At 61.1% G+C, this 461,373-nt stretch carries 420 protein-coding genes, 1 other RNA gene and 1 pseudogene (2 of these 422 running past the window's edge); 188 read left to right on the top strand and 234 right to left on the bottom strand.

The features are described 5' to 3' along the window. The 10 genes from pcaD to pcaR all read right to left on the bottom strand — a co-directional run. On the bottom strand, positions 1-577 hold the 5' portion of the coding sequence (gene pcaD, locus ATI14_RS14070) for a 3-oxoadipate enol-lactonase (protein WP_016970408.1). 215 nt of this gene lie to the left of the window's left edge; only the first 577 of its 792 coding nucleotides appear in the window; the start codon lies at positions 575-577; its stop codon lies beyond the left edge, outside the window. A gap of 10 nt (positions 578-587) precedes the next feature. Beyond that, positions 588-1,952, bottom strand: coding sequence for a 3-carboxy-cis,cis-muconate cycloisomerase (locus ATI14_RS14065; RefSeq protein WP_016970407.1), 1,365 nt, complete (start codon positions 1,950-1,952; stop codon positions 588-590). A gap of 10 nt (positions 1,953-1,962) precedes the next feature. After that, positions 1,963-3,258: an MFS family transporter gene (locus ATI14_RS14060; protein WP_016970406.1), complete on the bottom strand. Its 1,296-nt coding sequence runs from the start codon at positions 3,256-3,258 to the stop codon at positions 1,963-1,965. Positions 3,259-3,460: 202 nt separating this feature from the next. Next, positions 3,461-4,027, bottom strand: coding sequence for a protocatechuate 3,4-dioxygenase subunit alpha (gene pcaG, locus ATI14_RS14055; protein WP_016970405.1), 567 nt, complete (start codon positions 4,025-4,027; stop codon positions 3,461-3,463). A 1-nt stretch (position 4,028) separates the two neighbouring features. Beyond that, the gene (gene pcaH, locus ATI14_RS14050) at positions 4,029-4,733 is read right to left on the bottom strand and encodes a protocatechuate 3,4-dioxygenase subunit beta (RefSeq protein ID WP_017254245.1); all 705 of its coding nucleotides are present in this window, start codon (positions 4,731-4,733) and stop codon (positions 4,029-4,031) included. Between the two features lie 17 nt (positions 4,734-4,750). Further along, a complete protein-coding gene (gene pcaF / locus ATI14_RS14045) occupies positions 4,751-5,953 on the bottom strand; it encodes a 3-oxoadipyl-CoA thiolase (protein ID WP_177007912.1) in 1,203 nt (400 codons plus the stop codon). Beyond that, entirely contained in the window at positions 5,950-6,729 is a 780-nt protein-coding gene (locus ATI14_RS14040; RefSeq protein WP_016970402.1) for a CoA-transferase subunit beta, read from the bottom strand. Before ATI14_RS14040 ends, pcaF begins: the two co-directional genes overlap by 4 nt. Beyond that, positions 6,729-7,586: a CoA transferase subunit A gene (locus ATI14_RS14035; RefSeq protein WP_016970401.1), complete on the bottom strand. Its 858-nt coding sequence runs from the start codon at positions 7,584-7,586 to the stop codon at positions 6,729-6,731. Before ATI14_RS14035 ends, ATI14_RS14040 begins: the two co-directional genes overlap by 1 nt. Positions 7,587-7,851: 265 nt before the next feature. After that, a complete protein-coding gene (gene pcaK, locus ATI14_RS14030; RefSeq protein ID WP_016970399.1) occupies positions 7,852-9,192 on the bottom strand; it encodes a 4-hydroxybenzoate transporter PcaK in 1,341 nt (446 codons plus the stop codon). Between the two features lie 143 nt (positions 9,193-9,335). Beyond that, complete coding sequence (gene pcaR, locus ATI14_RS14025; RefSeq protein ID WP_016970398.1) at positions 9,336-10,178, bottom strand: pca regulon transcriptional regulator PcaR; 843 nt, start codon at positions 10,176-10,178, stop codon at positions 9,336-9,338. Positions 10,179-10,712: 534 nt separating this feature from the next. Between pcaR and ATI14_RS14020 the strand changes: the two genes are divergently transcribed. After that, positions 10,713-10,913: a hypothetical protein gene (locus ATI14_RS14020; protein WP_003172389.1), complete on the top strand. Its 201-nt coding sequence runs from the start codon at positions 10,713-10,715 to the stop codon at positions 10,911-10,913. A 323-nt stretch (positions 10,914-11,236) separates the two neighbouring features. Further along, on the top strand, positions 11,237-12,712 hold the full coding sequence (locus ATI14_RS14015; protein WP_016970397.1) for an inorganic phosphate transporter: 1,476 nt from the start codon (positions 11,237-11,239) through the stop codon (positions 12,710-12,712). A 225-nt stretch (positions 12,713-12,937) separates the two neighbouring features. On the opposite strand, the gene ccoM is transcribed toward ATI14_RS14015, so the two are convergent. Together ccoM and ATI14_RS31405 are read right to left on the bottom strand one after the other, a co-directional pair. Next, positions 12,938-13,054 carry a cytochrome c oxidase subunit CcoM gene (gene ccoM / locus ATI14_RS31840; protein WP_016970396.1) on the bottom strand — a complete coding sequence of 39 codons (117 nt, stop codon included), beginning with the start codon at positions 13,052-13,054 and terminating at the stop codon, positions 12,938-12,940. 143 nt (positions 13,055-13,197) lie between these two features. Then, positions 13,198-13,359 (bottom strand): hypothetical protein, encoded by a 162-nt coding sequence (locus tag ATI14_RS31405; RefSeq protein WP_016970395.1) that lies wholly within the window; start codon positions 13,357-13,359, stop codon positions 13,198-13,200. A 135-nt stretch (positions 13,360-13,494) separates the two neighbouring features. Between ATI14_RS31405 and ATI14_RS14010 the strand changes: the two genes are divergently transcribed. The 3 genes from ATI14_RS14010 (at position 13,495) to ATI14_RS14000 (ending at position 16,107) form a co-directional block, all read left to right on the top strand. After that, positions 13,495-14,367: a LysR substrate-binding domain-containing protein gene (locus tag ATI14_RS14010; RefSeq protein ID WP_016970394.1), complete on the top strand. Its 873-nt coding sequence runs from the start codon at positions 13,495-13,497 to the stop codon at positions 14,365-14,367. Positions 14,368-14,458: 91 nt separating this feature from the next. Further along, positions 14,459-14,929: a RidA family protein gene (locus tag ATI14_RS14005; protein WP_017254240.1), complete on the top strand. Its 471-nt coding sequence runs from the start codon at positions 14,459-14,461 to the stop codon at positions 14,927-14,929. Then, positions 14,926-16,107 (top strand): aminotransferase class V-fold PLP-dependent enzyme, encoded by a 1,182-nt coding sequence (locus ATI14_RS14000; protein ID WP_016970393.1) that lies wholly within the window; start codon positions 14,926-14,928, stop codon positions 16,105-16,107. The genes ATI14_RS14005 and ATI14_RS14000 overlap by 4 nt, the downstream gene beginning before the upstream one ends. On the opposite strand, the gene ATI14_RS13995 is transcribed toward ATI14_RS14000, so the two are convergent. After that, entirely contained in the window at positions 16,104-16,445 is a 342-nt protein-coding gene (locus ATI14_RS13995) for a hypothetical protein (RefSeq protein WP_016970392.1), read from the bottom strand. The genes ATI14_RS14000 and ATI14_RS13995 overlap by 4 nt on opposite strands. Before the next feature lie 219 nt (positions 16,446-16,664). Here ATI14_RS13995 and rapA point away from each other — a divergent pair, with 219 nt between their 5' ends. After that, positions 16,665-19,511, top strand: coding sequence for an RNA polymerase-associated protein RapA (gene rapA / locus ATI14_RS13990; RefSeq protein ID WP_016970391.1), 2,847 nt, complete (start codon positions 16,665-16,667; stop codon positions 19,509-19,511). 148 nt (positions 19,512-19,659) lie between these two features. On the opposite strand, the gene ATI14_RS13985 is transcribed toward rapA, so the two are convergent. Then, complete coding sequence (locus ATI14_RS13985; RefSeq protein WP_080519824.1) at positions 19,660-21,006, bottom strand: spinster family MFS transporter; 1,347 nt, start codon at positions 21,004-21,006, stop codon at positions 19,660-19,662. Between the two features lie 252 nt (positions 21,007-21,258). Here ATI14_RS13985 and ATI14_RS13975 point away from each other — a divergent pair, with 252 nt between their 5' ends. After that, a complete protein-coding gene (locus ATI14_RS13975; protein WP_031319665.1) occupies positions 21,259-21,624 on the top strand; it encodes a YkgJ family cysteine cluster protein in 366 nt (121 codons plus the stop codon). A gap of 139 nt (positions 21,625-21,763) precedes the next feature. Then, positions 21,764-24,028, top strand: coding sequence for a putative bifunctional diguanylate cyclase/phosphodiesterase (locus ATI14_RS13970; protein WP_031319664.1), 2,265 nt, complete (start codon positions 21,764-21,766; stop codon positions 24,026-24,028). 214 nt (positions 24,029-24,242) lie between these two features. Here ATI14_RS13970 and ATI14_RS13965 read toward each other — a convergent pair whose 3' ends face one another. Continuing rightward, positions 24,243-24,548 carry a DUF2288 domain-containing protein gene (locus ATI14_RS13965; RefSeq protein WP_016970387.1) on the bottom strand — a complete coding sequence of 102 codons (306 nt, stop codon included), beginning with the start codon at positions 24,546-24,548 and terminating at the stop codon, positions 24,243-24,245. Beyond that, the gene (locus ATI14_RS31400) at positions 24,545-24,706 is read right to left on the bottom strand and encodes a hypothetical protein (protein WP_165448239.1); all 162 of its coding nucleotides are present in this window, start codon (positions 24,704-24,706) and stop codon (positions 24,545-24,547) included. Before ATI14_RS31400 ends, ATI14_RS13965 begins: the two co-directional genes overlap by 4 nt. 183 nt (positions 24,707-24,889) lie before the next feature. Here ATI14_RS31400 and ATI14_RS13960 point away from each other — a divergent pair, with 183 nt between their 5' ends. The 9 genes from ATI14_RS13960 (at position 24,890) to ATI14_RS13920 (ending at position 32,622) form a co-directional block, all read left to right on the top strand. Continuing rightward, on the top strand, positions 24,890-26,017 hold the full coding sequence (locus ATI14_RS13960) for a branched-chain amino acid ABC transporter substrate-binding protein (protein ID WP_016970386.1): 1,128 nt from the start codon (positions 24,890-24,892) through the stop codon (positions 26,015-26,017). A 229-nt stretch (positions 26,018-26,246) separates the two neighbouring features. Further along, entirely contained in the window at positions 26,247-27,170 is a 924-nt protein-coding gene (livH, locus tag ATI14_RS13955; protein ID WP_016970385.1) for a high-affinity branched-chain amino acid ABC transporter permease LivH, read from the top strand. After that, the gene (locus ATI14_RS13950) at positions 27,167-28,420 is read left to right on the top strand and encodes a high-affinity branched-chain amino acid ABC transporter permease LivM (protein ID WP_016970384.1); all 1,254 of its coding nucleotides are present in this window, start codon (positions 27,167-27,169) and stop codon (positions 28,418-28,420) included. The genes livH and ATI14_RS13950 overlap by 4 nt, the downstream gene beginning before the upstream one ends. Beyond that, complete coding sequence (livG, locus tag ATI14_RS13945; RefSeq protein WP_016970383.1) at positions 28,417-29,184, top strand: high-affinity branched-chain amino acid ABC transporter ATP-binding protein LivG; 768 nt, start codon at positions 28,417-28,419, stop codon at positions 29,182-29,184. The genes ATI14_RS13950 and livG overlap by 4 nt, the downstream gene beginning before the upstream one ends. Before the next feature lies 1 nt (position 29,185). Further along, positions 29,186-29,887, top strand: a complete 702-nt coding sequence (locus ATI14_RS13940) for an ABC transporter ATP-binding protein (protein ID WP_016970382.1) — start codon at positions 29,186-29,188, stop codon at positions 29,885-29,887. Between the two features lie 278 nt (positions 29,888-30,165). Next, a complete protein-coding gene (locus tag ATI14_RS13935) occupies positions 30,166-30,465 on the top strand; it encodes a BufA1 family periplasmic bufferin-type metallophore (RefSeq protein ID WP_016970381.1) in 300 nt (99 codons plus the stop codon). A gap of 23 nt (positions 30,466-30,488) precedes the next feature. Continuing rightward, positions 30,489-31,367, top strand: a complete 879-nt coding sequence (gene bufB, locus ATI14_RS13930; protein WP_016970380.1) for an MNIO family bufferin maturase — start codon at positions 30,489-30,491, stop codon at positions 31,365-31,367. Next, the gene (locus tag ATI14_RS13925; RefSeq protein ID WP_016970379.1) at positions 31,364-32,140 is read left to right on the top strand and encodes an HvfC/BufC N-terminal domain-containing protein; all 777 of its coding nucleotides are present in this window, start codon (positions 31,364-31,366) and stop codon (positions 32,138-32,140) included. Before bufB ends, ATI14_RS13925 begins: the two co-directional genes overlap by 4 nt. Beyond that, positions 32,137-32,622, top strand: coding sequence for a DoxX family protein (locus ATI14_RS13920; RefSeq protein WP_016970378.1), 486 nt, complete (start codon positions 32,137-32,139; stop codon positions 32,620-32,622). Before ATI14_RS13925 ends, ATI14_RS13920 begins: the two co-directional genes overlap by 4 nt. On the opposite strand, the gene ATI14_RS13915 is transcribed toward ATI14_RS13920, so the two are convergent. Continuing rightward, the gene (locus tag ATI14_RS13915; protein WP_016970377.1) at positions 32,619-33,527 is read right to left on the bottom strand and encodes a LysR family transcriptional regulator; all 909 of its coding nucleotides are present in this window, start codon (positions 33,525-33,527) and stop codon (positions 32,619-32,621) included. The genes ATI14_RS13920 and ATI14_RS13915 overlap by 4 nt on opposite strands. Before the next feature lie 104 nt (positions 33,528-33,631). Here ATI14_RS13915 and ATI14_RS13910 point away from each other — a divergent pair, with 104 nt between their 5' ends. The 3 genes from ATI14_RS13910 (at position 33,632) to ATI14_RS13900 (ending at position 36,719) form a co-directional block, all read left to right on the top strand. Beyond that, entirely contained in the window at positions 33,632-34,231 is a 600-nt protein-coding gene (locus ATI14_RS13910; RefSeq protein ID WP_016970376.1) for a short chain dehydrogenase, read from the top strand. 96 nt (positions 34,232-34,327) lie between these two features. Next, a complete protein-coding gene (locus ATI14_RS13905) occupies positions 34,328-34,999 on the top strand; it encodes a COG3650 family protein (protein ID WP_016970375.1) in 672 nt (223 codons plus the stop codon). A gap of 106 nt (positions 35,000-35,105) precedes the next feature. After that, positions 35,106-36,719 (top strand): NAD(P)/FAD-dependent oxidoreductase, encoded by a 1,614-nt coding sequence (locus ATI14_RS13900; RefSeq protein ID WP_016970374.1) that lies wholly within the window; start codon positions 35,106-35,108, stop codon positions 36,717-36,719. Positions 36,720-36,854: 135 nt separating this feature from the next. Here the strand turns inward: ATI14_RS13900 and ATI14_RS13895 are convergent, their stop codons facing one another. Continuing rightward, positions 36,855-37,949 carry a PLP-dependent cysteine synthase family protein gene (locus ATI14_RS13895; RefSeq protein ID WP_016970373.1) on the bottom strand — a complete coding sequence of 365 codons (1,095 nt, stop codon included), beginning with the start codon at positions 37,947-37,949 and terminating at the stop codon, positions 36,855-36,857. Positions 37,950-38,165: 216 nt separating this feature from the next. Between ATI14_RS13895 and nhaA the strand changes: the two genes are divergently transcribed. Both nhaA and ATI14_RS13885 read left to right on the top strand, forming a co-directional pair. Continuing rightward, entirely contained in the window at positions 38,166-39,341 is a 1,176-nt protein-coding gene (gene nhaA / locus ATI14_RS13890; protein WP_016970372.1) for a Na+/H+ antiporter NhaA, read from the top strand. Between the two features lie 168 nt (positions 39,342-39,509). After that, complete coding sequence (locus tag ATI14_RS13885; RefSeq protein WP_080519825.1) at positions 39,510-41,159, top strand: methyl-accepting chemotaxis protein; 1,650 nt, start codon at positions 39,510-39,512, stop codon at positions 41,157-41,159. Positions 41,160-41,296: 137 nt separating this feature from the next. On the opposite strand, the gene ATI14_RS13880 is transcribed toward ATI14_RS13885, so the two are convergent. The 6 genes from ATI14_RS13880 to dinG all read right to left on the bottom strand — a co-directional run bounded on the left by ATI14_RS13880 (position 41,297) and on the right by dinG (position 49,806). Then, entirely contained in the window at positions 41,297-41,761 is a 465-nt protein-coding gene (locus ATI14_RS13880) for an outer membrane lipoprotein (RefSeq protein ID WP_016970370.1), read from the bottom strand. Between the two features lie 264 nt (positions 41,762-42,025). Then, on the bottom strand, positions 42,026-42,673 hold the full coding sequence (gene pdxH / locus ATI14_RS13875; protein WP_016970369.1) for a pyridoxamine 5'-phosphate oxidase: 648 nt from the start codon (positions 42,671-42,673) through the stop codon (positions 42,026-42,028). A 27-nt stretch (positions 42,674-42,700) separates the two neighbouring features. Beyond that, the gene (locus ATI14_RS13870) at positions 42,701-43,894 is read right to left on the bottom strand and encodes an OmpA family protein (RefSeq protein WP_016970368.1); all 1,194 of its coding nucleotides are present in this window, start codon (positions 43,892-43,894) and stop codon (positions 42,701-42,703) included. A gap of 143 nt (positions 43,895-44,037) precedes the next feature. After that, on the bottom strand, positions 44,038-45,183 hold the full coding sequence (locus ATI14_RS13865; RefSeq protein ID WP_016970367.1) for an EstA family serine hydrolase: 1,146 nt from the start codon (positions 45,181-45,183) through the stop codon (positions 44,038-44,040). A gap of 82 nt (positions 45,184-45,265) precedes the next feature. Then, complete coding sequence (locus tag ATI14_RS13860) at positions 45,266-47,563, bottom strand: beta-galactosidase (protein ID WP_016970366.1); 2,298 nt, start codon at positions 47,561-47,563, stop codon at positions 45,266-45,268. A gap of 98 nt (positions 47,564-47,661) precedes the next feature. Then, a complete protein-coding gene (gene dinG, locus ATI14_RS13855; RefSeq protein ID WP_080519826.1) occupies positions 47,662-49,806 on the bottom strand; it encodes an ATP-dependent DNA helicase DinG in 2,145 nt (714 codons plus the stop codon). Between the two features lie 99 nt (positions 49,807-49,905). Between dinG and ATI14_RS13850 the strand changes: the two genes are divergently transcribed. Further along, complete coding sequence (locus ATI14_RS13850; RefSeq protein WP_016970364.1) at positions 49,906-50,370, top strand: CopD family protein; 465 nt, start codon at positions 49,906-49,908, stop codon at positions 50,368-50,370. A 106-nt stretch (positions 50,371-50,476) separates the two neighbouring features. Here the strand turns inward: ATI14_RS13850 and ATI14_RS13845 are convergent, their stop codons facing one another. Together ATI14_RS13845 and ATI14_RS13840 are read right to left on the bottom strand one after the other, a co-directional pair. Further along, positions 50,477-51,235, bottom strand: a complete 759-nt coding sequence (locus ATI14_RS13845; RefSeq protein ID WP_016970363.1) for a hypothetical protein — start codon at positions 51,233-51,235, stop codon at positions 50,477-50,479. A gap of 135 nt (positions 51,236-51,370) precedes the next feature. After that, on the bottom strand, positions 51,371-52,066 hold the full coding sequence (locus tag ATI14_RS13840) for a PA1041 family peptidoglycan-binding anchor lipoprotein (protein ID WP_026083128.1): 696 nt from the start codon (positions 52,064-52,066) through the stop codon (positions 51,371-51,373). 190 nt (positions 52,067-52,256) lie between these two features. Here ATI14_RS13840 and ATI14_RS13835 point away from each other — a divergent pair, with 190 nt between their 5' ends. Genes ATI14_RS13835 through ATI14_RS13820 form a run of 4 tightly spaced genes read left to right on the top strand, consistent with a single transcriptional unit; the run spans position 52,257 to position 53,929 of the window. Continuing rightward, a complete protein-coding gene (locus ATI14_RS13835; protein WP_016970361.1) occupies positions 52,257-52,754 on the top strand; it encodes a DUF6231 family protein in 498 nt (165 codons plus the stop codon). Positions 52,755-52,758: 4 nt separating this feature from the next. Next, positions 52,759-53,229 carry a YchJ family protein gene (locus ATI14_RS13830; protein ID WP_016970360.1) on the top strand — a complete coding sequence of 157 codons (471 nt, stop codon included), beginning with the start codon at positions 52,759-52,761 and terminating at the stop codon, positions 53,227-53,229. Between the two features lie 20 nt (positions 53,230-53,249). Continuing rightward, complete coding sequence (locus tag ATI14_RS13825) at positions 53,250-53,732, top strand: LEA/WHy family protein (RefSeq protein WP_016970359.1); 483 nt, start codon at positions 53,250-53,252, stop codon at positions 53,730-53,732. Beyond that, positions 53,729-53,929, top strand: a complete 201-nt coding sequence (locus ATI14_RS13820) for an SEC-C metal-binding domain-containing protein (RefSeq protein ID WP_016970358.1) — start codon at positions 53,729-53,731, stop codon at positions 53,927-53,929. The genes ATI14_RS13825 and ATI14_RS13820 overlap by 4 nt, the downstream gene beginning before the upstream one ends. Before the next feature lie 123 nt (positions 53,930-54,052). Here ATI14_RS13820 and ATI14_RS13815 read toward each other — a convergent pair whose 3' ends face one another. Continuing rightward, a complete protein-coding gene (locus ATI14_RS13815; RefSeq protein WP_016970357.1) occupies positions 54,053-55,438 on the bottom strand; it encodes an ATP-binding protein in 1,386 nt (461 codons plus the stop codon). Then, positions 55,435-56,145 carry a response regulator gene (locus tag ATI14_RS13810; RefSeq protein ID WP_016970356.1) on the bottom strand — a complete coding sequence of 237 codons (711 nt, stop codon included), beginning with the start codon at positions 56,143-56,145 and terminating at the stop codon, positions 55,435-55,437. The genes ATI14_RS13815 and ATI14_RS13810 overlap by 4 nt, the downstream gene beginning before the upstream one ends. 197 nt (positions 56,146-56,342) lie before the next feature. On the opposite strand from ATI14_RS13810, the gene ATI14_RS13805 reads away from it, so the two are divergent. From ATI14_RS13805 to pdeM, 15 genes are all read left to right on the top strand, one after another. Further along, positions 56,343-58,724: a TonB-dependent receptor gene (locus tag ATI14_RS13805; RefSeq protein ID WP_016970355.1), complete on the top strand. Its 2,382-nt coding sequence runs from the start codon at positions 56,343-56,345 to the stop codon at positions 58,722-58,724. 25 nt (positions 58,725-58,749) lie between these two features. After that, on the top strand, positions 58,750-59,865 hold the full coding sequence (locus ATI14_RS13800; protein WP_080519827.1) for an ABC transporter substrate-binding protein: 1,116 nt from the start codon (positions 58,750-58,752) through the stop codon (positions 59,863-59,865). Between the two features lie 140 nt (positions 59,866-60,005). After that, on the top strand, positions 60,006-61,064 hold the full coding sequence (locus tag ATI14_RS13790) for a FecCD family ABC transporter permease (RefSeq protein WP_016973158.1): 1,059 nt from the start codon (positions 60,006-60,008) through the stop codon (positions 61,062-61,064). Beyond that, on the top strand, positions 61,061-61,846 hold the full coding sequence (locus ATI14_RS13785) for an ABC transporter ATP-binding protein (protein WP_016973159.1): 786 nt from the start codon (positions 61,061-61,063) through the stop codon (positions 61,844-61,846). Before ATI14_RS13790 ends, ATI14_RS13785 begins: the two co-directional genes overlap by 4 nt. A 105-nt stretch (positions 61,847-61,951) precedes the next feature. After that, the gene (locus tag ATI14_RS13780; RefSeq protein ID WP_016973160.1) at positions 61,952-62,596 is read left to right on the top strand and encodes a glutathione S-transferase N-terminal domain-containing protein; all 645 of its coding nucleotides are present in this window, start codon (positions 61,952-61,954) and stop codon (positions 62,594-62,596) included. A gap of 204 nt (positions 62,597-62,800) precedes the next feature. Beyond that, positions 62,801-65,242, top strand: coding sequence for a penicillin acylase family protein (locus ATI14_RS13775; protein ID WP_016973161.1), 2,442 nt, complete (start codon positions 62,801-62,803; stop codon positions 65,240-65,242). A gap of 200 nt (positions 65,243-65,442) precedes the next feature. Then, a complete protein-coding gene (locus ATI14_RS13770) occupies positions 65,443-66,447 on the top strand; it encodes a ligase-associated DNA damage response exonuclease (protein ID WP_016973162.1) in 1,005 nt (334 codons plus the stop codon). After that, on the top strand, positions 66,444-68,078 hold the full coding sequence (locus ATI14_RS13765; RefSeq protein WP_016973163.1) for an ATP-dependent DNA ligase: 1,635 nt from the start codon (positions 66,444-66,446) through the stop codon (positions 68,076-68,078). Before ATI14_RS13770 ends, ATI14_RS13765 begins: the two co-directional genes overlap by 4 nt. A gap of 233 nt (positions 68,079-68,311) precedes the next feature. After that, entirely contained in the window at positions 68,312-69,091 is a 780-nt protein-coding gene (locus ATI14_RS13760) for a transporter substrate-binding domain-containing protein (RefSeq protein WP_017254762.1), read from the top strand. Between the two features lie 60 nt (positions 69,092-69,151). Next, positions 69,152-69,880 (top strand): ABC transporter permease, encoded by a 729-nt coding sequence (locus ATI14_RS13755; protein WP_016973165.1) that lies wholly within the window; start codon positions 69,152-69,154, stop codon positions 69,878-69,880. Then, positions 69,877-70,587: an ABC transporter permease gene (locus tag ATI14_RS13750; RefSeq protein ID WP_016973166.1), complete on the top strand. Its 711-nt coding sequence runs from the start codon at positions 69,877-69,879 to the stop codon at positions 70,585-70,587. Before ATI14_RS13755 ends, ATI14_RS13750 begins: the two co-directional genes overlap by 4 nt. Before the next feature lie 9 nt (positions 70,588-70,596). Beyond that, positions 70,597-71,715 (top strand): succinylglutamate desuccinylase/aspartoacylase family protein, encoded by a 1,119-nt coding sequence (locus ATI14_RS13745; RefSeq protein ID WP_016973167.1) that lies wholly within the window; start codon positions 70,597-70,599, stop codon positions 71,713-71,715. 13 nt (positions 71,716-71,728) lie between these two features. Continuing rightward, positions 71,729-72,493, top strand: coding sequence for an ABC transporter ATP-binding protein (locus ATI14_RS13740; RefSeq protein ID WP_016973168.1), 765 nt, complete (start codon positions 71,729-71,731; stop codon positions 72,491-72,493). Positions 72,494-72,550: 57 nt separating this feature from the next. After that, positions 72,551-75,031 (top strand): ligase-associated DNA damage response DEXH box helicase, encoded by a 2,481-nt coding sequence (locus tag ATI14_RS13735; protein ID WP_016973169.1) that lies wholly within the window; start codon positions 72,551-72,553, stop codon positions 75,029-75,031. Next, positions 75,031-75,681: a ligase-associated DNA damage response endonuclease PdeM gene (pdeM, locus tag ATI14_RS13730; RefSeq protein WP_016973170.1), complete on the top strand. Its 651-nt coding sequence runs from the start codon at positions 75,031-75,033 to the stop codon at positions 75,679-75,681. The genes ATI14_RS13735 and pdeM overlap by 1 nt, the downstream gene beginning before the upstream one ends. Before the next feature lie 22 nt (positions 75,682-75,703). Here pdeM and ATI14_RS13725 read toward each other — a convergent pair whose 3' ends face one another. Both ATI14_RS13725 and dcd read right to left on the bottom strand, forming a co-directional pair. Continuing rightward, a complete protein-coding gene (locus tag ATI14_RS13725) occupies positions 75,704-75,901 on the bottom strand; it encodes a hypothetical protein (protein WP_016973171.1) in 198 nt (65 codons plus the stop codon). 107 nt (positions 75,902-76,008) lie between these two features. After that, positions 76,009-76,575 carry a dCTP deaminase gene (gene dcd / locus ATI14_RS13720; protein ID WP_016973172.1) on the bottom strand — a complete coding sequence of 189 codons (567 nt, stop codon included), beginning with the start codon at positions 76,573-76,575 and terminating at the stop codon, positions 76,009-76,011. Positions 76,576-76,964: 389 nt separating this feature from the next. Between dcd and ATI14_RS13715 the strand changes: the two genes are divergently transcribed. After that, positions 76,965-77,174, top strand: coding sequence for a cold-shock protein (locus tag ATI14_RS13715; RefSeq protein WP_002554837.1), 210 nt, complete (start codon positions 76,965-76,967; stop codon positions 77,172-77,174). Positions 77,175-77,403: 229 nt separating this feature from the next. On the opposite strand, the gene rpoS is transcribed toward ATI14_RS13715, so the two are convergent. The 8 genes from rpoS to ATI14_RS13675 all read right to left on the bottom strand — a co-directional run bounded on the left by rpoS (position 77,404) and on the right by ATI14_RS13675 (position 84,535). After that, entirely contained in the window at positions 77,404-78,414 is a 1,011-nt protein-coding gene (gene rpoS / locus ATI14_RS13710) for an RNA polymerase sigma factor RpoS (RefSeq protein WP_016974430.1), read from the bottom strand. A gap of 105 nt (positions 78,415-78,519) precedes the next feature. After that, the gene (locus ATI14_RS13705; protein WP_026082979.1) at positions 78,520-79,362 is read right to left on the bottom strand and encodes a peptidoglycan DD-metalloendopeptidase family protein; all 843 of its coding nucleotides are present in this window, start codon (positions 79,360-79,362) and stop codon (positions 78,520-78,522) included. 209 nt (positions 79,363-79,571) lie between these two features. After that, on the bottom strand, positions 79,572-80,207 hold the full coding sequence (locus ATI14_RS13700) for a protein-L-isoaspartate(D-aspartate) O-methyltransferase (RefSeq protein WP_177006119.1): 636 nt from the start codon (positions 80,205-80,207) through the stop codon (positions 79,572-79,574). A gap of 41 nt (positions 80,208-80,248) precedes the next feature. Continuing rightward, the gene (gene surE / locus ATI14_RS13695) at positions 80,249-80,998 is read right to left on the bottom strand and encodes a 5'/3'-nucleotidase SurE (RefSeq protein WP_016974427.1); all 750 of its coding nucleotides are present in this window, start codon (positions 80,996-80,998) and stop codon (positions 80,249-80,251) included. Further along, positions 80,986-82,044 carry a tRNA pseudouridine(13) synthase TruD gene (gene truD / locus ATI14_RS13690; RefSeq protein WP_016974426.1) on the bottom strand — a complete coding sequence of 353 codons (1,059 nt, stop codon included), beginning with the start codon at positions 82,042-82,044 and terminating at the stop codon, positions 80,986-80,988. The genes surE and truD overlap by 13 nt, the downstream gene beginning before the upstream one ends. Further along, positions 82,041-82,514, bottom strand: coding sequence for a 2-C-methyl-D-erythritol 2,4-cyclodiphosphate synthase (gene ispF, locus ATI14_RS13685; protein WP_016974425.1), 474 nt, complete (start codon positions 82,512-82,514; stop codon positions 82,041-82,043). Before ispF ends, truD begins: the two co-directional genes overlap by 4 nt. A 54-nt stretch (positions 82,515-82,568) precedes the next feature. Continuing rightward, the gene (gene fghA / locus ATI14_RS13680; RefSeq protein WP_016974424.1) at positions 82,569-83,414 is read right to left on the bottom strand and encodes an S-formylglutathione hydrolase; all 846 of its coding nucleotides are present in this window, start codon (positions 83,412-83,414) and stop codon (positions 82,569-82,571) included. 8 nt (positions 83,415-83,422) lie between these two features. Further along, positions 83,423-84,535, bottom strand: coding sequence for an S-(hydroxymethyl)glutathione dehydrogenase/class III alcohol dehydrogenase (locus ATI14_RS13675; protein WP_080519828.1), 1,113 nt, complete (start codon positions 84,533-84,535; stop codon positions 83,423-83,425). Between the two features lie 108 nt (positions 84,536-84,643). Here ATI14_RS13675 and ATI14_RS13670 point away from each other — a divergent pair, with 108 nt between their 5' ends. Then, positions 84,644-85,543 carry a LysR substrate-binding domain-containing protein gene (locus ATI14_RS13670; RefSeq protein WP_016974422.1) on the top strand — a complete coding sequence of 300 codons (900 nt, stop codon included), beginning with the start codon at positions 84,644-84,646 and terminating at the stop codon, positions 85,541-85,543. A 124-nt stretch (positions 85,544-85,667) separates the two neighbouring features. On the opposite strand, the gene ispD is transcribed toward ATI14_RS13670, so the two are convergent. The 23 genes from ispD to rpsB form a co-directional block, all read right to left on the bottom strand. Next, positions 85,668-86,375: a 2-C-methyl-D-erythritol 4-phosphate cytidylyltransferase gene (ispD, locus tag ATI14_RS13665; RefSeq protein WP_016974421.1), complete on the bottom strand. Its 708-nt coding sequence runs from the start codon at positions 86,373-86,375 to the stop codon at positions 85,668-85,670. Further along, positions 86,372-86,650 carry a cell division protein FtsB gene (gene ftsB / locus ATI14_RS13660; protein WP_016974420.1) on the bottom strand — a complete coding sequence of 93 codons (279 nt, stop codon included), beginning with the start codon at positions 86,648-86,650 and terminating at the stop codon, positions 86,372-86,374. Before ftsB ends, ispD begins: the two co-directional genes overlap by 4 nt. A gap of 171 nt (positions 86,651-86,821) precedes the next feature. After that, a complete protein-coding gene (gene eno, locus ATI14_RS13655) occupies positions 86,822-88,111 on the bottom strand; it encodes a phosphopyruvate hydratase (protein ID WP_016974419.1) in 1,290 nt (429 codons plus the stop codon). A gap of 157 nt (positions 88,112-88,268) precedes the next feature. Further along, entirely contained in the window at positions 88,269-89,114 is an 846-nt protein-coding gene (gene kdsA, locus ATI14_RS13650; protein ID WP_016974418.1) for a 3-deoxy-8-phosphooctulonate synthase, read from the bottom strand. A gap of 5 nt (positions 89,115-89,119) precedes the next feature. Continuing rightward, positions 89,120-90,751: a CTP synthase gene (locus ATI14_RS13645; RefSeq protein WP_016974417.1), complete on the bottom strand. Its 1,632-nt coding sequence runs from the start codon at positions 90,749-90,751 to the stop codon at positions 89,120-89,122. A 273-nt stretch (positions 90,752-91,024) separates the two neighbouring features. Beyond that, positions 91,025-92,344 (bottom strand): tRNA lysidine(34) synthetase TilS, encoded by a 1,320-nt coding sequence (gene tilS, locus ATI14_RS13640; protein WP_016974416.1) that lies wholly within the window; start codon positions 92,342-92,344, stop codon positions 91,025-91,027. A gap of 192 nt (positions 92,345-92,536) precedes the next feature. Then, positions 92,537-93,484: an acetyl-CoA carboxylase carboxyltransferase subunit alpha gene (locus tag ATI14_RS13635; RefSeq protein ID WP_016974415.1), complete on the bottom strand. Its 948-nt coding sequence runs from the start codon at positions 93,482-93,484 to the stop codon at positions 92,537-92,539. Positions 93,485-93,613: 129 nt separating this feature from the next. Further along, a complete protein-coding gene (gene dnaE, locus ATI14_RS13630) occupies positions 93,614-97,135 on the bottom strand; it encodes a DNA polymerase III subunit alpha (RefSeq protein WP_016974414.1) in 3,522 nt (1,173 codons plus the stop codon). Between the two features lie 76 nt (positions 97,136-97,211). Then, positions 97,212-97,844 (bottom strand): ribonuclease HII, encoded by a 633-nt coding sequence (gene rnhB / locus ATI14_RS13625; protein ID WP_016974413.1) that lies wholly within the window; start codon positions 97,842-97,844, stop codon positions 97,212-97,214. Further along, positions 97,841-98,980: a lipid-A-disaccharide synthase gene (gene lpxB, locus ATI14_RS13620; protein ID WP_016974412.1), complete on the bottom strand. Its 1,140-nt coding sequence runs from the start codon at positions 98,978-98,980 to the stop codon at positions 97,841-97,843. Before lpxB ends, rnhB begins: the two co-directional genes overlap by 4 nt. Before the next feature lie 2 nt (positions 98,981-98,982). Then, positions 98,983-99,759, bottom strand: a complete 777-nt coding sequence (gene lpxA, locus ATI14_RS13615; protein WP_016974411.1) for an acyl-ACP--UDP-N-acetylglucosamine O-acyltransferase — start codon at positions 99,757-99,759, stop codon at positions 98,983-98,985. Next, positions 99,756-100,196: a 3-hydroxyacyl-ACP dehydratase FabZ gene (gene fabZ, locus ATI14_RS13610; RefSeq protein WP_003172281.1), complete on the bottom strand. Its 441-nt coding sequence runs from the start codon at positions 100,194-100,196 to the stop codon at positions 99,756-99,758. Before fabZ ends, lpxA begins: the two co-directional genes overlap by 4 nt. Positions 100,197-100,307: 111 nt before the next feature. Further along, a complete protein-coding gene (gene lpxD / locus ATI14_RS13605; RefSeq protein WP_016974410.1) occupies positions 100,308-101,363 on the bottom strand; it encodes a UDP-3-O-(3-hydroxymyristoyl)glucosamine N-acyltransferase in 1,056 nt (351 codons plus the stop codon). Between the two features lie 3 nt (positions 101,364-101,366). After that, positions 101,367-101,870, bottom strand: a complete 504-nt coding sequence (locus ATI14_RS13600) for an OmpH/Skp family outer membrane protein (protein ID WP_003172279.1) — start codon at positions 101,868-101,870, stop codon at positions 101,367-101,369. A 45-nt stretch (positions 101,871-101,915) separates the two neighbouring features. After that, positions 101,916-104,303 carry an outer membrane protein assembly factor BamA gene (bamA, locus tag ATI14_RS13595; protein ID WP_016974409.1) on the bottom strand — a complete coding sequence of 796 codons (2,388 nt, stop codon included), beginning with the start codon at positions 104,301-104,303 and terminating at the stop codon, positions 101,916-101,918. 74 nt (positions 104,304-104,377) lie between these two features. Further along, positions 104,378-105,730, bottom strand: a complete 1,353-nt coding sequence (gene rseP / locus ATI14_RS13590; RefSeq protein ID WP_016974408.1) for a sigma E protease regulator RseP — start codon at positions 105,728-105,730, stop codon at positions 104,378-104,380. A 53-nt stretch (positions 105,731-105,783) separates the two neighbouring features. Next, positions 105,784-106,974, bottom strand: a complete 1,191-nt coding sequence (ispC, locus tag ATI14_RS13585; RefSeq protein WP_016974407.1) for a 1-deoxy-D-xylulose-5-phosphate reductoisomerase — start codon at positions 106,972-106,974, stop codon at positions 105,784-105,786. Continuing rightward, positions 106,971-107,780 (bottom strand): phosphatidate cytidylyltransferase, encoded by an 810-nt coding sequence (locus ATI14_RS13580; RefSeq protein WP_016974406.1) that lies wholly within the window; start codon positions 107,778-107,780, stop codon positions 106,971-106,973. Before ATI14_RS13580 ends, ispC begins: the two co-directional genes overlap by 4 nt. Further along, positions 107,781-108,536 carry a polyprenyl diphosphate synthase gene (gene uppS, locus ATI14_RS13575; protein ID WP_016974405.1) on the bottom strand — a complete coding sequence of 252 codons (756 nt, stop codon included), beginning with the start codon at positions 108,534-108,536 and terminating at the stop codon, positions 107,781-107,783. It lies immediately after the preceding gene. 17 nt (positions 108,537-108,553) lie between these two features. Continuing rightward, on the bottom strand, positions 108,554-109,111 hold the full coding sequence (gene frr, locus ATI14_RS13570; protein WP_016974404.1) for a ribosome recycling factor: 558 nt from the start codon (positions 109,109-109,111) through the stop codon (positions 108,554-108,556). Beyond that, positions 109,108-109,851 carry a UMP kinase gene (gene pyrH, locus ATI14_RS13565; protein WP_003189161.1) on the bottom strand — a complete coding sequence of 248 codons (744 nt, stop codon included), beginning with the start codon at positions 109,849-109,851 and terminating at the stop codon, positions 109,108-109,110. The genes frr and pyrH overlap by 4 nt, the downstream gene beginning before the upstream one ends. 211 nt (positions 109,852-110,062) lie before the next feature. After that, positions 110,063-110,926, bottom strand: coding sequence for a translation elongation factor Ts (gene tsf / locus ATI14_RS13560; protein WP_016974403.1), 864 nt, complete (start codon positions 110,924-110,926; stop codon positions 110,063-110,065). A 191-nt stretch (positions 110,927-111,117) separates the two neighbouring features. Then, a complete protein-coding gene (rpsB, locus tag ATI14_RS13555) occupies positions 111,118-111,855 on the bottom strand; it encodes a 30S ribosomal protein S2 (protein ID WP_003189158.1) in 738 nt (245 codons plus the stop codon). 387 nt (positions 111,856-112,242) lie between these two features. On the opposite strand from rpsB, the gene map reads away from it, so the two are divergent. From map to dapC, 3 genes are all read left to right on the top strand, one after another. Then, positions 112,243-113,025, top strand: coding sequence for a type I methionyl aminopeptidase (gene map, locus ATI14_RS13550; protein WP_016974402.1), 783 nt, complete (start codon positions 112,243-112,245; stop codon positions 113,023-113,025). A gap of 62 nt (positions 113,026-113,087) precedes the next feature. Beyond that, positions 113,088-115,790, top strand: coding sequence for a [protein-PII] uridylyltransferase (locus ATI14_RS13545; RefSeq protein WP_016974401.1), 2,703 nt, complete (start codon positions 113,088-113,090; stop codon positions 115,788-115,790). A 142-nt stretch (positions 115,791-115,932) separates the two neighbouring features. After that, positions 115,933-117,132, top strand: a complete 1,200-nt coding sequence (dapC, locus tag ATI14_RS13540; protein ID WP_016974400.1) for a succinyldiaminopimelate transaminase — start codon at positions 115,933-115,935, stop codon at positions 117,130-117,132. A 12-nt stretch (positions 117,133-117,144) separates the two neighbouring features. Here dapC and ATI14_RS13535 read toward each other — a convergent pair whose 3' ends face one another. Next, positions 117,145-118,788 (bottom strand): Na+/H+ antiporter, encoded by a 1,644-nt coding sequence (locus ATI14_RS13535; RefSeq protein WP_080520755.1) that lies wholly within the window; start codon positions 118,786-118,788, stop codon positions 117,145-117,147. 278 nt (positions 118,789-119,066) lie between these two features. On the opposite strand from ATI14_RS13535, the gene ATI14_RS13530 reads away from it, so the two are divergent. The 4 genes from ATI14_RS13530 (at position 119,067) to ATI14_RS13515 (ending at position 122,120) form a co-directional block, all read left to right on the top strand. Then, complete coding sequence (locus ATI14_RS13530) at positions 119,067-119,375, top strand: arsenate reductase (protein WP_231124426.1); 309 nt, start codon at positions 119,067-119,069, stop codon at positions 119,373-119,375. Between the two features lie 30 nt (positions 119,376-119,405). Next, on the top strand, positions 119,406-120,440 hold the full coding sequence (gene dapD / locus ATI14_RS13525) for a 2,3,4,5-tetrahydropyridine-2,6-dicarboxylate N-succinyltransferase (protein WP_080519829.1): 1,035 nt from the start codon (positions 119,406-119,408) through the stop codon (positions 120,438-120,440). A 64-nt stretch (positions 120,441-120,504) separates the two neighbouring features. After that, the gene (locus ATI14_RS13520; protein WP_016974396.1) at positions 120,505-121,710 is read left to right on the top strand and encodes an aminotransferase class V-fold PLP-dependent enzyme; all 1,206 of its coding nucleotides are present in this window, start codon (positions 120,505-120,507) and stop codon (positions 121,708-121,710) included. Beyond that, positions 121,707-122,120 carry a SufE family protein gene (locus ATI14_RS13515; protein ID WP_016974395.1) on the top strand — a complete coding sequence of 138 codons (414 nt, stop codon included), beginning with the start codon at positions 121,707-121,709 and terminating at the stop codon, positions 122,118-122,120. Before ATI14_RS13520 ends, ATI14_RS13515 begins: the two co-directional genes overlap by 4 nt. 132 nt (positions 122,121-122,252) lie before the next feature. Here the strand turns inward: ATI14_RS13515 and tcdA are convergent, their stop codons facing one another. Beyond that, positions 122,253-123,062, bottom strand: coding sequence for a tRNA cyclic N6-threonylcarbamoyladenosine(37) synthase TcdA (gene tcdA, locus ATI14_RS13510; RefSeq protein ID WP_026083093.1), 810 nt, complete (start codon positions 123,060-123,062; stop codon positions 122,253-122,255). A gap of 217 nt (positions 123,063-123,279) precedes the next feature. Here tcdA and ATI14_RS13505 point away from each other — a divergent pair, with 217 nt between their 5' ends. From ATI14_RS13505 to ATI14_RS13490, 4 genes are all read left to right on the top strand, one after another. Further along, positions 123,280-125,871, top strand: a complete 2,592-nt coding sequence (locus ATI14_RS13505; protein ID WP_016974393.1) for a glycosyltransferase — start codon at positions 123,280-123,282, stop codon at positions 125,869-125,871. Between the two features lie 184 nt (positions 125,872-126,055). Beyond that, positions 126,056-127,207, top strand: a complete 1,152-nt coding sequence (gene dapE, locus ATI14_RS13500; protein WP_016974392.1) for a succinyl-diaminopimelate desuccinylase — start codon at positions 126,056-126,058, stop codon at positions 127,205-127,207. Further along, positions 127,207-128,016 (top strand): putative RNA methyltransferase, encoded by an 810-nt coding sequence (locus ATI14_RS13495; protein WP_016974391.1) that lies wholly within the window; start codon positions 127,207-127,209, stop codon positions 128,014-128,016. The genes dapE and ATI14_RS13495 overlap by 1 nt, the downstream gene beginning before the upstream one ends. A 54-nt stretch (positions 128,017-128,070) precedes the next feature. Continuing rightward, positions 128,071-128,448 (top strand): hypothetical protein, encoded by a 378-nt coding sequence (locus tag ATI14_RS13490; protein WP_016974390.1) that lies wholly within the window; start codon positions 128,071-128,073, stop codon positions 128,446-128,448. Positions 128,449-128,625: 177 nt separating this feature from the next. On the opposite strand, the gene ATI14_RS13485 is transcribed toward ATI14_RS13490, so the two are convergent. Beyond that, positions 128,626-128,835, bottom strand: a complete 210-nt coding sequence (locus tag ATI14_RS13485; RefSeq protein ID WP_016974389.1) for a cold-shock protein — start codon at positions 128,833-128,835, stop codon at positions 128,626-128,628. A 181-nt stretch (positions 128,836-129,016) separates the two neighbouring features. On the opposite strand from ATI14_RS13485, the gene plsB reads away from it, so the two are divergent. The 3 genes from plsB to ATI14_RS13470 are packed head-to-tail and all read left to right on the top strand — an operon-like array spanning position 129,017 to position 132,717. Beyond that, on the top strand, positions 129,017-131,536 hold the full coding sequence (gene plsB, locus ATI14_RS13480; RefSeq protein WP_016974388.1) for a glycerol-3-phosphate 1-O-acyltransferase PlsB: 2,520 nt from the start codon (positions 129,017-129,019) through the stop codon (positions 131,534-131,536). A gap of 51 nt (positions 131,537-131,587) precedes the next feature. Beyond that, on the top strand, positions 131,588-131,989 hold the full coding sequence (locus tag ATI14_RS13475; RefSeq protein ID WP_080520413.1) for a YbaY family lipoprotein: 402 nt from the start codon (positions 131,588-131,590) through the stop codon (positions 131,987-131,989). 23 nt (positions 131,990-132,012) lie between these two features. Further along, positions 132,013-132,717: a DUF4197 domain-containing protein gene (locus ATI14_RS13470; RefSeq protein ID WP_017254875.1), complete on the top strand. Its 705-nt coding sequence runs from the start codon at positions 132,013-132,015 to the stop codon at positions 132,715-132,717. Between the two features lie 553 nt (positions 132,718-133,270). On the opposite strand, the gene ATI14_RS13465 is transcribed toward ATI14_RS13470, so the two are convergent. Next, complete coding sequence (locus ATI14_RS13465; protein ID WP_016974385.1) at positions 133,271-136,336, bottom strand: efflux RND transporter permease subunit; 3,066 nt, start codon at positions 136,334-136,336, stop codon at positions 133,271-133,273. Between the two features lie 6 nt (positions 136,337-136,342). Further along, the gene (locus tag ATI14_RS13460) at positions 136,343-137,446 is read right to left on the bottom strand and encodes an efflux RND transporter periplasmic adaptor subunit (protein WP_016974384.1); all 1,104 of its coding nucleotides are present in this window, start codon (positions 137,444-137,446) and stop codon (positions 136,343-136,345) included. Between the two features lie 93 nt (positions 137,447-137,539). On the opposite strand from ATI14_RS13460, the gene ATI14_RS13455 reads away from it, so the two are divergent. After that, entirely contained in the window at positions 137,540-138,175 is a 636-nt protein-coding gene (locus ATI14_RS13455) for a TetR/AcrR family transcriptional regulator (protein WP_016974383.1), read from the top strand. 114 nt (positions 138,176-138,289) lie between these two features. On the opposite strand, the gene ATI14_RS13450 is transcribed toward ATI14_RS13455, so the two are convergent. Next, positions 138,290-139,072, bottom strand: a complete 783-nt coding sequence (locus ATI14_RS13450) for a class I SAM-dependent methyltransferase (protein WP_016974382.1) — start codon at positions 139,070-139,072, stop codon at positions 138,290-138,292. Between the two features lie 96 nt (positions 139,073-139,168). Here ATI14_RS13450 and ATI14_RS13445 point away from each other — a divergent pair, with 96 nt between their 5' ends. Continuing rightward, on the top strand, positions 139,169-139,789 hold the full coding sequence (locus ATI14_RS13445; RefSeq protein ID WP_016974381.1) for a hypothetical protein: 621 nt from the start codon (positions 139,169-139,171) through the stop codon (positions 139,787-139,789). Position 139,790: 1 nt separating this feature from the next. On the opposite strand, the gene ATI14_RS13440 is transcribed toward ATI14_RS13445, so the two are convergent. The 6 genes from ATI14_RS13440 to ppc form a co-directional block, all read right to left on the bottom strand. Next, a complete protein-coding gene (locus ATI14_RS13440; protein ID WP_080520414.1) occupies positions 139,791-140,618 on the bottom strand; it encodes an isocitrate lyase/PEP mutase family protein in 828 nt (275 codons plus the stop codon). 27 nt (positions 140,619-140,645) lie between these two features. Beyond that, on the bottom strand, positions 140,646-141,506 hold the full coding sequence (locus ATI14_RS13435; RefSeq protein WP_016974379.1) for a DUF72 domain-containing protein: 861 nt from the start codon (positions 141,504-141,506) through the stop codon (positions 140,646-140,648). After that, positions 141,506-141,796 carry a hypothetical protein gene (locus tag ATI14_RS13430; RefSeq protein WP_016974378.1) on the bottom strand — a complete coding sequence of 97 codons (291 nt, stop codon included), beginning with the start codon at positions 141,794-141,796 and terminating at the stop codon, positions 141,506-141,508. The genes ATI14_RS13435 and ATI14_RS13430 overlap by 1 nt, the downstream gene beginning before the upstream one ends. Before the next feature lie 160 nt (positions 141,797-141,956). Next, the gene (tsaB, locus tag ATI14_RS13425) at positions 141,957-142,643 is read right to left on the bottom strand and encodes a tRNA (adenosine(37)-N6)-threonylcarbamoyltransferase complex dimerization subunit type 1 TsaB (RefSeq protein ID WP_080520415.1); all 687 of its coding nucleotides are present in this window, start codon (positions 142,641-142,643) and stop codon (positions 141,957-141,959) included. Positions 142,644-142,733: 90 nt separating this feature from the next. Beyond that, complete coding sequence (gene adk / locus ATI14_RS13420; protein ID WP_010212617.1) at positions 142,734-143,381, bottom strand: adenylate kinase; 648 nt, start codon at positions 143,379-143,381, stop codon at positions 142,734-142,736. Positions 143,382-143,660: 279 nt separating this feature from the next. Then, complete coding sequence (ppc, locus tag ATI14_RS13415; protein ID WP_080520416.1) at positions 143,661-146,288, bottom strand: phosphoenolpyruvate carboxylase; 2,628 nt, start codon at positions 146,286-146,288, stop codon at positions 143,661-143,663. A 185-nt stretch (positions 146,289-146,473) separates the two neighbouring features. Here ppc and ATI14_RS13410 point away from each other — a divergent pair, with 185 nt between their 5' ends. The 3 genes from ATI14_RS13410 to lptF (ATI14_RS13400) all read left to right on the top strand — a co-directional run bounded on the left by ATI14_RS13410 (position 146,474) and on the right by lptF (ATI14_RS13400) (position 148,368). Next, positions 146,474-146,818 (top strand): hypothetical protein, encoded by a 345-nt coding sequence (locus ATI14_RS13410; protein ID WP_016974376.1) that lies wholly within the window; start codon positions 146,474-146,476, stop codon positions 146,816-146,818. Between the two features lie 282 nt (positions 146,819-147,100). Beyond that, positions 147,101-147,526, top strand: a complete 426-nt coding sequence (locus ATI14_RS13405; RefSeq protein WP_016974375.1) for a DUF4398 domain-containing protein — start codon at positions 147,101-147,103, stop codon at positions 147,524-147,526. A gap of 56 nt (positions 147,527-147,582) precedes the next feature. Then, positions 147,583-148,368 carry a lipotoxin F family OmpA-related lipoprotein LptF gene (gene lptF / locus ATI14_RS13400; RefSeq protein ID WP_016974374.1) on the top strand — a complete coding sequence of 262 codons (786 nt, stop codon included), beginning with the start codon at positions 147,583-147,585 and terminating at the stop codon, positions 148,366-148,368. A gap of 56 nt (positions 148,369-148,424) precedes the next feature. On the opposite strand, the gene ATI14_RS13395 is transcribed toward lptF (ATI14_RS13400), so the two are convergent. The 15 genes from ATI14_RS13395 to ATI14_RS13320 all read right to left on the bottom strand — a co-directional run bounded on the left by ATI14_RS13395 (position 148,425) and on the right by ATI14_RS13320 (position 164,408). After that, on the bottom strand, positions 148,425-148,718 hold the full coding sequence (locus tag ATI14_RS13395; protein ID WP_231124360.1) for a hypothetical protein: 294 nt from the start codon (positions 148,716-148,718) through the stop codon (positions 148,425-148,427). Between the two features lie 105 nt (positions 148,719-148,823). Then, positions 148,824-149,150: a PA3694 family proteiin gene (locus ATI14_RS13390; RefSeq protein ID WP_016974372.1), complete on the bottom strand. Its 327-nt coding sequence runs from the start codon at positions 149,148-149,150 to the stop codon at positions 148,824-148,826. Beyond that, entirely contained in the window at positions 149,147-150,052 is a 906-nt protein-coding gene (locus ATI14_RS13385; RefSeq protein ID WP_031320444.1) for an alpha/beta hydrolase, read from the bottom strand. Before ATI14_RS13385 ends, ATI14_RS13390 begins: the two co-directional genes overlap by 4 nt. Before the next feature lie 144 nt (positions 150,053-150,196). After that, positions 150,197-151,474 (bottom strand): flavohemoglobin expression-modulating QEGLA motif protein, encoded by a 1,278-nt coding sequence (locus tag ATI14_RS13380; RefSeq protein ID WP_016974370.1) that lies wholly within the window; start codon positions 151,472-151,474, stop codon positions 150,197-150,199. A gap of 21 nt (positions 151,475-151,495) precedes the next feature. Further along, entirely contained in the window at positions 151,496-152,044 is a 549-nt protein-coding gene (locus ATI14_RS13375) for a hypothetical protein (protein ID WP_016974369.1), read from the bottom strand. A gap of 128 nt (positions 152,045-152,172) precedes the next feature. After that, entirely contained in the window at positions 152,173-152,889 is a 717-nt protein-coding gene (locus ATI14_RS13365; protein WP_026083069.1) for a TetR/AcrR family transcriptional regulator, read from the bottom strand. A 149-nt stretch (positions 152,890-153,038) separates the two neighbouring features. Beyond that, on the bottom strand, positions 153,039-154,541 hold the full coding sequence (gene lysS, locus ATI14_RS13360; protein ID WP_016974367.1) for a lysine--tRNA ligase: 1,503 nt from the start codon (positions 154,539-154,541) through the stop codon (positions 153,039-153,041). A gap of 109 nt (positions 154,542-154,650) precedes the next feature. Beyond that, positions 154,651-155,746 (bottom strand): peptide chain release factor 2 gene (gene prfB / locus ATI14_RS13355; RefSeq protein ID WP_098465888.1). Its coding sequence is split into 2 segments (ribosomal slippage): positions 154,651-155,673 and positions 155,675-155,746, totalling 1,095 coding nucleotides; the frame shifts between segments, so codons are not numbered across the junction. Positions 155,747-155,979: 233 nt separating this feature from the next. Then, positions 155,980-156,981 carry a response regulator gene (locus ATI14_RS13350; RefSeq protein WP_016974366.1) on the bottom strand — a complete coding sequence of 334 codons (1,002 nt, stop codon included), beginning with the start codon at positions 156,979-156,981 and terminating at the stop codon, positions 155,980-155,982. Between the two features lie 52 nt (positions 156,982-157,033). Beyond that, entirely contained in the window at positions 157,034-158,044 is a 1,011-nt protein-coding gene (cheB, locus tag ATI14_RS13345; RefSeq protein WP_016974365.1) for a chemotaxis response regulator protein-glutamate methylesterase, read from the bottom strand. Continuing rightward, complete coding sequence (locus ATI14_RS13340) at positions 158,041-160,323, bottom strand: hybrid sensor histidine kinase/response regulator (protein ID WP_080520417.1); 2,283 nt, start codon at positions 160,321-160,323, stop codon at positions 158,041-158,043. Before ATI14_RS13340 ends, cheB begins: the two co-directional genes overlap by 4 nt. Further along, the gene (locus ATI14_RS13335; protein ID WP_016974363.1) at positions 160,320-161,021 is read right to left on the bottom strand and encodes a chemotaxis protein CheW; all 702 of its coding nucleotides are present in this window, start codon (positions 161,019-161,021) and stop codon (positions 160,320-160,322) included. The genes ATI14_RS13340 and ATI14_RS13335 overlap by 4 nt, the downstream gene beginning before the upstream one ends. Then, complete coding sequence (locus ATI14_RS13330) at positions 161,018-162,277, bottom strand: CheR family methyltransferase (RefSeq protein ID WP_080520418.1); 1,260 nt, start codon at positions 162,275-162,277, stop codon at positions 161,018-161,020. Before ATI14_RS13330 ends, ATI14_RS13335 begins: the two co-directional genes overlap by 4 nt. Further along, the gene (locus ATI14_RS13325) at positions 162,274-162,786 is read right to left on the bottom strand and encodes a chemotaxis protein CheW (protein ID WP_016974362.1); all 513 of its coding nucleotides are present in this window, start codon (positions 162,784-162,786) and stop codon (positions 162,274-162,276) included. Before ATI14_RS13325 ends, ATI14_RS13330 begins: the two co-directional genes overlap by 4 nt. Continuing rightward, a complete protein-coding gene (locus ATI14_RS13320) occupies positions 162,786-164,408 on the bottom strand; it encodes a methyl-accepting chemotaxis protein (RefSeq protein WP_080520419.1) in 1,623 nt (540 codons plus the stop codon). Before ATI14_RS13320 ends, ATI14_RS13325 begins: the two co-directional genes overlap by 1 nt. 213 nt (positions 164,409-164,621) lie before the next feature. Here ATI14_RS13320 and ATI14_RS13310 point away from each other — a divergent pair, with 213 nt between their 5' ends. Genes ATI14_RS13310 through ATI14_RS13295 form a run of 4 tightly spaced genes read left to right on the top strand, consistent with a single transcriptional unit; the run spans position 164,622 to position 167,933 of the window. Further along, on the top strand, positions 164,622-166,064 hold the full coding sequence (locus tag ATI14_RS13310; RefSeq protein WP_231124361.1) for a PAAR domain-containing protein: 1,443 nt from the start codon (positions 164,622-164,624) through the stop codon (positions 166,062-166,064). Next, entirely contained in the window at positions 166,061-166,675 is a 615-nt protein-coding gene (locus ATI14_RS13305) for a hypothetical protein (protein ID WP_016974359.1), read from the top strand. Before ATI14_RS13310 ends, ATI14_RS13305 begins: the two co-directional genes overlap by 4 nt. Then, the gene (locus ATI14_RS13300; protein ID WP_080520420.1) at positions 166,672-167,280 is read left to right on the top strand and encodes a hypothetical protein; all 609 of its coding nucleotides are present in this window, start codon (positions 166,672-166,674) and stop codon (positions 167,278-167,280) included. The genes ATI14_RS13305 and ATI14_RS13300 overlap by 4 nt, the downstream gene beginning before the upstream one ends. Then, complete coding sequence (locus tag ATI14_RS13295) at positions 167,277-167,933, top strand: hypothetical protein (RefSeq protein WP_080520421.1); 657 nt, start codon at positions 167,277-167,279, stop codon at positions 167,931-167,933. Before ATI14_RS13300 ends, ATI14_RS13295 begins: the two co-directional genes overlap by 4 nt. Here ATI14_RS13295 and ATI14_RS13290 read toward each other — a convergent pair. Continuing rightward, positions 167,930-168,640: a tellurite resistance TerB family protein gene (locus tag ATI14_RS13290; RefSeq protein WP_016970817.1), complete on the bottom strand. Its 711-nt coding sequence runs from the start codon at positions 168,638-168,640 to the stop codon at positions 167,930-167,932. The two genes, ATI14_RS13295 and ATI14_RS13290, sit on opposite strands and share 4 nt — an antisense overlap. Before the next feature lie 315 nt (positions 168,641-168,955). Between ATI14_RS13290 and ATI14_RS13285 the strand changes: the two genes are divergently transcribed. Further along, positions 168,956-170,581 (top strand): glucan biosynthesis protein D, encoded by a 1,626-nt coding sequence (locus tag ATI14_RS13285; RefSeq protein ID WP_080520422.1) that lies wholly within the window; start codon positions 168,956-168,958, stop codon positions 170,579-170,581. A gap of 126 nt (positions 170,582-170,707) precedes the next feature. On the opposite strand, the gene ATI14_RS13275 is transcribed toward ATI14_RS13285, so the two are convergent. The 4 genes from ATI14_RS13275 to ATI14_RS13260 all read right to left on the bottom strand — a co-directional run bounded on the left by ATI14_RS13275 (position 170,708) and on the right by ATI14_RS13260 (position 174,936). Next, positions 170,708-170,893 (bottom strand): hypothetical protein, encoded by a 186-nt coding sequence (locus ATI14_RS13275; RefSeq protein ID WP_016970816.1) that lies wholly within the window; start codon positions 170,891-170,893, stop codon positions 170,708-170,710. Positions 170,894-171,088: 195 nt separating this feature from the next. Further along, positions 171,089-171,634, bottom strand: coding sequence for a GNAT family N-acetyltransferase (locus tag ATI14_RS13270; RefSeq protein ID WP_016970815.1), 546 nt, complete (start codon positions 171,632-171,634; stop codon positions 171,089-171,091). 170 nt (positions 171,635-171,804) lie between these two features. Then, complete coding sequence (locus tag ATI14_RS13265; RefSeq protein ID WP_016970814.1) at positions 171,805-172,911, bottom strand: NADH:flavin oxidoreductase/NADH oxidase; 1,107 nt, start codon at positions 172,909-172,911, stop codon at positions 171,805-171,807. Positions 172,912-173,034: 123 nt separating this feature from the next. After that, complete coding sequence (locus tag ATI14_RS13260) at positions 173,035-174,936, bottom strand: potassium transporter Kup (protein WP_016970813.1); 1,902 nt, start codon at positions 174,934-174,936, stop codon at positions 173,035-173,037. A gap of 289 nt (positions 174,937-175,225) precedes the next feature. On the opposite strand from ATI14_RS13260, the gene rimO reads away from it, so the two are divergent. From rimO to tsaA, 5 genes are all read left to right on the top strand, one after another. Further along, positions 175,226-176,566 (top strand): 30S ribosomal protein S12 methylthiotransferase RimO, encoded by a 1,341-nt coding sequence (rimO, locus tag ATI14_RS13255; protein ID WP_017254931.1) that lies wholly within the window; start codon positions 175,226-175,228, stop codon positions 176,564-176,566. Between the two features lie 110 nt (positions 176,567-176,676). Beyond that, positions 176,677-177,174, top strand: a complete 498-nt coding sequence (locus tag ATI14_RS13250) for a GNAT family N-acetyltransferase (protein WP_016970811.1) — start codon at positions 176,677-176,679, stop codon at positions 177,172-177,174. Positions 177,175-177,312: 138 nt separating this feature from the next. Further along, complete coding sequence (locus ATI14_RS13245; RefSeq protein ID WP_016970810.1) at positions 177,313-178,023, top strand: rRNA pseudouridine synthase; 711 nt, start codon at positions 177,313-177,315, stop codon at positions 178,021-178,023. A 68-nt stretch (positions 178,024-178,091) separates the two neighbouring features. Beyond that, positions 178,092-178,553, top strand: a complete 462-nt coding sequence (locus tag ATI14_RS13240; RefSeq protein WP_016970809.1) for a YehS family protein — start codon at positions 178,092-178,094, stop codon at positions 178,551-178,553. A gap of 3 nt (positions 178,554-178,556) precedes the next feature. Then, positions 178,557-179,252, top strand: coding sequence for a tRNA (N6-threonylcarbamoyladenosine(37)-N6)-methyltransferase TrmO (gene tsaA, locus ATI14_RS13235; protein ID WP_016970808.1), 696 nt, complete (start codon positions 178,557-178,559; stop codon positions 179,250-179,252). Between the two features lie 151 nt (positions 179,253-179,403). On the opposite strand, the gene fpr is transcribed toward tsaA, so the two are convergent. Then, the gene (gene fpr, locus ATI14_RS13230; protein ID WP_003189055.1) at positions 179,404-180,183 is read right to left on the bottom strand and encodes a ferredoxin-NADP reductase; all 780 of its coding nucleotides are present in this window, start codon (positions 180,181-180,183) and stop codon (positions 179,404-179,406) included. A gap of 123 nt (positions 180,184-180,306) precedes the next feature. On the opposite strand from fpr, the gene ATI14_RS13225 reads away from it, so the two are divergent. Continuing rightward, on the top strand, positions 180,307-181,233 hold the full coding sequence (locus ATI14_RS13225; RefSeq protein WP_016970807.1) for a LysR family transcriptional regulator: 927 nt from the start codon (positions 180,307-180,309) through the stop codon (positions 181,231-181,233). Between the two features lie 3 nt (positions 181,234-181,236). Here ATI14_RS13225 and ATI14_RS13220 read toward each other — a convergent pair whose 3' ends face one another. From ATI14_RS13220 to ATI14_RS13210, 3 genes are all read right to left on the bottom strand, one after another. Next, entirely contained in the window at positions 181,237-181,599 is a 363-nt protein-coding gene (locus ATI14_RS13220) for a diacylglycerol kinase (RefSeq protein ID WP_016970806.1), read from the bottom strand. 75 nt (positions 181,600-181,674) lie between these two features. Beyond that, positions 181,675-182,325: a response regulator transcription factor ErdR gene (erdR, locus tag ATI14_RS13215; RefSeq protein WP_016970805.1), complete on the bottom strand. Its 651-nt coding sequence runs from the start codon at positions 182,323-182,325 to the stop codon at positions 181,675-181,677. A gap of 113 nt (positions 182,326-182,438) precedes the next feature. Continuing rightward, positions 182,439-183,158, bottom strand: a complete 720-nt coding sequence (locus tag ATI14_RS13210; RefSeq protein ID WP_016970804.1) for a tRNA-uridine aminocarboxypropyltransferase — start codon at positions 183,156-183,158, stop codon at positions 182,439-182,441. 179 nt (positions 183,159-183,337) lie between these two features. On the opposite strand from ATI14_RS13210, the gene ATI14_RS13205 reads away from it, so the two are divergent. Together ATI14_RS13205 and ATI14_RS13200 are read left to right on the top strand one after the other, a co-directional pair. Then, the gene (locus tag ATI14_RS13205) at positions 183,338-183,778 is read left to right on the top strand and encodes a PA3611 family quorum-sensing-regulated virulence factor (RefSeq protein ID WP_080520424.1); all 441 of its coding nucleotides are present in this window, start codon (positions 183,338-183,340) and stop codon (positions 183,776-183,778) included. 380 nt (positions 183,779-184,158) lie between these two features. Continuing rightward, on the top strand, positions 184,159-185,271 hold the full coding sequence (locus ATI14_RS13200; protein WP_016970802.1) for an LOG family protein: 1,113 nt from the start codon (positions 184,159-184,161) through the stop codon (positions 185,269-185,271). A 165-nt stretch (positions 185,272-185,436) separates the two neighbouring features. Here ATI14_RS13200 and recX read toward each other — a convergent pair whose 3' ends face one another. The 38 genes from recX to ATI14_RS13020 all read right to left on the bottom strand — a co-directional run bounded on the left by recX (position 185,437) and on the right by ATI14_RS13020 (position 212,662). Further along, positions 185,437-185,904, bottom strand: a complete 468-nt coding sequence (gene recX, locus ATI14_RS13195; protein ID WP_016970801.1) for a recombination regulator RecX — start codon at positions 185,902-185,904, stop codon at positions 185,437-185,439. Positions 185,905-185,912: 8 nt separating this feature from the next. Beyond that, positions 185,913-186,971 carry a recombinase RecA gene (gene recA, locus ATI14_RS13190; RefSeq protein ID WP_016970800.1) on the bottom strand — a complete coding sequence of 353 codons (1,059 nt, stop codon included), beginning with the start codon at positions 186,969-186,971 and terminating at the stop codon, positions 185,913-185,915. A gap of 84 nt (positions 186,972-187,055) precedes the next feature. Next, on the bottom strand, positions 187,056-187,556 hold the full coding sequence (locus ATI14_RS13185; protein WP_016970799.1) for a CinA family protein: 501 nt from the start codon (positions 187,554-187,556) through the stop codon (positions 187,056-187,058). An 81-nt stretch (positions 187,557-187,637) separates the two neighbouring features. Beyond that, a complete protein-coding gene (locus ATI14_RS13180) occupies positions 187,638-188,129 on the bottom strand; it encodes a lysis system i-spanin subunit Rz (protein WP_016970798.1) in 492 nt (163 codons plus the stop codon). Further along, on the bottom strand, positions 188,117-188,674 hold the full coding sequence (locus ATI14_RS13175; RefSeq protein ID WP_016970797.1) for a glycoside hydrolase family 19 protein: 558 nt from the start codon (positions 188,672-188,674) through the stop codon (positions 188,117-188,119). Before ATI14_RS13175 ends, ATI14_RS13180 begins: the two co-directional genes overlap by 13 nt. A gap of 42 nt (positions 188,675-188,716) precedes the next feature. Further along, positions 188,717-189,316: a tail fiber assembly protein gene (locus ATI14_RS13170; RefSeq protein WP_031319720.1), complete on the bottom strand. Its 600-nt coding sequence runs from the start codon at positions 189,314-189,316 to the stop codon at positions 188,717-188,719. Between the two features lie 8 nt (positions 189,317-189,324). After that, a complete protein-coding gene (locus ATI14_RS13165) occupies positions 189,325-190,671 on the bottom strand; it encodes a phage tail protein (RefSeq protein WP_016970795.1) in 1,347 nt (448 codons plus the stop codon). Positions 190,672-190,682: 11 nt separating this feature from the next. After that, positions 190,683-191,282, bottom strand: a complete 600-nt coding sequence (locus ATI14_RS13160; protein WP_016970794.1) for a YmfQ family protein — start codon at positions 191,280-191,282, stop codon at positions 190,683-190,685. Beyond that, positions 191,273-192,310: a baseplate J/gp47 family protein gene (locus ATI14_RS13155; protein ID WP_016970793.1), complete on the bottom strand. Its 1,038-nt coding sequence runs from the start codon at positions 192,308-192,310 to the stop codon at positions 191,273-191,275. The genes ATI14_RS13160 and ATI14_RS13155 overlap by 10 nt, the downstream gene beginning before the upstream one ends. Then, positions 192,300-192,698, bottom strand: coding sequence for a phage GP46 family protein (locus ATI14_RS13150; protein ID WP_016970792.1), 399 nt, complete (start codon positions 192,696-192,698; stop codon positions 192,300-192,302). Before ATI14_RS13150 ends, ATI14_RS13155 begins: the two co-directional genes overlap by 11 nt. After that, positions 192,698-193,207, bottom strand: a complete 510-nt coding sequence (locus tag ATI14_RS13145; protein ID WP_016970791.1) for a phage baseplate assembly protein V — start codon at positions 193,205-193,207, stop codon at positions 192,698-192,700. Before ATI14_RS13145 ends, ATI14_RS13150 begins: the two co-directional genes overlap by 1 nt. Before the next feature lie 25 nt (positions 193,208-193,232). Continuing rightward, the gene (locus tag ATI14_RS13140) at positions 193,233-194,273 is read right to left on the bottom strand and encodes a phage baseplate assembly protein (protein WP_016970790.1); all 1,041 of its coding nucleotides are present in this window, start codon (positions 194,271-194,273) and stop codon (positions 193,233-193,235) included. A gap of 3 nt (positions 194,274-194,276) precedes the next feature. Continuing rightward, positions 194,277-195,515: a DNA circularization protein gene (locus ATI14_RS13135; RefSeq protein WP_016970789.1), complete on the bottom strand. Its 1,239-nt coding sequence runs from the start codon at positions 195,513-195,515 to the stop codon at positions 194,277-194,279. Continuing rightward, complete coding sequence (locus ATI14_RS13130) at positions 195,502-196,872, bottom strand: phage tail tape measure protein (RefSeq protein ID WP_016970788.1); 1,371 nt, start codon at positions 196,870-196,872, stop codon at positions 195,502-195,504. The genes ATI14_RS13135 and ATI14_RS13130 overlap by 14 nt, the downstream gene beginning before the upstream one ends. Further along, positions 196,872-197,000 carry a hypothetical protein gene (locus tag ATI14_RS31835; RefSeq protein ID WP_016970787.1) on the bottom strand — a complete coding sequence of 43 codons (129 nt, stop codon included), beginning with the start codon at positions 196,998-197,000 and terminating at the stop codon, positions 196,872-196,874. Before ATI14_RS31835 ends, ATI14_RS13130 begins: the two co-directional genes overlap by 1 nt. 5 nt (positions 197,001-197,005) lie before the next feature. Further along, on the bottom strand, positions 197,006-197,302 hold the full coding sequence (locus ATI14_RS13125; protein WP_016970786.1) for a phage tail assembly protein: 297 nt from the start codon (positions 197,300-197,302) through the stop codon (positions 197,006-197,008). After that, complete coding sequence (locus ATI14_RS13120; protein WP_016970785.1) at positions 197,299-197,646, bottom strand: phage tail tube protein; 348 nt, start codon at positions 197,644-197,646, stop codon at positions 197,299-197,301. Before ATI14_RS13120 ends, ATI14_RS13125 begins: the two co-directional genes overlap by 4 nt. Positions 197,647-197,712: 66 nt before the next feature. After that, complete coding sequence (locus ATI14_RS13115; RefSeq protein WP_016970784.1) at positions 197,713-199,209, bottom strand: phage tail sheath subtilisin-like domain-containing protein; 1,497 nt, start codon at positions 199,207-199,209, stop codon at positions 197,713-197,715. Next, positions 199,209-199,391 (bottom strand): DUF2635 domain-containing protein, encoded by a 183-nt coding sequence (locus tag ATI14_RS13110; protein WP_016970783.1) that lies wholly within the window; start codon positions 199,389-199,391, stop codon positions 199,209-199,211. Before ATI14_RS13110 ends, ATI14_RS13115 begins: the two co-directional genes overlap by 1 nt. Further along, the gene (locus tag ATI14_RS13105) at positions 199,388-199,978 is read right to left on the bottom strand and encodes a phage tail terminator protein (protein ID WP_080520425.1); all 591 of its coding nucleotides are present in this window, start codon (positions 199,976-199,978) and stop codon (positions 199,388-199,390) included. Before ATI14_RS13105 ends, ATI14_RS13110 begins: the two co-directional genes overlap by 4 nt. A 65-nt stretch (positions 199,979-200,043) precedes the next feature. Further along, entirely contained in the window at positions 200,044-201,051 is a 1,008-nt protein-coding gene (locus ATI14_RS13100; protein WP_016970781.1) for a contractile injection system protein, VgrG/Pvc8 family, read from the bottom strand. Between the two features lie 9 nt (positions 201,052-201,060). Next, positions 201,061-201,273: a tail protein X gene (locus tag ATI14_RS13095; RefSeq protein ID WP_016970780.1), complete on the bottom strand. Its 213-nt coding sequence runs from the start codon at positions 201,271-201,273 to the stop codon at positions 201,061-201,063. Next, the gene (locus ATI14_RS13090) at positions 201,266-201,649 is read right to left on the bottom strand and encodes a phage tail protein (RefSeq protein ID WP_080520426.1); all 384 of its coding nucleotides are present in this window, start codon (positions 201,647-201,649) and stop codon (positions 201,266-201,268) included. The genes ATI14_RS13095 and ATI14_RS13090 overlap by 8 nt, the downstream gene beginning before the upstream one ends. Beyond that, a complete protein-coding gene (locus tag ATI14_RS13085) occupies positions 201,649-203,505 on the bottom strand; it encodes a phage tail tape measure protein (protein WP_080520427.1) in 1,857 nt (618 codons plus the stop codon). Before ATI14_RS13085 ends, ATI14_RS13090 begins: the two co-directional genes overlap by 1 nt. A 127-nt stretch (positions 203,506-203,632) precedes the next feature. Beyond that, positions 203,633-204,205 carry a phage tail assembly protein gene (locus ATI14_RS13080; RefSeq protein WP_016970776.1) on the bottom strand — a complete coding sequence of 191 codons (573 nt, stop codon included), beginning with the start codon at positions 204,203-204,205 and terminating at the stop codon, positions 203,633-203,635. Positions 204,206-204,382: 177 nt separating this feature from the next. Then, on the bottom strand, positions 204,383-204,889 hold the full coding sequence (locus tag ATI14_RS13075) for a phage major tail tube protein (protein ID WP_016970775.1): 507 nt from the start codon (positions 204,887-204,889) through the stop codon (positions 204,383-204,385). Next, positions 204,889-206,055 (bottom strand): phage tail sheath protein, encoded by a 1,167-nt coding sequence (locus ATI14_RS13070; RefSeq protein ID WP_016970774.1) that lies wholly within the window; start codon positions 206,053-206,055, stop codon positions 204,889-204,891. The genes ATI14_RS13075 and ATI14_RS13070 overlap by 1 nt, the downstream gene beginning before the upstream one ends. 2 nt (positions 206,056-206,057) lie before the next feature. Beyond that, a complete protein-coding gene (locus tag ATI14_RS31395) occupies positions 206,058-206,231 on the bottom strand; it encodes a hypothetical protein (RefSeq protein WP_016970773.1) in 174 nt (57 codons plus the stop codon). An 84-nt stretch (positions 206,232-206,315) separates the two neighbouring features. Continuing rightward, positions 206,316-206,573, bottom strand: coding sequence for a tail fiber assembly protein (locus ATI14_RS13065; protein ID WP_016970772.1), 258 nt, complete (start codon positions 206,571-206,573; stop codon positions 206,316-206,318). A 10-nt stretch (positions 206,574-206,583) separates the two neighbouring features. Then, positions 206,584-207,222 carry a hypothetical protein gene (locus ATI14_RS13060; RefSeq protein ID WP_016970771.1) on the bottom strand — a complete coding sequence of 213 codons (639 nt, stop codon included), beginning with the start codon at positions 207,220-207,222 and terminating at the stop codon, positions 206,584-206,586. Between the two features lie 26 nt (positions 207,223-207,248). Beyond that, positions 207,249-207,782, bottom strand: a complete 534-nt coding sequence (locus ATI14_RS13055) for a tail fiber protein (protein WP_016970770.1) — start codon at positions 207,780-207,782, stop codon at positions 207,249-207,251. Beyond that, entirely contained in the window at positions 207,779-208,507 is a 729-nt protein-coding gene (locus ATI14_RS13050) for a phage tail protein I (RefSeq protein ID WP_016970769.1), read from the bottom strand. Before ATI14_RS13050 ends, ATI14_RS13055 begins: the two co-directional genes overlap by 4 nt. Further along, positions 208,504-209,499 carry a baseplate J/gp47 family protein gene (locus ATI14_RS13045; RefSeq protein ID WP_016970768.1) on the bottom strand — a complete coding sequence of 332 codons (996 nt, stop codon included), beginning with the start codon at positions 209,497-209,499 and terminating at the stop codon, positions 208,504-208,506. Before ATI14_RS13045 ends, ATI14_RS13050 begins: the two co-directional genes overlap by 4 nt. After that, positions 209,496-209,828, bottom strand: coding sequence for a phage baseplate protein (locus ATI14_RS13040; protein ID WP_016970767.1), 333 nt, complete (start codon positions 209,826-209,828; stop codon positions 209,496-209,498). Before ATI14_RS13040 ends, ATI14_RS13045 begins: the two co-directional genes overlap by 4 nt. Before the next feature lie 12 nt (positions 209,829-209,840). Further along, a complete protein-coding gene (locus ATI14_RS13035; RefSeq protein ID WP_016970766.1) occupies positions 209,841-210,449 on the bottom strand; it encodes a phage baseplate assembly protein V in 609 nt (202 codons plus the stop codon). Between the two features lie 3 nt (positions 210,450-210,452). Next, positions 210,453-210,968, bottom strand: coding sequence for a hypothetical protein (locus ATI14_RS13030; RefSeq protein WP_016970765.1), 516 nt, complete (start codon positions 210,966-210,968; stop codon positions 210,453-210,455). A gap of 20 nt (positions 210,969-210,988) precedes the next feature. Then, positions 210,989-211,333: a phage holin family protein gene (locus ATI14_RS13025; protein ID WP_016970764.1), complete on the bottom strand. Its 345-nt coding sequence runs from the start codon at positions 211,331-211,333 to the stop codon at positions 210,989-210,991. 594 nt (positions 211,334-211,927) lie between these two features. Beyond that, positions 211,928-212,662, bottom strand: a complete 735-nt coding sequence (locus ATI14_RS13020; RefSeq protein ID WP_010212723.1) for a LexA family transcriptional regulator — start codon at positions 212,660-212,662, stop codon at positions 211,928-211,930. 224 nt (positions 212,663-212,886) lie between these two features. Between ATI14_RS13020 and mutS the strand changes: the two genes are divergently transcribed. Then, the gene (mutS, locus tag ATI14_RS13015; protein WP_016970762.1) at positions 212,887-215,478 is read left to right on the top strand and encodes a DNA mismatch repair protein MutS; all 2,592 of its coding nucleotides are present in this window, start codon (positions 212,887-212,889) and stop codon (positions 215,476-215,478) included. Positions 215,479-215,620: 142 nt separating this feature from the next. Continuing rightward, positions 215,621-215,944 carry a ferredoxin FdxA gene (gene fdxA, locus ATI14_RS13010; protein WP_003208688.1) on the top strand — a complete coding sequence of 108 codons (324 nt, stop codon included), beginning with the start codon at positions 215,621-215,623 and terminating at the stop codon, positions 215,942-215,944. Between the two features lie 495 nt (positions 215,945-216,439). Here the strand turns inward: fdxA and apbC are convergent, their stop codons facing one another. After that, on the bottom strand, positions 216,440-217,534 hold the full coding sequence (apbC, locus tag ATI14_RS13005; protein WP_016970761.1) for an iron-sulfur cluster carrier protein ApbC: 1,095 nt from the start codon (positions 217,532-217,534) through the stop codon (positions 216,440-216,442). Positions 217,535-217,706: 172 nt separating this feature from the next. On the opposite strand from apbC, the gene metG reads away from it, so the two are divergent. The 4 genes and pseudogenes from metG (at position 217,707) to ATI14_RS12985 (ending at position 221,824) form a co-directional block, all read left to right on the top strand. Next, positions 217,707-219,758, top strand: a complete 2,052-nt coding sequence (gene metG, locus ATI14_RS13000; protein WP_016970759.1) for a methionine--tRNA ligase — start codon at positions 217,707-217,709, stop codon at positions 219,756-219,758. 125 nt (positions 219,759-219,883) lie between these two features. Next, a pseudogene (rsxB, locus tag ATI14_RS32005) lies at positions 219,884-220,258 on the top strand (electron transport complex subunit RsxB); the annotation flags it as partial. 637 nt (positions 220,259-220,895) lie between these two features. Next, positions 220,896-221,534 (top strand): endonuclease III, encoded by a 639-nt coding sequence (gene nth / locus ATI14_RS12990; protein WP_080520205.1) that lies wholly within the window; start codon positions 220,896-220,898, stop codon positions 221,532-221,534. Between the two features lie 107 nt (positions 221,535-221,641). Beyond that, the gene (locus ATI14_RS12985) at positions 221,642-221,824 is read left to right on the top strand and encodes a PA3496 family putative envelope integrity protein (protein WP_016970756.1); all 183 of its coding nucleotides are present in this window, start codon (positions 221,642-221,644) and stop codon (positions 221,822-221,824) included. An 85-nt stretch (positions 221,825-221,909) separates the two neighbouring features. Here the strand turns inward: ATI14_RS12985 and ATI14_RS12980 are convergent, their stop codons facing one another. The 3 genes from ATI14_RS12980 to ATI14_RS12970 all read right to left on the bottom strand — a co-directional run bounded on the left by ATI14_RS12980 (position 221,910) and on the right by ATI14_RS12970 (position 225,423). Beyond that, positions 221,910-222,542: a response regulator transcription factor gene (locus ATI14_RS12980; RefSeq protein WP_016970755.1), complete on the bottom strand. Its 633-nt coding sequence runs from the start codon at positions 222,540-222,542 to the stop codon at positions 221,910-221,912. Between the two features lie 625 nt (positions 222,543-223,167). Next, positions 223,168-224,385, bottom strand: coding sequence for an argininosuccinate synthase (locus tag ATI14_RS12975; protein ID WP_016970754.1), 1,218 nt, complete (start codon positions 224,383-224,385; stop codon positions 223,168-223,170). Between the two features lie 129 nt (positions 224,386-224,514). Beyond that, on the bottom strand, positions 224,515-225,423 hold the full coding sequence (locus ATI14_RS12970; protein ID WP_016970753.1) for a flagellar protein MotY: 909 nt from the start codon (positions 225,421-225,423) through the stop codon (positions 224,515-224,517). Between the two features lie 156 nt (positions 225,424-225,579). On the opposite strand from ATI14_RS12970, the gene pyrC reads away from it, so the two are divergent. Then, positions 225,580-226,626, top strand: a complete 1,047-nt coding sequence (gene pyrC / locus ATI14_RS12965) for a dihydroorotase (RefSeq protein ID WP_016970752.1) — start codon at positions 225,580-225,582, stop codon at positions 226,624-226,626. Beyond that, a complete protein-coding gene (gene rnt / locus ATI14_RS12960; RefSeq protein WP_016970751.1) occupies positions 226,623-227,294 on the top strand; it encodes a ribonuclease T in 672 nt (223 codons plus the stop codon). Before pyrC ends, rnt begins: the two co-directional genes overlap by 4 nt. 192 nt (positions 227,295-227,486) lie before the next feature. Here rnt and ATI14_RS12955 read toward each other — a convergent pair whose 3' ends face one another. After that, entirely contained in the window at positions 227,487-228,089 is a 603-nt protein-coding gene (locus ATI14_RS12955) for a peroxiredoxin (protein ID WP_003172097.1), read from the bottom strand. Between the two features lie 232 nt (positions 228,090-228,321). Here ATI14_RS12955 and ATI14_RS12950 point away from each other — a divergent pair, with 232 nt between their 5' ends. Both ATI14_RS12950 and bfr read left to right on the top strand, forming a co-directional pair. Then, positions 228,322-228,540, top strand: a complete 219-nt coding sequence (locus ATI14_RS12950; RefSeq protein ID WP_010564137.1) for a bacterioferritin-associated ferredoxin — start codon at positions 228,322-228,324, stop codon at positions 228,538-228,540. 200 nt (positions 228,541-228,740) lie between these two features. Then, positions 228,741-229,211, top strand: a complete 471-nt coding sequence (gene bfr, locus ATI14_RS12945) for a bacterioferritin (protein WP_016970750.1) — start codon at positions 228,741-228,743, stop codon at positions 229,209-229,211. 69 nt (positions 229,212-229,280) lie between these two features. Here bfr and grxD read toward each other — a convergent pair whose 3' ends face one another. Both grxD and ATI14_RS12935 read right to left on the bottom strand, forming a co-directional pair. After that, positions 229,281-229,619, bottom strand: a complete 339-nt coding sequence (grxD, locus tag ATI14_RS12940; RefSeq protein ID WP_016970749.1) for a Grx4 family monothiol glutaredoxin — start codon at positions 229,617-229,619, stop codon at positions 229,281-229,283. 84 nt (positions 229,620-229,703) lie between these two features. Next, positions 229,704-231,812, bottom strand: coding sequence for a molybdopterin oxidoreductase family protein (locus ATI14_RS12935; protein ID WP_016970748.1), 2,109 nt, complete (start codon positions 231,810-231,812; stop codon positions 229,704-229,706). Between the two features lie 434 nt (positions 231,813-232,246). Between ATI14_RS12935 and argF the strand changes: the two genes are divergently transcribed. Continuing rightward, complete coding sequence (gene argF, locus ATI14_RS12930) at positions 232,247-233,167, top strand: ornithine carbamoyltransferase (protein ID WP_016970746.1); 921 nt, start codon at positions 232,247-232,249, stop codon at positions 233,165-233,167. Beyond that, complete coding sequence (locus ATI14_RS12925; RefSeq protein WP_016970745.1) at positions 233,164-234,273, top strand: ABC transporter ATP-binding protein; 1,110 nt, start codon at positions 233,164-233,166, stop codon at positions 234,271-234,273. Before argF ends, ATI14_RS12925 begins: the two co-directional genes overlap by 4 nt. Before the next feature lie 133 nt (positions 234,274-234,406). Here ATI14_RS12925 and ybaK read toward each other — a convergent pair whose 3' ends face one another. After that, the gene (gene ybaK / locus ATI14_RS12920; RefSeq protein WP_016970744.1) at positions 234,407-234,877 is read right to left on the bottom strand and encodes a Cys-tRNA(Pro) deacylase; all 471 of its coding nucleotides are present in this window, start codon (positions 234,875-234,877) and stop codon (positions 234,407-234,409) included. A 327-nt stretch (positions 234,878-235,204) separates the two neighbouring features. Between ybaK and ATI14_RS12915 the strand changes: the two genes are divergently transcribed. From ATI14_RS12915 to glpD, 4 genes are all read left to right on the top strand, one after another. Then, complete coding sequence (locus ATI14_RS12915) at positions 235,205-236,062, top strand: MIP/aquaporin family protein (RefSeq protein WP_016970743.1); 858 nt, start codon at positions 235,205-235,207, stop codon at positions 236,060-236,062. An 80-nt stretch (positions 236,063-236,142) separates the two neighbouring features. Next, positions 236,143-237,648, top strand: a complete 1,506-nt coding sequence (glpK, locus tag ATI14_RS12910; protein WP_016970742.1) for a glycerol kinase GlpK — start codon at positions 236,143-236,145, stop codon at positions 237,646-237,648. A gap of 95 nt (positions 237,649-237,743) precedes the next feature. Next, positions 237,744-238,499, top strand: coding sequence for a DeoR/GlpR family transcriptional regulator (locus ATI14_RS12905; protein WP_010212755.1), 756 nt, complete (start codon positions 237,744-237,746; stop codon positions 238,497-238,499). Positions 238,500-238,757: 258 nt separating this feature from the next. Continuing rightward, positions 238,758-240,296, top strand: coding sequence for a glycerol-3-phosphate dehydrogenase (gene glpD, locus ATI14_RS12900; RefSeq protein ID WP_016970741.1), 1,539 nt, complete (start codon positions 238,758-238,760; stop codon positions 240,294-240,296). A gap of 58 nt (positions 240,297-240,354) precedes the next feature. Here glpD and ATI14_RS12895 read toward each other — a convergent pair whose 3' ends face one another. Next, the gene (locus tag ATI14_RS12895) at positions 240,355-241,080 is read right to left on the bottom strand and encodes a tetratricopeptide repeat protein (RefSeq protein ID WP_016970740.1); all 726 of its coding nucleotides are present in this window, start codon (positions 241,078-241,080) and stop codon (positions 240,355-240,357) included. 123 nt (positions 241,081-241,203) lie between these two features. Here ATI14_RS12895 and ATI14_RS12890 point away from each other — a divergent pair, with 123 nt between their 5' ends. The 8 genes from ATI14_RS12890 to ATI14_RS12850 all read left to right on the top strand — a co-directional run bounded on the left by ATI14_RS12890 (position 241,204) and on the right by ATI14_RS12850 (position 250,982). Continuing rightward, positions 241,204-243,528, top strand: a complete 2,325-nt coding sequence (locus ATI14_RS12890; RefSeq protein ID WP_016970739.1) for a TonB-dependent receptor — start codon at positions 241,204-241,206, stop codon at positions 243,526-243,528. A 382-nt stretch (positions 243,529-243,910) separates the two neighbouring features. Next, on the top strand, positions 243,911-244,837 hold the full coding sequence (locus ATI14_RS12885) for a glutamate/aspartate ABC transporter substrate-binding protein (RefSeq protein WP_016970738.1): 927 nt from the start codon (positions 243,911-243,913) through the stop codon (positions 244,835-244,837). A 194-nt stretch (positions 244,838-245,031) separates the two neighbouring features. After that, a complete protein-coding gene (locus ATI14_RS12880; RefSeq protein ID WP_010212762.1) occupies positions 245,032-245,778 on the top strand; it encodes an amino acid ABC transporter permease in 747 nt (248 codons plus the stop codon). Beyond that, a complete protein-coding gene (locus ATI14_RS12875; RefSeq protein WP_016970737.1) occupies positions 245,778-246,449 on the top strand; it encodes an amino acid ABC transporter permease in 672 nt (223 codons plus the stop codon). The genes ATI14_RS12880 and ATI14_RS12875 overlap by 1 nt, the downstream gene beginning before the upstream one ends. After that, positions 246,446-247,180, top strand: coding sequence for an amino acid ABC transporter ATP-binding protein (locus tag ATI14_RS12870; RefSeq protein WP_016970736.1), 735 nt, complete (start codon positions 246,446-246,448; stop codon positions 247,178-247,180). Before ATI14_RS12875 ends, ATI14_RS12870 begins: the two co-directional genes overlap by 4 nt. Positions 247,181-247,411: 231 nt before the next feature. Then, a complete protein-coding gene (gene aauS / locus ATI14_RS12860; RefSeq protein ID WP_016970735.1) occupies positions 247,412-249,313 on the top strand; it encodes a two-component sensor histidine kinase AauS in 1,902 nt (633 codons plus the stop codon). Continuing rightward, the gene (aauR, locus tag ATI14_RS12855) at positions 249,310-250,647 is read left to right on the top strand and encodes a two-component response regulator AauR (RefSeq protein WP_016970734.1); all 1,338 of its coding nucleotides are present in this window, start codon (positions 249,310-249,312) and stop codon (positions 250,645-250,647) included. The genes aauS and aauR overlap by 4 nt, the downstream gene beginning before the upstream one ends. Beyond that, entirely contained in the window at positions 250,647-250,982 is a 336-nt protein-coding gene (locus ATI14_RS12850; RefSeq protein ID WP_016970733.1) for a GlpM family protein, read from the top strand. Before aauR ends, ATI14_RS12850 begins: the two co-directional genes overlap by 1 nt. A 119-nt stretch (positions 250,983-251,101) precedes the next feature. Here ATI14_RS12850 and ATI14_RS12845 read toward each other — a convergent pair whose 3' ends face one another. Genes ATI14_RS12845 through ATI14_RS12820 form a run of 6 tightly spaced genes read right to left on the bottom strand, consistent with a single transcriptional unit; the run spans position 251,102 to position 258,425 of the window. Then, positions 251,102-252,499, bottom strand: a complete 1,398-nt coding sequence (locus ATI14_RS12845; RefSeq protein ID WP_017255879.1) for a sigma-54-dependent transcriptional regulator — start codon at positions 252,497-252,499, stop codon at positions 251,102-251,104. Then, entirely contained in the window at positions 252,489-254,267 is a 1,779-nt protein-coding gene (locus ATI14_RS12840; RefSeq protein WP_016970731.1) for a sensor histidine kinase, read from the bottom strand. The genes ATI14_RS12845 and ATI14_RS12840 overlap by 11 nt, the downstream gene beginning before the upstream one ends. Next, entirely contained in the window at positions 254,267-255,391 is a 1,125-nt protein-coding gene (locus ATI14_RS12835; RefSeq protein WP_016970730.1) for a GNAT family N-acetyltransferase, read from the bottom strand. The genes ATI14_RS12840 and ATI14_RS12835 overlap by 1 nt, the downstream gene beginning before the upstream one ends. 46 nt (positions 255,392-255,437) lie before the next feature. Beyond that, positions 255,438-256,331: an alpha/beta hydrolase gene (locus ATI14_RS12830; protein WP_016970729.1), complete on the bottom strand. Its 894-nt coding sequence runs from the start codon at positions 256,329-256,331 to the stop codon at positions 255,438-255,440. Next, on the bottom strand, positions 256,328-257,722 hold the full coding sequence (locus tag ATI14_RS12825) for an aspartate aminotransferase family protein (RefSeq protein ID WP_016970728.1): 1,395 nt from the start codon (positions 257,720-257,722) through the stop codon (positions 256,328-256,330). The genes ATI14_RS12830 and ATI14_RS12825 overlap by 4 nt, the downstream gene beginning before the upstream one ends. Further along, entirely contained in the window at positions 257,715-258,425 is a 711-nt protein-coding gene (locus ATI14_RS12820) for an MtnX-like HAD-IB family phosphatase (protein WP_016970727.1), read from the bottom strand. The genes ATI14_RS12825 and ATI14_RS12820 overlap by 8 nt, the downstream gene beginning before the upstream one ends. 229 nt (positions 258,426-258,654) lie before the next feature. Between ATI14_RS12820 and ATI14_RS12815 the strand changes: the two genes are divergently transcribed. Further along, positions 258,655-259,425, top strand: coding sequence for a MipA/OmpV family protein (locus ATI14_RS12815; RefSeq protein ID WP_016970726.1), 771 nt, complete (start codon positions 258,655-258,657; stop codon positions 259,423-259,425). Positions 259,426-259,552: 127 nt separating this feature from the next. Here the strand turns inward: ATI14_RS12815 and ATI14_RS12810 are convergent, their stop codons facing one another. Beyond that, positions 259,553-260,206, bottom strand: coding sequence for a DsbA family oxidoreductase (locus ATI14_RS12810; RefSeq protein ID WP_016970725.1), 654 nt, complete (start codon positions 260,204-260,206; stop codon positions 259,553-259,555). A gap of 56 nt (positions 260,207-260,262) precedes the next feature. Next, a complete protein-coding gene (locus tag ATI14_RS12805) occupies positions 260,263-261,282 on the bottom strand; it encodes an alpha/beta fold hydrolase (protein WP_016970724.1) in 1,020 nt (339 codons plus the stop codon). A 194-nt stretch (positions 261,283-261,476) separates the two neighbouring features. Between ATI14_RS12805 and metR the strand changes: the two genes are divergently transcribed. After that, positions 261,477-262,394: a transcriptional regulator MetR gene (metR, locus tag ATI14_RS12800; RefSeq protein ID WP_016970723.1), complete on the top strand. Its 918-nt coding sequence runs from the start codon at positions 261,477-261,479 to the stop codon at positions 262,392-262,394. 119 nt (positions 262,395-262,513) lie between these two features. On the opposite strand, the gene ATI14_RS12795 is transcribed toward metR, so the two are convergent. The 6 genes from ATI14_RS12795 to ATI14_RS12770 form a co-directional block, all read right to left on the bottom strand. Next, on the bottom strand, positions 262,514-263,020 hold the full coding sequence (locus ATI14_RS12795) for a GNAT family N-acetyltransferase (RefSeq protein WP_016970722.1): 507 nt from the start codon (positions 263,018-263,020) through the stop codon (positions 262,514-262,516). Then, positions 263,017-263,424 (bottom strand): NUDIX hydrolase, encoded by a 408-nt coding sequence (locus tag ATI14_RS12790; RefSeq protein WP_016970721.1) that lies wholly within the window; start codon positions 263,422-263,424, stop codon positions 263,017-263,019. The genes ATI14_RS12795 and ATI14_RS12790 overlap by 4 nt, the downstream gene beginning before the upstream one ends. Positions 263,425-263,590: 166 nt before the next feature. Then, complete coding sequence (gene nosR, locus ATI14_RS12785) at positions 263,591-264,931, bottom strand: response regulator c-di-GMP phosphodiesterase, NosR family (protein ID WP_016970720.1); 1,341 nt, start codon at positions 264,929-264,931, stop codon at positions 263,591-263,593. A 168-nt stretch (positions 264,932-265,099) separates the two neighbouring features. After that, positions 265,100-265,372 carry a type B 50S ribosomal protein L31 gene (locus ATI14_RS12780; RefSeq protein ID WP_016970719.1) on the bottom strand — a complete coding sequence of 91 codons (273 nt, stop codon included), beginning with the start codon at positions 265,370-265,372 and terminating at the stop codon, positions 265,100-265,102. Between the two features lie 101 nt (positions 265,373-265,473). Beyond that, positions 265,474-266,799, bottom strand: coding sequence for an APC family permease (locus tag ATI14_RS12775; protein ID WP_016970718.1), 1,326 nt, complete (start codon positions 266,797-266,799; stop codon positions 265,474-265,476). 128 nt (positions 266,800-266,927) lie between these two features. Beyond that, the gene (locus ATI14_RS12770) at positions 266,928-267,749 is read right to left on the bottom strand and encodes a carbon-nitrogen hydrolase family protein (RefSeq protein ID WP_016970717.1); all 822 of its coding nucleotides are present in this window, start codon (positions 267,747-267,749) and stop codon (positions 266,928-266,930) included. Between the two features lie 93 nt (positions 267,750-267,842). On the opposite strand from ATI14_RS12770, the gene ATI14_RS12765 reads away from it, so the two are divergent. The 4 genes from ATI14_RS12765 to ATI14_RS12750 all read left to right on the top strand — a co-directional run bounded on the left by ATI14_RS12765 (position 267,843) and on the right by ATI14_RS12750 (position 278,128). Continuing rightward, positions 267,843-268,607 carry a helix-turn-helix transcriptional regulator gene (locus tag ATI14_RS12765; protein WP_016970716.1) on the top strand — a complete coding sequence of 255 codons (765 nt, stop codon included), beginning with the start codon at positions 267,843-267,845 and terminating at the stop codon, positions 268,605-268,607. Between the two features lie 29 nt (positions 268,608-268,636). Further along, positions 268,637-270,256 carry an FMN-binding glutamate synthase family protein gene (locus ATI14_RS12760; protein WP_080520173.1) on the top strand — a complete coding sequence of 540 codons (1,620 nt, stop codon included), beginning with the start codon at positions 268,637-268,639 and terminating at the stop codon, positions 270,254-270,256. Between the two features lie 171 nt (positions 270,257-270,427). After that, positions 270,428-271,543 carry an OpgC family protein gene (locus ATI14_RS12755; protein ID WP_080520172.1) on the top strand — a complete coding sequence of 372 codons (1,116 nt, stop codon included), beginning with the start codon at positions 270,428-270,430 and terminating at the stop codon, positions 271,541-271,543. A gap of 69 nt (positions 271,544-271,612) precedes the next feature. Next, positions 271,613-278,128, top strand: a complete 6,516-nt coding sequence (locus tag ATI14_RS12750; protein ID WP_016973493.1) for an NEL-type E3 ubiquitin ligase domain-containing protein — start codon at positions 271,613-271,615, stop codon at positions 278,126-278,128. A 3-nt stretch (positions 278,129-278,131) separates the two neighbouring features. Here ATI14_RS12750 and ATI14_RS12745 read toward each other — a convergent pair whose 3' ends face one another. Then, positions 278,132-279,550 carry an amino acid permease gene (locus tag ATI14_RS12745; RefSeq protein WP_016973492.1) on the bottom strand — a complete coding sequence of 473 codons (1,419 nt, stop codon included), beginning with the start codon at positions 279,548-279,550 and terminating at the stop codon, positions 278,132-278,134. Positions 279,551-279,919: 369 nt separating this feature from the next. On the opposite strand from ATI14_RS12745, the gene ATI14_RS12740 reads away from it, so the two are divergent. From ATI14_RS12740 to ATI14_RS12725, 5 genes are all read left to right on the top strand, one after another. Continuing rightward, positions 279,920-283,030, top strand: a complete 3,111-nt coding sequence (locus ATI14_RS12740; protein ID WP_016973491.1) for a transglycosylase domain-containing protein — start codon at positions 279,920-279,922, stop codon at positions 283,028-283,030. A gap of 71 nt (positions 283,031-283,101) precedes the next feature. Beyond that, entirely contained in the window at positions 283,102-283,536 is a 435-nt protein-coding gene (locus ATI14_RS31165) for a dermonecrotic toxin domain-containing protein (RefSeq protein ID WP_157786679.1), read from the top strand. 19 nt (positions 283,537-283,555) lie between these two features. Further along, positions 283,556-287,926: an NEL-type E3 ubiquitin ligase domain-containing protein gene (locus ATI14_RS12735; protein ID WP_157786678.1), complete on the top strand. Its 4,371-nt coding sequence runs from the start codon at positions 283,556-283,558 to the stop codon at positions 287,924-287,926. A 79-nt stretch (positions 287,927-288,005) separates the two neighbouring features. After that, entirely contained in the window at positions 288,006-288,527 is a 522-nt protein-coding gene (locus ATI14_RS12730) for a PadR family transcriptional regulator (protein WP_016973490.1), read from the top strand. Beyond that, positions 288,524-289,291, top strand: coding sequence for a siderophore-interacting protein (locus tag ATI14_RS12725; protein WP_017255638.1), 768 nt, complete (start codon positions 288,524-288,526; stop codon positions 289,289-289,291). Before ATI14_RS12730 ends, ATI14_RS12725 begins: the two co-directional genes overlap by 4 nt. Positions 289,292-289,389: 98 nt before the next feature. Here the strand turns inward: ATI14_RS12725 and ATI14_RS12720 are convergent, their stop codons facing one another. Together ATI14_RS12720 and ATI14_RS12715 are read right to left on the bottom strand one after the other, a co-directional pair. Next, positions 289,390-290,016 carry a Pr6Pr family membrane protein gene (locus tag ATI14_RS12720; protein ID WP_016973488.1) on the bottom strand — a complete coding sequence of 209 codons (627 nt, stop codon included), beginning with the start codon at positions 290,014-290,016 and terminating at the stop codon, positions 289,390-289,392. A gap of 4 nt (positions 290,017-290,020) precedes the next feature. Further along, entirely contained in the window at positions 290,021-290,254 is a 234-nt protein-coding gene (locus ATI14_RS12715; RefSeq protein WP_003188882.1) for a VF530 family protein, read from the bottom strand. A gap of 222 nt (positions 290,255-290,476) precedes the next feature. On the opposite strand from ATI14_RS12715, the gene ATI14_RS12710 reads away from it, so the two are divergent. Both ATI14_RS12710 and ATI14_RS12705 read left to right on the top strand, forming a co-directional pair. Continuing rightward, positions 290,477-292,495, top strand: a complete 2,019-nt coding sequence (locus ATI14_RS12710) for a TonB-dependent receptor (protein WP_016973487.1) — start codon at positions 290,477-290,479, stop codon at positions 292,493-292,495. A 472-nt stretch (positions 292,496-292,967) separates the two neighbouring features. After that, positions 292,968-295,385, top strand: coding sequence for a glucose/quinate/shikimate family membrane-bound PQQ-dependent dehydrogenase (locus ATI14_RS12705; RefSeq protein ID WP_016973486.1), 2,418 nt, complete (start codon positions 292,968-292,970; stop codon positions 295,383-295,385). Positions 295,386-295,551: 166 nt separating this feature from the next. Here ATI14_RS12705 and ATI14_RS12700 read toward each other — a convergent pair whose 3' ends face one another. Further along, positions 295,552-297,888, bottom strand: coding sequence for a putative bifunctional diguanylate cyclase/phosphodiesterase (locus tag ATI14_RS12700; protein WP_016973485.1), 2,337 nt, complete (start codon positions 297,886-297,888; stop codon positions 295,552-295,554). A gap of 356 nt (positions 297,889-298,244) precedes the next feature. On the opposite strand from ATI14_RS12700, the gene lon reads away from it, so the two are divergent. The 5 genes from lon (at position 298,245) to cmoB (ending at position 303,638) form a co-directional block, all read left to right on the top strand. Then, a complete protein-coding gene (gene lon / locus ATI14_RS12695) occupies positions 298,245-300,668 on the top strand; it encodes an endopeptidase La (RefSeq protein ID WP_016973484.1) in 2,424 nt (807 codons plus the stop codon). 190 nt (positions 300,669-300,858) lie between these two features. Beyond that, positions 300,859-301,248, top strand: a complete 390-nt coding sequence (locus ATI14_RS12690; protein ID WP_016973483.1) for a protease inhibitor I42 family protein — start codon at positions 300,859-300,861, stop codon at positions 301,246-301,248. Between the two features lies 1 nt (position 301,249). After that, on the top strand, positions 301,250-301,906 hold the full coding sequence (locus tag ATI14_RS12685; RefSeq protein ID WP_016973482.1) for a lysoplasmalogenase: 657 nt from the start codon (positions 301,250-301,252) through the stop codon (positions 301,904-301,906). Positions 301,907-301,941: 35 nt separating this feature from the next. Then, a complete protein-coding gene (gene cmoA, locus ATI14_RS12680; protein WP_016973481.1) occupies positions 301,942-302,685 on the top strand; it encodes a carboxy-S-adenosyl-L-methionine synthase CmoA in 744 nt (247 codons plus the stop codon). Next, positions 302,682-303,638: a tRNA 5-methoxyuridine(34)/uridine 5-oxyacetic acid(34) synthase CmoB gene (cmoB, locus tag ATI14_RS12675; protein ID WP_016973480.1), complete on the top strand. Its 957-nt coding sequence runs from the start codon at positions 302,682-302,684 to the stop codon at positions 303,636-303,638. The genes cmoA and cmoB overlap by 4 nt, the downstream gene beginning before the upstream one ends. A gap of 184 nt (positions 303,639-303,822) precedes the next feature. On the opposite strand, the gene tadA is transcribed toward cmoB, so the two are convergent. From tadA to lptF (ATI14_RS12625), 10 genes are all read right to left on the bottom strand, one after another. Further along, a complete protein-coding gene (tadA, locus tag ATI14_RS12670; RefSeq protein ID WP_016973479.1) occupies positions 303,823-304,320 on the bottom strand; it encodes a tRNA adenosine(34) deaminase TadA in 498 nt (165 codons plus the stop codon). Next, entirely contained in the window at positions 304,320-305,702 is a 1,383-nt protein-coding gene (locus ATI14_RS12665) for a multicopper oxidase family protein (protein ID WP_100831488.1), read from the bottom strand. Before ATI14_RS12665 ends, tadA begins: the two co-directional genes overlap by 1 nt. Before the next feature lie 241 nt (positions 305,703-305,943). Next, positions 305,944-306,687 (bottom strand): pyridoxine 5'-phosphate synthase, encoded by a 744-nt coding sequence (gene pdxJ / locus ATI14_RS12660; protein WP_080520468.1) that lies wholly within the window; start codon positions 306,685-306,687, stop codon positions 305,944-305,946. Positions 306,688-306,738: 51 nt separating this feature from the next. Further along, complete coding sequence (recO, locus tag ATI14_RS12655) at positions 306,739-307,428, bottom strand: DNA repair protein RecO (protein ID WP_016973476.1); 690 nt, start codon at positions 307,426-307,428, stop codon at positions 306,739-306,741. Between the two features lie 92 nt (positions 307,429-307,520). Beyond that, positions 307,521-308,423, bottom strand: coding sequence for a GTPase Era (gene era, locus ATI14_RS12650; protein ID WP_016973475.1), 903 nt, complete (start codon positions 308,421-308,423; stop codon positions 307,521-307,523). Then, on the bottom strand, positions 308,416-309,105 hold the full coding sequence (rnc, locus tag ATI14_RS12645) for a ribonuclease III (RefSeq protein ID WP_016973474.1): 690 nt from the start codon (positions 309,103-309,105) through the stop codon (positions 308,416-308,418). Before rnc ends, era begins: the two co-directional genes overlap by 8 nt. A gap of 152 nt (positions 309,106-309,257) precedes the next feature. Further along, entirely contained in the window at positions 309,258-310,112 is an 855-nt protein-coding gene (gene lepB, locus ATI14_RS12640) for a signal peptidase I (RefSeq protein ID WP_016973473.1), read from the bottom strand. A gap of 5 nt (positions 310,113-310,117) precedes the next feature. Then, positions 310,118-311,917, bottom strand: coding sequence for a translation elongation factor 4 (lepA, locus tag ATI14_RS12635; protein WP_016973472.1), 1,800 nt, complete (start codon positions 311,915-311,917; stop codon positions 310,118-310,120). Between the two features lie 151 nt (positions 311,918-312,068). Continuing rightward, positions 312,069-313,148, bottom strand: coding sequence for an LPS export ABC transporter permease LptG (gene lptG, locus ATI14_RS12630; protein ID WP_016973471.1), 1,080 nt, complete (start codon positions 313,146-313,148; stop codon positions 312,069-312,071). Beyond that, entirely contained in the window at positions 313,141-314,259 is a 1,119-nt protein-coding gene (gene lptF, locus ATI14_RS12625; RefSeq protein ID WP_080520467.1) for an LPS export ABC transporter permease LptF, read from the bottom strand. The genes lptG and lptF (ATI14_RS12625) overlap by 8 nt, the downstream gene beginning before the upstream one ends. 284 nt (positions 314,260-314,543) lie before the next feature. On the opposite strand from lptF (ATI14_RS12625), the gene ATI14_RS12620 reads away from it, so the two are divergent. The 5 genes from ATI14_RS12620 to rlmF all read left to right on the top strand — a co-directional run bounded on the left by ATI14_RS12620 (position 314,544) and on the right by rlmF (position 321,195). Then, a complete protein-coding gene (locus tag ATI14_RS12620; RefSeq protein WP_016973469.1) occupies positions 314,544-316,034 on the top strand; it encodes a leucyl aminopeptidase in 1,491 nt (496 codons plus the stop codon). Positions 316,035-316,085: 51 nt separating this feature from the next. Then, positions 316,086-316,514 (top strand): DNA polymerase III subunit chi, encoded by a 429-nt coding sequence (locus ATI14_RS12615; RefSeq protein WP_080520466.1) that lies wholly within the window; start codon positions 316,086-316,088, stop codon positions 316,512-316,514. Between the two features lie 7 nt (positions 316,515-316,521). Then, positions 316,522-316,911 (top strand): DNA polymerase III subunit chi, encoded by a 390-nt coding sequence (locus ATI14_RS12610; protein WP_031320286.1) that lies wholly within the window; start codon positions 316,522-316,524, stop codon positions 316,909-316,911. Positions 316,912-317,123: 212 nt separating this feature from the next. Beyond that, complete coding sequence (locus tag ATI14_RS12605; protein ID WP_016973465.1) at positions 317,124-319,970, top strand: valine--tRNA ligase; 2,847 nt, start codon at positions 317,124-317,126, stop codon at positions 319,968-319,970. Positions 319,971-320,175: 205 nt separating this feature from the next. Continuing rightward, positions 320,176-321,195: a 23S rRNA (adenine(1618)-N(6))-methyltransferase RlmF gene (gene rlmF, locus ATI14_RS12595; RefSeq protein ID WP_016973464.1), complete on the top strand. Its 1,020-nt coding sequence runs from the start codon at positions 320,176-320,178 to the stop codon at positions 321,193-321,195. Positions 321,196-321,384: 189 nt separating this feature from the next. On the opposite strand, the gene ATI14_RS12590 is transcribed toward rlmF, so the two are convergent. Next, complete coding sequence (locus tag ATI14_RS12590; protein ID WP_003188840.1) at positions 321,385-321,666, bottom strand: HU family DNA-binding protein; 282 nt, start codon at positions 321,664-321,666, stop codon at positions 321,385-321,387. Positions 321,667-322,062: 396 nt separating this feature from the next. Between ATI14_RS12590 and yejK the strand changes: the two genes are divergently transcribed. Next, positions 322,063-323,067, top strand: a complete 1,005-nt coding sequence (yejK, locus tag ATI14_RS12585) for a nucleoid-associated protein YejK (RefSeq protein WP_003171997.1) — start codon at positions 322,063-322,065, stop codon at positions 323,065-323,067. Further along, entirely contained in the window at positions 323,067-323,417 is a 351-nt protein-coding gene (locus ATI14_RS12580; RefSeq protein WP_016974614.1) for a glutaredoxin family protein, read from the top strand. The genes yejK and ATI14_RS12580 overlap by 1 nt, the downstream gene beginning before the upstream one ends. 146 nt (positions 323,418-323,563) lie before the next feature. On the opposite strand, the gene ATI14_RS12575 is transcribed toward ATI14_RS12580, so the two are convergent. The 6 genes from ATI14_RS12575 to ATI14_RS12550 all read right to left on the bottom strand — a co-directional run bounded on the left by ATI14_RS12575 (position 323,564) and on the right by ATI14_RS12550 (position 329,754). Next, positions 323,564-325,804 (bottom strand): TonB-dependent receptor, encoded by a 2,241-nt coding sequence (locus ATI14_RS12575; RefSeq protein WP_080519887.1) that lies wholly within the window; start codon positions 325,802-325,804, stop codon positions 323,564-323,566. Positions 325,805-325,993: 189 nt separating this feature from the next. Further along, positions 325,994-326,971, bottom strand: a complete 978-nt coding sequence (locus ATI14_RS12570) for a FecR family protein (protein WP_016974612.1) — start codon at positions 326,969-326,971, stop codon at positions 325,994-325,996. After that, positions 326,968-327,546, bottom strand: coding sequence for an RNA polymerase sigma factor (locus tag ATI14_RS12565; protein ID WP_016974611.1), 579 nt, complete (start codon positions 327,544-327,546; stop codon positions 326,968-326,970). Before ATI14_RS12565 ends, ATI14_RS12570 begins: the two co-directional genes overlap by 4 nt. A gap of 7 nt (positions 327,547-327,553) precedes the next feature. Then, complete coding sequence (locus ATI14_RS12560) at positions 327,554-327,880, bottom strand: DUF3325 domain-containing protein (RefSeq protein ID WP_016974610.1); 327 nt, start codon at positions 327,878-327,880, stop codon at positions 327,554-327,556. After that, positions 327,881-329,455 carry a PepSY-associated TM helix domain-containing protein gene (locus ATI14_RS12555; RefSeq protein ID WP_016974609.1) on the bottom strand — a complete coding sequence of 525 codons (1,575 nt, stop codon included), beginning with the start codon at positions 329,453-329,455 and terminating at the stop codon, positions 327,881-327,883. Further along, complete coding sequence (locus ATI14_RS12550) at positions 329,452-329,754, bottom strand: DUF3649 domain-containing protein (RefSeq protein ID WP_026083051.1); 303 nt, start codon at positions 329,752-329,754, stop codon at positions 329,452-329,454. Before ATI14_RS12550 ends, ATI14_RS12555 begins: the two co-directional genes overlap by 4 nt. A 170-nt stretch (positions 329,755-329,924) precedes the next feature. Between ATI14_RS12550 and ATI14_RS12545 the strand changes: the two genes are divergently transcribed. From ATI14_RS12545 to fecA, 3 genes are all read left to right on the top strand, one after another. Further along, on the top strand, positions 329,925-330,413 hold the full coding sequence (locus tag ATI14_RS12545) for a sigma-70 family RNA polymerase sigma factor (protein ID WP_016974607.1): 489 nt from the start codon (positions 329,925-329,927) through the stop codon (positions 330,411-330,413). Then, positions 330,410-331,351 carry a FecR domain-containing protein gene (locus ATI14_RS12540; RefSeq protein WP_016974606.1) on the top strand — a complete coding sequence of 314 codons (942 nt, stop codon included), beginning with the start codon at positions 330,410-330,412 and terminating at the stop codon, positions 331,349-331,351. Before ATI14_RS12545 ends, ATI14_RS12540 begins: the two co-directional genes overlap by 4 nt. Before the next feature lie 92 nt (positions 331,352-331,443). Beyond that, positions 331,444-333,780 carry a TonB-dependent Fe(3+) dicitrate receptor FecA gene (fecA, locus tag ATI14_RS12535; RefSeq protein ID WP_016974605.1) on the top strand — a complete coding sequence of 779 codons (2,337 nt, stop codon included), beginning with the start codon at positions 331,444-331,446 and terminating at the stop codon, positions 333,778-333,780. 144 nt (positions 333,781-333,924) lie between these two features. On the opposite strand, the gene ATI14_RS12530 is transcribed toward fecA, so the two are convergent. Beyond that, the gene (locus tag ATI14_RS12530; RefSeq protein ID WP_016974604.1) at positions 333,925-334,797 is read right to left on the bottom strand and encodes a LysR family transcriptional regulator; all 873 of its coding nucleotides are present in this window, start codon (positions 334,795-334,797) and stop codon (positions 333,925-333,927) included. Between the two features lie 107 nt (positions 334,798-334,904). Here ATI14_RS12530 and ATI14_RS12525 point away from each other — a divergent pair, with 107 nt between their 5' ends. Beyond that, positions 334,905-336,419 (top strand): MFS transporter, encoded by a 1,515-nt coding sequence (locus ATI14_RS12525; RefSeq protein ID WP_016974603.1) that lies wholly within the window; start codon positions 334,905-334,907, stop codon positions 336,417-336,419. A 224-nt stretch (positions 336,420-336,643) separates the two neighbouring features. Here the strand turns inward: ATI14_RS12525 and ATI14_RS12520 are convergent, their stop codons facing one another. Together ATI14_RS12520 and ATI14_RS12515 are read right to left on the bottom strand one after the other, a co-directional pair. Continuing rightward, positions 336,644-337,054, bottom strand: coding sequence for an HPF/RaiA family ribosome-associated protein (locus ATI14_RS12520; RefSeq protein WP_016974602.1), 411 nt, complete (start codon positions 337,052-337,054; stop codon positions 336,644-336,646). 213 nt (positions 337,055-337,267) lie between these two features. Then, positions 337,268-338,215, bottom strand: coding sequence for a LysR substrate-binding domain-containing protein (locus ATI14_RS12515; protein ID WP_016974601.1), 948 nt, complete (start codon positions 338,213-338,215; stop codon positions 337,268-337,270). 137 nt (positions 338,216-338,352) lie between these two features. Here ATI14_RS12515 and ATI14_RS12510 point away from each other — a divergent pair, with 137 nt between their 5' ends. The 3 genes from ATI14_RS12510 (at position 338,353) to ATI14_RS12495 (ending at position 341,687) form a co-directional block, all read left to right on the top strand. Beyond that, entirely contained in the window at positions 338,353-339,729 is a 1,377-nt protein-coding gene (locus tag ATI14_RS12510; protein ID WP_016974600.1) for an L-serine ammonia-lyase, read from the top strand. Between the two features lie 61 nt (positions 339,730-339,790). Then, positions 339,791-341,092: a serine/threonine transporter gene (locus tag ATI14_RS12505; RefSeq protein WP_016974599.1), complete on the top strand. Its 1,302-nt coding sequence runs from the start codon at positions 339,791-339,793 to the stop codon at positions 341,090-341,092. A 277-nt stretch (positions 341,093-341,369) separates the two neighbouring features. Continuing rightward, a complete protein-coding gene (locus ATI14_RS12495) occupies positions 341,370-341,687 on the top strand; it encodes a DUF3509 domain-containing protein (RefSeq protein WP_016974598.1) in 318 nt (105 codons plus the stop codon). On the opposite strand, the gene ATI14_RS12490 is transcribed toward ATI14_RS12495, so the two are convergent. After that, the gene (locus ATI14_RS12490) at positions 341,684-342,172 is read right to left on the bottom strand and encodes a phosphate-starvation-inducible protein PsiE (RefSeq protein ID WP_017254513.1); all 489 of its coding nucleotides are present in this window, start codon (positions 342,170-342,172) and stop codon (positions 341,684-341,686) included. The two genes, ATI14_RS12495 and ATI14_RS12490, sit on opposite strands and share 4 nt — an antisense overlap. Positions 342,173-342,420: 248 nt before the next feature. On the opposite strand from ATI14_RS12490, the gene ATI14_RS12485 reads away from it, so the two are divergent. Beyond that, a complete protein-coding gene (locus tag ATI14_RS12485; protein ID WP_016974596.1) occupies positions 342,421-342,681 on the top strand; it encodes a YebG family protein in 261 nt (86 codons plus the stop codon). Between the two features lie 55 nt (positions 342,682-342,736). Here ATI14_RS12485 and ATI14_RS12480 read toward each other — a convergent pair whose 3' ends face one another. After that, on the bottom strand, positions 342,737-343,756 hold the full coding sequence (locus ATI14_RS12480; protein ID WP_016974595.1) for a Glu/Leu/Phe/Val dehydrogenase family protein: 1,020 nt from the start codon (positions 343,754-343,756) through the stop codon (positions 342,737-342,739). Positions 343,757-343,943: 187 nt separating this feature from the next. Here ATI14_RS12480 and ATI14_RS12475 point away from each other — a divergent pair, with 187 nt between their 5' ends. After that, entirely contained in the window at positions 343,944-344,747 is an 804-nt protein-coding gene (locus ATI14_RS12475; RefSeq protein ID WP_016974594.1) for a SirB1 family protein, read from the top strand. Between the two features lie 20 nt (positions 344,748-344,767). Here the strand turns inward: ATI14_RS12475 and ATI14_RS12470 are convergent, their stop codons facing one another. From ATI14_RS12470 to hmgA, 4 genes are all read right to left on the bottom strand, one after another. After that, positions 344,768-346,138, bottom strand: coding sequence for an MFS transporter (locus ATI14_RS12470; RefSeq protein ID WP_016974593.1), 1,371 nt, complete (start codon positions 346,136-346,138; stop codon positions 344,768-344,770). Between the two features lie 137 nt (positions 346,139-346,275). After that, positions 346,276-346,920, bottom strand: a complete 645-nt coding sequence (gene maiA, locus ATI14_RS12465; RefSeq protein ID WP_016974592.1) for a maleylacetoacetate isomerase — start codon at positions 346,918-346,920, stop codon at positions 346,276-346,278. Positions 346,921-346,932: 12 nt separating this feature from the next. Beyond that, positions 346,933-348,219, bottom strand: a complete 1,287-nt coding sequence (fahA, locus tag ATI14_RS12460) for a fumarylacetoacetase (RefSeq protein ID WP_016974591.1) — start codon at positions 348,217-348,219, stop codon at positions 346,933-346,935. A gap of 2 nt (positions 348,220-348,221) precedes the next feature. After that, positions 348,222-349,505: a homogentisate 1,2-dioxygenase gene (gene hmgA, locus ATI14_RS12455; protein ID WP_016974590.1), complete on the bottom strand. Its 1,284-nt coding sequence runs from the start codon at positions 349,503-349,505 to the stop codon at positions 348,222-348,224. A gap of 120 nt (positions 349,506-349,625) precedes the next feature. On the opposite strand from hmgA, the gene ATI14_RS12450 reads away from it, so the two are divergent. Then, complete coding sequence (locus tag ATI14_RS12450; protein ID WP_016974589.1) at positions 349,626-350,405, top strand: IclR family transcriptional regulator; 780 nt, start codon at positions 349,626-349,628, stop codon at positions 350,403-350,405. A 1-nt stretch (position 350,406) separates the two neighbouring features. On the opposite strand, the gene dacB is transcribed toward ATI14_RS12450, so the two are convergent. The 7 genes from dacB to ATI14_RS12410 all read right to left on the bottom strand — a co-directional run bounded on the left by dacB (position 350,407) and on the right by ATI14_RS12410 (position 358,241). Next, entirely contained in the window at positions 350,407-351,858 is a 1,452-nt protein-coding gene (gene dacB, locus ATI14_RS12445) for a D-alanyl-D-alanine carboxypeptidase/D-alanyl-D-alanine endopeptidase (protein WP_031320488.1), read from the bottom strand. A gap of 226 nt (positions 351,859-352,084) precedes the next feature. Continuing rightward, complete coding sequence (locus tag ATI14_RS12435) at positions 352,085-354,499, bottom strand: TonB-dependent siderophore receptor (RefSeq protein WP_016974588.1); 2,415 nt, start codon at positions 354,497-354,499, stop codon at positions 352,085-352,087. 109 nt (positions 354,500-354,608) lie between these two features. Then, positions 354,609-355,544, bottom strand: a complete 936-nt coding sequence (locus tag ATI14_RS12430; protein ID WP_016974587.1) for a glutathione S-transferase family protein — start codon at positions 355,542-355,544, stop codon at positions 354,609-354,611. A gap of 75 nt (positions 355,545-355,619) precedes the next feature. Further along, positions 355,620-355,895: a GIY-YIG nuclease family protein gene (locus ATI14_RS12425; RefSeq protein ID WP_016974586.1), complete on the bottom strand. Its 276-nt coding sequence runs from the start codon at positions 355,893-355,895 to the stop codon at positions 355,620-355,622. Positions 355,896-355,932: 37 nt separating this feature from the next. Next, complete coding sequence (locus ATI14_RS12420) at positions 355,933-356,403, bottom strand: nuclear transport factor 2 family protein (RefSeq protein WP_016974585.1); 471 nt, start codon at positions 356,401-356,403, stop codon at positions 355,933-355,935. Between the two features lie 222 nt (positions 356,404-356,625). Beyond that, positions 356,626-357,261, bottom strand: a complete 636-nt coding sequence (locus ATI14_RS12415; RefSeq protein ID WP_016974584.1) for a response regulator — start codon at positions 357,259-357,261, stop codon at positions 356,626-356,628. 179 nt (positions 357,262-357,440) lie between these two features. Beyond that, entirely contained in the window at positions 357,441-358,241 is an 801-nt protein-coding gene (locus tag ATI14_RS12410; protein ID WP_016974583.1) for a response regulator, read from the bottom strand. A 355-nt stretch (positions 358,242-358,596) separates the two neighbouring features. Between ATI14_RS12410 and ATI14_RS12405 the strand changes: the two genes are divergently transcribed. From ATI14_RS12405 to ATI14_RS12355, 11 genes are all read left to right on the top strand, one after another. Continuing rightward, the gene (locus ATI14_RS12405) at positions 358,597-359,226 is read left to right on the top strand and encodes a DUF1120 domain-containing protein (protein WP_016974582.1); all 630 of its coding nucleotides are present in this window, start codon (positions 358,597-358,599) and stop codon (positions 359,224-359,226) included. Then, entirely contained in the window at positions 359,223-359,864 is a 642-nt protein-coding gene (locus ATI14_RS12400; protein ID WP_016974581.1) for a DUF1120 domain-containing protein, read from the top strand. The genes ATI14_RS12405 and ATI14_RS12400 overlap by 4 nt, the downstream gene beginning before the upstream one ends. Positions 359,865-359,904: 40 nt before the next feature. Beyond that, positions 359,905-360,519, top strand: coding sequence for a DUF1120 domain-containing protein (locus ATI14_RS12395; RefSeq protein WP_016974580.1), 615 nt, complete (start codon positions 359,905-359,907; stop codon positions 360,517-360,519). 37 nt (positions 360,520-360,556) lie between these two features. After that, positions 360,557-361,177: a DUF1120 domain-containing protein gene (locus ATI14_RS12390; protein WP_016974579.1), complete on the top strand. Its 621-nt coding sequence runs from the start codon at positions 360,557-360,559 to the stop codon at positions 361,175-361,177. 104 nt (positions 361,178-361,281) lie between these two features. Next, positions 361,282-361,884, top strand: coding sequence for a DUF1120 domain-containing protein (locus ATI14_RS12385; RefSeq protein ID WP_016974578.1), 603 nt, complete (start codon positions 361,282-361,284; stop codon positions 361,882-361,884). Positions 361,885-361,886: 2 nt separating this feature from the next. Continuing rightward, a complete protein-coding gene (locus ATI14_RS12380) occupies positions 361,887-362,636 on the top strand; it encodes a fimbria/pilus chaperone family protein (protein WP_165448240.1) in 750 nt (249 codons plus the stop codon). 126 nt (positions 362,637-362,762) lie between these two features. Beyond that, positions 362,763-365,210, top strand: a complete 2,448-nt coding sequence (locus tag ATI14_RS12375) for a fimbria/pilus outer membrane usher protein (protein ID WP_016974576.1) — start codon at positions 362,763-362,765, stop codon at positions 365,208-365,210. A gap of 11 nt (positions 365,211-365,221) precedes the next feature. Continuing rightward, positions 365,222-366,349 (top strand): DUF1120 domain-containing protein, encoded by a 1,128-nt coding sequence (locus ATI14_RS12370; protein ID WP_016974575.1) that lies wholly within the window; start codon positions 365,222-365,224, stop codon positions 366,347-366,349. Between the two features lie 10 nt (positions 366,350-366,359). Beyond that, positions 366,360-366,995: a DUF1120 domain-containing protein gene (locus tag ATI14_RS12365; protein ID WP_016974574.1), complete on the top strand. Its 636-nt coding sequence runs from the start codon at positions 366,360-366,362 to the stop codon at positions 366,993-366,995. A gap of 36 nt (positions 366,996-367,031) precedes the next feature. Further along, on the top strand, positions 367,032-367,652 hold the full coding sequence (locus ATI14_RS12360; RefSeq protein WP_016974573.1) for a DUF1120 domain-containing protein: 621 nt from the start codon (positions 367,032-367,034) through the stop codon (positions 367,650-367,652). A gap of 31 nt (positions 367,653-367,683) precedes the next feature. Next, the gene (locus ATI14_RS12355) at positions 367,684-368,307 is read left to right on the top strand and encodes a DUF1120 domain-containing protein (protein WP_016974572.1); all 624 of its coding nucleotides are present in this window, start codon (positions 367,684-367,686) and stop codon (positions 368,305-368,307) included. Here the strand turns inward: ATI14_RS12355 and ATI14_RS12350 are convergent. Then, complete coding sequence (locus tag ATI14_RS12350; RefSeq protein WP_080519886.1) at positions 368,304-369,557, bottom strand: CynX/NimT family MFS transporter; 1,254 nt, start codon at positions 369,555-369,557, stop codon at positions 368,304-368,306. The two genes, ATI14_RS12355 and ATI14_RS12350, sit on opposite strands and share 4 nt — an antisense overlap. Further along, the gene (locus ATI14_RS12345; RefSeq protein ID WP_016974570.1) at positions 369,547-370,206 is read right to left on the bottom strand and encodes a FadR/GntR family transcriptional regulator; all 660 of its coding nucleotides are present in this window, start codon (positions 370,204-370,206) and stop codon (positions 369,547-369,549) included. The genes ATI14_RS12350 and ATI14_RS12345 overlap by 11 nt, the downstream gene beginning before the upstream one ends. A gap of 159 nt (positions 370,207-370,365) precedes the next feature. On the opposite strand from ATI14_RS12345, the gene ATI14_RS12340 reads away from it, so the two are divergent. Continuing rightward, positions 370,366-370,677 (top strand): type II toxin-antitoxin system MqsR family toxin, encoded by a 312-nt coding sequence (locus ATI14_RS12340; RefSeq protein WP_080519885.1) that lies wholly within the window; start codon positions 370,366-370,368, stop codon positions 370,675-370,677. Continuing rightward, complete coding sequence (locus tag ATI14_RS12335; RefSeq protein ID WP_016974568.1) at positions 370,674-371,162, top strand: type II toxin-antitoxin system MqsA family antitoxin; 489 nt, start codon at positions 370,674-370,676, stop codon at positions 371,160-371,162. The genes ATI14_RS12340 and ATI14_RS12335 overlap by 4 nt, the downstream gene beginning before the upstream one ends. Positions 371,163-371,219: 57 nt before the next feature. Here ATI14_RS12335 and ATI14_RS12330 read toward each other — a convergent pair whose 3' ends face one another. The 4 genes from ATI14_RS12330 to ATI14_RS12315 all read right to left on the bottom strand — a co-directional run bounded on the left by ATI14_RS12330 (position 371,220) and on the right by ATI14_RS12315 (position 375,388). Further along, complete coding sequence (locus ATI14_RS12330) at positions 371,220-371,984, bottom strand: amino acid ABC transporter ATP-binding protein (RefSeq protein WP_003221897.1); 765 nt, start codon at positions 371,982-371,984, stop codon at positions 371,220-371,222. A gap of 10 nt (positions 371,985-371,994) precedes the next feature. Continuing rightward, complete coding sequence (locus ATI14_RS12325; protein WP_016974567.1) at positions 371,995-373,092, bottom strand: amino acid ABC transporter permease; 1,098 nt, start codon at positions 373,090-373,092, stop codon at positions 371,995-371,997. Between the two features lie 10 nt (positions 373,093-373,102). Beyond that, positions 373,103-374,284: an amino acid ABC transporter permease gene (locus ATI14_RS12320; protein ID WP_016974566.1), complete on the bottom strand. Its 1,182-nt coding sequence runs from the start codon at positions 374,282-374,284 to the stop codon at positions 373,103-373,105. Between the two features lie 72 nt (positions 374,285-374,356). Beyond that, a complete protein-coding gene (locus tag ATI14_RS12315) occupies positions 374,357-375,388 on the bottom strand; it encodes an amino acid ABC transporter substrate-binding protein (protein WP_016974565.1) in 1,032 nt (343 codons plus the stop codon). A 346-nt stretch (positions 375,389-375,734) separates the two neighbouring features. Here ATI14_RS12315 and ATI14_RS12310 point away from each other — a divergent pair, with 346 nt between their 5' ends. From ATI14_RS12310 to ATI14_RS12300, 3 genes are all read left to right on the top strand, one after another. Next, complete coding sequence (locus ATI14_RS12310) at positions 375,735-376,391, top strand: alpha/beta hydrolase (protein ID WP_016974564.1); 657 nt, start codon at positions 375,735-375,737, stop codon at positions 376,389-376,391. Between the two features lie 96 nt (positions 376,392-376,487). After that, positions 376,488-377,966, top strand: a complete 1,479-nt coding sequence (gene rhlB, locus ATI14_RS12305; protein ID WP_032805918.1) for an ATP-dependent RNA helicase RhlB — start codon at positions 376,488-376,490, stop codon at positions 377,964-377,966. A gap of 172 nt (positions 377,967-378,138) precedes the next feature. After that, positions 378,139-379,278, top strand: a complete 1,140-nt coding sequence (locus ATI14_RS12300; protein ID WP_016974562.1) for an NAD(P)/FAD-dependent oxidoreductase — start codon at positions 378,139-378,141, stop codon at positions 379,276-379,278. A gap of 153 nt (positions 379,279-379,431) precedes the next feature. Here ATI14_RS12300 and moaE read toward each other — a convergent pair whose 3' ends face one another. The 6 genes from moaE to ATI14_RS12270 all read right to left on the bottom strand — a co-directional run bounded on the left by moaE (position 379,432) and on the right by ATI14_RS12270 (position 387,723). After that, the gene (moaE, locus tag ATI14_RS12295; protein ID WP_016974561.1) at positions 379,432-379,881 is read right to left on the bottom strand and encodes a molybdopterin synthase catalytic subunit MoaE; all 450 of its coding nucleotides are present in this window, start codon (positions 379,879-379,881) and stop codon (positions 379,432-379,434) included. A 2-nt stretch (positions 379,882-379,883) separates the two neighbouring features. Beyond that, entirely contained in the window at positions 379,884-380,126 is a 243-nt protein-coding gene (gene moaD / locus ATI14_RS12290) for a molybdopterin converting factor subunit 1 (RefSeq protein WP_016974560.1), read from the bottom strand. Beyond that, positions 380,123-380,596 (bottom strand): cyclic pyranopterin monophosphate synthase MoaC, encoded by a 474-nt coding sequence (gene moaC, locus ATI14_RS12285; RefSeq protein ID WP_016974559.1) that lies wholly within the window; start codon positions 380,594-380,596, stop codon positions 380,123-380,125. Before moaC ends, moaD begins: the two co-directional genes overlap by 4 nt. A gap of 215 nt (positions 380,597-380,811) precedes the next feature. After that, positions 380,812-384,546: an autotransporter domain-containing protein gene (locus ATI14_RS12280; protein WP_016974558.1), complete on the bottom strand. Its 3,735-nt coding sequence runs from the start codon at positions 384,544-384,546 to the stop codon at positions 380,812-380,814. A 311-nt stretch (positions 384,547-384,857) separates the two neighbouring features. Further along, entirely contained in the window at positions 384,858-386,252 is a 1,395-nt protein-coding gene (locus ATI14_RS12275; protein WP_016974557.1) for a PhoH family protein, read from the bottom strand. Positions 386,253-386,598: 346 nt separating this feature from the next. Next, positions 386,599-387,723, bottom strand: coding sequence for a polysaccharide deacetylase family protein (locus tag ATI14_RS12270; protein WP_016974556.1), 1,125 nt, complete (start codon positions 387,721-387,723; stop codon positions 386,599-386,601). Between the two features lie 81 nt (positions 387,724-387,804). Between ATI14_RS12270 and ATI14_RS12265 the strand changes: the two genes are divergently transcribed. The 20 genes from ATI14_RS12265 to ATI14_RS12165 all read left to right on the top strand — a co-directional run bounded on the left by ATI14_RS12265 (position 387,805) and on the right by ATI14_RS12165 (position 413,665). Continuing rightward, a complete protein-coding gene (locus ATI14_RS12265) occupies positions 387,805-388,593 on the top strand; it encodes a type VI immunity family protein (RefSeq protein ID WP_231124387.1) in 789 nt (262 codons plus the stop codon). Positions 388,594-388,661: 68 nt separating this feature from the next. Then, the gene (icmH, locus tag ATI14_RS12260) at positions 388,662-389,510 is read left to right on the top strand and encodes a type IVB secretion system protein IcmH/DotU (protein ID WP_017255605.1); all 849 of its coding nucleotides are present in this window, start codon (positions 388,662-388,664) and stop codon (positions 389,508-389,510) included. A 64-nt stretch (positions 389,511-389,574) separates the two neighbouring features. Beyond that, entirely contained in the window at positions 389,575-389,814 is a 240-nt protein-coding gene (locus tag ATI14_RS12255; RefSeq protein ID WP_100831487.1) for a DcrB/PsbP domain-containing protein, read from the top strand. Positions 389,815-389,856: 42 nt separating this feature from the next. Then, entirely contained in the window at positions 389,857-393,405 is a 3,549-nt protein-coding gene (locus ATI14_RS12250) for a DUF6531 domain-containing protein (protein WP_016974196.1), read from the top strand. 113 nt (positions 393,406-393,518) lie between these two features. Beyond that, entirely contained in the window at positions 393,519-394,298 is a 780-nt protein-coding gene (gene yaaA / locus ATI14_RS12245) for a peroxide stress protein YaaA (RefSeq protein WP_016974197.1), read from the top strand. Positions 394,299-395,159: 861 nt separating this feature from the next. Then, on the top strand, positions 395,160-396,476 hold the full coding sequence (locus ATI14_RS12240) for a nucleotide sugar dehydrogenase (RefSeq protein ID WP_016974198.1): 1,317 nt from the start codon (positions 395,160-395,162) through the stop codon (positions 396,474-396,476). A gap of 81 nt (positions 396,477-396,557) precedes the next feature. After that, positions 396,558-398,039 (top strand): mannuronan synthase, encoded by a 1,482-nt coding sequence (gene alg8, locus ATI14_RS12235; RefSeq protein ID WP_165448258.1) that lies wholly within the window; start codon positions 396,558-396,560, stop codon positions 398,037-398,039. A 37-nt stretch (positions 398,040-398,076) separates the two neighbouring features. Continuing rightward, complete coding sequence (locus ATI14_RS12225) at positions 398,077-399,243, top strand: alginate biosynthesis protein Alg44 (RefSeq protein ID WP_016974200.1); 1,167 nt, start codon at positions 398,077-398,079, stop codon at positions 399,241-399,243. Positions 399,244-399,261: 18 nt separating this feature from the next. Continuing rightward, complete coding sequence (algK, locus tag ATI14_RS12220) at positions 399,262-400,776, top strand: alginate biosynthesis TPR repeat lipoprotein AlgK (RefSeq protein ID WP_370590110.1); 1,515 nt, start codon at positions 399,262-399,264, stop codon at positions 400,774-400,776. Continuing rightward, positions 400,773-402,260, top strand: coding sequence for an alginate export family protein (locus ATI14_RS12215; RefSeq protein ID WP_016974202.1), 1,488 nt, complete (start codon positions 400,773-400,775; stop codon positions 402,258-402,260). Before algK ends, ATI14_RS12215 begins: the two co-directional genes overlap by 4 nt. Further along, positions 402,260-403,828, top strand: coding sequence for a mannuronan 5-epimerase AlgG (gene algG / locus ATI14_RS12210; RefSeq protein WP_016974203.1), 1,569 nt, complete (start codon positions 402,260-402,262; stop codon positions 403,826-403,828). The genes ATI14_RS12215 and algG overlap by 1 nt, the downstream gene beginning before the upstream one ends. An 11-nt stretch (positions 403,829-403,839) precedes the next feature. Further along, on the top strand, positions 403,840-405,288 hold the full coding sequence (locus tag ATI14_RS12205; protein ID WP_080520774.1) for an alginate O-acetyltransferase: 1,449 nt from the start codon (positions 403,840-403,842) through the stop codon (positions 405,286-405,288). A gap of 8 nt (positions 405,289-405,296) precedes the next feature. Beyond that, positions 405,297-406,406, top strand: coding sequence for a mannuronate-specific alginate lyase (locus ATI14_RS12200; protein WP_016974205.1), 1,110 nt, complete (start codon positions 405,297-405,299; stop codon positions 406,404-406,406). A gap of 188 nt (positions 406,407-406,594) precedes the next feature. Then, positions 406,595-408,127 (top strand): MBOAT family O-acyltransferase, encoded by a 1,533-nt coding sequence (locus ATI14_RS12195; RefSeq protein ID WP_016974206.1) that lies wholly within the window; start codon positions 406,595-406,597, stop codon positions 408,125-408,127. A gap of 11 nt (positions 408,128-408,138) precedes the next feature. After that, positions 408,139-409,311 carry an alginate O-acetyltransferase gene (locus ATI14_RS12190; RefSeq protein ID WP_016974207.1) on the top strand — a complete coding sequence of 391 codons (1,173 nt, stop codon included), beginning with the start codon at positions 408,139-408,141 and terminating at the stop codon, positions 409,309-409,311. 16 nt (positions 409,312-409,327) lie between these two features. Continuing rightward, a complete protein-coding gene (locus tag ATI14_RS12185) occupies positions 409,328-409,984 on the top strand; it encodes an alginate O-acetyltransferase AlgF (RefSeq protein ID WP_016974208.1) in 657 nt (218 codons plus the stop codon). 185 nt (positions 409,985-410,169) lie between these two features. Further along, positions 410,170-411,621, top strand: a complete 1,452-nt coding sequence (locus tag ATI14_RS12180) for a mannose-1-phosphate guanylyltransferase/mannose-6-phosphate isomerase (RefSeq protein ID WP_016974209.1) — start codon at positions 410,170-410,172, stop codon at positions 411,619-411,621. 321 nt (positions 411,622-411,942) lie between these two features. Further along, on the top strand, positions 411,943-412,218 hold the full coding sequence (locus ATI14_RS12175; RefSeq protein WP_016974210.1) for a DUF3077 domain-containing protein: 276 nt from the start codon (positions 411,943-411,945) through the stop codon (positions 412,216-412,218). Positions 412,219-412,373: 155 nt separating this feature from the next. Then, positions 412,374-412,838 carry a hypothetical protein gene (locus ATI14_RS12170; protein ID WP_016974211.1) on the top strand — a complete coding sequence of 155 codons (465 nt, stop codon included), beginning with the start codon at positions 412,374-412,376 and terminating at the stop codon, positions 412,836-412,838. A gap of 14 nt (positions 412,839-412,852) precedes the next feature. Continuing rightward, entirely contained in the window at positions 412,853-413,665 is an 813-nt protein-coding gene (locus ATI14_RS12165) for an SDR family oxidoreductase (protein WP_016974212.1), read from the top strand. Here ATI14_RS12165 and ATI14_RS12160 read toward each other — a convergent pair. Further along, the gene (locus ATI14_RS12160) at positions 413,662-414,519 is read right to left on the bottom strand and encodes a LysR family transcriptional regulator (RefSeq protein ID WP_016974213.1); all 858 of its coding nucleotides are present in this window, start codon (positions 414,517-414,519) and stop codon (positions 413,662-413,664) included. The genes ATI14_RS12165 and ATI14_RS12160 overlap by 4 nt on opposite strands. 113 nt (positions 414,520-414,632) lie before the next feature. On the opposite strand from ATI14_RS12160, the gene ATI14_RS12155 reads away from it, so the two are divergent. Beyond that, positions 414,633-415,814, top strand: a complete 1,182-nt coding sequence (locus tag ATI14_RS12155) for an MFS transporter (RefSeq protein ID WP_016974214.1) — start codon at positions 414,633-414,635, stop codon at positions 415,812-415,814. Continuing rightward, positions 415,811-416,212 (top strand): hypothetical protein, encoded by a 402-nt coding sequence (locus ATI14_RS12150; RefSeq protein ID WP_016974215.1) that lies wholly within the window; start codon positions 415,811-415,813, stop codon positions 416,210-416,212. Before ATI14_RS12155 ends, ATI14_RS12150 begins: the two co-directional genes overlap by 4 nt. A 119-nt stretch (positions 416,213-416,331) precedes the next feature. Here ATI14_RS12150 and ATI14_RS12145 read toward each other — a convergent pair whose 3' ends face one another. From ATI14_RS12145 to ATI14_RS12130, 4 genes are read right to left on the bottom strand one after another with little or no spacing between them, the layout of a single operon-like run. After that, positions 416,332-417,192 carry an efflux RND transporter periplasmic adaptor subunit gene (locus tag ATI14_RS12145; RefSeq protein ID WP_016974216.1) on the bottom strand — a complete coding sequence of 287 codons (861 nt, stop codon included), beginning with the start codon at positions 417,190-417,192 and terminating at the stop codon, positions 416,332-416,334. Between the two features lie 10 nt (positions 417,193-417,202). Beyond that, positions 417,203-417,403, bottom strand: a complete 201-nt coding sequence (locus tag ATI14_RS12140; protein WP_016974217.1) for a DUF1656 domain-containing protein — start codon at positions 417,401-417,403, stop codon at positions 417,203-417,205. Next, a complete protein-coding gene (locus ATI14_RS12135; RefSeq protein WP_016974218.1) occupies positions 417,393-419,570 on the bottom strand; it encodes an FUSC family protein in 2,178 nt (725 codons plus the stop codon). The genes ATI14_RS12140 and ATI14_RS12135 overlap by 11 nt, the downstream gene beginning before the upstream one ends. A gap of 10 nt (positions 419,571-419,580) precedes the next feature. Then, positions 419,581-421,092: an efflux transporter outer membrane subunit gene (locus ATI14_RS12130; RefSeq protein ID WP_080520116.1), complete on the bottom strand. Its 1,512-nt coding sequence runs from the start codon at positions 421,090-421,092 to the stop codon at positions 419,581-419,583. A 182-nt stretch (positions 421,093-421,274) separates the two neighbouring features. Between ATI14_RS12130 and ATI14_RS12125 the strand changes: the two genes are divergently transcribed. The 5 genes from ATI14_RS12125 to ATI14_RS12105 all read left to right on the top strand — a co-directional run bounded on the left by ATI14_RS12125 (position 421,275) and on the right by ATI14_RS12105 (position 425,852). Then, the gene (locus ATI14_RS12125) at positions 421,275-422,243 is read left to right on the top strand and encodes a LysR family transcriptional regulator (RefSeq protein ID WP_016974220.1); all 969 of its coding nucleotides are present in this window, start codon (positions 421,275-421,277) and stop codon (positions 422,241-422,243) included. A 189-nt stretch (positions 422,244-422,432) separates the two neighbouring features. Beyond that, positions 422,433-423,407 carry a 2-hydroxyacid dehydrogenase gene (locus tag ATI14_RS12120; RefSeq protein ID WP_016974221.1) on the top strand — a complete coding sequence of 325 codons (975 nt, stop codon included), beginning with the start codon at positions 422,433-422,435 and terminating at the stop codon, positions 423,405-423,407. Between the two features lie 204 nt (positions 423,408-423,611). Further along, positions 423,612-424,514 (top strand): chemotaxis protein CheV, encoded by a 903-nt coding sequence (locus tag ATI14_RS12115; RefSeq protein ID WP_016974222.1) that lies wholly within the window; start codon positions 423,612-423,614, stop codon positions 424,512-424,514. A 3-nt stretch (positions 424,515-424,517) separates the two neighbouring features. Beyond that, a complete protein-coding gene (locus ATI14_RS12110; RefSeq protein WP_016974223.1) occupies positions 424,518-425,000 on the top strand; it encodes a GNAT family N-acetyltransferase in 483 nt (160 codons plus the stop codon). Between the two features lie 108 nt (positions 425,001-425,108). Continuing rightward, positions 425,109-425,852, top strand: a complete 744-nt coding sequence (locus ATI14_RS12105) for a YkgJ family cysteine cluster protein (protein ID WP_016974224.1) — start codon at positions 425,109-425,111, stop codon at positions 425,850-425,852. A 13-nt stretch (positions 425,853-425,865) separates the two neighbouring features. Here the strand turns inward: ATI14_RS12105 and ATI14_RS12100 are convergent, their stop codons facing one another. Then, a complete protein-coding gene (locus ATI14_RS12100) occupies positions 425,866-426,648 on the bottom strand; it encodes a transporter substrate-binding domain-containing protein (RefSeq protein ID WP_016974225.1) in 783 nt (260 codons plus the stop codon). Positions 426,649-426,811: 163 nt separating this feature from the next. Next, positions 426,812-427,045 (bottom strand): hypothetical protein, encoded by a 234-nt coding sequence (locus tag ATI14_RS12095; protein ID WP_016974226.1) that lies wholly within the window; start codon positions 427,043-427,045, stop codon positions 426,812-426,814. A gap of 213 nt (positions 427,046-427,258) precedes the next feature. Between ATI14_RS12095 and ATI14_RS12090 the strand changes: the two genes are divergently transcribed. From ATI14_RS12090 to ATI14_RS12065, 6 genes are all read left to right on the top strand, one after another. Further along, positions 427,259-428,425 (top strand): efflux RND transporter periplasmic adaptor subunit, encoded by a 1,167-nt coding sequence (locus ATI14_RS12090; RefSeq protein ID WP_080520115.1) that lies wholly within the window; start codon positions 427,259-427,261, stop codon positions 428,423-428,425. After that, positions 428,422-431,517: a multidrug efflux RND transporter permease subunit gene (locus tag ATI14_RS12085; protein ID WP_016974227.1), complete on the top strand. Its 3,096-nt coding sequence runs from the start codon at positions 428,422-428,424 to the stop codon at positions 431,515-431,517. Before ATI14_RS12090 ends, ATI14_RS12085 begins: the two co-directional genes overlap by 4 nt. A gap of 31 nt (positions 431,518-431,548) precedes the next feature. After that, complete coding sequence (locus ATI14_RS12080; RefSeq protein ID WP_016974228.1) at positions 431,549-432,226, top strand: heavy metal response regulator transcription factor; 678 nt, start codon at positions 431,549-431,551, stop codon at positions 432,224-432,226. Then, positions 432,216-433,580, top strand: a complete 1,365-nt coding sequence (locus ATI14_RS12075) for a heavy metal sensor histidine kinase (RefSeq protein WP_016974229.1) — start codon at positions 432,216-432,218, stop codon at positions 433,578-433,580. The genes ATI14_RS12080 and ATI14_RS12075 overlap by 11 nt, the downstream gene beginning before the upstream one ends. A 386-nt stretch (positions 433,581-433,966) precedes the next feature. Further along, positions 433,967-435,289 (top strand): OprD family porin, encoded by a 1,323-nt coding sequence (locus ATI14_RS12070; RefSeq protein ID WP_016974230.1) that lies wholly within the window; start codon positions 433,967-433,969, stop codon positions 435,287-435,289. Between the two features lie 150 nt (positions 435,290-435,439). After that, the gene (locus ATI14_RS12065; protein WP_016974231.1) at positions 435,440-436,939 is read left to right on the top strand and encodes a diguanylate cyclase; all 1,500 of its coding nucleotides are present in this window, start codon (positions 435,440-435,442) and stop codon (positions 436,937-436,939) included. 168 nt (positions 436,940-437,107) lie between these two features. Here ATI14_RS12065 and lpxC read toward each other — a convergent pair whose 3' ends face one another. The 18 genes from lpxC to rsmI all read right to left on the bottom strand — a co-directional run bounded on the left by lpxC (position 437,108) and on the right by rsmI (position 456,621). Next, positions 437,108-438,019 carry a UDP-3-O-acyl-N-acetylglucosamine deacetylase gene (gene lpxC / locus ATI14_RS12060; RefSeq protein ID WP_003171886.1) on the bottom strand — a complete coding sequence of 304 codons (912 nt, stop codon included), beginning with the start codon at positions 438,017-438,019 and terminating at the stop codon, positions 437,108-437,110. Positions 438,020-438,131: 112 nt separating this feature from the next. Next, positions 438,132-439,328, bottom strand: a complete 1,197-nt coding sequence (gene ftsZ, locus ATI14_RS12055; protein ID WP_016974232.1) for a cell division protein FtsZ — start codon at positions 439,326-439,328, stop codon at positions 438,132-438,134. Between the two features lie 66 nt (positions 439,329-439,394). Then, complete coding sequence (gene ftsA, locus ATI14_RS12050; protein WP_016974233.1) at positions 439,395-440,660, bottom strand: cell division protein FtsA; 1,266 nt, start codon at positions 440,658-440,660, stop codon at positions 439,395-439,397. A 15-nt stretch (positions 440,661-440,675) separates the two neighbouring features. After that, positions 440,676-441,545: a cell division protein FtsQ/DivIB gene (locus ATI14_RS12045; protein ID WP_016974234.1), complete on the bottom strand. Its 870-nt coding sequence runs from the start codon at positions 441,543-441,545 to the stop codon at positions 440,676-440,678. A 4-nt stretch (positions 441,546-441,549) separates the two neighbouring features. Then, on the bottom strand, positions 441,550-442,506 hold the full coding sequence (locus tag ATI14_RS12040; protein WP_017255823.1) for a D-alanine--D-alanine ligase: 957 nt from the start codon (positions 442,504-442,506) through the stop codon (positions 441,550-441,552). After that, the gene (murC, locus tag ATI14_RS12035) at positions 442,503-443,951 is read right to left on the bottom strand and encodes a UDP-N-acetylmuramate--L-alanine ligase (protein WP_016974236.1); all 1,449 of its coding nucleotides are present in this window, start codon (positions 443,949-443,951) and stop codon (positions 442,503-442,505) included. Before murC ends, ATI14_RS12040 begins: the two co-directional genes overlap by 4 nt. Beyond that, complete coding sequence (gene murG / locus ATI14_RS12030; protein WP_016974237.1) at positions 443,944-445,014, bottom strand: undecaprenyldiphospho-muramoylpentapeptide beta-N-acetylglucosaminyltransferase; 1,071 nt, start codon at positions 445,012-445,014, stop codon at positions 443,944-443,946. Before murG ends, murC begins: the two co-directional genes overlap by 8 nt. After that, the gene (gene ftsW, locus ATI14_RS12025) at positions 445,004-446,221 is read right to left on the bottom strand and encodes a putative lipid II flippase FtsW (protein WP_020372617.1); all 1,218 of its coding nucleotides are present in this window, start codon (positions 446,219-446,221) and stop codon (positions 445,004-445,006) included. Before ftsW ends, murG begins: the two co-directional genes overlap by 11 nt. Further along, positions 446,218-447,564 (bottom strand): UDP-N-acetylmuramoyl-L-alanine--D-glutamate ligase, encoded by a 1,347-nt coding sequence (gene murD / locus ATI14_RS12020; RefSeq protein ID WP_016974239.1) that lies wholly within the window; start codon positions 447,562-447,564, stop codon positions 446,218-446,220. Before murD ends, ftsW begins: the two co-directional genes overlap by 4 nt. Positions 447,565-447,570: 6 nt before the next feature. After that, entirely contained in the window at positions 447,571-448,653 is a 1,083-nt protein-coding gene (gene mraY, locus ATI14_RS12015; RefSeq protein WP_016974240.1) for a phospho-N-acetylmuramoyl-pentapeptide-transferase, read from the bottom strand. After that, positions 448,653-450,023 (bottom strand): UDP-N-acetylmuramoyl-tripeptide--D-alanyl-D-alanine ligase, encoded by a 1,371-nt coding sequence (locus ATI14_RS12010; RefSeq protein ID WP_016974241.1) that lies wholly within the window; start codon positions 450,021-450,023, stop codon positions 448,653-448,655. Before ATI14_RS12010 ends, mraY begins: the two co-directional genes overlap by 1 nt. Then, entirely contained in the window at positions 450,016-451,479 is a 1,464-nt protein-coding gene (locus tag ATI14_RS12005) for a UDP-N-acetylmuramoyl-L-alanyl-D-glutamate--2,6-diaminopimelate ligase (RefSeq protein ID WP_016974242.1), read from the bottom strand. The genes ATI14_RS12010 and ATI14_RS12005 overlap by 8 nt, the downstream gene beginning before the upstream one ends. Beyond that, complete coding sequence (locus tag ATI14_RS12000) at positions 451,479-453,221, bottom strand: peptidoglycan D,D-transpeptidase FtsI family protein (protein ID WP_165448261.1); 1,743 nt, start codon at positions 453,219-453,221, stop codon at positions 451,479-451,481. Before ATI14_RS12000 ends, ATI14_RS12005 begins: the two co-directional genes overlap by 1 nt. Then, the gene (ftsL, locus tag ATI14_RS11995) at positions 453,221-453,514 is read right to left on the bottom strand and encodes a cell division protein FtsL (protein WP_016974244.1); all 294 of its coding nucleotides are present in this window, start codon (positions 453,512-453,514) and stop codon (positions 453,221-453,223) included. The genes ATI14_RS12000 and ftsL overlap by 1 nt, the downstream gene beginning before the upstream one ends. After that, the gene (gene rsmH, locus ATI14_RS11990) at positions 453,511-454,458 is read right to left on the bottom strand and encodes a 16S rRNA (cytosine(1402)-N(4))-methyltransferase RsmH (protein WP_016974245.1); all 948 of its coding nucleotides are present in this window, start codon (positions 454,456-454,458) and stop codon (positions 453,511-453,513) included. The genes ftsL and rsmH overlap by 4 nt, the downstream gene beginning before the upstream one ends. After that, positions 454,455-454,910 carry a division/cell wall cluster transcriptional repressor MraZ gene (mraZ, locus tag ATI14_RS11985; protein ID WP_003171868.1) on the bottom strand — a complete coding sequence of 152 codons (456 nt, stop codon included), beginning with the start codon at positions 454,908-454,910 and terminating at the stop codon, positions 454,455-454,457. Before mraZ ends, rsmH begins: the two co-directional genes overlap by 4 nt. Positions 454,911-455,265: 355 nt before the next feature. After that, positions 455,266-455,619, bottom strand: an RNA gene (gene rnpB, locus ATI14_RS11980) — RNase P RNA component class A. A 96-nt stretch (positions 455,620-455,715) separates the two neighbouring features. Continuing rightward, on the bottom strand, positions 455,716-456,621 hold the full coding sequence (rsmI, locus tag ATI14_RS11975) for a 16S rRNA (cytidine(1402)-2'-O)-methyltransferase (RefSeq protein WP_016974246.1): 906 nt from the start codon (positions 456,619-456,621) through the stop codon (positions 455,716-455,718). Between the two features lie 165 nt (positions 456,622-456,786). Here rsmI and ATI14_RS11970 point away from each other — a divergent pair, with 165 nt between their 5' ends. From ATI14_RS11970 to ATI14_RS11955, 4 genes are all read left to right on the top strand, one after another. After that, entirely contained in the window at positions 456,787-458,598 is a 1,812-nt protein-coding gene (locus tag ATI14_RS11970) for a penicillin-binding protein activator (RefSeq protein ID WP_016974247.1), read from the top strand. Next, a complete protein-coding gene (locus tag ATI14_RS11965) occupies positions 458,598-458,969 on the top strand; it encodes a YraN family protein (protein ID WP_016974248.1) in 372 nt (123 codons plus the stop codon). Before ATI14_RS11970 ends, ATI14_RS11965 begins: the two co-directional genes overlap by 1 nt. A 92-nt stretch (positions 458,970-459,061) precedes the next feature. After that, complete coding sequence (locus ATI14_RS11960) at positions 459,062-459,655, top strand: phosphoheptose isomerase (protein ID WP_007904374.1); 594 nt, start codon at positions 459,062-459,064, stop codon at positions 459,653-459,655. After that, on the top strand, positions 459,652-460,233 hold the full coding sequence (locus ATI14_RS11955) for a BON domain-containing protein (RefSeq protein ID WP_016974249.1): 582 nt from the start codon (positions 459,652-459,654) through the stop codon (positions 460,231-460,233). The genes ATI14_RS11960 and ATI14_RS11955 overlap by 4 nt, the downstream gene beginning before the upstream one ends. A gap of 67 nt (positions 460,234-460,300) precedes the next feature. On the opposite strand, the gene ATI14_RS11950 is transcribed toward ATI14_RS11955, so the two are convergent. Both ATI14_RS11950 and ATI14_RS11945 read right to left on the bottom strand, forming a co-directional pair. Further along, a complete protein-coding gene (locus ATI14_RS11950; protein ID WP_016974250.1) occupies positions 460,301-461,077 on the bottom strand; it encodes a YiaD family glycine zipper/OmpA-like lipoprotein in 777 nt (258 codons plus the stop codon). A 215-nt stretch (positions 461,078-461,292) separates the two neighbouring features. Next, positions 461,293-461,373 carry the 3' end of an MBL fold metallo-hydrolase gene (locus tag ATI14_RS11945; protein ID WP_026083041.1) on the bottom strand. It continues 561 nt past the right edge of the window, so the window shows 81 of its 642 coding nt (coding positions 562-642); its start codon lies beyond the right edge, outside the window; the stop codon is at positions 461,293-461,295.

Genomic DNA, 461,373 nt, shown 5'->3' with positions numbered 1-461,373 from the left:
CGCGCACCGCCGCACAGTTGGCGGCGTAGCCCTCGGGCGAGGTGGCGGCCAGCATGTCGGTGATCAGCTTGGCTTGATCGGGATGAGCCTCGGCAAAGTCAGCGGTAAACCAGCGCGCAATCGACGCATCGCGCAAGGCAACCATGGCCGCCGCGCCATCGCGCAGCACCATCTCAATACGCGGGTTCCACACCTCGGGCGTGCCGATTTTGGCAGCGGTGTTGCACACCACCAGGCGCTGCAAACGTTCACCGGCATGGATGCCCAGCCATTGGCCGATCAACCCGCCCATGGACAGCCCGCAGAAATGCGCGCGCTGAATATCCAGCGCATCCAGCAGCGCAATCACGTCACGGCCCAGTTGCTCGATGCTGTAGGGGCCGGCTGTGACCAGGGATTTGCCATGGCCACGGGTGTCAAAACGCAACACGCGAAAATGCTGGGTGAAGGCCGGGATCTGGAAGTCCCACATATGCAGGTCGGTGCCCAGCGAGTTGGACAGCACCAACACCGGCGCATCCACCGGGCCGTCGAGTTGATAATGCAGTTCGCCCTCGGCGAGTTGTACAAAGGCCACAGCGGTCTCCTTACGCGGTCAATGCAAAATGTTCGGTTACAGCGCGGGTGACCCAGGTGTGCGCCTGGCCCAGGTAGTGGGCCGGGTCGAGCAGGCGATCCAGTTCCGCCGCCGACAGCTCGGCGGTGACTTGCGGCTCATCGGCCAATACCGCGCGCAGATGCTGCCCTTGCGCGACCGCCCGTTTGCAGCATTGCTCGAGCAAATGGTGCGCCGTCTCGCGTCCCAGTTTTTGCGCCAGCACAATGCTGACGGCTTCCGCCAGCACCAGGCCCTGGGTCAGATCAAGGTTGCGTGCCATGCGCTCAGGGTCGACCTCCAGCCCTTCGGCTATCAGCAGCGCCTGCTTCAAGGCTCCCGATACCAACAGGCAAATCTGCGGCAAGGTGTCCCATTCGGCATGCCACAGGCCCAGGCTGCGCTCATGTTCCTGGGGCATGGCGCTGAACATCGTCGCCACCAGGCCCGGCACGCGGGTGGCCGCGCTGATCAGCACGGCGGCGCCCACCGGGTTGCGTTTGTGCGGCATGGTCGAGGAACCGCCCTTGCCCGGCGCCGAAGGTTCGAACACTTCTGCGGCTTCGGTCTGCATCAGCAGGCTGATGTCACGGCCGAGTTTGCCGAGGCTGCCGGCGATCAAGCCGAGCACACTGGCAAACTCCACCAAGCGGTCGCGCTGGGTGTGCCAGGGTTGCTCGGGCACGTTCAGTTGCAGTTCTGCCGCCAGCGCTTCAGCCACCGGCATGGCCTGTTCGCCGAGCGCCGCCAGGGTGCCGGATGCGCCGCCGAATTGCAGCACCAGCAGGCGAGGTTTCAGTTCGGCCATACGTTGACGGCTACGAGTGACCGCCCCCAGCCACCCGGCGATTTTCATCCCCAGGGTGACCGGCGTCGCGTGTTGCAGCCAGGTGCGCCCGGCCAAAGGCAATGCCGCATAGCGCTGCGCTTGCGCCGCCAGAATCTCGGCCAACTGCGCCAGGTCCGCTTCGATCAAGGCCAGGGCGCGGCGCAGTTGCAGCACCAGCCCGGTGTCCATCACATCCTGGCTGGTTGCGCCCAGGTGCACATAGCGCTCGGCGCCGGCGTCTTGCGCGGCAATCAATTTGCCCAGCGCCTTGACCAGGGGAATCGCCGAATTTCCCGCCGTGGCAATCGCCCCGCCGAGGGCATCCACGTCGTAAAGCGAGGCCAGGCAAGCCTGGGCGATCGGTGCGACGGCGGCCTGGGGAATCAGCCCGACCCGGGCTTGTGCCCGGGCCAAACCGGCTTCGAAATCCAGCATGCCCTGCAGGCGCCCGCTGTCGCAGAACACCTCGGCCATGCTGTCAGCGGTGAAGTAAGCGTCGAACAGTTGCGTGCTCGTGCGCAGCGTCATAAGTCATCCCTTACAAATCGTGGTGCAAGTACTCCGCCTGTTTCGGCAAGCGCAAGCTGAACAGGAAGGCGATCGCCATCATCGCGGTCACATACCAGTAGAACGTATTTTCCATACCGATGGATTTCAGGCTCAGTGCGACGACTTCCGCCGAACCGCCAAAAATCGCATTCGCCACCGCATACGCCAGGCCCACGCCCAGGGCGCGCACCTGGGGCGGGAACATTTCTGCTTTCACCAGGCCGCTGATGGAGGTGTAAAAGCTCACAATCGCCAGGGCCAGGGTAATCAGCACAAAGGCCAGGAACGGGCTGCTGACGGTTTTCAGCGCCAGCAGAATCGGGAAGGTGCACAAGGTACCCAGGCCTGCGAACCACAACATGGAATTACGTCGGCCAATTTTGTCCGCCAGCATGCCGAACAGCGGCTGCATGCACATGTAGAGGAACAGTGCGCCGGTCATGATGTAGCTCGACGTCTTGGCGTGCATGCCCACGGTATTCACCAGGTACTTCTGCATATAAGTGGTGAAGGTGTAGAAAATCAGCGAGCCGCCGGCGGTGTAGCCCAGCACGGTGATAAACGCTTTGCCATGGTCGCGCAGCAACGCGACGATGCTGCCGGCGTCTTTGTCTTCGCGCATTTCCTTGCTGGAGGTTTCTTTGAGGGTTCGACGCAGCAGCAGCGAGATCACGGCGGCAATCGCGCCGATCACGAACGGAATCCGCCAGCCCCAGGCGCGCAGTTCATCTTCACTGAGAAACTGCTGCAGGATCACCACCACCAGCACCGCGAGCAATTGCCCGCCGATCAGCGTCACGTACTGGAAAGAGGCGAAAAAGCCGCGTTGCCCCTTCAGTGCGACTTCGCTCATGTAAGTCGCCGTGGTGCCGTATTCACCGCCTACCGACAGGCCCTGGAACAGCCGTGCGATCAGCAGGAAAATCGGTGCCCAGATGCCGATGTCTTTGTACGTCGGCAAAAAGGCGATAACCAGGGACCCGGCGCACATCATCAGCACCGAGATCATCATGGAGTTTTTGCGACCATGTTTGTCGGCCACGCGGCCAAACAGCCAGCCGCCGATGGGGCGCATCAGGAAACCGGCGGCAAACACGCCGGCGGTGTTGACCAGTTGTACGGTGGGGTTGTCCGACGGAAAAAACGCCGGGGCAAAGTAAATGGCGCAGAAGGCATAGACATAAAAGTCGAACCATTCGACCAGGTTGCCGGAGGACGCCCCGACAATCGCAAAAATCCGTTTGCTGCGTTCTTCTCCGGTGTAGTGACTCGTTGTTGTTGTCATGTTTTTTCACTCAGTGGGAAACGGTATAGCCTAGACATACTTTGCAACAACCATGTTCCGCAAGCAGACTTTTGGATGATCGTTCCCACGCTCTGCGTGGGAATGCCGCTTGGGACGCTCCGCGTCCGCTCTTGGAATCGTGACGCAGAGCGTCAAGGGATGCATTCCCACGCGGAGCGTGGGAACGATCGTCAAGACCCGCTCAATAATCGAAGAACACCGTTTCCCTGTCCGTGCCCTGCAAAATCACATTCCACTGATGCACACCTTGCGCATCCGGTTTGGCAATCAACGTGTCACGCCGCTCGGCAGGCACGCAGGCCAGAAGCGGGTCGTCCCCGTTCAGCGCTTCGCCCTCAAAATAGACCCGCGTCAGCAAGTGCTTTACCAAACCACGGGCAAACACCAGCACCACCAGGTGCGGCGCCTGGGTCGTGCCCTGCAACCCCGGCACGGCGCCCGGCTTGATGGTGGTGAAGCGAAAGCGCCCTTCGGCATCCACCGGTACCCGGCCGAAACCTTCGAAGTTCGGGTCCACCGCCTTGTCCTGCTCATCTTCCGGGTGGTCGTACTTGCCGGCGGCATTGGCCTGCCAGACCTCAAGCATGGCGTCGTTGACGACATCACCGTTGCCATCCACCACCTGCCCGCTGATCGCCACACGCTCACCGAGGGTGGCCTGCACGGTCAGGTCTTCGCGGTTCAGCCAGGTCAGGCCAATGTGGTAATACGGCCCGACGGTGTGGGACGTGGTCGCGTTGAGTGTCATCTCATTTCTCCATCGGCGTGGCGTCGCGGCCGCGCAGGACGATGTCCCAGCGGTAGCCGAGGGCATAGGAAGGAATGGTTTTTTCCAGGTCGAAGCGCGCGATCAAACGTTCCTTGGCCGAGGTGTCCGGCACGCAGTTGTAGATCGGGTCGTATTCGAGCAGCGGGTCGCCGGGGAAGTACATCTGCGTAACCAGCCGCGTCAGCACGCTGGGGCCGAACAGCGAAAAATGGATATGCGCCGGGCGCCACGCGTTATGGTGGTTGCCCCACGGGTAGGCGCCGGGCTTGATGGTCTGGAACTGGTACCAGCCATCGGCGTCGGTGACGGTGCGGCCGGTGCCGGTGAAGTTCGGGTCCAGCGGCGCGTCGTGCAGGTCGCGCTTGTGGTTGTAACGCCCGGCGGCGTTGGCCTGCCAGATCTCCACCAGAATGCCCGGCACCGGCAGGCCATTTTCGTCGAGCACGCGGCCGTGAATGATGATGCGTTCGCCCTGGGGCTCGCCTTCATGCTGGGCGGTGAGGTCATTGTCCTTCTCGTTGACCCGTTCGGCGCCGATGGTCGGGCCGGTGATTTCCGACAGGGAATGGGGCAGAAACACCAACGGCTGCGACGGCGAACGCAGGTTCGTCGACTGGTAGGCCGGGTGCAGGTAATCAGGTTGAGTACCCGCTTGCGGGCGCCGGTAACCGGGCTTGTCACTCATGGTGCAGTCCTCTTTTATTAAACGCGTTCAATCGCCAGGGCCAAGCCTTGGCCGACGCCCACACACATGGTCGCCAGGCCTTTGCGGCCGCCGGTTTTTTCCAGTTGATGCAACGCCGTGAGTACCAGCCGCGCACCGCTCATGCCCAGCGGGTGGCCGAGGGCGATGGCGCCACCGTTCGGGTTGACCTGCGGCGCGTCGTCGGCGATCCCCAGTTCACGCAGCACCGCCAGGCCCTGGCTGGCAAAAGCTTCATTAAGTTCGATCACGTCAAAATCGGTCACGGCCAGGCCCAGGCGTTCCACCAGCTTGCGTACGGCCGGCACCGGACCGATGCCCATCACACGCGGCGCGACGCCGGCGCTGGCCATGCCCAGAACCCGGGCGCGAGGTGTGAGCCCGTGTTTTTTCACGGCTTCGGCGGATGCCAGGATCAGCGCGGCGGCGCCGTCATTCACGCCCGAGGCATTGCCGGCGGTGACGGTCTTGTCCGGGCCGTTGACCGGTTTGAGTTTGGCCAGGACGTCCAGCGTAGTGTCCCGTGGATGCTCATCGTGCTCGACCACGGTTTCGCCTTTTTTATGGGCGACCCGCACCGGTACGATTTCTTCGGCGAAGAAACCTGCGGCCTGCGCGGCAGCCGTGCGTTGCTGACTGCGCAGGGCAAAAGCGTCCTGGTCGGCGCGGGACACCTGGTAATCATCGGCCACGTTGTCGGCGGTCTGCGGCATCGCGTCCACACCGTACTGCGCCTTCATCAGCGGGTTGATAAAGCGCCAGCCGATGGTGGTGTCTTCCAGCTTCATGTTTCGCGAGAACGCCGCGTCGGCCTTGCCCATCACGAAGGGCGCGCGGGACATCGACTCCACGCCACCGGCAATCGCCAGCTCCATTTCGCCACTGGCGATGGCGCGAAACGCCGTGCCGATGGCGTCCATGCCCGAGGCGCACAGACGGTTGAGGGTCACGCCCGGAATGCTTTCCGGCAGGCCTGCGAGCAACAACGCCATACGTGCGACGTTGCGGTTGTCTTCCCCCGCCTGGTTGGCACAGCCGAGAAACACTTCATCGACCGCGCTCCAGTCCACCGACGGGTTGCGCTCGATCAGCGCCTTGATCGGCAGCGCCGCCAGGTCATCGGCACGTACCGTGGACAAGCCGCCGCCGAAACGGCCGATGGGGGTGCGAATGGCATCACAGATAAAGACGTCACGCATCAGGCTTCTCCGGGGGCTTGGCCGTGGGCGGCCGCGGTGCGTGCTTCAAGATCACGCAGGGCGGTCAATTCGACTTCGGTGGGTTCGGCGGTGGTGGTGACCTGCTCGGCAAAGCGAATCGCCCAACCGGTGGCGGCGATCACTTGCTCGCGGGTCACGCCGGGGTGCAGCGCGGTGACCACAAATTCATGGCTGCCCTCTTCCGGCTCCATGATGCACAGGTCGGTAATGATGCCTACGGGCCCTGCGCCTGGCAGGCCGAGACGTTTGCGTGAATCGCCACCTTCGCCGTGGCCCACCGAGGTGATGAAATCCAGCTTGTCGACAAACGAACGCGCCGACTGCTTGAGGATGATCAGCACGCTCTTGGCCGAGCCCGCAATTTCCGGCGCGCCACCGGCACCTGGCAGGCGCACTTTGGGCTGATGATAATCGCCGACCACCGTAGTGTTGATGTTGCCGAAACGGTCGACTTGGGCGGCCCCGAGAAAACCGACGTCAATGCGACCGCCTTGCAGCCAGTAGCGAAAGATTTCGCCGGTGGGCACCACGGTGTCGGCCGTTTCCGCCAGTTCGCCATCACCAATCGACAGCGGCAAAACCGATGGTTTGGCGCCAATCGGGCCGGATTCGTAAATCAGCACCACGTCGGGGGATGAGGTCAGGCGCGCCAGGTTGGCGGCTTTGGATGGCAAGCCGATGCCGACAAAGCACACGGAACCGTTCTTGAGGCGGCGCGCGGCGGCCACCGTCATCATTTCGTTGGTCGAGTAAGCCATTACTGGGCCTCCTGCGCGGTGGCCAGTTTGGCCTGGAATTCACTGAAGTCGGCGGTGCCGTGGATGTATTCGTCGATCCAGGCGGTAAACGTCCCACGGTCGCGGGCGATCGGGTCCCACGCTTGATAGAAACGGTTGTCGCGCTCGGTGTAACCGTGGGCGTAGGACGGGTGCGCGCCGCCAGGCACATGGCACACGGCAGTGAGCGCCCAGGTGGGCAATACGCAGGCGTTCATCGGCGCGTTCAGGTCATCGACCATTTCTTCAACCGTGACAATGCAACGCTTGGCCGCCAGCGCCGCTTCCTTCTGCACGCCGAGAATGCCCCAGAGCAACACGTTGCCCTTGCGGTCGGCCTTTTGCGCGTGGATGACCGTGACGTCCGGGCGCACCGAGGGCACTGCCGCCAGCACTTCACCGGTAAACGGGCAGGTCACGGTCTTGATCAGCGGGTTGACCTTCGGCAAGTCGGAACCGGCGTAGGCACGCAGCACTGCGAACGGCAGGCCCGAGGCGCCGGCGACGTAGGCATTGGCCAGGTCGGCGTGGCTGTGTTCTTCGATTTCCAGCGGCTGCGGCCATTGTTTCTCGACCGCATCACGCAGGCGATGCAGGGAGCCCACCCCCGGGTTGCCGCCCCAGGAGAAAATCAACTTGCGGGCACAGCCGGCGCCGATCAACTGGTCGTAGATCAGGTCGGGTGTCATGCGCACCAGCGTCAGGTCTTTCTTGCCCTGACGAATGATTTCATGACCCGCTGCCGTAGGGATCAGGTGGGTGAAGCCTTCCAGTGCGACAGTATCGCCGTCGTTCACGAATTGCTTCACCGCGTCGCGCAGCGCAAGAATTTCAGCCATGGGGTTCGGGCTCCCGGTGTGGATCGAAAAAGGCGCTGAGGTGGCGCCGAAGTGCTTGAAGGTTAAGCCGGGGAAATGGGCCAAACAATCCGATAATCGACTCAGCGTTCGATTATCGAACGCATTGTTGTCTGGCTAATTATCTGGATGTATTGGGTCTCTGTAGGAGGTGGCTTGCCTGCGATAGCGGTGTTGAATCTTCCGGCGATATCGCAGGCAAGCCAGCTCCTACACAAGCCAGCTCACACAAGGGCGGTGATCGGCGTCAGGTGGCGTCGGCGTGGCTGACCATGCCTTTGATGACGACGGCTGCGGTGGCCACGGCAGCCGGGATCACCAGCGCCGTGAGCACCTGCTCGAAGTTCCAGCCCAGGCCCAGCAAGGTGGCGCCCATCCAGGCGCCGAGGATCGCGCCGAAGCGGCCAATCCCGAGCATCCACGACACGCCGGTGGCGCGGCCCTGGGTCGGGTAGAAACGCGCGGCCAGGGAGGGCATCGCCGACTGCGCGCCGTTGACGCACATCCCGGCTATCAGCACCAACGTCGCGAGCAGCGTGATGTTGCCCAGGCTCTGCCCGACCGCGTAGGCAAATATCCCGGCCAGCAGGTAGAACGTGCCGATGACTTTGTGGGGGTTAAACCGGTCCATCGCCCAGCCCACGCCGACGGCACTCAGCACGCCGCCAAACTGGAACAACGCGCCGATAAACGCAGCCTGTTCCATGCTGGCGCCACTATCGCGCATCAGGGTCGGCAACCAACTGGTGAGCAGGTAAACAATCACCAGGCCCATGAAGTAAGTGAGCCACAACAACAAGGTGCCGGCGCTGTAAGTGCCGGAGAAGATCACTGCAAACACGTTGCGCGCCTTGACGGTTTTTTGCTCCGGCACGCTGAAGCTGGAAGCCTGGGCGACGATATTGGGCTCAATAGGTGACAGGGTTTTGCGCACCTTGTCGGCACCACGGTTGCGCACCACCAGGTAACGCGCCGACTCCGGCAGCCACAGCACCAGCACCACCGCCAGGATCAACGGCAAGATGCCGCCGATCATCAACAGTGCGTGCCAGCCGAAAGCCGGGATCAACTTGGCCGAGATAAACCCGCCGCCCGCCATGCCGAGGTTGAAGCCACAGAACATGCTGGTCACCAGCAGTGATTTATGACGCTCGGGGGTGTACTCGGAGAGCAGCGTGGTGGCGTTCGGCATTCCCGCGCCCAGACCCAGCCCGGTCAGAAAACGCAGCACCAGCAACTGGTCGACGTTGGTGCTGTAGGCCGACGCCAGGCTGAACGCGCCAAACACCAGCACCGCACTCACCAGCACGACTTTACGGCCAAAGCGGTCGGCCAGCGGGCCGGAGCCCAGGGCGCCGAACACCATGCCGATCAACGCGGCGCTCATCACCGGGCCGAGGCTCGCGCGGTCAATGCCCCAATCCTGGGACAGCGCGGGGGCGATGAAGCCCATGGCCGCGGTGTCGAGGCCATCGAGGAATACAATCAGGAAACACAGGATCACCACGCGCCACTGATAGCGTGACAGTGGCTGAGTGTTGATGAAGGACTGAACGTCCAGCGGGGTACCGACAGAAGGCTGATTCATTATTTTTATTTCCACACCGATGGCGGGCCAACGGCCTGAGGCCGTCGTTATTATTGGGCGCTTGCACAGCGCTGCCGCACATTAATAAGCCTTGGGAAATACCGTCAATTGATCAAACCGGTATCTGTGCGGTCACCGAACACTTAGGCGAACAACTGCGCACTCAGGTCGCGGCTGGCACTGAGCATGCTCGGCAGGAAACGCTGCTCCAGTTCACTGCGGCTGACCCGCCCGGCATGGGTGCTGACGTTGAGGGCCGCCAGCACCTGGCCGGAGGCGTCATACACCGGTACGGCGATGGAACGCAGGCCTTGTTCAAGCTCCTGATCAACGATGCACCAGCCTTGCTGACGAACCTGTTGCAGGCACTCAAGCAGCGACTCGGGTGTGGTCAGGGTTCGGCTGGTCTTGGTTTGCAGGTCGGCGTGGTCGAGGTAGTCCTTGAGCGACGCGTCATCCAGCGCGGCGAGAAGGATGCGCCCCATGGATGTGCAGTACGCCGGCAATCGGCCGCCCACTGACAAATCCACCGAGATCAGGCGCTGGGTGGTGGCGGAACGGGCAATGTAAAGAATGTCGTCGCCCTCCAGGGTCGCCATGTTGCAGGCTTCGTGGAGCTGCTCGCTCATGCGGTCCAGATAAGGCTGGGCCGACACCGCCAGGGGCGTGGAGGACAAATAGGCGTGGCCCAGGGTCAGCACTTTGGGCAACAGCGAGTAGGTACGTCCGTCGGTGGTGGCGTAGCCGAGTTTGATCAGGGTATGCAGGCAACGTCTGACGGCGGCGCGGGGAATTTCGGTGCGGTGGCTGATCTGGGCGATCGTCAGGTGACGCTTGCGCTCCTGAAACGCCTGCACCACAGCCAGGCCACGGGCCAGGGACGTCATGAAATCCGGATCACCGGTGAACGCCTGGATGCGCTTGGCGGGTGAGGCCACGATCGGCGGCGCCACCGACGCGAAGGAGTTGCGCAATTGATCGTTCATTTCAAGGGTCCTTTCTCTTGTTTTCAACCGCCGGTAGGGTTGGCCGCCATTACAAGCTGCATCCGTCGGGGTGCACAAGTGAGCTGCGGCAACATTGGGCGATTATCGGACGATCATTCGATTATCGCAATTTTGCACACCGCCGGGCGCAAGCCTTCATAAAATCCGACAACTCAGACGCGCAGTTAGAACAGTGCAGAAATCATGAAGCCTGTTTTTCTCCAGTACTGACGCCCACATGTAACAAAACCCTCACACTGCGTTGACGCTTTTTAACTTCGTGGTGATAGTGTTATTCAAATGCGCCGCTATAATGAAGCGTGTGTAGAGGTCGGCCCGATAGCCATATCGGGGCAAGAGCTCACCGGACGTTGCGGGTTGCACACATTGCCGGTCACCTGTAGATGCCTTGAAAACTGCCTTTCGGACTTTCTTTCAAACTTGAACGGTTGCATTGTTCAACTTGAAATACGCCGAGGGTATCTTTCAGGCAACGTGCTGAACTAAATACACTTCACTCAATTAGGTAACACTGTGACGAAAGACGAACTGCGCGCGGAACTTGAGCGCCAGGAGCAACGTTACAAGGACGTATACGGCGGGGAAGTCACCACCTACGCCGCCCAGCCTGAGCCGGAACGCAAGCCATGGCGCAAGCGAGCCAGCCTGCTGGATCAGGCCTTTGCCCAGGAAATCCAAAAGATTGAGCAGGAACTCAAAGCCGAAGAGCCATAAGCCTTTCGGCGCGAGTGCCCAGGTTTCGCCCTCTCCGCTGGCACATCGCCAGTGGAGGGCAATCATATTTTTGTTATCGCCCGACCTCCGTGGGCGAAATTTCGTACAAATGTTTCTGCCGTGACATTTTCATGACGAAACCCCGCGTTTTGCGGCCCTCACGTTATAAATCAAAGACTTGCCAAGCCCCCGAAAACCCTGGGATGAGCGCCCCTGCACGGTGTTTTTTCAGGGAAGATTGTTACCGATGAGCAGCTAGTGCATCGATTACTGAGGTTTTCTGGCATAATCGCGCCCCCTTACGACCGGGTCAGAAAACCTTCATGATCGATTTATTCAGCGGACTGGATGCTTGGGTTCTAGTGAGCCTGTTGCTCGCCCTGGCCTTTGTCCTCGCCTTCGAGTTCATCAATGGCTTTCATGACACCGCTAACGCGGTGGCCACAGTCATCTATACCAAAGCCATGCCGCCGCACCTGGCCGTGTTCTTCTCCGGGGTGTTCAACTTCCTCGGCGTGTTGCTCGGTGGTGTCGGTGTCGCCTACGCCATCGTGCACCTGCTGCCGGTGGAGTTGCTGATCAATGTGAACACCGGCCATGGTTTGGCAATGGTCTTCTCCTTGTTGGCCGCGGCAATCACCTGGAACCTGGGCACCTGGTACTTCGGTATCCCCGCCTCCAGTTCCCACACTCTGATCGGTTCGATCCTCGGTGTCGGCCTGGCCAATGCCCTGATCAACGACATTCCCCTGGCTGACGGCGTGAACTGGCAGAAGGCGATCGATATCGGCGCCTCCCTGGTGTTCTCGCCGATGGCCGGCTTTCTGGTCGCAGCCCTGGTGCTGATCGGCCTGAAATGGTGGCGTCCGCTGTCGAAGATGCACAAGACCCCGGACCAGCGCCGCAAGCTCGACGACAAGAAACATCCGCCGTTCTGGAACCGTCTGGTCCTGGTGATCTCGGCCATGGCCGTGAGCTTCGTGCACGGCTCCAACGACGGCCAGAAAGGTATCGGCCTGATCATGCTCGTGCTGATCGGTATCGTGCCGGCGCAGTTCGTACTCGACCTGGGCAGCACCACCTACCAGATCGAACGCACCCGCGATGCCACCGTGCATTTGAGCCAGTTCTACCAGCGCAACAACGCTACCCTCGGCGAGTTCCTGGCACTGGGCAAGAGCGTGAAGGACGACCTGCCGGGCAAGTTCCAGTGCAACCCGCAACAGACCGAACCGACCATCAGCGCTTTGATGGAAACGCTCAAAGGCGTGTCCGACTACCATTCGCTGACCGCCGAGCACCGCATTGAAGTACGTCGCTACCTGCTCTGCCTGGACGACACCGCGAAAAAAGTCGGCAAGCTGCCGGGCCTGGATGCGCGTGAGAAGTCCGACCTGGACAAACTGCGCAAAGACCTGACCGCCACCACCGAATACGCACCGTTCTGGGTGATCCTCGCGGTCGCACTCGCCCTGGGCCTGGGCACCATGGTGGGCTGGAAGCGCGTGGTTCTGACCATTGGCGAGAAGATCGGCAAGCAAGGCATGACCTACGCCCAGGGCATGTCGGCGCAGATCACCACGGCGAGCATGATTGGCCTGGCCAACATCTTCAGCCTGCCGGTGTCCACCACTCACGTGTTGTCTTCGGGTGTGGCCGGGACCATGGTTGCCAACAAGAGCGGCCTGCAAGGCGGCACCGTCAAGACCATTCTGATGGCCTGGGTATTGACCCTGCCGGCGACCGTGGGCCTCTCGGCCGGTTTGTTCTGGCTGGCTTCCAAGGCATTGGGCAGCTGATAGGCTGCGGTTGAAAAAAAGGCGCGCCCCTGAGGGTCGCGCCTTTTTTTTGGCTCTGGTGTTAATAGCCAACAGACCTTTAAGACTGAACCCAGCTCCCACAGAAGGCCGGAATACCAAGTAATCATTACTTCGTAGACGGGTAGATATTCAATTCAAGCAGGCAAAAAAAAGGGCGACCGAAGTCGCCCAAAATGCCTTGCGTGCTCATATACCCGAAAAGACTTACGGTTCTTTACGCTTGTTAGCGTCCTTCCAGATAAAAATTCCAAACCCTGCAAAAAACACCACCATGAGGCTGACCGTCAGCACTCCGGCAATTACCACGTTATCGAAAAACATGACCGGCCTCCCGCTCGTGCCCTGTTGCGATAGGGCCAAGTTAAAGGAGAAGACGGATGGGGAAATTGACGAAGATCAATGTCGCCCGCAACAGGGCGTAAAGAAGGGCAATAACTGACCTGCATCAAAATATGCAGGTGGTTTCAACGCTTTTTCGGTTTCTTTTTCGGTTTCTTCTTGGCGCCACTCAATGGCATCGCTTGTTCAAACGCCTGACGCACCTCATTCAGGCGCTTGTCATTGAGGTCATGCACGCGCTTGGCGCGCTCGGCATTCAGGTCGATCAGCTTGTCATCATCACTCATGGCTTGGCATACGTCGTGGCGGGAATGCCTCAATAATGCGGCCTACCCCGACCCGAGGGCAAATCAGCGGGCGACAAACTGCAGGTCATCGCCCAAAATCGGTACTTTCGATTCGCTTTCCGGAGGCGCCCCCAAGTGGCACTGCACAACGACCTTCCCCCGCTGCTGGCCCTCCGCGCCTTTGAAGCCGTGGCGCGGCACTTGAGTTTTATCAAGGCAGCGAACGAATTGTCGGTGACCCAAAGCGCCTTGAGCCACCAGGTACACAAACTCGAAGAGTACTTGGGCAAACCACTGTTTATCCGACGCACCCGTGCGATTGATCTGACCACCGAAGGCCAGCATTACTACGACGAAATCCGCCCCGCCCTCGACGCCATCGCCGCCGCCACCCGCGCCCAAAAAACAGTACCTACCACCACGGTGCTGCGCGTCGGGCTGCTCGCCTCGTTTGCCACGCTGTGGCTCGCGCCGCGACTGGCCGGGTTTCTCAACCGCTACCCGCATATCCAGGTGGAACTGCTGCCGGCCATTCAACTGGCCAATGTGGCTGCCGCCGAAGTTGACCTGGCGATTCGCTACGGCAAGGGCGACTGGCCTGACGTCCAAACCACGCGCCTGATGGATGAAGTCATTTCCCCCGTGTGCAGCCCGGCCTTCAAAGCCAGCCAACTGCCTGACGGCCCACTGTTGATGGCCACCTCGCATCGCCCATTCGAGTGGACGGACTGGTCTGCGCACTATCAGGTCGACCTCGCCAGCCACCCGCGCGTCATGCTGCACGACTACAACATCGTGGTCGAAGCCGCCGTAGCAGGCCAGGGTATCGCCATGGGTCGCCACCGCCTGATCGAGCGCAAGCTTCAGGACGGCAGCCTGGTGGAAGCTTTCAACTGGCCGCCCTACCGCAGCGACATCGGCTACTGGCTCATCGCTCCGCAAGGCCCCGCCAGCGAAGCCGCCACCTGTTTCAGCGAATGGCTGAAGGACGCCTGCGCAGACGCGTGAGTTTTTTCGATACGTCCTGTGAGATCTATCCGTTTGTCGCCACCCCCTCCTCGCCCACATGCTCAAAGCTCTTACCCTTTGAGGATTGATCATGAGCGACTCCCTGCGCCAACGCGTGCAAGCCCTCGGCCTGACGCTGCCGACGCCCAGCCAGCCGGCGGCCAATTACATCAACCATGTCATCAGCGGCAACCAGTTGTTCGTCTCGGGGCAAATCCCGCTGGTCGACGGCAAGCCTGCTTATTTAGGGCGACTGGGCGAATCCCTCAGCGATGAGGAAGGCGTACAGGCGGCACAACTGGCCGCGCTCGGCCTGCTCGGGCAATTGAGCGATGCCGTGGGTGATGACCTGTCGCGCCTTGTACGCATTCTGCGTTTGGGCGTGTTCATCGCCAGCAGCGGCGACTTCAAGCAGCAAAGTGCTGTGGCCAATGGCGCGTCGAACCTGGTGGTCAACGCCCTCGGCGACAAGGGCCGGCATGTGCGCACCGCCGTGGGTGTGTCCAGCCTGCCCGCGGGCGTTGCGGTGGAGGTTGACGCGATTTTCGAGTTACAGCCGTGAGCCCGCTCGAAGTCCAGCACCTGCGCGACGAAACACCCGGCTGCCAGTCGGGCATCGTGCACTTCAACCACGCCGGCGCTTCGCTGCCCAGCCAGGCCACCCTGGCTGCAATCACCGACCAGATGCAACGCGAAGCCCGCGACGGCCCGATGGAAGCGGGTGAACACGGTGCCGTGCTGGTGGAAAAGGCGCGTCGCGCAGCCGGGCAATTGCTCAATGCGCCCACCTCCTCGATTGCCTTTGCCAGCAGCGGCTCGACGGCCTGGAGCATGGCGTTTCAGGCGCTGGGCGCCTGGCAGCCGGGTGATCGCATTCTGGTAGGCCGCCACGAATGGGGCGGCAATCTGGCCAGCATGGACCTGGCGGTAAAGGCTGGCGCGCGGGTGGAGGTCATTCCCTGCGACACCTCCGGCGCCGTGTGCCCGCAGGCGCTGGAGTCGATGATCGATGCCCGCGTGAAGCTGATCGACCTCACCTGGCTCCCGGCCAACGGCGGCCTGATCAACCCGGCCCAGGCCATCGGCGAAGTGGCCAAGCGTCACGGCGTTCCTTACTTCATCGATGCCGGCCAGGCCGTCGGCCAGTTGCCGGTGGATGTGCAGACGCTGCAATGCGACGTGCTCAAGTCAGCCGGGCGCAAACACCTGCGCGGGCCACGCGGCACGGCGGTTATGTATGTGCGACCAGACTTTTTGCCGCATTTGAACCCCGCCCAGCGCGACGTGTTTTCGGCGCCCTGGACCGCCAGCGGCTTTGACCTGCGAGACGACGCCCGGCGCTTTGAAACCAGCGAAGTGTCTTATGCGTTGTTGGCCGGTTTGGGCAATGCGTTACAGGAGGCCAACCGATTGGGGGTGGAGCGGACGTGGGAACGTGTCTTACAGCTCAGCCAACGAATCCGCGAAGCGTTGTGTGAGATTCCAGGCGTTTCGCTGCACGATCTGGGTACGGCTCAGTCGGGGTTGATCGCCTTCAACCTCGCTGGCTGGGACGCTTTCGAACTCAAGCGACGCCTGGGGTTGAAACGCATCAATATCGGCGCCAATGGCGTGGCGTATACACCACTGGATATGCAGGCGCGGGGGTTGGCCAACATTGCGCGAATTTCCGTCAGCCCGCTCAACAACGAACAGGATACCGAGCTGCTGATGGGGGCCCTGCGGGAACTGCGCGATTAAACCTCGATGTCCACCCACAGGCCCTGACGCGGCGCGTCTTCGATCAACGGCACTACCGGCACGGTGTTGTCGGCGTTGAGCACATCGCCAGGAATCGCCAGGTGCTGCTCGGGGTCTTCGTCGGCTTCGCGGCGGCGCTTCTGTTGCTCCTGCTGGCGGCGCTGTTCTTCGCGCAGAAGAAACGTCGACTGCTCGGCATCCCCCTTTTTCAGGTCGATCGTGCTTTCGTTGGAGCCGGCTTGCACGGGCACCACGGGCGGGATATCCGGCTTCTGACGCGCCGGGTCAAGTTGTGACGTAACCGGCACAACGCTGACGGGCAGCATGGGTGGCAACATAATGATTATTCTCCTGATCAACAGGCTGTCGGCGCCATAAGCGGCGACTTGAGCCGCGCCTGGCCAAGCTGTGACCGAGTCGACACTCGCGAGTGCCCGCCACCCGTCGATTCAACTTCCGAACCACGGCGCAAACAGGGTAGTTTTCGTCAGAGTCCTTGGGCGTGGGGGCTTGTTCCGTTAAGATAGTCGGCTTTTTCACGGCGGGAGTCAGGCAGCATGGCGCAGCAGTATCAACCGGGGCAACGCTGGATTAGTGACAGCGAAGCAGAGCTGGGTTTAGGCACCGTTCTGGCACAGGACGGCCGCTTGTTGACCGTGCTCTATCCGGCCACTGGCGACACCCGCCAGTATGCGCTACGGAATGCGCCCCTCACTCGCGTGAGGTTTTCGCCGGGTGACTCCATCACCCATTTCGAAGGCTGGAAAATGACCGTACAGGAAGTCGACGACGTCGACGGCCTGCTGGTCTACCACGGCCTCAATGGGCAGAACGAGCAGGTCACCCTGCCGGAAACCCAGCTCTCCAACTTCATCCAGTTCCGCCTGGCCAGCGACCGTCTGTTCGCCGGGCAGATCGACCCGCTGGCCTGGTTCTCGCTGCGTTACCACACCCTTGAACACACCAGCCGCCAGTTGCAGTCCTCGCTGTGGGGCCTGGGTGGCGTACGTGCGCAACCTATTGCTCACCAACTGCATATCGCCCGCGAAGTCGCTGACCGTATCGCGCCACGGGTGTTGCTGGCCGACGAAGTTGGCCTGGGTAAAACCATCGAAGCCGGCCTGGTGATCCATCGTCAGTTGCTGTCGGGCCGCGCCAGCCGTGTGCTGATCCTGGTGCCGGAAAACCTGCAGCACCAATGGCTGGTGGAAATGCGCCGCCGCTTCAACCTGCAGGTTGCGCTGTTCGACGAAGAACGCTTTATCGAAAGCGATGCCACCAACCCGTTCGAAGACACCCAGCTTGCGCTGGTCGCGCTGGAATGGCTGGTGGACGACGAAAAGGCCCAGGACGCGCTGTTCGCCGCCGGCTGGGACTTGCTGGTGGTCGACGAAGCTCACCACCTGGTGTGGCACGAAGAAAAAGCCAGCCCGGAATACGCGCTGGTCGAGCAACTGGCCGAAGTCATCCCTGGCGTGCTGCTGCTGACCGCCACCCCGGAACAACTGGGCCAGGACAGCCACTTCGCGCGCCTGCGCCTGCTGGACCCGAACCGTTTCCACGACCTCGCCGCCTTCCGCGCCGAAAGCGAGAACTATCGCCCGGTGGCCGAAGCCGTGCAGGAGCTGCTGGACAAGGGCCGCCTCTCGCCACAAGCGCACACAACCATTCAGGGTTTCCTCGGCAATGAAGGCGAAGCACTGCTGACCGCCGTCAACGATGGCGACACCGAAGCCAGCGCGCGCCTGGTGCGTGAGCTGCTCGACCGCCACGGCACCGGCCGCGTGCTGTTCCGTAATACCCGCGCCGCCGTGCAGGGCTTCCCGGAGCGCAAGCTGCACGCCTACCCGCTGCCAAACCCGGACGAATACCTGGAGTTGCCGCTGGGCGAGCACGCCGAGCTGTACCCGGAAGTCAGCTTCCAGTCGCAGCCGGACATTGAAGAAGAAAACCGCTGGTGGCGCTTCGACCCGCGCGTCGAGTGGCTCATCGACCAGCTGAAAATGCTCAAGCGCACCAAAGTGCTGGTGATCTGCGCCCACGCCGAAACCGCGATGGACCTGGAAGACGCGCTGCGCGTGCGCTCGGGCATTCCGGCCACGGTGTTCCACGAGGGCATGAACATCCTCGAGCGTGACCGCGCCGCCGCCTACTTTGCCGATGAAGAGTTTGGCGCCCAGGTGCTGATCTGTTCGGAAATCGGCAGCGAAGGCCGCAACTTCCAGTTCTCCCACCACCTGGTGCTGTTCGACCTGCCGTCCCACCCCGACCTGCTGGAACAGCGGATCGGCCGCCTGGACCGCATCGGCCAGAAACATGTGATCGAGCTGCACGTGCCGTACCTGGAAACCAGCCCGCAAGAGCGCCTGTTCCAGTGGTACAACGAGGCGCTGAACGCATTCCTCAATACTTGCCCGACCGGCAACGCCCTGCAGCACCAGTTCGGCCCGCGCCTGCTGCCGCTGCTGGAAAACGCCGACGATGGCGAGTGGCAAGCCCTGATCGACGAAGCCCGTGCCGAGCGCGAGCGTCTCGAAGAAGAGCTGCACACCGGTCGCGACCGCCTGCTGGAACTCAACTCCGGCGGCGCGGGTGAAGGCGATGCACTGGTGGAAGACATCCTTGAGCAAGACGACCAGTTCGCCCTGCCGATCTACATGGAAACCCTGTTCGACGCGTTTGGCATCGACAGCGAGGACCATTCGGAAAACGCACTGATCCTCAAGCCAAGCGAAAAAATGCTCGACGCCAGCTTCCCGCTGGGCGACGACGAAGGTGTGACCATCACCTACGACCGCAACCAGGCGCTGTCGCGCGAAGACATGCAGTTCATCACCTGGGAACACCCTATGGTGCAGGGCGGTATGGACCTGGTGTTGTCAGGCTCGATGGGTAACACCGCCGTGGCGCTGATCAAGAACAAGGCGCTCAAGCCGGGCACCGTGTTGCTCGAATTGCTCTACGTGAGTGAAGTGGTTGCACCGCGCTCGCTGCAACTGGGCCGCTACCTGCCGCCGGCTGCGCTGCGCTGCTTGCTGGATGCCAATGGCAACGACCTGTCGAGCCGTGTGTCCTTCGTGACCCTCAACGATCAGTTGGAAAGCGTGCCCCGGGCCAGCGCCAACAAGTTTATCCAGGCCCAGCGCGACCAGCTGACACCACGGATCAACGCCGGCGAAGACAAGATCACCCCGCAACATGCCGAGCGCGTGGCCGAGGCCAAGCGTCGCCTGGCGGCGGATACCGACGAAGAACTGGCGCGCCTGACCGCGTTGCAAGCGGTCAACCCGACCGTGCGTGACAGTGAGTTGGTGGCGTTGCGTAACCAGCGTGAGCAAGGTTTGGCGATGCTGGACAAGGCTGCGCTGAGGCTGGAAGCGATTCGGGTGCTGGTCGCCGGTTGATCGCTGCTTGAAGCAAAAAGGCCCGCGCACTGCGGGCCTTTTTTATTGGCCTTCTGGGCCTCATCGCAGGCAAGCCAGCTCCCACATTGAATGTGTTCGCAAATCAAACTGTGGGAGCTGGCTTGCCTGCGATGAATTCACCCAGATCTTAAGCTGCAACCACCGAAGCCGGTACCTCCACCGCACCCAACCCCTCCTTCATCTTCCTGGCATCGCGCACAAAACTGCGCAACGCCTGGAACAGAAACAGCATGGTCAAGAACAGCGCCACCGGAATCAGGTACATGGCGTCATGCAAGCCCACGGCCTTGTACGCCTCGGTCATCTGCGTAGCGCCGTCGGCATACATCGCCGAGTGGGCAAAATGGTCAGACAAGCCCCCCACCACAATCGGCCCCATGCCGCCGCCCAGCAAGTACAGCCCCGCAAAGAACAGCGCCATCGCCGTGGCCCGCAGGCGTGGCTCGACCACGTCCTGAATCGCCGTGTACACGCAGGTGTAAAAGTTGTAGGCGAACAACCAGCCCACACTGAACAGCGCCACAAACACCCCGATTTCAATCCGCCCGGCATGTAACGCCCAAGCGGTGGTGACGGTGGAGATGATCAGGCTGCACGCGGCAAACAGCAGGCGGCCATTGGCGACGCGTTGATGGATCTTGTCGGCTATCCAGCCACCCAGGGTCAGGCCCACCAGCCCTGTGATACCGACGATTACCCCCGTGGCCACTGCCGCGTCCTGCAACGGCATCAGAAAATAGCGCTGCAGCATCGGCACCAGAAACGAGTTGCACGCATAGGTGGCGAAGTTAAAGCACAGCCCGGCCAGCACCAGCCATAGAAAGGTCGGCACGGCCAGTACACGACGAATCGGGCGGTCGACGCGTTCCTGGGAGACTTGCACGGTTTCTGCGGCGCCGCGCTTGGGTTCCTTTATATAGAACATGAAAATGGCCAGGATCAGCCCCGGCACGGCGGCAATAAAAAACGGCGCGCGCCAGCTGTCGAACGCTTTGACCATGGCGCCGATGGTGAAAAACGCCAGCAACAGCCCCAGCGGCAGGCCCAGCATGAAAATCCCCATGGCCCGCGCGCGACGATGCGCCGGGAACAGGTCGCCGATCAGCGAGTTGGCGGCCGGCGCATAGCTGGCTTCGCCAATGCCGATGCCCATGCGCACCAGCAGAAACGTCCAGAAACTGCCGACCATGCCGTTAACCGCCGTCAACCCGCTCCAGGCGAACAGGCCCCAGCCCATCAATTTGCTGCGCGAGCCGGTGTCCGCCAGGCGCCCGAGCGGCAGCCCGGCGATGGCGTAGACGATGGTGAAGGCGGTGCCGATGATGCCGAGCTGAAAGTCGCTCAGGTGCCATTCCATGCGGATCGGCTCGATGATGATTGCGGGAATGGTGCGGTCGAAAAAATTGAACAGGTTGGCGAGAAACAACAGGAACAGAATGCGCCAGGCATTCGCCGCTTGGGTCGAGTTCTGCATGGGTCCGTCTCTTTTATTGTTATGAGAGCTGCGATGCCCGATGCATCCTGCCCGGTATGTGCAACATAGTCAGGCGGGCCACGGTTGTCTGTAATGATTCGTAAAGCTGATAGGGCATGATTTCACCCGTCGCCATGGGACTTTCCCCACGAAAATATAAGTGCCGCCCCCTCTTCCCAACGGCCATGGCCCGGCTAGAATGGCGAGCCTTCCCGTAGCACCCCCCTACTATTTTTCTTATTGATGACGCCCATGTCCGAAGCCAGTCCGTGTCTGAGTTGCGGTGCCTGCTGTTCATACTTTCGTGTGTCTTTCTTTTGGGGAGAGTGCGCCTCATCGGGCGGCACGGTGCCCGACGACCTGGTGGTACAGATCAACCCCACCCGCGTGGCGATGATCGGCACCGACCAGAAACCCGCGCGTTGCTGCAGCCTGGAAGGCGAAGTGGGCAAGGGCACAAGTTGTTCGATCTACGAACTGCGCTCCAGCCCCTGCAGGGAGTTCGATGCATCGTGGAGCCAGGGCGTGCAAAACGTCGATTGCGACGCCGCCCGCGCGGCCTTTGGCCTGCCGCCACTTGAAGCACCGTTCGAACTGGACCTGCCGATCAGCGCTTAGCATCAAACGCTATGGCAGGCATGCCAAAATGGTTGAGAGCAAAATGCCATTATCCATGGCGATTCCCGTGAGGCTTCTATACTCGATGTCGTAGGCCGTTGCTGTAGGCAACGGCTCCATGACTTTGACGGGACTTGCTATGGAATGGCTTGGTTTGCATTTTTTTACCGACCTTCCGGACACCGGGCACTTATTACTCAACTGCAGTCATAACCCCTTTCTGGTGCTGCTGGCGTATTTGGTCGCCTGTGCGGCGGGGTTCGGCACGCTGGACATGGCCGAACGCGTGGGTCATGTCGAGGACCCGACTGCCCGTCGCCATTGGCGCTGGCTGGGTGCCGGGTGCCTGGCCGGCGGGATCTGGTCGACGCACTTCATCAGCATGCTGGCCTTCCAGGCGCCGATCGCCATTCATTACGAATTGCTCATGACGTTCGCCTCGCTGGTGATCGCGCTGATCGCCTCGCTGTTCGCCATGCAGACCCTCAGTCATGCCCACCTGCGTTTTCATCAATACCTGCTGGCGTCGGTGTGGATGGGGCTCGGCATCGCGTTGATGCACTACGTCGGCATGTCGGCCATGCGTTCCCAGGCACAGGTGTATTTCGAGACAGGCCTGTTCATGGCCTCGGTGGGCATTGCCATCGGCGCCAGCCTCACCGCGCTGTTGCTGTCGTGTTACCTGCGTGACGGCGCCGGTGTGTTTCACCAACTGCTCAAATACGCCGCCAGCCTGGTGCTGGGGGCGGGCATCCTGAGCATGCATTTCACCGGCATGGCCGCGATGCAAATGCTGGTGCCCACCGGCGCCGACCTGTCGATGCCGGTGGACAACAACCCCATTCAACTCGGGTTGTCGGTGGCGGTGATTACGTTGTTGGTCATCGGCAGCAGCGTCAGCGCCGCCCTGGCGGACAAAAAGCTGCAACACAAGGAGCGCGACCTGCGCCGGGTCAACGCCTTGCTCAGCGAACTGGATCAGGCCCGCGCCTCGCTGCAACAGGTGGCCCACTACGACGCCCTGACCAGCCTGCTTAACCGCCGGGGTTTCAACCAGCTTTTCGCGGAAAAAGTCGCGGAAAAAACCGCCAGCAACGGCATGTTGGCGGTGATTTTCCTCGATATCGACCATTTCAAGCGTATCAACGACAGCCTCGGCCACGACGCCGGCGACCAATTGCTCACGGTGCTCGCCGGGCATATCAAGGGCTCGGTGCGCAGCCATGACGACGTGGTCGCCCGGTTTGGCGGCGACGAGTTCTGCATCCTGATCAGCATCCATCACCGCGATGAAGCCCGGCACCTGGCCCAGCGCATCATGCAGAAAATGAAAGAGCCCATCGAACTGGCCGGCCGGCGCATGGTGATGACCACCAGCATTGGTATTAGCCTGTTTCCCGATGATGGCCTGACGTGCGAAGAACTGCTGAAAACCGCGGACCTGGCGCTCTACCAATCCAAGGACACCGGGCGCAACAGCCTGAATTTCTTCAGCTCCAACCTGAAAACCCGTGCCTTCCTGGAGCTGCAACTGGAAGAGGAACTGCGTGCTGCCCTGCGCACCCGCAATGAATTGGTGCTGTTCTACCAACCCATTTTCGACATGAAGCTCGGCAAGGTCACCCGCCTGGAAGCCCTGGTGCGCTGGCAGCACCCACGCCACGGGCTATTGGCACCGGACCGGTTTATCGGCATCGCCGAAAGCAACGGGCTGATCGCCGACCTGGATCACTGGGTATTGCGCCAGGCCTGCCACGATTTGAGCCTGCTGTCGGATCGCGGCTATACCGACCTGACCATGGCCGTGAACTGTTCGGCGCTGAACCTGGCGCGTGACGAGCTGGCCGATGAAATCGAAGACGCGCTGCGTTTCGCGGGGATTGCCGCCAACCGCCTGGAATTGGAAGTCACTGAAAATGCGCTGATGGGCAATATCAGCAGCACCCTGGCGCTGTTGCGACAAATCCGTGCGCTGGGGGTATCGCTCGCAATTGATGACTTCGGCACCGGCTATTCGTCATTGGCGTATCTGAAACGCCTGCCGCTCAACACGCTGAAGATTGATCGTTCGTTTATTCAGGACATCCCGCGGTCCACCGCCGACATCGAGATCGTCCAGGCGATTATCGGCATGGCCCACACCCTGCACCTGCAAGTCGTCACCGAAGGCGTGGAAACCCAGGCGCAATTCGAGCTGCTGCTCAAGCATGGCTGCGATTTCATTCAGGGTTATTTGCTCAGCCCGGCGGTGCCTGCCAGCGATATCGTCGGCGTGATGCAAGGCATTCACATGCGCAACCCGCTCTACCCTTTCAGCGTGGAAGGCAACAAGGATGCGTCATCGCCAAAAGAGCCGGCACCGGGGCGTATCGGCCCGCCCTCCATTGTTCGCCCCATTCGCTGACACCCAATGAAGAAGGCATCCCTCCACAGCAGCAGTGCGCTTACACGCTGAAACAATTCCCCGGGCATTTCCGCCGGCATGAAACTGTTCCCGTGACGCGCACGTCACCCTGTTCTGTGACCTTTCTCTACGGCAAGGTGCCATCACGGCGCAAGCGGTTACTCGGCTACACACTTGCGACGGCGAAAACCACGCACATTATTGGTGCGCCCGTTTATTGCGCTGCCCTTTCCTGGATCAGAATCCACGGCGAAACCACCACCGCCCACAGGCTCGGGTCACGCTCGACCAGGTCCAATGCCCGCGTTGCAGACACTTCGCCAAGGCTCCCGGCAGCCAGCCACGCAGCGACTTTGTCGCGGTTATCCTCGGCCATTCCCTCGGCTGCTTCGATCAAATCCAGGCCGGCGTCGACCCACAATAGGGCACCCTTGGCAAAGAACGGTTCAAGCTCCTTCCAGGAAATTTCGGCGGTTTCACCGAGCAGCTTGGCATAGAGGGTGCTAGGTTCTTGCGTCATGGGAGTTCACCTGAATAAAAAATCGGCGCAATCATAGCGTCAGCGCTCAGGCAGAAAAACCCAGTTGCAAATGAGGCACCGAACGAAAGTGTCAGGAAAGCCAAGGATTGCCCGAAACTCTGGCATAACCCCGCCGCAATTCTGTCTTTTTCTTTCATTTAAGCGACACCCCCGGCTTTTGCCCCCAGCAGCCAGCTTTTCAAGCGATCAACCGGCGCTCTACACTGTACCGGTACAGTTGCCGGGGCACTGCCGGGGGGATATCCGAGATATCTGATCCGGTTCTACAGCTCACAAGGCCGCTAGAACTATAAAAAATACAACAGCAAGAGTGGAGCACTATGAATAAGGCTACTAAGCAGATTTCCAAACTGTTTGCCGCTATGGTCCTGGCTGGGGTTGCCGGCCATTCGTTCGCAGCCGACACCATCAAGATCGGCATCGCCGGCCCTAAAACCGGCCCGGTGACGCAATACGGCGACATGCAATTCATGGGTGCCAAACAGGCCATCAAAGACATCAACGCCAAGGGCGGCGTAGACGGCAAGATGCTTGAGGCCAAGGAATACGACGACGCGTGCGATCCGAAACAAGCCGTGGCCGTTGCCAACAAAGTGGTCAACGACGGCGTCAAGTTCGTGGTCGGTCACCTCTGCTCCAGCTCCACTCAGCCCGCTACCGACATCTACGAAGACGAAGGCGTGATCATGATCACTCCGGCTGCCACCAGCCCGGAAATCACCGCCCGTGGTTACAAGCTGGTGTTCCGCACCATCGGCCTCGACAGCGCCCAGGGCCCGGCGGCCGGCAACTACATCGCCGACCACGTGAAGCCTAAAGTCGTTGCCGTCCTGCACGACAAACAGCAATACGGTGAAGGCATCGCCACCGCCGTTAAACAGACCCTCGAGAAGAAAGGCGTGAAAGTGGCCGTCTTCGAAGGCCTGAACGCCGGTGACAAGGACTTCTCCTCGATCATCCAGAAACTCAAGCAAAACAACGTCGACTTCGTTTACTACGGCGGCTACCACCCTGAGCTGGGTCTGATCCTGCGTCAGTCGAAAGAAAAAGGCCTGAACGCCAAGTTCATGGGCCCTGAAGGCGTCGGCAACGACTCCATTTCGCAGATCGCCCAGGACGCTTCCGAAGGCCTGCTGGTAACCCTGCCGAAGTCCTTCGACGCCGACCCGGAAAACAAAGCCATTGTTGATGCCCTCAAGGCTGACGGCAAAGACCCAAGCGGCCCGTTCGTGTTCCCGGCCTACTCGGCGGTAGAAGTGATCGCCGGCGGCATCAAGGCCGCGAAAAGCGAAGACACCGCCAAAGTGGCAGCCGCCATCCACGCGGGCACCTTCAAAACCCCTACCGGCGAACTGAGCTTCGACGCCAAGGGCGACCTGAAGGACTTCAAATTCGTGGTCTACGAATGGCACTTCGGTAAGCCGAAAACCGAAGTTTCCCCTCAGTAAGCCAGGCGTTACTGGCCCAACAAGCCCACTGTGAAAGCAGTGGGCTTTGTTTTACGAGGTTTATGGGCCTGACACCCGCGATCCGGGCGCTGGCTCACCTGAAAATCTTAAAACCGTCACCAGCGGTTCGCTGGCAAACGCTTTGTGCAAATGTGCTCACAGAACACAGCACAGGGCCGGAACATGACTCCACCAGTGAAATGCGTATCGGGTTTTTAGGAGCGTTGTAATGCCTGAGATCTATCATTTTTTCCAACAGCTGGTTAATGGCCTGACCATTGGCAGCACCTATGCCTTGATAGCCATTGGCTACACAATGGTTTACGGCATCATTGGAATGATTAACTTCGCCCATGGCGAGGTGTACATGATTGGCTCCTACGTGGCCTTCATCGCCCTTGCCGGGCTGGCCATGCTGGGGATCCACTCTCTGCCGCTGTTGATGACCGCCGCCTTTATCGCGTCGATCGTCGTGACCAGTGCCTATGGCTACAGTATCGAACGCGTTGCCTACCGACCCTTGCGTGGCAGCAACCGTCTGATCCCGCTGATTTCCGCCATCGGCATGTCGATCTTCCTGCAGAACACGGTATTGCTGTCCCAGGACTCCAAGGACAAGTCCATTCCCAACCTGATCCCGGGGAGCATCTCCTTCGGCCCGGGTGGCGCACAGGAAGTGCTGATTTCGTACATGCAGATTCTGGTTTTCGTCGTCACCCTGGTGGCGATGCTGGGCCTGACCCTGTTCATCTCCCGCTCCCGTCTGGGGCGCGCCTGCCGGGCCTGCGCCGAAGACATCAAGATGGCCAACCTGCTGGGCATCAACACCAACAACATCATCGCCCTGACCTTCGTGATCGGTGCCGCGCTGGCCGCCGTCGCGGCGGTGCTGCTGAGCATGCAGTACGGCGTGATCAACCCCAACGCCGGTTTCCTGGTAGGCCTCAAGGCCTTTACCGCGGCGGTATTGGGCGGCATCGGCAGTATTCCGGGCGCCATGCTCGGCGGGCTGGTGCTGGGTGTGGCTGAAGCCTTTGGCGCCGATATCTTCGGTGACCAGTACAAGGACGTCGTGGCGTTCGGCCTGTTGGTTCTGGTGCTGTTGTTCCGTCCGACCGGCATTTTGGGCCGTCCGGAGGTTGAGAAAGTATGAGCAGATATCTTAAATCGGCGTTTTTCAGCGCGCTGTTGGTTTGGGCGGTTGCGTTCCCCGTACTCGGCCTCAAGCTGAGCATTGTCGGCATCAACCTGGAAGTGCATGGCACCGGTCCCGTGACCCTGACCATCATCGCCCTGTGTTCGGTACTGATGTTCCTGCGCGTGTTGTTCAGCGATCAGTTCAGTGCCGTGTTCAAGGGCAACCGTGGCCCGCTGGTATCGCCCAAGGTCAGCCAGTTCCTGACCCTGCCGCGCACCCAGCGCTACATCATCATCGCGTTGATCATCGCCGCGCTGATCTGGCCGTTCTTCGGCTCGCGCGGCGCAGTCGACATCGCCACGCTGATCCTGATCTACGTGTTGCTGGGCCTGGGCCTGAATATCGTGGTAGGCCTGGCCGGCCTGCTCGACCTGGGTTACGTGGGCTTCTACGCCGTGGGTGCCTACACCTACGCGTTGCTGTCGCATTACCTGGGCTGGAGCTTCTGGATCTGCCTGCCGCTGGCGGGCATGGCAGCGGCCACGTTCGGCTTCCTGCTGGGCTTCCCGGTGTTGCGCCTGCGCGGTGACTACCTGGCGATCGTGACCCTGGGTTTCGGTGAAATCATCCGCTTGTTCCTGCGCAACCTCACCGACATCACCGGCGGCCCGAACGGCATCAGCAACATTCCCAAGCCGACTTTCTTCGGCCTGTCGTTCGACCGCAGTGCTGCCGAAGGCATGCAGACCTTCCACGAATACTTCGGGATCGACTACAACCCGGTGAGCAAAGTGGTGTTCCTGTACCTGGTGGCGCTGCTGCTGGCACTGGCCGCTCTGTTCGTGATCAACCGTTTGCTGCGCATGCCGATCGGCCGTGCGTGGGAAGCGCTGCGCGAAGACGAGATCGCCTGCCGGGCCCTGGGCCTGAACCCGACCATCATCAAGCTCTCCGCGTTTACCCTGGGCGCCGCGTTCGCCGGTTTCGCCGGCAGTTTCTTCGCCGCTCGCCAGGGTTTGGTCACCCCGGAGTCGTTCACCTTCATCGAGTCGGCGATCATCCTCGCCATCGTGGTACTGGGTGGCATGGGCTCGCAACTGGGCGTGATCCTGGCAGCGATCATCATGATCCTGCTGCCCGAGATGATGCGTGAGTTCAGCGACTACCGCATGTTGATGTTCGGCGCCCTGATGGTGCTGATGATGATCTGGCGACCTCAAGGCCTGCTGCCCATGCAACGTCCACACATGGAGCTGCGCAAATGAGCCGCGAGATCCTGAAAGTCGAAAACTTGAGCATGCGCTTCGGCGGCTTGCTGGCGGTCAACGGCGTGGCCCTGACCGTCAAAGAGAAACAGGTTGTGGCATTGATCGGCCCGAACGGCGCCGGCAAGACCACGGTGTTCAACTGCCTCACCGGCTTCTACAAGCCGAGCGGCGGCAGCATCCTGCTGGATGGCCAGCCGATCCAGGGCCTGGCCGGTCACGAAATCGCCCGCAAGGGAGTGGTGCGCACTTTTCAGAACGTGCGGTTGTTCAAGGACATGACGGCAGTGGAAAACCTGCTGATTGCCCAGCACCGTCACCTGAACACCAACTTCTTCGCCGGTCTGTTCAAAACCCCGTCGTTCCGCAAGAGCGAGCGCGAGGCCATGGAGTACGCCGAGTACTGGCTGGACAAGGTCAACCTCACCGAGTTTGCCAACCGCCCTGCCGGCACCCTGGCCTATGGTCAGCAACGTCGCCTGGAAATCGCCCGCTGCATGATGACCCGCCCGCGGATCCTGATGCTCGACGAACCGGCCGCCGGCCTGAACCCCAAGGAAACCGAAGACCTCAAGGCGCTGATCGGCGTGTTGCGTGAGGAAAACAACGCCACCGTGCTGCTGATCGAACACGACATGAAACTGGTCATGAGCATTTCCGACCATATCGTGGTGATCAATCAGGGTACGCCGCTGGCGGACGGGACGCCGGAGCAGATCCGCGACAATTCCGAAGTGATCAAAGCCTACTTGGGGGAAGCGTAAAATGCTGCAATTCGAAAACGTTTCCACTTTCTACGGCAAGATCCAGGCCCTGCACAGCGTCAACGTGGAGGTGCGTCAGGGTGAAATCGTTACGCTGATCGGTGCCAACGGGGCCGGCAAGTCGACGCTGCTGATGACCTTGTGCGGCTCGCCCCAGGCTCACAGCGGCAGCATCCGTTACATGGGTGAGGAACTGGTGGGCAAGCATTCCGCCGAAATCATGCGCAAAAGCATCGCGGTGGTGCCGGAAGGCCGTCGCGTGTTCTCGCGCCTGACCGTGGAAGAGAACCTGGCCATGGGCGGGTTCTTCACCGACAAGGGCGACTACCAGGCGCAGATGGACAAGGTGCTGCACCTGTTCCCTCGGCTCAAGGAACGCTTCAGCCAGCGTGGCGGCACCATGTCCGGCGGTGAGCAGCAAATGCTCGCCATCGGCCGGGCGCTGATGAGCAAGCCCAAGCTGCTGCTTCTGGACGAGCCATCCCTGGGCCTGGCACCCATCATCATCCAGCAGATCTTCGACATCATCGAACAACTGCGCAAGGACGGTGTGACGGTGTTTCTGGTGGAACAGAACGCCAACCAGGCACTGAAAATCGCCGACCGCGCCTACGTGCTGGAAAATGGCCGGGTGGTGATGCAGGGCACGGGTGAGCAATTGCTGACCGACCCGAAAGTGCGCGAGGCGTACCTCGGGGGCTAAGAAACGGTTGCTGTAGAAACCGGATCTAAAATGTGGGAGCGGGCTGGTGTGAGAGCTGGCTTGCCTGCGATGGCATCACCACGGTGTGACTGACACACCGAGGTGCGCGCATCGCGGGCAAGCCCGGCTCCCACACCAGTGCGCTCCCACTTTTTTTGCGCTATGCAAAATTTTTTAAATTATTTTCGCCAGGCGTGTAACGAAATACATCCTGCTGCCTCTAGTGGAGTAAGCAGGCAAACACGCCTGATACCTCAACCCACTGCTGGAGCTCCACCATGACTACCAAACTCTCCGCCGCTACCCTGATCCTGGCCCTCGGTTCGGCCCTGAGCCTGTCCGCCATGTCCAACCTGGCCCACGCCGACGACGCGAAAATGGACAAATGCTTCGGCGTCGCCGAAGCCGGCAAGAACGATTGCGCCGCAGGCGCCGGCACCACCTGCGCCGGCACTTCGAAAGTCAAAGACCAGGCCAACGCCTGGAAACTGGTCCCCGCCGGCACTTGCGGCAAAACCACCAGCTCCACTTCGCCGACCGGTTTCGGCCAGATGCAAGCCTTCACCGCCAAGTCCTGAAACCCTGCACAGCCTGAGTACTGATGATGACGCTTTCACCCCAACACACGGTCTCGCCAGCTCAGGTGCCCGGCCTCCCTTACAGGGCCGGGCTGGGGCTGAAGAGCGAGCACTTCCTCGAAGTGCTCGAGACTTCGCCCGACATCGGTTTTTTTGAAGTGCACGCCGAAAACTACATGGTGGCCGGCGGCCCGTTTCACCACTACCTGGGTTTGATCCGCGAGCAGTACCCGCTGTCATTGCATGGCGTGGGCCTGTCCATCGGCGGCGAAGGGCCATTGAACCGTGAGCACCTGGCACGGCTGGCCACGCTGCTCGAACGCTATCAACCCCACTCTTTTTCCGAACACCTGGCCTGGTCCAGCCACGGCCCGGTGTTTCTCAATGACTTGCTGCCCGTCGCCTACGACGCCGCCACCCTGAACCGCGTGTGCGACCACATCGACCAGGTGCAAAGCAGCCTCAAGCGGCCGATGCTGCTGGAGAACCCCTCGACCTACCTGCAATTCCGGCATTCCACGCTCGACGAGGCGGACTTCATCAGCGAGATCATCCGTCGCACCGGCTGCGGGCTGTTGCTGGACGTCAACAACGTCTATGTATCGTGCATCAACCACCAGCGTGATCCTCTTTCCTACATCGATGCGCTGCCATTAGGCGCCGTGGGTGAGATTCATCTGGCAGGTTTTGCCGAAGACACCGACAGCCTGGGCGACCGCCTGCTGATCGACGACCACGGTGCGCCCATCGATAACGCGGTGTGGCAGCTGTATGAGCAGGTGCTGGCCCGTACCGGCCCGGTGGCCACACTGATCGAGCGGGACAACCAGGTGCCGGCCTTCAGCGTCCTGCACGCGGAAGCCCGGCACGCCGACTGGCACCTCGCGCAGGTGACCCCATGAGCCATCAAACAGCGTTTGCCAACGCCCTGCTCGCATCTGACCAGGCGTGCCCCGAAGGTGTTTTCAGCAGCAACGGCGCTGATCCCGCCAGCCGTTTTGCCGTGTACCGCAACAATGTGCACTGCTCGTTGATCAATGCCCTGGCAGCGGCTTACCCGGTGACACTGCAGTTAGTCGGCGAGGAGTTTTTTCGCGCGATGGCCGCCCTGTTCGTACAAGCCTGCCCGCCGACCAGCCCGCTGATCAGCGAGTACGGCAGTGCATTCGCGGCATTTATCGAAGATTTTGAACCGGCGCAAAGCGTGCCTTACCTCGCCGACGTTGCACGCCTGGAACGCCTGCGCGTGCGTGCCTACCACGCAGCGGACCCCCAAACGCTGGACCAACAGGCGGTGCTCACCGCGCTGCAAGGCCAGGCAAACCTGGGGAAACTGCGCCTGCACCTGCACCCATCGCTGGCCACCCTGGATTCGGCTTATGCGGTGGTGGCGGTTTGGGCTGCGCATCAAGCCGAGGACGCCGTGGAAACCCTGGACCCCTGGCACGCCCAAGGCGCGCTGGTCTTGCGCCAGGGCCTGACCGTCAAGGTGTTCAACATCGACCGCGGCTCGGTCGCCTTTATCAACAGCCTGAACCAGGGCACGGAACTGGAGGCAGCGGTGGCTCATGCCCTCGAAGCCTCCACCGAATTCGACCTGAACCACTGCCTGACACTACTGATCAGTCACGACGCCATCACTGGCCTGCACCCAGAACAAAAGGAATCGCCATGAGCACCTTCGCTTCGAACCCCATCAACCGGGTGATTGCACTGTTCGAGAAAATTCCCTACAGCCTGATCGCCTTTCTCGCACGCTTCTCCATTGCGGCGGTGTTCTGGAAGTCCGGGCAAACCAAGGTCGAAAACTTTGCGATCGACTTGGTCAGCGGTACGTTCCAACTGGGCGCGCCACGGCTGGCCCCCTCCACTATTCCGCTGTTCCAGAGCGAATATCACGTGCCGCTGCTCTCGCCGGAAGTGGCTGCACACCTGTCTGCGTTCGCCGAACACTTTTTCCCGGCGCTGATCCTGATCGGCTTCGCCACGCGCTTCTCGGCCCTGGCGCTGATCGGCATGACGCTGACCATTCAGCTGTTTGTCTACCCGGAAGCCTACCCGACCCACGGCACCTGGATCGCGATTCTGCTGCTGTTGGTCGCCAAAGGCCCGGGTTGCCTGTCCATCGACCACCTGATCGCCCGTCGCTACCGTTAAAGACGGTCCAGGGCTTCGCCGCTGCGCTTGAACCAGTCCACCAGGTAATCGGCAAGTACCTGGGTGCGACGCGGCAGCCCGCCCTGATAAGGGTGAACCAGATACATCGGCAGGCTTCGCGTCTGGTAATCACGCAGGAGCCAGCGCAATCGGCCGTCAGCCAATTCCGCCGGTAACACGTAAGACGGCAGGCGTGCGATGCCGGCGCCAACCAACGCGGCTTTTTTCAGCAGGTTGTAGTGGTTGGAGGCAAAGGTGCCGCTGACCCGCACCCGCAACAGCTCATGTTGCTGGTGATAGAGCCACTCCTCGCGCCCGCTGTAATGGCTGTTGAGCAGACAGGTATGGGTGGCGAGATCAGCCGGGGTCAAGGGTTCGCCGTGTTCCTCAAGGTAGGCCGGGCTGGCGCACGTCATTTCGTGCCAGGCCAGCAGCGGCCTGGCTACCAGCCGCTCATTTTCAATAGCCCCGGTGCGCACGCCCAAATCGAAGCCGTCCCGCGCCAGGTCGCGGTAGCTGTTATTCAGCTCCAGCTCGATCTGCACCTGTGGGTATTGCTTGGAAAACTCCAGCAACAAGCCATCGAAGAAGGTTTCCCCCAACGAGACCGGAACCGTCATACGCACCGGCCCGGCCAAATCGTCCTTGAGCCGCGCCAACGCCTGACGTGCCCGGTCCACCTGGACGACAAGCGCCTGAGCCTGGGGCAACAACGCCGCCCCGGCAGCAGTGAGGCTGAGCTTGCGCGTGGTTCGATGCAGCAGCACCACGGAAAACTGCGCCTCCAATTGGCTGATGCGCTTGGACAACTGGCCCTTACTGCAGCCGAGTTGCTCGGCGGCCACGGTGAAACTGCCGGCTTCGATCAGCACGGCAAAGGCCGCCAGGTCATCCATCTCGCTCATGGATTGTTTCCATTTGAAAACCAAAGGTTGCCTATTAGCGCGTTTATCCAGAGAAAAAGCCACTCTAGACTGAAACCTCACTTACCCCCTGGAGGAACAGCACGATGAAAATCCTATTGATTGGTGCCAGCGGCACGGTCGGTTCAGCGGTCAAGGCAGAGCTGGCGCAGCGTCACGAAGTGATCAGCATCGGGCGCAACAGCGGCGACTTCCAGGTGGACATCAGCGACAGCGCCTCGATCCGCAAGCTGTTCGAGCAAACCGGCAAGTTCGACGCCCTGATCTGCGCCGCGGGCAGCGTCAACTTTGTCGCGCTGGGCGACATGAGCGAAACCGATTTTGAGCTGGGCCTGCGTGACAAGCTGATGGGCCAGGTCAATCTGCTGCTGATCGGCCGCGAATACGCCAACGACGGCGCCTCGTTCACCTTCACCAGCGGCATTTTGAACCGTGACCCGATCCGCACCGGTGCCTCGGCGGCGCTCGTCAACGGCGCGCTGGATGCGTTCGTCAAAGCGGCCGCTATCGAATTGCCACGCGGCCTACGCGTCAACTCGGTGAGCCCGACCGTGCTGCTCGAAGCGATGGGCAGCTATGCGCCCTACTTCCGCGGGTTCAAACCGGCGACCGGTGCCGATGTGGCGCTGGCCTACGCAAAAAGCGTCGAGGGATTGCAGACCGGTCAGACCTTTATCGTAGGCTGAATCCCGCGTCTGTAAGAATCGCCTGAAGCCGGGCGACGGGCTTGTGATGCAGCGCCAGCCTGCGTAACGTGGCGGCACTTGTTTGGAGACCGATCAATGCGTGCCGTCCGTACCCTCGCCCTGTTTGCCCTGCTGCCCCTGTTCACCGCTTGCCAGATGTTCGAAAGCGAGCCGGCCAAACCCTCCACTGTCGGGATGACCCGCATGCAGGGCGAGCTGACGGCCGTGGGCGGCAAGCTGTTGTTCCAGCCCTGTGGCGACCAGCGCAACTACGTGGTCAACGACACCGGCGGCACCAGTGTGCTGCAGGAAGCCGCCTCCCTGGCCGGCCAGCAAGGTGCGCTGTTTGCCGACCTGCGTGGCAAATTTTCCGGAGTCGCCGCCGGCACCCAGGGGTCGGTGGAGTTGCAGCAGCTCTATCGCGTCGAGCGTTCGACCTCGGCCTGCAACGACCCCGACTTCAAACGCATGATCCTGCGCGCCAACGGCCATAAACCGGCGTGGGCGATGAACGTCACGGCCAAGGGCATGGTGCTTGAACGTGAGGGCCAGCCACCGCTGGCGGTGCCCTATGTCGAGGAACAGATCGGCGACGGTCGCTTCAACCTGATGACCGAAGCCAACAACCAGCACGTCGAACTGTGGGTCGCGCCGCAGCGTTGCGTGGACCCGGTCAGCGGCAGCTTGCAGCACATGACTGCCGAGTTGCGCGTCAACGGCCAGGTACAACGCGGTTGCGCGGCATTTGGTGGCTCGCGCGACGACTGATTGCGCCCTGCGCGGTTTTAACCTGACGGAAAACCGCCATTGGGGCTTATAATCGCCGGTTTGCAAAACAGCCGGCCTTTTTGCCCGCCGCCTACCGGACCCTGTCATGTTACGAATCACCGAACTCAAGCTGCCCATCGACCATCCCGAAGAAGACCTGCGGCCTGCCATCGTGCAGCGCCTGGGCATCGCCAGTGATGACCTGCTCGATTTCACCCTGTTCAAACGCAGCTACGACGCGCGCAAAAAATCGTCGGAGCTGTGCTTCATCTACACCATCGACCTGAACGTAAAGGGTGAAGCCGCGCTGCTGCTCAAGTTCGCCGACGACCGCAACGTCAACCCGGCGCCGGACGTCAGCTACAAGGTGGTAGGCCAGGCGCCGGAAGGCCTGACTGAACGGCCGATCGTCGTCGGTTTCGGCCCGTGCGGGATCTTCGCAGGGCTGCTGCTGGCACAGATGGGCTTCAAGCCGATCATCCTCGAGCGTGGCAAGGAAGTGCGCCAGCGCACCAAGGACACCTGGGGCCTGTGGCGTAAAAGCGTGCTGAACCCCGAGTCCAACGTGCAATTTGGCGAGGGCGGCGCCGGGACCTTTTCCGACGGCAAACTGTACAGCCAGATCAAGGACCCGAAATTCCACGGCCGCAAAGTGCTGCACGAGTTCGTCAAGGCCGGCGCGCCGGAGGAGATTCTCTACGTCAGCAAGCCGCATATCGGCACCTTCCGCCTGACCGGCGTGGTGGAAAACATGCGCCAGCAGATCATCGCCCTCGGCGGTGAAGTGCGTTTCGAACAGCGCGTGACAGACGTGCTGATCGAAGACGGCCAACTGCACGGCGTGGTCATCGACGGCGGCGAGCAAATCCTCTCCAAACACGTGATCCTGGCCCTGGGCCACAGCGCCCGCGACACCTTCCGCATGCTCCACGGCCGTGGCGTGTACATGGAAGCCAAGCCGTTCTCGGTGGGTTTCCGCATCGAACACCCGCAATCGCTGATCGACGCGGCGCGCCTGGGCAAATACGCCGGGCACCCGAAACTCGGCGCCGCCGACTACAAGCTGGTGCACCACGCCAAAAACGGCCGCTCGGTCTACAGCTTCTGCATGTGCCCCGGCGGTACGGTTGTCGCGGCGACTTCCGAGCCGAACCGCGTCGTCACCAACGGCATGAGCCAGTACTCGCGTAACGAACGCAATGCCAACTCCGGCATCGTGGTCGGCATTACCCCCGAAGTGGATTACCCGGGCGGCCCGCTGGCCGGTATCGAACTGCAGGAACGCCTGGAGTCCCACGCCTATGTCCTCGGCGGCAGCAACTACGAAGCGCCGGCGCAGCTTGTAGGAGACTTCATCGCAGGCAAACCCTCCACCGCCCTTGGCAGTGTCGAACCGTCCTACAAACCAGGCGTGGCACTGGGTGACCTGGCCCTGGCCTTGCCGGACTTCGCCATCGAAGCCATCCGTGAGGCGCTCCCCGCGTTCGAGAAGCAGATCAAGGGCTACTCGCTGCACGACGCAGTATTGACCGGGATCGAGACCCGCACGTCATCGCCATTGCGGATTACCCGTAACGAAGCGATGCAGAGTCTGAACGTGAAAGGCCTGTTTCCGGCCGGTGAAGGCGCGGGTTATGCGGGCGGGATTCTGTCGGCAGGCGTGGACGGTATCCGGATTGCCGAGGCATTGGCGCGGGATATGTTGGGCCTTGAGGCCTGATCACGTTATTACGACCAGCACCATCAATTGTGGGAGCTGGCCTGCCTGCGATAGCGGAGTATCAGTCGACGTGTTTATTGACTGAACCACCGCTATCGCAGGCAAGCCAGCTCCCACATTGGTTTGAGCGTTGAATCAGATATTGGCTCGCAAGATGCTGTCCGGCAGAGGCTCCCCCCGCTCCACACTCGCCGCAACGGCCGCGATCAAACTGCCCAGCTCGTAACCCTGCGCGGTAAGCCACGCCTGATCGTAATAGGTGGTTGCATACCGCTCGCCGCCATCACACAAGATCGCCACGATCGAACCCGATTCCCCCGCCGCTTTCATCTGCTGCGCCGCCACCAGGGCGCCGATCAGGTTGGTCCCGCTGGAACCACCCACCCGCCGCCCGAGGCGCCCGGCCAGGTAATGCATGGCCGCCAGCGACAGCGCATCCGGCACTTTGACCATCGCATCGATCACTTGGGGCAAGAACGACGCTTCGACCCGCGGGCGGCCGATGCCCTCGATGCGCGAACCACAGTCCAGGCGCAGGCTGGCGTCGCCGGTCTGGTAGAAGTCGAAAAACACCGAGCGCTCGGCATCGGCGCACAGCACGCGAGTGCAATGCTGGCGATAACGCACGTAACGCCCCAGGGTCGCCGTGGTGCCACCCGTGCCGGGGCTTGAAATCAGCCAGCTCGGCTCGGGGAAATGCTCGAAACGCATCTGCTGGAAGATCGACTCGGCGATGTTGTTGTTCGCCCGCCAGTCGGTGGCGCGCTCGGCGTAAGTGAATTGGTCAAGGAAGTGGCCGCCGCTTTCCTTCGCCAATCGTTCGGATTCGGCGTAGATCTGCGTCGGATCGTTTACCAGATGACTCCTGCCGCCGTAGCAGGCGATCTGGTCGATCTTCGCCTGGGACGTCGTGGCCGGCATCACCGCAATAAACGGCAAGCCGAGCAGGCGCGCAAAGTACGCCTCGGAAACCGCCGTCGAACCGCTGGACGCCTCGATCACCGGTGCACCCGGTTTGAGCCAGCCATTGCACAGGGCATACAGAAACAGCGAGCGGGCCAACCGGTGCTTCAGGCTGCCGGTGGGGTGACTGGACTCGTCCTTGAAGTACAACTCGATACCCGGCAACCCCGGTAATGGCAACGGAATCAGGTGCGTGTCGGCGCTGCGCTGGAAGTCCGCTTCGATGATGCGAATGGCTTCGCGGGCCCAGGTACGGTGGTCGCTCATAAGGTGGATCTCTAAAGATTTCAGCCCCGATTTTAGGGGCTTTCCTACACTGCACACAGATACAGTGGCGACTCAATTAGACACACAATTGCTAGGCTTTCACGCAAAGCCCACCCAGCTCAACGCTTATAACAAATAAGAATATAACTTTTGTTTTAACAACTAACAGTACGGGTTAGGGTACCCACCTATTGAACCTGGATTGGAGAGCATCTCGTGCCTCTGCGTAGCACTTTCACCCGTTTCTTCCAGCTGGAAGCCGCCAGCGGTCTGTTGCTGATCGCCGCTGCCGCCCTGGCGCTGATCATCAACAACTCACCGTTGTCGCACCTGTACAACGCCTTTCTCGACGTGCCCGTGGTCGCCCAGATCGGCGCACTGAAAATCGCCAAACCCGCGTTGCTGTGGATCAACGACGGCCTGATGGCCCTGTTCTTCCTGCTGATCGGCCTTGAGGTCAAACGCGAGCTGCTCGACGGCCATTTGTCCAAACCGTCGCAAGTGGTGCTGCCCGGTGCAGCGGCCATTGGCGGCATGGTGGTGCCGGCGCTGATCTACTGGGCGCTGAACAAGGGCAACTCTGCGGCCCTCGCTGGCTGGGCCATCCCGATGGCCACCGATATTGCCTTCGCATTGGGTGTGCTGGCCTTGCTCGGCAAGCGCGTGCCGGTGTCGCTGAAACTGTTCCTGATGACCCTCGCGATCATTGACGACCTGGGCGCGATCATCGTGATTGCGCTGTTCTATTCCACTGACCTGTCCGGCGCTTCGCTGGCGGGTGCAGGCGCTTGCCTGATTGCGCTGATCGCGATGAACCGCCTGGGCGTGATCAAGCTCGGGCCGTACCTGATCATCGGTCTGATCCTGTGGGTGTGCGTGCTCAAGAGCGGCGTGCACGCAACGCTGGCCGGCGTGACACTGGCGTTCTGCATCCCGATGCGCACCAAAAATGCCGAGCCGTCACCGCTGTTGACACTTGAACACGCCCTGCACCCGTGGGTCGCCTACGGCATCCTGCCTCTGTTCGCCTTCGCCAATGCGGGCGTGTCCCTGACCGGCGTCAGCCTGGAAAGCTTCACCCATCACGTACCGTTGGGCATTGCTGCCGGCCTGTTGATCGGCAAGACCATTGGTGTCTTCGGCCTGACCTGGGTCGCAGTCAAAACCGGCCTCTCCGCGCTGCCCAGCGGCGCCAATTGGGGCCAGGTGTTCGGCGTGGCCATCCTCTGTGGCATCGGCTTCACCATGAGCCTGTTCGTCGGCTCACTGGCGTTTGTGCCGGGCGTCAGCGAATTTGCCGGTGAGGACCGCATGGGCATTCTGACCGGTTCCATACTGGCCGCCTGCATTGGTTACGCGGTCACGGCGATGGCCAGCCGCAAACAAGCCTGATCGCCTGAAACACACTCAAAACCCCAGCCGGGCAGCCGGTTGGGGTTTTTCTTTGGCCAGGGCTCAGGTTTCATCTTTGCCCACCTAAAGACTTGCCCTCCCCCGCCGACTATTGGGTGTGGCGACCTCAGTGCCCTCTCCGGGACACCCGCCCGAATGTGCTCCCCCATGTGTTTCAGCCCGAGCGACAAGCCCATGTTCCTGAGAAATATAAGAATCGCGGCCAGAGCCTTCATCGGCTTCGCCGCTATTGCGTCGCTGAGTGTGTTTCTTGGCCTGTTTGCGCTCAAACAGATTGGCGAGGTCCAGTCCCAGGCGGCGGACATTCAGAACAATTGGATGCAGCGCGTGCGGTTGTTGGCCTTGGCCAATGCTTCGCTTGACCGTTTCCGCCTGGGTGAAATGGCGCACATTTTGTCTTCGAGCGATGCCGACATGCAGACCTACGAGGACAAATCCGCCGGGCGCCTGAAAGCCGTCAAGGAACAACTGGGGCAATACGCCACGTTGCTGCGCACCCCGGATGAGAAGTCCCGGCTCGAGGTGTTCAACCAGAGCCTGGAGGGCTATGCGAAGAACCACACCGAGATGCTCAAGCGCTCGCGCTCGGGCGACAAGGCCGGCGCCCGCGACTTTCTCAACAACATCCGCGAAAGTTATGAGCAGATGACCAAGAATTTCGACCAGTTGATCGACCTCGCCAACAAAGGCGCAGAACAGGCTGGCCGAACGTCCGAACAGGCTTACCAACACGCGGTCAGCGGTATCGCGATCGTCATTGTGCTGGTGAGTGCCGGCACCGTGCTGGTGGCCTGGCTGCTGACCCGCAGCATCACCGGGCCGATCAACGAAGCGGTGCGTGTGGCCGAAACCATTGCCCAAGGCGATCTTACGCAACCCATTACACCAACAGGCAACGACGAAGCCACGCGCTTGCTCCGCGCCCAGGAAACCATGCGCGACAACCTGGTGCGAACCCTGCGGCAAATTACCGGTTCATCCAGCCAACTGGCGGCGGCAGCGGAACAACTGAATGCGGTGACCGCTGAGGGCAGTCGCGATCTGCAACAGCAACACGGAGAAATCCAGCAAGCCGCCACCGCTGTTACCGAGATGACCACGGCCATTGAAGACGTCGCGCGCAACGCGGCCTCGACTTCCGACTTGTCCCAGGAGTCGCGCAGCATCGCCCTTAAAGGCCAACAGCGCATGGTCGAAGCCTTGAATTCCATTCAGGCGCTGACCCGTGGGGTCGAACTCAGTTCCGGGCAGGTCGGTGGCCTGGCCGAACAGGCCAAAGGTATCGGCAAGGTGCTTGATGTAATCCGCACCATTGCCGAGCAGACCAACCTGCTGGCCCTGAATGCCGCCATCGAAGCCGCCCGCGCCGGGGAAGCCGGGCGTGGTTTTGCCGTGGTCGCCGACGAGGTGCGTGCCCTGGCCCATCGCACCGCTCAATCGACCCAGGAAATCGAGCAGATGATCGGCAGCATTCAGACCAACACCGCGAGCACCGTCAACACCATGCTCGACAGCAGCACCATGACCCAACAAACCCTGGGCCTGGCCGAACTGGCACAGCAGGCACTGGCCGATATTCTGGCGGCGAATGACGAGATCAACGACCGCAACCTGGTGATAACCACAGCGGCGGCGGAACAGGCTGATGTGGCACGGGCCGTGGATCGCAACTTGCTGAACATTCAGCAGTTGTCGGTGCAGTCGGCAGAAGGCTCGACGCAAACGACCGCCGCCTCGCAATCGCTGGCGAGCCTGGCGCACGAGCTGAATACGATGGTGAAGCACTTCCAGGTGTGAAATGAAGCTTGGAGGGGCCAGCGCAACCTTGTGGCGAGGGCGCTTGCTCCCTCGCCACAGTGACAGTTACGACCTTTAAAAACAAAAACCCCCAACCGGTCACCCGGTTGGGGGTTTTGTGTTTCTGCAACCGACGCTTAGCGGGTAACGCGGCTGGTACCGTTGACGGTCATGATGCGTACACGGTCGCCAATGCGGAAGATTTCGTTCTCTTGAACCGCCTGGACGTAGGCGCGCATGCTGCCGTCGTCTTCACGAACGGTGATTTCCACGCCCTGGGTACGGGTCAGGCCTTCTTCGGTGGCCGAGCCCAGCAGGCCGCCGGCTACGGCGCCGATCACTGCGGTAACGATGCTGCCACGACCGCCGCCGATGGCGCTGCCGCCAACGCCGCCGATGACCGCGCCAGCAGCGCCGCCGATTGGGGTCTTGGTACCTTCGATCTTCACAGGGCGCAGGGACTCGATGGTACCCATGCGAACGGTTTGTACACGACGCGCCTCGTCACGGGAGTACGAGTCGCCGGTCAGACTCGAGGCGCAGCCACCCAGCAGCAACGACAGGGTGGTAAAGCAGGCAACCAGTAAAACGGACTTACGCATAGCATCAACTCCAAAGGACAGGTATTCATTAGACGCTGCGGCTTGGCGCCTGTCACGGCAAGCCAGGCAGAAAATTGCTTTCATTCAGCCTTAGTACAGACTGCCAGTACCAGAAAACTCGACGAATGGTAGCACTCGACGTGTGCCAAAAAATGTCATGCCCTGCTCGACAGTGTAGTAGCCACGCACGCGTGCGCCCCGAAGCTCATCAGTAAAACGTCGGAGCGGCGTGCAATATTCCAGGAAGGCGGCAACAAGCGAAATTCAGGGGGCCAGACGCTCGCGCGTCCATTCGCCTGCATCCAGACGATAGTTGAGGCGGTCATGCAGGCGGCTGGCGCGGCCTTGCCAGAACTCGATGCGTTCGGGCAGCAGACGGTAACCGCCCCAATGCTCAGGGCAATCGGGTTGGCTATCGCTGAAACGCTGTTCGGTGGCCTTGAGCAGGTCGTGCAGCTCTTCGCGGTCACGAATGACCTTGCTTTGCGGCGAAGCCCAGGCGCCCAGGCGACTGCCCAGCGGGCGCACCTGGTAATAAGCATTCGACTCTTGCGGCGTGACCTTGACCACCCGACCCTCGATGCGCACCTGGCGCTCCAGGGTCGGCCAGAAGAAAGTCATCGCCGCGAACGGCCGTGCCGCGAGCTGTTCGCCCTTGGCACTCTGATAGTTGGTAAAGAAGGTAAAACCCTGTGCATCCAGACCTTTAAGCAACAGGATGCGGCAGTGCGGGCGCCCCTCCTGGTCGACGGTCGCCAGCGTCATGGCATTGGCCTCCACCGGCGGCTGTTCGGTTTTCACCGCGTCGCCAAACCATTGGTGGAACAACGCAAACGGCTCGCTCGGGGCTTGTGCCTCGCTCAAACCGTCCCGTGTGTAGTCACGGCGCATATCGGCCAGTGCCTGGGTCATGCGGTTTTATCCTTCTGTTTCAACGGATCAGTTTTTGGCCTGGTCGTTCGTGGCGGCTGCATCGGCCTTCGGTGCAGCTTTTTTCGCGGCCGGTTTGGCAGCGGCTTTTTTGGCGGCAGGCTTGGCGGCGGCTTTCTTGGCCGGTGCCTTTTTCGCTGGAGCGGCTTTCTTCGCGGCCGGGGCCGGTACAGGGGCCGGGGCAGTCTGCACGGCAACCATCTCGGCAACCGGTGGTTTGCCCGAGTTGTACTTGTTCAGCAAGGCCAGCATGGTGGTGCGCTGGGTGAACATGATTTCCATACGGCGGTTCAGCGCGCGACCCTGGGTGCTGTCGTTGGCGGCACGTGGCATCAGGTCACCCATGCCGCGCATCATCAGGCGGTCCTGCTTCAAGCCGCTGAGGCTGAAAATCGACGCGATGGACTGCGCGCGCTCACGGGTCAGCGCCTGGCTCACCGGCTCGGCACCGTTGGTGTCCACGTGGCCGAGTACCAGCACGGCGGTTTTCGGGTCGCCTTCAACAGCCTTGGCGACGCGAGTGAACGGGCCCAGGGTCACCGGCAACAGCATGGCCGGGCGTTTAGGGTTGTAGGAGCCGTCTACCGGGGCGATCACCACCAGCACGTTTTCACGGCGTTCCAGTTGCAGGTTGCTGTCCTTGATGGCGGCGCGCAGGCGCGGCTCATAGTCGTCGAGCCAGGCCTGGGTGATTTTCGGGTCAGGCATCGGCACGTTGGTCACGTCGACCTTGGCCAGTGGCTTTGGCTTGCTTTCGAACGGCCACCACCATTTGGTATCAGTGTCGGTCTTGGCGACAGCCGGCGCGGCATCCGCAGCTGGCGCAGGGGTTGCGGCCTTGAGGTCGGCTTTCAGGTCAGCCTTGGCGTCGGCGGCTTTTTCATCGGCGCTTTTGGAGGAGAACGGCCACCAGCTGGAGCCGGTTTCGGCTTTGGCTACCGGGGCAGGCGCGGCGGCAGCCGGGGCTGGGGCTGGAGTCGCAGCGGCGGCAGCCACCGGGGCGGCAGGTTTGGCTCCGGCGGCGGGTTTGGCGTCCGGCTTGGCATCCGGCTTCGCGTCGGTTTGGGTCACTGCGTCCTTGGTGGCAGCCTTGTCGGAGCCAAATGACCACCAATGCCCGCCGTCGGCATCATTTTGTGGAGTTTGTGCGCAACCGGTAATAGTGAGGCACAGCGCCAGTGCCAAGGACTTGTTCGATAACATGAGATATCCACAAAATGAGAAAAAACCAGGGGGTCTGGATGACCCGTTAAACAGACGCTTACAGAACATTAAAGTTACACAATTTCGTTCAGCGCCTTCTTATAGTTGCCTTTGTAACAAAAAAACGTGAAACGGCAAGCGCTTTACAGACAACCGGCCAATATTCCGACCAACTTCTGCGCACGCGGGTCCATAAGTACATACGGCCCCAGTGTATTAGTCACAAACCCGAACGCTACATCATGTTCCGGGTCGGCAAAGCCCACCGAGCCACCCGCCCCGGGATGCCCAAATGCACGCGGGCCAAGGCCGAACGTGGCATTGGGCAATTGCGGCTGGTCCAACATGCAACCCAAACCGAAACGGGTTTGAGTCAATAAAGTTTTATCCGGCCCGATACTGTGTTCGCGCGTCAATTGTTCGAGCATGTCGCTTTCCAGCAAACTACCGTCCAACAAACCGCTATAAAAACCCGCGAGACTGCGTGCGTTACCGTGACCATTTGCCGCCGGCTGCTGCATGCGTCGCCATTCAGGCTTATTAGTGCTGGTCAGAATAGACGGTGGGTTGGCAAATGCACGGGTCGTCATTGCCGCAGGTTCACGCATCATTACTTGCAATAAACGTTGCGCGGCTTCATCGCCCATATTGCCTTTGCTGCGCGCTATATGAGCGACACGATGAAACTCTTCGTCCGCCAGCCCGACATGAAAGTCCAGCCCCAGAGGCCGTGCGACCCGTGCCACGATGGATTCTCCCGGCCCGCGCCCGTCGGCGCGACGCAACAACTCGCCAACCAGCCAGCCGTACGTGATGGCCTCGTAACCATGCCCTTCGCCCGGCGTCCACCATGGGGCCTCGGCCGCTAGGGTGTCGACCATCAACGGCCAGTCGTACAGCGCTTCGGCGGGCAGCATTTCACGGATCGCCGGCAACCCGGCCTGATGGCACAACAGTTGGCGCAGGGTGATGGCTTCCTTGCCCGCCGCGGCGAATTCGGGCCAGTAGTCGGCGACCGGCGCATCAAGTTTTAACTTGCCCTCAGCCACCAATTGCAGGGCCGTGACGGCCGTAAACGTCTTGGTGCAGGAAAACAGGTTGACGATAGTGTCGCTGTGCCAGGCTTCGGCGCCGTCCTTGTCGGCGGTACCGGCCCACAGGTCGACGACGGTCTGGCCGCCGATCTGGATGCACAACCCGGCGCCACGCTCTTGCGGGTCATCGAACAGTGCGGCAAATGCCTCACGTACCGCTTCGAACTGGAGCTCGTAATGACCCTGAATCTGCACCTGATCCGCCTCGGAAAACGCGTTAAGAAATGGCGGCCATTGTTCCAGCCCTTACGGCTTTTGTGAACCCGTCAAACATGAATCAATGGCCATTTCCGGAGTGCCCGCCCGCATGCCCGGCGCCCTGCCCCGCACCTTTGCCGTCGCGCCCGGCCTTGCCGTTTTCGCTTTCACGCACCGCGCTGGCGGCCTTGGCTTTTTCCGCCTCTTTACCTAACTGATCGACCGTTGCCAGATTGCTTTTGCGCACGCTGTCGACAAACCCCTGAAACGGCACATCGGTGATGCCGACCAGGCCGAAGTGGCCGTTTTCACCGTCCAGCAGGCGCCCGGTCACTGGCTGGTCGAGGTATTGGAACCAATGCACACCGACAATCGACGGCTCGGCCATGGCCTGCTTGAGGAAGTTGCCGTAAGCCGCGCCACGATCTTCTTCGCGAGCCAATTGCGTCACGCCGCCCCAGAACGGGCCACGGTCTGCCGAGCCGAAGTTGAACTCGGTGATCAGCACCGGCTTGTCCAGCGCACGCAGAGCGGCGAAGTCATAACCGTCCTGCGGCTTGAGGGTGTACATGTTGAAACTCAGCACATCGCAATACTGCGCGCAGGATTCCACGGCCTCCGGGGTACTGACGGCATAGCGGCCGCCCAGCAACAGTTGGTTTGGCGCGTGCCATTTCAGCGAATCGGAGATGGTCTTGAAGTAGGCGTCGGCGAAGGTCTTCTGGAAGTATTTGAAGTCGGCTTCGATTTCCGGATGCTCGGGGCTTGGCATCGGCGGCACGAAGCCCGGATCTTCCATCAACTCCCAACCCGACAAATGGATGCCCCAGGCCCGGGAAATGCCTTCTTCGTTGCGGTACTTGTCGCGTAATTGCTTGAGGAAGGCACGCTTGGCCGGCACATCGGTGGTCATGCGCAACGTACCGTAGGCCAGGGCGTAGCGGGATTTCGGGTCGTCGCCCGGCCCGGCCCAAGCCAGTTCGTTGTCGGCAAAATAGCCGATCAGCCACGGGTCATCGCGGTGGTCGCGGGCGGCGATGGCCACGGCGCGTTCGGTGGCCATGGCGAAACGCGGGTCAAACGGGTCGGGCATGCCGCCCCACCAGTCGGTGCCGGTGCTGATGCTGGCGTAATCACCGACGATCGACAGCGGCAAGGTGTAAGGCACACGGTCGGCGCTGGCCAGCGCCTCGTCGCTCCAGTTGCCCACGGTGTTGAAACCCCAGGCTTGCAGGCGGTCGAGGGTGTGGGTCACCCAGCGTTTCTGGTCGAAACCTTCGCCGCCGTAGGTGCGTTGCAGGTTGGCGCCGTAAAAGTCATACCAGCGCCCTACGTTGAAGCCCCGGCCCTGATCGGCACCGTTGCCGCCCCGGTTGTCGCTGCTGCCGTAGTACTTGTCGAACGGTTCACCCGATTTGGGCAATGCGCTGAACATCCATTCACGGCCTGCCACGTAGGTCTGGTTGTTGTCTGGTGCAACGGTATTTACGCCGAGGGAGTAGAACGGATGGCCTTGCGGCGTCACCAGGTACCAGCGACCGTCACGCTTTTCGGTGCGGAAAAAGCCGCTGGCCTCGAACGCCGGGCCTTTGTTCCAGCCGCCGTATTGGTCCAGCGAAGACTTGTCACGCTCAGCCAGCCAGCCTTTGAGCTGTTGTTGCTCCTTGGTGGCGGCAGCCTTGAGTTGGTCGTCGCTGCTGACTTTTTCCGGCCAGCGCGCACGGGTGGACTGGCCATAAGCATCCACCAGTTCGCTGTACGCCGCTTTCATGGCCGGCTCGATGTCCTGCACCCCGAAGCGCTCCAGCAGGATGCTTTGCGCGGCATTGGGCTTGATCATGGACAGGGTGACCGACGCCACCTGGCTGCGGTCGACATCCCCGGCGCTGTTGCCCAGCAACACGCGCTGGCCGTCAACGATGATGGGCATCGGCGGGCCCGCCTTCATGCCCTGGCTCAGCGGCGAATTGGCTTGCAGCGGAATCAACAGGGTTTGCGCCGGGCCGGCCGGCAAGTCGATGCGACTGGTCAGGGTTTTGCCGTCGGTGCTCTGCACCTTGACGTAGAGGGTCAGCGCCCAATCCATGGCGCTCTGGATGCGCAGGCTCATGGCGCCTGATTGCGACCAGTCCCAGGTGCCGGTTTGCGGGCTGAGCACCAGGCTCGGCTCGGCGGCCGGGTTGAAGGTGATGCGGCGCAGCACTTCACCTTCCGGAGTTTGTTCTGCGTTGTATTGCGGCAGGCTGGCGTCCTGGGTCGCCACCTTGACCACATCGGCAGGCCGGACGAAGTTGAACAACGTTTGTTGCCCGGCGGGCGCGGCCATCAGCGGCGCGGCGAACAACAGGGCAAAAAGGGCGGGCAGCGTGCGAATCATACGAGCAAGGTTCTCCCAGACGGCCGATGAATGGCCTGATGACATAAAACGTTGGCAGTGAGATAGACCACGAAGTGGGCGAATTCGCCCACGGTGGCTTAAGAAATTTCGCGCCTGAATGGCGGCAAGGCATTGAGGATAGCCTTGCCGTAGCGCTGGGTGACCAAACGACGGTCGAGCAAGGTGATGGTGCCCCGGTCCTGCTCGGTACGCAGCAAGCGCCCGCAGGCCTGCACCAGTTTCAGGGACGCATCCGGCACCGAAATCTCCATGAACGGGTTGCCGCCCCGCGCTTCGATCCATTCGGCCAGGGCCGCTTCGACCGGATCATCCGGCACCGAGAATGGAATTTTGGCGATCACCACGTGCTCGCAGTAGGCGCCGGGCAAGTCCACGCCTTCGGCGAAGCTGGCCAGGCCGAACAGCACGCTGGAATCACCGCCATCGACCCGCGCCTTGTGCTTGTTGAGGGTTTCCTGCTTGGACAGGTTGCCCTGGATGAACACCTGCTTGCGCCAGTCGCGGTCGAGGCCGTCGAACACGTCCTGCATCTGTTTGCGCGACGAAAACAGCACCAGCGTGCCCTTGGAGCCTTCCACCAGCTCCGGCAGGTCACGGATGATCGCGGCGGTGTGCGCCGCCGCGTCCCGTGGGTCGGCCTTGAGGTCCGGCACCCGCAGCACGCCCGCATCGGCGTGGTGGAACGGGCTCGGCACCACCGCGGTAACGGCTTTTTTCGGCATGCCGGCGCGCATGCGGAAGCGGTCGAAGGTGCCGAGGGCGGTCAGTGTGGCCGAAGTCACCAGGCAGCCGTAGGCCACGTTCCACAGGTTGCGGCGCAGCATTTCGGCGGCGAGGATCGGGCTGGCGTTGACCTCGATATCGAACAGCGCGCCGCTTTCCGACAGGGTCAGCCAGCGGGCCATCGGCGGGTTGTCTTCCGGGTCTTCAACGGTAAAGGCGGTCCACAGTTCCCAGTTGCCCTGGGAGCGGGACAACAGACTGCCGAACAGCGGGTACCACTCTTCGGCCTGGTTACTGGCGATGCCGATGTTGACCTCGCCATCCATGCCTTCCTTGAGCAGGTCGGTCAGGCGCGTAAACAGGTCGGTCAGGCGCGAAAAGCCTTTCTTCAGTTCAATGCCCATTTCGCGCATGTGCTCGGGGATCAACCCGCCGACGAAACGGTGACGCGGCCGCTCGCGGCCTTCCACGTCTTCACCGGGTTTGAAGTCGGCCACCTGCTCGCAGGCGCTGAACATGAATTGCTGCTGGGTCTTGATCTCCCGCGCCAGCTCCGGCACCTGCTCGATCAACTTGCCGAGGTCGCCGGGCAGCGGGTGCTGGGCCAGCAATTTGGTGAGGTTCTTCGCGGTGGTTTCCAGCCAGTCGGCGGTGGAGCGCAGTCGCGTGTAGTGGGCGAAGTGGCCGATGGCCTTGTCGGGCAGGTGGTGGCCTTCGTCGAAGACATAGAGCGTGTCGCGCGGGTCGGGCAGCACGGCGCCACCGCCCAGGGCCAGGTCGGCCAGCACCATGTCGTGGTTGGTGACGATCACGTCGACCTTGCCCATGCCTTCGCGGGCCTTGTAGAAGGCGCACTGGCCGAAATTGGGGCAATGGCGGTTGGTGCACTGGCTGTGGTCGGTGGTCAGGCGCGCCCAGTCGGAATCTTCCAGGGCGGTGGGCCAGCTGTCGCGGTCGCCATCCCATTTATTGCCGGCCAGCTTCTCGATCATGCTGGTAAACAGCTTCTGGCTGGCCTCATCGACCTCGATCTTGAAGCCTTCTTCTTCGAAAAGCTGGGCAGTAGCGGTTTGCGCGTGGCCTTCCTGCAACAATACATCGAGCTTAGACAGGCACATGTAACGGCCACGGCCCTTGGCCAGGGCGAACGTGAAGTTCAAGCCGCTATTGCGCATCAGGTCGGGCAAGTCTTTGTAGACAATCTGCTCCTGCAGGGCGACGGTGGCGGTGGCGATCACCAGGCGCTTGCCGGCCGCCTTGGCGGTCGGAATGGCGGCCAGGCTGTAAGCCACGGTTTTACCGGTACCGGTGCCGGCCTCGACGGCCACGACCGCGGGCTCACCTTCGCGGCGGCCTTCGTCGTCGGTGTCGATATCCCCGAGGACCTTGGCCACTTCGGCGATCATCAGGCGTTGGCCATAGCGCGGTTTCAAGCTCTTGGCTTCAAGAAAACGCGAATAGGCGCCCTGGATCGTGGTTTTGAGTTCAGTGCTGATCATGAATAGTCGGGCGCTAAAAACGCTGGATAAATTTTCAGTGGTTCGGATCGGCGGCTATCATACCCCGCTAATGAATCCCGCGCAGAACGGAGTACCGCAATGACCGTGTTTAGTCTCGTTTATACCCTGCATGTATTGGCCGCCCTGATCTGGGTCGGCGGCATGTTTTTCGCCTGGATGATCCTGCGCCCCGCCGCCGGGGCGGCACTTGAGGGCCCTGCCCGGCTCAAGTTGTGGGCAAATGTGTTTCAGCGTTTTTTCGTGTGGGTGTGGGTCGCGGTGGCTGTTTTGCCGATCAGCGGTGTCGGCCTGCTGCAATTGCGCTTCAGTGGTTTTGAGACTGCGCCGCGCTATGTGCAGGTGATGATGGGGTTGTATCTGGTGATGACGGCGCTGTTTATCCGCGTCCAGGCGCTGAAATTTCCGCAATTGCGCGCGGCGGTGGCGGCTGAGGACTGGCCTACAGGCGCGGCAGTGCTGGGGCAGATTCGCAAGCTGGTGGGGGTTAATTTGATTATCGGGTTGGTAGTCGTGGCGATTGCTTCGGCTCGGCCGATGTTCTGAGGACGTTTTTCAGGGCCTCATCGCGGGCAAGCCCGGCTCCCACAGGTTGGAATGTATTCCAGGTGTGGGAGCCGGGCTTGCCCGCGATGACGTCAGGACAAATGCGTCAAAGCCGCTGGACGGTCACAGTACCTGCAGGCCCGGCCGGCCCCGGCTGCCCTTCCAGCCCTGGGCGCCCCTTCTGGCCGCCATCGGCGCGATACACCAGGCACCCCTTGGACTGCCCGCCGTTACCGGGCTTGCCCGCCGTACCGGCCAAGCCACCGGCGCCGCCATCGACCCAGACCTTGATCTGTTCAGCCGGGAAGCTCTGCGGCAGTTCGACACGTACCGTCGCTCCCGCCGCGCCCGGCAGGCCATCACCACCGTTATCCCCATTGGCCCCGCGTCCGGCTGAGCCCCAGGTGCAACCCGGGTCCACGCCGTTGGCGCCATCCAGGCCCGCGTAACCTTGAGCGCCGGCACCGCCACGGGCGTCCACCGACAGTTCATCGGCAGTCAGCTCATTGATGCGCAATGTCAGGTCGCGTCCGGCCTTGGCCGGCCGTTCGTGAGTACCGGGGGCGCCGCGCGAGGTGATCTGGCTGCCATGTTCCAACTGCGCATGACGCACCTGCAACTGCAGCGCGGTATTGCCGGGCACGATGGTGATACGGGCTTCGCGCCCCAGGTGCAGCTCATCCACCGTCACCTGGCTGATGTTGGCAGGAATCAGCAATGTGCCGTAATCCGCCACGTCCAGGCGTTCAAGTTGCAGGACGCTGGTGCTGTTGGGCAAGCGCATCAGCGAGTTGCTTTCGACGCTGACGTTCTGCGCCAGAGCAATGGGGCTGACCAACAGGGCCAACAGAAAAACCTTACGCATGATTGGCCTTCTTATTTTGTTCTAGACGGCCGCACAGTAACGACTTCTGAAGGCGTTTTGCCAGTGAAGGATCAAAAAAAGCCAAAAAGGTGCCCTTGAACAGTGCCCCCGTGGCGGCCACGGGGGCAAAGGCTGTCAGCGGTTGATTTTGATTTCCACGCGACGGTTCAATGCGCGGCCTTCAGCCGTTTTGTTATCGGCCACAGGCTGGCTTTCGCCCGCGCCGACCACCGACACAAAGTTGCTGCGCGGCACGCCTGCCCCGATCAGATAATCGGTCACCGAGTGTGCGCGTTTTTCCGAGAGCTTCTGGTTGTAGGCGTCTTTGCCCACGCTGTCGGTGTGCCCGCTGACGCGCAGTTGCGCGCTTGGGGCTTCCTGTTTCAGGCGGGTGGCGATGGTGTTGAGCGTGGTTTTGTCCGCCGCCGTCAACTTGGCCGAGTCGAACTGGAAGTGCACATCGCGGATCACGATGGTCTCTTCCTTGACCACGACCACTTCCTCAACCACAGCCGCTGGCGGCGCCGGAGGGCAACCATCGGCATCGACCTGCACGCCCTTGGGCGTGTGCGGGCACTTGTCGCGGCTGTCCGGCACGCCATCACCGTCTTCGTCGCCATCGCCGTGAACCCAGCAATAGGCGCCAGCCATGCCGCCGACCAGCAATGCGCCATAGCCTGCGTAGGCCGAGCTTTCAGTGGCGCCAATCGCGGCGCCCGTCACACCACCGACGGCTGCACAGGTGGGCCAATCGGTTTTTTGCAAGCCTGCGCAACCTGTCAATACTCCGGTTAGCAGAACCAAGGGTAGAGCTGTCCGCATGATGCTCATGTGATTTCTCCTGAGGGTATCGGCGGGGGCCGATGGGTGGAGTAAAGACGGCTCTTTTCATCTGCGCCAGTACGCCGCGGCCCCGGTTTCATTGAGGATCGTCGCCCTCGCCGGACTTTTCGCGGCCATCCGCTCTAGGCCCGCACGCTCAGCCGCGCTAGTCTCTACGGTCCTGATGTGAGGATCTGTGATGACCGCTGGTATTTCTTCCCGTACACCTCAGCAAGCGTTGGCCGCCTTGCTGGATTTGCACCAGCCCAAACGCCTGCTTTTATTGGGCGCCAGCCAGTTCCCGGCATTGGAAGCGTTTCAAGCCGAGCACCCCGACACCGTAGTGGCCATCGCCCCGCCCGGGCCGCTGCCCGCGGAGTTGGCGGCGCAGCGTTTTGACCTGGCGCTGGTGGTCGATTGCCTGGAGCACCTGTCAAAACCGCAAGGCCTGACCCTGCTCGGGGGCGTGCGCAACCTTAACGCCAGCCGCATTGCAGCCCTGGTGGACTTGAACGCCTGCGGCTGGAAGGAAACCGATTTCTTCTCCCTGGCCCTGCAAGCGGGCGAGCGTTTCCAGCGCGACGAACAGGTTCTGACGCTGTTTACCTATGATCTGCTTGACTATAAGCAAGTGCCCGACTGGCTCAACGCCCGTTTCTGGGCCAACCCGGAAAACTTCGGAAAGTATTGGTGGTAACCCGATGAGTACATCCATTTGCCCCTGCGGCAGCGGCAACCTGCTGGATGCCTGCTGCGGCCATTATCACGCCGGCCACCCGGCGCCCTGCGCCACCGCGTTGATGCGTTCGCGCTACAGCGCCTATGTGTTGGGCCTGGTGGATTACCTGGTGGCAACCACGCTGCCGGCACAACAGGCCGGCCTGGACCGTGCCGCCATCGGCGCCTGGAGTGCCCAAAGCACCTGGCTCGGCCTTGAGGTGGAAAGCTCCGAGGTATTCGGCGGCCAGCCGGAACACGCTTTCGTGACCTTTACCGCGCGTTGGCACGACAGCACCGGCGAACACAGCCACCGTGAGCAGTCTTCTTTCGTACAGAACGAAGGGCGCTGGTACTTCATCGACCCAACGGTTGAAGTGAAGGCCGGGCGCAATGATGTATGTTTGTGCGGCAGCGGGCAGAAATTCAAGAAGTGCTGTTCCAGCTACCTCTAATCACCTGACGGGAAAACGCCATGCTTCGGATGTGCTGCTTGATGCTGGCGTTGACCCTGGGCTTGACCGGCTGCGCCTCCTGGTTTGAAGACGATGCCCCGCCGCCTCACATTTCGTTGGTGAAGGTCGAAGTGGTACGCGCCAAGCTGCTGGAGCAGAAATTCAAACTGTGGTTTCGCGTGGACAACCGCAACGACGAAGACCTGACGGTGCGCGGCCTGATCTATAAGGTCAGCCTCGGCGATTTTGTGTTGACCGAAGGCGAGTCCAACGAATGGCTGACCGTACCGCCGCGCAGCCATGCTTTTTTCCGTGTGACGGTGCGCACCAACCTCTGGCCGCAGATTCGTGATGTGGTGCAGATGCTGAAAAATCCTGATAAACCTGTGCCGTATCGCCTGGAAGGCGAGTTGAAAACCGGATTATTCATCGGTAATGACGTGCAGGTGAACCACAATGGCGAGATAATCCCCGGCGATTTTATTCCGGAGCGACATCGATGAACCAGCAACCCCATGTCCATGGTCCTGACTGCAACCACGATCACGATCACCATGATCACGACCACGGCCATGTCCACGGCCCGAATTGCGGCCACGCTCACCAGGAGCCGGTGCGCAACGCCTTGAAAGACGTTGGCCGCAACGACCCTTGCCCGTGCGGCAGCGCGAAGAAATTCAAGAAGTGCCACGGGGCTTGATGCCCTGACACAGTCAGTGTGGGAGCTGGCTTGCCTGCGATTGCGGTCCGACAGCTAAAAATGCGTCAACTGGCCCACCGCAATCGCAGGCAAGCCAGCTCCCACATTAGGTCGCATTGCAGATCAAGACTTGCGTTGGAATTGCAAGACAACTTCAAGCCCCCCGCCCTCACGATTACTCAAGCTCAACCGCCCCTCATGCGCCCGCGCAATGGTGTGCGCAATACTCAAGCCCAACCCATACCCACCGGTTTCGGCATTGCGTGAGCCTTCCACCCGGTAAAACGGCTCCATCACCTGCTCCAGCTGTTCCTGGGGAATGCCCGGCCCGCGGTCGCTGATGACGATCTTCAAGCTGTCCGCCTGGTCGTCCACCCGCACCACCACGTCACAGCCATAGCGCACGGCATTTTCCAGCAGGTTCTGCACACAACGTTTGAGGCTGCGCGCGTACCCCGGCAATGGCTGGCGCGCACGGCCGACGATCGTCACGCTGTTGCCCACGTCTTCCAGATCCGCCTGCAAGCTTTGCAGCAAGGCATTGATGTCGATGTTCTGCCGCGTCTCGTTGATTTCGCCGCTGCTGACAAAATCCAGCGTGCTGGCAACCATGTGCTCCATTTCCTCTAGGTCGCTGCGAAAACGCTCCTTGGTGCGGTTGTCTTCGAGCATTTCGGTGCGCAGGCGCAGGCGTGTGATCGGTGAACGCAGGTCGTGGGAAATCGCCGCAAGAAACCGCGTGCGTTCGGCGATGTTGGCGATCAGCCGCTGCTGCATTGCATTGAAGGCCTGGGCGGCGCGGCGCACTTCGGTGGGGCCGTCCACCGACAGTGGCGGACGCTGGATATCCCGGCCCAGCGCCTCGGCGGCCTTGGCCAGGGCATTGAGCGGGCGAATCGCCAGGCGGACCGCCACCAGGGCGATCACCACCAGCACCAGCACCCGCAGCAAATAAATGCGCATCACGTAGTCGAACAACAGGTCCAGCGGCGACGTGCTGGTCCAGCCCTGCTCCTCACTGGCATCCACCTGCAACCAACGCCCGTCGGGCAAGCGCAGGTCAATCAGGAACTGGCCCACCACCGGCCTGGAACTGAGCAAGGTCGAAAGCCCTGCACGTTGCCCTTCGCCATCGACCAGCGAAAGGCGCAACAGAATCAGGGTTTGCGCGTAACCGGTTTTCTCCGACAACACTTTCTTGAGCAGGCGCTCGGTGGGCCGGTCGCTGTCGGTCAAGGTGCTGGGCGTAATGCTGGCCTGGTCGCTTAAGGTCAGCTGGAAGTGCGGCGTATTGAGCAGTTTGATCAACTGGTCAGCCTGCTGCGGGTCGCTGTGCACCAGCCGCACCACGTCCGCCAGCCGCGTGGCGATCAGCCGCGCGGGAATTTCCAGCACCTGGCCGTGGCGACGGTCGTACCAGATGCTGCTGGTCAGCGCCTGGGCCGCGAGCATGCCGCTGACCAGAATCAGCACCAGCCGCCCGAACAGCGACTTGGGCAGCAGTCTCACGAGCCCAACACCACGTCGTCGGCGGTGAGCATGTAACCCTCGTTGCGCACGGTCTTGATCAGCCCGGCGGGCAGTTGCGAGCGCAGGCGGCTCACGCACACGTCAATGGAGCGGTCGAACGGCGTGCTGTCTTTGTCGAACACATGGTTGAGCAGAAAATCGCGGCTCAACGGGCGGTTCGGGTGTTGCAGCAACAAACGCAACACGCGGTAATCCGAATTGCCCAGGCTGACCACCACGCCTTCGGGCGTCAGCAATTGGCGCGCCCGCGTGTCGAGTTGCCAACCGGCAAAACGGATGCTCGGTGCTTCATCCAGCCGCGCCCGGTCCGGGAAACTCTGCACCCGGCGCAGCACCACCTTGATTCGCACCAGCAACTCACGCGGGTCGAAGGGTTTGGGCAGGTAGTCGTCGGCGCCGATTTCCAGGCCGACGATGCGGTCGATCAGCGAGCCCTTGGCCGTGAGCATCACCACCGGCGTGTTGGAACTCACGCGCAGTTCGCGGCACAGGCTCAGGCCGTCTTCGCCGGGCAGCATCAGGTCGAGCACGATCAGGTCGATGACGTTCAGCGCCAGGCGACGGCGCATTTCCCGGCCGTCGGCGGCGGTGGACACCTGAAACCCCGCGTCACTGAGGTAGTCGCAGAGCAGTTGGCGGATTTGCGGGTCGTCATCAACGATCAACAGGTGGTCAAGCTTGGCCATGGGCATTCAATCCGAAAACTCAAAACGCAGGATCTAGCCGAAAGTTCAGCCAGCAGGTCGGGCAAATGTAATGGAATGTTGTAGGAAACCATAATCACGCATCAGCGATACAAAGCCAGGGTATGGCAGGGGAAATCGCTCTTTAGACTACCGAACCTAAATGAGAGTAATTGTAATTTAGACTCGGATCACTACCTATGTCATCTCCCACGCCTTACCGCCACACGTTGAACACGACGCTGGCGCCGATGTTCGGTTTTCTCGCTGCGGGCAGTGTCGCACCGACCGCCTGGGCCGATACCAACGCCGCCGCGCCGAATGATTCGGTGCTGAGCCTGCCGGAAATCAAGGTCGACGGCGAAGCCACCTCCACCTTTAAAGTGGACCGCGTGACCTCGGCCAGGATCAGCCAGCCGCTGCTCGACGCCCCGCAAAGCGTGACCATCGTGCCGCAGCAAGTGCTCAAGGAGCAGAACGCGCAGACCTTGCAGGAAGTGTTGCGCAACGTGCCCGGCATCACCTTCATGTCCGGCGAAGGCAATTTGGGCTGGGGTGACCTGTTTTCGATTCGCGGCTTCTCGTCCGAGCAAAGCCTGACCGTCGACGGCGTGCGTGACGCGGGCATGTCCACGCGCACCGACACCTTCAACCTGCAACAGGCCGAAGTGTTCAAGGGCACCGGTTCCATTGAATCCGGCGTGTCCGCCGTGGGCGGCAGTGTCAACCTGGTGAGCAAAGAAGCGCACCTGGGCGATGCCAACAAGGTCGCCGCCGGCATCGGCACCGACAGCTACCGGCGCCTCACCGCCGACCTGAACAAACAGATCAACGACACTACCGCCGTACGCATCAACCTGATGAAGCACTACAACCAAGTGGCCGAGCGCGACGACGTGGACTACGACCGCTGGGGCATCGCCACCTCCTTCGGCTTCGGCCTGGGCACCGACACGCGTTTTTTCGTCGACACCTTCTATCAGAAAGACACCAACACCCCGGACGGCGGCGTGCCGATCCAGCGTGGCACCGACGGCCATCGCATGCCCGGCGTGTCGCGTTCGAACTGGTACGGCGACTCCAGCCTCTACACCCAGCAGAACGAAACCACCTCGCTGACCGCCCGTTTCGAACATGACTTCGACTGGAACGACGCCCACCTGCGCAACCAGACGCGTTGGGAGCGCAGCGACAACTTCGCCGTGCTGTCCCCGGCCCGCTTTTTCGCCGCAGGCGCCAATGGCAAGAAAACCTGCACCGGCACCCGCTGTGCAACCCTGGGCTACACCGGCGTAGGCCCAATCAGCCAGGTGCCCGGCAGCACGGTAAATGCCTACACCGATTACGTGAACAACAGCAACACCGCCTACGGCATCCTGCGCGGCAGCGATTTCGGTTTGTCCAAGCGCTACACCATCCTGGATAACCAGACCGACTTCAGCTTCACGTTCAACACCGGCAGCCTGCAGCACGCGATCGTGTCGGGCCTGGAGTTCTACCACGAGACCTACGGCGGCCTTAAACGCAACGCCGAAGTGCCGGCCGGCGACATGTTTTTTGACATGCACGACCCCAGCCACAGCTTTGCCAGCACCTACGTGACCAAGGGCGAAGGCGACCCGCGCTCTATCGTCGATAACGCCGGCATTTACCTGGGCGACACCGTCACCCTCAACGAGCAATGGCAGGTGCTCGGCTCGCTGCGTTACGACAACTGGCGCGCCCAGACCACCCAACGTGGCCAGGCTGACATCAGCAGCACCGACGGCGCCGTCAGCGGTCGCGTCGGCGCGGTGTACAAGCCGTTGCCCAACGGCAGCATTTATGTGTCCTACAGCGAGGCGGCGCAACCGTCGGCGCTGGGTGCGTCCACCAACAACCAGATCTTCGGCTCGGCCACCACCAGCAACTACAGCCCGGCCAAATCGAAAACCTACGAGATGGGCACCAAGTGGGACATCGCCGATGACCTGCTCAATGTCACCGCGGCGATCTTCCGTACCGAACTGGACAACTCCTGGGAATACCAGGACGGCGAAGCCGCCCCGGTGCGCGCCCTGCCCGCCAAGCGCGTGGACGGCGTAGAGCTCGGCCTGCAAGGCAATATCACGCCGCGCTGGACCACCTATGCTGGCTTCTCGGCGCTCAAAAGCACCCAGACCAAGGGCATCAACAAAGGCAGCGAAGCCAAGAACGTCCCCGACCTGACCGCCAACCTGTGGACCACCTACGCCGTCACCGACGCCCTGAGCCTGAGCTACGGCGAGCAATACGTGGGCCGTCGCCGCTACACCGACAACAAATATGTCGGCGGTTTGAACAACAACAGCAGCTACGCCAACGGGCCGTCCGGGGTTAACGCCATCTACGTGCGCGACAACGAAAAAGCCCCCGGCTACTGGCTGAGCAACGTGGCCGCGCAATACAAGGTGAACAAGGCCACCACGGTCAACCTCAACCTGAACAACGTGTTCAACAAGTTCTATTACAGCCAGATCGGCGCGTCCCTCGACGGCTTCCAGCTCTACGGCATCCCCGGCGCCGGACGCACCCTCACGGCCAGTGTCGATTATGAATTCTGATCTTCCTTCACTCGGAGTCCTTTCCATGTTGAAACCCCGCAACGTGCTCAAGCTCGGCGTACTGTTCGCCGCGCTGGTCCTCGGCCACGCCGAAACCGCCGCCGCCCATGAAGTCACCGACGTACTGGGCCGCAAGGTCGAGGTGAAGGACGACGTCAAACGCGTGGTACTCGGCGAAGGTCGTTTGATTTCAGCGTTCGCCCTGCTCGACAAGGATGCGCCGTTCCAGCGCATCGTCGGCTGGCAGAACGATTTGAAGCTGCTGGACCAGCACACCTACAACGCCTATGTGGCGAAATTTCCCACGGTCAAAGACATTCCGTTGATCGGCCAGGCGTCGGAACAAAGCGTGAGCGCCGAGGAAATTCTCTCGCTCAAACCGGACCTGGCGGTGTTCAGCATCTCGGGCCACGGCCCGACCGAACACAGCCCGGTCGCCGATGTGCTGGCCAAAGCCGGCATTCCGGTGCTGTTCGTCGACTTCCGTATCAACCCGGTACAGGGCACCCACATCAGCATGCAGGCGCTGGGTGAGGCGTTGGGCCGCGAAGCCCAGGCCAAGGCGTTTTTGAGTTTCTATGACCAGCACATCAAGGTCATCACCGACGCCGTCGCCACCCTGCCGGCGGGCCCACGCCCGAGCGTGTTCCTGGAACTGCTGGCCGGGGCCTGGCAAGCGCCGGGGCACACCACCGGTAAAAGCGGCATGGGCGAAGTGATCAAGCTGGTAGGCGGGCGCAACATCGCCGCCGACGTGGTGCCGGGTGCGCTGGGGGATATCAGTGTCGAGTACGCGCTGAAGGCTGATCCGGATGTGTACGTGGCCACCGGCAACCACAAACCGGGGCTGATTCTGGGGGCCGGCGTCAGCAATGCCGACGCCCGCGAAGCGTTTGACCGCGTACTGGCGCGTCCGGAATTCGCCAACCTGCGTGCCATCCGCGAGGGCAATTCCCACGGCCTGTGGCATGACTTCTACAACTCGCCGTACAACCTGCTGGCGATAGAAGCACTGGCCAAGTGGGTGCACCCGGAGCTGTTCGCCAAGCTGGATCCGCAGGCGACCATGGCGCAAATCAACAGTCAGTTCCTGGGGATGCCGTTGCAGGGTGCGTATTGGATCGACGCCAAGGCTAAATAAACGCGGTCCGAAATGTGGGAGCGGGCTTGCTCGCGAAAGCGGTGTACCAGTCAATGAATATATTGACTGGTACACCGCTTTCGCGAGCAAGCCCGCTCCCACATTTTGATCTTCATCGACTTCAAGAATGTGTGAGCCAAATGACCACTCAAACCCTCGACCTTGCCAGCGCCACCCACGGCTACCGCCGTTTGCTCGCGCGGCGTGCCTGGCTGCTGGCGTTGCTCGGCACCGCGCTGGTCTGCGCCATTCTGGTGGACCTCGCCAGCGGCCCATCCGGCATGGGCCTGCTGGCGTTGCTCGACGGCATTTTGCACCCCTCGCACCTGAGCGCCACCGACCAGGTGATAATCTGGAACGTGCGCCTGCCCTACGCCTTGATGGCGGTACTGGTCGGTTGCGCGCTGTCGCTGGCCGGGGCCGAGATGCAGGCGATTTTGAATAACCCGCTGGCCAGCCCGTTCACCCTCGGCGTGTCGTCGGCAGCGGCGCTGGGCGCCTCGCTGGTCATCGTGTTTCCGGTGACGACCTTGTGGGTGTCGGCCAACACGGCGATTTCCATCTCGGCATTTGTCTTCGCAGCCGCCTCGGTATTTTTGCTGCAAGCCATGTCGCGCCTGCGCGGCGCCGGGGTCGAGAGCCTGGTGCTGTTCGGCATCGCGCTGGTGTTCAGTTGCAACGCGGTGGTGGCCTTGTTGCAGTTGGTCGCCACCGAAGACGTGCTGCAACAACTGGTGTTCTGGACCCTGGGCAGCGTCACCCGGGCCAATTGGGACAAGCTCGGCATTCTCGCCTTTGTGGTTGCCGTGGTGATGCCGTTTTCCTTCACCGCCGCTCCGCGCCTGACCCTGCTGCGCATGGGCGAAGACCGCGCACAAAGCTTTGGCGTGGACGTGAAGCGCCTGCGGTTTTTCTCGTTGTTGCGCATCAGCCTGTTGTCGGCCACCGCCGTGGCTTTTGTAGGCACCATCGGTTTTATCGGCCTGGTCGGTCCGCATATCGCGCGGATTCTGGTGGGTGAGGACCAACGCTTCCTGCTGCCGGCCAGCGCCTTGACCGGCGCGTTGCTGCTGGCGCTGTCGTCAATCGCCAGCAAGCTGATCATGCCAGGCGTGATCGTGCCGGTGGGCATCGTGACCGCCCTGGTGGGCGTGCCGATTTTTGTGGTGTTGGTGTTTAAACGCGGGAGGCAGCTATGAGTGCGGGTTTGTCGGTACACCACGCCAATGTCAGTTACGGGCGTCGCCAGATCGTGCATGACCTGAGCTTGCCCACCCTGCCCCACGGCAGCCTCACGGCCTTGATCGGCCCCAATGGCGCCGGCAAATCCACCTTGCTGCGCGCCGTGGCCGGGCTGGAAAAGATGCAAGGCGTGGTGCGGCTGGGTGATCTCGACCTGTCCGCCATGTCGGTGGCCGAGCGGGCGCGGCGCGTCACTTATATGCCGCAGAACCTGCCGCCGGGCTTGAGTCTCAGCGTGATGGAAAGCGTGATCGCCGCCTTGCGTGTGGCCAATGTGGATGGCATTCCACTGTCGAGTGACGCCTGCCTGCGCGAAGGTTTCGAGGCGTTGCAACGCATCGGCATCGCGCACTTGGCCGACCAACTGTTGAGCACGCTGTCCGGCGGCCAGCGCCAACTGGTCAGCCTGGCTCAGCTGATCGCGCGGCGCCCGCAAGTGATGTTGCTGGACGAACCCACCAGCGCCCTCGACCTCAACTACCAATTGAAAGTCATGGAATGCGTGCGCGCTCTGGTGCGCGAACACCACCTGATCGCCGTGGTGGTGCTGCACGACATTAACCTGGCTGCGCGTTTTGCCGACCATATCGCCGTGCTGCGCGAAGGCCGCTTGTATGCCAGCGGCAAAGCCGATGCCGTGCTCGACCCGCTGATGTTTGCCGAGGTGTACCGCGTGCAAGTGCGCATCGAGCGCTGCTCGCAGCAGTCGTTGCAGGTGCTGGTGGACGGTGCTGTGTGAATGGCTTCTAAGGGTATGCACAAATGTTTCATTGAATTTCCATCAATGGAACATTACCTATAGCAACAGGCATTCGCTCAAGCATCACCACCTTTGGAGAGCTTCATGATCGACCTGTACTATTGGACTACCCCCAACGGCCACAAAGTATCGTTGTTCCTGGAAGAAGCCGGGCTGCCCTACAAGGTGCACCCGATCAACATCGGCCAGGGCGACCAGTTCAAGCCGGACTTCCTGAAGATCGCTCCCAACAACCGCATTCCGGCCATCGTCGATCACACCCCGGCCGACGGCGGTGCGCCGATTTCGTTGTTCGAATCCGGCGCCATCCTGTTGTACCTCGCGGAAAAGACCGGCCAGTTCATCCCCAAAGACCTGCGCGGCCGCCAGGAGGCCCTGCAGTGGCTGTTCTGGCAAATGGGCGGTCTGGGGCCGATGGCGGGCCAGAACCACCACTTCAGCCAGTTCGCACCGGAGAAAATCCCCTATGCGATCAAACGCTATGTGGACGAAACCGCGCGGCTGTACGGCGTACTGGACCGGCGCCTGGCAGATCGGCCGTTCGTCGCCGGCGCGGAGTACAGCATTGCCGACATGGCCATCTACCCGTGGATTGTTTCCCACAAGTGGCAGAGCCAGCGCCTGGAAGACTTCCCACATGTGCAGCGCTGGTTCAACAGCATCAAGGAACGGCCGGCGACGGTTCGCGCCTATGAACTGGTGCAAAAAGTAAACCCGCCGAAATCCTGACCTCTCCCCTGATCGTTCCCACGCTCTGCGTGGGAATGCCGCCCTGGACGCTCTGCGCCCGCCTTTAAAATCGTGACGCAGAGCGTCATGGGATGCGTTACCACGCAGAGCGTGGGAACGATCTCGCAACTCCCGCTTGCGTCGTTTCGCCGCGCTCACTAACGTAGCGCCTTTACTGACGCTACCCCCCGCAGGAGCTTTGCCATGGCCTCGCCAGCCCTTTCACACTTTCTTCCCCGGTTCGGCGTTGCCGCGGCAGTAGCCAGTGCATTAAGCCTGGCCGGTTGCCAGCTCCAGAGCACCCAGGACACCCTGCCGCCGGTCGCCGGCGTGCAGCCGATCAAAGGCCTGGCACAAAATGTGTCGGTGCGCCGCAATGCCCAGGGCATGCCGCTGATCGAAAGCAACACCTTCCACGACGCACTGTTCAGCCTCGGCTATGTACACGCCAGCGACCGCATCACCCAGATGGTTACCCTGCGTCTGCTGGCTCAGGGCCGTCTGGCGGAAATGTCCGGGCCCGAGGTGCTGGATGTCGACCGGTTCATGCGCGCGGTCAACCTGAAAAAAAGCGCCGGCGAGCTGTATAACGCATCAAGCCCGCGTCTCAAGCGCTTCTTCGAAGTGTATGCGCGGGGCGTCAACGCTTACCTGTTCCGCTACCGCGACAAGCTGCCGCCGGACCTGGCCCAGACCGGCTACAAGCCCGAGTACTGGAAGCCGGAAGATTCGGCGCTGTTGTTCTGCCTGCTGAATTTCAGCGAGTCGAGCAACTTGCAGGAAGAATTGTCGTCGCTGGTACTGGCGCAAAAAGTCGGCGTCGACAAACTTGCCTGGCTCACCCCAAGCGCGCCGGACGAACCGATCCCGCAGGCTGAAACCGACAAGCTCAAAGGCGTGAACCTCAGCCAGATTACCGGCCTTGCCGGGCTGGAAGCGGTCGGCCAGCAACTCAACAGCCTCAACGCGCTGGCGGTCACCACCTCGAGCAACTGGGCGATTGGCCCGCAACGCGCGCGCAGCGGCAAAAGCCTGTTGGCCAGCGACCTGGCAGCCGCGCCGCAAGCACCGTCGCCGTGGAACTACGTGCAGATCCGCGCGCCGAAATACCAGGCCGTCGGCGTCTCGATTGCCGGTTTGCCGACGCTGCTGTCCGGTTTCAACGGCAAAGTGGCCTGGAGCATGAGCTCGGTCAAAGGCGACACCCAGGACCTGTTCCTGGAAAAGGTCAAACGCCAGGGCAGCGCGTTGTATTACGAGAACAACGGAAAATGGCTACCGGCCGGTGTGCGTAACGAAACCTTCTTCGCCAAAGGCCAGCGGCCGATTCGCGAAGTGGTGTACGAAACCCGTCACGGCGCCCTGCTCAACAGCAGCCAGGCCCTGACCAGCGGTTTCGGCCTGGCCCTGCAAACCGCCGATTTCAAGGACGACAAGAGCCTGGACGCGTTCTTCGACCTGTCCCGCGCGCAAAACGCCGGCAAGGCGTCGGACGCCACCCGTGAAATCCGCGCCATCGCCCTGAACATGATTTTTGCCGACGCCACCAACATTGGCTGGCAAGTCACCGGCCGCTTCCCCAACCGCCGCGAAGGCGAAGGCCTGCTGCCCTCGCCGGGCTGGGACGCGCGCTTTGACTGGGATGGCTACGCCGACGCGATGCTGCACCCTTACGATCAAGACCCGCCGCAAGGCTGGATCGGCACCGCCAACCAGCGCACTGCACCACGCGGCTACGGCATGCAGCTGTCCAACTCGTGGGACGCACCGGAGCGCAGCGAGCGCCTGGCGCAACTGGCCAATGCAGGCAAACACGACAGCCGCAGCCTGATCGCGATGCAATACGACCAGACCACCACGTTCGCCGCCAAGCTCAAGACCATGCTCCAGGCGCCGGGCATGGCCCAGCCGCTGAAACAGGCGATTGATGCACTGCCGGCCGCCGAGGCGGGCAAGGCACGCGAAGCGCTGGGCCGCCTGATGGCGTTTGATGGCCGCCTCGTGTCGACCTCTGCCGACGCGGCGATCTACGAACTGTTCCTGCAGGAAAGCGCCAAACAGATCTTCCTCGACAAGCTCGGCCCGGAAAACAGTGCCAGCTGGAAAGCCTTTGTCAGCAATGGCGGCCTGTCCTACTCCGCCACCGCCGACCATTTGCTGGGCCGCGAAGACAGCCCGTTCTGGGACGACTCGCGCACGCCGCAAAAAGAAGACAAACCGGCGATCCTCGCCCGCAGCCTGGCCGCCGCGATTACCGCCGGCGACAGCCAGTTGGGCGGCGACCACAAGGCCTGGCAGTGGGGCAAACTGCACACCACCACCTGGAAGAACCTCAATGGCCAAACGATTCGCGGCCCGTTCGCCAGCGGCGGCGACCACAACACCCTGAACCCGGCGCCGTACAGTTGGGGCCAGGACTTCGCCACCACCCAGGTGCCGGCACTGCGCATGATCGTCGACTTCGGCCTCGCCGAACCGATGAGCGGCCAGGGTGGCACCGGCCAGTCCGGCAACCCGGCCAGTCCGAACTACGCCAATGGCATCGACCCGTCGCTCAAGGCGCAATACCTGAGCTTCCCGATGCAGCCGCAGAACTTCGACAAGGCCTATGGGAAAACCCGGTTGACCCTCACCCCCGGCAAGTAACCCGGTTCCCGCTGAAGGAACCGGATAAAAATGTGGGAGCTGGCTTGCCTGCGATGAGGCCGTGTCAGTCACTGATCAAGTGGCTGATGCACCGCCATCGCAGGCAAGCCGGCTCCCACAGTTGCTTTGCATGCATTCAGATAGAACTTCCAGCCCCGCCACCGCCTCCTAACTGATAAGCCCATTGCCCCGGCACGCCCATGGACCTTGTCATCGCCCGGCCCGAAGGCCTCTACTGCCCCGCCGGTGATTTCTACATCGACCCCTGGCGCCCCGTCGAACGCTCGGTCATCACCCACGCCCACGGCGACCATGCCCGTACCGGCAACGAGCACTACCTGGCGGCCGCCCCCGGTGAAGGCATCCTGCGCTCGCGCCTGGGCCAGGACATCAACCTGCAAACCCTGGCCTACGGCGAACCACTGGTGCACCACGGCGTCACCTTGAGTTTTCACCCCGCCGGGCATGTGCTCGGCTCCGCCCAGGTGCGCCTGGAATACAAAGGCGAAGTGTGGGTCGCGTCCGGCGACTACAAAGTCGAGCCCGATGGCACCTGCGCACCCTTCGAGCCGGTGCGTTGCCACACCTTTATCACCGAATCCACCTTTGGCTTGCCGATCTACCGCTGGCAGCCCCAGGCGCAGATTTTTGCCGGGATCAACGATTGGTGGCAGGGCAACATCGCGGCAGGCAAAGCCAGCGTGTTGTTCTGCTATTCCTTCGGCAAGGCCCAGCGCATCCTGCATGGCATCGACGCCAGCATCGGCCCGATCCTCAGCCACGGCGCGGTCGAACCCTTGAACCGCGTGTACCGCGAAGCCGGCATCTACATTCCCGAAACCCTGTACGCCGGCGACTTCAAAAAAACCGACCCACTGTTGCGCCAGGCGCTGATCATCGCGCCGCCCTCGGCCGGGGGCAGCAGTTGGATCAAACGTTTTGGCGACTACAGCGATGCCTTCGCCAGCGGCTGGATGCGCTTGCGCGGAACCCGTCGGCGGCGGGGCGTGGACCGCGGCTTCGTACTGTCGGACCACGCCGACTGGCCCGGCCTGCTGTGGGCCATCGAACAAACCGGCGCTGAACGGGTGATGGTGACCCACGGTTCTGTAGGCGTTTTGGTGCGCCACCTGCGGGAAAAAGGCCTGGATGCCCAAGGCTTCACCACCGAATACGGCGATGATGAAGAAGAGGCCACGGCATGAAGGCGTTCGCCGAGCTGTACGCCAACCTGGATGCCACCACCTCCAGCAATGCCAAGCTTGCGGCGCTGCAAGCCTATTTCCGCCAGGCGCCGCCGGAAGATGCCGCGTGGGCCGTGTACTTTTTGTCCGGTGGGCGCCCTCGGCAACTGGTGCCCACGCGCCTGTTGAGAGACATGGCCACCGCCGCGTCCGGCATCGAGCCGTGGCTGTTTGAAGAAAGCTACCAATCGGTGGGCGACCTGGCCGAGACCATTTCCCTGCTGTTACCGGAATCCACCTACACCTCGCAGGACGGCCTGGCCGTATGGCTGGAGGAAAAGCTCCTGCCCCTGCGCGGCCTGCCGCCTCTGGAGCTGGCCGAACGCTTGCCCGCGTTGTGGGCGCAACTGGACCAACCCAGCCTGATGGTGTGCATCAAGCTGATTACCGGCAGCTTTCGCGTGGGGGTGTCAAAACTGCTGGTCACCCGTGCCCTCGCCGCCATGGCCGAGCTGGACAGCAAACGCGTGGCGCAGCGGCTGGTGGGCTACACCGACCTGTCGAATCGACCTACGCCTGAGGGCTACCTCAAGCTGATCGCCGCCGAATCGTCCGACGAACACGCGCAACGTGGCGGGCAGCCTTATCCGTTTTTTCTCGCCCACGGGTTGGCGCAACCGGTGGAGCAATTCGACAGCCTGCTCGGCTCGCCCGCCGACTGGCAGGTGGAATGGAAGTGGGACGGCATTCGCGCGCAACTGGTCAAGCGCGAAGGCCGGCTGTGGATCTGGTCACGCGGCGAGGAACTGGTCACCGAGCGTTTCCCCGAACTGCACAGTCTGGTCAGCGGCTTGCCTGACGGCACGGTGATCGATGGCGAAATCGTCGTCTGGAAGGATTCAGTACAACCCTTCGCCCTGCTGCAACAGCGCATTGGCCGTAAAACCCTGAGCAAAAAAGTGCTCGACGATGCACCGGTGGCCGTCCTTGCCTATGACTTGCTGGAGCATCAGGGCGACGACTGGCGCAACCACCCTCAGGCCGAGCGTCGCGCCCAGCTTGAGCAAGTGATTGCGCAGTGCAACCGGCCAGTGTTGCTGCCCTCACCCCTGCTGACCGCCACCACCTGGGCCGAATTGGCCGAGCAGCGCGAAGACTCCCGTCGCCTCGGCGTGGAAGGCATGATGCTCAAGGCCCGCGACGGCCTGTATGGCGTGGGCCGCACCAAAGACATGGGCGTGTGGTGGAAGTGGAAAGTCGACCCGTTCAGCGTCGATGCCGTGTTGATTTACGCCCAGCGCGGCCATGGTCGCCGCGCCAGCTTGTATAGCGACTACACCTTCGCCGTGTGGGACGGCCCGCCAGGCACCGAGCGCACCCTGGTGCCCTTCGCCAAGGCCTATTCGGGGCTGACCGACGAAGAAATGCGCAAGGTTGACGCCATAGTGCGCAAAACCACGGTAGAGAAATTCGGCCCGGTCAGCAGCGTCACGCCGAGCATGGTGTTTGAACTGGGGTTTGAGGGCATCGCCTTGTCCAAGCGGCACAAAAGCGGGATCGCGGTAAGGTTTCCGCGGATGTTGCGGTGGCGGCAGGATAAGGCGGTGGAGGAAGCGGACAACCTCGCCACCCTGCAAGACTTGCTGACCTGACCCGCCCCTCCCAAACACTACACATCAATGTGGGCCAAGAACCAAATTGGTGCACAGAAAAACCAATGCCCATTTTCGGGCATCTCCTACACTCAGAACGCCCTCGTCCCACCTTTTAAAACACTCATTCGGAACTATGGTGCAGAAATTGCTACTTGAGATCCGTCTGACACCGTTCAGTAACAGTCCTAAACGCGCCACAAGCGCTTATCTTGGTTTCCAGGGATTACATAATGAAAAAAGCATTGCTGACCCTTTCTGCACTGGCTCTGTGCATGGCTGCTGGTGTTGCTACAGCCAAGGAATACAAGGAATTGCGTTTTGGTGTCGATCCGTCCTACGCGCCATTCGAATCCAAGGCCGCTGACGGCAGCCTGGTGGGCTTCGATATCGACCTGGGCAATGCGATCTGCGCCGAGCTGAAAGTGAAGTGCAAGTGGGTCGAAAGTGACTTCGACGGCATGATTCCAGGCCTGAACGCCAACAAATTCGATGGCGTGATTTCGTCGATGACCGTAACTGAAGCCCGTGAAAAGGCGATCGACTTCTCCAGCGAGCTGTTCTCCGGCCCGACGTCCCTGGTGTTCAAAAAAGGCGCGAACTACTCCACGCCTGAGTCGCTCAAGGGCAAATCCGTGGGCTACGAGCAAGGCACCATTCAGGAAGCCTACGCCAAGGCCGTGCTGGACAAGGCCGGTGTAACCACCAAGGCCTACGCCAACCAGGACCAAGTGTATGCAGACCTGACCTCGGGCCGCCTGGACGCTTCGGTACAAGACATGCTGCAAGCCGAACTGGGCTTTTTGAAGTCGCCGGCCGGTGCTGACTACGAAGTCAGCAAGGCAATTGATGACCCGTTGCTGCCCGCCAAAACGGCGGTCGGTATCAAAAAAGGTAACAAAGACCTCAAGGCCCTGCTCGATAAAGGTATCAAAGCGTTACACGATGATGGCACCTACGCCACTATCCAGAAGAAACACTTCGGCGATCTGAACCTCTACAGCGGTAAATAACACCCTGGCGCCCACCGGTTTGCGGTGGGCGCTTTTTTATCGCCATCAGGTCCTGAATTCATGTTTGAAGATCTTTTGCAAACCCTGGGGCTGGGCGCCTTCAGTTTGAAGGGGTTCGGCCCGCTATTGCTGCAAGGTACGTGGATGACGGTGAAGCTGTCCGTCGCCTCCCTGGCCGTGAGCGTCCTGCTCGGCCTGCTCGGCGCCAGCGCGAAACTGTCCAGCGTGCGCCTGCTGCGTGTCCCCGCCCAGCTCTACACCACGTTGATTCGCGGCGTGCCCGACCTGGTGCTGATGTTGCTGATTTTCTACAGTCTGCAAATTTGGCTGACCGGCTTTACCGACTTTATGGAATGGGACTACATCGAAATCGACCCATTCAGCGCCGGGGTCATCACCCTGGGCTTCATCTATGGTGCCTATTTTACTGAGACGTTTCGCGGCGCGATCCTCTCGGTACCGCGCGGGCAACTGGAGGCGGCCACTGCCTACGGGCTCAAGCGCGGGCAACGATTCCGTTATGTGACCTTCCCGCAGATGATGCGGTTTGCCCTGCCGGGCATCGGCAACAACTGGATGGTGATGCTCAAGGCCACCGCGCTGGTGTCGATCATCGGCCTGGCTGACCTGGTCAAGGCCGCCCAGGATGCCGGCAAGAGCACTTATCAGCTGTTTTATTTCCTGGTGCTCGCGGCGTTGATTTATCTGCTGATCACCAGCGCGTCCAACTTCGTATTGCGCCGTCTTGAGCGCCGCTACTCCGCTGGGTCCCGGGAGGCCGTGCGATGATCGAACTTCTGCAGCAATACTGGCGCCCCTTCCTGTATAGCGACGGCCAGCACATTACCGGGCTGGCGATGACAATGTGGCTGCTCAGCGCCTCGCTGGTATTCGGCTTTCTGGTCTCGATCCCGCTGTCCATCGCCCGGGTTTCACGCAAGTTCTGGGTGCGCTGGCCGGTGCAGTTCTACACCTACCTGTTTCGCGGCACGCCGCTGTATATCCAGTTGCTGATTTGCTACACCGGCATCTACAGCATCGCGGCCGTGCGCGAACAGCCTTTGCTCGATGCGTTTTTTCGCGATGCAATGAACTGCACCATCCTCGCCTTCGCGCTCAACACCTGCGCCTACACCACCGAGATTTTCGCCGGTGCGATCCGCAGCATGGCCCATGGCGAAGTCGAAGCGGCCAAGGCCTATGGTCTGACAGGCTGGAAGCTGTATGCCTACGTGATCATGCCCTCCGCCCTGCGCCGCTCGTTGCCCTATTACAGCAACGAAGTGATCCTGATGCTGCACTCGACCACCGTGGCCTTTACCGCGACGGTGCCGGACATCCTTAAAGTGGCCCGGGACGCCAACTCGGCCACTTACATGACCTTTCAATCATTCGGCATCGCTGCGCTGATCTACCTGACCGTCACCTTCGCGCTGGTCGGTCTGTTTCGCCTGGCGGAGCGCCGCTGGCTGGCCTTCCTCGGGCCGAGCCACTAAGGAGTGTGTATGCGTCATCAGGTGCATGAACTGATCGCGCCCGTGCCAGGCACGGCGCGGCAGATTCACAGCTTCCACTTCGGCCCGGCGTTGGCTGAAGGCAAGATTTACATCCAGTCGTCGCTGCACGCCGACGAGCTGCCGGGCATGCTGGTGGCCTGGCATTTGAAGGTGCGCCTGGCGGAGCTGGAAGCCGCCGGCCGCCTGCGCAGCGAAATCGTGCTGGTACCCGTCGCCAACCCGGTCGGCCTGGAACAGGTGTTGATGGACATCCCCCTGGGCCGCTATGAGCTGGAAAGCGGGCAGAACTTCAATCGCAAGTTTGTCGACCTCAGTGACGAAGTGGGCAACCAGGTCGAGGATTTGCTCGGCGATGACCCGCAACACAACGTCGAGCTGATCCGCACCGCACTGGTCAGCGCCCTGGCCGCGCAAACCGCCGATACCCAGCTGCAATCCCAGCGCCTGGTGCTGCAACGCCTGGCCTGTGATGCCGACATGGTGCTCGACCTGCATTGCGATTTCGAAGCGGTGGCGCACCTGTACACCACGCCCGAGGCCTGGCCGCAGGTGGAACCGCTGGCGCGCTACCTCGGTTCGGAGGCCAATTTGCTGGCTACCGACTCCGGCGGGCAGTCGTTCGACGAGTGTTTCACGCTGGTGTGGTGGCAATTGCAGCAACGCTTCGCCGAGCGCTTCCCGATTCCCATGGGCAGCTTTTCGGTGACCGTCGAATTGCGCGGCCAGGGCGACGTCAACCATGGTTTGGCGGCTCTGGATTGCCAGGCGATCATCGATTACCTGACGCACTTCGGCGCGATCGACGGCGACGCGTCGCCACTGCCCGAGTTGCCCTACCCGGCCACACCGTTGGCGGGCGTCGAGCCTGTGACCACGCCGGTCGGCGGCCTGCTGGTGTTCAGCGCCCTGCCGGGGGAATACCTGAGCGCCGGGCAGTTGATCGCCGAAATCATCGACCCCATTACCGACCGCGTAACGCCCGTGCATTGCCAGAATGCCGGCTTGCTGTACGCCCGTTCGCTGCGCCGCATGGCCACTGCCGGGATGGTCATCAGCCATGTCGCCGGCACTGAAGCCTACCGCAGCGGCTACCTACTTTCGCCTTGAGGATGCACGCCCCATGTACAAATTGACCGTTGAAGGCCTGCATAAAAGCTATGGCGACAATGAAGTGCTCAAAGGTGTTTCGCTCAAGGCCAGGACCGGCGACGTGATCAGCCTGATCGGCGCCAGCGGCTCGGGCAAAAGTACCTTTTTGCGCTGCATCAACTTCCTGGAAACCCCCAACGACGGGGCCATGACCCTGGACGGCCAGCCGATCCGCATGGTCAGCGACCGCCACGGCATGCGCGTGGCCGACGACGCCGAGCTGCAACGCCTGCGCACCCGGCTGGCCATGGTGTTCCAGCATTTCAACCTGTGGAGCCACATGAGCGTGCTGGAAAACATCACCATGGCCCCGCGCCGGGTGCTGGGCTGCAGCAAGAAAGACGCCGAAGACCGCGCCCGCCGCTACCTCGACAAGGTGGGTTTGCCGGCGCGTGTGGCCGATCAATACCCGGCGTTTCTGTCCGGCGGCCAGCAACAACGGGTGGCCATCGCCCGCGCCCTGGCCATGGAACCCGAAGTGATGCTGTTCGACGAGCCCACTTCGGCCCTCGACCCGGAACTGGTGGGGGAAGTGCTGAAGGTGATCCAGGGGCTGGCCGAGGAAGGCCGCACCATGATCATGGTCACCCACGAGATGAGCTTTGCGCGCAAGGTGTCGAGCCAGGTGTTGTTCCTGCACAAAGGCCTGGTGGAAGAGCAAGGCGCGCCTGAGGATGTACTCGGCAACCCTAAGAGCGAGCGCTTGCAACAATTCCTGAGTGGCAATTTGAAGTAAACCTTTGCGGCGCCTGGAGGGTCTCTGAAAGAGAGCCTCCAGAGCGTCAGCTGCCGAATGGCAAAACCCGTCGACTTCGCCAAGCAATGGTTTGCCGCCAAAGGCTGGAAACCGTTCGCCTTCCAGAAAGCGGTGTGGGCCGCAGTCAAAAATGGGCAATCGGGCTTGCTGCATGCCAGCACCGGCGCAGGTAAAACCTACGCGCTCTGGTTTGCCGCGCTCAATCGCTTCGCCATCACCCGCCCGCCCGCCACCGGCAAACGCAAGCCGCCTGCCGAACCCCTGACAGTGCTGTGGATCACGCCAATGCGCGCGTTGGCGGCCGATACGGCGCGGGCGCTGGAAGCGCCACTGGCCGCCCTGGAGATTCCGTGGAGCGTCGGCCTGCGCACGGGCGACACCAGCAGCAGTGAGCGCGCCCGCCAGACACGCCGCCAGCCCACCGCGCTGGTCACCACGCCGGAAAGCCTGACGCTGATGCTCGCTCGCGCCGACAGCGAAGTGAGCCTGGGCCATCTGCGCATGGTGATCGTGGACGAGTGGCATGAACTGATCGGCAATAAACGCGGTGTGCAGCTGCAACTGGCCTTGGCGCGGCTGCGGCGCTGGCATCCTGACCTGATGGTGTGGGGGATTTCCGCGACGCTGGGTAATCAGGCTCACGCGCTGGAGGTCTTGGTCCCACAAGGTGACGGGATCAATGTGCAGGGGCAAACCGCCAAACAATTGTTGGTCGACACTTTGCTGCCGCCAGTCACCGAACGGTTCCCCTGGGCCGGGCATATCGGCTTGAAGATGTTGCCGCAGGTGGTGGCCGAGGTGGAGTCCAGCAGCAGTTGCCTGGTGTTTACCAATACACGGGCGCAGTCGGAAATCTGGTACCAGGCAATACTCGACGCTCGCCCGGATTGGGCCGGGCTGATTGCCTTGCACCACGGCTCGCTGTCGCGAGAGACCCGCGACTGGGTGGAGCGGGCGCTGAAAGACGGCCAGCTCAAGGCCGTGGTGTGCACGTCCAGCCTGGATCTGGGGGTGGATTTTCTGCCGGTGGAGCGCGTGCTGCAGATCGGCTCGGCCAAAGGCGTGGCGCGCCTGATGCAGCGCGCCGGGCGCTCCGGGCATGCGCCGGGGCGGCCATCGCGGGTGACGCTGGTGCCGACCCATAGCCTGGAACTGGTGGAAGCCGCGGCAGCCCAGGACGCCATTGCACAGCGTCGCATCGAAGCGCGGGAATCCCCTTACAAGCCATTGGATGTGCTCGTACAGCACTTGGTGAGCATGGCACTCGGCGGCGGGTTCACGCCTGACGCGTTGCTGTCGGAAGTGCGCGGCGCCTGGGCCTACAAAGACCTCACCGATGAGGATTGGGCCTGGGCGCTGGGGTTTGTGCGCCATGGTGGCCTGTCGCTGACGGCTTATCCGGATTACCGCCGCGTCGAGCCCGACGAACATGGCGTCTGGCGCGTGCCGGATGCCCGGCTGGCACGGCGGCATCGCATGAGCGTGGGCACCATCGTCAGCGATGCGAGTATCCAGCTGAAATTCTGGAGCAAGGGCGGCGGCGGCAAGAACCTGGGCAGTGTCGAGGAAGGGTTTATCGCACGGCTCAAGCCGGGTGATGGCTTCCTGTTTGCCGGGCGGTTGCTGGAGCTGGTGCGGGTGGAAAACATGACCGCCTACGTGCGCCGCAGCACCGCGAAGAAGGCCGCCGTACCGCGCTGGAACGGCGGGCGCATGCCGCTTTCCAACGAACTGGCGCAGGCGGTGGTCGAGCGGTTCGACGCGGCGGCGCATGGGCGGTATGAAGGGCCGGAAATGCAGGCGGTGCAACCCTTGTTGCAGACGCAGTTGCGCTGGTCGGGCCTGCCGACGCGCGAGCATTTGCTGGCAGAGGCGCTGAAATCACTTGAAGGCTGGCACCTGTTTCTTTACCCGTTTGCCGGGCGTCAGGTGCACCTGGGGCTGGCGAGCTTGCTGGCGTGGCGGGTCAGCCAGCGTCAGCCGGTGACCTTCTCGATTGCGGTGAATGACTACGGGCTGGAGCTGCTGAGCGCCACGCCGGTGGATTGGCCGCTGTTGCTGAACGAGGCCTTGCTGAGCCCGGAAAACCTGCTGGAGGACGTTGCCGCCAGCCTGAACGCCGGTGAACTGGCCCTGCGCCGTTTCCGTGAGATCGCGCGCATTGCCGGGCTGGTGTTTGCCGGGTACCCCGGTGCGCCGAAAAGCACGCGGCAGGTACAAGCCTCAAGCGGGCTGTTTTTCGAAGTGTTCAAACAATATGACCCGCAGAACCTGCTGCTGACCCAGGCCGGGGAAGAAGTCCTGCGTGACGAGTTGGATATTCGCCGGCTGGAAGAGACATTGCGGCATCTTTCAACGCTGAAAATGGACCTGCATGTGATTGATCGGCCTACACCGCTGGCATTTCCGCTGCTGGTGGAGCGCATGCGCGAAAGCATGAGTTCGGAAAAACTCTCGGAGCGCATTGCGCGAATGGTCAAGGATCTGGAAAAAGTCGCGGACAACGGGAAGCGCTGATGCACTGTTCATGGGTACTTGAAGGTGAAGAACTGCTGTTGCTGGCGGACAAGGCGGTGTATTGGCCCGCGCGCAAATGCCTGCTGATTGCCGACGCGCATTTTGGCAAGGCGTCGGCCTATCGCAGCCTCGGGCAGCCGGTGCCACAGGGCACCACCCGCGAAAACCTGCTGAAGCTGGACCGGCTGCTGGCCGCATTTGAATGTGACCAGGTGATCTTTCTCGGTGATTTTCTGCATGGTCCCGGCTCGCATGCCAGTGGCACCTTGAGCGCGCTGAGGGCGTGGCGGGCGCGTCATGCCGGCCTGAGCCTGGTGCTGATCCGCGGTAATCACGATAAACGCGCGGGCGACCCGCCCGCCGACCTGGACATTGAGGTGGTGACCGAGCCTCTACTGCTGGGGCCGTTCGCGTTACAGCACGAACCCGAGGTACACGCCAGCCACCATGTACTGGCCGGGCATGTGCATCCCGTGTACCGCCTGCGGGGCAAGGGGCGCCAAAGCCTGCGCCTGCCGTGTTTTCAGATGGGCGGGCATGTCAGCCTGCTGCCGGCGTTTGGGGCGTTCACCGGGGGCTATTGCGTGGAGCGCAACGCCCATCAGCAGATCTTTGTGATTGGCGATCAGACAGTGTGGCCGGTCCAGTGAAGAACCGGCCACACCGGCGAGGTTACGCGACCGGTGCGGGTGGCGGCTCGTCCGGAAGCACCGGTTCGCCAGGTTCGGTCGGTTGGGGGTAGTCGGGTTCGGGTTGGCCGGGAATGCCGCCGGCGAAGGCGGGATCGGCCATCAGGGACCAGGCCAGAACACCAATCTGGTTGGGTTCAAGCCGGGCGAGTTCGGCGCTTATTCGCGGGTCGATCTTCATACAGTACTCCTCAAGCGTGGCCCGACGCGTTTTGCACGCGTCGAGGCAGTACACCCAATAGAGTCACTTCCCGCAGACAAATTCCCTTCGCATGTAAGACCTTTCGATCAAGCGCGTGGGAGAGTGACGCCGCGCTGGCCCTGATACTTGCCGCCACGGTCCTTGTAGGACACTTCACAGGCCTCGTCGGACTGCAGGAACAGCATCTGCGCCACACCTTCGTTGGCGTAGATCTTGGCCGGCAGTGTGGTGGTGTTGGAGAACTCCAGGGTCACATGGCCTTCCCACTCCGGCTCAAGCGGGGTCACGTTGACGATGATGCCGCAACGGGCGTAGGTGCTTTTACCCAGGCAGATGGTCAGTACGTCACGCGGAATGCGGAAGAACTCAACGGTGCGCGCCAGAGCAAAGGAGTTTGGCGGGATGATGCACACGTCGCTCTTGATATCGACAAAGCTTTTTTCGTCGAAGTTTTTCGGGTCCACGGTCGCCGAATTGATGTTGGTAAACACCTTGAATTCATCGGCACAACGCACGTCGTAGCCGTAGCTGGAAACCCCGTACGAGATCAGGCGTTCGGCGCCTTCGCCGCGCATCTGGCGCTCTACGAAGGGTTCGATCATGCCGTGCTCTTGCGCCATGCGGCGAATCCACTTGTCCGATTTGATGCTCATGGCGGGTGTCCTGAATAGCGAGGTGGAAAAATTCTGTTGGGCATCTTACCGGGGCCGGCCCCATGGTTCAAAGGGCGCGGGGCTTTTCTTGATGAATGCGCGTGCCTCTATAAGCCGCGGCCAGCGGGGCCGGGACCGCAATCGGGGCACGCAGTGATCGTAAATACCACCGCCAGTCACGAAAATGGAGAAACCTTCGGAATTACCATTGGCACGTCCCGGAAAAAGGGTTAAGGTGGCGCCACTGTGCTGCTTGTGTCACTGAGAATCTCTACACGATATGTTGAATTTCGATCCAACCATCTCCAAGAATTTTTCCTGCTCTTTGCACTCAGTCTCGGCCAGGGCTTTTCCTGAGTCGCAGTTAACTTTGTCCAAGGAGATACACCATGTCTAATCGCCAAACTGGTACCGTTAAGTGGTTCAACGATGAAAAAGGCTTCGGCTTCATCACTCCACAATCCGGTGACGACCTGTTCGTTCACTTCAAAGCTATCCAATCCGACGGCTTCAAAAGCCTGAAAGAAGGCCAACAGGTTTCTTTCATCGCTACCCGCGGTCAGAAAGGCATGCAAGCTGAGGAAGTTCAAGTTATCTAACTTGTACTGACTTAGTCGAAAAAACCCCGCCCTTAAAAGCGGGGTTTTTTTATGCCGATCGTTCCCACGCTCTGCGTGGGGAATGCAGCCAGGGACGCTCTGCGTCCCAACGCGTGACGCAGAGCGTCACAAGAGGCATTCCCACGCAGAGCGTGGGAACGATCAGCGAACAGCAAAACGCCCGGTGCATCTTCATGCACCGGGCGTTTTCATGCCTGCTTACGCGTCGCTATTGAAACAACGACTCACTCGACAAGCCATTCTTCTCAAGGATCTCCCGCAAACGCTTGAGGCCCTCGACCTGGATCTGCCGCACCCGCTCGCGGGTCAGGCCGATTTCCAGGCCTACATCCTCCAGGGTACTGCTCTCATGGCCGCGCAGGCCGAAGCGGCGAATCACCACTTCACGCTGCTTGTCCGTGAGCTCGGAGAGCCACTGGTCAATGCTTTGGGAAAGATCATCGTCCTGCAACAGCTCGCAAGGGTCTGTAGGACGATCATCCGTCAGGGTGTCCAGCAGGGTTTTATCCGAATCCGGACCCAGCGAGACATCGACCGAAGACACACGCTCGTTCAGGCCAAGCATGCGCTTGACCTCCCCTACCGGTTTTTCCAGCAGGTTGGCGATTTCTTCAGGCGAAGGTTCATGATCGAGTTTTTGGGTAAGCTCACGCGCTGCCCGCAGGTAGACGTTAAGCTCCTTGACCACATGGATCGGCAACCGGATCGTGCGGGTCTGATTCATGATCGCCCGTTCGATGGTCTGGCGAATCCACCAGGTCGCATACGTGGAAAAGCGGAAGCCCCGCTCAGGGTCGAACTTCTCTACCGCCCGGATCAAGCCCAGGTTGCCCTCCTCGATCAGGTCCAACAGAGACAAGCCACGATTGACGTAGCGTCGGGCGATTTTGACCACCAGGCGCAGGTTGCTTTCAATCATGCGCTTGCGCCCGGCCGGATCGCCCTTTTGCGACAAGCGCGCAAAGTGGACTTCTTCTTCGGGGGTAAGCAGAGGGGAAAAGCCGATTTCATTGAGGTACAGCTGGGTCGCGTCGAGCGCCCGGGTGTAGTCAATGTACTTGTGTTGCTTTAACGCGGTGGAGTTCTTGGATTTGGTGCGAACTGAAGGTGTAGCAGACCCTTCATCATTCGACATCGATTCCTTTTCGGTGAGAATCTCCATTTCAAGGAGAACCTCATCGTCGATGTCAAACTCCGGCGCTTCTTTACTGAGAGCCATTGTTATAGTCCTTTGGTGAGTTCGACCTCAAGCTCAAGCGACGCCTTTATCCTTGGCAACGCTGGAGCCTGTTCCTTCTACGTGAGGGAACAGGCTGGCAACACATCAACGACGGGGCAGGAATTGCAGCGGATCTACAGGCTTCCCTTGACGGCGAATCTCAAAGTGCAGTTTCACCCGGTCTGTACCCGTTGACCCCATTTCGGCAATTGTCTGTCCGACTTTGACCTGCTGCCCCTCCCGAACCAACAGCCTACGGTTGTGGCCGTAAGCACTGACGTAGGTATCGCTGTGTTTGATGATGACCAGCTCGCCGTAGCCCCGCAAACCACTCCCGGCGTAAACCACTGTCCCATCAGACGCAGCTAAAACAGGCTGTCCCAAATCTCCGGCGATATCAATGCCTTTATTCAAACTACCGTTTGAAGAGAATTTTCCAATCAGCACGCCGTTGGATGGCCACCCCCAACCGGTCGGAGCGGGCCCTGCAGGCGGTAGCGGCGCGGGTGCCGGTTTGCTCGCAACCGCAGGCGTGGCGGTGCCTGCAGGCCGGGTGATGATGGTGGTTTTGCTCGAAGACGACGGCGAAGATCCGGTCGTTGTCACGACGGTTGCGGGCGCGGAACCCGTGCGCCCGTCGAAACGGATGGTCTGCCCCGGATGTATCGTATATGGCACAGGAATATTGTTACGAGCTGCGAGCGCCTTGTAATCCCAACCGTAACGGAAGGCGATCGAGAACATTGTGTCGCCCTTGCGCACGACGTATTGGCCTGTTGTGACCGTCGGCTTTTGCGGGACGGCGCGGGCGTTACTGCGGTCGACAACCCTGGCGCCACTGGACGGCGAGCTGGAGCAACCCACCAATACGGAACTCAAGACAAGGCCAAGCACCAGTCGCTGAAAACTTGTTTTACTCATACGCTGCGCAAGACCTGTGAGACTCACCCGCCGCTCCCTTTGTGGTGGCTGAACATGAATGCCTGTATCAGGCTTGAAATATGTCGCAAGTATAACTGGGCATTGGCTTTTTACCGGCACACGGCTGAAACGAAAAATTCATCGTGTTTAAAACCGAATGCCGATCATGTTGACTCAACTGACCCCGCCGTAAGACACATCCCCGCCAACAGAATTCACTGCCTGCGAATAAATGATCAGGCCAATGGCCCATTGAGCAACGGCACAAAACGCACGGCGCCCAACAGATGGCGTGAAAAGCCTTCTTCCTCACGAATAATGAGCATCAATTGTTGCACTTCGCCGGAGCCCACCGGGATCACCAACCGCCCGCCAGGGGCCAGTTGGTCCAGCAACGCCTGGGGTACGTCGGTCGCCACGGCAGTCACGATAATACCGTTATAGGGCGCCAGCGCCGGCCAGCCTTCCCAGCCATCGCCCCAACGAAACACCACGTTACGCAGGTTCAACTCGACCAGACGCTCCTTGGCGCGGTCCTGCAGGACCTTGATGCGCTCAACCGAGAACACCCGCTCCACCAGTTGCGACAGCACGGCGGTCTGGTAACCGGAGCCGGTGCCGATCTCCAGCACCTTGTCCAGCGGGCCCGCCGCCAGCAGCAGCTCGCTCATGCGCGCGACCATATAAGGCTGGGAGATGGTCTGGTTGTGGCCGATCGGCAGCGCGGTGTCTTCATAGGCACGGTGCGCCAGCGCTTCATCCACGAACAGGTGGCGCGGCGTACGGCGGATGACCTCCAGCACCTGCGCGTTGGACAGGCCTTCTTCATACAGACGCTGGATCAAACGCTCGCGGGTACGCTGGGAGGTCATACCGATGCCACGGCGCAGCATTTCGTCTTGTTCACGCGCCATCAACGCAACCCCTCAAGCCAGCCATCAAGGCTACTGAAGGCATCACTGAAGGTGCGATCAAGTTGCAACGGGGTAATCGAAACATAACCTTGCATCACCGCATGAAAGTCTGTGCCGGGGCCACCGTCTTCGGCGTCGCCCGCTGCCGCGATCCAATAGCCTTCCTTGCCGCGCGGATCGACCACCTTCAACGGCGCCGCTGCACGGGCGCGATGGCCCAGGCGCGTCAGCTGGATGCCGCGAATATGGTCGAGGGGCAGGTTGGGAATATTGACGTTGAGCACTGTGCGCGGCGGCAACTGCAGGGAACCATGCGCTTGCACCAGCTTGCGCGCGAAGTAGGCCGCCGTCGCCAGGTTATCCAGTTGCCGCGAGGCGAAGGAAAACGCGAACGAGGTCCGCCCCAGAAAGCGCCCTTCCAGGGCTGCCGCCACAGTACCGGAGTACAGCACGTCATCGCCCAGGTTGGCGCCGAGGTTGATGCCCGACACCACGATGTCCGGCTCCTGATCCAACAGGCTGTTGATCGCCAGGTGCACGCAGTCGGTAGGGGTACCGTTCACGCTGATAAAGCCATTGGCCAGGACCTGCGGGTGCAGCGGACGGTCGAGCGTCAGCGAACTGCTGGCGCCGCTCTTGTCCTGGTCCGGGGCGACCACCACGCACTCGGCATAATCTTCCAGCGCGCCATAGAGCGCGGCAAGACCGGGTGCGGTGGCACCGTCATCGTTTGATATCAGAATACGCATGGGCTGTCCGTCTGCCCCACCGGCACCAGATCAACAAGCTCGCGCACCAAGACAGTGGCGAAGCATCCGGCCGGCAGGACGAATTCCAATTGCAGAATGTCAGGCCCGGGATAATGCCACGTCAACCCGCCAATGGGCAGTCGCAGAATGCGACGCTCCTGGCTCATGCCCGCATTCACCAGCCAATCGCGCAGGTCGGCCTCACCGGCAGCGACCTTTTGCTCAAGTTCATGGGGCGCGCCGGACGCCGGCGAACCACCCTCGCCCCACTGCGGCCCGGTGGGGTGCAGGTCGAGAATGGCCAGGCGCGGGTCGCTGCATTCAGCCTCTCCCGCCGGAAAAAAACTGCGACTGTCGGTAAACGCCAGCAAATCGCCGACCTGGGCCCGCTGCCAGGAGCCGTCAGCGACGCGTGCCGCCAACACTTTATTGAACAAAAAACTGCGCGCGGTGGAGAGCAGCCGCGAGCGCACATTGCGCTGCTCCGGCAAGGCCTTGCGCGCGGCCCACTCGCGGGCGTCCACAACGTTGCCGCCGTTGTGCCCGAAACGCTGGGCACCGAAATAATTGGGAATGCCGTGTTTGGCAATCAGTTGCAGCCGCGCGTCAATGGCGGCGGCATCACCGGCAAACTGGGTCAGGCGCAAGGTGAAGCCGTTGGCCGAATGGGCGCCGCGTTGCAGCTTGCGTTTGTGGCGGGCTATTTTGAGGATCTTGAGGGTGTCGTTTTCCGCGCCACTCATGTCCGGGTCAGCCTTGCCCGGCAGCTGCACGCTGAACCACTGGCGGGTCAACGCCTGGCGATCCTTGAGCCCGGCGTAGCTGACGGTGCGCAAAGGCACACCCGCCGCCTTGGCAATGCGCCGTGCCGCTTCTTCGGTGTTCAAGCCGCGTTTTTCCACCCACAGCCACAGGTGTTCGCCGTCGCCGGTCAGCGGGATGTCGAGGACTTCATCGACTTGAAAATCTTCAGCCGTCGCTTTCAGGACCGCGCTGCCCAGCGCTTCGCCATAGGCCCGCGGGCCCAGCAATTCCAGATCATTCATGCGCGCAGCAACAAGGCAACGGAGTGCACCGCGATGCCCTCTTCACGACCGGTAAACCCGAGCTTTTCGGTGGTGGTGGCTTTCACGTTGACTTGATCCAGTTCAATTTGCAGGTCGGCGGCAATCAGTGCGCGCATCGATTCGATATGCGGCGCCATTTTCGGCGCCTGGGCGACGATGGTGTTATCGACGTTGCCGACTTTCCAGCCCTTGGCGTGGATCAGACCGACCACATGGCGCAGCAGGACACGGCTGTCCGCGCCCCTGAAGGTGGGATCGGTGTCCGGAAAATGTTTGCCGATATCGCCCAGCGCGGCCGCGCCGAGCAAGGCATCGCTCAACGCATGCAACACAACATCGCCGTCGGAATGAGCCAGCAACCCGTGGTGGTGCGCGATACGCACGCCGCCCAGGGTGATGAAGTCGCCTTCGGCGAAACGGTGCACATCGTAGCCGTGGCCAATACGCATAAAAAAACGCCCCGATTTAATTCAGGGCGTGATTCTACCTACTTTTGCCTCACATTAACCGAGCAAAGCACGACCATGGTGTCGCAAATGGTCTTCGATGAAGCTGGCGATAAAGAAGTAGCTGTGGTCATAGCCCGGCTGCAGGCGCATTTCCAGCGGATGGCCCGCCGCCTTGGCCGCTTGTTGCAGGGCTTCAGGCTTGAGTTGCACTGCCAGGAAATCGTCGCGGTCCCCCTGATCCACCAGCAACGGCAGCTTTTCCGACGCTTCGCTGATCAGCACGCAGGCATCCCATTCGCGCCATTTCGAACGTTCTTCGCCCAGGTAACGGGAGAAAGCTTTCTGGCCCCACGGGCAATCCATCGGATTGTTGATTGGCGAAAACGCCGACACCGACAGGTAACGCCCCGGGTTGCGCAGGGCGCACACCAACGCGCCGTGGCCGCCCATGGAGTGCCCGCTGATGCCGCGTTTATCGGACGCCGGGAAATGCGCTTCAACCAACGCGGGCAATTCCTGCACCACGTAGTCATGCATCCGATAGTGCTTGGCCCACGGTTCCTGCGTGGCATTCAGATAGAAACCGGCACCCAGGCCGAAATCCCACGCGTTGTCCGGGTCGCCCGGCACACCCGGTCCGCGGGGGCTGGTGTCCGGCGCCACGATAATCAACCCCAGCTCGGCAGCCATGCGCTGGGCGCCGGCCTTCTGCATGAAGTTCTCGTCGGTGCAGGTCAGGCCCGACAGCCAGTACAGCACCGGCAACTTGCCGCCCTGTTCCGCTTGCGGCGGCAGGTAGACGGCGAAGGTCATGTCGCAGCCCAGCACCTCGGAATGATGCTTGTAGCGTTTATGCCAGCCGCCGAAGCTCTTCTGGCATGACAGGTTTTCCAGACTCATGGCGGACCTCAGAAGTGGATGACGGTACGAATGCTCTTGCCTTCATGCATCAGGTCAAACGCTTTGTTGATGTCTTCCAGGCCCATGGTATGGGTGATGAACGTATCCAGCGGGATTTCGCCGGTCTGGGCCATTTCCACGTAGCTTGGCAATTCGCTGCGACCGCGCACGCCACCGAACGCCGAACCCCGCCAGACGCGGCCGGTCACCAGCTGGAATGGGCGGGTGGCGATTTCCTGGCCGGCACCGGCCACGCCGATGATCACCGACTCGCCCCAGCCTTTGTGGCAGCACTCAAGGGCGGCGCGCATCAGTTGCACGTTGCCGATGCACTCGAAGGAGAAATCCACACCGCCGTCGGTGAGGTCGACGATCACGTCCTGGATCGGGCGATCGTAGTCTTTCGGGTTGATGCAGTCGGTGGCGCCCAGTTGCCTGGCGATTTCGAACTTGGCCGGGTTGATGTCGATGGCAATGATGCGACCGGCCTTGGCTTTCACCGCGCCGATCACCGCCGACAGGCCAATGCCGCCCAGGCCGAAGATGGCCACGGTATCACCCGGCTTGACCTTGGCGGTGTTGATCACCGCGCCGATGCCGGTGGTGACGCCGCAACCCAGCAGGCAGACTTTTTCCAGCGGCGCTTCTTTGGGGATCTTGGCTACGGAAATTTCCGGCAACACGGTGTACTCGGAGAAAGTCGAGGTGCCCATGTAGTGGAAAATCGGCTGGCCATTGTAGGAAAAGCGCGTGGTGCCGTCGGGCATCAGGCCTTTGCCCTGGGTCGAACGGATGGCCTGACACAGGTTGGTCTTGCCCGACAGACAGAATTTGCACTTGCCACATTCCGGGGTGTACAGCGGGATCACGTGGTCGCCCACCGCCACCGAGGTCACGCCTTCGCCGATCGCTTCAACCACCGCACCGCCTTCGTGGCCGAGGATCGACGGAAAAATGCCTTCCGGATCGGCGCCAGACAGGGTGTAGGTGTCGGTATGGCACACGCCGGATGCGACCACCCGCAGCAACACTTCGCCCGCCTTGGGCATGGCCACATCCACTTCCACGATCTCAAGGGGCTTCTTGGCTTCGAAGGCTACGGCGGCACGGGACTTGATCATCCGGATTTCTCCATGGGTTAAAAACTGAAGCCGGGAGTGTAAAACATGGCTTGTTGATGAATAATCCGGACAAAAGCAAAACATTATTGCTGTACAGGGATAATCATCATGCTGGAAAACCGCTGGGAAGGCATCGACGAGTTTGTGGCGGTTGCCGAATGCAGCCAGTTCACTGCAGCGGCCGAGCGACTGGGGGTGTCGTCTTCCCACATCAGCCGGCAAGTGGCGCGCCTTGAGGAACGGTTGCAAACGCGGCTGCTGTATCGCAGCACCCGTAAAGTGACCCTGACCGAAGCCGGCCAGACGTTTTTGCAGCACTGCCAACGCCTGCAGGACGGTCGCGAAGAAGCGCTGCGCGCAGTGGGCGACCTCACCAGCGAGCCCAAGGGCATGTTGCGCATGACCTGCGCGGTGGCTTATGGCGAGCGTTTTATCGTGCCGCTGGTCACGCGATTCATGGGGCTGTACCCGCAGCTGCGGGTGGATATCGAGCTGACCAATCGCCAGCTGGACCTGGTGCATGAAGGCCTCGACCTGGCGATTCGCCTCGGGCGGTTGCAAGACTCACGAATGGTCGCCAGCCGCTTGGCGCCCCGGCGCATGTACCTGTGCGCGTCGCCGTCCTACCTTGAACGGTACGGGCGGCCACATAGTTTGTCGGAATTGAGTCGGCATAACTGCCTGATCGGCAGCTCGGATATCTGGCAACTGGCCCAGGACGGGCGCGAATTTTCCCAGCGCGTGCAGGGAAACTGGCGCTGCAACAGTGGGCAGGCGGTGCTGGATGCGGCGTTACAGGGGGTTGGATTGTGCCAGTTGCCCGATTACTACGTGCTGGAGCATTTGCACAGTGGCGTGCTGGTTTCGCTGCTGGAGGCGCATCAGCCGCCGAATACGGCGGTGTGGGCGTTGTATCCGCAGCAACGGCATTTGTCGCCGAAGGTCAGGAAGCTGGTGGATTTTTTGAAGGTAGGGTTGGGCGAGCGGCCGGAGTACAGCCAGTCATGATGGTATGCCCGGGCCGGCGCCATCGCAGGCAAGCCAGCTCCCACGTTTGACTGAGTTCTCCGGAAAAAGGTGATCACCTGTGGGAGCTGGCTTGCCTGCGATGAAGCCGACGCGGTTTAACTGACTACCGCCGATTAGCCCACCGCAACCGGAGCCATTCCAGATCTTCCGGGCGCGTGACCTTGATATTGTCCGAGCGCCCTTCGATCAGGCGCGGCGCCTGGCCGGACCATTCCATGGCCGAGGCTTCATCGGTGATCACGGCATCCGCCACCAGGCTGTCAGCCAGGGCGCGATGCAACGCACCGAGGCGGAACATCTGCGGCGTGTAGGCTTGCCAGATCAGGCTGCGGTCGACGGTTTCCACCACGCGCCCCTGCCTGTCGACGCGCTTGAGCGTGTCGCGTGCCGGCACCGCCAGCAAACCGCCCACCGGGTCATCCGCCAGCTCGGCCAGCAGTTTATCGAGGTCATCACGGCTCAGATTGGGCCGCGCCGCATCGTGCACCAATACCCAGTCGTCATCGCTGGCGCCTTGGGCGTTCAGCTGCAGCAATGCATTAAGCACCGAGCCCGAGCGCTCGGTGCCACCGTCCGCGCGCAGGATGCGCGGGTCGTTGGCGCACGGCAGACTCGGCCAATAGGGATCATCGATAGCAACACTGACCACCAGCCCCTTGAGGCCGGGATGGTCGAGAAAACAGCCGAGGCTGTGTTCGAGAATTGTGCGCCCGCCCAGTTGCAGATATTGCTTGGGACGGTCCGCAGCCATACGGGCACCGACGCCCGCGGCAGGAATCACGGCCCAAAAGGCCGGCAGGGAGTCGATCATTGGGCCAACTGGTAAAGGGTTTCGCCGTCCTTGACCATGCCCAGCTCATGGCGAGCCCGCTCTTCAACGGTCTCCGTACCTTTTTTCAACTCGAGCACTTCAGCGTCAAGCACGCGGTTGCGCTCCAGCAGACGTTCGTTTTCGGCATGCTGGTCGGCAATTTGCTGAGTCAGTTCTTTCACCTGCGCAAAGCTGCCATTACCGACCCATAGGCGGTACTGCAGGCCAGCCAGCAACAAGAGCAAGACGAGGAACAACCAATTGGGACTGCGCATCGAAATCCGGGTATCCAGTAAAAAAAGACAGCCATGCAAACCTTTTGCAACAACTGATAGCACGAAGCCTGGAAGAACCAGGCTTGTGCTTGATAGCCATCAGATTAGCGTCGAAATCCACACGACCGTGTTATTTCCGACGCAATCCACAGGCTTTTTACCACTTAACAATCAGCCGCGAAACTCACCGCGACCGTTGTACTTGGCTTTGCCAGCCAGTTGCTCTTCGATACGCAGCAATTGGTTGTACTTGGAAACGCGGTCGGAGCGGCACAGGGAACCGGTCTTGATCTGCCCGGCCGAGGTGCCCACAGCCAGGTCGGCAATGGTCGAATCTTCGGTTTCGCCGGAGCGGTGGGAGATCACGGCGGTGTAGCCCGCAGCCTTGGCCATCTGGATGGCTTCCAGGGTTTCGGTCAGGGTGCCGATCTGGTTGAACTTGATCAGGATCGAGTTGGCGATCGACTTGTCGATGCCTTCTTTCAGGATCTTGGTGTTGGTCACAAACAGGTCGTCGCCCACCAGCTGGATTTTCTCGCCGATCTTGTCGGTCAGCACTTTCCAGCCGGCCCAGTCGGACTCGTCCAGGCCATCTTCGATGGAGATGATCGGGTAACGCTCGGTCAGGCCTTTGAGGTAATCCGCGAAACCTTCGGAGGTGAACACGTGGCCTTCGCCGGACAGGTTGTATTTACCGTCCTCGTAGAACTCGCTGGCGGCGCAGTCCAGGGCCAGGGTCACGTCGGTGCCCAGTTTGTAACCAGCGTTGGCCACCGCTTCGGAGATCACTTTCAGTGCATCTTCGTTGGACGCCAGGTTCGGCGCAAAACCGCCTTCGTCGCCAACAGCAGTGCTCAGGCCACGGGCCTTCAGCACAGCCTTGAGGTGATGGAAAATCTCGGTGCCCATGCGCAGGCCTTCGGAGAAGGTCTTGGCACCAACCGGCTGCACCATGAATTCCTGGATGTCGACGTTGTTATCGGCGTGCTCGCCACCGTTGATGATGTTCATCATCGGCACCGGCATCGAGTAAACACCCGGAGTACCGTTCAGGTTGGCGATGTGGGCGTACAGCGGCAGGTCCTGGTCCTGCGCAGCAGCCTTGGCGGCAGCCAGGGACACGGCGAGGATGGCGTTGGCGCCCAGGCTGCCTTTGTTTTCGGTGCCGTCGAGCTTGATCATCGCGTGGTCCAGGGCTTTCTGGTCCAGCGGGTCCTTGCCCAGCAGCAGGTCACGGATCGGGCCGTTGATGTTGGCTACGGCCTTGAGTACACCCTTGCCCAGGTAACGGCTCTTGTCGCCATCACGCAGTTCCAGCGCTTCGCGCGAACCGGTAGAAGCACCGGACGGCGCGCAGGCGCTGCCGATGATGCCGTTATCGAGAAGCACGTCGGCTTCGACGGTGGGGTTGCCACGGGAGTCGAGAACTTCACGACCTTTGATGTCGACGATTTTTGCCATTGTTGTAAACACTCCAAAGTTGACGAAAACGACGCAGCTGAAGGAAATCTTTTGACCGACCGCAAGGGTGGAACAACGGGGCAGGCTTGCAGGCGACAAGGCTCAGGCCCGCAGGCCTGAGCATTTAGCGTGGGGTACTTTACCGGAGAAACGTGGCTTACGCGGTCTCTACCGTCGGAAAACTCTTGACCAGTTCGTCCAACTGCTTGAGCTGGGCCAAAAACGGCTCCAGCTTGTCCAGGCGCAAGGCGCATGGGCCGTCGCATTTGGCGTTGTCCGGGTCCGGGTGGGCTTCCAGGAACAGGCCTGCCAGAGACTGGCTGATGCCCGCCTTGGCCAGGTCCAGCACCTGGGCACGGCGCCCGCCGGCTGAATCGGCGCGACCACCAGGCATTTGCAGCGCGTGGGTCACGTCGAAGAATACCGGGTAGTCGAACTGTTTCATGATGCCGAAACCGAGCATGTCCACCACGAGGTTGTTGTAGCCGAAGCTCGAACCGCGCTCGCAGAGGATCAACTGGTCGTTACCCGCTTCCACGCACTTGTTCAGGATGTGTTTCATCTCCTGGGGCGCGAGGAACTGGGCTTTCTTGATATTGATCACAGCGCCGGTCCTGGCCATCGCCACGACCAGGTCGGTCTGGCGCGACAGGAAGGCCGGCAGCTGGATGATGTCGCACACCTCGGCGACCACGGCAGCCTGCTCAGGCTCGTGGACGTCGGTGATGATCGGCACGCCGAAGGCTTGCTTGATGTCCTGGAAGATCCGCATGCCTTCTTCAAGGCCCGGGCCGCGATAGGACGTTACCGACGAACGGTTGGCCTTGTCGAAGCTGGCCTTGAACACGTAAGGGATACCGAGTTTCTCGGTCACCTTCACGTACTCTTCACAGACCTGCATCGCCATGTCGCGGCTTTCCAGCACGTTCATGCCGCCGAACAGCACCATGGGCTTGTCGTTGGCAATCTCGATGTCGCCTACGCGAATGATCTTCTGGGCCATCAGGTTTACGCCTTCTTCTGATGTTGCGTCAGTGCCGCTTTAACGAAACCGCTGAACAACGGATGGCCGTCGCGCGGGGTCGAAGTGAACTCAGGGTGGAACTGGCAAGCCACGAACCACGGGTGATCCGGTGCCTCGACCACTTCAACCAGCTTGCCGTCACCGGAGCGGCCGGAAATTTTCAGGCCGGCTTCTTTGATCTGCGGCAGCAGGTTGTTGTTCACTTCGTAACGGTGACGGTGACGCTCGACAATCACGTCCTTGCCGTAGCAGCCGTGAACCAGAGAGCCCGGCTCAAGCAGGCAATCCTGCGCGCCGAGGCGCATGGTGCCGCCCAGATCGGACGCTTCGGTACGGGTTTCGACGGCGCCGGTGGCGTCTTCCCACTCGGTGATCAAGCCCACGACCGGGTGGCCGCTGGTGTGATCGAACTCGGTGGAGTTGGCGTCTTTCCAGCCCAGCACGTTACGGGCGAACTCGATAACGGCCACTTGCATGCCCAGGCAGATACCCAGGTACGGCACCTTGTTCTCGCGAGCATATTGAACAGCCGTGATCTTGCCTTCCACGCCACGCAGGCCGAAACCGCCTGGCACGAGGATCGCATCCACGCCTTCGAGCAAGGCGGTGCCTTGGTTCTCGATGTCTTCGGAGTCGATGTAGCGCAGGTTGACCTTGGTACGGTTGCTGATACCGGCGTGGCTCATCGCTTCGATCAGCGACTTGTACGCGTCCAGCAGTTCCATGTACTTGCCGACCATGGCGATGGTGACTTCATGCTCAGGGTTGAGCTTGGCATCGACCACGGCGTCCCACTCGGACAGGTCCGCGCCATTGCATTGCAGGCCGAAACGCTCGACCACAAAATCATCCAGGCCTTGCGAATGCAGGATGCCCGGGATCTTGTAGATGGTGTCGGCGTCTTCCAGCGCGATCACCGCACGTTCTTCAACGTTGGTGAATTGCGCGATCTTGCGACGCGAGGAAATGTCGATCGGGTGATCGGAGCGGCACACCAGCACATCCGGCTGCAGGCCGATGGAACGCAGTTCCTTGACCGAGTGCTGGGTTGGCTTGGTTTTGGTCTCGCCGGCGGTGGCGATGTACGGCACCAGGGTCAGGTGCATCAGCATCGCGCGCTTGGCGCCGACTTCGAAACGCAGCTGGCGGATGGCTTCGAGGAACGGTTGGGATTCGATGTCACCCACGGTGCCACCGATCTCGACCATCGCCACGTCGGCATCGCCTGCACCCTTGATGATGCGGCGCTTGATTTCATCGGTGATGTGCGGAATCACCTGGATGGTTGCACCCAGGTAGTCACCACGGCGCTCTTTGCGCAGCACGTGCTCGTAGACACGGCCGGTGGTGAAGTTGTTGTTCTGGGTCATGGTCGTGCGGATGAACCGCTCGTAGTGGCCCAGGTCCAGGTCGGTCTCGGCGCCGTCGTGGGTGACGAACACTTCACCGTGCTGGAACGGGCTCATGGTGCCCGGGTCAACGTTGATGTACGGGTCCAGCTTGAGCATGGTGACCTTAAGTCCCCGCGCCTCCAGGATGGCCGCCAATGAAGCGGAGGCAATGCCTTTCCCCAATGAAGAAACAACACCGCCCGTGACGAATATGTAGCGCGTCATGAAAAACCCTAGAAGTCTGCGTTAAAGCGGTCCGAGCCGCCGGGGAAAGCGAAGGAAGGCCGAAGCCCCCGATCACCTGCATTAATCACAGTGCACCTTTCAAAAAAACCGCCGCGTGGTGACAGACCAGCAATGAAACACCGGTACGTTGATCGCTACACATTTTTTGGAATCGCCCAGCAAAGACTGCTTGGTAATCGGCAACGACTGCGATTCAGGCGAATCCACAGAAGTTGTATCAAGAAGGGAGCGTAGTCTACCGGAAAGGCTCTATCAGCTCAAACCTTGATCGCAGGTCTGTGGCATCCAATGTAATTGCCAGCCATCCGACGGGCCGGGCCACAGCCCCGCAAGCGTTGGGACCGCCAGTAATTGCTCGCCCCGATACAGCAGCGGCAATCTGCCACGGATGAAGCCCGGCAGCGCGCTTTCATTAAGCAGGCGCTTCAGGTCGCGCCGGCCTCGACCTGGCACTTCCATGATTTCACCGCCCTGGCGATAGCGAATCTCCAGTGGGCCGTCGGGCGCCACACCGATAAATCTCAGCTGACCATTGCCGGGTAACTCTAGTGGGTTTTGCGGGTGCGGCCAGCTCATTCTTGCGTCGGAAAACTCCGACCAGGCTGTGGGCAGCCACCAGACGCGCTCGGCGCAACGGTGCAAATCACCCTCCGCAAGACGCCACACAGGCTGCGCATCGCCCTTGGCATCACGCAGGGAATACCAGCCGGCCCAGTGGTCGCTGTCGGGTAAACGGGTCAGAGGCGTCAACCAGTGGCGCAGGGCGTTGCGCTGGCGCGCGTCAGACAATTCGCGTAACGAAGAGAGCGCCAAAGACGGCAAGGGTAGCCACGGAAACGGTGAAGGCTGAGCGGCGGCCTGCAAGTCCATCTGCGCCAGCTCATCCAGCAACCCCTGGGCCTCGCTCAAATGCCCGGCGGCGCGCGCCAGGTTTGAGACGGCTTGCGGCCAGCGCTCGGCCAGCACTGGAAACACCCGGTGACGCAGGTAATTACGAGAAAATCGTGAATCTGTGTTGGACGGATCTTCGATCCATTGGAGTTGATGCTCGCGAGCATGAGCCTCCAGCTCGCCCCGCGAAATATCCAGCAAGGGTCGCACCAGGTAGCCGCCTGCCAATGGCCGCTGCACGGGCATGGCGGCCAACCCACGCACCCCGGCCCCGCGCAGCAGGCGAAACATCAAGGTTTCAGCTTGATCGTCGCGATGCTGGCCGACAAGCAACAACTCCCCTGCCCCGATCACTTCGCAAAACGCCTGATAACGCGCGTCTCGGGCCGCGCGCTCAAGGCTGGCGCCCGGCTGAACCTGCACACGCACCACACGCAAGGGTACGCCCAGACTGTCGCATACCGACTGGCAATGCTGCGGCCATGCATCAGCGGCAGCTTGCAGGCCATGATGAACATGGACAGCGCTAAGCGGCGGCAACGAGTTGGTTTTGGCCAGACTGGCCAGCAGATGCAACAGGACGGTGGAATCAAGGCCGCCGGAGAAAGCGATCCGCCAGGCCGGGGCGTTGCGCCAAGGGGCCATGGTTTGCAGGAGGTTGGCGGATAGAGCCGGCGTCATAACAAAGTACCGCCATCAATCTGGAATGCGATAACCCAGCATACACAAAGCAAATGTGGGAGCGGGCTTGTGTGGGAGCGTGGCTTGCCAGCGATGCAGACACCTCGGTTTCTCAATTGCACCGAGGTGATGCTATCGCAGGCAAGCCAGCTCCCACACAAGCCGACTCCCACATTGGGTATTGCGTCGAGCTTAGAGACCGTAGCTCATCAAACGCTCATAACGACGGGCGAGCAGCGCTTCGTTATCCAGCTTCTTGAGCATCGCCAGTTGCGAAGCCAGTTCAGCACGAATGGTCGCGGAAGCGGCAGCCGGGTCGCGGTGAGCGCCACCCAAAGGCTCGGCGATCACTTTGTCCACGATACCCAGGCCCTTGAGGCGATCGGCGGTGATACCCATGGCTTCGGCAGCGTCCGGCGCTTTTTCGGCGGTTTTCCACAGAATCGAAGCGCAACCTTCCGGAGAAATCACCGCATAGGTCGAATACTGCAGCATGTTCAGCTGGTCGCACACGCCAATGGCCAACGCACCGCCGGAGCCACCCTCACCAATCACAGTGGCGATGATCGGGGTTTTCAAGCGCGCCATGACACGCAGGTTCCAGGCGATTGCCTCGCTCTGGTTGCGCTCTTCAGCGTCGATGCCAGGATAAGCGCCCGGTGTGTCGATGAATGTCAGGATCGGCATCTTGAAGCGCTCGGCCATTTCCATCAGGCGGCACGCCTTGCGGTAGCCTTCAGGACGCGGCATACCGAAGTTGCGGCGGACTTTCTCGCGCACTTCACGGCCTTTCTGATGGCCGATCACCATCACCGGCTGGTCGTCCAGGCGAGCGATACCGCCCACGATGGCGGCGTCGTCGGAGAAGTGGCGGTCGCCGTGCAGCTCGTCGAACTCGGTGAAGATGTGCTGAATGTAGTCCAGGGTGTACGGACGGCGCGGGTGGCGGGCCAGGCGCGCGATCTGCCAGCTGGTCAGTTTGCCGAAGATGTCCTCGGTCAACGTTTTGCTCTTGTCTTGCAGGCGGGAGATTTCATCGCCGATGTTCAGCGAATTGTCATTGCCGACCAGGCGCAATTCTTCAATCTTGGCTTGCAGGTCAGCGATCGGCTGTTCGAAATCAAGAAAATTCGGGTTCATAAGCGTCCGTCTTGGGTCGACGGCCAGGGCGTGCCTGGCCAGCCGGTTGTCTATTCGCGCCCTACCTTAAGGGAGAGGCGCGTTTAGGTCGAGATTAAATGTTCAGCCGAGGTCAGACGAATCTGACCATCAACGGTATTGGAGGAAGACGTTGTCTCGCCCGAACTGGTCACGCAATGCTTGAATCAAGCCATCAGCAGGATCAATTCGCCACGTCTCGCCAAACTGCAACATGGCCTTGGCGTCATTGCCGGTGTACTCCATGGTCACCGGGCACGCACCACGGTGGCGCTTGAGCAGGTCACCCAACCAGCGTAGCTGATCGCCCTTGAGGGCTTCGGTCTTGACCTTCAAACGCAGGCTTTCCGCCAGGTTGGTGCGCGCATCTTCCATGCTCATCACCCGCTTGATCCGCAGGCGCAGGCCGCCGGAGAAGTCGTCGTTACTGACCTCGCCTTCCACCACTACCATGGCGTCGGTCTGCAGCAGCGACTGCGCGGAGTGGAACGCGTCGGCAAACAGCGACGCTTCGATACGGCCCGAGCGGTCGTCGAGGGTGATGAAGCCCATCTTGTCGCCCTTCTTGTTCTTCATCACCCGCAAGGCAATGATCATGCCGGCGACGGTCTGGGTGTCGCGCGCCGGTTTCAGGTCGATGATGCGCTGACGGGCGAAACGGCGGATTTCACCCTCGTATTCATCAATCGGGTGGCCGGTGAGGTACAGGCCCAGGGTGTCTTTTTCGCCCTTGAGACGTTCCTTGAGCGTCAGCTCCTTGGCCTTGCGGTGGTTACCGTATACATCGGCATCTTCTTCCACGAACAAACCGCCAAACAGGTCGGCGTGGCCGCTGTCATGGGTACGGGCAGTCTGTTCGGCGGCCTTGATCGCTTCTTCCATCGCGGCGAGCAACACCGCGCGGTTGCGGTCGATATTCGCTTGATAAGCCTTTGGCTCGTCGTGGAAATACGGGCCGAGACGGTCAAGTGCACCGCTACGGATCAGCCCATCGAGGGTACGTTTATTGATGCGCTTGAGGTCAACCCGCGCGCAGAAGTCGAACAGATCCTTGAACGGCCCGTTCTGGCGCGCTTCGGTGATGGCTTCCACCGGGCCTTCGCCCACACCTTTGATGGCGCCCAGGCCATAAATGATGCGGCCTTCGTCGTTCACCGTGAACTTGAACTCCGAGGCGTTCACGTCCGGCGCATCGAGGCGCAACTTCATGGTGCGCACTTCCTCGATCAAGGTCACGACCTTGTCGGTGTTGTGCATATCCGCCGAGAGTACCGCGGCCATGAATGGCGCCGGGTAGTGGGCCTTTAGCCAGGCGGTCTGGTACGACACCAGGCCGTAGGCGGCGGAGTGGGACTTGTTGAAGCCGTAACCGGCGAATTTTTCCACCAGGTCGAAAATGTTACCGGCCAGGTCCGCGTCGATGTTATTGGTCGCGCAACCTTCAATAAAGCCGCCGCGCTGCTTGGCCATTTCCTCGGGTTTTTTCTTACCCATCGCTCGACGCAGCATGTCCGCGCCGCCAAGGGTGTAACCAGCCATGACCTGGGCAATCTGCATCACCTGTTCCTGATACAGGATGATGCCGTAGGTCGGCGCCAATACGGGCTTGAGGCCTTCGTATTGATAGTCGGAGTGCGGGTACGCCAGCTCGGCACGGCCGTGCTTGCGGTTGATGAAGTCATCCACCATGCCCGATTGCAATGGGCCCGGGCGGAACAGGGCCACCAGTGCGATCAAGTCTTCCAGGCAGTCGGGCTTGAGCTTTTTGATCAGCTCTTTCATACCGCGGGATTCAAGCTGGAACACCGCCGTGGTTTCGGCTTTTTGCAGCAGGGTGTAGGTCGGTTTGTCGTCCAGCGGGATGAAAGCGATGTCCAGTGGCTCCTCGCCCACCTTGGCGCGGTCGCGGTTGATGGTCTTGAGCGCCCAGTCGATGATCGTCAGGGTCCGCAGGCCGAGGAAGTCGAACTTCACCAGGCCGGCCGCCTCCACGTCGTCCTTGTCGAACTGGGTCACCAGGCCGTCGCCTTCTTCGTCGCAATAGATCGGCGAAAAGTCGGTGAGCTTTGTAGGAGCAATTACCACACCACCGGCGTGCTTACCGACGTTACGCACCACCCCTTCAAGCTTGCGCGCCATGTCCCAGATTTCGGCGGCCTCTTCATCGATCTTGATGAAGTCACGCAGGATTTCTTCCTGCTCGTAGGCTTTTTCCAGCGTCATGCCGACTTCGAACGGAATCATCTTCGACAGTCGGTCCGCCAGGCCGTAGGACTTGCCCTGCACCCGCGCCACGTCACGGATTACAGCTTTTGCCGCCATGGAACCGAATGTGATGATCTGGCTTACAGCATTGCGGCCATATTTCTCGGCCACGTATTCGATCACCCGGTCGCGGCCATCCATGCAGAAGTCGACGTCGAAGTCGGGCATGGAAACCCGTTCCGGGTTGAGGAACCGTTCGAACAGCAGGTCATATTCCAGCGGGTCAAGGTCGGTGATCTTCTGCACATAGGCCACCAGCGAACCGGCACCTGACCCCCGGCCAGGGCCAACGGGCACGCCGTTGTTCTTGGCCCACTGGATAAAGTCCATCACGATCAGGAAGTAACCGGGGAACCCCATCTGGATAATGATATCCAGCTCGAAATTCAGCCGATCAACGTAAACCTGACGCCTGGCCTCGTAGTCTTCGGTGGTGTCCCGGGGCAGCAGGACGGCAAGCCGCTCTTCCAGGCCGTCGAACGAGACCTTGCGGAAGTACTCGTCGATGGTCATGCCATCGGGAATCGGGAAGTTGGGCAGGAAGTGCTTGCCCAGCTTCACTTCAATGTTGCAGCGCTTGGCAATCTCGACGGAGTTTTCCAGCGCCTCGGGCAGATCGCTGAACAGCTCGGCCATTTCCTCGGCGCTTTTGAGGTACTGCTCTTCGCTGTAATTCTTCGAACGACGTGGATCGTCCAGCGCCCGACCTTCGCCGATGCACACACGGGTTTCGTGAGCCTCGAAATCTTCTTTCTTGATAAAACGCACATCGTTGGTCGCCACCAGCGGCGCGCCCAGCTTGTCGGCCAGGGCCACGGCGGCGTGCAGATGCTCTTCATCGTTGGGGCGGTTGGTGCGCTGGACTTCCAGGTAGAAGCGGTCGGGGAAGACCTGCATCCATTCAGCCGCCAGCACTTCGGCCTCGTGAGGGTTGCCGCCCAGCAGCGCGATACCGATCTCGCCCTCTTTGGCGGCCGACAGCATGATCAGACCTTCGCTGGCCTCAGCCACCCACTCACGCTCGATGATGATCGAGCCATTGCGCTGGCCATCGATAAAACCGCGGGAAATCAATTCAGTGAGGTTGCGATAACCCACGCCGTTCATCGCCAGCAGGCTGATGCGGCTCAGGGGGTTATCCGGGTCTTTGTTCGACAGCCACAGGTCGGCGCCGCAGATCGGCTTGATGCCGGCGCCCATGGCGTTCTTGTAGAACTTGACCAGGGAACACATGTTGTTCTGATCGGTCACCGCCACCGCAGGCATGTTCATGCCCACCAGGGTTTTGACCAGCGGTTTGATCCGCACCAGGCCGTCGACCAGGGAGTATTCAGTGTGCAGGCGCAGGTGAACGAATGAAGCCGGCATAGTGATCCTGTTCTGATACATGGAGACAACAAGGCCCGGATTGTACCGGGCCTTGGCAAAAACATCAGCCTTGCGACTAAACCTCGCTGAGGCTCTCCCGCGCTTCGTAAGCCAGGCGGACCGGGGCGAACGAGCGGCGGTGAATCGGGGTTGGGCCCAAACGCGCGAGGGCTTCCAGATGAACGGGCGTCGGGTAGCCCTTGTGGCCGCCAATGCCGTAGCCAGGATAGATCAACTCAAAGGCGGCCATTTCACGATCACGGCTGACTTTGGCGAGAATAGAGGCGGCGGCGATGGCCGGAACCTTGCTATCGCCCTTGACCACGGCTTCGGATGGCATCGCCAGCTTCGGGCAACGGTTGCCGTCGATCATCGCCATTTTCGGCGTGATATGCAGGCCTTCGACTGCACGCTGCATGGCCAGCATGGTGGCGTGCAGGATATTCAGCTCGTCGATTTCTTCGACTTCGGCCCGAGCAATGTGCCAGCTCAGGGCTTTCTCGCAAATCTCGTCGTAAAGCTTTTCACGGCGCGCTTCGGTCAGTTTCTTCGAGTCGTTGAGGCCGAGGATCGGGCGATTTGGATCGAGGATCACCGCCGCCGTGACGACTGCGCCGCACAAAGGCCCGCGCCCGACTTCGTCAACGCCGGCCACCAGTTCGTGGGCTTGGGCGACCAGGCTGAAATCCAGGCCCATTTGCGTCGTCATAAGGCTTCCTGTTTCTTGCCGATCAAGGTCAACACGGCGTCGGCCGCCTGATTCGACGCATCACGCCGCAGGGTGCGGTGGATGTCGTCAAAACCACGGGTCTGCTCTTCGCCGCCATCGATCAAGGGCAGCAGGGTTTGGGCGAGGGCTTCGGGCGTAGCATCGTCCTGCAACAACTCGGGCACCAACAAACGTTGCGCCAGCAGGTTGGGCAAGGAGATGTAGGGGCTTTTCACCATGCGTTTGAGAATCCAGAACGTCAGTGGCGCCAGGCGATAAGCCACGACCATCGGGCGCTTGTACAACAAAGCTTCCAGGGTGGCGGTGCCAGAGGCGATCAAAACCGCGTCGCAGGCAGCCAGGGCCAAGTGCGATTGGCCATCCAGCAGGGTCAACGGCAGGTTGCGCCCTTGCAGCAATGTTTCAATTTGCGCGCGACGTTGCGGGCTGGCGCAGGGCAGCACGAAACGTACGCCGGGCTTCAACGCTTGTAGGCGCTCGGCGGCATCGAAGAATACAGACGCCAGACGGCCCACTTCGCCACCACGGCTACCCGGCATCAAGGCGACGAGCGGGCCATCGGGCAACCCCAATTCGGCGCGGGCAGCCGCACGATCCGCCTGCAAGGGAATGGCGTCAGCCAGGGTGTGACCAACAAACCGCACGGGCACGCCCTTCTCTTCGTAAAACCTGGCCTCGAAAGGCAGCAGGGTCAACATCAAGTCGCAGCCTTCACGGATCTTCAGCACGCGCTTCTGTCGCCACGCCCACACGGAGGGGCTGACGTAATGCACGGTCTTGATCCCGGCCTGACGCAACTTGAGTTCGATATTGAGGGTGAAGTCCGGCGCATCGATGCCAATAAACACGTCGGGCTTTTCTTCGATCAGGGTTTTAATCAGCAGCTTGCGACGAGCGAGCAACTCACGCAGGCGCCCCAGGACCTCGACCAGGCCCATGACCGACAAGCGCTCCATGGGAAAGTAGGACGTGAGCCCTTCGGCCTGCATCAGCGGACCACCGACGCCGATAAACTCGACCGCAGGATGCTGGGCCTTAAGGGCCCGCATCAGGCCTGCGCCCAAAATATCACCGGAAGCTTCACCGGCGACCAGCGCTATACGCAGACTGGCCATGATCAGCGCGTGATGCCGCGAGTCGACGTCTGGATCGAGTCACGGAATATCGCGACTTCCGGGAACAACGCCGCCGCCTCGGTCAGCTCGGTCAGCGCCTGTTCAACCGTCAACCCTTGACGGTAAACGGTCTTGTAGGCGCGACGCAGGGCGTGGATCGCGTCGTCGCTGAAACCACGGCGGCGCATGCCTTCGAAATTCATGCTGCGGGCTTCGGCAGGGTTGCCGAATACGGTGACATAGGCAGGAACGTCCTTGCCGATCGCCGTACCCATGCCGGAAAAACTGTGGGCACCGATGTGGCAGTACTGATGCACCAGGGTGAAACCGGACAGGATTGCCCAGTCATCAACGTGCACATGGCCCGCCAACGCGGTGTTGTTGACCAGAATGCAATGGTTGCCGATCACACTGTCATGGCCGATGTGTGCATAGGCCATGATCAGGTTATGGTCGCCGAGCGTGGTTTCCGCACGATCCTGAACCGTGCCCCGGTGAATGGTCACGCCCTCACGAATGATGTTGTGATCACCGATGACCAGGCGCGTTTCCTCACCCTTGTACTTCATGTCCGGGGTGTCTTCGCCTACCGAGGAAAACTGGTAGATACGGTTGTGTTTGCCAATACGGGTCGGACCCTTGAGGATCACGTGTGGCCCGATGACAGTCCCCTCGCCGATTTCAACACCTGCGCCGACGATCGACCAAGGGCCGACCTCAACGTCGGCGGCCAGAACGGCCGACGGATCGATGATTGCGCGAGGGTCAATCAAACTCATAGTTTGCGTTCCGCGCAGATGATCTCGGCAGAGCACACCGGCTTGCCGTCCACCGAGGCCTGGCATTCGAACTTCCAGATCTGGCGCTTGCAGCTGATGAACTTGGCTTCCAGGATCAACTGGTCACCCGGAGTAACGGGGTTGCGGAACCGCAGCTTGTCGGAACCCACGAAATAATACAGCGTGCCGTCGGCAGGCTTGAGGTCGAGCATTTTGAAACCAAGGATACCGGCAGCCTGGGCCATCGCTTCGATGATCAACACGCCGGGCATGATTGGGTGCGCCGGAAAATGACCATTGAAGAACGGTTCGTTGATGCTGACATTCTTGTAGGCACGAATGCGCTTTTCCTCGACGTTGAGGTCCACTACACGATCCACCAGCAGGAACGGGTAACGGTGAGGCAGGTATTCGCGAATCTCGTTGATGTCCATCATTTCGGGGGGAAGCCTGTAATAAAGATTGGGGGCGGGCGGACTAAAAGCCCGCCCCGCTAGCAAATCAAGGAGGCAGTCTAGCGGCTGTACACACTTGATATGGAAATGGTATCAGCCTTCTGATGAAGCATTACCGTCAGGGGTCACGTCTGCAACACGCTTTTCCAGCTGCTTGAGGCGCCGGGCCATGTCGTCGAGCTGCCTTAAACGTGCCGCACTTTTGCGCCACTCAGCCGCAGGCTGCATGGCGGTACCGGAAGAATAGGCACCCGGCTCGGTAATCGAGTGGGTCACCATGGTCATACCGGTGATGAAGACGTTGTCGCAAACTTCGATGTGCCCCACCAGCCCTACACCACCGGCCAGCATGCAATGCTTGCCGATTTTGGTGCTGCCGGAGATACCCACGCAAGCCGCCATGGCGGTGTGATCGCCAATTTGAACGTTGTGGGCGATCTGGATCTGATTGTCGAGCTTCACCCCATTACCGATCACGGTATCGGCCAGCGCACCGCGGTCTACCGCGGTATTGACGCCGATTTCAACGTCATCGCCAATCAATACCCCGCCGACCTGGGCAATCTTGTGCCAGACACCTTTGGAATTGGCAAAACCAAAGCCTTCACCGCCAATCACGGCGCCCGACTGGATGACCACACGCTCACCAATACGCACATCGTGGTACAGGGTAACGCGAGGAGCGAGCCAGCCATCGGCACCGATTTCGCAACGTGCACCGATAAAGCAATGGGCACCGACTGTTACACCGGCAGCAATGCGCGCGCCACTTTCGATCACGGCAAACGCACCGATGCTGGCCGCAGGATCAACCCGGGCATCGTCAGCAATCACGGCCGACGGATGAACTCCGCCCGCTGCCTTGGGTTTTGGATCGAACAGGTGCGATGCCTTGGCGTAAGCCAGGTAAGGGTCAGCCACCACCAACGCATCCCCGGCAAACCCTTCGGCGTCAGCCGCCTTCAGCAATACGGCTGCGGCGTTGCTGTCGACCAGGTATTTACGGTATTGGGGATTTGCGAGGAAGCTCAACTGAGCTGGGCCAGCCTCCTGCAAGGTGGCTAGCCCAGTGATTTCCTTCTCCGGGGAGCCGCGCAAGGCGGCCCCCAGGAACTCGGCCAACTCGCCGAGCTTGATAGTCGCGGTCATGGCTTACTTCAGCTGGTTCATGCGCTCGATCACCTGGCGGGTGATGTCGTATTGAGGCTTGACGTCGATCACGGCACCGCGCTCGAACACCAGGTCAAAGGCACCTTTCTTGATGACTTCTTCCACAGCGCTGTCGAGTTTCGGCTTGAGCTGCTTGAGCATTTCACGGTCGGCAACAGCCTTGGCTTCGTTCAGCTCCTTGGACTGGAACTGGTAGTCACGGGCCTTTTGCTTGAATTCAAGCTCCAGACGCTCGCGCTCGCCTTGCTGCATTTTGTCGCCACCGGCTACCAGACGATCCTGGATGCCCTTGGCACTGCTTTCCAGGGTTTTCAGCTTGGTCAGTTGAGGACCGAATTTTTTTTCGGCGTCCACGGCATATTTCTTGGCCGCGTCGGACTCCAGCAGAGCCATCTGATAGTTCAGGACGGCGATTTTCATTTCGGCGAAGGCCGGGGTGGTTACCAGCACAGTGGCCAGCAGGACCAATTGAGTCAACTTACGCACGATGTACTCCTACAGAATCCGTTGTCGTTATCTTGGGTCAGACGCTTAGAACGTCTGGCCGAGGGAGAATTGGAAAATCTGGGTTTCAGCGTTATCCGGTTTCTTGACCGGCATGGCCAGAGCAAAGCTCAATGGGCCCAGCGCAGTCACCCAGGTCACACCCACACCTACCGAGCTTGCCAGGTTGCTGAAGCTCACGTCGTTGCACTGTGTATTGGACTTGGTGCCATTCGGGTTGGTGACCTGTTCGCACTTGGAGTCGAACACGTTACCCACATCCCAGAAGACCGAAGTACGCAGAGAACGTTGATCCTTGACGAACGGCAGCGGGAACAGAATTTCCGCACCACCCTGGATCAGCACGTTACCACCGAATGGCAACGGCTTATCGTCGGAGTCTATTTGTGTACCGGCGTTACCGGTGGCAGCAAAGCCACGGCTAGGCGTGCCACGAGGCCCCAGTGTGCTGTCCTTGAAGCCACGCACCGAGTTGAAACCACCTGCATAGTAGTTCTCGTAGAACGGCAGACCACTGGTCGAACCGTAACCGTCGCCATAACCCAGCTCAGTGTGCAGACGAACAGTGTAGTTATCGCTGATCGGCTGGAACAACTGGCCACGGTAGTCGAGCTTGAAGAACGACAGGTCGCTGCCCGGCGTAGTAGCTTCCAGGGTCAGGCTTTGGGAGTGACCACGGGTGGCCAGCACGCCTTTGTTAAGAGTCGACTCCGACCAGCCGGCCGATGCCTTGAAGTTCAGGAACTGGTCGCCTTCTTTGCGTACGAAGTCGAAAATCTCGTCGACGGTGTATACGCCGGTCTTGATCTTGTCCTGCTGCGCAGTCAGGCCAAAGGTCAGACGCGAAGTCTCACTGATCGGGTAACCGATGTTGGCGCCAACACCAAAGCTGTCGATGGCATAGCTGGCTACGTCAACATCAAGGTCTTTGTAGTCAGTGGTGCGATAGAAAGCGTTGTAGCCCAGGCTCACACCGTCAGCAGTCCAGTAGGGGTCGACATAACCGAAGTTATAGCGGCTCTGGTATTCGCTTCGGGTCAGGCCGATGGAAACCTTGTTACCGGTACCGAGGAAGTTGTTCTGGGTAATCGAACCGCCAAGGATCAGACCGGCGCTCTGGGCAAAACCGACACTGGCAGTAATCGAACCCGAAGCTTGCTCTTCTACAGCGTAATTCACGTCAACCTGGTCATCCACACCCGGTACGGCCGGCGTTTCGACGTTGACTTCCTTGAAGAAGCCCAGACGCTCGAGACGGGTCTTGGACTGGTCGATCAAGTAGGTCGAAGCCCAGCCGCCTTCCATCTGACGCATTTCACGACGCAGCACTTCGTCCGCAGACTTGGTGTTGCCACGGAAGTTGATGCGGTTTACGTAAGCGCGTTTACCTGGATCGACCACAAAGGTGATGTCTACGGTGTGATCCTCGTCGTGCGGAGTCGGTACACCGTTCACGTTGGCAAACGTGTAACCGTCGTTACCCAGACGGCGAGTGATCAGTTCGGACGTGGTGGTCATCAGCTTGCGCGAGAACACCTGATCCTTCTGCACCAGCAGCAGCGACTTGACCTGATCTTCAGGCACTTTCAAGTCACCACTGAGTTTGACGTCACGAACGGTGTACTTCTCGCCTTCGTTGACGTTGACAGTGATGTAGACGTGTTTTTTGTCCGGAGTAATGGACACCTGGGTCGAAGCAATATCCATGTTGATATAGCCGCGGTCCAGGTAGTAGGAACGCAGACGCTCCAGGTCACCGGACAGTTTTTCACGCGCGTACTTGTCATCGTTCTTGAAGAACGACAACCAGTTGGTGGTTTTGAGTTCGAACAGGTCGATCAGGTCGTCATCAGCAAACTTGGTGTTGCCCACCACGTTGATGTGCTGAATAGCCGCCACGGTGCCTTCGTTGATTTTGACCTTGAGGCCAACACGGTTACGAGGCTGCGGGATCACTTCGGTTTCCACGGACGCGGAGTAGCGACCCTGGGCAACGTACTGGCGTTGCAGTTCGTTACGCACACCCTCAAGGGTTGCACGCTGGAAAATCTCGCCCTCGGCGAGGCCGGACTGTTTAAGCCCCTTCATCAGGTCTTCAGTAGAGATCGCCTTGTTGCCTTCGATCTCGATACTGGCGACGGAAGGTCGCTCGACCACGGTGATGACCAGGACGTTACCTTCGCGACCCAGTTGGATATCTTGAAAGAACCCGGTTTTGAACAGCGCACGAGTGGATTCCACCAGGCGACGGTCATCAGCCTGTTCCCCGACGTTCAACGGCAAGGCACCAAAGACGCTACCGGCGGAAACCCGCTGGAGGCCGTTGACGCGAATATCGGAGATAGTGAAGGACTCGGCGTGAACTTCGGCGATCATCAATACGGTGAGAACCGCAGTTAGCAGCAGACGTTTCATGAAGTCCTTTCTTATTCCAACTGGCAATAAACAAACTGCCGCAAAATGCGGCAGATTCGCAATTCAGCGAAGCGTTACAGTCGTCCCAGATCGTTGACCAGAGCCAGCAACATCACTCCGACCACCAAACTGATACCGATCTGTATCCCCCAACCCTGCACCCGATCCGACAAGGGGCGACCACGCACCCACTCGACCAGATAAAACAACAGATGCCCCCCATCCAATACTGGAATGGGCAGCAAATTCAGAACTCCAAGGCTAATACTCAGATAAGCCAGGAAATTCAGGAAATCCGCGACACCCGACTGGGCAGAAGCGCCCGCCACTTTAGCAATGGTTATCGGTCCACTCAAGTTTTTTACCGAGAGCTCGCCGAACAACATTTTCTTGAGCGATTCGAGGGTCAGCACGCTCATGGTCCAGGTACGTTTTGCACCCTCGCCAATGGCCGCCAAAGGCCCGTAGCTGACTTCGCGCAGCATTGACGGCGGCCACTCGACGCCCTTGACCCCGGCACCGAGATAACCACCGGCTGCCTTGGCTTCGCCGCGAACCGACAACGTCACGGGGACGTCGATTTGAGCACCGTCGCGCTCAACTTTCAGCACAATTTTGGTATCAGGGCGTACACGCACCAGATCGACCACCTGCTGCCAATCACCCAGCGCCTGGCCATCCAGGGTCAGCAGGCGATCACCGGTTTTCAAACCGGCAGCCTGGGCCGGACCTTTCGGGTCCAACTCAGCCAGTACCGGCGGCAAAGCCGGACGCCAGGGGCGAATCCCCAGAGACTTGATCGGGTCCGGCTCATCGGAACCCTTGAGCCATTGGTCAAGCGCCAACTCGCGTGGGCTTTCAGTCGTGGAGTCCTGGTCGCGCACCACGACGTTGACCGAGCCGCTCTCGCCCAGGCGACGCACCAGGCGCAGATTGACATCACGCCAGCCCAGCGTCGGTTCGCCATCAATGGAAACAATTTCCTGTCCGGCAACCAGCCCCGCCTTGGCGGCAATACTGCCTGACTCGACAGCCCCAATAACCGGCCGCATCTCCTGGCTGCCCAACATGGCCAACACCCAGAAAAACAGCATCGCCAATAAAAAATTGGCGATCGGGCCGGCAGCCACAATGGCAATACGCTGACGAACGGTCTTGCGATTGAAGGACTGGTCCAGCTGATCCGCCGGCACTTCGCCTTCGCGCTCATCAAGCATCTTGACGTAGCCGCCCAGCGGAATCGCTGCAATCACAAACTCGGTACCGCGACGGTCATGCCAACGCAGCAACGGCATGCCGAAACCGACGGAAAAGCGCAATACCTTGACGCCGCAACGACGCGCCACCCAGAAGTGGCCGAATTCGTGAAAGGTGACCAGCACGCCCAGAGCAACCAGGGTGCCGACAATCATGTAGAGCGCACTCATCTAATTTCTCCGCATTTCAATCCAGTGCCTGAAGGCGCAAACCTGCCTGCAGACTAACGCGCGTTGCGGTTCAACCATTGCTCGGCCAGGGCCCGGGCCTTCATATCGGCCTCAAACACTGCCCCTAATTCCTCTACAGCCACAACAGGCTCGAGACTCAGAACGTCCTCGATGATACTCGCGATCTGCGGAAAGCGGATGCGCCGTTCGAGAAACGCCGCCACAGCCACTTCGTTGGCCGCATTGAGCATCGCCGGTGCACTGTTGCCCACCTCAGCTGCTTGTCGGGCCAGGCGCAGGCACGGAAAACGCTGCTCGTCCGGCGCTTCGAAGTCCAGCCGCGCAATGGCAAACAAGTCCAGAGGGGCGACACCAGAGTCAATTCGTTCCGGCCACGCCAGGGCGTTGGCGATCGGCGTGCGCATGTCCGGGTTGCCCAACTGGGCCAGCACCGAACCATCCACGTAGTCGACCAGGGAATGAATGACACTTTGCGGGTGAATCACGACTTCGACCTGATCCGGCCGCGCATCAAACAACCAGCAAGCCTCGATCAACTCCAGCCCTTTGTTCATCATGCTTGCCGAATCGACGGAGATTTTCCGCCCCATCGACCAGTTGGGATGCGCGCACGCCTGATCAGGCGACACATGCTCCAGCTCGGCCAGCGGAGTTTGCCGAAATGGGCCACCGGAAGCCGTCAGAAGAATCCTGCGTACACCGACCTGACTCAGACCACGAGCGAAATCGCCGGGCATGCATTGGAAAATTGCGTTGTGCTCACTATCCAGGGGCAACAGAACAGCACCGCTCTTGCGGACCGCCTGCATAAACAAAGTGCCGGACATGACCAGCGCTTCTTTGTTGGCCAGCAGGATTTTCTTGCCGGCATCGACTGCCGCCAGTGTCGGGCGCAAGCCCGCCGCCCCGACGATGGCTGCCACCACGGTGTCCACCTCAGTGTCGGACGACACCTGGCACAAGCCCTCCTCGCCCACCAAGACCTGCGTAGCAAGCCCCGCAGCCCGCAGCTCATCCTGCAGCCCACGCGCAGCAGCCACTTCAGGCACTACGGCAAATCGCGGCCGATGGATCACACACAGGGCCAGCAGTTCACGCAAGCGTGAGAAGCCAGTCAAGGCGAAGACTTGATAACGATCAGGATGGCGCGCGACCACATCCAAAGTGCTCAGGCCAACCGAGCCGGTTGCCCCCAACACGGTCACTTGCTGCAGGCGACTCACGATGCTGTCATCCACAAGAGCACGGCGAAAATCGGCAGGGCCGCAGTCAGGCTGTCGATACGATCCAGCACACCGCCATGGCCTGGCAGCAGATTACTGCTGTCCTTGATGCCGGCCTGGCGCTTGAACATGCTTTCAGTGAGGTCGCCCACAACGGAGATGAACACAACTACAGCCGTGCCCAGCAACGCCAAAAGGATTTCCTTGATTGACCAGTCGCGCACAAGCCCGACCACCAGCGTGATCAACAGCGTCAATGCAAGGCCGCCGTAAACGCCTTCCCAACTCTTGCCAGGGCTGACCGCCGGCGCCAGCTTGCGCTTGCCAAAGGCCCGACCGGAGAAGTACGCACCGATATCAGCGCCCCAGACCAGCACCATCACGGCCAGGATCAGCCAGTTGCCCATCGGCGCATTTTTGATTTCCACCAGACCTTGCCAGGCCGGCAGCAACACCAACAAACCAATCACCAGCTTGCTGGCCACACTCGACCACTGGCCACTGGTTCGTGGATAGGTGAGCACCAGGAAGGTCGCCAGCGCCCACCACAGCACCGCCGCCCCCAATACCCATGGCACGACGATGCTGGAAAGGGTATGCATGAGGAACAGCAAAAATGCGACGACTGCAGCGTAAACCACACGCGGCAGCTGGCTGTTGAAACCCGCCAGGCGCGCCCATTCCCAGGCGCCCAATGTCACGACAAAGCCGATAAACAGCGCAAAACCGGAACCATCGAGCAGGAAAAACCCGCACAAGGCGATCGGCAGCAGGATCAGCGCGGTGATGATTCGTTGTTTAAGCATTTAAACCCGGGCTCCAGCTTCGATCTGCTCGCTCGTTTTACCGAAGCGACGCTGACGGGAAGCGAAATCGGCCAGCGCATTGCGCATGGCATCGTGTTTGAAGTCCGGCCAGAACAGGTCGGAGAAGTACAGCTCGGTGTAGGCCAACTGCCACAGCAGGAAATTGCTGATGCGGTGCTCACCACCGGTGCGGATGCACAAGTCAGGCAACGGCAGGTCGCCGGTTACGAGGCAGGTCTGCAGCAGTTCGGGGGTAATGTCGTCCGGGCGCAGATGGCCGGCCTGCACTTCCCGGGCAAGCCGTTGCGCAGCCTGGGCGATATCCCACTGGCCGCCGTAGTTGGCCGCAATTTGCAGCACAAAACGATTGGCACCGGCGGTAATGGCTTCTGCTTCGCGCATCGCGGCCTGAAGTTCCGGATGGAACCGCGAGCGATCACCAATGATGCGCAGGCTGATGTTGTTGTCATTGAGGCGCTTGGCCTCACGACGCAAGGCCTTGAAGAACAGGTCCATCAAAGCGCTGACTTCTTCTGCCGGGCGCTGCCAGTTTTCACTGGAGAACGCAAACAGGGTCAACACTTCGACTTTTGCTTCAGCACACACCTCAATCACGGCGCGCACCGCATCGACACCCGCCTTATGCCCGGCGACGCCCGGCATAAAGCGTTTCTTCGCCCAGCGATTATTCCCATCCATGATGATCGCGACATGGCGCGGCACCACGGAGGGCACAGTCTGCTTGGTCTTTTCCATGAAGGCGTCCTGACCCCTTATACGGCCATCAGGTCCTTTTCTTTTTCTTCAGTAGCCTTGGTGATCTGAGCCTCGGCATCTTTGGTCAGCTTGTCGATATCGGCGACGGCACGACGCTCTTCGTCTTCACTGATTTCCTTGTCCTTGACCAGCTTCTTCAGGTCACCCAAGGCATCGCGACGAATGTTGCGTACGGCAACTCGGGCATCTTCTGCTGCGCTGCGAGCCTGCTTGGTGAAGCCCTTGCGGGTTTCTTCGGTCAGGGCCGGCATCGAAATCAGCAGCAACTCACCCAGGTTGGTCGGGTTGAGGTTCAGACCGGCGCTCTGGATGGCCTTGTCGACAGCAGCGAGCATATTGCGCTCGAAAGCCACAACTTGCAGGGTGCGCGAATCTTTAACGGTGACGTTGGCCACACCGCTCAGCGGGGTATCGGCGCCGTAGTAAGGCACCATCACGCTGCCAAGGATGCTCGGGTGCGCTTTACCGGTACGAATCTGGCCAAAAGCGTGGCTCAGAGACTCCAGGGATTTTTGCATACGCGCTTGGGCGTCTTTCTTGATTTCGTTGATCATTGTTGGCCTTCCTCGATCAGAGTCCCTTCCGCGCCGCCGTGTACGATATTCAGCAGGGCGCCGGGCTTGTTCATGTTAAATACGCGCAGCGGCATCTTGTGGTCGCGGCACAGGCAAATTGCCGTGAGATCCATCACGCCCAGCTTGCGATCCAGTACTTCATCGTAGGTCAGATGATCGAACTTCTCGGCATGCGGGTCTTTGAATGGGTCTGCAGTGTATACGCCGTCCACCTTGGTGGCCTTGAGCACGACGTCGGCATCGATTTCGATGGCACGCAGGCACGCAGCCGAATCCGTGGTGAAGAACGGGTTGCCGGTACCGGCAGCAAAGATCACAACTTCCTTGGAGTTCAGGTGACGCATGGCTTTGCGGCGATCATAGTGATCGGTCACGCCAACCATGGAAATGGCCGACATCACGATGGCCGAGATATTGGCGCGCTCCAGGGCGTCGCGCATGGCCAGGGCGTTCATCACAGTGGCCAGCATGCCCATGTGGTCGCCAGTGACCCGATCCATACCCGCCGCGCTCAGCGCCGCACCACGGAACAGGTTGCCGCCGCCAATCACCAGGCCGACTTGCACGCCGATTCCAACCAGTTGGCCGACTTCCAGCGCCATGCGGTCGAGCACCTTGGGATCGATCCCGAACTCTTCCGAGCCCATCAGGGCCTCGCCGCTAAGCTTGAGTAGAATGCGTTTATAGCGAGCCTGATAACCACTGCCCTGCTGAGCCATTGCGAATCTCTCCTGCGGCGTATTTTTTAAAAAATTCTTGCGAGCCGTTTACGGCTTGCGTTCACTCTAGCTGGACGCTATCACAGCGCCATCGGAACACGGCTTTGTAAGCCAGTTCCGAGAGGAATCCAAATAAAATTGGCCTTCCCATTTGAAAAGAGGCTGCGCGCGTGAGCGGGCAGCCTCTTTCGGGCGACAGTTGAAAACTGTCTTATTGCTTGGCGGCAGCCAGCTGGGCAGCAACTTCTTCAGCGAAGTTGTCGACCGGCTTCTCGATGCCTTCGCCTACTTTGAAGTAAGTGAAGGAAACGATTTCGGCACCGGCTTTCTTGGCCAGGTCGCCAACCTTGATTTCAGGGTTCTTGACGAACGCCTGCTCAACCAGGCTCGCTTCGGCCAGGAACTTGCTGATACGGCCTTTGACCATGTTCTCAACAATGTTTTCTGGCTTGCCTTTGATTTTTTCTTCGTTCAGCTGCAGGAACACAGCCTTTTCACGCTCGATCGCTTCGGCCGAAACTTCCGAAGGCAGCAGGAACTCAGGGTTGCTTGCAGCAACGTGCATAGCGATGTCTTTGGCCAGCTCAACGTCGCCGCCTTTCAGAACAACCGCTACACCGATTTTGTTGCCGTGCAGGTAACCGCCAACCACGTCACCTTCAACGCGGGCCAGGCGACGGATGTTGACGTTTTCGCCAACCTTGCCGACCAGTACCAGGCGAGCAGCTTCTTGAGCTTCGATCAGAGGCTCAACGGTGGTCAGCTTGTCAGCGAATGCTTTTTCAACGCTGGCAGCAACGAACGCTTTGAAGTCGTCCTGCAGAGCCAGGAAGTCGGTCTGCGAGTTCACTTCCAGCAGAACAGCGGATTTACCGTCTTCTTTCAGAGCGATAGCGCCTTCGGCAGCTACGTTGCCTGCTTTCTTGGCGGCCTTGATGGCGCCCGAAGCACGCATGTCGTCAATGGCTTTTTCGATGTCGCCGCCGGCCTTGGTCAAGGCCTTTTTGCAATCCATCATGCCTTCGCCGGTACGCTCACGCAGTTCTTTAACCAACGCTGCAGTAATCTCTGCCATTTCAAAATCCTCTTGGATAGGTTTTCAACCATTCCACCCGATCAAACGGGCGATCAATTCTTCCCGAATCACCCTTGTAGGCCGCTGCACGTTACAAATGTTGTAGCTGCGCTGCCGACAAATGGTTTTCGAGGTGGCAAAAAGGGGGCCAAGCCCCCTTTTTGCTTACTGAGTCAACGCCAGGGCGCTAATTACTCAGCGGCAGCTACCGGAGCTTCTTCAACGAACTGCTCGGTACCACCAGCAACGTGGTTGCGACCACGGATTACAGCGTCAGCCATCGAACCCATGTACAGCTGGATAGCGCGGATTGCGTCATCGTTGCCTGGGATGATGTAGTCAACGCCTTCCGGGCTGCTGTTGGTATCGACTACGCCGATAACAGGAATGCCCAGCTTGTTGGCTTCGGTGATCGCGATGCGCTCGTGATCAACGTCGATAACGAACAGTGCGTCAGGCAGACCGCCCATGTCCTTGATACCACCCAGGGAACGATCGAGCTTTTCCAGGTCACGGGAGCGCATCAGCGCTTCTTTCTTGGTCAGCTTGGCGAAAGTACCGTCTTCGGCTTGTACTTCAAGGTCACGCAGACGCTTGATGGAAGCACGGATGGTTTTGAAGTTGGTCAGCATGCCGCCCAACCAGCGGTGATCGACGTACGGCGAACCGCAACGTGCTGCTTCTTCAGCAACGATCTTGCCAGCGGAACGCTTGGTGCCGACGAACAGAATCTTGTTTTTGCCCTGGGCCAGACGCTCTACGAAAGTCAGCGCTTCGTTGAACATTGGCAGGGTTTTTTCAAGGTTGATGATGTGGATCTTGTTACGCGCGCCGAAAATGTATTTACCCATTTTCGGGTTCCAGTAACGGGTCTGGTGACCGAAGTGCACACCGGCCTTCAGCATATCGCGCATGTTGACTTGGGACATGATAGTTCCTTAATAAGTCGGGTTTGGCCTCCACGTATCCCAATGACCAACCAGCGGCATCAAGGCCTCCGGCACCCAGGTCATCGTGTCGACACGTGTGTGGATTTAAGCTTTGCGGGGTATCCCCGGAAAGCGGCGCATTTTATACCACAGCATCGACGAAAACGAAACCCGCAATCACATCTGCCGTCGACCGCTTTCGCGCAAGCCCTTGAATAGAGCCCACAACCCCCTACCTTATAGAGAGAAGCGATGATCAGAGGCTCATGATTTGAGGCCATCGTCTGATAGAATCGCGTTTTTTGGGGCTTGTGCGAATTCTGTAACCTTTTGTCGCACGCCCGCAAACCGTATTGATTTCAGCGCGTCGCGCTAGAGAGAGCCTGTATGACCGTTAGTTTGAAAACCGCCGAAGACATCGCCGGCATGCGCATCGCCGGCAAACTGGCTGCGGACGTGCTGGAAATGATTGCCGAACACGTCAAGCCAGGCGTCACCACCGACACCCTGAACCAGATTTGCCACGACTATATAGTCAATGTGCAAAAAGCCATCCCTGCGCCGCTGAATTACAAGGGCTTCCCCAAGTCGATCTGCACCTCGGTCAACCACGTGGTCTGCCACGGGATTCCGGGCGACAAACCGTTGAAGGACGGCGACACCCTGAACATCGACGTGACCGTGATCAAGGACCGCTATTTCGGCGACACCAGCCGCATGTTCCACGTCGGCACCGTGCCGGTGTGGGCCGAGCGCCTGTCCCAGGTGACCCAGGAATGCATGTACAAGGCCATCGAAATCGTCAAACCCGGCTGCCGCCTGGGTGACATCGGTGAAGTGATCCAGAAACACGCCGAAAAGAACGGTTTCTCGGTAGTGCGTGAATTCTGCGGCCACGGCATCGGCACCGTGTTCCACGAAGAGCCACAAATCCTGCATTACGGCCGCGCCGGCACCGGCATGGAGCTCAAGGCGGGCATGACCTTTACCATCGAACCGATGATCAACCAGGGCAAGGCCGACACCAAGGTGCTGGGCGACGGCTGGACCGCCATCACCAAGGACCGCAAGCTTTCGGCCCAGTGGGAACACACCCTGCTGGTCACCGAAACCGGCTACGAGATCTTCACCCTGCGCGCTGACGACACGATTCCACGCGTTTCGGCGTGATGATTGCTTCGGTTTTCCCGCAACCCTGTGACTGACTTATAGATAGAAAGGAAAGCCGATCGATGCCCCAGGTGGATCCCGAACTCTTCGACCGTGGCCAGTTCCAGGCCGAGCTGGCGTTGAAGGCAAGCCCTATCGCCGCCTTCAAGAAGGCTATTCGCCAGGCCCGCGAGGTGCTCGATGAGCGCTTTCGCAGCGGCCGGGACATCCGCAGGCTGATCGAGGACCGCGCCTGGTTCGTCGACAACATCCTGCAAAAGGCCTGGGAGCAGTTCAACTGGAGCGAAGACGCGGACATCGCCCTGGTGGCAGTCGGTGGCTACGGGCGCGGCGAACTGCACCCCTACTCCGACATCGACCTGCTGATCCTGCTGGACAGTGCCGATCATGAGATCTTTCGCGATTCCATCGAGCGTTTTCTCACGTTGTTGTGGGACATCGGCCTGGAAGTCGGCCAGAGCGTGCGCTCGGTGGACGAATGCGCCGAAGAAGCCCGTGCCGACCTGACCGTCATCACCAACCTGATGGAAAGCCGCACCATCGCCGGTCCGGAACGCTTGCGCCAGCGCATGCTCGAAGTCACCAGCACGGCACACATGTGGCCGAGCAAGGACTTTTTCCTGGCCAAGCGCGCCGAGCAGAAGGCCAGGCACCACAAGTACAACGACACCGAATACAACCTGGAACCCAACGTCAAAGGCTCGCCCGGCGGCCTGCGGGATATCCAGACCATTTTGTGGGTAGCGCGCCGCCAGTACGGCACCCTGAACCTGCGCGCCCTGGCCGGCGAGGGCTTTCTGGTAGAGAGCGAAAACACCCTGCTGGCCTCCTCCCAGGAATTCCTGTGGAAAGTGCGTTACGCCCTGCACATGCTCGCCGGGCGCTCCGAAGACCGCCTGCTGTTCGATCACCAGCGCTCGATCGCCACCCTGCTGGGCTTTGAGGGCGAGGACGCAAAAACCAGCATCGAAAGCTTCATGCAGCAGTATTACCGGGTGGTCATGAGTATTGCCCAGCTCAGCGACCTGATCATCCAGCACTTCGAAGAGGTGATTCTCGCCCCCGAAGATGAAGCGCCACCGCAGCCGATCAACTCGCGCTTTCAACTGCACGACGGCTATATCGAAGCGCGCAACGACAACGTGTTCAAACGCACGCCGTTCGCGATGCTGGAAATCTTCGTGCTGATGGCCCAGCAGCCCGAAATCAAAGGCGTGCGCGCCGACACCATTCGCCTGTTGCGGGAAAACCGTCACCTGATCGACGACGACTTTCGCAACGATATCCGCAACACCAGCCTGTTCATCGAGCTGTTTAAGTGCAAGATCGGCATCCACCGCAACCTGCGGCGCATGAACCGTTACGGCATCCTCGGGCGCTACCTGCCGGAATTCGGCTTTATCGTCGGGCAGATGCAGCACGACCTGTTCCACATCTATACCGTGGACGCCCACACCCTGAATTTGATCAAACACCTGCGCAAGTTGCAGTACACCCAGGTGTCGGAGAAATTCCCGCTGGCCAGCAAGCTGATGGCCAAGCTGCCCAAGCCGGAGCTGATCTACCTGGCCGGCCTCTATCACGACATCGGCAAAGGCCGGCATGGCGACCACTCGGAAGTTGGGGCGGTCGATGCTGAAGCCTTTTGCCAGCGCCACCAGTTGCCCCTGTGGGACAGTCGCCTGATCGTGTGGCTGGTGCAGAACCACCTGGTGATGTCCACGACCGCCCAGCGCAAGGACTTGTCCGACCCGCAGGTGATTCACGACTTCGCCGGTATCGTCGGCGACGAAACCCGTCTCGACTACCTGTACGTGCTGACCGTCTCCGACATCAACGCCACCAACCCCACCCTGTGGAACTCGTGGCGCGCCAGCCTGTTGCGCCAGCTCTACACCGAGACCAAGCGGGCCTTGCGCCGCGGCCTGGAAAACCCGGTGGATCGCGAAGAGCAGATCCGCCGCACCCAAAGCGCGGCGCTGGACATTCTCGTACGCGGCGGCAATGACCCGGACGACGTAGAACAACTCTGGTCCCAATTGGGCGACGACTATTTCCTGCGCCACACTGCCGGCGACGTGGCCTGGCACAGTGACGCGATCCTGCAGCAGCCCACCGACGGCGGCCCGCTGGTGCTGATCAAGGAAACCACCCAGCGCGAATTCGAAGGCGGCACGCAGATCTTCATCTACGCGCCCGACCAGCACGATTTCTTCGCCGTGACCGTGGCAGCCATGGACCAGCTCAACCTGAACATTCATGACGCGCGGGTCATCACCTCCAGCAGCCAGTTCACCCTCGACACCTACATCGTGCTCGACACCGACGGCGACTCGATCGGTGACAACCCGGTACGCGTGAAGAAAATCCGCGAAGGCCTTACCGAGGCCCTGCGCAACCCTGACGACTACCCGACCATCATCCAGCGCCGGGTACCGCGCCAACTCAAACACTTTGCGTTTGCGCCCCAGGTGACCATTTCCAATGACGCCCAGCGCCCGGTGACCGTGCTGGAACTCAGTGCCCCGGACCGTCCGGGCCTGCTGGCCCGCGTCGGCGGGATCTTCCTGGAGTTCGACCTGTCATTGCAGAACGCCAAGATTGCGACCCTCGGCGAACGCGTGGAAGACGTGTTCTTCATCACCGACGCCGACAACCAGCCACTGTCCGACCCTGAGCTGTGCCTGCGTTTGCAGGAAGCCATCGTGCAGCAGCTGAGTGTGACCCAGGAACCCGGCGTCGAACTCACGCGCCTGACCATTTGATTATTTAACTGTGTAAACACAACCCCTGTGGGAGCTGGCTGGCCTGCGATGCGGGCGCCACGGTCCGGCAGGTACACCGCGGCGATGCCATCGCAGGCAAGCCAGCTCCCACAGGTCTGTGTTCACCGTGATAGAGGCTTACATGAACAACGCCCTGAACCAGTTGCAGCCCTACCCGTTCGAGAAACTGCGTGCCCTGCTCGGCAGCGTCACGCCAAACCCGGACAAGCGCCCGATTGCCTTGTCCATCGGCGAGCCAAAGCACAAATCCCCGGAGTTCGTCGCCAAGGCCCTGGCTGACAACCTCGACCAAATGGCCGTATACCCGACCACGCTGGGCATTCCAGCCCTGCGCGAGGCCATCGGCGCCTGGTGCGAACGCCGCTTCAATGTGCCCAAAGGCTGGCTGGATCCGGCGCGCAATATCCTGCCGGTCAACGGCACCCGCGAAGCACTGTTCGCCTTCACCCAGACCGTAGTCAACCGTGGCGACGATGCGCTGGTAGTCAGCCCGAACCCGTTCTACCAGATCTACGAAGGCGCAGCTTTCCTGGCCGGCGCCAAGCCGCATTACCTGCCATGCCTGGACGCCAACGGCTTCAACCCGGACTTCGACGCCGTGACGCCGGACATCTGGAAACGCTGCCAGATCCTGTTCCTGTGCTCCCCCGGCAACCCGACCGGCGCACTGATCCCTGTCGAAACATTGAAAAAACTCATCGCGCTGGCCGACGAATACGACTTCGTCATCGCCGCCGACGAGTGCTACAGCGAGCTGTACTTCGACGAACAAACCCCGCCACCGGGCTTGCTGAGCGCCTGCGTCGAACTGGGCCGCCATGACTTCAAGCGTTGCGTGGTGTTCCACAGCCTGTCCAAGCGCTCGAACCTGCCGGGCCTGCGTTCCGGTTTCGTGGCGGGTGATGCCGAGATCCTCAAGGCCTTCCTGCTGTACCGCACCTACCACGGCTGCGCGATGCCGGTGCAAACCCAGCTGGCCAGCATTGCAGCCTGGAAAGACGAAGCCCACGTACTGGCCAACCGTGATCTGTACCGGGAAAAATTCGACGCCGTGTTGGCCATCCTCAAGCCAGTGCTGGATGTACAGGCGCCGGATGGCGGATTCTACCTGTGGCCAAACGTCGAAGGTGACGATGCCGCGTTTTGCCGCGACTTGTTCGAAGAAGAATACGTGACCGTGGTGCCGGGTTCGTACCTGTCCCGTGAAGTGGACGGTTTCAACCCCGGCGCCGGTCGCGTGCGTTTGGCGCTGGTTGCGCCGCTGGCGGAATGTGTGGAAGCCGCCGAGCGGATTCGCGATTTCATTCAGCGTCGCCGCTAAGCGCTGTGCGGGTCACTTTACGTGACCCAGATTCGCCTCACTCATATCCAGATCCGCCAGCACTTCGCGCAATACGTCATCACCGATCTGGTGATGACGGCTCAAACTGTACAACTCCAGGCGCTGCGCACGCAGGGCTTTGAGGCGCAGCTTGCGCTCAAGCAGGTCCATCTGCTGCGCCAGCGCCTGGGCTTCGGCCGAGTCATTGAACACTTCCAACTGATGGCGATATTCCGACATCAACCGTGCCTTGAGCTCGGTGGCCAGCGCGGCTTGCGCGGCGTCCTGCGTTTCGGTTTCGGCAGGCTCTTCAGCTTCAAGGGCATGAATGGCGGCCACAGCAGTCTTCTTCCACGCCTCACGCACCTCGTTATGGCGCTTTTCATCCGGGCTTTGTTCGATCCCGCGCAACAGCAGCGGCAAGGCAATGCACGCAGCGACCAGTGACAGCAGAATCACTCCGGCGGCGATAAAGATCAGCAGGTCACGCTCGGGAAAATCCTGCCCCGGCGCCAGCAGCAAAGGCACCGACATCACACCCGCCAGCGTCACCGCACCGCGCACGCCACCCACGGTCAACAACAGGCAGGACCGCGCGGTGGGCACCAGCGTCAGCTCACTTTTCCCACGTAGCCGACGTAACAGCCCCGACAGCCGCCAGATGCTTTGCACCCAGATAAAACGCAACACCACCAACACCACGAAAATCGCGATCACATCGAGGCAGCGGTACAACAGGGTTGGCCACAAGGTCGGCTCATGGCTCACCACCGCCTTGATGATGTCGGGCAATTGCAGCCCCAACAGCAGGAAGATCAGCCCGTTGAAAGCAAACTCCAGCAACGACCAAACACTGCGGTTGAGCAAGCGTGTGCTGGTCTGGCGCGGCAGCAGGTCCAGCCAGCTTTGCATCATGCCCGCCGCCACTGCAGAAAGAATGCCGGAGGCGCCCAGGCGTTCAGCCAGCACGTAGGCGGCGAACGGCAGCAACAACATGAACACCACGTGGGTGGCCGGGTCGTCCCAGCCGCGGGCGATCATCCACGCGCGCAGGCGCCCGACCAGCCAGCTCAACGCCACGCCAACTGCCAGGCCGCCGACCGCTACCAGTACAAAGGTCAGGCTGGCGTCCGTCAGGGAAAATATCCCGGTCAGGGCCGCGGCCAGGGCGAACTTGAAGGTCACCAGGCCCGACGCGTCATTCATCAACGCCTCGCCCTGCAACATATGCATCAACGGCTTTGGCAGGCGGTTTTGGGAAATGGCCGACACCGCCACGGCATCCGTCGGCGACAACACGGCCGCCAGCGCGAAGGCCACCGGCAGCGGGATCGTGGGCAAAATCCAGTGAATGAAGTAACCGGCGCCCACCACAGTAAAGAGCACCAGGCCGACCGCCAGCGTGAGGATCGGCCCGCGCAGCCGCCACAACTCTCGCTTGGGCATGCGCCAACCATCCGAAAACAACAGCGGCGGCAGAAACAAAAACAGGAACAACTCCGGGTCCAATGCCACATGCAGCCCCAGTGTGGGCCAGGCCAGCAAGGCACCGGCGGCAATTTGCACCAGGGGCAACGGCAGCGGAACAACACGCCCGACCAGACGCGAAACGCTGACCAGCATCAGCAGGATAAGAACGGTGTAAGCGGTTTGCATAAAGCGGGTTTCCCGGACAATCGACTTGCTACGACACACATCAGGCAACAACTGGCCGTTGAAGTGCCACATTACCCGGCTATGTTACTCACCTGTGCTGCGCGATGGCTTTTGCACAAAAGTCGCACCCGGCCATCGACAAGCATGACGAGCGGCACCCAAAGCCGCTGGTCGTGGCATAATCCGTGATCTTCCGTTTTCACACGCTCAAAGGGGGCAATTCCTTGACCGCTTCAAGCAAAACGTTGCACCTTTTCGGCATCAAAGCCTGCGACACCATGAAAAAGGCGCGCACCTGGCTCGATGAGCACGGCGTCAGCTATGAATTCCACGACTACAAAACGGCCGGTATCGACCGCGAACACTTGACCCAATGGTGTGACGAGCACGGTTGGCAGGTGGTTTTGAACCGTGCGGGCACCACCTTTCGCAAACTCGAAGACGAACGCAAAGCCGATCTCGATCAGTCGAAAGCCATTGAATTGATGCTCGCACAACCCTCGATGATCAAGCGCCCGGTGCTCGATCTCGGTGACAGAACCCTGATTGGCTTCAAGCCAGATAGTTATTCGGCGGCCCTCAAGTAGGCCAGCCCTTTCTTTTTTAGAGGTAACAGCATGTCCAATTCCCTGTTCAGCCTGGGCTTCGGCGTCGGCACTCAGAACCGCCAAGGTGCTTGGCTGGAAGTGTTTTACGCACAACCGTTGCTCAACCCGTCGGCCGAAATCGTTGCCGCCATCGCGCCGATCCTGGGTTACACCGAAGGTAACCAGGCCATCACGTTCACCATTAGCCAGGCACTGCAGCTGGCTGATGCGCTCAAGAATGTCGACGCCACCCAAGCCGCGCTGCTCAACCGCCTGGCTGAAAGCCACACGCCGCTGGTCGCCACCCTGCTGGCCGAAGACGCCGCACTGACCTCCACGCCCGAGGCCTACCTCAAGCTGCACCTGCTGTCCCACCGCCTGGTCAAGCCCCATGGCCTGAGCCTGGCCGGTGTATTCCCGCAACTGCCGAACGTGGCCTGGACCAGCCAGGGCGCGATCGACATCAGCGAGCTGGCCGAACGCCAGCTGGAAGCGCGCCTGCGTGGCGAGCTGCTGGAAGTGTTCTCGGTGGACAAATTCCCGAAAATGACCGACTACGTGATTCCGGCCGGCGTGCGTATCGCTGACGCCGCGCGTCTGCGTCTGGGCGCCTATGTGGGCGAAGGCACCACCGTGATGCACGAAGGTTTCGTCAACTTCAACGCCGGCACCGAAGGCCCGGGCATGATCGAAGGTCGTGTATCGGCTGGCGTGTTCGTCGGCAAAGGCTCGGACCTGGGCGGCGGCTGCTCCACCATGGGCACCCTGTCGGGCGGCGGCAACATCGTGATCAAAGTGGGCGAAGGCTGCCTGATCGGCGCCAACGCCGGGATCGGTATCCCGTTGGGCGACCGCAACACCGTGGAGTCTGGCCTGTACGTGACGGCCGGCACCAAGGTGGCGCTGCTGGACGAGCAGAACCAACTGGTCAAAGTGGTCAAGGCGCGCGAGCTGGCTGGCCAGCCGGACCTGCTGTTCCGCCGCAATTCCGAGACCGGCGCCGTGGAGTGCAAAACCCACAAATCGGCGATCGAACTGAACGAAGCGCTGCACGCTCACAACTAAGCAGCCACTCGATGCCACTGGCGGGCCCTGATTCCGGGGCTCGCTCATACGAGTCTTGAATACCATGCTTGTGCCCTCCCCCTGGCGCGCCGACTTTCCGGCCATCGCCACCCTGCAACGGCAAGACCAGATCTATCTGGACAGCGCCGCCACCACCCAAAAACCCCAGGCCTTGTTGGATGCCATCAGCCATTACTACGCCAATGGCGCAGCCAATGTGCACCGTGCCCAGCATTTGCCGGGGGCACACGCGACTCAGGCGTTTGAAGACAGCCGCAGCAAGGTCGCGCAGTGGTTGAACGCAGGTGACAGCGGGCACATCGTGTTTACCCATGGCGCAACCTCTGCGCTGAACCTCCTGGCTTATGGCCTGGAGCACTTATTCAATGCGGGCGATGAGATTGTCATCAGCGCCCTCGAACACCACGCCAACCTGCTGCCCTGGCAGCAACTGGCCAAACGCCGCGCGCTGGAGCTGGTGATATTGCCCCTCGGCGCAGACGGTGTGATTGACCTGCAGGCCGCCGCCGAACTGATCGGCCCGCGTACCCGTCTGCTGGCGGTGAGCCAGCTGTCCAACGTGCTCGGCGCCTGGCAACCGCTGGAAGCGCTGATCACTCAAGCCAGGGCTCACGGCGCCTTGACGGTGGCGGATGGCGCCCAAGGCATCGTCCACGGTCGCCACGATGTGCAGGCTTTGGGCTGCGATTTCTACGTATTTTCCAGCCACAAACTCTACGGCCCGGACGGCGTGGGCGTGCTGTATGGCCGTCACGAAGCCCTGCACCACCTGCGCCACTGGCAGTTTGGCGGCGAAATGGTGCAACAGGCCGACTATCAGAGCGCCAGCTTTCGCCCTGCCCCCCTGGGTTTTGAAGCGGGCACGCCGCCGATTGCCGGCGTCATCGGCCTGGGTGCCAGCCTGGATTACCTGAGTTCGCTGGACCCGCAGGCGGTGGTCGCCCATGAAGCGGCGCTGCATGACTATTTATTACGCGGGCTCAGGGCGCGCAATGGCGTGCAGGTGCTGGGCTCACCGCAGGTGGCGCTGGCCAGCTTTGTGGTTGAAGGCGTGCACAACGCTGACCTCGCACACCTGCTGACCGAGCAAGGCATCGCCGTACGCGCCGGGCATCATTGCGCAATGCCGCTGTTCAAGGCGATGCAATTGTCGGGGGCCATTCGCGTGTCGCTGGCGCTCTACAACGATTCAGATGACCTGGAACGCTTTTTCGAAGCGCTCGACCAAGCGCTGGATATGTTGCGATGAGTGTGCCGCTGGATGCCGTCGCCGCACTCGAGGCTTTTCAGGCGGTGGGCAGTTGGGAGCAACGCGCGCGCATGCTGATGCAATGGGGCGAGCGGCTGCCCGCCCTGGCGGATGCGGAAAAGGTCGACGCCAACCTGGTGCAGGGCTGCGAAAGTCTGGTGTGGTTGGTGGGCCGTCTAGAGAATGGTCACTGGCAGTTTGCCGCCAGCAGTGATGCAAGGATGATTCGCGGGCTGGTGGCGTTGCTGCTGGCACGGGTGAACGGGCTGTCTGCCGCCGAGTTGCAAGCTGTCGACTTGCCAGACTGGTTCAACCAGCTGGGATTGTCCCGCCAACTGTCACCGTCCCGCAGCAATGGCCTTAACGCTGTCCTGCAGCGCATGCGAGCGTTGAGCCTTACACAAAACTAAATGTGGGAGCTGGCTTGCCTGCGATAGCATCACCGCAGTCTTACTGGATAGACCGAGGTGCCTGCATCGCAGGCAAGCCAGCTCCCACACAAGCCAGCTCCCACATTTTGAATCTGTGCAGGGCAGCGAAATCTATGCGGGTTTGGTTCGCTCAGAAGGCCTGCGCACCCCGGCCACAATCTTGTCCACCGCCTTGGTCGCCGCGACCATGCCGAAGGTGGCGGTCACCATCATCACCGCGCCAAACCCGCCCGCACAGTCCAGCTTCACGCCATCGCCGACAAAACTCTTCTGCAAACAAATGCTGCCGTCCGGTTTCGGGTAGCGCAGCTGCTCGGTGGAAAACACGCACGGCACGCTGTAATGCCGGGTCACTGTGCGCGAGAAACCGTAGTCGCGGCGAAGAGTGGAGCGCACTTTCGAGGCCAGTGGGTCGTTGAAGGTGCGGTTCAGGTCACACACCTGGATCAGCGTCGGATCGATCTGCCCGCCCGCGCCGCCGGTGGTGATGATCTGGATCTTGCGGCGCTTGCACCAGGCAATCAACGCGGCCTTGGCGTTGACGGCATCGATGCAGTCGATCACGCAGTCGATGTTCGGCGTGATGTATTCGGCCATGGTGTCGCGCGTCACGAAATCCGCCACCGCGTGCACCGTGCAATCCGGGTTGATGCCGCGCAGGCGTTCGGCCATCACTTCGACCTTGGGCTTGCCCACGGTGCTGTCCAGCGCGTGCAACTGGCGGTTGCTGTTGCTGACGCACACGTCGTCCAGGTCAAACAGCGAAATTTCACCCACCCCGCAACGGGCCATGGCTTCCGCCGCCCACGAGCCCACGCCGCCGACGCCGACGATCGCCACATGGGCCGCTTTCAAACGTTCCAGGCCTTCAATGCCATACAAGCGGGCGACGCCTGCAAACCGTGGATCTTCTGTACTCATGACCAATACCCCAAAAACCGGCGCGCATTATGGACTACACAGCGACAAGTTCGAAGCGACAAGCTACAAGTAAAGAACTTAGATGGGGTTTCGCGGACTAACGTCCGGCTTTTCTCTGTCTGCTGTACGCTCAGGGAAGGGCCGGTGTAGGATGCGCGCCGTTCGGCGCAGGCCGACACCTCTTTTCGTTCCACACCCTTTGGAACCCGAAATAGCCATGGCATCGCGTAAATTTGGACTCAACCTGGTGATCGTGCTGGCAATTGCCGCGCTGTTCACCGGCTTCTGGGCGCTGATCAACCGCCCCGTCACCACCCCCAACTGGCCTGAACAGATCTCCGGGTTCTCCTACTCGCCGTTCCAGCAAGGCCAGTTCCCGCAGAAAGACCAGTACCCCACCGACGACCAGATGCGCCAGGACCTGGCGATCATGAGCAAGCTGACGGACAACATCCGTACTTACTCGGTCGACGGCACCCTGGGCGACATCCCCAAGCTGGCGGAAGAATTCGGCCTGCGCGTGACGCTCGGGATCTGGATCAGCCCGGACCTTGAGCGCAACGAGCGTGAAATCCAGCGCGCCATCGAAATCGCCAACAGCTCGCGCAGCGTAGTGCGGGTAGTGGTCGGTAACGAAGCGTTGTTCCGGGAAGAAATCACCCCCGAAGCATTGATTGTACTGCTCGACCGCGTGCGCGCTGCCGTGAAGGTGCCGGTAACCACCTCCGAGCAATGGCACATCTGGGAAAAGAACCCGCAACTGGCCAAGCACGTCGACCTGATCGCGGCGCATATCCTGCCGTTCTGGGAATTCATCCCGATGGACAAGGCCGGCCAGTACGTACTTGACCGTGCCCGCGACCTGAAAAAACTGTTCCCGAAAAAGCCGCTGCTGCTGTCTGAAGTGGGCTGGCCGAGCAACGGCCGCATGCGCGGTGGCAATGAAACCTCCCCGGCCGACCAGGCGATTTACTTGCGTACGCTGGTGAACAAGCTGAACCGCCAGGGCTACAACTACTTTGTGATCGAGGCGTTCGATCAGCCGTGGAAAGTCAGTGACGAAGGCTCGGCGGGCGCTTACTGGGGCGTGTACAACGCCGCGCGCCAGCAGAAATTCAACTTTGAAGGCCCTGTGGTCGCGATCCCGCAATGGCGCGTGTTGGCTATCGGTTCGGTGGTGCTGGCACTGCTGTCGCTGACGTTGCTGATGATCGACGGCTCGGCCCTGCGCCAGCGTGGCCGCACCTTCCTGACCTTTATCGCGTTTCTGTGTGGTTCGGTGTTGGTGTGGATCGGCTACGACTACAGCCAGCAATACAGCACCTGGTTCAGCGTGACCGTCGGTATCTTGCTCGCTCTCGGTGCGCTGGGCGTGTTTATCGTGCTGCTCACCGAAGCCCACGAACTCGCCGAAGCGGTGTGGACCCACAAGCGTCGACGGGAATTCCTGCCGGTTGAAGGGGATTCGGACTACCGCCCGAAAGTCTCGATCCACGTGCCGTGCTACAACGAGCCGCCGGAGATGGTCAAACAGACTCTCGACGCCCTGGCCGCTCTCGACTACCCGGACTATGAAGTCCTGATCATCGACAACAACACCAAAGACCCGGCCGTTTGGGAGCCGGTGCGCGACTACTGCGAAACCCTCGGCCCGCGCTTCAAGTTTTTCCACGTTTCGCCCCTGGCCGGTTTCAAGGGTGGCGCGCTGAATTACCTGATTCCGCACACTGCCAAGGACGCCGAAGTGATCGCGGTGATCGACTCGGACTACTGCGTGTCGCCCAACTGGCTCAAGCACATGGTGCCGCACTTCGCCGACCCGAAAATCGCCGTGGTGCAGTCACCGCAGGACTACCGCGACCAGAACGAAAGCACCTTCAAGAAGCTCTGCTACGCGGAATACAAAGGCTTCTTCCATATCGGCATGGTCACCCGCAACGACCGTGACGCGATCATCCAGCACGGCACCATGACCATGACCCGTCGCTCGGTGCTCGAAGAACTGGGCTGGGCCGACTGGTGCATCTGCGAAGACGCCGAACTGGGCCTGCGTGTGTTCGAGAAAGGCCTGTCGGCGGCGTACTACCACGACAGCTACGGCAAGGGCCTGATGCCGGATACCTTTATCGACTTCAAGAAACAGCGGTTCCGCTGGGCCTACGGGGCGATTCAGATTATCAAGCGTCACACCGCCAGCCTGTTGCGCGGCAAGGACACCGAGCTGACCCGTGGCCAGCGCTACCACTTCCTCGCAGGCTGGCTGCCGTGGGTGGCGGATGGCATGAACATCTTCTTCACCGTCGGCGCGCTGTTGTGGTCGGCGGCGATGATCATCGTGCCGACACGGGTTGACCCGCCGCTGCTGATTTTCGCGATCCCGCCGTTGGCGCTGTTCGTGTTCAAGGTGGGCAAGATCATCTTCCTGTACCGCCGCGCCGTCGGCGTGAACTTGAAGGATGCGTTCTGTGCGGCACTGGCCGGGCTGGCGTTGTCGCACACCATCGCCAAGGCGGTACTGTACGGATTCTTCACCACCAGTATTCCGTTCTTTCGTACACCGAAAAACGCGGATAACCACGGCTTCTGGGTAGCGATTTCCGAAGCCCGCGAAGAAATGTTCATCATGCTGCTGTTGTGGGGCGCGGCGCTGGGGATTTACCTGGTGCAGGGCCTGCCGAGCAATGACATGCGTTTCTGGGTGGTCATGCTGCTGGTGCAGTCGCTGCCGTACGTGGCGGCGCTGATCATGGCGTTCCTGTCTTCGCTGCCGAAACCGGCAGTGGCGCCGGAGCCAGCTCCCGTGGTGTAAAAACGTGCGCAATGCACTAAACGGCGGCCTCTGGCCGCCGTTTTGCTATAAGATAACGGCCGTTTTGCAAGACTTGGCCTGCGCCAAGGCTTCATGTGAAGCAGGCCAGCTCCCACATTGGATCTGCACCACTTTAGAGTCCACATTCGTCCTGCGCCCCTCACACGCTTCCCGGAGTTTTCCCATGACGGCCCACGCCGACCTTTCGCCGACCCTCCAACTCGCTATCGACCTGATTCGTCGTCCTTCGGTGACGCCGATCGATGCCGACTGCCAGAAGCTGATGATGCAGCGCCTGGGCGACGCCGGTTTCCAGCTTGAGCCGATGCGCATCGAGGACGTGGACAACTTCTGGGCCACCCACGGCAAGCACGAAGGCCCGGTGCTGTGCTTCGCCGGCCACACCGACGTGGTGCCAACCGGCCCGGTGGGCGCCTGGCAGAACGACCCGTTCGACGCACTGATCGACGAAAACGGCATGCTCTGCGGGCGTGGCGCGGCGGACATGAAAGGCAGCCTGGCGGCCATGCTGGTGGCGTCGGAGCGTTTCGTCACCGACTACCCGGACCACAAAGGCTCGGTGGCCTTCCTGATCACCAGCGATGAAGAAGGCCCGGCGCACCACGGCACCAAAGCGGTGATCGAACGCCTGGCTGCGCGCAAGGAACGTCTGGACTGGTGCATCGTCGGCGAGCCGTCGAGCACCAGCCTGGTGGGCGATGTGGTCAAGAACGGCCGTCGCGGCTCCCTCGGCGCCACCCTGACGGTGCGCGGTGTGCAAGGCCACGTGGCCTACCCGCACCTGGCGAAGAACCCGATCCACCTGGCTGCCCCGGCCCTGGCGGAACTCGCCGCCGAGCATTGGGATGACGGCAACGCGTTTTTCCCGCCGACCAGCTTCCAGATCTCCAACCTCAATTCCGGCACCGGCGCCACCAACGTCATTCCCGGCGACCTGACGGCGGTGTTCAACTTCCGTTTTTCCACCGAATCCACCGTGGAAGGCCTGCAACAGCGCGTCGCGCAGATCCTCGACAAGCACGGCCTGGACTGGCATGTGGAGTGGGCGCTGTCGGGCCTGCCGTTTCTCACCGAGCCTGGCGCATTGCTCGATGCCGTCTCGGCCAGCATCAAGGCGATTACCGGCCGTGAGACCCAGGCGTCCACCAGTGGCGGCACTTCCGACGGGCGCTTCATTGCCACCCTCGGCACCCAAGTGGTCGAGCTGGGCCCGGTCAACGCGACGATCCATCAGGTTAACGAGCGCATTCTCGCCAGCGACCTCGATGTGCTGACCGAAATCTACTACCAGACCTTGATCAAGTTGCTCGCCTGATGCTCGCTTGTCCCCTTTGCAGTGAACCGCTCAACGCAGTGGACAATGGCGTGGCGTGCCCGGCCGGGCACCGTTTCGACCGCGCGCGCCAGGGTTACCTGAACCTGTTGCCGGTGCAGCACAAGAACAGCCGCGACCCGGGCGACAACCTCGCCATGGTCGAGGCGCGCCGCGAGTTCCTCAACGCCGGGCACTACGCCCCGGTCGCCAAACGCCTGGCAGAACTGGCGGGCGAACGTGCCCCGGCGCGCTGGGTGGACATCGGCTGTGGCGAGGGTTACTACACCGCGCAAATCGCCGACGCCCTGCCCCACGCCGATGGCTACGCGCTGGATATTTCCAAGGAAGCGGTCAAGCGCGCGTGCAAACGCAACCCGGCGCTGACCTGGTTGATCGCCAGCATGGCCCGCGTGCCATTGGCCTCAGGCAGCTGCCAATTCCTCGCCAGCGTGTTCAGCCCGCTGGACTGGGCAGAGGCCAAACGCTTGCTCAGCCCCGGCGGCGGCTTGATGAAGGTAGGCCCGACCAGTGGCCACCTGATGGAATTGCGCGAGCGTCTGTACGACGAAGTGCGCGAGTACACCGACGACAAGCATTTGGCTCTGGTGCCGGACGGCATGAGCCTGGCACACAGCGAAGTGCTGGAGTTCACCCTGAGCCTCACCGAACCCGGGGACCGCGCCAACCTGTTGGCCATGACACCCCACGGCTGGCGGGCCAGCGCCGAGCGTCGCGCGCAAGTGATCGAGGCGGCCGAGCCGCTGAAGGTGACTGTGTCGATGCGTTACGATTATTTCGTGCTTCAATAACCGACTTTTAAGCATCCGCGAATGGATTTTCGAATCCCGCAACGAGGAACATCCATGCGCCAACCTGATATCGAGATTTACCTGAAGGACGCCGACGTCGACCACAAGGCCATCGCCGCCTGGCTCGGCGCCGCCCTGGGCCCGTGCAGTGACTGGGTGCAGAAGGGCCAGACCTACAAGTGCAAGGCCGGCAACGTGCCCGTCACCTGGCTGCCCAAAGCCGTAGGCAAATGGAACAGCCTGTACCTGGAAAGCGACCAGACCCCATGGGACGACGACATCGCCTGCGCCCGCGCCGCCTTTGCCGCGCTGAACGTGGAAGTGCGCTGCGCACCGGGCACCTGGGTTGAGGAAGAAGGTGAGGAAAGCGCCGACACCTGGATTCGCATCAGCGCAGACGGTGAAGAGCAGATCACCTGGAAAACGGCCTGACTTAAAGCTGCAAACCCAATCAATGTGGGAGCTGGCTTGTGTGGGAGCTGGCTTGCCTGCGATAGCATCACTCTGGTCTGCCTGACAGACCGAGGCGCATGCATCGCGGGCAAGCCCGGCTCCCACACAAGCCAACTCCCACATTGATCTGTTTACCCGTTCAAGGCCGATCCGACCTTACAGACCCACCACATCCTCCGCCTGCAAACCCTTCTCGCCGGTCACCACGGCGTATTCCACCTGCTGGCCCTCAGCCAAAGAGCGGTGGCCTTCACCGCGAATGGCGCGGTAGTGCACAAACACATCCTTGCCGTCATCGCGCTGAATAAACCCGTAGCCCTTTGCATCGTTGAACCACTTCACATTGCCGGTTTCGCGCGTTGCCATCTGTTTTGCTCCCACATGCTTTTTATTGTTGAGTCAGTCGCATTGAACTGCCGAGTATATGACAGGCTCAAAAAGCTTCAACTCAAGTTTATTTAGCCGCTTTTTTGCCGATTTTCGGCGAATACGGCACACTACTCGCCCGAGCGCCTGCTCGGTTTTTTCCACTTGAAGCAGCACGCCTATGACCCGCTCCCCGTTCCGCCGTCTGGTGTTTGGCACCTTGCGTCGGCTGTTGTACCTCTGGGTTCGCTCAGAGACGATCAACCAGTCGTCCCTAACCCTTAACCTGGACCGCAGCCGGCCGGTGTTCTACGTCCTGCAATCGCCTTCCCTCACCGAATTGGCGGTGGTCGACAAGGAATGCACCAAGGCCGGCCTGCCGCGGCCGGTGCTGCCGGTGTCGGTGGGCCCGTTGCTGGAACCTGCGGCATTCTTCTACCTCACGCCGGAACCGGATTGGCTCGGCCGCCAGGACAAGCGCGGCGCGCCGCCGACCCTGACCCGGCTGGTCAACACCCTCAGCGAACACGCCGAAGAGAATGCACAAATCATTCCGGTCAGTGTGTTCTGGGGCCAGTCACCGGAGAGCGAGTCCAGCCCGTGGAAACTGCTGTTTGCCGACAGCTGGGCCGTGACCGGGCGCCTGCGCCGGTTGTTGAGCATCCTGATCCTGGGCCGCAAGACCCGTGTGCAATTCTCTGCGCCTATCAACCTGCGTGAATTGATCGAGCACAATAAAGGGCACGAACGTACCGTGCGCATGGCCCAGCGCATCCTGCGTGTGCACTTTCGTAACCTGAAAACCGCCGTGATCGGCCCCGACCTGTCCCACCGTCGCAACCTGGTGAAGGGCCTGGTCAACATGCCGCTGGTGCGCCAGGCGATTGCGGACGAAGCCGAACGGGAAAAAATCTCCCCGGAAAAAGCCAAGGCCCAGGCCCTGCGCTACGGAAACGAAATCGCCTCGGACTACACCTATACCGCGATCCGCTTCCTGGAGGTGGTGCTGAGCTGGTTCTGGAACAAGATCTACGACGGCATCAAGGTCAATAACATCGAAGGTGTGCAAAAGGTTGCCCAGGGTTACGAGGTGATCTACGTCCCTTGCCACCGCAGCCACATCGACTACCTGTTGCTGTCTTACCTGCTGTTCAAAAACGGCCTGACCCCGCCGCACATCGCCGCCGGGATCAACCTGAACATGCCGGTGATCGGCAGCCTGCTGCGTCGTGGCGGAGCGTTTTTCATGCGCCGCACCTTCAAGGGCAACCCGCTGTACACCTCGGTGTTCAACGAATACCTGCACACCCTCTTCACCAAGGGCTTTCCGGTGGAGTACTTCGTGGAAGGCGGCCGTTCGCGTACCGGGCGCATGCTGCAGCCGAAAACCGGGATGCTGGCGATCACTCTGCGCAGTTTCCTGCGCTCCTCGCGTATGCCCATCGTATTTGTGCCGGTGTACATCGGCTATGAGCGCGTGCTCGAAGGCCGCACCTACCTCGGCGAGCTGCGCGGCGCGAGCAAGAAGAAAGAGTCGATTTTCGACATTTTCAAAGTGGTCGGCGCACTCAAGCAGCGCTTTGGCCAGGTAGCCGTCAACTTCGGTGAGCCGATCAAGCTGGCCGAGTTCCTCGACGCCGAGCAGCCGGACTGGCGTGCCCAGGAACTGGGCCCGAACTACAAACCGGCCTGGCTCAACGAAACCACCAACCGTCTCGGCGAGCAGGTGGCGCGCCACTTGAACGAAGCCGCGGCCGTAAACCCGGTGAACCTGGTGGCCCTGGCGTTGCTGTCGACCACGCGCCTGGCTCTGGACGAACAGGCCATGGCACGTCAGCTCGACCTGTACCTGGCGCTGCTGCGCCGCGTGCCCTACTCGCCCCATACCACCTTGCCGGAAGGCGATGGCCTGGCGCTGATCAAGCACGTCAAAGATATGGACCTGCTCTCGGAGCAAAGCGATGCCCTGGGCAAAATCGTCTATCTGGACGAGCAAAATGCCGTCCTGATGACCTACTACCGCAACAACGTGCTGCACATTTTCGCCCTGCCCGCGTTGCTCGCCAGCTTCTTCCAGAGCAGCTCGCGCATGAGCCGCGAACAGATCCTGCGTTTCACCCGCGCGCTGTACCCGTACCTGCAATCGGAGTTGTTTATCCGCTGGTCACTGGACGAGCTGGACGCCGTGGTCGACCAGTGGCTGGAAGCCTTTGTGGAGCAGGGCCTGCTGCGCTTCGAAAACGAGGTGTACCTGCGCCCGGCGCCGAGTTCGCGACACTTCGTGCTGCTGACGCTGCTGTCCAAAAGCATCGCCCAGACCCTGCAACGTTTCTACATGGCAATTTCGCTGCTGCTCAACAGCGGCCAGAACAGCATCAGCGCCGAGGAACTGGAAGACCTGTGCACGATCATGGCCCAGCGCCTGTCGATTCTGCATGGCCTCAATGCGCCGGAGTTTTTCGATAAAAGCCTTTTCCGACATTTTATCCAGACGTTGCTGGAAGAAGATGTGCTGCGTCGCGACGAAGCCGGCAAGTTGAGCTACCACGACCTGCTCGGCGAACTGGCCGAAGGGGCCGCCAAACGCGTGTTGCCGGCCGATATCCGGCTGTCGATTCGCCAGGTCGCACTGCACCGCGTCGATGGCGCAGCTGAAGCGCCGGCGGAGCCCGAGCCGGTCAAACCGGAAGAAAGCCGCTAGATTTAAAAAGGCGCCGGTTGGATGCCGGCGCCGTTGAAAAGGAGCTGTACCATGAAAAAAATCATTCTCCTGGGCCTGACTGCCCTGCTCGGAGCCTGCCAATCGATGAGCCCCACCCCGAAGGCCAGCCTCGACGGCGAAGTGTTCTACCTGCAGCGTATTGCCCTGCCGCCCGCCGCCACCTTGAGCGTCAGCCTGCAAGACGTATCCCTGATGGACGCGCCAGCCGTAACCCTCGCCGAACAGAAAGGCCCGGTCAAAGGCCAGGTGCCGCTGCCGTTTCACCTGAGCTACGACCCGGCCCAGGTCAAACCCGGCCACACGTACTCGGTGAGTGCTCGCATCGAGCTGGACGGCAAGCTACTGTTTATCACCACCGAGCGGCACGCTGTGCAACTCAACGGCCCGGACCCGCAACCGCTGCGCCTGCGTGTTGATGCCGTCGCCCACTGAATTCGACTATCAAGGAAGCCCCCATGCTGCGTAACTCTTTTCGCCTGACTGCCCTTCGCCTCACCACCCTGTGCGCCGGCCTGCTGCTCGGCGCCAACGCCATGGCCCTGGACCTCGGCAGCCTGTCCCAGGGTGACGCCTCCGGCGGCCTGAAGGACGCACTGACCCAGGGCGCACAGATCGCCGTGAAACAACTGGGCGTGCCCGGTGGCTTCAGCAATAACCCTGAGGTGAAGATCGGCCTGCCCGGCAAGCTGGGCAAAGTGGCTGACAAGCTGAAAATGTTCGGCATGGGCGACCAGGTCACGCAACTGGAAACCAGCATGAACAAGGCAGCGGAATCGGCCGTGACCCAGGCTCAGCCGATTTTGGTCAATGCGGTGAAAAACATGAGCGTGACCGACGCCAAGGGCATTCTCAGCGGGGGTCAGGATTCGGCCACTCAATACCTGAACAAAAGCAGCCGCGACCAAATCCGTGCCAAGTTCCTGCCGATCGTCAAGGCCGCCACCGACAAGGTCGGCGTCGCCCAGCAGTACAACGCACTGGCCGGCAAGGCCGCGGCATTCGGCGCGGTGGATGCCAAGAGCGCCAACGTGGAAAGCTACGTGACCGAGCAGGCGCTGGATGGCCTGTTCAAGATGATCGCGCAACAGGAAGAAACCATTCGCAAGAACCCGGCAGCGGCAGCCACCAGCCTGGCGAAGAAGGTGTTTGGCGCGCTGTAAGCGTCCTCCCCCTCCTCAAGCACTGCGCCAAAATCGTCTCTCCAGGATTTTGGCGCAGTTGTCCTACGTTACCCGTTCATCACCCCAGCGAAGCCAGTGGGCGCACAGGCCTGTCGGGCTGCGGAAACTCGCACACCGGGTAAGGATGGTTGTGGCCGTGGCCTGGCCGCTGGGGCACAGCATGGCCAAAGGTCGGCCGGGATGCAGAGGTATACGACAGATGGGTATGCCCGGGCTTCTGCCCAGCGCCCTGCGCGGGCCCCCGATCATGGGTGTGGTGACCACCCAACAAAGCCCCCAGAAAACCCTTGAACGCATTAATGGTGTTCAACAAACACATACATCACTCCATACACTCATTGAATTAGGTTCGGCCGCCTGCTGGCGAAGCCGAACCGTGTGCCTGTCCATCAGGCAATTCTGAGTGGAGCGAAAAAAGAGAACGTTCCGCGCGCGCTGATGAGGTTTGCATCAGCATGTAAGTCTGGCCCGGCCTCACGCCCCAACCGGGGCGTGGTAACACAGGGTCGTGTTGAAACGCTGCGTGGCGCGATTACGCGGCGTCCTTCCTGACCCGGAACCAGGCAGCGTACAGTGCCGGCAAAAACAGCAGCGTCAACGCCGTCGCCACAATCAACCCGCCCATGATCGCGACCGCCATCGGCCCGAAGAACACGCTGCGCGACAAGGGGATCATGGCCAGCACCGCCGCCAGGGCCGTCAGCACGATCGGCCGAAAGCGTCGTACGGTGGCCTCGATAATCGCCTGCCAAGGCGCCAAACCTGCCTTGATGTCCTGTTCAATCTGGTCCACCAGGATCACCGAATTACGCATGATCATCCCTGAAAGCGCGATAGTCCCCAGCATGGCCACAAAACCAAAGGGCTGACGGAATACCAGCAGGAACAGCGTCACGCCGATCAAGCCCAGCGGCGCCGTCAGAAACACCATCGCAGTGCGCGAGAAACTGCGCAATTGCAGCATCAGCAGGGTCAACACCACCACGATGAACAACGGCACACCGGCCTTTACCGAATTCTGGCCACGGGCGGAATCTTCCACCGTGCCGCCCACTTCAAGCAGGTAGCCGTCCGGCAGTTCTGCGCGCACGCCTTCAAGCGTCGGCAGGATCTGTTGCACCAGGGTCGCCGGTTGTTCCTTGCCATAGATATCGGCGCGAATGGTCACGGTCGGCAGGCGGTTGCGGTGCCAGATAATGCCCTCCTCGAAACCGTACTCGAGGGTGGCGATCTGCGAGAGCGCCACACTTTTACCGTTGTCGGTCGGCACCGCCAGGCTTGGCAGCAGCGACAGCTCCGTACGCTCATGCACGGTGCCGCGCAGCAGGATTTCGATCAACTCGTTGTCTTCGCGGTACTGGCTGACGCTGGAACCGGTGAGTGAGCTTTGCAGGAATTTCGACAGGTTGGCGGTGCTGACGCCGAGCGCACGGGCACGGTCCTGATCGATATTCAGGTAGACGATTTTGCTCGGTTCTTCCCAGTCCAGATGCACATTGACCACGTGGGAGTTTTCGCGAACCCTGGTCGCCACTTTCCGAGCCAACGCGCGGACTTCTTCAATGTGCTCACCCGTCACACGGAACTGCACCGGGTACCCCACGGGCGGGCCGTTTTCCAGGCGCGTGACCCGCGAGCGCAAGTCAGGGAATTGCTCGTTCAGGGTTTCAATCAGCCAGGTGCGCAGGCTCTCGCGCTCCTCGATGGTTTTCGCCAACACCACAAACTGCGCAAAGCTGGCCGCCGGTAATTGCTGGTCCAGCGGCAGGTAGAAACGCGGTGAACCGGTGCCCACATAAGCCACGTAATTTTCGATGCCCGCGTGTTCCTTGAGCAGGGCCTCCAGGCGCTTGACCTGATCGGCGGTATTGCTCAACGAGGCACCTTCAGCCAGTTTCAGGTCGACCATCAACTCCAGACGCCCGGAAGCGGGGAAGAACTGTTGCGGCACAAACCGGAACAGCGCCACCGAGCCGATAAACAGCACCAGCGTCAGCACGATCACGGTTTTGCGACGACGCACACACCACTCGACCAAACGTCTTACGCGCTGGTAGAACGGCGTGCCGTAAGGATCAGGCCCATCAGTACCGTGTTTGGCTGCATGAATTTTCGCCAGGTCCGGCAGGAGTTTTTCCCCCAGGTAGGGCACAAACACCACGGCGGCGACCCAGGACGCCAGCAAGGCGATGGTCACCACCTGGAAAATCGAACGGGTGTATTCGCCGGTGCTCGACTGCGCGGTGGCAATCGGCAGGAAGCCCGCTGCGGTGATCAGCGTGCCGGTGAGCATCGGGAATGCGGTGCTGGTCCATGCGAAGCTGGCGGCTTTGAGCCGGTCGTAACCCTGCTCCATTTTGATCGCCATCATTTCCACGGCGATGATTGCGTCGTCCACCAGTAGGCCCAGGGCCAGCACCAGCGCGCCGAGAGAAATCTTGTGCAGGCCGATGCCCAGGTAATACATGGTGGCAAAGGTCATCGCCAATACCAGCGGAATCGCCAGGGCCACTACCATGCCGGTGCGCACACCGAGGGAGAAGAAACTCACCAGCAGCACAATGGCCAACGCTTCAGCCAATACCTGGACAAATTCTCCGACACTGGTTTTCACCGCCGCCGGCTGGTCCGACACCTTGCGCAGCTCCATGCCGGCCGGAAGGTTCTTCTGCAGGCGTGCGAATTCACCTTCCAGGGCTTTGCCCAACACCAGAATGTCGCCGCCGTCACGCATAGCCACCGCAAGGCCAATCGCATCCGCGCCCATGTAACGCATGCGCGGCGCGGGTGGGTCGTTGAAGCCGCGGTGGATGTCCGCGACGTCGCCGATACGGAACGTGCGGTCGCCCACCCGAATCGGAAAGTTGCGGATCTCTTCGACGGTCTTGAAGTTGCCCGACACGCGCAGTTGCACGCGTTCGGTCGGAGTTTCGAAGAAGCCTGCGGTGGAGACGGCGTTCTGTTCCTGCAGGGCTTGCTGCACCGCCGCCAATGGCAAGCCGAGGGTCGCCAGTTTGAGGTTGGACAGTTCGATCCAGATTTTCTCGTCCTGCAGGCCAAGCAGCTCGACCTTGCCCACATCCGCTACGCGTTGCAGCTGAATCTGGATGCGGTCGGCATAATCCTTGAGCACCGCGTAATCAAAACCATCGCCGGTCAGCGCGTAGATATTGCCGAAGGTGGTGCCGAATTCATCGTTGAAAAACGGCCCCTGGATGTCCGGCGGCAAGGTCTGGCGGATGTCGCTGATCTTCTTGCGCACCTGGTACCACAGGTCCGGAATCTGCGCCGAGTGCATCGAGTCGCGGGCCATGAAGGTGACCTGGGATTCGCCGGGGCGCGAGAAGGAGACAATGCGCTCGTAGTCGCCGGTCTCCATCAGCTTTTTCTCGATGCGCTCGGTGACCTGACGCGAAACTTCCTGGGCCGTGGCCCCCGGCCAATTGGTCTTGATCACCATGGCCTTGAAGGTGAACGGCGGGTCTTCGCTTTGCCCCAGCTTGGTGTAGGAAAAGGTGCCGACCACCGCCAGCAGGATCATCAGGAACAGTACGATCTGGCGATTACGCAGCGCCCATTCGGAAAGATTGAAACCCATGGGGGACTACTCCTTGTTCGCCGCCAGATTGACCAGTCGGTTGGAACGGTCCACTGGGCGCACTTGCTGGCCCTCATGGAGCACATGCACACCCGCCGCAATCACCCAATCCTCGGGGTTCAAGCCCTCCAGCACCGGCACGGTTCTTTCACCGAAGGCACCGATCCGCACCGGGGTACGTTTAAGCGTGTTGTCCGGCTGCACGCGCCAGACGTAGGAAGCGCCGTTCTCCGCACTAAGGGCCGAGAGCGGCACCGACAGCGGAATTACGCCGTCCACCTGTATGAAAACCCGCGCGCTCTGGCCCAGTTCAGCCGGGACTTTGCCGCCGGTAAATGCCACGCGGGCGGCGAAGGTGCGCGACTTTGGATCGGCGGCCGGCGACAGTTCGCGGATGCGCCCGCTGAAACGCTGATCCGGCTGGCTCCACAGTTCCACCGACACCGGCTGGCCGATCTTGAAACGGCCGAAGCCCTGTTCAGGCAGGCTGATCAGCACTTCGCGCTCGCCATCGGTGGCCAGGGTAAACACGGTCTGGCCAGCCGACACCACCTGGCCGACCTCCACGGCGCGCTTGGCGACCACGCCGTCCTGGGGCGCACGCAACACCGCGTAGCCGGCCTGGTTGCTGGACACGTCGAATTCGGCCTTGATCTGCTTGAGGCGCGCTTCGCCGGATCGGTATAGGTTTTCAGAATTGTCGTACTGGGAACGGCTGACCATCTGACGGTCCATCAGCGTCTTGTAGCGGTCACGTTCGGCACGAACCAGGTTCAGGTTGGCTTCGGCGGCAGCCACCTGCGCGCGCGTCGCTTCCAGTTGCAGGCGCACATCCTGGGGATCGAGTTCCGCCAGCGGCTGGTTGGCCTTGACGCGCTCGCCCTCCTCCACCAGGCGCTTGCTGACTTTGCCACCGATGCGAAAGGCCAGGTCGGGCTCGTAGCGCGCGCGAACCTCGCCCGGGTAGCTGTCCATTGCCTGCGCCGATGGCTGGGGTTGCACCACCATGGCCGGGCGAATGGAGGTTTGGGCCGCTTCTTCATGGCCACAGGCGGCCAACAGGAAGATCAGGCTGACAGGCAACGCAAGGGGCAGGAAAGTGCTGCGCATGCTGAAGGACCTTTCGCAAATGTAGCTAGGAATAATTATACTGGCGGGTATGTTATTAATACCAAACTCACCAGTCCAGTATTAAAGGTGGAAATGTCCGACAATCCTGTGAACACCAACAGCCCCGGGCGTCCCAAGGACATGGCAAAACGCCAGGCAATCCTCGAAGCAGCGAAAATCCTGTTTTTGAGCAATGGTTACGCCAGTACCAGCATGGATGCCGTGGCCCTTGAGGCCGGCGTATCAAAACTGACCGTCTACAGCCACTTCACCGACAAAGAAACGCTGTTCACCGCCGCCGTAGTGGCCAAGTGCGAAGAACAGTTGCCGGTGATGTATTTCGAGCTGCCCCAAGGCATGCCCGTGAAGACCGTACTGCTGAACATCGGGCGCGGGTTTCATCGGCTGATCAACAGCGAGGAGTCGGTAAACCTGCATCGCCTGATGATGACCACAGGCAATCAGGACGTGAAACTCTCGCAGATCTTCTTTGAGGCGGGGCCGATGCGCATGCTGCAGGGCATGGAGCGCCTGCTCGGCAAGATCGACCAGAGCGGCGCACTGAGCATCGACAAGCCGTTTACGGCGGCCGAGCACTTTTTCTGCCTGCTCAAGGGCACGGCGAATTTTTGCTTGCTGTATGGCTGTGGCGGGCAATTGAGCGAGGAAGCCGCCGAGGAGCATGTGCGGGAGGTGGTGGGGTTGTTTATGCGGGCTTATCGGCCCTGAGGCTTGTGTTGCCTTGGCGGGAGCCATCGGGGGCAAGCCCGGCTCCCACAGGGGAACGCGTTCCAATGTGGGAGCTGGCTTGCCTGCGATAAGGCCCTTAAATCCAGTAAAAACTCAGGGCTTGAGGGCTTTCTTGGGATAGATGTCATACCGGCTGGACTTGCCGTCCAGCGCATGGCTCGGCTTGGGCCCCTCGATGCACGGCGCCTTGCGCGGGCGCTTGACCACCACGCGGTGGCTGGCTAACGCCAGAGCGGCCGCCAGCAGTGCCGGGGCATCCGGGTCATCACCGACCAGCGGCCGGAACAGGCGCATTTCCTTCTTCACCAGCGCCGTTTTCTCACGGTGCGGGAACATCGGGTCCAGGTAGATCACCTGCGGCGGCTCCCCTTCCCAGTTGAGCATCACGTCGATGGAATTGCCCTTGAGCAACTTCATGCGCGCCACGATCGGCGCCACTTCAAAATCATCCGCGCCGCGTGCCAGCCCGTCTTCGAGCAAGGCGCCGATCAACGGCTGGCGCTCGATCAAACTCATGTCGCAACCCAGGCTGGCCAGTACGAACGCATCCTTGCCCAGCCCTGCCGTGGCATCCAGCACTCGCGGGCGCACGCCTTGGGCGATGCCGACGGCCTTGGCAATCATCTGCCCGCTGCCACCGCCATACAGTCGCCGATGGGCGGCGCCACCTTCGACAAAGTCCACGCGCACCGGCCCCGGCGCGTCAGGCCCAAGCTGCTGCAACTGCAGGCCGTGTTCGCCGACTTGCAGGGAAAAGTCCGCCTCATCCAGCTGCAAAGGCAGGCCAAGCGTGGCTGCCCATTGCTCGGCACGCGCCTGGAAACCTTCGGCCAAAGCCTCGACCCGAATGCGGCTGGCCGCTGGTTGCTCGCTCATCAATCACTACGCTCAAAAATATTAAGGATCGGCCCATAACGGCCGATAAAAACAACAGTCAGGTATTTTGCCAGAGCTGAGCGTCGACCGAGAAAAATGTCAGACATTCTTCCCCTAACCATCGGTGTACTGCCGACCCACAACCACTACGGCCTGCGCAATACCCAAGCGCTGGCCGGGGTGAGCCATGTGTGGCAGGACTTCTTCGCCCGTGCGTTGGCCGAACAGCTCGGCGACACGCCGCAAGCGCTCGCTGCCCAGGCGCCGGCACCGAAGGACCCGGCGGTAGAGCCCAGCGAAGGCGCCGATTTGTTGTCGCAAATCCTCACCCAGCGCGCGTGCGACGTAAAAGACACGGAAATCGCCCCGCCTGAACCGTTGTTCCTGCCGATCGCCGAATTCGAAACCGAGTTGCTGCCGCCACCGCCGACACCGTTTCCTGCGGACGAGATCGTCGCCCAACAGCGCCAGCAAACCTTCGAAAGCGAATGGGTACGCCCACTTGTGTTGAACGCCGGCCAGCCGCTGCCCGAGCCTGGCCCGGCGCCGGAACCACGCCCGTTGCACCTGCCGATTGCCGAGTTCGAACTGGACCTGCTGCCACCCGCGGCCGTGCCGTACCCGACCGAAGAATTGGTGGCACAGCAGAAGGCGCTGGACTTCGACTACCACTGGGCGCGCCCACTGGTTCTCAACAACCTGCGCCTGGCTGCCTGACTCAGTTCTTGAAAAACCCGTTGGCCTGGCTGAACGGCATTTTGCGGTCGGTAAACGTGAAGGTGCCCCATTCGGCCACCTCCTGTGCCGCCCGATAGAACTCGCCATACGCCGCCAAAGCCATCGCCGAGCCGACGCTGATACGCCGCACGCCCATCTCGCTCAGTTGCGCCACGCTCAAATTCAAACCGCCGGACATCAACACATTCACCGGTTTGGGCGCGACCGCCTTGACCACCGCCAGCACTTCTTCAGCCGTACGCAACCCTGGCGCATAGAGCACGTCGGCGCCTGCCTCGGCGTAGGCTTGCAGGCGGCGGAGGGTGTCAGGCAAATCCAGGCGACCATGCAGGAGGTTTTCCGCACGGGCCGTGAGCATGAACGGAAACGGAAGGCTGCGCGCGGCGGCAACGGCGGCTTCCACGCGTTCAACCGACAAGTCGAAAGGGTAGATCGGGTCGGCCGAGATCCCCGTAGCATCTTCGATGGAGCCGCCGACGATGCCCGTAGCAGCAGCGCGCAGGAGGGTCTGGGCGCAGCCTTCGGGGGTATCGCTGAAACCGTTTTCCAGGTCAGCCGCCACCGGCAATGCGGTCGCGCGAACAATCGCTGAAGCATTGCCCAGTGTGTCTTCCAGCGACAATGCGCCTTCCGCATCCGGACGCGCCAGGCTGAAGGCAAACCCGGCACTGGTAGTGGCCAGCGCTTCAAAACCCAGGCTGGCGAGCATGACGGCGGAACCGGCGTCCCACGGGTTGGGCATCACAAACGCGCGATCACGCTCATGCAGGGCCTTGAAGCTTTCAGCGCGAAGGGTTTGGGCATCCATGACTGACTCCTGGCGGGAAAAGGAGCCTTAGAGTAACCCCAGTTGCTCCGCTTCGGGTTCTCGGTGCAGGGTCGGCAGTGGCGGTAAGCCTGGCAGACGGGCCATCAGTTTGTCGTGAAAGCGTAATGCCAATTGCGCGGCCAGGCGGTTATCCGAGGTGTGCAGGAACATGTAGGGGGTGCGCCCCTCTTCAATCCACACTGCGATTTTCTCGACCCACGGAATCAGGAACGGGTCATTGGCCTCAAGCTCCGGGTGGCCGATAAATCGTACCTGGGGAAACCGGGTCAACGCAGCCGGGCGCGGCGGTACCTTGGGCTTTTTCGATTGGGCGTGCAGCACCGCCGCCGACGTGGACGTGCAACTGAACAACGCGCGCGGGTCCAGGCAAATCCGCTCGACGCCGCGATCGCGCAGCAGGCGGTTGAGCCTGCGCTCGGCATCACCCTTGGCGAAAAACTCCGGGTGGCGCACTTCCACGGCTAACGGGCGTTCCAGACCGTCGATAAAACCGGCCAGTTCGGCGAGGCGCTGGGGCGAGAAGTTCGCCGACAGTTGCAGCCACAGCGGCGAAACACGCTCACCCAGCGGGCTCATCAAGCCGACAAAGCTTTCGGCTGCCGGCAATTGCTCGCGCAAGTCGCCGCCATGGCTGATGTCGCCGGGGAATTTGGCGGTGAAGCGGAAATCTGCAGGCATGATTTCTGCCCAGCGCTGCACCGTGGCGGCCGCGGGGCGGGCATAAAACGTGGTGTTGCCTTCAACGGCGTTGAAGACTTGGGAGTACAGCGACAGGTAATCGCCGGAACGCGCATCAGCCGGGTACAGGTACTCGCGCCAGGCGTTTTCACTCCAGGACGGGCAACCGATAAAGTAAGGCAGGCGCATCAGATATGGATGTCGAGACCCAGCACTTCCATATCCCATTCGACAAAACCGGCGGTGGTCAGGTAGCTGGCCAGGGCGGTGGCGACGCTTTTGCTCATGGAGCGGGGGAAGACCATGTCTTGCTGGCGGGCGGGAAAACCGCTGATACGCGCTTGAGTGTTGGCATGTGCCTCGGACTGGACTTCAATGAAGTCCGGCGAATCCTCAACGGAATCGTCTACCGTGACGTTCGCCTTACGCGGCTTGCGCTTGATGGGGTAGGACTGTGAGGAAAAGCCGTCTATACGCATGGATGCGAACTCGGTATCAGTGATGGCATTTTAGTGGCGCGATCCGGTGCGCGCAAATGCTCTGGTGATAACTAGAACACATAATTTGTAAAAGGTTTAGAAACAGGGGCAAATTCTGACGATTGGAGATTTTTGCCCCACATTGCCCACCTTTTTGACGTCAAATAATCCCGCGCTCAGCCTTGGTCTGCGCCACTTTATCGCGCAAATAAACCGGCGCTGCCTGATCAGCCGGGATGGCTTCACCCCGCTCGAAAGCGAAGCGTGCCAGTGCCAGCAAGTCTTCGGCATGGGGCAACATAGCGGCGTCCTGGTCGACCACTTTCACGCCGATGCGCTCGCCATAGCCCCAGCCGGTGCCCGCACCGAACCAGTCACCGCTGACATCCTCGGGCAGCACAGAGGATTCCGGCGGCTGCACCGCTTCCCCCCCCACCAGGCGCATTTCGCCGGCAGTTTCGCGGTAGCAGCCCCAGTAGACTTCATCCATGCGCGCATCGATCGCCGCCGCCACCTGCGTAGCGCCATGCTCACGCAGCGCGCGCTGGGCCAGCACGGCCAGGTTGGAAACCGGCAACACCGGGCGCTCCAGTGCGAAGGCCAGGCCCTGTACCACGCCGATGGCGATACGCACACCGGTGAAGGCACCGGGACCACGGCCGAAAGCGATGGCATCCACGGCGGACAACGTCGTGCCCGCGTCTTCAAGCAGTTGCTTGATCATCGGCAACAGCTTTTGCGCATGCAGGCGCGGGATCACCTCGTAGTGGCTCGTAACCTTGCCGTCGTGCAGCAGGGCAACGGAGCAAGCTTCAGTCGCGGTATCCAGGGCCAACAGGGTGCTCATCGGTGCGGGTGTCCAGGTCGAAAAAAAGTGCGCCAGTATAAACAACAACGGCCCGCAAGCGGGCCGTTATCCATGCAACAGGCGTTGCGATCAGCTCAGTGCTTGCAGCACTTTGGCGGTGATCGCTTCTACCGAGCCGACGCCAGGAATGTGGCTGTACTTCGGCTTGCCTTGGGCGGCGGACAGTTTCTGGTAGAAATCCACCAGCGGCTTGGTCTGGGAATGGTAGACCGACAAACGATGACGCACGGTTTCTTCGGTGTCGTCTTTACGTTGCACCAGGTCTTCGCCGGTGACGTCGTCCTTGCCTTCAACCTTTGGCGGGTTGTAGACGGTGTGGTACACGCGGCCCGAGGCCTCGTGAACGCGGCGGCCTGCGATACGCTGAACGATTTCTTCGTCTTCAACCGCGATTTCAACCACGGCGTCCAGCTCTACACCGGCCTTCACCAGGGCTTCCGCCTGGGGAATGGTGCGTGGGAAGCCGTCGAACAGGAAACCATTCTTGCAGTCTTCCTGGCTGATGCGTTCCTTGACCAGGTTGATGATCAGGTCATCGGAAACCAGGCCACCGCTGTCCATCACGCTCTTGGCGATCAGGCCCAGCTCGGTGCCAGCCTTTACAGCAGCGCGCAGCATGTCGCCGGTGGAGATTTGTGGAATGCCGAATTTTTCAGTGATGAACTTTGCCTGAGTACCTTTACCGGCCCCGGGAGCTCCCAGCAGAATGACGCGCATCGATGTGCTCCTCAATTTTTTATAGAGATGACGCTCGGATTCGCCGCGTGGGGGCAAATCTCGTAAAAAAGGGTCCAGGCCGATCAAACGGCCAAAGGCTGATCAAGATACACAGCAGGCCCTGTCCATACAAGCCGCCGAAAGTCGCAGCAACCCGGCCCCGGCATGCGCCACGAGCCGGGTGAGCCTGAGTGCCACCTGCCCCCTCAAACATCGACCGCCCTTTTCAGGGCGGCCGCTGCTGTTTATACGCAAGCCTTTGAGAACACGTGAAAAACCTCAGCCAGTGTTGCGCAAACCGGCGGCAATACCGGCCACGGACACCAGCAGCGCCTGTTCCAGAGGGCTGTCCTGCGCGGCTTCCTGTTTGCGCGAGCGCGCCAGCAACTCGGCCTGCAACAGGTGCAACGGGTCGAGGTAGGTGTTGCGCAGGCGGATGAACTCAAGCGTGTCCGGGCTATGTGCCAGCAGTTGCGACTGGCCGGTCAGGCCAAGCACCACGCTGCACGCCTGCGACAATAGGTCGCGTAAGTGCGCACCCAATGGCAGCAGGTCGGGCTGCACCAGGCGTTCGTCATACAGCTGGGCAATGTCGGCATCGGCCTTGGCCAGCACCATTTCGAGCATATCGATGCGCGTGCGGAAGAACGGCCATTGCTCGCGCATCTGCCCCAGCAACTCGCCTTCGCCGCGCTCCAGCGCCTTGCTCAACGCGGCTTCCCAACCGAGCCAGGCGGGCAACATCAAGCGAGTCTGGGTCCAGCCGAAAATCCATGGAATGGCACGCAGGCTTTCGATGCCACCGGCACGGCGCTTGGCCGGGCGGCTGCCCAATGGCAGACGGCCCAACTCCTGCTCGGGTGTGGACTGGCGGAAATACTCGACAAACTGCGGGTTTTCGCGCACCACGGCGCGGTAAGCGCTGACGCCGTCCGCGGCCAACTCGTCCATCAAATGACGCCACGCCGGTTCGGGTGGCGGAGGTGGCAGCAACGTGGCTTCGAGCACGGCAGCCAGATAAAGGTTGAGGTTTTGCTCGGCAATGTCCGGCAGGCCGAATTTGAAGCGGATCATCTCGCCTTGCTCGGTGGTACGGAAACGCCCCGCCACCGAACCCGGCGGCTGCGACAGGATGGCCGCGTGGGCCGGGCCGCCGCCACGGCCAACGGTGCCGCCGCGACCGTGGAACAGCAGCAGTTCGACCTGCTGCTCGCGGCAGATGTCCACCAGACGCTCCTGCGCCCGGTACTGCGCCCAGGCGGCGGCGGTGGTGCCGGCATCTTTGGCCGAGTCCGAATAGCCGATCATCACTTCCTGCGGGCCTTGCAGGCGTGCGCGGTAGCCCGGCAGTTGCAGCAGGCGCTCCATCACCGGCCCGGCATTGTCCAGGTCAGCCAGGGTTTCGAACAGCGGCACCACGCGCATCGGCCGTTGCACGCCCGACTCTTTAAGCAGCAATTGCACCGCCAGCACGTCGGATGCGGCGCCCGCCATGGAAATGACATACGAGCCCAACGAGGCCTGTGGCGCAGCCGCTATTTCCTTGCAAGTGTTCAACACCTCGGCCGTGTCGGCGGACGGTTCGAAATACGCCGGCAGCAACGGGCGCCGGTTCTCCAGCTCCTGCGTCAAGAAGCTGATGCGCGCTTCTTCGTCCCAATCCTCATAGCGACCCAGGCCCAGGTAATCGGTGATTTCGGTCATGGCCGCGCAATGCCGGCTGGAGTCCTGACGCACGTCCAGGCGCACCAAAAACAAGCCGAAGGTCACGGCGCGGCGCAGGCAATCGAGCAGCGGGCCGTCGGCGATGACGCCCATGCCGCAGTCGTGCAGGGACTGGTAGCACAGCTCAAGCGGCTCAAGCAGCTCGCGGTTATCCTGCAACACTTCAGCCGAGGCCGGCGTGCTGGCCGTCAGCGACGTATGGGCCCATTGGCGGGTGGCGCGCAGACGTTCACGCAGTTGCTTGAGCAACGCACGATAAGGCTCGACGCTGTCGCCGACCCGGGCCTGCAAGGCCGGGCTGGCGTGTTGCATCGACAGCTCGGAAGCCAGTTGATCAACATCGCGCAGGTACAAATCCGCCGCCATCCAGCGCGCCAGCAGCAGCACTTCGCGGGTCACAGGGGCAGTCACGTTCGGGTTGCCGTCACGGTCGCCGCCCATCCACGAGGCGAAGCGAATCGGCGCTGCCTCCAGCGGCAAGCGCAAACCGGTGGCGGCGTGCAGGGCCTGGTCAGCCTTGCGCAAATAATTCGGAATGGCGTGCCACAGTGAATGCTCAATCACTGCAAAGCCCCACTTGGCTTCGTCCACCGGCGTTGGGCGGATGCGACGGATTTCTTCGGTGTGCCACGCCTCGGCGATCAGCCGCTGCAGGCGGTCGCGGATCTGCTCGCGCTCGGCCGTGGTGAGGTCGCGGTGGTCCTGCAGCGCCAATTGCGCGGCAATCGCATCGTATTTCTGGATCAGGGTGCGGCGCGCCACTTCGGTAGGGTGGGCGGTGAGGACCAGTTCAATCTCCAGCTGCGCCAACTGACGGGCCAGGGATTCATCGCTGTGGCCTTCGCCTTGCAGACGGGCCAGCAACTCGGGGAGTACGCGGGATTCAAACGGCGCCGGTTGCGACTCATCGCGGCGATGAATCAGTTGGTACTGCTCGGCAATATTGGCCAGGTTTAGAAACTGGTTGAAGGCCCGGGCCACCGGCAGCAATTCATCTTCCTGCAACTGGTTGAGGCTGGCGCTCAACTCGTCGGCGGCGCCCCCGCGGTCAGCCTTGGCGCCTTTGCGGATCTGCTCGATCTTGTCGAGAAATTCATCGCCGTACTGCTCTCGAATGGTGTTGCCCAACAGCTCACCCAGCAGGTGAACATCCTCACGCAAGCGTGCATCGATATCAGTCATCAGCCAATCTCCAACCAGAAATCCGGGACGCGCAAGTGTCCCAGAGTGCCGTCCGGTGCGGTTTCTGACAAGACACTTTAAACCTTGGCGCTTGCAGCTAGTCTCTACAGTAAGCCGCCACGCTATCCACGCGGTGGCCGGTCACTCATCACCGCCCGTAACACGCGGGCTTAACTGAGGTTGCCATGAAAATTCGAGAATTGGCCCAGCATTGGGAAGAGAACGCCAAGGGTCGCCTGACCAAAACCGAATACGCGATTCACCTGGATGTGGAATCCGCCGCCCGGCTGGCGGCCATCGCCGAGATGTACCCCAAACGCCACACCGAAGAGCTGCTCGGCGAACTCATCGGCGCCGCCCTTGAAGAGCTCGAAGCGAGCTTTCCTTACATCAAGGGCAAGCAGGTGATCGCCACCGATGAAGAGGGCGACCCGCTGTACGAGGACGTCGGCCCTACCCCGCGCTTTCTGACATTATCGCGGCGCTATCTGCATGATTTGTCAGCCGGTTCTGACGAACAGAAGCACTGATAAACATTTATAAACCCTGACCAAACCCTTGTATTCCGGGCCTCACAGAGGCTCGGCGTACCGCTGCGCATGGCAAAAGTTCCAACTTTTAAACACTGACCAATGAGTCAGTAATTTTTTTAGGCAAATCGCCATCTTCTCTGAACTTTTGAAAAAAGCCTCCGGTCACAGCAGGTAAGCCATCACTTGGAACGATCGTTTGAACAGGCGCCATGTGCTTTACCGGCGGGCCCCGCAACCGACCGACCGTGATGGAATTTGATGTTTTTCAGGAGTTATCCAATGGAGTTGAAGACGATGAAGACCAGCACTGCCAAATCCTCGTTTAACCACCTGCGCGGGCTCAAATTGGCCGCGCTGGCAATCGGCACCAGCTTCATTCTGGCTGGTTGCGCCGGTAACCCGCCGACCGAGCAGTACGCCGTGACCCAGTCTGCGGTGAACAGCGCGGTCAGCGCCGGCGGTACCGAATACGCACCTGTGGAAATGAAGTCGGCTCAGGACAAGCTCAAAGCCGCCGAAATCGCCATGCACGACAAGAACTACGACAAGGCTCGCCAGCTGTCTGAACAAGCCGAGTGGGATGCTCGCGTCGCTGAGCGCAAGTCTCAGGCCGCCAAAGCCCAGCAAGCGGTGAAGGATTCTCAGAAAGCTGTTGATGAGCTGCGCAAGGAAGGCATGCGCCCTGCTGTGATCCAACAGCAGTAAGCCACCGCCTCTTGACTGCATCGCACCTGATATCGAATTAAAAGGACGACACGACTATGCGTAAACAATTGATGATCCCTGCTCTGCTGGCGATGAGCGTTGCCCTGGCGGCCTGCTCCACCCCGCCTAACGCGAACCTGGAAAACGCACGGACCAACTTCTCGGCCCTGCAGACCAACCCGCAATCGACCAAGCTCGCCGCACTTGAAACCAAAGACGCCAGCGAGTGGCTGGACAAGGCTGACAAGGCCTACCGCGACAAGGAAGACGAGAAGAAAGTCGACCAGTTGGCCTACCTGACCAACCAGCGCGTTGAAGTGGCGAAAGACACCATCGTGCTGCGCGAGTCCGAAGCCAAGCTGAAAAACGCCGGTGACGAACGTGCCCGTGCACTGCTGGACGCCCGTGACGCGCAGATCAAGCAACTGCAAAACAGCTTGAACGCCAAGCAAACCGATCGCGGCACGCTGGTGACGTTTGGTGACGTGCTGTTCGCCACCAACAAGTCCGACCTGAAATCCAGCGGCCTGGTGAACATCACCAAGCTGGCTCAGTTCCTGCGCGACAACCCGGACCGTAAAGTGATCGTCGAAGGCTACACCGACAGCACCGGTTCGGACTCGTACAACCAGAGCCTGTCCGAGCGTCGTGCGGCGTCCGTACAACGCGCGCTGGCCCAGCAAGGCGTGGATATCTCGCGCATCGTGACCCAGGGTTACGGCAAGGAATACCCGGTTGCCGACAACGGCAGCGTGTCGGGCCGTGCCATGAACCGTCGCGTTGAAGTGACCATCTCCAACGACAACCAGCCAGTCAAGCCACGCTCTGCCGTTGCCAACTGATTGATTGACGCCGGATAAAAGAACCCCACCTTAATGGTGGGGTTTTTTTTGGTCGATCAGGCGTTGATCTGGCGACCGTTGTCGTTGCCCGGCATCATCGCTTCCATGCCCTTGCGCCCTGCCGCCAACTGCTCCAGCTCTTCGGGCGTCTTTTGGCACTCGTCACACCCGGAGCCTGCCGAGCCTTCACCGCCCTGAGCGCCAGTGCCCGCGGAGAGCATTTCCATCAGCCGCTTGATCAGGTCAGGCTCTGGTTTTTCCTGCGGCTGCGCACGTTGCAGGCTGCTTTGATCCAGCCCGTTCTGGCCCCTGGCCATGCCCAGCATCCTGCCAATCGCTCCAATATCCATTCGTCACACTCCCGGTTCGTACTGCGTAAGTTGGCTGTCAGCCACGCTGACAACCCAGTCAGTGGCGTCTTACGCGATACGGTTCCAGATATTTCAGCGCGACGGTCATTGCTCCAATTGCGGGGTTTCCTGGCCCATGCAACGCACGGCCTGTTTCTTGTTGTTCACCAGCACACCGCTCAAGCCTTTTTGCTCGGTGTCGAACATCACCAGCACGCCATCGACGCATTGCGCGACTTGCGCGGCGGGGGTCAGGGAAATCTTGTAATCCTCACCCGGTACGGTCTTGAGCATCGTGAAATCGCTGAGCAACAACGCATCCTCGGGCTTGGCGAAGTGCAGGTAGCCGTAGTACCACAGGCAACCCACCGTGCCGATGATGGTACCGATGCCGGTGAGGATCAGCGGGATCATGTTGCGTTCTTCGCTCATTGCGGGCTCTCTGATGAATCAAGTTTGGGAGTCGGATAATTCGGAATCTCGCCCAGTCGCCGCAGGCCGTTGAAGTGCTGCGGGTCGTGCAGATAACGCAGCATCACGGTCTGCCAGGTCTTGTCGGCAAAGGTTTGCACATGCCCGCCTCGTGTCAGTTGCAGCACACGAGGCGGCGGCGCGGCCTGGTAAAGGCGAATGCCGTTGGCCAGCGGCACGATCGGGTCATCCAGGCTGTGGAACAGCAATTTAGGCACGCCGGTCAGCCGGGGCATGGCGTTGATCGCGCTGTCGCCATCGGGCACCAGCCACGACAGCGGTACCTGGAACGGCCATGTTAACCAGGAGGTGCTAAGCGCGAATTGTCCTACGTCACGATAACTGGCAGGCACGCCGTCCAGCACCAGCGCCTTGAGCTGGCTCTGGCGCTCGGGATGAGCCGCGAGGTAGTGCACCGCCAACGCGCCGCCGAGGCTTTGGCCGAGCACGATAAGCGGTTGATGTTGGGTTTCAGGCGCTTTGTCGAGCCAGCCGAAGGCGGCGTCGATGTCCTGATAGATCGCCGGCAGCGACGGTTTGCCTTCGGACAAGCCATAGCCGCGATAATCCAGCAACAGTACTTGATAGCCCTGCTCCGGCAACCACCAGCTGCCGCCCAGGTGCCAGGACAGGTTGCCGCCATTGCCATGCAAGTGCAGCACGGTGCCCTTGAGCGGCACGCCGGGTTTGGCCGGCAGCCACCAGGCGTGCAGCTTCACGCCATCGGCGGTGGTGAGGGTGACGTCGCGGTAGGGCAAGTGGGCTTTTTCCGGCGTGAACGGCAGGCCGGGCTCGGGGTAGAACAGCAGGGAACTGCAGCCGTTCAGTGTAAGTAACAGGCAAAGAATGCCGAGGATTCTCATCCGTCGAAGCCTCGCAATTGAGAACACAGGAGATCAACTGTGGGAGCTGGCTTGCCTGCGATGGCGGTGTATCAGTTGAAAAAGCTGTGACTGATACACCGCCATCGCAGGCAAGCCAGCTCCCACATTTTTGATCCGGTTTCTTCAGAGGATATTGGAGTAATCCGCCTCTATCCGGTCCAGGCTCAGGTGGTTGAGGAAGTTTGAGAAACACATCCACGCGGCCAAAGCGTTCATGTCGCGGAACTGCTCCGGCAAATACTTGGGTGGCACCACCAAACCTTCATCCACCAATTGGCGCAGGGTACGCATATCTTCCAGAGTGGTCTTGCCGCAGAACAGCAGCGGCACCTGTTCCAGTTTGCCCTTGCGTACGGCGAGCTGGATGTAGTTGTAGACCATGATAAAGCCCTTGAGGTAGGACAAATCCTTGGTAAACGGCAGACCGGTCGGCGTAGAGCCACGGAAAACACGGCTGGCGTTGCCGTAACTTTCGGCCATTTCAAAGCCTTGCTCGCGGAAGAACTGGAACACCTGCAGGAAGTCGGCGCCCTCCTCCACCATATGGATGGCGCGGGTGCGGTTGGTCAGTTTGCGCAGGCGACTCGGGTAGGAGGCGAACGTGATGATCTCCATCAAAATCGCCAGGCCTTCCTGCGTCACGGTGGACGACGGCGGCCCCTTGGACAGAAAGGTGCAGATCGGCTGGTTCTGGCCATTGAGCGTGGTGCCCACGTGCACCAGGCCTTCATGCACTTCCAGGGCGCGCACGTCACGGTCATTGAACATCGCGTCGGCGCGGATCTTGATGTAGTCGGCACCCGCCGCGGCGTCGGCGACGATGCCGTCGGACTCGAACACGCGGATGGTTTCTTCAGCCTCGCCAAACACTTTGTTCAGCCGGGTTTGCAGCAGGGCCACGGCATCCTTGGCGGTGAGGGTTTTGGCTTCATCCTTCAAATCGCCACGGCCGTCGATATTGTTCAGGTAGTCGGACAGCATCAGGCCCAGGTCGGCCAGGGTCGGGTCGCCGGCGTGGAACGCGTCGGAGGCGGCGCCGTACAGCTCCTGGGAAATCAGGCCGAAATCTTCAGTGCCGCGCGCTTCGAGCATGCGCACCACCATGCGGTATTCACGGCACATGCGGCGCATGATCTGCCCCACCGGGCTGAACTGGCCAAGGCGGCGGGTGATGTCACGCTCAATGTTCTGGAACTCCAGCTTCACGGCGCTGGAGTCGAACGACAGGGGCCGGTTGAGGTAGTAATCCCGATCCACCGCCGGCATTTCCTTGCCCTTGGCCTTGAGAAAGCCCTGGCGAATGTTCTCGTCCCACTTCACGGCGTCGAGGACGCGAATCGGTGTTTGCGCCAGCACAATGCGATCAGACAAGGTGCGTATCGTCTGCTGGTAATCGTCCACCCGGTGCTTCCTCTTTAAACGTTATTTACCCGCGCGCCGGTAGCGCACGGCTTCAACGAACACATCGGCATTGGCCGGGTCATCCAGGTAAGCAAAAACCTGCTCCATGGGGCTGTCGACCAGCACGCCGTCGCCTTCGACGGTTTCCACGGTGTTGCCGTGCAACACTTTCTGACCGATCGCTTGATGAATTTGCTCAAGGTCGAGGTTGTAGACCACCAATTCGTGTTTTTCGTCGAACTCAAAGCCAGCGAGGATGAAATGCCCACCGAGCTTGGCCGGCAACGGCGCCGACAAATACCAGCGGTTGCCATGGTGTGCCACGGTAAACACATATTCATCGCGCTGGCCGGGCTTGGCTTTAGGGTAGCTCACGGCCCTGTAACGGTGCTCACCGGCGCGGCTGATCTGCAGGTTGAGCGGTTCGCCCCAGGCGTTTTTGCTCGACCAGTGCCCGATCAACGCGTCGGGCGCGGCTTCACGGGCAGGCAATGGGTCCTTGAAGGTCACCAGGCAACCGCTGAGCAGCAGGAACGACAAGCTGATTACTGCGACACGCCAGATTTTCATCCCATTCCCCATCAGGTGTGGGAGCTGGCTTGCCTGCGATAGCATCGCCCCGGGTTAACTGAAACACCGAGGTGCCTGTATCGCAGGCAAGCCAGCTCCCCCATAAAGCGGATCGCGCATGGGCTTGGCTAGACCGAAGCCAATACCAAGTGCATATAACGCTTGAGGATTTCAAGCATCTCTTCACCGGTCAGAGGCTCCGGGCCGCCAAGCAGGCCCTGATATTCCATCCGACCGATAATCGCCGTCAACACTTTGGCATCCTGTTGCGGCTCGCGCGAACCCAGCATCTGGAAAAACTGCCCGGTGCCCTGCAGCAGGATCTGTTGGTGAGAGCGCACCAGCTCGGCCAGGCGCGGGTTAAGCAAGGCTTCCTGGCGAAAGGCCTGTTCGGCCATCAGGTGCTCGCGGCGGTTGGTGAGTTGGCGCTGCACGTAGTCCGCGGTCAGCCGCGCGATGTCGTCGGCCAGTTGCGAGCGTGACTGCGGGCTGCCATCGCCATAGGCAACCATTTCGCGCAGCAGGCCTTCGTTGCGCACCCACAGCTTGCCCATGAAGGCCGCGCTGCGTTCGACGTATTGGGCGAAGGTATCGGTGAGCAGGTCATCGATATCCTTGAAATAGTAAGTGGTGGCCGACAACGGCACCCCGGCTTCTGCCGCCACCGCGCGGTGGCGCACACCCCGCACGCCATCACGGACCACGATGCGCATGGCCGCATCGAGAATATCTTGCCTGCGTTGCTCGCTGCCCCGGCGACTGGCCTTGCGGCCCTGGTACTGGACACTTTCAGCCACGGCTGCAGCAATGCCGGCGGCGCCTTCTTGAGCCATTACGCGGTTCACGACAGTTTTCCTCTAAGGGTGACGCAAAGCGTCACGGGCTGCATTCCCACGCAGAGTGTGGGAACGATCACCTGGCGCCGTTCTGTTGACGGCTGAATACGCCACACAAAAAAGCCGCCTTATAAAAGGCGGCTTCGGATTCACTACGGTTACGCTTGTGGCCGCATGTGCGGGAACAGGATCACGTCCCGGATCGACGGCGAGTTGGTCAGCAGCATCACCAACCGGTCGATGCCGATACCTTCACCGGCGGTGGGCGGCATGCCGTATTCCAGCGCGCGTACGAAGTCGGCGTCATAGTGCATGGCTTCGTCGTCGCCGGCGTCCTTGTCGGCCACCTGGGCCATGAAGCGCTCGGCCTGGTCTTCTGCGTCGTTCAGCTCGGAGTAGGCGTTGGCGATTTCACGGCCGCCGATGAACAGCTCGAAACGGTCGGTGACGTTCGGGTTGTCGTCGTTGCGACGGGCCAGCGGCGACACTTCGAACGGGTACTGGGTAATGAAGTGCGGCTGTTCCAGCTTGTGCTCCACCAACTCTTCGAAAATCATCACCTGCAGTTTGCCCAGGCCTTCGAAGCCCAGCACCTTGGCGCCGGCTTTCTTGGCGATGGCGCGAGCCTTGTCGATGTCGTTCAGGTCATCGGCGGTCAGCTCAGGGTTGTACTTGAGGATCGAGTCGAACACCGACAGGCGCACGAACGGCTCGCCGAAGTGGAACACCTTGTCGCCGTACGGCACGTCGGTGCTGCCCAGCACCAGCTGTGCCAGCTCGCGGAACAGTTCTTCGGTCAGGTCCATGTTGTCTTCGTAGTCGGCGTAGGCCTGGTAGAACTCCAACATGGTGAATTCTGGATTGTGACGGGTCGAAACGCCTTCGTTACGGAAGTTGCGGTTGATCTCGAACACTTTTTCAAAGCCGCCCACAACGAGGCGCTTGAGGTACAGCTCTGGCGCGATACGCAGGAACATTTCCATGTCCAGCGCGTTGTGGTGGGTTTCAAACGGTTTGGCTGCAGCACCACCGGGGATGGTTTGCAGCATCGGGGTTTCCACTTCCAGGAAATCACGCTTCATCAGGAAGCTGCGGATGTGGGCGATCACTTGCGAACGCACGCGGAAAGTCTGGCGCACGTCTTCGTTGACGATCAGGTCAACGTAGCGCTGACGGTAGCGCTGCTCGGTGTCGGTCAGGCCGTGGTGCTTGTCCGGCAGCGGGCGCAGGGATTTGGTCAGCAAACGGACGCTGGTCATCTCCACATACAGGTCGCCCTTGCCGGAACGGGCCAGGGTGCCAACGGCTGCGATGATGTCGCCCATGTCCCAGGTTTTCACCGAGGCCAGGGTTTCTTCCGGCAGGGTTTTGCGGTTGACGTAGACCTGGATGCGCCCGGTCATGTCCTGGATCACCATGAACGAGCCACGGTTGAGCATGATGCGACCTGCCACCTTGACCGGGATCGCAGCCTCTGCCAGCTCTTCCTTGGTCTTGTCCGCGTACTGTTTCTGCAAGGCATCGCAGTAGTTTTCGCGGCGGAAGTCGTTGGGGAAGGCATTGCCCTTGGCGCGCTCGGCCGCAAGCTTTTCCTTGCGCAGGGCGATCAGGGAGTTTTCTTCCTGTTGCAGGGCTTGCGGGTCGAGTTGTTGGTCGCTCATGTCTTTAAATTTTCCATCAGGTTCGTTGCCCCAGCCTTTGGCTGGGGATCGCGGGCAAGCCCGCTCCCACAGGGATCGAGGGGTGTCAGCCAATCCCGAGTTGCATGTATTACAGGCCTGATTTCAGGCTGGCTTCCAGGTATTCGTCGATGTCGCCGTCGAGCACCTTGTCGCAGTCGCTGCGTTCGATGTTGGTGCGCAGATCCTTGATCCGCGACGCATCGAGCACATAAGAGCGGATCTGGTGACCCCAGCCGATGTCCGACTTGGTGTCTTCCAGCGCTTGCGACGCGGCGTTGCGTTTCTGCATTTCCTGCTCGTACAACTTGGCCCGCAGCATTTTCATGGCGGTGTCCTTGTTGGCGTGCTGGGAACGTTCGTTCTGGCAGCTGACCACGGTGTTGGTCGGTACGTGGGTGATACGTACAGCCGAGTCGGTGGTGTTTACGTGCTGACCACCGGCACCGGAGGAACGGTAGGTGTCGATACGCAGGTCGGCCGGGTTGATCTCGATTTCTACCTTGTCATCGATCTCTGGCGAAACGAAAACGGCGGAGAACGAGGTGTGGCGACGGTTGCCGGAGTCGAACGGGCTTTTGCGCACCAGGCGGTGCACGCCGATCTCGGTACGCAGCCAGCCAAAGGCATATTCGCCCTTGATGTGCACGGTCGCGCCCTTGATACCGGCGACTTCACCGGCCGACAGTTCCATGATGGTCGCATCGAAACCGCGTTTGTCCGCCCAGCGCAGGTACATGCGCAACAGGATGTTGGCCCAGTCCTGGGCCTCGGTGCCGCCGGAACCGGCCTGGATATCCAGGTAGGCGTTGTTCGGGTCCATTTCGTGGCTGAACATGCGGCGGAATTCGAGTTTGGCGAGATTTTCCTCGAGACGGGCCAGCTCGGCGACGACATCGCCCACTGCGCCTTCGTCATTTTCTTCGACGGCCATGTCCAGCAGGTCGCGGCAATCGGCCAGGCCGGTGTTCAGTTCGTCGAGGGTATCGACGATCTGCGCCAGCGCAGCGCGCTCGCGGCCCAGTTCCTGGGCGTATTCAGGTTTGTTCCAGACACTCGGATCTTCAAGCTCGCGGTTGACTTCGGTCAGACGCTCATGCTTTTGATCGTAGTCAAAGATACCCCCGAATAGTTTCGGAGCGCTCGGACAGGTCCTTGATGGTGTTAAGGATCGGGTTGATTTCCATGACGGGCAGCACTCGTTGGCGAACTTTTGAAAGCCGACGAGTATAACGACAAACAGGGTGGAGCGGCAGCCCGCTTGGCGAAAAGGCGGGTTTTGCAGGTGATCTATAAGACAATCGGGATCAAATGTGGGAGCTGGCTTGCCTGCGATAGCGGTGAGTCAGCCAACACATCCGTACCTGATAGACCGCTATCGCCGGCAAGCCAGCTCCCACAGGGTTCTGCGGTGCTCCGGCTACTCGATACCCACCTGATTGCGCCCATTGTGCTTGGCCGTATACAAACCCTTGTCTGCCGCCATGATCAACTGCCGGCAATCGGTGCCCTGCACCGGCGTCATGGTCGACAGGCCAATGCTGATGGTCAGGCTTGCGCCTTCCGCCGGGGCAATGTGCGGGATCTTCAGCGCCGCCACCGCCATGCGCAGTTTCTCGGCCACCAGCCGCGCACCGCCCGGCGAGGTGTTCGGCAGCACCAGGGCAAACTCTTCACCGCCATAACGCGCCGGGAGGTCCGAAGGCCGGCTGCTGGCTTCGCGGATGGTCGCGGCGACCTTGCGCAGCGCTTCATCGCCTTCGACATGGCCGAAGCTGTCGTTGTAGGTCTTGAAGAAATCCACGTCGATCATCAACAGCGACAACTGGGTCTGGTCACGCATGGCGCGGCGCCATTCCAGTTCCAGGTACTCATCAAAGTGCCGACGGTTGGACAGCCCGGTCAGGCCATCGGAGTTCATCAGGCGTTGCAGCACCAGGTTGGTGTCGAGCAGTTGCTGCTGGCTGACCCGCAACGCCCGGTAAGCCGCATCACGCTGCAACAGGGTCATGTAGGAGCGCGAGTGATAGCGAATGCGCGCCACCAGTTCGATGTTGTCCGGCAGCTTCACCAGATAATCGTTGGCCCCGGCCGAGAACGCCGCGCTCTTGATCAGCGGGTCTTCCTTGGTGGAAAGCACGATGATCGGAATATTCGCGGTGGCCGGGTGGTTGCGGTATTCGCGCACCAGGGTCAGGCCATCGAGGCCCGGCATCACCAGATCCTGCAGGATGACGGTGGGCTTGATGCGGATCGCCTGGGCAATGGCCTGGTGCGGGTCGGCGCAAAAGTGGAAATCGATGTTTTCCTCATGGGCCAACCCCCGCCGCACGGCTTCGCCGATCATGGCCTGGTCGTCGACCAGCAACACCATGGCGGCGTTTTCGTCGGTCTTGATGTCGTCGATCTGTAAATCATTCATGTGCAGTCACCTGAATTACTGTCCTGCAAACCAGCACAGCGGGAGGTCTTGATCATTTTGCAAAAACCTCCAGCAATCGGGGCGCAATTCTGTCCAGTGGGCGAATTTCAACAGCGGCATCAATGGCCGCTGCGGCTTTGGGCATGCCATACACCGCCGAGCTTTGCTGATCCTGGGCGATGGTCAAATATCCTTGTTCACGCAACAACTTGAGGCCCTGGGCCCCGTCACGCCCCATGCCGGTCAGCAGTACGCCGACGGCATCGCCATTCCAGTGGCTCGCCACGCTCTCGAAAAACACGTCGATCGAAGGCCGGTAGATCTCGTTCACCGGCTCCGCTGTATAGGCTAGCGTGCCGTTTTTCAACAGGCGAATGTGGTGGTTAGTGCCCGCCAGCAATACCACACCGCTTTGCGGCGGTTCACCCTCACGGGCCAGGCGCACCGGCAACGCCGAGGCGCTGCTCAACCACTCGGCCATGCCGGCGGCAAATACCTGGTCCACATGCTGCACCAGCACGATGGCGGCAGGAAAGTCCCGTGGCAAGCCTTTAAGCAAGGCTTCCAGGGCGGCCGGCCCGCCAGCCGACGAGCCGATCGCCACCAGGCTCTGGCGCTTGCCGGTGATGCGCGGTGGCGCGGTTTCGGCGCGTACCCGGCTGCCGCGCTGGCCGATCAGCCAGCCAATGTTGAGGATCTTGCGCAGCAACGGCGCCGCCGCATCCTTGGGATTGCCCACACCGAGCGCCGGCGTGTCCACCACATCCAGGGCGCCATGGCCCATGGCTTCAAACACACGGCTGACGTTGGCCTGGCGGTCCACGGTAACGATCACGATCGGGCACGGCGTCTCGGCCATGATCCGGCGCGTGGCCTCCACCCCATCCATCACCGGCATGATCAGGTCCATCAAAATCAGGTCCGGCGTCAGTTCGGCGCAATGCTGCACGGCCTCCAGACCATTGTTCGCCACCCAGACCACCTGGTGCGCCGGTTCGAAACTCAGCGCACGGCGCAAAGCCTCCACGGCCAGGGGCATGTCATTGACGATCGCAATCCTCATGCCCGGGCCCCTCCGATCAGCTCAACCACAGCGTCCAACAGGGCGTCATCATGGAAACTGGCCTTGGCCAAATAATAGTCGGCACCGGCGTCGAGGCCTCGGCGCCGGTCTTCTTCACGGTCCTTGTACGACACCACCATCACCGGCAACGATTGCAGGCGGCTATCACGGCGCAAGAGTGTGACCAATTCGATCCCGTCCATACGAGGCATATCAATGTCAGTGATGAGCAGGTCAAAGTCTTCGGAGCGCAACGCGTTCCAGCCGTCCATGCCATCGACCGCAACGGCCACTTCATAACCACGATTTAGTAACAATTTGCGTTGAAGCTCACGCACGGTCAGCGAGTCATCCACCACCAGCACCCGTTTGCGCGGCGCTTCGGTGGCCTGCTGGCTACGCCGGGCGATGCGTTCGAGGCGGCCAGTGTTTAGCAGCTTGTCGACCGAACGCAGCATGTCTTCCACATCGACGATCAGCACCACCGAGCCGTCGTCGAGCAAGGCGCCGGCGGAAATGTCCTGGACCTTGCCCAGGCGGTTATCCAGCGGCAACACCACCAGCGTGCGCTCGCCGATAAACCGCTCCACTGCGATGCCGTACACCGCATCGCGTTCGCGGATCACCACCACCTTGAGGGTGTCTTCATGGTTCTGCCCCGCCGGGCGCTGCAACAACTGGCTCGCGGCAACCAAACCAACATGCCGGCCCTCATGCCAGAAATGCTGGCGGCCTTCCAGTTGCACGATGTCATCCGGCGCCAGATCGCACATGCGCTCAATATGCGCCAATGGGAACGCGTAGGCTTCCTCGCCGACTTCCACCACCAGGCTGCGCACCACCGAAAGGGTCAACGGCACTTCCAGATGAAAGCGGCTGCCCTGCCCCGCCGTCTGCTCCAGCACCACCGCGCCGCGCAACTGGCGCACCATATGCTGCACCGCGTCCAGGCCCACGCCGCGCCCGGACACCTCGGTCACCTTGTCACGCAGGCTGAAACCCGGCAGGAACAGGAACGTCAGCAGCTCTTCTTCGCTCAGGCGCAGCGCGGTTTCCAGCGGCGACAGGTGGCGGTCGACGATGGTGCCGCGCAGGCGCTCCAAATCGACACCATTGCCGTCATCGCTCAATTCCAGCACCAGCAAACCGGCCTGGTGGGAGGCGCGCAGGCGAATCACGCCTTCGGCCGGCTTGCCCGCCAGAATGCGTTGCTCGGGCATTTCGATGCCGTGGTCGACCGCATTGCGCAGCAGGTGGGTCAGCGGCGCTTCGAGTTTTTCCAGTACATCACGGTCAACCTGGGTCTTTTCACCCTCGATTTCCAGGCGCACCTGCTTGCCCAGGCTGCGCCCAAGGTCGCGGACCATGCGCACTTGCCCGGCCAACACGTCGGCAAACGGGCGCATGCGGCACGCCAACGCGGTGTCATACAGCACCTGAGCGCGCTGCCCGGCCTGCCAGCCGAACTCGTCCAGCTCGGCGGTTTTTTCCGCCAGCAAGGCCTGGGCTTCGCTCAACAGGCGGCGGGTGTCGGCCAGCGCTTCCTGGGCTTCGAGGTTCAACTCCAGGGCCTTGAGCTGGCCGTCCAGCGCATCCAGGGCACGCACGCTGTTGCTCTGGATGCGTTTGAGGCGTTGCATGCTCGCCAGGTACGGCTTGAGCCGCTGGGTTTCCACCAGGGATTTGCTCGACAGGTCGAGCAAGCTGTTCAAACGCTCGGCGGTCACGCGCAACACGCGCTCGCCGCCTTCGGTCATGGGTTTGCCCTGACGCGGTGGCGCAGCGGCGACCGGCGGCGCAAGCTCGGGCTCCGGTGGCAGCGCTTCAACCACAGGCGCTGCAGCCGGCTCGGGCTCGGGGGGCGGTGCAACGGGCTGGACCGGCGCCAGGGACGGGTCGAGCAAGCGTTCCATCAGCGCCACATAGCCTTCGATATCCGCTGGGCTCACGTCATTGCCGGGTGTGGCGATACGCATCAGCAGGTCGGTGCCTTGCAGTAAGGCGTCGATATGTTCGGGTTGCAGGTACAGGCGGCCTTCCTGAGCGCTGACCAGGCAATCTTCCATGACGTGGGACACGCTGACGCCCGCGTCCACCCCCACAATCCGCGCCGCCCCCTTGAGCGAATGCGCGGCGCGCATGCAGGCCTCGAGCTGGTCAGCCTGAGTCGGGTTGCGCTCCAGGGCGAGCAAACCGGCGCTCAACACCTGGGTCTGCGCGTCGGCTTCCAGGCTGAACAGTTCCAGCAGCGAGGCATCGCGCATCTGGTCGGGGGTCATGTGAGGCTCCGGGTCACGGCGGACAACAATTGCGCCTCGTCCAGCCAACGCAGGCTGCGGCCTTTGAACTGCAGAACGCCCTGGGTATAGCGCGCACTGGCCTGGGTGCCGGAGGCCGATGCGGCCTTCAGGATGCGTTCGTCAATGGCATGAATGCCGTCCACTTCGTCCACCGGCACCACCACCGGGCCGTCCTGCGCGGCGATGATCAACATGCGCGGCATGACGCGCCCGCCCGTCGCGCCGTTGCCGGTGCTGTCCAGGCCCAGCAGTTCCACCAGCGACAGGCACGCCACCAGCGCGCCACGCACGTTGGCCACGCCGAGCAACGCCCGCGAACGCTGGTGCGGCAGGGAGTGAATCGGTTGCAGCGGCGCCACTTCCACCAGGCAACGGGTGGCGATGCCCAGCCACTCCTCGCCGAGACGGAACATCAGCAGCGAACGGGTGACCACGTCCGAATCCACTTCGGCGGCCGCCTGCGGGCGGTGCTCGTCCTGCTGCAAGGCATAGCGGTCAAGCAGCCGCGTGGCGGCGGCGGAATACACCGAGCAATTGCGGCAGTGAATATGGTCCACCAGCAACGGGCAGGACTTGTCGCCATGGATGCCGATGCGGTTCCAGCAATCGTCGATGGCCTGGGTATCGGCCAGGGTCAGGTCCAGGCCTGCGGTGTCGAGCGCGTCGGGGCTACTCATCGTTTGGGCTCACTGTCAGCTCGCTCGCTGCGGGCGGCACGCGCCTGCAACCGGCGCGCCCCCGCACTGTCGCCCTGGGACTCCAGCAACGCGGCCAGGTGCATCAGGGCCTGCGGGTGCTGGGGTTCCAGGTACAAGGCTTTTCGATAATACCCCTGGGCTTCCAGGGCACTGCCCGCCACGTCGCTGAGCAGCCCCAGCCAGTAAAACACCTGGGCGACCGGCGCGTGGTTGCTCAAATACTGCTCGCAGGCTGCGCGCGCCTCGGCACTTTTGCCTTCGTTGGCCAGGGTGGCGATGCGGCTGAGCAAGTCGCCCGCGTCGGATTGCGGCGCCTTGATCGGCACCACCTGGGCGCGCGTGGTGCTGAACGGGCGCGGCTTGGGCGCAATCGGCGCGGCACTGCGTTGTGGCAACGGGGCCGGCATCGGCACAAATACCGGCTCCGGCGTGACCGGGTCCGCATGCCGGCTGAACGCAAACGACTGCGGCACGCCGATCGAGCGCATGCCATGGCGGCCGAGCAAACTGCCCTCGGCGGGGCCGATAAACAGCACGCCATCCACATGGGTCAGGCCCTTGAGCACGTCGAACACCTGCTTTTGGGTCGACTGGTCGAAGTAGATCAGCAGGTTGCGGCAAAACACAAAATCGTAAGTCGGCTCATTGGCCAGCAGCGACGGGTCCAGCAGGTTGCCGACTTGCAGGCGCACCTGCTCGCGCACGCGGTCGTCGATGCGGTAACCGTCGGGCTGTTCGGTGAAGTGATGGTCGCGAAATGCGATGTCCGTGCCGCGAAACGAGTTCCGGCCATACACACCCCGGCGCGCACGCTCCACCGACATCGGGCTGACGTCCATGCCTTGCACCTTGAATTGGTGCGGGGCCAAACCGGCGTCAAGCAAGGCCATGGCAATCGAATAGGGTTCTTCGCCGGTCGAACACGGCAGGCTCAAAATGCGCAGTGCGCGCATCTGTTTGATCTCGACCAGGCGCGCCTTGGCCAGGCGCGCCAGGGTTGCGAAGGATTCGGGGTAACGGAAAAACCAGGTTTCGGGCACGATTACGGCTTCGATCAGCGCCTGCTGTTCGTCGTGCGAGCTTTGCAGGCGTTGCCAGTAGTCTTCCGAGGTGTGCGCGTGCATCGCCTGGCTGCGCTGGCGCACGGCGCGGTCGATGATGGCTTCGCCCACCGACGCGACGTCCAGGCCGATACGCTCTTTAAGGAAGGCCGAGAAACGCGGGTCGCTGCTCATAGGCTCAGCTCGGCAGAGAACAGCAAGGCGCGCACGTCTTCGGTCAACAGGTCGTCCACGCCGATCCACTGCATCAAACCCTGAGCGTCTTCACGCACCGGCCCCAGGTAGGGCGCCTCGCGGTTATCCAGGCCATAGGGCTGGAACTCGGCGGGGTCGCAGCGCAGGGTGTCGGTGGCTTGCTCCAGAATCAGTCCCAGCCAGCGCGCTTCAATCCACGGCTGCGGCTGGTAATTGACCAGCACCAGCCGCGTGCTGGTACGCGCCTGGGCGGTGGTGCCGAACGTCAAGGCGCAGAGATCGATAACCGGCACCAGCGCGCCACGGTGGGCGAAGATGCCCGCCACCCACACCGGCGCATGGGCGATGGGCTTGAGCGGCAGGCGCGGCAGCACTTCGGCCACTTCCGTGGCCTTGAGGGCGTAGCGTTCGCTGCCGATGTGGAACACCAGAAACAGCGCTTTCTTGGCCGCCGGCACGGCGCCGCGTTTAGCCGCGAGGTCGCTCATCAGACTTTGAAACGCGACACGCCGCTGCGCAGACCGACCGCAACCTGGCTCAGTTCATCAATGGCAAAGCTGGCCTGGCGCAGGGATTCCACGGTCTGGCTGCTGGCATCGCCCAGTTGCACCAGTGCATGGTTGATCTGCTCCGCGCCGGTGGCCTGGGCCTGCATGCCTTCGTTGACCATCAACACCCGCGGCGCCAGCGCCTGCACCTGATGGATGATCTGCGACAGCTGCTCGCCCACTTGCTGGACTTCGAACATGCCGCGGCGCACTTCTTCGGAGATTTTGTCCATGCCCATCACGCCCGCCGAGACTGCCGACTGGATCTCGCGCACCATCTGCTCGATGTCGTAGGTCGCCACGGCGGTCTGGTCAGCCAGGCGCCGCACCTCGGTGGCCACCACGGCAAACCCGCGGCCGTATTCACCGGCCTTCTCGGCTTCGATCGCCGCGTTGAGCGACAGCAGGTTGGTCTGGTCGGCCACCTTGACGATGGTCACCACCACCTGATTGATGTTGCCGGCCTTCTCATTGAGGATCGCCAGCTTGGCGTTGACCAGGTCGGCGGCGCCCATCACCGAGTGCATGGTTTCTTCCATGCGTGCCAGGCCTTGCTGGCCGGAACCGGCGGCGACCGAAGCCTGATCGGCCGCGGTGGACACCTCGGTCATGGTGCGAACCAAATCCTTGGAAGTGGCGGCGATCTCCCGCGAAGTGGCGCCGATTTCGGTGGTGGTGGCTGCCGTCTCGGTGGCCGTGGCTTGCTGCTGCTTGGAGGTGGCGGCAATCTCGGTAACCGAGGTGGTCACCTGCACCGACGAACGCTGGGCCTGGGACACCAGGGCCGTCAGCTCGGTCATCATGTCGTTGAAGCCGGTTTCCACCGCGTTGAATTCGTCCTTGCGCTCAAGGTTCAGGCGCTTGCTCAGGTCGCCGTCGCGCATGGTGCCCAGAATCGAAACGATGCGCTGCATCGGCGCCATGATCGCGCGCATCAACAGCAGGCCGCAGAGGCCGGCGGCAAGGATGGCGAAGGCCAAGGACACGAACATGCTGACTTTGGCGGCGGAGACCGCATCGTCGATCGCCGTGGTCGCACGATCGGCCACGTCTTTGTTTTCCGTGATGATGTCGTTGAGCTTCATGCGCCCGGCCGTCCAGGCCGGCGTCAGGTTGGTCGTGAACTCTTTGCGCGCGGCCGCCAGATCATTGCGCTGCAGGCTGTCGAGCACCACCGTCAGGCTCTTGTTGTAGGCCTGGTGCAGGATTTCGAATTTGTCGAACTCGGCCTGATCGTCACGGCCATTGATGGTTTGCTGGTAGTTGGCCATCTGCTGCTGAATACGCCCTTCAAAAGACTTGAAGTCGGCCTTGTCGGCGTCGGTCAGGCCCTTGTCGTCACGCAGGCCCAGCAACTCCAGGGTTTGCAGGTAACTGTCGACCCAGGCGCTGCGGATCATCGAACTGAGATAAACCCCCGGCACCGCGTCATCACGGACCGCCTCTTCGCTGACCTCGATTTTCAGCAACCGCGAATAGGAGACCACAACCATTAACAGCATGATGGCGATAATGACCGCAAAGCTAGCCAAGATCCGTTGGCGCAAGGTCCAGTTCTTCACAGTAATTCCTCGAAGGGCCGATCAAATGCCGACGAGTATAGCTGAGCACAAGCCCTCATTTATCAACGGGTTTTGATGAAGCGCTCACAGAATGCAAAAACACTCCTACAGCATTAGGGAATCAAGCTACAGCAGACAAAGAAGTATCTGACTTTTCCCGCTTCCATTACTTCCCTAGCGTGCTGGTCCCGGCTGACTAAGGACATCTCTCGCATGCAGCGCTATCACATCACCGTAGGCGCCAAAACCACCTCCAACGGCAGCGTTCGCAGTGGCAGCGCAGGCTTCAGCATTGACGGCATGGCCAAATCCATTGAGGGCGACGAGGTCTATTGCCCGGCCTGCGACACCACCGGCGTGATCAGGAGTGACGGTCCGCGCCTCGTGGAGATGATCAATGGGTGTAACGCTGCTTTGGATGATGATATCTGCAGCTGCAAATGCGACCCGCCTCCCCGACTCATTGCCAATCAAACACGCAGTTCACAGATCATCGGGGTTGACCCCTCGCCCCATGCAACAGCTGCCGCACCTTTCGCCACTCAGCCAAAAAACGCGGGGGGGCAGTCGACACAACGTTCTCCCAGACTGTTTTTCTCTGCGCAACAGGTGCCGACGTGTGAAAGCACCTGGCGCAAATACCAAGAGAGCGCCGAAGCGATCGTTGCACCGAACGGCGTATTGATCGCCGATCCCAAGGCACGCAACCGAGTGATCAACGCAGCGTATGCCCAACTGTGGCGATTGGATAAGCGCTTTCAATGGGCAGGGCTCGCAGCGTTCGCCTCCAAACAGGTGGGTTGCGGCTTGCTTCATGCTGCCGAGTCGATTGAAAAAATCCAGGCTGAATATGAAGCGGCGCAACACCTGAAAAAGAGTGCAAAGGATGGGTTCTGGAGCCTGTTCAACCCGGTCGAGGTGCAGCGGCAGGAGAAGCTGCTGGAATACGAAAAAAGGCAGCGGGAGTATGGGCAGGCCATTCGAAACAATCCCCTGCCCGGTATCGATTGGCGCAATGACAGCGAGCCGTTGTCGACCGTGCAGCAGCTCTATCAGCATGTGTACGAGATGATGGCGATGGGGAATACCACGTTGTTTTTGGACGTGTACCCGTTGCATGTTTTTTATCTGGAGCGTGGGTTGAAGCAGTTTGAAAGTTGTTTGTCTTCGCGAAAAAATATCTACGGGGATGGGCAGGACTCAATATTGTGGCCGGTGGGGCAGGAGAAACTAAGATTTGGGGTGGACCACCCGGAAGTGTTGCAGGCGTTCAATGCTATTAATGCAGGCGATATAGCCAATAGTGTTGAGTTGCTGGCCGACCATGAACAACGAAACATCCTTCAACCAACCCTGTATGCAGATCAAAAACTGGTCGCTCTACTACTTGGCAATCATCTTTCTTACGTCACGGGTATACCGTCAGGGTTGGCTCAAGCCATTGAGCTGACACTGGCAAGCCAATGCCGCCCGGTCGAAGACGGTCGAACCGTTGAATTCAGCAATATTCCTTTCGCAAACTTAGCGGATATCACTCAGCGAATGACCTTCGTGCTCAAGGCCGCAGCGCAGTTTGACAAGTTGCTGCATAGCAGCCAGCGACATCTAATCGATCAAGCTATACACGATCTCTCTGAAGGGTTGGGTGTCCGATGAGACAGCTCTCGCGAATAGGCTGGCAACGCGGCGGACTGGGACTCTTCGTCATCGGGCTCGTGATATTAGGGGTGATACGCCTCACCGCGGAAGATCCAGAAATAGCGCTAATGCTAGGCGAGTCTTGGGAGGATATGCGTCAGCGCTCCAGTGCAGAAATCGACCCAGCCATTCCCGGTGAAATATGGGGAAGACTGCCCAAGTCCGACGCCCGCCTTCGCTTCATAGACCCCCAGTATGGTTTCGTAACCCCAACAGCCCGATTCCTCGCAGTAAGTTTCAAATACGATCGAGTTGACACTATCCGCATGTCCCCTCAAATCGAACCGCTATTGCTCGATGATGCCCTTAAAGTTGTATTGGACTTGCAACATCAATGGACCAGGGCTGGCTGGGTGCCAATCCGGATCACGTCCAACCCTCCATTTGCCGACACCCTTGAATGGCGTACCCGATTGCGAAATGTGAACCGGGGTGGCACATCCTATTGGTGGGCAGAAAACAAATATCAAGTGATGTTGGTGGTCGGTCGCTTCAAGGACATTCGTAACCCAACTGAAGAGCGCTACCTCATCACACTGGAACTGGCCAGGCCGAGGGGACAGCCATGAACTCGCCCCTGATCCGACGGCGCAACTTGATTGGGCTGTTTGTTGCCGCACTGATTATCTGGATAGCGCTATACCTCGGCGCCGATGACCCAGAAATAGCATTAATGCTCGGAGAGCCTTGGGAGGATATGCGGCAGCGTTCAAGCGCGGGCATTGACCCTGCCATTCCAGGGCATCATTGGTTCAGGACTCCCAAATCCGATGCCAGACTTCGCCTGGCAGACCCTCAATATGGATTCACTACCCCTTTGGCCCGTTTTTTCACGATAGGTTTCGACGATGAGCGAGTCGGCAGTATCCGCATGTCCCCCCAAGTCGAGCCGCTATTGCTCGATGAAACACTCAAGATCGCACTGGACCTGCAAGACCAGTGGCGCAAGGCTGGCTGGGACCCTATCCGAGTCGAGTCCGACCCTTCCCTGGCAGACACCCCTGAATGGCGTGCCCGGTTGCGCAATGTGAACCTGGGTGGCACCTCCTATTGGCGAGCGGGCAACAAATATCAAGTGATGCTGGTAGTGGGACGATTCAGGGACGACCGGTACCCGCTGGAAGAGCGTTATCTCATGACACTGTCACTGGCCGGGCCGTGGGGGCCTCCATGAACCCGTCCCTGATTCGACGGCGCAACTTGATTGGGCTGTTTGTTGCCGCACTGATTATCTGGATAGCGCTATACCTCGGCGCCGATGAACCAGAAATAGCATTAATGCTCGGCGAGCCTTGGGAGGATATGCGGCAGCGTTCAAGCGCATCCATTGGCCCGGCGATCCCTGGACATGTTTGGGGAAGACTCCCGACGTCGGATGCCCGCCTTCGTTTTATAGACTCTCAATATGGATTCGTAACCCCACTGGCCCGCTTCTTCACAGTGATGTTTGAGGATGAGCGAGTCGGCAGTATCCGCATGTCCCCCCAAGTCGAGCCGCTATTGCTCGATGAAACACTCAAGATCGCACTGGACCTGCAAGACCAGTGGCGCAAGGCTGGCTGGGCCCCCATCCGAGTCGAGTCCGACCCTCCCCTGGCAGACACCCCTGAATGGCGTGCCCGGTTGCGCAATGTGAACCTGGGTGGCACCTCCTATTGGCGAGCGGGCAACAAATATCAAGTGATGCTGGTAGTTGGACGATTCAGGGACGACCGGTACCCGCTGGAAGAGCGTTATCTCATGACACTGTCACTGGCCGAGCCGTGGGGGCCTCCATTCAGGTCAGCAACCACCACTCCGACCGCCCCCCCTGTGAATGATCCTTAGAGCACCGCCTGACGCACCTGCTTTTCCAATTCGACTTTCAAACCCGGCTCCAGCTTGAGCTGGCGGGCAAGTTCATCCAGATACGCCTTTTCCATAAAGTTCTCCTCGTCCACCAGCATCACACTGGCGATGTACATCTCGGCGGCCATTTCCGGGGACGCAGCGGCGCGGGCGACATCGGCGGGGTCGAGGGGCTTGTTGAGTTCGGCATGCAGCCAGCTTTGCAATTCGCGGTCGCTATCGAGCTTGGTGAATTCGCCTTCGATCAGCGCGCGTTCACGCTCGTCCACATGGCCGTCCGCTTTGGCGGCGGCCACCAGCGCCTTGAGAATGCCCTGGCTGTGTTGCTCGACTTGCGCCGGCGGCAGTCGGTCGAGGGTTTGCGGCTCGCCCCTGGGTGCGCTGGCCTGCTGCGCCTGCCAGTTGCCGTAGGCTTTGTAGGCAATCACACCCAGCGCCGCCAGGCCGCCATAGGTCAGGGCCTTGCCGCCGAATTTGCGGGCTTTTTTGTTGCCCATCAGCAGCCCCATGGCGCCCGCCGCAAGCGCCCCGCCACCGGCGCCGCCGAGCAAGCTGCCCAGCCCGCCGCTACCGAGCAACCCGCCGAGGGCGCCGTTATCACCCTGCGCGGGCTGGCCGCCCGCTTTCTTTTGCAGCATGTCCTGGCCAGACTTGAGCAACTGATCGAGCAATCCACGGGTATTCATTCGCAACCTCCAGGCATTTGGGTTCGTGTGGAGCAATAGGCCCCCAGCGTAAAACCAAGTGCCAAAAAGCTTCGATCTAGAGTGCTTCCGAATGTAACGCCAAGGCGAAAAATGGACCTGTGGCGGAAATGCTTTGTTTCATATGCAACGCCATCACCCCGCTATCAATCATTTTTCCTACACCATCGAACCGCTTAAGCTATCCGGCGTCTGTTTATTGTCCGTTGCGTTTGGCCGAAGGCATGTCCGAACCGTAATTTCTGATCCGCTACGTGCCAGGAAGGGCGCGGGATTTGCTCACGACAGGTTGTCTCTATGCACCGCAGGAATTTGCTCAAAGCGTCCATGGCCATTGCGGCCTATACCGGTTTATCGGCCAGCGGCCTGCTCGCTGCGCACGCCTGGGCCGGCAACCGTGCCGCCGACGGCAAGGCCGTTGCCTTTGATTTTGAATCGCTCAAAGCCCAGGCCAAACAACTGGCCGGGACGGCTTATAAAGACACCAAACAGGTGCTGCCGCCGACCCTGGCGACCATGACCCCGCAGAATTTCAACGCCATCGGCTACGACGGCAACCATTCGCTGTGGAAGGAGCTGAACGGCCAACTCGACGTGCAATTCTTCCACGTCGGCATGGGTTTCAAGACACCGGTGCGCATGCACAGCGTCGACCCCAAGACCCGTGAAGCGCGCGAGGTGCATTTCCGCCCTTCGTTGTTCAACTACGCCAAAACCACAGTGGACACCCAGCAATTGACGGGCGACCTGGGTTTCTCCGGTTTCAAGCTGTTCAAGGCGCCGGAACTGGACCGCCACGACGTGCTGTCGTTTCTCGGCGCCAGCTACTTCCGCGCAGTGGATTCCACCGGCCAGTACGGCCTGTCCGCCCGCGGCCTGGCCATCGACACCTACGCGAAAAAACGCGAGGAATTCCCCGACTTCACGCAGTTCTGGTTCGAAACCCCGGACAAGGACGCGACGCGCTTTGTGGTCTATGCCCTGCTCGACTCGCCGAGCGCCACCGGCGCGTACCGCTTCGACATCGACTGCCAGGCCAGCCAGGTGGTGATGGCCATCGACGCGCATATCAATGCGCGCACCACCATCGAGCAACTGGGCATCGCACCGATGACCAGCATGTTCAGCTGCGGCACCCATGAGCGCCGCATGTGCGACACCATCCACCCGCAAATCCACGACTCGGACCGCCTGGCGATGTGGCGCGGCAATGGCGAGTGGATCTGCCGACCGCTGAACAACCCGGCCAAATTGCAATTCAACGCATTTGCCGACAAAGACCCGAAAGGTTTCGGCCTGGTGCAGACCGATCATGAGTTCGCCAGCTACCAGGACACCGTGGACTGGTACAGCAAGCGCCCGAGCCTGTGGGTCGAACCGACCACCGCATGGGGCGAAGGCTCGATCGACCTGCTGGAAATTCCCACCACCGGCGAAACCCTCGACAACATCGTGGCCTTCTGGACCCCGAAAAAGCCGGTGGCCGCAGGTGATTCGCTGAACTACGGCTACAAGCTCTACTGGAGCGCCCTGCCGCCGGTGAGCACGCCGCTGGCGCAAGTGGACGCCACCCGCTCAGGCATGGGCGGCTTTACCGAAGGGTGGGCGCCGGGCGAGCACTACCCGGAAGTCTGGGCACGACGTTTTGCCGTGGACTTCAAGGGCGGCGGTCTCGACCGTTTGCCGGCCGGCACCGGGATTGAACCGGTGGTGACCTGCTCCCACGGTGAAGTGAAGGATTTCAGCGTGCTGGTGCTCGACAACATCAAGGGCTACCGCATCCTGTTCGACTGGTACCCGACCAGCGACAGCGTGGAGCCGGTAGAGCTGCGGCTGTTTATCCGCACCCAGGACCGCACCTTGAGTGAAACCTGGTTGTATCAGTACTTCCCGCCCGCGCCGGACCAGCGCAAGTACACCTGACTCCTAGGTAGAATAAAGGCCGTGTGGGAGCTGGCTTGCCTGCGATGCAAACACCTCGGTATAGAAGATACACCGCAGTGATGCCATCGCAGGCAAGCCAGCTCCCACAGTGTTGTCAGGTGTGGTTTAGAACCGCGACACACTCTTCATTGCCCCAATCAGATACCGCATTGCCACCTGATCGTTTTCGGTCAGGGCGCGGTACTGCGCCAGCAATTCGGCTTCATCCGAACTCAGCCTTCGACCACGCAAGCACACCCTGCGGGTCAGAAAAGACATCATTACACCCGCAACACCATAAGACTTGGCCATGGACTGTTTCTCCTGATATCGATCTCAAACTCCTGTTGCCCATCACCCGCTTTCCGTGAAGTGCAATGCCTCCCCGGACAAACTGACTGACTCCCTGGGCCAGAAATCAGACTTACCCTAAGCGTAGAAACAATCTGCTGACGTGTGGGATTTTTTTAGAGTATTCACTTAAAAAACTGCTGCGGTAACAAAGACCTACAGCCGTTTCTCACACAGTGGGCGATACAGGTGAATGTCATGAGGCTCCTGCGCAAACAACTCCGGGTCGGGTAGCGGCACCAACAAGCAGCCATGACGCCGGTAAAAATCCACCGTGTTCCGCGACTCGGTGGCCGAGACATACAGCGCCTCAGCACCCGCCTCCCGGCCATGCTCACAGGCCAGCGCAAACAGCCGACCGCCCAACCCCGTACCGCGCGCCGAATGGCTGACGTGCAGGAACTTCAGCTGCCGCATTTGCAGGTGCTGGTTATGGATCGGGCGGTTGTCCACCACCACGGCGGCGACCAACGCCGGGCCGTCGAACACGCCCCACAACCAGCCGCCGCGGTTGAGACAGGCACGCAGCGCCACGGCATCCTGCTCGGCCTCGCCTTCCGGCCAGCCGCGCATGTCATGGAAGTCGGCGTACAGCACCAGCTTGCCGTTTTCCAGCCGGTAGCATTCGTGAACCAACTCCGTGCGGTCGATGGTTGCCAGTAACGGGATATCGCTTTCGTTTAACGCTCGTTCCACCAGCATGATGGCCTCCTGCTCTAGAGCGGCAAGCATCAGGGTTGCGTTAAACGCGGGCAAGAAAAAGGTAGGGGTGGCCGCATTCTTGTAGTGAATGGGCCTATTGTGATGAGTCGGCTTGTTGTGGCGAGCGGGCTCGCCACAGCCTAGGCACCTGCAGGACCGGGGTTTGAGGGTCAATCTCTCAGGTCAGACTCATGAATCGGCTGGTCGCGGTGGGTTGCCCGTTGGTATTGCGCCGGCCAAATGGCCTTGCGCCCGCCCAGGTCATCGTCGGCATGCAGCGGCCAATACGGGTCACGCAGCAGTTCGCGGGCGAGGAAAATGATGTCGGCCTGGCAGGTGCGCAAAATATGTTCGGCCTGCGCAGGTTCGGTGATCATGCCGACAGTGCCGGTGGCCATGCCAGACTCCTTGCGCACACGCTCGGCAAAACGCGTCTGGTAGCCGGGGCCGGTGGGGATTTCGGCATTCGCGGCAGTGCCGCCGGAGGACACGTCGATCAAATCCACGCCCAAGTCCTTCAGGCGCCGCGCCAGTTCCACGGTTTCATCGGGGTTCCAGCCATCTTCCACCCAGTCGGTGGCAGACACCCGTACGAACAGCGGCAGCTCCTGCGGCCAGACGTCGCGCACGGCTTTCGTCACCTCCAGCACCAGGCGGATGCGGTTTTCAAACGAGCCGCCATAGTGGTCCTGGCGCTGGTTGCTGATCGGCGAGAGGAATTGATGCAGCAGGTAACCGTGGGCGGCGTGGATTTCCACCACTTCGAAACCCGCGGTCAGGGCGCGTTTGGCGGCGGCGACAAAATCACTGATAACCTGCCGGATTTGCCCTTCATCCAGTTGTTTGGGCTGAGTGTGGTTGGGGTCAAACGCAATCGGCGACGGCCCCACCGGCGTCCAGCCGCCGTCTTGCGGTTTGACGCTGCCGTGCTTGCCGATCCAGGGCCGATGGGTACTGGCCTTGCGCCCGGCGTGGGCCAGTTGAATGCCGGCCACCGCACCTTGGGCGGCAATAAACCGCGTGATGCGTTGCAGCGGCTCGATCTGTTCGTCTTTCCACAGCCCCAGGTCCTGGGCGGTGATGCGGCCATCGGCGGTCACAGCGGTGGCTTCGGTGAAAATCAGCCCGGCGCCCCCCACGGCGCGGCTGCCGAGGTGCACCAGGTGCCAGTCATTGGCCAGGCCATCCTCGGCGGAGTATTGGCACATCGGCGACACGGCAATGCGGTTGAGCAGGGTCAATTGGCGCAGGGTATAGGGTTCGAGCAGCTGACTCATGGCGCACCTCTTCTGGGTCCTGTGGGCACTATTCAAACAGTGCTTAGAGCCTAGTCGACAACGGTGGATCGCACAGAATTCAATTGGAAACGGGAGCCGATTGCCGGCCCCCGTAGCACTCGCTTACATCTCGACCTGGGTGCCCAGTTCGATCACGCGGTTGACCGGCAGCTTGAAGAAGCGCAGGTTGCCGTTGGCGTTTTTCAACATGAAGGCGAACAGCGCTTCACGCCAGCGCGCCATGCCTTTGATGCGCGAGGCGATCACGGTTTCGCGGCTGAGGAAGTAGGTGGTGCGCATCGGACTGAAATCCAGCTCATCCAAGTGGCACAGCTTCAGGGCTTGGGGCACGTCCGGCTCGTCGGCGAAACCGAAGTGCAGGATCACCCGGAAGAAGCCCTCGCCATAAGAATCCACCTCGAAACGGCGTGTGACCGGCACACGCGGAATGTCCTCGTAGACCACCGTCAGCAGCACCACTTGCTCATGCAACACCTGGTTATGCAGCAGGTTGTGCAACAGCGCGTGGGGCACAGCGTCGGGCCGCGCAGTGAGGAACACGGCCGTGCCCTGCACGCGGTGCGGCGGCTGCACGCGGATACTGCCGATAAAGATCGGCAGCGGCAGGCCGCCCTCGTCCAGGCGATCGACCAACAACTGCTTGCCGCGCTTCCAGGTGGTCATCAGCACGAACAGCACAATCCCCGCCAGCACCGGAAAGGCACCGCCCTGGATGATTTTCGGCACATTGGCCGCGAAGTACAGGCCGTCCACCAACAGGCAGCAGACCAGCACCGGCACCGCCAGGATCGGTGGCCATTTCCACAACAGCAACATCACGGCCGACACCAGAATGGTAGTCATCAGCATGGTGCCGGTCACCGCCACGCCATACGCCGACGCCAGGGCGTTGGAGGACTCGAAACCCAGCACCAGCAAAATCACGCCGACCATCAGCGACCAGTTCACCGCACCAATGTAAATCTGGCCCTGCTCGGCGCTGGAAGTGTGCTGAATGTGCATGCGCGGAATGTAACCCAGCTGGATCGCCTGGCGGGTCAAGGAGAACGCGCCGGAAATCACCGCCTGGGAGGCGATCACCGTGGCCAGGGTCGACAGCACCACCAGCGGGATCAGCGCCCAGCTTGGCGCCAGCAGGTAGAACGGGTTGCGCGCGGCTTCCGGGTCGCCCAGCAGCATGGCGCCCTGGCCGAAATAGTTCAGCACCAGCGCCGGCAGCACCAGGATGAACCAGGCACGGGCGATGGGCTTGCGGCCGAAGTGGCCCATGTCGGCATACAGCGCTTCGGCACCGGTCAAGGCCAGCACCACCGCGCCCAGAATCGCCAGGCCAATGCCCGGGTGGCTCTGGAAGAAACGCACGCCCCACATCGGGTTCAGGGCGCTGAGGACTTCAGGGTGCAGGGTGATGCCATACACACCGAGACCACCGAGCACCAAAAACCAGGTGACCATCACCGGCCCGAACAGCTTGCCGATGCGGTCCGTGCCGTGTTTCTGGATCAGAAACAGTGCCACCAGCACGACCAAGGCAATAGGCACCACCCATTTTTCCAGGCCGTCGAACGCCAACTCCAGACCTTCAATGGCTGACAGCACGGAAATCGCCGGGGTGATCATGCTGTCGCCGTAGAACAATGCGGCGCCGCACAGGCCACACACCACCAGGAAACTGCGCAGCTTTTTGCGCTCTCCTGCAGCCCGACGCGCCAGCGCCGTCAGGGCCATGATGCCGCCCTCGCCCTGGTTGTCGGCGCGCAGCACGAACAGCATGTATTTGATCGACACGACCCAGATCAGCGACCAGAAGATCAGCGCCAGAATCCCCAGCACGCCGTCATGGTTGACCTGAACCCCGTAACCGCCAGTGAACACCTCTTTAAGGGTATAGAGCGGGCTGGTACCGATATCGCCGTAAACCACCCCGACCGCCGCCACCAGCATGCCTATCGGCTTTGCGTTGGAATGCTCGGCGCCTGCCGCCTGACTACTTGCCTGACCCATCAACCACTCCTGCCCTTTGACCTGAGGTCTTTTATAAACAGCACGTCTAAGCTGACCCTAGCATGCGCTGTTTTACTTCTCGTAACAGACGTTTTATTGACCTCGGGGTTTCACCCGTGTGCAACGGCGCGAAGCATAGCGCAGCACTCGTCGTATTTCCCTGCATAAAGCTGGTCAAGTGCGTTGCTCGTCGCTAGAATTGCGCACTTTTTGATCAGAGGCGTACCAAACGCCCGGCTACCGCCCTGTCGTGCCCGACTGGCGGCGTCATTCAATACCGAGGTTAGACATGTCCACCACACCCGCGACGGCCAATCCCAAGGTCGGCTTTGTTTCCCTGGGCTGCCCCAAGGCCCTGGTCGATTCCGAACGCATCCTTACGCAACTGCGCATGGAGGGCTACGACGTCGTGTCCACCTACCAGGACGCGGACGTGGTGGTGGTCAACACCTGCGGTTTCATCGACTCGGCCAAGGCTGAATCCCTGGAAGTGATCGGCGAAGCCATCAAGGAAAACGGCAAGGTCATCGTGACCGGCTGCATGGGCGTGGAAGAAGGCAATATCCGCAACGTGCACCCCAGCGTCCTGGCCGTGACCGGCCCGCAGCAGTATGAGCAGGTGGTCAACGCCGTGCACGAGGTGGTGCCGCCGCGTCAGGACCATAACCCGCTGATCGACCTGGTGCCGCCGCAAGGTATCAAGCTGACCCCGCGTCACTACGCCTACCTGAAGATTTCCGAAGGCTGCAACCACAGCTGCAGCTTCTGCATCATTCCGTCGATGCGCGGCAAGCTGGTCAGCCGCCCGGTGGGTGATGTACTGGACGAGGCCCAGCGCCTGGTCAAATCCGGCGTGAAAGAGCTGCTGGTGATCTCCCAGGACACCAGCGCCTACGGCGTCGACGTGAAGTACCGCACCGGCTTCTGGAACGGCGCGCCGGTGAAAACCCGCATGACCGAACTGTGCGAAGCCTTGAGCAGCCTGGGTGTGTGGGTGCGCCTGCACTACGTTTACCCGTACCCGCACGTGGACGAGCTGATCCCGCTGATGGCCGCCGGCAAGATCCTGCCGTACCTGGACATTCCGTTCCAGCACGCCAGCCCGAAAGTCCTGAAAGCCATGAAACGCCCGGCCTTCGAAGACAAGACCCTGGCGCGCATCAAGAACTGGCGCGAGATCTGCCCAGAACTGATCATCCGCTCCACCTTCATCGTCGGCTTCCCTGGCGAAACCGAAGAAGACTTCCAGTACCTGCTGGACTGGCTGACCGAGGCCCAACTGGACCGCGTTGGCTGCTTCCAGTACTCGCCGGTGGAAGGCGCCCCCGCCAACCTGCTGGACCTGGCCGTGGTGCCGGACGACGTCAAGCAGGACCGCTGGGAGCGCTTCATGGCGCACCAGCAGGCCATCAGCTCGGCGCGCCTGCAACTGCGCATCGGCAAGGAAATCGAAGTGCTGATCGACGAAGTCGACGAGCAAGGCGCAGTTGGCCGTTGCTTCTTCGACGCACCGGAGATCGACGGCAACGTGTTTATCGACGATGCCAGCGGTTTGAAGCCGGGTGACAAGGTGTGGTGCACCGTGACCGACGCCGACGAGTACGACTTGTGGGCTGAAAAGCGCGACTGATCCGCAGCCGTGTAATATTTTGAAAAAGCCCCGCCTCTGGACAAGATGCGGGGCTTTTTTCGGTCTATCGTTTGCCCATCGGCGCCAATCATCGGCAGGGGGCAGCGGGCATGCGTCAGCATTCGGTTATCCACACACCCAACGTCAGCGACTACGCGCAGCTGGCGCAAATCTGGGAAGACTCGGTGCGGGCGACCCATGATTTCCTGCCCGAAAGTTACATCCTGTTGCTGAAGAACCTGGTGCTGACCCGCTACCTCGACGCCGTGATGCTGATCTGTACCAAGGACGCGCGCCAGCAGATCACCGGGTTTGCCGGGGTGGCGGCGGGCAAGGTAGAGATGCTGTTCATCGCCCCCAATCACCGGGGCGAAGGCCTGGGACGGCAGTTGTTGTGGTATGCGATTGAGCATTTGAATGCCGACGAGCTGGACGTGAACGAGCAGAACCCGCAGGCGCTGGGGTTTTACTTCAAGCAGGGGTTCGAGGTGATTGGACGCACGGAACATGACGGCCTCGGGCAGCCGTACCCTTTGTTGCACATGCGTTTGCGCTCCCCGGTGGGAGCTGGCTTGCCTGCGATGCGAGCAACTCGGTCATTCAGTTAAACCGAGGTGATGCCACCGCAGGCAAGCCAGCTCCCACACAAGCAGGCACCGATAAAAAGCACCTGCGCCGAAATGGAGCCGGGATTAACCGGCGCCAGGCAGGTACAATAGCCGCCCCCTTTTGTTACGGCCCTTGTCATGACTGACCCCATACGCCTCTCCAAACGCCTTATCGAACTGGTCGGTTGCTCCCGTCGGGAGGCTGAGCTGTTCATCGAAGGCGGCTGGGTCTCGGTGGACGGTGAAGTGATCGACGAGCCGCAGTTCAAGGTCACCACCCAAAAGGTCGAACTCGACCCGGAAGCCAAGGCCACCGCGCCGGAGCCGGTGACCCTCCTGCTGCACGCCCCGGCCGGCGTGGATGCCGAAACGGCCCTGGCCTCGATCAGCGCCGACACCCTGTCGGAGGAACACCGCTTCGGCAAGCGCCCGCTCAAGGGCCATTTCCTGCGCCTGACCGCCAGCGCCGACCTGCAGGCCAAGGCCAGCGGCTTGCTGGTGTTTACCCAGGATTGGAAGATTCTGCGCAAGTTGACCGCCGATGCCGCCAAGATCGAGCAGGAATACGTGGTGGAGGTCGAAGGCGACATGGTTGCCCACGGCCTCAATCGCCTGAACCACGGCCTGACCTACAAAGGCAAAGAGCTGCCGGCGGTCAAAGCCAGCTGGCAAAACGAAAACCGCCTGCGTTTTGCGCTGAAAAACCCGCAACCGGGCGTGATCGCGCTGTTCTGCGAAGCGGTTGGCCTGAAAGTCGTCGCCATCCGTCGTATCCGCATTGGCGGCGTGTCCATCGGCAAGGTGCCGGTTGGCCAATGGCGTTACCTGTCCGGCAAAGAGAAATTCTAAGCCGTACGCCTTTTCTCGACACCGCCTGGATGGGCGGTGTCCTCAGTTGAATACCAGGATTGCCCACCATGATTCACAACGACGTACTGCGCAGCGTGCGCTACATGCTCGACATCAGCGACAACAAGATGGTCGAGATCATCAAGCTCGGCGGCATGGACGTAACCAAGGAAGACCTGCTGACTTACCTCAAGAAAGACGAAGAAGAAGGCTTCGTGTTCTGCCCGGACGAAGTCATGGCGCACTTCCTGGACGGCCTGGTGATCTTCAAGCGCGGCAAGGACGAAAGCCGTCCGCCGCAGCCGATCGAAACACCAGTGACCAATAACATCATCCTCAAAAAGCTGCGCGTGGCCTTCGAGCTGAAGGAAGACGACATGCACGCCATTCTCAAGGCCGCCGAGTTCCCGGTGTCCAAGCCGGAGCTGAGCGCGCTGTTCCGCAAGTTCGGCCACACCAACTATCGCCCGTGCGGCGACCAGTTGCTGCGTAACTTCCTCAAGGGCCTGACCCTGCGGGTGCGTACGTAAGCCATGGGTTACAACGTCTCGCCCGTCGGGTTCGTGCGTTCCTGCTTCAAGGAAAAGTTCGCCATCCCGCGCCAACCGCAACTGGCGCCCGCAGCCCGTGGCGTGCTGGAGCTGGTGGCGCCGTTCGACGGTGGCGAGGCGGTGCAGGGGCTGGAGCAGGTCAGCCATGTGTGGTTGCTGTTTTTGTTCCATGAAGCCCTGGAAGACAAGCCGCGCCTGAAAGTGCGCCCGCCGCGTCTGGGGGGCAACACGTCCATGGGCGTGTTTGCCACCCGTGCCACTCATCGCCCCAACGGCATCGGCCAGTCCGTGGTGAAGCTGGACAAGGTGGAACCGGGCAGATTGTGGGTTTCCGGGATTGATCTGCTTGATGGCACGCCGGTGCTGGATATCAAACCCTACGTGCCGTACGCCGACATCATCGATACCGCAACCAATGAGATGGCCAGCGGTGCGCCGCAGCTGATTCCGGTGCAGTGGCTTAAGACCGCCCTGCTACAGGCACAAGGCCACGCGCAGCGCCTGGGTGAGCCACTGGTGGAATTGATTGATCAGTGCCTGGCACAGGACCCGCGCCCGGCGTATCAGACGCCTGGGCCTGAACGCGAGTATGGCGTGCGGTTTTGGGATGTGGAGGTGCGTTGGCACTATCCCGAGGCGGGGGTGATTTGTGTGCTGGAAGTGATCGCAGCCAAGTAAAAGCCGAAAACAACTGTGGGAGCTGCTTGTGTGGGAGCTGGCTTGCCTGCGATTGCGGTGGTTCAGTCACTGATGTGCTGAATGACACACTGCTATCGCAGGCAAGCCAGCTCCCACACAAGCCAGCTCCCACAACTTTTTGTATCGGTGTTTATTTTTCGACGAATGCGCGTTCGATCAGGTAATCACCCGGCTCACGCATGCGCGGCGAAACTTTCAGGCCGAAGCTGTTCAATACTTCACTGGTCTCGTCCAGCATGCTCGGGCTGCCGCACAGCATGGCGCGGTCGTCTTCAGGGTTGATCGGCGGCAGGCCGATGTCACTGAAAAGCTTGCCGCTGCGCATCAGGTCGGTCAAACGGCCTTCATTTTCGAACGGCTCGCGGGTCACGGTCGGGTAGTAAATCAACTTGTCACGCAGGGCCTCGCCGAAGAATTCGTTCTGCGGCAGGTGCTCGGTGATGAATTCGCGGTAGGCGACTTCGTTGACGTAACGCACGCCGTGGCACAGGATCACTTTTTCAAAGCGCTCGTAGGTTTCCGGGTCCTGGATCACGCTCATAAATGGCGCCAGGCCAGTGCCGGTGCTGAGCAGGTACAGGTGTTTGCCCGGCTTCAAATCGTCAAGCACCAGGGTGCCTGTCGGTTTTTTGCTGATGATGATCTCGTCGCCTTCCTTCAAGTGCTGCAATTGGGAAGTCAGCGGGCCATCTGGCACCTTGATGCTGAAGAACTCCAGATGCTCTTCCCAGTTCGGACTGGCAATGGAGTAAGCACGCATGAGCGGGCGGCCGTTGGGCTGTTGCAGGCCGATCATCACGAACTGACCGTTCTCGAAGCGCAGGCCCGGGTCGCGGGTGCACTTGAAGCTGAACAGTGTGTCGTTCCAGTGATGAACACTGAGGACACGTTCGTGGTTCATGTTGCTCATGTACGGGGAACTCCTGGAAATGGGTCTGCGCCAAATGTAGTTGCGCAATTGCACAGCATTCTAATGGCGGCGACAATATCTGTTAACTGGATTATTAAGATAAGGGTTATCGGTTATATCGATATGCGATTTACTCTCCGTCAACTGCAAGTCTTCGTCGCCGTCGCCCAGCAGGAAAGCGTCTCGCGCGCTGCTGGCCTTCTGGCCTTGTCTCAATCCGCCGCCAGCACCTCGATCACCGAGCTGGAGCGCCAATCCAGCTGTCAGTTATTCGACCGCGCGGGCAAGCGCCTGAGCCTCAATGCCCTGGGTCATCAACTGCTGCCCCAGGCGGTGGCGTTGCTGGACCAGGCCAAAGAGATTGAGGATTTGCTTAATGGCAAGTCCGGCTTCGGCTCGCTGGCGGTGGGCGCCACCCTGACCATCGGCAACTATTTGGCCACGCTGCTGATCGGTAGCTTCATGCAGCAGCACCCGGAGAGCCAGGTGAAGCTGCATGTGCAGAACACTGCGCATATCGTGCACCAAGTGGCCCACTATGAAATTGACCTGGGTCTAATCGAAGGCGACTGCAGCCACCCGGACATCGAAGTGCAAACCTGGGTGGAAGATGAACTGGTGGTGTTTTGCGCCCCGCAGCATCACTTGGCCAAACGTGGCGTGGCGAGCATGGACGAGTTGACCCATGAAGCGTGGATCCTGCGGGAACAAGGCTCGGGCACCCGGCTGACGTTTGACCAAGCCATGCGCCATCACCGCAGCGCGCTGAACATACGCCTTGAGTTGGAACACACCGAAGCGATCAAACGGGCGGTGGAGTCAGGCTTGGGGATTGGCTGCATTTCCCGACTGGCGCTGCGCGACGCGTTCCGCCGTGGCAGCCTGGTGCCGGTGGAAACCCCGGACCTGGACCTGGCCCGGCAGTTTTACTTCATCTGGCATAAGCAAAAGTACCAGACCTCAGCAATGCGCGAGTTCCTGGACCTGTGCCGCGCCTTCACCGCCGGGGTTCAGCGCAGCGACGAAATCGTGCTGCCGAACATCGCCTGATCGTCAGACCAGGATAACGGCCCAAACCAGGGTGATCATGGTCAGCGCAACCAATTGCGCAGCGCTGCCCATGTCCTTGGCGTTTTTCGAGAGCGGATGACGGTCCAGGGAAATCCGGTCAATCGCCGCCTCCACTGCCGAGTTGAGCAATTCAACGATCAGGGCCAGCAAGCACACTGCAATCAGCAAAGCGCGTTCGACACGGCTGACGTGCAGAAAAAAACTCAGCGGGATCAGGATGACGTTCAGCAACACCAACTGGCGGAATGCCGCCTCGCCGGTGAAAGCTGCGCGCAGGCCATCCAGGGAATAGCCCCCTGCATTGAAGATACGTTTGATACCGGTTTGACCCTTGAAAGGCGACATAGATGTAGGCAACTGAACCAAAGGAGTGGGGAAGCTAGTTCACGCAAAGTCAAAAAAGCGTGAATCGGAAACATCTTAATGCTGCGAAATTGACTCAAGTTGTTGCAAGAGCAGCGCTGCCTGGGTGCGAGTACGCACGCCCAGCTTGCGGAAAATCGCGGTCACATGGGCCTTGATGGTCGCTTCCGACACATTCAGCTCGTACGCAATCTGCTTGTTCAACAAGCCTTCGCACACCATGGTCAGCACGCGGAACTGTTGCGGCGTCAGGCTGGCAAGACCATCACGGGCGGCCTTGGCTTCGTCGGACACGTTGATTTCTTCAAATGCTTGCGGCGGCCAGGACACATCGCCATCAAGCACCATGCGCACGGCGTTCTGGATAGCTTCGATGCCACTGGACTTGGGAATGAAGCCGCTGGCGCCGAACTCCTTGGAGCGCACCACCACGTCAGCCTCTTCCTGGGCCGAGACCATCACCACCGGGATCTGCGGGTACTGCCCGCGCAACAGCACCAAACCGGAAAAACCGTAGGCACCGGGCATATTCAGGTCCAGCAACACCAGGTCCCAGTCGGATTTCTCGGTGAGGCGCGCCTCCAGTTCGGCAATGCTGGCCACTTCGACCAGACGCACGTCCGGGCCCAGGCCCAGGGTTACAGCCTGATGCAGAGCGCTGCGAAACAGCGGGTGGTCATCAGCTATCAGGATGTCGTATGTGGCCATTGATTAAATGATCCTGTTTTTATGGGCGCCCCGGAGGGGGAGATCAAGCACTGCGCCCGTGGACATTTTAGCGGGATGTGCGGCTACGGTGCCATCATGCAAACGTCGTCTGGCTATAACGCCGGAATATAAGGTGCGAGACGAGTATGCACCTCATCCGCCAGGTCCAGAGGCATCTGAAACTTGGCGGCCAGGTAATGAGTGCTGAAGACATCGAGGTAGGCGTCCAGCACTTCGCTGGCAGCCTGGTCGTCAGCCAGTTCCAGGCACAAAGCGGCGACTTCGGCGGTACAAAAATGGTCATCGCGCTTGGAGCGGCGCAGTTTGTAACGCGACAACTGTTCAGGCGCCAGGCTCAGCACCGGCAGATGCTCCAGATACGGGCTTTTGCGGAACATTTTGCGCGCTTCACTCCACGTGCCGTCCAGCAGGATGAACAGCGGACGCCTGCCCTCTCCCACGCTTACGTCACTGACAACACGCTGCGGCGCAACAAATTCGCCGGGGAACACGATGTAAGGCTGCCATTGCGGGTCGGCGAGCACGGCGAGCAAGTCGGGGTCGACTTCGGTGCGCGACCAGGCAAATGCAGTGGTGTCGTCGATCACGTCGGCAATCAGCCAGCCGGTGTTGCTGGGTTTCATGGGCTCGACGTCGTGCATTAACAGGCACATGGCAGAACGCGCCGGCACTTTTGGGCGCCAGGCGCACAGGCAGTACTCTGGGATCACCCGGCAGCCGGGGCAGCGCTCGGCACGCGAACCGCGATTGAGGAACGGCCGCACGGCCCGGGCCAGGCGCTGGGTGCGCAAACGGGAGACGGCGTGACTCATCGGATGCACCGCGAGCAGGAGTCAATCGACACAGAAAAAACTCGAACAAGGCTTAAGTGGCCGCAGTTTACCAGCGATACGCCTGGCTGTAGTGGCGAAGGGTCACCTATAATTGCGCGCCACTGAACGCACAGCGCAGTGGCTGGTCTATGCACCAGTAACCGAATCAGGAGAGTTTCATGCTGCGTTCCATGCTGCGCCTTGTCGTTCCGTCCGTCGCCCTCGCGCTGGTAGTGCCCATGAGCGCCCAGGCGGCCTCGCTGCTGGAGGCCCAAATGAACCGCAAACTGCAAAGCGTCGCGGCTGAAAGCAACAAGGACCTGCCCCGGGAAATCGATGAGAAAACCCTGGAAGTTGCCTACACCGTTGAAGGCATGCAGCTGATCGACCACCTGAGCGTGCAGCCGGATCGTGCTGAACAGATGCGCGCCAACCCCAAGGCCGTGTATTTCCAGCTGGGCCAGAGTGTGTGCCTGAACAAGGGTTATCGCGAGCTGATGGCCAAAGGTGCGGTGATGCGCTACGACATCACCGAGAACAAGATCAACCGCCCTGTGGCGTCCGTCAAGTTCGTGGAAGCCGATTGCCCGGCTCCCGCTGCCGCCAAGAAGAAAAAGTAACCTCCGCTTTATTCCCGCGCGCCGCTGTCCGGCGGTGCGCGCATGCCCCCGCTCCCTTTGCCCGCCGACCACTAAACTGCCTGATGTGTGAGCAATAACCGGTTGCCAGCCATAGGTTTTTCGGCTCATGATCAAGCCATCCCGGTAACCCGTCGACAGCGTTTTTCACGCCGTTCTGTAACATTTTCAGGGCAAAAGAGGGTTGCCCTCCTGCGACACGCAGTGCAAAGGTTTCCAAATCACGAGGAACATACAGAGCCCGCTTTGCCGTTTGGCGAACATCGTGCAACGCCCTAAGGCATGCAGCGACACAAGCAGTGTCGTGGCCCCGGACGAATCTCTCGCCTGCGGCCCGGCCTCTGTGAAGAAGGAGAAGTTGAATGCCTTACGAATCGAATGACCGTCTGCTCCAGCATTTTGAACAAAACGGCACTGACCTCACGCAGCAGGTCGACGCACAACTTCAGCTCATCGCCCCCAATAGCCCGAACCTCCCCCTTTATCGCGACATGATCCTTACCGTTCTGCGCATGGCGCAGGACGACCGCAACCGCTGGAACGCCAAAATCACCCTGCAGGCGATCCGCGAACTGGATAATGCTTTCCGTGTGCTGGAACAGTTCAAGGACCGCCGCAAGGTGACGGTATTCGGCTCCGCGCGCACACCGGTTGAAAGCCCGCTGTACGCGCTGGCCCGCGAGGTTGGCGCGATGCTGGCCAAATCCGACCTGATGGTGATCACCGGTGGGGGCGGCGGCATCATGGCCGCGGCCCACGAAGGTGCGGGCCTGGAGCACAGTCTGGGCTTCAACATCACGCTGCCATTCGAGCAGCACGCCAACCCGACCATCGACGGCACCGGGAACCTGCTGTCCTTCCATTTCTTCTTTACCCGCAAGCTGTTCTTCGTCAAGGAAGCCGACGCACTGGTGCTTTGCCCGGGAGGCTTCGGCACTTTGGATGAAGCGCTGGAGGTACTGACACTGATCCAGACCGGCAAAAGCCCGCTGGTACCGGTGGTATTGCTGGATGCGCCCGGCGGTGGATTCTGGCAAGGCGCGCTGGACTTTATCCGCAGCCAGCTGGAAGCCAACCGCTACATCTTGCCCACCGACCTCAAACTGGTGCGGCTTGTGCACAGCGCTGAAGAAGCCGTGGATGAAATCAACAGGTTCTACGCCAACTTCCACTCCACGCGCTGGCTGAAGCGTGAGTTTGTGGTGCGCATGAATCACCCGCTCAGCGAGCATGCACTGGCGCATTTGCAGGGCGAGTTTGCGAGTTTGCGTGTGAGTGGGGAGTTTCAACAACTCGCGTACACGGGCGAAGAACATGATGAACCAAGGTTCAGCCATTTGACGCGATTGGTGTTCAATTTCAACGGCCGTGATCAAGGCCGGCTGCGTGAGTTGGTGGATTACATCAACCTGCCGGAAAACTGGGCTCAGGCTCAGGGCAAGGCTCAGCAGCGAGTCGCGCCGCAACCGGCCTGAGTTTTTTAAGGCCCAAAAAAAAGGCCCACTATTTTCATAGTGGGCCTTTCTATTTGTGTTGATTTTGGTTGTGTTGATTCTGGTTCTGATGAGTCTGCGAAGTGGGGCCGCTTCGCAGCCCAGCGGGAGCAAGCTCCCTCGCCACAAAAGGGCCCGCCTCTGTTTTTAATCGTCCAGATCGCGACCACTCAAGAGCCGGCTGATCATGTCCATCGAAAACCCGCGATAACTCAAAAAGCGTCCTTGCTTCGCTCGCTCCTTGGCATCTATCGGGAGGTGGCCAGAGAACTTGCGGCGCCAGGTGTCTTCAAGCTGCGATTGCCAACTGATGCCACACTCACGCAAAGCAAGGTCGATATCCGCGCGTTGCAGGCCGCGCTGGCTCAGCTCTTCGCGAATTCGCGCTGGGCCGTAACCGGAGCGGGCTCGGTAGGAGACAAAGCTTTCGAGGTAACGGGCTTCCGACAACAGCCCCTCTTCCGTTAAACGGTCGAGGGCTGTTTCGATCATTTCGGGCTCCGCGCCGCGCTGACGCAGTTTACGCGTCAGCTCGACTCGACCATGCTCGCGGCGAGCGAGCAGGTCCATTGCGGTGCGCCGAACAGCGACGAGTGTATCCAGTACAACGGTCATCGTTTGCTTCAGATGTCAGTGTCGACTTCTTCCATCTCGTCAACCGGCTCACGGTTGGCGGCCGCTTTCACGTCTGGCGCTGCAGTCAGCAGCTTGTCGCGAATCTGCTTCTCAAGCGTGGCTGCGATGTCCGGGTTGTCCGCCAGGAACTTGGCCGAGTTGGCCTTGCCCTGACCGATCTTGCTGCCGTTGTAGGCATACCAGGCACCGGATTTCTCGACAAAACCGTGCAGCACGCCCAGGTCGATCATCTCACCGTTCAGGTAGATACCCTTGCCGTAGAGAATCTGGAATTCGGCCTGACGGAATGGCGGGGCCACCTTGTTCTTCACGACTTTAACGCGGGTTTCGCTGCCCACCACCTCGTCACCTTCCTTCACCGCGCCAGTACGGCGGATATCCAGACGGACCGAAGCGTAGAACTTCAACGCGTTACCACCCGTGGTGGTTTCCGGGCTGCCGAACATCACGCCGATCTTCATGCGGATCTGGTTGATGAAGATCACCAGGCAGTTGGCATTCTTGATGTTACCGGTGATTTTACGCAGCGCCTGGGACATCAGACGGGCTTGCAGGCCAACGTGCATGTCACCCATTTCGCCTTCGATTTCAGCCTTCGGTACCAGGGCTGCCACGGAGTCGACCACGATCACGTCGATGGCGTTGGAGCGCACCAGCATGTCGGTGATTTCCAGGGCTTGCTCACCGGTGTCCGGCTGGGAAACCAGCAGGTCGTCAACGTTGACGCCCAGCTTGCCGGCGTACTCTGGGTCCAGGGCGTGCTCGGCATCGACGAACGCGCAAGTGGCGCCCATTTTTTGTGCCTGGGCAATCACCGACAGGGTCAGGGTCGTTTTACCGGAAGATTCAGGACCATAGATTTCAACGATACGGCCTTTTGGCAGGCCGCCAATGCCGAGCGCGATGTCCAGACCCAGAGAGCCCGTGGAAATAGCCGGGATCGCCTGACGGTCGTGATCGCCCATACGCATTACGGCACCCTTGCCGAATTGACGTTCGATCTGACCCAGGGCCGCAGCCAAGGCTTTCTTCTTGTTGTCGTCCATTAAAGTCCTCACGTAATCAATAAGGCCTGGTCGGCCAACACCTGTATAAGTAGACAGTATTGTTCCACAAAGATCCGGGATCGCCTACCCCTGATTTTCGATTTCTGCTGCAGCTCGTCGCAACAAACCCTCCAGCGCGGCCTTTACCGTTTGTCGGCGGACCTCGTCGCGGTTGCCGGTGAAGTGCGCCCGCTCGGCCGTCACGTTCTCGCCCACGCCAAATGCCAACCATACGGTGCCCACCGGTTTGTCGGGCGAACCACCGTCCGGCCCGGCCACACCGCTGACCGCCACGGCAAAGCGCGCGAGGCTTTTTTCCTGCGCGCCGCGCACCATTGCTTCCACCACTTCCTGGCTGACTGCGCCGACTTTGGCGAACAGCTCTTCAGGCACACCCAACTGCCGGGTTTTCTGCCGATTGGAATAGGTGACGTAACCAGCCTCAAACCAGGCCGAACTCCCCGGAATGCGCGTAATGGCTTCGGCAATACCGCCGCCGGTGCAGGATTCGGCCGTGGTGACATGGGCATTGAGCACTTGCAGACGGCGACCCAGTTCAGCGGCCAGTTGAGTGATTTCCTTCACGGTCGTCTCCAGGAAAGGGCGGGGGTTCGCCTACCCTACAGGAGCAATTTGCACACGCAAGAACAGACTTGAATCAAGACGCTAACGGGCGACGGCGTGCACGTAAGCCTGACACGCACGCAAGGCGATCACGGCATTATCACCGTCGTCGGTGATGCCGATAATTCGTTGAGCATGCGCCGGGTCAAGTCGGGCTCGCGCGGCTGCATGAACCACGCCGCCGGCGGTGGTGGCGGCTGGCATTGCACAACCGCCGCCGGGGTCGCCGGCGTCAAGAAGGACTGACAACCGCACATCAGCAGTGGCCAGACGGTCACGCAGAGCAGCCTGATTACGCTGAGCATCGTTCAACTCCTGAGTATGTTGCCGGTCGCTGGCATCGAGCTGCTGCTCCAGCGCCAGCCGTTTGTTTTGCGCCAATTGCTGCTGATGCAAGGCAAACGCGCTTTGCTGGCTGAGCGCCTGCGCTTGAGCAACCGTTTGCCGCTCAAGTTGCGCGCCATAACGCCAGGCCTGCACCTGCCACACCACGGCCAGCAACAAGCAAACAGCCAGCGCGCCTACGTAACGCATAACACCGCCTTGGCCCGGGCCCAAAGTTGCAAACGGTGGTCCAGGCCATTGAGCCCGCCATTGATACGCCGGGTGATGGTGCTGAATTGGTCCTTGTCGGCCAGCTCATTCAGACCGTTGCTTTGCCAGAACCAGGCCGCCGACTCACAGGCCCATTGCGGTTGCTCAAGCAGTTCCGGTTGTTGCAACAGACGGTCATCACCAAACAGCGCCTGGCTGCACGCCAAGTAGTTGCGCCGGCCCGTAATCTGAATCAGCCCTCGGCCCCGGTACTTCTGGCCGTCGCCGTCGGCTTCGGGGGAGTTGCCCAGGCGTGCGGCCAGGGCTCCGGTGTCGTATTTGCTCAGGTATTGGTCACTGCCCAGTTCGCGTACGTAGCGCAGTTCACCTGACTCATGGCCAATCTGGGCAATAAAGGCAGCAACGCGTGCCCCAGAGGTAATGTTGCGATGAAGCATGGCGGCGTTGAGTGCAGTGACAAAAACGCCCGCTTGAGTGCGGGCGTTGGGCAATATTTGCGCAAGTTCGTTTTGGGTTATCGCCACGAGACCTACTCCGGGTTCAACACCGCATGTGCGGTGCGGGGTTTATTGAACAAGGTCGGCCATCCAGACAGGCCGGATTGGACGAGAAGCTGATGCCGGAAAATCCGGGCTTTGCGGCCAATCACGCAGTTGCTGAAGATAGGCAAGCAATTGGGCAAATTGCGCCTGCGTCAACGTGGTCGCTCGCTTCAGGTCAGACTCGTCCCGATGACGTTCACGCAGCCATTTTGCGCTGTCGATTTGCGTGTCCCGCCACTGCCGCTCGGCTTCAGCCGATTGCGTAATTTTCGCCGCCTCATCGAGTCGCCACGTTGTACCGTCCCAAATATGGTCAGCCCCGGGGCGCTCCAATGGGGTCAATTCAGCCGGCAATTCGCCCAACTGTTGCCATTGAATTTGTTCACCGGTGTCCGTTCGATAAACCGTGCCACGCCAGTCCGGCACAAGTGTCCAGGCCTCAGCGGCGCCTTTCACGTGAATGGCAGCAAAGCCAGGTTCCGCATGGGGCGGCGCGTCACGCAAAGCCATGGCGGGAATGAGCCAGGAGCCCGCGACCATCGGGTCGGGATCTGCCACGGCAGTCCCCATGAATTCTCCGGTCACCGGATGTGCCTGATAAATAACAGGAGCAGATGTCGTCATGATTGACCTCAATACTTGATGCACATAAGACGAGAAGTGTTGCGCGGGCGCGTTTCACTGCTGGTTCGAGGCGTGCCATGGACGCCGTTGGTAACAGGGTCGCCGGTACTGCCGATATTGAAAGTGGCGTTGGCCCCGCCGCCGACCCCGTTCCAGTTACCGGGGCTGCCGTTCAACGAAGTGCCTGGGCGCGGCCCGTGCCAGTGGCCCTGCATCGAATCAAGTTGCAGGGAGCCAAGCGCTCGTTGTGGGTCAACGCCGCGACCGTCATCGAGACCTCGAATGAACTCACCACGGCTATCCGGCAAATTAAACGTAGTGGAGCCATCTCCCGCACCGTAAAAAGTACCGATGGCGGCAAAGAGCCGGGCGTAGACGGAACGGGAGACCTCCGCGCCGTTTTCCTTCAGAAAACCGCTGGGTACCGAAGGGCCTGCGTATTGGATGGTCGTGCCCACAGGCAAGAAGTCGCCGGACTTGAGGTTTCCGTCATGCCACAGCCTGCGAGTCGGGTTCCATTTACCGTTGTTATCGCAGCCACGCACCAGAATGGTTGTCTCGGAATTTCCCTGCTGAAACGCCAGTTGCCCGGCGTAATTGCCATTGCCATAAGGGATATTGACCAGCCCCAAATATTGGCCAAAGCTTGAATTCCCTTCGCCAAAAAAATAGAACCCCCCTGGCAGCCCGACGGTATCAATCGCGGCCGATGCCGCGATGTTGCCGCCTAGCCCGTATTGCCCAACCGTCAGGGCGTCGGTAATTCCATACCCCGCCAGCGTAGTGGCCTTGTCCGCTTTACTGGCCGGGTTGAAGTTCGCGTCGTGCCACAACATTCTCCAACTGCCCGTACCGTCTTCCGCCAACCTGCGGACGCCGTACCATTCACTGGTAACGCTCGACATAAGATCAAACCCATACCCACCACCCGGGTACTTGATATGCAGCCCTGCGCCATAAGACACGGTCGCAGGTCGGTCGGTCGTTGCGTCAGCGACCGTAACAAACTGGCTGGCGGGAAGATCAGCAACCTTGCCCCGTACCACGGCAGCGCTGCTGAGCAAACCGCCGGCTCCGGCCGGCATGGCATCCGTAATCCCATACCCCGCCAGCGTCGTCGGCTTGTTTTTCAACTTCAACCAATCACTCAACACACTCAATGCCTGGGCAAGTTGGTCGGTCTTCGTCTCATCCGGCGCAATCCCCGCCGCCGCCAGCACATTCAAAATCTCCTGCGTAACCCCGTTCCCCCAGCTCGCCGGCACCAGGCTGCCTGGCGTTCCGGTTATCGGGTTTTCGTCCACAAACTTGCCATTCACCAGCCCAACGCTGGGTACGCTCTTTGGATAGTCCATTCTTTTATTCCCTAGTCATAATTGATGTGCACCTGCGTGTGTGCCGGTGCGCTGCGATGGATCAGGCATTCCAGCGCATCACCCGGGTTGACCCCGAAGCGCTCGCCCCAGTAGCTCGCGCCGAACCGGCGCCCCAGGTGTTGGCGCCCGCCAGTGTTGAGCGTCCACATGAAATGCGCCTGCCATGTGCCGAAATGCGCAGCACCGAAACGTGCGCGGCCCATACGCGGCGCGCGATGCTCGGTGACACTGGCGTCGGGATAACCCTGGCTGCGCGCGATTTCGATGTAATAGGCGGCACTCTGGTTGCCTGCGGCCAGGAGCCTGCGACGCACCGCCAGCCGACGGTCGTCATACAGCGGCGTGGACCCCAGGCAGGGATCGGGCAATTGCATCACCCGCTCCCATTCCGGTACCAGTTCACTGACGGTGGCCGGGTCTATTTCGTTTTGCAGCGCCCAGGCGCGGGCATCGACACGGGCCAGCTCAGCGGCGATACCATCAAGTACCTGGCTTAGCTGCGGAACTGTCTCCAGGTCCCAGGCCGGGCCGCCGGGCAGCAGCGAGATCAGTTGCTGGCGGTATTCATCAGCGCCTCTCATCACAGCCATGTGATACCTCCAAACACCAGCAATTGGTTAATGGCTGCGCTGACGTCTGCCGTGGGGCTGGCCAGCAGGTGATCGGTCTCACCGGTGGAGTTGCTGATGGCCTCGGCGATGTGGCTCAGCAATAGGGTTTCCCCCAGGCCCGCCTCGCGGTTATGCAGGTCGCGCAGTTGAGCTTCAACCGCCGCCCGTACGGCGCTGGTGTCAGGTGTCAGGCGTATTTGATAGGCGACCGGTTTCATCACAGGCGCCAGCACGTACACATCGGCGGTCACCGGGCGCAGCGGTTCGATGTGCGCCTGCACCGCACCCAATTGCGACGCCTCGGGAATCGGCTGCGGGTCGTCATCGCGCATCACAAACACTCCGACCGTCCCGGGCCCCAGGTAGCTGCCTCGGCACCAGGCGCGTGTAATGCCCGGCACTTCGAGCGCCCAGGTCACATAGTCATCAGCCGAACCACCCTGAGGAATGACGCGGTAAGAACGGATCACCCGCGCCCGTAACGACTCAAGGCTTTCACGGGCGGTGCCTCCCGTCAGGCCGGGAGCCAATACCGTGAATGTCGAGCCGATGCCTTGCAACGGTTGCACCGCCAGCAGGCTCAAACCGGTTTCGGCATTGCCCAGGCTGCCCGCGTCCACGGCCTGCACCGTGGCAGTGTTGGTACCCGCCCGGGTAGTCACCTCACGGGTGACGCTGTAGCTGCGGCCATCACCGGCTTGCAGCACCGTACCGACATCCAGCACGCCACCTGCAGCGGCGGTAAAACTGACGCTGCCACCGGCCGGCACCGCGGGCTTGCGCGCCTGATTCAAGCGCAGCGCAGCAATGCGTTCCAGGGTTGACTCATCGGCGGTATCCGGAAGGATCTGCTCGGCGATCCAGTCAAGATAGCCATACAGGCCAAACGCCGCGCCGCTGAGGGTGCGCGCCAGAACCTGAGCGTCGGACTGGCGCAGCGAATCGCTGGCCAGGTCGCTTTGGGTGCGTTTGATCAGCACCGGCAGCGAAGGGGTTTCAAACGGCATAGTTCACCTGCCAACTGTTATCAGGGTTGATGTCCAGGCGCTCGCCGTCAGCCAGGGTCAGCTGCGTGCGCAGGTTCAGGCGCCTGTCGTCGAGGCGCTCACTCACGACGTCGATGGCACTGCAATGCCCATCGTCGATCAGCCATTGCAGTGCCTCGCGGGCATAAAACTCGGCGTCCAGTTGGGTCTGGCGCGTCAGCTTGACCCGGCGCAGCAACCAGAGCCGCGAGCCAATGCGGTCGTCGGCGACCGTGGGAAAACTGTCGCCCCACCAGCCGAAGCGTTCGCCATCGTCGACGGCATCGTCCGGTGCGGCACGGCGCCAGGTAAACAGGCTGATCAGCACTGCACGGGTCAGTGCATGTTTGAGGTTGTCGGAGACAAACATCACTGCCCTCCCGCCGGCGCGCCGGTCTGGCCGTTGCCAGGTTGCACGCCAGGGTGCACGTGCTGCATCTGGCTGACGCCGCCCGCTACCTGATCACCGCTGGAAATAATCCTGCCGCTCTGTGTGAGGGTCGGCGTGTCGATGTTGACGCCCTGGCTGGCACGGATATTCAGGGTGCCGGTTTCAATGTCGATCACCCGCCCGCGTTTGAAGTGAATGCGATCGCCCTCGTCGGTATAGAGAGCAACTTCACCCTGGGCGAGTGACTGCAGGCGATAGCGACGGTCCGCCACCACCAGCACAACGGCGTGGGAGCGATCGCCGCCGAGAAAAGTCGCGATGCCCTCGGCACCGGCCAGTGGATTGCTGGTGAAACCGTAGGGTTCGAAGTGCTCCATGTCGTCATTCACTTCGCCTGCGGTCAGGCGCATTTGCAGCGATTGCAGCTTGGAAGCCGAGTTGGCGAGCACGACAGTGCCGCGCGCCAGCAGGCGAGTCAGTAGGCTCATGGGAGTGTCTCGAAAAAGACCGGCGTCAGGGTTTGGCCGGTACGGGGTTGGCATCGAACGTGGAAGGCGGCGCGACTTGCAGCGTAGTGACCGAGCCTTGCTCGGTGAGTGACCAGGTGACGTTGGAAACCAGCATGTCCTGGTCAAACCCCAGCACCGGGTCGACCACCCGCACCAACATATTGTGGCGCCACAGCTCGCCATTGGACTGTCGCCAGCCCTGCACGCGGTAGGTGGTGGTCAGGGCCTTGCCCGTGCGAGTAGCACCTTCCCAGTCGGCGCGTTGCTGGGCCAGTTCCGGCGTCAGTTGCGTCGGCTCGTTGATCAGCGTGACGCGTTTGCGACTGGCCTTGGCATCGACACAAGTGCCGGAAACTTCACTCACCGACGCCACGGTTTGCTGGTCGCCGCCTTTGTGCTGGCCGATCACCCGGTACTCGGAAAACACCGAGCCGAAATCCCTCGGCGCGTTGGCCGAGAGAATGTTCCGGCCCAATTGCAGCGAGTCACTGGCGCGCCCGGCACTGCCCGGCGCCGCCAGCACGAGACGGCCTTCGGCATCATCGGTAGAGAACACCCGGTACAACGTCAGCAGGCGGTCGATGGACTGAAAAACCGTCTCCCCCGGTACGATACTGTGGGTGTGCAACCGCGTCGTCTCGGCAATCTCGCTGTGCACCGCCACCCCATAAGGAGTGGCCAGCGCGTTTACGATGCTCAGCAGGGTCTGTTGCCGCCACTGCCCGGGCCGGTTGATCGCGGCGCAGTCCACCAGGTCCTGGGTCAGCGAGCCGCCTTCGATGCTCAGGCTGATCTGCCCGGCGTCGTAGCTCACCGGCGCTTTGAACACGTAGCCGGTCAACACCAGATCGCAACCGATGCGCAGCTGGCAACGGGCACCCGGCTTGATCGGCACTGCCAACGTCTGGCCTGGCCATTGCCAGGTAATGTTCAGGCTGAAGGTGCGAAACTGACGTTCCAGGTCGGCACTGATCTGCACGCTTTTCCAGCCGCCGTAGTCCAGGCCGTCCACCGTGAGGGTGACGATATTGTCCAGGTCGTTCATGCCTTACTCCCGCACCACATGCAGATCGGCCGGGGGCAAAAACCCCGGGTGCGCCACACGATTGCGTTGCACCACTTCGTCCACCCGCGTGGCATCGCCGAAACGCTGATAAGCCAGCAACAACGCCGGCATATTGCGCATCGGCGTCAGGTTGACCAGCCGCACACCGGACGACGCCACCGCCGTGAGGTGACTGAACATCTGCTGGCGCACGTTGTTCAACGCCACGTAATGCCCGGCATCGGCCTTGAGTGCGGCTTGCCACAGGGCTTCGTTCAACTGGTCGCGCAGGGCCAATACATCATCGGCCACCGGTACTTCCAGACGTTGCACCGGTTGTGCAGCCTGTTGCTCAAGGGAAGGCGTGGTCGTGAGGTTGACCGGCCGGGTGGCTACCGGCAGGTCGGCCAGCCAATGGGCGATCTGCACCCACAGGGCGTCCTGTACCAGGTTCGCCGTGGCTTGCGCCGCCGCCACGCTGTCCTTGCCGGTGGTCAGCTTTGGCGCATCCACACGCCTCGCCGCATCCACCTGCTGAGAGAGGTTCGCCAGCATGCCGCGATAACCGCTGCGGGCAAACTCACCCAACTCCTTGACGTCACCGAGCAGCCCTTTGAACTCGGCGCTCAACTCCTTCGGCAACGCCTTGATGCCTTTGACGAGCGCGTTGAGGTCGGCGTAAATCGCGATCAACGGTTTGAACTGTTGCTCGATCACCTGGTACACCTCAACCAGCCCATTGCGTAGCGCCTGTATGCCTAACCGCGCCTGCTTGACCAGCGCAATCGCCTGCTCAAAACGTTGCACCATCGAGCCCAGCAAACTGTCTGCCGACACCAGCAACTGCTGGCGGGTATTGACGGTAGTCGCAGGAAATTTCAGCGGCTGGTCGGGGTAAAACTTCAGGGTGAATGTCACCAGCCCGCCGTCCTGGCGCGTCTGGGTCATATCGCACTCACCCACTTTCACCTGCAACCGTCCCAGCCACGGATGCACCAGTTCGCCCGCGCCCTCCTCCAGCGCCTTGAGCAGTTTGTCGCGCTGTTCCAGGCAATCGGCACCGATCACGAACGCGGTCAGCTCATGCACTCTGGATTGCTGGCCCAGCCCTTCAAAAAACGGTTCATCGCGCTGCGGGTATTCGTGCAACTGGCCTTTCTTGCCGACGGGCACTTTGGCCTGGTCGACCCAAAAACCGACGCCACGAAACGACGCCGGCAACATACGATCACGCCAGCTCATTGGAACCTCCAAGGGACAGGGAACGGTAACCAACGCGCGGAGTGACACTGAGCCCCGGTTGATTGGTTTCAGGCTGGGCAACCCGCAGGCCGGCGGGGGCATTTTCGAAACTCACGCGCAGGTCGCCATTGAGTTGCGTACGGTTGTTGGCGGCGGTTTGTTGCAGCAGCGTGGTCGACGTGGCCGCCAGAGGCGACCCCCAAGGCTTGGGGCCCTGGCGAAACGCAGAGGGGTTACGCGCACTTTCAGCGTTACGTTCCTGCTGCTCGGCGGTGAGTTCGACCACACCGCCGGTCACCCTGTTGATCGCATCGCCAAGCGTACCGCCCATCAGTTTCCTGACGGGTGCGATGATCACCTCAAGCTTGTCCGCCAGTGCAGAAAACCAGGCGAGTACCGGCGACCAAACCGCTTGCAATTGCGCCATGGGCGACCAGTCGAACAACCCGCTGACCACCGCAAAGGCCGCGAGCGCCGTCAGCTTGAAGTCACTCCAGATGGCCGTGAACACTTCACTGATAACGCCCCAGTTCGCGATGATCTGCCCAAGCGGCGACCAACTGAAAAGGCTCTGCATAAACGTCACGACCGGCACGCTCACCGCCTTGAGCAAATCCCACAGTGCGGTAAACAGACCGGTCAAAGGCGCCCAGTTGGCGATGATCAGGCCCAGGGGCGACCACGCAAACAGCGTTTTAAAAGACGCCATCACCGGTTGCACCGCCGCACTCAACGATTGCCAAAGCCCGGCAAAAAAACCGCTGATGGGTTTCCAGTTGGCGACAATCAAGGCCGCCGCCAGCGCAATGCCGGTCGCAGCCAACACAACCGGATTGGCATTGAGCACCAGTTGCATCACTCCCAGCGCCTGGGACGCGCCGGTCACCGCGGCCTGAACCGCAGTAAACGCTACCGCACCCGCGGCCAGGCCCTGCACCAGTTGCGGGTTATCGGTAAGCACCTGCGCTACCGTCGTCAATAACGGCTCAAGCCCTATCGCCACGGCCGTCACCGCAGGCAACAGCGCCATACCAAACGCCACGGACACTTGATCCATCGACGCGCGAAATTGCTTCAAACCTTGTGTGGCGGCTTGCGGAACACCGGCCGCCACGACGGTATCGACATCCTTTACCTGCTCTTTGAACGCCAGCGCCGACTGGATACCGCTGACAAACGGCGCCGCCAGACCACCGCCCTTCACCAGCCCGGAAAAATCCAGGCTGCCGAGGCCGGTTTGCTCCAGGTTCTGCCTGAAGCGCCCCACCGTTTCACGCAGCGCAGCAAGTTTGGGCGACAGCTCGTCGATGCCCTTGAGGTGCACTGCGGTGTTTTTTATCTTCTGAGCGTCTGCCATCACTGCACCTGCTGCTGCATCGCGTTGATCCGTTGCGCATGCTCCAGGGACTCCCGGAGCACATCCAAAGGCCTGGCCAGCATCTGTTCAGGGTCAACCTTCCAGAACCAGGCCAGGTCATAGGCCACCGCGATCAGTTCGGCGACGGTGCCGGCGCCGCACTCATGAAAAAACCGGCGACCGCCCAGCTCAGCGCGTTGAAGTCGGCGAGGTCCAACTGGTTCACCGACGAGGGCGGAATGCCGGCGCACACGGCGATGTATCGCGCGGCCACATCGAGATCGAGGCTGACGTCTTCGCCCTTGTCGATCTTGTACGGCAGCGCCTTGATTGCCCGCACTTCCTGCACCGTCGGGCGGCGCAGGGTGAGTTCAGTCAAAGGTTCGCCGTGGGCTTCAATGGCTACCTGCAGCTTTACTGTGTCGGTCATTGCCAAGTCCCCTTGATGCCCTCGAATTTGAGTTCGATCATCGCGTCGTCACCTTTGGCCACCGGCTCTTCCACCAGGTAGGCACCGGCCAGCACATAGACTTTGCCGTTGTTGAATTCGCAAGTGACGGTCATGTCGGTACCGCTGACCAGTTGCTTGAGCGGAAAGTCCGGGGTGTGCAGTGCGCTGACTTTGAACGATGGCGCGATGTCGGTTTCCTTGTAGAAGCCCGGCACCACGGTTTCGCGTTTTACCGCCAGCAAAGGCGCTTCGCAGCCGCCGCTGATGGTCAGTTGAGCGCCGTCCACTTTGACGTAGCAGGTGCCCGCAATCAGTTGACCCATGATGTTTCTCCCAAAAATAAGCCCGCTGCGTGAGCGGGCTGGAATCAGTTGCAAAAAGCGCGGGCCTTAAAGCGCCGCGTCGTACTGCAGGCGGAATTGGTTGAGCAGCGCAAACACACGCAACCCGTTGATGTAGTCCGGCGGGAACAACACGTTGATCCGGCTCGGATCCTGGCTGTCGCGCTCAACGATCAGGTGCTCGGCGAACAGCTCGGCGTTTTCCACATGGCCTTCCAGCTCCAGCTTGGCGTACTGGGCAATCAACTCGCCGCGCAGGGTGCTCGGCGTCACGATCGGCTGGCCGGCACCAAAACGCGTGCCGTCACTGGCCAGTTTGTGGCGCCCGTACTTGCTGGTGATCACGCTTTGCAGGCGGCGCACGATAAAGGCCGATTGATGCAGGGTTTCACTGTCCAGGTAGGAGTTGTCGGCCTGGCCGAAGGCGTTTTTCTGGTAGGTGGTAATCGCACGCTGGATGCGCACATAGCCGCCTTCGTAGTAAGCCGTGGCAATACCGTAATTGAGCAGCGACTGACGTTCGGTCAGCGTGAAACGCTCACTCGGCGCCGCAGGGTCGAGGCCTGGCAGGCTGCCGCTTTGGGTCGGACGGCTGGCGTCGGCGGAAATAAACACCGCGGTACGCGCCGCGAGCGCCGCTGCCTGAACCCAGAACGGCTGTGGCACACCCGGCTCCATGGCCTGGATGGTCACGTGCTGATCGTTGCGTGCCTGCCCGGCCGCCACCAGCGTACCGACGGTACCGCGTTTGGCCGTATAGACATGCCCGAACAGCTGTTTGGCCCAGGACCAGCGGCCGCTGTTGTCGTCCATCACGCCTTGCCAGGCGTTGAGGCTGGTCGTGTCGGCCCACGGCAGGCAGATGAACTCGAAGGGCTCGTCGCCCAACGCCGCCAGGGCGGCCAGTTGATCCGGTACACCGGCGCCGCCGGCCATCTTGCCGAGGGTTGCCGCGAGGCCATCGGGCGTCTGCTCGCCGTTGCTCTGGCCCAGGCGGTTGAGCTGCAGGTTGATGTCATTGCCGCTGTCGCCAGTCCATTTGGCGGTCAGCGTTACCGTGCCGTCGGCCGCCGCCGCCGTGACCGGCAGATCGGCACTGGCGTTGACTTTCAAGGCCAGGGCATTGGCCGCCACGGCAGCCGTCGCCCCGTTGACCACGCTGGCTTGCACCCGCACGCCGCCGACATACAGGCTCAGCACGCCGCCCTGGGTGGCTGCGCCGGTGAGTTTCAGGTCGGCCTTGGCCACGCTGCCCGACGTATTTTGCAGCGGCAGGCACCAGATCTCACCCACCGGGTCGCTTTTGCGAAAGGTCTCGTACATCGACGCCAGCATCGAGCCCTGGCCACCGATTCGCTTGGCCATCGCCACGCTCGACACCAGCACCAGGCTGCCGATTTCGGCGCTGGCAGCGTTGTCGTTGACCTGGCCGACAATCAGCCGGCGCAAGGTCGACTGGGCACTGTTGGCTGCCGAGTTATCCATCTCGGCGTAGAACAGCGGCACACGAATGTCCGCTGGAATATGACTGAATCCAATCGCCATTATTTGACTTCCTGTGGTTGTGCCGCTTCGGCGGCGTTGGTGGTGATGTCGCCATCGGCCAGACGCCGACGCCACCAGGCGTTGTCCGGAACTTCGCGCCCTTCGACCGGCAACAGATCGCCAGCCTCGGGGTCGGGTACGGAACGGCCGGCGACCGGCCGTACGGTGATGCGTGTACTCATGGTGTTACCTCGGCAGAAAAGGTCAGTTCCAGGCGCCCGTCGGGGCCTGGGTGTTGCAGGTTGGGGTCGGCCGGGTCGATGGCATCGACCCGCACCGTCACCCCGTTGAAGGACGGCAAAGCGTCCAGCTCCAGCTCGTGCCAGGTTTCCGCCGGCTGCGTGCTGAGGTTGCGTCCCAGCTGGAAACCCGTGGAAAAGCGCAGGCGATACAAGCCCCGCGTCTTGCCCAATAAAAGCCAATGACCACCGTCGTACTGGACAGGCTCGTAGAACCGCTCGGGTTTGAAGCCCACCAATGCACGCCAGAGCTCAGCACGTAACACATGCAGCTGGTCCATGGCCTGGGCCTGTTGACCCTCCGCAAAATCCAGCAACACGACCACGCCGAGATGCTCGCGAACGGTTTGCCGGCTGGTGTTTTGCGAACGGCTGGCAGCGGCCTCTTCGCGAAGGAGGGTCACCACCGCCTGAGGCGCGTTGAGCGCTGGCAGGTTTTGTAATGCGTCAAGATCAAGCCCGGCGTGGATCTGCTGGTTGAAGCCGGGGCAGTGCTCGCGCAGGTGCGTCAGTAATGGGGTGATTTTCATGGGGTTCACCGGGCAATAAAAAGCCCGCAAAAAGGCGGGCGGGTGAAGGACGTCGACGGCGCGACTTACTCAGTGGGGGACAAACCGCTCGCGCTGATCGTGCAGCGGTAGCTGTCTTTGCGCTTGCCACTGGCGGTCACGGTATTGATCGACCAGCGTCCCTGCATAAAACCTGGCCACGACTCATCCAGCAGCAACAAGCCTTCAGCGGCGAATGCAGGATTACCTGGGCATACCACATCGATCTTCAGCCCTTCACGCTCCACTCGGCGCATCTCACCCTCAGCCGCAGAACGTGCCTCTGCTTCGTTCTGACAGCGCTGCGTGACCTCTTTGAAAGGCTCGACCCCCACCTTCACCACGTGCTTATTACCCGCCGCCGCATCCCACCAGGACGCTTGTGCACCGCTATATTTGGCGCGGCTGGCCTCGGTCAGCCTGGCACTGATAAACGCGCGTTCCCCTGGACGGTTGTCATGCGTCAGCGAGAGCTGCACGTCCGGCAGCGTCTTGCCCGACAGTGAGGTGAGCTGGCCTTTTCGGCCCAGCACGTAGAATTCGTCAACGGGTTTGGCCACAGCATCGAAGCGTCTGGCCAAGCGTGTCAGCAAGGCCATATCGCTTTCGTTGGTCTGGTCAATATGCGAGATCTGCTTGTCTTCGAGGTCAGGCGCCACGCGTGGCGAATAACCGTAGCGCGTCGTCAATTGCCGAAACAGCGCCCCCAGAGTGACAGGCCCATGGCTGGCGGTACGGCGTTGCTTGAACGCGTCCAGGTCGAACGGTGCCGCTGTGGCCTCCAATACCAGGCGCATCGGGAACAGTGACGGCGTGCGCTTGGTGATCCTGAACTTGCCTTTGTCCACAAGGCCAGTTTCCAGATAGCCCACACGCAGACCAATTTTCCCTCCCATGTCAGGCAGGCCTTCAAGGCCCTCGATATCGAGTGTCAACTTCAGATGGTCCGAGGCGAAACCGGCCATATCGGAGTGCTCCCACTCCAGGAGGCGCTCGTTGAGCAGCGCGGCATTGGCCCCGTAGAGCTCCACCACCGGTGTATATCCAAGTGTCATGTTCGCTCCTTAGTCCCAGGCCGAAACGGGCTGTTTCGCGATGGGCTGCCTGTCCAGCTCCGGCACGATCACACTGACACCGGCCGGCAGTACTGCGCCCAGTTCTGCCAACCCAGGGTTCAGCCGCCACAACATTTCTTCTGCGGTATCGTCACAGCGACCCAGCTCGCGGTAGAGCAACAGGTTCACCGAGTCACCGGCAATACTTCGTGCGCTACGCATTGACGAACTCCTCAAGGACAAGCGACCAATTGATCACCATGGCGGTGCCATCATCGATCACACTGGATTGTTTTTCGGTGATCGTCTTGATGGTCCACAGGCCCCAACTGAGGCCCACGCCATCGACCAGCGGCAATGGCGCACGCAAGGCTTGCAGCGCGCGCAGCTCATGCAGCCGTGTCATGCCGGTTTCACGTGCGGCCTTACCGCCAAAGGTCAGCGTCTCGAGCGCCTGGCCAACCTGGCTGGACTTGGGTTTGCCGGCAATAATCGGCAGCCCGACCCACCCGCCAGTGCTGGCACGGTCCAGGGTGTCGTAGGCAAACCCTCGGGACAGCCCGAAAACAAACGAGCCCAATGCCATTTGTTGTCGCATCACACCCCTCCAATATCAGTCAATGCCGCATCACGTCGCGACCCCAGCAAGTCGTCCATCGACAACGGCGAAAATTGCGCTTCGATCTGTTGCACCACCAATTGCGCCAGTTGTTGATAGCTCACCTGCTCAGGTGCGTTGATGGTGATTTGCGGGGCGAAGTTGACTTGGCGGTTGTCAGCCTGAGCATTGTTCAAGTTTTTACTGACATCGGCGGGTGCCGGCAGACGGTCACTTGGACCGAAGAGCTTGTCACCGAGCCAGCTGCCGGCCTCACTGCCGAGCAAGCCACCAATGGCGCCGCCGACTGCTGTGCCGACACCGGGGAAGATCATCGTGCCTATGGCTGCACCGGCAGAAGCTCCGGCCCAGGCGCCACCTGCCGAGCTGAGCCCGGAACCGATGGCGTTGACGTCGCCGTTGCGTATGCCCTGAACCACGTCCATCGCCGTGTCGACATACCGCATCGGGCCCAAGCGACGTGCACCGACCGACTCCAGCTTGCTCATCGCGCCCACCAGGCCGGCGGCCGGTATATTGGGCGGATGATTCACGGGGGCGGCTGGACGCTCATGACTCAGAGGTAGCGAATATGGCTGAGCCTTGACGCGACTTTCGGCCGGCATGAGCGCCTGCTCGCGCGCCAGGGCTTCGATCAGCCCGGGCCCCCGGTTTGAGCCACGCGCAGGGGAAGCTATGCTTGCGCTCAGGCTGCTCGCCTGGGCAGTACCGGGTTGAATCCTCTGGATTGGAGCGCCCGCATTGAAGCCCAACGAATAAGCAGGAAACAGTGACTGAACGCCACGTCCAATGGACTCGCGCCACGTTGCGAGGCGGCCACCGGTCTTGGCCGGGGCACGTGGCGTGCTTGACGGCGCCGACGCAAGCGGCGGCTTTTTCTGTGCAGTGTGTGGTTTCTGCGGGTTCTGTGAACGCTGTTTTTTCTGAGCCCTCTGGTTTCGCTGCGATTTCGATCCAGCGGCATTTTTTCTTGCGCCTGAGGATCCCTTGCGACCGGAACGCCCATCGCCCAGCGGCTTTTGGGCTGCGTTCGCACAGCAGCACGACTTTTCCTCTTTGAAACCGTCGCTCTTGAACAGTTTGCCAACCCCCCCCGGCAACTTGCCCAACGTCAGGTCGACCACATTACCCGTCACCCGGGTTTTGATCGTGTCACCCAGGCCCGAAAAAAACTGGGTGAACACAGGCGACAGTACCGGCAAAATCACTGCCTCTGCGGTTTTGACGGTGGTGGCGGCACCCGCCGAGTCGCCGGCCCAGCTGTTGGCGCTGTTCATCACAGCTGTTTTGGCTTCAAGCCACGTGGGCTCCAACAGCACCGGCGCAGGCTCAAGCGTCTTGGCCAGGCGCTCTGCGCTTTGGGTGGACTCTTCGCGCAATACCGTGGTTGATTTCTCCGGGGGAAGTTTCGAACCAAACGTCAGGCTGGCATTGGACTGCTGAAAAGCCGCGACCGGGTCAAGGCGCTCGATGTTACGTATCGTCAAGGCTTCACGGGTCACGCGCCGATCATCCACCTTGCTCGATTTGAACACTGTGCTATTGCTCTGATCAGCCTGCCCGTTGGTTCTCGGCGGGTTAAGGTCCACGGTTTTGAAACCCGACAGCGAGCTGTGCAGCGCCTCCACGCTCCTGCGCAACAAGCCCAGGGACAATGAAAGACCACTGAGCTCCAGGCCTGCGTGGCTCAGCGCCAGACTTGTCGACTCTGCGGCGGCCGCCTCACCAGAACGTTCAGCTGCCAACGCGCCAGAGCGGAGGATCGCAGCCTCCTTGCCGACGAGTTCCTGGCCATCCCTGGCCGTGCCATACGCCAATGAATACTTGTCCTGCATCCCGCTTACTCCTGTTTAACGCCAAGGCGAGTGATCGCGATGTCGTAGCGGCGCAATGCTTTGCCGGCGTCCCAGTCGAGGATCTCTGCCTCATTGACCGAGTAAATCAGCGGCACCACATCGAGGATTACTTCGATGTCGCGCTGCGAAAGAAGTCCGCCGGTTTGTTTAAAAAATCGTCGATGCGCTCCTGCAGTTCCGTCCAGTCGGGCACGGTCAGGCCGGCGAGGTCGGGGATCATCAGGCCGGTGCAGTGAGCGGTGATGAACTCGGCACGCTCTTTGTTCGTGGCGAGTTTTTTCATGGCTTTGGTGGCGCGCAACGCGGGCATTTCCAGGCTCAACCCGGTCAGGCTGCGGCCGGCGGCATCCAGGGGCAGCAGCAGTTGCACCTGCTCATACTGCGAAGGTCCATCGGCTTCGCCGAGGAAGAACGACGCAGGACGTGTCGACATCTCGTGTACGTATTGGGCGATGCTCACGTAGTCCGGGCGCTTGAGCTGATCGAGCTCTTTTTCCGACAGGCCGGTGGCGAGTTTCGCCAATTCGAAGAACTGGTCGTCCTCGTCATCACCGGCCCGGGCCAGCGCGTCTTTTTGCGCGGCGTAGTACAGCGGTTTGAGTTGTACCTGCTCGATCGTCGCGCCGGTGTCGGCGGTGATCGGCGAGAGCAGGATGTGCAGCGGTGGCATCCAGGCCATGGGCAATTCCTTATAGAAACGTGGCTGAAAAGCGATCTGAAGCATAGTGCGGTCAAATGTGGGAGCTGGCTTGCCTGCGATGGCATCACCTGGGTGCAGCTGACAGACCGAGTCGCCTGCATCGCGGGCAAGCCCGGCTCCCACATTGACCGTGCCCACTTCACATCACGGTCGCGCTTAAGGCATCAGCACGGCACGGCGCGCATCACCCAGAATGTCGACGCCGTTGAGCACGAACTTCTGGGTGCGCACGTCGATGTCGATCACCGGAATGCCGTTTTCCAGGCGGTTGTAGGTGCGGCAGGACAGCTCCAGGGTGGTGGTGGGTTTGTCGCCCATTTTCAGCGGCGCCTCAGCCAGGCTTTTCAACTTGCCGCCGACCGTGTGGTAGGTGAAGTAAGTCTTGCCGTCCTGATCCTGGCCGGCTTCGCGCACATTCAGCAGGATGTCGTCACCCAGCCGCACGCCCAGCGCCAGCATGATTTCCGGGCCTGCACCTTGCAGCTCCAGGGTCGCGTTGAGCGCTTTGGCGCTCTTGGCCATTTCCTCGACGATGAAGCGCCCGCCGGTCATAAGCTCCATATCGAAATCGATTTTCGGCGGGGAGAAAGACGTGACCGTCGCGGACAGCGGCAGGCCTTGAAGGGTGGCCGCGATGGCCTGTCTTACACGGTTGGTAAACATTAGAGAACGTCCTCCAGGAACTGCTCGATGATTTCATCGCGGGCATTGAGTTGATAAATCATGTGTTCGTTCGGCGCGTAGCGGCCGTAGTCGATGACGATGAACCAGGTGCCGTTCTTGTACTTCTCGACACTGTTGAGTTCCGGGTGCAGGTACACGCTGCCGCCAGGAATGGTTTCGTCGGCGACCAGGGTTTGCAGCCAGTCGTTGATGCGTTTGACCTCCTGGTCCATGAAGGACTTGGTGAGGTTCTTGGCCATGGCTTTCTGGCCGGCCTTGACCAGCTTGCGGCTGATGGCATCTTCCAGGCCCACATAGCTGATGAACTTGCCGGTGATGGAGCGGTTACCCAACAGCGAAAAACCGCCGAGGATGGTGCGGGCGTAGTAGCTCACGCCGTAGCGGTTAAGCAGGTCGCCTTCGGTGGAGGTGTCGAGGATGTTGTACTCGACCACGCGGGAAACGTCCTCGGCGAACGTCACCTGGTTGCCCGGGCTTTCCCACTGCTTGACCTTGGCCAGTGCGGCGATAGCCAGCGAAGACGGCGACAGGAACACGTTCTTCTTCGCGGCCTTGGAGTACACCGACGGCATGTTGTGCACCAGCAGGCAACGGTCGAAGCCGAGGTCGGCACCGCCCAGCTCGCCGCTGTAGGTCACTTGGTCGGCGACGCTGGCGTCCTTGCCATCGAGCACCACACGGGCCTTGATGCGCTTGCCGAAGGAAGCAAACTCACCGGCCACCGCCTTGGTGCCGGTGAAGCCCGGCGCGCCGATGATGGTCAGGTCTTCCGGTACACCCGCCAGCGCCGCCAGGCCCAGCTTGCGGCCCGTGGTGGGCTCGTTGCCGCCGATCACATTGTTGATCGTGTCGGCCGGAGTCGCGCCCTCCTCCACAATCACCACGTAGACCGGCACCTTGACCACTTTGAGGATCTGGTACACCGCCTGAAACAGCGTGCCCGACTCGGCGCCGGTGGGGTCCAGCAGCGCCTGGGTGGTGAAGCTGTTGATGCGAAACGGCGCGTTTTTCGGGATCGACGCGTGGGCGTTCGGCGCGGTGCCGACCAGGCCAATCACGTTATCGCCCAGGCCACCCATGGCCTCGGGGGATTCGGTGGCATTCACGGTGATGCCGTTGTGCTCGAAGTTCAAAACCTCAGCCATGGTCAGTCAGCCTTCTTTGGGGTGGAGTTGAGGACGCTGGTGAGTTCCAGGCGGCCAGCGGTGCGCAGGGCGGATGCTTCGACGTCGAGCAGTTCCAGCTCCTCGCCAGCGGTGGACCAGTGGCCACCTCCGGTGGGGAACGGGATGAGGACGGTGTAGGTTTGGCGGTTGTGCATGGTGGGAGTTCTCCGGGTCGAAAACGCCAAAGCCCCTGCGGGAGGGGCTTTGGGGAGGCGAAAAAAAACCGCTTTCGCGGCGGGTTATTTCAGAAAGGCTGGCAGTTCCGGCCACTCAAGCATCGAAGGTGCCCCGCCCTGCTCAGGGATATCGCGAAGAGCCTTTCGATAGGCAACCACTTCGGCTCGCTGGGCATCGGTGGCCGGGTAATCCAGCAGTTGAGTAAAATCGGTGCTACGCAGCAGCTGGTCACGGCGCGCCCGCACGGCGGCCCACTCCACACCTGGCATGGGCGTGGCAAGCAATGGAGTGACATTTTCAGTATTTGCAATTTCGGACATAAGATTCCCCTTAACTAAACACAACTTTTTCAGCCAAAGACAGCTTGGCCTTCAAATCACCCTGGGCAAACAACCGCCCATTACCGACGCGCATCGTATCAATTCGAACAGTGGTGTAATAAATAGCGGGAATCAAAATACGCATAACAACATTTCCGTTCGAATCGACATACACAGCAGGCGCCATGTTGCCAAATGTTGAAACACTGTGAAGAGAGCGTTCCGGTTGATAGCAATACCCCACCAATGTTTCGTCAATAATTTTTGCGGTACCGTAGCTATACCCTTTGATATTAAACCAAAACATTTCAGAGTTAACATTGATGTTCAATGGCACTTTGAAATGCATGTAGACGTTTGCCATATTCCCCAGTTCGGTTGTCACGAACTCGCCTTGCGACAAGGGAATGATTTTGACCCCTGCACCGTCGACACCGCCTGTCGTATAAACATGCCCTTGAAACAAATTTCGACGAATAGTCCCCAGTGCGGCGGGATCACCCTCAACATCCTTCAGGTTGCGCCACTCATTAAACTGTGCGAGCGCCCCCGCCATTGTCGTATTGATGCTGCCGATTTTTCCATTGACCGCAGTGGTCAAGTTGTTTGCCGCCGTCACCAGCGACGCAATAGTCGTTTCCAGACTCACGTTTAAACTCCTGAACTAGTTATGCCTTAACGGCTCGATTCCAGCGACATCACACGAAACAGCATTTCGGTATGACGGGCCATATTGTCGATATTTGCGGTAGCCAGTACTGCAATATCTTCCACCAACAAAATATTGAGATTGTCACTCCCCACCACAATCGTCACGCTGTCCGCCGGCAACGGCGAAATATCCAGCGTGAACTTTTGCAGTACCCGCGCCGCTGCCGCTTTATACGTCAGCAACTTCCCCGCGACGGAATACACCGCCAGTAACGTCCCACTGGCAAGGTAAAAACCGAACTCGCCAATTTCATACTCGCCGTCGCCGTCAAACAGCGCGGCCATCCTGAGTTGCCGGTCGCCCAGGTCTTCGTAATCCGCAATGGCGACCCGTTGGCGCTCATCACGCAACGCCACTTCCGTGCCGTCGGGGTTGTAGCGCCCGGTGCCGGCGCCGATGTGGGTGATTTCGCCTTTCAGGCCTTGGTTCTTTGCCTGCAGCACTTCATCCAAACCCTTGGAGGTGAAGCGCACCAGGCGCGTAATGTCATCTGTCATGGCTGCGCCCTGAGGTCGTAGTCGTTAATGGTGAAGTGCCGGGCGAACCCGGCACCGTTAAGCCGGGCGGCCAACCCGAATTCAGGCAACACGCCTTCAAGCTGCAGCTCGCCATCCGTCAGGGGGGTGTGGGCTGCGCTGCTGAAGGACACGACGCCCCGTAGCTTCACGTCAGGCAAGGCACCCGGTTGGCTGTCATCCAGAATGCTCAGCCCCGGGTCTGCGGCTGCGGCGAGCCGCAACCCTTGGGCGGTTTCATGCACGATCGTGATCGTTGCCCGGTCACGCTCGCTTTGCGCTGCGTTGACGCGACGAATCAGCCGGTTGTGATCACCGCTCGACCAACTGCGCCCGATGATTGCCTGCACATCGAAGGTGTACGGCAAACCCACCGGGCGTTGCTGGTACCAGGCGCTGATATTCGGCGTAAAGCCCAGCGACTCCACCGCATGACTCAAGGCTTTGGGCGTACCCGCCTGACGCTGTATCTGCCAGGACAAAGCCACCGTCAGGCGCTTTTCTGCCTCGCTGGCGTCCGCATCCCATTCGCTGACACCGCGGTCGGTGGCCAGGTAAGGAAGAAACCCGGCAGGCGTTTGCATTGGATTCATCAGTGCCGGAAACGGCGGCGTCACCCGATCGAGCAACCGGCCAAACCCCAGGTCCAGCGCCTTCTCCAGCGGCGAACTGTTGGCGGGCAACAAACTCGCGTTGAGATCACTCATAGCGTGTGCACCTCCACTTCGACGCCCGTGCAATACGGGGCCTGGAACGCGGTGCTGACAATCGGCGCCAAAGGCTCAAGGATTTGCAGTTGCACGGCGCCCGCGCTGTGGATGGCGTAGTCGATCCAGCTCGGGTCGACTCGGCCTTCAAGGCGGTGGCAGGACTCGGCATAGTCGCGCAGCAGTTTTTGAGCGGCGACCTGGGTGAGGCCGGAGTCCGGGCCAGCGTTGATTTTGGCGACCACGCGAATGGTGTAAGGCAAGATTTGCGCGCCTTGTACCGTGACGAGGTCCGTCTCCGGTCGTACATCCGGCCGTGCGAAATGGCGGCGTACGCCGTCAAGTAAATCTCTGGACGGCGTGCCATCCCCTTCCCTTGAAAGAACGGTGACCATCACTTCACCGGGCGCGGTTCGACGGCCATTGCCGTCCTTGACCTGCGCCGCATAGCCGTCCGGGTCAAAGGTATAGCTGACCGTCACTACGCCCGGCGTTGCGCTTTGCACCTTCACCGATGGCCGCTCGCCGAGGGTGAACACCTCGCGGCGATACTGCATGCGCGAGCCGGCCGCCGGAGCGTGGGGCGCGAGGTAATAACGCAGTCGGGCGTCATCGTCGCTTTCCAGGGTTGGCGGCACTGGCGGGAAGGCGGCCGGGTCGCCGAGGTCGAGTACCTGACGCTCCAGGCCCATGTCGGCCAGGCGGGCGTCCAGGTTGCTGCCGGTGGCCCACCACGCCAGCATCTGCTTGATGCGGGCGTTGTATTTGCGTTCGTGGGTTTGCAAACGCACGCAAAAGGCTTCGAGCGCCAGGGTCAGCAGTTCGCTTTCGTTGTCGAGGCTGACCTTGAGTTTGGCCGCGCTTTGCGGGGCGCGGGTGGCGACGTAGTCGACGACAAACGTCTTGAATTCAGCCAGCAGCGGTTCGAACTCGTCGACCGCAATGATGGCCGGTTCCGCCAGCTGGTTCTGGCCGGGGATCAGCATGCTCATGTCACGACCTCGAAAGTGTGTTGGCGGTTTTTCCAGGTGCCGGCAAAACGCAGCAACAAGCCGTTGCCTTGGCGGGTGGCGACAATGACGTGGGGCTGAAAGTCGCCGATGCCGTTCTGGGGGGTGTAGAACGCCTGGGCGGCATGACTTTGAGCGAGGATCAACAGGTCGTCGCCCAGGGTCCGGCCGAGCAGTTCCGGAATTTTGGAGCCATACAGCGGGCGCTTCTGACGAGTGCCCACGGGGGTCGTCAGCGCTCGGGTGGCACGCTGCACAAATTGCAGCCAGTCATCGACGGCTGCCCCGGTGTTGCGATCGATGCCGATCATGGGATGTCCTTATCACGGGCTGATGACCCGGCCCTGGTGATCCACCACCGGGCCGCTGAAGTGAGCGCCGCCGGCATCCAGCAACAGGCCGGTGCCACCGATTTGCAGGGCGATGCTCTGAGGCGTGACCGTCAGGCTGGCAGCGCCGACCTTGACGTCCACTTGCTCGCGGGAGCCGCTGAAGGTGGTGGGGCCGTTGACCCAATTGAAGGTATGGCTGGCGTCGTCGTAGTCACTCTGAGTGCCATCCTGATGGCGCCGCCGCGTCAGGGTGGCGACGCTGGAGACCGGCGGAAACTGGCTACTGTTCAAGCCGAACAAGGCTACAGACTGACCGCCACCTTCCCCGCCACCGTAGTTGAACAACAGGCATTGCTCACCCACCGACGGCAGGCGGGTTTCAGTTTGCGCGCCGGCACTGGGGTTGAAAAAACGGATGGCGGGTGTGAGCAATTCGCCGTGGCTGACCTTGCAGGTGTTGCTGGCAGGGTCGACCTCTTGGCACACGCCAATACGGCAGAAACTTTCAGCGCGCCGGTAGAGGTCTTCGAGCTGGGCTTCCATTTCCGCCAGGCGCTCGACGATCGGGCCCAGCTGCATGCGTAACAGCGCGTCGAACATGGGCTACTCCGCCAGTGGTTTGTATTGATCGGGGTCATTGATGTCGGAAGCGTCCCAGGTGCAGGCAAAGAGCGGCGTGCCTGTAGGATCTTCGAGCAACGGAGGCCCGAGGTAGAGGGTTTGGTTGAAGGAAACGACCCAGGTGTCGTAGCTCATTTCCGCACTGGCCTGCATCGACGGCACGGCAATAATGGCGCTGGGCAAGTCACACTGTTGGGGTGGCAAGCCCCAGCGGTTGTCCACGGCCAGGTCCATCAGTTGGCTGGCCAGATCGCAGGCATCAAAAGCAGCCGCCCCGCCGCCGACGATGGCCTTGAGCGAAATCGACAACACATGGGCCTTGCGACCCTCCAGTGAGCGAAAGCCGGGGCCGTTGCTTTCAACGGTGATCAACACGCCGGTTTTATCGACCGCGTCCTGAAACTCCTGGTGATTGCCGACACGCAATTGCGGGAACGCGCTTTTCAACGCGTCCCCAATCGCCATCGGCAGTTGGGAAGGCTTTTGGATAAGGGTCATCTGCTTGTTCCTTGCTGCGCTTATGGCTGATCCGGCCGGGTCGGCGGCGCGTCATTGATCCCGATGCGCTTGGCCGCCCAGCGCTCATAAAGGCCGATGGCGACATCGGCTCCGGCCATGGCGGTCAGGCAACCAATCGCGCCGGCGGTCCACAGCGACATGCCGGCGGCATAGCACAGCATCAGTGCTGAAACCCCGCACACCATGCACGCCCCGGACCTCAGGGCCAGGCGCCGGATCAGCGACCAGCCACGGGCGCCGTCCTTGTCTGCGCGCCACATCTCTCCGGAAACGCCGCCAATCAAGGCCAATATGATCACCAGCCAGATAGGCATTTCCGCTAACGCTTGCTGCTCGTTTGTCATGTCACGCCTCCTGGCTGAGCGGTAGATAGTCCATGCTTCATTTACAAATGCTTCGATAGGTAGGCATTCCAAAAAGCCCGGTCGCCCGGGCTTTTCAGTAATGATTTCCTCGAACGTTCGGCGCTACTGGCGCGGTACGGTTCTTTCCTCAATGTTTTTCCGACCACGATCCCTGTCTGCCGGATAACTGCTTCTGGTGCTTTACGCTGCACACCCGGGTCAGTTGCCAACCCTCTGAACCGTTATAAGGCCGGTTCATCGCTGCCTGTTTTTTAAAGCGGTGAAACTAAAGAGCGTCGGCATCCTTGCCGGGTGTTGCCTGGCATCCCTGCCATCGCACAGATGGCGTCCTTGCCGGTGTTGCGTGCCTTCCTTGTCTTCCTCAGCGGCATCCTTGCCGCCTCCACCAAGCCTTGTCGGCTGGCTTGAGATGAAGAATATGCATGTATGCATATACAGTCAATGCACAAATGCATTTATTTTTGCCGAGCAAATGCATAAATGCATTTGCGGCCTTGCAGGCCAGGGGTTTGCCGATTTTCTACAGACGAAAAAAAGCCCGCGCATTGGCGGGCTTTGTCTTACGGGAGAAGGTTAACGGGCGTACATGCCCCACCAGAACACATGGCCGAGGATGCTGATTTGCTCATCCTGGATATCCTGAAAACTGTAGTCTTCATCCGGGTGCTCATCGCGATTGAAACTGCGCAGGCGAATCCCGGAAGGCAGACGGTAGAGCTGTTTCACGCGCAATTGACCATTGTGGTTGATGGCGTACAAATCGCCGTCCACGATGTCACCAATGCCACTCTTGCCCGCATTCACCCCCACCGTCGCGCCGTCACGCAGCACCGGCAACATGCTGTTGCCGCGCACCGTCACACACTTGGCCTGGTCGAACTGCACACCGTTGTGGCGAAGGCTGCGCTTGCCGAATCGCAGGCTGGCCTTCTCGCTTTCCTCGATGACGAATCTTCCTGATCCAGCAGCCAATTCAACCTCGCGCAGAAAGGGGATCGACACCTCGTCGTCATTAACGGGGGTGTCGTCGTCCCACAGGCTTATGTCCTTGAGTTCCGAATGCATCGGGTCACGCCCATCCTCGCGCGAAACGCCCACCGCCGCGCGCCCGCGCAGCTGGTCGGTGCTCACACGAAAGTATTCGGCGATGCGGGAAATGTGTTTGTCCGACGGGTCAACGATCTTGCCGCTGAGGATCCGGGACAACGTGGATTGAGGCACGCCGGTACGCCGGTGAAGCTCCGTGGGGGAGATCCGGTCGCGGTCCAGCAGTTCTCTTAAGACGATCGATACGTTGCGTTTTTGCATAACGGGGATGATGCCGGGGGATTTCGGGGTTGGCAAATGCTAATTTGCATATTTTATGCATTCTACTCGCCACAGTTGGGGCGTTCCTTTTTGACGACTTCCACTGGCAGTTTACGAACTGCGAACCCCCGACCTCGCATGTTAACCTTGCCGCCATCGCAAAATCGCAGGGCCAAGCGCCCCATCTTTGCCCCACTCCTTTCAACGAATTTGCCTACGACCCAATGAGTAAAGCCACTTCAGATCTGTCCTCCCACACCCCGATGATGCAGCAGTACTGGCGCCTGAAAAACCAGCACCCTGATCAGTTGATGTTCTATCGCATGGGCGACTTCTACGAGATCTTCTATGAAGACGCAAAGAAGGCGGCCAAGCTGCTGGACATCACGCTCACCGCGCGCGGGCAGTCGGCAGGGCAGTCGATTCCGATGTGTGGCATTCCTTATCACTCGCTGGAAGGCTACCTGGTCAAGCTGGTGAAGCTGGGCGAGTCGGTGGTGATTTGTGAGCAGATCGGCGACCCGGCAACGAGCAAGGGGCCCGTGGAACGCCAGGTGGTGCGCATTATTACGCCGGGCACGGTGAGTGATGAGGCGCTGCTGGATGAGCGTCGCGACAACCTGATTGCGGCGGTGCTGGGTGACGAGCGTCTGTTTGGCCTGTCGGTGCTGGACATCACCAGCGGCAACTTCAGCGTGCTGGAGATCAAGGGCTGGGAAAACCTGTTGGCGGAGCTGGAGCGTATCAACCCGGTGGAGTTGTTGATTCCGGATGATTGGCCGAAGGACTTGCCGGCGGAAAAGCGCCGTGGGACCAAGCGTCGGGCGCCGTGGGATTTCGAGCGGGATTCGGCGCTGAAAAGTCTGTGCCAGCAATTCTCGGTGCAGGACCTCAAAGGCTTCGGTTGCGAAACCCTGACCCTGGCCATCGGCGCCGCCGGTTGCCTGCTCGGTTATGCGAAAGAAACCCAGCGCACCGCCCTGCCGCACTTGCGCAGCCTGCGCCATGAGCGCCTGGACGATACCGTGGTGCTGGACGGCGCGAGCCGTCGCAACCTGGAGCTGGACACCAACCTGGCCGGCGGGCGCGACAATACCTTGCAATCGGTGGTCGACCGTTGCCAGACCGCCATGGGCAGCCGTTTGCTGACCCGTTGGCTGAACCGTCCGCTGCGCGACCTGACGGTGCTGCAAGCGCGCCAAACGTCCATTACCTGTCTGCTGGATGGCTACCGTTTCGAAAAGCTGCAGCCGCAATTGAAAGAAATCGGCGACATCGAGCGTATCCTGGCGCGGATCGGCCTGCGCAATGCGCGACCACGTGACCTCGCGCGCCTGCGCGATGCCCTCGGCGCCCTGCCGCAATTGCAGGAAGCGATGACCGAGCTGGACACGCCGCACTTGCAACAGCTGGCCGTGACCACCGGCACCTATCCGGACCTCGCAGCCCTGCTGGAAAAAGCCATTATCGATAATCCGCCGGCGATCATTCGTGATGGCGGCGTGCTGAAAACCGGTTACGACACCGAGCTGGACGAGCTGCAATCCCTGAGCGAAAACGCCGGGCAGTTCCTCATCGACCTGGAAGCCCGCGAAAAAGCCCGTACCGGCCTGGCCAATTTGAAGGTCGGCTATAACCGTGTTCACGGCTACTTTATTGAGTTGCCGAGCAAGCAGGCCGAGTCGGCGCCTATCGACTATCAGCGTCGCCAGACCCTGAAAGGTGCCGAGCGCTTTATCACGCCGGAATTGAAAGAGTTCGAAGACAAGGCGTTGTCGGCCAAAAGCCGCGCCCTGGCGCGGGAAAAGATGCTGTATGAAGCGTTGCTCGAAGACCTGATCAGCCGTCTTGCGCCACTGCAGGACACCGCCAGCGCCCTGGCGGAACTGGATGTGCTGAGCAACCTGGCCGAACGCGCGCTGAACCTTGATCTGAACTGCCCGCGCTTTGTGAGCGAACCGTGCATGCGCATTGTGCAGGGGCGCCACCCGGTAGTGGAGCAGGTGCTGACCACGCCGTTCGTCGCCAACGACCTGTCGCTGGATGACGACACGCGCATGCTGGTGATTACCGGCCCGAACATGGGCGGTAAATCCACCTATATGCGGCAAACGGCATTGATCGTGTTGCTGGCGCATATCGGCAGTTTTGTACCGGCAGCCAGTTGTGAATTGTCGCTGGTCGACCGCATTTTCACGCGGATCGGTTCCAGCGATGACCTGGCCGGTGGCCGTTCGACCTTTATGGTGGAAATGAGCGAAACCGCCAACATCCTGCACAACGCCACCGAGCGCAGCCTGGTGCTGATGGATGAAGTGGGACGCGGCACAAGTACGTTCGACGGCCTGTCGCTGGCATGGGCGGCGGCCGAGCGTCTGGCCCATCTGCGCGCCTACACGCTGTTTGCCACGCACTATTTTGAACTGACGGTGTTGCCTGAAAGCGAGCCGCTGGTGGCCAACGTGCACCTGAATGCCACTGAGCACAACGAGCGCATCGTGTTCCTGCACCACGTATTGCCGGGCCCGGCCAGCCAGAGTTACGGTTTGGCCGTGGCGCAGTTGGCCGGCGTGCCGAACGAGGTGATCAGCCGCGCCCGCGAGCACCTCAGCCGCCTGGAAACCACAGCCCTGCCCCACGAAACCGTGGTAGCCAGCCCGGTCAAGGCCAAGAGCAAAAACAGCGCGCCGCACCAGAGCGACATGTTCGCCAGCCTGCCCCACCCGGTGCTGGATGAGCTGGCCAAACTTGATCTGGACGACATGACGCCGCGCAAAGCGCTCGAAATGTTATATGCACTGAAGGTTCGGATATAACGCTAAGGCTTGCAAGCTGGTAGACTCTCGCGCGGTTTGGGATGCTGCAGGCTTTTAGCCTGGCCTGCAGACTATCGCTCCCGAACCTCGCGAGCCCTGCCACAAAGGGTTTCGCTGCCGCCGCCTGAGGAGAAAATTAGAAATGACCTTCGTCGTCACCGACAACTGCATTAAGTGCAAGTACACCGACTGCGTAGAAGTGTGTCCGGTGGACTGCTTCTACGAAGGCCCGAACTTCCTGGTCATCCACCCGGACGAGTGCATTGACTGCGCCCTGTGTGAACCTGAATGCCCGGCCGTCGCCATTTTCTCCGAGGACGAAGTCCCGGCGGAAATGCAGGAATTCATTCAGCTGAACGTCGAGCTGGCGGAAATCTGGCCGAACATCACTGAACGCAAGGATCCGATGCCGGATGCAGCGGAGTGGGATGGCAAAAAAGGCAAGATTGCCGACCTCGAACGCTGATAGCGTCGCCTCCCATAAAAAAAGGCCCCTTGCGGGCCTTTTTTGCGTTTCGGGTAAACGGTTTCACTTTTCTGCGGGCAAAAAAAAGGGGCGGTATGACCCGCCCACATTTTTTCCCTAGTCCCTGTGTTCCTTTTCATCATCCTGATGAATCGCATCCCGCGACGTTCCTTGACCACCGTTCCTTGATGGCTGTGTCAATCCGTGGACACAGGACTGATGTTAGAGAGTTCCGCGGGAAGTTCAACGGGATCCAACCGGACGGCTGACAGACTCACGCGTTAGAGAATCGATAATTAATTGTTATTTTTCAAACAGATAGAAAAGTCTTCCCGCATTTCAAGCCGTACACACCCGGTAAAAAACCCAAACACTTACGGAAAAGTAAGTGAATGCTTACACGCGCAATTGCGTAAAAGCGTAACCGGCCCCCTTGATGGATCGCCAGGCAAGAAAAAGCCCCGGCATGCCGAGGCTTTTTTCCTTATGGCCGCCTCAATCGTCGCTGACCGTGATCGTCGGCATCGCCGGTGCGGCGGCCTCCTGCAGCACGATGCGCGCGCCCACATGACGGGCCAGTTCCTGATAGACCATCGCGATCTGGCTGTCCGGCTCAGCCACCACGGTCGGCTTGCCACCGTCAGCCTGCTCGCGAATCAGCATCGACAGCGGAAGTGAAGCCAGCAACTCAACCCCGTACTGGGTCGCCAGTTTCTCGCCACCGCCTTCACCGAACAGGTGCTCGGCATGGCCGCAGTTGGAGCAGATGTGCACGGCCATGTTTTCGACCACGCCCAGCACCGGGATATTGACCTTGCGGAACATCTCCACGCCTTTCTTCGCATCCAGCAGCGCCAGGTCCTGCGGCGTGGTGACAATCACCGAACCGGCCACCGGGACTTTTTGCGCGAGGGTCAGCTGGATATCACCGGTGCCTGGCGGCATGTCGATGACCAGGTAGTCGAGGTCGCCCCAGGCGGTCTGGGTGACCAGTTGCAACAGCGCGCCGGAGACCATTGGCCCACGCCAGACCATCGGCGTGTTGTCGTCGGTGAGGAAGGCCATGGACATCACTTCCACGCCCAGCGACTCAATCGGCACAAACCATTTCTGGTCCTTGACCTTCGGTCGCGTGCCTTCGGCGATGCCGAACATCACGCCCTGGCTGGGGCCGTAGATGTCCGCGTCGAGAATCCCAACGCGTGCGCCTTCACGCGCCAGGGCCAGGGCCAGATTGGCCGCCGTGGTGGATTTCCCGACGCCGCCCTTGCCGGACGCCACCGCCACCACGTTCTTGACGTTGGCCAGGCCCGGAATTTGCGCCTGGGCCTTGTGCGCGGCGATCACACACTGGATGTCGACCTTGGCCGAACGCACGCCGTCGAGGCCTTCGATGGCCATTTGCAGCATTTGCGCCCAGCCACTTTTGAACAGGCCCGCGGCATAGCCAAGTTCCAACTGGACCGACACCTGGTCGCCCTGGACCTCGATGGCGCGTACACAGCCGGCGCTGACCGGGTCCTGGTTCAAATAGGGGTCGGTGTACTGGCGAAGAACGGCTTCCACCGCTGCGCGATTGACGGCGCTCATGGGCTACTCCCGAAAAAAGACTGACTGAAACAGGCGGCTATCCTAACCGTTCCAGGCGTCCAACGGCATGCTTTCGAAGGCCGGGAAGATTCGGAAACAGCCTCACGGGGTGAAATATATTTCCCGGCGCTTTATAGTGGCCGACCTCCGTTTCATCAAGTAGCCGAGCCCCATGTCCGAGCCACGCAAGATCCTCGTCACCAGCGCCCTGCCCTATGCCAATGGTTCCATCCATCTTGGCCATATGCTTGAGTACATCCAGACCGATATGTGGGTGCGCTTCCAGAAGCATCGCGGCAATCAATGCATTTATGTCTGCGCGGACGACGCCCACGGTTCGGCCATCATGTTGCGCGCCGAAAAGGAAGGGATCACCCCGGAACAACTGATCGCCAACGTGCAGGCTGAACACAGCGCCGACTTTGCCGAGTTCCTGGTGGATTTCGACAATTACCACTCGACCCACTCCGAAGAAAACCGCGAGCTGTCGAGCCAGATCTACCTGCGGTTGAAGGAAGCCGGGCACATCGACCAGCGTTCGGTTACCCAGTATTTCGACCCGGAAAAGAAAATGTTCCTGGCCGACCGCTTCATCAAGGGCACCTGCCCCAAGTGCGGCACTGAAGACCAGTACGGCGACAACTGCGAAAAATGCGGCGCTACCTACGCGCCGACTGACTTGAAGAACCCGAAGTCGGCCATCTCCGGCGCTACGCCGGTGCTGAAGGACTCCCAGCACTTCTTCTTCAAGCTCCCGGATTTTCAGCAAATGCTGCAAACCTGGACCCGCAGCGGTACCTTGCAGGACGCCGTGGCCAACAAACTCTCCGAATGGCTCGACAGCGGCCTGCAACAATGGGACATCTCCCGTGATGCACCGTATTTCGGTTTCGAGATTCCGGGCGAGCCGGGCAAGTATTTCTACGTGTGGCTGGATGCGCCCATCGGCTACATGGCCAGTTTCAAAAACCTCTGCGACCGCACCCCGGGGCTGGACTTCGACGCCTTCTGGGGCAAAGACTCCACTGCCGAGCTGTATCACTTCATCGGCAAGGACATCGTGAACTTCCACGCGCTGTTCTGGCCGGCGATGCTCCAGGGTTCGGGCTACCGCAAGCCAACCGGCATTGCCGTGCACGGTTACCTGACGGTCAACGGCCAGAAAATGTCCAAGTCCCGTGGCACCTTTATCAAGGCGCGCACCTATCTGGACCACCTGTCGCCGGAATACCTGCGCTACTACTACGCCTCCAAGCTGGGCCGTGGCGTGGACGACCTCGACCTCAACCTGGAAGACTTCGTACAGAAGGTCAACTCGGACCTCGTAGGCAAAGTCGTCAACATCGCCAGCCGTTGCGCCGGTTTCATCCACAAGGGCAACGCCGGTGTGCTGGTGAATGAAAACGCCGCGCCGGAATTGACCGACGCATTCCTGGCCGCCGCGCCAAGCATTGCCGACGCCTATGAAGCCCGCGACTTCGCCCGTGCCATGCGCGAAATCATGGGCCTGGCCGACCGTGCCAACGCCTGGATCGCCGACAAGGCACCGTGGTCGCTGAACAAGCAGGAAGGCAAGCAGGCTGAAGTCCAGGCGATCTGCGCCACGGGCGTCAACCTGTTCCGCCAGTTGGTGATCTTCCTCAAGCCGGTACTGCCGTTGCTGGCCGCCGATGCCGAGGCGTTCCTCAACGTGCCGCCGCTGACCTGGAACGACCACACCACGCTGCTGAGCAACCATCAGTTGAACGAGTTCAAGCCGCTGATGACCCGTATCGACCCGGTCAAAGTTCAGGCGATGACCGACGCTTCGAAAGAAGACCTGGTCGCCAGCCAGACCGACACCGGCTCGGCCGCCCCCGCGGGCAATGGCGAACTGACCAAAGACCCGATTTCTCCGGAAATCGAGTTCGACGCGTTTGCGGCCGTTGACTTGCGCGTCGCGCTGATCGTCAAGGCCGAAGCGGTGGAAGGGGCCGACAAGCTGCTGCGCCTGACGCTGGATCTGGGTGGGGAGCAACGCAACGTGTTCTCGGGTATCAAGAGCGCTTACCCGGACCCGTCCAGGCTCGATGGTCGCCTGACCATGATGATCGCCAACCTCAAGCCGCGGAAGATGAAGTTCGGCATTTCCGAAGGCATGGTAATGGCGGCCGGCCCCGGCGGTGAAGAGATCTACCTGCTGAGCCCTGACAGCGGCGCCAAGCCGGGTCAACGCATCAAGTAAGTCTGCAATAAAGCCCCTTCGTTTCGGCGAGGGGGCTTTTCAGCTAGTCCCCCTTTCCCGCTTGCCGGATAATCAGCGCCTGTTTGTTTAACCGGCATGCCATTGATCACCCCATGAACCTGATTCAACGTATCGACGCGCTGTTGCCGCAGACCCAGTGCGGCAAATGCGGGCACCCGGGCTGCAAACCTTACGCCGAGGGGATCGCGCTCGGTGAGGCGATCAACAAGTGCCCGCCCGGCGGCGAGGAAACCATCGCGGGTCTCGCGCAGTTGTTGCGTGTGCCCGTGCTGGACCTGGACACCAGTCGCGGGGAAGCGCCGGCCCAGGTCGCCTATATCCGCGAGGCCGAATGCATTGGCTGCACCAAGTGCATCCAGGCATGCCCGGTGGATGCGATTGTCGGCGCCGCGAAGTTGATGCACACCGTGATCATGGATGAATGCACCGGCTGCGACCTGTGTGTGGCGCCCTGCCCCGTTGACTGCATCGAGATGCGCCCGGCAGCCGGCTTAGTGCCGATTGTCGGCGGCATGGCCACCAGCGAAGACCTGCGCCACCAACGCAGCCTCAAACGCGACCGTGCGCGGCGGCGTTATGAACAACGCAATGCACGATTGCAGCGCGAGGAGGCTCAGAAGCTCGCCGAGCGCCTGGCGCGGGCCAAGCGCCCGGCGCCGGCACTCCCTGTGGAGGCCGCTACAGCCCGGGATACGGCGGTCAAGAAAGCCAAGGTCACCGTTGCCATGAGCCGTGCCCAACTGCACAAATCCTTGAAAGCTTTTGGTCATCCGCCCACCTTTGAACAACAATCGCAATTGATCGTCCTGCAACAGCAGTTCGAGGCGGCGGAAAAAGCGCTGGCTGCACTGGAAGTGGATACCGCACCCAAGACAGTGGCTGCGACAGGCAATAACGCGGACCTGAAACGCGCCAAAATCCAGCTGGCGATGCGCCGCGCGGCGCTGAAAAAAGCTCAGGATTCAAACGCTGAGCCGCAGCAACTGGCCGAAGCGCAAGGCGCCGTTGATGAGGCGCAGCGCCAAGTGGATGCCCACGGCAACGCCTGACCCGCAAAAATTTTACTGTGCGTATTGATACAATCCCGCTGACCGTCTGCCAGGAACTTCCCGCCCCATGAATGCCGCAAAACGCCTGGAAATTTTCCGCAGGTTTCACGAAGACAATCCGGAACCCAAAACCGAGCTGGCCTACAGCACGCCCTTCGAGTTGCTGATTGCGGTGATTCTGTCGGCTCAATCCACTGACGTTGGCGTCAACAAGGCCACCGCCAGGCTGTACCCGGTGGCCAATACGCCAGAGGCCATTTATGCCTTGGGGGTGGAGGGGTTGTCCGAGTACATAAAGACCATCGGCCTGTACAACAGCAAGGCCAAGAATGTGATCGAGACGTGCCGGCTGCTTGTCGAGTTGCATGGCAGTGAAGTCCCGCAGACCCGTGAGGCACTGGAAGCCTTGCCGGGTGTGGGCCGTAAAACCGCCAATGTGGTACTGAACACCGCCTTCCGGCAACTGACCATGGCGGTGGACACGCATATTTTCCGCGTCAGTAACCGCACCGGTATTGCGCGCGGCAAGAATGTGGTGGACGTGGAAAAGCAGTTGATGAAGTTCGTGCCAAAGCCGTATCTGCTCGACTCTCACCACTGGCTGATCCTTCACGGTCGTTACGTTTGCCAGGCCCGCAAGCCGCGTTGCGGGAGCTGCCGCATCGAAGACTTGTGCGAATACAAGGACAAGACGTCCGACGATTGAGGCTTCATTGGTTTTCTCGATCAGTCGATTGAAAAAATCTTTTTTACCCGTTCATGGATTATCGTTATAAGGAGCCCCAACGGCACTCTTAGCCTGGAGTTAACCTTATGAGCACTGGCAAAGAACAACTGGATGTAGAAGACGACCTCGTTGCAGAGGCGGATGACGATGGGGATGCACCCGTTGCAGAGGTAGCCAAGACCAATTTGAGCAAACGCCGCACCATCGACAACCTGCTGGAAGAGCGACGTTTGCAAAAACAACTGGCCGATTACGACTTCGATCTCTGATCGACCTGTTGACGACCGGAAGCCTCCCTGACGGAGGCTTTTTTCTGCCGGTTATTCAGACTTCAATCGTGTGTTACGTGCTCTCCTACACCAGGCCGTTGCGCTGGGCCAGCTCGATAAGGTCTACCAGGGACCGCGCATTGAGCTTGAGCAACAGACGCGTCTTGTAGGTGCTGACGGTTTTGTTGCTGAGGAACATGCCGTCGGCAATTTCCTTGTTGGTCTTGCCGCGCGCCAATTGCTGCAACACCATCATCTCCCGGCCTGAAAGGCGTTCGACCATGTCCGCCTCACTGGCGTTACCCATGGTGGAACGGACCGAATTGAGGGCCTGGTTCGGAAAGTAACTGTAGCCCGAGAGAACGGCCTTGATGGCACTGAGCAACTCGGTGAGGTCCTGCTGCTTGCACACGTAACCCGCCGCGCCGGCCTGCATGCATCGCATGGAGAAATGCCCGGGGGCCTGGGACGTCAGCACCAGCACCTTGAACGGCGCCGGCTGCTTGGTTGAGGCCAGGCGGCAAATAACCTCCAGCCCGTCGAGCTTGGGTATCCCGATATCCAGAATGACAATGTCCGGTACATGTTCCCGTGCAAGTTGCAACGCATCGACACCGTTATCAGTCTCTGCAACGACTTCATAACCATGACGCTCCATTAGCATGCGCACAGCAAGACGAATGACGGGATGATCATCCACGATCAGCACTTTATTCATGAGAAAGTCCAATTTCGCTGTTCGAATTATTTAGAGCAAACACAATAGCCTAGTCGTTTGCCAGTTGGCATGGCGTTACCCCCCAAACAACGGCAAGCAGAGACCCACCCCACAACGATATAGGAATGAGCCTACAAAAAATCGCTAATTCGGATATACGCAATTTTATGGAGCCTTTCAGAACTTTCCGGAGACGTACATATCTTGAATGAAATATCCCCCACTCAAGGGCGACAGGGTAAACGGGCCTCACAAGACTTTCAGCAAATGCCCATTGCGCATGGCAGGCGCGTAGATGAACCACTGAAAAAGATCCGACACTTTTAGTTCCATACAACATATTTTCTAACTTCCTTTATTCCTACAGAAATTTCAGCGCATTAGACGCACCTCACAGTTGAGTAGTGATTTTTCTGTAGGACATAGTTCCTGCTCAGGTGTTAAAAAATCATTCTTCCCTGTAAAAACAAAGGCGCAGCAAAACCCGGATCACAACTTTTAAACACAACAAACATAAACACCAGGCAAACACGATTAAACATCGAGAATGACCGGCTACTTCGTTATACACAGGCAAAAAAAATGGCCCCTTGAACAAGGGGCCATTTCTCACGACAAAAACCAATCAGAACAGCTTGCGACCCTTGTTAGCCGCAATGCGCATACGCAGGGCGTTCAACTTGATGAAGCCTGCCGCGTCCGCCTGGTTGTAGGCGCCGCCGTCTTCTTCAAAAGTGGCGATGTTGGCGTCGAACAGCGACTCGTCGGATTTGCGGCCGACCACGATCACATTGCCCTTGTACAGCTTCAAGCGCACAACGCCGTTCACATGGACCTGGGACGCGTCGATCATCTGTTGCAGCATCAGACGCTCAGGGCTCCACCAGTAGCCGGTGTAGATCAGGCTGGCGTACTTGGGCATCAGCTCGTCTTTGAGGTGAGCCACTTCGCGGTCCAGGGTGATGGACTCAATGGCGCGGTGAGCGCGCAGCATGATGGTGCCGCCCGGGGTTTCGTAGCAGCCACGGGACTTCATGCCCACGTAACGGTTCTCAACGATGTCGAGACGACCGATACCGTGTTCGCCACCGACACGGTTCAGGGTCGCCAGCACGGTGGCCGGGGTCATTTCGACGCCGTCCAGCGCGACGATGTCGCCGTTGCGGTAGGTCAGTTCCAGGTACTGTGGCTTGTCTGGAGCGTTCTCCGGGGAGACGGTCCACTTCCACATGTCTTCTTCGTGCTCGGTCCAGGTGTCTTCCAGCACGCCGCCTTCATAGGAGATGTGCAGCAAGTTGGCGTCCATCGAGTACGGAGACTTCTTCTTGCCATGACGCTCGATCGGGATGGCATGCTTTTCAGCGTAGTCCATCAGCTTTTCACGGGACAGCAGGTCCCATTCACGCCAAGGGGCAATCACTTTCACGCCTGGCTTGAGGGCGTAGGCACCCAGTTCGAAACGCACCTGGTCGTTGCCCTTGCCGGTGGCGCCATGGGAAATGGCGTCGGCGCCGGTTTCGTTGGCGATTTCGATCAGGCGCTTGGCGATCAGCGGACGTGCGATGGAGGTACCCAGCAGGTACTCGCCTTCGTAGACAGTGTTGGCGCGAAACATCGGATAGACGAAATCGCGGACGAACTCTTCGCGCAGGTCGTCAATGTAGATCTCTTTCACGCCCATGGCTTGCGCCTTGGCACGTGCAGGTTCGACCTCTTCGCCCTGACCCAGGTCAGCGGTGAAGGTCACCACTTCACAGTTATACGTATCCTGCAGCCACTTGAGGATCACCGAAGTGTCCAGGCCGCCGGAATACGCGAGAACGACCTTGTTTACGTCGGCCATGCCATCACTCCACGGGGTTGTACGGAAAGGCGTCGATTCTACCGGCCAAAACCATGGAATTACAGGGGCGCGACAGCAAATGAAGATAAAGCGACAGATTCTGTCGAGTGCGCGACCGGTGGTCGCACTTTATGTCGTGTGCGCCGCGTTGCCGGGTGCAGCGGCTTGCGGTGCCGGCTTCTCGGGGGCAGCCACCCGTTCAAGCTGGATGTTTACGCGACGGTTGCGTGCCCGGTTGGCGGCATTGGTATTGGGCGCCAGCGGGTAGCTTTCACCGTGAAAGCGCAGGGTGATCTGCGACTCGGGAATGCCGTTGGCCTTGAAGTAGTCCGAGACAGCCAGCGCACGACGGCGCGAGACATCACGGTTGGTCAGGCGGTTGCCGCTGTTGTCGGAATGGCCGTTTAACTCGATGTGGTTGACTGTGGGGTCGGCCTTCAGGAACGCCAGAACCACGTCCAGCTTCTTCTTGGCCGCCGCGTCCAGCTCGATGCCACCACCGGGGAACCCGACTTCGGTCTGTTTGACCTGGTCGTAGTTCATCGGCAGCAGTTTGGCCGTACAGAGCTGATAGTCGTTATAGGCCTTGGTGAATTTGACCGGCAGCAGGCGAATTTCCGAGTAACCGCCTTCACGCCCGTAATGCCGCACGGTGGGGCTGCGGCCTTCGAGCAAGCCGGTGAACAGCCGCCCGGCCTGGGCCTGAGAGCTGTTGAACAGCACATCGCCGCTGCCCACGCGCACGGCACCGAGGTTGATATCACCTCGGCCCGGCTGCCAGGGTGCTGCGGCGGCCAACAGTGTCGCTGAACCCGCGCCCAGTGCGCCGCTATAGGCTTTGAGACGAAATGTGGCCTGCTCGCCCGCGCGGCGCACGAACTCACCCGAGCCGAAATCGGTGATCGGCTGGGTCAGACGGCACTCGAACGGGTCGCCTTCTACCTTCCACTCAATATTTTCCAGACGTGTCTGAAACGTGAGGGCCATCGCAGGCAGGCTGGCGAACACACTGAGCAGGGCTAGATAATGCTGGCGCACGGGAGGCTCCACTGGTTTCTACAACACTTCAAAGCGTCATACGTCGTTAAGGCATACCCAGGGATATCGGACGCGTGCAGCAAAACTTGATAGCGAGTGCCTGCAAGAGTCTTTTCCGGTAGCATTCCCACCAGATTGACCCGCCTGGAATCCCCAATGTCCGACCGCCTGACCCTGCTGCGTCCCGACGACTGGCACATTCATCTTCGCGATGGTGCTGCGTTACCCCAAACTGTGGCCGATGTAGCGCGCACGTTTGGCCGCGCCATCATCATGCCTAACCTGGTACCTCCGGTGCGGAATGCCGAGCAAGCCGACGCCTATCGCCAGCGCATCCTCGCTGCGCGCCCGGCCGGCAGCCGCTTCGAACCGTTGATGGTGCTCTACCTGACCGATCGCACCCAGCCCGAAGAAATTCGTGAGGCCAAGGCCAGCGGCTTCGTGTACGCCGCCAAGCTGTACCCGGCAGGCGCGACCACCAACTCCGATTCCGGCGTGACCAGCATCGACAAGATCCTGCCCGCCATCGAAGCCATGGCCGAAGTCGGCATGCCGCTGTTGATCCACGGCGAAGTCACCCGTGGCGACGTCGATGTGTTCGACCGTGAAAAGATCTTCATCGATGAGCACATGCGCCGTGTGGTCGAGCTGTTCCCGACCCTGAAAGTGGTGTTTGAGCACATCACCACGGCTGACGCCGTGCAGTTCGTCAACGAAGCTTCGGCCAACGTTGGTGCGACCATCACCGCGCACCATCTGCTTTACAACCGCAACCACATGCTGGTGGGCGGGATTCGGCCGCACTTCTATTGCCTGCCGATCCTCAAGCGCAACACCCACCAGGTGGCCTTGCTGGACGCCGCCACCAGCGGCAGCCCGAAGTTCTTCCTCGGCACCGACTCGGCGCCTCACGCCCAGCACGCCAAGGAAGCGGCGTGCGGCTGTGCCGGCTGCTACACCGCGTATGCCGCCATCGAGCTGTACGCCGAAGCGTTTGAGCAGCGCAACGCCCTGGACAAGCTCGAAGGTTTCGCCAGCCTCAACGGCCCGCGCTTCTATGGCCTGCCGGCGAACACCGACCGCATCACCCTGGTTCGTGAAGACTGGACCGCCCCGGCCAGCCTGCCGTTTGGCGAGTTGACTGTTATCCCGCTGCGCGCCGGTGAGACACTGCGCTGGCGCCTGCTGGAGGAAAGCAAGTGAGTGAAGACCATTACGATGACGAACACGAGCACAGTGGTGGCGGCTCCCGTCACCCGATGGCCGAGCGGTTTCGCGGCTATCTGCCGGTTGTCATCGACGTAGAAACCGGTGGTTTCAACAGCGCCACCGACGCGCTGCTGGAAATTGCCGCGACCACCATCGGCATGGACGAACAGGGCTTTGTGTTCCCGGAACATACCCACTTCTTCCGCGTCGAGCCGTTCGAAGGTGCGAACATCGAAGCCGCCGCTTTGGAGTTCACCGGGATCAAGCTCGATCATCCGCTGCGCATGGCTGTGAGCGAAGAGGCGGCGCTGACCGACATCTTCCGTGGCGTGCGCAAGGCGTTGAAGGCCAACGGCTGCAAACGGGCGATCCTGGTGGGCCACAACAGCAGCTTCGACCTGGGCTTCCTGAACGCCGCCGTGGCGCGGCTGGACATGAAGCGCAACCCGTTCCACCCGTTCTCCAGTTTCGACACCGCCACCCTCGCCGGCCTGGCGTATGGCCAGACCGTGCTGGCGAAAGCCTGCCAGGCTGCCGGTATCGACTTTGACGGTCGTGAGGCTCACTCGGCGCGCTACGACACCGAGAAGACTGCCGAGTTGTTCTGCGGCATCGTCAATCGCTGGAAAGACATGGGCGGTTGGGAAGACTTCAACGACTGACCGGCTTCCTGTGGCGAGCAGGCTTGCCCTGCGTTGGGCTGCGAAGCAGCCCCAATAAAGCCACCGCGATTGATTCAGGAAAACCGCGGTGCCTGGTTATAGGGCCGCTTCGCAGCCCAACGCGGGGCAAGCCCGCTCGCCACAAAAAAAACCGGCCCTCACAGGCCGGTTTTTTTGTCCCGCGAATCTGGCTTACAGCTTGCCAGCGTTCTCGGTCAGGTAAGCCGCAACACCTTCTGGCGAAGCGTTCATGCCTTTGTCGCCTTTCTTCCAGTTGGCAGGGCAGACTTCGCCGTGCTCTTCGTGGAATTGCAGCGCGTCAACCAAACGGATCAGCTCTTCCATGTTACGACCCAGTGGCAGGTCGTTGATGATCTGGGAGCGAACAACGCCCTTGTCATCGATCAGGAACGCGCCACGGAAAGCCACGCCGCCTTCGGACTCAACGTCGTAGGCCTTGGCGATGTCGTGCTTCATGTCGGCAGCCATGGTGTATTTGACTTTGCCAATGCCGCCATCGTTGATGGCCGTGTTGCGCCAGGCGTTGTGGGTGAAATGGGAGTCGATGGAAACGGCTACCACTTCAACGTTGCGCGCCTTGAAATCGTCCATGCGGTGGTCCAGAGCGATCAGCTCCGAAGGGCAGACGAAAGTGAAGTCCAGCGGGTAGAAGAACACCAGGCCGTATTTGCCTTTGATGGCTTCAGACAGTTTGAAGCTGTCTACGATTTCGCCATTGCCGAGGACGGCAGGTACGTCGAAATCCGGGGCTTGTTTGCCGACGAGTACGCTCATTGGGTTTCTCCTGATGCAAGGGTGACGATTGAAGTAAAAGGACCGGCCCCGAGTCTGCCGCGGTCAAGCGACAGCCCTGTGACACAATCACGCTTCGTGAAGACCGGCCATCATACACGGAAAAAACCGTTCGTCAGTGCGAGCAAAGTCCCATGAATCTACTTTGACAATCATTCTCGTTAACATTAAGATCCATCGCACTTAAGCCTTAAACCCGCGACGGTTCTCCCTTATGTATGTGTGCCTCTGTACTGGCGTCACCGACGGACAAATCCGCGAAGCAATCTACGAAGGTTGCTGCAGCTACAAGGAAGTGCGTGAAACCACCGGCGTTGCCAGCCAGTGCGGCAAATGTGCTTGCCTTGCCAAGCAAGTGGTACGGGAAACCCTGACGCAGCTACAAACAGCCCAGGCTGCGCTCCCCTATTCAGCAGAATTTACACACGCTTAATTTTGCGTGTTTTAAAGAACCGGACCTGGCGTCCGGTTTTTTTATGCCTTTAATTCAATTAGTTAGCGCCAAGACGCGGAACACAAACATTCTTATTCCGATTAATTTTCATTTATTATTCAATAACTTAGGTTTGACACTCAGGTTTTCGCCGCTCAAACTCCGCCCATACACAGCTATTACAGGGCAGGACCCCAGTCATGAAAGGCGACATCTCAGTCATCCAGCAACTCAATAAAATCCTTGCCAATGAACTGGTCGCGATCAATCAGTACTTTCTGCATGCGCGCATGTACGACGATTGGGGCCTGGAAAAGCTCGGCAAGCGTGAATACAAAGAATCCATCAAGGCCATGAAAGACGCGGACGCGCTGATCAAGCGCATCCTGTTCCTGGAAGGCCTGCCGAACGTGCAGGACCTGGGCAAGCTGAATATCGGTGAGCACACCGAGGAAATGATCAGCAGCGACCTGAAGTTCGAACACAAGAGCCACAGCGATCTCAAGGCCGCCATCGCCCACTGCGAAACCAAGGGCGACTTCGGCAGCCGTGAGTTGCTGGAAGACATTCTGGAAGATCAGGAAGAACACATCGACTGGCTGGAAACTCAACTGGGCCTGATCGTCAAAGTCAGCCTGGAGAACTACCTGCAATCGCAGATGGGCGAATAAGCCCTCGTTCATCGGCCACAAAAAAGCCCCGCTCTCTGTCGAGAAGCGGGGCTTTTTATTGCAGGCGAATCAGGCGTCAGTCTTGGCTGCCGCGTTGGCCGCTGCTTCTTTGATCAGCGTTTGCAGCGAGCCATCGGCCGCCATCTCAACGATGATGTCGCTGCCGCCGACCAGTTCACCGGCCACCCACAGTTGCGGGAAAGTTGGCCAATTGGCGTATTTCGGCAGGTTGGCGCGAATTTCAGGGTTTTGCAGGATATCCACGTAAGCGAATTTCTCGCCACACGCCATGATGGCCTGGGAAGCCTTCGCGGAGAAACCGCACTGAGGAGCGTTTGGCGCGCCCTTCATGTAAAGCAGAATGGTGTTGTTGGCAATCTGCTCTTTGATCGTTTCGATGATATCCATGGAACACCTCGGCTGGAACTTTGCGACTCACAGGTCGGCACGGTGGCGCATTGTAACGCAAAATTCCAGCGCAGTGCTCGGCCCTTATGCGGCAGCCACCTGCACCGGGACGCCGTTCAACGCGGCGTTTCCGGACAATTCATCCAGTTGCCGCTCGTCGGTCAGGTCATTCGCACTCGCCCCCGGCTGGCTGCTCGCGATAGCCATCTGCACGCCCGGACGGCCGTGGCCCCATCCGTGAGGCAGGCTGACCACGCCGGGCATCATGTCCAGGCTGGCCAGCACCTCCACTTCGATCATGCCGATACGCGAACTGACGCGCACACGCTGGCCATCATTCAATTGGCGGCTGGCAAGGTCTTCAGGGTGCATCAACAATTGGTGGCGCGGCTTGCCCTTCACCAAGCGATGATAGTTGTGCATCCAGGAATTATTGCTGCGCACGTGGCGGCGACCAATCAGCAACAGCTCGTCGGCTGACGGCGCAGGTTGCGCGGCAAACCGCGCCAGGTCCGCGAGAATCACCGCCGGCGCGGCCTGCACGTTGCCATCAGCCGTCTTCAGACGTGCGGCAAGGTTGGCTTTGAGCGGCCCCAGGTCAACGCCATGGGGATGATCGGCCAGCATCGCCACCGACAATTTGTGCTCGGAAGCATCACCATAAGCCCCTGCGCGCAATCCGAAGTCGATCATCTGCGCAGGCGGCAGGGTCGGTTTGAGCGTCGCGCCGGCCTGCGCCGCGAAGGCCCTGGCCAGGCCGACAAAAATCTCCCAGTCATGCAGCGCCCCGTCGGGCTTTGGCAGAATCGCGCGGTTGAAGCGGGTGACATTGCGTACCGCAAACATATTGAATGTGGTGTCGTAATGATCGTTTTCCAGCGCCGAGGTCGAGGGCAGGATCAAGTCCGCATAGCGCGTGGTCTCGTTGATATACAGGTCGATGCTGACCATGAACTCCAACCCGTCCAGCGCCTTTTCCAGCTGCCGGCCATTGGGCGTCGACAACACCGGGTTGCCCGCCACCGTCACCAGTGCGCGGATTTGCCCTTCTCCTTCGGTAAGCATTTCTTCAGCCAAAGCGGACACCGGCAACTCGCCACCGTATTCAGGGCGGCCCGACACCCGGCTTTGCCAACGGTTGAAATGCCCGCCGCCTGTCGACGCGACCAAATCCACGGCCGGCGAGGTGCACAAAGCACCACCGACGCGGTCCAGGTTGCCGGTCACCAGGTTGATCAGTTGCACCAGCCAATGGCACAGCGTGCCAAACGCTTGGGTCGATACGCCCATACGCCCGTAACACACCGCCTTGTCGGCGGCGGCAAAGTCCCGCGCCAACTGGCGAATCTGCTCGGCAGGTACGCCGCACTGACGGCTCATGGCCTCGGCGGTAAACCCCGCAATCGCCTGACGCACGTCATCCAGACCTGCAACCGGCAAGTGGCTGTCACGGGTCAGGTGTTCGCTGAACAAGGTGTTGAGTACCCCGAACAACAGCGCCGCATCCCCACCGGGACGTACAAACAGGTGCTGGTCAGCCATCGCCGCCGTTTCGCTGCGACGCGGGTCAACCACCACCACTCTGCCGCCCCGGGCCTGGATGGCCTTGAGGCGCTTCTCCACATCAGGCACGGTCATGATGCTGCCATTGGACGCCAGCGGGTTACCGCCGAGGATCAGCATGAAATCGGTGTGGTCGATGTCCGGGATTGGCAGCAGCAGGCCGTGCCCATACATCAGGTAACTGGTGAGGTGATGGGGCAGTTGATCCACGGAGGTCGCGGAGAAGCGATTGCGCGTCTTCAACTGGCCGAGAAAATAATTGCTGTGGGTCATCAGCCCGTAGTTATGCACGCTGGGGTTGCCCTGGTAGACCGCCACGGCGTTCTGACCATGCCGGGCCTGAATGCCCGCCAGCCGTTCGGCCACGAGCGAAAACGCATCTTCCCACGGGATCGGTTGCCACTCGCTGCCAACGCGCAGCATGGGTTGGTGCAGACGGTCGGGGTCGTTCTGGATGTCCTGCAGTGCCACGGCCTTGGGGCAGATGTGCCCGCGACTGAAGGGGTCCTGCGGGTCGCCCTTGATCGAGGTGATCGCGAGGCTGCCGTCCTCAGCCTGAGTGGTTTCCAGGGTCAGGCCACAAATGGCTTCGCACAGATGGCAGGCACGGTGGTGGAGAGTCTTGGTCATGGCCAGTCTCTTTATCAGGGCTTTGATCGCACTATGGGCTGCGACAGGGCCGGGCACCACTATCGTTTGCGCTGTGAATCCACCCGCATCAGGCCGGGACATGGCCAAGCGTGAGCAAATGTTTCAGAGACCGCTCGCGAGGCTCTAAAACCGACGCAGCCCGGCCTGGAGCCGCCTCCGCGCATTGCAAAATGTCTCGACGCCAGTGTACAAATGGCCCGCTGCTGTCTGGAAATTGTCTTCAAAAGCGCCCCGGCGCCCTTCTTGAACACCCTTAAAAACCGTAGCCCTATTGGTAAGACGCGACATTTAATTATAAGATCGCGCCTTCCCCTATTTCGTCGCCCCGTGCGGCTTTCGCCGCAGGTCTCGCCCGTTGTCACAATAAACAAGGCTTTGAGTATCTGCGGTCTGTTGCAAAAAGGTAGTTAATGATGAGCGCAAGGCACTTTCTCTCCCTGATGGATTGCACGCCCGAAGAGCTGGTCAGTGTGATCCGTCGAGGCATTGAGCTTAAAGACCTGCGTAACCGCGGCGTACTGTTCGAGCCTTTGAAAAACCGTGTGCTCGGGATGATTTTCGAAAAGTCCTCGACCCGCACCCGCGTGTCGTTCGAAGCCGGCATGATCCAGCTCGGCGGCCAGGCCATCTTCCTGTCCTCGCGCGACACCCAACTGGGCCGTGGCGAGCCGGTTGCCGACAGCGCCATCGTGCTGTCGAGCATGCTCGATGCGGTCATGATCCGTACCTTTGCCCACAGCACCGTGACCGAATTTTGCGCCAACTCCCGCGTGCCGGTGATCAACGGCCTGTCCGACGACCTGCACCCGTGCCAATTACTGGCCGACATGCAAACCTTCCTTGAGCACCGTGGCTCAATCCAGGGCAAGACCGTGGCCTGGATCGGCGACGGCAACAACATGTGCAACAGCTATATAGAAGCGGCGATTCAGTTCGACTTCCAGTTACGCATCGCCTGCCCGGAGGGCTACGAGCCCGACGCGCGCTTCCTGGAGCAGGCCGGTGACCGCGTCACCGTATTGCGCGACCCGCGTGATGCGGTGGTCGGCGCGCACCTGGTCAGCACCGACGTGTGGACCTCCATGGGCCAGGAAGAAGAAACCGCCAAGCGCCTTGCGCTGTTTGCGCCGTTCCAGGTGACCCGCGCCCTGCTCGACCTGGCCGCGCCGGATGTGTTGTTCATGCACTGCTTGCCTGCACACCGAGGCGAAGAAATCAGCCTCGACCTGCTCGATGACACGCGCTCGGTCGCCTGGGATCAGGCTGAAAACCGCCTGCATGCGCAGAAAGCGCTGCTTGAATTCCTCGTCCCGCCGTCGTACCACCACGCATGAGCCAGCCATTACTGCTGAACCTGCGCAATCTGGCATGCGGCTATCAAGACCAACGCGTGGTGCAGAACCTCAACCTGCACCTCAACGCCGGTGACATCGGTTGCCTGCTGGGCTCATCGGGTTGCGGCAAAACCACCACCCTGCGTGCGATTGCCGGGTTTGAGCCGGTGCACGAAGGTGAAATCAGCCTGGCCGGCGAAGTGATCTCCAGCGCCGGTTTCACACTGGCACCGGAGAAACGTCGTATCGGCATGGTGTTCCAGGACTACGCACTGTTTCCGCACCTCAGCGTGGCCGACAACATTGCCTTCGGCATTCGCAAGCACCCGCAGAAAGACCGGGTGGTCGCCGAGTTGCTGGAACTGGTCAACCTGAAAAACCTCGGCAAGCGTTTCCCTCACGAGCTGTCCGGCGGCCAGCAACAACGCGTCGCCCTTGCCCGCGCCCTGGCGCCGGAACCGCAATTGTTGCTGCTGGACGAACCCTTCTCCAACCTCGACGGCGAGCTGCGTCGCAAGCTCAGCCATGAAGTGCGCGACATCCTTAAAGCGCGTGGCACCAGCGCGATTCTGGTCACCCATGATCAGGAAGAAGCCTTCGCCGTGAGCGATCAAGTCGGGGTTTTCAAGGAAGGACGGCTGGAACAGTGGGACACGCCCTACAACCTTTATCACGAACCGCAGACGCCTTACGTCGCCAGCTTTATCGGCCAGGGCTATTTCATTCGTGGGCAACTGAGCTCGCCGGAATCGGTGAGCACCGAGTTGGGTGACTTGCGCGGCAACCGCGCCTACACCTGGCCAACCGGCGGCGCGGTGGACGTATTGTTGCGTCCGGATGACATCGTGTATGCGCCGGACAGTGCGTTGAAAGCCCGCATCGTCGGCAAGACGTTCCTCGGCGCGTCCACGCTGTACCGCCTGCAACTGCCGACGGGTGCGCAGCTGGAATCGATTTTCCCGAGCCATGCCGATCATCAGGTCGGTGCGGATGTGGGGATTCGGGTTGCGGCGGAACATCTGGTGTTGTTTCAGGCCTCAGGCAGTACCGCCGCGCAGATCCCTCAGAGTGAATCCGGCGTGCGCCGCTACAGCCCGGCGCACTGACGAAACCCACTCAACCATGTGGGAGCTGGCTTGCCTGCGATGGCATCACCTCGGCTTAACTTAAGGACCGAGGCGCCTGCATCGCGGGCAAGCCCGGCTCCCACAGTGGCCCTCACCCACTTAAAGCCCAGTGTCAGGCACGGCCAATGGGTGCGAACTTCGCCTGCGTATGCTCGGCCAACACCGCTGCCGGCAATTCCACTTCCAGCCCCCGCCTCCCCGCACTCACAAAAATCGTTGCAAACGGCTGCGCCGTCACATCTATAAAAGTACGCAAGCGCTTCTTCTGCCCCAATGGGCTGATGCCACCCAGCAAATAGCCCGTTGAGCGCTGCGCCGCCGCCGGGTCGGCCATCTCGACTTTTTTCACCCCGGCAGCAGACGCCAGGGCTTTCAGGTCAAGGCTTCCGACGACTGGCACCACCGCCACCAACAACTCGCCTTTTTCACTGCTGGCCAGCAGCGTCTTGAACACCTGCGCCGGGTCGAGGCCCAATTTTTCCGCGGCCTCCAGGCCATATGACGCAGCCTTGGGGTCATGTTCATAACTGTGGATGCGATGTTCGGCGCGAACTTTTTTCAACAAGTCCAATGCAGGGGTCATGGAGGCTCCGGGCGTGGCAAACAGAGGGCCAATTCTAGGCCAAGCCCATGCAAAAGGCTCTAGTACGCCCCCTCGAAAGACAAATACCCTACGCCCCCCGCGTGATCATTCACCAGACCTATAGTTCAAAAATGACCGATCGTTCACTTTCGACCTTTGACAGCCGTCATTCTTGTCTATATTTTTTCGTTTCCGAATACTGTAGGAATATCACCTCAGTACTCCAGCAGTAAGCTGCGGCCGGGATGGGGATCCTGACCATGGTGAAAATCGCGCAACCACACGTTGAGGTGGTGCGCCAGACAAGAACAACAATTGAGGTTTTCCATGACAACTGCTCTTCAACAGCCTTCACTTTCGAGCCAATGCATGGCCGAATTCCTGGGGACTGCGCTGCTGATCTTCTTCGGCACCGGATGTGTCGCTGCGCTCAAGGTCGCGGGTGCCAGCTTTGGCTTGTGGGAGATCAGTATCATCTGGGGGGTGGGCGTCAGCATGGCGATCTACCTCAGCGCCGGTATTTCCGGAGCGCACCTCAACCCGGCGGTCAGTATCGCCCTGTGCATCTTTGCCGATTTCGAAAAGCGCAAACTGCCCTTCTATATCCTCGCCCAGGTCGCCGGCGCCTTCTGCTCGGCGGCGTTGGTGTACACGCTCTACAGCAACCTGTTTTTCGATTACGAACAAACCCACCATATGGTTCGCGGCTCCCAGGCCAGCCTGGAACTGGCGTCGGTGTTCTCCACCTACCCCCACGCGCTGCTGAGCACGGCTCAGGCCTTCCTGGTGGAAGTGGTCATCACCGCCATTCTGATGGGCGTGATCATGGCCCTCACCGACGACAACAACGGCCTGCCTCGCGGCCCGCTGGCCCCGCTGCTGATCGGCTTGCTGATCGCCGTGATCGGCAGCGCCATGGGCCCGCTGACCGGCTTTGCGATGAATCCGGCGCGGGATTTCGGGCCCAAGCTGATGACCTTTTTCGCCGGCTGGGGTGAAATGGCCTTTACCGGCGGTCGTGATATTCCTTACTTCCTGGTGCCGATTTTCGCGCCGATTGTGGGCGCTTGCCTCGGCGCTGCGGCCTATCGCGGGCTGATCGCTCGCCACCTGCCGAGCGCGGCACCTGCTATAGATGAAGAAACACCTGACACGGCTGTCAACGGCAATACGCGTATTTCCTGATCACACCCGCCTGGTGCCCAGTGCCCTTTTGCGGCCCAGGCGGATTACTCATTTCTTTATTTCCGTGCAAGGCAATCGACATGACCGACATTCAGAATAAGAACTACATCATTGCCCTTGACCAGGGCACCACCAGTTCGCGGGCGATCATCTTTGATCGGGACGCCAACGTGGTCTGCACCGCCCAGCGTGAATTCACTCAGCACTACCCGCAAGCCGGTTGGGTCGAGCATGACCCGATGGAAATTTTCGCCACCCAGAGCGCGGTGATGGTCGAAGCGCTGGCCCAGGCCGGCCTGCACCATGATCAGGTCGCCGCCATCGGCATCACCAACCAGCGTGAAACCACGGTGGTGTGGGACAAGGTCACCGGCCGCCCGATCTATAACGCCATTGTCTGGCAGTGCCGCCGCAGCACCGAGATCTGCCAGCAGCTCAAGCGCGACGGCCACGAACAGTACATCAATGACACCACCGGCCTGGTCACCGACCCGTACTTCTCCGGCACCAAGCTCAAGTGGATCCTCGACAACGTCGAAGGCAGCCGCGAGCGTGCGCGCAACGGCGAGCTGCTGTTCGGCACCATCGACAGCTGGCTGATCTGGAAATTTACCGGCGGCAAAACCCACGTCACCGACTACACCAACGCCTCGCGCACCATGCTCTTCAACATCCACACCCTGGAGTGGGATGCGAAGATGCTGGAGATCCTCGACGTGCCGCGCGAAATGCTGCCGGAAGTGAAGTCATCGTCGGAAATCTACGGCCGCACCAAAAGTGGCATCGCCATCGGCGGCATTGCCGGCGACCAGCAAGCCGCGCTCTTCGGCCAGATGTGTGTAGAGGCCGGCCAGGCCAAGAACACCTACGGCACCGGCTGCTTCCTGTTGATGAACACCGGCGACAAGGCGGTGAAATCCAAGCACGGCATGCTCACCACCATCGCCTGCGGCCCGCGTGGCGAAGTGGCCTACGCCCTGGAAGGCGCCGTGTTCAACGGCGGTTCTACTGTGCAGTGGCTGCGTGACGAGCTGAAGATCATCGCCGACGCCACCGACACCGAATACTTCGCCGGCAAGGTCAAGGACAGCAATGGCGTATACCTGGTGCCGGCCTTCACCGGCCTGGGCGCGCCGTACTGGGACCCGTATGCCCGTGGCGCGCTGTTCGGCCTGACCCGCGGCGTACGCGTGGACCACATTATTCGTGCAGCCCTGGAGTCGATCGCCTACCAGACCCGCGACGTACTGGACGCCATGCAACAGGACTCCGGCGAGCGCCTCAAGGCCCTGCGCGTAGACGGCGGCGCGGTGGCGAACAACTTCCTGATGCAGTTCCAGGCCGACATCCTCGGCACCCAGGTCGAGCGCCCGCAAATGCGCGAGACCACCGCACTCGGCGCGGCCTACCTGGCAGGCCTGGCGTGCGGCTTCTGGGGCAGCCTGGAAGAGTTGCGCGGCAAGGCGGTAATTGAGCGCGAATTCGAACCGCAGCTGGACGAAGCGGCCAAGGAAAAGCTCTACGCCGGCTGGCAAAAAGCGGTCAGCCGCACCCGCGACTGGGAGCCCCACGAAGGCGCCGAATAAGCCAAGCGCCGGACCTGTAGCCGGTTGTAACTGGCAGGGAGCGGATTCCTGCGTCATCATGGGCCACTTTTGTATGGCAGCCCAAAGGACGCCCCATGAATCTGCCTCCCCGCCAACAACAAATCCTCGAGCTGGTCCGCGAACGCGGTTACGTCAGTATCGAGGAAATGGCGCAGCTGTTCGTTGTCACCCCGCAAACCATCCGCCGCGATATCAACCAGCTGGCGGACGCCAATTTGCTGCGCCGCTACCACGGCGGCGCGGCCTATGATTCCAGCGTTGAAAACACCGCGTACGCCATGCGTGCCGACCAGATGCGCGACGAGAAACAGCGCATCGGCGAAGCCATCGCGGCGCAAATCCCCGATCACGCCTCGCTGTTTATCAATATCGGCACCACGACGGAGTCCATCGCCCGCGCGTTGCTGAACCACAACCACTTGAAAATCATCACCAACAACCTCAACGTCGCCACCATGCTCAGTGCCAAGGACGACTTCGATGTTCTGCTCACCGGCGGCAATGTACGCCGTGACGGCGGCGTGGTGGGCCAGGCCAGCGTGGACTTTATCAACCAGTTCAAGGTCGACTTTGCCCTCGTGGGCATCAGCGGGATTGACGAAGATGGCAGCCTGCTGGATTTCGATTATCAGGAAGTACGGGTTTCCCAGGCGATTATCGCCAACGCGCGCCAGGTGATTCTGGCGGCGGACTCCAGCAAATTCGGGCGCAATGCCATGATTCGCCTGGGGCCGATCAGCCTGGTGGACTGCCTGGTGACTGACCAGCAGCCGGTGCCGGCGTTGGTGCAGCTGTTGAACCAGCATAAGGTTCGGCTGGAAGTGGTTTAGCAGCCCTTCTGACGCCATCGCGGGCAAGCCCGCTCCCACAGGTTGGAATGCGATCACCTGTGGGAGCCGGGCTTGCCCGCGATAGCGGTCTAACAGGCGCTCCATTCCCCACGATGTTCACAATTCTTCTTTTCCCCACCCTTCGATGAGTTTTTTCAATCGAAGTCGGGTGGCTGCGCGCGCGTTTATCGGCTAACATTTTCGCAAATGAACATTCATGTTCGAATTCCAAGACGAAAAAGATCGCGAGGCCAGCCGATGAACCCTTCCACCTTGCCTGCTCCACCGCTTGCCGAAGTCTATGACGTTGCCGTTATCGGCGGCGGGATCAATGGCGTCGGCATTGCAGCAGACGCGGCCGGTCGCGGGTTGTCGGTATTCCTTTGCGAAAAGGATGACCTGGCCAGCCACACTTCGTCGGCCAGCAGCAAGCTGATCCACGGCGGCCTGCGCTATCTCGAACATTACGAATTCCGCTTGGTGCGTGAAGCCTTGGCCGAACGCGAAGTGCTGCTGGCCAAGGCCCCGCACATCGTCAAGCAGATGCGCTTCGTGCTGCCACACCGCCCGCATTTGCGCCCGGCGTGGATGATTCGTGCCGGCCTGTTCCTGTACGACCACCTCGGCAAGCGCGAAAAACTTGCAGGCTCCAAAAGCCTGAAGTTCGGCGCGAACAGCCCGCTGAAAAGTGAAATCACCAAAGGCTTCGAGTACTCCGATTGCTGGGTGGATGACGCCCGCCTCGTGGTATTGAATGCCATGGCCGCTCGCGAAAAGGGCGCGCATATCCACACCCAAACCCGTTGCATCAGCGCGCACCGCAGCAACGGCCTGTGGGAAATGAACATGGAACGCGCCGACGGCAGCCTGTTCTCGATCCGCGCCCGCGCCCTGGTGAACGCGGCCGGGCCGTGGGTGGCCAAGTTCATCAGGGACGATCTGAAGCTGGACTCGCCTTACGGCATCCGCCTGATCCAGGGCAGCCACCTGATCGTGCCGCGCCTGTATGAAGGTGCCCACGCGCATATTCTGCAGAACGAAGACCAGCGTATCGTCTTCACCATTCCGTACCTGAACCACCTGACCATCATCGGCACCACCGACCGCGAATACACCGGCGACCCGGCAAAAGTCGCGATTACCGAAGGTGAAACCGACTACATGCTGAAAGTGGTCAACGCGCACTTCAAGAAACAACTGAGCCGCGACGATATCGTGCACACCTACTCGGGCGTGCGCCCGCTGTGCAACGACGAGTCGGACAACCCGTCGGCCATCACCCGCGACTACACCCTGGCGCTGTCTGGCGGCAACGGCGAAGCGCCGATTTTGTCGGTGTTTGGCGGCAAGTTGACCACCTACCGCAAGCTCGCCGAGTCGGCGATGGCGCAGCTGGCGCCGTTCTTCACCCAGATGCGCCCGAGCTGGACCGCCAAGGCGAGCCTGCCCGGTGGCGAGAACATGACCACGCCAGAGGCGCTGGCCGACGCCATCCGCGCCAAATTCGACTGGGTACCGAGCGAGATCGCCCGGCGCTGGGCCACCACTTACGGCAGCCGCACCTGGCGCCTGCTGGAGGGCGTGCAAGCGCTGGCAGACCTGGGCGACCACCTGGGTGGCGGCCTGTACACCCGCGAAGTCGATTACCTGTGCGCCGAAGAATGGGCGACCCAACCTCAGGACATCCTGTGGCGCCGCACCAAGCTTGGCCTGTTCACTACGGCGGAAGAACAGGACAACGTGCAGCGTTACCTGTCCAAAGTCGGGCAAACCCGCGCAAAGATTGAAGCGGCCTGATCAGCCGCAGGTTCGTGCTGCATAAGAAGCCCCTGCACCGAAAGGTCCAGGGGCTTTTTTACGCGTCCAGTGCCTGGCGCTGATAACGCAGGCCCATGTCACGAATGGCGCTGAACGCCGAACCCAGCAATACCGGGTAAGCCGCCTGTAAAAAGCCCGGCGTCGCCGTCGTTAGCGCGCGCTCCAGCCACAGGCAGGCTTGCGCCTCATCCCCCGCCTCGGCCAGCTCAGCGGCATGGTTGTACTGCCCGCGAAAATCCCCGCCTTCGGCCGAGCGCTGATACCACTGCCTGGCCTGTTGAATGTCCTGCGGCACCACCACGCCCTCATGGTGAAACCGGCCGAGCAGATTCATCGACTTGGCGTGCCCCTTCGCAGCAGCCTGACGGAACATGTTGTAAGCCGCAGACAGATCTTTCTCAACGCCACGGCCGCGTGTCAGCAACTGGCCATAGTTGTAGATCCCCCAATCCAGACCGAGCTCGGACGCTTGCCGGTAATGCCGTGCAGCCTCTGCAAGATCAATCTGGCTACCCCACCCATTCTCCAGGCAACGCCCGATCATGTTGATCGCCATCGGGTGGTGTTGCAGCGCGGCGATGCGGAACCAGCTCAAGGCCAGTGCCTCATCTTTTTGAATGCCCCGCCCGTCCAGTAACAACTGGCCCAGGGTGGCCTGCGCGTCGGCGTCTCCCAATTGTGCGGCGTGCATCACCCAACGCGCATAGGCGCGGGGGTTTTCTGTGATTTCAGACGGTTCACTGTCGGGGTTCCCACTGTGCATATGCGTGCGCGCCATGATCGAAGCTGACAAAAATTTCACGAATCATCTTGTTACAAACTATTACATTTGAGATCACTTATCAATTACGATCGCCTCTCAATTCCAACAACACGAGACTATTCAATGGCTACCGGGATCAGTTCTGCCCCCCTTTCATCGCGGCATCTGCTCGCGTCGGCTGTGGGCTTGGCAGTGGCTGCGCAGGGAGGTTTCAGTTATGCAGCGGAGACTGCAGCGGATGACAACACAGGGGTAATCCAGCTTGGCGCGACCAGCATTGAAGGTCAGGCCCAAAGCACCAGCACCTACTACCCCGTGGCCCCCTCTTCCCCCAAGTACACCGAAGCGCTGCGCGACACGCCGCAGACAATCACGGTGGTTCCCAAGGAAGTCATTCATGACCAGAACCTGCTGAGCCTGCGCGATGTGCTCAGCACCGTGCCCGGTATCACCTTTGGTGCCGGTGAAGGCGGCAGCGGATATGGCGACAGCATCAACCTGCGCGGTTTTTCGGCCAGCGGCGACATCTATGTCGACGGCGTGCGCGACAGCGCCCAATACAGCCGCACCGACCCCTTCAACCTGGAACAGGTGGAAGTCGTCAGCGGTGCAAGCTCGGTGTACTCGGGCTCCGGCGCCGTCGGCGGCACCATCAACCTGGTGACCAAGCAGCCGGAGCTGCGCGACAAAACCACCGTCAGCGCGGGCATCGGCACAGACAACTACAAGCGCCTGACCCTGGATTCCAACAGCCAGCTCAACGACACCACGGCGTTTCGCCTGAACCTGATGGCCCATGGTAACGATGTGCCGGGTCGCGATTATGAAGATTACTCGCGCTGGGGCATCGCGCCCTCCATCGCCTTCGGCCTGGGCACACCGACCCGCGTAACCCTCAGTTATGAGCATCAGAAAGACGACAACACGCCGCAGTACGGCATTCCCATTTTCAACGGCAAACCCATGCCGGGTGTGGGCTGGAGCGATTTCTACGGCTATCACAACGTCAATGATCAGCAGATCACCTCGGACGCGTTGAGCCTGAAGCTGGAACACGACTTCAACGACTCGGTGTCCGTACGCAACTTCAGCCGCATCGAGCGGGTGCGCCAGGAATTGCGCGCCTCCGGCCCCGAAGGCGCCCAGGCCGGCTGCCTGGCCAGCGGCACCCAGATCACCGGCGCGCCGTGCCCCAAAGGCCTGGCCCCGGGCTTCTTCCAGCCTGCCGGCGGCTCACTGGGTAACGAGCGCAATACCCAGAACAAGATGTTCACCAACCAGACCGACGTGACCAGCCACTTCAGCACCGGTTTCATCGACCACACGCTGGTGACCGGTATCGCCATCAGCCGCGAGGAATACCAGGCGGACACCGGCAAATGGCTGACCAACAGCGACGGCAGCACGATCGTGCCGCCGCCGGTCAGCTTCAGCGACCCGAACTCCTATTGGTCAGGCCCGGTCAATTTCACCCGTGCCGCCCACGTCGACGGCGCGCTGAACAACCGCGCCGCCTATGCGTTCGACACGCTCAAACTCAACCCGCAGTGGGAAATCAACGGCGGTTTGCGCTACGAGCACAATGCCGGCAGCTCGGTGACCAATGCCTACTCGCCAGCCGGCGTGGAAACCCCGGGCACGCGCTTCGGCCAAGCGGATGACTTGACGTCCTACCGCCTGGCGCTGGTGTACAAACCGGTGGAAAACGGCAGCTTCTACATTGCCTACGGCAACAGCAAGACGCCGTCGCAGTCCAGCGTCAACGGCGGTTGCTTCACACCGGCCAAGACCTCAAGCGGCGCCACCAACAACTGCAACGTCGCTCCGGAAACCGCCGTCAGCTATGAGATCGGCACCAAGTGGGACTTCCTCGACAACGCCCTGTCGGTCACCGGCGCGATCTTCCGCAATGACCGCACCAACTACAAAGTCGCCGACCCGGACCCGACCAACCTGAGCGGCTCGCAATCGCTCGACGGCAAAGCCCGCGCCGACGGCGTGGCCCTGGGCCTGAGTGGTGCGATTACAGAGCGCTGGAGGGTCTTCGCCAACTACACCTACCTGGACACCCGCGTGCTGCGCAGTGCCAGCGATTTCACCCTGGCCACCACCGGCTTCGACGCGCAGAAAGGCGAGCCCCTGCCGTTCACGCCAAAACATGCGGCCAGCCTCTGGACGGTGTATGACCTGCCGTATGACTTCCAGGTGGGTTACGGCATCACGGCGCAATCCAGGCAATACCTGGTCAGCGCCGCCGGTGCACCGACCGCCCCGGGCTACGCGGTGCAGCGCGCCATGCTGGGTTACAAGGTCAACAAGCAGTTGAACCTGCAATTGAACGTCAACAACCTGTTCGACAAGGAATACCTGACCCGCATCCGCAACAACGGCTGGGCGGTGCCGGGTGATGGTCGCGCAGCGGTGGTCTCGGCTGACTACACCTTCTGATTGCATCGCCGAACCTGTGGGAGCTGGCTTGCCTGCGATTGCATCACCTCGGTACACCTGAAGACCGAGGTGCCTGCATCGCAGGCAAGCCAGCTCCCACATTAAAGCTGCACCTGAAACACATCTGCGACCATTCGGTTTTCCGAACGGCATCCCCCACACCATTCGGTTAACCGGATCGGCCAGTTACAAATTTCCCGTAACAGAAACTTAATCTCCTTATAAATCAGCCAGATAACCTTTTATTTCAGGTGTGGCACGACTCATGCTCTACACTCCCTGACGATTGCCTGAGACGCTTCAGGAGCCGTCACGGGCATTCGCTGTACAAGAGAGCCGTTTAGCCGGCTTCATAAAAAAAACAAATGTCGAGGAAGTATTGATGCGCATCGTTCCCCATATCCTGGGCGCAGCTATCGCTGCTGCTCTGATCAGCACTCCAGTTTTCGCCGCCGAACTCACCGGCACACTGAAGAAAATCAACGACTCCGGCACCATCACCCTCGCGCACCGCGACAGCTCCATTCCGTTTTCCTACATCGCGGACGGTTCGGGCAAACCTGTGGGCTACTCCCACGACATTCAGCTGGCCATCGTTGAAGCCCTGAAAAAAGACCTGAACAAACCCGACCTGAAAACCAAGTACAACCTGGTGACCTCGCAAACCCGTATCCCGCTGATCCAGAACGGCACCGCGGATATCGAGTGCGGCTCCACCACCAATAATGCCGAACGCGCCCAGCAAGTTGATTTCACCGTCAACATCTTCGAAATCGGCACCCGTCTGCTGGTCAAGAAAGACAAGGACGGCAAGCCAACCTACGCTGACTTTGCCGACCTGAAAGGCAAAAACGTCGTGACCACCGCGGGCACCACGTCCGAGCGCATCATCAAAGCGATGAACGCCGACAAGCAAATGGGCATGAACGTTATCTCCGCCAAAGACCACGGCGAATCCTTCCAGATGCTCGAAAGCGGCCGTGCCGTTGCCTTCATGATGGACGACGCCCTGCTGGCCGGCGAAGAAGCCAAGGCCAAGAAGCCGGACGACTGGGTCATCACCGGTACTCCGCAATCCTTCGAAGCCTACGCGTGCATGGTTCGTAAAGACGACCCGGCCTTCAAGAAGGCTGTGGATGACGCCATCGTCGCCCTGTACAAGTCCGGCGAGATCAACAAGATCTACAGCAAGTGGTTCGAGAGCCCGGTTCCGCCAAAAGGCCTGAACCTGAACTTCCCGATGAGCGAGAAAGTTAAAGAGCTGATCGCCAACCCGAGCGACAAGCCGGCGCCAGACGTAAAAATCTGATACCTGACTAAGCTTATCCCCTGAGGGAGCCAACCCTCCCTCAGGTGCCTGTTACTACCTGCTGGCTTTACTGTGGAACACTCGACCTGGCGGTTTTCGAGCCGATCGCGTGTGCCTGGCGTTCACCGCCGGGCGGGAAAGGATCTTCCCCAAGCGGGTGCTTGTACATCGATCGACTTCGAGGGGAGACCCTAATGAATTACAACTGGGACTGGGGCGTGTTCTTCAAGTCCACTGGCGTTGGCAGCGAGACTTATCTCGACTGGTACATCGCCGGCCTGGGCTGGACCATCGCCATCGCTGTCGTGGCATGGATTATCGCCTTGCTGCTGGGGTCCATTCTGGGCGTCATGCGCACCGTGCCAAACCGCATCGTATCGGGCATCGCGACCTGCTACGTGGAACTGTTTCGTAACGTGCCGCTGCTGGTTCAGCTGTTTATCTGGTACTTCCTGGTACCCGACATGCTGCCGCAAAACCTGCAGGACTGGTACAAGCAAGACCTCAACCCGACCACCTCGGCCTACCTGAGCGTGGTGGTGTGCCTGGGCCTGTTCACCGCCGCCCGTGTGTGTGAGCAAGTACGTACCGGTATCCAGGCGCTGCCACGCGGCCAGGAATCCGCCGCCCGCGCCATGGGTTTCAAGCTGCCGCAGATCTACTGGAACGTGCTGCTGCCCCAGGCTTACCGCATCATCATTCCGCCGCTTACCTCCGAATTCCTCAACGTCTTCAAGAACTCCTCCGTGGCGTCCCTGATCGGCCTGATGGAACTGCTGGCGCAAACCAAACAGACCGCCGAGTTCTCGGCCAACCTGTTTGAAGCCTTCACCCTGGCCACGCTGATCTACTTCACCCTGAACATGAGCCTGATGTTGCTGATGCGCCTGGTCGAGAAGAAAGTCGCGGTGCCCGGCCTGATCTCCGTGGGGGGTAAATAATGGAATTTGATTTCAGCGGCATCATCCCCGCTATCCCGGGCCTGTGGAACGGCATGGTCATGACCCTGCAGTTGATGGTCATGGGCGTGGTCGGCGGCATTGCGTTGGGTACGGTGCTGGCGCTGATGCGCCTGTCGTCCAGCAAACTGCTGTCCCGCGTGGCCGGCGCTTACGTGAACTACTTCCGCTCGATCCCGCTGCTGCTGGTGATCACCTGGTTCTACCTGGCGGTGCCGTTCGTGTTGCGCTGGATCACCGGCGAAGACACCCCGATCGGCGCGTTCACCTCCTGCGTCGTGGCCTTCATGATGTTCGAAGCCGCGTACTTCTGTGAAATCGTGCGGGCCGGCGTGCAGTCGATTCCCAAGGGCCAGATGGGCGCGGCGCAAGCGATGGGCATGACGTATGGCCAGACCATGCGCCTGATCATCCTGCCCCAGGCGTTCCGCAAGATGACCCCGTTGCTGCTGCAACAGTCGATCATCCTGTTCCAGGACACCTCGCTGGTCTACACCGTGGGCCTGGTGGACTTCCTCAACTCCGCCCGCTCCAACGGCGACATCATCGGCCGCTCCAACGAGTTCCTGATCTTCGCCGGTGTCGTCTACTTCATCATCAGCTTTTCCGCCTCGCTGCTGGTCAAGCGTCTGCAAAAAAGGTTTGCCGTATGATCTCTATCAAGAACATCAACAAGTGGTATGGCGACTTCCAGGTGCTGACCGATTGCAGCACCGAGGTTAAAAAAGGCGAAGTGATCGTGGTGTGCGGGCCGTCCGGCTCGGGCAAATCCACCCTGATCAAGTGCGTCAACGCGCTGGAACCCTTCCAGAAAGGCGACATTGTGGTCGACGGCACCTCCATCGCCGACCCGAAGACCGACCTGCCGAAACTGCGCTCGCGCGTGGGCATGGTGTTCCAGCATTTCGAGCTGTTCCCGCACTTGACCATCACCGAAAACCTGACCATCGCGCAGATCAAGGTGCTGGGCCGCAGCAAGGAAGAGGCCACCAAAAAGGGCCTGCAATTGCTCGACCGCGTTGGCCTGTCGGCCCACGCTCACAAGCACCCGGGCCAGCTCTCCGGCGGCCAGCAGCAACGTGTGGCCATCGCCCGCGCCCTGGCCATGGACCCGATCGTCATGCTGTTCGACGAACCGACCTCGGCCCTGGACCCGGAAATGGTCAACGAAGTGCTCGACGTGATGGTGCAACTGGCCCACGAAGGCATGACCATGATGTGCGTCACCCACGAAATGGGCTTCGCCCGCAAAGTGGCCGACCGCGTGATCTTCATGGACGCCGGCAAGATCATCGAAGACTGCCCGAAAGAAGAGTTTTTCGGCGACATCAGCGCCCGCTCCGAACGCGCGCAGCACTTCCTTGAGAAAATCCTGCAGCACTAAGTGCAATGAATACAGGCAGTGCTGAGAGGCTTGTCTGTGGCGAGGGAGCTTGCTCCCGCTGGGGCACGAAGTGGCCCCAAAACAGGCGACTTATTTTTCCAGTGAAGAATTGCGGTCGTCAGTTTTCAGGGCTGCTACGCAGCCCAGCGGGAGCAAGCTCCCTCGCCACAATCAGCATTCACAGCCAAAGATCCCTGTATTCACATTGGTAGCTGACCCAAGGCATCTGTGATGAAATGCGACCCCAACCAATTTCGCGCCGCACCGCCATCACTTGCCGTGAAACCACGCCTGATTCGCCAACTGTTCCTGCCGCCACTGATCATCGCCCTGATGATCGGCCTGGGTTATATCGGCTTTTGGGTCAGTGAGTACTACGGCATTCGCACCCTCAGCGACAACGGCGAACGCCAGCTGGAGTTGCATGCCCGTACCGTCGAAAGCGAACTGAGCAAATACACCTACCTGCCCAGCTTGCTGGAACTGGAGTCCAGCGTGTCCACGCTGCTGGCCGACCCCAACCAGGAAACCCGGCAACCGGTCAATGATTACCTCGAAGGCCTGAACCGCCGCAGTCGCAGCCGGGCCATCTACGTGATGGACACCACCGGCCGCGTACTGGCCACCAGTAACTGGCGCGACGCCGACAGTTACCAGGGTGAAGACCTGTCCTTCCGTGCCTATTTCCAAAATGCCGTACGCGGTCAGCCCGGTCGTTTCTATGGCGTGGGCAGCACCAACGGCGAAGCCGGCTACTACCTGGCCCACGGCCTGGAGGAACACGGCAAAATCATCGGCGTCGCCGTGGTCAAGGTGCGCCTCGAAGCGCTTGAAGATCGTTGGCAGCGCGCGCGCCTCGAAGCGTTTGTCAGCGATGAGAACGGCATCATCATCCTCTCCAGTGACCCGGCCCGCCGCCTCAAGGCCGTGCGCCCGCTGAGCGACGAGACCAAGGAACGCCTGGCCCACAGCCTGCAATATTACTGGGCGACATTGAACGAGCTGGAGCCCCTGGCCCGCGAGCGCCTCAACGAAGGCACCGAAAAACTGACCTTCCCGGCCAACAGCGAAGTGGTCAACGACGAACACGAAGTCAGCTACCTGGCGCAAACCCGCCCGCTCACCGACACCCCGTGGAATTTCACCCTGCTCACGCCGCTCAACGACCTGCGCCGCGCAGCAATCAACCAGGGCATTCTGGTGGCCGTCGCCTTTGGCCTGGTCGCATTCCTGTTGATCGCCTGGAACGAACGGCGCAAAGTCATCGCCACCCGCCTTGCCGCGCGGGAAGCCTTGCAGGAAGCCAACAGCCAGCTGGAACGACGGATTGCCGAACGCACCGCCGACCTGCGCGCCAGCAACGAACGCCTCAAGGGCCAGATCCGCGAGCGACGCCAGGCCGAAGAAACTCTGCGCCACGCCCAGGATGAGCTGGTACAGGCGGGTAAACTTGCGGCCATCGGCCAGATGTCCACCAGCATCGCCCATGAGTTGAACCAGCCGCTGGCCGCCTTGCGCACCCTGTCGGGCAACACCGTGCGCTTCCTTGAGCGCGGCGCCCTCGACACCGCCAGCACCAACCTCAAGACCATCAACGAACTGATCGACCGCATGGGCCGCATCACCGCCAGCCTGCGCTCCTTCGCCCGGCGCGGTGACGACCAGGGCGAAGCCAACCTCGGCAAAGCCGTGGATGCCGCGTTTCAGGTGCTGGGCGCACGCCTGGACGGCTTGCCGTTGAAGGTCAATCGCGACTTCGCCCACGCCCAATTGCAGATCGATCAGACGCGTCTGGAACAGATTCTGGTCAACCTGATCGGCAACGCCCTTGACGCCATGCAGGCACAACCGGCTCCCGAGCTGTGGCTGGACGGCCACAACGTTGACGACAAGTACCGCCTGCAAGTACGCGACAACGGCCACGGTATCGACCCCGAGGCGCGCAAGCATTTGTTCGAACCGTTCTTCACCACCAAACCCGGCGAACAAGGCCTGGGCCTGGGGCTGACGCTTTCCGCCAGCCTCGCGGCAGCCACCGGCGGCAACCTCGCCGTGGAACACCCGGCCAGCGGTGGTACTGCCTTTGTCTTGTGCCTGCCGCTGGCGGGCGCTCAAAAAGCTGAGTCGACATGAATACAGATTCGAAAGACCTCACCGTTCTGATCGTCGAAGACGACCCCCATGTGTTGCTCGGCTGCCAGCAAGCCCTGGCGCTGGAAGACATTCACAGCGTGGGCGTGGGCAGCGCCGAAGAAGCGCTCAAGCGCATCGGCGAGAATTTTGCCGGCATTGTGATCAGTGACATCCGTTTGCCGGGCATCGACGGCCTGGAATTGCTGACGCGCCTCAAGGCCCTGGATAAAAGCCTGCCGGTGGTGCTGATCACCGGGCATGGCGACATTTCCATGGCGGTCGGTGCCATGCGCAACGGCGCCTACGACTTCATGGAAAAACCCTTCTCCCCCGAGCGCCTGGTGGACGTGGCACGCCGCGCCCTGGAACAGCGCGGGCTGGCGCGGGAAGTCTGGTCGTTGCGCCGTCAATTGGCCGAGCGTGATTCCCTGGAAGGCCGCATCATCGGCCGCTCGCCCGCCATGCAAAACCTGCGCGAGCTGATCGCCAACGTGGCCGACACCTCGGCCAACGTACTGATCGAAGGTGAAACCGGCACCGGCAAGGAACTGGTCGCGCGCTGCCTGCATGATTTCAGTCGGCGTCATTCCCACCAATTCGTCGCCCTGAACTGCGGCGGCCTGCCGGAAAACCTGTTCGAAAGCGAAATCTTCGGCCACGAAGCCAACGCCTTTACCGGTGCGGGAAAACGGCGTATCGGCAAAATCGAACACGCCCACGAGGGCACGCTGTTCCTCGATGAAGTGGAAAGCATGCCGATCAACCTGCAAATCAAACTGTTGCGGGTGCTGCAGGAACGCACCCTCGAACGCCTGGGCTCGAACCAGAGCGTGGCGGTGGATTGCCGGGTGATCGCCGCCACCAAATCCGACCTCGACGAACTGAGTCGCGCCAGCCAATTCCGCAGCGACCTGTATTACCGCCTCAACGTGGTCACCCTGGAGCTGCCACCGCTGCGCGAACGCCGCGAAGACATCCTGCAGTTGTTCGAGCACTTCCTGCAGCAGTCGTCGCTACGGTTTGACCGCAGCGTGCCGGAGCTGGACAACCAGACCGTCTCCACCCTGATGAGCCACGACTGGCCGGGTAATGTGCGCGAACTGCGCAACGTCGCCGAGCGCTTTGCCCTGGGCCTGCCGGCCTTCAAGAAAAGCGGCACCGGCAGCGGCAGCCACGGCCTGGCCTTTACCGAAGCAGTGGAAGCGTTCGAGCGCAACCTGCTCAATGACGCCCTGCAACGCAGCGGCGGCAACCTGACCCAGGCCAGCCAGGAACTGGGAATGGCCAAGACCACGCTGTTCGACAAGGTCAAGAAATACGGGTTGAGCCACTGATGGATCTATTTCTCAAAGCCGCCCTCGGCGCGGCGGTGGTGTTGATCCTGGCCGCGCTGGCCAAGACCAAAAACTACTACATCGCCGGGCTGGTGCCGCTGTTTCCGACCTTCGCGCTGATCGCGCACTACATCGTCGGCAAGGGCCGTTCGGTGGAGGATTTGAAGACCACCATCCTGTTCGGGATGTGGTCGATCATTCCGTACTTTGTGTACCTGGCCACGCTGTACGTCATGGTTGACCGCATGCGGTTGGAGGCGTCGCTCGCGGTGGCGGCGGTGGCATGGTTGATGGCGGCGACGGTGCTGGTCAGCGTGTGGGTTCGCATGCACTGATTGATCGTTCCCACGCTTCGCGTGGGAATGCAGCCCAGGACGCTCCGCGTCCCAAAGCGTGACGCAGAGCGTCACAGGAGGCGTTCCCACGCAGAGCGTGGGAACGATCCTCAGGGAAATCAGCGGATGATCTTCTCGACGTGAATGCCGAGCTTCTTCAAGCGGTACCAGAAACTTCTCTCGGAAATCCCGATCTTCGACGCTGCCGCCGCTTGCACGCCGTTGGTCTCGTTCAACGCCGCCAGAATGTAGGTTTTTTCGACTTCCGCCAGTGCGGCGTCCAGGTCCGCCGGTACTTCCGGGTTGTCGCCAAGCAGCGCTGCCACGCCCTCCTCGGCAGGCCTGGAGGCAAACAGATAGGCCGGCAGGTCGATGTCTTCGATCACCGGTTTGGCCGCGACGATGGTGGCGCGCTCCACGCAGTTTTGCAGCTCGCGAATATTGCCCGGCCAGTGGTAAGCCGCCATGGCCTGCAACGCCTCCGCGCTGAAGCCGGTGATACGTTTGCCGGCGGTGGCGCTCAGGGTTTCGGCGAAGTGGCGGGCCAGGGGCACGATGTCTTCGGCGCGCTCGCGCAGGGCCGGCAGCGGAATCGGGAACACGTTGAGGCGGTAGTACAAGTCTTCGCGAAACTCCTTGTTCGCCACCGCGTCCAGCAGGTTCTTGTTGGTGGCGGCGATCACCCGCACATCCACCTTGCGCTCTCTCGGGTCGCCCACCGGCTCGATCACGCGCTCCTGCAACGCGCGCAGAATCTTGGCCTGCAACGCCAGCGGCATATCGCCGACCTCGTCCAGGAACAGCGTGCCCTGGTCGGCCTGCATGAAGCGCCCTACCCGGTCGGCCACGGCGCCGGTAAACGCGCCTTTGCGGTGGCCAAACATTTCACTTTCCAGCAAGCCTTCGGGAATGGCCGCGCAATTGACCGCCACGAACGGCTTGTCGGCGCGGCTGCCATGTTTGTGGATGGCACGGGCGACCATTTCCTTGCCGGTGCCGCTCTCGCCGGTCAGCAGAATGGTCGCGTTACTCTCGCGCACCGAATCGATCGCGTGCAGCACCTGGCGGAACGCCGGGCTGTCGCCCACCAGGCTGTCGAACTGTGCGTGCTGGTCCAGCTCGGCGCGCAGGCGCGCGTTGTCGCGCAGGATGTCGCGAAACTGCAGGGCCTTGGCCACGGTGATGTCCAGCTCATCGATGTCGAACGGTTTGGCGATGTAGTCGTAGGCGCCATTGCGCATCGACTGCACGGCGTTTTTCACCGTGCTGTAGGCCGTCATCACGATCACCGGCAGCTCGGGGAAGCGCACCTTGATCTCGGCCAGCAGCGCCGGGCCGTCCATGCCGGGCATGCGCCAGTCGCTGATCACCAGGTCGATGTCTTCCTGCTCCAGCACCTTGAGCGCGTGCAGGCCGTTACTCGCGGTGAACACCTGAATGCCGCTCTGGCTCAGGGCCGACGACAGCAAATCACAGAGCTTGGGCTCGTCGTCGACCACCAATACGTTATGCGTCATGACCTTCCTCATCCTCGCCGTCGTCTTCACCTTGCGCCGGAATGAACAGGCTGAAGGTGGCGCCGGCATCTTTTTCACTGGCACATTCAATGCTGCCATCGTGACTTTCCATGATCGAATAGACTTTCGCCAAGCCCAAACCCGTGCCCTGAGCCTTGGTGGTGACGAACGGAGTAAAGATACGCTCAATCATGTCCGCCGGAATGCCCTGGCCGGTGTCGGCGATGCTGATCACCGTGTTGTCATCTACCGTGCGAATGCCCAGGGTCAGACGCCCGCCTTCGGGCATCGCGTCGATGGCGTTGAGAATCAGGTTCAGGCAAGCCTGCTTGAGCTGTTTGGCATCGGCATACAGCGTTGCACCGGGGGCCTGGTCATCGATGTGGGCATCGATGTTGTGGGTCGCCAGCTCCGGGCTGCAAAACCCGAGAATTTCCTCTACCAGCACACGTGCCGGCTGCAACACCCGAAGGGGCGCGTTGGGCTTGGCGAAATCGAGAAACTCGGTGATCAGGTCGTTGATGCGGCTGACCTCGCTGATCACGTATTCCAGGTGGCGCTTGTCGGTTTCCGGCAGGTCGACGCGGCGGTGCAGCAACTGGGTGGCTGTCTTGATGATGCCCAGCGGGTTGCGGATTTCGTGGGCCAGGCCCATGGCGACTTCGCCGAGGGCGTGCAGCCGGTCGCGGCGGCGCAATTGGGCTTCGAGGTGGTGCAACTCGCCCAGGCGCTCGGTCATGTGGTTGAAGGTGCTGCTCAGTTGCGCCAGCTCATCGCCGCCGGTCACCCGCACGCGATGCTCGTAGTTGCCCGAGATCACCGCGTTCACGCCCTGGGACAAATCCCGCAGCGGCTGGGTCAGGCGCCGCGACACCAGCACCCCGGCGCCGAGGGACAACGCCGAGCTGAGCAGGAAAATCAGCACGAACAGGTTGCTCTGATTCACCAGCCCCACCAGGCTGGTATGGCGCAGCAAGCCGCTGAAAATCACCCCTTGCAGGTCGCCGGCATCGTTGAAGATCGGCCAGTACAACCCGCTGTAGTTGTTGGTGAATTGCTCGCTGGGTTGCCGGGTGCTGCGCATCGCCGTCTCCACATCCTTGGGAATGCGCGACGGATGATTCTCAAAGCGCTGGGTCGAGAAAATCTCGTTGAACCCCGACGGGTTGGCCAGGTACAGGCGCAAGTCCAGGGAGTGCACATCGGCCACACTGGTCAGGAAACTGCTGTCCAGGTAAGTGGCCACCAACAGCAGGTAATCGACGCCCTCCTGGGTAGTTTCGAAGGTCGAGACCACCAGGCCCGTGCTGACGCCAGCCACTTGTACCGTTTGCAGCACCGCGTTGCTGGTCAGGTCGATCTGTTTGACGATGTCATCGGAGGCCGTGCTGAACATCACCTTGTGGTCACTGCTGCGAATCAGCGCGACCACATCGATATCGGTGGCGTCGGCAATGTCCGCCGTCAACCGGTCGTGTTTGGCCGCCTGCTTGCTGGAAGGCGGGCTGGTGTAGCGCAGAAACAGCTTGGCCATGCGCGCGTTGTCATGAAGGATGTCGCCGATCTCGTCCTTGACGATTTTGGTCGACTCTTGCAGCCAGATGCGCACGTTACTGTCGAAAATCTGCGACAGCGTGGTTGCTGCCAGCTCGGCGGCGATCATGGTGGGAATCACGCTGACCAGCCAAAACGCCAGCACCAGCTTGCGCTGGACACTCCAGCGCGAAATGGCAAAAGGGCGGGCTTTCTGGCGGGTCTTGGTGATCATCAGGTTTCGCTTATCACAGCAGCCATGGCAGGGTCGGAACGGTCCGGTCGTAGAAACATTTTCGCAAGTGTGAGCACGCCGTTGACCAGCCGGTTACGGTGGCGGAAAAACATGCTGTTGCCGCGAAATTCGCAGCCCAGGCGCAGCTTACTGGCATACCCCTCCTGGCCGCACTCGTACACCGGAATATTGTGCGCAATACAATAGTCGACATTGGTCAGCCAGCACCTGAAATACAGGTTGTACTCACGACCGAATTCAATGTCATGCCCGAAAAACTTGTCGACCAGCCGGTGCTGGTCCAAAAGGATCAGGTTGAAGGCCACCAATCGCTCGTCCACCCAGTAAAGAGCACAGACTGCACGGTTTTCAAGGCGTTCAAGGATGCCGGTGAAGTAGCTGGCCGGCAGGCGCTCGAACTGGAAATCGGCACGGCTGAGGGTGCCTTCATACAGGCGCATCACTTCGGGCAACACGTCATCAATATTGTGCCGCCATTCCACGCGAGGGCCTGGCGCACGCAGTTTGCGGCGCAGGTCCTTGCGGGTGGATTTGCACAACGAGCCCAGGTAGGCATCAACCGAACCGTAAGGCACGCTCAACAGCCCGCTGGGTAACCCCGGCATGCTCTGAAAGCCCGCCGCCTCGCAGCTGGCGGCCCAGTGCGGGTCGCTGGTCGGCACATCTTTAACCGCCAGCAGGCCCACACCGAGCGCGTTGGCATCCTGGCGCGCGGCCTGCAGCAACTGTTTGAGAAACAGTGGGCGTCGAACGTCGGCCACGCTGCTGGCAATGCCCGCGTCACAGCGCTCGGCCACCGGCGAGCCGATGGCGTACAACTGCACCTGCAAAACACCCGGCCACAGTCGCTCCAGGCGCTCGGTAAAGCGCTTTGCGCTGCCCGACACCGTGGTGTCGAGGCGATAATCGGTGATGAAGGCGGCGGCGACCGCCATCACCGTGCCGTTTTCGTAGACAGCCAGGTAACGCCAGGTGAAATCACGGATGGCCGCGTTTTCCACGGCGACGTAATAGTCCCAATCCTCCAGGGCACCGGGAAAACAGTCGTTCCAGGCACTGCGCTGGATGGCCCGGATGGTCGGGAAGGCTTGGGCGGTGATCACGTACTTCCCTTATCTATATGGCGATCAGGAGCGGCACCCTGATGTGTCAGGCAGACCGAAGTGCTGCCATCGCAGGCAAGCCGGTGCCCACCTGGATCTGTGTGGGGTTGAAGGCCGCGTGTTGCTCGACGAATTCGGCGCTCAGCTCGATCACCCGGCGGTATTGCAGGTCGACGGTGATCATGTGGTAGCAGTTGTCCAGCAGGATCTTGGTCACGGGGCCGCCAAGATGGCGTTCCACATAATCGGCATTCCAGCGGCTGGTGATGTCATCCTCGATGGAATGCAGCACCAGTGCCGGCACCTTGACCTCGGGCATGCGTTTTTTGACCACGGCGTTCATGCGGTGCAACTCGCGCACCGTGATGCCTTCCATGGTCAGCAAACCGGCCTCGCTGCTCTCCCCTTCCTTCATCTGGCGCTCGACAATCGCCCGCAGGCGCTCGTTCTTGATGCCATACGGCGGCTTCTCTTCGAAGCGGCAGATGTGCACGCCGAACGGGATCTTCATCAACAACGGCGTCAGAAACGCCAGCTTGTGAATGCTCCAGCCGTCGTACTTCAAGGTGGTGGAATACATCAACAGCCCGGCGACCTGGCCCGGGTGCTCGGCGGCCACGTACATCGACATCACCGCGCCCATGGACAAGCCCCCGACAAACACCTGCTCGTGGCGCTGGCGCACCTGCACGAAGGTCTTGCGCACGCCTTCGTACCAGTCCAGCCAGCCGGTGGCCTGCAAGTCGCTGTTATCGCCGCAGTGCCCGGCCAGGGTGGGCACGTACACCGTGCAGTTGCCCGCCTTGGCCAGGCCTTTGGCGACCTGACGCAATTCCGTCGGGGTGCCGGTCAGGCCGTGGATCAACAGGATCCCGACCGGACCTTCACCGAGAACGAAACCGGCATCACCTTCACCGAGGTCGATCTCTACCTGTTTCACCGGTTGGTCGCCCGCACCAGCAGTTGCTCCAGCAGCTTCAGGCCCAGGTCGATTTCCGGGTAGCTGATTTCCAGTGACGGAGCCAGGGTGATCACGTTTTTGTAGTAACCGCCCACGTCGAGAATCAAGCCGAGTTTCTGGCCGTCCACGATCATGTCGCCTTTCATGCCCTCTTCGACCATGTAGTCCAGGGTCGCCTTGTCTGGCGTGAAGCCGTCCGGTGCGCAGATTTCGCAGCGCAGGGCCAGGCCCAGGCCGTCGACGTCGCCGATGATCGGGAAACGTTTCTGCAGGTCTTGCAGGCCTTCGAGGAAGTATTTGCCCTTGGCCATGACCATCGCGCCGTAGTCGACTTCGTTGGTCATCTTGAACATTTCCAGGCCCACTGCCGTGCCCAACGGGTTGGACGCGAAGGTGGAGTGGGTGGAACCTGGCGGGAAGATTTTCGGGTTGATCAATTCTTCACGGGCCCAGATGCCGCCCAGCGGGTTGAGGCCGTTGGTCAACGCCTTGCCGAAGACGATCACGTCCGGCTGCACGTCGAAGTGTTCGATCGACCACAGTTTGCCGGTGCGGTAGAAGCCCATCTGGATTTCGTCGGACACCATCAGGATGCCGTGCTGATCCAGCACTTGCTTGAGTTCACGGTAGAAGTTCATCGGCGGAATCACGTAGCCGCCGGTGCCCTGGATCGGCTCGACATAAAACGCGGCGTACTCGCTGGAACCGACTTTCGGGTCCCACACACCGTTGTATTCGGTCTCGAACAGACGGGCAAATTGCTGCACGCAGTGGCTGCCGTATTCTTCCTTGGTCATGCCTTTAGGGCCGCGGAAGTGGTACGGGAACGGAATGAACTGCGCGCGCTCACCGAAGTGGCCGTAGCGACGACGGTAGCGGTAGCTGGAGGTGATCGACGAGGCGCCGAGGGTACGGCCGTGGTAGCCGCCTTCAAAGGCGAACATCAGGCTCTTGCCGTTGGTGGCGTTACGCACGACCTTCAGGGAGTCTTCGATGGACTGCGAGCCGCCGACGTTGAAGTGCACGCGGCCGTCGAGGCCGAACTTCTTCTTGGCGTCGACTGCGATCATTTCCGACAGCTCGATCTTGCCTTTGTGCAGGTACTGGCTGGCGATTTGCGGCAGGGTGTCGATCTGCTGTTTCAGCGCGTTGTTCAGGCGCGGGTTGGCATAGCCGAAGTTAACGGCCGAGTACCACATTTGCAGGTCGAGGTAGGCCTGGTCTTCGGTGTCCCACACGTAGGAGCCTTCGCAGCGGCTGAAAATACGCGGTGGCTCGATGTAGTGAACGGTGTCGCCGTAGGAGCAGTACTTGGCTTCTTTATCCAGAAGAATCTGGTCTTCGGCAGTGGCGATTCGGATATCAGACATGGTGGAAGAGTTCCTGACTTTCAATAGGGAGATCAGCAGCAAAGGTGCCGGTATTGGCGGCGCTGCCCATTGGCAACCTGGCCAGTAGCGCAGGCAGCTCGGCAAAGGTGTCGAAGCGCGCGTGGGGAATGTTGTTGGCTTCGCAATAGTTGGCGAGGCTGCCTTTGGCGAAGACGAAATCGGCGGTTGACGCCACGCACATGTCGGACTTGCCGTCGCCGATTACCAGCACGCGCTTGTTGCGCGGGGTGGACTTGCACTTGCAGTTGCCGGACGCCGCGCGGCAGGCATCGCTGGAATGCGGGAAATCGATGCGCCAGCTGTTCTGGTCAACCTGACGCAGGCGGTTGGCGAGGATCGGCAGCAGGGTCACGTAGTTGCGCGACAGGATGCGCGCGATGCCTTGCTCAATGCCGTCGCTGACCACTTCGATGGTCGCGCCCAGGCCCATGACGTGATCGACGAAGTCCGGGAAGTCCGGGTCGATTTCAACGCTGTCGAAGTACGCCAGCAGTTCGGCCGGGGTCGCCTTGATCAGCGCCAGTTGACGGCTCAGGCATTCGCGGGAACCGATATGCCCATCCAGCCATTCCTGTTCGATGGTTTCCCACTCGGGGCCGGCGAAGCGTTGGAGGACGTTGTCGATGACATCGGTGGGGGTGATGGTCCCATCGAAATCACACACGATATGCCACTGAATCATCTGCGTATTACCTTGGAAGGGCGCGCTCTGTGCGCTTGCACAAGGGGTAGAGCAGGGACTGTGCCAACTGGATGAAACCCCGCAGGGCCGGGGTTTTGGCGGATGTGAGCCGGGGATTTGTGTCACAGGAGCTACAATTTTTGTAGCTCGCTACAAACAAGATGAGTGCTTGCGCTGCGGGTGCCCTTCGCGCGTGAATGCGCGCATGCCCACACAAGGAAACCGTTTCATGCTCAAGCTGACTTCTGCTGTATTCGCCGGTGTACTGGGGCTATGGGGCGTTTGCGACGCCGCATGGGCCGAAGGCATCACCGGCGAAGTGGGTGCGGGCGTGAGCTACCAGCCCCACGACCCGACCGGCAGCCGCTACGAAACCCAGCCGATTCCCTATTTCGATCTGGACTGGGGCAACGTCAGCCTGGGCACCGACGACGGCCTGACCTGGAGCGCGCTCAACACCCACGGCATCACCGCCGGCCCCTACATCAATTACCTGCCGGGGCGCACGGCCAATGGCTCGCTGCGCGGCTTGCGTGATGTGCAGGACGCAGCCGAGGTGGGCGGGTTCATTCAATACGCCCCGGCCGAGTTCTGGCGGGTATACGCCCAGGTTGGCCAGTCGGTCGGCGGCACGCGGGATCAAAGCGGTGTGGTCGGCAAGCTCGGCGGCGAGCTGGGCTACCCGCTGGGTGGCGGAATTATCGGCAGCACCGGTTTGATGGCGCACTTTGCCGATGCGCGCCAGACCCAGGCGTTTTTCGGAGTGGATGACAAAGAGGCGGCGGCTTCGGGCTTTCGCCCCTACAACGCCAGCGCGGGGTTCCAGAACTTCACGTTGACGCAGAGTTTCGAGTTTCCCCTGGACACGCACTGGTCATTGTTGACCAGTGCCAGCTGGGTGCATCTGGTGGGGTCGGCGGCCAACAGCAGCATCGTCAAGGAAACCGGCGAGGTGAACCAGGGGCAGGTGCAGACAGCGATCAGCTACAAGTTTGACTGAAAGCGATCGTTCCCACGCTCTGCGTGGGCATGCATCCTGTGACGCTCTGCGTCACGACTTTAGGAGCGGGACGCCGAGCGTCCGGGGCGGCATTCCCACGCGGAGCGTGGGAACGATCACTCTGCGGTCAGCCCTTGGCCTCGCTGATGATCTGCCGAATCGCGCCGACAAACGCCTCGGCCGGCTGCCCGCCGCTCACCGCATACTGGTCGTTGAACACGATGGTCGGCACCGACGACACACCGCGTGAGACCCACAGTTGCTCTTGCTCGCGCACTTCGGCGGCGTATTCATCAGAAGCCAGAATCTCGGCCGCACGCTTGATATCCAGGCCGACACTTTCGGCAATGATCGCCAGTGTCGCGTGGTCGGACGGATCCTGCCCCTCGCTGAAGTACGCCTTGAACAGCGCTTCCTTGAGGTTGTACTGCAACCCTTCCAGCCCGGCCCAATGCAATAGACGGTGCGCGTCAAAGGTGTTGTAGATCCGGCTCTGGCCGTCGGTGCGGAATGCAAACCCCAAGGCGGCGCCCATGTCGCGGATGCGCTCGCGGTTGGCCTGGGATTGCTCGGCGGTGGAGCCGTATTTTTCGGTGATGTGTTCGACGATGTTTTGCCCTTCAGCCGGCATGTTCGGGTTCAGTTCGAACGGCTGGAAATGGATCTCGGCCTGCACCTCGGCGCCCAACTGGTCGAGGGCCTCGGTCAGGCCGCGCAGGCCGATGATGCACCAGGGGCAGGACACATCGCTGACGAAATCGATTTTCAGGGAAGTACTCATGACGGGCAGACCTCGCTGGCTTCACTCAGCCGCAAAAGCTCCACGATACACCAACTTCACAGCACCTTCGAAGGCTCGTCCAGGTCGATCTGCGCCCAGTGCGCGGCATCTTCGCGATGGGCTTTGAGGTACGGCAGCACCGCCGTCAGCAGCGGCGCCTTGAACGCCTCCTGAAAACGATGGGCCATACCGGGAATCAGCTTCAACTGGCTGCCCTGGATATGCGCGGCCAGGTGCACGCCATGCATCACCGGCAACAACGGGTCGGCGGTGCCGTGTACCACCAGCGTCGGGACGCGCAGTTGGTTGAGCAACGGCACGCGGCTCGGTTCGGCGAGAATCGCCATGATCTGGCGCTTCACGCCGTCGGGGTTGAAGGCACGGTCGTAGGACAGCGCCGCCTGATGCAGCAACGCCTGGCGATCATCCTTGACGTAAGGGCTGCCCAGCGCCGCCAGCAGGTCGGCCTGTTGCTCCAGCGCGACTTCACGGTTCGGCGCACTGCGCCGCGACAACAACTGCACCAGCGCCGCATTCGGGGCGGGCAGGCCTTCGGCGCCGGAGCTGGTCATCACCAGGGTCAGGCTTTCCACCCGTTGCGGCGCCATCGCCGCCAGGTGCTGGGCGATCATGCCGCCCATGCTTGCGCCCAATACGTGGAATTGCTCGATCTGCAAGGCATCCATCAAACCCAGCGCGTCGTCGGCCATGTCGGTCAGGGTATACGGCGCCGCCACCGGCAGGCCGAGCTTGTAGCGCAGCACTTCAAAAGTCAGGTTGGCGCTGGCCGGGGCCTGGCGCCAGGTGGACAGGCCGACATCACGGTTGTCGTAACGAATCACCCGAAAACCCTGCTGGCATAGCGCGACCACCACTTCATCCGGCCAGTGGATCAACTGCCCGCCCAGGCCCATCACCAGCAGCAACGCAGGGTCGGACGCACGGCCGATACTCTGGTAGGCGATGCTCACCTGTTCCAGGTCAACCGTTTGAGTCGGGACGTTGACGTCACATCGAGAAGCCGCAAAAGACGGCAGGCCGAACAAGAGAGCGGCCAGTAAAAACAACACGCGCATGAAAAACACCGAAACACAGAACCCCAGTAGAGCGCGAGTCTGATGAAGTTTGTTCAAGCGCGCTGCCACAGTTGCGTGACAGTTTGATGAAGAGTGCCGGGCGGTCATGTTTAAGCAACGTGTCGACACATGCCGCAACATGAGACAAACTCACGCAATTCCGATTCGCCACAAATTGTCTTCATGGAGAGCCCGTGCTCGAAATCCGTCATCTCAAGACCCTGCACGCCCTGCGCGAAGCCGACAGCCTGGTAGAAGCCGCCGAGCGCCTGCACCTGACGCAGTCGGCGCTGTCCCACCAGTTCAAAGAGCTGGAAGAACGCCTGGGCATGCCGCTGTTCGTGCGCAAGACCAAACCGTTGCGCTTCACCAGCGCCGGTCTGCGCCTGCTGCAACTGGCCGACGCCACCTTGCCGCTGCTGCGCGGCGCCGAGCGTGATATTGCGCGCTTGTCCGGCGGCACCGCCGGGCGCCTGCACATGGCGATCGAGTGCCACAGTTGCTTCCAGTGGCTGATGCCGACCATCGATCAGTTCCGCGATGCCTGGCCTGAGGTCGAACTGGACCTGGCCTCCGGCTTCGCCTTCGCGCCGTTGCCGGCCCTGGCCCGTGGCGACCTCGACCTGGTGGTGACCTCCGACCCGCTGGAATTGCCGGGCATCACCTACGTGCCGCTGTTCACTTACGAAGCCATGCTCGCGGTGGCCAACCAGCACGCGCTGGCCAACAAGGCCTACATCGTGCCGGAAGATCTGCTCACCGAAACCCTGATCACCTACCCGGTGGAACGCGACCGCCTGGATATTTTCACGCGGTTCCTGGAACCCGCCGACGTCGAGCCCGCGCAAGTGCGCACCTCGGAACTGACGGTGATGATGATGCAACTGGTTGCCAGCGGCCGTGGCGTATGCGGCATGCCCCACTGGGCGTTGCATGAGTACAGCTCGCGTGGTTACGTGAAGGCCAAGCGCCTGGGTGAAAAAGGCTTGTTTGCGACGCTGTACGCGGGGATTCGTGCCGACATGCTGGACGCGCCGTACATGCGTGACTTTTTGCTGACGGCCAAGGACACGTCGTTTTCCACGCTGGATGGCGTGAGTGCCGTGCGCTGATATTCGAAACGATGAAAATCACTGTGGGAGCTGGCTTGCCTGCGATGGCTGTCTGTCAGAAGAAAAGTCCTGACTGATGCACCGCTATCGCAGGCAAGCCAGCTCCCACATTTTGATCTTCACTGGTCTTGCAACTTGCGCCACATGTGGAGCTTGTCGAAGTATTCCTCACCCACCCGCACCGCCAGCGGTTCCAGGCCGTACTGGACAAACCCGCAGCGCTGGTACAACGCAACCGCCGCATCGTTGCCGGCGGTGACGGTCAGCTGGATCAGCTTGAGGCGCGGGTGTTTGCGCGCCTCAACGAGCGCCGCCTCGACCAGTCGGCGGCCCAGGCCTTTTTGTTGATGAGCCTGGGTCACGTACATGCCGAACAGGGTCACCTTGTGCCGCGCTTTCTCGCGCGGCTCGAAGGCCAGGCCGACAATGCCCGCCAGTTCTTCACCTTCAAAGCCGCCAAGCAACTGGTCCAGCGGGCCGCTCAAACGTTTTTCCCACCAGCTCAACGGCATCGCGGCCCGCTCGGCCACGCTGGAAGTGAACGCCTGGGGATAAGCGCCGTAGGCCTCCAGCATCAAGGCCCGGTAGGCTTCGGCGTCGCCGGCGCCCAGGGTGCGAATGATCATGCCGTGAGGGATTGGCGATAAAACGGCAGGATCAAGTCGCGCGTCAGCGGAGCCAATGACAGGCCGCCGTCACCGGCGGGGTCGATCCAGCGCACTTCTTCAATTTCAGCGGCAGGCATGACGGCGACATCGATGTGCACCTGGAACAGCTCGGCTTCCACGGTAAAGCCAGGCTCGTTGGCGGCGGGAGCGGAAAAGTGGCCGAGGTAGATGGCATCGCTGGGTTCAATCTGCAGATTCAGCTCTTCGTGCAGCTCACGGGCCAAGGCCTCGGCAGGCTGCTCGCCAGCGTCGATCTTGCCGCCGGGCTGCATGAACGCCTGGGTGCCGCGCTTGCGCACCAGCAGGGTCTGGCCGTCGCTGCCGATCAGCAGGGCCGCGGCGATGCGGATGGTGGATGGCATGGGAGGTTTTCCTTTGAAGCAAAGGGCGCAAGGATCACATGATCAACCAGACCGCCGCAATCGACTGTGGGAGCTGGCTTGCCTGCGATGCGGGCAACTCGGTGCATCAGGTAAACCGTGGGGATGCTATCGCAGGCAAGCCAGCTCCCACATTTTTAATCTGTATTTAGCTTGAGATTACGGCGGTGTCCTTGATAAACACGCTGTACCGCGCGCCTTCCATGGTTTCGAACGCGATCAGCTTGTCCACCAGCGGCAGGTTCAGGACTTTGCCGGCATTGAGCAGCAACATGCCGTTATCGGCGTTCAAGTTGCGCGCCAGCACCATGCCCTCTTCCAGCTCGCGCGTGCCGAGCACTTTCACATTCGGATCGCCCAGGGTCACGTCATTGAGGTAGGTGGCGCACACCCGCACAAAGTCTTCGACCATCTCGGGGTCATACAAGCGCCCGGCGTATTTGCGGATGTACAGCAGCGCTTCGTCGCTGTTCATCTGGCGCTCAAGGATCAGGCCTTTTTGCAGTTCGATAAAATCCACGGCCAGTTTCAACAGGCGCGAGCCTGCCGGAATCGCCTCGCCCTTGAGGTGATCGGGAAAACCGCTGCCGTCCCACCGTTCCTGGTGATGGCGGATCAGGCGCGCAGCGTCTTTCATCGGCTCCAGGGTCATCAACAGCGATTCACTTTGGGTGGCGTAAGCGCGATAACGCTCGCGGTCGGCGCTGTGCAGCAAGTCCGAGGGCGAGGCCATCATGCTGTCGCTCCAGCTCAGCTTGCCGATGTTGTAGAGCGCGGCGGCCATGGTCAGGTCGCGGTTGCTGGCCTCGTCCACACCGTGTGCCACACACCAGGTGCGCACCAACTCGATGATCTGCCGGTTGGTCTGCTTGGCGCGCGGCAGGCGCAGGTTGGCCAGCAGCGAGAACACTTCGGTGCCGGTGGCGTAGCTGTGCTTGAGCTCTTCGTAGGCCAGGTCGAGCATGTCGGCGGTTTGCTGCAATTCGCTGGTGCGCGCGGCCACGCGTTTTTCCAGGGAGGCGTTGAGCTGCTTGAGTTCCTCGTTCTGTTGAAGAATCAGTTGCTCCAGGCGCAGGCGCTCACGCTCGGAATGCTGATGGGCCAGGGATTGGCGCAGGGCCAGCAGCAGTTCTTCGTCGTTCCAGGGTTTGCTGAGGTAGCGGTAGATCTGGCCTTCGTTGATGGCTTTGACGATCAGTGTCAGATCGGTCTCACCGGTCAGCAGGATCCGTACGGTGTGCGGGTAGGCTTGATGGACATGCGCCAGCAACGAGGCGCCGTCGATGTCCGGCAGGCGCGCGGCGCTCATCACCAGGTCGACAGGCCGGCTTGCGAGAATCGTCAAAGCGTCGGCAGCGCAGGTGGCGCTGTGCAGTTCGAACGGTTCAAGACGCAGCAATTGCGTCAGGCTGTGCAAAACGTCCGGGTGGGCGTCGATCAACAGCACCACGGCACGGTCGCTCTCGGTAAACGTAACTGACTCTCCCATGGAACACCTCGGATCGTCGGCGTGCATTCCTTACGGTCTGGGTCTGCCCTCCTGGCGTTTACTGAGGAGTTTAGTCGGTTTTTGCGAAAATGATGGCGTTACGATATCAGCCCCACAAAAAAAGCCGCTCCAGGAATCGGAGCGGCCTTCGAGGTGAAGCGTAAACCCTCACGCGTCGGCTTTTTTCGGGCTGGAGCCAAACGAAGCAAAACGCTTGTTGAACCCGGCAATCCGGCCTTCGGCCTGAGTCTTGCGCTGCTGGCCGGTGTAGATCGGGTGCGAGGCGCTGGACACGTCCAGCGGGATGTAAGGGTAAGTGTTGCCGTCGCTGTGCTTGTGGGTGCGATCGCTGTCGGCGGTGGAGCCAATCAGGAAAAACACGTCGGCGGCGGTGTCATGGAACAGCACGGTGCGGTAGTCGGGATGGATACCAGCTTTCATAAGGCCTCCGGGGCGTCTGGGTGCAGTTGATTTGTTATACAGTAACACAAAATCACGCACCCAAACGAGAACCTATTGCAATAAGAATAGGCCTGCGGCTTCTATGCGGCTTCCTGGAAGTCCATTTCCGGGGGTTGTTTGGAGAAGCCACGGGTCAGGAAACCCAGGTAAACCAGCCCGATGGCCAACCACACCACGCCCAGGTAAATCGCCAGGTGGTCGAGGCTGATCATCAGCCACACGTCCGCCAGCAGGCCGATGGTGGGGAACACCAGGAACAGGATCAGCTCACGTACCCCGCGCTGCTTGGCGCCGATCCAGTAGTGGAAGATCACCGACAGGTTCACTAGGCTGAAGGCCAGGAACGCGCCGAAGTTGATGAACGAGGTTGAAGTGGTCACGTCCAGCTTCAACGCCAGCAATGCCACGACCGCACACAGCAGGATGCTGTTCACCGGCGTGCCAAAACGCGCGTGCAAACTGCCGAAGAACGACTTGGGCAACACACCGTCACGCCCCATCGCAAACAGCAAGCGCGAACCACTGGCCTGGGCCGACAGCCCCGAAGCGAACTGGCCGACGATCAGGCCGATCAGAAAGATCGACACGAACAGGTCTCCGCCGATGTTGCGTGCGATTTCATAGGCGGCCGAGTCCACGTCGGCAAATTCGAACGACGGGTGCGCGATCTGCACGAAATACGACACGCCGACGAAAATCAGCCCGCCGATCAGGGTGATCAGCATGATCGCCCGCGGGATGGTGCGCCGGGGGTCGCGGGTTTCTTCGGTCAGGGTGCTGACCGCGTCAAAGCCCAGGAAGGAATAACAGGCGATGGCCGCGCCGCTCATGATCAACGGCATTTGCATCTGGCCGTTGAAAAACGGGGCGATGGTCCACAGTGGCTTGCTTGCATCACCGCCAATGTAGTGCACGCACAACACCACGAACGCAATCAGTACCAACGCTTGCACCAGCATCAGCAAGGCGTTGACGCCATTAGCGAGTTTCAGGCCGATGATATTGATCAGCGTGGTGATGCCGATAAACGCCAGCACCCAGACCCATTGCGGCACCGAAGGGAATGCCGAATGCAGGTATGCCGCGCCGATCAGCCAGATGGCCATGGGCAGGAACAGATAATCGAGCAATACCGCCCAACCGGCGATAAAGCCCAGCTTGGGGCTGATGGCCTTGCGCACATAGCTGTAGGCCGAACCGGCCACCGGAAAGGCCGAGGCCATGCGCCCGTAGCTCATGGCGGTGAAAAACATTGCCACCAGGGCGGCCAGGTACGCGGCGGGCACCATGCCGGCGGTGGATTGCGCCAGGATGCCGAAGGTGCCGAGCACGATGATTGGCGTCATATAGGCGATGCCGAACAGCACCACCGACCCTAACGACAGGGTGCGTTGCAAACGAGCCATGAGCGATTCTCCGCTGATTTATTAGATTTATGGCAGAACTGAAGTCGGTGAAGCAGAAGCTGTTTTTATGATGAGGTCGGTGTCACCTGTGGCGAGGGAGCTTGCTCCCTCGCCACAAAAGGCCAGCCTTAAGTCCGTGGAATCAAAAGTTCGCGCGTGCCGTCAGCCCGCTCAACCACCTCGCCCGGTAATTTCAAGCGCTGGTCATCCAGGTAGCGGTAGTCCTTGCGCGCCGCGGCCAGTTGGTCCAGGTCCAGCTCAACCGTGAATTGCCCTTCCTCGCGCCCGGCTTCGAACAGCAAGCTGCCGAACGGGTCGACCAGCGCGCTGCCGCCGGCAAACATCAGGTCGCCGTCGCCTTCTTCCACGCGGTTGACCATCAGTGCGAACGCCTGGTTTTCCTGGGCGCGGGCCATGATTGCGGTGCGGTGGGTGGGGCCGTACGGGTCCATGTTGCCGTTGGTCACCAGCAGCAACTGCGCGCCCAATTGCCCGAGGGCGCGGGCGGTTTCCGGAAATTCGATGTCGTAGCAAATCAACAGGCCGACGCGTACGCCCTTCCACAGGCAGGTGGCGTAACGATCACCGGGGTTGACCACCCCGCGCTCCAAAGGCCACAGATGGGTCTTGCGATAACGCAAGGCGATGCCTTCGGGCGTGATCAGCACGGTGGTGTTGTAGAATTGGCCCCCATCGCTCTCGATCATGCCGATGACCACGGCGATATCCTGTGCGCGGGAGGCCTGGATGACCGCCTGCAGCGTGGGGCCGTCCAGCGGCTCGGCCACCTCGGCGACGGTTTCAGCCGACGGGAAGCCCGTCAGGTGCGTCTCCGGGAACACGATCAGTTGCGTATCGGCCGCGCAGGCAGCAATTGCCGCCAGGGCGCGCTCAAGGTTGTAAGCTGTGTCGTTATCACGGCCTGCCAACTGGGCAAATTCGACCTTCATGAGTATTCCTTGTTCTTTATCTGTGCCGCAGTATGCGCAGCCACACCCTGCCAGGGAATTACGCGGCGGGGGTAACCCGATAGGGGTAGATCAATGACCATGTCGCTGGATGACATCGCCTGGCACCGTTCGGTGGGGCAAATGATAGACGCCCTGGACCAGGCCAATTTCTGGACCCAACTGGTGCGTCTGCTTGACCAATACGTGCCGTCCGACAGCTGGGTCGCCCTGCTGTTCAGCAGCGAACACCGGCCGCTGGTATTCGCCGAATGCCCGGGCGCCGACGGCACGCCCGACCAGCTGTTCCAGGATTACCTCAACGGCCTTTACCTGCTTGACCCCTTCTACATCGCCAGCCGCGAACAACCGCGCACCGGGCTGTTTCGCCTGGCCGAAGTCGCCCCGGAGCACTTCGAACTCACCGAGTATTACCAGCGCTACTTCCGCCTGAACGTGGTGGCCGACGAAATCCAGTTCAATTGCCAACTGCCGGATGGGCGTACGTTGTGCCTGTCCCTGGGTTCGAAGCAGCGTTTTGACCCGGCACAGATTGCCCTGCTGTCGCTGATCCAGCCCTGGGTACTGAGTCTGCTGCGCCAGCGCCTGCCTTTTGAACTCCAGCAGGTCAGCGCGCCGGAGCCACCGATGCAAAGTGACGAATGGGGTGCGCAACTCACCGCCCGCGAGCTGGATGTCGGCCGCCTGATGCTCAGCGGTTGCTCCAGCAAGGAAATCGCTCGTAAGCTGGAAATCTCTGTTGAAACCGTGAAAGTCCATAAGAAACACATGTACAGCAAGCTGGGGATCAAATCCCAGTCGGAGCTGTTCTCGATCTTTCTACAGGCGCAAAACGCCTAGCCGATGAGTCCGAACCCAAGGAAAACCGTATGAGCCTGTCGTTACTAAGCCGTTACGCCTTCTTTGCCGTGTGCGTCATTTTCACCCTCGCCAGCCTGCCTTTTATCGAACATGAGTGGTTATGGCCGATTACGGTGGTCACGGGCGTGTTGAGCCTGATCGGCCTGTTCGACCTGCTGCAAAGCCCCCACGCGGTGCGCCGCAACTACCCGATCCTGGGCAATATCCGTTACCTGGTGGAAGCCATCCGCCCGGAAATCCGCCAGTACCTGCTCGAATCCGACAGCGACGCCCTGCCCTTCTCCCGGGCCCAGCGTTCGCTGGTGTATTCACGCGCCAAGAATGAAAGCGCCGACAAACCCTTCGGCACCCTGATCGACGTGTACCAGTCGGGCTTCGAGTTCATCGGCCACTCCATGCGCCCCGCGCCGTTGAGCGACCCCAGCGCCTTTCGCGTGATGGTCGGCGGCCCGCAGTGCAAGCAGCCGTACTCGGCGTCCGTATTCAACATCTCGGCGATGAGCTTCGGCTCGTTGAGCGCCAACGCGATCCGCGCGTTGAACCAGGGCGCCAAGCTCGGCAACTTCGCCCATGACACCGGCGAAGGCAGCATCAGCCCCTATCATCGCGAAAACGGCGGCGACCTGACTTGGGAGCTGGGCAGCGGCTACTTCGGCTGCCGCACCAGCGACGGCCGTTTCGACCCGGAGCGCTTCGCCGCGCAAGCACAAAACCCGCAAGTACGCATGATCGAAATCAAGATGAGCCAGGGCGCCAAACCCGGCCATGGCGGCATCCTGCCCAAGCACAAGGTCACCCAGGAAATCGCCGACACCCGCGGCATCCTGATGGGCGAAGACTGCATCTCGCCATCGCGCCACAGCGCGTTTTTCACGCCGATTGAAATGATGCATTTCATCGCCCAGCTGCGCGAACTGTCCGGCGGCAAACCGGTGGGCTTCAAGTTCTGCCTGGGCCATCCGTGGGAATTCATGGGCATCGCCAAGGCCATGCTGGAAACCGGCATCCTGCCGGACTTCATCGTGGTCGACGGCAAGGAAGGCGGCACCGGCGCAGCCCCTGTAGAGTTCACCGACCACATCGGCGTGCCGCTGCGCGAAGGCCTGCTGTTTGTGCATAACACCCTGGTCGGCTTGAACCTGCGCGACAAGATCAAGCTCGGCGCCAGCGGCAAGATCGTCAGCGCCTTCGACATCGCCAGCGTCCTGGCCATCGGCGCCGACTGGGCCAACTCGGCACGCGGCTTCATGTTTGCCATTGGCTGCATCCAGTCCCAGTCGTGTCACACCAACAAATGCCCGACCGGCGTCGCCACCCAGGACCCGTTGCGCCAGCGCGCCCTGGTGGTTCCGGATAAGGCCCAGCGCGTGTTCAACTTCCACCGCAACACCCTCAAGGCACTGGCGGAAATGCTCGCCGCCGCCGGCCTGGATCACCCGTCGCAGTTGTCGGCCAAGCACCTGGTGCGACGCATGTCGGCGACCGAGATCAAGCTGTTCTCGCAGTTGCATGTGTTCCTCAAGCCCGGTGAATTGCTCACTGGCGAAGTGAACGGCGAGTTCTACTCGCGCATGTGGCAGATGGCGCGGGCCGACAGCTTCGAACCCCACGAAGAAGCCGCCGCCTGACCCCCTGCCCCAGCCTGCCCACCCTGGGCAGGCTGTTGAGACATTCAGTAATACCCAGCCTTTGCAATTACTTACAAATACCGCCAACCTGCGCGCCGCCCGACGTGCGGCGTACGACAACACGCGCATTCGCCTGTCTTTTTTAAACTTTTTGTTCAAGAGCCCGCTGCCATGCTGAACGGACGCGACCCGCGCATCGATTTTTTTCGGGGCCTGGCGTTGATCTTCATTTTCTGGGATCACGTCCCCCACAATCCTCTCGGCCAGATCACCCTGCGCAACGTCGGTTTCAGCGACGCCGCCGAAGTCTTCGTATTCCTCGCCGGCTTCGCGTCGGTCCTGGCCTACGGCAAAGTCCTGCAACGCGAAGGCTACTGGATGGCCTGCCTGAAAATCCTGCGCCGCACCTGGGTGCTGTACGTGGTGCACATCTTTTTGCTGGCGATGCTGATGGGCATCGTGTTCTTCGCCAACAGCCATGTAGAGACCCGAGACCTGGTGCAAGAGATGGGCATGACCCACTTCATCACCCACCCGCAACAGGCGCTGCTCGATGAACTGCTGCTGCGCTTCAAGCCCAACCTGATGGACCCATTGCCGTTGTACATCGTGTTGCTGGCCAGCCTGGCGCTGGTATTGCCGCTGATGCTGCGCACGCCCCTGGTGGTCGTCGCAGTGTCGCTGACGGTGTACCTGCTGGCGCCGTGGATGGGCTGGAACCTGCGGGCCATCGAAGATGGCGTGTGGTACTTCAACCCGATCACCTGGCAGTTGCTGTTTGTCCTGGGTGGGGCTGCGGCGATCCACAGCCAGCGGGCCAAGCCTTTGGAGCATCGACCGCTGGCGCGCCAGCCGCTGTTTATCGCGGCCACGGTGTATGTGCTGATCACCGGTATCCTGACCCTGTCGTGGCGCTGGCCTGAACTCCACGACGCGGTGATGCCTGCGCTGATCAGCGACTTGATCTACCCCATCAGCAAGACGGACCTGTCGCCGGTGCGCCTGTTGCATTTCCTGGCCCTGGCCTACGTCACCGCCAAGCTGTTGCCGGGCGCCGGCTGGACGCAAAACCCGCTCGCCGCGCAGGTATGCCGCATGGGTCGGTTCTCCCTGGAAGTGTTCTGCCTCGGTGTACTGCTCGCCCCCCTGGCCGACATGCTCAATGCCATGGCCGGTGATGCACTGGCTGTGCAACTGCTGACCGCGCTGGCGGGCGTCGCGCTGATGGCCGCCTTGGGCGCCTGGCTGGAGCTGAACAAACGCCTTAGCCAGCCCCGCGCTATATAGGTAGCCCCCGTCGCAGACGGGCGGGTGCTTCCATTTCCTTCCACATCTCGACGTGAAAGGAAACGCCCCATGCCTAGCCAAGAACGCCCCAACGGCCTGCCCGGCCACCTGCAGTCCAGCCAGTCCTGGGGGCTGCAGCAGGCCCTGGAGCTGCTGCGCCAGAACCTGGCGCAGTCGATGAGTAGCCTGACACGCGCCCAACAGCGCGATTACATTCGCCTGCAACGGGAGGCCATCGCGGCGCTCAAGGCTGTCGAAGCGGAAAACGCCACCCTGGTCGAACACTTCAAGGCCCAGGGCCTGGCGCTGCTGCGTGAAAAACTCAACGGCCTTGACCCGCAAACCCTTTTCATCAACACCCGTTACCTGGAGAAAATCGACACCCCGCTGCCCTGGGAACCCCACAAGAGCAGCGTGGAGGGCTCTCCCCCCTCCTCACGCTTTCGTCGCGCCGTGGACGAATGGCAGTATCGCGTCCATGTCTCCGGGCTGTCGTTGTGGGACGCCGCCTGCCTGAATTTCGACTTCGGCACCGGCAACCCGCAACAGTCTGGCCACAGCTACGTTGACGCGTCCTACCTGAGCGGTGTCGACGAAAAACAATTGAGCGTCAGCCAATTCATCGCCATCTGCCGCGAACTGGACTTGGGCGCAAAACTGCACACCGTTTTGGCGAATAGCCTGGGGGCTGGCGGCAAGTTGCAAGGCTTGATCGAGACCTGCGCCCGCGCCCATTTGCGATTCGAAGCGCTGGAGGCCTATAGAAACCGCGCCAGCAGCGGCGTGACCCAGGCCAGGTACACCGCGCTGTTGGCCGCCATCGAAGGCACAGGTACGTCGCTGCCCTTCGACACCCTGAGCATGGACATCGACTACACCCTGCTACCGGCTGTGCCCTTTACCCCATCGGGTACCCGTGTGCCGGTGCCCTTGTTGCTGATCCATGTCGGCAGCCTGGGCGTGATTTCCTACTTCCCGTTTCGCCCCGGTGGCGCCCTGCGTTATGACCTTGACGCAAAAAGCGCCGGCGCGCAGTTTCTCGACGACCTCAAGGCCAGCCATGACGCCGGTGATCTGGGCTGGTTCTCGCGGCAGTTGCCGATCACCGACATCAGTCAGTTCAGGGACCTGCTACGCGAAGAGCCGCGCCCCGAAGGATTGAGTCTGGTGGCAGCCTATCTCTATGACGGCTTTCACAGCCTGTTCCCGAAAAGAACCCTGGAACACATCCGCTTCGTCCATGACCCCAAGCCGGCTCGCCCACACAGCCTGGTCCAGGCGCTCACTTCTCGCCATGTCCAGCACTACCAGGCCAACCTGGGCATGCTCGCCACCCGGCGCTCGGAACGCGACCTGCAAGGGGTGATCGACGGTGCCGCCGCGATCGCCAGTGAAATCATGGAACTGCTGATGACGCCTGTGCCGGGCGGCGTGACCGGACTGAACCGCGTGATGCAGCTGGTGGTATTTGGCAACCTGGCCTACAGCCTGATCATCGGTATCAACGAGGCCGCCAAGGGTCAGGCCAGTGACTTCGCCGCCGCCATGGCCGATGCGGCTGACCTGGCGATCAACGGCCTGTTGATTTCCACCGCCGGGCGCGTGCATCGCCAACGCATGGAAGGCCTGCTGCAACGCCTGGGCGGCCCGCGCAAAGTGTCGCGCAGCGACGGAACCGTCGAACTGTGGAAACCGGACATCAGCCCCTACGCCATCGACAACCAGCGCCTGCTCGACGGCCAGATGCCGAACGCCCAGGGGCTGTACTTGATCGACGGCAAGCCTTACGCGCGGGTGCAACACGGAGCGTTGCAAGTGGTGGCGCAAGTCATTGCCAACCCGAAGGCCCCGGGGTTCGTGATCAAGCACAAAAACGGCGATGGCTTTGCCGCGCCCGTGGTGTTCAAACCCGAGCTGCAAGCCTGGGTGCTGGACCTGCACGGCACCGGTCAACTCACCGATTCTCAATTGATCAGCCAGATGCTGCCCAACGGTGAAGCCTCGGTATCCGCAGCACAGATCCGCCACCTGCTGCGTAGCACCGCTGTTCCCCGTGCCACCCTCGATAGCATCTGGGCGGGTGAGACGCCGCCCGTCAACTTGATTGAAGCGACCCGGCGTGTGCAGGTCGATCGGGTCATCGAACAACTGGCCAGCGGTTTTCATCGCAGCGGCAACCTGCCGGCCTACGCCGACAGTGCCATTTTGAGCCTGTTGACCCAATTGCCCACCTGGCCTGCCGACGCAATCATCCACCTGTACGACCCGCAAGGCCGGCTGCTGGAAAGCCACGCCGCCAACGACCATGCCACACGGGCGATCAACCTCAAGCGCAAGGATGACGGCACCTACATTGCCCTTGACGCGGCGACCACCCACGTCGCAACCCAGGAGTCGCTGTTCGAGCTGATCATCCGCCAGCAGCCCGCCACCTCGACCCTCGGCAAGGAAGGCAGCCCACAGCTCACCGAAGCTCAGCGCATCGCACGCTTGCGCGTGCAGATCAGTGCCCTGGCGAACAAGGAACGCATTGCCTTGTTCCAGGCCCTGACCCGCTATGCCGGCCAGGCCCGGCACCAGGTGCCAGCCGACGACCCGGCACGGATATTTGTGCCGATCAAGGCCAGCACCGAGGACACGGACGCCACCCCGTTGCTGAGCAAACTGCACACTCAGTTCCCGCCGTTGACCCTGGCCAACCTTCGTCAGTTGCTGGAAAAAACACCCCTGGACCCTGCGCAGCAAAGTGCCTACCTCAAGGACGCGACCTTGCCCGCCAACGTGCGCGAACACCTTGAGCAGCACCGCACCGCGTTGCGGATCGACGCCGTGATTGACGGCTTGTACCACCCTCGTCCATTCAGCCGCGACACCGACCAATGGGCCCGGGAATTCACCGCCAGCCTGTTGCAGGAGCGTCTCAAGCGCCACTTCACGGTCACCGAGATCGTCGACGGCCACGCGCAGGATCGCTACCAGAACACCGGCCCTGAGGACACCACCGTCGAACTGTTGCACTACGGCAACGGACACTACGAAGCCTACGACATGCGCAATGCCGGGCCGATCCCTGTGGCGCCGGTCGTCGACAGTTTTTACCTGGCCATTGCCTCGGTGCTGCAACCCCATGAACGCACCGCTCTGGGCATGAGCTCGGTCAGCGACGCCCAGGGCCTGCGCACTACCCTGGGTGATCTGATGAGCGAGCGCCGCAGCCCTGCCGGCCTGGTGAGCCTGCTCGATCATTCGCTAGGGCAGTACCAACAGAGCCTGGTATTGCCTCTCGACTTGAAGCCCAACCCCGAGGGTCTGTACGACTGGCAAGGCCAACAGTTGATGCCGTTGTACGGTGCGCTCTACCCGGTGACCTACGACCAGGCAGTGCTCAGGTGGCGACTCAAGCACCCGCAGAAAGTCGGGGTCGATACGCCACTGCTGGAACACAACCACCACGGTGCCTGGCGGCTGGAAAACGAAAACCCGATGGCCTGGGATGACCATCACCTGTTCTCACGCCTGGGGGCGGTTGACTTCAACCTGGACCAGGCCACCGCCACGCGCATCCTTAAACTCACCGACACGCCACCTAGTGCCCTGCGGGAGGTCCACTGCGCTGGCCTGCCACCGCCGCCACTGCTGAAAGACAGCAGCAAACGCTTCGGCATCGAGCACCAGATCCTGCATTTCATCCAGGCCATGACCACCTACTCGGCCACGCGTATGGCACGCCCCTCCCTGCAATTGCTGCTGGTGTGCGGCCTGCCGCAGTGGCCGGCCAGCCATGTACTGGAGCTGTACGATGACGCCGGCCGTACCACCGCGCACTACCCTGCGGCCAATGCCGGCGCCCCTGACAAGATCCGGATGTCCCAGGCCCGTAGCCGCAGCCTGGAACCCTTGGCTCCTCTGGTGCGCAACGATGCACTGACCCGCGCATTGATCGGCGAGTTGCCCGCGAGCCAGGACGAGCGCCTGTTCAAACTGGCGAAGAAGATCGCCGGACATGCCTATCGCGAACGGGCCCAGCTCTTCGATACGCTCTACGCCCAAAGCGAACGGGGTGGCAATGCGCTGCACAATCGCCTGCGCCACCATTACCCGCAACTGCCCGGCAGTGCGCTCCAGGCCCTGCTGGAACACGCCACCCCCAAGGAACTCAAGCAGCTCAGCATCAAGGACCAGGTACCCCTGCGCCTGCAACAGCAAGCCAAGCTGACCGCCAACGATGTGCGCCTCAACCGCGCGTTCGAAGGTTTGTACCTGAGCACCCTGGCCAACCCCGACAGCGAAAGGATTATCCTGCATACACTCAAGCTGGTGCCCGGCTGGCCGATCAGTGTGCGTCTGGATATTCATCAAGGCAGTGCCAGCGGGCCGTTGCTGGAAAGCGCCGGGCACCTGGCAGGCAGCGAGCGTAAGGTCCTGGCGCGGGTCGATGGTCGCTATCAGGCCTATGCCGCCGACCACACACTGATCAGCGACAAGGGCGATACCTCCACGGACTTGCTCACCGCCATTTGGCGCGTTTTGAGCGACAACCAGCGCAAGGCCCTGGGGCTGGATGACAGTGGCGACACGACCGCCCTGCGCAACCCCATAGCCGAGCTGGCGCTCAACCAGCGTGTCGCCATCAAGGACCTGCTCAGGCTGCCCCATATTCCTTACTGGTTGCAACCGCCGATGCGCGTCCACAGCACTTTTACGGCCTACCCGTTCAGCCTGCGCAACTGGTGGCCATTCGGTGGGTCACGAGCAGAGGACCTGGTGAGAAAGGTGTGTGAACTTTACCCAAGCATGAATCGGGCTGCCGCCAATGAACTGATCGCTTCCCTGGGAATGAACCGGCGGGAGGCGCTGTTGGAACTGGAGCGGCGCAAGGCCGAATACCAGGCCTTGAGGTTCGGCCTGGAACGCTGGGCGACCACCGAATACCCCAACGATGCCGATGACCCCATCGGGTTGAACCTGGGTCGGCGCCGTTACGCGGCACAAGAGATACTGCGCGCCTGGCGACGAGAGACGCAGGAGGTCCTCGGCGACAGGATATTCACCCCCCATGCCCTCGATCTGCACCTGGACCGCAGCAATACGCTGCCGGCCCCGGATTTCATCCTGGGTACGCGAGGTTTCGAACACATCGAGTACCTGACAATTTCCGGCGACAACTTTCCCGCCACGGGTAACGCGTTTCTCGCCAAATTCTCCGGACTCAAATCACTGCGGCTCGACTGCGGGCTCACCGATTTGCCCACCAGCATCACCGACATGACGCAGTTGGAACACCTGGACCTGAGCGAAAATAACATCGTCCTCACCCGAGAGTCACGCCAGCGCCTGGCCAACCTGACAAACCTGGAGGCACTGAGCCTGCGAGGCAACCCGCTGGGCCTGACGCCGGATGTATCGGCCATGCACCACTTGCTTAACCTCGACCTGCAAGACACAGGTATCAGCCAATGGCCCATCGGCGCCGAACACCTCACTCAACTGCACAGCATGCTGCTGCAAGGGAACCGGATTACCACGTTTCCCCAGTCAGTGCTCAACAACCCCGCCATGGTCAGGGCTAATCGCGGCACAATTCTGCATGACACCCCGTTGGATGAGGTTTCCCTGCAAAGGTTGATGCAGGACCGCCAGCGCACCAACAACGTCCTGGGCGGCGCACTACCCGGCATCCTGCATGTGGAGCGCTCCACGGATGACATCTCCCCATGGCTGGAAAGCGTGCCGACTGCCGACCATGGACAACGCAGGGTCGTGTGGGAACAACTCCAGCACCATGAAGGCGCAAGGCCGGACGATGTGTTCCGGGTGTTGCGCGACCTGACCCAGAGCCACGACTATAGAAATGAACCGCGGCGCCCAGCCTTGGTCAGCCGAGTGTGGCGCGTGCTGAATGGCATGGCTGGGTCCCACGAACTGCGCCAGAACATTTTCCTCAATACCTACCAGGCCGGCACCTGTGGTGACGGGGCCATTCTGGCGTTGAGCAATATGGAGCTCCTGCACCGGCAACAGCAGGCCATAGAACTTCCCAACTCCAACCAGGCCAATCGGGAATTACTGGCGTTGGCCGAGGGGCTGTTCTACCTGCGCAAGCTGGATGAGTTGGCCGATGATCATCTGGTCTCACTGCGCAATGAGCGTGGAGCAGAAGGACAGGAGCCGGATGACGTCGAAGTCAAACTGTACCTGCGACTGCACTTCAGGGAGCGCTACAATTTGCCGTTGCAGCATGAACAAAGGCTCTACGCGCCAGGCGACGATCTGAACGATCAGGCTTTGGGTCGAATCGCCAACGCCATGGCGGCCCTGAAATCGACCAATGCCGTCGAAAACTCACTGCTGATGGAAGAGTTCTGGATCAAGTACCTGGCACGCAGCATCCCGGAACCCTTCGCCACCATCGAAGATGTGGCGCGCTACAAGCTTGAAGCGCTGAAACAGGAAATACCCGACACCCGCTCCATGGATTACCAGGAGCGGCGCCAGTCCATCAACGAGGAAAAGGACAGCGAGCTCAACCGCTTGATCAGCCAACTGACCCGTGCGGCCAAGAGCGGCGCGCAACGGGCCCATTAAACGTCAGACCGACTGAGGGGCAACCCGACCGTTGCCGGTCGGCTGCAGCTTGAAGACGTAGAACAACACCGTCAGCAGCACCAGGAACGCCGGCCCTACGTAGAGCGCCACGCGGGTATCCGGGAAGTAGGCCATCAGGCCGACCACCAGCACCAGGAACGCCAGGGCCAGGTAGGAACTGAGCGGGTACAGCCACATGCGGTACTTGAGCCCCGCCTGCTCGGCCGGGCTCAGGCCTTTGCGGAACTTGAGCTGCGCCAGCAGGATCATCAGCCAGGTCCAGATCGCGCCGAAGGTGGCGATGGACGTCACCCAGACGAACACCTGGTCCGGCACCAGATAGTTGAGCAATACGCCCAGCAGCAAGGCGAAGATCGACAACAGCAGCGCCTTGCGTGGCACGCCGTTGCTGGAGGTCTTGGCGAATGTGGCCGGGGCCTGGCCATTCTGCGCCAGGCTATACAGCATGCGCCCGGTGCTGAAGATGCCGCCGTTGCAGGAGGACAGCGCGGCGGTGATCACCACGAAGTTGATGATGCCCGCAGCGGTCTTGATGCCCAGGCGCTCGAACGTCATCACGAACGGGCTGCCCTGGGTGCCGATTTCATTCCACGGGTAGATCGACAGGATCACGAACAACGCGCCCACGTAGAACAGCAGGATGCGCCAGAACACCGAGCCGATGGCACTGGGAATGGTCTTCTGCGGGTTGCGCGCTTCACCGGCGGTGAGCCCGATCATCTCTACGCCCAGGTAGGCGAACATCACCATCTGCAAGGACATCAACACGCCCTGCACGCCATTGGGCATGAAGCCGCCATGGCTCCACAGGTTGGCAATACCCAGCGCCACGCCGCCGTTGCCAAAGCCAAACGCGATGATGCCGACGCCGCCGATGACCATCGCAATGATGGTGACGATCTTGATCAGCGCAAACCAGAATTCGAATTCGCCGAAAGCCTTGACCGCGATGAGGTTGATGGTGCCCATGCTGACCAGCGCCGCCAGGGCCCAGATCCAGCGCGGCGTGTCTGGGAACCACACGCCCATGTACACGGCCACGGCGGTGATCTCCGCCACGCAGGTCACCAGCCACAGGAACCAGTAGTTCCAGCCGGTGAGAAAGCCTGCCAACGGGCCGAGGTAATCTTGTGCATAACGGCTGAAGGAGCCGGCGACCGGGTTGTGCACCGCCATCTCGCCGAGGGCGCGCATGATCACCAGAATCGCCAGGCCGCCAATGATGTACGAGAGCATGATGGCCGGGCCGGCCATTTCGATGGCCTTGGCCGAACCGAGGAACAGGCCGACACCGATACAGGCGCCAAGGGCCATGAGGCGAATGTGGCGCTCACCGAGTTCGCGTTTGAGCGGGCCGCCTTGAGCGGTCTCGCCATGGGGCAGTGGGTTGCCGACTGGCATAGGGGTACAACCTCATTTTGTTATTGGATTGCCCACCTGAGTCTGCGGGGGGGCAAGCCGGTAAGCCTGCCCCCTTGCCGAGACCGGGGCCGCCTCATGGACGGGCCCTTCTTGCCGGGCAAGATCAGCGGGGGCATGCAGTATAAAAAGCTCAGGTCAGAGCCTTTCACTATAAAAACGGGGCAATTTAGGGGAAGAACCCGTTGAAATGCCATTTTACAGGAGCATCTTACCTGCTCCGGGCGGCAAAACGCCGCAGTCCGTGCACTTCACGAAGTTGACGGGCCGATCACATTTTTCTCGCAGCCAGCCCCCAGCGACTACGCTTTGAACAAGTCCGATCAATCTGCGTGAAGGGATCAATCGACTATGGGCGCACTGTGGCAAACCGAATCGACAGAGGCTGCGAAATTACAAGGCAGTTCGGACCCAGCGCCTTTACCTGAAAACAAACCCCGGCCTCGCTACGGGTGGCGAGTGTTCTGGCTGATCCTGTTGATGGCTCTGATTGCCCTCGGATTTGCCGCCAACAAAGAGATGCGCACCTCCGCCCTGCAGGCGCGGGAACTCAGCCGCCTGGCCCACGACCTCACCTTCGAGATAAAACCCGGCGCCAGTGATGCCATCGTCTACCCCGGCGCAGGCCCCTTCGATCGCCGCCTGGGCTACAGCGACCTCGATACGTTCCTGCCACGCCTGCTCAAACGCGGTTACGTGATCGACGCCCAGGCACGGTTCTCGCCAGAGCTGATGAGGTATGCCAACAAAGGCCTGTTCGTGCCCTACGCGGAAAAAATCCAGGCAGGCCTTTCGATCACCGACTGCCGCGCCGTGCCGCTCTATCAATACGACTACCCGCAGCAGCTTTACGCAAGCTTCGCGGCGATTCCGCCGTTGGTGGTCAGCAGCCTGCTGTTCATCGAGAACCGTGACCTGCTCGACCCCGCCCAACCCCAGGCCAACCCGGCGGTGGATTGGCCGCGGTTTGCCAAGGCGGCGTGGTCGCAGGTCGCCAAGTGGCTGCACTTGCCTGGCCAAAGTGCAGGCGGGAGCACCCTGGCGACCCAACTGGAAAAATACCGCCATTCGCCGGATGGCCTGACCGTGTCCGGCGGCGAAAAGCTGCGCCAGATGTTCTCCGCCGCCGTGCGCGCGTACCACGATGGCCCCGACACCCTGCCTGCACGCAAAAACATTTTGCGCGACTACCTCAACAGCGTGCCCCTGTCGGCAGTGCCCGGCCACGGTGAAGTGCACGGCATGGCCGAGGGTTTGCGGGTGTGGTACGGCGCCGACTTCAACCAGGTCAACGCGGCGTTGACCGGCCCGGTCAATGCTCAACAAGGCCTGGCGTTGCGTGAGGTGTTGTCGCTGATCATCGCCCAGCGCCGACCGTCCCATTACCTGGCCAAGGGTCGCGACGAACTGGCGCAACTGACCGACAGCCACCTGCGCCTGTTGGCGCAGAACGGTGTGATCGAACCCGCGTTGCTCAAGCAGGCGTTGGCAAGCAAAGTCACCTACCGCGACTGGTTGCAGCAACCGACGATCCAGCCGATTGAGACCAACAAAGGTATCAGCGTCGCCCGCAGCCGCCTCGCCGCCCTGCTCGACCGGCCGCTGTACGACCTCGACCGCCTGGATCTCTCAGCGACCACGACCCTGCAAGCGCAACTGCAAAGCCAGGTCAGCGACTATCTAAAACACCTAGCCAACCCCGAATACGCGCGCCAGATCGGCCTGCTCGGCGAGCGCCTGCTCACCCCCGCCAGCACCGCACAGGTGCGCTACAGCTTCACGCTGTTCGAGTTGACGCCCGATGGTTCACGGGTGCGCGTGCAAACCGACAACACCGACCAGCCCTTCGACATCAACGAAGGCAGCAAGCTGGAGCTGGGCTCTACCGCCAAGTTGCGCGTGCTCACCACCTACCTGCAAATCATCAGCGAACTGCACGACAAATACGCCGCGCAAACGCCTGCTGCGTTGAAAAAAGTCACGGTGGATGACCAGGACCGCCTGAGCCGCTGGGCCCTGGATTACCTGATCCAAACGCCGGACAAATCCCTGGCGAAGATGCTCGACGCAGCCCTTGATCGCACCTATTCGGCCAGCCCCGGCGAGCGCTTTTTTACCGGTGGCGGGCTGCACACCTTTCATAACTTTCGCAGCCAGGACAACGGCCGCAGCCCCACCTTGCGTGACGCGCTGCGTGAGTCGATCAACCTGCCGTTCATTCGCCTGATGCGCGACGTGGTGCGCTACGTCACCTACGCGGGCGAGAACAACAGCGCCGAGTTGCTCAAGGACGACAACGACCCGCGACGCCAGGAATACCTCGCCGGGTTCGCCGACCGCGAAGGCACCACCTTTCTGCGCAAGTTCTGGCGCAAGTACCAGAAAAAAGACACCCAGGCACGTCTCGAGACCTTCCTCGACAGCCTGCGCCCCACGCCCATTCGCCTGGCCGCCGTGCACCGCTATCTGCTGCCAAACGCCAGCCAGAAAAGCTTCAACCTGTTTGTGCGCGCACACATGACCGGCGTCAAAAGCACGGTAAAACTCACCGACGAGCGTCTGGAAAAACTCTACAAAGACTACGGCCCCGGCGCCTACGACTTACCCGATCAGGGCTATATCGCCAAGGTCCATCCGCTGGATTTATGGTTGCTCGGTTACCTGCTCAACCATCCCGAAGCGAGCTTCAGCGATGCGGTGAAAGCCAGCCAGTTCGAACGCCAGGAGGTTTACAGCTGGCTGTTCAAGAGCCGCCATCAGAGCGCCCGTGACAGCCGCATCCGCACCATGCTGGAGATCGAAGCGTTCCTGGATATTCATCAGCGCTGGAAGGCCGTGGGCTACCCGTTCGACCACCTGGTGCCGTCGCTGGCCACTGCGATCGGCAGCTCCGGCGACCGCCCGGCAGCGCTCGCGGAACTGATGGGTATCATCCTCAATGACGGCGTGCGCCCCAAAGTGCTGCGCATCGACACGCTGCGCTTCGCCGCCGGCACGCCGTATGAAACCCGCGTGGTGAATGACCCGGCGCCGGGCAAACAGGTGATCCCCGTGGAAGTGGCGCAGGCTTTGCGTGGCGCGCTGTCCCAGGTGGTCGACGCAGGCACAGCCAAACGCGTCGCCGGCAGTTTCAAACTGGCCGATGGCACACCGTTGGCGATGGGCGGCAAGACCGGCACCGGGGACAACCGCATCGAGGCCATTGGTGCCGGCGGGCGCATCCTCAGTTCCAAATCCATCAACCGCACCGCGACCTTTGTGTTTTACCTCGGAGAACACCACTTCGGCACGTTGACGGCGTTCGTGCCCGGTCAGTCGGCCGAGCACTTCACCTTTACCTCGGCACTGCCGGTGCAAGTGCTCAAGGGCATGGCGCCCATCCTGATGCCGTACCTGCAACCGGGCAACCACACCCAATGCACGCCTGGCACACTGGCCGGCGTGCCAGGCGGCCAAGGCTAACTATGTAACCCCAGCAGGGAAACCTGCGCTTCTAGGCTGATGACCTTGTCCACGACTCAAGGTTATTCGCCATGGCTAACGGCCCTCACTTTTCACTGATCAAAAGCAGGCTTCCCGACTGGCTGCACACCACCACGTGGCCCAGGGCGCAAGCATTGAGCCGAGTGTCACTGGCTCATTTGCCCGCGTTTATGCAAGCAGGCACTCAGGCGCACGTTCCGGTCAAAGCCGCCAACGCCCGGGCCTGGGCCACACAAAACGACGTTGACCAACGCCTCAAAGACCTGCAGGCGCTGGACACTTTTGCCATTGCGCGACTCGAGCGCGCCTTGCTCGAACGCCATGGGCTCGACCTGGATGTGCGCGCCACGCACCTGTTTCTGGTCATCGAAAAGGGCGGGCTGCTCAAGGGCAGCCGTAGCCGAACCCTGTCCATGCTGGATGCCGCGTTGCAGAACTTCGCCCGAGACATTCACCGACAGCTCCAACTACATTTCCCGACCTGATGCACTAGGTCACTTCAACGTGCTGGCACATAAATCGCAGATGAGCATTGCGCAATTCATCGCCCTGTGCCGCGAACTGGACCTGGGTGCGCAATACGCCACGCATTTGCAACACCACTTGTTGCCCGAACACACACCGGATCAGGCGACTCTGCAGAGCCAAGTCATCGCCAGCCAGCAAGCCGCGCTGAACAATGCCGCGCACCTGGCCCTGTTGCGCGGTGAAATTTTGCCGGCGACCTTCCATGTGTTGCAACGAGCGGTGAAGGGCGAGCGCGCCGCGATGCAGTTTTACCGGCTGCGCATGATGGGCACACTGCTGACCGGCATCTTGTTGATTGCCGCCGACCTCGACCAGGCCCGGGACATCGTGCCGGTGGTGGCCTATATCCCCAACGACCCACAAGGCCCCATCCGTCATTATCCCAGCGCTCTGGCCTTTCGCACGGCACTGCTTGAAAAGCTCAAAGCCCCGGCTTATCAACAATTTTTCAGCCAGTTTGTTGATCACGCCCAACGCGGGGCTTTCTTCAACACATTGCAGCAACGCCCCACCTTCGAGGCCGTACGCTTTGATGGCGCACTGTGGCCACAGCTGTACCAGGCGGCGCTGAATAAAATCCTCAATGACGGCCGGGCCCTGGCGGTGTCCACCGCCGATGCCGACCGCCGCGCCGCATGGGCCTGGTGGGACACACTCGAACACACACTGGAAGGTGCACTGAATGTGGCGCTGCTGGTCATCACGCCGTTTGTGCCGTTGCTCGGCGAAGTGATGCTCGCCTACACCGCCTACCAGTTGCTCGATGAAGTGGTCGAAGGCGCGGTCGACCTTGCTGAAGGCCAGGCAAAGGAGGCCGCCAGGCATTTGGTGGAGGTGGTCAGCGATGGGGTACAGCTTGCGACCTTTGGCGTGGGCGGGCAGCTGGCGCGTTCGGTGTTCATTGACGGCATGCTGGCGGTGAAGGTCAATGACGAAACCCGCTTGTGGCACCCGGACCCGCGTCCTTACCGACAAACCCTGCAGCGACCGATCGACTCCCCCGCTGACGCGTTGGGCCTGCATCGCCATGGGGGCCAGACCCTCCTGTCGCTGGACGGCGACCACTATGCCGTGACCTTTGATACAGCCAGCGGCGAGCATCATATCCAGCACCCCAGCCGTCCTGGCGCTTATGCACCGCCCATACGCTACAACCACAGCCCCCGCGCATGGAGTGATGAGCGCCGCCTGCAGGCCCTCGGGCCACTGAGCGCGGAACAACGCGAGCAGGCCCTGACCATCGGCGGCCTTACCCATGCGCAGCTGCGCGCCATTCAAACTGAAGATCTGCCGGCTCCACTGCTGGACGACACGCTCAAACGCCTGCGATTGCACCAACAAGTCGTCCAACTGCCTGAAAAAATGCGTGCTGCAGAACCGATAGACCAAGACACTTACTGGAGCCCGCACCTTGCGTGCGAACTGCCGGGCTGGCCCCGTGATTACGGGATACATGTGTATGAACATGCCAACCTTGAAGCTGAGCACTTACGCTTTGGCGATGTCGACGCGTCGCACACCCTGGCCATCAGCCGCGACGACTTGAACCTGGGTAAATTACCCGAGCGGCTGGTGGATTTTCTGGACGAAAACCAGTTGGCCGATTTGCTGGGCGAGTCGCTGGAGGACCGCGCGGCGCAGATAAGCGCACTGCGCAATCGCCTGGCCGATCAACTCGTCGAACGTCGCGGCTCAATGTTCGCTTACCTGTACCGCGGCAGCGAAGACCTCACCACCGAGCGCGGCGTGCGCGTGCGCGAAGCCTGCCCCGGGCTGCCGAAAAGTCTGGTGCAGCACGTACTGGCGCTCGCGTGGCCAGAGGAGCTGGCAATCATGGACAGCGAAAAACGTGTGCCCCTGCGCCTGAAAAACATCGCCCGCGAACTGCAGTTACAAGCCTTGGGCGCCCACGCCTACCAGGGTTTTTATGACCCCCAACTGTTCGGGCCGCAGACCGAACAAATGGTGCTTGATACCCTGCGCCTGTACAGCGACAACCTGCATGACTGTCGCGTGGAAGTCCGCCAACACTCCGCCATCGGCACACTGCGCGCCAGTGCCGGCCCTCACGAAGCACGCGAGCGCCGTCTGCTGTTGAAAGTCCACGAGGGCTACGAGGTCTACGTGGGGCAACAACGATTGCACGCCGCCGCGGGGTTTTTCGACGCGCTGCTGCAGGCGCTGCCGTCCGCCGGGCGCCCTCCCGTCCGCGACGGTGCAACACTCAAGGCCTGGGTGATGCACACACTGCTTGCCCCCCAACCGCGTCGCAGCGTAATGGCTGCCCCTCTGGAAAAACCGCTGCAGCGCGTAACCCTGGAATTGCAGCAGCGCCCCATGCACACGGTACCGTCGTGGAGCAGCCAACTCTTCCCCGGCACGCTGGAACAGCGGGTCAAAGCCTTGTACCCCTATGCCGAGCAATCACTCATCGACACATGCGTGGCCAGCCTTGAAGACCCGCTGCAACGCCAGCAATTTGAAGCGCGTGAGACTGAAAAAGCCGAGCTGCAACTGGACCTGAGCAACTGGATCAACGTCACCGCCATTGACGAACCGCCCGGCACGGGCCACCAACGCATGTACCTGGCCAAAGCACTCTTGCGAACCTGGGAGGAACACCTCGGTGTCGATGACACCGGCGTGCGCTTGAGCCTGCAAAGCGTGCGTTTGACCGGGTTGCTCGGCAACCTGCGCCTGCGCGCCAACTTCGAGCATGTGCTGCACCTGGATCTGATCGATGCCCAGTTACTGAACGGTGATATGCACTTTCTGGACAGTTTCCCGCGCCTGATCAGCCTGAGCCTGCGCAACAATCAACTGACCCAATTGCCCCAAGCCGTCGGGCACATGAGCTCGCTGACGCACCTGAGCCTGGAGAGCAACCCGATCCAATGGAGCACCAACGATCTTGAGCGGCTCGGCAGCCTCTCTCATCTGCAGCAATTGTCACTGGCGCACAACCGCCTTTTGACCCGAGCGCCGCACCTCGGCAACTTGCCCCGGCTGGAAGCCCTGTCGTTGCGCAACACAGGCATTGCCGACTGGCCTGATGGGCTCTTCGACGTGCCACGGCCCTGGGGCTTTTACCTGGATATGCAAAACACGGCCGTCAGTACCCTTCCGCATTTTTTGCCGTGGCAGCCGGAAGCCGAACTGGTGGGGCGCGCGCGTCTGGACCGCAACCGGTTAAGCGCAGAGGCCGAGCAACGGCTGGTCAGCTACCGCCTTGAAGCCGGGTTGGACCCTTATCGAAGCTACCCACCGAGGGGCGACGCCGGTTTTTGGCTGGAGCGGGAAGCCCCCCGGCATCGCCCCTGGCTGGAGACCTTGTGGGCGGACCTTGAAGCCGAACACGGCTCCCAGGGTTTTTTCGAGGTGATCAAAAGCCTGGAACCTTCGGCCTTTTTTGAAGAAGAACACGACGCCATTCTGTATGAAAACAGCCGCGATGACCTGACCGACAAAGTCTGGCGCATGCTGCTGGCCATGGAGGCGGACACCGGTTTGCGCACGCGACTGTTTCAGATGGCCAGCAACCCGGTGACCTGCGCGGATGCGGGCGCGCATACGTTCAACGCGATGGGGCTTGAGGTGCAATTGGCCGAAATCGGGCGCGATGTGCATGGCACGTTGCGAACCGTGAAACTGGCGCAACTGGCCCGGGGGAAATCACGCCTGGACCGTCTCAACCGGGTGGCCCAGGCTGACATTCGCCAACGCATCAAGCCTCGGGCAGACGGGGGCCAGGGGCTGCGATTCAGTACAGACGTTATCGACGGCGTGCCGGGCACCGTGGATGAAGTTGAGGTTTACCTGGCCTACCACACCGGCTTGAAGCGCCGCCTGAAATTGCCTTGGGTGGCGCCGCACATGCGCTACCGCAGTACCGCCGACGTGAGTACTACCCACCTCAATAGCGCATTCGACAGCGTCATGCGCAGTGAGGCCAATGATGGCCTGGTGGACGGCATGCTCGAGCAACCTTTCTGGGATCGCCACCTGCGTACAGCCCACGCCTCAGGGTTCCAGGCCAGTCTCGACCGAGCCAATGCGTTGATCGACCCTCTCGACGACCTGATGTTCGCCCAAAATCAATGGGCCAACGCCGACACTCAGCAGCGCAGCACCCTGCAGCCGGGCCTGCTGAGCCTGGCCGACGCTCTCAACGTTCCCCATGCCGAGGTACTCACTGGCCAGCCTATGAGCAGCGACACCTACGAACGCATCCTTGCTGCGGGCTTCAGCGAAGACGTTCCAAGCGAAGCGGACCTGGCGCGCCGTTTGACCCGTGAGGCGCTTCAGCAGTTGGAGGAGCATGAGACCAGCGCCGAAGATGAAGACTGATAGCCGTCCGTCGGAGCATCTTGTGCAAGCAATAAGATATATCTTAAGTTATATCTAGATACACACAGAGGCTCCCACCATGCGAGACCATCCCCACCCGCGCGACGGCTTCGACCCCCGCGGAGGCCGCGGTCGCGGCCCCCGGGTATTTGCACCCGGCGATTTGAAACTGCTCCTGCCGGCTCTGATCGCCGAACAGCCTTGCCACGGCTATGACCTGATCCGCCGCATCGAAAGCCTGTTCGACGGCGCCTACACCCCCAGCCCCGGCGTGATTTACCCCACGCTGACCTTCCTGGAAGAGAGCGACTTGATCGTCGGTGACGCCGACGGCGGAAAAAAACGCTACACAATCACCGACGCCGGCCGTCTCTTCTTAAGTGAGCAACAGGTTGCACTGGACGGCGTGCGCATGCGCATTGACGTCAGCAAGCGCTCGCTGCGTGGCCAGGACCGGCCACCGGAAATCCACGAAGCGGTGCACAACCTGCGCCATGCCTTGCATTCGCACCACGGGCGCTGGAGCCCGGAAGAAATCGTTCGTGTCGCGGCGCTGCTCAATCGCGCCGCTCAATCCATCGCCGACGGGAAAGACCAATGACTACGCAAGCCATTCACCGCGTGACCCACGAAATCAAACGTCGCCGCCTCGAGGTACTGCGCGTGGTCGACATCACTCCGCGCATGCGCCGCATCACCCTGGGCGGGCCGGAACTGGCGGGCTTTATCAGCCTGGGCGCCGATGACCATATCAAGCTGCTGTTCCCGCAGAACGCCGCCGAACAGGCCGCACTGGAAAGCCCGACGTTCAACATCAAGGGCGACGGCCCGCAGCCGGCCATGCGCGACTACACACCACGCCGCTACGACCTGAGCATCGGCGAGCTGGACATCGACTTCGTGCTGCACGGCGACGGCCCCGCCTCCACGTGGGCCGACCAGGCCAAAGTCGGCCAGCACCTGTACATCGGTGGGCCCCGGGGCTCGTTGATCGTGCCGGATATCTTCGACAGCTACCTGCTTATCGGCGATGAAACCGCCCTGCCCGCCATCGCCCGGCGGCTGGAAGAATTACCGGCCGGGCGCAAGGTGCTGGCGGTGATCGAAATCGCCAATGCAGCCGAAAAACAAACGCTGAACAGTGCGGCCGAAGTTGAGGCGATCTGGGTGATTCGCGGCCAGGACGACCTGCTGGAGACCGTACGAAACCTGACGCTGCCAAGTGGCTCGCTGTACAGCTTCGTCGCGACCGAAACCAAGCTTTCACGCCAGGTGCGGCGTGTGCTGCTGGACACCCACCAGGTCAATGAGGAGTTCCTCAAGGCCGTGGGCTACTGGCGCGCCGAGGGCAGTGAAGAAGAGTGATACCTCAATGTGGGAGCTGGCTTGCCTGCGATAGCGGTGCATCAGACAAAACGGCTGTGACGGCCCCACCGCCATCGCGGGCAAGCCCGGCTCCCACATTAGTTCGACGGTGTCTTCAAGAACCTGTCCAGCCCCAGCACTGCAAACGCAATCACGATGAACCCCGCCAGAATCCCCGCGGCATTCACAAACACCTGTGGATAACCAAGGGTGTCCACATCGATGAACGGGTACTGATACTGCCCGAGCAGATGCCCGCGCAGCAGCACATAGCCGAAATACACCACAGGGTAGATCACCCACCCGGCCAGATGCTTGAGGCGCAACGTGCCTTTGGGTACGCAGTGCCACCAATACACGACGAACAGCAGCGGCATCACGTCGTGCAGCAGTTCGTCGGCGATGAATTGAAAGCCTTGCGGCGTCCACAAATGCCGCAGCAGCAAATTGTAGGCGAGGCTCACTACCACGATGCTCGCAGCGATCCCACTGCTGATGGCGGGTCCCAGGAAGAAGCGCTTCGCCGCCGAGTCCCGCTCCACCAGCGCATAGCTGAGCACCACCACCACGAGGGTGTTGGTCAGCACGGTGAAGAAACTGAAAAAGCTGATCAGCCCACCCAGCAGGCTGGCGCCGCTGGTAAAGCGCGAATACAAAATCAGGTATTGCTGAATTGCCAATCCCACCCAACCGGCCAGTGCCGCCACCGCGACAAAGCGCTTCACGGGTTCAATCCAGCGGGCGTTTGGTGCGCATCAGCTTGACGTACAAGCCTTCGACTTTTTCCCGCGCCCATGGCGTTTTGCGCAGGAACGTGAGGCTCGACTTGATGCTCGGGTCGCTCTTGAAGCAGCGGATATCAATGCGCTCGGCCAGGCCTGACCATTCGTAGTGCTCAACCAAAGTGGTGAGCACGTGTTGCAGGGTCACGCCGTGGAGCGGGTCGTTGCTTGTTGCGGTCATGCCGGGCCTTTTGCAAAAAGAGGAAACACAGCCGCGCACCTTAGCCGACGGGGCCTGACGGTGGAAGCACCGCATTGAATATAGCCCTTGAAAGAAAGTTCCCCTTTTCAGCGAAAAAAGAGATGTTATATTGTAACTATACTTATCAGATTGTTATGAAAAGTAACGCGCTCGATACCGTCTTAAGCCTTCTCTTTTTGCCGTTTTGCCAAGGAATGTCCGATGTCCCTCTCTTCTCTCTGGCGCTTGACCCCGCTTGCCGCCGCCCTGTTGATCTGCTCCGAAGCCCACGCCCTCGAGCTGCAACCCCAAGTCATCACCGGCAACCCGCTGGGCAGCGAGCAACTGGCGTCGCCCACCACCGTGCTTGAAGGCGATGACCTGACCCTGCAACAAAAAGGCAGCCTCGGTGAAACCCTGAACAAGCAGCCCGGCGTGTCCTCTTCGTACTTTGGTCCCGGCGCCAGCCGGCCGATCATTCGTGGTCAGGACGGCGACCGCATTCGTATCCTGCGCAATGGCGTGGGCGCGCTGGATGCCTCGTCGCTGTCCTACGACCACGCCGTGCCGCTGGACCCGATCAACGTCGACCGCATTGAAATCGTGCGCGGCCCGGCGGCGCTGCTGTACGGCGGCAGTGCCATCGGCGGCGTGGTCAACACGTTCGATAACCGCATCCCCACCGAGGCCATCGAAGGCATCCACGGTGCCGGTGAATTGCGCTACGGCGGCGCCGACACCACGCGCAGCAGCGCGGGCAAACTGGAAGCCGGCAACGGCACGTTCGCCTTGCACCTGGACGCCAACGCGCGGGAATTCAATGACCTGAAAATCCCCGGCCAGGCCCGCAGCCGTCATGCGCCGGAAACCGATGACGCCCCCGGCAAAAACGGCCGCCTGGGCAACAGCGACGGACGCCAGGACGGCGGTGCCGTCGGTGGTTCCTACACCTGGGATGACGGGTATGCCGGGCTGTCCTACAGCAACTACGACAGCAACTACGGCTCTCCCGCCGAGCAAGACGTGCGCATCCGCATGAAGCAGGATCACTACGCGTTCGCCTCCGAGTTGCGCAACCTGCAAGGCCCGTTTACCTCGGTCAAACTCGACGCGGGCTACACCGACTACGAGCACCGCGAAATCGAAGGCGGCGAAACCGGCACGATCTTCAAGAACAAGGGTTATGAAGCGCGCGTAGAAGCACGCCATCAGCCGCTCGGCCCGTTCAACGGCGTGGTGGGCGCCCAAGTGACCCGCAATGAGTTCTCGGCCCTGGGCGAAGAAGCCTTCGTGCCGCAGACCGACACCAATGCGGGCGCGCTGTTTATCCTTGAAGAAATGCAGGCCACCGAGCGCTTGAAACTCAGCCTGGGCGGGCGTGTGGAGCACACCAATGTCGACCCGAATGCCAAGGGCAACGAGCGTTTCGCCGGCGCCGACAAGAGCAATGACTTCACCGCCGGCAGCCTGTCGTCGGGCGCGGTCTACACCCTCACCCCGGTCTGGTCGCTGGCCGCAACCCTGGGCTACACCGAGCGCGCGCCGACTTTCTACGAGCTGTACGCCAACGGCGCCCACGTGGCCACCGGCACTTACGAGCTGGGCGACGCTAACCTGAAGAAAGAAAAAGCCGTGTCCAGTGACTTGGCCCTGCGCTTTGACAATGGCACCCACAAGGGCAGCTTCGGCGTGTTCTACAGCCGTTTCTCCAACTACATCGGCTTGCTCGGCACGGGCCGCACGCTGAACGATGAAGGCGTGGAAGACGCAGGCGGTATCCCCGAGTACAAGTACTCCGGCGTACGTGCACGTTTCGCGGGCTTTGAAGCCCAGGATCACTGGAAGCTTGGTGAAAGCGCCTACGGCAAGTTTGCGCTGGAGCTGTCGGGCGATTACACCCGCGCGACCAACCTGGACACCGGCGAAGCCTTGCCACGCATAGCGCCACTGCGCCTGAACAGCGGTTTGCTGTGGGAGCTGGACCGCTGGCAGGCGCGTATCGACGTGGAACACGCCGCAGGCCAGGGCCGCGTGCCGGACAACGAAAGCGGCACCGACGGCTACACCACCCTGGGCGCGAGCATGGGCTACCACTTCAACATGGGCGGCAGCCAATGGCTGGCATTTGTGAACGGTGAAAACCTGACGAACCAGACCGTGCGGTATGCCAGCTCGATTCTGCGCGATATTGCGCCAGCGCCGGGGCGCAGTGTGCAGTTCGGCGTGCGGACCACGTTCTAAAAATCACTGCGGTTCCCCCGTCGGAATCGGGTTTATGTGGGAGCTGGCTTGCCTGCGATAGCTATTTAACAGTCGACAAATCTGTTGACCGATAGATAGCCATCGCAGGCAAGCCAGCTCCCACAGATGCCAGCGTCTATCGCCATCTTTGCAGCGACGATTCGTCACTGTTACCAAAACTGAAATGATGCATCTTGCGATTGACGCTTTCTCTCGGCGCGCAGTCGCTTTATCCTTGTCGGCAACAAACTGAAACGTTTCATTCCCCGGTCGACCCCATCTTGCCGATGATTCCTGCTCGCAAAGACAGCGCTGTCTTACATCGACCTGCGCGCGGGAGACCGTCGCCCGCCTGTGGATAACCCCGCTATCCCCAGAAAAACCGAATTAACGCTGAACCAAGCCCGCGCCGAATCGTCATCTACAGTGAAGCACGGGGTTACATAATTCCAACGTCACGGAGAAACACACTATGAGCACTGATGGTGCTTCGAGCCAGAGCCGCCTGCTGCCCAGGCTGCTAGGCGTCTTGCTGCTGATCATGGGGCTGGCCTTGCTGGCCGGCGGCGTAAAGCTGAGCATGCTCGGCGGGTCGCTGTATTACCTGCTGGCCGGTATCGGCATCGCCCTCACCGGCCTTTTGCTGCTGGGTACACGCCGCGCCGCACTGGGCCTTTACGCATTGGTGCTGTTCGCCAGTACCGTGTGGGCACTGTGGGAAGTCGGCCTGGATTGGTGGCAACTGGTGCCGCGCCTGGCCCTGTTGTTCGCCCTCGGCATCGTCATGTTGCTGCCATGGTTCCGCCGCCCGCTGTTGCGTGGCCAGGCCGCGCCGATGGGCACCGCGGCATTGAGCGTGGCCGTGGTATTGGCCGGCGCCACCGCCGTTGCCAGCCAGTTCACCAACCCCGGTGAAATGGTCAAGACCGGCCAGCTGGACCGCGACGCTGTGCCTGGCATGGCCAGCGCAGCGCCGTCCCAGGCTGATGGCGACTGGAACTCCTACGGCCGCTCGGCCTTCGGTGACCGTTACTCGCCACTGGCGCAGATCACTGCGCAAAACGCCCACAAACTGGTCCCGGCGTGGACCTACCGCACCGGCGACATCCCCGGCCCCAACGATCCGGGCGAGACCACCGCGGAAAACACCCCGCTGAAAGTCAACGGCATGCTGTATGTGTGCACGCCGCACAGCCAGGTGATTGCCCTGGACCCGGACACCGGCAAGGAAATCTGGCGTTTCGATCCGAAGATCAGCAGCCAGGGCGCGCAGAACTTCAAGGGTTGGGCGCACATGACCTGCCGTGGCGTGTCGTATCACGATGATGCAGCCTATGCCTCCGAGCAAAGCCCGACCGGCAGCGCCAGCCCGGCCGCCGCGCCGAACGCCTGCCCGAAACGCATTTTCGTCCCCACCGCCGACACCCGTCTGATCGCCCTGAACGCCGACACCGGCAAGATGTGCGAAGACTTCGGTGACAAAGGCCAGGTCGACCTGCGTGCCAACATCGGCACCTTCGCCCCGGGTGGTTACTACTCCACCTCGCCTCCGGCCGTGACCAAAAACCTGGTGGTGATCGGCGGCCACGTGACCGATAACGTGTCCACCGACGAGCCAAGCGGCGTGATCCGCGCGTTCGACGTACACACCGGCAAGCTGGTATGGAACTGGGACAGCGGCAACCCGGACGACACCACGCCGTTGGCCGAAGGCAAGACTTACACCCGCAACTCGCCGAACATGTGGTCCATGTTCAGCGTCGATGAAAAACTCGGCATGCTCTACCTGCCGATGGGTAACCAGATGCCCGACCAGTACGGCGGTGACCGTACCCCGGACTCTGAAAAATACAGTGCCGGCCTGACCGCGCTGGACATCGATACCGGCCACGTGAAGTGGACCTTCCAGTTCACCCACCACGACCTGTGGGACATGGACGTGGGCGGCCAGCCTTCGCTGATCGACATCAAAACCGCTGACGGCGTGAAGCAAGCGGTGATGGCATCGACCAAGCAAGGCAGCATCTATGTGCTGGACCGCAGCAACGGTCAACCGGTGGTGCCGATCAACGAAATCCCTGTACCGCAAGGCGCAGTGGCCGGCGATCACACCTCCCCGACCCAACCGAAGTCCGACCTGAACTTCATGCCGCCGCCGCTCAAAGAGCGCGACATGTGGGGCGTGACGCCGTTCGACCAACTGATCTGCCGGATCGACTTCAAGTCGATGCGCTACGACGGCCCGTTCACCCCGCCATCGCTGCAAGGTTCGATCGTTTATCCGGGTAACTTCGGTGTGTTCGACTGGGGCGGCATTTCCGTTGACCCGGTTCGCCAGATCGCGTTCGTGAACCCGAGCTACATGGCGTTCAAATCGAAGCTGATCCCGGCGGCCGACATTGCCAAGCAAGGCCCGCGCGTCAGTGAAACCGAAGGCGTACAGCCGAACAAAGGCGCGCCATACGGCGTAATCCTCGAAGCGCTGCTGTCGCCGATGGGCCTGCCGTGCCAGGCACCGGCGTGGGGTTATGTGGCGGCGGTCGACCTGACCACCCACCAAACCATCTGGATGCACAAAAACGGCACCGTGCGCGACAGCTCGCCGGTTCCGATCCCGCTGACCATGGGTGTGCCCAGCCTGGGCGGTACGTTCACCACTGCTGGTGGCGTGGCGTTCCTCAGCGGTACCCTCGACCAGTACCTGCGTGCCTACGACGTGAAAAACGGCAAGCAACTGTGGGAAGGCCGCCTGCCGGCAGGCGCGCAAACCACACCGATGACTTACACCGGCAAGGACGGCAAGCAATACGTGCTGGTCATGGCCGGCGGTCACGGCTCGCTGGGCACCAAGCAGGGTGACTATGTGATGGCGTTCAAACTGCCGGATTAACTTTACCGGCGGTAAAACAAAAGGCGGCTACCTTCACGGGTAGCCGCCTTTTTTGCGCCTTTGGGAGCTGGCTTGCCTGCGATGGCGTCACCTCGGTTCACATGAAAAACCGAGTCGCCTGCATCGCGGGCAAGCCCGGCTCCCACACATGCCAGCTCCCACAGGGTCAGGGCAGTACCCGCTCACGCCGCATCCACATTTCGAACGCCATGGCATTCAAGGGCCGGCTGATCAGGTAACCCTGGGCGGTGTCGCATTTCCATTGTTTGAGCAGTTTCAGGCTCGGTTCGAATTCCACCCCTTCGGCCACCACCTTGAGGCCCAGGTTATGGCTCATCTCGATGGTCGAGCGCACGATCACGCCGTCACCGCTGGCACCGTCCAGGTTGCGGATGAAGGACTGGTCGATCTTCAGCTCCTGCACCGGCAAGCGCTGCAACTGTGCGAGGGATGAATAACCGGTGCCGAAGTCGTCCACCGACAGGCTGATGCCGCAGGCGCGCAGTTGCTCGAGCACGCTGAGCGCCTGTTGCGGGTTGTGCATGATCGCGCTTTCGGTGATCTCGAACAGCAACTGCTCGGCCGACACTTTGTATTGCATCAACAGCGCCGTAACGCGAATGGCCAGGTCATCATCGGCCAGGTCGTCCACGGAAATATTCACCGACAGCTGAATCTGCAGACCGCGTTGCGTCCATTCGGCGATCTGGCGGATGGCCTCTTCGATAACCCACAGGGTCAAGCCACCGATGCTGCCGGTGCGCTCGGCCAGCGGAATGAATTCATTGGGCGACACCTGGCCCAGCGTCGGATGCTGCCAGCGCAGCAGGGCTTCCGCCTGACGCACGCGACCATCGTTGAGGTCGAGCTTGGGCTGGTAGCAGAGAAACAGTTCACCTTCGACCACCGCGCGGCGCAGGTCGCGGATCAAGGTGATCTGCCGCTGGTGCGCCAGGTCGCGGTCTTGCTGGTAGATCTGCAAATGCCCGGGCAGGGTCGCCGCATCGTGCCGCGCAATGGCGGCGCGGCTGATCAGCTCTTCCACCTGCTGGCCGTCAGCCGGGTAGGCGGCAATGCCAATACTGACCTCATGGCGCACTTCGTCGTTGCCGATGCGCTGGGTTTCGGTGAGCAGCCCATAGAGGCGGTCGGCGCGGGCCACGGCGCGGTCGATTTCAGTGTTCTCCAGTAACAGCAGAAACTCACTGCCGGCGATGCGCGCAGCGGTGTCGCTGGCCAACAGGCTCATGGACAGGCACCGGCTGGCCTCGCGCAGCATCTCTTCCACGCCTTGCGGGCCGAAGCCCTCGTTGATCACCCGATAGTTTTCAATGCCCACGTAGAGCAGCACCACCGGCCGCTGCGCACTGATCGCACTGCCCAGGCGCTCCATCGCCAGCGCGCGGTTGGGCAGGCCGGTCAACGGGTCGTGCAGGGCGTTATGCGCCAGTTGCCGCTCGCGTACGGCAATGCCGCTCTGCATCGCATTGAACGCGCGGGCAAGCAGGCCGAACTCATCATGGCTGCGCACCCGCACCGGTGTGCGGTAGTCACCGGCGCCGATCCGCTGCGCAGCCTCGACCAGGGCGTTGAGCGGGCGCGATACACGCCGCGCCAGGAACAACGCAGCGGCGAGCGACACCAGCAATACCGCTAACGCAATGGCGAGAAATTGCTGGTCCAGCGGTGCGAAAGACTCCAGTGCATGATCCAGCGGGCTTTGCAGCAACACGCGCACTTCATCGCCCTCCCCTGTGTTCGCCAGCGGCAACACCTGGCTCAGGACGCGTTCGCCATGAAACAGGCTGATCTGCGCCTCAGGGTTAAGGTGCGTCTCGCGCAACGTCTGGATGATGGTGGCCTGGTAGGCTTCCGGCTGCGTGCTGAACAGCTCTCCGGCATGGCCGTTTTGCACACTGAGAAACGACACCTCAAGGTTGCTCATGGAACGCAGCTCGTGGGCGAACAGGCGGTCCATGGGGAACCCCATGATCACGCGGGCGATGGGTTGAGGGTCGAGCACTTCATCCTGCACCAGCAGGTAGGGTTGCCCGTCCAGGGCGACGATCAACATCTGCAAGCCGCTGCGCCGGGCGTGGCGCAGCGCGTCTTCATAGGGGAATGGCTGGCCGCGCGTGAGCACGGGCAAGGTACTGACCACGACGTTGCCTTGCAGGTCGAGTACAAACACCTCACTGGAATTCAGGCCGGTGCCATGCCGACGCAACGCCGTCAGAATCGTAGCCTCCCGACCTTCGATCACGGCTTGCTTGAAGGGGCCATCCACGGTGAGCCAGTCCAGCCCGTACTGCAGGCGACGCCCGCGCAGATCAAGCAGGCGCTCGAACACCTGGCTGCCGGTATTGAGTTGCACCTGGGCCTGGTTTTCCACGGCACGGGTGGTAGCAGCCTTGACGGCAAAGTAGGTGGCAGCCACCACGACCAGCAGCAACAGCGCCAGCACCGCGGCAATGCGGGTTTGAAATGTGTGGCGCCACTTCATTGCCGACCTCTCTGGCAGCGCTTGCCTCTCTCTGCCATTGCGTCCGTTTGTCATACGCCTCCCTGGCGACTGCTGACTTGGCGTCAAAAAAATAGCTAATTTTAATGAATGACTGGTTTCAGGAGATTAGCTGGGAGATCGGATATGTACACCCAATACTTTCGGGGATTTGCGTGTCACTTTATTGGCGACTAGGTGTTTGACCCGCCCCAAGTACAGGCTTGGCGACCGCCCGCCACCGCTTGCCGGCCGGCTCATGGCTGAATTCATGCAATTTGTTGCTAACTCTCAGCGCCCATTGAAACCACCGCTGACCCGCCCCATCTAACCTCCATACTTCCTTATGCAGGTGCCCCATGAGCGACCAGCAAGCCTTCCCCGATTACGACCTGAACGACTACGCCGACCCCGAAAACGCCGAGCACGAAGCGTCCTCCAACACCGGCCTGGCCCTGCCCGGGCAAAACCTGCCGGACAAGGTCTACATCATTCCGATCCACAATCGCCCGTTCTTCCCCGCGCAAGTGCTGCCGGTGATCGTCAATGAAGAACCGTGGGCCGAAACCCTGGAGCTGGTGAGCAAGTCTGACCACCACTCCCTCGCGCTGTTTTTTATGGAAACGCCGCCGGAAGACCCACGCCACTTCGACACATCCGCCCTGCCGCTGTACGGCACCCTGGTGAAGGTGCACCACGCCAGCCGCGAGAACGGCAAACTGCAATTTGTCGCCCAGGGCCTGACCCGCGTACGCATCAAGACCTGGCTCAAACACCACCGCCCGCCGTACCTGGTGGAGGTCGAATACCCGCACCAGCCGACTCAGCCGACCGATGAGGTCAAGGCCTACGGCATGGCGCTGATCAATGCGATCAAGGAACTGCTGCCGCTCAACCCGCTGTACAGCGAAGAGCTGAAGAACTATCTCAACCGCTTCAGCCCCAACGATCCGTCGCCGCTCACCGACTTTGCGGCCGCGCTGACCTCGGCCACCGGCACTGAATTGCAGGAAGTGCTGGACTGCGTACCCATGCTCAAGCGCATGGAAAAGGTCCTGCCGATGCTGCGCAAGGAAGTCGAAGTCGCGCGCCTGCAAAAAGAACTGTCCGCCGAGGTGAACCGCAAGATCGGTGAGCATCAGCGCGAGTTTTTCCTCAAGGAACAGCTCAAGGTCATTCAGCAAGAGCTGGGCCTGACCAAGGACGACCGCAGCGCCGACGTCGAGCAATTCGAACAACGGCTGGTGGGAAAGACGCTGCCGGCCCAGGCGCAAAAGCGCATCAGCGAAGAAATGAACAAGCTGTCGATCCTGGAGACGGGCTCGCCGGAATACGCCGTGACCCGCAACTACCTCGACTGGGCGACCGCCGTGCCGTGGGGCGTGTATGGCGAAGACAAACTCGACCTGAAACACGCGCGCAAGGTGCTGGATAAACATCACGCCGGGCTGGACGACATCAAGAGCCGCATCCTCGAATTCCTTGCGGTGGGTGCCTATAAGGGCGAAGTTGCCGGCTCCATCGTGTTGCTGGTCGGCCCGCCAGGCGTGGGCAAGACCAGTGTGGGCAAATCCATCGCCGAGTCGCTGGGGCGGCCGTTCTACCGCTTCAGCGTCGGCGGCATGCGCGACGAGGCCGAGATCAAGGGCCATCGCCGCACCTACATCGGCGCCCTGCCCGGCAAGCTGGTGCAGGCCCTCAAGGATGTGGAAGTGATGAACCCGGTGATCATGCTCGACGAGATCGACAAGATGGGCCAGAGCTTCCAGGGCGACCCGGCGTCGGCCTTGCTGGAAACCCTTGACCCGGAACAGAACGTCGAATTCCTCGACCACTACCTCGACCTGCGCCTGGACCTGTCCAAGGTGCTGTTCGTGTGCACGGCGAACACCCTGGACTCGATCCCCGGCCCGTTGCTCGACCGCATGGAAGTGATTCGCCTGTCGGGCTATATCACTGAAGAAAAAGTCGCGATTGCCAAACGCCACCTGTGGCCGAAACAGCTGGAAAAGGCCGGCGTGTCGAAAAACAGCCTGACCATCAGCGACGGCGCCCTGCGGGCGTTGATTGACGGTTACGCCCGCGAAGCCGGCGTGCGCCAGCTGGAGAAACAGCTGGGCAAGCTGGTGCGCAAGGCCGTGGTCAAACTGCTGGATGAGCCGGATTCGGTGATCAAGATCGGCAACAAGGACCTGGAAAGCTCCCTGGGCATGCCGGTGTTCCGCAATGAGCAAGTGCTGTCCGGCACCGGCGTGATCACGGGGCTGGCCTGGACCAGCATGGGCGGTGCGACCTTGCCGATCGAGGCGACGCGCATCCACACGCTCAATCGCGGCTTCAAGTTGACCGGGCAGTTGGGTGAAGTGATGAAAGAGTCCGCCGAAATTGCCTACAGCTACATCAGCTCGAATCTGAAGTCGTTTGGCGGTGATCCGAAGTTCTTCGACGAGGCCTTTGTGCACCTGCATGTGCCGGAAGGTGCCACGCCCAAAGACGGCCCAAGTGCGGGCGTGACCATGGCCAGCGCGCTGCTGTCGCTGGCGCGCAACCAGCCGCCGAAGAAAGGCGTGGCCATGACCGGCGAACTGACGCTGACCGGGCATGTACTGCCCATTGGCGGCGTGCGCGAGAAGGTGATTGCGGCGCGGCGCCAGAAGATCCACGAGCTGATCCTGCCGGAGCCGAACCGTGGCAGTTTTGAGGAGCTGCCGGAGTACCTGAAGGAAGGCATGACCGTGCACTTTGCCAAGCGCTTCGCGGATGTGGCGAAGGTGCTGTTCTAAGCTTCACCCCCCTGTGGCGAGGGAGCTTGCTCCCGCCGGGCTGCGCAGTGGCCCCAAAAATCCTGGGAGCGCTTCGCACTCCAGCGGGAGCAAGCTCCCTCGCCACAATGGTTTCTGTCACTTCTGCCTTGTCACACCTTGTCTCATCTTCGGTTATGCTCGCCCTTCGTCGTGAATCAACGGAGCCTCCATGACCGCTGCCCGCCTGCTTCTGCCCTTGAGCCTCGCCCTGCTTGCCGCGTGCGCCAGCACACCGAAACAAAACGTCACCGTGGACAACCAGAGCGCCTGCCCGCTTCAGCTTAAAACCGGGCAAAACCTGATCCTCACTCTGCCCAGCAACCCCACCACCGGCTACCGCTGGGCCATCCAGGACTCCGCCGGCGGCGTACTGCGCGCGTTAAGCCCGGAGGTCTACAGCAGCAGCGAGTCCGGCGTGGTCGGCGGTGGAGGCCAATCCACCTGGCGCTTCCAGGCGTTCGCCGCAGGCCAGGGCCGTTTGCGCCTGACCTCCCAACAACCCTGGGAGCCTGAAGCCGAACCTGCCGAAACCTTCGACTGCGCCATCACGGTGAACTGATATGCCATGGCTGATTCTTGCGTTGATGGGCGCCGCCACCTTTATCTACGGCCTGACCACCCATGCGGCGCTGCTCTGCCTGCTGGTCAAACCGTTGCCGGTACTGGCGCTGCTGGGCTGGCTGCATGATGCGCCGCCTACCGACTACCGACGCTGGATCAGCCTGGGGCTGATTTTTTCCCTGGTGGGCGATGTGTTGCTCGCCTGGCCGGGCGACCTGTTTATCTTTGGCCTTGGCGCCTTTCTGTTTGCACACCTGGCGTATTTGAAAGCCTATTTCAGCGACTGCCGCCGTGTGGCGGTGTTGCCACTGGTATTGGCAATCGGGGTGGGTGCTGTGCTGTTGAGCATCCTGGTGTCCCATGGCTTGGGGGATTTGCTGATACCCGTGGTGGTTTACGCAACCGTGATCACCGCCATGCTCTGGCGTGCGCTGGCGCGGCTGGGCAGTGAGGTGCCTAGACAATCGGCATTGCTGGCGGCGGCGGGTGCCGTGTCGTTTGTATTTTCCGACACGTTGATCGGTATCAATCGGTTTGTCGTGTCATTTGAAGCGGCGCCCTATTTGCTGATCATTACCTATTGGCTGGGCCAATGGGGCATTACCGCTTCGGCTTTCCATCAGACAACCCGCGCACACGAGGGCCAACTTGGCTAAAATGCCGGCCTCTCCCCATCGTCGCCGGAACAACCGTGAGCAAAGAACCCGATCGCCTATTCGCCCAGCCCCTGCCCCAGGTGCCGGACTTCGCCTTTAACGAGGACGTGGTGCGGGTGTTCCCCGACATGATCAAGCGCTCGGTGCCCGGTTACCCGACCATCGTCGAAAACCTCGGCGTGCTCGCCGCGCAATTCGCCCAGCCCCATAGCGTGCTCTACGACCTCGGCGCATCCCTCGGCGCTGTGACCCAGGCGCTGCGCCGCCATGTGCGCAGCGACGGTTGCCGCGTGATTGCGGTGGATAACTCGGCGGCCATGGTCGAGCGCTGCCGCGAATACCTCAATGGCCAGGACTCAATGTTTCAGGAGTTGCTGCCGGTTGACGTGATCGAGGGCGATATCCTCGCGCTCCAGTTCCAGCCCGCCTCGGTGGTGGCGCTGAACTTCACCCTGCAATTTATCGCCCCCGCAGAACGCCTGGCCTTGCTTGGGCGCATTCGCCAGTCGCTGCTGCCGGGCGGTGCGTTGATCCTTTCGGAAAAACTGCGTTTCAACGATACCGAAGAACACACGCTGCTCACCGATTTGCACATCGCGTTCAAACGCGCCAACGGCTACAGCGAACTGGAAATCGCCCAGAAGCGCAGCGCCATCGAAAACGTCATGAAGCCCGACAGCCTCGAAGAACATCGCGAACGCCTGTTGGCGGCGGGGTTCTCGAAAGTCGTGCCGTGGTTCCAGTGTCTTAACTTTGCCTCGTTGATTGCCTTGCCATGATTGATCTGTCTCCCCTCGCCCGCCACTTGGTCGGCACTCCCCTGGCTGTGTGGGCCCAGGGCCTGCAGGCGCAACTCGATAGCAAGATGGAAAAAGGCCATGGTGACCTGGCGCGCTGGCAAAGTGCGCTGGATGCATTGCCAAAAATCCAGCCGAGCGACGTGGACTTGTTGGGCGGCCTGACGCTCGACACCGACTGCGACGACGCCACCCGCGCACAGATGCACACCGCGCTGATGGGCCTGAGCCCGTGGCGCAAGGGGCCGTTCAACCTGTTCGGCGTGCACGTGGACACCGAATGGCGCTCGGACTGGAAGTGGTCCCGTGTGGCGCCACATTTGAATTTGAAGGGCAAGCGCATTCTCGATGTGGGTTGCGGCAATGGCTATTACATGTGGCGCATGCTCGGTGCCGGCGCCGACAGCGTGATTGGCGTGGACCCCAACTGGCTGTTCTTCTGCCAGTTCCAGGCGGTGCAGCGCTACCTCTCAGCACCCAGGGCCTGGCACCTGCCCTTCCCGTTTGAAGACCTGCCGCCAAACCTGGAAGGTTTCGACACGGTGTTTTCCATGGGCGTGTTCTACCACCGACGTTCGCCCATCGAGCATTTGCTGGCGCTGAAAGACACGCTGGTCAAGGGCGGTGAGCTGGTGCTGGAAACGCTGGTGGTCGAAGGCGATCAGCAACAAGTGCTGGTGCCGGAAGATCGTTATGCACAGATGCGCAACGTGTGGTTCCTGCCGTCGGTACCGGCGCTGATGCTGTGGCTGCGCCGTGCAGGCTTCAGTGATGTGCGCTGTGTGGATGTGAGCGTGACGACGGTTGAAGAACAGCGCGGGACGGAGTGGATGAAGTATCAGTCGCTCAGTGACTTTTTGGACCCGAATGATCACAGCAAGACGATTGAAGGGCTGCCGGCGCCGATGCGGGCGGTGATCATCGCCAGGAAGTAACAGATCGTTCCCACGCTCCGCGTGGGAATGCAGCCCGGGACGCTCTGCGTCCCAAAGCGTGACGCGGAGCGTCACAAGAGGCATTCCCACGCAGAGCGTGGGAACGATCATCAGTCACTGATGAGTTGACTGACAGATAGCTATCGCAGGCAAGCCAGCTCCCACACTTGATCTCCAGTGTTCTTCAGAGTGGGGGCTTGGCGCGGCGAGCCTTGAAGAATTCGCTCAGTACCGTGCCGCATTCCTCAGCCAACACCCCACCTTCAAACAACACCCGATGATTCAAAAAGCCCTGGGTAAAAAACTGCCCCTGGCTCTGTACAATCCCCGCCTTGGGCTCCAGCGCGCCGTACACCACCCGCGCAATCCGCGAATGCACAATCAAACCCGCGCACATGCTGCACGGCTCCAGCGTCACATACAGCGTGCTGCCCACCAGGCGGTAATTGCTGATCGCCTGCGCCGCGGCGCGGATGGCGACCATTTCGGCATGGGCGCTGGGGTCATTGCCGCTGATGGGGCAGTTGAAGCCGCGGCCGATGATTTCACCGTCCTGCACCAGCACCGCGCCCACGGGCACTTCGCCCAAGGCCGCGCCCTGTGCCGCGAGGGCCAGGGCTTCGCGCATAAAGTGCTGGTCGCGGCTGCGGTCGATAATCGCTGTGGGGCGAATCTGGCGCATCACGCCACCTCGATGGCGGCCATCAGGCCGGTTTCCATGTGGTCGATCACATGGCAGTGGAACATCCACACCCCCGGGTTATCCGCCACCAACGCCACGCGGGCGCGTTCGTTTTTGCCCAGCAGATAGGTGTCGGTGAAATACGGAATCACCTTGTGACGGTTCGACGCGATCACCTTGAAGCTCATGCCGTGCAAATGGATCGGGTGCTGATACTGGGTCATGTTCTTCAATTCAAAAATGTAGCTCTTGCCCTTTTCCAGCTTGGCAATCGGGCGGTCGGCGCAGGTTTTGTCGGTGATGTCCCAGGCCTTGCCGTTGATTTGCCACAGGCTGGGCGGTTTGCCGTTATCGGTATCGACCGACACTGAGCCCACCCACTCGAAATTGAAGTTGAGTTTCTCGGCATTGGCCAGGTCCGGCTCGGCAATCGGGTTGGCGGGCATTGCGGGCGGCCACTCGGTGGCCGCGTCGGTAGTGGCCACCGAGCGGAAGGTCCCCAAGCGCACCGGGCCGTTGCGGATCGACAGCTCTTCACCGGCCGGCGGTGCCTTGATTGCCAGGCAAATGCGCATGCCCGGCCCCAGCCAGTATTCCTTGCCCAGCGGGCGCGGCTCGATGGGGTTGCCGTCCAGTGCATAGATCTGCGCTTCGACGTCAGGAATATTGAGGCGATAGGTCAGGGTGTTGTCGAGGTTGAGCAGCCGCACGCGGGTGATCTGTCCGGCGGGCAAGTCAATAACCGCCTGGGATACGCCGTTGATGGTCGACAGACGCCCGGCAGTGCCGCCACGCGCCGCCTCGCGGGGCACGCTGAAGGCGACAAAAGCGCCTTCTTCGTCAACATGCCAGCTTTTCAGGCTCAGGGTGCGCTCGTGCTTGAAACCGGTGGGGTCACGCTCTTCGATGATCAGCGGGCCGACCAGGCCACGGCCGAGTTCTTCGCTGCTGTTCACGTGCGGGTGATACCAGTAGCTGCCGGCGTCGGGCACGCGGAATTTGTAGTCGAAGTATTCGCCGGGCAGCACCGGTAATTGCGAAACGTAGGGCACACCGTCCATCTCCAGCGGCAGGCGGATGCCGTGCCAGTGGATGGTGGTGGCGACCGGCAGGTGGTTGATGAAACGCACCCGCAGCCATTCGCCCTGACGCACACGCAATTCGGTGCCCGGCGCCGAAGGGCCGAATGCCCAGGCTTGGGTCTTGTGGCCCGGCACCAGTTCCACGTCCAGTGGTGCCGCGATCAGCTCGTAATCGTGCCCGGCCTCGGACTCGGCGACTTTCCCCAGCCAGTAGCGGTAGGCGCCACCGGCACCGACGCCCACTACGGCCAGGCCTGCAAGACCACCCAGGATTTGTCGACGGGAAAAGGATCGGGACACAACAACCTCACGTATCTGCCACAGGCCAGAGGCCCGCAAAGGGCAGATACGATACACCTGACCCGGCTAAACAGTAAGACTTCGCATTGCCGCATGCCAAATTCACTGCAGACTCATGTGGGAGCTGGCTTGCCTGCGATCGCGGTAGGCCAGCCAATACATGGGCTGACTGATCTACCGTCATCGCAGGCAAGCCAGCTCCCACATTGTTGATCTTCAGTGTTTTTTAGACTGTGTTTGTTCAGGCTTTGGCAGCGGCCAGGATCAGTGCTTTCATCTCGGCCACCGCACCTTTGAAACCGACGAACAGCGCGTGCGCCACCAGCGCGTGGCCGATGTTCAGCTCGTTGATGCCTTTGATCGCCGCCACCGCCTCGACGTTGTGGTAATGCAGGCCGTGGCCGGCGTTGACCATCAGGCCTTCATTCAAGCCGCATTTCACGCCGTCAATAATGCGCTGCAACTCTTCAGCCACTTCGGTCGGCGTGGTCGCATCGGCGTAACGGCCGGTGTGCAGCTCGATGGCTGGCGCGCCGACGCGACGGGAGGCTTCAATCTGGCGCTCGTCGGCATCGATGAACAGCGACACTTCGCTGCCCAGCTTCAACAGGCGCTCTACTGCCGCCTTGATCCGCGCTTCCTGGCCCGCCACGTCAAGGCCGCCTTCGGTAGTGAGTTCCTGGCGGGTTTCCGGCACCAGGCAGATGTGCGCCGGGCGGATGCGCTCGGCGAACTGCATCATTTCTTCGGTTACGCCCATTTCGAAGTTCATGCGGGTTTGCAGCACGTCCTTGAGCACCAGCACATCGCGCTCCTGGATGTGGCGGCGGTCTTCGCGCAGGTGCACGGTGATGCCGTCGGCGCCCGCTTCTTCGGCGTCCAGCGCGGCCTTGACCGGGTCAGGGTAACGGGTGCCCCGGGCCTGGCGCAGGGTGGCGACGTGGTCGATGTTGACGCCAAGAAGAATGCGATTGCTGGTGGTCACGGAAGCGCTCCTGAAAAGGGAAAGAAACGGTGCACAGCATACACGGGGATGTCAGGGCTTTCGAAACAACTCGCGACTGACCAGCGGCCGTCCGCCCAAGTGCACGGCCAGGGCCTGGCGCATCAGGCGCTTGGCGGCGGACAAGGCGCCGGGGGCGGTCCAGTCGGCTTCGCTCATGGCCAGCAGTTCGGTGCCCTGGAACAGGCCGGGTTGCAGCAGGTAGACACGCTCAAGGCCAGCATCGACTTGCAGGCGGTACATACCGTCTGCGGCAATGGGCTCACCGTGCAGGTCGTTGGCCAGTTCGAAGCCGTAGCCCAGGTCGTCAAGCAGCCGCCATTCGAAGGCGCGCAGCAGCGGCTCCAGGGGTCGGCCTTCGGCCAGAGCGAGCAAGGTGGCGGCGTAGTGGTCGAAAACGCCCGGATGCGGGTCTTCGGCGGGGAGCAGGCGAATCAACAGTTCATTGAGGTAGAGGCCGCTGAACAGCGCTTCGCCATTGAGCCAGGCGGAGGTGCCGACGCTCTCCATGCGGCCGACGTTTTTCAGCTCGCCCTTGCCCCGAAACTCAACGTCCAATGCCACGAACGGCCGCGCCAATGTACCCGCCTTGCCCCGTGCACTGCGCAACACCGCGCGCAGGCGGCCCTGGGGCGTGAGGAAGTCCACCAGGGCGCTGGTCTCGCGGTAGGCGCGGCTGTGCAGGACGTAGGCGAGTTGGCTGGGAGGTGGGGATTGGGACATGAGACGGGGAATCTCTGAAGAAGAAAAGCGCTTTTGTGGCGAGGGAGCTTGCTCCCTCGCCACAACAAGCCCGCCAACCATTAAGCCATGTGTCAGAGGTCGCCGTAGCCCAGAGAACGCAGTGCACGCTCGTCGTCGGACCAGCCACCCTTCACCTTCACCCACAGGTTAAGCATGATCTTGGAGTCGAACAACAACTCCATGTCCTTGCGCGCCTCGGTGCCGATGCGCTTGATGCGCTCGCCCTTGTCGCCAATGATGATTTTCTTCTGGCCATCACGTTCGACGAGGATCAGCGCATGGATATGCAGGGTTTTGCCCTGCTGCTTGAACTCTTCGATTTCGACGGTGATCTGGTACGGCAGCTCGGCGCCCATCTGGCGCATGATTTTCTCGCGCACCAGTTCGGCGGCGAGGAAGCGGCTGCTGCGGTCGGTAATCTGGTCTTCCGGGAAGAAGTGCTCGCTCTCCGGCAGGTGCTCGGCGATCACACGCTCCAGGGCGTCGAGGTTGTGGCCGTGCTGGGCCGAAATCGGGATGATCTGGGCGTTCGGCAGTTGTTCCTGCAGCCAGCTCAGGTGCGGCATCAGCTCGGCTTTGTCTTCGATGCGGTCGGTCTTGTTCAGCGCGACGATCAAGGGGCCGGTGACGTACTGCACACGCTCAAGAACCATCTGGTCTTCGTCGGTCCACTTGGTGCGGTCAACCACGAAGATCACCACGTCGACGTCTTTCAACGCCGCCGAAGCAGTCTTGTTCATGTAGCGGTTCAGGGCCTTTTCGCCGCCTTTGTGCATGCCCGGCGTATCGACGTAGACCGCTTGCACGTTGCCTTCGGTCTTGATGCCCAGCATGTTGTGGCGGGTGGTCTGCGGCTTGCGCGAGGTGATCGCCAGCTTCTGGCCGAGGATGTGGTTGAGCAGCGTGGACTTGCCCACGTTCGGGCGGCCGACGATGGCAACATAGCCACAGCGTGTTGCGGTTGAATCAGTCATGGCCATTCTCCACGCCCAGGGCAATCAGTGCTGCAGCGGCCGCTACCTGTTCGGCAATACGACGGCTCACACCCTGACCTCGGCTTTTTTCATTCAATAAGGTGACTTCACATTCCACGAAGAACACGCGGCAATGGGGCTCACCCTGGATATCCACCACTTCGTAGCGTGGCAGTTCGCAACCACGGGACTGCAGGAATTCCTGCAGACGGGTCTTCGGATCTTTATTGGTATCGACCAGCGTGAGGCTTTCGATTTCGGACGTCAGCCAGGCGGTCACCCGCTCCTTGGCCGCTTCCATGCCCGCATCGAGGTAGATGGCACCGATCAGCGCTTCAAGGGCGTCGGCCAGGATCGACTCGCGACGGAAACCGCCACTCTTCAACTCGCCGGAACCCAGGCGCAAATACTCACCCAGGCCAAAGCCACGGGCCAGCACGGCCAGGGTCTCGCCCTTCACCAGACGCGCGCGCAGGCGCGACAACTGGCCTTCACGGGCTTGGGGGAAACGTTCGAACAACGCTTCACCTGCGACGAAATTGAGGATGGCATCACCGAGAAATTCCAGGCGTTCGTTGTTACGCCCTGCAAAGCTGCGGTGTGTGAGGGCAAGGACCATCAATTCCTGGTCCTTGAAGGTGTAGCCGAGCTGGCGCTCGAGACGGCTTAGAGAAACGCTCACGGTTTACCCATATCTGTTTGGTGGCACCGGCGGCCATCGACGATTGACGCAGTGTTCAAATTCAAATCCTGATTGGTGCAGCAAGGGGCCGGGCCATTGATTGTCCCAACCCCAGAAAAGCATTCGGCGCTGTGATCACAGCGCCGCCTGTATTACTTGATCAGCCCGACCCGCGAGAAGTTCGGCAGGTGGCTGAGCTTGGGTTCCGGCCAGCTCATCCAGACCGCAAAGGCCTTGCCGACAATGTTCTCGTCGGGAACCATGCCCAGCAGGTCCTTGGGAATGTTGGGGTCATCCCAGTAACGGCTGTCGTTGGAGTTGTCCCGGTTGTCGCCCATCATGAAATAGTGCCCGGCCGGCACTTTCCATTCGCCATCCGGCATTGCACGGTAGCGGCTCATTTCCTTGCGGATTTCGTGCTCGACCGTGCCGAGTTTTTCCTGGTACAGCTCGGCGCTGCCCAAGGTGTTCGGCTCGGTGCCGATCAGCTTCTCGGCCACCGACTCGCCATTGACGAACAGGCGTTTGTCACTGGTGTAGCGAATCACGTCGCCCGGCAGGCCGACCACACGCTTGATGTAGTTGACGTTCGGGTCGCTCGGGTAGCGGAACACCATCACATCGCCGCGCTGCGGGTCACCGACCGGGATGACTTTCCTGTCGATCACCGGCAGGCGGATCCCATAGGAAAACTTGTTCACGAGGATGAAGTCACCCACGTCCAGGGTAGGTTTCATCGACCCCGAAGGGATCTGAAACGGCTCCACCAGAAACGAGCGCAGCACCAGCACGATGAACAGCACCGGAAAGAACGACTTGCCGTATTCAACCAGCAAGGGCTCTTTGTTCAGCTTCTCGACCACCACCGCATCGGGCTGGCTGACGCTGCCCTGATAGGAGGCGATAGCCGCCCGCCGACGCGGGGCGAAGAACACCAGATCGAGCAACGCCAGGAGACCGCAAACGGCAACGGCGATGACCAGCAACAGCGGGAAATTTAGTGACATAGGACCTAACTATCCAACCTGAGCACTGCAAGGAAGGCTTCTTGTGGAACTTCCACGTTGCCTACTTGCTTCATGCGTTTTTTACCGGCCTTTTGCTTCTCAAGCAGCTTGCGCTTACGGCTTACGTCACCGCCGTAGCATTTGGCCAGTACGTTCTTTCTGAGAGCCTTGACGGAGGTCCGTGCAATGATCTGCCCGCCAATGGCGGCCTGGATCGCGACGTCGAACATCTGGCGCGGAATCAGTTCTTTCATCTTCTCGGTCAACTGCCGACCTTTGTAGTGCGCGTTGTCCTTGTGCACGATCAGTGCCAGTGCATCTACCTTGTCGCCGTTGATCAGCACATCCAGTTTCACCAGATTAGCCGATTGGTAACGATCGAAATGGTAATCCAGCGAAGCATAGCCGCGACTGGTGGATTTGAGGCGGTCGAAGAAGTCCAGGACCACTTCGTTCATCGGCATGTCGTAGGTCACTTGCACCTGGGTACCGAGGAACAGCATGTCGCGCTGAACGCCACGCTTCTCGATGCACAGGGTAATGACGTTGCCCAGGTGCTCCTGAGGTACCAGGATATTGGCCCGTACAATCGGCTCGCGCATGTCGTCGATAGCCGACAGATCCGGGAGCTTGGACGGGTTGTCGACGTAAATCGTTTCACCGGTTTTCAGCAACAGCTCAAAAATAACGGTTGGCGCGGTGGTGATCAGGTCCAGGTCGTATTCGCGCTCAAGGCGCTCCTGGATGATTTCCATGTGCAACATGCCCAGGAAACCGCAACGGAAGCCAAAGCCCAGGGCGTCGGAGCTTTCCGGGGTGTACTGCAACGACGAGTCGTTGAGGGTCAGTTTTTGCAGGGCTTCGCGGAAATCTTCGAAGTCATCGGAGCTGACCGGGAACAGGCCGGCGTAAACCTGCGGCTGAATGCGCTTGAAGCCCGGCAGTACGTCAACGTCCGGCGTGCTGCTCAAGGTCAGGGTGTCACCTACCGGTGCACCGTGAATGTCCTTGATGCCGGCAATGATGAAGCCTACTTCACCGGCTTTCAGATCAGCGGTTGCCGTGTGCTTGGGGTTGAACACACCGACGCTGTCCACCAGGTGGATCTTGCCGGTGGACTTGACCAGGATCTTGTCGCCCTTCTTCACACGGCCATGGCGCACGCGTACCAGGGAAACAACGCCCAGGTAGTTGTCGAACCAGGAGTCGATGATCAACGCTTGCAGCGGATCTTCGTAGTTGCCGGTCGGGGCGGGAATGGTCTGCACCAGGCGTTCGAGCACTTCGTCGACACCCAGGCCGGTCTTGGCGCTGCAGGTGACGGCGTCGGTGGCGTCGATGCCGATGATCTTCTCGATCTCTTCCTTGACGCGCTCAGGCTCGGCCTGGGGCAGGTCGATCTTGTTCAGCACGGGCATGACTTCCAGGCCCTGCTCGATCGCGGTGTAGCAGTTGGCAACCGACTGCGCTTCGACGCCCTGGCCAGCGTCAACCACCAGCAAGGCACCTTCACAGGCCGCCAGGGAACGGCTGACTTCATAGGTGAAGTCGACGTGGCCCGGGGTGTCGATGAAGTTCAGCTGGTAGGTGATACCGTCTTTGGCCTTGTAATACAGAGTTACGCTGTGGGCCTTGATGGTGATCCCGCGTTCGCGTTCGAGGTCCATGGAGTCCAGTACCTGGGCTTCCATTTCACGCTCGGCAAGGCCGCCGCACATCTGGATGAATCGATCGGCCAGCGTCGACTTGCCATGGTCAATGTGGGCGATGATGGAGAAATTGCGGATATGACTCAAATCACTCACGGATCAACACTCAAAAAGGCTGCAGGCAGATTGCCCGCTGAAAAATAGCCGGGAATTGTACCTGATGCTCAGGCCAGACGTCATCTTTGCTGACCAGAACAAAAATGCCCCGATCTCTCGACCGGGGCATTTTTTGTCTATAAGGGCGATCTCAACCGGCCCGGCGCAACAGCCAGAACCCGGCCACGGCGCAAATGGCAGTCGGCACCAGCACCGCAAACAGTGGCGAGAACCCGAACACCAGACTCGACGGCCCGAGCAGATCCTGGGCGATACGGAAGGTGAAGCCCACCAGCACGCCGGTAAACACGCGCTGGCCGAGGGTGACGGAGCGCAACGGGCCGAAGATGAACGAGATCGCCATCAGCACCAGCGCAGCGGTGACCACTGGCTGCAACACCTTGACCCAGAATGCCAGCCAGTAGCGGCCGTTGTTCAAGCCTTGATCCTTGAGGTAGTGGATATAGCTCCACAAGCCCGAGATCGGCAGGGTTTCCGGGATCATCACCACGGTATTGAGCAGCTCCGGCTTCAACGCGATATCCCACGCCTCGGTCGGCACGTTGATCACTTCGGTGTAAGCCTTGGTGCCCTGCCCCACATTGCGGAAATAAGTGGTGGTGACGTCGCTCAACTCCCAGTTCTCGGCGCTGTATTGCGCGCGCCGGGCGAAGCTGGAGGTCAACATGTGACGCTCCTTGTCGAACGTGTAGCGCGTCACACCAATCAACAGGCCGCCCGGTTGCACGGCGTTGATGTGGATGAACTCATCACCCTGACGGTGCCACAGGCCATGCTTGGCACTTTGTGCGTCACCGGAGCCCTGAGCCAGGGCGCGATTGGCCTGGGCAGTGGCTTCGGAAGGTGGCGCAACGTATTCACCGATCAGCACGCTGCACGCCATCAGCAACAGCATCGGCTTCATGACCGCCCAGACGATACGGCCGATGGAAACACCCGCCGCCCGCATGATGGTCAGTTCGCTGCTGCTGGCCAGGCTGCCCAGGCCGATCAGGCACCCGATCAGCGCGGCCATCGGCATCATGTCGTAAAGGCGACGCGGCGCGGTCAGCGCAACGAAACTCAGCACATCGGTGACGGTGTAGGTATCGGTGACGTTGCCCACCTCATCAATGAAGGCAAACAACGAGGCCAGGCCAAGGATGATGCCCAATACCGCCAGGATGGCGATCAGTACGCTGCTACCAATGTAGCGATCGAGCTTAGCCACGAGCCAACTCCTTCTGGCCGCGACGGCTCTGCATTTTCAAACGTATGGGTTCCCAGTAGAGCAGCCCCAGGCCGATCGCCAGGAAGATGCCATGCACCCACCACAGGCCGATAATCGGCGACAACTTGCCCTTTTCGAGGGAGCCGCGGGCGGAAATCAGGATGGTCAGGTAGGCCATGTACAGCAGGATCGCCGGCAACAGCTTGAGGAAACGGCCCCGGCGCGGGTTGACGCGCGACAGCGGCACAGCCATCAAGGTCACGATAAACACCAGCAACGGCAGGGAAATACGCCATTGCAACTCGGCAATGGAGCGCAGTTCCTGGCTGCCGAACAGCGAGGAAGTGGGCAATGCATCGCGGTCGGTGACTTCTTCACTGATCTCGGGTTTGGCCAGCATCACACCGTAGGTGTCGTATTTGATGGCACGGTAGTCCGCCAGACCCGGGCTGCCGTCGTAGCGGTAGCCATTTTCCAGGATCAGATAACGGTTGCCGTCAGGGCGTACTTCCTGACGGCCACTGTCGGCGACCAGAATCGAAATGCCGCGATCTTTCTGGTTTTGCCCCAGATTTTTCTGGGAAATGAACACACCACCCAGATTGGAGCGGTCATCGGTCATGGTTTCGGTGTAGGTCACGCGGGTGCCGTCGTTGAGCGCCTGAAAACGCCCTGGCTCCAGGGTATCGAACTCCGTCATGGCGTCCTGCTTGTTCAACAGCAGCTGGAACTGCATGGCGCCCTGAGGGGCCAGGCTCATGCTCAGCCACGCCACCAACAGCGCCACACCGGCAGCCGGCACCATGGTCATGGCCAGCAGACGCTGCTGGCTCATGCCGGTAGCCGACAGCACGGTCATTTCGCTTTCAAGGTACAACCGGCCATAGGCCAGCAGAATGCCGAGAAACAGGCCCAGCGGCAGGATCAGCTGCAGGAAGCCCGGCAGACGAAAGCCCATGATCAGGAACAACGAGCCCGGATCCAGGGCGCCCGAGGCCGCCTGGGCAAGGAATTTGACGAAACGACCACTCATGGTGATGACCAGCAGCACCGCACTCACGGCACTCAGGGTCAACAGGACTTCGCGGGACAGATAACGGAAGACAATCAAACCAGACACTCCAGGGTTGTCAGGCTAAGCGGCCAAACAAGCAAGCATACCGAGTCAGCCCGTTTTCACGGGCCGGCTAAAAAAGATGGCGCATTATCCTGTGATTGACCGCGCCTGTCACGGAGCTTGCTCATGCGCGTGCACAAAGCGTGCGCCAAGGGTTGTCAGGCTCCTCTGGCGAGGTTCAAACTGCGGCCTTTGTCGCGGGTGGTTTACAAAGCTGCCCAGCATCAAAGCCTGCGTACAGACGCCAGGCTCACAGACCTTAAATAAGGGACCCGAAAATGGAATTGGTTGTAAAAAGCGTTAGCCCCGAAACGTTGAAAACCGCCACCCTCGTGGTCGCTGTCGGCGAAGGCCGCAAGCTCGGCGTCGCCGCCAGGCAACTGGATGAACTGAGCGGTGGCGCCCTCAGCGCCGTGCTCAAACGCGGCGACCTGGCCGGTAAAGTCGGCCAAAGCCTGCTGCTGCAAAGCCTGCCGAACCTCAAAGCCGACCGCGTATTGCTGGTGGGCGTGGGCAAGGACGCCGAACTCGGCGACCGCCCGTTCCGCAAGATCATCAGCGGCATCCTCAATACCCTCAAGGGCCTGGGCGGCAGCGATGCGGCACTGGCACTCGACGAAATCGTCGTAAAAGGCCGTGACAGCTACGGCAAGACCCGTCTGCTGGCCGAGAGCCTGGTGGACGGCGGTTATGTTTTCGACCAATTCAAGAGCACCAAGGCCGAACCGCGTGCCTTGAAGAAAATCACCCTGCTGACCATCAAGGCCGCGCAGGCTGAAGTCGAGCGCGCCGTGACCCACGCCACCGCAATCGCCAACGGCATGTCGTTTACCCGCGACCTGGGCAACCTGCCGCCGAACATCTGCCACCCGACATTCCTGGGCGAGCAGGCCAAGGCACTGGGCAAAGAGTTCAAGGGTCTGAAAGTTGAAGTGCTGGACGAGAAGAAGATCAAGGAACTGGGCATGGGCTCGTTCTATGCCGTGGGCCAGGGCAGCGACCAGCCGCCACGCCTGATCGTGATGCAATACAACGGCGGCAAGAAGTCCGAGAAGCCTTACGCCCTGGTCGGCAAAGGCATCACCTTCGACACCGGCGGCATCAGCCTCAAGCCGGGCCTGGGCATGGACGAGATGAAATACGACATGGGCGGCGCCGCCAGCGTGTTCGGCACCCTGCGCGCCGTGCTCGAGTTGAAGCTGCCGATCAACCTGGTGTGCATCCTGGCCTGCGCCGAGAACATGCCGAGCGGCGGTGCAACCCGTCCGGGCGATATCGTCACCACCCTGAGCGGCCAGACCGTTGAAATCCTCAACACCGACGCCGAGGGCCGCCTGGTACTGTGCGATGCACTGACCTACGCCGAGCGCTTCAAACCGCAAGCCGTGATCGACATTGCGACCCTGACCGGTGCCTGCGTGGTGGCCCTGGGCGCCCACACCTCCGGCCTGCTGGGCAATAACGACGAGTTGATCGAGCAACTGCTCAGCGCCGGTAAAGCCGCCGATGACCGCGCCTGGCAACTGCCGCTGTTCGACGAATATCAGGAACAACTGGACAGCCCGTTCGCCGACATCGCCAACATTGGCGGCCCGAAAGCCGGCACGATCACGGCTGCATGCTTCCTCTCGCGCTTCGCCAAGAACTTCAACTGGGCGCACCTGGACATCGCCGGCACGGCCTGGACCAGCGGCGGCAAGGACAAGGGCGCCACTGGCCGTCCGGTTCCCCTGCTGACCCAATACCTGCTGGACCGCGCCAAAGCCTGAAACTGATGACGCCGGGGCGGCTTCATGGCCGCCCTGGTCTCAGGAACCGCAATGACCCAAGTCGACTTCTATATATTGCCCAGCGCCGACCCGCTCGCGCGCCTGGACTTTGCCTGCAAACTCACCGTAAAAGCCTGGCGCATGGGCCACCGCATCTACCTGCATTGCAGCGACGCGGCCCAGCGTGACGAATTGGACGCCCGCCTGTGGCGCTTCAAGGGCGAAAGCTTCGTGCCACACGGCCCGGCTGAAACCGAACCTGAAGGCCTGGTGGTATTGGGCTTGGGCGGCAATTGCGGCGATCACACTGATCTTTTGGTCAACCTGGACCTGAAAGTACCGGCCTTTGCCAAGGCTTTTGCCCGCGTGGCCGAAGTGGTGGTGGAAGATCCGGCTATTCGTCAGGCCGCGCGGGAGAGTTTCCGTTTCTACCGCGAACAGGGCTATCCTCTGCAAGATCACCGGCTACAACGACTCTGAGTACGTGATGGACACTCCCAACCCGCTAAAAAAAGACGACCACCTGCTGGATGACCTTGAGTCGATCCGCCAGTTGCTGGGTGATGACGGCTTGCAACCGCCGCTGCTGACCGAAACGGTCGATGGCGAGGTCCAGATTCCGCTGTTGTTCGACATGGTTGGCGGCAAGCCCGCTGCGCCGGAGCCTGTAACACCCGCCCCCGTTGCAGCAGAACTCGCGCCCGCTCCGGAAAAAACGCCCGACGCGCTGCTGCTGCACCTGGACAATGAACTGCGCGCCGCTGCGCAATTGATCATGCAAGACGTGATCGACGACTTTGCCCCGCATATCGAAGCCGAAATCAAGCGGCGGATGGATGCGCGCATGGAGCGGCTGCTCAGCCAGTATCAATCCTGAACCTTACACATTTCCCCTGTGGGAGCTGGCTTGCCTGCGATAGCGGTGCATCAGTCACTGATGAGTTGACTGACAAATAGCTATCGCAGGCAAGCCAGCTCCCACATTTTCTTTGCACCAACCTTTAGCCCGTCTTCAACTCGCCCTCCTCGCCCTGCCCCGTTATACTTGCCGGCTTTCCTGAATAAATGCCAACTAGGGTCCCGCCGCGCATGGATAAGACCTACCAGCCGCACGCTATCGAAACTTCCTGGTACCAGACCTGGGAATCCGAGAATTATTTCGCCCCGCAAGGCGCGGGCGATTCCTACACCATCATGATTCCGCCACCGAACGTCACTGGCAGCCTGCACATGGGCCATGGCTTCAACAATGCGATCATGGATGCGTTGATCCGTTTCCGCCGCATGCAGGGCCGCAACACCCTGTGGCAACCGGGCACCGACCACGCCGGTATCGCCACCCAGATGCTGGTGGAACGCCAACTGGAAGCCACCGGCCAGAACCGTCACGACCTGGGCCGCGAGAAATTCCTGGAAAAAATCTGGGAATGGAAAGACCAGTCCGGCGGCAACATCAGCCGTCAGATCCGTCGCCTGGGCTCGTCCGTAGACTGGAGCCGCGAACGCTTCACCATGGACGACGGCCTGTCGGAAGCCGTTAAAGAAGCTTTCGTGCGCCTGCACGAAGACGGCCTGATCTACCGCGGCAAGCGCCTGGTCAACTGGGACACCAAGCTGCACACGGCGATTTCCGACCTTGAAGTGGAAAACCACGACGAGAAAGGCTTCCTGTGGAACCTCAAGTACCCGCTGGCCGACGGCGCCAGGACCGCTGAAGGCAACGACTACCTGATCGTTGCCACCACTCGCCCGGAAACCATGCTGGGTGACTCCGCCGTCGCCGTGAACCCGCAAGACGAGCGCTACAAGGCGCTGATCGGCAAGTTCGTCGAACTGCCGCTGGTAGGCCGTCGCATCCCGATCATCGCGGACGACTACTGCGACCCTGAATTCGGCACCGGTTGCGTGAAAATCACCCCGGCCCACGACTTCAACGACTATGAAGTCGGCAAGCGCCACAACCTGCCGCTGCTGAACGTCTTCGACAAAAACGCCGCGGTATTGCCGGCCTGCCAGGTGTTCAACCTGGACGGCACACTGAACGACAGCATTGACGGCAAGATTCCGGCCGAGTTCGCCGGCCTCGACCGTTTCGAAGCGCGCAAGCAAATCGTTGCTGCCTTTGACGCCGCCGGCCTGCTGGTGAGCGTTGACGACCACGCGTTGAAAGTGCCGAAGGGCGACCGTTCCGGCACCGTGATCGAACCGTGGCTGACCGACCAGTGGTACGTGTCCACCAAGCCATTGGCAGAACCGGCTATCGCCGCCGTGGAAGACGGCCGCATCGCGTTCGTGCCAAAACAATACGAAAACATGTACTTCTCGTGGATGCGTGACATCCAGGACTGGTGCATCAGCCGTCAACTGTGGTGGGGCCACCGCATTCCGGCCTGGTACGACGAATCGGGCAAGGTTTATGTAGGCCGTGACGAAGCCGAAGTACGGGCAAAGCACAACCTCGGTGCTGACATTGCGCTGCAACAGGATAACGACGTACTGGACACCTGGTTCAGCTCGGGGCTGTGGACTTTCTCCACCCTGGGCTGGCCGGAACAGACCGACTTCCTCAAGACCTTCCACCCCACCGACGTGCTGGTCACCGGCTTCGACATCATTTTCTTCTGGGTTGCCCGGATGATCATGCTGACCATGCACCTGGTGAAAAACGACGACGGCACCCCCCAGGTACCGTTCAAGACCGTGTACGTGCACGGCCTGGTGCGTGATGGCCAGGGCCAGAAGATGTCCAAGTCCAAGGGCAACGTGCTGGACCCGCTGGACATCATCGACGGCATCGACCTGGAGTCCCTGGTGCAGAAACGCACCTCGGGCATGATGCAGCCGAAACTGGCCAAAAAGATCGAAAAGCAGACCCGCGACGAGTTCGAAGGTGGCATCGCCAGCTACGGCACCGACGCCCTGCGCTTCACCTTCTGCTCGCTGGCGTCCACCGGTCGTGACATCAAGTTCGACATGGGTCGCGTCGAAGGCTATCGCAACTTCTGCAACAAGATCTGGAACGCCGCGCGCTACGTGCTGGACAAAGGCGAAGACTGTGGCCAGAACGGCGAAGAAGTCGAACTGAGCCTGGCCGACCGCTGGATCATTTCGCAACTGCAACGCACCGAAGCCGAAGTGACCCGCCAGCTCGACCAGTTCCGCTTCGACCTGGCCGCGCAAGCCTTGTACGAGTTCATCTGGAACCAGTATTGCGACTGGTACCTGGAACTGTCCAAGCCCGTGCTGTGGGACGAGAACTCGCCGATCGAGCGCCAGCGCGGCACCCGCCGCACCCTGGTGCGCGTGCTGGAAGTTGCCTTGCGCCTCGCGCACCCGTTCATGCCGTTCATCACGGAAGAAATCTGGCAGCGCATCGCGCCGCTGGCCGGTATCGAAGGCAAGACCATCATGCTGCAACCCTGGCCGGTGGCCAACGAAGCACGCATCGATGAGGCCGCCGAAAGCGATATCGAATGGCTCAAAACCCTGATGATGGGCACGCGTAACATCCGCGCCGAGATGAACATCGGGCCGGGCAAGCCATTGGCGGTGTTTGTGAAGAACGCCAGCAGCGAGGACCAGCGTCGTCTCACCGAGAACGATGCATTGCTCAAAAAGCTGGCGAAGCTGGAGTCCATCACCGTACTGGCGGTTGACGCAGAAGCGCCATTGTCCGCGACCGCGCTGGTCGGCGAGATGGAAGTGCTGGTGCCGATGGCCGGCTTGATCGACAAGGGCGCAGAACTGGCCCGCCTCGACAAGGAAATCGGCCGCCTGCAGGGCGAAGTGCAACGCGTGGGCGGCAAGCTGTCCAACGCGGCGTTCGTCGACAAGGCGCCGGCTGAAGTGATCGAGAAAGAACGCGCCAAGCTGGCCGAGGCTGAACAGGCCCTTGGCAAGCTGGCGGAGCAACATGCGCGGATTTCCAGCCTGTAAGGTGTGGGCCGTGTGAAAAAAGAGACCTTCGGGTCTCTTTTTTTATGCCTGTTTGTGGGAGCTGGCTTGCCTGCGATGCAGGCCACTCGGTCCTTCAAGCAGACCGAGGTGATGCCATCGCAGGCAAGCCAGCTCCCACAATTGACCGGGTTGGGCTCAGGATGTGTGACAATGCCCACCACTTTGAGCCAACACCAGAATCAACATGACCGCCCCCAGCACGCCCAAGCCTCCACGCAAGCAGCCTAAAACCGCCGCCACGGCCAAGCCCGTCGCGCCACGCAAAGAGGCCACCCTGCACCCGCGCAACCGTCACACGGGCCGTTACGACTTCCCGGCGCTGATCAAGACCACGCCGGAACTGGCGAAATTCGTGATCATCAACCCCTATGGCAAAGAGAGCATCGACTTTGCCAGCCCGGATGCGGTGCGGGTGTTCAACCGGGCGCTGCTCAAGTCCTTCTACGGCATCCAGCATTGGGATATCCCGGCCGACTACCTGTGCCCGCCAGTACCGGGGCGTGCCGACTACATACACTTCCTCGCCGACCTGCTGGCGAGCAACAACGACGGCAAGGTTCCGCGCGGCTCCATCGTCAAGGTGCTGGATGTGGGCATGGGCGCCAACTGTGTCTATCCGCTGATCGGTTACATGGAGTACCGCTGGAATTTCCTCGGCTCCGAGGTGGACCCGATCGCCGTGGCGGCCGCCAGGGCCATCGTGCAGTCCAATGACCTGAGCAAGGTCATCCAGTTGCGCCAGCAACCCAACCCCAGGCAGATCCTGCTGGGCCTGCTGGAGCCCGGCGAGCGCTTTGACCTCACCATGTGCAACCCGCCGTTCCACGCGTCGATGGAAGAGGCCACCAAGGGCAGCGAGCGTAAATGGCGCGCCTTGGGCAAGGCCGACCCGAAACGCAAGCTGCCGGTGCTGAACTTCGGCGGCCAATCGGCCGAGTTGTGGTGTGAAGGCGGCGAAGCGCGATTTGTGACGCAACTGATCGCCGAGAGTGCGCATTTTGCCCACAAGGTGCTGTGGTTCAGCACATTGGTGTCCAAAGCTTCGAATCTGCCCGCAATCGAGACCGCCCTGAAAAAAGCCGGCGCGCTGGAAAGCCAGGTGGTGGAGATGTCCCAGGGCCAGAAACAGAGCCGTTTTGTGGCCTGGACCTTTCAGACCAAAAACGAGCAGCAAATCTGGCGTCAGCGCTGGGTGCGCGACTGATCTGCAGCGCGCTTTTGTGGCGAGGGAGCTTGCTCCCGCTGGGCTGCGTAGCGGCCCCACGATCCTGGGAGCGCTTCGCACTCCAGCGGGAGCAAGCTCCCTCGCCACATGAAGCTAGCGCCTAAAAAATCGCAGGCAACAAAAAACCGTGCCCGGATCGCTCCGGAGCACGGTTTTTTTTGCTGCGTCTTACTTGTTAACAGCGTCGGTCAGGCCTTTGGCCACAACCAGCTTGATAACTTTCTTGGCAGCGATTTCGATGGCGGCGCCAGTCGAAGGGTTACGGCCAGTACGGGCAGGACGCTCGGTCACTTTCAGTTTGCCAACGCCTGGCAGAGTGATTTCGCCGCCGTTTTCCAGCTGGTCAGCAACCACTTGGCTCAGTTGGTCCAGCAGAGCACGCACGGTAGTTTTCGGTGCGTCTACTGCTTCAGCCAGGTCAGCGATCAGTTGGTCTTTAGTAATAGCCATTGTGGTGTTCCTTCCCTATCAAATTCATATGGATTGCAGAGTGCAGTGTCAGCCGTCGAGCCCGACCGTCATGGCCTGGCACCCCCGGCTATAACCACGGAGATCGGGGTTATAGATGCTTGAAACGGGGATTGGTTCGACCTGACAGATGCTGAATGCACGCTTAACGCCGAGACTTGGCGCAAGACGGGGCAAAACTAGCACAGAGACGGGGAAATATCCGCTTCTACCTAGCCATTTGGTCAGCTTTATCGCTCTAAACCGTGAAAAAAAGGCATATGGGCCGTCGGAGGTCATCCAAAACACCCTTCCAGGCGTGTCTTGCCCAACGGGTGCGGTACACTGGGCGACTTTTCGGGGAGGCCACCTGCTCCCCTTCAACCAGCCGAGAAGCCTATGCCGATCCGTCATTGCATCGTCCACCTGATCGACAAAAAACCCGACGGCACACCTGCAGTTCTCCACGCCCGCGACTCGGAGCTGTCCGAATCCGCCGCCATCGAGAACATGCTTGCCGATCTCAACGAGAGCTATAACGCCAAACAGGGCAAGGCCTGGGGTTTCTTCCATGCCGAATCCGGCGCGCACCCGTTCAGCGGCTGGTTGAAGGAGTATTTCGACGGCGGCCAGGACTTCACCACCTTCAGCCGCACCGCGGTCGAGCATCTGCAAAAGCTGATGGAGGAATCCAACCTCTCCACCGGCGGCCACGTACTGTTCGCCCACTACCAGCAAGGCATGACCGATTACCTGGCCATTGCCCTGTTGCACCACAGTGAAGGCGTGGCGGTCACCGACGAGCTGGACGTGACCCCCTCGCGTCACCTGGACCTCGGCCAACTGCACCTGGCGGCGCGCATCAACGTCTCCGAGTGGCAGAACAACAAGCAGTCCAAGCAGTACATTTCGTTTATCAAAGGCAAGAATGGCAAGAAGGTCTCGGAATATTTCCGCGACTTTATCGGCTGCCAGGAAGGCGTCGACGGCCCGGGCGAAACCCGCACGCTGCTGAAAGCCTTCAGCGACTTCGTGGAAAGCGAAGATTTGCCGGACGAATCGGCCCGCGAAAAAACCAAAACCCTGGTGGACTACGCCAGCAGCCAGGCCAAGCTCGGCGAACCCATGGGCCTGGAAGAACTGTCGGGTTTGATCGATGAAGATCGGCCTAAAGCGTTCTATGACCATATCCGCAACAAGGATTACGGGCTGTCGCCGGAAATTCCTGCCGATAAACGCACCCTCAACCAGTTCCGCCGCTTTACCGGCCGCGCCGAAGGCCTGTCGATCAGCTTTGAAGCCCACCTGCTGGGCGACAAGATCGAGTACGACGAAGCCGCCGGCACCTTGATCATCAAAGGCTTGCCGACCCAACTGACCGACCAGCTCAAGCGCCGTAACTGATGCTGGGCGGGGTGTTCAAGAAAGTCCTGCTGGTGTTGCTGGTGGTGGTGATTTTCCAGAACTGGGGCAAGATCGAGCGGCTGTTCAACCCCTCCCAGGTGGTTTCAGAGCAAGTGCGTATTTCGGCGCGCGTGACGCTCTACTCCACCGAGTGGTGCGGCTACTGCAAGCAGATCCGCCGTTTTCTGGACCAGAAAGGCATTCCGTACCAGGCGTTCGACATCGAGAAGGACGCCCAGGCGCGTAAGGCCTATGAAGCGCTGGGCGGGGGCGGAATTCCGTTTGTGGACGTCAACGGCACCCTGATTCGCGACTACAACCCCGACGCAATCATGGCGGCGTTGAAGTAACCCAAACGCTGTAGGAGCTGACCTTTGTGGGAGCTGGCTTGCCTGCGATGCGGGCACCTCGGTGTTTCAGCTACACCGCGGTGATGCAATCGCAGGCAAGCCAGCTCCCACACAAGCCAGCTCCCACCTTTAGCCCTGGGACAGACCTAGAAGTTGGCCTCCAGCGACACCATCGCCGTGCGCTCTTCACCCACGTTGTAGTACGCCGTACTCGGCGCCAAACCGCCCACCGGCGCCGAGTTGAAGGCTACCGTGCGCGCCGAGCTCAGGTACTGCTTGTCGAACACGTTGAGCATCGAAAACCGCAACGCTGCCGACTTGACCACCTTCTTGTCCACCGGCAGATAAATACCCGCATTCAGGTCAAACACCGTACGCCCGGAGATTTTTTCGTCGTTGGTCAAATCCCCGTAAAAACTGCCGACGTACTTGCCCGCGATGTTGCCGTAGAAGCGCGCATCGTCGTACCCGAACACCAGGTTGAACATGTTTTCCGGCACGTTGGCCAATTGCTTGCCCGAGGTCGGCAACAGCACATTCTTGTTCAACAGGTTGTCCTGCTGTTCAGACTGGGTATAGGTGTAGGAAGCGTAATAGTTGAAGTTGTGCGGCAGCAGGCCGCTCCACTCCAGTTCCAGGCCTTTGTTTTCAACGCTGCCCACGTTGAGCACCATGTAATCGCCGGCAGCGTCAGTGGTCGATACCTGGCGGTCCTTGAAGCTTAGGTAGAACAGCGTCGCACTCAGCGTCATGTCGTCTTCGGTGTAGCGCCAGCCCAGTTCCTGGTTCCAGCTCAACTCCGACTTGAGGCTGACCGAATCCCCCTTGTTGTACAGCACGTAGTTCGGCGGCGTACGCATGTTGCGCGTGACGTTGTAGAACGCCTGGTTGCTCTCGTCCACCTGGTATTTGGCACTGAAGCTCGGCAGGAATTGGTGGTAACGGGTGTTACGTTTTTCCGGCTTGTCGTACAGGCTGCCGAGGTTATTGCCGTCACGCTCGACATACTGGTACGCCACGCCACCGTTGAAACTCAGGTCCGGCGTGGCTTGCCAGGTGTCCTGCACCCAGATTTTCTGTGACGGGGTGACGGTGTAGTAATGGCGGCCCTGAACCGTTGCGCCATTCTTGTCGACCACTTGCCCGCCGCTGTTGTAGTCGCCCCAGACATCGTCGGGAGCACCTTCGCTGTTGATACCGATAAAGGGCTGCGTCTGGCGCTGGCGCGCGCGCTCATACCAGTAGCCGTAATCCAGGCTGTGCGCTTCGTTGATGTCCCATCTCATTTTGGTGGTGACACCCGAGCGCCACGTCTCGGTCCACGACGGGCGGTAGTAGTTGGCCGACTTTAAATTGCTCAGGTCGTAATTACCGGCCTTGTCGGATTTGGGCCCCAGGCTGGAAGCGGTCTGGCCGCTGAAACTGCCGCCATTGGCCCAGTAGTAATAGGGTGTTACCGTCAGCGCCAGGTTGTCCTGCAGGCGCCAGCGCTGGGTCAGTGTGGCGTTGACGCTTTCGAACGGGTTGCGATTGAGCTTGTACGACGCCGACAGCAAACCGGATTTATACACCGGCGTTTCCGAGTAATCCTTGCGCCGCCCTTCGTTCTCGAACTGCGCCTTGCTCAGGCTGTTGTAGTTGTAGTTTTCCTGGTGGTTGTATTTGACGGTGGCCAGCGTGGAGTTGCCGTTGTCGTCTTCAAACAGGCTGCTCCACTCCACCTTGTCGCTGCGCAGCGTGCCCTTGCCGCGCCATTTGTCACCTTCCAGGTGAGAGGCCGACACCCACGTCTTGAGCCCGCCGAAATCGCCGGTATTGGCTCGCACAAAGGTTTTGCGCAGGGCATTGGCCCCGACGGTCTGCTTGGCGAACAACCCCGCCTCTTTCGTCGGCCTGACGGTAATCATGCCGATGTTGCCGCCGCTCGAACCGATGTGCGGGCCGTCCGCTTCGGAAGAGCCTTGGGTGGCAAATACTTCGGCAAGGTTTTCCGGGTCGCCCAGCTGGTTTGAATAGACGCTGTAGTTGCCCGAATCGTTGATCGGCACACCATCGACAGACACCCCAACCTGGTCGGAACTCATGCCACGCATGGTGAAGTTGGTGCCGCTGGTACCACTGGCGTCGTCGCTGGAGACGTTGATACCGGGCGTGTATTTGAGCTTGTCGATGGCATTGGCGGTTGCCGACATTTCGTCCATGGCTTCCTTGGTCACCGTTGACCGCGCCTTGGCACTTTCTTCACGAATCATGTGGCCGTTGCCCAGGGTCTGCTCTCCGGCGATATTCACCGAACCCACGTCTTGCGCTTCGTCCGCCAAAACCAGCGGCGCAAAGCCACCCAGGCCCGATGCTAAAAGCAGGGCATAAAGATTGTTGTAGTTCACGTGTAGATCCCTTACTGACGTTGCTCTGTTGTATGCGGCAGTTGCGTCGGGGCTGATCTGGCAGGCGACGCTTGTCTTCCTGACCAGTTGCTCAGGAATCCGGGGATGATCCACGGCACGTGTAACCGTTTGGTGACAGGTTGGGGTAATTGCGATGAAGGTTCGGTGATGGCGCGCGGGTGTTTGTGTCTAACGCAACACAATCATCCGCCCCAACAGGCTGTGCTGCTCGAAGCCCAATACGGCCTGCAGCGCATTGAGCACCGCCTGCGGGTCTTTGCTGGGGAAGCTGCCGCTCACGCGTTTGGCCGCCATGTCGTCATTCAGCAGCAGGATGCGCCCCGGGTAGTAGCGGCGCAAATCCTGGACCACATCCGCCAGCGGCGCCTTGTAGTAATTCAGCCAGCCGTCACGCCAGGCCAGACGCGACTCGCTGTCGACTGGGTGCAGGGCGTCGGCCACACCTTCGGCGTAGGCCACTTGCTGGCCTGCCGTCAGAATTTGCTGCGGGCCTTGTTTGGAGGGCGTCACGCCTACGCGGCCGGACAGCACCGTCACCTGGGCGCCGGCCGGTTGCAGGCGCACTTCGAACTGCGTACCCAGCACCCGCGCCTCACCACTGCCCGCTTCAACCACAAACGGCTGACCGGTGTGGGTCACGCTGAAAAAGCCTGCGCCACGGCGCAAGCGGATGTGCCGTTCGCCATGGCTGAAATCCACGGCGATGGCGCTGTCGGCATCCAGCGTGACCTGGGATTGATCGGCCAGGGTGACGGTTTTGATCTCGCCCGGCGCCGTCACGTAATCGGCGCCGAAATCATCGACCCAGCGCGACGGCTGCCAACCGGCACCCATCGACACCATCAGCACCAGGCACGCGGCCATGGCCAGGGCGCCGCTCCAGCGCACGGCGCGTGTGCGCCTGGGCGTGGTCATCGCGTTGAGGTAACCCTGCAACACCAGCGCCTCTTCGTCCGCCAGCTTGCGCGCCGGTACTTCACTCATTTCCCACACGACCTGGGCCTGGGCATAGGCCTCGACGTGCGCAGGGTCGGCCCGCAGCCAGCGGCTGAACGTGGCCTGGTCGCGGCTGCTTGGCTGATCATGCAGCAGGCTCAGCCAGTCGAGCGCGGCCTGTTCCTGGGCGGGCGTTGGGGTGACGTTCACGGTGCTTTCCCTGGCGTGCGTGGGGACGATGGGTCGCGAAGGCTGGCCTTGCAGGCTTCGAGGGCACGCATCATATGTTTTTCCACGGCACTTTGGGACAGCCCCATGGCCCTGGCGATTTCAGCGTATTTGCGCCCGTGAATGCGGTTGAGCAGGAAAATCTGCCGCGTGCGCTCCGGCAAGCTGCGCAAGGCTGCCTCGACATGCCGCAAATCATTGCCCGCTTCGAGCGCGGCCTGTGGCTCCGAGCTTTGGTTGTCTGGCTGCTCCGGCAGCCAGCCTTCGTTGCTGCGCACCCGCGCGCCTTCGCTGCGCAAATGGTCGATGGCAATGTTGCCGGCGCAACGCAGCAGGTAAGTGCTGAGTTCTTCGACCTGCACCAACGGCCGACGCCAGAAACGCAGGAACAAGTCCTGCACCAGGTCGGCCGCCGTAGCCCGGCACCCCACGCGACGGCTGACCAGTGCCTCCATCTGCGAACGCTGGGACAAAAACACCTGCAGGAAATGCGCACGCCCACCCGCCGCATCACTGTGCGGGCTGTCCTGGGGTTCCGGTGGGGTGCTGATCATCATGGGAGGCTCAGGCTAAGGCGAACGCCGCAACGGGACTGGCCAGCAGGCCGACGCCCGCCAACATCAACGCCAACCTTGGCCGATACGGCAACAGCAACACCAGCAGCAACGCGCTGAGCATCAACACCGCGCACCACTCCACCAGCCCCTGGCTCCAACCGGAGGCGGCGACGGCCGGCCAGATCGCCAGCGTCAGCAACAGCCAGCCGGCCACGCGCAAACCCAGGCGGCGTCGCGGCGAGGGTTTGCTGTGCAGCAATTCGCCGTGGTGACGGTCGGTGGACAGGCACAACGCAACAAACCCTGAGTAGCACATCAGCAGCGCGAGGAGCATTCAGCGGGCCTCCGGCTTGAGGGCCAAGCCCTGTGCGCGGGCGGCCCTGGCTTGCGGCGCAACGCGATGCTGCATCTTCCAGGCGGCCCAGGTGAGAAACAGGCCGCTGGCACAACACGTCAGGTCGAAACCCGCCATGGTCCAATCGCCCTTGGCAAGCGACACGCCCAAATGTTGCGAGGTGGTCAGCGCATTGAGCAGAGGAATCGTCACAAACAGCAATGCGCCGGCACTCAATTGCTCGACCCAGGCCTGGCGCCCGCGCCGCAACATCGCGTGCAGCAAACTCAAACCCCAGGCAATGAAGAAGGACTCCACTTCCCACGACGAGCGCTCGGCAAAGCTCACCGGCAGCAGGCGGTTGGCCCAGAAGAAGGCAGCAACTGCGATCATCAGCCCGGCCATGCTCGCGATGTTCAGCACCTCCACCAGGCGCAACTCAAACGGCATCACCGAGGTTTTTGCATGCTTGAGCTGGCGCTTGCCGAGCCAGATCACCAGCCCGGTGCCGATCATCGCCGTGCCCGCCAACCCGCAAATGAAGTACAGCCAGCGCAGTACCGGCCCGGCGAAATGCCCCATGTGCAGGCCGTAGAAACTGCCGCCGATTGCGGCGGGCAACGACTGCTCTGCGCTGACCCGCAGCAACTCGCCGGTGTGGCCATTGAAGGAGACGGTACTGCCAAAATCATGCACTACACGGTCGGAACCGGCGCGCACAACATTGACCGAAGCGTTCACATCGCCTGGGTTATTGACCACCAAACGCCCGACGTGCCCACCGCCCCACTGCTCACGCGCTTGCTCGTAGAGCGGTAATAACGGCAGCAACGCGCCCGGCTGACCGAGCGCTGGCGGGTTATTGGTCGTGGGGAACACTTCATTGAAAAAGGCCCGGTTGTCGCCGCCATAAGCCGCAGTGATCGGCGCAGGCATCACCATATTCATGAAGATAACCAGGCTGCTGTAGGTGATCATCAGGTGAAACGGCAGCACCAGCACACCCACCGCGTTATGCCCGTCGAGCCAGGAACGCTGGCCTTTGCGGGGGCGGAAGGTGAAGAAGTCCTTGAAGATTTTTTTGTGGGTGATGATGCCGGTGATCAGCGCGACGAACATCACCATGGCGGCGATGGTCGATAACCAGCGGCCCCACGGGTAGGGCATTTGTAGCTGGAAGTGAAAGCGGTAGAAGAAGTCGCCGCCCATGCTTTCGCGGGTCTGTACGGGTTGGCTTGTGGCAGGGTCGATGATTTTTTCGACGAAATTGCCGCGTTTGCCGGGGTCGATCCTGTCTTGCCACATCACCGACAGGCCGGGTTCGCGGCTGTCCGGCAAGCTGATAAACCAGCGTGCGGCAGTGGGTGCCTGTTGCTGCAAATAGGCCTGGGCGGCGGCAAGACTGCGTGCGTCGTCCAATGGATGGGCCTGCACTTCGGGTTGCATCCAGTGGGTAATTTCATCCTTGAAATAGGACAAGGTGCCCGTCAGGAAAATCGCAAACAGCAGCCAGCCGAAAATCAGGCCGGCCCAGGTGTGCAACCAGGCCATCGCCTGGCGGAAACCCTCTTTCATGTGCGCGCCATCCAGAAACCCACACCCGCCAGGGTCGCGAACACTGCGCTGGGCAGCATCACGCCACACCAGGCGCGCCACGCCGTGCGGCAGGCGAAGCACCAGATGACCGCGAGCAGGTAGAACACAAATGAACTCATCATCCCGGTGATCACCGCGTCGGCACGCGACGTGGGCAGCCACAGCGCCAGGCAGACGGCAGCCAGCGACGCCATCAAATAGCCGCCGACCACAGCCGCCAGCACGCGAGACGTGACGGCGAGGCGGTAAGCGACGGGAAGTGAGGTTGTGCTTTTCATGCGGGAAGCGCCAGATTCATCAGCGCGCAATATTAATGATAAATATTCTCATAAGCAAAAGAGAACGGATGAATCACCTGCCCGCGCGGATTGCCGAAGTGTATCGGGCGCCCTACAATGCGAACAATTCTTGTTCTCTAAAGCATGCCGATGCTTATGGAGTGTTCGCGTTGCAGCCGTCACACACCGTCGAAGTCTTGTATCAGGACCATCACCACTGGCTCACCGGCTGGTTGCGACGCAAGCTCGGCTGCCCGGAAAGCGCGGCAGACCTGGCTCAGGACACCTTCGTGCGCGTGCTCACCGCGCGTGAAACGCCGACGCTGATCGAACCGCGCGCCTTCCTCACCACCGTCGCCAAGCGCGTGCTGTTCAACTTCTACCGGCGCCAGGACCTCGAACGCGCCTACCTCGATGCCCTGGCGCAAATGCCCGAACACGTGGCGCCGTCGGAAGAAGAACGCGCGATCATCCTGCAAACCCTGATGGAACTCGACCAACTGCTCGACGGCCTGCCCGTGCAGGTTAAACGTGCATTCCTGCTGGCCCAGCTCGACGGCCTGACCTACGCGCAAATCGGCGCGGAACTGGGCATCTCCATCGCCACGGTCAAACGCCACCTGAACAAAGCGGCCATGCGCTGCTACTTCGCCCTATGAACTTTTCGACGCAGGTGGCCGAACAAGCCGTGCACTGGCTGATGGAAATGCAGCAAGGCGCACTCAACCCGCGTCAGCAGGCTGCCTGGCAGCAATGGCTGAATGCCCACAGTGAACACCAGCGGGCGTGGGACCATATCCAGCGCGTCAACCAGCGCCTGCGCGGCATGCCTTCGCCGCTCGCGCATGCCGCACTGAACGCGCCGACATCCAGCAGCCGTCGCCAGGCGCTGAAACTGCTGCTTGTCCTCGGCGCCGGTTCGGCGGCTGCCTGGGGCCTGCGCCAGCAACATATTCTGCCGCCGCTGACCGCCGACTACCGCAGCCCCGTCGGCCAGCGCCGCAAGGTGCAACTGGCCGATGGCAGCCAGTTGCAGCTCAATACCGGCAGTGCCGTCGATGTGCATTTCGATGGCCGGCAGCGTTTGATCCGCCTGCTCGAAGGCGAAATCCTGCTGACCGCCCGCGCAGGCCAGGAACCGTTGAAAGTGCTTACCGGCCAGGGTTTGCTCACAAGCCAGGCGGCGCGGCTGAACGTGCGCCAGTTCAATGACCACACCCAACTGGCGGTTTTCGATGGCCATGTGGAGGTGATGCCCAACAGTTATAGCGGCCTGCCGCTGAGCGTCGAAGCATCGCGCCAAGTCAACTTCACCCGCAAGGGCTGGGACACGCCGCGCCCCACCGACGCCAACAGCGGCGCCTGGGCCGACGGCATGCTGGTGGCCGCGCACATGCGCCTGGACGACTTTCTTATTGAACTGGGCCGCTATCGCCGTGGCCAGCTCAATTGCGACCCGCAAGTGGCCAGCCTGTTGCTGTCCGGCAGTTACCCGCTGGACGACAGCGAGCGCATTCTGGACCTGCTGGAAGTGAGTTTGCCGGTCAAGGTGCGACGTTTCACACGCTACTGGGTGACCGTTCAGGCACGCGTCTGAAAAATAGTTTCAACAATCGTGAGCCGTTTTCCCCCCCTCGCGTGACAGAGAAGGAAAGCCACCTTGATCCTTCCTTCTCAGGACCGCCCTTCATGCCCCAGCAACCCACGCTTCTCGCCCGCACCCTGCGCCAACTCCTGCTCGGCGCCAGCCTCAGCCTGACCGTGCTGCCGTCCGTCATGGCGGCCAATGCCAAGCCGTACCACATCGCGCCGACCTCGCTGGAAACGGCCTTGAACCAGTTCGGCCGCGAAGCCGGCGTGCTGATTTCCTTCGGCTCCGAAGTAACAGCGGGCATGCAGAGCCGTGGGTTGTCGGGCAACTACAACGCCGCCGAAGGCTTGCAAAAACTGCTGGAAGGCACCGGCCTGCAAGCCCGCGCCGAAGGCGAAAACGCCTACAGCCTGCAACCGGCCAGCGCCCCGGCCACCCTCGAACTGCAAACCTCCAACGTGGTGGGTGACTGGCTCGGCGACGCAGCGCAAACCAACGTGTTCGAACACCCCGGCGCGCGTGACGTGATCCGCCGCGAGGAGTTCGAACGCCAGGGCGCTACCCAGGCCCGCGACGTGCTCAACCGCATTCCTGGCGTCAACGCCCCGGAAAACAACGGCACCGGCAGCCACGACATGGCGCTGAACTTCGGCATTCGCGGCCTCAACCCGCGCCTGGCCTCGCGCTCCACCGTATTGATGGACGGCATCCCGGTGCCTTTCGCGCCCTACGGCCAACCGCAGCTGTCGTTCGCGCCGATCAGCATGGGCAACATGGATGCCGTGGACGTGGTTCGTGGCGGCGGCGCGGTACGGTACGGCCCGCAGAACGTCGGCGGCATCGTCAACTTTGTGACCCGCGCGATACCCGACGGGCCGACCGTCAAAGGCGGTTTGCAGACTGAAACCAGCCCGTCCTCCAGCCACGACGGTTTCAAGACCACCGGCAATCTGCTGGCCGGCGGCACGGCCGACAACGGCCTGGGCGGCGCGATTTTGTATTCCGGCACCCGTGGCGGCGACTGGCGCGAGAACAGCAATACGCGCATTGACGACCTGATCCTCAAGGGCAAATACCAGCTCGACGACGCCAACAGCTTCAACGCCATGGCGCAGTACTACGAAGGCCAGGCCGATATGCCCGGCGGTTTGAACGTCAAGGACTACAAGGCCGACCCGTATCAATCCACCCGCCCCTACGACAAATTCTGGGGCCGCCGCACGATGTTCAACGCCGGTTACCGCTACCAGCAAGACCGCCGCGAATTCACCGCCAACACCTTCTTCACCACCACCTTGCGCAATGGCTACCTCGACCAGGGCAGCTTCCTTTCGTTGTCGCCGCGCGAGTACTGGGTGCGCGGCCTGGAAACCCGTTTCGCCCAGGGCTTCGACCTCGGCCCCACCAGCCATGAAGTGGGCGTGGGCTACCGCTACATCAACGAAGCCGGCCATGAATTGCGCTACCGCACGCCGATCAGCGCCAACCAGCAACTGCCCAATACCAATAGCCGCAACGACCGTGACACCCGTGGCGCCACCGAAGCCAACGCGTTTTTCGTCGATGACCGCATCGACATCGGCAAGTGGACCATCACCCCAGGCGTGCGCTACGAGATGATCGAGTCCCAGCAGACCAACAACCTCACCAACGTTAAGTACAAGGGCGACTACAACACCGCGCTGCCGGCGTTGAACGTGCTCTACCACCTCACCGACGACTGGAACCTCTACGCCAACACCGAAGGCTCGTTCGGCAGCGTGCAGTACAGCCAGATGCCCAACCGCGTGACCAGCGGCGAAGTGAAACCGGAAAAGGCCCGCACCTGGGAACTCGGCACGCGTTATGACGACGGCACCCTGCGCGCGGAAATCGGCGCGTTCCTGATCAACTTCGACAACCAGTACGACAGCAACCAGACCAACGACTCGGTGATCGCCCGGGGTGAAACGCGCCACCAGGGCATCGAGTCGAGTATCAACTACGCCCTCGACGGCTTGAGCCCGGCGCTGGCCGGTTTTGATGTGTACGCCACCTACGCCTACGTCGATGCGACCATCCGCGAAGACGGCCCGAACAAAGGCAACCGCGTGCCCTTCTCGTCCAAGCACAAGGGCACCCTGGGCGTGGGTTACACCGAAGGGCGCTGGAAGCTCAACCTCGACAGCAGCTACCAGAGCAGCCAGTTCGCGGACAACGCGAACACCCAGGCGGAAAGCGCCGACGGCAGCACCGGCCGTATCCCCGGCTACATGTTGTTCAGCAGCCGCGCAGCCTACGATTTCGGCCCGCAACTGTCGGATTTGAATGTGGCGGTCGGGGTGAAAAACATCTTCAACAAGCAGTACTACACGCGTTCGTTCGACGACAACAACAAGGGCAAATACGTGGGCGAGCCGCGCACGGTGTATGTGCAAACCTCCATCGCGTTCTAACTGCCTGGACCTTGCAAACACTGCAAACCCTGTGGGAGCTGGCTTGCCTGCGATAGCATCACCTCGGTATTCCTGAGGCATCGAGGTGTCGGCATCGCAGGCAAGCCAGCTCCCACAGAGGATCGGCTTTGTCCGTTGGAGGGGTTAACTGCCTGCCAGGCAACTCGGCGTGCCGGCCACCAGGGCGTCGATGGCGCAACGCACCTTGGCCGGCATGTGCGCCGCCGTCGGCCAGATCACATGGATCGGCGCGGGCCTGTCGCGGTAGTTCGGCAATACCGCTTCCAGCTGGCCGCGCAGTACGTAATGGGCAATCAACCAGCTCGGCAGCCAGGCCACGCCGATGCCCGCAATGGCGGCGTCGGCGACGGCCTGCAGGTCGTCCAGCACCAACGGTGAGGTCACACCCGGGCGAAACGACGTGTTGCTGCGGTAAGCAATGCCTCGGTGGCCGGCGAGATCCTCGATACCGTCAATTCGCCCGGCGCGCTGCAAGTAAGCCGGCGAAGCCGCCAACCCCACGGACTGCTCACCCAAACGCCGCGCGCTCAGGCGGTCGGTATCCGGCAACGGCCCGATCCGCACGGCCACGTCGAAACCTTCCTGGGCCAAGTCGATTAACCGGTCGGAGAATGAAATCTCGATTTCCAGTTCCGGGTAACGGTCCATCAAGCCCCACAAGGCGGGCGCGGCATAGTGATGACCGAAGGCCAGCGGCAGGCTCGCCCTCAAGCGCCCGCGTGGTATCTGGCGGCCACTTTCCAGCACCGATTCGGCGGCCTCAAGCTCCGCCAGCGCCCGCAGGCAATGTTCGTAATAGGCTTGCCCGTCTTCGGTCAGGCGCTGGCGGCGGGTGGAGCGCTGCAGCAGGCAGGTGCCCAACCGAGCCTCCAGCCGCGCCAGGCCCTTGCCGACGGCCGAGCGCGTGAGATTCAAACGCTCGGCGGCTTCGGTCAGGTTGCCGCTTTCAACGATTTGCAGAAACAGTTCAACGCCGTCGAAACGTGGGGTAGCCATGCTTGAATTGTCGCCCTTGATTCCCTTATTAAAAGAAAACTTATCACGAATAACGAACCAGATTCCCCTGAAAATAACCCGATATACCCATCCTCAGGAGAATCCCCATGCCACCTGCCGCAACGCTGTCCGCCGCAAACCCACCGCGCACCGCCAGAGATGGCCTGGCCCTCACCGCCGTGTGCCTTGTGGCCTTGATGTTCGGCCTGGAAATTTCCAGCGTGCCGGTGATTCTGCCGACCCTTGAACAGCAACTGGGCACTGGTTTCCAGGATGCCCAATGGATCATGAATGCCTACACCCTCGCCTGCACCAGTGTGCTGATGGCAGCGGGCACATTGGCCGATCGGTTTGGGCGGCGGCGCATGCTGGTGATGTGTTTGTGGCTGTTCGGGCTGGCCTCGCTGGCCTGCGGGTTGGCCAATGACGCCTCCACGCTGATCGCCGCGCGCTTTGTGCAGGGCGTAGGCGCCGGGGCGATGATGATTTGCCAGTTCGCGATTCTGTCGCACCAGTTCCGCGAGCCGGCCGCTCGGGCGCGGGCCTTTGCGGTATGGGGCGTGATCGCAGGTGTTGGTCTGGGTTTCGGCCCCATGGTGGGCGCGCTGATTTTAGCGGTGGCCGACTGGCGCTGGGTGTTTCTGGTGCATGTGCCCTTGACCTTGCTCACGCTGGCGCTGCTGCGTATCAGCGTGCAGGAATCCCGCGACCCGGCGGGTCATCGCCTCGATATCGCCGGCATGCTGACCCTGACCCTGGCGGTCTTCGCGCTGGTGTACTTCATCACCCAAGGCAGCGAGCACGGGTTCGACACACCGGCGATGCTGGGCTGGGCCGGGTTGTCGCTGGCCGGTTTGGTGCTGTTCATCTTTATTGAGCGCCGCAGCCCGCACCCGATGTTTGATTTTTCGGTGTTCCGCATCCAGCGTTTCAATGGCGCGCTTATGGGTTCGATTGGCATGAACTTCAGCTTCTGGCCGTTCATGATCTACCTGCCGCTCTACTTCCAGGCCGGGCTGGGCTACGACACCCTGACCACCGGCGGCGCCCTGCTCGCCTATACCTTGCCGACCTTGCTGGTGCCGCCACTGGCCGAACGCCTGGCCCTGCGTTATGGCGCCGAACGCATCATTCCACTGGGCCTGGGTGTGATGGGCGCGGGGTTTATCGCAATGGCGACAGCCAACGCTGCTACCGAACCGGGCATTGCCTGGGTTCTGTTCAGCTGTGCGCTGGCTGGCATCGGGTTGGCGCTGACCAACTCACCCACCACCAACACCACCACCGGCTCGGTTTCGGCCGACCGTGCGGGCATGGCCTCGGGCATCGACCTGAGTGCGCGGCTGATTACGCTGGCGCTCAATATCGCGCTGATGGGCCTGGTGCTGCTGCTTGGGATCAGCCATCAACTGGCCAGTTTGCTCCCCGCAACCACGGCCATGGATTGGCCTGCCATCAGCCAGCACATTGCCGCTGGCAAGTTGGACGTTCCGGGGCTGGCGAACACGGATACCAGGGCAGCCCTGCGCCACGGCGCGGGTTGGGCCATGCTTTTTGCGGGCCTGGGTGCGGCAGGGTTGGCGCTATTGAGCCGGCATTTTTTCCGCAGCGGCGTTGACTGAAATAACAAGGCGCCTGTATCGCAGGCAAGCCAGCTCCCACAGTTTGAAGGCGTGAACACCGTCAAATGTGGGAGCTGGCTTGCCTGCGAAGACGGCAGCACAGGCGACATCCTCGTTGCCAGACCCACCGCTTCCGCAGCCTCGCCAGGTTCGAAAGCGCTTAAAACGAAAACGGGCCTGCATGTGCAGGCCCGTTTTGATGGGGATGAAAGAACCGTCAGCAATCAGCCGTTGAACACGGCGCGTTCTTTTTCCAGAAACTCCTGTTCAAGCTCGTCTTCATTCACTTTGGTGCTCGGCTGGTTTTTCCCGGCAGCGCGCGGCTTGCCTTGCAGTTTGCCGAACAGATGTTCCAACGCATGATCCAGCTTGGTCGCGGCGCCGTCGATCGCCTGTTCCAGGGTATCGGCCTTGTGCAGAACCGAAAGCGGTTGATGGCCCTTTGGCCGTGCTTCCAGGCGGCAACTCAAATCGTGGGGACCGGGCTTGTCGCCGTTCTCATCCCGCAGGTAGACCTCGACACGGGTCAGGTCTTCTTCGTAGCGTTCGAGCGTGCTCTCAATGGTGGTACGTACCCACTCCTCCAGTCGGATGCTGCTTTCAATATGGTTATCGCTATTGACTTGGATTTGCATAGTTCTTCCCTTATTTCAGCTAGCTCGCCAGAGGTCACAAACTGCAACACCGGGGTGGTGAAACCATGACCTCTTGATTACACAATTGAGCACCCGCTGAAACAATTCAACCCCTTTGCAAAGATAAATCCCACATTACAAATTAAGTCTGACTACGAGCAAAAACGCTGTTAGGGTGGGGAGTTAGTTACATCTTCTTACGCCCCGCCAACCTCATAATTGCCCCTCTCCCAACGGGTGCAATCCGCGAAAAATCCCCGCTTCCTCCACCAGCCAGTCGTGCACCGCCCGCACGCCCGGATGGCTCAGTGCGCCCGGCGCGTACAGCAACACGTAGCGTTTGTGGTTGGGCACGGCCAGGCCGAACGGCACGATCAACGTACCGCGCTCCAGCTCATCGTTGAGTAACGTGCGACGCGCGATGGCCACGCCCATACCGGCGATGGCGGCTTCGATGGTCAGGTGGTTGCGGTTGAAAGTGTGGCCGCGCCGCACATCGGCGTCGTGATAGCCGATGGCATTCAGGTAAAACTCCCACTCGGCATACTCATAACTCCCACGCCAGGCGGTAATGTCGTGCAGCAGCGGGAAATGCACCAGGTCAGCCGGGCCGTGCAGGGGCGGCCTTGCGCGCAGCAAGCTGGGCGCACACACCGGGAAAATCTGCTCATCGAGCAAAGCGGTGGATAACAGGCCGGGGTAGCTGCCGTCGTTGAGGTCGATGGCCAAGTCGAAGTCGCCTTCATGCAAGGCAATGCTGCTGTCTTCGGCCACCATGCGCAGTTGGATATCCGGAAAACGTTGCTGCAAACGCGGCAAGCGCGGCGTCAGCCACTTGCCCAGAAATGACGGGATCGAGCGCAGGCGCAAGGTGCCGCTGATCATGCCCGCGTCCAGCCGCTGCAGCTCCGCGTCGATGCTGCCGTAAGCCTCGCTCACCGTCGCCGCCAGCCGTTGCCCCTCGGCGCTCAGTTCTACGCCGCGTGCGCGCCGGTGGAACAGCCGAAAGCCCAGACGCTCCTCCAATTGGCGGATTTGCTGGCTCACCGCCCCCGGCGTGATGTGCAGTTCTTCAGCGCACCGCGTGAACGACAGATGCCGCGCGGCACAGGAAAAAACGTGCAGCCAGACATAGGTCTGGCCATGAAGGGGCCGGGTCATAGCGTTTAGTCCTGCTAAAGGGTGTCTTAGGATAATTCGTTGGTCAGTGCCGATCCAGAGGCTCAGTATCGCGCCAATTCCGCTCGTCCTACAAAACATGGCAGCGATTTCTACTCCATTGCTTGTAAGGCTTTAGCATGGCTATCAGTGTTTTCGATCTATTCAAAGTCGGCATCGGTCCGTCCAGCTCCCACACCGTCGGCCCGATGCGCGCGGCGGCGACCTTTGCCCAAGCCCTGACCGACCAAAACCTGTTGAGCGACACGCGCCGCGTCGAAGTACGTTTATACGGTTCGCTGTCCGCCACCGGCGTCGGCCACGCCACCGACCGCGCCTGTGTAGTGGGCTTGATGGGCGAGTGGCCGGATCAGGTCGACCCCACCTCCATCAACCCCCGCATCCAGCAACTGCGCGAGTCCGGCAAACTGCTACTCGCCGCCCGCCAGGAAATTGCCTTCAACTGGCACACCGATCTCCTGCTGCTGGACGAAAGCCTGCCCTACCACCCCAATGCCATGTCCCTGCACGCCTACGGCGAAAACGGCCTGCTCAGCGAGCAAACGTACTACTCGGTGGGCGGCGGTTTCATCATCGAAGCGGCCGAGGCCGAATCGGGCGTGGCGCCCACCAGCGACGTGCAATTGCCCTACGATTTTTCCAGCGCCGTCGAACTGCTGGCCCTGTGCAACAAGCACGGCCTGCGGGTCTCCGAGCTGATGATGGCCAATGAGCGCGCGTGGCGCAGCGATGAAGAAATTCGCAGCGGCCTGCTGCATATCTGGTCGGTCATGCGCGAGTGCGTGGAACAAGGTCTGCGCGATGAAGGCATCTTGCCAGGCGGTTTGGATGTGCCGCGCCGCGCGGCGAAATTGCACCGCAGCCTGCTGGAAATCGGCAAACCGAATGTGATCACTTCAACCCTGTCGGCGATGGAGTGGGTCAACCTGTTCGCCCTGGCCGTCAACGAAGAAAATGCCGCCGGCGGGCGCATGGTCACTGCACCGACCAATGGCGCAGCGGGCATCATCCCGGCAGTGCTGCACTACTACATGAAATTCAACGCCGATGCGTCCGACGATGACGTAGTCAATTTCTTCCTGGCCGCCGCCGCCGTCGGCATTCTCTGCAAGAAAAACGCCTCGATTTCCGGCGCCGAAGTCGGTTGCCAGGGCGAAGTGGGGTCCGCCTGTGCCATGGCGGCCGCCGGGCTCGCCGATGTTCTCGGTGCCACGCCGGAGCAATTGGAAAACGCCGCCGAAATCGGCCTGGAACACAACCTCGGCCTGACCTGCGACCCGGTCGGTGGCCTGGTGCAAGTGCCGTGTATCGAGCGCAACGCCATCGCCGCCGTGAAGGCGATCAACGCCACGCAAATGGCCCTGCGCGGCGACGGCAAACACTTCATTTCCCTCGACCGGGTGATCCGCACCATGCGCGATACCGGCGCCGATATGCACGACAAATACAAAGAAACTTCACGGGGCGGCCTGGCGGTCAGCTGGGTGGAGTGCTGATCGGAGCACCTCTACCCGCCCCAACGTGAGCCCGCGCAAAAATAATAACGAGGCAATACCGATGACCGATGTACGTACACCTGCTGGCGCTACACCTTCAGAAGCAAATCCCGCTGCGAGCACGAGCGTTACCACTGGCTGGACCAAACACGACACCACCTGGATGCTCGGCCTCTACGGCACCGCCATCGGCGCGGGCACGCTGTTCCTGCCGATCAACGCGGGCGTCGGTGGCTTCTGGCCGCTGATCGTGCTGGCGCTGCTGGCCTTCCCGATGACCTTCTTCGCCCACCGTGGGCTGACGCGCTTTGTGTTGTCAGGCAAGTCCGGCGATATCACCGAAGTGGTCGAAGAACACTTCGGCGTCGGCGCGGGCAAGCTGATCACCCTGCTCTACTTCTTCGCGATTTTCCCGATTCTGCTGGTGTACAGCGTGGCGCTGACCAATACCCTCGGCAGCTTCATGGAACACCAACTGCACATGGCGCCGCCGCCTCGCGCGATCCTGTCGCTGGTGCTGATTCTCGGCCTGATGGCCATTGTGCGGTGCGGCCAGGGCGTCATCGTCAAGGCCATGAGCGTGCTGGTGTACCCGTTCGTCGCAGCCCTGCTGTTGCTGGCGTTCAGCCTGATCCCTAACTGGAATGGCGCGTTCTTCGCCTCGGCGGGTGATGGCATGCCAATGCCGGTGTTCCTCAAGACGCTGTGGCTGGCGATTCCGGTGATGGTGTTTTCCTTCAACCACTCACCGATCATCTCCGCCTTCGCCGTCGACCAGAAACGCGTGTATGGCGCGCAGGCCGAGCGCAAAAGCAGCGGCATCCTCGCCACCGCCCACGGCATGATGGTGCTGACGGTGATGTTCTTCTGTTTCAGTTGCGTGCTGGCGCTGTCGCCCGCCGACCTCGCAGCCGCCAAGGCGCAGAACATCTCGATCCTGTCGTACCTGGCCAACCACTTCCAGACCCCGGTAATCGCCTACGCCGCGCCGTTGATTGCGCTGGTGGCCATTACCAAATCCTTCCTCGGCCACTACATCGGCGCGAGCGAAGGCTTCCAGGGCTTGATCGTAAAATCCTTGCGCGGGCGTAACCGGGCAATGCCTTCCAAATGGCTGGAGCGCTGCACTGCGCTGTTCATGGTGCTGACCTGCTGGGCCGTGGCGACGTTCAACCCGAGCATTCTGGGCATGATCGAAACCCTGGGCGGGCCGATCATCGCGTGCCTGTTGTTCCTGATGCCGATGTACGCCATCCACCGCGTGCCAGCTTTGCGCCAGTATTCTGGGCAAGTGTCGAATGTGTTTGTCGTGGTGATCGGGTTGATTGCGCTGTCTGCGATCGTTTTTTCCGTGCTGCCCTGAAATAGCCCACCCGCTCCATAACAACCCAAAACAACTGTGGGAGCGGGCTTGCCCGCGATAGCGCTCTTTCAGCCAAGTATCCATTGGCTGACACACCGCAATCGCGGGCAAGCCCGCTCCCACATTGGAGCTTCAGTGCGTGGGAAATGGCTCTACGGCACGGCCCTTGCTGTGAAGCTGATGAGGGAAACGGAATTTGGCCAGTGGTCAGGGGACGCGAACTATTCCCGACACCGGTCGTCAATGACTGCATGTTCTTATCAGGCGGTAACGCACCATGGACAATCCTTTTCAGATCATCACCGACACATTCACGCCAACCTACCGTGTCAACCTGAGCATCCAACGGCTGGACGGCAGCATCATGCTGACCCTTTCGGACGAGTCAGGCGTGGTCGCCAAACGCATGATCAGCGCCGAACAGCGCAACGACCCGCAACGGCTCAAACGTCTGGTGCACAGCATTCAATTCGGCATCGCCATCGAGCAGGGCCACAGCGCCATGGAGATCCTGGCGCTGATGACCGACGGCGACAGCCACAAACTGCTGCAGCCACCGCCCTCCCGTACCCTGCCCTTCAGCGTCGGGCTTTAAAGCTCGCCCTTCTCGGTCTCCAGGCTCGCCTCGCCCTTGCGGCGCGGGCCTTCGACTTTCACCGAGGGGAACGCCGACGAGGCGTAACGCACCACCAGAATCGAAAACGCCAGCAGCAGAATGCCGCCACACAGGTAGATGATTCCCACGTCCGGCGGGTTGTGGTGCGATACGTTGGAGATCAGCAGGCGTGTAAGCGCTGTGATCGCCACGTAGATCAGGAAACGCACGGGCATGTGGTTGGTCTTGAAGTAAATCCCGACCATCGCGCCCAATTCCAGGTAGATGAACAGCAGCAAGATGTCATCGATCTTGATGTGCCCGTTCTCCAGCATCCCCAAAAACTCCATCACCGCCGCCCAGGCCGTCACCGCACCAATGGCGAACAACGCCAGATAGTGGAACGACTCGACGAACAGGTTGCCCAGGGATTCAGCCAGTTCATGCACGTTCTGACGCAGCTTTTCGGCCCAGTTGATTTTCACGATGATGCTTCCTTAGGTCGACTTGACCGGATAGTGCGGGTTGGACGTGACGGTTGTTCTGCATGCAGAAAAAAGGCCAGAGGCGGGTATAAGATGATGGCGGGGTGATATGAGGCACTGCAAACCTGTATTTACGGGCTACATTAAAAAACTGCTACCCAAACCCCGTGGTTTGGCTTACCCTTTTCACTGTATATGAATACAGTAGTCGCAAAAGACAACTATCGTGAAGGCATGTGAGGTGGTGAATGGCCGTCGAAGTGGTATACCGCAGCAGCCGAGATCTGGAGCGTTTGTTCATGGATAAAGCCGAAGCTGACCGTCATGACAAAATGCTTGAACTCGCTGAGTTGCTGGCAGAAGTGTTGCAAAAAGCCGTGCCGTCCCTGAGCGAGCAGCAGGTGGAAGAGGCCGGGATCTACATGGCCAAAAACCGCGATGTATTTGCCAAGGCGTTCAAGAGCCAGCCGGACGCGTTGTCCGAGTTGCTGAACCCGACGGCAGAGTAAAGCCCGAATTGAACAGGCCCTGAGTTACTGACTCAGGGCCTTTTTAATGCCTGGGTTATTTGTAGAGCAGGCGCTCGGCCAGCTCATCCGCTACACGGGCGGGGGAGCGTTTTTCAGCCTGGGCGTGGGCGAAGATCTCAGTGAGGCGCGTGCCGATATTCGACAGGTGGGCGGTGATGCCTGGCAGTTCGGCACCGCCGTGTTTGAGCGCCACGTAGATCAAGCCGCCGGAGTTGATCACGTAATCCGGGGCGTAAAGGATGCCGCGCCTTTCCAACTGGTCGGCGATGTCCAGGTTGGTCAGTTGTGCGCTGGCCGAACCCGCCACCGCCGCGCAACGCAATTGGCCGACGGTGTGGCGGTTGAACACCGCGCCAAGGCCGCAGGGCGCAAGGATGTCGCACGGCGTACTGAGCAAGGCGTCGTTGGCGATGGGGTGTGCGCCGAGTTGTTCCATGGCCAGTTGCACCTTGCCGTGGTCGATGTCGCTGACCAGCAGTTCAGCGCCCGCTGCATGCAGCTGTTCGGCGAGGGCAAAGCCGACGTTGCCCAGGCCCTGAACGGCCACGCGCAGGCCTTCGAGGTTGTCGCTGCCCAGCCGCGCCATGGCGGTGGTGCGGATGCCAGTGAATACGCCCATGGCCGTGTGGGAAGACGGGTCGCCGGCGGCGGTGGTGCTGGTGACGAAACGGGTGTGCTGGGCGATGCAGTCCATGTCCGCCACCGAGGTGCCGCTGTCGATGGCGGTGACGAAGCGGCCATCGAGTTTTTCCACACAACGACCGAAGGCTTCAAACAACGCCGCCCGGCTTTCCACATGCACCGGGCGAATGATCACTGCCGTACCTCCGCCCACCGGCAGGCCCGCCAGGGCGGCTTTGTAGCTCATGCCCTGGGCCAGGCGCGCGGCGTCGGCCACGGCACTTTCGTCGTCGGGGTAAGCAAGGTAGCGACAACCGCCCAAGGCGGGGCCCAGGCGGCTGTTATGAATGGCTATGACCGCCTTCAGCCCGGTAGCCGGGTCGATGCTCAGGTGCAGCGATTCAAGGCGGGTGCTGTGCATGAGAGCAAACATCGTCAAGCTCCCGAATCACTTCTGGTAGAGGCCCAAGTATAGGCTTGCGGGAGAAAACTGCCGGAGCACGCTGGAATAAGCCGCGCGGTTTCGCGGGCTACGCGACATAAGCAGGTGGGATATTTCTTAAGATGCTGGACGAAATTTCACAGCGAGGCTAAAACGGGGGCATCCGCCGGAGAATGCAATGAATCCCCGCACCGCCTTTTTCGCCTGCCTGCAACGCTCACCCCCTGCGCTGTTTGAAGCCGCGCTGTGGATTGCCGCCGAGCACGACCCAAGCGTGCAGCCGCCCCTGATCCTGCAAGAGCTGCTGGTGCTGCAACAACAGGTGAGCGTGGGCATGCCGATGTTGCCGGCCGATGAACTCGGCCAACCTTTGCTGCGCCGCTTGAATGACCTGGGGTTTGCCCAGGACGACTTTACGCCACTGCGCCCTGCCGCCGCCCTGCTCGACAAGGTGTTGCAACGCAAGCGCGGGCAGCCGTTGGTGATGGGGCTGATTGCGCTGGAGATGGCGCGACGCCTCAACATTCCCATGGTGGGCGTGAACTTCCCCGGGCATTTTTTGCTGCGAGTACCCGGCGCCGATCACCTGCTTGACCCCTGCGGCGGACGGCGTCTGTACCCGAACGATTGCCGCGAGTTGCTGCACCGGCAATACGGGCCAAACCTCAAGCTTCAGGCCGACCATTTGCTCACCGCCGAACCCCGCGCGATTTTGCAGCGGCTGTCACGCAACCTGCGCCAGTTGCACCTTTCCAACGATGCCCCGCTCGACGCGCTGATCGATGCCGAGCGCGTGCTGGAACTGGGCAACGCCAGCGCTGCCGATTACCTGGCACGCGCCAGCCTGTACCAGCGCCTGGACTGCCCGAGCGCCGAACGCTTCGACCTGGAACATGCCTTGCTGCTCAGCGAAGACCCGATCCAGCGCCTGCGCCTGACCGAGCGGCTGGGGCATTTGCCGCCCAATTCAGTGGTGCACTGACAAGTGGGAGCTGCAGTGAATCAGTGATGCGAAGGAGCCTTGAGGATATCTCCATGCAGCGGGTTCTGCGGCGCCACGCTCCCCGGCGAACGCACTTGAATAATCAACAACGCCGCCATCACCGCCGGAATCGCGCAGAAGAAAAAGATCTGCTCCACCGGAATGTGCATCGCCAGCAGCATGCTGCCAAACAGCGGCCCGAGGATTGAGCCAAATCGCCCCACGCCCAATGCCCAGCCGGTGCCGGTGGCGCGCACGTGAGCCGGGTAGAAGTTGCTGGCAAAGGCATTGAGCGTCAGTTGGCCACCAATGATGCAAAACCCCGCGGCAAACACAAAAGCCACCAGATAACGCGGGTTGTCGTGGTTCAGACCGAGCAAAATGGTGCACACCGCCGCCGCCGCCAGCACGCCGGACAACAGCCGAACCTTGCTTTTGAGGCGGTCGGCAAACCAGGCCATGCCGATGGCGCCCAGGGTACCGGCGAACAGGAACATCGAGGTCACCAGGTTGGCTTCTTTCAAGGCCAGACCGCTTTCCAGCAACAGTGACGGCAGCCAGCTGATCATGAAATACAGCAGGATCAAGCTGACAAAAAAGGTCGCCCAGATCAGCACGGTCGGGCGCGCGTAACCGTTGCGGAACAGTTCCACCACCGTGAGTTTGCTGCCCTGCTCGCGCGCGTTTTCCGCCTCGCTGGCCAACGGTGGCTGCCAGCCTGGCAACATGCGCGCGGTGACTTTTTGCAGTCGCGAATACGGCGGCGCATCCCGCAACAAACGCGGCAGGGATTCCGGCAGCAGCCACACCAAAAACGGAAACAGCAACAAAGGCGTCACGCCGCCCGCCAGGAACACCGCCTGCCAGCCGTAGCCTTCGATAAAGCCTGCCGCCACAAAGCCACCCGCCGCGCCACCGAACGAAAAACCACACGCCGCCAACGTGACCATCAATGTACGCATGCGCGGTGGTGAATATTCCGACATCAACGCCATGGCGCTCGGCATCGCGCCGCCCATGCCGATGCCGCAGATAAACCGTGCGGCCATCAAGGTGGTCAGCGAATTGGCGAACACCATCAGCACCGTGAGGCTGGCGTAGATCAGCACGCAACCGAGCAGAATGCGCCGCACGCCAAAGCGGTCGGCCAGGGGCGTCACCAGTAGAGAGCCCAATGTCAGCCCCAACAGGTTGGCGCTGAATACCGGGCCGAACGCAGCCTTTTCCAGGCTCCAGTCCTTGGCCAAGGCCGGCACCACATAACCGAGTACTTGGGCATCGTAGCCATCGGTTACCAGCAGCAGCGCCAGCAACAGAAGGATCAACCACTGATAGCGCGACACCGGACGGGCGTCGAGTGCCGCGCGAAAGCTGGCAATCTGATTGTGCATCGCAAGGTACCTATTATTTTTATAAGCATGACGCCGATCAAAATGTGGGAGCTGGCTTGCCTGCGATGACGGAGTGCCAGTCAGTGGATAATCAACTGACAGACCGCTATCGCAGGCAAGCCAGCTCCCACATTGATTTAGGGTGTGGCAGGGGTATCCGGTTGGTTGGCGGGATGCGCCTGCACAAACGCCGGATGTTGGGCCGCCAATGCCGCCACGCGTCCAATGCGCGGGTACGCGGCCAGCGACACCTTGAAGCGCTCCGCCGCATATAACTGCGGAATCAGAAACGCGTCAGCCATCCCCGGCGCCTCACCAAAGCAAAACCCTTTATCGCCAATCAACTGCTCAACGGCGCCCAGGCCCTGGCTGATCCAGTGCCCGATCCACTCCAGCAACTGCGCCTCATCGTGCCCCCACTGACGCAGCAGGTTCTGCGTGCTGGAGTTGTGCAGCGGATGAATGTCACAGCCAATGATCGATGCCACTGCGCGCTCGTGGGCACGGATCGCCAGGTCTTTGGAGAGCAGCGGCGCCTGTGGATAACGTTCGTCGAGGTACTCGATGATCGCGGGCGACTGAATCAGCAACTCGCCTTCATCGGTGCGCAACGCTGGCACACGACCCTGCGGGTTGATCGCCAGGTACTCGGGCTGCCGATTGGCGCCGCCCGGCGGCACCAGCAGGTTGACCGGTATCGCGTCGAAATCCAGCCCTTTGAGCGCCAGGGCGATACGCACCCGGTACGATGATGTGGAGCGGTAATAGGTATAGAGTTCCATCGCCCTGCCCTCTTAGCGCGCCGCGACCACAGTGCCACGGCATTCGCCGAAGCCGATGGAGGCAAACCCTTCACGGCTGCAACGGGCCCGCAGGATGATTTCGTCGCCGTCTTCGAGAAACTTGCGCACCTCGCCCGAGGCCAGTTCGATCGGCTTTTTACCGCCCTCGGTGATTTCCAGCAGGCTGCCGAATTGACCGGGTTGCGGGCCGGACAAGGTGCCCGAACCGAACAGGTCGCCGGCCTGCAACTGGCAGCCGTTGACGCTGTGGTGCGCAACCATTTGCGCCACGGTCCAGTACATGTGCCGGGTATTGCTCAGGGTCAGGCGATGAGCGGGCAGGTTCTGCTCACGCATGGAGGCGGTGGTCAGCAGCACTTCCAGTTCGATGTCAAAGGCACCGGCTTTCTGGTCACGGTTATCCAGCAAATACGGCAGTGGCTGCGGGTCGCCTTCGGGGCGCGCCGGTTGCGCTTGGCGGAACGGCTCCAATGCTTCGGCGGTGACGACCCACGGCGAAATGCTGGTGATGAAACTTTTCGACAGAAATGGTCCCAGCGGCTGGTATTCCCAGGCCTGAATGTCACGCGCAGACCAGTCATTGAGCAGGCAGAAACCGGCGATGTGGTCGGCGGCGTCGCCGATGGCAATGGCGTCGCCCATGGCATTGCCCTGGCCGATCCAGATGCCCAGTTCCAACTCGTAATCCAGGCGAGCGCATGGGCCAAACGTCGGCTCGGTTTGCCCTGCCGGCAGCGTTTGGCCTTTGGGGCGACGCACATCCGTGCCCGATGGACGAATGGTGGACGCGCGGCCGTGGTAGCCGATCGGCACGTACTTGTAGTTAGGCAGCAGGGGATTATCCGGGCGGAACAGTTTGCCGACGTTCTGCGCATGCTCGATGCCGACGTAGAAGTCGGTGTAGTCGCTGATTTTCGCCGGCAAATGCATCTGACAATCGGCGGCGCGGTGCAGCACCTGAGCCTCGCGGGTGTGCAGCTTGCTGCCCTCGGCGAGCAGTTCGAGCAGGCGCTCGCGCAAGGCTACGCGCGGGCCACGGCCCAACTCGAAAAACGCGTTCAGCTGGCCACCGGCGGTGGCTTCGACGGCGCGGCGCGCTTCACCGTCAAACTCATCCAGCGCGGCATGCAGGTCGAGGATGGCGTCGCCAATGGCCACGCCACTGCGCGGCGCCGAGCCATTGATGCTGAACACGCCCAGCGGCAGGTTCTGCAGGGGGAAATCGCGGTGACCGTTGGCGGAGGTCACCCAGCTGCGGGTCGGTGTGGGCTCAGTCATGGTTATCTCCGGTTCGGGTTGAAGGTGGCGGGCAGCGAGGCCCAGCACGCGTCGTAAGAGGGTTGCAGTTGCGGGCATTCGAGGGCGAACTGCGTGGGGCGAAGCACCTGGCTGGTCTCGAACATGAAGGCCATGGTGTTGTCGATCTTGTGCGGCGCCAGGTCGACATTGATCGCTTTGGTGCAGGTCTCGCCGTCCGGACCGTGGGCGCTCATGCAGCTGTGCAGCGACGCGCCGCCGGGCAGGAAGCCTTCGGCCTTGGCGTCGTAGGCGCCCTGGATCAGGCCCATGTATTCGTTCATCAGGTTGCGGTGGAACCACGGCGGCCGGAAGGTGTTTTCGGCCACCATCCAGCGCGGCGGGAAGATCACGAAGTCGAGGTTGGCCAGGCCGTGGGTACTGGTCGGCGAGGTCAATACGGTGAAGATCGACGGGTCCGGGTGATCGAAACTCACGGTGCCGATGGTGTTGAAACGGCGCAGGTCGTATTTGTACGGCACGTTATTGCCGTGCCAGGCGACCACGTTCAGCGGCGAATGGTCCAGCTCGCAGGCCCAGAGTTCACCGAGGAATTTCTGCACCAGCAATGTAGGTTTTTTCACATCTTCGTAGTGGGCAACCGGCGAGAGAAAGTCACGCGGGTTGGCCAGGCCGTTGCTGCCGATAGGCCCCAGGTCCGGCAGACGCAGCGGCGCACCGTGGTTTTCGGCAACATAGCCGCGCGCCTGGGCATCGAGCAATTCGACGCGGAATTTCAAGCCTCTCGGCAGCACCACAATGTCCAGCGGCGCCACTTCAAGCACGCCCAATTCGGTGGCGATGCGCAGGCGGCCCTGCTCGGGAACGATCAGCAGTTCACCGTCGGCATTGAAGAACACGCGCTCCATCGAGCGATTCGCGCGGTAGTTGTAGATGCTGATGCCTGAAGGCTTTTCCGACGCGGAGTTGGCAACCATGCCGACGAGGCCGTCGATAAAGTCCGTCGCTTCAGTCGGCATTTCCAGCGGGTTCCAGCGCAGTCGGTTCGGCGTCACGGCGCCCAGTGGTCCACCGGCCAGCTGCCGCTCAAGTCTTGCAAACGCCGGGTGATTGGCCGATGGCTGAATGCGGTACAGCCAGGTGCGGCGGGCTTCACTGCGCGCCATGGTGAAGGCGGTGCCGGAGAACAGTTCGGTATAGAGACCGTAGGGGGCCTTTTGCGGGGAGTTCTGGCCGACGGGCAGCGCGCCGGGCAAGGCTTCGCTGGCGAATTCATTGCCGAAGCCCGACAGGTATTCGAGGTTCATGGATCATCCTCTGTACAGAAGTTGTTTTTATCGTAATCCAGTTACGCATAACGTAATTTGATCACTATCGACCGTCAAGCTATAAAGACGCCCATTCATCTCTCGGATTCTCGCCCCTCCATGGAAAAGCCCCGCGACACCGGTAAACAGAAAGTCCGCTCGGCCGAAGTGGGCACCGACATCCTCAAGGCGCTGGCCGAACTCTCGCCCGCAACGTCCTTGTCGCGCCTGGCCGACCACGTGCAGATGCCGGCGAGCAAGGTGCATCGCTATCTGCAGGCATTGATCGCTTCGGGGTTTGCCGAACAAAACGCCGCCACCAACCATTACGGCCTGGGCCGCGAAGCCTTGCGCGTGGGGTTGGCCGCGCTGGGCAGCATGGACGTGCTGAAAGTCGGCGCGATGCCCCTGGCGGAGCTGCGCGATGAATTGAACGAAACCTGCTTCCTGGCGGTGTGGGGCAACCAGGGCGCGACGGTGGTGCAGATCGAGCCGGCGGTGCGCGCGGTCACGGTGGTGACGCAATTGGGTTCAGTGCTGCCGCTGCTCAGTTCGTCCACCGGGCTGGTGTTCAGCGCCTATCTGCCGTCGCGGGAAACCGTGGAGTTGCGTGAGCGCGAGATCCAGGCCGGCACCGCCCACGCGCTCGCGGACGACCAGGCCTACGCCAGCGCCTGCGAGCAAATCCGCAGCCGTGGCCTGCATTTTGTGCATGGTTTGCTGATGCCCGGCGTTGATGCGTTGTCGGCGCCGGTGTTCAACGCGGTCGGGCAAGTGGCGGCGGTGATGACGGTGGTCGGCCCCACCTCGCTGTTCCACGCAGACGAAGATGGCCCAGCAGCGCAGCAGTTGCTGGCAGCGACCCGGGCCGTAAGCTGGCGTATGGGCTACCAGCCCTGAATCAATCGCCCCATCGTGACAAGGCCAGCGCCACGCGGTTTTCCACGGCTTTGACCTGCGCGCCTGCCACCACATAGTTATTGCTGATCATCGAGAACACCAACCGGCGCCCGTGGGCGTCGGTGATGTAACCGCTCAACGACGACACGCCGCCCATGGAGCCGGTCTTGGCATGCAGGTTGTTTTGCACAGGCGTGCCGCGCAGGCGATAGCGCAGGCTGCCGCCGGTCATGCGGTCGGTGTTGCCGGCAATCGGCAACGCGTTGTACCAGGCGTTGAACCATGGCTGTTTGTTCGCCGCGAGCAGCACGTCAGTGAGCGTCTGCGACGACACCAGGTTAAGCCGCGACAACCCCGAACCATCCACCTGATTCAAGGTGGCGGTGTCCAGCCCCTGACGCTTGAGGAACCCGGCCACCGCCACCGCGCCCGCCGCCGCCGTGCCGCTGTTGGACGCCTTGCGCCCCATGGCCTTGAGCAAGGCTTCGGACATGTTGTTGTTCGACAGTTTGAGCAATGGCGTGATCAGCTCCTGCAACGGCGCCGACTGATGCTCGGCCAGCACGGTGACGGCCACCGGGGTTGCGCCGCCGATGATCCGCCGCCCGGCCACACTGATCCCCTGCTGCGCCAAGGCCTGTTCAAACAGGTTGGCGACCAGTTGCGTCGGCTCCCATACGCTGATCAATTGTTGGCTTTGCTTGCCGGGCACCACCGCGCCGCTCAGTTGCAGCAGGTTGGTGCCGTGGCGCCGGTTGATCGCGTAAGTGTTGCCCGGCCCGCTGATGGCGCGGTTGCTCAGTTGCAGGTAATCGGTGGGCGGGAAAATCTCCACACTCACCGGCTGACCGCCGCGTACCGGTGCCTTGGCCGTGACCAGCACGGTGCCGGCGTCGAAATCGGTGTTGGGCGACACGGTCAACGCCGAAATCTGCGCGCCGTAATAGGTGCTTTCGTCGTCGTGGGACCAGTCCACACCCAGCCGCTCGGCGTCAAACCAGGTGTCGTCGAACACCAGGTCGCCCTGCACCTGGCGGATGCCCTGGCTGGCGAGTTGTGCGGCGAGTGCCTGATAGTCGGCGAACTGGAGGGTCGGGTCACCCAGGCCACGCAGGTACAAGTTGCCCGTCAGACGATCGCCCTGGCGGATGCCGTTGCTCAGCAATTGCGTGGCGAAACGGTATTGCGGGCCCAGCACATCCATGGCGGCGGCGGTGGTCAGCAACTTGAGGTTGGAGGCCGGCACCAGCCGCGTGCGCGGGTTGTGTTGATACAGCGTTTTGCCGCTTTGCGCATCGCGCACCGTCAGCGACACCGTGGCGCCGTGCAACGCCGGGTCGGCAAGCAGTTGGTCCAGCGAGGTTGAGGTGCGCGAAACACTTGCGCAGCCTCCCAGTAAAAAACTCAAGCCCACCAGCATTGCGCCGGTGTGCATCCATTTGCCCAACTGCATCAGTAACGTTTTCCCACAGAGCGTTTAGTGGCAGCAACGCTACCAGCTCTGCCTCCTTGTGGCGAGCGGGCTTGCCCCGCGTTGGGGCGCGAAGCGGCCCCTCCCCCAGACGCTGAGTTTTGCCTGACAGTATGCGGTGGCTTTATTGGGGCGGCTCCGCCACCCAACGCGGGGCAAGCCCGCTCGCCACAACTAGCCCGGTCGCCACAACAGCACCGCCGCCAGGTTAGAACGTGAGGGTGCTGGAGACCGACACCTGCCGCGCATCTCCGATCGACACAAACTGGGTGTTCACCGAGGAGGTGTAATACGTGCGATCAAACAGGTTCTTCACGTTGAGCTGGAACTTGACCTTCTGTCCGTCCACCTTGGTGTCATAACTGGCGAACGCATCGGCCACGGTGTAGCTCGGCAGTTCGAAGCTGTTGGCCGCGTCCCCTGCCCGCTCGCCGACATAACGCGCACCGGCACCGACGCGCAGTTGGTCGCCGCCCAGGATGCTGCCGAAGTCGTAGACGGCCGACAGCGAACCGGTATTTTTCGCCACGTTCTGCAGGCGGTTGCCCTTGAGCGTCGGGTCTTCGGTGACCTCGGCGTCGGTGTAGGCGTAGCTGCCGATCAGGCTCCATTTGTCGGTCAACTGACCGCTGGCGTCCAGTTCCAGGCCGCGCGAGCGGACTTTGCCCGCCACGCTGTAGACAGCCGCCAGGCCGTCGCCGACCTGCACCAGCACGTTACGTTTTTCGATGTTGAACAACGCCGCGCTTGCGGTGATGCGCCCCGGCATATCGAACTTGGTGCCCAGCTCCCAGGCCTTGGATTGCTCCGGCTCCAGGCTGCCGTCCAGCACGCTTTTGTTGGCCAGCGGTGCGATGGTGGAGTTGGGTTTGAACGACTCGGTGTAGCTGCCGTAGAACGACAATTCATCGGTGTAGCGGTACACCAGCCCTGCACGCGGTACCCACTTCTGGCCGTTGCCATCGGTGTTGGCGGTGAAGGGCACGCCCTTGCCGGCGTATTGGTCGTACATCTGGTAGCGTGCGCCGCCCACCAGAATCCACTGGTCGTTCAGGTGAATGGCGTCCTGGAAGAACAGCGAGTCGCTGCGCAACTGGTCCATCTGGTTGCTGTCCGGCGCACTGACCTTGGTACCGGCCACTTCGTTGCCGTACACCGGGTCGTTGTAGTTGAAGGTGCCACGCGGCGCCTGGCGAATCAGGTCGGCGCGGTAGATTTTGCGGTACTCGTCGTCCAGGCCGAACACCAGGTCATGCTGCATCCCGGCGGCATTGACCTTGCCTTCGAGGCTGGCCGTGGCGAAGCGGTCGGTGGTCAGCGCGCCCTGGGTGCCGTCCATGCTGCGGGTCAGGGTGCCGTTGGTGTTGACCTTGACCACACGCACCTGGCTGGCGTCGTAGGTTTCGCGGTTCCAGCTGTAGCCGAAGTGGGCTTTCCAGTCGTCATTCAAGTCGTGATCGACTTCCAGGCGGTACAGGTCGGAACGCCCTTCCATGTTGTTGAACGGCTCATCCAGACGGCGGGTCGCGGGGATGTTCAGCGGGTGGTTGGTCTTGGGGTCGATGGCGGTGCCACGGTCGAATGGCGAAAGAAACTCGCGGTGCTCATAGGCAGCCACCACCTTGGTGGTGTCGCCATACCAGGCCAGGGACGGCGCCACCAGCGTCTCGCGGTGAGTGCCGTAGTTACGCCAGTAATCTTCGTCTTCATGGTCGACGATCAGGCGATACGCCAGGCCGCTGTCGCCAATGGGCCCGGTGGTGTCGAGGTTGCCGCCGCTGCCATTCTTGCCGTCGCCGAAGGTCGAGCCGCGCGCCGTCAGGGAAGTGGATTGCACCAGTTCAGGCTTTTTGCTGACGATATTGACCACGCCCCCCGGGTCCTGAATGCCATACAACAACGACGAAGGCCCCTTGAGCACTTCGACGCGCTCGGCGGTGGAGTTGAGCGCCCGGCCCTGCACCACAGGCATGCCGTCCTGCATGATCGAGCCGTTACGGTTGTCGCCAAAGCCGCGCAGCATCACCGCGTCCTGAGTGCTGCCGAGGGTGTTGGCCTGGGTGATGCCACTGATGTTGCCCAGGGCGTCGTCCAGGTTGCGCGGCTGTTGATCGCGCAGCACTTGGGCGGGCACCACGTTGACGGTTTGCGGGGTTTCCAGCAGCAAGCCGTGGGAACGCATGACCGAGCAGGTGGGCGGCGGCTGGTAGCTGGTGGTGTCTTGCGCCGGGTTGGCGCCGCTGATGGTGGTGGCGCCGAGGTTGACGGCACCGTCGGTGGGCACCGGCTCCAGGGCCAGGGTGCGGGCGTCGATCTGGCGGAAGGTAAAGCCCGAGTTGCCCAGCAAGCGTTGCAAGGCCTGGGTTGCGCTCATCTGCCCGCTGACCGCCGGAGCGCTCAAGCCGTACGGCGCTTCATCGGTGTAGATCACGCTGATCCCGGTGACCCGGCTGAAATCCGCCAGAGCCTGAGGCAGCGGCTTGGCTGCCAGGGCAAAGTTGAACTGGGCGCTCTGTTGTTCTTGCGCCTGCGCCACCGCCAGGGGCAGCAACGCCAGCCCCGACACCGCCAATACCGAGGCTCCCAGCCACTGTTTAACCCAACCGCCCGCCGTCGACTTCATGCTCTGAGAACCCGTGTAGAAAACGCTGTTAATGCGAATAGATCGCAGTTTCAAGCACTACACGGTTGGGCGGTGGATTTACCTCACCCCGTTTTGAAAATAATTTTGTTTATTGCGCCTGAATGCGAAAACCCAAGCGTGGGAAATGCACATGCACCGTGCCGCTGCGTTCGCCGTGACGGCGCAGGATCAGCTCTTCACGCCCGGCAAACAGCAACTCGCCGGCGATCGGGTCGACACCGTAGTCCGTCGCGCTGATGGTGACCTGCTGGCCCGGTTTAAAGCCATTGGGATCCACAAAAACCTCATCCGGCAGAGCGGCCGGTGTGGCGTTACGCGCGATCTCCAGCGCCTGCTCGGCGCTCATTTCGCTGGGGGTCCCGTGGCCGAAGCCCAGCACGCGTCCCAACCAGGCAACCGCCGCCGGATACTCGTCCACCAACGGCGCCGTCACTGGCGAGCCTTTGAGAAACCATAACGGGTGCGCCAGGGCAAAGTCGGCAATCGACGGCTCGCCGAACAGAAAATCACCCTGCTCATGCTGCAATTGCTGCTCTACCCTCAGCATGAGCGCGGGCCACTGATGCCGGGCCAACTCGGGCGGGATCTTGTTCGCGGTGCCACCGGTGAACAACCCGACACGGTCGGCGGCCAACGCCTGCAATATTTCAGGCGGCAATTTGGCAAAACGCACCGCCAGCGATTCCGGCTGGAACACCAGGCTTACGGCATGGTGAAACACCACGTTGTCGGCCCAGAAGGCAAACGCCTGGGCATTCATTTCCTGACCGAGTGGAAACAGCGCCGGCGTGGCTTTTTCCTGTTCCAGACGACGGGCGATCAGTGCCGTGTCGCAATAAACGTCTGCGCCAACCTGCAACACGGGCGTTTTGCGATAGCCACCGGTCAATGCGGTCAGATCAGGCTTGGGCAGCATTGGCGGGATATTCACCGAATGCCAGGACAGCCCTTTGAAACCCAACAGCAACCGGGCTTTTTCGGCGAAAGGAGATTGCGGGTAGTGGTGGAGGATCAACTCAGACATGCCAGGCTCCGCTTGAGAAGTGAGCCGCTAGCTTAGCCTGCAAAAATGCCCGTGGGTGTAATTGAAACCCATCAGTCAAATGGATGAGCCGGTTGCCGCCAGGCACTCCTTGGCGCTCTTCTTGAGCTTCTTGATCAGGCGTTCCTGACGCAACGCCTCGCCCTTGCTCGCGCACTGCTCGGTGTACACCAGCGCCACGGCGGGGCTGGACAGGAAGAACCGCGCGCCCTTGCCGCTCTGGTGCATGGCAAAGCGGCGCAACGGGTCGTTGCTGATGCCGCAGTACAGTGAGCCATTGGCGGCGCGTACCAGGTAGACAAACCAGGGTTTGGGTTCAGAAGTGTCAGTCACAGGTCGAGCCGGCAAAACCAGAAGAGCCCCCAGCTTATCAACGACTGGCCTGGAATGCCTTCAAACCACGCAGGGCTTGGGTGCGCACGGCGTTTTTCACCAGCGGTGTCCAACCGAGCAACAGGCCCTTGGTGCCCAAGGCCTGGCGCGACCAGCGCCACAAGTCGAAGCTGTCGTGGTGCTCACAGATCTTGCCGTCGCGAAACACAAAGCGCGCCTGGATATCGTTGACCACCGTGTTGCCGGTGGCGCTGAACAGGTAGGTCGCCACCCAATGTGCGCCGCCGCTGCGCTCATCACTGCGCACGTTATCGAAAGTCAGGGAAAAGTCCTTGGCGCGGGTGGTGAGCATGCGCCACATGTCACTGGCGTCACGGCCGCGCAGCTCACCGAAAGCCGGGTCGCTGAATAGCACATCGTCGGTATAACAGGCCGCCATGGCTTCGGCGTCCAGGCGTTGGAAGGCCTGGTAGAAATGGTTGATCAGGGCGGTGTGGGCATCACTCATGGGCAGGCTCCGTTCGCTGGGGTTATCCGTGTCGCACGATAGTCTGCCCGCGGGCGCAAAGCCATGCCCATTTACCGCGCAAATGAGGTAGATGTGGTGCAGCGCAATCTACTTTTAATCACGCCACAAAGCCTGACCCTTATCTAACAACGGCCTGAACAAACTCAACGAATGATCTTTTAAGCGTGCGAGCCTGCAACTTGATCCTCGACCATCCGTTAACTAAGGCACCATCCCCGTCTCCCGTGCATAGGCGAACAAATCGACATCGGTAGATATACACAGCCGGTGCATCGCCGTGCTCTTTTGTTTGCTGATAGTTGAAATACTGCGATTAACCCGCGCAGCAATCTGGCTGACGGTCATACCGCTGGCGAGCATGCGCACAACCTCCTGTTCCTTGCCGGACAGGGTTGGCGTCTGGGTCGGTTGCGAACCACACACCTGGTCCAATTGCACGCGCAGGCATTCGCTGACGAATTGTCGGCCCTGTACCACGGCATTCAGAGCCTGGGGCAGCTCCCTGGCGGAAGCGCTTTTGGCGATCACGCCGCGCGCGCCATGGCTGAATGCCGCGCGCAGCGTGGCGACATTGGCAAACATGGTCACCAGGATGACCGGTACCGCCGGGTATTTTCGGTTCAACAAACCCAACAGGCCATACCCATCGGCCTGCTGATTTCCCGGCATGGCGAAGTCGGTCACTATCACGTCGCAGGGCACACGGTTGACCAACTCCAACAATTGATCGGGCCCGTCGGCTTCGCCGACCACTTTGCACTTGCCACTTGCCTCGATCACTACCTTTTGCCCAACACGAACAATAGGGTGATCGTCAGCAATAATGATGCGGATCATTGGTTTTTCCATGATGGCAGTTTGAGACTGGCAAAATACCCCGATCGCTTTTCTGCAACAACAGGTAATAACTCATCATTAAGCGCTCTACCCCGTATTTAAAGCACCTCGAACTAATACCTACACAATTAAGAGAAATGGAATACAGAAAAGTACTACACGACAAAGTATGTATTCCTTCAAATTTGCGTAAGATAATTCAGATACCGCTCGACATCGTGGCAGAACATCCTCAATGCCGGAGTATTCATTGCCACGCCGTTTACCCGTACTCGTTTGATCAGGTCCACTGCCCTCGCCTCCAGGCCGCTAGCACCCAAGAACGCAACGCTGCCCACCAACCGGTGCAAACGTTGGGCAGCCATATTCGCGTCCCGGGTGACTTGCGCGTGGGCCAGCACGGCGAGGTCCGCATCGGCCTCCTGCACCAGGCTCAGCAACATCGGCTCCACCACCTCCCACGTGCCGAACGCCGCGATCAAACTGGCGCGACTTGGCAGAGTGCCACCGGGCAAGGCCGCAGGCGTGGCAGAAGTCGATGACTTCGGCGACGACAGCCAGTAGCACAGCACATCGCGCAACTGGGCGAACCCGATGGGCTTGATCAGCCAGCCGTCCATTCCACACGCCACACATTGACGGATCTCTTCCGGTCCGAGCCCCCCCGTCAGCCCTAGCACAATCATGGGCGGCCGCCCCTGGACCTGCTCACGTATCCGCAGCTCTCGAGTCAACGCGTAACCGTCCATGACCGGCATGCGGCAATCACTGATCATCAGGTCGAAACACTCGGTAGTCAGCCGTTTCAGCGCTTCCTGACCATTGCAACAACACTGATAAGCAACGCCGAGTCTTTCGAGCAGCGATCCCAGTAGAAAACGATAAGTCTGGTGGTCGTCCACCACCAAGACACGCACTTGGGGCACATCAATATCAGCAACTGGCTCGCTCGAACCTCGCGCTGGAAAGTGAGCAGGCATGGCGCCCTCTAAAAGGGCGATCAGTTCGCCCGGACTTTTCGCAACAAGACGACGGCCCCAATCCTGATAAAGAGACCCGGGCAATTAAAGATCGCGAAAAATATCCGAATACATAGCCGGCAGCGATACAACAACTACGACAACACCTGATAAAGCCTGTTATTCCAATAACCCCGCCGCCTCCTGTCATTGCCACCCTGTCATTCGTATTAGTTGCATTTCCCGACCTGCGCCCCGGCGATAAATTCTCTCCCGCTTTCCCTGTAACGGCGCGTGCCCTCAATAAATACAAAACCCTGGGCAACTTCACCGCGCCGACCTGCCTCCCTGGCTCTTGCATAGGAATACCGCTCACATGAAAGACTCACTCATCGCCCTCGCCGGCGTTTTGCTGATCGCCCACGGAACGCTCGCGCTGGCCGCAAGCTCCGTGGACCTTTCGGTAAAAGGCGCGATTACGCCGAGCGCCTGCACTCCCAGCCTGAGCAACGGCGGGCTGGTGGACTACGGCAAGATCTCGGCTCAGGACCTGGACCCGACCGGGGTCACCGAACTGCCCAGGACCCTCTTCAAGTTGGCGGTCAATTGCGAAGGTTCGAGCCTGTTCGCGTTGGACGCACAGGACAATCGATCCTCCATCGCAGGTCCCGCCATATCCTTCGTACTGGGGCGGATCAGCCCGACAAACTGGATCGCCACGTATTTTCTGACCATGGAAAACGTGGTCACCGACGACCCCACCGCCTACCCGATCTACTCCCTGGATAACGGCTCGACCTGGATCTACAACTCCGAACGGCAGGTACCGGCCAACACACTCAGTGCTTTTGGTAATCAGACTTCCGGCATACGCGCTCCTGTTCCCCTGACAGATGTCGCGCTGGACCTCATCGTCCAACCCTACATTTTTCCCAAAAGCCAGATCCCGGCAGGCGAAACCATTCCCCTGGACGGGTCCGCCACCTTTGAGCTGCGCTACCTATGAAGGCCTCAACGCTGTGCCGTTGCGGCACGTTCGGCCTCGTGCTCAACCTGGCCTCCGCAGCGTTCGCCGCCAGCAACGTCGACCTGGCGGTACGCGGCATCATCACCCCCAGCGCGTGTACCCCGAGCCTGGCCCAGGAGGGGCTGATCGACTACGGCAAGATCGCCGCCCGCGATCTGAACCGTGAGTCGTTCACCCAACTGCCGCTCACTCAGTTGCCCGCGGCCGTCGACTGTCAGGGCCCGACCCTGTTTGCCTTGAGGCTCACCGATAACCGTGCCGGCTCCAGCGCGGCCGAGCCCTACGGTTTCGGGCTCGGACTGACCAACGCCAGCGAGCGGATCGGCGTGTTCCACACCACCTTGCATAGCCCCTTGGCAGAGAACACGCCCATCACCCAATTGCAGTCATCAGACAACGGCCAAAGCTGGAGCGAGGTTGAAGAGAACGTCGCCTTGCCCCCGCTGCGACTGGCCGCGTTCGGGGACGCTTCTTCCGGCGTCTGGAGCCCGCTGCCGATCCAGGCGCTACGCGTGCAAATACGTGTGAGCACGCTGATCGCACCGGCCCAGGGCCTGACCCTGGATCGTGAAGTGCCACTGGACGGCTCAGCCACGCTGGACCTGATTTACCTGTAGCGCCGTCACCCTTAACCCCAACTTACAAGGACTTGTGCCCATGGATAGACCCACCCTCGCCTTCCTGCTAGCCGCCCTTGCGCCTGGCGCGTTCGCTGCCAGCAGTACGGACCTGAGCGTCTCCGGGACCATTACCCCCAGCGCCTGCGCCCCCGTGCTGTCGAACGGTGGCGTGATCGATCACGGCAAGATGACCGCCAAGGACCTGCAACCCAGCTCCCCCACGTTGCTTGATCCGGCCGAGATGCGCCTTGAAGTGCAGTGCGAGGGTGAGACCTTTTTCACCTTGACCACCGTGGATAACCGCGCGGGCACCTCTGCCATCAACCCGAGGCACCACGGCCTGGGCGTGACCGCCGAGAAAGAGAAATTGGGCAGCGTGGCGTTTTCGCTGTTCGACCCGGTGGCCGATGACAAACCGGTCAAGGTCATCACCTCAAGCAACGGCGGCGCCAACTGGTCCGCTTCGATCTACCTGGGGCATGAAGCACTGACCTCGTTTGCCGCCCTCGACGGCCCCAACACCCCCATCGCCCTGAAAACCCTGAATGCCCGGCTGCGCGCATTCACCATCATCGTGCCCGCCACCGACCTGACCCTGCTCGATGAGGTGCCACTGGACGGCCAGGCCACGCTGCAACTCAAGTACTTGTGACCCTTTTCCCTCTGCTTGCCTTGAAAGGAGCAACACCATGAAAGCCCTGAATGCCCTGATCGCCACCCTGCTGCTCACCGGGACCGGCACTGCCCTGGCCGCCTCCAGCGTGGACCTGACCGTGCGTGGATTGATCACCCCAAGTGCCTGCGAGCCGACGCTGTCCGGCGGCGGCAATGTGGAGATCGGCAAGATTTCGGCCAAGGACCTCAATGCCGCGACAGAAACCCCGCTCGCGGATCACCCCTTGCAACTGACCGTCACCTGTGACGCCGCCACCTTGATGGCCATTGAACCCAAGGACAACCGGGCAGGTTCGGCCTCCGTCGTCGACGACGCTGCCTTCGGCCTGGGCCTGGTCAATGGCGCCGAAAAGCTGGGCTACTTCGCCATGACCATGACCTCGGCGGTGGCCGATGGCGTCGATGTGGGGCCCATTGCTTCGCGAGACAATGGCCTGACCTGGACACGTCTGGTGGCTCTGATCAACAACGGCATCACCTCCGTCGCCGACAGCACCACCGTCGCGCCCGTTCCGGTGCAGTCGCTGGTGGCCGATTTGACTGTCTCGCCCTTCATCGCCCCGGCCAACAGCCTGACCCTGACCGAGGAAGTGCCGATCGACGGTTCGACGACCCTGACCGTCAAATACCTGTAATGGAAAACGGGCGCAGCCTCTTGGGTTGCGTCCAGCGCCGCACTCACGGATGTCCCTCAACACGGTTCCAACATCAGACCATGAACACGCTCCCACGCTGCTTGATGACGCTCGGTCTCTGCCTGACCGCCACCTCCGCCCTGTGTGCCTCGAAGGTCGACGTGACCTTGACCGGCAGCATCACCCCGAGCGCCTGCACACCGGTCCTGTCGCCCAGCGGTATTGTCGACCACGGGCGAGTGCCGGCCCGCTCGCTCAATCAGTACGAGTTCACCGAGCTGCCCCTGCGCACGCTGGACATGAACGTCACCTGCAACCAGCCCGTGCTGTTCGTGCTGGTCGGTGTGGATAACCGTGCCGACTCCTCCGTGGGCCCTGGCTTCTATTACGGCCTGGGCAACAACGTCCATGCCCCGGCTGAACGCCTGGGCTCGGTGGCCCTGGCCATTCGCGAAGCGGTGGGCGATGGCCAACGCACCATTGTGCTGGCCTCCAGCAATCGAGGCCTGACCTGGTTTCCCGAAACCAACGCCTACCCGGACAACTACATGGGCTTTGCGCACCCCGGCACGCTGGTGCCGGACCCGCACAGCGTGCTCACCGCCAAGCTGGAAATCAAAACGTCGATCAACGCCGCCGCCTACCTGACCCTCGACCAAGAGGTGCCGTTGGACGGCTCCATCGTGCTAGACCTGAGGTATCTGTAGTCATGCTCCCCTTCCCTTGCGTTGCCAAAATAATTACACGGGTGTTCAACCTGGTTCGCTATGCCTGTCTCTACCTTGCCGCGCTGGCGCTGACGTTGTGGGGCCCCACCCTTGTGCTCGCCGATGGCATGGTGCCGGACACTTCGGTGGTGATCGTCAATGAGGCCGATGGCGAAGCCTCGGTGTCGGTGACCAACACCGACGCCAAGCTCGCCTTGCTGCACGTCACCCTCGAAGACATTCCCGAAGACCCGGCGCCACTGCTGTTTGTCACGCCGCCGCTGACACGGGTCGAGCCGTCCAAGAGCCAGTTGATCCGTTTCATCCTGCAATCGGCCACGCCACTGACCACCCAGCGCTTGAAACGGGTGATCTTCGAAGGCATGCCTCAGGGCCGTGCCGAAGGCCAGGCCGGGCATGCGCGAGTGGGCGTGACGGTGCGCCAGAACCTGCCGGTGATTCTGCACCCCAAGGGGCTCGCACCGAATCGCACGCCCTGGACCGGCTTGGTCTGGAGCCTGAAGAACCAGCAACTGAGTGTGAATAACCCGACGCCCTACGTGGTCCGCCTGGCTCAGGAATTGACCTTGCTGCCCGGCAAAGGCTCGGCGTTGCTGCCGCGCACCTATGTGCTGCCCGGCGAGACCTTGAGCGTGGCCGCCAGCCAGGCCCAGGCCAGCACCGTGCAGATGCAACCGGCCACCGTCTACGGGTTTGCAGTGGCGCCTTACGAAGCACCGATCACCCTTTGATCGCAGCGCCGGCGGGCCGAATGCCGGCGCCCTGATAACGAAGTGGCCTCCCATTGAAGGTCACCAGGAGCTCTCCCGTCGCGAAGGATTGACGCGGGCCTGCCTCCACTTATTCGAGTACGACTTGTGAGCACAGTTATAACTGATCGCGACGGCGAAGCCGTGCCTGGCGTTTCATCACCCCGGGCGCGCCAATGGCTGGCGGGCGTTGCGCTGAGCCTGGGCACCGTGCTGCCAACGGCTGCCGCCCTGGCCGATGAACGCGCCGGCTCATTTGATCCGCAAACCCTGGCCCAACGCGGCATTGACCCGCAATTGGCCAACCTGTTGCTGGAGGCCCCGCGCTTCACGGCCGGGCGCCATGCCCTCAACCTCAGCGTAAACGGCCAGCGACGTGGGCGGGTCGATGTGGTGTTCAACGGGCAGGGCGTGCTGTGTTTCAACCAGCCTCTGCTGGATGCGGGCCACTTGCGCGTACCGCCCGACAATGCCGAATGCCATGCCTTTCTCGAGGCCTACCCGCAGACCGTGATCGAGCAGGACCCGGCCACCCTCAGCCTGTCGCTGGTCGTGCCCACCGATGCGCTGCGTCCGACCGTGCGCGATGTGTCCGGCTACCAGACCGGCGGGTTCGCCGGGCTGCTGAACTATGACCTGAGCGGCCTGTACAACGAATTCGGCGACGACACTAGCCGTTTCGGCTCGGCCAATACCGAGGTCGGTTTCAACGCCGGTGACTGGATCGTACGCAGTCGCCAGGTGCGCACCTGGCAAGACAAGGTGTCGCGCACTACCCACCTGGATGCCTACGCCCAGCGTACCTTCGCCGAACAGCAAGCGGTGTTCCAGGCCGGGCAGATCAACCTCTACAACCCGGTACTGGCCGGCGCACAGATCACCGGGGCCCAGGTACTCACCGAGACGGCCCTGCAGGACCAGAACCAGGGCGCCACCATCACCGGCATCGCCAACAGCCCGGCCCAGGTAGAGATCCGTCAGAACGGTACGTTGATTCATTCCACCGTGGTGCCGGCAGGGCCGTTCTCCCTCACCGATGTACGGCGCCTGAACAGTCGCTCCGATGTGGAAGTCACGGTCAAGGAAAGCAGCGGCGAAGAACGTCGCTTCACCGTGCCCGCCGCCATGCTTGGCCTCGGCTTGCCGGCGCCGGGTTACTCGGTGGCGGCGGGACGCGTGCGCAAGCTCGGCGCCGGTGAAGGCGCCGAACCCTGGGTGGTCAGTGGTGGCTGGAGCGGTGCATTGCACCCACAGGTCAGCGTGGGCGCCGGTGTACTGGGCGCCGAGGATTACCGCGCGGCGGGTGCCAGCCTGGCCTGGCTGCCGTGGCAGGACAGTCAGTTCCAGGCCTCATCCCAAGCGGCCCAGGCCACCCGCAACGGTAACGAGCAGGGCGTGCAAACCGATCTGTCGTGGTCCCAACGCCTGGGCGAACGTTGGGCCATCACCACGGCCGGCTCCTGGCGCAGCCTTGGCTACCGGGACCTCGAGGACTCTACCTACACCACCGAAACCCGTGAGCAACGCCGCTCCCGCTATCGCGATCAGCAAAGCGCCACGGCGTCCTGGTCACACCCGATGCTCGGTGCATTCAGCGCCGGGATCTCGCGCTCGTCCTCGTTTACCGGTGAGAGCAGCAGCCGCGCGCTGGCGTCGTGGGGCACCAGTTTTGGACGTGTTTCGGTGTCCGCCAGCGCCGAGTGGCAAGTGGGCGGCCGCCAGCAGAGCGATGACAGTGTGTACCTGAACATCAGCGTGCCTCTGGGCGAGAGCCGCCGCGGTCGTGCCTGGGCGCGCAATGCCGGAGGCGATCACCGCATCGGAGCCGGGGTCAGCGAACAGATCAACGACCAGTTGAGCTACCAGGTGGGCGTTGAACGTGACAGCCGCGACCGTGAGGTGGAGTCATCCATCGGTGTCTCGACGCTGCCGTATTACAGCCAGTTGGACTTCAACTACACCCGCAACAATCAGGAACGCTCCAGCTATCAAGGTGGCGCACGCGGTGGCGTGGTGTTGCACGGCGAGGGGCTGACTTTTTCGCCCTACCCGGTGCGCGAGACCTTTGCGCTGATGTCGGTAGGCGACATGGCCGGCATCAAGGTCAGCACCCCCAGTGGCCCGGTGTGGACCGACTGGCAAGGCCAGGCCGTGGTGTCGCAGCTCAGCCCTTACGGCCGCAGCCCGGTGGAAGTGCACACCCGCTCGCTGCCGCGCAACGCCGACATCAGCAACGGCCTGGCCGTGCTGTCGGCCGGACGTGGCGCCGTAGACAAGGTCAAGTTCGGCGTGGCCCTCACACGCCGCGCGCTGTTGAACGTGACCGACGCCAAGGGCCAACCCCTGCCGCGTGGCGCCGCCATCAGCACCGCCGACGGCGAGTTCGTGACCCTGGTTCAGGAAGGCAGCCAAGTGTTCCTGCCGGACGTGCTGGACCGTCGCGAACTGTGGGTCAGCGCCCCCGGCCGGCCTCGCTGCCGCCTGGATTTCGACCTGCCCGAACGGGGCGATCCCGAGGTGTATTACGAAACCGCACCGGCGCGGTGCCTGCCATGAGGAACTTAACCATGGGCCTGAAACCTGCCTTGTTGTCCGCCAGCCTGTTGCTGGGCGCAAACGCCTGGGGCATGGATGAGTGCCAGTTGAACCTGAGCGAAACCGCCGTGGATTTCGGCCTCGTAAACCGGGCGGTATCGCCGGTAGCCGTGGCCGAGCACCTGTTGGGCGAACGGCGCCTGAGCCTGACGCTGAACTGCCCCACGCCCACTGACTTGAGCCTGTTCTATCGCGGGCTGGCAGCCGGCACCGAGCGCTTCCAATTCAGCAGCCGTGGCAGTTACAGCCTGAGGGCCAGCGACGCCTTGCTCGACGGCCAGCCCGTGGAGTTGGGCCTGGTGCCCGGCAGCGGCCAGCCGCCGGTGAGCAGCGCAACAACCCTGCGCTGGCGCCCCGAACACGGCATCGTGCCGATGCGTGCCGGCGTGCCGGTCAGCGGGCGCAGCTTGTCGTTGCAACTGGAGGTCAGCGCCTGGGCCAGGCAAGACGCCCTGCGCGTCAGCGATACCGTCACCTGGGACACCAGCGGCGTGGTCGATGCAATCCACACGGGACGCTCGCGGGAGTTGCGCCTGCAAGCCCGCTTCGCCCCTGCGGCTTGTACGCCGAGCCTGTCCAACGGCGGCACAGTGGCGTTCGGCAAGTTATCGGTGATGGACCTGAACGTCGACAAAGAGACGGCCCTGCCCGCACGACCACTGGTGGTCAGCGTGGCTTGCGACGCTCCGACCGCGTTCAGCCTGCGCCTGCAGGACAACCGCCAAGGCTCGGCCACCGGGCCGGGAGACGACAGCACCTACGGCCTGGGACTCGACGCCCAACAACAAAAAATCGGCCGCTACCGGTTGGTCTTCGACCCTGCGCGCACCACCGCCGACAGTTTTCCCGCGCTTTATCGAACCGATTCCCCCACCGGCACCACACCCTGGAGCAGCGCGAGCGCCAACCCGTTGGCGATTGGCGCCAGCCGTTTCCTGGGGTTCAGCACCAGCGTCGGCAACACCAGCGGCCCCGTGCCCATTCAGCAAATGAGCGCCACCACAAGCCTGGAAGCGGTGATCGCACCACTGGGCACGCTGGACCTGGGCAGCGAAGTGCGCCTCGACGGCGCCGCCACCCTCGAACTCAACTACCTCTAGGAGCCTTCCCATGAAGCACCTTCTGATTGCCTTGGCATTGTTGTCGGGCACTGCGCACGCCGCCTCCACCGTTGACCTGGCCGTCACCGGCCTGATCACGCCCATGGCCTGCACGCCGCTGCTGTCCGGCGGTGGGCTGGTCGACTTCGGCAAGATCTCGCGCAATGACCTCAACCTCACCAATGGCACGCGCCTGCCCCACAAGTACCTGACCCTCACCGTCAACTGCAACGCGCCCGGCCGCTTCGCCCTGCGCATGCGCGACAACCGCGACGGCACGGCCCACGTCAACAGCGAGATTTTCTACGGCCTGGGCCTGGACACCAGCGGCAACAAGATCGGCGTGTACTCGGTGAGCTTCGACCCCAGGCAAACCGTAGTCGATGACCTGGCCGTGGTGTACGGCACCGAATCCACCACCGGCGGATTGGCCTGGCGCATGGCGAACCTCAATCCCATCGATGTCGGCTCGCGCAGCCTGCTCGGTTTCACCGACGTGGTCGGCAGCACCGCCGGCCCGTCGGCCATCCAGACGCTGACCAGCACCCTGAAGCTGGAAGCCACGATCAACGCCCGGCAGAACCTGGACCTCAGCGTGGAAACGCCGATGGACGGGTCGGCCACGTTGGAAGTTGTGTACCTGTAATTCGCGTTTTTTCCCCAACCCTGAAGGAGCAATACCATGAGCATCACTCGTAACCTGTTGGTCGCCGCGCTGCTGACGAGCACCGGCCAGGCTCTCGCGGCCTCCAGTGTCGACCTGAGCGTCAAAGGCACGATCACCCCAAGCGCTTGCACACCAGCCCTGAGCAATGGCGGCCTGGTGGATTTCGGCAAGCTGTCGGCCAAAGACCTGCGCCCGGACCAGCATACCTATCTGACCCGGCAAGACCTGCAAATGACCGTGATCTGCGATGCCAGCACGTTGTTTGCCGTCGCAGTGAAAGACAACCGGGCGGGCTCGGAGTCGAGCCAGGACTTCTACAACTTCGGTCTTGGCCTGATCAACGACACTGAGAAACTCGGCTACTTCACGGTGACGATGTCGGGGCCCATGGCGGATGACGTCAATGTGCGCGGCATTGCCTCTTTCGACGGTGGCGTCACCTGGGAGCGCGAAAGTGCACTGGTGGACGATGGCCTGACCAGCGTCGCCGACATGAACACACTGGCCCCGGTGCCGGTACAACGCCTGGTTACGGGCCTGCAAGTATCAGGTGCCATCGCCCCGGCCCGAGACCTCACCCTGACCAGCGAAGTCCCACTGGACGGCTCCCTGACCATGACCGTCGTGTACCTGTAACGCCCGATCATCCCTTAGAAGGAACACCCCTGTGAGCAAGTCCCTGAACACCCTGATCGCTACCCTGATACTGGCCAGCACCGGTCATGCTTTTGCCGCCTCCAGCACAGATTTGACCGTGCGTGGATTGATTACCCCGAGCGCCTGCACGCCAAGCCTGGGCAATGGCGGGAGCATTGAACTGGGTAAGATCGCCTCCAAAGACCTCAAGCCAGACGACTTCACTTGGCTGGGCGACTTTGTCACGCAAGTCGCCGTCACCTGCGATGCACCGACGCTGATGGCCATCGAGCCCAAGGATAACCGTGCGGGCTCGGAGGCCATGGATCAATCCTCCTACTTTGGCCTGGGCCTGATCAACGGCAGTGAAAAGCTGGGGTCGATGTCCATGTTTCTGGAGAAGATCTTTGCCGATGGCCAGGCCAGCCGGGGGATTGACTCGCTTGATGGCGGCAACACCTGGGAACGTCACTTTGCCATTGGCCCAGACCGCATCACCTCGGTTGCCGACAACACCACCTACGCGCCCATCCCGGTACAGGCCTTCGAGGCCCAGATGACCGTCAGCCCCCTGATCGCCCCCACTCGTGGCCTGACCCTCACTGAAGAAGTGCCCATTGACGGCTCGGTCACCCTGACCGTGCGTTACCTCTAAACCTTCTCGCTGGTCACCCCGACATACAGGGCACGACCAGCCCCCAACCCGGCGATGATCGCGCCCAGCCCGATCACGCCGAACACCCAACCGGTGGCACCCCAGCCACCGGTCCAGTCATGCAGCACACCCACCGCCAACGGGCCCATGGACGCCAGCGTATAACCAATGCCCTGCGCCATGCCTGAGAGGTTGGCGGCCACGTGGGAATCCCGCGAGCGCAGCACGATCAGGGTCAGCGCCAGGCTGAACGTACCGCCCTGGCCCAAACCCAGCAGAATGGCCCAGCCCCACAGCCCGTCCAATGGCGCAAACAGGCAACCAAACAGACCACCGAGGGTGAGCAGCATGACCACGACGATGGCCAGCCGCTGGTCCTTGCCCCGGGTCGCCAGCCACGGCGCGGTCAGGGCGCTGAGCAGTTGCACGATGATCGAACCGGACAGCAGCAAGCCTGCTTCGGTGGCGCTCAGGCCACGGCTGATCAGGATCGACGGCACCCAGCCGAACACGATGTAGGCCAGGGACGATTGCAGGCCCATGTACAAGGTCACTTGCCAGGCCAGCGGATCGCGCAGCAGGCCTTTGACCTTGTACGCCACTTGATGGGCACCCTGTTTCTGCCCCACCTGTGGCAACCAGAACAACGCCGCGACCACCGCGGGCACGATCCAGAACCCCAGGCCGATGTTCCAGCTGTCACCGAACGCGTGACTCAACGGCACCGTGGCCCCCGCTGCCAGCGCCGCGCCCAGGCACAGCGCCATGGTGTAGACACCGGTCATGGTCCCGGCCTGTTTGGCGAAGTCGCGCTTGACGATGCCCGGCAGCAGCACGCCGATGATGCCGATACTGGCGCCGGCAATCAGGCTGCCAACGAACAGCCCCGCCTCGCCGAACGAGCTGCGCAGGATGATGCCGCCGGCCAGCGTCAGCAAAATCCCCAGCACCACTCGCTCGGCACCAAAACGCCGGGCCAGGATCGGCGCCAGTGGCGCGAACAAACCCAGGCACATCACCGGCAAGGTGGTCAGCAGACCGGCCTTGGCTGCCGACAGCCCCAGGCTGGCCGATACGTCATTGAGCAACGGCGACAGGCTCGACAGCGCCGGGCGCAGGTTCATCGCCACCAGGACCAGCCCCAGGATCAGCAACCAGGGGCGGCTCATCGCGGGTGGGGTGTGTTGCACCACCTCGTCGTCGGCTTCGGCGTCGATCAACAGTTCTTCGAGTCTGGTTTCAGGGTTCATTGATCAACTGCCGGCAGAGGGATTTGGCGCGTTCCGGGTCTTGGTTTTCGACGGCTTCGAGCAAAGCGATATGCAGGTCGAACACTGCCTGGCGGCGCGGAGTGATGTTCAAGGTCTGACGCAACTGGGCGCCGACGATGGCGGAGAAATATTGGTACAGCTCGCTCAGCGCCGGGTTATGCGCAGCGTCCACCAAACGTTTGTGGAAGACCAGATCGGCGCTGATGTAGGCCTCGAGGTCACCGTGATACAGCTCGCCGCTGGCTTCAAGCGCTTCGCGCAAACCGTTGAGGTCTTCCTCGGTCCGACGCAATGCCGCGAGGCTGATCGCCTCCACTTCCAGAATCTGCCGCGTCTCCTGGGCCTGCTCCAGCGTGCAGTGGGACAACGCGCGCATCGTGCCCAGCGGGTCGGTCATCGAGCGCAGGTAACTGCCGTCGCCCTGGCGGATCTCGATCAAGCCGGAGAACGCCAAGACACGCATGGCTTCACGCACGGTATTGCGGCTGATGCCCAACTCGGCAGACAGCTCGGGCTCAGTGGGCAGGCGTTCGCCAATGGCCCACGCGCCCTGGCTGATGCGCAGGCGCAATTGCTCCAGGGCTTGGTCGACCAGGGAGCGTTTGATCAAGGGGGCGATAGCTGTCATGGATTTTACGCTTTCGTCCAATCATGGGATGAATTTTCCTACAGCCTATTCGGAGTTACCTACAAAGGCAACGCACTACGGTTCTTAGGCAGGAAAAGGAGCAGTATTTTCGATTGGTAAAATTACCCTCTAAGGGTAATTATTGGGCTCAGGTGTCTTATGGAAAAGTACACACCTCACTACGATTTGGCGTTGGTGAAGGCTGAAGTCATTAAGTTGGGCTTCAGGGCGTTCACGGCAACTGCCCGAGAGGGAGCTCGACAGCTCGAATTGAGCCTGGACCAAATGCATCATGTGGTCTGCGCCCTTGAGCACCGAATGTTGTGCAAATCGATGACGACCTATGCAGACCATCGGGTATGGCAGGACGTCTACCTGATCAAGATTTACGGCACGGAGATTTACATCAAGGTCACTTACCGCCCAGGCGGTGGTCCTCCCGTAATCTCTTTTAAGGAGAAAACCCTATGAGAACCCAGCAATGCATGAGCTGCGGAGCCCATGACGCAATGCAGCATTTCGAAGGTCGCACCTTCACGATCAACACGCGGGGAATGGTTCGAGATATCCCTGAAATTGCGGGCTGGGAATGCAAGGTCTGTCATGAAGTTGAATTCGATCACGACGACGACAGTGCAGAGCGTTATGGAGAAGCGTCCGACCTGCTGTTGATCGACGCGCGTAAAATAATCGCCGCCGAAATGAAGCGAATCCGCCGCAAACTGCACCTCACACAAAAAGACGCAGTGAGGCTCTTCACCGTCCGCGGGCACAATGCATTCTCTCGCTATGAACGGGCGGAGATTTTTCCGCCGGAACCGTTGCTCACATTGATGCGCCTGCTGGATAAACATCCGCACCTGCTGGCCGAGGTAGAAGCCCTTGCTGTCGGTGATGACCTGAACCGCCTGCTCATCGCAAAAGACGCGCAACAGCTCGCAGCGCAAGCCTCCTGAAAACAACAGGCAAAAATAAACCCGGCACTAAGCCGGGTTTATTTATTCACCTATCGATCAATGCAAAATCTGGCTCAAGAACAACTTGGTCCGGTCATTCTGCGGGTTGTCGAAGAAGTCATTCGGCGCCGCCTGTTCCACGATCTCGCCCTTGTCCATGAAGATCACGCGGTTGGCCACGGTGCGGGCGAAGCCCATTTCGTGGGTCACGCAGAGCATGGTCATGCCGTCTTCGGCCAGGCCGATCATGGTGTCCAGAACCTCTTTCACCATCTCCGGGTCGAGTGCCGACGTCGGCTCGTCGAACAGCATGATTTTCGGCTTCATGCACAGTGCGCGGGCAATCGCCACACGCTGTTGCTGGCCGCCGGACAGCTGCCCCGGAAACTTGTGGGCCTGCTCCGGAATGCGCACGCGCTCCAGGTAATGCATGGCAATTTCCTCGGCCTTGCGCTTGGGCATCTTGCGCACCCACATCGGCGCCAGCGTGCAGTTCTGCAGGATGGTCAGGTGCGGGAACAGGTTGAAGTGCTGGAATACCATGCCGACTTCACGGCGGATCGCTTCGATCTGCTTGAGGTCGTTGGTCAGCTCCACACCATCGACCACAATGCGGCCCTGCTGGTGCTCTTCCAGGCGGTTGAGGCAACGAATGGTGGTGGACTTGCCAGAACCCGACGGGCCGCACAGCACGATACGCTCGCCCTGTTTGACGTTGAGGTTGATGTCTTTCAACACGTGGAACTGGCCGTACCACTTGTTGACGCCCTGCATCTGGATAATGCCTTCAGGGCCCACAGGCTTTTTGATTGCTTCGCTCATAAAAGAACTCCTAACGCTTGTGGCCTGTGTCGAGCTTGCGTTCCAGATGCATGGAATAGCGCGACATACCAAAACAGAAAATCCAGAACACCAGGGCGGCGAACACGTAGCCTTCGGTGGCCATGCCCAGCCATTTCGGGTCGGCAGCCGCTTGCTTGACGCTGTTGAGCAGGTCGAACAAGCCGATGATGATCACCAGGCTCGTGTCCTTGAACAGCGCAATAAACGTGTTGACGATGCCCGGGATCACCAACTTGAGGGCTTGCGGCAGAATCACCAGGCCCATGCTGCGCCAGTAGCCCAGGCCCATCGCGGCGGCGGCTTCGTACTGCCCCTTGGGAATGGCCTGCAGACCGCCGCGCACCACTTCGGCCACGTAGGCCGACTGGAACAGGATCACGCCGATCAGCGCCCGCAGCAGCTTGTCGAAGTTCATGCCTTCGGGCAGGAACAACGGCAGCATCACCGAAGACATGAACAGCACCGTGATCAACGGCACGCCGCGCCAGAATTCGATGAAGGTCACGCAGACCACTCGAATCGCCGGCATGTTCGAACGTCGCCCCAGCGCCAGCACGATGCCCAGCGGCAAGGCGCCCGCGATACCGACAGTGGCGATCACCAGGGTCAGCATCAGGCCGCCCCATTGGCTGGTCGCCACGTTGGTCAGGCCGAACACACCACCGTGCAGCAGGCAGTAGGCAACGATCGGGTAAATCACCAGAAAGCTCAGGCCGTATATCGCCTTGCGCTGAAAGCGCGAGATGAACAACGGTGCCACGCCGACGATGGCCAGCCACACGGTCAGGTCCACGCGCCAGCGCAGGTCGCCCGGGTAGTAGCCGTACATGAACTGCCCGAAGCGCTGTTGGATAAACACCCAGCAGGCGCCCTCCTTGGTGCAGTCCGCGCGTGTAGTGCCGACCCAGTTGGCATCGAGGATGGCCCAATGCAGGATCGGCGGCACCACCAGGTACACCAGGTAGATCGCCAGCAAGGTCAGCAGGGTATTGAGCCAACTGGAGAACAGGTTGGCGCGCATCCATGCCATCGGCCCGAACACTTTGCCCGGCGGTGGCATATCAGGTTTGAAAGTATGCGTACTCATGCGTGTTTCCTCACCGCTCGATCAGCGCAATGCGCTTGTTGTACCAGTTCATCAGCAGGGAAATGCTGATGCTGATCGCCAGGTACACGCTCATGGTGATGGCAATGACTTCGATGGCCTGGCCGGTCTGGTTGAGCACCGTGCCGGCAAACAGCGAAACCATTTCCGGGTAACCGATACCGGCGGCCAGCGAAGAGTTCTTCGCCAGGTTCAGGTATTGGCTGGTCAGCGGCGGAATGATCACCCGCAGGGCCTGCGGAATGATGACCTTGCGCAGCGTCGGCCCGGGGCGCAGGCCCAGGGAGCGCGCGGCTTCGGTCTGGCCGTGGCTGACGGACTTGATGCCCGAACGCACGATTTCAGCGATAAACGCCGCCGTGTAAACGGTCAGCGCCAGGGTCAGCGCGAGCAGCTCCGGGATGAGCACCCAGCCGCCGACGAAGTTGAAGCCCTGCAGCTTGGGCATTTCCCAGTGCAAAGGCGCGCCGAAAACCAGCGTGCACAACGCCGGAATCACCACCAGCAGCGCGAGCCCCGCCCAAAACTTGTGGAACGGAACGCCGGTGGCTTCGAAGCGTTTGTTGGCCCAACGCGCCATCAGCACGATTGCCACCACAGCGACGACGATGCTCACCACAAACGGCCAGAAGCCGTCGGCCATCAACGCCGCCGGCATGTTCAGGCCACGGCTGCTGACAAAGAACGTATCGCCGAAGTTGTGGCTGTTGCGCGGCCCCGGCATGGTCAGGAACACCGCGAAGTACCAGAACAGGATTTGCAGCAGCGGCGGAATGTTGCGGAACACCTCCACATACACGGTTGCCAGCTTGTTGATCATCCAGTTCGGCGACAGGCGCGCCACGCCGATGATGAAACCGAGCAGGGTGGCCAGGACCACGCCGATCACGGTCACCAGCAAGGTGTTGAGCAGCCCGATCACGAAGACGCGGGCATAGCTGTCCGATTCGGTGTAGTCGATCAGGTGCTGCGCGATGCCGAAGCCGGCACTGCGCTCAAGAAAGTCGAAACCCGAGGTAATGCCCCGGTGTTGCAGGTTGGTCTGGGTATTGTTGAAGAGGTACCAGCCCAGCGAGACCACCGCCACAATCGTGATGATCTGGAAGAGCCACGCACGCACTTTGGGATCGCTGAAGCTGAGCTTCTGCTTTGGTGCGCCGATTTGATTTTGCATGAAGTGCCCCGGAAAGAATGGAACAGAACATCACCCGGTGGTTGGCCCACCGGGTGACAGAACCATCAGCGATCAGCGCACAGGCGGTGCGTATTGAATGCCGCCGTTGTTCCACAGCGCGTTCAGGCCACGGTCGATTTCCAGCGGCGTGCTCTTGCCCAGGTTGCGCTCGAACATTTCACCGTAGTTACCGACTTGCTTGACGATCTGCACGACCCAGTCTTTCTTCACTTTCAGATCTTTGCCGTATTCGCCGTCAGCACCGAGCAGACGGGCAACGTCCGGGTTCTTGGTGGACTTGGCTTCAGCTTCAACGTTTTTGGAGGTGATGCCGGCCTCTTCAGCGTTGAGCATGGCGTAGCCAACCCAGCGCACGATGGCCAGCCACTCGTCGTCGCCGTTACGCACGACCGGGCCCAGAGGTTCTTTGGAGATGGTTTCCGGCAGCACCACGTAGTCCTTCGGCGAAGCCAGCTTGCTGCGCTGGGCGAACAGCTGGGACTTGTCGGATGTCAGCACGTCGCAACGGCCCGATTCCAGCGACTTGGCGCTTTCGTCGGAGGTGTCGAAGGTGATCGGGGTGTACTTGAGGTTGTTGGCGCGGAAGTAGTCGGAAACGTTCAGCTCGGTAGTGGTACCGGCCTGGATGCAGATGGTTGCACCGTCCAGTTCCTTGGCACTTTTAACACCCAGCTTGTTGTTCACCAGGAAGCCGATGCCATCGTAGTAAGTGATGAAGCCCGGGAATTTCAGGCCCATGCCCGCATCGCGGGAGCTGGTCATGGTGGTGTTACGCGACAGAATGTCGACTTCGCCGGACTGAAGCGCGGTGAAACGCTCCTTGGCATTCAACTGGCTGAATTTGACCTTGGTAGCGTCGCCGAAAACGGCAGCGGCCACAGCGCGGCACACGTCAGCGTCGATCCCCAGGATCTTGCCGCTGGCATCCGGCACCGAGAAACCCGGCAGGCCGTCACTCACGCCACATTGCACAAAGCCTTTCTTCTGCACGGCGTCCAGGGTGGCGCCGGCTTGGGCGAAACCGCTGACACCCAGTACAGCCGCCGCACACACGATGGCCAGGGTGGATTTCAATACCTTCATTCAAACCTCCAGTTTTGCTCTTGTTGTGTCGGAGCTAGAACCCCAGCGCACCCTTATGAGGCGATATCGACCTGTGTTGGCTTTTTTTAGGTCAAGCGGCATGGGGTTTTCGCAATAATTCCAGTTGCTATCCCACAAGCGGCAGTCACTGATAGTGTTACCGTCCCGAGATAGTTCTGACATCGACCTACACATAGCAAGCCCCGTACCAGAGTGCTGGCGGAGTCGCTTCAGCACTCGGTCAATAGAAAAAGATTCAACCTTGCGACATTCTCTTAACAGATCAACCTGTCGCGCACCGTTCCGACGCACCCATTCGGAGCGCACGCACATATATGGAGCAGACATGACCGAACCCTTGATTCTTCAGCCCGCCAAGCCCGCAGACGCCTGCGTTATCTGGTTGCATGGCCTGGGTGCCGATCGCTACGACTTTTTGCCGGTAGCCGAAGCGCTGCAGGAAAGCCTGCTGAGTACGCGCTTTGTTTTGCCCCAGGCGCCGACCCGCCCGGTGACCATCAACGGCGGCTATGAGATGCCCAGTTGGTACGACATCAAGGCCATGAGCCCGGCGCGCTCCATCAGCCTGGAAGAGTTGGAAACCTCGGCCAAAACCGTCATGGATTTGATCGAAGACCAGAAGAGAACCGGAATAGACGCTTCGCGAATTTTCCTCGCCGGCTTTTCCCAAGGGGGCGCCGTGGTCTACCACACCGCTTTTGTGAACTGGGAAGGCCCGCTGGGTGGCGTGATCGCCCTCTCCACTTACGCGCCCACCTTCAGTGATGAACTGGAGTTGTCCGCCAGCCAGCAGCGCATTCCGACGCTGTGCCTGCACGGCCAGTACGACGAAGTGGTCCAGAACGCCATGGGCCGCAGCGCCTATGAGCATTTGAAGACCCGTGGTGTCACCGTGACATGGCAGGAGTACCCAATGGGCCACGAAGTGTTACCCGAGGAGATACGCGATATCGGTGCCTGGTTGACCGCTCGCCTGGGCTGAAAACCACACATTATGTAGCCACATGACAGACGCACTACGCCGCGCCCGATTCTTGCATTACACTGGCCGGCGTACATTCCTTAACCAATTAATGAGATCACCGTGCTCAAAGCACTTAAGAAGATGTTCGGCAAAAGCGAGGCTGAGCCGCTCGCGCCTGTTGCCACTGCTCCTGTCCCCACGCCCGGCAGCCGCAATGACGCTAAACAGTCCGACCGGACCGCACCTGTCGCTTCTGCGAAAAAGCCGCCGGTGACACCGCCAGAGCCGAAAACCGCCGGGGTTGCCGCCGCTCCTGTCGTGGCACCCGCGCCCAAAGCGGCTCGCCGCGAGCGCGCGCCAAAGCCGCCGGTGATCCCATGGAAGCTCGAAGACTTCGTCGTCGAGCCCCAGGAAGGCAAAACCCGCTTCCATGACTTCAAGCTCGCTCCGGAACTGATGCACGCCATCCAGGACCTGGGCTTCCCGTATTGCACGCCGATTCAGGCGCAGGTATTGGGCTTCACCCTCGCCGGCAAAGACGCCATCGGCCGCGCTCAGACCGGCACCGGCAAAACCGCCGCCTTCCTGATCTCGATCATCACCCAGTTGCTGCAAACGCCACCGCCCAAGGAACGCTACATGGGCGAGCCGCGCGCACTGATCATCGCGCCAACCCGCGAACTGGTGGTGCAGATCGCCAAGGACGCGGCCGACCTGACCAAGTACACCGGCCTCAACGTGATGACGTTCGTGGGCGGCATGGACTTCGACAAGCAACTCAAGCACCTCGAAGCCCGCCATTGCGACATTCTGGTCGCCACCCCGGGCCGCCTGCTGGACTTCAACCAGCGCGGCGACGTGCACCTGGACATGGTCGAAGTGATGGTGCTGGACGAAGCCGACCGCATGCTCGACATGGGCTTCATCCCGCAAGTGCGTCAGATCATTCGCCAGACCCCGCCGAAATCCGAGCGCCAGACCCTGCTGTTCTCCGCCACCTTCACCGATGACGTGATGAACCTGGCCAAGCAATGGACCACCGACCCGTCCATCGTCGAGATCGAAGCGGAAAACGTGGCCAGCGAAAACGTCGAGCAACACATCTACGCCGTGGCCGGTGCCGACAAATACAAGCTGCTCTACAACCTGGTCAACGACAACGGCTGGGAGCGCGTGATGGTGTTCGCCAACCGCAAGGACGAAGTGCGGCGCATCGAAGAACGCCTGGTGCGCGATGGCGTCAACGCTGCGCAGCTGTCAGGCGATGTGCCGCAGCACAAACGCATCAAGACCCTGGAAGGTTTCCGCGAGGGCAAGATTCGCGTGCTGGTGGCCACCGACGTGGCCGGGCGCGGCATTCACATCGACGGTATCAGCCACGTGATCAACTTCACCCTGCCGGAAGTACCGGACGATTACGTGCACCGCATCGGCCGTACCGGCCGTGCAGGCGCGGCCGGTGTGTCGATCAGCTTTGCCGGCGAAGATGACTCGTACCAGTTGCCGTCGATCGAAGCGCTGCTGGGCCGCAAGATCAGCTGCGAAACGCCGCCGACGCACCTGTTGCGGGCTGTGGAGCGCAAGCGCCCTTAACGGCTCTAATGCGATCAAAATGTGGGAGCGGGCTTGTGTGGGAGCTGGCTTGCCTGCGATGCAATCACCTCGGTGTGTCAGTCACACCACAGTGATGCTATCGCAGGCAAGCCAGCTCCCACATATGCCGCTCCCACAGTTGTTTCAGCGTATTCAATTTCCAGGAGGAACCATGAACCACGCCGACTACCTCATCATCGGCGGCGGCATTGCCGGGGCGTCCGCCGGCTTCTGGCTGTCGCAACACGCACGGGTCATTGTGCTGGAGCGCGAATCCATGCCGGGCTACCACTCCACCGGTCGCTCCGCCGCGCTTTACATCGCCGCCTACGGCACACCGCAGGTACGCGCCCTGACCCTGGGCAGCCGCGCCTTCTTCGACCACCCGCCTGCCGGTTTCACCGAGCATCCCTTGCTGACACCCCGCGGCGAAATCGTGGTGGACCTGATCGGCGACCCGGTAGAACTGCAACGCCAGTTCCTGAAAGCCAAGGCAGTGGTGCCGCAAACCCGCCTGCTGGACGCCGAAGACGCCATGAACATGATGCCGATCCTGCGCCCGGAGAAGGTCCACGGTGCCTTCTGCGACCCGACCGTGTGCGACATCGACACCGACGCGCTGTATCAGGGTTACCTGCGCGGTATTCGGCGCAATGGCGGCGAGGTCCACACCGACAGCGAAGTGCAGCAATTGAGCCGTGACGCCCAAGGCTTATGGCAGGTGCGCACCCCGCAACAACATTTCAGTACGCCCGTGGTGATCAACGCCGCCGGTGCATGGGCCGATACCATCGCCGAGCTGGCGGGTGTGCAGAAGATCGGCCTGCAACCCAAACGCCGCAGCGCCTTCACCTTCGCGCCGCCTGCGGGGGTGGATATTCAGGCCTGGCCCGAGTTGGCGGCGCTGGATGGTTCTTTTTACATGAAGCCGGATGCGGGCATGTTTCTCGGCTCGCCGGCCAACGCCGATCCGGTAGAGCCCCACGACGTGCAGCCCGAAGAGCTGGACATCGCCATGGGCATCTACCACATCGAAGAAGCCACCACCTTGACCATCCGCCGCCCGACGCGAACCTGGGCGGGGCTGCGCAGTTTTGTCAGTGATGGGGACCTGGTGTGCGGGTTCGACCCGCAAGTGGAAGGGTTTTTCTGGGTGGCGGCCCAGGGCGGCTACGGTATCCAGACCTCGCCCGCCATGGGCCAGGCCAGCGCGGCGCTGGTGCGCGGCGAGCCGTTACCGGAGGCGCTGATCGCTGTGGGACTGACCGAGGCAATGCTGTCGCCCGCAAGGCTGAATCAGCCTGCTCTCTAAACCGCAGCAGATCAAAGGTGGGAGCTGGCTTGTGTGGGAGCTGGCTTGCCTGCGATGCAAGCACCTCGGTGTGTCTGTTGCACCGCAGTGATGCTATCGCAGGCAAGCCAGCTCCCACAAAGCCCACATTGGCCGCCCCGCCAGCCTCAGTGATTACTTCCAGCGATCCGCCGCGGCATGATCGCTGCTGCGCCCTTCCACCCAGCGCGGGCCTTCGGGGGTGTTTTCCTTTTTCCAGAACGGCGCGCGGGTTTTCAGGTAGTCCATCACAAAGGCACAGGCATCAAACGCCGCCTGGCGATGGGCACTGGCGGCGCCGACAAACACGATCGGCTCGCCCGGCTCCAGCGCGCCGATGCGGTGCAGCACCTCCAGCTTGAGCAGCGGCCAGCGCTGCCCGGCTTCGACAGCAATTTTGGCCAGGGCCTTTTCGGTCATGCCGGGGTAGTGCTCCAGGAACATCCCCGACACGTCGCGGCCGTCATTGAAGTCGCGCACATAGCCGACAAAACTCACCACCGCGCCCACGCCCACATTGGCCGCGTGCATGGCATTGAGCTCAACGCCCGGATCAAACGCCTGGGCCTGCACCCGAATGGCCATCGTCAGCCTCCGGTCACGGGCGGGAAGAACGCCACTTCGTCGCCCGCCTGCACCGGCTCATCGAGGCTGCACAATTCCTCATTGCGCGCGCACATCAGGCTGGTTTCGTTGAGCACCGCAAACTCAGGGTCGCCGGCCAGCGCCTGGCGCACCGCCTCGACGGTGGCGAACTCGCCTTCCATCTCCAGCGAATCAAAACCCACCGCTTCGGCGTAGCGCGCGAAAAACAATACGTTGATGCTCATGCCTGGTCCGCCTTGAAGTGCCCGCTCTTGCCGCCGAGTTTTTCCAGCAGTCGAATGTGTTCGATGGTCATGCCGCGGTCCACGGCCTTGCACATGTCATAGATCGTCAGGGCCGCCACGCTGGCGGCGGTCAGCGCTTCCATTTCCACGCCGGTCTGGCCGCTGAGTTTGCAGCGCGCGAGGATATGCACCGCGTCCACGCCCTCGGCGCGCAGTTCGACTTTGACGCCGGTGAGCATCAGCGGGTGGCACAAGGGGATCAAATCACTGGTTTTTTTGGCGGCCTGGATTCCGGCAATGCGGGCCACGGCAAACACGTCGCCCTTGGGGTGGGCGCCATCGACAATCATTTTCAGGGTCTCGGGCAGCATGCGCACCCGCGCTTCGGCCACGGCCTCACGGAACGTCACGGCTTTGTCGGTGACGTCGACCATGTGGGCACGGCCTTGGGAATCGAGATGAGTCAGCACAGGGATACTCCTGATCAGGAGCGGCAATTGTAAACCCGTGAGTCAAATTTGCGCAGGGCTGTTTATCCCATGAGCCCGTCGAGAGAAAACACTGTCAATGTGGTGAGGGAGCTTGCTCTCGCTGGACTGCGCAGCAGTCCCCGCCTCAAGAGCCGGGGCCGTTTCGCGACCCGGCGGGAGCAAGCTCCCTCGCCACAAGTAATCAACAACAGTTCTCAGAAGCGGAAAGTAAATCCGGCATTGATCCCGTTGTTGTTGCCCCGGTTCGACAGCACGCCGCTGTAGCTCAAGGACACCAGGGTGTCCCGAGTCAAGGCCATTTCCGCACTGGCCTTGATCACCGCGCCATCCCGGGCCACGGGCACGCTGTTGACGGCAAAGGCATTGTCACTGCCGGCAAACTTCAGCGAGGCTTCACGGTCGGTGTCGCCAAACTGATGCTCCCAGCCCAATTCACCACGCAGGGTCACCGCTGACGTCGCGCTGATCGGCACCTGGGTGTGCGCGCGCAGGCCCAGGGTCGAGAGCGTGGCGTCCTGGCTTTGCTTGCTGGCATGCAGGGCGGCGGCACCGCCTTTTTCCTTGAACGAATCGCTCTGATGGTTCAAGTACGTCAGGTTGGCGAAGGGTTCGAACAGGTTCCACTGGGTGTAGCCGATTTCGGCAAATACCTGGTCGGTGCGGGCGTTGTAGTCGGCCTTGTCGTAATCCGATTGGTTGGCATAAGCCACGCGCCGCGAGCTGTCGATACGGTGCCAGGTGGTGGCGCCGCCCAACCGCAGGGCAATCGCGTCGAAGCGTTTACCGCCATACACCGACAGGTGATAGTTGTCGCTGTCCGCCGAAGCCGATTCGCCATTGAGGTGGCTCTGGGTGTAACCGGTGGCCGCGCCCACACGCCAGCCGTCGCCCACTTCCGTATCCAGCCCCAGCAACACGCCGCTGGTGGACGAGGAATAGCCGCTGGCATTGCTGTCACCGCTGACGTTATTGCGACCGCCGAGCAACTGCACCCAGCCACCGTTATCGCGGGTGTCGATCTGCGCACTGGAATCCAGCGACTGGGCCTGCTGCAAGCGGCTGTTGACCGCCTCACGGATGTAACGGCTGTCGGCCATTTGCGCCGCCGCCACGTCCGAGTGCAATTGCCCCGAAAGCTGCTTGAACGCCGCCTGCGCCTGCGCGGCCGAGTCTGAGGCCAGCAGGCTTTCATACACCGGACTGCCCGTGCCCAACGCTTCGATTGCCGTCGCCGCAGCCCGCTCGTTGCGGGTTTGCGCGATGCTGGCGAAGCTCGTTTGGTTGCGTTCCACCGCCAACGTCAACTGGTTCGGCTGATAGCTGAGCTGCGCACCGATGAACAGGTAGTTGGGCGAAATCGCCGCGAACTGCCCGTTGATGCCCTGGGCGGCGCTGAGGATGCTGAATTGCTGGCCGACCAGGCTGCGCGCTTCGCTGGCGGACAACAGGTTGGGGCTGTTTTCCAGGGACACGGTCACCACACCGCCGTTAAGCGTGGCGACGCCGCTGCTCTGGATCTGATCGCTGCGCCCGTTGGGGCCGACTTCGACCGCGTACACCGAGCCGGGGTTGAACGTCACGTTGCCGGTGTGCAACGTGCCGATCGAATGCCCCGGCGCCACACGGCCACCGTTGTTGACGGTGAGCACGCCCACCGAGCCGTTGCCGGCCAGCGTGCCGCCCAGCGTGGTCACCACGCCGTTACCGGAATCGCGCACGCCCACGGCACTGCCGTCCACCGTCACCGCGGAAGTTAGGCTGCCATCCACCGACAGCTTGCCGCCACGCACCCAGGTGCTGCCCGAATAGGTGTTCTGCCCTTCCAGCACCAGCTCGCCGTCGCCGGACTTGGCGAGGCTGCCGACGTAAGTGCTGCCGGTCAGCAAGTCCTGGCCGCGCGTCAAGGTCGCCTGCTCCCGGGCATGGCCGATTTCGTATTCGAACTGGTCATCCGCCGAGGCGCCGGCCGGCAGGCCGTTGAGCCAGCCTTTCTGCTGCTTGGTCGCCGCCCAGGTGGCCTGTTCCGCAGCGTCTTCCACGCGCCGGGCGCGAATGGCCTCATCGGAAATCGAGTTGGCCCAGATATCCCGGGTACCACCTGGCAGCGCCACCGCCATCGAACCGAGGAATTGCCCCGGCCCTTGCATGGCTTTTTGCAGGTTGGGCAGGCCCCAGCCACTGACCACACCCGGCACTTGCGGGGTACCCGGGGCGGCATCGTGTACGGGCTGCAAATTGTCGTACGTGCGGCCACCGGTCAGGCTGCCGACCGGCGTGTCCGGGCCGTCCGGCGCTTGCAGGCTGGACGTGGTCAGCAACACGTCCCGTGCCTGGCTGGCAGTCATGTAGGGGAAACGCTGAATCACCAGCGCCAGGGCCCCGGAGACGCTGGGCGCAGCCGCCGATGTGCCGTTGGCATTCGGAATGATTTCACCCTCCGGCCCGGTGGACGGAATGCCCGAAACGCCCATCACACACCACCATTTCGAGGTGCCGCAACGGTTGTAGACCTGTGCGCTGGTTTCGTCATAACCGGTGATCGAAAGGAATTTGCTTTCGATGTCCGGCTTGAAAAACGGCAGGTTGGCGTTGGTGTCCGGGTTCGCGCCGTGGCTGTCGTTGCCGGCGGAAATAATCTGGATGAAGCTGTTTTGCCGCGCGGCGTCGGCCATCGCGTCCATCCAGGTTTTCTGCCCGGCGTGGGCCTTTTCCCAGAACGGGCGATAGGCAGCGGTCATGTCGCGCAGGTTGTCGGCGGCGCTGTCGCCGACATTGCCGAAATGGTTTTCCACGTCATTGCGTGAGTTCTGCCCCCAACTCTGGTTGACGATCGACACATTCTTCGCCGCCAGCGCGTTGTAGCTGGCCATGAAGGCGTTGTAGTCCAGGTCATTGGAGCCCTGAAAGCGGTTGTCGTCGGTACCGCCGGTATTGGCCACGAAAATATTCGCGTCAAACGCAATGCCGTGCATGCCGGTGCCGTTGCGGCTGGCGCCCAGCACGCCGGACATTTCCGTACCGTGGCCGTCGTTGATGGCGGGGTCGTATTCGCCGGAAATGCTGAAATGCTCACCCTTCTGGAACTCGCCGTCCGGCGTGTCATGGATGTAGCGCGGGTGGGTGGCGTAGTACTCGCCGGTGGACGTCACTGCCTGTACACGGTTCTGGCCCTGGGCGTTCTTGCCCTGGAACTCGAAGTGTTCGGTGAGGATGCCCGAGTCGAGCACACCCACATTCACGCCCTTGCCTGTCATGCCCAAGGCATAGGCGTAATACGCGTTGGTGCGGTCCAGGCCGGAGTTGACCTGAGCCTCCGGGGTTTTCCAGGTTTGTGCGTTGGCACTCCAGTCGCGGGTGGCGGCGGCCCAGGATTGCCCCGCCTGCAACTGCGCGTTCAGGTTGCTGCTCACCCCCGGCTCCACATAGGTGTAGGGCTTGGCCGCCGGCAGGTTGGCGATGATCGCCTTGGAGAAATCCAGAATATTGGTGGTGTAGCGGCCACTGTTGCTGAACAGCCGGCTGCGGTAGTAATCCAGGCGCGAGGCATAGTCCAGCGGGCGTTTGGTGTCACCCAGCATGGCGCCGATGGTGAGGTTTTCCGGTTGCAGCTCGTAGTTTTGCTTGAGGGCCGAATCGAATTTGCCGGACTGCGCGGCGAAATCCCTGGCCGCCAGATCGACGATATCCGCGTAGGCAAACCGCAGGTTTTTGTACACGTCGGTATTGGGGCCAAAGGAGGCAACCGCTTTCCTGAACGCCGATTCCAGCACCTGCGGGGTGTAGGGGTTAGGGTCATCTGCCCGGGCCATGGAGCCCTGGCCCAGCCATAACGCCAGGCCGAGTGCGATGGGGGTGAGCGGTATCGGTTTGGAGCGAGAAGCGCGTTTGCGTTTTTCAGACAAAGTGAAGCCATTACCTGCTACGTCCATTCTTCCTTTCCCTTTGGATAAGTGCTTCGTCAATGAGCGATGTATCGGGCTTTTTGTAATAGGCAGGGTCACAGCGAAAACCCAAAAGGGTTTTCAACCTGTCGTCGAATCAAAGAGGTGGTGTTTCGACGGGGTTACGCAGTGTTCTTATTATGTTCGGCGATAAAAAAATGTAACAAAATAAATACAAAGCCCACAAGCACCCACGGCGCGTTATCGAAGGCAAATGTCGCCCACAACAAAAACCCCGGATTTCGTGAAAAATCCGGGGTGGTTCGTGGCATTTAGCCACTAACTACGACATGACGTGTTTACAGATGGGACTCGGCGTATTCAGCCAGAATCGAACGAGGTACCCCTTGCAGCGCGATGTGCACGCCGTTCGGGAAGTCTTTGAAACGTTCCGTCAGGTAAGTCAGCCCGGAGCTGGTCGCGGACAGGTAAGGGGTGTCGATCTGTGCCAGGTTGCCCAGGCACACCACTTTGGAACCGGCGCCGGCACGGGTGATGATGGTTTTCATCTGGTGCGGCGTGAGGTTCTGGCATTCATCGATCAAAATCAGGCTTTGCTGGAAACTGCGACCCCGAATGTAGTTGAGGGATTTGAACTGCAACGGCACTTTGCTGAGGATGTAATCGACGCTGCCATGGGTGTTTTCGTCATCCATGTGCAAGGCTTCGAGGTTGTCGGTAATCGCCCCCAGCCACGGCTCCATTTTTTCCGCTTCGGTGCCGGGCAGGAAACCGATTTCCTGGTCCAGGCCCTGCACGCTGCGGGTGGCGATAATACGGCGATAGCGTTTGGTCACCATGGTCTGCTCGATGGCAGCCGCCAGGGCGAGGATGGTTTTCCCCGAGCCGGCAGCGCCGGTCAGGTTGACCAGGTGAATGTCCGGGTCGAGCAGCGCATACAGCGCCAGGCTCTGGTAGATGTCACGCGGTTTCAGGCCCCAGGCTTCCTGGTGCAACAGGGGTTCCTGATGCAAATCGAGGATCAGCAGCTTGTCGACCTGGATCTCTTTGATCCAGCCCACAAACCCCTGTTCGTCGATGATGAATTCATTGATGTGCACGGCCGGCAGGTTGTCGATCAGCTGTACCTGGTGCCAGGTGCGGCCATGGTCCTGACGGGTTTCGACCTTGCTCACAAGGTCCCAGAACGAGCCGGTCACCGTGTGGTAACCACGGGACAGCATCGACACATCGTCGACAAGCTGGTCGGTACTGTAGTCCTCGGCAGCGATCCCACATGCTCGTGCCTTGAGGCGCATATTGATGTCTTTGGTCACCAGCACCAGGCGCAGGTCCTTGTCGCGCGCATGCAGGTCGATCAATTGGTTGATGATTTTGTTGTCGTTCAGATTTTCCGGCAGCAGGCTGTTGGGCTCGTTGCCCTTGCTCATCAGAATCGACAGCAAGCCTTTGGGCCCGCTTTTGCCACGCTGGATCGGTACGCCGACTTCAACGTCCTCGGGTGAGGCTTCACCCAGGGTTTTGTCGATCAGGCGGATGGCCTGGCGGCATTCGGCGGCCACGCTGTGGTGCCCGCTTTTGAGTTTGTCGAGCTCCTCAAGCACGATCATCGGGATGGCGACGTGGTGTTCTTCGAAGTTAAGCAGTGCGTTTGGATCGTGGATCAATACGTTGGTATCAAGCACATAAAGGATTGGCTGGTCGGAAGAAGGGTTACGTCCATGATCATCCATACTCGGTCACCTTTGTGGGAGCCAGTCGACGCAATACCTGGGCGGTGCTGCGCCTCGATTCGACCACCGAATGCACCTGAGGGACGTCAAGTGCATGCCCACATGAGGAGTCTGGGAAGACGCCACCTGTGCTGCAGGTTTCGGCGGTCTGACTTCGTAATACCGCAAAAGCCATGACAGGAAAAAGCACTTTGACGCTTTTTTGAAGTTTATTTTTCAGGATGACGAATAGCACTAGCCGAGTGCCAGCCACCCCGTTAAAGTCGGAAGTCCGCCTGCATCGAATTGTCGCAAAAAATCACCCCGAAAACGCCTCATCCCCAACGGGGCCGGGCACTTCGCCTTTTTAACGAAAAGCTTCCCGGCAGTCCTGCCAACCCAGCCCGCTTTGCGCCGTCGCCTGCATCAGCAGAGGCAATGCCACCCGCGCCTTGTCCTGGGTGTCGTGGAACACAATCACCCCTTTGCGCCACAGCAACATCAGCGTCAGCACGCGCTGCGCCGACTCATCCGGCTTGAGCATGCCCGGATCGTCCTGGGAATCGATGTCCCACAACGCCACCTGCAAACCCTGGGACTGAAAGAAGCCCTGACTGTCTGCCCGGCGCTGGCCATAGGGCGGGCGAAACAGCGGCACGTAGTTTTCCGGCATCAGGTTCTGCGCCAGCGCCGCGCTGCGGGTGATTGAGCTTTGCCAGTCCACCCAATGGCTGTGGGAGCGGTACTGCCAACCCTGAATGCCCACGCACTGGCCCTGGTACAACGCCTGCACGTCGGCAGCGGAACTGCGCTCCACGCGGTTTTGCAGGCTGCTGCCGAGGGCGAAGAAGGTGGCATTCATCTTTTGTTTGCGCAGGTAGTCGGTGAGCCAATCGGTATTGCCGCTGACAGGCGCCGGGCCGCCGTCGAAGGTCAGCAGGAACATCCGGTCATTGAGCTCATCACCATTGCGCTCGTGATCGCCGAAGCGGGCGATTTCGCTGCTGATCTGCGGAAACAGCGCGGCCTTGCGCAGCAGTTCATCGAGGTAGCGCTCGTGAAAGTGATGGCTGGGGGCGGCCCAGCCTATATAGAAGGAGTTGTCGCTGACCTCGAATTTACCGGCCTGCTCGCGCAGGTCATCCATGCTCTCCACCAGGTAGCAGAACGACGCGTCTTCCTCGCAGCTTTGCTCGGCGTGGGTATAGTTTTCCAGCAGGCGTTGCCAGAGTTGGCGGCGCAGGTCGTCGATGGCGGCCAGGTTGATGATTTTCAGGCCAAGGCGTTGTTTGAGTGCGGTTTCGTCCTGGGCTTCGCTGGCGATCAAGCTGTGAGCGAACATCAGGATTTCGGCGCGTGAGGCGACGTCGAACAACGCGGGGCTGCTGAGTTTTTCGGGCCAGGTACCACGGTCGAGGCTGGCCACGTCTACCGGCGCGGCTTGGGCACTCAGGCATAGCAGGAATGCCGACAATAAAAGCGCTATTCGCACGCGAAATCTTCCTCTCCAGAGTCGACGGCCACTATAGCCGATCACATTGACCAGCATGGAAATAGGCTGCGTTCGACTTGAGTGTCCTTCTTTTGGAAAAACACAGAAACGTCCGACATCCATTGCAGTCGCGCGGGTAAGAGACCTCTGGATTCCCTCCGAGCTATTGAAGGGCTTGCAATACGATTCTATCTTCCCGTAGAAGAATTAAAAAACAACGGAACAGTCCACTTCGAAAAATTAATACTAGACATGTGCAATACTTTACGCCCACTGCATGGAACAGCCGGATTAGGCATTCAAAACAGTTACGAAATACAAAATTATCAGCATATTGAATACGAGCTACTAGAAAACTTTAGAGGCATTGATTTAACCCTCTTAATTGCAAACGAGACTTGGCGCACTGGCTACAGCAACCTTAACTGGTACACCTATCTTGCCCACCATTGGGTAAGCAAATTAGGAACCACCGAGGACTTGCTCGAACAACTCAACGACGTACGCATAGGCATCTTGCCTTACGAATGGGGCACAATTTTTCGTGCGGGGGCCTGGCCTGCTCTGGGCAAAGCCGATGTTGACCCGCGCCCTGAGTTATATGTGATGGTCAATGAAGTACTAAAGCCGTTGCGGGTGAGCAATATTGGCTCGCTGCATTACGGCTCGGTAGCCGGCGAAGTGCGCCTCAACGAGCGAACCAGTAACCAATGGCTGCGTCGCTTCGACCGACCCAAAGGCTGCCCAAAACATGAGCCTTCGCCTCTGTACCGCCGCATATCAGCAGCAGAGCAACAACGATTAAACGCTAGCAAGCAGATGTTTGATGAATTTCTAAACAAAGCCCCCGACGGCAACCCAAAGGTTTAATGGCTTACACAACTCAAGTGAACTTACAAAGTGAAGGTCGCAGCCCTTGGCGATCAGGAGATCATTAAATGAAAGAATACCTACCCAGCAAAAACGCGCCGGCAGCGAGCGAAAGTGCCCCACTTTTCGACTACTCGCAGCAGGGTACCAACAGCGAAACAAACGACCTCGCTGAGGACACGGCCAAGCCCAAACCCGAACCGCTGCTCGCAGACCCTGAATTCGACATGCGCGGCCTGGCGTGGAACCCACTGTGCGATGCCGCCACGCCCCTGATCGGCCTGGTGATCCGCCTGCGTCGCCTGGACCACCATGATGATGTGACCGCGCTATACAAAAGCGTCAGCAACCAGATCACCACGATCATGGAAGAAGTCAGCCAGCTCGACTACGACGCCGGCATGCTCAAGGCCTACTCCTACAGCCTGTGCCTGCTGATCGACGAAGTGGTCATGCGCACCACCTGGGGCAGGCTCTCCACTTGGAGTGAACGCTCATTGCTCAGCCAGTTCCATGGGGAAACCCGAGGCGGTGAGCGGTTCTTCACCATCATGAACAACATGATCCCCGAAGCGGCCCGGTACCAGCACGTGCTGGAGTTCATGTACCAGTGCCTGATCTCCGGCCTCAAAGGCAAATACGGCGCCCATAGCAAGGGCGATGACGAAATACAGAAGATCATCGACCAACTGCACAGCCTGCTGCGCCCACTGCGTGGCGAGACGCCCAAACGCCTGACCGACCCGTTGACCAACGTTGCTCCGCGCAATTACCGCATCAAACGGACGTTGCCGCTGTGGACTCCGTGGGCGCTCGCCGCCGTCGTACTCGTCACGGCTTACACGATCTACACCTTGCGCCTGAACGCTATCACCCAAGAGGTGCTTGCCTCGCTGGACAACATTCTCAAGCTCTAACCCCTACGTAAAAACTATCAGGAGGCCATATGCCTGCCGTCGTTTTGGCCGGTCACGAGCATGCTTGTCCAGCGTGCTGGCCGAGCAAAAGCTGATGGACATCCGCAGCGAGATCTGTTTCGCCCCCCCCCCGCGACAAGTCCAATTCACTCAAGGCCATACGCTCTCTTGCCAGTGCCAACTGGCCTGTGAACTGCCTGGCCAACCGCGGCTGCTGGCGCTGACTTACAGCAAGGGCGACGAGCTTGCACACGCTGATTTCGATCACTGGCAACACATCAAACAGTCCCTTCGGTTCGCCTGAGCCGTTCTTCTCGAACTGACCTGATCGCAAGGAAGATGATTCGTGGCAGACACCGTACACGCCGCCCGTGTGGGCGACCCCATACTGCATACCTCCGTATGGGCTGAAATCCTTGCCACCGTCGCAGAAGCTGCCGTGTATGCCGCTGTCACTGCTGCAGTCATCGCGGCAGCGCCTTTCGTCATTGGCGCCGCTGCCGTCGCAGCCGCAGGCGCGGTGGTGATCAGCATAGGCGCCGGGTTGCTGGTCACCGCGACAAGTTTGATTCCTGCCGGTGACAAATCCATCGGTGAACACTTCAGCGATGCGTGCAGTGACTTTTTCAACGCAATCATTCCCCCGACCCCTCAGGGGAACATCGCAAGCGGTTCGGTTGATACCCGAATCAATAGCCAACTGGCAGCCCGTGCCGCCGGCACACAAACCGATGAGCCGGACGAGCCTTCCCCCAAGCCCAGCGTGATGGACACTATTTTCGGTGTGCTCGTCGGACTAAATCCCGCAGTTGCCATTTACCAAACCATCGACGGGATCATCAACCCGCCCATGGTGGCCGAACCTGCCAGTGGAACCCGGCCCGCCGAACTGGACCAGGTGGCGTGCATGCGGCACCTGCCCATGCCCACGCAGTACCTGGCCGAAGGTTCCTCGGAAGTCTTCATCAATGGCCAGCCCGCCGCCCGTAGTGGTGATCGCACCACCTGCGAGGCCACCGTCGGCTCAGAGACCGACGTGTCACCCGACGTTCGCATCGGCGGTGAGCCTTTGGTGGTGCGGCCCATTCAAGGTGGAAAAAGCAAGATCGGCATGGCGGCGGGCATCATTGCCGGCATCCTCATCGCGAGGAAGTTCGGCCCGAAGAGCTGCACCGTGGGCAACCCGGTGGCGGTGTCCACCGGCAGCAAGCTCCAGGACGGCCCGGAAGATCTGGACTTCACCCTCCCCGGCCTCCTGCCCATCGTGTGGGCACGTCGGTACAACAGCAATGACCGGCGCGACAACGGGCTATTCGGCGTCGGCTGGAGCGTGTTCTACGAAGTTGAAATCCTGCGCGTGCCGCACCCGGACGGCGGCGACCTGTGGGTCTATGTCAACGCCGAGGGTGAGCGCCTGGAGCTTGGGCAACTTCAGCCCGGCAATCGTTTTGTCAGCCCCCTCGATGGCTTGGCGTTCTTCGAGATGGGCAATGGCCTGACGGTAGTCGAGGACATCCATGACGGCCTGTATCAGGTCTTTGAAACCGACCCGCACAACCCGCAACGTTCACGCCTGGTACGCCTGGGCGACCGCAACCGCAATACCGTCAGCCTGCACCATGACGACCTGGGCCGATTGCTGCACCTGCTCGACCCGAACAGCCGCATCACCGTGCGCCTGCGCTACAACGACCGACACCCACGCCGGGTGGAGCGGGTTGAGCGCCTGTACTTCAGTGACGAAGGCCCCGGCCACCTGCAGCGCAGCGAGCTTTTGGTGCACTACCGCTATGACAACCATGGCGACCTGAACGCAGTGCTCGATGCCAACGACCAGGTGCTGCGACGCTTTACCTATACGCCCGAACGCTACATGAGCAGTCATACACTGCCCACTGGCGCCACGCGTCACTATGCCTGGGCATCTTTCAAAGTCCCCGAGCAACGCCCGCGACCCGTTCGCGCCGACGGTACGCCCTACACCCTTCCACCTTTGCTGGAACCGCAACCCGACCATGAATGGCGGGTCACCCGCCACTGGGGCAGCGATGGCGAGGACTATCGTTTTCACTACGACCTGGCCAAGGGCGAAACCCTTGTCGTTGACAGCCTTGGCCGCGAAGACCGCTATTACTGGGGCACGTTGTACGAGGTCTACCACCACATCGACCCGCTGGGCCAGTGTTGGCACAGCGACCTGCTCGCCGGGCAACTGCTCAAAACCACCGACCCGCAAGGTGGCGAATGGCACTACGTCTACGATGACCTCGGCCGCCTGATCGAGACCCGCGACCCGCTCGGGCGCAACGAACATATCGTCTACACCGAACACTGGGCACTGCCGCTGAGCATCACTGATCGCGGCGGGCACACCCGCACCTTCAGCTACGACGAACGCGGCAACCTGCTCAGCGAAAAGGACCCGCTTGGGCACATCACCCGCTACCGCCATGACCCTCAAGGCCAGGTGGTGGAGATCGTCGATGCCCACGACAAACCCAAGACCCTGGCATGGAACCGCTATGGGCAACTGCTGCTGTATCGCGATTGCTCCAACTCGGAAAGCCACTACCGCTACGACGAGCGCGGCTACCTGTGCGCCAGCACCAATGCCCGTGGCGAGACCACTCAGTACCGCTACGATCTGCGCGGCCAACTGATCGAAAGCGAGCGCCCAGACGGACGCATCGACCGCTACCAGCGCAACCTCGCCAGCCAGCTCACCGAGTACACCGACCCGGCCAACCTGCGCACCCAGTACCACTACGACCCCAGCGGGCGGATCCAGCAGCGCATCGATGCGCTGGGGCAAAAGGTGCGTTTCAGTTATGACGCCTACGGGCGTTTGCAGGAATTGCGCAACGGGAACGACGAGGCTTACCGCTTCAAGTGGGATGCCCTGGATCGCCTGACCGCCCAGGCGGATTTGGACGGCAGCTACCGCGTTTACCACTACAACGCGGTGGACGACATCACGGGTACTGACGCCCACCCCACGCCAGCGCCGGAACCGCGCACCACCTATGAGGACGGCCCGCCGCCTCTGGAGTCAGACGTCCCCATTCGACATCGCTTCACCCGCGATGCAGTGGGCCGATTGCTGCGTAAAACGACCGATGACGGCGTTACTGACTATGCCTACGATGCTGCCGATAACCTGCTCGCGATCACTTTTAAAGCTCACAACGGCGAACAGCAGCAACTGAAGTTTCGCTATGACGCCCTCGGTCGACTGCTCACCGAAACCAGCCACGCCGGCGAGCTGGGTTATCACTACGACGCCTTGGGCAATCTTGAAACCCTGACCCTGCCCGACAAACGTCAACTCAACCACCTGTACTACGGCAGCGGCCACCTGCACCAGCTCAACCTCAACGGCCGGGTGATCTGCGATTTCGAACGCGACCAACTGCACGATGAAGTCCTGCGTACCCAGGGCAGCCTGCTCACCCGAACCCGCTACGACCGCAGCGGACGCCTCAGCCAAAAATCCCTGCACTACCGCAACGCCGCGCGTGAAGAACTGCCCCTGCTGGATAAACGTTACGAGTACGACGCCAGCGACAACCTGATCATTGAGCGCCTGACCCAGACCCAACGCCGGGGCGGTAGCGATCCCCGCCAATCGCTGCCGGACGACGGCCTGCTCGGACGCTTCCTCGGCCAGAGCCACGGCAAAAGTGTCGTGGGCAACGAACACTATATTTACGACGCCACCGAACGCATGCGCGACCATCGTCACAGCAACCCACACAACCCGGAGCTACACCGCGAAACCTACAACTACGACGCTGCGGCTAACCTGCTGCCCACTGGCCGCATGGGCGACTACGTCAAACACAACCGCATGCATGTGTTAGATAACAAACGCAATCGCTGCTCTGCCGGCCGATGACTCGAGAAACTATGGTCATTTAGCCCGCATCCACAGGCATCTATCGCCATCATAGGTGGAGTCAAACCGCCCCAGCCCCTAGAATCCCTCCCACGATTACAGGAGCCAACTTCATGCTGATGGTGATTTCCCCCGCCAAAACCCTCGATTTCGAGTCCAAACCGGCCACCCCGCGCTTCACCCAGCCGCAATACCTCGACCACTCCCAGGAGCTGATCGAGCAACTGCGCGAGCTGACCCCGGCGCAAATCAGCGAGTTGATGCACGTCTCCGACAAGATCGGCGGCCTCAACGCCGCACGCTTTGGCAGCTGGACCCCGGCGTTCACTCAGGCCAACGCCAAGCAGGCGCTGCTGGCCTTCAAGGGTGACGTGTACACCGGCCTCAACGCCGACACCTTCACGGATGCCGACTTCAGTTACGCCCAGGACCACCTGCGCATGCTCTCGGGCCTCTATGGCCTGCTGCGCCCGCTGGACCTGATGATGCCGTACCGCCTGGAAATGGGTACCAAACTGCCCAACGCCCGTGGCAAGGACCTGTACGCATTCTGGGGTACGCGCATCAGCGAATGGCTCAACGAAGCGCTGGCCGAACAAGGCGATGACGTGCTGCTCAACCTGGCGTCCAACGAGTACTTCTCGGCGGTCAAGCGCACGGCCCTGAACGCGCGCATTATCAACACCGAGTTCAAGGACCTGAAAAACGGCCAGTACAAGATCATCAGCTTCTACGCCAAAAAGGCCCGGGGCATGATGAGCCGCTTTGTGATTGAAGAACGCATCAACGACCCGGTCAGGCTCAAGGAGTTTGACGTGCAGGGGTATCGCTTCAATGCGGAGCAGTCCAAGCCCGACAACCTGGTGTTTCTGCGCGATCACGCACCGGAATAAGGCCCTCAACAGCACAGATATTCAAATGTGGGAGCTGGCTTGCCTGCGATAGCGTCGGTGAATTCAACACCGCCATCCCAGGCAAGCCAGCTCCCACATTTTTTTCACCGTATTTCGCCCTTCAATATGTCATTATTTTGACGTCAAAAAACATACAGTCGCATTCCTAACGAATCTTTCACTCGACATTCGTCATTTTTTTTCGTAGTGGCACCACTTTTTTTTAACAGTAGTGGCACAAAACTATCCCCGCACGCCAACTACCTGCAACTACTGGCCCAAGTAGCAAGTGCTATCAATATACTACCAGTGCCATCTTTTCTAATATTTCAAGAAATTTCGGGAAACAGGATGAGCGGCCCGGAACTTCATCAAAACACGCGGCTCATACCACCGGTAACGAAATTCTCTGATTCTGTAAGAGATGACTTACATGGAGACCCAAGGAAGTAATCAAGTTGTCATATCAACTTATTAACAAGGGTCACTTCATCAACTGATTGAGTTGAGGGCGGCGATAAGGACTGGTTGCTATCCCCTATAGGCCAAGGCAGCGCTTACCTGAATGTGTCGGTGATGACACCCAAGGCATTGATATTTAAAGGCTATCAGCCTGTATCAAACCCTTGCGGCACCGGCGTCGGGCCCTTCCAGCAGGAAGCCCGGCTGCATTTGAGGGCAAGCCCCAATAACAAGGCCATGTTGCGCACAACTTGAGTGCAATAGTTAGTCACTCGCTAATTAACATGCCTGCACGCGGTAAGTCGGCGTCTATTCGCCTAACTTGCGCGGCATTCAGTGACGCTTGCAAACATGAACTCCGGCCATCTAATTGGCGTGATTAATAAAGAGGTAAATGCGATGCGCATCAGCATATTTGGTTTGGGTTACGTTGGCGCGGTGTGTGCCGGTTGCCTGTCTGCACGGGGCCACGAAGTGGTCGGCGTAGACATCTCCAAGGATAAGATCGACCTGATCAACGCCGGCAAATCGCCCATTGTTGAACCGGGTCTGGGCGAACTGTTGAGCCAGGGTATTCAAACCGGTCGACTGCGCGGCACCACCAACTTCGCCGAAGCCATTCGCGACACCGACCTGTCGATGATTTGCGTCGGCACGCCAAGCAAGAAAAACGGCGACCTGGAACTCGATTACATCGAAGCCGTGTGCCGCGAAATCGGTTTTGTCCTGCGCGACAAAGCCACCCGCCACACCGTGGTCGTGCGCAGCACCGTATTGCCGGGCACCGTGGCCAACGTGGTGATCCCGATCCTGGAAGACTGCTCGGGCAAAAAAGCCGGCGTCGACTTCGGCGTCGCGGTCAACCCGGAATTCCTGCGTGAATCCACCGCCATCGCCGACTACGACTTGCCACCGATGACCGTTATCGGCGAGTTCGACAAAGCCTCCGGCGATGTCCTGCAGTCGCTGTACGAAGAGCTCGACGCACCGATCATCCGCAAGGACATCGCCGTTGCCGAAATGATCAAGTACACCTGCAACGTGTGGCACGCCACCAAAGTCACCTTCGCCAACGAGATCGGCAACATTGCCAAGGCCGTCGGCGTCGACGGTCGCGAAGTGATGGAAGTGGTCTGCCAGGACAAGACCCTCAACCTGTCCCAGTACTACATGCGCCCAGGCTTCGCGTTCGGCGGCTCGTGCCTGCCCAAAGACGTGCGCGCCCTGACCTACCGCGCAGGCTCACTGGACGTGCAAGCGCCGCTGCTCAACTCGCTGATGCGCAGTAACGAATCCCAGGTGCAAAACGCCTTCGATATCGTCTCCAGCCACGACAAACGCAAAGTCGCGCTGCTGGGCCTGAGCTTCAAGGCCGGTACCGACGACCTGCGCGAAAGCCCGCTGGTGGAACTCGCGGAAATGCTCATCGGCAAGGGCTTCGACCTGAGCATCTACGACAGCAACGTCGAGTACGCCCGCGTCCATGGCGCGAACAAGGACTACATCGAAGGCAAGATCCCGCATGTGTCGTCCCTGCTCAACTCGGACTTCGATGACGTGATCAACAACTCCGACGTGATCATCCTCGGTAACCGCGACGAGAAATTCCGTGCCCTGGCGCACAACGCTCCACACGGCAAGCAAGTGATCGACCTGGTGGGCTTCATGGCCAACGCCACCAGCGCCGGTAGCCGTACCGAAGGCATTTGCTGGTAACAGCAACGGCGAGTTCCGGGCTGCAAGCGTACTTCCCCAGCGCTTGCAGCCGGGAGCCTTCTTCACCTTCGGATGACACTTATGTCCAAGTTAAAACACGTACTCCTTCAATCCGCCGGCTGGCTGTTCTTTTTGAGCCTGCTGATGGGACTCGCCCTGCTGCTGCCGGCGAGCACGTTCGACTCGCAGTCGAAGAATTTTATTTTCCTGATTGGCGCCGTGGGTATCTGGCGCTACTCGATGGGCGCTACGCATTTCTTTCGCGGCATGCTGTTCCTGTACGTGGTCTACCCGCACCTGCGCCGCAAGGTACGCAAGCTGGGCAAGGCCGCCGACCCATCCCATGTGTTCCTGATGGTCACCAGTTTTCGTATCGACGCGCTGACCACCGCGCAGGTGTACAGCTCGGTGATTCGCGAAGCCATCGAATGCGGCTTCCCCACCACCGTGGTGTGCTCGCTGGTGGAAATGTCCGACGAGTTGCTGGTGAAAAGCCTGTGGGAACGCATGAACCCGCCGGAACACGTGAAGCTCGACTTCGTGCGCATCGCCGGTACCGGCAAGCGCGACGGCCTGGCCTTCGGTTTCCGCGCCATCTCCCGCCACCTGCCGGATAACCGCGCCGTGGTGGCCGTGATCGACGGTGACACCGTGCTCGCCGAAGGTGTGGTCCGCAAAACCGTGCCGTGGTTCCAGCTGTTCGGCAACGTCGGCGGCCTGACCACCAACGAATTCTGCGAAGTGCGCGGCGGTTACATCATGAGCGAATGGCACAAGCTGCGCTTCGCCCAGCGTCACATCAACATGTGCTCCATGGCCCTGTCCAAGCGCGTGCTGACCATGACCGGCCGCATGTCGGTGTTTCGTGCCAGCGTGGTCACCGACCCCGGCTTTATCGCCGACGTGGAAAGCGACTCGCTGCAACACTGGCGCCTGGGCCGCTTCAAGTTTCTCACCGGTGACGACAAGTCCAGCTGGTTCAGCCTGATGCGCCTGGGCTACGACACCTTCTACGTGCCGGACGCCGCGATCAACACCGTGGAACACCCGCCGGAAAAGAGCTTCATCAAGGCCAGCCGCAAGCTGATGTTCCGCTGGTACGGCAACAACCTGCGCCAGAGCTCCCGCGCCCTGGGCCTGGGTGTACGCCGCCTCGGCCTGTTCACCAGCATCGTGCTGTTCGACCAGCGCGTGTCGATGTGGACCTCCCTGCTCGGTTTGACCGTGGCGATCATCGCCACCTTCAAATACGGCGGCGCGTTCATCCTCGCCTACCTGCTGTGGATCGGTATCACCCGCCTGATTCTCACCCTGTTGCTGTCGTGCTCCGGCCACAGCATCGGCCCGGCCTACCCGGTGATTCTCTATTACAACCAGATCATGGGCGCGCTGGTGAAGATCTACGTGTTCTTCCGCCTTGATCAACAGTCCTGGACCCGCCAGGACACCAAACTGACCCGCGATTTGGCCAGCTTTCAACGTTGGTTCAACACCTGGTCGTCTCGGACCATGACCTTCTCCGCCGGCAGCATTTTCGTCGCCGTGTTGCTGATGATGGTCTGACCCTGCCAAGCCTGAATTAACTAGGAAACCGAACATTATGAACAGCCCAGCAAACGTCAACGTTGTCCACGAATCCGAAGCCCAGCGCCAACATGCCCGCGTGAAAATCCCGGCCAAACTGCGCTTTTTCAACACTGACCGCACGCCGACCGAAGCACGGGTGATCGACCTGTCCGCCGGCGGCCTGGCCTTCACCTCCACCCAGCCGTTGACCGTCGGCGAAGTGCACAAGGGCCGCCTGCAATTCGTGATCGATAACCTGGGCCTGGCCATGGACGTGGAGCTGCAGATCCGCTCCTACGACCGCCAGAGCGGCCGCACCGGTTGCCAGTTCCAGAACCTGGAACCGCAGGACATTTCCACCCTGCGCCACCTGATCACCTCGCACCTGTCCGGTGACATCGTGACCATGGGGGACGTGCTCGCCACCCTGCAGCGTGACAACTTCACCAAGGCGCGCAAGGTCAAGGACAGCGGCAGCGGCATGACCGCGTTCGGCCGCCTGCGTGCAGTGACGTTCAGCGCGGGCATTTTCATCGTCGGCCTGGCCGCGTTCGGTTTTGTGTTCAAGTCGGTGTACGGCATGTACTTCGTCAGCCACGCCCAGGCGGGGCTGGTCAGCGTGCCGGGCATGAACGTGACCATGCCGCGCGACGGCACCGTGCAAAGCCTGCTCAAAGGTGACGCAGTGGCCGCCAAAGGCGCGCCGCTCGCCACGTTCAGTACCAGCATGCTCGACGTACTCAAGGGCCATCTGGACGAAGACCAACTGCAACCAGCCAAGGTGGAAGAGCTGTTCGGCAAGCAAATGACCGGCACCCTGACGTCGCCTTGCGATTGCGTGGTCGCCCAGCAACTGGTTGCCGACGGCCAATACGCCAGCAAGGGCGACGTGATTTTCCAACTGGTGCCACGCGGCAGCCAGGCCAATGTGGAAGCGCGCTTCACCTATCGCCAGTTCGCCGACGTTCGCCCGGGCACGCCGGTGAACTTCCAGGTGGCCGATGAAGAACAAGTGCGCACCGGCACCATCGTCAGCAGCACCAGCCTGAACAGCGCCGATTTGTCCTCCGACATCCGCGTGCAGATCAAGCCTGACGCACCGCTGGACAGCACCTACGCCGGCCGCCCGGTAGAAGTGACCAGCGACCGTGGCCCTTCGCTGAACTGGCTGATCGACAAAGCCATGGCTCACGGTCTGTAAGCAGAGGACATGCCTGTGATGACTCTTCCAAACACACCATTCCCCCCTGTGGGAGCCGGGCTTGCCCGCGATGGCATCGACTCGGTACACCCGATACACCGAGGTGCCCGCATCGCAGGCAAGCTAGCTCCCACACAATGCAGATCGCATGCAGCCGCCGTGTATTGTGCTCTGGCACTGGCCGTCAGCCTCGCCGGTTGCGCCGGCCTGCCCGACCAGCGCCTAGCCAATGAAGCCCTGAAGCGCGGCGACACCGTCACCGCCCAGCAGAATTACCAACAACTGGCAGACCTGGGTTACAGCGAAGCCCAGGTGGGTCTGGCCGATATCCAGGTGACCACCCGCGATCCCGAGCAGATCCGCCAGGCCGAAGCCACCTATCGAGCGGCTGCCGACACGTCGCCCCGCGCCCAGGCTCGCCTCGGTCGCCTGCTGGTGGCCAAACCCGGCGCCACCGAAGCCGAACAGCACGAGGCCGAAGGCCTGCTGAAAAAAGCCTTTGCCAATGGTGAAGGCAACACCCTGATCCCGCTGGCCATGCTGTACCTGCAATACCCCCACAGTTTTCCGAACGTGAATGCCCAGCAGCAGATCAGCAAATGGCAGGCGGCGGGTTATCCGGAGGCCGGGCTGGCCCAGGTGCTGCTGTATCGCACCCAAGGCACCTACGACCAGCACCTGGATGATGTGGAGCGCATCTGCAAGGTCGCGCTGAACACCACCGACATCTGCTACGTCGAACTGGCCACGGTCTACCAGAAAAAAGCCGAGCCGGAAAAACAGGCCGAGTTGCTCAAGCAGATGGAAGCCGGCTACAGCCGCGGCACCGTGACCGCGCAGCGCGTGGACAGCGTCGCTCGCGTACTCGGCGACGCCACCCTGGGCCAGCCGGACGAAAAAACCGCTCAGGCCTTGCTGGAAAAAATCGCCCCTGGCTACCCGGCGTCCTGGGTCAGCCTCGCCCAATTGCTTTACGACTTCCCGGAACTCGGCGACGTCGACCAGATGATGAAGTACCTGGACAACGGCCGCGCCGCCGACCAGCCGCGCGCCGAGCTGTTGCTGGGCAAGCTCTACTACGAAGGCAAGTGGGTGCCGGCCGATGCCAAGGCCGCCGAAGCGCACTTCGAAAAAGCCGTGGGCAAGGAAGTGGCCGCCGATTACTACCTCGGCCAGATCTACCGTCGTGGCTACCTGGGCAAGGTCTATCCGCAAAAAGCCCTCGACCACCTGCTCACCGCTGCGCGCAACGGCCAGAACAGCGCCGACTTCGCCATCGCCCAGTTGTTTTCCCAAGGCAAGGGCACCAAGCCCGACCCATTGAATGCCTATGTCTTCAGCCAACTGGCCAAGGCCCAGGACACGCCAGAGGCCAACGACTTGGCCACGCAGCTCGAAACCCCGCTGACGCCTGAACAACGCACCGAAGGCCAACGCCTGGTGCAACAGGAACTGGCCGCACGCGGCACCCTGGCGCAAAGCACGCTGCAACTGCACGCCCTGCAAGAAGAAGACGGCGAGGAATCCCTATGAAGCTCAACCCCTTCGTCAAGGCCGGTATCGGCCTGACCTTCGCCCTGCTGTGGTCGTGCCCGACTCTGGCCGCGCTGACCGAAGCCAAGAACTTCGGCCTGGAAGTCAAAGCCACCGCGCAATCTGAAGATGACCGCGACCTCGGCACGCAGAAAGGCGGCGACGTCAACGGCATCGGCCTTGACCTGCGCCCCTGGATCTATGGCGAAAGCGGCGCATGGAGCGCCTACGCCATGGGCCAGGCCGTGACCTCCAGCGACATCATCGAGACCGATACCCTGCAACAATCGGCCGACGACACCACGGAGCAATCGAGCAACGACGACCGCAAGGCCAAGAAAAACTACCTGGCCCTGCGCGAGTTCTGGGTCGGCTACAGCGGCTTCACGCCCTACCCCGGCGAGATCCTCAAGTTCGGCCGCCAGCGCCTGCGCAATGACGACGGCCAATGGCGCGACACCAACATCGAAGCGCTGAACTGGACCTTCGACACCACACTGCTCAAGGCCAATGTCGGCGCCGCTGAACGCTTCAGCGAATACCGCACCGACCTCAAGGAGTTGTCCCCCGTGGACAAGGACCGTCAGCACTTCTACGCCGACGCCGCCTACCAGTGGACACCGGGCCAGTGGATCGGCCTGCGCGGTCACCACACCCACGACGACGGCAAGCTCGATTACGCCGAACCGGGCGTGGCCAGCGACCCTTTGGACAAGCGTGAAAACGGCGACCTGACCTGGCTCGGCATCGAAGCCAACAGCGATGCCTACAACTGGCGCAATACCAACACGGTCAACTACTGGGCGAGCATCACCGGCATGAAAGGCGACCGCGACAAGGTCAATGCCCTGAACGCCGACGGCACCCGCCCCACCGAAGCCAAGCGCAGCGATGACGTGAGCGGCTGGGCCACCGACCTCGGCGTGCGCCTGCGCCTCGACCCGCAGTGGCAAGTCGGCGCCGCCTATTCCCGTGCCAGCGCCAACTACGAGCAGAACGGCCTGCAAAGCAACCGTTCGAACTGGACCGGCACCCAGTCCCGCGTGCACCGTTTCGGCGAGGCGTTTCGTGGCGAGATGAACAACATGCAGTCCATGAGCCTGTTCGGTTCCTGGACCCTGCGCGAGGACTACGACGCCAGCCTGGTCTACCACAAATTCTGGCGCGTGGACGGCAACAAGCCGGTAGGCAGCAACGGCATCGATGCCGTGCAGAACAACACCGATGACGTGACCGGCGCGATCCTGTCCAGCACCTCCCTGCCCCTTGAAGACGGCAAGAAAGACCTGGGCCAGGAGATGGACCTGGTGGTCACCAAGTACTTCAAGAAAGGCCTGCTGCCGGCGGCGCTCAGCCAATCGATCGACGAGCCGTCGGCGCTGGTGCGCTTGCGTGCCGGCGTGTTCAAGCCGGGTGATGCCTATGGCAGCCAGGTCGACTCGTACATGCATCGCGCGTTCGTCGACGTGATCTGGAAATTCTGATGGGAGCCTGCGCAATGAATGCTCAAAGCCTACTCGTCGCGGCAATGCTGGTGGCCAGCGCCCCAGCGTTCGCCGACACGACGGCCAAGGCGCCGACCATCGCCAAGGAACTGCAACAGGCCAAGACCTACACCATTTCCAGCCCGCCCACCGCGCCGCTGGAAATGCCCAAGCCGGCCCTGCCGGACCTGTCGGGCTACACCGCGTCGGCCATGGAAAAGAAGATCGTGCGCGGCAAGCCGGGCAAGATCAGCATCCGCCGCATGATGCAAGAAGACGCGCTGAAGGATTTCATCGGTGGCGACAACAAGATGGCCGAATGGGTGGTGCGCCAACACGGCATTCCCCAGGCGATCTTCGTTGACGACGGCTACATGAACCTCAAGGACCTGCTCGGCAAAGTGCCCAAGCAGTACCTCAGTGAGACTTCGCCGGGGGTGTTCCTGGCCAAGCTGCCGATCGTGGTCGGGCGCAAGGGCATCCTGGAAATCGACAAGAAAACCCAGGAGCTGCGCCTGTCCCAGCAAGCCGGTTCGTTTCTGATCAACGACGGGCAGCTGTTCGTACGTGACACCAAAATCACCGGCTGGAATGAAAAAACCAACGGTCCGGCGCTGTTCCAGTCGCCCAAGGAATTCCGCCCGTTCCTGCTGGCCTGGGGCGGCACCGAGACTTACGTCGCCAACAGCAAGATGGCCAGTTTCGGCTACGCCAACAGTAAGTCGTACGGCGTGAGTATTTCCCAATACACGCCGAACATGGCCAAGGTGCTCAAGCGCCCTGAACCGACCGGCTGGATTATCGATTCCGAGTTCTCGGACATGTGGTACGGCTTCTACTGCTATGAAACCACCGGTTTTGTGCTCAAGGGCAATACCTACAAAGACAACATCGTCTACGGCATCGACCCCCACGACCGTTCCCACGGTCTGATCATCGCGGACAACACCGTCTACGGCACGAAGAAGAAGCACGGCATCATCATTTCCCGTGAGGTGAACGACAGCTTTATCTTCAACAACCGCAGCTACGACAACAAACTGTCGGGCCTGGTGATCGACCGTAACAGCGTGAACAACCTGATCGCCGACAACGAGATCTACCGCAACCACACCGACGGCATCACCCTCTATGAGAGTGCCGACAACCTGCTGTGGGGCAACAAGGTAATCAGCAACCGTCGCCACGGCATCCGCATCCGTAACAGCGTGAACATTCGCCTGTACGAAAACACCGCCATGGCCAACGGCCTGACCGGCGTGTACGGCCACATCAAGGATTTGACCGACACCGACCGCGACATCGCCCTCGACCCGTTCGACGCCAAGGTCTCGCTGATTGTGGTGGGTGGTGAACTGGCGGGTAACGGCAGCGGGCCGCTGTCGATCGACTCGCCGTTGAGCATCGAGCTGTACCGCGTGTCGATGCTGGCGCCGACCAAATCCAGCGGCATCAGCTTCTCCGGCGTGCTGGGCGACCGTCAGGAAGAAATTCTCGACCTGCTGGTGCGCCAGCAGAAAGCCGTGCTGATCGACCCTGTCGAACGCCAGACCGAAATGCAGGACTGAGGATGACCCTTATGCACCCACACATGATCAAACTGCTGAGCCTTTCGGGTCTGACCCTCGGCCTGCTCGCGGCCAGCCAGGGCGTGCGCGCGGACGAAGTCAAGGCAACGACTTTCACCGCCGAACCCTGCTGCAGCCTGTGCCCGGCCGCGCATGACGCGAAGAACTACACCACGCGCTACCAGCAGAACTTCACCACCCTGGTGCAAGCCCAGGGCGACTGGCTGTTCCGCACCCAGGAAGACCTGCGCACCGAATTCGACACCAGCCCCGCCGGCTACAAACGCATGCAACAGCTGCACGATGCGTTCAAGGCCAAGGGCGTGGAATTGGTGGTGGTCTACCAGCCGACCCGTGGCCTGGTGAACCGCAACAAGCTCAACCCGGAAGAGAAAGCCAAATTCGATTTCGACAAGGCACTGGGCAACTACAAGACCATGCTCGGCCGTTTCGCCAAGATGGGTTATGTAGTGCCGGACCTGTCGCCGCTCACCAATGAGCAACTGCCGGATGAACTGCCGGCCCACGACTTCTACTTCCGTGGCGACCAACACTGGACGCCGTACGGCGCCCAGCGCACGGCGAAAATCGTCGGCGCAAAAGTGCGCGCCATGCCCGAGTTCGCCGACATTCCCAAGCGCGAATTCGAGACCAAACGCTCTGGGCGCATGGGCAAGACCGGCACCCTGCACAACATGGCCGGGCAACTGTGCGGCACCAGCTACGCGATCCAGTACATGGACCAGTTCACCACCGAGCCCAAGGGCGAAGCGGGCGACGGCGACCTGTTCGGCGATTCGGGCAACCCGCAGATCACCCTGGTGGGCACCAGCCACAGCGGCAAGAACTACAACTTCGCGGGTTTCCTGGAACAGGAAATCGGCGCTGACATCCTCAACGTCGCTTTCCCCGGCGGTGGCCTGGAAGGCTCGATGATCCAGTACCTGGGCAGCGATGAATTCCAGAAGAGCCCGCCGAAGATCCTGATCTGGGAATTCTCGCCGCTGTATCGCCTCGACCAGGAAACCATCTACCGCCAGATGATGGCGCTGCTCGACAACGGCTGCGAAGGCAAGACCGCGCAGATGAGCGCGAGCACCACCCTCAAACCCGGCAAGAACGAATTGCTGGTCAACAGTTCGAACAAAGACCTGCGTAACGCCAGTCACCAGGTTGATATCCGCTTCGCCGACCCGTCGGTGAAAACCTTGCAAGCCACCCTCTGGTACATGAACGGGCGCCACGAGGACCTCAAAATCGAAAAACCCGAAACATCCGATACAGACGGGCGTTTCGCCTTCGAACTGCGCACTGATGAAGACTGGGCCTCGCAGAACTTGCTGGCCGTGGAAGTGCAAGGCCCCGAAGCGGGCCAGGCCGCGCAGAAGGTTGAAGCGAAAATTTGCACACGCAACGTATTCCCAAGCGGTGGTCAGCAGACCGCCCAACTTGGGCAATGAGGTTACCTATGCAGAAGTTATTGATGCCATCGTTGCTGGGCCTGGCGATCTTCGCCGGCGCAGCCAACGCCGCCGCCCCACTGCGTCCGCCCCAGGGCTATTTCGCCCCGATCGAGGCGTTCAAGACCGGCGATTTCAAGAATGACTGCGACGCCATGCCGGCGCCGTACACCGGCTCGCTGCAATTTCGCAGCAAGTACGAAGGCTCGGACAAGGCCCGCGCCACCCTGAACGTGCAATCCGAAAAAGCCTTTCGCGACAGCACCGCCGACATCACCAAGCTGGAAAAAGACACCAGCAAGCGCGTGATGCAGTTCATGCGCGACGGGCGCCCGCAGCAGCTGGAATGCACGCTCAACTGGCTCACGAGCTGGGCCAAGGCCGATGCGTTGATGTCCAAAGACTTCAACCACACCGGCAAGTCCATGCGCAAATGGGCGCTGGGCAGCATGGCCTCGGCCTATGTGCGCCTGAAGTTTTCCGACTCACACCCGCTGGCCAACCACCAGCAGGAATCGCAGCTGATCGAGGCGTGGTTCAACAAGCTTGCCGATCAAGTCGTCAGCGACTGGGACAACCTGCCGCTGGAAAAAACCAACAACCACTCCTACTGGGCTGCGTGGTCGGTGATGGCCACGTCCGTCGCCACCAACCGTCGCGACCTGTTTGATTGGGCGGTGAAGGAATACAAGGTCGGCGCCAACCAGGTGGATGACCAGGGTTTCCTGCCCAACGAATTGAAGCGTCAGCAACGGGCTTTGTCGTACCACAACTATGCCCTGCCGCCGCTGTCGATGATCGCCAGTTTTGCCCTGGTCAACGGTGTTGATCTGCGCCAGGAAAACAACGGCGCGCTCAAACGCCTGGGCGACAAGGTGCTGGCCGGGGTGAAAGACCCGGACATCTTCGAGAAGAAGAACGGCAAGGAACAGGACATGAAGGACCTCAAGCAAGACATGAAATTTGCCTGGCTTGAGCCCTTCTGCACCCTCTACACCTGCGCGCCGGATGTGATCGAGCGCAAGCACGGGATGCAGCCGTTCAAAACGTTCCGCCTGGGCGGCGACCTGACCAAGGTCTACGACCCGGCGCATGAAAAGGGCAACAAAGGCAGTTAGTGGCTGATCGTTCCCACGCTCCGCGTGGGAATGCAGCCTGGGACGCTCCGCGTCCCAAAGCGTGACGCAGAGCGTCACAAGAGGCATTCCCACGCAGAGCGTGGGAACGATCACTGCCTCCCCCGAAATCGTGGGGGGGTTTGGGGGGGCTCTGGCCCTTGACTGTGGTTAAACATGGAGAGATCGGGATGGTTTTCTCGTCCAATGTGTTCCTGTTTCTGTTCTTGCCGATCTTTCTCGGCTTGTACTATTTGAGCGGGCAACGCTATCGCAACCTGCTGCTGCTGATTGCCAGCTATGTGTTCTACGCCTGGTGGCGAGTGGACTTCCTGGCGCTGTTCGCCGCCGTCACGCTGTGGAATTACTGGATCGGCCTCAAGGTCGGTGCCGCCGGTGTGCGCACCAAGCCGGCCCAGCGCTGGCTGCTGCTCGGCGTGGCGGTCGACCTGTGCATTCTCGGCTACTTCAAATACGCCAACTTCGGCGTCGACAGCATCAACGTGATGATGAAGTCGGCGGGCCTGGAGCCGTTCATCCTCACCCACGTGCTGTTGCCGATCGGGATCTCGTTCTACATTTTCGAGTCCATCAGCTACATCATCGACGTGTACCGCGGCGATACCCCGGCCACGCGCAACCTGATCGACTTTGCGGCGTTCGTGGCGATTTTCCCGCACTTGATTGCCGGCCCCGTGTTGCGCTTTCGCGACCTGGCCGACCAGTTCAACAACCGCACCCACACCCTCGACAAGTTCTCCGAGGGCTGCACGCGGTTCATGCAGGGCTTCATCAAGAAAGTCTTCATCGCCGACACCCTCGCGGTGGTGGCCGACCATTGCTTCGCCCTGCAACACCCCACCACCGGCGATGCCTGGCTCGGCGCGCTGGCCTACACCGCGCAGCTGTACTTCGACTTCTCCGGCTACAGCGACATGGCCATCGGTTTGGGCTTGATGATGGGTTTCCGCTTCATGGAAAACTTCAAGCAGCCGTACATCAGCCAGTCGATCACTGAGTTCTGGCGCCGCTGGCACATCAGCCTGTCGACCTGGCTGCGTGACTACCTGTACATCACCCTGGGCGGCAACCGCAAAGGCACGTTGATCACCTACCGCAACCTGTTCCTGACCATGCTGCTCGGCGGTCTGTGGCACGGAGCGAACATCACCTACATCGTGTGGGGTGCCTGGCACGGCATGTGGCTGGCGATTGAAAAAGCCATCGGCCTCAACACCACGCCGCGCAGCTTCAACGTGGTGCGCTGGGCCTTCACCTTCCTGCTGGTGGTGATGGGCTGGGTGATCTTCCGCGCGGAAAACCTTCACGTCGCGGGCCGCATGTACGGCGCGATGTTCAGCTTTGGCGAGTGGTCGCTGTCGGAACTCAACCGCGCCAGCCTCACCGGCCTGCAAGTGGCAACCCTGGTGGTGGCGTACGCAACCCTGGCGTTCTTCGGTCTGCGCGACTTCTACACCAACCGCCCGGCCGACAAAACCAAGCCGGCCGACCCGAGCCTGATCAAGGCCGTACCGGGCGACAACCCCGGCAGCATCCACCAGCCCGGTTTCACCGTGGGCCGGGACGCCGCCGTGCAACCGGCCTACTGGACCGCTGACCTGCCTCGCTACGCCATGCGCGGGGCGGTGCTGCTGCTGTTCGTGGCGTCGATTCTCAAACTGTCGGCGCAGAGTTTCTCGCCGTTCCTTTACTTCCAATTCTGAGGGAGCCGACCATGACCCGTTCATTACGCGTCCTCTATATCGCGCTGTTCCTGCTGGTGCTGCTGGCCCTGGGCGCCTGGTCGCTGCGCAGCTTCTTCGGCTTCAGCACCAATGCCGACGCCACCGTGCTCAACGGTCGCTGGACCAAAGCCGTCGAGACCCATTACGACGACGAGTTCCCGATCAAGCGCCTGGGCACCAACCTGTGGGCGGCGCTGGACTACAAGCTATTCAATGAAGGCCGCCCTGGCGTGGTGCTGGGCCGCGATCACTGGCTGTACAGCGACGAGGAATTCAACCCCACCGTCAATGAAGACCAGAACCTGCAAGGCAACTACGCGCTGGTCGAAGGCGTGCGCCAGAAGCTCAAGGCCCAGGGCATTCAACTGGTCATGGCGATTGTGCCGGCCAAGGTGCGCCTGTACCCGGAGCATCTGGATGAGGTGAAACCGGCGAGCATCCACGCCAACCTCTACCAGGACTTCCACGCCCGCGTCGCGGCCGACAAGATCATCGCCCCCGACCTGCTCGGCCCGCTGCAACAGGCCAAGCTCGGCGGCAAGCAAGTGTTCCTGCGCACCGACACCCACTGGACGCCGGACGGCGCGGAAATCGCCGCCAAGCAGTTGGCCAACGTGATTGCAGCCAAAACACCCCTCAGTGGCGAACCACAGCGCTTTGTCACCGAAGCCGAGAACACCGCGCCGCATAAAGGCGACCTGCGCCTGTTCCTGCCGCTGGACCCGCTGTTTGAAAACCTGATGCCGCCTAAAGAGCCGCTGGAAAAACGCGTGACGCACCTGGCTGAAAACAAAGGCGACGACGCGTTATTTGCAGACAGCGAAACGCCGGTGGCACTGGTCGGCACCAGCTACAGCGCCAACCCCAACTGGAACTTCGCCGGCGCGCTCAAGCAAGCCTTGCACAGCGACGTCATCAACTACTCCGAAGACGGCCACGGCCCGATTCTGCCGATGCTCAGCTACCTGAAAAGCGACGACTTCAAGAACAGCCCGCCCCAGGTGCTGATCTGGGAGTTCCCTGAACGATATCTGCCCGTCAACAACGAAATCGGTGACGCCGACCCGCAGTGGGTTGCGCAGCTTAAACAAGCCGGTTCGCGCCAACAGAACATGGCACTCAACACCACCAAATCCGAGACGCCCGACCGGGCGCAAAACTGAAAGAGAGGTAACTCACATGACTTTCACTACTACTCCTCGTCGTCTCGCCAAGACTCTGGCTATCGCCGCCGGCATGAGCTTCGTATCGATGTCCGCCTTCGCCGGGGGCGATGCCGCCCTCTACGGCCCGACCGCGCCAAAAGGCTCGAGCTTCGTGCGGGTCTATAACGCGTCAAACCAGGAAGTCAGCGCCACCGTCGGCGCCACCAACCTGAGCGACGTTGCGCCCCTGGCCAGCAGCGACTTCAGCTTCATGCCCGGCGGTGACTACAGCGCCAAAGTCGGCAGCCAGACCGTGCCGGTCAAACTCGCCGCCGACCACTACTACACCCTCGTCAACAGCGGCAGCGGCCAGCCTCAGCTGATCGAAGAGCCGCCGTTCAAGAACAAGCAGAAATCCCTGGTGCGCGTGCAGAACCTCAGCGACAAGGCACTGACCCTGAAGACCGCTGACGGCAAGACCGATGTGGTCAAGTCGGTGGCCGCCAAGGGCCGTGGCGAACGTGAAATCAACCCGGTGAAGGTAAGCCTGGCGTTGTATGACGGTGACAAGAAAGTCGGCGATGTGAAGCCGGTGGCGTTGGAACGTGGTGAAGCGGCGGTGCTTTATGTGACGGGCTCCGGTTCGAGCATCTCGCCAGTCTGGGTGAAACGCCCGGTGTCGACCCGCTGATTATTTCCCTGAGTTGACACGCCCCTTGTGGGAGCTGGCTTGCCTGCGATGGCAGTCTTGAAGGCGCCATCGCAGGCAAGCCAGCTCCCACACTGTCCGCGTTTCGACTCAGGACCGAGACAAAAACAAGAGTGAAACGACAAACCTTCGTAGCTCTGACCCAACTCGATTCAAGGAGAAACAGCATGATCCCAGTCATCCTTTCCGGTGGTAGCGGCTCACGTCTTTGGCCGCTTTCCCGTAAACAGTTCCCCAAACAATTCCTGGCCCTGACCGGCGAGCACACCCTGTTCCAGCAAACCCTGGAACGCCTGGTGTTCGAAGGCATGGACACCCCGATCGTGGTCTGCAACAAGGACCACCGATTTATCGTCAACGAGCAACTGAGCGCCCGCAAGCTCGATTGCCAGCGCATCCTGATGGAGCCGTTCGGCCGCAACACCGCGCCCGCCGTGGCCCTCACCGCGATGATGCTGGTCAATGAAGGCCGCGACGAGCTGATGCTGGTGCTGCCCGCCGACCACGTAATCGATGACCAGAAAGCCCTGCAACGCGCCCTGGCCCTGGCCACCGTGGCGGCCGAGCGTGGCGAGATGGTGCTGTTCGGCGTACCGGCGACCCGCCCGGAAACCGGCTACGGCTACATCAAGTCCACCAACGATTCGCTGCTGCCCGAAGGCGTCAGCCGCGTCGAGCAGTTTGTGGAAAAACCCAATGAAAAACGCGCCGTCGAGTTCGTCAAAAGCGGCGGTTACTTCTGGAACAGCGGCATGTTCCTGTTCCGCGCCAGCCGCTTCCTCGAAGAGCTGAAAAAACACGATCCGGACATCTACGACACCTGCCTGCTGACCCTCGAGCGCAGCGAGCAGACCGCCGACACGGTAACCTTCGACGAAGCCACCTTCGCCTGCTGCCCCGACAACTCCATCGACTACGCCGTGATGGAAAAAACCCAGCGCGCCTGCGTGGTGCCGTTGAGTGCCGGCTGGAGCGACGTGGGTTGCTGGGCGTCGCTGTGGGCGGTCAACGATAAAGACGCCAACGGCAACGTGAGCAAGGGCGACGTGGTTATTCAGGACAGCAAGAACTGCATGATCCACGGCAATGGCAAGCTGGTGTCGGTGATCGGCCTGGAAAACATCGTGGTCGTGGAAACCAAGGACGCGATGATGATTGCCCACAAGGACAAGGTCCAGGGCGTCAAGCAGATGGTCAACACCCTCAACGAACAGGGCCGCAGCGAGACCCAGAACCACTGCGAGGTCTACCGTCCGTGGGGCTCCTACGACTCGGTGGACATGGGCGGGCGCTTCCAGGTCAAGCACATCTCGGTCAAGCCGGGCGCGTGCCTGTCGCTGCAAATGCACCACCACCGCGCCGAACACTGGATCGTGGTCAGCGGCACCGCGGAAGTCACCTGTGACGAAAACGTGTTCCTGCTCTGCGAGAACCAGTCCACCTACATCCCGATTGCCTCGGTGCACCGCCTGCGCAACCCGGGCAAGATCCCGCTGGAGATCATCGAAGTGCAATCGGGCAGCTATTTGGGCGAAGACGATATCGAGCGGTTCGAAGATATCTACGGCCGCTCGACGCCGGTTGAGCGCGGTGTGTCGGTGAAAACTATCGCGCAGTAAAACAGTCGTACAAGAAGCCCTCGCCCAGCCCATTGCGTCCCCTATCCGCAGTGGGTTGGGTGGGGGCTGATCGTTCCCACGCTCTGCGTGGGAATGCCGCTTGTGACGCTCCGCGTCCCGCCCTACTCGCACGACGCAAGCCCTGCGCAACGGTGACGCGGAGCGTCACGGGATGCATTCCCACGCAGAGCGTGGGAACGATCGAACCGCTATCATTGACCCTTCTTCCTATCCTGCCTATCCTCGCGCCTGTCACGACTCATTCGTGATGAGGTTTGACGGCCTCGAAACATAGGATCCCATTTTTTCAGGAGATCCATCATGTCCAAACAAACCACCCGCCTCACCCCATTCGGCCCCAGCGACCGCAGTAAAGCACCGCTTTTTTCCGTACAACCCGGCATCCCCATCGAACATGCGCTGGAACATGCCAGTTATGTGTTGGGCACCGCGCGCGTGCTCACCCTGGTGGCTCAAGACTTGTGTACTGAACACCAGAGCTACCTGAATTGGGCCAGCCTGCAATTGGCTGAAACCGGTTTGGCCTTGGTTGAGGCCTCCATTGATGGCTTGCAGGCAGATTCTTCCGCTCAGTAAGTAAGTCATCGCAGGCAAGCCAGCTCCCACAGTAGACTGCATTCCGATGGGTACTGTGGGAGCTGGCTTGCCTGCGATGGCGTCCCAAAGAACACCTGATAGTCAACCTGCCCGCCCCACAGTAGGATGGCCTATCCATTCCTGAGGCAGCCCCCATGTTCTTCGGCGTTCTCCTGATCATCACCTGGCTGATCCTGCTGCTGCGCTACCCCGCCAAGGCCTTGCCGGTGTCCCTCGCTGCCGCCGTCGGCCTGGGTTTTGTCGCTGTCTGGGTCGTCTGGCTGGACAATCGCGAAGCCTCGCAACTGGCGCGTCTGGAACTGCGCATCACCTACGCACCCGAGGAATGCCCCGCCGACCGCCCGTTGAAACTGGTCCTCAACAACGGCAACGACGTGCCGCTGACCGAACTGCGCTGGCGTCTCGCCGCCTATGCGCCGGGCGACACGGTGAACCTGGCCGATAACGTCTACGCTGCACCCCGCTACCGTGGGCCCGGTGAATTGCAGGCCGGTGCTACCTGGGACGATTGCCTGCCCACCCCGCCTTTGCGCCCCGGCTACCGTGCGCAAACCCTGGAATTTCGTGCCGAACACCTGCAAGGCAGTTTCTCGGACTGACAAAGGAATGCTCCATGCCCAATGTACTGATCACCGGTTGCTCCAGCGGCATTGGCCGCGCCCTGGCCGACGCCTTCAAAGCCGCCGGCTGTGACGTGTGGGCCAGCGCCCGCCGCCCGGAGGATGTCGCCGGTTTGTCGGCCGCCGGCTTCAACGCCGTGCAACTGGACGTCAACGACGGCGTGGCGCTCAAGGCGCTCGCCGAACAGATCGGCGAGCTGGACGTGCTGATCAACAACGCCGGTTATGGCGCGATGGGCCCGCTGCTCGACGGCGGCACAGAAGCCATGCAACGCCAGTTCGAAACCAATGTGTTTTCCATCGTCGGCGTCACCCAGGCGCTGTTTCCCGCGCTGCGCCGTGGCAAGGGGTTAGTGGTGAACATCGGCAGCGTCTCCGGCGTGCTGGTCACGCCGTTCGCCGGTGCGTACTGCGCGTCCAAAGCGGCCGTGCATGCCTTGAGCGACGCACTGCGCATGGAGCTCGCGCCATTTGGCATTCGAGTGATGGAAGTGCAACCAGGCGCCATCGACACCCGCTTCGCCAAAAACGCCGGTGCCCAGGCCGAGCTGTTAATCAATGAACAGTCGCCCTGGTGGCCACTGCGCGAAGGCATCCGTGCGCGCTCTCAGGCTTCGCAGAACAACCCGACTTCCGCCGAGCAGTTTGCAACCCGGGTACTCAAAGCCGTCCAACAAACCAACCCGCCTCGGCTGTTGCGCGCGGGCAATGGCAGCCGCGCGCTGCCGTTGATGGCCGCCTTGTTGCCCAAGGGCTTGCTGGAGAAGGTGTTGAAAAAACGCTTCGGGCTCGCCGGCTCGCTCTAGCCCTTCATAAAATCAATGAACGCCCGCACCTTCAGCGGCAAATGCCGCGTATCCGGATACATCGCGTAAACCCCTTGCGGGGCGAAGCGATGGTCCGGCAACAGGCGCACCAGCCGCCCCGCCTCCAGATCCGCCTGCACCAGCCACTGCGGCAGCACTGCAACGCCGTGCCCGCGCACGGCGAAGGCCTGGAGCACGGCGGCGCTGTCGGCGACCAGCGCGGTTTGACCCGCTCGGTAGGGGTGTTCAATACCTGAAGGGTCGGTCACTGCCAGCTCCGTCAACCTGCCGTGCCCCAGCCTTGGCGCCTGCTCCAGATCATCAAGCGTTTTAACCCCGGCGAACGCTGGCGCTGCGACGGCGAATACGTGGAATGTCGACAACTGCACCGCGCGGTGATTGGAGTCCAGCAGGCGGCCCAGTCGAATGGCCACGTCAAAACGCTCGGAGATCAAATCCGCGTGGGTCGAGGATGTGGATAAGTGAATGTTCAAATCCGGGTGCAGGCGGCGGAATGCCTCAATCGCCGGCGCCACCACCGCCAGCGCGTATTCCACGGTGGTGGTAATGCGCAGCGTGCCTTTGAGCTGGGCATGTTCGCAACGGGCTTCTTCCACCGCCAGTTGCGCTTCTTCCAGCACCCGCGTGCAGCGCTGATAGAACCGCTCGCCCGCATCGGTGAGTGCCAATTGGCGCGTGTTGCGGGTCAGCAGCGTGACGCCGAGTTCGGCTTCCAGGCGTTTGAGATTGAAGCTGACCACCGCGCGGGTCTGGCCCAGCCGGTCGGCGGCAGCGGTCAGCGAGCCGGCCTCGACCACGGCCTTGAAGGTGTCGAATCGGTCCAGGCTGACCATCGGTCGCGCCCTCCTTTGTCAAAATATTTTTGACAAACTAGCAGGAGAACCACCGTATCCCAAACGTCGCCGCGCGCCTACCCTGCTCGCTTAGCCCGCAGGATCACCCTTCGATGACCTACCCCACAAAAGTCGCCTGGATTTTTTTACTCGGCTTCGCCCTCGACCTGGTGAACATGTTTGTCGCCACCGTGGCCTACCCGGAAATCGCCCGCGAGCTGCACGCCTCGGTCACGCAACTGGCCTGGATCAGCAACGCGTACATGCTTGGCCTCACGCTGATTATTCCGTTAAGCGTGTGGTTAGCGGCGATCATGGGCGAGCGCCGGCTGATTGGGGCGAGTCTGTTGTTATTCGCGGGCGCATCACTGATGGTCGGCCAGGCCGCTTCGATCCAAGCGCTGATCAGTTGGCGCGCGGTACAAGGGTTGGGAGGCGGTTTGTTGATCCCCGTGGGTCAGGCGATGGCTTATCGTCACTTTCCAGCGTCGCAACGCAGCCATCTGACGGCACGGGTGATGTCGGTGGCGCTGCTGGTGCCGGCGTTGTCTCCGGCGCTGGGCGGGTTAATTGTCGACAGCGTGTCCTGGCGCTGGATCTTCTACGCCAACCTGCCGCTGGCGCTGTTCACGTTGCTGCTGGGGATGCTGTGGATAAAACCCGATGTGCCCGCGAGCGTGCGCCCCGACCTGGATCTGGTCGGCATTTTCGATCAAGCCCGCAGCTCGATGCTGCGCCTGGCAATGCTGGTCTACCTGTTCATTCCTGGTGTTTTCATCGGCACCAGCCTGATCGCCATCCTCTACCTGCGCGGCCTGGGCTACGACGCTACGCGCACCGGCGCCTTGATGTTGCCGTGGGCGCTGGCGTCGGCACTGGCGATCTTCCTCAGCAAGAAACTGTTCAACCGCTGCGGCCCAAAACCCTTGCTGCTGGCCGGCATGGCGTTGCAATGCATCGGCATCCTGTTGCTCAACACTGCCTTGATCATTCCCGCTTACCTGCTGATGGGCCTGGGCGGCAGCCTGTGCAGCAGCACCGCGCAAACCCTGGCATTTCTCGACATTCGCGCCGAGCGCATGGGCCACGCCAGCGCCCTGTGGAACATCAACCGGCAAATCAGCTTCTGCCTGGGCGCCGCCGTGCTCAGCGCGTTGCTGTCGGCCTTGGATTCCTTCGCCATAACCTTCACGATAGCCGCAGCCCTGACACTGCTGCCCCTTTTTGCAGTGCTGCGCCTGGACGCCTCCAGAGTACGGACACTGCTTCACCCCGCCAGCGAGCCACACCCATGATTGATTACAGCGATTTTTTTGAGGAAGTGATCCAGACCCACGTCGAGATCGAACAGTGGTTTGCCGGGGTTGCGCCTGAAGGCACCTTGCAGAACCTGCTCGCGCGTTTTTCGCCGGAGTTCAGCATGGTCGCCCCCGCCACCGGTGCACGGGTGAACGCCGCCGGGGTTAACGCCCTGTTCACACGCCTGGGCGGCATGCGCCCGGGGTTGAAAATCACCTTGAGCGAAATGACCGGGATCGACCGGCATGCGCGCGGGGCCACGGTGACCTACCGCGAACATCAGATTGATGACAGCGGTACGCAGACCGACCGGCGCGCCACGGTGGTGTTCGAGAAGCAGGCCAGCGGCGCGCTGCTGTGGCGCCATCTGCACGAAACCTTCATCAAGGCCTGAGGCGGTCAAAAAATGTGGGCGCTGGCTTGCCTGCGATAGCGGTGGGTCAGCTACAAATACTTCAACTGACAGCCCGCAATCGCAGGCAAGCCAGCTCCCACACGAGCCTGCTCCTGCAGTTAGATTGGTGTGGGGTTGACGATCACGGTGCACGTGATGCCCGCCGCCAACAGCACGCCCTGCGGCACTTCATCAATGTGGATCCGCACCGGCACCCGCTGGGCCAGGCGCACCCAGTTGAACGTCGGGTTCACGTCGGCAATCAGTTCGCGGCTTTCGGGGTTGTCGCGGTCGTAGATGCCGCGCGAGATGCTTTCCACATGGCCCTTCAAGGTCTCGCCGCTCATCAACTGCATATCGGCTTTGTCGCCGACGTTCACGTGGGGCAATTTGGTTTCTTCGAAGAAGCCGTAGACCCAGAATGAATTCATGTCGACCACGGCCATCTTGGCTTCGCCGATGCGCGCGTAGTCACCGCGATGCACATTCAGGTTGGTGACGTAGCCGTCGACCGCCGCCACAACCTGCGTGCGTTTAAGGTTCAGCTCTGCCGCTTCCAGTTGCGCCAGCGCGTGCTGGTAATCAGCCAGGGCTGCGTCGGCGATGTTGCTGGCGTCGTCGCGGTTTTCCCTGGAGATCACCAGCGCATCCAGGTCGGCGCGGCGGTGGGCGTTGACCTTGCGCATTTCCCAGGTGGCTTTGCGTGAAGCCACCAGCGACTGGGCTTGTTTGACGGCGATGCGGTAGTGCTCGGGGTCGATCTGCATCAGCAGGTCACCCTTTTTCACCAACTGGTTGTCACGCACCGGCACGTCGACCACAACACCTGTGACGTCGGCGGCCACATTGATGATGTCGGCGCGAACGCGGCCATCGCGGGTCCACGGGGTATCCATGTAGTGCACCCACAGCGTACGGCCAATCCAGATCGCCAGAGCCAGTACCAGCAAGGTGGCGAGCAGGCTGAAAAACTTTTTCATCGGGGCATTCTCAACGGTAGACGGTCAGCGCCAGCGCGCCGAACAGGCAAACGAACAGGCTCAGGCGCAACAACGCCGGGTGCCAGAAAAAACGGTACAGGTCGAACCCGGCCAGGCAACGGTCCAGCGCCCAGGCAAGCGCGGCTGCGATCAGAAACATCAGGGTCATGGTCGGCATGTACACGCCGTGGAAGGCGATTTCACGGGGCATGCGGGGCTCCTTTGAGGGCCGCCAGTGGCGATTGCGGGTCGAGCAACGAGGTGCGGATAAAGTGCAGGTAGCTCTTCACCCGGCGCAGGGCCGAGGTGTCGAAGTGTGGGGCGAAGGGTTCGTCGGTGGCCTGCACGCGGCTGATCGCGTGGTCCACGGCAATCAGACCGCGCTCCAGGTTGCTCGCGCTGGGCTGCAGGAATAGCCGCACCAGCGAACGGCCCATCACGCGGATCGCCTGACGCCACGGCTGGGACTCGGCATACGCCGGGTGCACCGGCAGAATCGCCTGTTCCTTGCGCAACTCGATAATCGCGTGCCCGACCTCCAGCACCACGAACATCCAGCGCAGCAGGTCGCGCTGCACCTGCGGCTGGCCGACGGCAAGGCCGTAAGCCTGGTGCAGCAAGTCGCGCGTGCGGCTTTCAAAACCCGACGCCAGCCCCTTGAGTTTGCCGCTGATGGCGTACACCACCTGCTCACGCAGATCCTGCTCCAGGCGACGCCACAGCCAGCGGCTGTTGGGCGGCAAAATGATCGCCCCGGCCGCCGCGCACACCAGCATGCCGATGACCATGGCGATGTAGTCGTTGATAAAGGTGTAAGGGTTGTAGACCGTCAGGTTATCCGGCACCGAGCCGGTGCTGAAAAAGATCAGCAGCCCCACGCCGACACCCGCGTACTGTGGGCGTGAAGCCAGGAAGGCACCGAAGACGATCACCGGCGCAAGCATGACGCACAGCAGCGGGAAGCCATCGATCCACGGGAACACGAAGAACATTTCGACAAAGCCCACCAACGCGCCAATCAACGTACCGCACGCCATCTGGAAAGCCATGCGTTTCGGGTTGGGAGTGGCGGCGGACAGGCCCACGGTGGCGGCGGCGATCAGGGTCATGGTGGCGCCGCTGGGCCACGCAGTGGCCACCCAATAACTGCCGAGCACGATCAGGATAAACGAGGCGCGAATGCCTGAAGCGGCGCAGGCCAGCCAGTTGGTCTTGGGAGTAAAGGTCTCGTCCCACTGTTCACGCTCGTGACGGTGGTCGGCCAGCGATGCGTGGGTCTGCGCGTAGTTGTGCAGGTCGTCGACGAAGCGGTACAGCAGCTCGTAGGCGGTGTGAAAATCCAGTTGTTCGGCTTCGGTGGGCTCGCCGTCCTGAAAGGTCACGCGCAGGGCACGCACCGTGGCGGGCAAGCCGTCCTTGTAAGTGCTCAGCTGTGCCACCAGCCGCGCGGCGTCGGGGCTGGTGAGCGCGCGACCGGAGAAGCCGTCGAGCAGCTCGGCCAGGTCGTGCAAGCCGGGCTTGATCGCGGCGACAACATGATCCGCCGCATCGGCGCGCAGGCGTTCAAGCAACTGGTGCAACGCGTTGAAACGCGTGGTTGCGCTCATGAACTCGCTGTTCAAGCGACTGAGCCGGCCATTGCGCCGGCGCATGTGCGGGTCCTCGAACACAGTGAGGCTGCGCAACCCTTCCAGGCCTACGGCTTCGGCGATAAAGCGCACGTTAGTGGCCTCGAAGCCCTCACGCTGACTGCGCCCGCGCAGGCCATCGGTAACGAACAGCGCGAATACGCCAAAACGCTGATACAACGCGTTGCGCATCGCGGCGCTGGAGGTTTGCGGCAGGATCGCGGCGCTGACCAGCGTGGAGCAGAGAATCCCCAGAGAGATTTCCAGCACACGCCACACCGCCGCCATAAAGGCACCGTCCGGGTGCGCCAGCGCCGGCAAGCCGACCATCGCCGCCGTGTAGCCCGCCAGCACAAAACCGTAGGCGCGAAAGTTGCGGTTACGCGTCGCACCGGCCGTGCAAATGCCCACCCAGATCGCCAGAGCGCCGAGAAACAGCTCGGTGTTCTGCGCAAACAAAGCGATCAGAAACACCATCACCGCCGACCCCGCCAGGGTGCCGAGGAACCGATAAAAGCTTTTGGCGAACACCTGGCCGCTTTGCGGTTGCATCACGATAAACACGGTGATCATCGCCGTGCGCGGTTGCGGCAACTCCAGGCGCATGGCCAGCCACAGCGTGAGGAACGCCGCGATCAGCACCTTGAAGATATACACCCAGGTCACGCCGTCACTGCGTGCCCAGTCGAAGAAACCACGGCGCCACTCAAGGGAATGCAGCCAGCGCAGCGGTGCAGGCAAGGAAGTCATGAAAACCTGCTCAGTGATCCAGCACGGCCAGCGCCGCCGGGGTCTTGCTCGGGAGGGTCTTGGTGTCCTGCGGCACGTCGTTGCCAGCAGCGAGGCCACCGCCTAATGCCGTGACCAGCTCGGCATGGGCACTCAGGCGCGCGGCCTGCACCTGCTGCTCGATTTGCTGCTGGCGAAACAGCAGGGTCTGCGCGTTCAGCACGTTGAGGTAATCAGTGAGGCCGCGTTGGTAGGCGATCATCGCGATGTCGTAGGTTTTCTGCGCCGAGGCCACGGACTGCACGGCGAAGGCTGACTGTTTGTCCATGGATTCGCGGCGGATCAACTGGTCGCTGATGCCCTTGAGCGCGTTGACCAGCGTCTGGTTGTAGCGGGCGACCGCGATGTCATAACCCGCGCTGGCCTCGCCCAGTTCTGCGCGCAAACGGCCGCCGTCGAAAATCGGCAAGGTGATCGCCGGCCCCACGTTGTAGTTGAATTTCTTGCCCGCCAGAAACTCCAGCATGCCGCCGCCCGTGGCCACGTAGCCGAGGCTGCCGACCAAATCGACATTGGGGTAAAAACCGGCATGGGCCACGTCAATGCCACGGGCTTGCGCCGCCACCTGCCAGCGGCTGGCGACCACGTCCGGGCGCTGGCCGAGCAATTGCGCGGGCAGGCTCGACGGCAATTTCAGCGGCGCAGCCAGGGACAAGCTCGGGCGTTGCAATTGTGCGCCCTCCCCCGGGCCTTTGCCCGCAAGGGCCGCCAGCTGATTGCGGCTCAGGGCGATTTCTTCGTCGAGGGCGTCGAGTTGGCGATGGGTTTCCGGCAGTGGGGTTTCAGCCTGGCTCACGTCGAAATGCGTGCCGATCCCGGCGTTCAGGCGCTTGTTGGCCAGGTCCAGAATCTGCTGTTGCTGGGCCAGGGTGGCGGCGACGATGTCGCGGCTGGCGTAGTGCAACGACAGCTGGATGTAGGCGCGCACCACGTTGTTTTGCAGTTCGAGCTGGGCCTGGCGCGCCTCGGCGGCGCTCATGTGGGCCAGGTCCACGGCGCGCTCGGTGGCGTTACTTTCGCGACCCCAAAGGTCGAGGGCGTAACTTAAGCCCAGGGACGCATTGTTGTCCCAGGTGGTGGCGCCGCTCAGCTCGCCGGGGCCGTAGAACTGATCCTTTGGCCAGCTGTGGCGCTTGAGGGTGGTGTCGCCGTTGACCTGCAATGACTCAGCCGACTCGGCCACGCCAGCCAGTGCCCGCGCCTGGCGCACCCGCGCGGCAGCCATGGCCAGGCTCGGGCTGTTTTGCGTGGCCAGGTCGACCCAGTGGTTCAGTTGCGGGTCGCCGTAGGCTTGCCACCACTGCGCGCTGGGCCAGTGGGCGTCGCTGGCGGCGCTCCGGATCGCTTCGTCGGTGGCCAGTTGGTTGGCGTTGAAGGCGTGCCCCTGGGGGGCGATTCCTCCGGTTCCGATGCAGCCGCTGATTGCTAACGAAAAGGCCCAAACACTGAGAGCTTTTAGCTCTCTGCTGATGCGACGCGGCACGGCGGACGAATTCCTGAGAGGGTGATGCGGGAAAGGTGGCGCAATTCTAGGGGGCGCAACGGAGGACGATAAGCTGGCATTCCTGTGAATCTTTGTTACCGTTCAGGCGATAATCCGTTGGTAGGGATCACTGGACGGCGTAACTTTCTGTCACAATTTGTTATCTCCCCTGAGAACACTCCATGGACACTTTGCAAAACATGCGCGCCTTCAGTTGCGTGGCCGAAGCCGGCAGCTTCACCGCCGCCGCCGTGCAACTGGACACCACCACGGCCAATGTCTCGCGCGCGGTCTCCAACCTTGAGGCCCACCTGCAAACCCGCCTGCTCAACCGCACCACCCGCCGCATCGCGCTGACCGAAGCCGGCAAGCGCTATTTGCTGCGCTGCGAGCAGATCCTGGCCTACGTCGAAGAAGCCGAAGCTGAAGCCAGCGACGCCCACGCGCGCCCCGCCGGGCAATTGAAAGTGCACACCATGACCGGCATCGGCCAGCATTTCGTGATCGACGCAATCGCCCGCTACCGCCGAACCCATCCCGACGTGACTTTCGACCTGACCCTGGCCAACCGCGTGCCGGACCTGCTCGACGAGGGCTACGACGTGTCCATCGTGCTCGCCAGCGAACTGCCGGATTCGGGGTTCGTTTCGCAACGGTTGGGCATCACCTACAGCATCGCCTGCGCCTCGCCGGATTACGTCAAGGCCAAAGGCTGCGCGCAACGCCCGCGGGATTTGCTCAACCACGCCTGCCTGCGCCTGGTGAGCCCGGTGGTTCAGTTGGATAAATGGACGTTCAACGGCCCCGAAGGCCAGGAAAGCGTGGCGATCAATACCTCGCCCTTTCTGGTCAATTCAGCCGATGCCATGAAAACCGCGATCACCAGCGGCATGGGTGTCGGCCTGCTGCCGGTGTACGCCGCCATTGAAGGCCTGCGCAACGGCACGCTCGTGCGGGTAATGCCCACCTACCGCTCGCAGGAGCTGAACCTGTACGCCATCTACCCATCGCGCCAGTACCTGGACGCGAAGATCAAGACCTGGGTGGAATACCTGCGCGGTTCGTTGCCGGAGATTCTGGCCGCCCATCAGGCAGAGCTGGCGGCGTATGAACTGAGTGGCGGTTTGGGTGGCAGCCGCCTGGCGAACTGATTTTTATCCGACAACCGAGTCCTCCTGTGGGAGCTGGCTTGCCTGCGATAGCGGTGGGTCAGCCACACAGGCTTCAACTGATAGTCCGCTATCGCAGGCAAGCCAGCTCCCACAGTTGTCCCCTGCCCACTTGAGCTGAGCTATGTTAGGTTGCCTCGCATTCTCCCGTAGTCGATGAGCCCGCCTGCAATGATAAAGACTGTCCTCGCCTTCAGCCGTGTCACCCCGCAAATGATCGAACGCCTGCAACAGGATTTCGAGGTGATTTCGCCCGATCCCAAGCGCGGGGACATCAATGCCCAATTCAATGAGGCCCTGCCCCATGCCCACGGTCTGATCGGCGTGGGCCGCAAGCTGGGCCGCGCGCAGCTTGAGGGCGCGGGCAAACTGGAAGTGGTCTCCAGCGTGTCGGTGGGCTACGACAACTACGATGTGCCGTACTTCAACGAGCGCGGCATCATGCTCACCAACACCCCCGACGTGCTCACCGAAAGCACCGCCGACCTGGCTTTCGCCCTGCTCATGAGCAGCGCGCGCCGCGTGGCCGAGCTGGACGCCTGGACCAAGGCCGGCCAGTGGAAAGCCAGTGTCGGCGCGCCCTTGTTCGGCTGCGATGTACATGGCAAGACGCTGGGCATCGTCGGCATGGGCAATATCGGCGCCGCCGTGGCCCGCCGTGGGCGCCTGGGGTTCAACATGCCGATCCTGTACAGCGGCAACAGCCGCAAGACTGAGCTGGAACAAGCGCTGGGCGCGCAGTTCCGCAGCCTGGACCAACTGCTGGCCGAGGCGGACTTCGTCTGCCTGGTGGTGCCGTTGAGTGAAAAAACCCGGCACCTGATCAGCACCCGCGAGCTGGGGCTGATGAAATCCAGTGCCATCCTGATCAACATTTCCCGTGGCCCGGTGGTGGATGAACCGGCGCTGATCGAAGCCCTGCAAACCGGGCGCATTCGCGGGGCCGGGCTGGATGTGTATGAGCAGGAGCCGCTGGCCGAATCGCCGCTGTTCCAGCTGAGCAACGCCGTGACCCTGCCGCACATCGGCTCGGCCACCAGCGAAACCCGCGAGGCCATGGCCAACCGCGCCCTGGACAACCTGCGCAGCGCCTTGCTGGGCCAGCGCCCGCAGGACCTGGTGAACCCGCAGGTCTGGAAGGGCTGACCCTCACAGTGGGCGGGCACTTGTGTGGGAGCTGGCTTGCCTGCGATAGCATCAACTCGGTGCAACTGCGAGACCGAGGCGCTTGCATCGCAGGCAAGCCAGCTCCCACAGAAGCACCGACCCCACAGAAAACCCGGTTAAAGCCTGGCGCCCTCAAGTCGATAACCTTCCATAGATGTCATCCCTGATCCACAGAAGGTTTTTATGTCCACCACCAAAGCCCGCGCAGATTCACTCTCGCTTCTGCTCTTTACCTTGCGCAGCGGCAAGCTGATGGCGATCAACCTGCTGAAGGTCAGTGAAATCATTCCTTGCCCGCCGCTGACGAGGCTTCCCGAGTCCCACCCGCACGTCAAAGGCATCGCCACGTTACGCGGGGCTTCGCTGTCGGTGATCGACCTCAGCCGTGCCCTGGGTGAAATGCCCCTGCAAGATCCGGACGGCGGCTGCCTGATCGTGACCGATGTCAGCCGCTCCAAGCAGGGTTTGCATGTGCAGGCGGTGAGCAAGATCGTGCACTGCCTGACCACCGACATTCGCCCGCCACCCTATGGCTCCGGCGGCAACCGCGCGTTTATCACCGGCGTGACCCAGGTCGAGGGCGGGCTGGTGCAGGTACTGGATATCGAAAAAGTCATCCACGGCATTGCCCCCGCGCCGATTGAAGCGGCGCCTACCGACCTGACCATGGAAGAAGCTGAAGTGCTGGGCAACGCGCGCATTCTGGTGGTGGACGACAGCCAGGTGGCGTTGCAGCAATCGGTGCATACCTTGCGCAACCTCGGCCTGACCTGCCACACCGCCCGCAGCGCCAAGGACGCCATCGACGTGCTGCTGGAGCTGCAAGGCACCGCCGAGCAGATCAACGTGGTGGTGTCGGACATCGAGATGTCCGAGATGGACGGCTACGCCCTCACCCGCACCCTGCGTGAAACCCCGGATTTCCAGCACCTCTACGTGTTGCTGCACACCTCGCTGGACAGCGCGATGAACAGCGAAAAAGCCCGCCTGGCAGGGGCGGATGCGGTGCTTACCAAGTTTTCCTCGCCGGAGCTGACCAAGTGCCTGGTCGTCGCCGCGCAAACCGTGGCGCAAAAGGGTCTGTAAGGGTTGGCCGAGTACTTTCAGCTGCTGCGCCGCGACCTCACCGGCAGCCTTCCGGCACCGCAGTGGCCAGCGAACATCCGGCTGGATCATTACCGTGATGAACTGGCCCCGGCCATTCACGCGGTGCTGGCCATGACCCGGGAACAGGGGGGTGGGCGTGTCGCCGGCCTGGAGGAGTGGCGCCGCCAGTTTGTCACCGATGCCGAATTCGACCCCAGGCTGTGCCTGATCGCCAGTAACACCGAGGGTATTCTTGGCGTGGCCCAGTGCTGGACCAGCGCCTTCATCAAGAACCTTTCCATCCACCCTTGCGCCCAGGGCCAGGGGTTGGGGCGCGCTTTGCTGCTGCACACGTTCCAGGTGTTCAAACAACGCGGCGAGCCTTGTGTGGACCTCAAAGTGCGGGAAAGCAACCTGCGCGCCCGGCAATTGTATGAAAGCGCAGGGATGGTCTTTGTCCTGCGGGATGTGGTTCCCGAAGACTGACTGCCACTGGCGCATAACTTGCTTCCAGAGAGCCCCAGCGGTGGACAGAGGTAAAAACCCGTCACCGTTTATGAGCGCCCTCTGACCTTGCCTGGTGACAGAACCTCCATGAATACTCATTTTTCCTGCGTGGGATGCGGCAAATGCTGCTCCGACCACCACGTCCCCCTGACCCTCGCAGAAGCCCGCCAGTGGGCGGCAGACGGGGGTAATGTCATCGTTTTGATCGAAGGTTTCCTTCCCAACGGCCTGGGCTTGCCCGTGCAACAACGCGAACACGCCGAGCGCCGGTCGGTGGTGGTGCCGAGCGGCAATACCGAGGCGTTTGTGGCAATCACCTTTGCCGCTTACAACGCCGGGCGTTGCCGCAATCTTGACGCAGACAACCGCTGTGGCATTTATGAGCGCCGCCCGCTGGTGTGTCGCATCTACCCCATGGAGATCAACCCGCACATCCCGCTCAACCCGGGCGCCAAGGACTGCCCGCAGGAATCCTGGGAACAGGGGCCGGCGTTGATCGTCGGTGGCGAGTTGATGGACGCGGAACTCGCCGAGCTGATCCACCGCTCACGCCAGGCCGATCGCGATGACGTGCAAACCAAGGAAGCGGTGTGCGCCGCTCTCGGCATTCGCACCACGGCGCTCAAGGGTGACGGGTTTACCGCCTACCTGCCGGACATGAACGCTTTTGCCCAGGCCATCGACTGGGCGGTTGACCAGCCGTCCGTGGCCAATGAATGGGTGTTTCATGTGTCCGGCATCGAGATCGCCGAGCAAGTGCTGGAGGCCGGTGCGCAGATTGCCACCGAAGTGCCGGCCAATTATGCGTTTATCCCCCTGCGTGCGGCCTGAAACTCAAAAAGGGTCATGGGCTGGAGGGCGGTTCGTCCAGCCGATAGGGTTGCAGAATCCGTTGGTACTCGCCGTTCTGTATCAGTTGTTTCAGCGCGAGGTTTAGCGTATTGCGCAACGTGACGTCGGGCTTGCGCACCGCGATGGCAACGCCGTCGCCCAATAAATCGGCGGAAACGGCAGGGCCCAGGAAATCAAAATCCTGGCCACTGGCGGTGTCGAGCAAGGCCCGACGGATCTCCACCGTACCTTGAAGCGTCGCATCAATCTGGCCTGCCACCAGGCTGCGCGTCAGTTCGTCGTTGAGCCAGAAGCTCTTGACGATAACGCCCGCCGGCGCCCATTTCGACTGCACGAACGCCTCCCGATTGCTGCCCAGCAGCACCCCAACCCGCTTGCCCTTGAGCGAACGGGCCGTGGGCAACAAACCTGAGTTTTTGCGCGCCACCAGGCGGGTGGTGAACGGGTAGAGGTTGTCGGTGAAGTTCACCGACTGGCGCCGTTTTGAGGTGGGCGCAATGCCCATGATCGCATCGAATTGGCGGGCATCCAGCGCGGCAAAACTTTCGACAAGCACCTGATCGACCCAGGTGCAGCGCACCTTGAGTTGTTGGCACAGGGCGTTGCCCAAGTCGATGTTGAGCCCCACCAACTGGCCTTGCTCGTTGCGGCTTTGAAAGGGAGGAAACTGCGCGGCGACAGCAAAACGGATTTCATCGCGCGGTGGTTCAACGAGCGCCGCGGCGTCCATCGAGAGAAACAGGGCAAACACTGCACACAGGCGTATCAGGACCACGGGGGACGTCCTTTTCCGGAAAGTTCAGCCTCACTGCGCGCCCACACACTATCCGGGGCGCAACGAGTGCCGTGCAGCTTTCAAGAAGCGGACGTAGACCCACAAGCGGAAAAGTCAGCAGCCTTTGTAGGCAGTGACTGACGTTGCGCGTCGAAGGTTAATCTCAGCGTTTACCCATCGAGCGACGAGTGCCCGGCGGTGCCATGCCTGGCGTCTTGGTGTGACCATTTTTGGCGCCGCCCTTGTACCAGGGCTGGCTGGCATGCTTGGCCCCGGCCAGCTCACCCGGCTTGAACGGAAACTTGAACGCCGGGATCCCGGCTTTTTCAACGCTTTCAGCGCTGGCCGGATCGACGAGGTCGGCCGCTTCAACAGGGGGTTGTGTCGGGGAAGTCATGAAAGCTCCGGGGGCGTACAGGAAATGAGGCGCGACCGTCTTGCGGGCCACGCAGGCGCGCAGTATACCTGCGCCCTTCGGATCTTTAACCACCGCTTGTAGGAACGACAGGACTTAACTGACAGCGCCGTCAGATAGCGGTCACTGTGCTGACCGGATCGGCGCGTTATAAAGAGCCTCCATCCTTCCCACCCCTTGCCCGGCGCCTCACCCATGCTCATTCAACGAAAAACCGCCCTCACCGTGGGTGTCCTCGTGGTCGTGGCCATCGCAGCCTGGGCGTTGACCCGGCCGGCCAAGACCAAACTGGCGGCGCCTACTGCAATCCCGGTGCGGGTGGTGAGCGTTGCGCAGCAAGATATTCCGCGTTTTGTCAGCGGCATCGGCTCGGTGCTGTCGTTGCACAGCGTGGTGATCCGCCCGCAGATCGACGGCATTCTCACCAAACTGCTGGTCAAGGAAGGGCAACTGGTCAAGACCGGCGACCTGCTGGCAACCATCGATGACCGCTCGATCCGCGCCAGCCTCGACCAGGCCAAGGCGCAGTTGGGCGAAAGCCAGGCGCAGCTGCAAGTGGCGCTGGTCAACCTCAAGCGCTACAAGGAACTGAGTATTGACGACGGCGTGTCGAAGCAGACCTATGACCAGCAACAAGCCCTGGTCAACCAGCTCAAGGCCACCGCGCAAGGCAATCAGGCGGCCATCGACTCGGCTCAAGTACAACTTTCCTACACGCAGATTCGCTCTCCCGTCACCGGTCGCGTCGGTATTCGCAGCGTGGATGAAGGTAACTTCCTGCGCATGAGCGATACCCAGGGTCTGTTTTCAGTCACCCAGATCGACCCGATTGCCGTCGAGTTCTCGCTGCCGCAACAGATGTTGCCGACCCTGCAAGGCCTGATCGCCGCGCCTGAACGCGCCAGCGTCGACGCCTACCAGGGTGCCGACACCGACGGCCAGACCGGCGACCTGCTCGGCGCCGGCCACCTGAGCTTGATCGACAATCAGATCAGTTCCACCACCGGTACCCTGCGCGCCAAGGCTGAATTCAACAACGCCTCGCAACGCCTGTGGCCGGGGCAACTGGTGACCATCAAGATCCAGACCGCCCTCGACAAAAATGCGCTCACCGTGCCGCCGACCGTGGTGCAACGCGGGCTCGACTCGCACTTTGTGTACCGGGTCAATGGCGACAAGGTCGAAATCGTACCGGTGCAAGTGGCCTATCAAGACAGCGATGTGAACATCATCAAGGGCGTGAACGCCGGGGACGTGCTGGTCAGCGATGGCCAGTCGCGGCTCAAGGCCGGCGCCCAGGTGGAAGTGCTCAAGGAACCGCCGCAAGTGATCCAGACCGTTGACGCCAAGGTGCAGCCATGAGCGGCAGCCGTTCGCCGTCAGCCTGGTGCGTCGATCACCCGGTTGCCACCCTGCTGCTGACCTTCGCGCTGGTTCTGCTCGGGATGATTGCCTTCCCGCGTTTGGCCGTCGCCCCACTGCCTGAGGCGGAATTTCCTACCATTCAGGTTACCGCCACCTTGCCCGGCGCCAGCCCGGACACCATGGCCTCATCCGTGGCCACGCCGCTGGAGGTGCAATTCAGCGCCATCCCCGGCATGACCCAGATGACCTCCAGCAGCGCCCTGGGCTCCAGCCTGCTGACCTTGCAGTTCACCCTCAACAAAAGCATCGACACCGCCGCGCAGGAAGTGCAGGCGGCGATCAACACTGCGTCGGGCAAGCTACCCAGCGACATGCCGAGCCTGCCGACCTGGAAGAAAGTCAACCCGGCCGACAGCCCGGTGCTGATCCTCAGCGTCAGCTCCGACACCATGCCCAGCACCGAGCTGAGCGACTACGTGGAAACCCTGCTGGCGCGCCAGATCAGCCAGATCGACGGCGTGGGCCAGATCAACATCACCGGCCAGCAGCGCCCGGCTATTCGCGTGCAGGCTTCGCCGGATAAACTCGCGGCCATTGGCCTGACCCTCGCCGACGTGCGCGTGGCCATCCAGCAATCGAGCCTGAACCTGGCCAAGGGTGCAATCTACGGCGAGAACAGCGTGTCGACCCTGTCGACCAACGACCAGTTGTTTCACCCGGACGAATACGGCCGGTTGATTGTTTCCTACAAGAACGGCGCCCCGGTTCAACTGCGCGATATCGCCAAAGTCATCAATGGTTCGGAAAACGCCTACGTGCAGGCCTGGTCCGGCGACACACCCGGCGTCAACCTGGTGATTTCACGCCAGCCCGGCGCGAATATCGTCGAGACCGTAGACCGCATTCAGGCCGAGCTGCCGCGCCTGGAAGGCATGCTGCCGGCGTCGGTGAAGGTCAGCGTGTTGACCGACCGCACCAAGACCATCCGCGCCTCACTGCATGAAGTGGAAGTGACCCTGCTGATCGCGATCCTGCTGGTGGTCGCGGTGATGGCGCTGTTCCTGCGCCAACTGTCGGCGACGATGATCGTGTCCAGCGTGCTCGGCGTGTCGCTGGTGGCCAGTTTTGCGCTGATGTACCTGCTGGGTTTCAGCCTGAACAACCTGACGCTGGTGGCGATCGTGATCGCCGTGGGCTTTGTGGTGGACGACGCCATCGTGGTGGTGGAGAACATTCACCGTCACCTTGAGGCCGGGCTCAACAAGCGCGACGCGGCGATCAAAGGCTCCGGCGAAATCGGTTTCACCGTGGTGTCCATCAGCTTCTCGCTGGTGGCGGCGTTTATTCCGCTGCTGTTCATGGGCGGCGTGGTCGGGCGGTTGTTCAAGGAGTTTGCGCTGACGGCCACCTCGACCATCCTGATTTCAGTGGTGGTCTCGCTGACCCTGGCACCCACCCTGGCGGCCCTGTTCATGCGCGCGCCGACTCATCACGCCCACGACAAGCCCGGCTTCAGCGAACGCCTGCTGGCCGGCTACGCGCGCAACCTGCGCCGCGCGCTGGCCCACCAACGCACCATGGCCGGGATTTTCGTGCTGACCCTGGCGCTGGCCGTGGTCGGCTATGTGTTTATCCCCAAGGGTTTCTTTCCGGTGCAAGACACCGGTTTTGTACTCGGCACCAGCGAGGCGGCGGCGGACGTGTCGTACCCGGACATGGTCGCCAAACACAAAGCCCTGGCCGAGATCATCAAGGACGACCCGGCGGTGGAAGCGTTTTCCCACTCGGTGGGCGTGACCGGCAGCAACCAGACCATCGCCAACGGCCGCTTCTGGATCGCCTTGAAAGATCGCGGTGACCGCGATGTGTCCGCCAGCCAGTTCATCGACCGCATTCGCCCGAAACTGGCGAAGGTGCCGGGCATTGTGCTGTACCTGCGCGCCGGGCAAGACATCAACCTCAGCTCCGGCCCGAGCCGCGCCCAGTATCAATACGTGCTCAAGAGCAACGACGGCCCGACGCTGAACACCTGGACCCAGCGCCTGACGGAAAAACTGCGCGCCAACCCGGCCTTCCGCGACCTGTCCAACGATTTGCAACTGGGCGGCAGCATCACCCACATCAGCATCGACCGCCAGGCCGCCGCGCGTTTCGGTTTGACCGCCACCGACGTTGACCAGGCGTTGTATGACGCGTTCGGCCAGCGCCAGATCAACGAATTCCAGACCGAGATCAACCAGTACCAAGTGGTGCTGGAGCTCGACAGCCAGCAACGCGGCAAAGCCGAGAGCCTGAACTACTTCTACCTGCGCTCGCCGTTGACCGGTGAAATGGTGCCGCTGTCGGCACTGGCCAAGGTTGATCCGCCGACCGTGGGCCCCTTGTCCATCAGCCATGACGGCATGTTCCCGGCCGCCAACCTGTCGTTCAACCTGGCGCCCGGCGTGGCATTGGGCGATGCGGTGATCATGCTCAATCAGGCGAAAAACGAAATCGGCATGCCGGCCACCATGATCGGTACCTTCCAGGGCGCGGCCCAGGCGTTCCAGAGTTCGCTGGCCAGCCAGCCGTGGCTGATCCTCGCGGCGCTGGTGGCGGTCTACATTATTCTGGGTGTGCTGTACGAGAGTTTTGTGCACCCGCTGACGATCATCTCCACCCTGCCCTCGGCAGGTCTGGGCGCGCTGATCATGCTGTGGTTGCTCGGCCAGGACTTTTCGATCATGGCGTTGATCGGCCTGGTGTTGCTGATCGGCATCGTGAAGAAGAACGGCATTCTGATGATCGACTTCGCACTGGAGGCCCAGCGGGTGCGGGGCTTGCCGCCCGAAGAAGCGATTTATGAAGCCTGCGTCACGCGGTTCCGGCCGATCATCATGACCACACTGGCTGCGTTGCTCGGTGCGGTCCCCCTGATGCTGGGCTCCGGCCCCGGCGCAGAATTGCGCCAGCCGCTGGGTATTGCGGTGGTCGGCGGGCTGCTGGTGAGCCAGGCGCTGACGCTGTTCACCACGCCGGTCATATACTTGTACCTTGAAAAGTTTTTCCACAGGCCCAAACCAGCGCTGGCGCTGGCGACCACACATTAAGGCTGAGGCCCCCGTCCTGGAAAAAAGGCTCATGCGCGTCCTGATTATTGAAGATGAAGAAAAAACCGCGGACTACCTGCACCGCGGCCTGACGGAACAGGGCTACACCGTCGATGTGGCGCGCGAAGGCGTGGAAGGTTTGCACCTGGCGCTGGAGAACGATTACGCAGTGATCGTGCTCGACGTGATGCTGCCGGGCCTCGACGGCTTCGGTGTGCTGCGTGCCCTGCGCGCGCGCAAGCAGACGCCGGTGATCATGCTCACCGCCCGCGAGCGCGTGGAAGACCGCATCCGTGGCCTGCGTGAAGGCGCCGATGATTACCTGGGCAAACCGTTTTCGTTCCTGGAACTGGTGGCACGCTTGCAGGCATTGACCCGCCGCAGCGGCGGCCACGAACCGGTGCAGGTGACCGTGGCCGACCTGTGGATCGACCTGATCAGCCGCAAAGCCAGCCGCAACGGCGTGCGCCTGGACCTGACCGCCAAGGAATTTTCGCTGCTCAGCGTGCTCGCGCGGCGCCAGGGCGAAATCCTCTCCAAGACGGCGATTGCGGAGATGGTCTGGGACATCAATTTCGACAGCGACGCCAACGTGGTGGAAGTGGCGATCAAACGCCTGCGCGCCAAGCTCGACGGGCCGTTCGACACCAAGCTGTTGCACACCATTCGCGGCATGGGTTACGTGCTGGAGAACCGCAGTGTCGGCTAACTCCATCGCCCTGCGCCTGAGTGGCATGTTCACACTGGTGGCGCTGCTGATCTTCGTGTTGATCGGCGGCGCGTTGTACCAGCAAGTGGACCGGGGCCTGGGTTTGTTGCCGGGCGCCGAACTGGATGCGCGTTACAGCGTGCTCGAGTCATCGGTGAACCGCTTCGGCACGCCGGACCACTGGGCGAAAATCACCGCCAAGCTCAAGCTGCTGGGTGAAGAAGACAAGCGCATCCGGTTCTGGGTAGTCAGCAGCGATCCGAACTACGAATACGGCAACCCCGATGCACAGATCCGCGCCTTTGCCGAGGGGCCGACGGGCAAGCGCGACTTGCGTCTGCCGGGGCATGAATACCCGTTCAAGGTATTGGTGAGCCAGTTTGCGGCGAAGGAACAGCGCCCGCCCCTGCGTTTCATGATCGCCATCGACACCGAGAATTTCCGCGCGACCCAGCACCAATTGCTGGTGGCGTTGATCGGCCTGGCTTTTGTCGGCGTGGCGCTGGCGGCTTTGCTGGGCTTCTGGGTATCGCGCATCGGCCTCAAACCGCTGGGCAAGCTCTCGGATGAAGCGCAGAAACTGGCGCCGCCGAAACTGTCCGGGCGGCTGCAATTGTCGCCGCTGCCACCGGAGCTGAGCCAGTTCGTCAACTCGTTCAATTCCACGCTGGATCGGGTTGAACAGGCCTATTCACGCCTGGAATCCTTCAACGCCGACGTGGCCCACGAACTGCGCTCGCCCCTGACCAACCTGATCGGCCAGACCCAGGTCGCACTCACACGCGGACGATCAGCCGAGCATTACTTCGAGGTGCTGCAATCGAATCTTGAAGAGCTGGAACGCTTGCGCTCGATCATCAACGACATGCTGTTCCTCGCCAGCGCCGACCAGGGCAGCAAGGCCACCAAGCTGATCGAAAGCTCCCTGGCCGATGAAGTAGCGACCACCCTCGATTACCTCGATTTCATCCTTGAAGACGCCCAGGTCAAGGTAAGCGTGCGCGGCGATGCCATGGTGCACATCGAAAAGGCCCACCTGCGCCGCGCGCTCATCAATCTGCTGAGTAACGCGGTGCAGCACACCGCGCCTGGGCGGCTGATCGAAGTGAACATTGAAGCGCAGGAACATCAGGTCTCCATCGGGGTGACCAACCCTGGCGACGAGATTGCCAGCGAGCACCTGCCACGGTTGTTCGAGCGCTTCTACCGGGTGGATGCTTCGCGCAGTAACAGTGGCGCGAACCATGGGCTGGGGCTGGCCATCGTCAAGGCGATTGCGCTGATGCATGGCGGGGATGTGTTTGTGCGCAGTGAAGGTGGCGGCAATACGTTTGGCATTACCCTGCCCGTCTAGGCACTCCGATGATCGTTCCCACGCTCCGCGTGGGAATGCAGCAGGGGACGCTCCGCGTCCCAAAGCGTGACGCAGAGCGTCACAAGAGGCATTCCCACGCGGAGCATGGGAACGATCAACCCGCGCCAACTGTTGCGGTTTGGGCAACAGTCATTATCTTGTTACACTCTATCTCGCACCGCTCGCCTGCGTTACTTTGACGCACCGATGAGCGCGACGGCAAGACAGCTTCCCGCTTACACGAATTTCCCTCGACTTATTTCCAGGGCTCTACACTGGGAATCTGTTTAAAGCCGCTGACTTCAGCGGCTTTTTTTTGCCGTAAAAAAGGCCGGGCACACCCCCACGACACTGGCCGTTCAAGATTGACCAAAGGAGCTCCACCGGTGAAGAACTCGCTGACGTTCACCCCGTTATTTCTCGCGATAGCAGCAACGATCACCCCGCTCGCCCATGCGGCAGACACCTCCTCCGCCGACGGTTTCGTCGAAGGCTCCAGCCTCAAGATCAACACCCGCAACTACTACATGAACCGCGACCGTCGCGACATTCACACCGATGACAGCAAGGAGTGGGGCCAGGGTTTCATCGGCACTTTTGAGTCCGGCTACACCCAGGGCACCGTCGGTTTCGGCCTGGACGTGAACGCCATGCTCGGCCTCAAACTCGACGGCGGTGGCGGCACCGACGGTTCCAGCATCCTTCCTTACGGCAGTGGCAACGGCAAAGCGCCCGGCTCGTTTTCAACGGCTGGCGGCACCTTGAAAATGCGCGCGTTCGACACCGAACTGAAAGCCGGCGACCTGTTCCTTAATAACCCGGTGATCGCCGGTGGCATGACCCGCATGTTGCCGCAGACCTTCCGTGGCGTGAGCCTGACCAACCACAGCGTTGACGGCTGGTTGATCGAAGGTGGCCAGGCCAGCTTCACCAAGCTGTACAACCAAAGCGGCCACCGCCGCATCGGCACCAGTTATGGCGCGCTGCCGGATCACGCCGAGCCACAGCATTTGAACTGGGCCGGCGTGTCGTTCAGCGGCGTCGCGGGGTTGACCAGCAACCTGTACGCGTCCGAGCTGAAGGACGTGTGGCACCAGTACTACTACGATCTGGATTACACCTACGCGCTCAACGACCTCGTGAGCCTCAACCCCGGCGTGCACTACTACCACACCCAGGACACCGGCCGGTCGCTGCTGGGCAGCATCGATAACAATACCTACAGCCTGCATTTCACCGTGGGCGTGGGCAACCACAGCGTTACCGCCGCTTACCAGCGGGTCAACGGCAACACGCCTTTCGACTACATCACCCAGGGCGACAGCGTGTACCTGGACAATTCCCAGCAATACTCGGATTTCAACGGCCCCAACGAGCGCTCGTGGAAACTCAAGTACGCCTATGACTTCGCGGGCCTCGGCGTGCCCGGCCTGACAGGCGCCGTGTCCTACATCAGCGGCAAGACCGACCTGACCAAAGTCGACCCCAACAGCCGTGGCTACAGCGCCTGGTACAGTGCCGATGGAAAAGACGCCAGGCACTGGGAACGGGACATCGACCTCAAATACGTGGTGCAGGGCGGCAAGGCCAAGAATTTGGCCGTGCGCCTGCAGTGGGCCACCAACCGGGGTGGAAACGGTTATTCGGCGGTAGACCGGGATGTGGATGAGTACCGTGTGATCGTGGATTACCCGATCGACGTGTTCTAACGCGATGTGGGAGCTGGCGTGCCTGCGATGGCGATAGTCCAGATATGACCCAGCGGGCAGGTGCATCGCTATCGCAGGCAAGCCAGCTCCCACACTAATTCTGCGTTTGCCTACTAAGCTATGGGCATCCTCGAAACAGAAGTCAGCACGATGAGCCCGAGCCTGCCTCGCCCCACACGTCGCCCGGAACGCTTGCTGATCACAGGAAGCGTGCTTGCGGTGCTGGTGATCGTCACCATCGTCACCGCGCTGCTGATTCGTGAACGCGCCAACACCTTGCAAACGGCCAAACGCACGGCGAACAACATCACTCAATTGATCGATGCCGACGTGCTGCGCAACGTCGAGTTGTACGACATGACCCTCAAGGGCTTGATCGCGGCCACCGAGCGCAATGATTTGCACAGCGTCTCAGCCAGCATTCGTCACTTGATACTGTTCGACCGCTCCACCGCTGCACCGTACAAAGGCGACATCCTGCTGCTGGACGCCCAAGGCGAAGTGATCGCGGACTCCTCGCTGCTCACGCCCAAAACCGGCAACTTTGCCGACCGCGACTATTTCCAGATACACCGCACCCACCCGGAAATCGGCTTGTATATCAGCCGACCGTTCACGGCGCGCTGCGTGTGTGATGACCCGTGGCGAATTGCATTCAGCCGCCGGGTGTCTGCACCGGACGGGCGTTTTCAGGGCGTAGCGGTGGCTTCAATGCGTTTGTCTTACTTTCATCAGTTGTTCAGCGGGCTGAATATTGGCCGTAACAGCACCATCAACCTGATCAATCAGCAGGGCATTCTGCTCGCGCAGGAACCGCTGCTGGAAGTGGACATGATCGACAAGGACCTGAGCCAGCGTCCGAATGTGGCGCGCATGCTCAAGGAACACGACGGCAGCTTTGAAGGCATTTCCAGCGTGGATAGCCAGGCGCGGCTGTACAGCTTTTCTACCGTAGGCAACCTGCCGTTGGTGGTTGCGGTGGCGCTGTCTGCCGATGAAGTGTTTGCGCCTTGGAGACGTGCCGCCATTCTGGTCAGCCTGGCGACGGGCGTGCTGTGCGCGGGCCTGCTGTGGCTGACATGGATGCTGAGTCACGAATTGCGCCGCCGCCATCACGCCGAACAAGTGCTGTCAGAACTTGCTGCCACCGACCCGCTCACCGGGCTGGCCAACCGACGCACGCTCGACCAGCGCCTGCGCCTGGAATGGGACCGCGCGCAGCGCTCCACCGAACCGCTGACGGTGCTGATGATCGACGTGGACCACTTCAAGGCCTTCAACGATCGCCATGGCCACCACGGCGGCGACGAGGCCTTGCGCCAGGTGGCACACGTCATCGATGAAAACATTCGGCGCCCCGCAGATTTGGCGGCGCGTTATGGCGGGGAAGAGTTTGCGGTGGTGCTGCCGGTTACCGACGCCAGAGGCGCCTGGGTGATTGCCGAACACATTCGCTGCAGCGTCGAGCGCCTGCCGCGGATGGCGGGTGATGCTCAGCCGATTACGGTGAGCATTGGCATGAGCACCTGGAGCAAGCGCAGCCGTGTGTCATTGGAGGCGCTGTTGTTGAGTGCTGACCAGGCCTTGTATGAGGCCAAGCACACCGGGCGTAACCGGATTGTGGATGCAGCTACGCAACAGAGCCTGTGAACCCAATCACTGTGGGAGCTGGCTTGCCTGCGATAGCGACGGTGGATTCAACACCGCCATCGCAGCAAGCCAGCTCCCACATTTGAACAGCGGCGCACACGAATCAGCAGGCATAAAAAAAGGCCACCCGAAGGCAGCCTTTCAAAACGAAAGAAAGAGAGTTGTTACTTACACCGCCGCAACGGGACGCATGTAAGAGATCGGTGCGGTGCTGGCATCTTCGAAGGTCACGACTTCCCAAGCGTCTGTTTGCTCAATCAACTTGCGCAGCAGCTGGTTGTTAAGGGCGTGGCCCGACTTGAAGCCTTTGAACTCGCCTATCAGGCTATTGCCCAGCAGGTAGAGGTCACCGATTGCATCGAGGATCTTGTGCTTCACGAATTCGTCTTCGTAGCGAAGGCCGTCTTCGTTCAGTACACCATCCGCGTCGACCACGATGGCGTTTTCAACGCTGCCGCCGAGTGCGAGGTTGTGCTTGCGCAGGTACTCGATGTCACTCATGAAACCAAAGGTACGGGCGCGGCTGACTTCTTTTACGAACGAAGTGCTGGAAAAATCCACGCTTGCACTTTGTGTGCGGTCACGGAATACCGGGTGATCGAAATCGATCTCAAAGCTCACTTTAAAGCCTTCGAACGGGACGAAGGTGGCGCGCTTGTCGCCGTCTTCTACTGTCACTTCCCGCAGAATGCGAATGAACTTCTTGGCTGCGTCCTGTTCTTCCAGGCCGGCAGATTGAATCAAGAATACGAAGGGGCCAGCGCTGCCATCCATGATCGGGACTTCGGACGCGGAGAGCTCGACGTAGGCGTTATCGATGCCCAGACCGGCCATGGCCGAGAGCAAGTGCTCCACCGTGTCCACTTTCACGTCACCGTTGACCAACGTGGTCGACATCGTGGTTTCGCCAACATTTTCCGCGCGAGCAGGAATCTGCACCACAGGGTCCAGGTCGGCACGAACAAACACGATGCCGGTGTCGACAGGTGCGGGCTTGAGGGTCAGGTATACCTTCTCCCCGGAGTGCAGACCTACACCTGTGGCACGGATAATATTCTTCAGGGTGCGTTGTTTAATCATGGCTTGGACCGCTTCAGCGCAAATTGCGAACTGGTATCAACAAAGGCTGGCGATAATAACAGACCAGACCTTTGCTGAACACCAATCACCTTCATAGCCCTGATACATTCCATTAATCGGCCTGACGACGCAGGAATGCCGGGATGTCCAGGTAGTCCAGATCATCTTGCGGATTCAGGCTACGGGACGCCGCAGCACCGGCCTGAGCCTGGTTGCGCATCACGGTCGGACGGTCCAGGTCACGGTAGTTCACAGACGGCAGTTCCTGGCGCGCAGGCGCTGGAGCGGCCGCTTGCTGGCTGGCCTGGCTGTTGTGCAGGGTGTTGTCGATGACCTTCACAGGCTTCTCGATTTTCGCACCCAGGCCGGTCGCAACCACGGTCACGTGCAGCTCGTCGCGCATGTCCGGATCGATAACGGTACCGACTTTGACCATCGCGTGCTCGGAAGCGAAGGCTTCGATGATGCTACCCACGTCGGAGTACTCACCCAGGGACAGGTCAGGGCCGGCGGTGATGTTCACCAGAATGCCGCGTGCGCCTTGCAGGTTCACGTCTTCCAGCAACGGGTTGCGGATGGCCGCTTCAGTGGCTTCACGTGCACGGTTCGGACCGCTGGCGCAGCCGGTGCCCATCATCGCCATGCCCATTTCGCTCATCACGGTGCGCACGTCGGCGAAGTCGACGTTGATCATGCCCGGGCGCTTGATGATGTCGGAGATACCGCGAACGGCACCGGCCAGTACATCGTCAGCCTTGGCGAATGCGGACAGCAGGCTCGCGTCCTTGCCCAGGATGGTCAGCAGCTTCTCGTTGGGAATGGTGATCAACGAGTCGACGCTTTCAGACAGCAGACGGATACCTTCGTCGGCGATCTGCATGCGCTTGCGACCTTCGAACGGGAACGGACGCGTCACGACAGCGACGGTCAGAATTCCCATTTCCTTGGCCACTTCGGCAATGATCGGGGCTGCACCGGTACCGGTACCGCCGCCCATGCCGGTGGTGATGAACACCATGTTGGTGCCTTGCAGCACTTCGGCGATACGCTCGCGGTCTTCCAGGGCGGCTTGACGGCCGACTTCCGGGTTGGCGCCGGCGCCGAGGCCTTTGGTCACCGCGGTGCCCAGTTGCAGGATGGTCCGCGCGCCGATGCTTTTCAGCGCCTGGGCATCAGTGTTGGCGCAGATGAATTCAACGCCTTCAATGTTGCTCTTGACCATGTGGTTGACAGCGTTGCCGCCGCCACCGCCGACACCGATTACTTTGATAACCGGGCTTGCGGGGATGTTGTCTACGAGTTCGAACATGTTCCCTCTCCTTTCGTTTTCTCTAGTTTTTTCGCCTACTGCTTGCTTCGGTGTTGCGGTAAATCTTTAGAAATTGCCTTTGACCCAAGCCTGCAAGCGCTCGAACAACGGCGCCTTGGCTTCGTCATCGCCGCCGCGGTAGCTGTCACGCACGCTTGGGCCCGACAGGGAAATGCCATCGGTCTGCTTCTGCAGCCCGTACAACAGCAAGCCCACGCCGGTGGAATAAATCGGGTTGCGCACCACGTCGCCCAGGCCTTTGACGCCATGGGGTACACCCAGGCGAACCGGCATGTGGAAGATTTCCTCGGCCAGCTCGACCGCGCCTTCCATTTTCGAGGTGCCACCGGTCAACACGATGCCGGCCGGGATCAAATCTTCGTAACCGCTGCGGCGCAGTTCAGCCTGAATCAGGGTGAACAGCTCGTCGTAACGCGGCTCGACCACTTCGGCCAGGGCCTGACGCGACAGCTCGCGCGGTGGACGGTCGCCCACGCTTGGCACCTTGATGGTCTCGCCGGCACCGGCCAGCTTGGCCAGGGCGCAGGCATAGCGGATCTTGATTTCTTCGGCGTACTGGGTCGGTGTGCGCAGCGCCATGGCGATGTCGTTGGTCACCTGGTCACCGGCAATCGGGATCACGGCGGTGTGACGGATCGCACCCTCGGTGAAGATCGCGATGTCAGTGGTGCCGCCGCCGATGTCCACCAGGCACACGCCCAGCTCTTTTTCGTCGTCGGTCAGTACCGAGTAAGCAGAGGCCAACTGCTCAAGAATGATGTCGTCGATTTCCAGGCCGCAGCGGCGCACGCATTTTTCAATGTTCTGTGCGGCGTTGACGGCGCAGGTCACCACGTGAACCTTGGCTTCCAGGCGCACGCCCGACATGCCCAGCGGCTCACGCACGCCTTCCTGGTTGTCGATCACGTAGTCCTGCGGCAGGGTGTGCAGCACGCGCTGGTCAGCCGGAATCGCCACGGCCTGGGCGGCGTCGAGCACACGCTCAAGGTCGGCCGAGCTGACTTCACGGTCGCGAATCGCCACGATGCCGTGGGAGTTCAGACTGCGGATATGGTTGCCGGCCACGCCGACGAACGCCGAGTGGATCCGGCAACCGGCCATCAACTGCGCTTCTTCGATGGCGCGCTGGATCGATTGCACGGTGGACTCGATGTTCACCACCACGCCTTTCTTCAGGCCCCGGGACGGATGCGTGCCGATACCGACGATTTCGATAACGCCGTCTTCACCGACCTCGCCGACCAGCGCCACCACTTTGGAGGTGCCGATATCGAGACCGACGATCATTTTCCCGCTTTGCACGTTTGCCATGGGTCCTGCCTCTTCTTAATTCTTCGCGACAGCGGGTTTGGCTGTCGTCGGCGCAACTGGTTCACGCCAGCCGACGGCCAGGCCGTTGGCGTAACGCAGGTCGACGCTCGCAATGTTCGTAATCTGTTCTTTCAAGGTTTTTTCATAGATGGCAATAAAGCGGCGCATCTTCTCTACCAAGCGGTCGCGTCCCAGCAACAACTCGATACCCGGGCCGGAACTGCCTGCCCCGGTCGTCAAAAACCAGCTGCCCCGTTCACGCAGTTCCAGGCGTGCAATGGAGAAACCGAGCGGTCGCAGCATCTGGCTCAACGCCTGGTACTGCTGCATGACTTGCTGTTGCGCCCGCTGCGGCCCGAACAGCTGCGGCAGGTGTTCATAGTTCGCCAGCTCGCGCGGTGTAAACGCCTGGCCCTGGTTGTTCAACAGCGCGCCATCGCCCCAACGGGCAACCGGCAGTTGTTCTTCCAGGCGGATCGTTACCTGGTCCGGCCAGACGCGGCGCACTTCGGCGTGGGCGATCCACGGCATCTGTTCCAGCTCCGAGCGCATACCCGCCAGGTCGATGGTGAAGAAGCTCGCCGCCAGGTACGGCCCGATGCGCTGCTGCACCGCTTGCTGGCTGATATAACTTAAGTCGCCCTGCACGCTGATCTTGGTGATCGGCCGGTCGGCATACGGCAGCAGACGCTGGGCGCCCTCATAAGTGCCGAAACCCAACGCCACCAGCAGTACCGGCCAGAACAGCGCCTTGAGGAAACCAAAGTTGGCTTTCGGCAGGCGCGCCGACATCGGCTCTTTAGCCACCATCCGGCTGGCACCCCGTGGCACCGGCTTGCGGCTCGGTGCTGGCGGGGGCTGATGACGAAGCGATGCGCCGTTCATGTCTTTAGCCTCGTGGCTCAATGCTTGCGGCCAGAATCGCCAGCACTAACTGCTGAAAATCCAGACCGGCGGCACGAGCTGCCATGGGGACCAGGCTGTGGTCGGTCATGCCGGGAGCGGTGTTGACTTCCAGGAACCAGAAATTCCCTTGGCCATCCTGCATCACGTCTGCCCGCGCCCAACCGGCGATACCCAGCGCCTCACAGGCTTTCGCCGTGAGGTCCATCAATTCCTGTTCCTTGGTTGCGTCGAGGCCGCAGGGGATCCGGTACTGAGTATCGGAAGCCACGTACTTGGCGTCGTAGTCGTAAAAAGTGTGGGGCGTGCCCAATGCGATAGGCGGCAAAACCTGGCCACGCAGGGTGGCGATGGTGTACTCGGGACCGGAAATCCACTGTTCCACCAACACTTGCGAATCGTAGGTACTTGCCGCTTTCCATGCGTCGATCAATTCGGCGGCCGAGTTCACTTTGGCCATGCCGATACTGGAGCCTTCATGGGCAGGTTTGACGATCAAAGGCAGGCCCAGTTCCTCGACTGCAGAAATACAATCGTCTTCGCTGCACAGCACACTGTGACGCGGGGTCGGAATGCCCAGGCTGTGCCACACCTGCTTGGTGCGCAACTTGTCCATGGCCAGTGCCGACGCCAGAATTCCGCTGCCGGTATAAGGAATGCCCAGGCACTCCAACAGACCCTGCATGCTGCCGTCTTCACCGCCACGGCCGTGAAGAATGATGAAGGCGCGGTCGATCTTCTCGGCCTGCAGGCGGGCGAGGAAGTCATCGCCCACGTCGATGCCAAAGGCATTCACGCCGGCGCTTTGCAGGGCTTCGAGCACGGCATTGCCGGACTTGAGCGACACCTCGCGCTCAGCGCTCTTGCCGCCGAACAACACGGCCACACGGCCGAAATCAGCAGGCGCGATAGTGGAGAACAGAGAGCCGTAGTCAGCAGTCATTTCGACTTCCCCTTTTCGGCAGCAGCGAAGATCGGGCTCGCGAGCAATTTGGGTGCAAGGCCACCAATGTCACCGGCACCCTGGCAGAGCAAAATGTCGCCGGCACGCAGCAGCGGCTTGACGATAGGCGCCAGGTCCACACCACGCTCGATGTAGATCGGGTCCAGTTGGCCGCGCTGGCGAATGCTGTTGCACAGCTTGCGGCTGTCGGCGCCCGGAATCGGCTCTTCGCCGGCCGGGTAGACTTCCATCAGCAACAGCACGTTGGCGTCGGCCAATACATTCACAAAGTCGTCGTACAGGTCGCGGGTGCGGCTGTAGCGGTGCGGCTGGTAAACCATCACCAGACGGCGCTCCGGCCAGCCACCGCGCACGGCCTTGATCACGGCGGCCACTTCGGTCGGGTGGTGGCCGTAGTCGTCCACCAACATCACGTCACCGCCTTCGACCGGCAGTTGGCCGTAGACCTGGAAGCGACGGCCGACACCGGCGAAGCGCGACAGGCCTTCAACGATGGCTTCATCGCTGACGCCTTCGTCGGAAGCGATGCAAATGGTCGCCAGGGAATTGAGCACGTTGTGGTTGCCCGGCATGTTCACCGACACATCCAGCGGCTCACGGTCAGGGCGCAGCACGGTGAAGAAGGTTTGCATGCCTTCCTGGCGCACATTGATGGCGCGCACATCGGCGTCTTCGCTGAAGCCGTAGGTCACGGTCGGACGTTTGACCAGCGGCAGGATTTCACGCACCACCGGATCGTCCAGGCACACCACGGCCAAACCGTAGAACGGCAGGTTGTGCAGGAACTCGACGAAGGTTTTCTTCAACTTGTTGAAGTCACCGTCGTAGGTGGCCATGTGGTCTTCGTCGATGTTGGTGACCACGGCAACCAGCGGTTGCAGGTGCAGGAAGCTCGCATCACTTTCATCGGCTTCGGCAATCAGGTAACGGCTGGTTCCCAATTGTGCATTGGTGCCGGCTGCATTCAGGCGGCCACCAATGACGAATGTCGGGTCCAGGCCACCGGCGGCGAACACCGAGGCGATCAGGCTGGTGGTGGTGGTTTTGCCGTGGGTGCCGGCGACGGCGATGCCGTGGCGATAGCGCATCAGCTCGGCCAGCATCTCGGCACGCGGTACCACCGGAATGCGACGTTCAAGGGCGGTTGCCACTTCCGGGTTGGAGGTGTTCACGGCGCTGGACACCACCAGCACGTCGGCCTCGGCAGCGTTCTCGGCACGGTGGCCGATGAAGATCTGTGCACCGAAAGTTTTCAGGCGATCAGTCACCGGCGACTCTTTCAAGTCGGAGCCGGACACTTGGTAGCCCAGGTTCAGCAACACTTCGGCAATGCCGCACATGCCCACGCCGCCGATCCCGACGAAGTGGATGCGCCGGATGCGGCGCATTTCCGGTTGCGGCATGGCTTTCTGATTCTCAACCATGGGCCACCTCCAGGCAGATATCGACCACGGTGCGGGTTGCGTCAGGTTTGGCCAGGCGGCTTGCGGTGCTCGCCATGCTGTTCAGTCGTTCCGGTTGCATCAAAACCTCGGTCAGGCGTGCGGCCAAATCGGCGGCGCCAGTCGTTCTTTGCGGCAGCAGGAAGGCAGCGCCCTCCCCGGCCAAATATTCAGCGTTGCGGGTCTGGTGATCGTCGATGGCATGGGGCAAAGGCACCAGCAAGGACGGCAGACCGGCGGCGGCCAGTTCACTGACGGTCAGCGCACCGGAGCGGCAGACCACCAGGTCGGCCCAGCCATAGGCATGGGCCATGTCTTTGATGAAGGGCTGTACGTTCGCCTCTACACCGGCCTCGCGATAACGCGTGGCGGTGACTTCACCGTGGTGCTTGCCGGCCTGATGGAAGATCTCCGGGCGCAGTTCCACGGGGAGTTGCGCAACAGCTTCCGGCAGCAGTTTGTTCAGCGGCTCGGACCCCAGGCTGCCGCCCATCACCAGCAGATGTGCCTTGCGCCCGGTCAGTGCCTGGCGCGCGATGTCCATGAACAGCTCGGTGCGTACCGGGTTGCCGGTGGTGCGCAACTTGTCCGACGCACCAAAGGTTTTCGGGAACGCTTCACACACCCGCGCGGCCAATGGCACCAGCAAGCGGTTGGCAGTACCGGCGACGGCGTTCTGCTCGTGCACGATCACCGGCACGCCGGCAAGCCTGGCGGCAACACCGCCAGGGCCGGTCACATAACCACCAAAGCCCAGCACACACACCGGCTTCAAGTCGCGAATCACTTTGCGTGCTTGCCACACGGCCTTGAGCAACACGAACGGCGCCTTGAGCAGGGACAACTTGCCCTTGCCACGCAGGCCCGTGACGTTGATCAAATGCAGCGGCAAGCCCGCATTGGGAACCAATTCATTTTCAATGCCGCGCGGCGTACCGAGCCAATGCACGGTGTAGCCACGGTTCTGAAATTCACGGGCACATGCCAGGGCCGGGAACACATGGCCCCCGGTGCCGCCCGCCATGATCAGCACGTTAGCGCCCATGGTTCGGCTCCTCGGCAAAGTCGCTTTCGCTGAACTCCATCTCTTCGCTGCCCAGGTGGGTTCGACTCTCCCACTCAATGCGCAGCAACAAGCCCAGGCAGGCGCAGCAAATCACCAACGAACTGCCGCCGTAGCTGAGGAATGGCAGCGTCAGCCCCTTGGTCGGCAGCAGGCCGACGTTCACGCCGATGTTGATCAAGAACTGGCCGATCCACAGGAACGACAAGCCGTATGCCACATAAGCGGCGAAATACTGTTTGGCCTTCTCGGCCCACAAGCCGATGTACATGCCACGCACACACACGAATACGAACAGCGCGACGGTGCACAGCGAACCGACCACACCCAGCTCTTCGGCGAGCACCGAGAACACGAAGTCGGTATGCGCTTCGGGCAGGTAGAACTGCTTTTGCACACTGTTGCCCAGGCCCACGCCCAACCACTCGCCGCGACCGAAGGCGATCAGCGCCTGGGTCAACTGGTAGCCGGAGCCGAACTGGTCGGACCATGGGTCGGTAAAGGTGATCAGACGGGCCATCCGGTAGGGTTGCGCCTGCACCAGAATGGTCACGGCCGCCACCGCCAGCACCACCATCAAGGTGAAGCGGAACAGGCCCACGCCACCGAGGAACAGCATCGCCGCCGCAGCGCCCATCATCACGACGGTGGCACCGAAGTCCGGCTCCATCAGCAACAGGCCGGCCATGGGCAGCAGCACGATGAATGGCTTGAAGAAGCCCATCCAGCTTTCGCGCACTTCTTTCTGGCGACGAACCAGATAGCCGGAGAGGTAGATCACCACGAACACTTTGGCGATTTCCGACGGCTGCACGTTGAAGGCACCAAAGCCGATCCAGCGCATCGAGCCGTTCACCTCGCGGCCGATGCCGGGGAGGATCACCATGATCAGCAGGCCAAACGCGCCGATCAGCATCATCCAGCCAAGACGCTGCCAGGTGGCGATGGGAATCATCATGGTGACGATGCATGCGCCGAGGCCGATCACCAGGTACACCAGGTGACGAATCATCATGTACAGGGTATTGCCCGACTGCACGGCGGCCACTTCGGAAGACGCCGAAGTGATCATCACCAGGCCCAGGCCCAGCAAAGCGAGGCAACCGGCAAGCATCGGAAAATCGAGGTCGATGCCGCGCCCGGTGATAATCGGCGATGGGTAAGGCTTGATGATATTTCTGAAGCTCATACCAAGGCCTCCACGCCGCGGGCGAACAGCTGACCGCGCTCTTCGTAGTTCTTGAACATGTCGAAACTGGCGCAGGCTGGCGACAGCAGCACGGCATCGCCGGGCTGGGCCAGGGCTCTGCACTGGGCAATGGCGTCGTCCAGCGACGTCGCGCGCACTTGCGGCACGGCATCGCCCAGTGCAGCGCCGATCAAGCCGGAATCACGGCCCATCAACACCACGGCACGGCAATGCTCAGCCACCGGCCCCTTGAGGTCTTTAAAGTCCGCGCCCTTGCCGTCGCCACCGACGATCAGCACCAGCTTGCCTTCGATATCCGCGCCCAGGCCTTCGATGGCGGCCAGCGCGGCACCGACGTTGGTAGCCTTGGAGTCGTTGTAGTAGCTGACGCCATCGAGGTCGCGCACCCACTGGCAGCGATGCTCAAGACCGGCAAACGTGCGCAGGCTCGACAGCATGGCATCGAATGGCAGGCCGACAGCATGGCCCAGCGCCAGCGCCGCGAGGGCATTGGACTGGTTGTGGGCGCCACGGATTTTCAGCTCGCGCACCGGCATCAGGTTCTGGAATTCGAAGGCCAGATATTTCTCGCCGTTCTCTTCGCGAATGCCGAAGGCTTTGAAGTCGGGTTTGCTCAGACCAAAGGTCCAGCACGGCAACCCCTCGCCCATCAACGGACGGCTCAGGGCATCCTGGCGGTTGACCACCACTTGCCGGGCACCGCGGAAAATCCGGTGCTTGGCCAGGTGATAGGCCGGCAGGCCACTGTAGCGGTCCATATGGTCTTCGCTGACATTCAGCACAGTGGCCACTTCGGCACCGAGATCGTGGGTGGTTTCCAGCTGGAAGCTCGACAGCTCCATCACGTACAACTCGATGTCGTCGTTGAGCAGGTCCAGCGCCGGGGTGCCGAGGTTACCGCCCACGGCCACGCGCTTGCCGGCCGCAGCCGCCATCTCGCCGACCAGCGTGGTCACGGTGCTTTTTGCATTGGAACCGCTGATGGCCACAATCGGCGCCTTCGCGTTACGCGCGAACAGGTCGATATCGCCGGACAGCTTCACGCCACGCGCCGCTGCCGCTTGCAGGGCCGGTGTCGCCAGCGCCAGGCCGGGGCTCACGTAGAGCTCATCGGCGCGGCACAGAAACTCGACATCCAGCTCGCCACAACGCACTTCCACGTGCGGGTAGTCACGGCGCAGCGTGACCAGCTCCGGTGGATTTTCCCGCGTATCGGCCACGGCAAACGACGTGCCCCGGTTCGCCAGGAAGCGAACCAGGGACATGCCGCTCTTGCCGAGGCCGACAACGATGCGGAAGTGGTCTGAAGCGATCAGGGACACTCGTTTCTACCTCAGTTTCAGGGTGGCAAGGCCGATCAACACGAGAATCACGGTGATGATCCAGAAGCGGACAATCACGCGCGGCTCGGGCCAGCCCTTGAGTTCAAAGTGGTGATGAATCGGCGCCATGCGGAACACGCGGCGCCCGGTCAATTTGAAGGAAGCCACCTGGATGACCACCGACAGGGTTTCCATCACGAACACACCGCCCATGATGAACAGCACGATTTCCTGACGAACGATGACCGCGATGGTGCCCAGAGCCGCGCCCAGCGCCAGTGCGCCGACGTCACCCATGAAGACTTGCGCCGGGTAGGTGTTGAACCACAGAAAACCCAGGCCGGCGCCGATCAGCGCGCCGCAGAACACAATCAGTTCACCCGCACCCGGTACATAAGGGATCAGCAGGTATTCGGCGAATTTCACGTTACCCGACAGGTAGCAGAAGATGCCTAGCGCGCCGCCCACCATCACCGTCGGCATGATCGCCAGGCCGTCGAGGCCGTCGGTCAGGTTGACTGCGTTGCTGGAGCCGACGATCACGAAATAGGTCAACACCACGAAGCCGATGCCCAGTGGAATGCTGGCATCCTTGAGCATCGGAATGATCAAGGTGGTTTCCACAGCGCTTGGGGCCGTGGTGTACAGAAAGATTGCGGCGCCAAGGCCGAACACCGACTGCCAGAAGTACTTCCAGCGGCTTGGCAGGCCCTTCGAGTTTTTCTCGATGACTTTGCGGTAGTCGTCTACCCAGCCGATGGCGCCAAACAACAGGGTCACCAGCAGCACAACCCACACGTAGCGGTTGTGCAGGTCGGCCCACAGCAGGGTGCTGATGCCGATGGACGACAGAATCAGCGCGCCGCCCATGGTCGGGGTGCCGGATTTGGACAGGTGCGACTGCGGGCCGTCATTGCGAACCGATTGACCAATTTGCAGGTTCTGCAGGGTGCGGATCATCCACGGCCCCAGGAACAGCGACAAACACAACGCGGTCAGCACACCCAGAATCCCGCGCAGGGTCAGGTACTGAAAGACCGCGAAGCCTTTGTGGAACTGTTGCAGATACTCAGCCAGCAGCAGCAGCATTAATGTTTCTCCGTACTTGAGCCACACAAGGCCGCGACGACGTTTTCCATCACCGCGCTGCGCGATCCCTTGATCAAAATGGTTGTGTGTTTGTCTTGTTCAGCCACCGTCAACGCCTGGATCAGTTCGGCCTGGGTCGCGAAATGCCGCGCACCGAGACCAAAGGCGTTGACGGCATGCGCCATGTTCGGGCCGACGGCGTAAAGGGCGTCGACTTTGCCGGCGGCATAGGCGCCGACTTCGCGATGGCCTTGTTCAGCCCAATCGCCCAGCTCACCGATATCACCCAGCACCAGCACCTTGCGCCCGGCAAAGGTCTTCAGCAGGTCAACCGCCGCATTGATGGAGGACGGGTTGGCGTTGTAGGTGTCGTCGATCACGCGCATGCCGTTGGTGGCCAGTTGCGCCACGGTGCGGCCCTTGACCGGCTGCACAGCACCAAGCCCCGTGGCGATACCGAACAGCGACACGCCCAGGGCATGTGCAGCCGCGGCGGCAGCCAGGGCATTGGCAACGTTGTGATTACCCAGCAGATTCAACTGCACGTGCTCATCGCCCTGCGGCGTGTGCAACGTAAAGGACGGACAGCCACGGGCATCAACGGTGATGTTCGACGCATGGAAATCAGCTGCTGCGTTCAGCACGGCGAACGTCAGGACCTTGCGGCCGGCGGCACGTACACGCCAGGTTTCGAAGGCCTTGTCGTCAAGGTTCAGTACTGCAGTGCCCGAGGCATCAAGGCCTTCGAGGATTTCGCCCTTGGCTTCGACGATTTTCTCGGGCCCGCCGAACTCGCCAACGTGGGCGGTCCCGGCATTGTTGATGATCGCTACGTGAGGCTGGGTCAGCGCCACGGTGTAGGCAATTTCGCCGATGCGCGATGCGCCCAGTTCGATCACGGCGGCGGTGTGTTCCGGGGCCAGTTCGAGCAGGGTCAGCGGTGCGCCGAAATCATTGTTCAGGTTGCCACGGGTGGCGAGCACTGGGCCGCGCGTGCGCAGGACACCGGCCAGCAGTTCCTTGACCGTGGTTTTGCCGCTGGAGCCGGTCACGGCTGCAACCGGCTTGTCAAAGGCTGCGCGGTTCAGCGCGCCCAGTTGGCCAAGTGCCAGGCGCGTATCGGCAACCAGCAATTGCGGCAAGGTGGCGTCGGCAACTTCACGCTGAACCAACGCACCCGCAGCGCCCTTGGCGGCGACGTCATTCAGGTAGTCGTGACCGTCGAAACGCGGGCCTGCCAATGCAACGAACAACTGGCCCGGTTTGATGTTGCGGCTGTCGATACTGACGCCGTCGAAGCTGCAATCGCTCGACAATACGCGGGCCGAAAGGGCCTGGGTCAGCTCGCTGAATTGCATGGCTTTAAGCATGGGCGACCTCCCAGGCGGTCAACGCGTGATCAGCCTCAACCAGGTCGGAAAAGGCGTGGCGCTCGCCGTTGATTTCCTGGTAATCCTCGTGGCCTTTACCGGCCAGGACCACCACATCATCGGCACTGGCGCTGGCGATCAGTTGGGCAATGGCAGCGCCGCGACCGGCAACGAAGGTGGCTTTGGACGCGTCTTTGAAACCGACACGGATGTCGTCGAAAATCTGGCGCGGATCTTCGCTGCGCGGGTTGTCGTCGGTGACAAGCACACCGTCGGCCAGGCGCTCGACGATCTCGGCCATCAGCGGGCGCTTGCCGCGATCACGATCACCACCGCAGCCAAACAGGCACAGCAACTTGCCCTTGGCGTGGGGGCGCAGGGCGACCAGTACTTTTTCCAGGGCATCCGGGGTGTGGGCATAATCGACCACCACCAGTGGCTGTGAACCGCCCCCCAGACGCTGCATGCGCCCGGCCGGACCTTCCAGCTTGGGCAACACGCTGAGGATTTCATCCAGGGCGTAATCCAGGCCCAGCAGCGCGCCGATGGCGGCAAGCACATTGCTCAGGTTGAAACGGCCCAGCAAGGTGCTGCGCAGGTGGTGTTCACCTTGCGGCGTGACCAGCGTGGCGCGCACGCCTTCGTCATTGAAGGTGGCTTCGCGGCAATAGAGGTAGGCGCTGGAATCTTCGAGGCTGTAGCTGATCAGGCGCGACTCATGGTCTTGCGCCGCCAACTGACGCCCGAATTCATCGTCCAGGTTCACCACGCGGCACTTGAGGTCGTTCCAGGCAAACAGCTTGGCCTTCTCCGCGGCGTAAGCCTCCATGGTGCCGTGATAATCCAGGTGATCGCGGGACAGGTTGGTCATCACCGCCACGTCAAAAGCCAGCGCAGTAACCCGCCCCTGGTGCAAGCCGTGGGACGACACTTCCATCGCAACGGCCTTGGCCCCGGCCTTTTTCAGGTCGGCAATGGTTGCTTGCACGGCGATCGGATTCGGCGTGGTGTGCAGCCCGCTTTGCAGCGCGCCGTAGAAACCGGTGCCGAGGGTGCCGACGATGCCGCAGTGCTGGCCCAGCAGGTCGAGGGCCTGGGCGATCAATTGGGTGACGCTGGTCTTGCCGTTGGTGCCTGTCACGCCGACCAGGTTCAACTGACGGCTTGGGTCACCATAAAAACGCCCGGCGATATCAGACAGTTGGGCCGCCAAGCCTTTGACCGGAATCAGCGGCACGTCGGTAATCGGCAGCACGGTAGCGCCTTCCACTTCATACGCCACGGCCGCCGCACCACGTTGCAGGGCATCGGCGATGTGCGCACGGCCATCGAACTTGCCGCCCGGCACGGCCAGAAACAGGTCCCCGGCACGTACATTGCGGCTGTCCAGGCTCAACTCGCGGATCAGCAGATCGCGACCGGCGTGGGCAAAAATCTTGTTCAGGCTAAGAGACATCAGCCGCGCCCTCCATTGGCTTTTGCAGCAGCGGCCGGTGGTCCGGCGTTAGCTTGTTGGGTCGGCGGCAGGTTGTCCGGGGTGATGTTCATCAGGCGCAGGGTGCCGGACATCACTTTGCTGAACACCGGCGCCGATACCAGGCCACCGAAGTAGCCCGCTTTACTCGGCTCATCGATCACGACGACGATGGCGTAGCGTGGGTCGCTCATCGGGCCGAAGCCAGCGAACAGCGAACGGTAGGAGTTCTCGGCGTAACCCTTGGTGCCCACCGAGGTTTTGCGCGCGGTACCCGACTTGCCTGCCACGTGATAAGCCGGCACCTGGGCACGGAACACTCCACGCGGTGCTTCGATCACTTGTTGCAGCATGCCTTGCATGGTCTTGGCGACGTTTTCCGGAATCACCTGGGTGGCTTTTGGCGCTTCGTCGACGTGAATCAGGCTCAGGGGAACCATGCGGCCGTTGTTGGCCAATACAGAGAAGGCATGCGCCAGCTGAATCGCCGTCACCGACAGGCCGTAGCCATAGGAAAGCGTAGCGGTCTCGGCCTTTTTCCAGTCGCGGTAGTTCGGCAGGTTGCCCACGCGCTCACCCGGGAAATCGAGGCCGGTGGGTTGGCCCAAACCGATTTTCTGCGCCAGGTGATAAATGGTTTCGCCGCCGATATCGAAGGCAACCTTACTCATGCCGACGTTACTGGAGTTGATCAGAATGCCTGTCAAATCCAGCACCGGGCCTTCGGTGCGCGACACGTCACGAATGGTGTACTTGCCCAACTGCAGCGTGCCCGGGTAAACCTCGACCTTGTCGCTCGGCTTCCAGCGCCCGGTTTCCAGGGCGGCACTCATGGAGATGGCTTTCATGGTCGAACCCGGCTCAAACACGTCGATCATGGCGCGGTTGCGCATCATCGCCGGCTGCAGGTTGCGACGGTTGTTCGGGTTGTAGGTCGGCTGGTTGACCATGGCGAGGATCTCGCCGGTCTTCACGTCCATGATAACCAGGCTACCGGCCTTGGCACCGTTCTCTATGATTGCGTTACGCAACTCGCGGTTGGCCAGGTATTGCAGACGCAGGTCAATCGACAACGCCAAGGGCTTACCGGCCTTGGCGTTTTTGGTGACCTGGACATCCTTGATCAGTCTGCCGCGCCGATCCTTGATGACCTGGCGTTTGCCGGGGACGCCGGCCAGCCATTCATCGTAGGCCAGCTCGACGCCTTCGCGACCGTGGTCATCGATGTCGGTAAAGCCGACCATGTGCGCGGTGGTTTCACCGGCCGGGTAGAAACGACGAAATTCCTCGATGCCATAGACACCGGGGACCTTGAGGTCGAGCACTTGCTGGCCCTGCTCGGGCGTCAGGCCGCGAACAAGGTAGATGAATTCTTTGTTGGCCTGAGCTTCAAGACGCTCCGCCAAGGCTTTCGGGTCCTGGCCAAGTGCAGCGGCGAGTTCCGGCCATTTTTCCTTGGCGGTTTGCAGCTCCTTGGCGTTGGCCCACAAGGTGGTCACCGGCGTACTGACAGCCAGGGGCTCGCCGTTACGGTCGGTGATCAGGCCGCGGTGCGCAGGAATCGGAATGTGACGAAGGCTGCGGGCATCGCCCTGCCCGATCAGGAAGTCACGGTCGACCACTTGCAGGTCGATGATCCGCCAAGCGATCGCGCCGACCATCAAGGCCAGCAAACCCAGCATCAGGCGGAAGCGCCATGGGTAAAGTGCGCCTTCAAGTTTCATCATGGCGCCACCATGCGAACTTCGGCCGCGCCCGGAATGTGCATTTTCAGCTGTTCGGTGGCCAGCACTTCGATGCGGCTGTGGGCCGTCCAGGTGCTTTGTTCCAGGATCAACCGGCCCCACTCCGCCTGCGCCTTGTCACGCACACTCAGTTCGCCGTACAGGGTATTGAGCAACTGACGGTTGTAGTGGGCGCTGTAGGACACCGCAATCGCGGACACCAGCACGCCAATAAACAGCAGCAACATAAAGAAGCTGCCGCCCGGCAGGGGCTTGGCGAAAAGCTTGCTCACCGCAGCTTCTCCGCAACGCGCATGACGGCACTACGGGCACGCGGGTTGGCCTTGAGTTCGGCTTCGGAAGCGAACTGCGCTTTGCCATGGATTTTGATTTTCGGCACAAAGGCTTCGAACCGTACCGGCAGGTTGCGCGGCAGGTTGTCGGACTCGCCCTTGACCAGGCGACGCATGAACAGTTTGACGATGCGGTCTTCCAGGGAGTGGAAGCTGATCACCACCAGGCGACCGCCCACTTCCAGCGCATCCAGGGCAGCCTCAAGGCCAGCCTCCAGATCACCCAGTTCGTTATTGACGTGAATGCGCAGGCCCTGGAACGCACGGGTAGCAGGGTTCTTGCCCTTCTCCCACGCCGGATTGGCGACTTTCAACACTTCGGCCAGGTCGGCGGTGCGCTCGAACGGCTGGATTTCACGGCGTTCGACCACGGCGCGAGCCATGCGACCGGCGAAGCGCTCTTCGCCGTATTCCTTGAACACACGGGTAATTTCTTCGTGGGGCGCAGTGGCGATGAACTCGGCGGCGCTGATGCCGCGGGTCGGGTCCATGCGCATGTCGAGCGGGCCGTCGTTCATGAAGCTGAAGCCGCGTTCCGGGTCGTCGAGCTGGGGCGAGGACACTCCCAGGTCAAGCAGAACCCCGGCCACTTTGCCCGCCATGCCGCGCTCGGCCACTTCGGCACCGAGCTCGGCAAAGCTGCGCTGCACAACGACAAAGCGGCCGTCTTCGGCCGCTAGCGCTTGCCCGGTGGCAATCGCTTGAGGGTCTTTGTCGAACCCGAGGAGTTTTCCGTCGGAGCCGAGCTGGCTGAGTATCAACCGGCTATGCCCGCCCCTGCCGAAGGTGCCATCCAGATAGCAGCCATCCGCGCGTACGGCGAGAGCCTCAACGGCTTCGTCGAGCAGTACGGTGATGTGGTTAAAGCCGCTATCAATAGTCACAGGATCAAATCACGCAGTTCATCAGGCATGGCGCCCGGTTGTTGAATAGCAGCCAGGTCCGCTGCAGACACAGCATCCCAGGCATCTTCGTCCCACAATTGGAACTTGTTCAGTTGGCCCACCAGCATTGCGCGCTTATCCAGCTTGGCGTACTCGCGCAAGCGCGGCGGCACCAGGAAACGACCACTGCCATCGAGCTCGAGGTCAACGGCATTACCAATCAGCAAACGCTGCAGGCGGCGGTTTTCTTCACGCAATGAAGGCAGAGCGCGCAACTTGGTTTCAATCAACTCCCACTCATCGAGGGGGTAAACACATAAACAAGGATCAACAGCATCAATCGTGATGATTAACTGGCCTGAACTTCGCGAAATGAGCTCGTCACGATACCGGCTCGGCATGGCGAGACGGCCTTTTGCATCGAGACTGATAGCGTTAGCTCCGCGAAACACAGATGCGTTTCTCCAAATTTTAGCGTTTTACGTTCAAAAAACCCACTTTGTGCCACTTTCCGCCACTTGCGCACACTATAGGAATGCGCCCACCACACCGTCAAGGCGCGGATTCAAGGAAAAGCCTTACAGAACGGAGATTTAGGAACGTAAAAGGAGGAGAAACGAGAGTTTTGCGATGTTTTTGACTCAACAACCACAGATAGCTCATAGAGCTATAGCTTGAAGTTAAAGTAATTTATTAAGAGTAAGATTTTTTTGGTATTACGAAGATGCATCTGCCAATGATTCGGCAGGGAGGGATTCTTGCGTTACTACCGGGTTTCTGCCCGAGATTCGGACAGAAGGAAAAAAGGTGGAGAGTCGATCTGTAAGCCGGGTTCTGTCTTGAACAGTCATTCGTCTACGATGGCCATCACTGGACATCTTTAGCAACCTACCCGGTCCCAGCGCGGGCCACGCCTTGGGACCCTATTTGGTCTTGCTCCAAGTGGGGTTTACCTAGCCACGAACTGTTGCCAGACGTGCGGTGCGCTCTTACCGCACCTTTTCACCCTTACCGGCACCGAAGTGCTTAGGCGGTTATTTTCTGTGGCACTTTCCGTAGGCTCACGCCTCCCAGGCATTACCTGGCACTTCGCCCTATGGAGCCCGGACTTTCCTCCCCCCCCTAATTTTCATAGAGGGCAGCGACTGTCCAATCGACTCTCCGCCGCGCAGGTTAACGGCACGGCGGCCTCAGGACAAGTATTAAAAGTACAGCATTGCCATCACGTTCAGACGGAATACCGGAATTACCCCGGAACTATTCACCTTTTTGTTTATCGAGCGCCACTTGATACAACACATTCTTTCGCAGGCCGGTAATTTCTGCCGCAAGGGCCGCCGCACGTTTAAGCGGCATCTCTTTAAGCAGCAAATCAAGAATGCGCATGGCTTCGCTGCCGACCGCCTCTTCATCTGCCGGCGCCGTCCAGCCAGCCACCAACACCACGCATTCGCCGCGTTGCTGGTTACTGTCGCCCTCGACGAATGCACGCAGCTCCTCCAGCGGCAGCCCCTTGAGTGTTTCAAAGGTTTTGGTCAGCTCGCGCGCCAACAACGCCAGGCGCTCGCCGCCGAATACCAGTTCCATGTCCTGCAGGCATTCCAGGATGCGGTGCGGGGCTTCATAGAAGATCAGCGTGCGCGGCTCTTCCTTCAGGGCTTGTAAACGTGCACGGCGGCCAACGGCCTTGGCGGGCAGGAACCCCTCAAAAATGAAGCGGTCCGAGGGCAGCCCCGCAGCGGATAATGCCGCGATCAGCGCGCAGGCTCCCGGAACAGGCACTACATTGATACCAGCGGCCCGCGCCTGGCGAACCAAGTGGTAACCCGGATCGGAAATCAACGGCGTCCCCGCATCGGAGATCAGCGCCACATCATCCCCGGCCAACAGGCGGGTGATAAACCGGCTGCCTTCTTCGCGTTCGTTATGCTCATGGCATGCCGCCAATGGCGTGCTGATACCAAAATGCTGCATCAAACGCTGAGAGTGCCGGGTGTCTTCTGCCGCGATCAATTTAACCTCGCGCAACACTTTAAGCGCCCGAGCACTGATGTCGTCCAGGTTGCCAATGGGCGTCGCCACGACAAAAAGCGAGCCTGCAGTGGAATTCAAAGAACCTGGAGCAGTCAAAACGCACACCTCGATGGTTGGGAAAAGTCGCATTGTAGCGCGTAGGCGCCTCGATAATATGCCCTCCCGGTCGACCGTCGACGCACGCTCGCAACATTTGCACGACCTAAATCGACGGTTTCACGCCACGAACATCGCGCCTGGGCCAGTGCTTGGGTACACTTCCACGCTAATTTGATCGGTATCAGGAACACTTACATGATCGCTTGCCTGCGGCTGCTCTCCGCCCTCTGCCTCGCTGCCTTGTTGGCCGCTTGCGCCAGCTCGCCCTCGTCCAGCCTTGGCGACCTCCCCCGGACCCCGGATGCCAGTATCGAGCAACTGCTCGAACAGGCCACGAATGCCAAGACACCCGAAAAGGCCGCGCTGCTGCGCCTGAGTGCGGCTGACCTGGCTTTCCACCAGAATAACCCTGGTCGCTCGTCGCAGATCCTTGCACAGGTGCCGCTGGACGTGCTGAAGCCGGCCGCGCAGGTCTTCGCCAGCACCTTGTCCGCCGAGCTGGCCATGGCACGCAATCAGCCCAAGGCGGCACTGGCCGCGCTTAACCACCCGAGCCTGCAAAGCCTGAAGGATTTGCCGACAGACCAGCAGATCCGCACCGGTACCGTGCATGCACGCGCCTATGAAGCCGACGGCCAGACCCTCGCTGCCGCTCGCGAGCGTGTCGCCCTGGCCCCGCTGCTGACCGGTGACGCAGCCAAAAGCAACCACGAAGCGATCTGGACGCTGATTGCCGCACTGCCCGCCGAACAACTGCAAGCCAGCGGCAACCCGACCCTTGATGGCTGGATCAGCCTGGCTCAAGCGGTCAAGGGCGCCGGCACCCTGGAGCAACAGCAAGCCGCCATCGATACCTGGCGCGCGCAGAACCCGGGCCACCCGGCGGCAGTGAACCTGCCTACACCGCTGACCAAGCTCAAAGAGCTGGCCAGCCAACCCCTGAACAAAATCGCTGTATTGCTGCCACAGGATGGCCCGCTGGCTTCGGTCGGCAAAGCATTGCGCGAAGGCTTCATGGCCGCGCACTTCCAGGCGGAACAAGCCGGCCAGAAACCGCCGGTCATCGAATTCTTTGACAGCTCGCGCCTGTCCTCCCTCGACGACTTCTACGCCAAGGCCCAGGCGGCCGGCGTGCAACTGGTGGTCGGCCCGCTGGAGAAACCACTGGTCAAGCAACTGAGCACTCGCGGTCAATTGCCGATCACGACCCTGGCACTGAACTACAGCGAAACGGATCAAAACCCGCCGCAACTGTTCCAGTTCGGCCTGGCTGCCGAAGACGAAGCCCGCGAAGTCGCCCGCCGCGCCCGCGCCGATGGCTTGCACCGCGCCGCCGCCATGGTGCCGCGAGGCGAATGGGGTGAGCGTGTCTACAAGGCTTTCCGTCAGGACTGGGAAGCCAACGGCGGCACCGTGGTTGGCGTCGAATATGTTGACCAACCGGTTGCCCTCGCCCAGCAGATTGCCGACCTGTTCCAGCTGCGTAAAAGCGAAGGCCGCGCCAAGAGCCTGCAAAGCACCGTCGGCACCGACGTAGCCGCGCAGCCGTCGCGCCGTCAGGACATCGAATTCATCTTCCTGGCCGTGCCTCCGCAACTGGCCCAGCAAATTAAACCGACCCTGAACTTCCAGTACGCCGGCGATGTGCCTGTGTATGCGACCTCCCATGTATTCAGCGCCAGCGGCGACAAGAATCAGTACCTGGACATGACGAACGTCATGTTCTGTGAAACCCCTTGGCTGCTTAACACCACCGACCCGCTGCGCAACCAGGTTGCCGCACAGTGGCCGCAAGCCAACGGCAGCCTCGGCCGCCTGTACGCGATGGGCGTTGACGCCTATCGCCTGGCTCCACGCCTGGGCCAGCTGAAGGCACTGCCGGATACCCGCGTTGACGGCCTGTCGGGCAGCCTGGGCATCAACGCCAACCAGCGCGTTGACCGCCAACTGCCATGGGCGAAGTTCGTCGGTGGCGACATCCAGCGCCTGCCGGACACCCCGCGCTGATGCCCGAGCGGTCCCGCGCGCAAAGCGGCAAGGACGCCGAACTTCAAGCTCTTTCGTATCTGCAAACTCAGGGTCTGCGCCTCCTGGCGCAGAACTGGTTATGTAAACGCGGCGAGCTTGATCTGGTCATGCTTGACGGCGATACAGTAGTATTCGTCGAAGTCCGCTACAGAAAACACGCACAATGGGGTGGCGCGCTCGCCAGTATCGATGGGCGCAAGCGTCAGAAGCTGATACTCGCTGCGCAGTATTTCCTGCAAAAAGAGCATCGCTGGGCTGACAGCCCCTGCCGTTTCGATGTGGTTGCCATAGAAAGCACACCGTCTGGCACGGCTGATCCGAACTGGCTCAAAGATGCCTTCGACAGCTGATTCACCGGACATCTTCACCACACACTTTTGCTCTTTGCATTGCGGGCTGCACATTCGTGTGCCAAACAGCCGCGCTACTTAAGGTCACACAGATGGACATGCAATCCCGAATTCGCCAGCTTTTCCAGGCCAGCATCGACACCAAGCAACAGGCGATGGACGTACTTGCACCGCACATCGAGCAAGCCAGTCAGGTCATGGTCAATGCCTTGCTCAACGAGGGCAAAATGCTCTCGTGCGGCAACGGCGGTTCGGCCGGTGATGCCCAGCACTTCTCTTCCGAGTTGCTCAACCGCTTCGAGCGCGAGCGCCCAAGCCTGCCGGCCATCGCCCTGACCACCGACTCGTCGACGATCACCTCGATCGCCAACGACTACAGCTACAACGAGATCTTCTCCAAGCAGATCCGCGCCCTGGGCCAGCCGGGCGACGTGCTGCTGGCGATTTCCACCAGTGGCAACTCGGCCAACATTATTCAAGCGATCCAGGCCGCACATGATCGCGAAATGATTGTCGTAGCATTGACCGGGCGCGACGGCGGCGGCATGGCGTCGCTGCTGCTGCCGGAAGACGTGGAAATCCGCGTCCCGGCCAATGTCACCGCACGCATCCAGGAAGTCCACCTGCTGGCGATCCACTGCCTGTGCGATCTGATCGACAGCCAACTGTTCGGGAGTGAAGAATGACCGTTAACCGCCTCAGCCTTTTGGCCATCACACTGTGCCTCGCCATCAGCGGCTGCAGCACGGCAATCACTGCGACACGCGACACCCCCATCCAGGATGACCGGGGCACACGGACCTTCGGCAGCACCATCGATGACTCGCTGATCGAAACCAAGGTCAAGGTCAACGTCGCCAAGGCCGCCACCGACCTGGGCAACGGCGCCTCGCGCATTGTGGTCACCAGCTTCAACGGTATCGTGCTGCTCGCCGGGCAAACGCCGCGCGCCGACCTCAAGGCCCAGGCCGAACAGGCTGCCTCGACGGTTCAGCGGGTCAAGAAGGTCCACAATGAATTGCAGGTCATGGACCCGATCACCCTGCTGGCTATCAGCAACGACGCGCTGCTGACCACCAAGATCAAGGCCCAGATGCTGACCGACAGCGCCGTGCCGGGCTCGCGCATCAAGATCGTCACCGATAACGGCATCGTCTACATGATGGGCCTGCTGACCCAGGCTGAAGCCACTCGCGCGGCCAACCTGGTACAGGGCGTGTCCGGGGTACAGAAGATTGTGAAACTGTTCGAATACATCGACTGATCAGGCGACAGCCACAAAAAAGGGCGCCGTGCATTGACTGCACGGCGCCCTTTTTAATGGCCCGCGTTTACTGATATTGCTGGTACGGGTTGCCCTGGAACTGGTTGTTCTGCTGCGGCGCCTGCTGCTGTTGAGCGCCAGGCTGGCCGTATTGCTGGCCAGGGATCGGGCCGAGGTTGACTTCGACGCGACGGTTCTGGGCGCGGCCATTCACGTCGGCGTTGCTGGCAATCGGGTTATCCGGGCCGGCACCGCGTGCGCTCAGGTTGGTCGGGCTTACGCCCTGGGAGGTCAGGTAGTTGGCCACGCTCTGGGCGCGACGCTGGGACAGGTCCATGTTCAACTGGCGGCTGCCGGTGCTGTCGGTATAGCCAACGATCTGGATGGTGTTCTGATTGAACTGCTTGAGGGAGTTGGCGAGGTTATTCAGCGGCTGGTAGAAGCTGCTGGCGATCGCGTCGGAGTTGGTGGCGAAGGTGATGTTGCCCGGCATGATCAGCTTGATCTGATCGCCCTGGCGCTGCACTTCAACCCCGGTGTTGGCCATGCTTTCACGCAGTTTCTTTTCCTGCTGGTCGGCGTAGTAGCCATAACCTGCGGCGCCGAGGCCGGCGATGGCGCCGCCAATCAGTGCGCCCTTGCCACGGTTGTTGTGGTCGATGGCGGCACCGGCCAACGCACCGGCCAGCGCACCAAGGCCACCGTATTTGGCGGTTTTGCTGATTCCGCCCTGCGAACCATTATTTGCCTGCCCCTGGCTGCCGTCATAAGGATTGGGAGAAGCGCAGCCGGACAACAGGGCTACGGCGGTGGCGACAACAAGAAGACGACGCGGAGTGAACATGAAGGGAGCTCCTACTTTTGCATTCTGTGGTGCAAAGGACATTGGCAATGGACCTGTGCCGAGTTTGGAACGCGACAAACGGTAAAAATTCCGTGGCCGCTATCCGCCGCTAAGGAAACCGTAGCAGACGCAGGCTGAACGCGACCTGCGTTTTTGCCACAACGATTCTCCCTGTAGAACAGCCCCGCCCCACGAAATATTCCCTTCCCGACCCGCTACGCCCGCACAAACGGGTTCTCACGCATTTCATCGCCCAGCCGGGTATCCGGACCATGACCGGCCACCACGGTAGCGCC

The organism is Pseudomonas tolaasii NCPPB 2192 (genome assembly GCF_002813445.1).
GTDB lineage: Bacteria > Pseudomonadota > Gammaproteobacteria > Pseudomonadales > Pseudomonadaceae > Aquipseudomonas > Aquipseudomonas tolaasii.
The sequence above is the reverse complement of the archived record's forward strand: the minus strand, read 5'-3'. Positions and strand labels throughout refer to the sequence as shown.

Coding starts and splice junctions, on each gene's coding strand:
- ATI14_RS13305 (WP_016974359.1), top strand. CDS start 166,061: ATGAGACAGCTCTCGCGAATAGGCTGGCAACGCGGCGGACTGGGACTC.
- plsB (WP_016974388.1), top strand. CDS start 129,017: ATGACCCGCTCCCCGTTCCGCCGTCTGGTGTTTGGCACCTTGCGTCGG.
- rlmF (WP_016973464.1), top strand. CDS start 320,176: ATGACCGCCCCCAGCACGCCCAAGCCTCCACGCAAGCAGCCTAAAACC.
- ATI14_RS12505 (WP_016974599.1), top strand. CDS start 339,791: ATGACCGATGTACGTACACCTGCTGGCGCTACACCTTCAGAAGCAAAT.
- ATI14_RS13880 (WP_016970370.1), bottom strand. CDS start 41,761: ATGCGTAAGTCCGTTTTACTGGTTGCCTGCTTTACCACCCTGTCGTTG.
- ATI14_RS12700 (WP_016973485.1), bottom strand. CDS start 297,888: ATGAAGTGGCGCCACACATTTCAAACCCGCATTGCCGCGGTGCTGGCG.
- ATI14_RS12380 (WP_165448240.1), top strand. CDS start 361,887: ATGCTCCCCTTCCCTTGCGTTGCCAAAATAATTACACGGGTGTTCAAC.
- lpxB (WP_016974412.1), bottom strand. CDS start 98,980: ATGGCCAGTCTGCGTATAGCGCTGGTCGCCGGTGAAGCTTCCGGTGAT.
- ATI14_RS13675 (WP_080519828.1), bottom strand. CDS start 84,535: ATGATCAAGTCCCGTGCCGCCGTAGCCTTCGAAGCCAAGAAGCCCCTT.
- ATI14_RS31405 (WP_016970395.1), bottom strand. CDS start 13,359: ATGAGTGATGATGACAAGCTGATCGACCTGAATGCCGAGCGCGCCAAG.
- ATI14_RS12345 (WP_016974570.1), bottom strand. CDS start 370,206: ATGACAGCTATCGCCCCCTTGATCAAACGCTCCCTGGTCGACCAAGCC.
- ATI14_RS14040 (WP_016970402.1), bottom strand. CDS start 6,729: ATGGCTTACTCGACCAACGAAATGATGACGGTGGCCGCCGCGCGCCGC.
- pcaG (WP_016970405.1), bottom strand. CDS start 4,027: ATGACACTCAACGCGACCACGTCCCACACCGTCGGGCCGTATTACCAC.
- ATI14_RS12185 (WP_016974208.1), top strand. CDS start 409,328: ATGACTTTCACTACTACTCCTCGTCGTCTCGCCAAGACTCTGGCTATC.
- argF (WP_016970746.1), top strand. CDS start 232,247: ATGAGCGCAAGGCACTTTCTCTCCCTGATGGATTGCACGCCCGAAGAG.
- ATI14_RS12360 (WP_016974573.1), top strand. CDS start 367,032: ATGAGCATCACTCGTAACCTGTTGGTCGCCGCGCTGCTGACGAGCACC.
- ATI14_RS13465 (WP_016974385.1), bottom strand. CDS start 136,336: ATGGGTTTCAATCTTTCCGAATGGGCGCTGCGTAATCGCCAGATCGTA.
- ATI14_RS12190 (WP_016974207.1), top strand. CDS start 408,139: ATGACCCGTTCATTACGCGTCCTCTATATCGCGCTGTTCCTGCTGGTG.
- fahA (WP_016974591.1), bottom strand. CDS start 348,219: ATGACTGAGCCCACACCGACCCGCAGCTGGGTGACCTCCGCCAACGGT.
- ATI14_RS12540 (WP_016974606.1), top strand. CDS start 330,410: ATGAACTTTTCGACGCAGGTGGCCGAACAAGCCGTGCACTGGCTGATG.
- ispD (WP_016974421.1), bottom strand. CDS start 86,375: ATGATCGACTCCCTGCCGGCCTTTTGGGCCGTGATTCCTGCCGCGGGC.
- ATI14_RS13900 (WP_016970374.1), top strand. CDS start 35,106: ATGTTACGAATCACCGAACTCAAGCTGCCCATCGACCATCCCGAAGAA.
- ATI14_RS13220 (WP_016970806.1), bottom strand. CDS start 181,599: ATGTCGCCTTTCAAGGGTCAAACCGGTATCAAACGTATCTTCAATGCA.
- ATI14_RS11965 (WP_016974248.1), top strand. CDS start 458,598: ATGCCCGAGCGGTCCCGCGCGCAAAGCGGCAAGGACGCCGAACTTCAA.
- ATI14_RS13210 (WP_016970804.1), bottom strand. CDS start 183,158: ATGAGTCACGCCGTCTCCCGTTTGCGCACCCAGCGCCTGGCCCGGGCC.
- ftsB (WP_016974420.1), bottom strand. CDS start 86,650: ATGCGCAGTCCCAATTGGTTGTTCCTCGTCTTGCTCTTGTTGCTGGCT.
- ATI14_RS12820 (WP_016970727.1), bottom strand. CDS start 258,425: ATGATTCAGTGGCATATCGTGTGTGATTTCGATGGGACCATCACCCCC.
- murG (WP_016974237.1), bottom strand. CDS start 445,014: ATGGGCGCTAACGTGCTGATCATGGCGGGCGGCACCGGGGGCCATGTG.
- pdxH (WP_016970369.1), bottom strand. CDS start 42,673: ATGACCCAGGCACTGGCCGATATGCGCCGTGACTACACACGGGACGGT.
- ATI14_RS13350 (WP_016974366.1), bottom strand. CDS start 156,981: ATGAATGATTTACAGATCGACGACATCAAGACCGACGAAAACGCCGCC.
- ATI14_RS12980 (WP_016970755.1), bottom strand. CDS start 222,542: ATGAATAAAGTGCTGATCGTGGATGATCATCCCGTCATTCGTCTTGCT.
- cheB (WP_016974365.1), bottom strand. CDS start 158,044: ATGAGGATTGCGATCGTCAATGACATGCCCCTGGCCGTGGAGGCTTTG.
- ATI14_RS12225 (WP_016974200.1), top strand. CDS start 398,077: ATGAACAGCCCAGCAAACGTCAACGTTGTCCACGAATCCGAAGCCCAG.
- ATI14_RS13645 (WP_016974417.1), bottom strand. CDS start 90,751: ATGACGCGCTACATATTCGTCACGGGCGGTGTTGTTTCTTCATTGGGG.
- alg8 (WP_165448258.1), top strand. CDS start 396,558: ATGTCCAAGTTAAAACACGTACTCCTTCAATCCGCCGGCTGGCTGTTC.
- ATI14_RS12925 (WP_016970745.1), top strand. CDS start 233,164: ATGAGCCAGCCATTACTGCTGAACCTGCGCAATCTGGCATGCGGCTAT.
- ATI14_RS13810 (WP_016970356.1), bottom strand. CDS start 56,145: ATGGCCAAGCTTGACCACCTGTTGATCGTTGATGACGACCCGCAAATC.
- ATI14_RS12435 (WP_016974588.1), bottom strand. CDS start 354,499: ATGAAGTCGACGGCGGGCGGTTGGGTTAAACAGTGGCTGGGAGCCTCG.
- lepB (WP_016973473.1), bottom strand. CDS start 310,112: ATGTCACTAAATTTCCCGCTGTTGCTGGTCATCGCCGTTGCCGTTTGC.
- ATI14_RS14015 (WP_016970397.1), top strand. CDS start 11,237: ATGATCGATTTATTCAGCGGACTGGATGCTTGGGTTCTAGTGAGCCTG.
- ATI14_RS13225 (WP_016970807.1), top strand. CDS start 180,307: ATGCGATTTACTCTCCGTCAACTGCAAGTCTTCGTCGCCGTCGCCCAG.
- ATI14_RS13405 (WP_016974375.1), top strand. CDS start 147,101: ATGGAGTTGAAGACGATGAAGACCAGCACTGCCAAATCCTCGTTTAAC.
- ATI14_RS12770 (WP_016970717.1), bottom strand. CDS start 267,749: ATGAAGGTCGAATTTGCCCAGTTGGCAGGCCGTGATAACGACACAGCT.
- ATI14_RS13145 (WP_016970791.1), bottom strand. CDS start 193,207: ATGAGCCTACTGACTCGCCTGCTGGCGCGCGGCACTGTCGTGCTCGCC.
- ATI14_RS13025 (WP_016970764.1), bottom strand. CDS start 211,333: ATGACAAACGAGCAGCAAGCGTTAGCGGAAATGCCTATCTGGCTGGTG.
- rsmI (WP_016974246.1), bottom strand. CDS start 456,621: ATGCGACTTTTCCCAACCATCGAGGTGTGCGTTTTGACTGCTCCAGGT.
- glpD (WP_016970741.1), top strand. CDS start 238,758: ATGAACCCTTCCACCTTGCCTGCTCCACCGCTTGCCGAAGTCTATGAC.
- ATI14_RS13785 (WP_016973159.1), top strand. CDS start 61,061: ATGAGTGCGGGTTTGTCGGTACACCACGCCAATGTCAGTTACGGGCGT.
- uppS (WP_016974405.1), bottom strand. CDS start 108,536: ATGGAAAAGACCAAGCAGACTGTGCCCTCCGTGGTGCCGCGCCATGTC.
- ATI14_RS13445 (WP_016974381.1), top strand. CDS start 139,169: ATGTCAGACATTCTTCCCCTAACCATCGGTGTACTGCCGACCCACAAC.
- ATI14_RS13535 (WP_080520755.1), bottom strand. CDS start 118,788: ATGCAAACCGCTTACACCGTTCTTATCCTGCTGATGCTGGTCAGCGTT.
- ppc (WP_080520416.1), bottom strand. CDS start 146,288: ATGACTGATATCGATGCACGCTTGCGTGAGGATGTTCACCTGCTGGGT.
- ATI14_RS12430 (WP_016974587.1), bottom strand. CDS start 355,544: ATGTCTGAGTTGATCCTCCACCACTACCCGCAATCTCCTTTCGCCGAA.
- rapA (WP_016970391.1), top strand. CDS start 16,665: ATGGCGCAGCAGTATCAACCGGGGCAACGCTGGATTAGTGACAGCGAA.
- dacB (WP_031320488.1), bottom strand. CDS start 351,858: ATGCAGTTGGGCAAATGGATGCACACCGGCGCAATGCTGGTGGGCTTG.
- ATI14_RS12080 (WP_016974228.1), top strand. CDS start 431,549: ATGCGCGTCCTGATTATTGAAGATGAAGAAAAAACCGCGGACTACCTG.
- ATI14_RS12495 (WP_016974598.1), top strand. CDS start 341,370: ATGGACAATCCTTTTCAGATCATCACCGACACATTCACGCCAACCTAC.
- ATI14_RS13095 (WP_016970780.1), bottom strand. CDS start 201,273: ATGCGTAGCGCACGAAGTATTGCCGGTGACTCGGTGAACCTGTTGCTC.
- ATI14_RS12745 (WP_016973492.1), bottom strand. CDS start 279,550: ATGCCAGTCGGCAACCCACTGCCCCATGGCGAGACCGCTCAAGGCGGC.
- lptF (WP_016974374.1), top strand. CDS start 147,583: ATGCGTAAACAATTGATGATCCCTGCTCTGCTGGCGATGAGCGTTGCC.
- ATI14_RS11955 (WP_016974249.1), top strand. CDS start 459,652: ATGACCGTTAACCGCCTCAGCCTTTTGGCCATCACACTGTGCCTCGCC.
- ATI14_RS13450 (WP_016974382.1), bottom strand. CDS start 139,072: ATGAGCGAGCAACCAGCGGCCAGCCGCATTCGGGTCGAGGCTTTGGCC.
- ATI14_RS31165 (WP_157786679.1), top strand. CDS start 283,102: ATGGCTAACGGCCCTCACTTTTCACTGATCAAAAGCAGGCTTCCCGAC.
- ATI14_RS12475 (WP_016974594.1), top strand. CDS start 343,944: ATGAATCCCCGCACCGCCTTTTTCGCCTGCCTGCAACGCTCACCCCCT.
- lon (WP_016973484.1), top strand. CDS start 298,245: ATGAGCGACCAGCAAGCCTTCCCCGATTACGACCTGAACGACTACGCC.
- ATI14_RS12950 (WP_010564137.1), top strand. CDS start 228,322: ATGTATGTGTGCCTCTGTACTGGCGTCACCGACGGACAAATCCGCGAA.
- ATI14_RS12605 (WP_016973465.1), top strand. CDS start 317,124: ATGGATAAGACCTACCAGCCGCACGCTATCGAAACTTCCTGGTACCAG.
- ybaK (WP_016970744.1), bottom strand. CDS start 234,877: ATGACCCCTGCATTGGACTTGTTGAAAAAAGTTCGCGCCGAACATCGC.
- ATI14_RS12880 (WP_010212762.1), top strand. CDS start 245,032: ATGAATTACAACTGGGACTGGGGCGTGTTCTTCAAGTCCACTGGCGTT.
- ATI14_RS13385 (WP_031320444.1), bottom strand. CDS start 150,052: ATGAGAATCCTCGGCATTCTTTGCCTGTTACTTACACTGAACGGCTGC.
- ATI14_RS12755 (WP_080520172.1), top strand. CDS start 270,428: ATGCTGAACGGACGCGACCCGCGCATCGATTTTTTTCGGGGCCTGGCG.
- ATI14_RS13250 (WP_016970811.1), top strand. CDS start 176,677: ATGCGTCAGCATTCGGTTATCCACACACCCAACGTCAGCGACTACGCG.
- ATI14_RS13830 (WP_016970360.1), top strand. CDS start 52,759: ATGAGTACATCCATTTGCCCCTGCGGCAGCGGCAACCTGCTGGATGCC.
- hmgA (WP_016974590.1), bottom strand. CDS start 349,505: ATGAACCTCGAATACCTGTCGGGCTTCGGCAATGAATTCGCCAGCGAA.
- ATI14_RS12450 (WP_016974589.1), top strand. CDS start 349,626: ATGGAAAAGCCCCGCGACACCGGTAAACAGAAAGTCCGCTCGGCCGAA.
- dnaE (WP_016974414.1), bottom strand. CDS start 97,135: ATGCCGGCTTCATTCGTTCACCTGCGCCTGCACACTGAATACTCCCTG.
- pcaR (WP_016970398.1), bottom strand. CDS start 10,178: ATGAACGATCAATTGCGCAACTCCTTCGCGTCGGTGGCGCCGCCGATC.
- map (WP_016974402.1), top strand. CDS start 112,243: ATGACCGTTAGTTTGAAAACCGCCGAAGACATCGCCGGCATGCGCATC.
- ATI14_RS12240 (WP_016974198.1), top strand. CDS start 395,160: ATGCGCATCAGCATATTTGGTTTGGGTTACGTTGGCGCGGTGTGTGCC.
- ATI14_RS13125 (WP_016970786.1), bottom strand. CDS start 197,302: ATGACCGACACAGTAAAGCTGCAGGTAGCCATTGAAGCCCACGGCGAA.
- ATI14_RS13310 (WP_231124361.1), top strand. CDS start 164,622: ATGCAGCGCTATCACATCACCGTAGGCGCCAAAACCACCTCCAACGGC.
- ATI14_RS13245 (WP_016970810.1), top strand. CDS start 177,313: ATGACTGACCCCATACGCCTCTCCAAACGCCTTATCGAACTGGTCGGT.
- ATI14_RS13140 (WP_016970790.1), bottom strand. CDS start 194,273: ATGAACGACCTGGACAATATCGTCACCCTCACGGTGGACGGCCTGGAC.
- ATI14_RS13735 (WP_016973169.1), top strand. CDS start 72,551: ATGGCAAAACCCGTCGACTTCGCCAAGCAATGGTTTGCCGCCAAAGGC.
- ATI14_RS12955 (WP_003172097.1), bottom strand. CDS start 228,089: ATGAGCGTACTCGTCGGCAAACAAGCCCCGGATTTCGACGTACCTGCC.
- ATI14_RS12085 (WP_016974227.1), top strand. CDS start 428,422: ATGAGCGGCAGCCGTTCGCCGTCAGCCTGGTGCGTCGATCACCCGGTT.
- ATI14_RS12115 (WP_016974222.1), top strand. CDS start 423,612: ATGTCCACCACCAAAGCCCGCGCAGATTCACTCTCGCTTCTGCTCTTT.
- ATI14_RS12520 (WP_016974602.1), bottom strand. CDS start 337,054: ATGCAAATCCAAGTCAATAGCGATAACCATATTGAAAGCAGCATCCGA.
- ATI14_RS12395 (WP_016974580.1), top strand. CDS start 359,905: ATGGATAGACCCACCCTCGCCTTCCTGCTAGCCGCCCTTGCGCCTGGC.
- ATI14_RS13635 (WP_016974415.1), bottom strand. CDS start 93,484: ATGAACCCGAATTTTCTTGATTTCGAACAGCCGATCGCTGACCTGCAA.
- ATI14_RS12180 (WP_016974209.1), top strand. CDS start 410,170: ATGATCCCAGTCATCCTTTCCGGTGGTAGCGGCTCACGTCTTTGGCCG.
- ATI14_RS13915 (WP_016970377.1), bottom strand. CDS start 33,527: ATGAGCGAGATGGATGACCTGGCGGCCTTTGCCGTGCTGATCGAAGCC.
- ATI14_RS13130 (WP_016970788.1), bottom strand. CDS start 196,872: ATGGCAGACGCTCAGAAGATAAAAAACACCGCAGTGCACCTCAAGGGC.
- dapE (WP_016974392.1), top strand. CDS start 126,056: ATGACGGCCCACGCCGACCTTTCGCCGACCCTCCAACTCGCTATCGAC.
- ATI14_RS13045 (WP_016970768.1), bottom strand. CDS start 209,499: ATGAGCATGCTGATCCCCGGCCAGAACCAGCTGGCGGAACCGGCCATC.
- moaD (WP_016974560.1), bottom strand. CDS start 380,126: ATGAGCATCAACGTATTGTTTTTCGCGCGCTACGCCGAAGCGGTGGGT.
- ATI14_RS12330 (WP_003221897.1), bottom strand. CDS start 371,984: ATGAGCGAAGCAATCAAAAAGCCTGTGGGCCCTGAAGGCATTATCCAG.
- ATI14_RS13790 (WP_016973158.1), top strand. CDS start 60,006: ATGACCACTCAAACCCTCGACCTTGCCAGCGCCACCCACGGCTACCGC.
- ATI14_RS12280 (WP_016974558.1), bottom strand. CDS start 384,546: ATGGACGTAGCAGGTAATGGCTTCACTTTGTCTGAAAAACGCAAACGC.
- ATI14_RS13940 (WP_016970382.1), top strand. CDS start 29,186: ATGCTGCAATTCGAAAACGTTTCCACTTTCTACGGCAAGATCCAGGCC.
- frr (WP_016974404.1), bottom strand. CDS start 109,111: ATGATCAACGAAATCAAGAAAGACGCCCAAGCGCGTATGCAAAAATCC.
- ATI14_RS12120 (WP_016974221.1), top strand. CDS start 422,433: ATGATAAAGACTGTCCTCGCCTTCAGCCGTGTCACCCCGCAAATGATC.
- ATI14_RS13740 (WP_016973168.1), top strand. CDS start 71,729: ATGTACAAATTGACCGTTGAAGGCCTGCATAAAAGCTATGGCGACAAT.
- ATI14_RS12685 (WP_016973482.1), top strand. CDS start 301,250: ATGCCATGGCTGATTCTTGCGTTGATGGGCGCCGCCACCTTTATCTAC.
- ATI14_RS12935 (WP_016970748.1), bottom strand. CDS start 231,812: ATGACCAAGACTCTCCACCACCGTGCCTGCCATCTGTGCGAAGCCATT.
- ATI14_RS12850 (WP_016970733.1), top strand. CDS start 250,647: ATGGATCTATTTCTCAAAGCCGCCCTCGGCGCGGCGGTGGTGTTGATC.
- ATI14_RS12565 (WP_016974611.1), bottom strand. CDS start 327,546: ATGATGATCAGCACCCCACCGGAACCCCAGGACAGCCCGCACAGTGAT.
- ATI14_RS13085 (WP_080520427.1), bottom strand. CDS start 203,505: ATGCAGGACAAGTATTCATTGGCGTATGGCACGGCCAGGGATGGCCAG.
- ATI14_RS13055 (WP_016970770.1), bottom strand. CDS start 207,782: ATGACAGATGACATTACGCGCCTGGTGCGCTTCACCTCCAAGGGTTTG.
- ATI14_RS12525 (WP_016974603.1), top strand. CDS start 334,905: ATGCCACCTGCCGCAACGCTGTCCGCCGCAAACCCACCGCGCACCGCC.
- ATI14_RS13960 (WP_016970386.1), top strand. CDS start 24,890: ATGAATAAGGCTACTAAGCAGATTTCCAAACTGTTTGCCGCTATGGTC.
- nosR (WP_016970720.1), bottom strand. CDS start 264,931: ATGGGAGAGTCAGTTACGTTTACCGAGAGCGACCGTGCCGTGGTGCTG.
- nth (WP_080520205.1), top strand. CDS start 220,896: ATGAATGCCGCAAAACGCCTGGAAATTTTCCGCAGGTTTCACGAAGAC.
- yejK (WP_003171997.1), top strand. CDS start 322,063: ATGCCGATCCGTCATTGCATCGTCCACCTGATCGACAAAAAACCCGAC.
- era (WP_016973475.1), bottom strand. CDS start 308,423: ATGACTGATTCAACCGCAACACGCTGTGGCTATGTTGCCATCGTCGGC.
- ATI14_RS12215 (WP_016974202.1), top strand. CDS start 400,773: ATGAAGCTCAACCCCTTCGTCAAGGCCGGTATCGGCCTGACCTTCGCC.
- bfr (WP_016970750.1), top strand. CDS start 228,741: ATGAAAGGCGACATCTCAGTCATCCAGCAACTCAATAAAATCCTTGCC.
- mutS (WP_016970762.1), top strand. CDS start 212,887: ATGAGTAAAGCCACTTCAGATCTGTCCTCCCACACCCCGATGATGCAG.
- rpsB (WP_003189158.1), bottom strand. CDS start 111,855: ATGTCCCAAGTCAACATGCGCGATATGCTGAAGGCCGGTGTGCACTTC.
- ATI14_RS13375 (WP_016974369.1), bottom strand. CDS start 152,044: ATGAAAATCTGGCGTGTCGCAGTAATCAGCTTGTCGTTCCTGCTGCTC.
- ATI14_RS13505 (WP_016974393.1), top strand. CDS start 123,280: ATGGCATCGCGTAAATTTGGACTCAACCTGGTGATCGTGCTGGCAATT.
- ATI14_RS12315 (WP_016974565.1), bottom strand. CDS start 375,388: ATGAAGGTATTGAAATCCACCCTGGCCATCGTGTGTGCGGCGGCTGTA.
- pyrH (WP_003189161.1), bottom strand. CDS start 109,851: ATGGCTCAGCAGGGCAGTGGTTATCAGGCTCGCTATAAACGCATTCTA.
- ATI14_RS13155 (WP_016970793.1), bottom strand. CDS start 192,310: ATGCCGTTTGAAACCCCTTCGCTGCCGGTGCTGATCAAACGCACCCAA.
- ATI14_RS13070 (WP_016970774.1), bottom strand. CDS start 206,055: ATGGCTGAGGTTTTGAACTTCGAGCACAACGGCATCACCGTGAATGCC.
- ATI14_RS12560 (WP_016974610.1), bottom strand. CDS start 327,880: ATGCTCCTCGCGCTGCTGATGTGCTACTCAGGGTTTGTTGCGTTGTGC.
- lpxC (WP_003171886.1), bottom strand. CDS start 438,019: ATGATTAAACAACGCACCCTGAAGAATATTATCCGTGCCACAGGTGTA.
- ATI14_RS12915 (WP_016970743.1), top strand. CDS start 235,205: ATGACAACTGCTCTTCAACAGCCTTCACTTTCGAGCCAATGCATGGCC.
- ATI14_RS13775 (WP_016973161.1), top strand. CDS start 62,801: ATGGCCTCGCCAGCCCTTTCACACTTTCTTCCCCGGTTCGGCGTTGCC.
- ATI14_RS12010 (WP_016974241.1), bottom strand. CDS start 450,023: ATGCTTAAAGCCATGCAATTCAGCGAGCTGACCCAGGCCCTTTCGGCC.
- ATI14_RS12515 (WP_016974601.1), bottom strand. CDS start 338,215: ATGACCCGGCCCCTTCATGGCCAGACCTATGTCTGGCTGCACGTTTTT.
- ATI14_RS13670 (WP_016974422.1), top strand. CDS start 84,644: ATGCTGGAAAACCGCTGGGAAGGCATCGACGAGTTTGTGGCGGTTGCC.
- ATI14_RS12105 (WP_016974224.1), top strand. CDS start 425,109: ATGAATACTCATTTTTCCTGCGTGGGATGCGGCAAATGCTGCTCCGAC.
- ATI14_RS11950 (WP_016974250.1), bottom strand. CDS start 461,077: ATGTTCACTCCGCGTCGTCTTCTTGTTGTCGCCACCGCCGTAGCCCTG.
- ATI14_RS13515 (WP_016974395.1), top strand. CDS start 121,707: ATGAGTGTGCCGCTGGATGCCGTCGCCGCACTCGAGGCTTTTCAGGCG.
- tsf (WP_016974403.1), bottom strand. CDS start 110,926: ATGGCAGAGATTACTGCAGCGTTGGTTAAAGAACTGCGTGAGCGTACC.
- ATI14_RS13090 (WP_080520426.1), bottom strand. CDS start 201,649: ATGCGACAACAAATGGCATTGGGCTCGTTTGTTTTCGGGCTGTCCCGA.
- ATI14_RS12390 (WP_016974579.1), top strand. CDS start 360,557: ATGAAAGCCCTGAATGCCCTGATCGCCACCCTGCTGCTCACCGGGACC.
- ATI14_RS13120 (WP_016970785.1), bottom strand. CDS start 197,646: ATGGGTCAACTGATTGCGGGCACCTGCTACGTCAAAGTGGACGGCGCT.
- ATI14_RS13935 (WP_016970381.1), top strand. CDS start 30,166: ATGACTACCAAACTCTCCGCCGCTACCCTGATCCTGGCCCTCGGTTCG.
- ATI14_RS12145 (WP_016974216.1), bottom strand. CDS start 417,192: ATGAAAAAGTTTTTCAGCCTGCTCGCCACCTTGCTGGTACTGGCTCTG.
- ATI14_RS12410 (WP_016974583.1), bottom strand. CDS start 358,241: ATGCCTGCTCACTTTCCAGCGCGAGGTTCGAGCGAGCCAGTTGCTGAT.
- ATI14_RS12985 (WP_016970756.1), top strand. CDS start 221,642: ATGAGCACTGGCAAAGAACAACTGGATGTAGAAGACGACCTCGTTGCA.
- algK (WP_370590110.1), top strand. CDS start 399,262: ATGACTCTTCCAAACACACCATTCCCCCCTGTGGGAGCCGGGCTTGCC.
- ATI14_RS12165 (WP_016974212.1), top strand. CDS start 412,853: ATGCCCAATGTACTGATCACCGGTTGCTCCAGCGGCATTGGCCGCGCC.
- ATI14_RS12840 (WP_016970731.1), bottom strand. CDS start 254,267: ATGATCACCAAGACCCGCCAGAAAGCCCGCCCTTTTGCCATTTCGCGC.
- ATI14_RS12320 (WP_016974566.1), bottom strand. CDS start 374,284: ATGCAAAATCAAATCGGCGCACCAAAGCAGAAGCTCAGCTTCAGCGAT.
- ATI14_RS12530 (WP_016974604.1), bottom strand. CDS start 334,797: ATGGCTACCCCACGTTTCGACGGCGTTGAACTGTTTCTGCAAATCGTT.
- ATI14_RS13165 (WP_016970795.1), bottom strand. CDS start 190,671: ATGGACTATCCAAAGAGCGTACCCAGCGTTGGGCTGGTGAATGGCAAG.
- ATI14_RS13800 (WP_080519827.1), top strand. CDS start 58,750: ATGTTGAAACCCCGCAACGTGCTCAAGCTCGGCGTACTGTTCGCCGCG.
- ATI14_RS13700 (WP_177006119.1), bottom strand. CDS start 80,207: ATGACCTCCCAGCGTACCCGCGAGCGTTTGATCCAGCGTCTGTATGAA.
- ATI14_RS12195 (WP_016974206.1), top strand. CDS start 406,595: ATGGTTTTCTCGTCCAATGTGTTCCTGTTTCTGTTCTTGCCGATCTTT.
- lpxA (WP_016974411.1), bottom strand. CDS start 99,759: ATGAGTTTGATTGACCCTCGCGCAATCATCGATCCGTCGGCCGTTCTG.
- ATI14_RS13725 (WP_016973171.1), bottom strand. CDS start 75,901: ATGAAGATCGACCCGCGAATAAGCGCCGAACTCGCCCGGCTTGAACCC.
- ATI14_RS12405 (WP_016974582.1), top strand. CDS start 358,597: ATGAAAGACTCACTCATCGCCCTCGCCGGCGTTTTGCTGATCGCCCAC.
- maiA (WP_016974592.1), bottom strand. CDS start 346,920: ATGGAACTCTATACCTATTACCGCTCCACATCATCGTACCGGGTGCGT.
- pcaK (WP_016970399.1), bottom strand. CDS start 9,192: ATGAATCAGCCTTCTGTCGGTACCCCGCTGGACGTTCAGTCCTTCATC.
- ATI14_RS13395 (WP_231124360.1), bottom strand. CDS start 148,718: ATGGATATTGGAGCGATTGGCAGGATGCTGGGCATGGCCAGGGGCCAG.
- pdeM (WP_016973170.1), top strand. CDS start 75,031: ATGCACTGTTCATGGGTACTTGAAGGTGAAGAACTGCTGTTGCTGGCG.
- ATI14_RS13205 (WP_080520424.1), top strand. CDS start 183,338: ATGCTGCGTTCCATGCTGCGCCTTGTCGTTCCGTCCGTCGCCCTCGCG.
- apbC (WP_016970761.1), bottom strand. CDS start 217,534: ATGAGCGCCGTCAATCGCGCAGCGGTGGAAGCCGTTCTTCGCCAGTAC.
- rpoS (WP_016974430.1), bottom strand. CDS start 78,414: ATGGCTCTCAGTAAAGAAGCGCCGGAGTTTGACATCGACGATGAGGTT.
- ATI14_RS13905 (WP_016970375.1), top strand. CDS start 34,328: ATGCGTGCCGTCCGTACCCTCGCCCTGTTTGCCCTGCTGCCCCTGTTC.
- ATI14_RS13965 (WP_016970387.1), bottom strand. CDS start 24,548: ATGACGCAAGAACCTAGCACCCTCTATGCCAAGCTGCTCGGTGAAACC.
- ATI14_RS12350 (WP_080519886.1), bottom strand. CDS start 369,557: ATGAACCCTGAAACCAGACTCGAAGAACTGTTGATCGACGCCGAAGCC.
- ATI14_RS13240 (WP_016970809.1), top strand. CDS start 178,092: ATGATTCACAACGACGTACTGCGCAGCGTGCGCTACATGCTCGACATC.
- ATI14_RS12895 (WP_016970740.1), bottom strand. CDS start 241,080: ATGCACAGTGGGAACCCCGACAGTGAACCGTCTGAAATCACAGAAAAC.
- ATI14_RS12335 (WP_016974568.1), top strand. CDS start 370,674: ATGAGAACCCAGCAATGCATGAGCTGCGGAGCCCATGACGCAATGCAG.
- ATI14_RS13410 (WP_016974376.1), top strand. CDS start 146,474: ATGAAAATTCGAGAATTGGCCCAGCATTGGGAAGAGAACGCCAAGGGT.
- ATI14_RS13455 (WP_016974383.1), top strand. CDS start 137,540: ATGTCCGACAATCCTGTGAACACCAACAGCCCCGGGCGTCCCAAGGAC.
- ATI14_RS12815 (WP_016970726.1), top strand. CDS start 258,655: ATGCTCAAGCTGACTTCTGCTGTATTCGCCGGTGTACTGGGGCTATGG.
- ATI14_RS13470 (WP_017254875.1), top strand. CDS start 132,013: ATGCTGCGTAACTCTTTTCGCCTGACTGCCCTTCGCCTCACCACCCTG.
- ATI14_RS13545 (WP_016974401.1), top strand. CDS start 113,088: ATGCCCCAGGTGGATCCCGAACTCTTCGACCGTGGCCAGTTCCAGGCC.
- ATI14_RS12045 (WP_016974234.1), bottom strand. CDS start 441,545: ATGAACGGCGCATCGCTTCGTCATCAGCCCCCGCCAGCACCGAGCCGC.
- ATI14_RS12005 (WP_016974242.1), bottom strand. CDS start 451,479: ATGTCTCTTAGCCTGAACAAGATTTTTGCCCACGCCGGTCGCGATCTG.
- ATI14_RS13835 (WP_016970361.1), top strand. CDS start 52,257: ATGACCGCTGGTATTTCTTCCCGTACACCTCAGCAAGCGTTGGCCGCC.
- yaaA (WP_016974197.1), top strand. CDS start 393,519: ATGCTGATGGTGATTTCCCCCGCCAAAACCCTCGATTTCGAGTCCAAA.
- tsaA (WP_016970808.1), top strand. CDS start 178,557: ATGGGTTACAACGTCTCGCCCGTCGGGTTCGTGCGTTCCTGCTTCAAG.
- ATI14_RS12795 (WP_016970722.1), bottom strand. CDS start 263,020: ATGATCATTCGCACCCTGGGCGCCGGCGACGCCGAAGCCTACCGGGCC.
- ATI14_RS13040 (WP_016970767.1), bottom strand. CDS start 209,828: ATGATCGGCATCGATCGCAACACCGGGGCAGCCGTCGATGACTGGCTG.
- ATI14_RS13765 (WP_016973163.1), top strand. CDS start 66,444: ATGAAGGCGTTCGCCGAGCTGTACGCCAACCTGGATGCCACCACCTCC.
- ATI14_RS13895 (WP_016970373.1), bottom strand. CDS start 37,949: ATGAGCGACCACCGTACCTGGGCCCGCGAAGCCATTCGCATCATCGAA.
- ftsA (WP_016974233.1), bottom strand. CDS start 440,660: ATGGCAAACGTGCAAAGCGGGAAAATGATCGTCGGTCTCGATATCGGC.
- ATI14_RS12175 (WP_016974210.1), top strand. CDS start 411,943: ATGTCCAAACAAACCACCCGCCTCACCCCATTCGGCCCCAGCGACCGC.
- ATI14_RS13885 (WP_080519825.1), top strand. CDS start 39,510: ATGTGTTTCAGCCCGAGCGACAAGCCCATGTTCCTGAGAAATATAAGA.
- glpK (WP_016970742.1), top strand. CDS start 236,143: ATGACCGACATTCAGAATAAGAACTACATCATTGCCCTTGACCAGGGC.
- metG (WP_016970759.1), top strand. CDS start 217,707: ATGTCCGAGCCACGCAAGATCCTCGTCACCAGCGCCCTGCCCTATGCC.
- ATI14_RS12200 (WP_016974205.1), top strand. CDS start 405,297: ATGCAGAAGTTATTGATGCCATCGTTGCTGGGCCTGGCGATCTTCGCC.
- ATI14_RS12340 (WP_080519885.1), top strand. CDS start 370,366: ATGGAAAAGTACACACCTCACTACGATTTGGCGTTGGTGAAGGCTGAA.
- ATI14_RS12780 (WP_016970719.1), bottom strand. CDS start 265,372: ATGAAAGCTGGTATCCATCCCGACTACCGCACCGTGCTGTTCCATGAC.
- ATI14_RS13290 (WP_016970817.1), bottom strand. CDS start 168,640: ATGAATACCCGTGGATTGCTCGATCAGTTGCTCAAGTCTGGCCAGGAC.
- ATI14_RS12470 (WP_016974593.1), bottom strand. CDS start 346,138: ATGCACAATCAGATTGCCAGCTTTCGCGCGGCACTCGACGCCCGTCCG.
- bamA (WP_016974409.1), bottom strand. CDS start 104,303: ATGAAACGTCTGCTGCTAACTGCGGTTCTCACCGTATTGATGATCGCC.
- ATI14_RS13265 (WP_016970814.1), bottom strand. CDS start 172,911: ATGAGTCAGCTGCTCGAACCCTATACCCTGCGCCAATTGACCCTGCTC.
- erdR (WP_016970805.1), bottom strand. CDS start 182,325: ATGGCCACATACGACATCCTGATAGCTGATGACCACCCGCTGTTTCGC.
- ATI14_RS12160 (WP_016974213.1), bottom strand. CDS start 414,519: ATGGTCAGCCTGGACCGATTCGACACCTTCAAGGCCGTGGTCGAGGCC.
- ATI14_RS13820 (WP_016970358.1), top strand. CDS start 53,729: ATGAACCAGCAACCCCATGTCCATGGTCCTGACTGCAACCACGATCAC.
- ATI14_RS12790 (WP_016970721.1), bottom strand. CDS start 263,424: ATGCCATCCACCATCCGCATCGCCGCGGCCCTGCTGATCGGCAGCGAC.
- fecA (WP_016974605.1), top strand. CDS start 331,444: ATGCCCCAGCAACCCACGCTTCTCGCCCGCACCCTGCGCCAACTCCTG.
- bufB (WP_016970380.1), top strand. CDS start 30,489: ATGATGACGCTTTCACCCCAACACACGGTCTCGCCAGCTCAGGTGCCC.
- ATI14_RS12480 (WP_016974595.1), bottom strand. CDS start 343,756: ATGTTTGCTCTCATGCACAGCACCCGCCTTGAATCGCTGCACCTGAGC.
- algG (WP_016974203.1), top strand. CDS start 402,260: ATGGGAGCCTGCGCAATGAATGCTCAAAGCCTACTCGTCGCGGCAATG.
- ATI14_RS13490 (WP_016974390.1), top strand. CDS start 128,071: ATGCGCCAACCTGATATCGAGATTTACCTGAAGGACGCCGACGTCGAC.
- ATI14_RS13805 (WP_016970355.1), top strand. CDS start 56,343: ATGTCATCTCCCACGCCTTACCGCCACACGTTGAACACGACGCTGGCG.
- tadA (WP_016973479.1), bottom strand. CDS start 304,320: ATGCGCCAGATTCGCCCCACAGCGATTATCGACCGCAGCCGCGACCAG.
- ATI14_RS12875 (WP_016970737.1), top strand. CDS start 245,778: ATGGAATTTGATTTCAGCGGCATCATCCCCGCTATCCCGGGCCTGTGG.
- ATI14_RS13135 (WP_016970789.1), bottom strand. CDS start 195,515: ATGAGCTGGCGTGATCGTATGTTGCCGGCGTCGTTTCGTGGCGTCGGT.
- ATI14_RS13770 (WP_016973162.1), top strand. CDS start 65,443: ATGGACCTTGTCATCGCCCGGCCCGAAGGCCTCTACTGCCCCGCCGGT.
- adk (WP_010212617.1), bottom strand. CDS start 143,381: ATGCGCGTCATTCTGCTGGGAGCTCCCGGGGCCGGTAAAGGTACTCAG.
- ATI14_RS13390 (WP_016974372.1), bottom strand. CDS start 149,150: ATGAGCGAAGAACGCAACATGATCCCGCTGATCCTCACCGGCATCGGT.
- ATI14_RS12725 (WP_017255638.1), top strand. CDS start 288,524: ATGACTACGCAAGCCATTCACCGCGTGACCCACGAAATCAAACGTCGC.
- ATI14_RS13110 (WP_016970783.1), bottom strand. CDS start 199,391: ATGAGTACACGCATCACCGTACGGCCGGTCGCCGGCCGTTCCGTACCC.
- ATI14_RS11970 (WP_016974247.1), top strand. CDS start 456,787: ATGATCGCTTGCCTGCGGCTGCTCTCCGCCCTCTGCCTCGCTGCCTTG.
- ATI14_RS13745 (WP_016973167.1), top strand. CDS start 70,597: ATGCGTCATCAGGTGCATGAACTGATCGCGCCCGTGCCAGGCACGGCG.
- aauS (WP_016970735.1), top strand. CDS start 247,412: ATGAAATGCGACCCCAACCAATTTCGCGCCGCACCGCCATCACTTGCC.
- ATI14_RS13995 (WP_016970392.1), bottom strand. CDS start 16,445: ATGTTGCCACCCATGCTGCCCGTCAGCGTTGTGCCGGTTACGTCACAA.
- fghA (WP_016974424.1), bottom strand. CDS start 83,414: ATGAGTCTGGAAAACCTGTCATGCCAGAAGAGCTTCGGCGGCTGGCAT.
- ATI14_RS12750 (WP_016973493.1), top strand. CDS start 271,613: ATGCCTAGCCAAGAACGCCCCAACGGCCTGCCCGGCCACCTGCAGTCC.
- ATI14_RS12870 (WP_016970736.1), top strand. CDS start 246,446: ATGATCTCTATCAAGAACATCAACAAGTGGTATGGCGACTTCCAGGTG.
- ATI14_RS12885 (WP_016970738.1), top strand. CDS start 243,911: ATGCGCATCGTTCCCCATATCCTGGGCGCAGCTATCGCTGCTGCTCTG.
- ATI14_RS12765 (WP_016970716.1), top strand. CDS start 267,843: ATGACCATGTCGCTGGATGACATCGCCTGGCACCGTTCGGTGGGGCAA.
- ATI14_RS13065 (WP_016970772.1), bottom strand. CDS start 206,573: ATGTCCGAAATTGCAAATACTGAAAATGTCACTCCATTGCTTGCCACG.
- ATI14_RS13925 (WP_016970379.1), top strand. CDS start 31,364: ATGAGCCATCAAACAGCGTTTGCCAACGCCCTGCTCGCATCTGACCAG.
- dinG (WP_080519826.1), bottom strand. CDS start 49,806: ATGATCAGCACTGAACTCAAAACCACGATCCAGGGCGCCTATTCGCGT.
- ATI14_RS12090 (WP_080520115.1), top strand. CDS start 427,259: ATGCTCATTCAACGAAAAACCGCCCTCACCGTGGGTGTCCTCGTGGTC.
- ATI14_RS13985 (WP_080519824.1), bottom strand. CDS start 21,006: ATGCAGAACTCGACCCAAGCGGCGAATGCCTGGCGCATTCTGTTCCTG.
- fdxA (WP_003208688.1), top strand. CDS start 215,621: ATGACCTTCGTCGTCACCGACAACTGCATTAAGTGCAAGTACACCGAC.
- ccoM (WP_016970396.1), bottom strand. CDS start 13,054: ATGTTTTTCGATAACGTGGTAATTGCCGGAGTGCTGACGGTCAGCCTC.
- ATI14_RS13760 (WP_017254762.1), top strand. CDS start 68,312: ATGAAAAAAGCATTGCTGACCCTTTCTGCACTGGCTCTGTGCATGGCT.
- ATI14_RS13035 (WP_016970766.1), bottom strand. CDS start 210,449: ATGTTCGACGCGCTGTTACGCATGCAGCTGGGCCCGATCGTCGAGCGC.
- ATI14_RS13340 (WP_080520417.1), bottom strand. CDS start 160,323: ATGACCCCCGACCAGATGCGCGATGCCTCGCTGCTGGAACTGTTCAGC.
- ATI14_RS12615 (WP_080520466.1), top strand. CDS start 316,086: ATGACCCAAGTCGACTTCTATATATTGCCCAGCGCCGACCCGCTCGCG.
- ATI14_RS12125 (WP_016974220.1), top strand. CDS start 421,275: ATGGACACTTTGCAAAACATGCGCGCCTTCAGTTGCGTGGCCGAAGCC.
- ATI14_RS14005 (WP_017254240.1), top strand. CDS start 14,459: ATGAGCGACTCCCTGCGCCAACGCGTGCAAGCCCTCGGCCTGACGCTG.
- dcd (WP_016973172.1), bottom strand. CDS start 76,575: ATGAGCATCAAATCGGACAAGTGGATTCGCCGCATGGCGCAAGAGCAC.
- ATI14_RS13200 (WP_016970802.1), top strand. CDS start 184,159: ATGCCTTACGAATCGAATGACCGTCTGCTCCAGCATTTTGAACAAAAC.
- ATI14_RS13850 (WP_016970364.1), top strand. CDS start 49,906: ATGACCGTGTTTAGTCTCGTTTATACCCTGCATGTATTGGCCGCCCTG.
- dapD (WP_080519829.1), top strand. CDS start 119,406: ATGTCCAATTCCCTGTTCAGCCTGGGCTTCGGCGTCGGCACTCAGAAC.
- fpr (WP_003189055.1), bottom strand. CDS start 180,183: ATGAGCAACATGAACCACGAACGTGTCCTCAGTGTTCATCACTGGAAC.
- recA (WP_016970800.1), bottom strand. CDS start 186,971: ATGGACGACAACAAGAAGAAAGCCTTGGCTGCGGCCCTGGGTCAGATC.
- ATI14_RS13150 (WP_016970792.1), bottom strand. CDS start 192,698: ATGTTTGTCTCCGACAACCTCAAACATGCACTGACCCGTGCAGTGCTG.
- ATI14_RS13160 (WP_016970794.1), bottom strand. CDS start 191,282: ATGGCTGTGATGAGAGGCGCTGATGAATACCGCCAGCAACTGATCTCG.
- grxD (WP_016970749.1), bottom strand. CDS start 229,619: ATGGATATCATCGAAACGATCAAAGAGCAGATTGCCAACAACACCATT.
- ATI14_RS13050 (WP_016970769.1), bottom strand. CDS start 208,507: ATGAGTGATCTCAACGCGAGTTTGTTGCCCGCCAACAGTTCGCCGCTG.
- ATI14_RS13435 (WP_016974379.1), bottom strand. CDS start 141,506: ATGCGCCTGCCTTACTTTATCGGTTGCCCGTCCTGGAGTGAAAACGCC.
- ATI14_RS13295 (WP_080520421.1), top strand. CDS start 167,277: ATGAACCCGTCCCTGATTCGACGGCGCAACTTGATTGGGCTGTTTGTT.
- ATI14_RS12715 (WP_003188882.1), bottom strand. CDS start 290,254: ATGACCGCAACAAGCAACGACCCGCTCCACGGCGTGACCCTGCAACAC.
- ATI14_RS13870 (WP_016970368.1), bottom strand. CDS start 43,894: ATGTTATCGAACAAGTCCTTGGCACTGGCGCTGTGCCTCACTATTACC.
- ATI14_RS12890 (WP_016970739.1), top strand. CDS start 241,204: ATGGCTACCGGGATCAGTTCTGCCCCCCTTTCATCGCGGCATCTGCTC.
- ATI14_RS13275 (WP_016970816.1), bottom strand. CDS start 170,893: ATGGCCAAGTCTTATGGTGTTGCGGGTGTAATGATGTCTTTTCTGACC.
- tcdA (WP_026083093.1), bottom strand. CDS start 123,062: ATGAGTACAGAAGATCCACGGTTTGCAGGCGTCGCCCGCTTGTATGGC.
- ATI14_RS13845 (WP_016970363.1), bottom strand. CDS start 51,235: ATGCGTAAGGTTTTTCTGTTGGCCCTGTTGGTCAGCCCCATTGCTCTG.
- ATI14_RS12590 (WP_003188840.1), bottom strand. CDS start 321,666: ATGGCTATTACTAAAGACCAACTGATCGCTGACCTGGCTGAAGCAGTA.
- dapC (WP_016974400.1), top strand. CDS start 115,933: ATGAACAACGCCCTGAACCAGTTGCAGCCCTACCCGTTCGAGAAACTG.
- pyrC (WP_016970752.1), top strand. CDS start 225,580: ATGTCCGACCGCCTGACCCTGCTGCGTCCCGACGACTGGCACATTCAT.
- pcaH (WP_017254245.1), bottom strand. CDS start 4,733: ATGAGTGACAAGCCCGGTTACCGGCGCCCGCAAGCGGGTACTCAACCT.
- ATI14_RS12370 (WP_016974575.1), top strand. CDS start 365,222: ATGGGCCTGAAACCTGCCTTGTTGTCCGCCAGCCTGTTGCTGGGCGCA.
- ATI14_RS13520 (WP_016974396.1), top strand. CDS start 120,505: ATGCTTGTGCCCTCCCCCTGGCGCGCCGACTTTCCGGCCATCGCCACC.
- ATI14_RS14035 (WP_016970401.1), bottom strand. CDS start 7,586: ATGGCTGAAATTCTTGCGCTGCGCGACGCGGTGAAGCAATTCGTGAAC.
- rimO (WP_017254931.1), top strand. CDS start 175,226: ATGTCCACCACACCCGCGACGGCCAATCCCAAGGTCGGCTTTGTTTCC.
- ATI14_RS12400 (WP_016974581.1), top strand. CDS start 359,223: ATGAAGGCCTCAACGCTGTGCCGTTGCGGCACGTTCGGCCTCGTGCTC.
- fabZ (WP_003172281.1), bottom strand. CDS start 100,196: ATGATGGACATCAACGAGATTCGCGAATACCTGCCTCACCGTTACCCG.
- ATI14_RS13715 (WP_002554837.1), top strand. CDS start 76,965: ATGTCTAATCGCCAAACTGGTACCGTTAAGTGGTTCAACGATGAAAAA.
- ATI14_RS12760 (WP_080520173.1), top strand. CDS start 268,637: ATGAGCCTGTCGTTACTAAGCCGTTACGCCTTCTTTGCCGTGTGCGTC.
- lpxD (WP_016974410.1), bottom strand. CDS start 101,363: ATGACCGCGACTATCAAGCTCGGCGAGTTGGCCGAGTTCCTGGGGGCC.
- tilS (WP_016974416.1), bottom strand. CDS start 92,344: ATGACGCCGGCTCTATCCGCCAACCTCCTGCAAACCATGGCCCCTTGG.
- surE (WP_016974427.1), bottom strand. CDS start 80,998: ATGCGTATTCTGATATCAAACGATGACGGTGCCACCGCACCCGGTCTT.
- ATI14_RS12310 (WP_016974564.1), top strand. CDS start 375,735: ATGACCGAACCCTTGATTCTTCAGCCCGCCAAGCCCGCAGACGCCTGC.
- recX (WP_016970801.1), bottom strand. CDS start 185,904: ATGACCGTTGTACTGGATACACTCGTCGCTGTTCGGCGCACCGCAATG.
- ATI14_RS13105 (WP_080520425.1), bottom strand. CDS start 199,978: ATGAAAATCACCCCATTACTGACGCACCTGCGCGAGCACTGCCCCGGC.
- aauR (WP_016970734.1), top strand. CDS start 249,310: ATGAATACAGATTCGAAAGACCTCACCGTTCTGATCGTCGAAGACGAC.
- livG (WP_016970383.1), top strand. CDS start 28,417: ATGAGCCGCGAGATCCTGAAAGTCGAAAACTTGAGCATGCGCTTCGGC.
- ATI14_RS12420 (WP_016974585.1), bottom strand. CDS start 356,403: ATGAGTGATGCCCACACCGCCCTGATCAACCATTTCTACCAGGCCTTC.
- murC (WP_016974236.1), bottom strand. CDS start 443,951: ATGGTTGAGAATCAGAAAGCCATGCCGCAACCGGAAATGCGCCGCATC.
- ATI14_RS12730 (WP_016973490.1), top strand. CDS start 288,006: ATGCGAGACCATCCCCACCCGCGCGACGGCTTCGACCCCCGCGGAGGC.
- ATI14_RS13530 (WP_231124426.1), top strand. CDS start 119,067: ATGAAAAAGGCGCGCACCTGGCTCGATGAGCACGGCGTCAGCTATGAA.
- ATI14_RS12580 (WP_016974614.1), top strand. CDS start 323,067: ATGCTGGGCGGGGTGTTCAAGAAAGTCCTGCTGGTGTTGCTGGTGGTG.
- icmH (WP_017255605.1), top strand. CDS start 388,662: ATGAAAGAATACCTACCCAGCAAAAACGCGCCGGCAGCGAGCGAAAGT.
- ATI14_RS13755 (WP_016973165.1), top strand. CDS start 69,152: ATGTTTGAAGATCTTTTGCAAACCCTGGGGCTGGGCGCCTTCAGTTTG.
- mraY (WP_016974240.1), bottom strand. CDS start 448,653: ATGCTGCTGCTGCTGGCTGAGTATCTGCAACAGTTCCACAAAGGCTTC.
- ATI14_RS13270 (WP_016970815.1), bottom strand. CDS start 171,634: ATGCTGGTGGAACGAGCGTTAAACGAAAGCGATATCCCGTTACTGGCA.
- ATI14_RS12385 (WP_016974578.1), top strand. CDS start 361,282: ATGACGCTCGGTCTCTGCCTGACCGCCACCTCCGCCCTGTGTGCCTCG.
- cmoB (WP_016973480.1), top strand. CDS start 302,682: ATGATTGATCTGTCTCCCCTCGCCCGCCACTTGGTCGGCACTCCCCTG.
- ATI14_RS12485 (WP_016974596.1), top strand. CDS start 342,421: ATGGCCGTCGAAGTGGTATACCGCAGCAGCCGAGATCTGGAGCGTTTG.
- ATI14_RS14065 (WP_016970407.1), bottom strand. CDS start 1,952: ATGACGCTGCGCACGAGCACGCAACTGTTCGACGCTTACTTCACCGCT.
- ATI14_RS12300 (WP_016974562.1), top strand. CDS start 378,139: ATGAACCACGCCGACTACCTCATCATCGGCGGCGGCATTGCCGGGGCG.
- ATI14_RS12155 (WP_016974214.1), top strand. CDS start 414,633: ATGACCTACCCCACAAAAGTCGCCTGGATTTTTTTACTCGGCTTCGCC.
- ATI14_RS12690 (WP_016973483.1), top strand. CDS start 300,859: ATGACCGCTGCCCGCCTGCTTCTGCCCTTGAGCCTCGCCCTGCTTGCC.
- ATI14_RS12000 (WP_165448261.1), bottom strand. CDS start 453,221: ATGAAACTTGAAGGCGCACTTTACCCATGGCGCTTCCGCCTGATGCTG.
- ATI14_RS12040 (WP_017255823.1), bottom strand. CDS start 442,506: ATGACTGCTGACTACGGCTCTCTGTTCTCCACTATCGCGCCTGCTGAT.
- ATI14_RS12275 (WP_016974557.1), bottom strand. CDS start 386,252: ATGGATGATCATGGACGTAACCCTTCTTCCGACCAGCCAATCCTTTAT.
- ATI14_RS12550 (WP_026083051.1), bottom strand. CDS start 329,754: ATGAAAAGCACAACCTCACTTCCCGTCGCTTACCGCCTCGCCGTCACG.
- ATI14_RS13485 (WP_016974389.1), bottom strand. CDS start 128,835: ATGGCAACGCGCGAAACCGGCAATGTGAAGTGGTTCAACGATGCAAAG.
- ftsW (WP_020372617.1), bottom strand. CDS start 446,221: ATGAGCTTCAGAAATATCATCAAGCCTTACCCATCGCCGATTATCACC.
- ATI14_RS11960 (WP_007904374.1), top strand. CDS start 459,062: ATGGACATGCAATCCCGAATTCGCCAGCTTTTCCAGGCCAGCATCGAC.
- ATI14_RS13475 (WP_080520413.1), top strand. CDS start 131,588: ATGAAAAAAATCATTCTCCTGGGCCTGACTGCCCTGCTCGGAGCCTGC.
- ATI14_RS13860 (WP_016970366.1), bottom strand. CDS start 47,563: ATGATTCGCACGCTGCCCGCCCTTTTTGCCCTGTTGTTCGCCGCGCCG.
- ATI14_RS31400 (WP_165448239.1), bottom strand. CDS start 24,706: ATGAAAGAAAAAGACAGAATTGCGGCGGGGTTATGCCAGAGTTTCGGG.
- truD (WP_016974426.1), bottom strand. CDS start 82,044: ATGAATGATCTGGAATTGCTGGGCCCGCGGGCCTATGGCGAAGCGCTG.
- recO (WP_016973476.1), bottom strand. CDS start 307,428: ATGTCCCAATCCCCACCTCCCAGCCAACTCGCCTACGTCCTGCACAGC.
- ATI14_RS12415 (WP_016974584.1), bottom strand. CDS start 357,261: ATGATCCGCATCATTATTGCTGACGATCACCCTATTGTTCGTGTTGGG.
- ATI14_RS13495 (WP_016974391.1), top strand. CDS start 127,207: ATGCTCGCTTGTCCCCTTTGCAGTGAACCGCTCAACGCAGTGGACAAT.
- ATI14_RS12975 (WP_016970754.1), bottom strand. CDS start 224,385: ATGGCCGACGTAAACAAGGTCGTTCTCGCGTATTCCGGCGGCCTGGAC.
- ATI14_RS12740 (WP_016973491.1), top strand. CDS start 279,920: ATGGGCGCACTGTGGCAAACCGAATCGACAGAGGCTGCGAAATTACAA.
- ATI14_RS12325 (WP_016974567.1), bottom strand. CDS start 373,092: ATGAGTACGCATACTTTCAAACCTGATATGCCACCGCCGGGCAAAGTG.
- ATI14_RS14060 (WP_016970406.1), bottom strand. CDS start 3,258: ATGACAACAACAACGAGTCACTACACCGGAGAAGAACGCAGCAAACGG.
- ATI14_RS12905 (WP_010212755.1), top strand. CDS start 237,744: ATGAATCTGCCTCCCCGCCAACAACAAATCCTCGAGCTGGTCCGCGAA.
- ATI14_RS13075 (WP_016970775.1), bottom strand. CDS start 204,889: ATGTTTACCAACCGTGTAAGACAGGCCATCGCGGCCACCCTTCAAGGC.
- ATI14_RS12810 (WP_016970725.1), bottom strand. CDS start 260,206: ATGAGTACTTCCCTGAAAATCGATTTCGTCAGCGATGTGTCCTGCCCC.
- ATI14_RS12845 (WP_017255879.1), bottom strand. CDS start 252,499: ATGACGCATAACGTATTGGTGGTCGACGACGAGCCCAAGCTCTGTGAT.
- ATI14_RS12365 (WP_016974574.1), top strand. CDS start 366,360: ATGAAGCACCTTCTGATTGCCTTGGCATTGTTGTCGGGCACTGCGCAC.
- ATI14_RS12555 (WP_016974609.1), bottom strand. CDS start 329,455: ATGAAAGAGGGTTTCCGCCAGGCGATGGCCTGGTTGCACACCTGGGCC.
- ATI14_RS12205 (WP_080520774.1), top strand. CDS start 403,840: ATGCACCCACACATGATCAAACTGCTGAGCCTTTCGGGTCTGACCCTC.
- ATI14_RS13330 (WP_080520418.1), bottom strand. CDS start 162,277: ATGAGCAGCGACCCGCGTTTCTCGGCCTTCCTTAAAGAGCGTATCGGC.
- ATI14_RS13440 (WP_080520414.1), bottom strand. CDS start 140,618: ATGGATGCCCAAACCCTTCGCGCTGAAAGCTTCAAGGCCCTGCATGAG.
- ATI14_RS12510 (WP_016974600.1), top strand. CDS start 338,353: ATGGCTATCAGTGTTTTCGATCTATTCAAAGTCGGCATCGGTCCGTCC.
- ATI14_RS13825 (WP_016970359.1), top strand. CDS start 53,250: ATGCTTCGGATGTGCTGCTTGATGCTGGCGTTGACCCTGGGCTTGACC.
- ATI14_RS12150 (WP_016974215.1), top strand. CDS start 415,811: ATGATTGATTACAGCGATTTTTTTGAGGAAGTGATCCAGACCCACGTC.
- ATI14_RS13950 (WP_016970384.1), top strand. CDS start 27,167: ATGAGCAGATATCTTAAATCGGCGTTTTTCAGCGCGCTGTTGGTTTGG.
- ATI14_RS13335 (WP_016974363.1), bottom strand. CDS start 161,021: ATGAGTAGCCCCGACGCGCTCGACACCGCAGGCCTGGACCTGACCCTG.
- ATI14_RS13080 (WP_016970776.1), bottom strand. CDS start 204,205: ATGGCCTGGATGCCACCGCTGCACATCCTGCTCTCGCCGATCACCGCC.
- ATI14_RS12135 (WP_016974218.1), bottom strand. CDS start 419,570: ATGACTTCCTTGCCTGCACCGCTGCGCTGGCTGCATTCCCTTGAGTGG.
- ATI14_RS12095 (WP_016974226.1), bottom strand. CDS start 427,045: ATGACTTCCCCGACACAACCCCCTGTTGAAGCGGCCGACCTCGTCGAT.
- rnhB (WP_016974413.1), bottom strand. CDS start 97,844: ATGACGACGCAAATGGGCCTGGATTTCAGCCTGGTCGCCCAAGCCCAC.
- ATI14_RS13970 (WP_031319664.1), top strand. CDS start 21,764: ATGGAATGGCTTGGTTTGCATTTTTTTACCGACCTTCCGGACACCGGG.
- ATI14_RS13975 (WP_031319665.1), top strand. CDS start 21,259: ATGTCCGAAGCCAGTCCGTGTCTGAGTTGCGGTGCCTGCTGTTCATAC.
- ATI14_RS12140 (WP_016974217.1), bottom strand. CDS start 417,403: ATGCCCCGTGAAATCGCCTTCCACGGCGTGTACATGCCGACCATGACC.
- ATI14_RS12710 (WP_016973487.1), top strand. CDS start 290,477: ATGTCCCTCTCTTCTCTCTGGCGCTTGACCCCGCTTGCCGCCGCCCTG.
- ATI14_RS12705 (WP_016973486.1), top strand. CDS start 292,968: ATGAGCACTGATGGTGCTTCGAGCCAGAGCCGCCTGCTGCCCAGGCTG.
- ATI14_RS13580 (WP_016974406.1), bottom strand. CDS start 107,780: ATGCTTAAACAACGAATCATCACCGCGCTGATCCTGCTGCCGATCGCC.
- ATI14_RS13115 (WP_016970784.1), bottom strand. CDS start 199,209: ATGGCGATTGGATTCAGTCATATTCCAGCGGACATTCGTGTGCCGCTG.
- rseP (WP_016974408.1), bottom strand. CDS start 105,730: ATGAGTGCGCTCTACATGATTGTCGGCACCCTGGTTGCTCTGGGCGTG.
- ATI14_RS12805 (WP_016970724.1), bottom strand. CDS start 261,282: ATGCGCGTGTTGTTTTTACTGGCCGCTCTCTTGTTCGGCCTGCCGTCT.
- ATI14_RS13260 (WP_016970813.1), bottom strand. CDS start 174,936: ATGGGTCAGGCAAGTAGTCAGGCGGCAGGCGCCGAGCATTCCAACGCA.
- kdsA (WP_016974418.1), bottom strand. CDS start 89,114: ATGGCCCAGAAGATCATTCGCGTAGGCGACATCGAGATTGCCAACGAC.
- moaE (WP_016974561.1), bottom strand. CDS start 379,881: ATGGCCATTCGGGTGCAGGCCCAGGCGTTTGATCCGGGCGTTGAGCTC.
- eno (WP_016974419.1), bottom strand. CDS start 88,111: ATGGCAAAAATCGTCGACATCAAAGGTCGTGAAGTTCTCGACTCCCGT.
- ATI14_RS13430 (WP_016974378.1), bottom strand. CDS start 141,796: ATGCGTATAGACGGCTTTTCCTCACAGTCCTACCCCATCAAGCGCAAG.
- ATI14_RS13460 (WP_016974384.1), bottom strand. CDS start 137,446: ATGCGCAGCACTTTCCTGCCCCTTGCGTTGCCTGTCAGCCTGATCTTC.
- ispF (WP_016974425.1), bottom strand. CDS start 82,514: ATGCGTATTGGCCACGGCTACGATGTGCACCGTTTCGCCGAAGGCGAC.
- ATI14_RS13100 (WP_016970781.1), bottom strand. CDS start 201,051: ATGACACTTGGATATACACCGGTGGTGGAGCTCTACGGGGCCAATGCC.
- ATI14_RS12065 (WP_016974231.1), top strand. CDS start 435,440: ATGAGCCCGAGCCTGCCTCGCCCCACACGTCGCCCGGAACGCTTGCTG.
- livH (WP_016970385.1), top strand. CDS start 26,247: ATGCCTGAGATCTATCATTTTTTCCAACAGCTGGTTAATGGCCTGACC.
- ATI14_RS13300 (WP_080520420.1), top strand. CDS start 166,672: ATGAACTCGCCCCTGATCCGACGGCGCAACTTGATTGGGCTGTTTGTT.
- ATI14_RS31395 (WP_016970773.1), bottom strand. CDS start 206,231: ATGCACAACCGCCAAACCTACACCGTCCTCATCCCGTTCCCCACCGGA.
- lysS (WP_016974367.1), bottom strand. CDS start 154,541: ATGAGCGACCAACAACTCGACCCGCAAGCCCTGCAACAGGAAGAAAAC.
- ATI14_RS13920 (WP_016970378.1), top strand. CDS start 32,137: ATGAGCACCTTCGCTTCGAACCCCATCAACCGGGTGATTGCACTGTTC.
- ATI14_RS12620 (WP_016973469.1), top strand. CDS start 314,544: ATGGAATTGGTTGTAAAAAGCGTTAGCCCCGAAACGTTGAAAACCGCC.
- ATI14_RS13750 (WP_016973166.1), top strand. CDS start 69,877: ATGATCGAACTTCTGCAGCAATACTGGCGCCCCTTCCTGTATAGCGAC.
- ATI14_RS13020 (WP_010212723.1), bottom strand. CDS start 212,662: ATGCAAAAACGCAACGTATCGATCGTCTTAAGAGAACTGCTGGACCGC.
- ATI14_RS13325 (WP_016974362.1), bottom strand. CDS start 162,786: ATGAGCGACCTCGCGGCTAAACGCGGCGCCGTGCCGGCGGCCAAGAAA.
- ATI14_RS13780 (WP_016973160.1), top strand. CDS start 61,952: ATGATCGACCTGTACTATTGGACTACCCCCAACGGCCACAAAGTATCG.
- ATI14_RS13180 (WP_016970798.1), bottom strand. CDS start 188,129: ATGCGTTACGTAGGCGCGCTGGCTGTTTGCTTGTTGCTGGCCGTGGTG.
- ATI14_RS12610 (WP_031320286.1), top strand. CDS start 316,522: ATGGACACTCCCAACCCGCTAAAAAAAGACGACCACCTGCTGGATGAC.
- ftsZ (WP_016974232.1), bottom strand. CDS start 439,328: ATGTTCGAACTCGTAGACAACATCCCCGCAAGCCCGGTTATCAAAGTA.
- ATI14_RS13840 (WP_026083128.1), bottom strand. CDS start 52,066: ATGAGCATCATGCGGACAGCTCTACCCTTGGTTCTGCTAACCGGAGTA.
- ATI14_RS13030 (WP_016970765.1), bottom strand. CDS start 210,968: ATGACCCTTATCCAAAAGCCTTCCCAACTGCCGATGGCGATTGGGGAC.
- ATI14_RS12170 (WP_016974211.1), top strand. CDS start 412,374: ATGTTCTTCGGCGTTCTCCTGATCATCACCTGGCTGATCCTGCTGCTG.
- ATI14_RS12825 (WP_016970728.1), bottom strand. CDS start 257,722: ATGTCTGATATCCGAATCGCCACTGCCGAAGACCAGATTCTTCTGGAT.
- ATI14_RS13910 (WP_016970376.1), top strand. CDS start 33,632: ATGAAAATCCTATTGATTGGTGCCAGCGGCACGGTCGGTTCAGCGGTC.
- tsaB (WP_080520415.1), bottom strand. CDS start 142,643: ATGAGCACCCTGTTGGCCCTGGATACCGCGACTGAAGCTTGCTCCGTT.
- ATI14_RS12775 (WP_016970718.1), bottom strand. CDS start 266,799: ATGGCTCGTTTGCAACGCACCCTGTCGTTAGGGTCGGTGGTGCTGTTC.
- ATI14_RS13170 (WP_031319720.1), bottom strand. CDS start 189,316: ATGACGACATCTGCTCCTGTTATTTATCAGGCACATCCGGTGACCGGA.
- ATI14_RS13285 (WP_080520422.1), top strand. CDS start 168,956: ATGCACCGCAGGAATTTGCTCAAAGCGTCCATGGCCATTGCGGCCTAT.